Genomic DNA, 461,373 nt, shown 5'->3' on the forward strand with positions numbered 1-461,373 from the left:
CGTCATGGAGGTTCCCGCTCCGCACGGCGACCCGAAGGCGCCGGCGCGTGCGCTGATCTTCGACTCGGTGTACGACTCGTACCGCGGCATCGTCACCTATATCCGTATGGAGGACGGTGAGCTCAAGTCGCGTGAGAAGGTGCACATGATGGGCATCGGCATGACGCACGAGCCCATCGAGATTGGCGTCATCAGCCCCGACATGACCCCCACCAAGGCGCTCGGCGCCGGCGAGGTCGGCTACATCATCACCGGCGCGAAGGACGTCAGCCAGTCCAAGGTCGGCGACACCGTGACCTCCGCCGTCCGCCCTGCAGCCGAGGCGCTGCCCGGCTATCGCGACCCCCAGCCCATGGTGTACGCGGGTCTCTTCCCGATCGACAACGCCCAGTTCCCCGAACTGCGCGACGCGCTCGACAAGCTCAAGCTCAACGACGCCGCGCTCATCTACGAGCCCGAGACGTCGGTGGCGCTGGGCTTCGGCTTTCGATGCGGGTTCCTCGGCTTGCTGCACATGGAGATCGTCTCGGAGCGTCTGGAACGCGAGTTCGGTCTCGACCTGATCTCCACCGCGCCGAACGTTCCGTATGAGGTGACCGCCGAGGACAACACCGTGCACCGGGTGACCAACCCGAGTGAATTCCCGGACGGCAAGATCAAGAAGATCGTCGAGCCGATGGTCGCTGCCGACATCATCACGCCGAAGGATTTCATTGGTTCGGTGATGGACCTGTGTCAGGACCACCGCGGCATCATGGGCACGATGGAATACATCTCCACCGACCGCGTGGAGATGCACTACCGCATCCCGCTCGCCGAGATTGTGTTCGACTTCTTCGACCAGCTCAAGTCCCGCACCAAGGGCTACGCGTCACTCGACTACCATGAGGACGGCGAGCAGGCCGCGGACCTCGTCAAGGTCGACATCCTCATCCAGGGCGAGAAGGTCGACGCGTTCAGCGCCATCGTGCATCGCGACAAGGCATACAGCTACGGCGTGATGATGACCAAGAAGCTGCGCGAGCTGATTCCCCGCCAGCAGTTCGAGATCCCGATTCAGGCGGCGATCGGATCGCGCATCATCGCACGCGAGAACATCCGTGCACTGCGCAAGGACGTGCTCGCCAAATGCTACGGCGGCGACATCACCCGTAAGCGCAAGCTGCTCGAAAAGCAGAAGGCCGGCAAGAAGCGCATGAAGATGCTCGGCCACGTCGAGGTGCCGCAGGAGGCGTTCATCGCGGCCCTGTCCACCGGCGAGGCCGGCAACGACCGCGACACCAAGGATAAGATCCGCGCCGCGCAGAAGACGGAAGGCTGATGGAGGTCTTTGATATGCCCCCGCTGGCGGGGGCTGACAGCCGAAGGCTGGCTGGGGGTGGTCCAGCGAATGACCGCCTTCAGCCGGCTACGCCGACAACCCCCGCCAACGCGGGCGATGCGGCAGGCTACGAAATCTACATCCATGTGCCGTTCTGCATGCGGCGTTGCGGCTACTGCGATTTCAACACATACACGGCCACGGACATGGGCGCGGGCGCGTCCCGTGGCAATTACGCGAACATGGTGGTGCGTGAGATGCGTCTCGTGCGCGATTGGCAGCTCGTGCACGGCATCGAGGAGCCGCCCGTCTCCACGGTGTTCTTCGGCGGCGGCACGCCCACTATTCTGCCGGCGCGCGATCTGGTCATGATGCTGGACGCGGTCCGCGGCCTGTGGGGCATCGAACCGGAGGCGGAGATCACCACCGAGGCGAATCCCGACACGGTCGACGAGCGCTATATCGGCGCGCTCGCGGAAGGAGGGTTCACCCGCGTGTCATTCGGCATGCAGTCAACCGTGCCGCATGTGTTGAAAACCCTCGACCGCACGCATACGCCCGCCAATGTGGAGGCCGGTGTCAGGGCGGCCGACAGGGCCGGCCTGCGCTCCAGCGTGGACCTGATCTACGGGGCGCCGGGGGAGAGCCTTGACGATTGGCGAGACTCGGTGCGCACGGCAGTCGATCTTGGCGTGAACCATGTCTCCGCCTATGCACTTACCGTGGAACCGACCACGAAGATGGGTCGACAGATCGCGGCGGGCACATTGCCCAAGCCCGACGATGACGACGAGGCAGCGAAATACGAGATCGCCGATGACCTGTTCGCCGCGGCGGGCCTAGAATGGTACGAGATATCGAACTGGTCGCGTCCGGGCTATGAGAGCCGGCACAATCTCGGGTATTGGCGCAACGTCGACTGGGCCGGCCTGGGCCCTGGAGCGCACAGCCATTACAACATGGTTATGGGCAGCTCCACAGACGGTGACGCCGCGAACAGCGACGCCGCTGGAGACGTTTCGGCTTCCGTAACCTCCACATCGATGCGCGGTTGGGACATCGCGCATCCGCGCATGTGGGGGATGGCCATCAACGACGGGCGTGTGCCGTGGTCGGGCGATGAGACCATATCGCCCACGGAGAACCTTGAAGAGCTCATCATGCTTGGCCTGCGCATTCGGGAAGGGCTCGACATCGGCCGCGTCAATCGGCATATCGAAGCGGTGAACCGGGCGCAGGATGCGGCGCAGGGAACGCTGCGCATCATCGACGACGCGTGCCTCACGCCGCTGGTCGGGGATGGCCTCATCACCCTCGACCCGACGACGGGCCATGCCGTCGCCACGAGGAGAGGCCGGTTGCTCAACGACGCCGTCATCGAGCGCATGTTCGGCGCGGTCGGCCTGTAGTGGCTCCGGCAGTGAAACGTCGAAGCAGACCTTGACCGTGCCGAACTTCACCTTGCTCACGATGGAGAATGCGTCACCCAGGCTATGCTGGAGATCGGCGAGGTTCCGAGGTCGCTTTTCGTGATGAGTGCGATGCCGAAGGATCCGATGGCGATTCCCGCCAGAAAGCATATCAGCCGCTTGATGAAATACGGCATGAATCATGACTCCTTTCGTGTGTTCTGCCCGATGTAGTGCTGGAAGGCAGGTCGACGGGATGCCTGTTGCGTCAGGCTTGAAGATTCTCGATTACCTTGCGCAGAGAGCTTCGCAGTCTCTCGCGTTCCGCCGCGGTCTCGTACCGTGCAGCTTCGCTGCCGTGCTAGCACCTTTTGGGTTGTAAGCAAACTAAATATGTCCATCGGAGAAAAGTTCAATACAGATAAAATTGAACTCAGGTTGTTTTGCTGACAAAGCCGTGATATTCTTTTGAACCAGAATTTGAACTTTGAACCAACGTGAATTGAGGAAGTCATTGGAGAGCTTCGCGACGCGGCTGAGAACCGCCATGAACGCCCGTCACCTCAGACAGGTCGACATCGTGCGTGCCGCCCAGGCGTCAGGTGTCAAACTCGGCAAAAGCCACATCAGCCAATATGTCAGCGGCAAGACCACGCCCCGCGCGGATACGCTCAGGTTCCTCGCCGATACACTGCAGGTCGACGAGCAATGGCTGCTCGGCCATGATCGCGGACGGCCCGACATGCCGGCGCAGCCGAAACGGGTGCCGGACAATCCCGGCGGCCGAGCCGACGCGCCACGCACGCCATCATCCCAAGCGGCAGCACCTCAGACAACGTCACCATCACACGAACTGGAAGGAACACCCATGCGTCACTTCAACAAATCCACCAAACTTGACAACGTGCTGTACGACGTGCGCGGACCGGTCGTCGACGAGGCCGCCCGCATGGAGCAGTCCGGCATGCACGTGCTCAAGCTCAACATCGGCAATCCCGCGCCGTTCGGCTTCCGCACGCCGGACGAGGTCGTCTACGACATGTCCCGGCAACTCAGCGACACGGAAGGCTACTCCGCGTCCAAGGGCCTGTTCTCGGCGCGCAAGGCGATCATGCAGTACGCGCAGCTCAAGAACCTGCCCAATGTCGGCATCGAAGACATCTACACCGGCAACGGCGTCAGCGAGCTGATCAACCTGTCGTTGTCCGCCCTGCTCGACAACGGCGACGAGGTGCTGGTGCCCAGCCCCGACTACCCGCTGTGGACCGCCTGCGTCAACCTGGCCGGCGGCACCGCCGTGCACTACGTGTGCGACGAGGAATCCGAATGGTACCCGGACATCGATGACATGCGCAGCAAGATTACCGACCGCACCGTCGCCATCGTCCTGATCAACCCGAACAATCCGACCGGCGCCCTCTACCCGAAGGAGGTGCTGCAGCAGATCGTCGACCTGGCCCGCGAACACCAGCTGATGATCTTCTCCGACGAGATCTACGACCGTCTGGTGATGGACGGTCTCCAGCACGTCTCGATCGCGTCCATGGCCCCGGACCTGTTCTGTGTCACGTTCTCCGGCCTGTCGAAGTCGCACATGATCGCGGGCTACCGCATCGGATGGATGGTGCTCAGCGGCAACAAGTCCATCGCGAAGGACTACATCGAGGGCATCAACATGCTCACCAACATGCGCATCTGCTCGAACGTGCCCGCCCAGTCGATCGTGCAGACCGCCCTCGGCGGCCACCAGAGCGTCAACGACTACATTGTGCCCGGCGGCCGTCTGTACGAGCAGCGCGAATACATCTACAACGCGTTGAACTCGATTCCCGGCGTCACCGCGGTCAAGCCGAAGGCCGCGTTCTACATCTTCCCCAAGCTCGACGTGAAGAAGTTCAACATCACTGATGATGAGCAGTTCGCGCTTGACCTGCTGCATGACAAGCGCATCCTCATCACGCGCGGCGGCGGGTTCAACTGGCATGAGCCGGACCACTTCCGCATCGTCTACCTGCCGCGCATCGAAGTGCTCAAGGACGCGACGGAGAAGCTCACCGACTTCCTCAGCTGCTACCGGCAGTAGTTGGCGGGCATCACAATACGGGTCGAAAAGCGGAGAGGGGCTCGAGGCTCCCCGCCGTCACGTCCTCGCCGCCGATAGGATGGACGCTATGAAAAAGCACATCGTCGCGGGCATTCTGGCTCATGTGGACGCGGGCAAGACCACGCTGTCCGAAGCGCTGCTCTACCGTTCTGGGCAGATTCGCAGGCTCGGCCGCGTCGATCACGGCGATGCGTTCCTCGACACCGACGCGATGGAGCGGGCGCGAGGCATCACGATATTCGCCGAGCCCGCCATCATCCGATCCGGCGATCTGACGATCACCCTCATCGATACGCCGGGGCACGTCGATTTCTCCGCCGAGACCGAGCGCGTGCTGGCGGTGCTGGATTACGCCATACTGGTGGTGTCCGGGGCGGACGGCATCCAGGGGCATACCGAGACGCTGTGGCGCCTGTTGCGGCGATACAACGTGCCGACCTTCATATTCGTCAACAAGATGGACGCGCCCGGTGCCGACCGGGCCGCACTGCTCGCCCAGCTGCGTGACAGGTTCTCCGACGGCTGCGTGGACTTCGAGAACGGCGCTCCGACCCGGTCGATGGAAGACATCGCGATGCTCGACGAATCGGCCATGAACGAGTTCCTGGACTCCGGCGCCGTCGCGGACAAGCGGCTGAAAGCCATGATATCCGCGCGCTCGCTGTTCCCCGTGTTCTTCGGGTCCGCCCTCGCCATGGAGGGCATCGATGGCTTCCTCGCCGGCTTTGAACGGTATACCAAGGAGATCGAACCGGGTGCTCGTTTCGGGGCACGTGTATATAAGGTGTCGCATGACGAGCATGGCAACCGTCTGACGTGGCTGCGCGTCACCGGGGGAGAGATCAAGGCGAAGATGGTGCTTGACGGCGACGAGAAGGCCGACCAGGTGCGCCTGTATTCCGGCGCGAAATTCACCACGGTCGATGCACTGCCCGCCGGCTCGGTCTGCGCCGTCACCGGCCTGACGCACAGCCGCCCCGGTCAGGGGCTGGGCGACCAGTGCGACGCCGATGCCCCGGTGCTGCAGCCGGTGCTCACCTACACGCTGTTGCCGCAGGGGGAGGATCCTCACCGTTGCCTGACCGCGCTGCGAGAACTGGATGATGAGGACCCTCTGCTGCATGTGGTATGGCAGGAGAGGCTGCAGGAGATCCATGTGCAGCTCATGGGCGCGGTTCAATTGGAGATCATCCAGCAGATCATGCGGGACCGTTTCAACTTGAACGTCGGCTTCGGCCCCGGATCCATCCTCTACAAGGAGACGATCGCCCATGCGGTGGAGGGCATCGGCCACTTCGAGCCGCTACGACACTACGCCGAGGCGCACGTGCTGCTGGAGCCGGGCGAGCCGGGCAGCGGACTGACCTTCGCCACATCCTGTTCCGAAGACGTGCTGGCCCGCAACTGGCAGAGGCTCATCCTGACGCATTTCGCCGAGAAGGAGCATCTGGGCGTGCTCATTGGCGTCCCCATCACCGACATGAAGCTCACGCTGCTCACCGGCCGCGCGCACGAGAAGCATACGGAGGGTGGTGATTTCCGCCAAGCCACCTACCGGGCCATCCGACAGGGGCTGATGACCGCCCTGGTCGAGGGAGACTTCTCCCGGCACGACCTGTTCGACGAGGACGCCGCGGAGGACGTCGCCGAAGACGCGGCCGTAGCCGATGCCAAAACAGCCCGGACGGACGAATCGGAGCCGTCGGACGGCAGCGCCTTCGCCTCCGCGGCCGCCCGCGATCCCGGCTGGTGCCGGGTGCTCGAACCGTGGTACCGCTTCCGGCTCGACATCCCGCAGGACATGCTCGGCCGGGCCATGTCCGACATACAACGCATGTCGGGCACGTTCGACCCACCCGAGATGGACGGCCAGTTCGCCGTGCTGGCGGGAGTCTGCCCGGTATCCGAGATGCGCGACTATGCCATGGACGTGAACGTCTACACCCACGGCACGGGCCATCTGGGGTGCGTGTTCGACGGCTACCGGCCATGCCACAATGCGGCCGAGGTCATCGAACAAGCGGGATACGATCCGGGAGACGATCTCGAAAACACCCCTGATTCAGTGTTCTGCGCGCATGGCGCCGGTTACACGGTCAAATGGTACCGGGTGCCGGATTTCATGCATCTGGATCGCGCATACGACGCCGGGCAGTGACGTCTTCGCCGGGCAAAGGGGTCCGGCGGCAGTGACAGTGATATTCGTCACACTTAACACACCATTCACATAAGAGGCATCTCATTGACATGCGAAACGGGTGCCGCAGATTTTCCGAATCGCTTGAGAAACATTGAAACTGGGTATTGACAAACACCTCGACTCGGTATATGGACAGCGAAACGTGTTTGACATAGCCGAGCGGTACTCTTTCCTACGCACTAACAAAAGAACCGCAGGTTGTCAAGATCCTGCCAAAACGATATGAAGGTGGTTTCGGTGACTTTCCACGCCCCGCTCGATTTGAGCATACATAAATCACAAGGTCTGTACGACCCAAGCTCAGAACATGACGCTTGCGGCGTAGGTATGGTCACCACACTCAACAAGCGGCCGGAACGTAAGATCATCGACGACGCCATCGAAGTGCTCGTCAATCTCAACCACCGTGGCGCCGTGGGCGCCGAGGAGAACACCGGTGACGGTGCGGGCATCCTGATGAGCATGCCCGACGAGTTCATGCGGGCCACCACGGGCGTCGAACTGCCCGAGGCCGGCCATTACGCGGCGGGCATCGCGTTCCTCGACCGCGACATCGCCACGTCCGGCCAGCAGGAGCAGGCCATCGCGAGCATCGTGCGCGAAGAGGGTCTGGAAGTGCTCGCCTGGCGAGTGGTGCCGACCAACCCGGACGGGCTCGGCCTGCAGGCGCTCGCCTCGATGCCCAGCTTCAAGACGCTGGTCATCGCCGACGCCGAAGGCAAGCTGGCGGGCATCGAGCTCGACCGCAGGACCTTCCGCATCCGCAAGCGCGTCGAGCATGAGGTCGGCATCTACTTCGCGTCGCTGTCGGCCCGCACCATCACCTACAAGGGCATGCTCACCACGATGCAGCTCACCCCGTTCTTCCCCGACCTGTCGGATTCGCGCATGAAGGCGAAGATCGCGATTGTGCACTCGCGCTTCTCCACGAACACGTTCCCGAGCTGGCCGCTCGCGCAGCCGTTCCGCCTGCTCGCCCACAACGGCGAGATCAACACGATCCAGGGCAACCGCAACTGGCTGTCGGCCCGCGAAGGCCGCCTGAGCTCCGAACTGCTCGGCGAGTTCGAGCCGTTGCTGCCGATCACCACGCCCGGCTATTCGGATTCCGGCACGTTCGACGAATGCCTCGAACTGCTGCACCTCGCCGGCCGCTCCCTGCCGCACGCCATCTCGATGATGCTGCCGCCGGCATGGGAGAACAACGACCAGCTCGACCCCGACGTGCGCGCGTTCTACGAGTACAACAACACACTGATCGAACCGTGGGACGGCCCGGCCGACATCATCTTCACCGACGGCACGCAGGTGGGCGCCCTGCTCGACCGCAACGGCTTCCGCCCCGGCCGCTGGCAGCTCACCGATGACGGCTACCTTGTGCTCGCCTCCGAAGCCGGCGTGCTGCCGGAGATCGACGACAAGCATATCGTCTCCAAGGGCCGTCTGGAGCCCGGAAAGATGTTCCTTGTCGACACCGACGAGGGCCGCATCATCCCCGACGAGGAGATCAAGAGGAACCTTGCCTCGCAGCACCCGTACCGTAAGTGGGTCGAAGGCAACTCCGTGGAGATGAGCGACCTGCCGCACCGCGAGCACGTGAGCCATTCCGGCCAGTCCGTGCAGCGTCGTCAGCGCGCGTTCGGCTACACCGAGGAAGACCTCAAGATGCTGCTCACGCCGATGGCCAACACCGGCAAGGAGCCGCTGGGCTCGATGGGCAACGACAACCCGCTGCCGGTGCTCTCCAAGCGCAGCCGCATGCTGTTCGACTACTTCCACCAGAAGTTCGCGCAGGTCACCAACCCTCCGCTGGACTGGGAGCGCGAGGAGATCGTCACCTCGCTCGAATCCGCCATCGGCCCCGAGCCGAACCTGCTGGAGGATTCCGAGCTGCACGCCAAGAAGATCCTGATCCCGCTGCCCGTCATCAACTCCGACGAGATGGCGCAGCTCAAGCGGCTCGACAAGGCCAAGGTGCTCGGCGGATACTACCGTCCGTTCGTCGTCAAGGGCCTGTATCAGGTGGCCGGCGGCGGCAAGGCGCTGGGCGAGCGCCTTGAGGAGATCTTTGCCGAAGTCGACGAGGCCATCGCGGGCGGCAGCAACTTCATCGTGCTGTCCGACCGTGATTCCAACCACACGTGGGGCCCGATCCCGTCACTGCTGCTCACCAGCGCCGTGCAGCACCACCTGCTGCGCAAGCACAACCGCACGCAGATCTCGATGGCCGTCGAGGCCGGCGATGTGCGTGAGATCCATCATGTCGCGCTGCTGATCGCATACGGTGCCGCATGCGTCAACCCGTATCTGGCGTTCGAATCCGTCGAGGACCTGGCCCGCACCGGCTACCTGAAGGTCGACGAGCACACAGCCGTGAAGAACCTGACCAAGGCGCTGTCCATCGGCGTGCTGAAGATCATGTCGAAGATGGGCGTCTCCACCATCATGAGCTACCGCGGAGCGCAGCTGTTCGAGGCGGTCGGCCTGAGCAAGGACATCGTCGACAAGTACTTCACCGGCACGGTCTCGCAGGTCGGCGGCATCGGGCTCGACGAGCTGGCCGAGGAGGTGGCGATTCGCCACCGCGTGGCCTACCCGAACCAGTGGACCGCCACCCCGCACATGAACCTCGAAACCGGCGGCGAATACAAGTGGCGTCGCACCGGCGAGGATCATCTGAACGACCCCGAGGCGATTTTCCTGCTGCAGCAGTCGACCGCTCGCGGCGACTACCAGATGTTTAAGAAGTACTCGCACCACATCAACGACACGTCGAACCGCATTATGACGCTGCGCGGACTCATGAAGTTCAAGCACGACCGCAAGCCGATCGACATCTCCGAGGTCGAGTCGGCCTCCGAGATCGTCAAGCGGTTCTCCACCGGCGCAATGAGCTACGGCTCCATCTCGCAAGAGGCGCACGAGACGCTCGCCATCGCCATGAACACGATCGACGCGCGTTCCAACTCCGGCGAGGGCGGCGAATCCGACGACCGCATCGAGGATCCGCTGCGTTACAGCCGCATCAAGCAGATCGCATCCGCCCGCTTCGGCGTCACCAGCGATTACCTGGTGCACGCCACCGACCTGCAGATCAAGCTCGCCCAGGGCGCCAAGCCCGGCGAGGGCGGCCACCTGCCCGGTGCCAAGGTCCCGCCGTGGATCGCCAAGGTCCGTCACGCGACCCCCGGCGTGGAGCTCATCTCCCCGCCGCCTCACCACGACATCTACTCCATCGAGGATCTCAAGCAGCTGATCAACGATGCGAAGATGGCCAACCCGAAGGCGCGCATCCACGTCAAGCTCGTCTCGGAGTTCGGCGTCGGCACCATCGCGGCCGGTGTGGCCAAGTGCCATGCCGACGTGGTGCTGATCTCCGGCTATGACGGCGGCACCGGTGCGGCGCCGCTCAACGCGATTCGCCACGCGGGCACCCCGTGGGAGATCGGCCTGTCCGAAACCCAGCAGACGCTGATTCTGAACGGTCTGCGCTCCCGCATCGTCGTTCAGTGCGACGGCGAGCTCAAGACCGGCCGCGACGTGGTCATCGCCGCGCTGCTCGGTGCCGAGGAATTCGGCTTCGCCACCACGGCGCTTATGGTCGAGGGCTGCGTCATGATGCGCGCGTGCCAGAAGAACACCTGCCCGCAGGGCATCGCCACCCAGGATCCCGAGCTGCGCGCCCGGTTCAAGGGCAAGCCGGAAGCGGTCATCAACTTCTTCATGTACATCGCCGAGGAAGTGCGCGAACTGCTTGCCGAGCTCGGTTTCCGTACGCTGGAGGAGGCCGTCGGCCATGTCGAATGCCTGGACCAGAACGAGGCGATCAAGCGCTGGAAGTCCGACGGCATCGACCTGAGCAACGTGCTCATGCAGCCCGGCCCGGTTCCCGGAACGATTCTGCACCAGACCATCGAGCAGAACCACGAACTGGAGAAGGCGCTCGACAACAAGCTCATCGAGATGGCCGAACCCGCGCTGGAGCGCAAGGAGCCGGTACGCATCGAGATGCCGATCCGCAACGTCAACCGTACGCTCGGCACGATGGTCGGCTACGAGATCACCCGCCGCTACGGTGCCGAAGGACTGCCGGACGACACCATCGACATGACGTTCCACGGTGCCGGCGGCCAGTCGATCGGCGCGTTCATCCCGCGTGGCGAGACCATCCGCGTCTACGGCGAGGTCAACGACTACGCCGGCAAGGGCCTGTCGGGCGGACGCCTGATCGTACGCCCCGAGGACGGCGTCACCTTCGACCCGCACGAGAACGTCATCGCGGGCAACGTGACCGGTTTCGGCGCGACCTCCGGAGAGCTGTTCGTGGCCGGCCGTGCAGGCGAGCGTTTCGGCGTGCGCAACTCCGGCGCCACGTTCGTGGTCGAGGGCGTGGGCGACCACGGCTGCGAGTACATGACCGGAGGCACCGTCGTGGTGCTCGGCTCCATGGGCCGCAACTTCGGTGCCGGCTTCTCCGGCGGCAACGTGTACGTGCTCGATCTGGACATGAACCAGGTCAATCCGACCGCGGCGAAGGACGGCTCGCTGCTGTTCCTACCGCTGGACGACGAAGCACAGGCACTGGTCCACGATCTGGTGAAGCGTCACGCCGAAGAGACCGGTTCCGCATTCGCCGCCGGACTCCTCAAGGATTGGAAGCACACCGTCGCCCGGTTCACGCACGTGGTGCCGGAACACTATCTGGCCATGACCGCCGCCATGGCGAAGGCCGAGGAAGACAATATCGATTTCAACACGCCCGGCGCCTGGGAACAGGTGTACGAGCAGGTGATGGAAGGAGCGCACTGACATGGGAGATCCCAGAGGATTCCTGAAGGTCCGTACCCGTCGCGAACTGGCGGAACGCCCCGTCGAGGAGCGCATCAAGGACTGGCTTGACGTCCATGCTGAGTCCGGCTTGCAGCCGTGGACCACCGAACAGGCCGCCCGCTGCATGGATTGCGGCACTCCTTTCTGCATGACCGGATGCCCGCTCGGCAACATCATCCCCGAGTTCAACGATCTGGTTCGTCAGGAGAAGTGGGAGGACGCCTACAATCGTCTGTCCACCACCAACAACTTCCCCGAAGTGACCGGACGCATCTGCCCGGCACTGTGCGAGAAGGCGTGCGTGCTCGGCATCCACCAGCCGCCGACGATGATCAAGCTCGACGAGCAGACGATCATCGACCAGGCATGGGGTCTGGATATCGTCAAGCCCATGCCTCCGCAGCGTCTGACCGACCAGACTGTGGCGGTCGTCGGATCCGGCCCCGCCGGTCTGGCATGCGCCCAGCAGCTCACCCGAGCCGGCCACACGGTCGTCGTCTATGAGCGCGATGACGCCATCGGCGGTCTGATGCGCTACGGCATCCCGAACTTCAAGCTCGACAAGCGACTGATCGACCGTCGTATCAAGCAGATGGAGGCCGAAGGCACCCGCTTCCGCACGGGTGTGGAGATCGGCAAGGACATCAGCTGGGACGATTTGCGCGACCGCTATGACGCCGTGGTCGTCGCTATCGGATCCACCGTGCCGCGTGACATGAAGATTCCCGGCCGCGAGCTCAAGGGCATTCACTTCGCGATGGAGTTCCTGCCCGACGCGACCCGACGCGTGTACGGCGTAAAGCCCGTGCACGACATCACCGCCAAGGACAAGCACGTCATCATCATCGGTGGTGGCGACACCGGTTCCGACTGCCTCGGCACCTCCATCCGTCAAGGCGCGAAGGACGTGACCGTGCTGCAGATCATGCCGAAGGAGCCGGACGAGCGCCCGGACAACCAGCCGTGGCCGACGTTCGCGCGTCTCTACCAGAAGACCTCCTCGATGGAGGAGGGCGGCACCTATGTGTACAGCACCGATTCTGTCAACTTCGTCGGCTCTGACGAGGAACAGGCCCGTGTGCACATTGAGGATTCCACCGCGTCCGAAGGATTCGTGGCCGACGAGAACGGCCACGTCACCGGTCTGAAGGTCGTGGATGTGGCACCGGGGGAGAACGGGCCGTTCACCCGCCAGCCCGGTACCGAACGCGTGCTGCCCGCGGATCTGGTGCTCATCTCGGTCGGCTTCCTGCACCCGGACACCTCCACGCTGCTCGACCAGCTGCCTGTCGAATTGGACAAGCGCGGCAACGTGGCCCGCAACGACAAGTTCGCCACCTCTCAGGATGGCGTGTTCGTTGCCGGCGACGCGGGCCGCGGCCAGAGCCTGGTCGTGTGGGCCATTTCGGAGGGCCGCTCCTGCGCAGCCGCCGTTGATGAGTACCTCACCGGCGTCACCGAGCTGCCCGCGCCGATCACCGCATCCCAGCGTCCGATGATGCTGCCGCGATGATTCGATAGTCCGGCGGTTCGCCGTACCGACATCTACTGGGGGCCGGAAGTCTCTTCAAGGGACTTCCGGCCCCCAGTCGCATATCGGGCGTTCCCTATTTCTGGCGAAAGTCCCGTCCCGTTGTGTGCCGGTGGGTTTTCGCCGGAGGAATGGCCCGCTCATATGTGGGTGAGCCGCAGAAGGAGGCCGGCTATGTGCGGGGTGGTACGTGTCGCGATCACGGCTCGGACGTCGTGATTGCCAACGATTGCGGATCTGTCTCGTCGTGCGAGTCGAACCGCCGCTACGGCACGGCTTGGAGTACAGTACATAGGAGTGTTATCCACAAACGAGCAGGAGAAGTAACGATGCCTAACCGTGCCGAACGCCGCAAAGCAGCAAAAGATCAGCGTCGGGGAGTCCCGTCGCAGTACGACCAGACCCGTGGCCGTGCCCGATCCGGCATGCTCGACGAGTACGCGCTTCAGGAGAAGTCCCGCCGTATTCAGGAGGGCGTGGATGACAGCGGCGTGTGGAAGCCCAGCGCTCGCACCGAGGTCGATGAGGAAGTGGAGTCGGTGTTCGAGGCCAACCCGAACTATCAGGATCCCAAGGCGTTCAAGGCACCGCACTCCGTGCGGCAGTGGTTCCGTGTCGGCAGCTGGACGCTGATCGCGCTGTCGGTCATCGCGTTCTTCGTGGTGATGTGGCTGCCCACGCATCCGCTGTGGCTGATCCTGACCGTGTCCGTCGTGTTCGTCGTCGGCGTGCTCAGCCTGTTCTTCACGGCCGGCAACTACCGCAACAACCCGAACCTGGACGCCAACGGCACCGCGGTGTGAGAGCCTGGTATCCGGTAGTTATCTGGTATTATGGCGTGTTTTTTCGCCAACACGAACATGGGCATTGTGCGTTTTTTCGACGTGCAATGCCCTAAAGTTATATATGGCAGTAGCCGCAAACAAGGTTACCGACGAAGGAGGCCTTAATCGTGAAAGTTGATATCCTCACCCGCGAATACCCGCCGTATGTCTATGGTGGCGCAGGCGTGCACGCGGAAGAGCTCTCGAAGGTGCTGGCCGAGCGGGTCGACGTGACCGTCCGTGCGTTCGACGGACCGCGCACCGAAGCCGATGTACCCGCCATCCCCGGAGATGGCTCGGCGAAGGGCAGCCTGAAGGTCGTGGGCTATGGAACGCCCTCTGAGCTGGCCGACGCGAATCCGGCGCTGAAGACCTTCGGCGTTGATCTGCAGATAGCCAACGACGTCGACGCCGACATCGCCCACGCGCACACCTGGTATGCGTGCCTGGCCGGATACCTCGCCAAGATGCTGCACGGTACGCCGCTGGTCATCACTGCACATTCGCTGGAGCCGTTCCGCCCGTGGAAGCGCGAGCAGCTCGGCGGCGGTTATAATCTGAGCTCCTGGGCCGAAAAGGACGCCTATGAGCACGCCGACCGCGTCATCGCCGTCTCCGGCGGCATGCGCGAGGACATCCTCGCCGCGTACCCGAACCTCGACCCCGACAAGGTCGTCGTGGTGCATAACGGCATCACCATGAGCGACTTCGCCACGCCGGCCGACGACGACCCGGGCTGGGCTGTGTTCGACCGTTACCACATCGACCGCAGCAAGCCTACGCTGCTGTTCGTCGGCCGCATCACCCGTCAGAAGGGCCTGCCATACCTGCTCAAGGCGCTGCACCTGATCTCCAAGGACATTCAGGTGGTGCTGTGCGCCGGCGCCCCGGACACCCCGGAGATCGCCGAGGAGGTCAAGACCGCGTTCGCCAAGCTCGACGAGGAACGTGGCAACATCATCTGGATCGAGGAGATGCTGCCTCGTCCGGAGCTCAACGCGCTGGAGCATGGCTGTGACGCGTTCATCTGCCCGAGCATCTATGAGCCGCTGGGCATCGTGAATCTGGAAGCCATGGCCTGTGGCCTGCCCGTAGTCGCCTCCGCCACCGGCGGCATTCCCGAGGTCGTCGTCGACGGCGAGACCGGCTATCTGGTGCCGATCGACCAGCTGCGCGACGGTACCGGCACGCCCACCGATCCCGACAAGTTCGTGCATGACATGGCAGCCGCCATCGACAAGATCATGGCCGACCCCGAACTCGCCAAGAAGATGGGCCAGGCGGGCTACGAGCGCGCCCGCGACCATTTCAGCTGGGAGTCCATCGCCGACAAGACCGTGGCCGTCTACCAGTCCGTCCTCGACGAGCAGAACAAGTAACGGCGATCTGACGCAGGCGGGGGCAAGGAATGATGCCCCGCCTGCGGGGCCGTAATGCGCGGCATGACCGGATGGCACGGCTTCGCGAATTACCGCAACCATTCCAAACCCGCACTGCCGGCAAACCTCCCCACGACAAGGAACCACAACATGCCCACGACCGACACCGCCGACAACGAAGTCCTCAAGCTCGACAACGTCGAATTCCGCCGCAACCGGCGCGTCATCATCACAGACGTGAACCTCATCATCCACGCGGGGGAGCGATGGGTGCTGTTCGGGCCGAACGGCATCGGCAAATCCACCGCGGTCGGCATGCTCGCCACGCGCACGTTCCCCTCGGACGGTCGCGTATTCATCCTCGGCCATCAGCTCGGCAAATACGACGTATTCAAACTGCGCACGCGCATCGGTCTGGCTTCGGCCGACCTCGGCCGGCAGTTTCCCGAATTCGAGGATCCGCTGGACGCCGTCGTCACGGGCCTGAGCGCCGTGACCGGACGGTGGCGCGACACCTATACTGACGAGGAGTATGCGCGGGCGCGACAGCTGCTGCGCGACTTCCGCGTCTCCTATCTCGAAGGCAAGGAGATGTGGCGGCTCTCCGAGGGCGAGCGCACCCGCGTGCTCATCGCCCGCGCGTTGATGGGCGACCCCGAACTGCTCATCATGGATGAGCCGACCACTGGCCTTGACCTGGGCGGCCGCGAGCAGGTGATGCGCACCCTGAGCCGTATCGGCGAAGAGGATTCGCGGCGTGCCGTGGTGCTGGTCACCCATCGACTTGAGGAGATTCCCGCGGGCTTCGACCACATCGCCATCATGGGACGCAAGCCGGTCTCCGCCGAGGACGCCACCAACGACGGCATTGACGCGATGGGCAACCCGTCCGCCGGCACCATCGTCTACACCGGTCCACTGGAGGCCGGCCTGACCGACGAGCGACTGTCGGAACTGTTCGGCATGCCGATTGAGGTGCAACACACGCACGGGCGCTGGTCGGCGTTCGCGGTGTGAGACCGAGGCGTATCGGTCGCGGGCGGGATTCATGAGGAACCATGCCCGCGCATCTGATATAACGGTAGCCATGAATGGCACGCAAGAGCTGAAGGTCGCCGTAGCTCAGTTCACGGTTCGCCGGGAGCCGGAATGGAATCTTGACATTATCGACGGATATGCCTGGCAGGCCGCGGATGCCGGTGCTCGCTTGCTGGTGCTTCCGGAAGGGCTGATCGCGCGTGACGGCGATGATGACATGTTCGCGGCCGCACACGCGCAACCACTGGACGGGCCGTTCGTCACCGGCCTGAGACGGATCAGCGAAGAGCGTCGTATTACGTTGATGGGCACGGTTCATGCTGTGCCCGGCGCGGCTGATGCGGTGCCGGACAAGCCGGCGTCTTGCGCAACGGATTCCCGGGTCTCCAACGTTTTCGTCGTCATCCGTGACGGGGCTCTTATCGCGATCTATCGGAAGCTGCATCTCTATGATGCATTCGCCGCGCGGGAGTCCGATACGGTTCGTCCCGGTACCGAGCTGCCGCCAATCGTCGAGATCGACGGCTGGCATGTCGGCGTCATGACCTGCTATGACGTGAGATTTCCCGAAGTCGCGCGGTCGCTGGCCGTGCGCGGCGCCGATGTGATCATCGTCAGTGCGGCATGGGTGCGCGGGCGTTTGAAGGAGCGACATTGGAAGCTGATGACCGCCGCGCGTGCGCTGGAAAACACGTGCTACGTACTGGCATGCAGCGAGGTGAGCGCGCGCAACATCGGCTGCAGCCGTGTCATTGACCCGCTGGGCGAGGTCATCGCGCAGGCGGGTGACGGACAGGGCGAGGCGGGCGGACAGGCCGGAATGCTGATTGCCCGGCTGCACCGAGAAGTTCTCGAATCCGCGCGACGCACGCTGCCGGTTCTGGAGAACCGACGCTTCGCAGACCCGCAATTGCGGGATTGACACAAATTTCCCGTATGACGCGCATGCGGCCCGGGAATCGGCCACACGCGTCGCACGACACGCCCGGATTGCGCTGCACGAATGTCAAAGTGCACCGTTGTACTTCAGTGATCCCCTGACGATTGTGCTGAGCAATCCGGGCGTGTCGCGCTTGTCGGAAGCGCAAATCGCGCGAATCAGCCCGGTCGGCATCGGTCATGCGAACGAGGCGGAAGCGGGCGTGCCGTACTACGACGATATCTTCGATGAAGACGACGAATGCACCACGGCCGACATCAGCGATCCGGACGGGTCGATTGCTCTGGGCCTCGGCGGCATATACTACGAGGAGGGCATGCACTATACCGCCACATCGGAACGGCAGAAGCGGGTCGACTGTTTCAGAGCCGCCGAGATCCTTTACCGGCACGCGGCCGGCCGCGGCAATGCGATCGGATGGCTGTGCCTGGGGTACGTGTACGCGTACGACCGCTGCGAGGGTAGATACTTCCGCTCGTATTACAACAATTTCGGCGAAGTTTCACCCAAACCGGATACGGACGTTTTGGCATACGAGTGCTTTCGTCATGCGGCCGAAGCGGGGATCGCGGAGGGCTGCTACAAGCTGGGAGACGTGCTGGCCGAGGGCAGAGGCTGTGCGGCTGATCATGCGAAGGCGCTCGACATGTTCCTGCGGGAGTACATGTGTGACGGATATTGCGGCAGGCACATTTTACACGAAATACATGATTGAGGAGGACGATACTATGGATGAGGTAGCCAAAGCAGATTCTTCCGCGGGCAAAACTTAAGATTTTCCCAGCAAGTGACGCTTACCATGAACACGCAAGCAAGAAAATCACGGCAAATCATGGAAGGGAGTCCATATGTGCACTGGTGTTCGTTTTTCCGATGATGAGGGAAACATGTATTTCGGCCGTAATCTCGACTGGAGCTTCTCCTACGGCGAGACCATTCTGGTCACTCCGCGAGGCTACCAGTACGACTATGTGTATGGGGCCGAAGGTAAAAGCGAACCGAATGCGGTGATCGGCGTGGGCGTGGTCATGGTCGACCGCCCCATGTATTTCGACTGCGCCAACGAGCATGGTCTGGCCATTGCCGGACTGAACTTCCCTGGGTACGCCTCCTTTGCGCACGAGCCGGTCGAAGGAACCGAAAACGTCGCCACTTTCGAATTCCCACTGTGGGTAACGCGCAATTTCGATACTGTCGACGAAGTCGAAGAGGCGTTGAAGAACGTGACGCTCGTTTCGCAGGTCGTGCCCGGCCAGCAGGAATCCCTGCTGCACTGGTTCATTGGTGACGGCACCCGCAGCATCGTCGTCGAGCAGATGGCTGACGGCATGCACGTTCATCATGACGATGTGGACGTGCTTACCAACCAGCCGACCTTCGACTTTCATATGGAAAACCTGCGCAACTACATGTGTGTGAGCAACGAGATGGCGGAGCCGACCACTTGGGGCAAGGCGGAACTGAGCGCATGGGGTGCCGGTGTGAGCATGCACGGCATTCCCGGTGACGTGAGTTCGCCGTCGCGTTTCGTACGCGTCGCCTACACCAACACGCACTATCCGCAGCAGAACAACGAGGCTGCTAATGTGTCTCGTCTGTTCCACACGCTGGTTTCCGTGCAAATGGTTGACGGCATGTCCAAGATGGGCAACGGCCAGTTCGAGCGCACGCTGTTCACCAGTGGCTATTCCGGGAAAACCAACACGTATTACATGAACACGTATGAGGATCCGGCGATCCGCTCGTTTGCCATGTCCGACTTCGACATGGATTCGAGCGAGCTGATCACCGCCGATTGATTCCGGGAATTTCGAGTTCGAAGACTCCAGTTCCAAAGATTCCGCAGTGATCGCACTATATGGACAGCATAAAAGGGCACAACGTCGCAACCTGAACCGCACCCCGATTGTTGGACTGAAGAAATTCAGATTCGATGATCGGAGGTGCGGTTCTTTCGTATGCGTGAGGATCGAAGGAGCCGTTACGACGACGGGTTCCGGCGCGAGGCGCTGGCACTCATCAAGGCCGGAGCCGGCAGGGACGCGCTCGCCAGACGGCTTGCCATGCCGGCGTATACCGCGAGAAACTGGATCAGGCTGTACAGATCCAACGGCGAGGCGGCGGCGGCAGACGCTACGACTGGGAGACGAAGGTCGCCGCGGCGCGCGACCACGTCGAGAACGGCATGACCAAGACGGAGGCCATGGCCAGGCACGGGATCGCGAGCATCGTGGATTGGCAACGGTGTGTTGGACGGTTTCTTAGAGGACGAGTCCTTGTTCGGTGAATTCCTTCGGGCTCCGGTATCCGAGGGCGGACCGGTTCTATGGCGTCGATTTGGAAATTCGCGCACGTGAATCCATGCCGCTAAAGGTCACTGATCCAGTTCGATTCGTACGTAACTTTGTGCCCGCCACTACCGTGTCGTATTCATTCGATGATGAAGGGCCACGTAGGCAGATTCTGTCTGAATTCGTACAGTCGTTTATTGTGGCCATCAATTCGTTGTCCAATGAATATCGTATTTCGCAATTGCTCGGCAAGGCGAATGACATCGCAGCATGCGTGCGTGGCGATCGGGCCAATGCAGGTACGTGGAATGATCGTTTTGGCTTTGAAGTGTTCAGCGTGGGCATCGAAAGCATCGAGCTCACCGAGCAATCACGTCAACTCGTGCAGCAGTTCGCCTCGAATAGGATGAATGTTGCCGCATACGAGGGCGTTTCCCCAGCAAGCTGGCAATATGGCTGCCCAGCAGCGCATTGCGCAAGGCATCCAAGACAACGGCTTTGGCGATGGCGGCATGTTACTGGGCATGAATATGGCGCAAGCCATCAATCCTATGACCGCCGCCCCGGTTCAAGCGCCGGCGCCTACTCCGGCACCGGAAGCCGCTGCTCCCGCCTCTCACACGGCATCCATGTCTGTGGAAGAACAAGTCGAGGCGATGAAAAAATGAGGCTTCTGCTGTTTTCGTGGGTTAGAGGACGGGGACCGGCAATCGGATGGGTAGGCCGGAGCATCTGAGTTTGATCATGGCGATGAGGTTGTCGACGTGGTGGAAGCCGTAGGCCATGCGTATGGTGACCTTGATCCTGTTGTTGAACGCCTCCAGTCGCGCGTTGGAGTGGTCGGGTCGGATGGTTCTGAGGATGTCGTCCCGGCGCCTGCGGATCTTCCTGCATAGTTCGACGATCTCGGGGATGCGCGAGTGGCTGGCCCAGTTGATCCATCGTTTGAGTTTCCCCCCCCCCTCGGCTTGGCCGGCGGGCTGGTGCAGGAGCGTGCGCAGGAGTTCCTTGAGCTGCCAGGAGCGGTAGAGCTGGCCCTTGGGATCCACGCCGGCGAGCGTGGCGAGGGCCGTGGATTGGCGCTCGGCCAAGTCGCCGGGGTTTCTGAGCACGGCGTATTTCAGGCCCTTCATCGCCTCCGCGGCCGTCTTATCCTTCGCTCGCCTGGCCTGGTTCCACAACCGTTTCCTGACCCGGTCCAGGCAGTCGGTCATCCAGGAGACGATGTGGAATGAGTCGGGCACGCGCTCCGCGTTCGGGCAGTATCCGGCGACGGACGAGTCGATCCACCTGGCGCCGTCGCCGGTGACGATCCTGATGGAGGCGCGCTGCTCCGGCGTCAATTCTTCGAAGAACAGGTCGAGGACCTGTTTGCCGTATCCGTCGTGCGCCCAAATCACCCGCTTGCGTTCGTGGTCGACGACGACGGTGATGTACGTGTGGCCCTTCCTGTGGCTAGTCTCGTCCACGCCGATCGCCGTGAGCCCGTCGAACATGCATGGCATGCCGGATTCCAGCCGGCCGGCGACCCGTCCGGCGATGTCGCCCGCGGTCCTCCACGCGACATGCAGGAAACCGCTCACGGTCTTCCTGTTGGCGACCGTCATCAGCCACGTGCATTCCATCTCGAAGTCGCGCGTGAACCGGATGCCCGGCTCCGCCCACGGAACCCGCGACACCACCACGCCATGCACACGGCATTCCACACGCGGAGCCGGACCCACGAGCTCGACCCGATAGCAGCCGAAGTCCTGGTGCCGCTAACGCCTTTCGCCGCCCCCGTCGTCGTATTTCGGGCATTTGCGCCCGCAGCGCGAGCAACGCAACGCGGCCTTCCTGCACCTGACGCGCGCCACCAGGACCGGAGCGTCGCGCAGCGGGGAATCGTCGATGGACACGTCCTCGACGACCATGCCCTTGACGTTGAGCAAACGTTTGAATATGTTCTTCATAAGGCGTTTTCTGTGGTTCTTTTTCTTGGTCGAAAAACAAACCTACAGGAAACGCCCCTCACACCCTCATAATCAACGGCTCAACGACGAGACGACACCCACGAAAACAACACAAGAGCCAGAAATGGTGACTCTGCATCTTGAAGAACTTCTTCCAATGTGTAATTCTTCAAAGCGGTTTCCACGGCGATGATCCGAGGGTAAATTAAAGATTTCAACGCCATATCAAAAGAATTCAATGATGAAATTTGCTCGAAGGACTGCAAGTGAAGACGATTCTTTGCAATGCCAGCGAATCGGTACCCCTTATAGCCGTGGTAATACCCCAGGTTTTTCAATTCTCTTTTTTGCTATTCACCAGAACATGCAATGCCGTTATCACACAGATGCTGCATAAGTTCATTCAGTGTTTTCATTGCACCCCTATTCGCCAAAGTCATAAGGGTTAATTGTAACTTGAAGTATGCCTTAGCAGTGTGGTGTCTGCCGGCTCATGGTGTTGGAAGAATCTTTTTCATTACGGTTATGGTTTTCGGACACTACCCGATTGCGACGCGATTATGACGGGATTACGACGCGATTCGGTTTCTGACGACGCGATTGCATCTTGCTTATTCCCCGGTTCCATACCTTGTTGGGTGTCTTGCTGCCAAGGAGCTTCATGGGGCATCGTTGATTTCCTTGGCGATTACGTTGAACTCATCCCGCATGAGCGTGAAGTATATGTGATTGGAATCTGCGTGCGTGCAAGTGCGTGAAAATGCGCGAGAAAAGTGCTCGAATCTGCTTTAACAGGCTGCTGCTTTTAATGCAGGCTCTATCTGTTGAAAGCCCGTCGCGCTCGCGAAGAAAACATGGCTCATGGTGAATGCGGATCGCCCGCATGTTATCCATCGAATAAATAAAGGAGCGAATACCCTGGGCGTTAAGCACAATGCGTCTTATCAGAGTGGAGAGAACATGGCTAAGAAAACCGACGAAGAGCTTTACGATGTGGCGATAAATATGATTGGAAGCGTTGCGAAGCTTCCGATTATCAGAGTTGATAGGGAAGCGTTTCTGCGGCAGCAATTCGCCGATTCGGAATATCTCGATGAGATTCTGGAGCATGGTCCACAGCATGTATATATGGTGGAGTCGTTGTGTAGGAAAGCGGATGGAGTGATTAAGAAGTCGACGAATCAGACCACTCTTGCCGCCTTGTGGCAGGAATTCCCGGTGGCCCTGCCGCCGTTGCCGCTGGAGGTGCCGATGTGGCCCAGTACTTTGGTTTCGCGATCAATCTGGCGCAGAAAATTGCCTATCTCTTCGGAGAGGATGATTTGTTCACCGACGAGTCGGAACTGAATGAAGGTGCCAAAGTCCGAGTCCTTGCGTATTTGGGTGTGATGCTCGGCGCGTCAGGTTCGGCGATGTTGGTAGGAAAGCTTGCCAGGGAAGTCGGCAAGAACATGGGCAAGAAGATCACGTAACAGGCTCTGACGAAAACGGCTTGGTATCCGTTGCCCAAGAAAATCGGTGCGATGGTCGGCAAACAGGTGGTGAAGGAGTCGGTTGGGAGGGCCGTTACTAAGGTTGTGCCAGTTGTCGGCGGCGCCATTTCCGGGGTGATAACCTATGCGACGTTCAAACCCATGGGTGGCCGATTGGCCGATGTGCTGGTACGCAATCTGAACGGTGAGTTCGATGAGACTGGCATGGAACTTCGCCCGGAATTCAAGAAAGCCAATACCGCAGATGCTGACACGGAAGTCACGATTCATGCGATCGAGATTGACGACTGAAAAACGGTGGATTGGGTGGCTAGCAGAGTAGTTGTCGGTTAGCCATCCAACCCATCAGCTTTGTCATCGACTCAAAGTGCTTCGCTATTCTTCAAACGCTTTGTCCACGAACTCAGCAAGTTTGCCTTCTTTCGCGAGCTGGGCGGAGTCAGCCATTGCGAAGTGCGTGTGCAGCCCCTTACCCAATTCGTTGTCATATCCGAGGATGTAGTGGGTCGCGATTTGATAGATAATCTCGGTAGGCGCGATGCCATACACCTGGTGTTCGAGGATATGCGCCAGACGGATATGGTCATCCGGGAAGTAGCGGCGCATTGCCTTGCTGTTGTACAGGCGCTTGATGATTTCGGTGATATACATGCCCGATTTCATGTACAGGTCGGCGAACGTGTGCGTCGGATCGTCGAAGCAGCCGGGGTTCTCCTGCTCGAGCATGTCGATCATCTTCACCACGACTTTGCGCGGGGTGAAAATCTGGTTGGTCTTCTGGGGCGGCACATAGTCGAAGATGTCTTCCTTGTGGGACTCATCGAAATAGTCGGCGAGTCTGCTGCGCAGATGAATGAACTCCACAATCGAATCGTTGAAGACAACAGAGTCGAACAGGTGACCGTCGAAATGCTCCTTTTCTCCGGTTTCATGGTCCGTCACATCTCCGCCGTCGCGCAGGAGCCTGAACTGATCTACGGTGATGCTGGTGACATCCTTGAACACGTAGTCCGGGATGATGCTGTCGAACGATTCAAGGGTGGTGTTCTCATCTCCGTAGGCCATCAGGAACGAAGGAATCGTGCGGGAGAAACCACGCAGATGGTCGCGGATGCCGTCTTCGATGCTGTTTTTCTGAGCTTCCTTCTTCGCGGTCTCGATCTCACGCACCACGGTTTCGCCGGCGGATTGAACTATTTCGCTGCGAGACTGCTTAAGATTATCAATAAGATTCAGACGAGCGGCTTCAATCTGTTCGTCATGTGCCTGATTGATTTGCTCTTCCTCAGCTTGGCTCCCGGCATTTTCGAGTGCTTGCGCACGGTCACGTTCGATACGGTTCTTCTCAATGTTGTAGTCGCCGTACTCGCGGTTGATGCGGTTATTCACATCGGCCTTGATCTTACGTTCGACCTTCTTCTGTTGGGAAGCCTTCATATCGGAGCCGTAGTTCTGCTTGGCGGCTTCGACCAACGGTTCGGCGACGCTGACGCCAACAGCTTTCTGGAGATCGGCAAGGAAATCCTCTTCGGGATTCTCCGGTTTCTCGGAGACAATGGAGTCGATCACGGAATTAAGTTCGTTGTTGATATTGCCATACACTTTGTCCCCGAACAGATCCTTGGACTTGCCGATGACCTGCTCATTCGGAATGGACACTTCGCCGTTCTCATCGAGATTGAGTTCATCGGCGGTTCCTGCCTTGACTCCGAGGTCTTCTCTCGGAGCCTTGTACGGTTCCAGCTGCTGCAGGGTCTCAATCACTTCGGCCGGAGCATGGAAGATGTTGCTGATGTTCTGGAACAGGAAATCACACATGAAGCCGCGGCGCACAACCTCGCGCGAGTGGATCTTGCGTGGGATGGAGAGCACCTGTTCGGCATCCAGATCCACCATTTCGCCGTCTTCGTCTTCGCCGATTACGGGGAAGAAGTTCAACAGCCGACGCACGTTCTGTTTGCGTGAGTCGGTATCGCCGCCTCCACATGTGGTGCCGGAATACAGGTCGTTCGCGTATTCCTCGAACACAGTCAGCGAACGTGCCGGGTCAAAATCGAACACGTACGCGTTTTCCTTACGCTGGTATTTGCCGTTCCTGTTGAATAGGCAGGGGTTCTGCGCGCGGAACGCGGCTTGCACGTACAGCGCCGGGCTCTTCATGTTTGATAGCATGAGCACGCCTGTCCATTCGGGAACCGTCACGCCTGTGGTCAGCTGACCGACCGACAAAGTGATGGTCTTCGTCTTGACACCTTCTCCGCCCTTCTCCGCTTTGGCTATGGCGTTGCGGACCTTGTCGAACGATTTCTCGTTCTCCTCGTCGTCATCGATTTTGCCATCCCCGGCCGCAAGGATGATCTCATAGTCCTTGAACACTTCATGCTGTCGGAGCATTTTTGCAAGGGCTCGGGCAGAATCTACGCGGTTGAGCATCCAGAACGTGTGGCGCAGCTCGTCACGCGACTCTGGCGTGGAGAACGGGTATTTCTTCTGTGTGGTCAGAGCGTCGAGGAAACGCTTCACATCGTCATAGTGAACGAATCGCCCATCCTTTGTCTCGAAGAATTCGTTCAGATCGAATGCGTACTCGGTCTGCTCACCATCGATCTGCATGCCCTTCGCCACTTCGTTCTCGATGATGTCGGACATTTGATACGTGAACATGTTGAGTTTCGGCAGGTTCTCGTATGGGTTGCGTAGTTCCGGATCGTTCCAGTCCCTTTTGGCCTGCTGCTCGTCCGCATATGTCCAGTTGTAGATCGCGTTTTCAGGGAACTTGTCGTTCGCGATGGCCTTGAATGGCGTTCCCGACAGGTGCAGTGTGTTCCTGCGCTTGATATGATCGAACGCCACGTCCGTCTTGTACGTGTCCACGCCTTCGTGAGCTTCATCGATGACGAGCAGGTCATATTCGTATTCCGCCACATACTTTAGCTTGTCGTAATGGCCGCCGAACTCGATGGAGCCCTTCAGATCCTGCAGACTGATGAACTCGATGGAGCTCGGAAGCTTGCCCTTGCCTGCAAGATGCAGGTATTCATCGTGGCTGATGCAATATGGCTTGCCAGCCAAAGCGTCCACACTGCTGATGAACCGCCAGCCGGAATCGGTGCCGACGAACTTGACATAGTCGTCATACCAGGAATTCGCAATCGCGGGACGATTCGTCACAACGAGAATGCGTTTCGCCTTGCCGTCCTTTCCTGGCGTGGGAAGGCGCTTGCAAAGGTCATAGGCGGCAAGAGTCTTGCCGAAACGCGGCTTCGCGTTCCATAGGAACTCGCCTTGCTCGTGCAACTGGAAATAGTCCAGGGTCTTGCTGATCGCAGCTTCCTGCTCGGCTCGCAGTTCATAATCGGAGGCTCCGAGACCGTCAAGAATTCCATGATTCTCGCGAAACTCATGGAACCTGCCCTTGGCGTTCGGAGGATTAATCTCGAACCATTCGGTGCCGGGCTGATCATTGATGCCGAGATTGCGCAAATAGGTATGGAAATCAGTGTCATGAAACACTTCGCCAGTGTCCTCATAAGTGGCATTGCCATGCCATTCGAGTTTCGCGATGACATCTGCCGTATGAGTTTGTTGCGCGATACGGACGTTTACGTCCTGCTCGGTATAACCGATTTTCGTCCAGCCGTCATGACGGCGGATTTCCGGAGTAGTGTATGCATAAATCTGGGGGAGTGCCGGTTGAGTGCTCTTGACCTTGCCTGTGATATCGGAAACGCTCATCAGTTCATCTCCTTGATCATCCTGTTAATGAAGGCTATTTCTTCGGAGGTCAATTTATACTTCTTGAACAGCTCCTCGTCAGTCCATTGCTTGGTGAAATCTTGTGTGGGAACAAATGCAAAAGTAGCCTTACTGATTTGTTGAGTCATGGCAATCTGAGCGAGAAGGAAACGGGTAAATTTTGTTTTCAGATACGTCATGAAATTATCGGCTTCATCTTCGGTGTCAAAGGAACCGGCAACAAGATACGTTTCTGAACAGATAGTTTTTGGCGGAATCTTCTCCATCGTAGATAGGATTTTGAATTGCCCATTTTTGTCAGGTTGACCTGCGTGCTCAGCAGACAAACGAGAAATAATGATTTTCCATTGATCGATCATGCCAAATCCAGAGATGACGTCTTCTCTGCGGAATGGTCCAACGCCTTTGTTGTACCGTAATGTTAATTTGCCGCTAGATGAAGGCTTTGCTGTAGTGGAAAGACCAAATGGCTTTCTGGAGGAGACCATCTTGTCGAGGGTCGATTCTTTTAAAGAAGTTACTTTTTTAACGATGCGTTCGGCTACTGGGTAACGGATTAGTGTTTCGAATTCGTTGAGAAAGCGCTGGCAGTCTGTGGTAACTCCGTTATGCGTATTGGAATAGTGGCAGCCCCCCCTCATAGCTTTTATCGCGTACAAAAATGCACACTCCACCTGCGATATCCGCGTCGGGGAATACGTCGAGCGAATTGGTGTAGTCGGCCAAGCGACGAATATGCGAGTCATTGAGCATTTCCTGACGGAATTGATCTAGGCCCTTTCCGCCTGAATACCACTTGGCCGGAATGATCAAGCTCAGTACAGAGGGGTCAAGTTCTTTGACAGCATCGATAAACTTGTTATAGACGGGAGTTGCGCTGGCTCCCGCTCCGCCGTCCTCCATCTGATATGGAGGATTGCCGATTATATAGTCGAACTTCATTGTTTTGCTCCCTTCAACAGTTGGCTATATGATAACGAAGTTTTTGCTCTCCAGTCGTATAACCGGACAAATGCTGGTACGTCTTGCGAATTGGGTTCATCAAGCATGGTCAGCATGTCGAGCATGTCGAATTCGACCTTCTGCTCAGGTGGCTTACGGAATGGTATCGTCTCGGTCAGTCCATCCATCTGCCAGAGGTTCCAGACGATTACATTCGCAATCTGCTTGAGATGCTTCTTGTCCGGGTCGGTGCCGAATCTGTTGCGGTAATGATCTACGAAGGTAAGCAACAGGTTTGCGCGTGCGATCAGCAGGCTGTCGCCTTGGAATTCGTAGCCGTATACGCTTTGGAATGCCCGCAATGTCCACTTCCACCACGTCAGGTCATCTTCTGTGTGCTCATCTACGATACGTAGTTTGCGATCAAGCAGGCCAATGCGTTGACTGATGGGCAGCATTGCTCCTGTAGCGGCGTCGTAGCGCGATACCAGGAACGGGGCTTCACCGCAGGTGATTTCCAATCGGCGGCTGTCCACATAGTCATGCCAGCCGTGCTTTTTCGTAGAGGGGAACGTGATTTTTCCCTCCGTAGGAATCCAGGAATGGTCTTCCTGCTCCGTATTGAACACGTGCTTTCTTCCGAACCATTCCTCATCAAGATTGTTGACCATCTGGTTCACCATCCATGATGGTGTGAATACCTCGGCTTTTGCTTTGGTGCGGTCTGTCTGCTCATCCAAGCTTTTCTGTACTCGTGGCACAATGCATACGGTGGGGGTTTCGCCTGAAATCTGCTGGGCAAGTATCGGCGCTGCTTCCGTGGCGGTCGGTTCAGCGTCCACGTACGCATCAGTTGCGTAGATGATGTTCTGCTTTGTGCTCTTGTCTTGTAGGAGAGTGTCCAGTACATTCTTCACCGGATATGCATTGAAATCAATGAGCGGTGTGTATTGGGTCTTGTCCGTATTGGTCATGCTCGTCCTCGGGGAATGGTCACTCATTGCTTGTCTAAGTATATATACGAGGTATATATACGAGAGTTCGAAAGTGGTGTGTCATGAGGTCTTGGGTGCTAGCCTTAGCTTCCAAGAATAGCTTTAGAGGAGAAACATCATGCCAGTGTCGGAAAAAGAGATTATAGAGCGTTTGCCCGATTGGATCGCCGAAAAGAAGACGAGTTTTCTCTTCGGTTCAGGGACCTCCGCGCCGGGAATGCCTTTGATGAACATGTTTCCAGGCAAAAAAGATGGTTCCACGGACGTAGATGGTCTAATGTATGAGATAATCAAGAGAAATAAATTTCTAATTGGTGCTAAAATGAAAATAAATGTCTCTGAAGAAGAATCTAAGGCTATTCTTGGTACATTAGGTGCATATAAAAAGTTTATCGAAATTCTTCTTGACATGCTTGGTAATGTTAATGCCAGAGAGCGTCATAAAAATATCAATATTTTTACGACTAATTATGATTTGTTTATTGAAAAAGCAGTTGATGATATTTATGAGAGTGGATCAACTGCCCCTTTTATATTCAATGATGGTGCTCGCGGTTATTTCAATAGGTTGTTGGATAATTCGAATTTTGATACTACGACTGCTTATAAAGGGAGATTTGATAATTATATAAATGAACTGCCATCCATAAATCTTGCAAAGATTCATGGATCGGTGAACTGGAAGAAGCAATCCGAAGATATGATTCGGGTTTGTAATTACGTTGTTAGAGATAAGCCTGAGAAAAGGGAGACGGTTAAACCCGATGGGAACGAGCCAAAGGCTACAACTTTAAAGAAACACTATTACGAAATGCTGCGTTTCTTTGAATATGAAATGTCGGAAAGCGCGGAGAACATTGGCAATGGTTCACTGCTTATAGTGCATGGTTTCTCATTCGGTGATAAGCATATTGTTCATGCCTTGAAGAGAGCGCTGGAAAATCGTGAGCTACTTGTTATCATTGTGGCTTATACAGACAATGATGTCGAAGTAATTAAAAGAAATCTCAAAGATTTGGCTGAGAGAAAGAATCTGCGTTTTCTGTGCCCAAAAGACTTTTCTTTCCATGGAGAGGAATTTAGTCGATTGGACCTTAATAACTTTAATAAAATTATTGCCGGAAAATTGAAGTGTGCCTAAGGATGAAGAAATTTGTGAAGCAGGGTGAAAAGGAGCTCGGTGTTGTTGTATCAGTTGACTCCGACGAAGCAGTAGTAGGTATGTACAATGTGACCAATGGTGCTTCGTATTTCATAGATGGGGAAGAGATTAATGGTATAAAAGTCGGTGCTTATGCGATTCTTAAACAGGGTCGGAATCGTATTGTAGTAACGGTTTTATCGGAAAAAGTACGTGACCAGTTAAACACCATTAATTCAAAGGAGTTCGACAACCGTTTTCATGCTCAATCGATTCAGAGAATAGTAAGAGTCAAATCTCAGGGTGTAATAAAGGAAGGACAGTTTTCTGTAACGAGTTCTACTGTTCCTATGGTAGGTAATGTCCTTGTTTCTGCATCTTCTGAAGATATCGCAGCTATTTTTTCGCGTGGTGTTGATGAGGAGAAGTCCGTAACTATTGGTCGTTCGCTCATGGAAAATCAGCCGATTAGAATTCCGATTAACGATTTTTTTGCTTCACATATCGGTATTTTCGGCAATACGGGAAGCGGTAAATCAAATACTTTGCACAAACTTTATCTTGAACTATTCAGTTCTCCGTATGGTAATGCTGCTTTAGGAAAAGCATTTTTGCGGTTATTGATTTTAACGGTGAGTATGGAAGCGGAAAAGTATTTGGAAAGCATCAAGTAAATGTTTTTGATGGTGCGAAACGAAAAATTTTGATTGACGAAAATATTTTCTTTAATGCTAACGTATTAAAAATACTTGCTAAAGCTACCGAAAATACACAATCTCCATTTCTGTCTAGAACTTTAAAACAATGGGAGGAGCATGAGAAGAATATATGCTCTGATATGCAAATAGGACTTTTAAAAAAATGTTTGCAGCGTCGTGATATCGCGCTCGTGGAGGAGTGGCGTAGCGTAGCAAGAGACGTGCTTCAAGAAAATTCCGACGATAAAATTGATTGCATGAATGTACTTGAGACAGTTTCCTTATTCAAAGGAGATAGCTTGTCTTATTTAACTAATGCTGGGACTGGATTTATTAATCAAGGGCGTTCTTTAGATGAGGTATCTTCTCTTAAGAAAAACGATAACTCTGGAAAGTATGTGTCATGTATTCCGTCTAGTGATTTGAAACTTGAAGCTATAGGACAAGAATTAGAAGAAAAAGGTAAATCTCTTGATTTATTTGATTCTTTTTTGGTTTTTATAAAATTTCAAAAAATATATGATGCAATGTATAAGGGAATGCAGCTTGAATGGTTAAAGCCCGTAGTGGGAAGGTTAGAGAGGCTTTTCTCTTCTGTTAAGAAATACGCTGAGATAATAAAAAACGCCACTGAATGTTATACAAAAGGAATAAGCGTCTTTAATCTAAAAAATGTTGATACAGAGTGTAAAGAGACTTTTGCTCTGTTGCTTTCAAAAATGCTTTATGAAAATAAGAAAAATGATTCGAATTGTGCTTCCGTTCATCTGATAATTGATGAGGCTCATAATATTCTCAATTCTTTCAAATCAACTCACTCTGATGTGTGGGAAGACTATCGTCTAACTACTTTTGAGACAATGATCAAAGAGGGACGAAAATACGGCTTTTTCCTTACAATTGCATCTCAACGTCCTGCAGATATTTCTCCGACAATTATGTCTCAGATTCACAACTACATCATTCATAAATTAGTGAACGACAAGGATTTGCAGATGCTGGAAAATACGATGCCAACTTTGGATGCTTTCTCTAAATCACGAATTCCCACTTTAGGAAAGGGTGAGGCCGTATTGACTGGACGTGCATTTGGAATGCCATCGTTGATTAAAGTTGATTATGAGGAGTATTCGCGTCCTGATTCTGATGATGTCGATTTGATCGCAGCGTGGAGTGAGAATCCTGAAGCGTCTAAGTGATGTTTTATAGGTGGTATAGTCGCCGTGATGCATGCTTGATTTGCTGTATGGCGAAGTAAATTCGCTATGTAGTAGGGTCTGTCTAGTGGGGGGCATATTTGTTTTTTAGTGTGAGCATTAGTATGTGGCAGTTTGAAGGCGAAACGGAGGAATCACCATGGACGCTGGCAAGAAAATCCTGCTGGACCTATTGACCGGTTCGCTTCGGTTCGTGGTTCCGGTGTATCAGCGCAGATACTCATGGGGCGAGACGCAGTGCTGGCAATTGTGGGCTGACATCGTAACGGCCGGCCGGCATCCTGACAGAACCCATTTCACCGGGTCGATCGTATGGATGCAGGAGGGCGGCATCGGCCCGGACGGCGTCAGCCGTTGTCTGCTCATCGACGGTCAGCAGCGGCTCACCTCGGTGACCCTGCTGCTCATCGCCTTGGCAGAATACGCCCACGAACACCCGGGGAACCTGCGCTTCTCCACAGACATGATCATCGACCGCGGTTATCTTGTCGACAAGTATGCGACTGGCGAAGGCCGCTGCAAGCTGACGCTTTCCGGCGACGACCGGGACGTGCTGCGCGGCATGTGCGACCATGTGCTTGCCCTTGACCGGCCGAATCATGGGAACCAGGCCGGAACAACGTCCCGGCTGGAAGCGAACCTCGATCTGTTCCGTTCCCTGGTCGCCGCAATCGATGACGTGAACACGGTGTGGAACGGACTGCAACGCCTTGAAGTCGTGTCCGTCACCCTGGACCAGGGACGCGACGAACCGCAACTGGTATTCGAGTCGATGAATTCCACCGGGCTTGATCTGGAGACTTCCGACCTGGTACGCAACTACATGCTCATGGGATGCCCCATAGCCGAGCAGAACGCCCTGTACGCCGACTACTGGCTGCCCATGGAGCGTGTGCTCGGCAGTCTCTCATTCGACGCGTTCCTGCATGACTGGATGGTCGTCACGTTGAAGAGGCCCGTGTCCAAGAACCGATACATGTACTCGGAATTCAAACGTTTCGCAGCCGACAGCTCCCTGCCGCGCATGGAACGCACACGCGGGCTTCTGGAGAACATGCTGGAATATGCCGGGTATTATGCCGCCATCAAAGGCATCGCGTCTGCCGGCAGCGGCGACGCGAACGTGGACCGCCGTCTCGCCTCGATCCAAACCCTGGACAGCACTGTTACGGATCCGATGCTCCTGTACATGTTCGCGGCATGGAAGCATGAACGCATAACCCGGGACGGGCTGCTGCGCATGCTCGCGGATCTCGAATCGTATCTGTTCCGCCGAATGGTCTGCTCGGTATCCAGCAACGGACTGAACAAGCTCGTCCCGTCGTTGATCGCCAAGCTCGAATCAGTGGAAGACGATCCGGCCGAAACCTTCGCCGCGCTGCTCCTCACCGAAACCGCCAAAGCCACGCGCATGCCCACGGATAAGGAATTCAGGCAGGCACTGCTCGGCGAGAATCTGTACCGCCCGGCCTCGCGCTGCAAATATCTGCTCGCCGGATTGGAAAACCACAACCATCCCAAGGACCCGCGGTCCTTCGACGAATACACCGTCGAACACATCATGCCACAGAACGCCATGGCGCATGCCGAATGGCGCGATATGCTCTCCGACCCCGGCCGATTCCCGCTGCTGGTGAACAGTCTGGGCAATCTGACATTGACCGCATACAACTCGGAACTTTCCGACGGAACATTCGAACAGAAGAAGAACCGTGCGATCGGCGGGTATAGTAGCGAATACCTGTCCATTTCCGCCGAACTGCACGACGCCACGCAATGGGATGAACAGGCGATCGCGCGGCGCGGCGCGCGACTTGCCGATCTTGCATTGCAGGTGTGGACAAGCCCCACAGCGGGGGAACAGGCTATGCAGACTCTCCGCAGCAGGAACTTGAGCCAAGGAGAGCGCGAACAGAATGCCGTCGATTTCGCCGACTTATGCAAGAGAGGGATCCTTACAGCCGGTGACATGTTGGAAAGTCGGTATGCCGGCGTAACCGCCACGGCAACCGTAACCGAAGACCATCGCATTCGCCTGTCCAACGGCGAGATATTCGATAGCCCATCCGGCGCGTTCCGCCGCGCCAGAATGCTCGAAACCGGCGAGAACAAGCAGATCAACAACGGTTGGACAGTGTGGAAAGTCGCGGACGGCAGAACCTTGGACGAACTGCGGCAAGTCAGCAACAATATCTCACTGCGGCGCAGCTTCTGGAATGGCCTGTATAGATATGCTGCAACGCGGCCCGACTTTGTTGCTGTATACGGCGACCCATCCGGTCGCAAGACGAACAGCGACACATGGATCAGCTTCGGCGTAGGCTCGGGGTTCTGCCACCCGGATGGAGCGTTGAATATTCGAGACGGCTACATTACGGTCGACCTGTATTTCATCGACACGTTCCAGTACACGAAACTTTACGGCATGAAGGATTCCGTTGAACGGATGCTGTCTGCTTTGGGCGAGGCGACTTGGGACGAGCCGGAAGCCGACAAGAAGAACCGCCACCTTTTGGTACGGCATGATGTGGATTTCTCCGGCGGTATGACGGAAGCCTACCAATGGATGACGGACGGGTTGCTCGCCATGCGCAGCGTGTACGATCTGCTTGTCTGATTGCTCGATCTGCTACGTGTTCAGCACTGTATAGAATGAGCATAACCATCCGAAAAGAGGCCGCCATGAAATACGGGATGAGGAAACCCAGTTGGAAGAAGAGCCTGTCCGCGCGTACGAAGGGCCGCGCCACCCGTGCGGTCAAGCGTGCGCTGATTCCCGGTTACGGCAAGAAGGGCATGGGATGGCTGCATCCCAAGCGCAAACTGTACAACACGGTCTACAAGAAGACCACGTTCAGCTTGTTCGACCTGTTCAAGTAGTCAGGGCTAAAGGGGGAAATCACATGTGTTCCAATCCAGACACGTACGAGTTCCGACTTTCATTAGACCTTCCTCAACAGAGCGCCGTTCCTACTGATACGTTTTCTGCCTTGCGAGAAGTCCATGAATATTCAGCGGAGAACGGCCCGCGTTTCCACACGGCTGCTGAGATGTTTGATTCTCTGGGAATATGACAGGTCCCGCCATGCGAACATTGCGCATGGCGGGATCTGGTTTTGTCGCTGTTGAGCTGTCGGACACTCAGGCGAGCATGACCTCGATGTTGTTGCCTTCCGGATCGTGCACGAAAGCGGCGTAATAGGTCGGTCCGTAGTTCGGGCGCAGGCCGGGCTGTCCACCGACTTCGTTCGTATCCTCGTTATCCTCGGCACTTTCGTCGTATTCTTCGCTGAACGAGTATCCCAGATTGCGCGTCATCGCATTCTCGATCACGTCATAGGCCCACATGCGTTTGTCATCATATCGAGCGAAAGCGAGTGTGCTGGAAATCAACAGCATGCTGTTCAGTGGTTCCCATTGCCGCATGTCCTTGTCGTTCTCGGCCTGTGCAATGGCGTCCAACGGCACGTAGCGTTTGAGCAGACCGTAGACGGAGAAACTGGCGGCGAGCACGATTGCCATCCACGGGAACGTCGGTGACTGCGCAGTGAACGTGCCCACGCCCAGCGCCACGTTGAGCAGAGGCGTAGTCAGGTACGCGATTGAGGTCTGCAGCGCCTGGCCGTTGACCACCAGATATATGTACAGCAACCAATTCACGCTGATAGCCGTGGTGGCGGCGAGTTCCAGCGCGAACAGCCTTTTGCTCCGCTGTGCGCGTCAAAGCGCGGCGATCGCGCGATGATATGCGCGATAGCGGCGGAACGCCATCAGCAGCGCAATCATGACCACCAGCGTGGCGATCAGCCGATACGCCAGCACGCTGATGGCGTTCATGCCGGACAGCGCGTGCCAGTACAGCGGCAGCACGCCCCAGCCGATATTGGAAACGAGCAGCGCGGCAATCCCCATCCGCGTCTGCTCGACAGCACGAACCGAAGTCATACCCGCCACCATAGTGCCTGATGTGCCACTGCCGTGCGTGTGCTCACACGGCATTTGTTAGAAGCTTTTCCGGGAATCGAATACAAGTTATCCCCGACCCAATACGGTCCGATTATCTCAGCACCGCTCCCGAATGAAATCGAAGATCATATCGAACACCTGCGGGCTCCAGAAGTCGTGCTCGTGTTCTGCGCCGTCGACCAGCACCAGCCGCGAGTCCACGCCGTGTTCAAGAAGCCTCTTGTGCATCTTGACCGACTGCCGGTAGGGGACCACGGTGTCGGCGGTGCCGTGCAGCAGCATCGTCGGCGGGTAGGCCACCCCGTCACGCACCTGCAGGTACGGGCTCATGTCGGCCGCCCGGCGGCGCACGTCGTCGCACAATCCGGTTTCATGGGTCGCCCCGACCACTGCGGCGAACGGGCCGAAATAGTACAGCCGGAACGGGTCATCTTCGTTGCCGAACGCGTCGATCGCCTCCATCATGTCGGTGGGCGGGAAGCAGCTGACCACGAAGCTCACCGCGTCGCTTTCGGTGGCATAACTGCCGTCTTCATACCGCGGGTCGTCGGCAGTGAGCCCCACCAGCAGAGACGTGTTGCCGCCGGACGACGTGCCCCAGATGCCCAGCCGCTCAGGGTCGATGTGCCACTGCCGCGCGTTCGCCCGCAGGTACCGGATCGCCGCCTTGACATCCTTCAGATAGGCAGGGAACACGGCACTGGCGTCACGCGAGGCGTTGCGATGGTTCACCGTCGCCACCACGAATCCCTCTCGCGCCAGTTCGGATAGCTGCGGGATCTCGTAATCACGGTCCGGTGTGGTCCACGCGCTACCCTGCACGAACACCACGGTGGGGTAGCGGCGGTCATCATCATCGCCGGTGGATTGCGGCGCGATGATGTCCATCACCAGATCATCGGCCCCGGTGCGATACGCCACGTTGCGGGTGAGCCGGGCCAGGCCGGTGAGCGTGGGATTATTCGGTACGTGGACGGTTTCGACGGTTCGGTCTTCTGACGGCGTGATATTCGGCATGAGGCAATGTTACAGCGAATGGTTCTCAATAAGAAAGGTGCGAGTCCGTTATGTGAGGAAACGAACACGGATTACTTCATAAGCCCGGTATTTTGCCGGTCTCTGAAATGTTCGATTGTGCGGAAATGTTCGGAATCCTCGCACTTTTCTTATTGAGAACGATTCGCTGCTACATCCGGAACGCAGCGCGCGGGTGCGCTAAACTGTGTACAGCTCAGAAACTCACCCCAAGGAGATGCCATGAACCCGAGACGCGGGCCGATCGTCGCAGGCGAGAAGATCCAATTCACCGACCGCAAGGGCAAGAAGATCACCGACCAGCTGACCGCCGGTGGCGTCACCCAGACCGAGCACGGGATCATTCTGCACGACGACGTGATAGGCCGCACCGAGGGCGTGGTCGTCACCACCGTCACCGCCAAGCGCGAGGCTCAGGTCAATGCGGACCATCCCGAACGCGACCGGAACAAGCCGTGGAAGGCGACCCGTGCGATCGGCGGCTGGCAGTATGCGGTCATGCGCCCCCGTCTCGCCGACTACGTGCTCTCCATGCCGCGCGGCGCCCAGATCATGTACCCGAAGGACATCGCGCAGGTCATCCAGCTCGGCGACATCCGAAGCGGCCTCAACGTGCTCGAATCTGGTGCCGGATCGGGCGCGATGAGCGTCAACCTGCTGGATGCGGTGGGGGAGTCCGGCCGCCTGACCACCATCGAGCTGCGACCCGAATTCGCCCGTGTGGCCGACGCGAACGCCACGCTGTATTACGGCGAACGCCCGCAGTGGTGGGACCTCAAGACCGGCGACTTCGACTCGGTCGCGGCCGGCCTGCCGGAGCACTCCTTCGACCGCATCGTGCTCGACATGCTCGACCCGTGGAACAGGCTCGAACAGGCGTACCGGGTCATCGCGCCCGGCGGCGTCCTCATCGCCTACATCACCACCACCACGCAGATGAGCCGACTCGTCGAGGCTCTGCGCGAAGCCGGCCATTGGACCGATCCCGCCATCCAGGAGACGCTGGAACGCACGTGGAAGGCGCAGGGGCTCGCCGTGCGGCCGGACCATGCGATGATCGGCCACACCGGCTTCCTTGTGGTCTCCCGCGCGATGGCGGAGGGGTTCGCGGCCCTGCGCAAACGCGACCGCGCCACCAAGGATACGACCACTGACATCGATTCGCTCACCCCCGAACAGCGCGAGGCCCAGCTGGACGATCTGGAGCTGCGCGACATTTCGGACCACAAGCTGCGCAAGGTGCTGCGCGACCTCGACCTGCAGACGTCCCGACTGTCGCAGGACGACCAGGCCTGCAAGCAAGGCGAGGCGACGGCGATCTGACAGCCCAATCAGGCGCGGCGAATCTTAACGGCAGGCAATGATTTGGTGATGACGGGAAGTCGAGCGCCCCTCGTCTGCCACAATGGAGGCAGTGACGTCGTACGGAAAGGTCCTGAAGAATGGGCGTGAATCTCAGCAAGGTCGAGAAAAAGGCGAAGAACTATTCCCACGTGCTGCTGGTCATGCGGCACGCGAAGGCGGAACCGTTCAACGACAAGGGCGACCATGACCGCGAGATAACCGACAAGGGCGAGAAGCAGGCGAAGATCGTCGCCAAGGGGCTCGTCGGCATGAAACTGCTGCCCGACCGCGTCGCGTGCTCCGGCGCGGTCCGCGCCCGGCAGACGCTGGAGAGAATGCTCAAGGTGTTCGGCGACCATCCCAAGGTCGAATACCGCCAGACCCTGTACGACGGCGGCATGCAGTCCGTATTCGACGAGCTCGCCAACGCCAAGGACAAGACCCGGGTCCTGATGGTCCTCGGCCATGAGCCGACCGTTTCGGTGAGCTGCCAGTGGCTCGCCTCCTCGGATTCGGACATGGTCAAGCTGGATCTGCTCAACCTGGGCATGTCCACCGCCTCCGTGGTGGTGTTCGGCTCCGATCAGCCGTTCAGCCGCTGGCAGGTACACGACGCCGAGCTGCTCGCCGTGCTCAGTCCCAAGGACTTCGACTAGGGATGACGCCTTTTTGCCGGCCGGTCTCTCTCGCGAATGGTGACGGCCGGCTTGTGTTATAACCACCGTTGATACGCGCCACCTTGCGCAGGAGTGGCGCTGAACCGTTGGAATACTGCGGAAACGTAGACGGCGGAATGGTTTTCATGGTGTCGTACAGGCGCAACGCTGATACTAGTTTTCCGGCTGGAAACGTCGTTTTACGCCCACTTAGAGTGTGATTTAGAGTGGACTCCCTGACACGGGAGGACAGTCATGGCGGGCAAGACGAAAAACAGAAGGACCGGAGGATCCGGAAGCGTGTTCCAGGACTCCAAAGGACGATGGCACTTCCGCAAGGACATGGGAACCGACCCGGCGACCGGACGCAGACGCCCGCCGATCGAAGCCACGGGCATGGTGAAAAGCGAGGCACGCGCCCGCTTCCAGGCGAAGATAGCGGAATGGGAACGGGACGGAAGACTCCCCAGCAAGGACGGCCCCAAGACCGCTGACTACTTCGAACGGTGGATGGAGGAGCACCGGGCGGCCATCAATCCCACCACATGGCGCAACGAATCCAGCTGGATGCGCACCATGAACGCGATCATCGGCGACATACGCCTCAACCGGCTCACCGCCAACGACATCAACGGAATGTGCAGGAGACTGCGCCGCACACGCAAAAGCAAGACCGTCAACACCTATCTCGCAGTCCTCGGCGCCATGCTCCGAACCGCGAAACGGGACGGACTCATCGCCGACGACCCGATGGAAAACGTCGGACGAATGCCGGAGGACCGGTACGAACGCCCCATCCTCGACGTCGCCGACCCAGCGAAGGTCATCGAGGCCGCGCTCGCCGAGCCCGATCCGGCGGTCGCCGTGTTCGACAGCCCGGACGAGCGTGAGAAGTGGGCACTCATGTTCGAACTCGCCTTCACCACGGGCATGCGGCCGGGGGAGAGGTATGGCCTGATGCCCTACCAGCTGGAACTGCATCATGGGATTCCCGTCATCAACGTGTGCCAGCAGGCCAAGCCGATACCAGCCGGCGCCACGATCCCGGATTGGATGGAAGCCGAGCATCTGGATGGGGCGATCTGGCTGACCAAACCGAAGACCGCCAAAGGCGTGCGGACGGTTCCCATTCCGCAGGGGCTTTGGGACCGGCTTTGGGCGCATATCGTCAAATGGGGCGTGCCGTCCCATGGACTGGTGTTCACCAATCTTTACGGCCATCCCATCAGGCGGGACAACGAGGAGAAGCGTTGGCGCCGCGCCCTGAAGATGGCGGGACTGCCGTACGTCGACATCTACAGCGCGCGGCACTGGCTCGCCACCGAACTCGCCGCCGCCGGCGCGAGCGACGAGGAGCGCACCGCCATCATGGGCCACACCGACATCCACACCACCAGCGTGTACACGCATTGGAGGGAACGGCGGCTCGCCGAAACGCTCGACGCCGCCCTGCCAGACCTCCGCGACGGCCAGTGACGGACGGCGACGGCTTTTCCGCAACACGAAAGAGTATTGACACACCCCGCGCTCATCGGTAGATTGAAGACTGAAGCGAGGAGGTGCCGATGTCGAAGATTACCATCGATAATCTGTCCACGCCGGCTGCAGCGGCGACGGAGACGCTACTGAAGACAGTCGCGCCTAACGGTTACCTCAACCTTCCCGTGGATCCGTCACGCGTGGCAGAGCTACTGGGCATCCAGCCGCAGAAGCTCATGCTGGATCCAAACGTTGACGGCCTGCTCGTCAAAGACAAGTCCGGCGAGCCGTTCAAGGCGGTCTCCGATGCGTATGCTTCGCCGCAGCGTCAGCGGTTCACCACAGCCCATGAGATAGGTCACTGGGTCCATAAATACCAGAACACGCCGGACGATGCCGTGCTCGGAAGGGTGGAGAGCCGCGACGACACTTTGTCCAAGGGAATCGATCCCGAGGAGATCTGGGCGAATCGTTTTGCCGCCGCGCTCCTGATGCCTGCCGCGATAGTCAGACGCCATTGGGGTGAAGGGCGCACCCGCGACGAGCTGGCCGAGATGTTCGGTGTCTCCCGACGATCCATGGACGTGAGAATAGCCACCCTGGGGTTGCAATGAGCCAAACCGAACAGGCATCCAGCGAAACCGATGAGGCGCTGGCCATGTTCAACAGGGCGTCGGCCGCCACCTCGCATGTGCCGGTCGCGCACGGTTCCGCACCCGACGGCGGGGAAGGAGTCGATGGTTCCGCAGATGAGGCCACAGGTACAGCCTCATCATTCAACGCCCGACGGAGAGAGAACGCCGCTCTCCGCAAACTCGATGCGAAAAACACGAGACGCGAACAAGAGAACCAGCTGCGCAAGGAAGTGGCGACCTGGTCACTATGGTTCGTGCTGACACAGCTCGTGATAACGAATACGACCATCGTCGCGTACATTGTCACCATGCTTGTGCTGAAACAGTACGTGCCGACCGAAGTGCTGATTACATGGCTGTCATCGACGATCGTGGAGATCATCGGCATCCTCTGGGTCATCGCACGCAGCCTCTTCCCGTTCCACGACAGACACCGCGACACTAAAGGCGAAAAACACAAGTCGTAAACACTTCAGGCCAAATAAACCAAACCCCGGCGCTCGCGGCCATGCGGACGCCGGGGCCTTTCTCTACTGCGCGCACACGCCGGAATCGTACAATAACTGCCGGTAGTCCTCCAACACCTGGATGGTGACACCCAATTCCACGGCCATCATCCACGCATTGCCCTCGTACACCGTCTCGGCCATGCCGTAATCCACCGGACTGATCAACGCCAGCGCCGTCTCCCTACGGCAACGGCGCTCGCATTTGATTCCGTATTGGCTGCCGCATCCGGGGTCGTGGTGTCTGGCGTGTATGAGTTCGTGGCACAATGTGCAGCGGCGCTGGCGCTGGTTGAGCCTGTCGTGGAGGAATATCGTGCGGCTCGCCTCATGCCATGCGCCACACAGCCCATTCGGCAGCGGCTGCTCGATGACGCGGATATGCTCCCTCCCTGCACGGTCGAGGAAGGAATCCAGGCTGCATCCGCCGGTGATATGAAACGACCCAGCCTGGTTCGCCGCGCCGAAGGCGCTCGCGTGCTGGGTACTGCCGATGCTCAGACTACCCGTTTGCCGTGACCCCTTTTGCATGGCGTAGGCTGTTGTGCGCAGGGCCGTCCTATGTGGATGACGGCTGGGTTCCCGAATGGGAGTAAGACTTCGGGTCGAGAATTCCTTTGCCCCTGGGGCCGGACTTGCCTCCTCGCCGGCTGTCTCATCTGCCGATTCCGTCGTGGCGGCCTCCGTCGATGCCCTTGGCGAATTCCTCGAAGTCGTATGGTTGCGCCGCGTTGAACTTCGCATATTCCTCGGCGGCCTTCCTGTCCGCCTGCTTGCGGGTCACGGTGCCTTTGCCGGTGAGCGTCGCGCCTCCCGAAAGCTGGATGTATTGGCTTACGAGTTGGATGAATTCCGGCATGGTGGTGGTCAGTCGCGCCGCGACCCTGTTCTCGATCATGTCGAGGAAGCCGCTGGTGAGACGGTTGAGTCGCGTCAGCTCGTTCTCGTCCAGGTAGTTCTTGGCGACGGTCACATCGGATTTGTGGATTCGCCCGTTGGGGGAGCCATGCCATGTGGTCAGTCCCATGTGCGGTTTCGTGGCGTCGACGCGTTGGGTGATGATCTCCGGCGCGGTGTGCCCGTGGGCGGCGTAGTGGAACCTGTTCTGCATGTTCTGGTAGAACTCGCGCGCGATGCCGCTGTCCTTGTCGTAGTCGGTGCAGATCTCCTGGAATATGGCGAGCACCTGCTGGTAGAGGCGTTTCTCGCTGGTGCGGATCTCCCGTACTCGGGCGAGGAGCTCCTTGAAGTAGTCCTCGCCGAACGTGTTGCCGTTCTTGAGCATGTCGTCGTTGAGAGCGAAGCCCTTGATCATGTATTCGTGCAGCACGCTGGTCGCCCATTGGCGGAAGGCCGTGGCCTGCGGGCTGCTGACCCTGTATCCGACGGCGATGATCGCGTCCAGGCTGTAGAAGCGGATGGTGCGGCGAACCGTTCTGCCGCCTTCGTTTCGAACTATTTCCATTTCCGACATAGTTGCCGATTCGGCCAACTCGCCTTCAGCGTAGATGTTCGCCAGATGTTTGGATACCGCGGGCACGTTCACGCCGAATAGTCGCGCGATGTTCTTCTGCGGCATCCAGAACGTCCGCCGCCAGTACGTGACCTCGACCGGCACGTTCACCCCATTGGCGCGGTAGAGGATCACCTGCCCTCTGTTATCAGGGTCGAATTCCTCGCTCATGACTTTGATTCCTTTCCTTTCGGTTCACCCAACTCTATAGACCGTCACTCGTCCGGGGTTTCGGACTCCATGTCACGGTTCCTGTCCCTGCTGGCAGCAAGCTCCTGAGGTGGCAGGTCCTCGAATCTCGGTTCGACCAGATCGTCGGTGATCTGGTTTTGGCGCTCGCGGGCTTCGTAGGCGCGGGCGGCGTCGCTGCCGAGTGCTCGTGTGTAGATGTCGAGGCTGGTGAGTCCGAATGTGGAGGCGATGTGCTCCACGTCGGACGTCGTGAGCGGCGCTTCATATCGGAGCCTTACGTGCCAATAGTTGTTTCTCATACCGCTCTTTTTGTAGAACTCGGCATTTGTTATTCCGCTTCGTTTAACGAGATCTCGACATATGTCGATGATTCTCTTGCTGTCTTCGGTGACTTCATTTTTGGCAATGCTTCCCATGCCCAACATGGTACCCAATTGAGAAGGATTTGTAAAGAATACTTAATTGAGTAACAATAAACTTACTCAATTAAGTACGGTAAGAATTACCGCAAGGCATCGCAATGAACAAAGAAAGGAGCGGCAAGACAGATGAGTGAGACGGAAACCATCGCAAGGAATCTCAGCGGCGAGCTCGCACGGCATCGCAAGACACAGGCCGCACTCGCCAAGGAACTCGGCATGAGCGAGAAAACCGTCAGCGAACGTCTGGGAGGCAAGGGGTCGTTTAACACCGAGCAACTCGAGAAGACGGCGACGATGCTCGGCATGAGCCTCTACCAGCTCATGATCAAGCTCCTGCAACCAATCGACGGCATCAAACAGATCAAGCCGTGAGCAGCGCTCGCCGACGAATGAATCGAAAGGAGAACACGAAATGAGGAAAATGAAGAGATCCGATGTCCGCGAATGGACACCAGGCGAACCTATCGAACGGGTCGACTTCGGCAACGGCTGCACCGGAATGGATAAGAGCATTCCCAGAGAGCCGGGAAGCGCTGGCGATTTCAAGCGGCTCATCTGGAAATGCCGCGCTATCGAAGCGGACGGAGGTCCATGCCTTGATGTGCTTCCATCCGAATATTGGATTGACGATGTTAAGCAGGGCGATTATTTCGATGTGGCCACCGACGGATTAAGCTACGGCCCATGCAGCTTCGGTGATGCGTGGATTTATCTCGCTGGCGTTGATGCGGGATGGCATCTCGCGCGAAAGGGACATCATACAGGCTTGTACGAGACCCTTCGAAGCCTTCTCAAAGACATGTTTGGCTCGTCGGCCCACCGCCAAAACAGTTCAACGGGACCTGGATCACTGATGACGTATTCGATGGTCTCGGATGGCGCGAAATCGTCAGGCAGATGCGTGTTCAAATGAAACATATAGGTATCCGTCGGAGGCGTGACTGACTCCACATGGACGTCGCGTGATCCCTCGATGCGGATACGGCGTAGCGATCCGCAAATCCATTCTGCGTCGGAGAACGGCGGCTTGTCATGATCGGCGCGCTGCATGGCGGTCTGCTCCTCCAGCGTGGTCGCCTGTCTCCGTAGGCTGTCCAGCTGCTCGCGCAGAAACCTGATGTCATCCTCGCGCTCCTTGTTCTGCTCCTTCGAGCTTCTATGCTCGATGGCCCAGCCAACGACCGTCACAACGAGTGTGAAGACAAAACCGGCCAGCTCGACGCCGTGCTCTGAAAACCAATCAATCATGAAAACGATTCTAAGGAGAATCCAGTGAACAATGAAATCCAGCAATTCGATTTCAAGGGCGCATCATTGCGCACTTTGACCGATGAGGCGGGGGAGCCTTGGTTCGTACTCAAGGATTGCATGAGCATCCTTGACCTCGGTAATCCAACCGAGACTGTCAAAATGTTTGATGAAGACGAGTTCAGTACTGCTGAAGTCATCGATTCGATTGGACGTCGGCAGCAGGCGTACATCATCAGTGAGCCTGGCCTGTATCGTCTGGTCATGCGCTCGCGGAAGCCGGAGGCCAAGGAATTCCAGCGTTGGGTAACTCACGAGGTCCTTCCGGCCATTCGCAAAACCGGCGGCTACATCCCCACCACAGACGCGGATGATGACATGACCATCCTCGCGAAGGCCGTGATGATCGGCCAGCGCACCATGGAAGCGCAGAAGCAGAAGATCGCCGAACAGCAGACGCGCATCGTGGAACTGGAGCCGAAAGCGCGGTTCGCGGACGCCGTGGCCGCGTCCGACGGCACGTGCCTGGTCGGCGAGCTCGCGAAGATGCTCCGGCAGAACGGGATGGACATCGGCCAGAACAGACTGTTCCGTCTTCTTCAGGCTGACGGGTATCTCGGCAAGTCTGGTTCGAATCGCAACGTGCCGACACAGCGTGCGATGGATCTCGGCCTGTTCCGCATCAAGGAGACCACCGTCACCCATGCGGATGGGCATACCACGGTCAGCCGCACTCCGAAGGTCACGGGCAAGGGGCAGCGATATTTCATCGACCGGTACTGGGGTCGCGCTCAGCCGACGTTGGAAGCGGGTGCGTGATGAGCGTCAGTCAATTCGCGTGCCTATCGGGTCAGCTGCTGTGCGTGGTCGTGTTGCTTTGCGCGATTCTCTTGAAACTTCTGACCGTGGTCAAGGTGCTTCATGACATTCTCTGTGCGATTCGTTCAGCCCAGACGCAGATCGAACTTAGTCCCCTTGCGAGAAATCGTGGGGAATTTTGGACAAGGGCCAGGTCTTTGTTTTCCCGTGGCCGATGAACGGCTGCTGCCGCCAGGTGATCGTCACCGAAGCGCCTTCGGGAGGTGTGTAATGCAGGTACTTATGGCCATTTTCCTCGGTCTCCGATTCCTTCACCTTGATTCGCGCGTACACGCAGCCGCCAGTGGCGACAAGAGAGTTGAAGCCTTTCCGCCGTGATCCATAAGGGGTTTCGGGACTGTGGGTGGCCGTTGCATGCACGTCGGTGGCGGCTCCGTTGCCCACATTGACGATCTTGACCAGAAGGCACGGAGGATTTCCGTATCCGCATTCGACCACATAGGGCTGCCACTTCGGCCTACTTCGATATGCGAAGTTCCAAGCCATAGCTCCTCCGGTAAACAACGCGGTCAAGCCTTCCAAACCATAACTGATCCAATCCATAATTCTTCTCCTAACTGTTCGGCCCGCACGTCGCATATGCGGGATGACACCGATTTTAGGAGAGGGCCGGGCGGTTCTCCTAACGCCGCCCGGCATTACACACGCAAAGGAGGCGCGTGATGGGAAACCTCAACATTGAGATTCCTGACGAGGAATGCGTCAAGTTATTCCGCTACGAGGATGGCGACGGTGTCGCGGCGTATCTTCTGTTGTTCCCGGAACACGACATGAAAGCGGTCAAGCCGCGTATCGATGCGCAGCTTGACCACGAGATGGCGATGTCAGTAAATGCGTCCGACGCTCTGTTTGGTGGCGTCGTCGATCGCCCACCACAGCGCGTTGGACGGGTTGATGTGGATGGTGTCCGAGCTGGTGCCCTTGACGGATCCTTTGACGGTCACGACCGTCCCGTTCCTGGCCGCTTCCATCAGATCCTCCTCAAGGCTCGCTCGATCCTGTCCCTCGGCAAGCTTCACATGGACCGGTTCGCCGGTTCCTGTGTCGAGCGTGAGTCTGTCACTCATAATTCTTCTCCTAACTGTTCGGCCCGCACGTCGCAAATGCGGGATGACACCGATTTTAGGAGAGGGCCGGGCGGTTCTCCTAACGCCGCCCGGCATCACACACGCAAAGGAGGCGCGTGATGGTCCCGCAATACGAGCTCAAGGATGCGAGCCGTATCCCGTTGAAGGACAGGCTCGCATGGACCATCCCGCAGGCCGCGAGCCTGTACGGGATCGACTACGACGGTCTGCGACAGGCTGTCAACCAGGGCGACATAGACACGTTTCGTCCGCCAAGCAAACGAGGAACGCCTTCCCGCCGTCACATCAGACGCGAGGAGATGGACCGATACGTCAAATCGTTGGAGGAGTAAGCATGAACGACATTCGCAAGGAGCTGTGATGACACTCAGGAGAATCGACGCGGAAACGCTGCTGACACCACCAGCACCGCCGAGGGACACGGTGATCATGTTCGGCTTGACCGGCTACGCGATTCGCGTCACGGGCAAGGGCGCCAGCCTCATGGAGCTCGACGTCGACGGAAGCCACGAGCTGGCGAGCATCGGAAAAGACCAGGCAAGGACATTCATTCAAAGCATCGGAGGCGCAAGATGACCGACAACGACTATCGCATCGAGGACGGGTCCGAAAAGGGGAGGCCGAACTACACGCTGCGTCGTGTGAAGTTCACGGCCGCCGTGGTCGGCCTGGTCGTGAGCGTGACGCTCATGCTCACCTGGCATGGCGGCGGCATGACGGGCGCGCTTGTGGTGGAGGGCGTGTATCTGGCCACGGCCCTGTGGCTGACGGTCAGGTTCGCTCCACGCGATGACGCGGATGGCGTCTGACCGTATCCGCCGGCGTACAAGGACGCGGACGGATGGCGGAGGCGTGTGTCCTTTCTCTCACATTGCATTTCACTCTCACGTCTTCCGCCGTCCGCTGCGGGTTCGAATCCCGCCGCCGGCGCTTGGCCGGACCGTCAACGCCGCCCGCATCCCCGTTTCGTTCAGCTTTCCTGGGGTGTGGGAACGATGGGCGCGATTATTTGCTGTCATGGCGCCCAGCGGTCCGGCTCATATCAATCAATCTCGTATCAATCAATCAAGGTCAAGGGAGGAACCGATGAAGGAGATTCTGCCGCATTGGCGTTTCGGTCCGAACTCTCCGGTCAAGGACGTCGACGAGAAGCGGATGACGCGTGGCGACCGGGCGGTGGCGGAGGCGTGCCGTCGGGCGATGGAGAGCGAGACGTGGAAGGAGCTGGTGATCTTGGAATCGTTGGGCGTGCGCTTCACCGAACTGGTGGGCCGGTTCGTGTCCGAGGTCGCGTCTCCCGTGTTGGAGGCGATGCCTGGCGACGCTTTCCATCAGGGAGCGGCCGCGCAGTTGACGCACATGGTGAAGACCAGGGATGGTGGCGAGACCATCCGCATCATCAAGACTCTCGCCGTGAAAGGTAGGCTCTGATGGCTGGTGAGACGATCATCACGGTGGTGGGCAATCTGACCGCGGACCCGGAATTGAGGTCGACGAAGAACGGCAGGAGCGTGGCGGGGTTCACGATCGCGTCCACTCCGCGCACGTTCGACCGGCAGTCGCAGCAGTGGGTCGACGGGGACGCGTTGTTCCTCCGCTGCACGGTGTGGGGTGATCTGGCCGAGCATTGCGCCAGTAGTCTCGCGAAGGGCATGCGTGTGGTCGCCCAGGGCAGGCTTACGCAGCATTCGTGGGAGGACGAGCAGCATCAGAAGCGTTCCTCCGTGGAATTGCAGGTGGATGAGATCGGCCCTTCCCTGCGGTATGCGACGGCGCAGGTGGCCAAGGCGCAGCGGGGTACGGCTGGAGCGTATGGCAATCCGTACTCCGCTCCGGCCGGCTATACGGGCGGGGCGGCCGCTGCGGATTCGTTGCCGCCGTCCGACCCGTGGGGCACCGACCAGGCCACGTCTTCCTCGTCGTTCGGCTCGTTCGGACAGTCTGCCGAACCGGAATTTTAGAAAACCAAAGGATGAATCATGGACATCACGATAGAGAATCTGCAGGTCGACGACCTGCACGCCAATCCAAACAATCCACGCAAGCAGGTCGGCGACGTCGACGAACTGGCGTCGAGCATCCGAAGCCAGGGCATCAAACAGCCTTTATTGGTCACGCCGACAGGCGAGACGGGCATCGACGGACACAAACAGTACCGCGTCGTCATCGGCCACCGCAGGCTCGCCGCGGCCAGACAGGCGGGACTCTCGACCGTGCCCGCGATCGTCGAGGAGATGGACGCGCGCCGCGAACGCGAGATCATGCTCGTGGAGAACACGCAACGCTCCGACCTGACTCCGATAGAGGAGGCCGACGGCTACCAAGGGCTTCTCGACCTGGGCGTGCACGTCAAGGAGATGGCCGAGAAGACGGGACGCAGCGACCGTTTCGTCCGCAGACGGTTGAAGATAGCCAGAATCCCGCAGGAGACGCGCGACATGTCCGCCGATTTCAGCCAACTGTCGCTCGACCAGTTGGACAAGCTCGCCGAATTCGAATCCGACCCCGACATGCAACGCGAGCTCGCACGCGCCGACGATTTCGACTGTACCTACCAGCGGCTCTGCCGGGAACGTAGGAAGACCATATGGCACGACAAGGCGCTGGAGGCGCTCGCCAAAGCCGGAATCAAAGTCGAAAGTCTCCCCGACGGAAAGAACTTCTGGAACTGGCATCCGCACGGCTACAAGGCCGCCCACTCGTTCTCCGATATCAACACGGACTTCTGGACCTCGTTCATCAGGGAATCCGACTGGCCGGAAGCCAGAGTGTACTCGTATGAATACTGGTTCTGCACATACACGCCCATATCGGCCGACGAGCTCGAAAAAGACAAGGCCAAGACCGACAAGGACAATGCCATCAAGGCGCGAGGCAGGGAACTCAACCGACAGGCCCGCGAATTCGAAGCCATCGCCAAAGCCAACCGCACCGCATGGTTGAAAGCAAACCTCCGCACCCTCACCCACGAACACGCGGAAACGGGAATATGCCGGCTCGCGCTCGCGGACACTGTCGGCTGGAGGAGCGTGTTCCCGTACCAGTCATACAAGGGCGAGGATGTCATCAGGGAGCTGATCGCGTTCGGCTGGAGCCTGCCGATCACCGAGCATGACGACGAGCACTGGTCGCTGGAATGCAGGGAGAACCTCGACTCGATCCGCATGGTGCTGAAGGACAGGCCGCTTCGGATTCTCGATGTCCTGGCCGCCAGATGGGAGTCGAACATCGGCTGGAACTACTGGCGCTCGCGGCATGGCGTGGACGATATGTGTTGCTGGTACGACGTGCTGGAACGTATCGGATATCGGGTCAGCGAGGACGAGAGGAAGGCGCTCAAGGGCGCGTACCTCGATGGAGGAGATGACGAATCATGAGTATCCAAGCGTTGACATGGGTTATCTACGGTGTAGCGTCGGACATCAAGCACGCGGATTTCCGCACGCTTCTCGTGCTGGCCGACCATGCCGACCCTCAAGGCATGGGAGCGTATCCGAGCAGGAGCACGATCAGCCGGTTGACCGGATACAGCGTGCGTACGGTCTCCTACGCGTTGAAGAGTCTCGAATCCTCCGGGCTGATCAGCAGGGGAGACCAGCGCATCGTGTCCAACCTCGGCGGATACAAGCCGACCGTCTGGAACCTCAACATGAGCAGAGGTGCAAAAACTGCACCTCTCAAAAACGCCGAAACACCAGTGCAACACGACTGCACACCAGCAGTGCAAACAGGGGTGCAAAAAACACGGACAGGTGTGCAAACAGGGGTGCAACATGATTGCACAAGAACCATATCTAAGGAAGAACCATATATAGAACCTAGAGAGAGTAACGCGCGCGCGAGAAAACCAATCCCAATACCAGCCGACTGGAAACCCTCTGAAGAACACCGGGCGCTCGCCGACCGGCTCGGCATCGACTGCGACATCGAAGCCGACAAATTCCGCGACCGCGCACTCGACTCGGGAGCCCGCTCGGCCGACTGGAACGCGAAATACCGCAACTGGCTCGTCAAAGGCAAGGAACGCGGATTCGCCACGCCAAAGGATTCCAACGCTCGCCGACGGTTCACGTGGGGCAGCGAAGAGGTCAAACGCGTGCTCGGCCCGATCTCCTGCGAAGGCACGGACACGTACATGGAGCTCGCATGCAAGGTCGCCGACCTGCTCAACCAGGGCTTGGACCCGAACATGCTGCGCCGTCAGCTCGCAAACGTGCCCGACAACGTATTGGCCGAACAATTGTTCGAACAGGAGGCGGCGGCATGAACGACATGACCATCGCACACATGACAGGCATCCTCACATCGGCCATCCAAGCCGCCGACCGACTGGAACTCGACGCGCTCAAAAGCCCGGCGCTCGCCGATATGGACCTTGACCGCATCCGCGATATCAAACGCGACTGCTCGACCTGCATCAACCTGCTCAACCAGCTCGGAAGGGAGCGACGATGAGCGACCGGCAATTCCAGGAATCAAAACGCATCGCCTTGCAACGTCAGGGCTGGCATTGCCTGCGCTGCGGGACGAACATCCACGACCCGTCACTATGGCCTGGACGCAGTGGCCATCACCGGCAGTTGCGCCGTCGTGCCGATCCCGCCGTGCGTGACCTGCCGTGCAACATCGTCGAACTGTGCGGTTCCGGCACGACCGGCTGTCATGGTTGGGCGCACGCGCATCCGGCCGAAGCGGAACGGTTCGGCTACATCATCCCGAGCTGGCGGGATCCGCTCAGCGTGCCGATACGCGACTGGAACGGCGACTGGTGGTGGCTGCTGTCTGACGGCACGGCACAACGGCTCACACAAATCGAAATCATCGAATGGCAAAGCGATTGGAAGGAACAATCATGAGGAAACAAGACAAAGACCTGAACGTGAAGCCGGAGGCGCTGCTCTGGCTCGATTTCGAAACGACCGGTACGGACAGGGACGGCAGTCTGCCGTTGGAGGTCGGCATGGAATGCACCGACGTGCTGGGCGAACATTCGTATGGATCCCTGCATCGCATCATCAGACCGGACTATCTCGACCTGTTGGACATGAGCCCGATAGTGTTCTCCATGCACACGGACAACGGCCTCCTGTTCGAACTGTCGAACGGTTCCGCCGGGAACGACTGCGTGGGAGCGGTCGCGAACGCCGTGGAGGAGTATCTCGAATCCCTGTCGCAACGCTTCACCTTGGTTCCGGCCGGAACGAACGTGGACTTCGACATCGACTTCCTGAAACGTCTCGACCTGAACCCGGACAGGTGGCTGTCCTACCGCAAGTTCGACCTGACCACGCTCCGCCGGTATTTGAGGTTCATCGACTGCCCCGAAGACCCATACAAGACGCATGCCGGCACGCACAGGGTGCGCGACTGCATCCGACGCGACATCAACGACTACATCCGATACCGCAAACTCCTGAAGGGAGCACGGCGATGACAACGAAGGGAAAAACCACGAAGACCGTATCCAAGGAGACACGACCGCGCAAATGGCGCAAACCAGTGCCATGCCCGACCTGCGGCAGCCGAAACATCAGATTCGACCCGTTTGCCCGGGCCGTCAACCGGAAAACATCCGCCATACGACAGTTCTGGGTATGCTCCTGCGAACGCCACGGCATCCTCATCCTCACCCGCCACACCGACCTCAAGGAAGCCATCCGCGCATGGAACAAGGAAGCCACCAGACAAGGAAGGAAACACTCGAAATGAGAAAACGCAAACCACTCGCACTCGCCGGCATCGGCCTGACCGCCATCACCATGTTCCTGCTCACACCGGTATTCCTCCTCGCGCTCGCGGGATGCGGGAGCACGCCTCACGAGCCGGAGGATTCGACCACGGAATCCGCCACCCGGTCGCAGTGCAGCTCAGACTCCAGCAAATTCCAGACGTGCACGGTCACGATGCCGGACACGAGGCGCGTCACCTGCGTCTTCTACAACGGCTATACCGAAGCGGCCATGTCCTGCGACTGGGCGCACGCTGACGGTGCGGACAAGGTGGAGGACTGATCATGGCCGTCACGAAACGCAAGGCGGAGATGGTCGTCACGTGGCACGAGCGCGGCGTCGACATCGAGACAACATGCAGGATGCTCGGCGTCACCCCGCAGGAGGCGAGCGCGATCATCCGCCAGCACGCCGCGGAGCGGGAGCGTCGGGAGCGGGCGGAGCGCATGCGCCCGAAATTCATCGAACCGCCCATGTTCTAGGCGCCTTTATACGCCAGTATACGTCTACTGAAGGAGCGTAAAAATGGATCGGAACTGCCAGAACTGCGATAAGCCGGTCGAGGAGTCATGGACGTTGTGCAAGACGTGCCGGCGCGGGTACGCGCGGCTCCTGCACCGGCTGCGCGTCAACCTCCACCGGCTCCAGTCGGTCGCGCGCCGAGAATACCGTCTCACGGAGCCCGGCAACGGAGGCAGGCCGCAGGGAGGCGACGCGCCCGCACCCGTCGACCTGCACGCCGTCGACCTGCTCGACCAGACCGAGCAGGCCATCGAACAGGCATGCGCGGACGCGGGAACATGGCTCGGCAGGTGGCAATGGCTCGCAAAACGAGCGCCAGTCATCCTGCCCCTCCTGTGCAGGGCGTCGAACGCCGGATGGCACATGCGGCGCCTCACCCGGGCATGCGAGCGAATCGAGCGGATCGTCGACCGCATGCCACGCTCGCGTAGGATCGTCGGCATGTGCCCCGAATGCGGACGCGAAGTCCTCGCCGCGAAAGGCGAGACGCTGAGGCTCTGCAAATGCGGCAACCCCGTCAACGTGACCGAGCTGCGAGAGCAAAGCCGAGCCAAGGCCGAGGCAATGCACATCACCAAAACCCCGGCAGGCATGAGCCAATGGCTCAGGGAAAACTACGGGTACGAGGTCAGCCGCAAGACGATAACCGATGCTTTGCGACGCGGGAAGCTGCCCGGCAGCAAGCCGGTCGAAGGCGGCTATTGGGAGTTCAGCATCCGCGAGATAGTGGCTTTCGCCATGTCCAAGGCTTGACGGTAATACGCATAATGCGTATGATAAGGGGTGTGAGGTTCAAGGAAATCGAGAAGATACTCCGCAAGGACGGATGGCGACTCTACTCGCAGAGCGGAAGCCACTGCCAGTACACGCACCCCGACAAGCCCGGAAGGGTCACCGTCCCCAAACACAGCGGAGACCTCGCGCCCTTCACCGTCAGATCGATATGGAAACAAGCCGGAATCAACGAAAGAAGAATCAAATGAAACTCGTCTACCCGGTCGTCCTCTACCCATCCGGCGTCCCCGGCGGGTACACCGTGCTCTGCCCCGACATGCCCGGCCTCGTCACCGAAGGCCGGAACCTGCCCGAAGCGCTCGACATGGCCGTGGACGCCGCCAGCGGTTGGGTGCTCGGCGAACTCGAGGAAGGACGCCACGAGCCGCACGCCACCAACATCGCCGACGTGAAACCCGACGAACCGGGCGGCATCGTCACCCTCATCAGCCTCGACATGGACTCCTACGCCGAAAAATACGGCAGAAAATCAGTGCGCAAGAACGTCACTATCCCCGCATGGCTCGACACGTTCGGCGAACAGGCCGGAATCAACTACAGCCAAGTCCTGCGCGAAGGACTCGAACGCCGATACAACGACCTCCAAAACGCCTGACATGCCCACCCCGCAATTCACCGAATGGCACACCGCCGAACATCTCGAAAACGAAGAAGACATCAGACTGTATCTGGACGCCTGCAAGGCATACGACGACCCACGTCTGATGAGCTTCGCGCAACGGGAAGCAGCCAAAGCGCGAGAAAACTTTTCCAAGCGGGAGTAGGCTGCCGCCATCCCGTGGTATACTCCGTATCAGGATTAGTGTGAATGCCCTAGGAGATGCGCTCTTCTAGGGCTTTCGCATATCCAGCCACAAGGGTTCGGGGCGCTGCTGCTCAAGGCCTGCGAGCGCTTCGCGCGGACATTCGACGCGGGCTAGTCCGCGTGCTTGCGTGGTCTGCCTCCGCCGACGCCCCGACCGGGACGCTTCGCGTTCCATCCGTCTATCGTCTCCGGGAGCCAGCCGCGCGTGCGGCCTATCATGGCGTCGGGTTCGGGGAGCTTGAGGTTGAGCAGGCCGCCACTGGTGATGCCGAGGCGTTCGGCGACCTGCTTGACGCCGAGGTATTCAGTCGCCATCGTCGCTCCTCCAGCCCGCGAACAGGCCGGCAAGCCCGGCGGCCACGGCGAATCCCGCAGCCCCGTAGGGCTGGCCCGACGCCGCGAACATGGCGGATACGACGGCGAACAGCATGCTCATGATTCCCAATGTTCTCGATTTGCTCATGATGTCCCATGGAATATAGGATTGGCGGAGGGGTTCCGGCTAATAGGTCTAGCCGGAACCCGTTTTACTTCTTCCTGCGTTTCCGCTTGGACCGGCCCTTCTTGTCGGGCTTGTCCCTGCGGACCTCGATCCAGATGGTCACCGCTATGGCGACCCAACTGGTGATGAGCTGCATCCAATCCCTGAGTTCCATGTCACCTCCTTTCCTTGGTCGATATATCTATAGTAATATAATTACTATAGATATGCAAGGCGGGAGCACAACGACACGCCGACCACGACGGTGGAGAGAGGTGGATGCCATGCCCTCCGCGAGCCGACGCGAGCGCTGGTACACCAGCGACAGGCGGTACCGGCTGCCCTCCGACTGGGGGCGGCGCAAGGCCGCCGTCCGAGCACGCGCACGCGGCAGATGCCAGGCCGCCAGCCACGCCCCCGGATGCAACGGGGTGGGTACGGAGTGCGACCACATCGTCGCCGGCGACGACCACGACCTCGACAACCTTCAATGGCTGTCGCACGAATGCCACAAAGCCAAGACCGAGCGGGAGAACGCCGAACGCAACCGACGACGCAAGCTCATGAGACTGCATCCGAGCGAAAGACAACCCGGACTGCTAGACTGGACGCCACGCCGGGTGGGAGGGGACTCCCCGGCGACACCGGTATAACCGCCGGATAGCACCTCCGGTTGTGCATGCGCCTGAAATCCCCGTTTTTCCTCCTGCGTCGTTTTCCGCCGGTCTTGTCCCGTTCGCCCCTCCCGTGGCCGTTTCCTCGGCTCGCTGGGGCCTTCCACGTTCGCGCGACGCTTTCCTCGCCGTCCGTCTTTCACCTCTTCAAGCCATGTCACGTTATGAATAAAACGTTGGAATATGGCCGTTATATTGTTTTCTAAGCGATGTCACGATATAGTGGATTGTGTGAACGGGACATGCGAATACTGTGGAAGCGCGATGGATGCGGCAGGACGCGGCAGGCCGCGCCGCTACTGCTCCGACCGCTGCCGCACCGCCGCCATGCGCGAGCGGCGGGCCGGGCGCAACGCGATACCGTACGAGATGACGCACGCCGACCGGTGGCTGCGCTGGAAGCGCGTCACACGCGGCGACGGCACCACCAAGCGGCCCATCACCATCGCGGGCCGTCCCGCGTCCAGCACCGACCCGGCCACATGGTGCGCATGGTGGGACGCGCTCGGCTCCACAGCGGGCGACGGACTCGGATTCGCACTCGGCGGCGGGTTCGCGTGCATCGACCTCGACCACTGCTACGACAGGCGCAACCACCTGACGGACTGGGCCAAAATGCTCCTCGCCCCCGTGGAAGGCAGAACCTACATCGAGACCAGCCCCTCCGGCGACGGGCTGCACATCTGGGGACGCTGCGCGCCCCGCGCCGGCGTCAGGGCGCGCGGGCTCGTCACCGCAGAGGCGTACAGCCGCGACCGCTACATGACCGTCACCGGCCGCCCATGGCACCACGCGCCGGCCACGCTCGCCGACCTCACGTTCCTGTTCGACGTGATCGAAAGACTCCGATAGACGGGAAGGAGACAATGGCATGCCCACGCCGAAACCCACCAAGCACCGCATGCCCACGGGCCTGACCCGCGACGGGCGCGGACAACGCCTATGGCGCGACCTGACCGACAGATGGGAATTCACCGAAGCCGAATACCGCGACCTCGAAAACGCCTGCCACACCGCCGACCGCATCGTCAAGGAACGCCGCGCCATCGGCGACGACTACACCGTCGAAGGCAGCCAGGGCCAGATCGTCGCCCACCCGCTCCTCGCCCAGCTGCGCGCCGACGAAAACCACCTCTCCAACCTCCTCAACCGGCTCGACATGCCCGAACCCGAAGAACAGGCCGCCGCCGACACACCCGGAACGAGAAGCGCCCGGATGCGCGCTGTCGCCGACTCCCGCTGGAGCAAGGCGTTCGGCTGATGGCACGGCTGCGCAACGACAACGCGGCCGCACTGATCCCCGACAGGACACGCGAACTCGCCGAGATCGCCGACTGGTACCGCCGCGCGCTCGCCGACGAGCCGGCGCGCCGATGGAACACGGGCCCGACGCTCATCGGCCCCACGTGGAAGCGCGGGGCGGACGGCGGCTGGCTGCTGCCCGAGCACACGCTCGGATGGGATTTCCTCGCGTGGTGCGGCTACTGGCTGCGCGACTCCAAGGCGCGCACCCCATGGAAATGGACGCTCGAGCAGGCGCGCTTCTGGCTGTGGTTCTACGCGCTCGACGACGAGGGCCGACCGTTGCACGACAACGCGGTGCTCCAACGGCTCAAGGGGTGGGGCAAGGACCCGATGGCCGCCGGCGGCGCGGTCGCCAGCTGCTTCGCGCCGCTCACCTTCGACCACTGGGATCCGCGCACCGGCGAGCCGGTGGGGCGTGAGGAGCCGAACGCGTGGGTGCAGGTGTGCGCCGTCAGCCAGGAGCAGACCAAGAACACCATGAAGCTGCTGCCAAGCCTGATCCCCATGGAGACCAGACGCCACTACGGCATCCAGCTCGGCAAGCTCAACATGTACGCCCTGGGCGACAGCCGCCAGATCGAGGCCGTCACCAGCTCGCCGCTCGCCCTGGAGGGCGGACGGCCCACGTTCCTGATCCGCAACGAGACCCAGAACTGGAACTCGTCGAACGGCGGACACGACATGGACGGCGTGCTCTCCGGCAACGCGGCGAAAAGCGCCGACGGCGTGAACGCGAAGATGCTCGACATCTGCAACGCCTACCGGGACGGCGAGGACAGCGTCGCGCAGAGGGTGCGCGAGGCGTGGGAGGGCACGCAGGGCGACCCCGACAGCCCCGACAAGGGGCTCAGGCCGAAATACATGGACTTCGGGCTGCTCTACGATTCCATCGAAGCCGCCCCGGACACCCCCATGACCGAGGAATCGATCCCCAAGGTCATCGCCGACGTGCGCGGCGACAGCGACTGGCTGTCCACGCGACGCATCCTCAAGGAGATCATCAACCCGAAGAACCCCGTCAGCGAATCCCGGCGCAAATGGTTCAACCAATGCCAGGCCCCCGAGGACGCGTACGTGACCAGCCAGGAATGGGACGCCAACGAACACCCCGAACTCGAACTCGGGGACGGCGAGACCATCGCCATGTTCCTCGACTGCTCCCTGACCGACGACGCCACCGCGCTCGTCGCATGCCGCATCTCCGACGGGTTCACCAAGCCGCTGGGCCTGTGGCAACGCCCGCCCGGCAAACGCGGCGACGCATGGAAGGTGCCGCGCGAAGGCGTGGACGACACCGTACGCGAAGCCATGCGACGCTACCACGTCGTCGCCTTCTGGGGAGACCCCAGCCACGTGCTCGACGACGAAACCGGACTGCACTACTGGGACCCGCTTTTCGACGCATGGCACCGCGACTACGGGCGCAGGCTCAGACTCTGGGCGCGCCCCGAAGGCCGGGACCGGCACGCCGTCATGTTCGACATGGCCCGCCTCGACGTGCAGAAACGCTTCGTCGCCTACGTCGACCAGGCCTACACCGCCATAGCCGACAAGGACTTCCCCCACGACGGCGACGCGCGCCTGCGCCGGCACATGCTCAACGCGCGCCGCCAACCCACCCGCGCCGGCATGAGCATCGCCAAGGAAGGCCGCGAATCCAAACGCAAGATCGACCTCGCGTTCTGCGCCATCGCCGCCCGCGGCATGCGCCGCGAATACCTCAACGCCAGAAAACAAGGAGGCGGACAGATATGGTGAACGCATACGAAAACGAAACCCAAGCGCTCGCCGCCCTGACCGGCCAAGCGCTGCCGGCATGGAACGCGGAACTGCCCCGGCTGGACCGCATCGACCGCTGGTGGCGGTGGAACCCCAAGCCCATCCGGCTCAAGAAGGCCACGGCCGAACACCGCATGCTGCGCGACATGGGCCACACGCCATGGCTGCGCCTCGTGGTCACCACGCTCGCCCAGACCCTCTACCTGGAGGGCGTGGACGTGCCCGGCGACGACGACAACCACACCCGCGCACGCGAATTCTGGCAACCATGGGACCGCTCGCGCATGACCGCCCGGCAGATACCCCTGCACCAGGCCGCCATCGCCTACGGCACCGCCTACGAGACCGTACGCGCCGCCAACGGGCCCGACGGGATCCGCGCGCGCATCGAATGCTGGAGCCCGCGCGAGGCCATCGCCCTGTACGACGACCCCGCCCGCGACACATACCCCCAGCTGTTCATGCGACGCCGACGCCTCAACGAAACACGCGAAAGCCTCGAACTGTGGGACGCATACAACATCTGGACATGGATCCACGCCGACGGCGCGTGGACATTCTCCGACGCCACCCCGCACAACGCGACCGACCCGAACGGACAACCCGTCTGCCCAGCTATCCGCTTCACCAACCAGATCGACCTCGAAGGACGCACCCCCGGCGAGGTCGAACCCTACATCGCGCTCGCCAACCGCTTGAACAAGGACAACTACGACCGCATGCTCGCCCAGCACTACAACAGCTGGCGCGTGCGCACCGCCACCGGACTGGACATGACCGAACTGTCCGACGCGCAACGCGAGGACAGGAAGGCCAAACTCGCGCAGGAGGACATCCTCGCCGGCGGGCCGGACGTGAAGTTCGGCACCCTGCCGGAGACCTCGTTGGACAACCTCGTCAACGCGCGCCAGGCCGACGTGGAGGAACTCGCCGCCGTCAGCCAGACCCCCACCACCGCGTTCGGCAAGATGGTCAACGTCGGCGACGCGGGCATCGAGGAATCCCACGCCGGCTTCTACGCGAAACGCAACGAGCGCCGCAAGTCGTTCGGCGTCGGCCACCTCGACGCGCTGCGCCTCGCCGCCGGCATCGAAGGCCGCACCGAAGACGCGGCCAACTTCGACCTGACCCCCTTGTGGGAGGACACCGACACGCGCACCGTCAGCCAGGCCGTCGACGCGCTCGGCAAGGCCAGCAAGATGCTCGGCGTGCCGCAGGAGGAGCTCTGGGACATGATCCCCGGCGTCACCAAGACACGAGCCGACTCATGGCGCGCATGGAAGGAGAACCATCCCGACGCGGACGCCCTGGCCGTTCAGGCGTACGCCAGCCAGCTCGCGCCGGCCACGACCGGAGGCGACGATGGCCTCGACCGGTAAAGGCGCGCTCCTGACCGACCAACACCGCCGACGCCAAGTCAGCCTCGCCATCACCGCCGACAGCCAGGCGCGACGCGCCTGGGACGCCACCCTCGACCTCAACGACCTCACCGGCACGCAGCCGATCTGGAAACGCACCATGCTCAACCTCATACAGACATGGTGGCGCATCAGCGAACAGGCCGCGCTCGCATACCTGCCGCAATACCGCGAGGCGGAAACCGGCGAAGGCCCGGGCATCGAGATCGGCGTGCAGCAGTTCGACCGCCGGCGTGCCGGCGAAAAACTCGACTGGCTCGGATCCACGAACGTGAAATGGCACCTCGCCTCCGGAGACACCCCCGAGGACGCCTACCGCAAGGCACGCGAACTGTTCCTCGGCGTCTTCCACGAGGCCGTGCTCACCGGAGGCCGCTCCGCCATCGAACACTGGGCGCAACAGGACACACGCGCCATCGGATGGCGGCGCGTATCCGACGGCGACCCCTGCGCGTTCTGCGCAATGCTCGTCACGCGCGGCCCCGTCTACACCAGCGCAAAGAAAGCCGGCCTGCGCGCCAGCGACGGCAAGAAATACCACCCCCACTGCGGGTGCACCGTCGAGGTCGTCTACGGCGACTGGGAACCCACCCAGCAGGAACAGCAGTGGATCGACGAATACTACAAGGCCGCCGAAAGCCTGCCCGAACGAACCCCACGCACCGCACAGGACATCCTGCCGATCATGCGCCGCAACGGCGCGTTCAGGGACTCCCGATCGATACGCGGAACCAAAACGGCGCTCGCCGCCCGTCGGGCCGAACGGTACGACAGGAAGATCGCCGGGCTCCGAGACAAGACGCTGAACCACATCCTGCGAGGCGAAGGCGACGGCAGACGCGGCGGCCACCTGTACGGCACCGGAGTCGCCGGGAAAACCGAATTCCCGCAGCAATGGGACGAACGGCGAATCGCCACGGCCATCAACCGGACCATCAAAACACCCGACTGGCATATCGACGCTCCCGATCCTAGGGCGTTGCATCGATTCGGGAAAACCATAGATGGGGTCCAGATCGAAGTCAAGGCGTACCTGCAGGACGGCGAATACGTCATCGACCGCGCATATCCGGTCGGAGGCGAAGGCGTGACCAGAAACACCGAAAACGGTAGAATCGACGTGAAGGCAAGCCGGTCGAAGAAGTGGAGGCAACCATGAGCGCCGCATCGGAGCGCATGACGCGACTCTCCCTCGAATCACTGAAGGTCGTCGAAGGACTCAACCCGGACATCGAGGAAGACGCCATGGAGGAGATCGACTGCGGCGAATGGGACGGGGCAATCATGGATGCACTCGATCTGGCACACGACCGCAAGGACCTGTGGCCGAAGTTCCCCGAAGAGGTCAAAGCCATGACCAGAGACCCCGAATGGCCAGACCTCCACCGCTTCGCATACATGTTCGACCGGACGTAACGCGACACCGGTCAACCAAACCCAAGCCATCCGCACCACGGGTGGCTTTTTTCATGCCCAAACACCATTCGAGCGGAGGGGCCTTGCGTTTTCCCCCCATTCCAACGCAGATAGGAAAACCGGGAAGCACCCCTCTGCTCATTGCCGGTTATTTCACGACTGCGGAGGCCCTCCCGGTTCCCCCATCATGCATCATCGGCGGGTTGCCGGAGCGGTCGAACGGGCCCGACTGTAAATCGGGCGCATCACGCCACGCAGGTTCGAATCCTGCGCCCGCCACAACACACACATCACCGAAAGGATCACCATGAGCGACGACAGCACGTTGGAAAACCAGACGAACGAATCGGATGAGGCCGCCATCACGAAAGGAACCGAACCCGATTCCGCCAACGACGACGCGGACAAGGCCCCGTGGGAGAAGAACGGCGAGGAATTCAGCCCGGAGAAGGCGTGGAATCTCATCCGCAACCTCAGGGCCGACAACGCCAAGCTCAAGGAAAGCGACGACGCGAAGGCCGTGAAGCTGCGCGAGATCGAGGACGCGAACCTCAGCGAGAAGGAGAAGGCGGACCGCGACCTCAAGGAGGCGCGGGAGCAGCTCGACGCGATCCGCACGCAGAAGGCATGGGCCGAGGCGATGGCAGAACACCAGTGCCTGACCAAGGAGGACTTCGACCTCATCGGCGCAGGCTCGCCGCAGGAGGTCAGGGAAAAGGCCGCGAAGCTCGCGGCGCGTCTCGACGCGCAGGCCGTGTCGAAGACGGACTCCAACCACATCAACCCGCTGCTGCGGGCCGACCCGACCGGGGGCACGGATCCGACTTCGAAGAAGACGGACGACTGGATGCGCTCGGCGCTGGCCAGATAGCGGCATCAACACATCAAAGGAGACATGATATGGCAGACAATTTCAGCTCGCAGATCCTGCGCGGCGACTTGGGCGGCGCGCTCATCCCCGACGAGATCAGCCAGGAGATCATCCAGACGCTTCCGCAGTCCAGCGTGCTGCTTACCCGCGCGCGCCGGGTGCCGATGAGCAGCAAGAAGAAGACGCAGCCGGTGCTCGCCTCGCTTCCCGAAGCGTACTGGGTGTCCGAAGGCGGACTCAAGCAGACGTCAAAGACCGGATGGGAGGACGTGCAGATCACGGCCGAGGAGCTCGCGGTGATCGTCCCGATCCCCGATTCGGTCGTGGACGACGCGAAGATCAACCTGTGGGATACGGTCAAGCCGCTCATCGCCGAGGCCATGGGCAAGAAGATCGACCAGGCGGGCATCTTCGGCGTGGACAAGCCGTCCACATGGGGCAACGACATCCTCGCCGGCGCCACCGCCGCCGGCACGAACGTCGCGTCCGGCACCGGAGTCGACCTCGCCGACGACATCGCCATGATCGGCCAGAAGCTCAGCGAGAAGGGCTTCGCGGTCAACGGCTTCGCCTCCCAGCCCGGCCTGAACTGGCAGCTTGCCCGCCTGCGCGACGCGAACGGCCAGCCGATATACACGCCGTCCGTCGCGGCCGGCAACCCCGCCAGCCTGTACGGCTACCCGCTCAACGAGGTCGCCAACGGCGCGTGGGACACCACCAAGGCCATGCTGCTCGCGGCCGACTGGACGAAGTTCGTGGTCGGCGTGCGTCAGGACATCACCTACAAGGTCTTCGACCAGGGCGTCATCTCCGACACCGCGGGCAACGTGGTGTACAACCTCATGCAGCAGGACGCGCAGGCCATGCGCGTGGTCATGCGCGTCGGCTTCGCCGTCGCCAACCCGCTCACCCGCATCGCGGCCAAGGGAAGCCAGTATCCGGCCGGCTTCCTCACCCCCGCCGCCTCCAGGAAGGCGGGCAAGTGATGACCGCCAAACAGGTCAGGTTCGTCACCAACGACGAACCGTTTGACAACCAGAACGTCGCCGAACTGGCCGCGTTCGACGCGGCCGGCAAACCCGTGACCATCACCGGCGGATCCGCGCCGACCGTGGACACCCTCCACGGCGCGACCGACACCGGCCGGGCCGTGATGAAGGCCACGAACGCCGCCGCGGCACGCTCGGCTATCGGGGCCGGAACGCCGTACGCGCTGCCCGCCGCCGGCACCGCCATCGGCGGAGTCAAGAAGGCCACGGCCGTCGCCGACCTCGCATCCGCCGCGGACACCGCCGCCATCATCGCCACGGTCAACGCCGTGCTCGCCGCATTCCGCGCGTCCGGCGCGATGGCCGCGCCCACGTCCGCCGACCAGCCGTCCGAAGTCCAGTCCGCGGCGATCGTGACGCCCCAACAGTAGAGGGGACGCTCCCATGGCCGAAAAACCACCGTTCGCCGAACCGGACGCGCTCGCCGAATGGATCGGCGAGGGCATCGACGCGACCTCGGCGGACTGGAAACGCGCCCGCCGCGTGCTGCGCGCCGCCTCCAACCTCGTACGCACCCAGACCGGCCGCGACTGGCTCAACGACGACGGGACGCTGGACAACCCGCTGCCCGAACAGCTGGTGGACGTGACCGTCGCGTGCGCCGCACGGTTCTACCTCAACCCGAACGCGGAGACGCAGTGGTCGAGGCAGATCGACGACGCGATGGACGGCGGCAGCCGCAAGGTCGACGAGCCGGGCATGAGCCTGACCGCCAGCGAAAAAGCCACATTGGCCAAGCTCCTGGCCGACGCCAGTCCGCTCATCGCGGGCGTCGGCGTCATCTCCACCACGCGCGGGGAACATGCCAGCCAGGACATGTCCCCGTACTGGTCGGAGGACGACGGCCGGCCCGGATTCCTGCACGCGAGGCTGACCGGATGAGCGCGGGATTCAGCCCGGCCAGCCTCAGACGGCTGCGCTCCTGGGCGACCGGTCTCATGACCGACGAATGCCGGATCGTCAGTCACGGCAGGCCCGTCACGGACCCCCACACCGGGAAGGCGACCAGTCCCGAAACGGTCCGGTACGAGGGCCGGTGCAAAGTGCAGACCAGCGGCGGCCTCGCCGCAGAGAACACGGAGGGCGGCATCGTCCAGGCCTTGGGCGCGGTCACCCCCGTGTGGTCGCTCTACCTGCATCTGCCCTACGGGACCACGGGTCTCTCTCCCGGCGACGTGGCCGAGATCACCGCGGCCACGGACCCGAACCTCAAGGGCAGGAAGTTCCGGCTGCTGAACATGCAGTCCGAGAAAACGCACGCCACCGCATGCCGGTGGAACGTCAAGGAAGTAGGCAACAGCAATGAGCAGTGACGTCACGATCGACGCCGGCGAGCTGACCGCGTTCGGCCGCCGGGTCGCCGCCGCTCACGCGATGGCCGGGGTCAGTATCGCCAAGGCCGTGAAGAAGGGGGCTCAGGTCGTCAAGGAGAAAACCCAAAGCGACCTGAATTCCAGCAGCAACGGCGGATTGCACGTTGTTCGTGTGAGATACGAGTTGGGGACCACCGGCTCGCAGATATACGCGGACATAGGCCCCGAAGATTCCGGCAAAACCCGCGAACACGGGCACACGGGCCCCACCGTCGCCGCGATCGCCTTCTACGGCACCGCGCGAGGCGGCGGAACGCACAAGCCCCCCGAGCATTACGCCGAAGAAGAGTTGCCCACGCTCGCCGAATACGTGGGCGACGCCGCCGACGACATGTTGATAGGAGCCATCGGATTATGAGCGTCATGGACATGACCTCCGCCGTGCTCGGCATGATCCCCGGACTCGACCAACCCGTGTACCTCAACCAGGAGCCGGACGAATCCGAGATGCCGCCGTGGGTCATCGCCACCTGCACCACGGACGGCCACCGGTCGACCGAGGCGGCACGGTACACGGCCCACGTGGGACGGCTGGAGATCCGGGTCGTGGACCTGACGGCCGACGCGGTCAACGTCATCTGCGATGACCGGATCATCCCCGCGATGAAATACCGGGTGCCCGCGAAAACCTCCGGGTTCACGGTCGGGCAGCTGATCCTCGACGCGGATTCCGGCGCGTACGCGGCCGGCCTGACCGCCGACGACACGTCGCGCCGCTATCAGGTGCGCGTCCTGCGGTTCCGCTTCACGTGGACCCGACCATAGTCAACCAATCATTTACCAGAAGTCTTCAAGGCCATCCCATACGAGGTGGCCTTTCCCATCGAAGGAGAACATCATGACCCTGAAACTGGGCACCGAGATCCCCGGCACGAGCGCCGAGGGCAACATCACCACACTGTGGGTGCCGACCATCGCCGACATCAAGCGCCCGACCATGGCCGAGCTGGAAGCAGGCACCGACATCTCGAACTACGTGATGCTCGGCGGCTGGACCTTCGAGCCCTCCCAGGACACCGTGAGCGACCAGCGCGAGAACAGCACGCAGGACTTCGGAGCACCCGGGCGCAAGAGCGCCGGCGACATCTCGATCGAGGTGATCGATAATACGAACACGGAGCACGCGGAACAGAACAAGGCCGTCACGCTCATGGCCGAAGGCAGCTCCGGATTCATCGTGCGCCGTCGCGGCATGGCCACGGACGCGGCCCTCGCCGCAGGGCAGAAGCTCACCGTCGTGAGCGTCAAGTGCGGCGAGAAGAAGGTCCTCAACCCGGACGCGAACACCATGATCCGAAGCACCATCCCCCTGTTCGCGCAAGCGCCAGGCTGGGAGTCCGAAACCGCCGAGATCGTGGCGGCCGCGGCCTCACACGCCTGACCATCATTCTTCCGTGCGGGCTTTCCGCATTCCTTTCCCCGCACGGAACCCCCTCATCACCAAAGGGACGCGAAACCGAGACAAGGAACGCACCATGGCATTGGAAGTCAAGCGCAAGCGCGTCGAGGTCGACCTGATCCTCGACCAGGAGAAGGCAGAACGGATCTCGCAGCTGGGCGAGCAGCTCGCCCGGGCGGCGGCATCGCACGTCACCGAGGGCGCGAACGCCGCGGCCAAACGCATCGCCAAACAGATCGACGAGCTGCGCGAGGAGGTCTCCGGGCAGATCGTGCACCTCACGTTGGAGGCCCTGCCATTGTCGCAGTGGAGGCAGGTGCTCGAGGCGAACACGACCACCACGAAGGACGGGCGCGCCGCGCAGCGCCTCGAGGACATCACCGCCGACGCGCTCAGGCTGATGATCCGCAAGAGCGTGCCGGAAACGCCCGTCGAGGATATAGCCGCCATCATCCCCGAACTGTCCGACGGGCAGCTGTCGCCCGTCTGGTACGCCATCCAGAACCTCAACGCGAGGATGATCGACCCAAAAGACTACCTCGGCCAAGCCTCCAGGATAATCCGGGGCTCGTCCGGGAACTGAGGATCTGCGCCAAGCTCGGCATCAGCTACAAGCGCTGGCTCGGGTGGGAGCCCTCCTATCGCGTGGAGCGAGATGGCCACCGGCGCATCACCGGGTACACGCCGGAAAGCGAATGGGACCAGACCGAACGCGACTGGATGCTCGCCCTCGACGACTACGAGCACAGCCTGTGCCCGCGCTGCGGCATGCCCGTGAGCGTATGCCACGACGAGCTGACGCCCACCCGGTACACGGCCGAGGCGGGCGTGTGCCAGATCAGCCTCATGCGAGACATCGCCGCCGAGGACTGGCGCAAACAGCACGACGGCGAGGCGGGCATCAAGACCATGTCACTGACCACCGCCATCAAGGCAAGATAAGGAGACCACCATGGCAGGCGGACTGAACCGCAACATCACCGTCCGCCTGCTCGCGGACACGTCGAAATTCACCGCCGGCATGGCCAAGGTGTCCGCCGAGGCCGAGAAGACCTCCACCACCATGGAGGCGTCGGGCGGCAAGACGAAGCTCCTGACCGCCGGCATCGCCGCCGCCGGCATCGCCGCCACCGCATTGGGCGTCGCCGCCGTACGCATGGCCGCCGACTTCGACGCCGGCATGTCGACCGTCCAGGCCAACACCGGAGCCAGCGCCGACGAGATGTCCCTGCTACGCCAGGCCGCCATCGACGCCGGCGCCGACACCGTGTACTCCGCCACGGACGCGGCCGACGCGATCAACGAACTCGGCAAGGCCGGCATGAGCACGTCGGACATCCTCTCCGGCGGCCTGAACGGCGCACTCGACCTCGCCGCGTCCGACGGCATGGAAGTCGCCGAAGCCGCCGAACTCATGAGCTCCGCCATGGCCCAGTTCAACCTCACCGGAGCCGACGCCACCCGCATCGCCGACGCCCTCGCCGCCGGCGCCGGCAAGGCGCAAGGCTCCGCCCGAGACCTCGGCTACGCCCTCCAGCAATCCGGCATGGTCGCCAACAGCTTCGGCATCGGCATGGAAGAGACCGTCGGCACCCTCACCAGCTTCGCCAACGCCGGCATGACCGGATCCGACGCCGGCACCAGCCTCAAAAGCATGCTCATCGCGCTCGCCAACCCCACCAAAAAAGCGCAGAACCTCATGGACGAGCTCGGCATCAGCGCCTACGACGCCCAAGGCAACTTCATCGGCCTCAAAGCCCTGGCCGGCCAGCTCCAGACCCAGATGAGCGGACTCACACAGGCACAACGCAACCAGGCGCTCGCCACCATCTTCGGCTCCGACGCGATCCGCGCCGCCAACGTGCTCTACAACGAGGGCGCCGACGGCATCGCCGACTGGACCAAGAAGGTCTCCGATTCCGGGTACGCCGCCCAGCAGGCCGCCGCCAAGAACGACAACCTGCGCGGAGACCTGGAAAACCTCAGCGGCAGCTTCGAGAGCATGATGATCAAGCTCGGCGAAGGCGGGCAGGGGCCCCTGCGCAAGCTCGTCCAGACCATCGACATGCTCGTGGACGGATTCGGGCAATTGCCCGCCCCCGTCCAACAGACCATCGTCCTCTCCACGGCGCTCGCCGGAGGCATCGTCGCGCTTCACCGCGCGATGGCACCGTTGAATTCAAGCAGCAGCCAGCTGTCAAAGAATCTCGGCATGGTTCTCGACCCCGGCCAGCGGCTTATCTCCATGAGCTCGCAACTGTATACGGGCGCCACGCAAATCGGGGCGGCGTTCTCAACCCAGAGCCGTCAGCTGGAGGTTTTCGGCAGCACCGTCAGTCGCACCTCAGGCGTCATGACCGGATTGAAAACCATGGGCAGCGGCGTCATCGACCTGCTCGGAGGCCCATGGGGCATTGCCATAACGGCAGCCGGTCTCGCATTGTTCGATTTCGCGCAGGATCAGCAGGCCGCCGCACAACGAGTGGACGAACTCACCCAAGTGCTGCAGAGCGGACAGACCGCGGCCGAATACTTCGGCAAGGCACTCTCCGACAGCTCATCCAGCCGATACACCGACGACTTCCTCAGCCGATGGGCCAGCGGATACGACGACATCGCCGAAGCCATCGACCGCATGGGCATCAGCCACCAGACCTACATCAAAGCCATCCAAGGCGACAAGGACGCCATCGAACAGGTCCACGCCCAGGCCGACGAATACGCGGCCAGCCTCAACCTCATCGACCAATGGTGGAACAACCCGTCAAGCGCCGCCTACGAGGCGCTCGCCGAACAGCAGAACGTCTTCAAGCAGGCGACCAAGGACGCGGCCGAGGCGGAGAAGGCCGCGACCGAGGCCAGCATGGGCAGGACCGCGGCCCTCATAACCGGCAACGACGCGCTGGCCGGGACCGCCGACGCATCCGCCAAGGCCGCGGACTCCGACACGATCCTGCAGGAGAGCTTCGGCGCGACCAAGGACGCGGTCAACGAGACGAGCGCCGCGCTGGGCGAGGTCATCGACGCGCTCAACACCTACTACGGTTTCGCTCTGGACGCGTCCAACGCGTCTATCGCGCTGGAATCCAGCTTCGACAAGGCATCCGAAGCGGTCGGGAAGAACGGCAGGACGCTCGACATCAACACCGAAAAGGGCCGCGACAACACGAGCGCCCTGAACGACGTGGCCGAGGCCGCGCAGAAGGCCATGCTCGCCCACGCGAAGAACGGCGAGGGACTGGAACAGGTCACGCCCATCGTCCAGAGGGCCCGCGACCAGTACATCCAGCTCGCCCAGCAGATGGGCATGAGCAAGGAGGAGGCCGAGGCCTCGGCCGACGCGTACGGGTTGAACACCGACAAGCTCAGGGACCTCATCGTCCAATCGGGCATCGCAAGCGGACAGACCGGTGACCTGCAAGCCGCCTTCGACCGGCTCGGATTGAGCACCAGCGACGTCAAGCTCAAGGTCGACAACATGGTCGGCAGCATGCGCCTCATACCAGCGGAGAAAACCACGACCGTGAGGGTCAACGACCTCGCATCGAACGCGATCCACACCATCCGGGAAGGCATCGAGCTGCTGCAGTCCAAGACCGTCACCATCCGCACCAACGTGATCACGAACGAGACGACGATCCGCAGCACGAAGGGCTCGATGATCGGCCGTCCCATCTCCTACACGGGCGGCTACTACGCCGGCAACGGCTTCGCGATGCGCGGCTACGCGTCGGGCGGCATCGTGGAGGGGCTGCTGCCCGGCACTCCGCCCCTGTCAGCGCAGGCGGACAACATCACGCTCGCCAACGCGAGGCTGCGCAGCGGCGAGTTCGTCAGCAACGACAAAAGCGTCCGATATTACGGTGCCGACACGTATGCGGCCATGAACCGCCGCCAGCTTCCGAGGGAGATGTTCACGGGCGGCGCGGAACAGCCGGGGCCCTCGGTGGCGGACATCTCCCAGGGCGTGATGGACGCGCTGGAACGCACCTCGGTCACCCTCGTGTTCGACGACCGCACCGTCGCGGCGCGGCTCGCCCCCGCGATGGACAGGGAACTGGGACGAAGGAAAGGAATGGGACTGTGAGCGTCTTCCAACGCATGCCGGCCGACCCGCTCATGCACATCCTCCTCGACGGCAGGCCGCTTGACTGGTACGGGCTGTCCGCCACGGACGGCGTCCTCGCCATCGAGGCCCCCGACCTGGCCGTCGCATACCAGAACGCGCCCGGCATGGCCGGAAGCCACGACGTGACCCTCGACGACCCGCTCGGCTGCGCGTACCCCGGGCTGCGCAGGATCGCGCTCGGCGTGGTGACCGTCGGCGAGGACGACGAGATGATGGACGCGCGCCGCCGCCTCGGCTCGCTCGTCGGCCGCCTCGCGACGCTGTCCTACCGGGAGCTGCCGGGGCAGTGGCGGGGCCGCGTCACGATCAAGGACTGGGACGAACGCATGCTCGGACCATGCCGCGTGGACTGCGCCACCACGATCGTGATGGACGCATACCCGCACATCATGGGCCGCGCCCAGCGTCACGCGCTCAGGGAAGGCGCCAACCTCCTGCACGTCACCGGCAACCGTCCGGCATGGCCGGTCCTGACGCTCACGACCTCCCGCGCCGTCTCGGCCCTGTCGATCAGGGACGGGCGCGGCCACACCATCGGCATCAGGCCGGCCGCCACGCTGCCGGCCGGCACAAGCGTGCTGGTCGACTGCAAGGCGCAGACGACGCGCGCCAACGGCACCCTCGCCCCGGTCAGCCTCGACACCGACTACTTCGCCCTGCTGCCGGGCATGAACACGCTCACCCTGTCCGGCGCCGCCGGCAGCTGCGAGCACGAACCCGAATGGATGATCTGACATGTTCCACGTCTTCGACCGGTGGGGCAACCCGAAACCCGCCCCCATGACCGTCCTCGCCGCCCGGCGCACGCAGAACGTGGACGGCACCGACAACCTCGACCTGCTCAGCGACCTCGACCTCGAAAAAGGCGACCGAGTGGCATGGCGCGACCACATGGGCCTGTGGCGAGAATGGCTGGTCAACAGCATCGATACGTCACGCTCCGACCGGCTCCCCCTGTCCACCGCGCACTGCGTCGACGCCATCCAGGAACTCGCCTCCACGTATATCGAGGACAAACGCAACCGCTCGGCCACCGCCCTCACATGCGCGAAAAAAGCGCTCGCGGGCACACGATGGATTCTCGGCACCGTGCACGACGGCACCAAAACCACCGAGGCCGACCTCGCGTTCTACCACACCAACGCGCTCTCCGCAATCCAGGACATCTGCGCCACGTTCGGACTCGAGGCCGTCACCACCTACCAGCCCGACGCGACGGGCACGCGCATCGCGACCCGCACCCTCAGCCTCGTCAGCCGGCGCGGCGCGACCACCCCCACCAAACGCTTCACCTACGGCAAGGACCTCGCCTCGATCCGCCGCACCATCGACGCCACCCAGGTCGCCACACGCCTCTACGGATGGGGCAAAGGCGTCGCCACGACCGACGACGATGGGGAAGAGACCGGCGGGTACAGCCGCAAGATCAGCTTCGCCGACATCAACGACGGCAAGGCCTACGTCGAAGACGCCACGGCACTCGCCATATGGGGCATCCCCGGCCCCAACGGAACCCGCATCCACAGCGAGGCAGACGCGGAATTCCCCGACTGCGAAGACCCCAAACAACTCCTGACGTTCACCAAGGAAGCGCTCAAGACACGCAGCCAGCCGGTCGTCTCATACGAATGCGACGTCACCAGCCTCGCCGCCGCCGGCGTCAACGCCGAAGGCACCGACATCGGCGACACCGTCCACATCATCGACACCAGCTTCCCCACGCCCCTGCGCCTCGAAGGACGCATCCTGCAGATCGAACAGGACCTCGCCGGCGACCAGACCGCCACCACCATCACCCTCGGCAACATCACCACAGGCATCACCCGCCAGGACGACGCATGGCGCCGACAACTCGACCAGCTCATCTCCAACTCCGGCGCATGGAACGACGCCGCCACCGGCACCAAACCATACATCACCGACCTCATCAACCGCATCAACCAGATCATGAACACGACCGGCGGCTACACATACCTCAAACCCGGCCAAGGCATCTACGTGTACGACAAGCCCGAAGACCAGAACCCCACCCAATGCATCCACATCGGAGGCGGATACTGGCGCATCGCCAACAGCAAGAAGGCGAACGGAGACTGGGACTTCCGCGCGCTCGCCGACGGCAACGGCATCTACGCCAACGCCATATACACAGGCAAGCTCTCCGATGCCGCCGGCCACAACCAATGGAACCTCGACACCGGAGAACTCACCACCCGCGGCATGACCGCCACCAGCATCACCGCCGAAGGAACCTTCGCGTGCGGCAGCAAGGACTGGTACGGCATCGAGCTCAACAGCATCGGACAGCTCGCCGGCTACCGCAAGGGCAAGAAGGTCGGCTACATCGACTACTCGGGCGGCATGTACGAGGTATCCAACCCGTCGAAGGTCTACTACGGGCTCCAACTGCAAGGCGGATGCCTGCGCATCAGCACGCCCATCCTGTCCGTCGCCAAGACCACCGACACCCACGTCACCACCACACACGCCTACAACGGCAAACACCACTACATCTCCAAAATCACATCCTCCTCGGACGGCACCATCACCTGGTTCCAATCAACGACCGAGTACATCAACGGATTCTGCATCAACTGAAAGGACACCCATGCCAAGGATCACCAGATACTGGGCGCACGACCCCATCGGCAACAGCGAGGGCATCCTCGCCGGATACGAGCCCGCCGCGCTCAAGGCCGCGCAGGACCGGGGCATCATCTTCATCGCCGAACTCGACGACGGCACCCGACTGCGCGTCGACGCCAGCGACGTCACCGAACCCGAACCAGCCTCGTACACCATCGCCACACCCGACTACGTGGCCAGCCGCGTCACGCTCATCACGGACGCGCTCGACGCCGTCGCCGACATCCTCGACCCCCAGCCGACGGCGCTCGCCACGGCCAATGACGCCGCCGCGGACACCTCCGGAGACGACGCACGCCGACGCCTGCGCGACGCCATCGCCCACCTCAACGACCTCACGAAAGGAACAGGGAAATGACCCTCGACGGATTCCGCGACGTCACCGAAACACCCATCAGCCTCGACTTCTCCAACAGCTGGATCGCCGACATCCGACTCAACGCCGGCGACAAGGACGGACGCACCATCACCGTCGCCATCACCGACAACGGCCAGCCAATCACCTCCACGACCGGCATCACAAGCGTGGCGCTCGCCTACAACACCGCGCCGGGCGTCGAGGTCGGCGACCGCGTGCCCATGACCCCCGTGAGCGGGCAGGAGACCGCCACATACCGGGCGACGCTGCCCAGGCGGGCGATCGCCAAGCCCGGCGTCATCGCCCTGGGCGTGGAGGTCACCACCGCGGACGGCGCCAAGATCTGCTCCCGCAACTTCAAGGGCGTCGTCGAACGCGCCGTATGGGACGCCGAAAGCACCCAGGGGCAGGACAGCCTCACCCGCCTCGAACAACTCATCGCGGACGGCGACGCCGCCATCATCCGCGTCAACAACGCCATCACCGACGCGAACAACGCGGTCGCGGCCGCCAACCAGGTCATCGCGGACGCGCGCATCACCGGCGGCAACACCACCACCCTCGACCCGAACCAGCCGGCCACGTCCTCGCTGCGCGGCAGCGGCCTGCAGCGCATCCTCGACCTGTCCATCCCGCGCGGCGCGGGCGTCACCAGCGCCGGCGCCACCACCCTGGACCCCAACAAGCCCGCCACCGCGAGCATGCTGCAGGCCGGAAGCAAGGGCGACTACACGCTGATGGTCGGCGTGCCACGCGGCAGCAGGATCATCGGCGTGGGCGCGAACACCGTCAACCCCTCCCAGGACGCGTCCGCCAGCATGTCCACCGACGGCGCGGGCGACATGAGCCTCATCCTCGACATCCCGCGCGGCAGCCGGATCGCCGGCGTGACCGCCCGCACCCTCGCCACCGGCGAGGACGCCACCGTCACCGCCACCCGGGACGCGGCCGGCGACGCCACGCTCGCGTTCGGCCTGCCGCGGGGAGCAAAGGGCGACAAGGGCGATCCCGGGGATGCCGGGCAGGTCGCCACCGCCACCGTCGCCGGCGTCGTCAAGCCCGGCGACAACCTGAGCGTGCGCGCCGACGGCACGCTCGACGCCGCCGCGGCCCAGTACGAGCTGCCCGTCGCGAGCGACACGACCCTCGGCGGCGTCAAGGTCAGCAAGGTCGACTACACGGACGCCCGCACGTTCCCCGTCGTCGTGTGCGACGGCGAGAAACTCGGCCTGTCGTTCAAACTCGGAGACAACGCCATGCCCGACGGCATCGAGTTCCACGGCACCGAGAACACGACCATCGGCCTGAAGAAGGCCACGCAGGACGCGCTCGGCATCGTCAGGGGAGGGGGCAAAGGCATCCATGTCGCCGTGGACGGCACCCTCAACCTTGACCTGCCCGCGGCGACGGCGGGCGCGATCGGCGGCGTCAAGCCCGACGGCAAGACCATCACCGCCGCCGCGGACGGCACCATCACCGCCGTCGCGCAGACAGGCCCGGTGGAGTACAGGGAGCTCGTCGGATACGAGAACGCGGCGCAGGGATACGCGGTCCGCGTCTCCGACAGGACATGGCTGTGCTGCTTCAACTCGTTCGCCATGCAGACGGACGGCACGACACGACTGCCATACTTCTATGCCTTTCTCCGGCAGGCCGGCTCCTCGAGCCTGACCGCGCTGGTGGCCAACCCGTTCGACACGAACGGCATCACCCTCCTCTCCACCGACGGCGAACAGATGCGGTTCTCGTACGGAGGGGGCGGGCGCTGGGCCGGCGTGCGCGCGGTATCCGGCTTGGACGCCGCCACCCTCATCCTCACCGAGGCCTGAGCATGGACGCCATCATCATCAGCGTCACCGGGAGCCTTACAAGGAAGGAGCACTCATGACATTGGTGCATTTCCACCTGACCGACGCCGAGGGGCGCGGTCTGGATGGCAGCGTGAGCCTCGTGCCCACGAGGCGCGTCACGGTCGCCGATGCTATCCGTCTGCCGGTCGCGCAGACCGTCAGGCTTACGGCGGGCGAGGCCACGGCGGAGGTGATGCCCTCGACGACCCAGTGGGCGTGGAGGGCGTCTGAGCTCGTGGCGGGCGGAATCGTGCGATACGTCGAGGTGCCCGACAAGGAGTCGGCGGAATACTCAGGGCTGGCGGACGTGGATCCCAAGACCCTGGACCAATCCTCGGAGACCGTGGCCGCGTGGGAGCTCGTCACGCGTGCCGCGCAGGGCGTGCTCGACCGGATCGGCACGATCGACGACAAGGTGCAGTCCGCCGCGGCTTCGGCCGCTGCGGCGAAGGCGTCGGAAACGGTGGCCAGCCAGGAAAGCGCGAAGGCCGCCGCTGCGGCAGGCAAGGCGCAATCCTCCCAGTCCGAGGCGGCCAAAAGCGCACAGGCGGCGCACGAGTCGGAGATCACGGCCAATGGTCTGATCGGCGAGGCGAAGACCATCGCCGGTCAGCTCACCGAAACCGCCGGACAGGTCAAGCAGGATGCGGCCACGGCATCCCGGGCGGCGCAGACCGCCACCGTCAAGGCCGATGCCGCCGCTACCGCCCGGGATAGAGCGGAAACGGCGGGGCGCGGCCGTCGGATGGCCCCCAAACGTCTCGACCGGCTCGACCGCACCGTGGGATTCCACCACCACACACAGAGAGGATCGCCAATGCGACATCCCATCAGAGAGGAGCCACATGGCTGACGACATCATCACCAGCGTCGTCGCCGGCCTCCTCATCGCCGCCATCAGCGCCATAGCCGCCGGCCTCTGGCACCAACTCAAAAACCTGCGCTCGCAGATCGCCGACGAGGAGACCCGAAGGTCGGAGCATGAGCAGCTGATGGCCGACATGAGGCGCGGCTGCGAACACGAAAAACTCGTAGACGAGGCGCTGCGCACGCTTCTGCTGTGCAAGCTCGAACAGCAGCAGGACACGATGGTGCACGACCACCACGGCGTCGCCGACAATGACTTCAAACTCCGCGCCCAACGTGTCTACGACGCCTATCACGGATTGGGCGGCAACGGCCACGGCACCCAGGTCAACAACGATATCCAGAATGCGCCCATTGCGCCCCGGCTGGGAGGAAAGCCATCATGAGCATCACCATCAACGGCGTCAAGCCCGGCACGGCCACATTGACCATCCGGGCTGACACCCAGTAGGTTGATGCGCCCGTCACCGTGCGGGAGCACCTGTGACGGTGGCTTCCGATGCCGGCCACGATGTTCGGCGTCACCTACGCGGACGCCCATCTGAGCGTCCGCCTCTATAAAACCGACTGACCTAAGTCCCACACCCGTGGGGCTTCTTTTGTAAGGAGAACCATTATGGCAAACACCACCGGCGTGGCCGACCACAAGGCCACCGGCCCGGCGATTCCCGGCCTGACCGTGGAACGCACCAAGGCGATCATCCTGCTCATCGTCCAATTATTCAGCGTCGCGCAGACCGGCCTGAGCATCGCCGGCATCAGCCAGCTCCCGTTCACCACCGATCAGGTGAGCACGGCGATCACCGGCGTCATCGCCGTCATCGCATCCGTGTACGCGTGGTGGCGCAACAACAACCTGACCGGTGCCGCCGTGCAGGGACAGCAGCTCACCAACGCGATCAAAGCCAATATCATCGCCACCGCCACCGACGCCACGACCGGGACAGCTCAGGCGGCCTACGCGGTGTCCGACTCCAGGGGAGCCGACGCGACCGCTGACGTGGCACCCATCGAGGAGGTGTCCTATGGCGACGGCGAGTGAAGTCCTGCGCATCGCGGCGGGCGAAATCGGCTATTCCCGTTGGACCGACCCGCAGCCGGGCACGAAGTACGGGCGCTGGTACGCCCAATCCCACGGCTCATACTATGGCGCGTCGGGCGTCCCGTTCTGCGCGATGTTCGTCAGCTGGGTCATGAGCCGTGCCGGCCAAGCGTTCCCGGGACTGCCCGCCGCCTACGTGCCATACGTGCTCAGCGCGGGACGCTCCCGCGCGGTCAGCACGCGCAGCGCCAAACCCGGCGACATCGTGATATTCAACTGGGACGGCGGCGTGGTGGACCACATCGGCTTCGTGGAAGCCAACCACGGCTCGTACATCCAGACCATCGAGGGCAACACCAACAACGGGCGCGTAGCACGCCGCACCCGCGCATGGAACACCATCGCCGCCATCCTGCGCCCCGCCTACAGTGGCAGCGCCACGTCGTCCGGCGGCGGCACCGCATCCAGCGGCGGCACGGGCCGGCTCACGGTAGACGGCTCCTGCGGGCCGGCCACCATCCGCCGCTGGCAGCAGGTCATGGGCACCAGCGTGGACGGCATCATCAGCGGCCAGTACAGGCCGGACGGCCGGACATGGGGCCGACCCGCGCTCGTGGACTCGTGCGTGCGCTACGGTGGCGGCGGATCCAACCTCATCCGCGCCGTCCAACGCAAGCTCAGCCTCACCGCCGACGGACTCCTCGGCCCCGCCACCATCCGTGCCCTGCAGAAACACCTCGGCGTCGCGCAGGACTCGTGGTTCGGACCCGGCACCGCCCGAGCACTCCAAAGCCGCCTCAACACCGGCAGATTCTAAACACAAGCGCCCCTCGACTCCTATGCATGGAGCCGAGGGGCGCTTCTGCATATCTGCGTCAGAGGCGGGACTCGAACTCGTCGATCGTCATCTCGAGCGCGTCCGCCACTCTTCTGGCCGTGCCGAGCGCCATGAGCCTCGGGTCGCGCACGCCCCTGACCCACTCGTTGACCCGCTGTCTGGTAAGTCCGGCGGCGCGCGCGATCTGCGACTGCCGTATCCCCCGTTCATCCAGCATATCCGCGAACGTCATCCGTTCCGCCTCCCCGCCAGGTATCCGAGCGTCCCGGCGCACAGCGCCAGCACGCCTGCCGGTATCGAGTGTCCGGACAGCCCGGCGGCGAACGCGCCGAGCGCCATGACCAGCGAGCATAATCCCAGTCTGTCGTTCATGATGTCCCATGCGATAGGATGGGAGCCGGGCCTTCCGGATAGTTGGGATATTCGGAAGGCCCTTTCCTCACCGCCTGCGCCGCCTCCGTGGCGGCCTGCGCGGTTCGGGCTTCCGGTGGAGGGCAATCACCACCGTGGCTATGGGTGCTATGACCGCCCCGAGCCCGGCGAGAAATTCGCCCGCCGCCTTCAGCAGCTCCGTGACCTGTTGCATGTTCACCTCCTTTCCTTGCCGACTCCTCCATTGTAACCCAAACGGGTTACAATGTCAAGCCGGAGGAACCCCGACACACCGTATCCACACCATTCTCGGCACCCTATTTTTGCCCACATTTTGCCCACATTCTCACGGAAAAACAGGGTGAACAGGGAAAAACGGATAAACAAAAAAGCCCCTCAGCCTGAACCGCACCCCGATTGTTGGACTGAAGAAATTCAGATTCGATGATCGGAGGTGCGGTTCACAATGCTGGGGGAGGGGCCTTTTCTTGTTTCGGGTGATATCATACGGAGCAAACAGCAGATTGGAGTCGGTTCTGAGTGACATTTGAGTGACATTGAAACGCGGAGCCAACCACGAGAACGCATTGTGGCGCGTCAGGCTATAACCACCGTTTATAACGACACCTTAATGCTTCTGATGGCCTCGCAATCGGCGGGTTTTGGTAATCTAGGCGGGTCATAGTCGTACATAACGGAGGATTCATGCCTGCACTTACATCCGTCTCGGGATTCCCGCGCATCGGACAGAATCGTGAACTGAAGAAGATCATCGAAGCCTACTGGAAGGGCGCCGCCTCACTCGACGAGGTGCGCGGCACCGCCAAGGAACTTCGCGCGAAGCACTGGAAGCTGCAGGCACAGGCCGGCGTCGATCTCATCCCCAGCAACGACTTCAGCTACTATGACCAGATGCTGGACACCGCGATCCTGCTCAACGTCATCCCGCAGCGTTACAAGCGACTCGCCTTCACGAACCCCGAGGAGACGCTGTTCGCCATGGGCCGCGGCTATCAGGGCGACAAGGGCGACGTGACCGCCCTGCCGATGAAGAAGTGGTTCACCACCAACTACCACTACATCGTTCCTGAAATCGAGGAGAGCACCGAGATCCGCCTCAACGGCACCAAGCCGTTCGACGAGTTCAACGAGGCAAAGGCCCGGGGCATCCTCACCAAACCGGTGCTGATCGGCCCCTACACCTTCCTCAAGCTCGCCCGCAACGCGCAGGCCGAGGAGCTCACCTACGACAAGGGCCTGGTGAACGCGGTCGCCGCCGTCTACGCGGAAGTGATCAAGCGCTTCGCCGCACTCGGCGCCCAGTGGCTGCAGCTCGACGAGCCGTACCTCGTGCTCGACAAGGAGGACGGCGACGTCTCCCTCTTCAAGAGCCTGTACGCGAAGATCCTGCCCGCTCGCGAAGACAAGATCAAGGTGCTGCTCAACACGTACTTCGGCCACATCGCCGACGTGTACGAGACCGTGAACCTGCTGGGCTTCGACGGCATCGGCCTCGACCTCAACGAAGGCAAGGACGAGAACCTCGCCGCGGTCGAGAAGTACGGCGTCGCCGAGAACACCACCCTGTTCGCGGGCGTGGTCAACGGCCGCAACATCTGGCGCAACAACTACGCCGTCAGCCTCGGCCTGATCGACGCGCTTCGCCAGAAGACCGACAACGTGGCGGTATCCACCGCCAGCTCCCTGCTGCACGTGCCGTTCAGCACCGAGGGTGAGACCGCCCTTGACCCGGCCGTGCTCAAGCACTTCGCGTTCGCTGTCGAGAAGCTGACCGAGCTCAAGGAGATCGCCGTCCTCGCCGACTCCGATGAGGACGCCAAGAAGGCATCCGCCGATCTGGCCGCCAACCAGGCGCTGTTCGACGGCACCCGCGTTGCCGCCGATCCGGCGGTCGCCGAGCGCATCGCCAAGCTCACCGACGCCGACTTCGTGCGCCAGCCGGCCCGCGCCGAGCGTCAGAAGGAGCAGCGTGTCGCCCTTGGCCTGCCGCTGCTGCCCACCACCACCATCGGCTCCTTCCCGCAGACCAAGGAGATTCGCGCCGAACGCGCCAAGCTGCGTAAGGGCGAGATCACCAAGGCCGAATACGACGAGTTCATGAAGGCCCAGATCGACGCCTGCATCAGGCACCAGGAGCAGATCGGCCTCGATGTGCTGGTTCACGGCGAGTTCGAGCGCAACGACATGGTCGAGTACTTCGGCCAGAACCTCAACGGCTTCCTGTTCACCAAGAACGCCTGGGTGCAGTCCTACGGCACGCGCTGCGTCAAGCCTCCGATCGTGTGGGGCGACGTCTCCCGCGCCAACCCGATCACGGTGGAATGGTCCGCCTACGCGCAGTCCCGCACCAACCATGTGATGAAGGGCATGCTCACCGGCCCGGTGACCATCCTCAACTGGTCCTGGCCGCGCGAGGACATCACGCACGAGCAGCAGACCCAGCAGCTGGCTCTCGCCATCCGCGACGAGGTGCTCGACCTGGAGGCCGCCGGCATCAAGGTCATCCAGATCGACGAGGCCGCGCTGCGCGAGAAGCTGCCGCTGCGCAAGACCGACTGGCACGCCAAGTACCTTGACTGGGCCATCCCGGCGTTCCGTCTCGTGCACTCCGCAGTCAAGCCGACCACGCAGATCCACACGCACATGTGCTACTCGGAGTTCAACGACATCATCCGCGACATCGACGCGATGGACGCCGACGTAATCTCCTTCGAGGCGTCCCGTGGCGATCTGGTCGTGCTTGACGCGATCCATGACGCGCACTTCGAGACCGAGGCTGGCCCGGGCGTCTACGACATCCACTCGCCGCGCATCCCCGGCGAGCAGGAGATTGAGGACCGCATCTACGAGATTCTCAAGAAGATGGACATCGAGAAGGTGTGGATCAACCCCGACTGCGGTCTGAAGACCCGTGGTAACGCCGAGACCTGGCCGAGCCTTGAGCACATGGTCGCCGCCGCCAAGGCGGTTCGCGCCAAGATCACGAAGTAGGACCCTATAGGCCCCTGCTGGCGGGGGCAACTTCATACTTGTAGTAAGGAACCTGATATGCACACACCCATGTTTTCGCTGGAGGTGTTCCCTCCCAAGCGGGACGCCCCCGTCGGGACCATCTACGACACGCTTGACGGGCTCGAAGGCCTGAACCCCGACTTCATCTCGGTCACCTACGGGCACGGCACGCATTCGGACCGCACCGCCACCGCGCGCATCGCCAACACGATCCACGGGGAATACGGCATCCCCGCCGTGGCGCATCTGACCGCCCTGTACTCGGACGAGGCGAAGATCAACGAGGCGCTCGACATGTTCGAGGCGGCAGGAGTCTCCGCCGTGCTCGCCCTGCGCGGCGACTACATCGACGGCGAGGAGCCGGTCGGCCGCTTCAACCACGCCAGCGACCTCGCGGCCTACATCCACGACCGCAAGCCCGACCTCAATGTGTTCGGCGCCTGCTATCCTGAAGGCCACTATTCGGCCGCCTCGCTCGACGAGGACATCGGGAACCTGAAAATCAAGGTGGACGCCGGCGTCACGCATCTGATCTCCCAGCTGTTCTACGACAACGACGACTTCTACCGTTTCCTCGACAAGGCTCATGCGGCCGGCATCGACGTGCCGATCGAGGCGGGCATCATGCCCGTGCGCGGCGCGAAGTCGGTGCGGCGCATGGCGAAGGTCAATGCCTCGCGCATACCGGCTAAGCTCGAAGCGCTGCTCGACCGCTGGGGAGACGACATCCAGAACCTGCGCGCGGCCGGCATCATCTACGCCTCCGACCAGATCGCGGACCTCGTGGCCCACGGCGTCGACGGCGTGCACCTGTATTCGATGAATCATCCCGCCACCACACGCCGCATATGGCGCAACGTGGAGCCGCTGTTCACTGTGGAATGACACTCCCGGCAAACAGCCGATTACGGCAAAATCGTTGGGGCCAGACAGTCATGCGGCTGTCTGGCCCCAACCATATGAGAATGCGCGGCCGGCAACAGCACGCCGCGTATCTGCCGTCAGCGACGGCGACGCTTGCTACGCCTGAAGTCGGGTTTGGGCGCGAACCACGCGATCCGCGTGGTCACGGCCCGGCGAATCACCGGAACGTTGGCGATAGCGATGCCCAGAGCCACGGCGATGAGCGTCGTCCACATGGCGACGTTCATGGAGGCCAGGGCAAGCACGACGACGACCGCGACGATGGCGAAGCCGAGCACCTTCTGCGCGGTCGCCTGCGCAGGCGTCATCCTCTGCGGCTGCAGCGGCATGGCACCGGAAACAAAGCCCATCAGCAAGCCGACGATGGCGAAGACGATGGTTACGATCAGTTCTGCGGATGACAGTTGCATACCGCCATTATGTCCATCCGGCCACGACACGGCCGTGTCATCGCGGCCGAGGAGGCACGGTTTCTTGTAAAATTGTAGGTTATGACTGTTCCGGGAACCTTTGACACCAGCGCGCGCGAACTCATCCACGCAGGCCTGCAGAATCTCGACGAAGCCCGTTCACTGTTCCGCCAGCTCTCCGCCAGCGGATTCGATGCGGCACGCTGCGGCCTGCTGCTTGACGCGCTTCAGCATGTCTGTGATCCCGATGTCGCGCTGCGCAACCTCGTCGACATCGTCAACGCGCAGGTGAGCCAGGGCCGCGCGCTGGACGACATCATGCCCGACGACACGGCGTTCCGACAGCTGGTCGCCGTGCTCGGCGTCTCCGACGCGATGGGCAAGCTGATGCGGTTCCGCCCCGACCTGGTTCAGGCCGCGGCGACCGACCACTGCAACAGTCACCTCTACAACCATGACCAGCGCCGGGCGCACGTGCTCGAATCCGTCGGAGCCGACCCGAACGACCGCATGTCCCCGACAGCCACGATGGACCTTGCCGACGCCGCCACCGCCCTGCGCAGGACGTACCGCAACCAGTTGGCCGCCATCATCGCGCAGGACACCATGAGCGACGACCCCATCGCCCTGCAGCCGCGCATCAGCAGTGAGCTGTCCGACCTCGCCGATGCGGCCCTTGAAGGCGCCCTCGCCATAGCCCGGCATGAGATCACCGGCAGCGAGCACTGCCGTTTCGCCATCATCGGCATGGGCAAGCTCGGCGCGCGCGAACTCAACTACGTGTCCGACGTCGACCTGATCTACGTGGTGAAGGCCGCCGACGCGGACACCAGCCAGCAGCAGCTGTACCGCATCGGCACGAAGATGGGCACGATGTTGCAGCGCGTGTGCCAGTCGGTGATTATGGGAGTCGCCGAACCGGCACTGTGGCAGATTGATGGGGGACTGCGGCCGGAAGGCAAGGACGGCTCCCTCGTGCGCACACTGGAATCACATCAGGCATACTACGAGAAATGGGCGCAGAACTGGGAGTTCCGGGCGCTCCTTAAGGCGCGCCCGGTCGCGGGGGACCCGCAGATCGGCGACGCATACATGAGCATGACCAGGCCTATGGTGTGGAGCGCGTCGAAGCGCAAGAACTTCGTCTACGACTGTCAGCAGATGCGCAAGCGCGTCGAGGACCTCATCGCGCCCGCGCTCAAGGACCGCGAGATCAAACTTGGCCGCGGCGGCCTGCGCGATGTGGAATTCACCGTGCAGATGCTGCAGCTCGTGCATGGCCGCACCGATGAGACGCTGCGCGCCAGCGCCACGCTGGAATCGCTGCGCAGGCTGTCCGAGGGCGGCTACGTGTCGCGCAAGCAGGCCGCGAAACTCGCCCGGGATTACAGCTTCGAACGGGTGATGGAGCATCGTCAGCAGATGTGGGCGCTCAAACGCACGCACCTGTTCCCCGACCTCGGCGACGGCAGCGTCGGCGGACTTGAGAAGAAGCGCGACGTCAACGTCGAAAAGCTCAGCCAGAACCCCGAGCTGCGCAGGCTCGCCCGCGCGTTTGGCCTGCACGCCGAGGAGCTGGTCGCGAAATACGACGAGACGCGGCGCGAGGTGCGCCGGCTGCACATGGACATCTACTACCGCCCGATGCTGCCGATCGCGGCGTTGAACGGCGAGGATTTCTCGCTCGCCCCGCAGGTGGCCTACGAACGGTTCGCGTCCATCGGATTCGCCGATCCGGAGGCCGCCATGCGGCATGTGGCCGTGCTCACCGCAGGCGTGTCCCGAGCCTCCAAGATCAACCGCATACTGTTGCCGGCCGTTCTGCAATGGCTGGGGCAGGGGCAGAACCCCGACATGGGGTTGCTGAACTGGCGCAAGCTTGAGGAGCGTTTCGGCACGGACAGCGAGTACCTGGGCTTCCTGCGCGACTCCAATTCGGCCGCGCAACGGCTGTGCCACGTCCTGTCGAACTCCCGTTTCCTCGGCGACGCGCTGAACAAGTCCGTGGAGTCGGTCACCTGGCTTGGCGACGATGACGCGCTGATCGCACGCTCGCGCGAGAGCCTGGACGTGCAATGCCGGTCCTCTCTGAGCCGCAACGCCGACGGCATCAACGATTTCGCGACATCGATGCGAGCCATGAGGCGCCACGAGATCGAGCGCATCGGTCTGGCCCGGCTCAGCGGCGTGATGGACGAGACGGCGTGCCTGACCGGCATGACCGACGTGTACGACGCCATCATCGATGCGGCCTTGACATGGGCGATCCGCTATCAGACATCGGCGATGGGGCTCGGCGAGCCGCCTGCCGCGATCGCGGCGATCGGCATGGGACGCTACGGCGGCCAGGAGGTCAATTTCAGCTCCGACGCCGACATGATCCTGCTGTATAGGCCCGTGGACGGCGCCGACGAGCAGGTCGCCAACCAGTTCGCCCGCAAGGTGGTCGACGCGCTGCGGCAGGTGCTGCAGGGGCCGACCACGCTTGAGCCGAAGATCGAGATCGACCTGGACCTTCGCCCCGAAGGCAAGAACGGCCCGCTGATTCGCTCGTACGCCTCCTGCCGGGAGTACTACTCGTCATGGGCGAACACGTGGGAACATCAGGCGCTGCTGCGCGCCCGGTTCGTCGCCGGGGACCGGGCGCTCGGCGAGGATTTCCTCCACGACATCGCGGACCCGCTGCGATACCCGATAAGCCCGCTCACCGACGCCCAGCTCGGCGAGATCCGCAAGCTCAAGGCGCGCATGGAAGCCGAACGCCTGCCGCGCGGCGTGAGGCGCGACAGGCATCTCAAACTCGGCAAGGGCGGCCTGTCGGACGTCGAATGGACCGTGCAGCTCCTGCAACTGCAGCATGCCGGCGACAACGCCTCGCTGCGGCTGAATTCGACACTCGCGACGCTGGACGAGCTGGAACGCCGCAGGTTCATCGACCGCGGGGACGCGGCGGTGCTGCGCAAGGCGTGGCGCATGTGCACGGCGGCCCGCAACGGCAACTACCTGTGGAACGGACGCGTCTCGCAGGCCGACATCCTGCCCGACGACATGTATTCGCTGGGCGGCATCGCCGTGTATCTGGGATACGATGCCCACCGCGGGCAGCATTTCGAAAACGACCTGATGGGAACGATGCGCAAGGCCCGCGACGTGGCAGAGCATCTGTTTTATGGACGCTGATATGAGACGGTCGTGTGTGTCGCCTGTGAAAAATCAGAAATCTGCATTATAGTCGGATAGGTCACTTCAGTGGCCACCTTATCCGCTTCACGCATGAAAGGTGAGCTGTGTCAGTCACAGAGGAGCCGGCGGAGACGCCGTTGGTCGGTCAAAGCGTCATCACGCTGGATACGCTTTCCATTTCCCAGATTCGAGATTTGCTGCACAAGGCGGCATACATCGATGCGAACCGCAAACGCGTGGCGCATACCTGCGACGGCAGGGTGTTGGCCACGCTTTTTTATGAGCCCAGCACGCGCACTCGCCTGAGCTTCGAGACCGCCATGCTGCGGCTCGGCGGCCAGGTCATCGGGTTCGCCGGCGCGCAGCTCGCCTCGGTGTCCAAGGGCGAGTCCATCGCCGACACGCTCAAGACCGTGTCCAACTACGTGGACGTGGTCGCCATCCGCCACCCGAAGGAGGGAGCGGCGCTGGTCGCCTCGCGCGCCGCGTCCGTGCCCGTGATCAACGCGGGCGACGGCGGCCACATGCACCCCACGCAGACGCTCGCCGACTTGGCGACGCTGCAATCGCGCTTCGGTCGTGTCACCGACCTGACCATCGGCCTGTGCGGCGATCTGACGTTCGGCCGCACCGTGCATTCGCTGATCGAGACGCTGTGCCGCTTCGGCAACGTGCGTTTCGTGCTGATCAGCCCCGACGAGCTCAAGACCCCGCGCTATGTGATCGACCGCATCAAGGCGACGCCGTCCTGCTCCTACGTGGAGGTCAAGGACCTCGTCTCCGTGATCGGCGACCTCGACGTGCTGTACATGACCCGCGTGCAGCAGGAGCGCTTCTTCAACGAGGATGACTACCTGCGTCTGCGCGACACGTACATCCTCGACGAGGACAAGCTCTCCAAGGCCAAGCCGAGCATGGCCGTGCTGCACCCGCTGCCGCGCATCAACGAGATCGCCGTCGAGGTCGACGCCGACCCGCGCGCCGCCTACTTCGAGCAGGTCAAGAACGGCATGCTCATGCGTATGGCATTGGAAAGCTCGGTGGTCGGAGACCAGCTGCCGGGATATGAGCCGCTCGACCCCAAGGAGGTTCAGGCCTGATGGAAGTCACCAGCATTCAAAACGGCATCATCATCGACCATGTGCCCGCCGGCACCGCGCTCAAGGTGCTGGAGTACCTGAAGATCGATCCGTCCAAGACGCGGCTGGCGCTCATCATGAACGCCGACAGCCACCTGTACGGCACGAAGGACATCATCAAGATCGAGGATGAGGAAAACGTCGATCTCGACGTGCTCGGCCTGGTCGCCCGTCAGGCCACCGTCGGCATCGTGCGCGGCGGCAAGATCGTCCGCAAGCTCAAGCCCACGCTGCCGGAACACGTGGTGAACATCATCACCTGCGTGAATCCCCGTTGCGTGACCACCACCGAGCGTGGTATCGACCAGATGTTCCATCTCGTGCATTCGCAGCGTCAGGAGTACCGCTGCGACTACTGCGACGAGGAAGCCAAGTTCTGACCTCACGCCCGTCGTTTCGCGGTTTCGGACGTCAAGCTCTGGCGACCGAAACCGCGATCCAGCGGGTGCAACCGTCTTCATCAGAGCCAACCCCACAAGGAGATGCATATGCTGATCTTACGCAACATTCGCGTCTGGGACACCGGCGAGATCATCGACATGGTGATTCCCTCGGCCGACGCACGCAATCAGCCGGAGGACGGCGGCGTCATCGAAGGTGACTTCGACGCCACCGGGCTGACGGTCGCCCCCGGCTTCGCCGATCCGCACGTGCATTTCCGCGATCCCGGCCAGACCTATAAGGAATCCATGGTGTCCGGCTGCAGGGCGGCTGCGTCGGGCGGCTACACGAACGTACTCATCATGCCGAACACTGTCCCCGCCATGGACGGGCGTGCGGTGAAGGCCGGCGCATCCGGTGCCGCGGAGGTGCTGGACGCAGGCTGCAGCGACGTCATCGACTACCTGCAGCATTACGAGCGGGTGCACGACGTGTCGCTGCCGGTGCGCTACGACCTGTGCGTATGCGCCTCCAAGGACCGCGCCGGCGTCGAGGCGAGCGACCCGGCCGACTGGCTGCGCCATCTCGACGGCCATGACATGGATGGCAAGGACGCGTGGCAACTGGCCCACCCGGTCACCGCCATCAGCGACGACGGGGCCGCGGTGACGCCCGGCCTCCTCGACCAGGTGCTCGCCAACGTCAAGAAGAGCGGCCTGTATCTCATCGAGCATTGCGAGCATCACGACACCGGTGCGGTCAACGACGGCCCGGTTTCCCGCAAGCTCGGCGTGCCGGGAATCCCGGAGGACACCGAACTGAAGATCGTCGCGCGCGACATCGAGAAGGCGCGCGAGACCGGCGTGCACATCCACTTCCAGCATGTCAGTACGGCCATCTCCTTCGACGCGATCCGCAAGGCCAAGGCGGAAGGGCTGCCAATCACCTGTGAGACCGCGCCGCACTATCTGGCGCTGTGCGACGAGGACCTGCTCGAATACGGCACGCTGGCGAAGATGAACCCGCCTCTGCGATCGGCCGCGGATCGTCAGGCAACGATTGCCGCGATCGCGGATGGCACGGTCGACCTGCTGGCCACCGATCATGCGCCCCACACGCTGGAGGAGAAGGAACGCGGCTTCCTGGAGGCGCCCAACGGCATCATCGGGCTGGAATGCGCGTACGGCGTGTGCCACAAGGTGCTGGTCGACGGGGGTTACATCTCCGACCAGCGGCTCATCGAGCTGATGAGCGTCGCGCCCTCGCGCCTGATGGGCCACCGGCCGACCGACGTCGCCGCGCTGCTCAACGTCACCGCCCCCTGCGCGTCCAAGCGCACTCTGGACCTGTCCGCCGTGGAGCACCCGGAGAACGTCGACCTCGCCATCCTCAACACGTCCGAGGCATGGACCGTCGACCCCGAGAAGTTCCTGTCCAAGGCCCGCAACACGCCCTTCGGCGGATGGCATGTCACCGGGCGTCCGCTGGCGACCGTCATCGGCTCCACGCTGGTATTCAGCCGCATTCACTGACGGCAGATTCGAACCGGCCCGCAAACCCGCCGTCAGCGGCGGGGCAGACACATGAAAGGAAGTACCACGCATGGATCGTTTGATCGAAGCCATTGAGGAGGCACAGAACCCCAGCGTCGTCGGACTCGATCCGACGCCTGCGCTGGTCCCGCCGCAGGTCGTGGATTCGTTCACCGACGAGGTGCGGGAATCCATCGAGGATGAGTCCGAATTGCCCGCGGCACGTCTGGCCGTAGCGTATTTCGAATTCAACCGGGCGATCATCGATGCGGTCGCCGACATCGTGCCCGCGGTCAAGCCGCAGATCGCCATGTATGAGGCGATCGGCCCGGCCGGGGTCGACACATACACGATGACCTGCGAATACGCCCAGCAGCAGGGCCTGTACGTGCTCGGCGACATCAAGCGCGGCGACATCGGATCCACGGCCGCCGCATACGCCGGTCATCTATCCGGAGTCACCGACGGCGACGGCCTGTATGACCCCTGGCACGAAGATGCCGTCACCGTCAACCCTTATCTCGGCACGGATGGCATCACGCCGTTCGTCGAGGCAGCCACGGCGCACGACAAGGACATCTTCGTTCTTGTACGGACGTCCAACCCTTCCAGCTCCGAATTGCAGGAGCTGGAGCTTGCCGGCGGCGAGAAGCTGTACGAACGTACAGCGGACCTGGTGGAGGGCTGGGGCGCCGACACCATCGGACGCCACGGGTATTCGCACGTCGGCGCGGTCGTCGGCGCGACCCATCCGCAGGAGGGCAAAGCGCTTAGGGACCGGATGCCCCACACTTTCTTCCTCGTGCCGGGGTACGGCGCGCAGGGAGGCAAGGCGGGCGACGTCGCCGGGATGTTCGACGCCGACGGCTCCGGTGCCATCGTGAACTCCTCACGCGGCATCATCGGCGCATGGCGCAAGAGCGAGGAATACCGCGAGGACATGAGCGCCGACGACGCGCTCGACCTGGTGGCGCGCTGCGCCCGCAAGGCCGCGCAGGACATGCGCGACGACCTGCGCGTCAACGTGTACCGCTGAGGCGGTGAGCCGCATGCGGTGATTCGGCTTCGGGAGACGCCGCCGAATCACCGCATTTCGTTGCGCCACGAGCGCGTCACGGCATCGTCATGCCGTAATCTTGAACTGATGGTCACATGGATGGAGGAGTGTATGCCAGCAGCCACCTTCACGCCGGTCGATGATGTCGTAAGCCAAGCGACTTCCGCCGGTTTCTTCCCCGGACGACATGCCGTCGACGTCACCGATGTGCGCAGGCTGTCGGACGGCGTATTCCGCCTGACGTTCCGCGACGGATACATCGCCGCCCACGCCAAGGCGGCGCAGTTCGTCAACCTGTTCAGCCATGACAGCATGATGCTGATGCCGCGTCCGTTCGGGGTGAGTGAGGTGCGCGACGATCTGGTCAGCGTCATCTTCGCCGTCGTCGGCAAGGGGACGCAGGAGTTCTCGCGTCTTCATGCCGGGGACCGGATCGACGTGCTCGGCCCGCTCGGCCGCCCGTTCAACACGAAACGCGACGCACACTATCTGCTGGTCGGCGGAGGCCTGGGCGTGCCGCCGCTGATCTATGCCGCGCAACGGTTGCAGGCGTCGGAAAAGTCACACTCGACCGCGGTGTTCGGCTACAGGAACGTGCATTTCGCCGATGAGATCGTGAGCTCTTACGCACACCGCACGCTGAGCATCGACGAGTCGGAAGGCAACGTCATCACGTTGCTTGACCGCATGGAATCACAAGGGGAACTGGCGGCCGGCGGCCTGGAGCCGGTCGTGCTGTCGTGCGGCCCGCTGCCGATGATGAAGGCGGTGGCCCTGTGGACGACCGCGCGGGGCATCGAATGCCAGCTCAGCATGGAGCAGCGCATGGGATGCGGATACGGCACATGCGTGACCTGCGTGGTCGATACGGTCGCCGGGCGCAGCAAGGTGTGCTCTGACGGACCGGTGTTCACCGCCCAGCAGCTCGGATGGGAGGCGTGACCATGGATGCCGTCACCGACACGAACGTATATGAGCCGCACCAGTGGAAGCATTCGACCATCGTCGCCGGCGTCAAATGGAAGAACCCCGTCGGCACCGCGTCCGGGACGTTCCAGCTCGCGGCATGCCGTTGGTTCTATGACGTGAGCCAGATGGGCGCCATCTGCACCAAGGGCGTGTCCCCAGAGCCATGGCAGGGCAATCCCGGCCCGCGCACGGCGGAGACCCCCGCCGGCATGGTGAACTCCGTGGGGTTGCAGAATCCCGGCGTGGATCATTATCTGGTGGACGAGCTGCCCAAGCTCAAGGACCTCGGAGCCACGGTCATCACCAATGTCGCCGGGCATAGCGACGACGAGTACGCCGAAGTCGTGGCGAAACTGGCCGACTCGCGCGCCGACATGCTGGAGATCAACGTCAGCTGCCCCAACGTCAATCACGGCGGCATGAGCGTCGGAACCGACCCGGAGGCGCTGCACCGCCTGATCGACCGCCTGCGCAAGATCACCTCAAAGCCGATGATCGTGAAACTGTCGCCCAACGTCACCGACATCACGGCGATCGCACGGGCCGCGGTGGATGCCGGCGCCGACGCGCTGAGCCTCATCAACACGCTGGTCGGCATGCGCATCGACATCCGCACCGGCGAACCGATCCTCTCGAACCGCACGGGCGGCGTGTCCGGCCCGGCGATCTTCCCGATCGCGCTGAGCTACGTGTGGCGCGTGCGTCAGGCGCTGCCCGACATTCCGATCATCGGCATCGGCGGCATCGACTCGGGGGAGAAGGCACTGGAATACCTGTATGCGGGCGCGAACGCCGTCGAGGTCGGCGCGGCTGCCCTGTACGATCCGACGGCACCACTGCGCGTGGCCCGCGAGCTCGACGACCTGTTGGATTCAAGGCCCGAACTTGCGGCGAAGCTCGCAGCGGGGGAGACTTGGAGATAACCATCAATTGAGGAGGGTATTGTGACCATCGCGACTCTTGACCATCGCTTCACCGAATTCCTGCTGGAATCGAACGCGCTGAAGTTCGGCGACTTCACCCTGAAATCAGGGCGTCAATCGCCGTATTTCATCAACGCCGGCGCGTTCAATGACGGTCGCAAGATCGCCACGCTGGGTGCGTTCTACGCCGAGAAGATCGCCGAGGAGATCAAGGCCGGGCGTCTTCCGCACGACATCGACACGGTGTTCGGCCCGGCTTATAAGGGCATTCCGCTGGCCGTATCCACCGCGATCGCGCTGACCTCCGGCCACGGCATGCAGGTCGGCTACACGTTCGACCGCAAGGAGAAAAAGGACCACGGCGACGGTGGCATGATGGTCGGCACGCAGCTGGCCGACGGCATGAAGGTGCTGCTCGTCGACGACGTGATGACCGCAGGAACCGCGGTGCGCGAGGTCATCCCCAAGCTCAGGGCCGAGGCCGACGTCGACATCGTCGGTCTGGTGTTGAGCGTCGACCGTATGGAGAAGACGAAGGACTCCGACCTGTCCGCGGTGGCCGCGGTCGAGAAGGAATTCGGATTCCCCGTGCTCGCCATCGCCAATGTGCGCGAGATCTTCGAGGCCGGGCGCAACATCGTCACGTCCGACGGCCAGCCGTACGTGACCGACGCCATCAAGAGCGCGGCCGACGACTATCTCGAACGCTACGGCGCCTGATTCGTATCCGGCGCTGACGGGCTGCGGCATTGCATTTGCCGTAGCCCGTTTTCTTATGGGCGTGTCGCCGTTTTACTTCAAGTACTTGAGGTTTTTAGAGTTGACGATATGAGCACAACAACCGCATGGCATACGATTCGCGAGGCGGCGATGATTTCCGGGCTTCCGGAGTCCACGCTGCGCTACTACGAGCAGATCGGCATCATCGCTCCCATCGCCCGTGACCCGAGTTCGGGGCATCGCGCCTATTCGAAAAGCTCATCGAAGAGAACCGGAACATCATCGAGCAGGTGAAGCGCCTGCAGCCCGACGCCAAACAATAGCCGGCAACCGACAGATATTCACAACAAAGGAGTGATTGACATGATCGAAATGATGAAGGCTGCGATATTCGTGGAGCCCGGCAAGATGACCGTCGAGGAGGTGCCGAAGGCGACGCTTCGGCAGGACGACGACATCGTGATTCGCGTGGTGCGCACTTGCGTGTGCGGTTCCGATTTGTGGTTCTTCCGTGGGCTGAGCAGACAGGCCGCACACAGCCAGGTGGGTCACGAGTCCATCGGTGTGGTCGAAGAGGTTGGCGCGGCGGTCGAATCCGTCAAGCCCGGCGACTTCGTGGTTGTGCCGTTCCCGTACAGTTGCGGCAAGTGCCCGGTGTGCAAGGCCGGCTTTGAATCCGTGTGCCCGCACGGCGGCTACTTCTCCGCCTGTCAGGCCGAATACCTGCGCGTACCGGAGGCGGACGGCACCGTGGTCAAGGTGCCCGGTTCGTCGGAAGACTACGATGACGCGACGCTTGCTTCGCTGCTGACCATTTCCGATGTGATGTCCACCGGTTATCACGCGGCGGCTTCTGCCGATGTCAAGCCCGGTGACACCGCCGTGGTCATGGGCGATGGCGCAGTTGGCCTGTGCGGTGTGATTGCCGCCAAGATGCGCGGTGCCACGCGCATTATTGCCATGAGCCGTCACGAGGATCGCGCGGCGCTCGCCCGCGAATTCGGTGCGACTGATATCGTGCCCGAGCGCGATCAGGCCGCCGTCGACAAGGTGCTGGGGATGACCGGCGGCTATGGTGCCGACGCTGTGCTCGAATGCGTGGGCTCCAAGCAGTCCTTCGACACGGCGATCGGTCTGATCCGTCGTGGTGGCGTGATCGGCCGCGTGGGCCTGCCGCATGATGTGGTAATCAGCGCCGAAGGCACGTTCTACGGCAACATCGGCATCAAGGGCGGCCCGGCTCCCGTGCGCCACTATGATCTTGACGCCGGTCTGCTGGACGCGGTGCTTGAGGGGAGGATCAACCCCGGTCGCGTGTTCACCGCCGAGTACGACCTCGACCACATCCAGGACGCCTATGAGGCCATGGACCAGCGCAAGGTGATTAAGGCGCTGATTCGCCTCTAGGCGAGGCGGTTGTATCAGCGAATCGTTCTCAATAAGAAACGTGCGAGGATTCCTCACAAAACAGCACAATCGAACATCAAGGGGATGCCCGGAATTGCAACGTTCCGGGCATCCCCTTGTTCGTTTTGGCCTCAGCGACGGCTCGCACTTTTCTTATTGAGAACCGTTCGCTGAACACCCGGCGCGCGTCTATTGCGCCGTCGAGGCGCCCACCGAAGCGAGTCGCTGATTCACGCGGGTCTGAACCTCGATATAGTACTGCTGCTCCTCGGGGGTCAGCGAATTCTCGTCGATGGCGTCGAGCTTCTTCATGGCATCGTTGTACTTGACCATTATCTTCGCGTAGTCGGCCGCCATGCTCGCCGGGTGCCCGCCGGCGTTGTACTTCTCCATGAAGTCGGCGTACTCGTTCATCAGCGACTCGTAGCTGTCCATCGCGGCCTTGAAATCGGCGTCGGAGCTGGATCCGGTGGAAGCGTCGCCGGAACCCGAATCATCGTTGTTTTGCGTGGCGCCGTTCCCGGACGTGCTGGAAGTCGAAGAGTCGTCCGGGGCGAGGATGAGAATGGCCATGATGGAGTCGCCCTTGGAATCGTATCTGATATTGACCGAGTAGCCGGCGGCGTTCTTCGCGTTGAACGCGGAGGAGCTCTTGAAGTAGTCGACGGTGAATCCCTTCTCCTGCAGAGCCTTGACATAGTTGTCGTACGCTGTGGCATCGGTGCCGCACACCTTGATGTAGAACGCGCTCGAGCTATCCTTCTCGATCTTACCCTTGGAGGATTCCGGCTTGGGCAGCTGACTGGCCAGGTCGGTCGTCGGCCATGAGTAGGCATCGCATTTGGCCTTCGCGGCTTCCTTCGCGGCCTGTTCCGCGGCGTCATGAGAGGCCTTGGCCTCGAGGCCGTTGCGTACGACATCCACGCCGCCGACGATCAGCGCCACCACGGTGATACCGACCGCGACCCAGGCGAGCACGCGCCCCTGCGCCTTGCCGTCCTTGCGGGTTGTGTAGACGGAGAATCCGGACAACAATACCGGCAACAGCGCGAAGAATGCCAACAGACCCCAGCTGTTCACACCGATGAAGGTGATCAGCAGGAACACCGCGGCGACGATGATCGCGAACACCGCCAGCTTGGAGGTCTTCTTGTTACGGACATCGGGTGCGTCGGGTGTATTGGGAGTGCTAGGAGTGCCGGGGGCGATGGGGATGACGCCCGGCGTCTGCGGCGGCACGGTGTTCCCCGCGGGCTGGACCGGCATGGGCTGAGTGGGCTGGACGGGTTGCGGCCCCGATCCTTGGGGTGGCTGTGGCGTGAAATCGGATGGGTTCGTCATGGTCTGCTCTTTCTCTTCAATCGCGCGTTTATGCGCGGACACTGGTGACATCGTCCATTGTCATGGGCGATGCGGCGGCCCGTCATCAGTTGCCAACTGAATTTCGGAAATTTTTTCCGCATGGATGATTCCGGCACCGGAGCCGTGTCGCACGCCGCCGCGCCATGTAGTCTGGTCACAGTGAAACGAACGGGCCAGTCGATTGACGCTCCCGACGGGAGATCTCCCGGCGGTCCGGCATGTGAAGACATACCAGGGGAAGGCGAGGCATGAACGTCAACGATCCGGCGCATCTGACCGATGAGCTGCCGGAACGTCTGCTCGCCAGCGACGACATCGAAACGCAACGGCTGCTGCGTCTCGCCGGAGTGTCCGAACTGTACTGCAGGCAGCGGCGCTCGGGGGGACGACGACGATTATGGACGAACGGCAGACCATGCACGCCATGATGCTCGACGACGCCTACTGCGTCGAACGGGTGCTGGCGGACGGCGCATACGGCGTCACCGAAATGGTGAGCCTCGATGGAGCCGGGCCGTTCGTGCGCAAGAAGATGCCGCTGCGGCTGGCGAGGCGGCGACTGTGGTCCCCACACTCGCCGAATGCGCTTCGTCGCGGTGCCGCGCGTCGAGGCGACCTACGAGCTGCCCGACATGTTCGTGGTCGTTTACGACTACGTGGACGGCGTGACGCTCGACCATTACGTCGGCGAGCGCGACGATGACAACGGTGATGGCGTCTACGGCTCGGATGTCGCCATTTCGCTCATCCTGCGCGACGAGAAGGGGAACTTCGTGTTCTGGCGTAGTGAGTATGTGCGTAAACCGGCCAAAGGCGAATCCCGCGCGTTCTCCATCCAGATCTATGGTCTGCCCAAGTACGCCTCCTATGAGGCGTACGCCTATGCCTCGTAGATGTTTCTCCTTTGGAAGAGGTACATTTGTCTTGTTGCGGAGAGCTATCTGCGTTCAATGAAGTGCCTGAAACATGAGAACCCGAGTATCAACGTTGCAATGACGGCGTTTGTACTCGAGGGTTCCCATTCGGTACCTCTCTGAAGACAGTCAGCATTCTGCAGGAGGTCGAATGTACCTCTTGCAACGAAGATAGATGCTTGCAACGGTCCGAATATGTCCCTTGTCGGCCAGTTGGCGTCCCTACAATGGGGGATGACGTGACGCGTCGTAGGAGACTTGAGTGAAGGGGTGCCCAATATGCAGCGGATACGGGACGATGCGCGCCCGGAGTCGATCGAGGTGCGCGGCGCGCGCGTGCATAACCTCAAGAACGTCGACGTCGACGTGCCTCTGGGCGAACTGGTCGGTGTGGCCGGCGTCTCCGGTTCGGGCAAGAGCTCGCTCGCACTCGGCGTGCTGTATGCCGAAGGCTCACGGCGATATTTGGAGGCGCTGTCCACGTACACGCGCCGCCGCCTCACTCAAGCGAGCCGCGCGCAGGTGGACGAAGTACTGCACGTGCCCGCCGCGCTGGCCCTGCACCAGCGGCCCGCGGTGCCCGGCATACGCTCCACCTTCGGCACGATGACCGAATTGCTCAACAGCCTGCGTCTGTTGTTCTCACGTCTCGCCTCACATGTGTGCCCGCATTGCGGCGCACGCAACGAACCGACTCTCAACGTGGCCGCCGGCCTGCCCATCGTCTGCGCGAATTGCGGCAAGGATTTTCACGCGCCCGGCGCTGAATCCTTGGCCTTCAACTCGGCCGGCGCATGCCCGGCCTGCGCCGGCACCGGCATCGTGCGCGAGGTGAACCGCGCGGCGCTCGTACCCGACGAATCGAAAAGCATCGACGAGGGCGCGGTGCTGCCATGGGGTTCGTTGATGTGGGACCTGATGAAACAGGTCGCCGGCGCGATGGGCGTGCGCACCGACGTGCCGTTCAAGGACCTCACCCCCAAAGAACGCGACATCGTCTTCAATGGCCCGGCCGTCAAGAAGCACATCCTGTACAAGCCGAAGAAAGGCGACGACTTCGCCGAACTCGACTTCACGTATTTCAACGCCGTGTACACCGTCGAGAACGCGCTCGCCAAAGCCAAGGACGAGAAGGGGCTGAAACGCGTGGCGCGGTTCCTCGAGGAGAAAACCTGCCCGGATTGCGGCGGCACGAGGCTCAGCGAGGCGGCGCGCGCCCCACGGGTGCGCGGACTGAATCTCGCCGAGGCGAGCGCGATGACCTTGGACGCGGCGGTGGACTGGGTGCGTGGCGTGCCCGGGTCGCTCGGGGCCGACATGCGCCCGATGGCGACGAACATCTGCGAATCCTTCCTCGATGTGGCCCGCCGGTTGTTGGAGCTTGGACTCGGCTACCTCGCGCTCGATCGCGCCGGAGCGACCCTGTCGACCGGCGAACGCCAGCGCGTGCAATTGGCCCGCGCCGTGCGCAACCGCACCACCGGCGTGCTCTACGTGCTCGACGAACCGTCCATCGGCCTGCACCCGGCGAATGTGGACGGTCTGCTCGGCGTGATGCGTGACCTCGTGGCGGATGGCAACTCCGTGGTGGTCGTCGACCATGATGTGCGTGTGCTCAAGGCATGCGATCATCTCATTGAAATGGGTCCGGTCGCCGGTGCCGAAGGCGGGCATGTGATCGCGCAGGGCACGGTCGGCGACGTGGCGGCGAATCCGCGCAGCCGCATCGCGCCGTTCCTGGCCGATGGCGAAAGTGTCCGTGAACGCGGGTGCATGCCCGTCTCGCATATGTTCGACCTTGGGCATATTCGCATGACAACCAGTCAGCTGCATACGGTCAAGCCGCTGGATGTTGATATTCCGCGCGGCCGTCTGGTGGCGGTGACCGGCGTATCCGGCTCCGGCAAAACCACGATGGTGCTCGAATCGTTGATTCCCGCGCTCAAGGCACGGTCTGCGGGGGAGAAGCCGCCCGAGCATGTGCGCTCGATCGACGCCGACGGCATCGAGCGCGCGAACCTCATCGACGCCACGCCGATCGGCGCGAACGTGCGTTCCACCGTGGCCACCTACGCCGACATCCACGACGACCTGCGCCGCGCCTTCGCCCGAAGCGACGAAGCCAAGGCGGGCGGTTGGAAGGCCGGCGACTTCTCCTACAACACCGGCAGACTGCGCTGCCCTACATGCGACGGCACCGGTTCGATTTCGCTCGACGTGCAGTTCCTGCCCGACGTCGACATCGAATGCCCCGACTGCCGGGGCTCCCGGTATGCGCCCGAAGCCGACGCGATTCACCGCACGACCAAGGACGGGCGCGAACTCACCCTGCCGCAGCTGATGGCGATGAGCGTGGATCAGGCGTTGGCCGTGACCGTCGACATGCGCAAGGTGCATGCGCGACTGACCACGCTGCACGATCTGGGTCTGGGCTACCTGACGCTCGGCGAGCCGACGCCGGCGCTTTCGGGCGGTGAGGCGCAACGCCTGAAGCTTGCCAGCGAAATGGGCAGGGCTCAGTCGCACGCCGTGTTCGTGTTCGACGAGCCGACCATCGGCCTGCATCCGCTCGATGTGCGGGTGCTGCTCGGCGTGTTTGACCGACTCGTGGCGTCCGGCGCGACCGTCGTGGTCATCGAACACGACCTCGACGTGATCGCCAACGCCGACTGGGTGATCGACATGGGGCCGGGCGGCGGCGAAAGCGGCGGGCGCATCGTCGCCGCCGGCACGCCGGAGCAGATCGCGGCCGATGCGAACAGCGTCACGGGCCGGTACCTGAGGTGACTGTATCCGTGGGCGACCCACATGGCGGTCATGCACGGCTGCGAGGGATGCCGCGCGAGTAGGATGACCGTCCGTGGTTCAGGTTCATGGCATCAGACGCGCGAGCGCGGACGCGAAATACCGGCAGATGACCGGCCAGCCGGTCAAACCGTTGATTCTCAGACTGTGTCTGCCGGCGGTGATCTCCAATCTGGTGACCACCGCCTACAATTTGACCGACACTTTTTTCATAGGGCAGCTGGGCACCGCGCAATCCGGCGCGATCGGCATCGCGTTCTCCATCATGACCGTGATGCAGGCGCTCGGCTTCTTCTTCGGCAACGGCGCGGGCAACTCGATGAGCCGCGAACTCGGCAAACAGAACAACGAGCGGGCATCCCGGCTGCTGGCCGTAGGCTTCGCGGGCGCGGTGATCTCAGGTCTGACGATCGCCGCGATCGGGCTGCTGACATTGCGGCCGCTGGTCGTCATGCTGGGTTCGACTCCCACGATTGCGCCGTACGCGGTGCAATACCTGACGCCATTGCTGGTCGCCGCGCCCTGCGTATGCGGGTCGTTCGCGCTCAACGGGCTGCTGCGCTACCAAGGCCAGTCGGCGTTCGGCATGATCGGCTTGGTTTCGGGCGCGCTGCTGAACTTCTTGCTCGCGCCGCTGCTCATCTTCGTGGCGGGCCTCGGGATATTCGGCGCCGGGCTGGCCACCGCCATCTGCCAGACGGTGAGCTTCGCGATTCTGACGACGATGAGCGCCAGATTCGGCGTGATGAAACTGTCGTTGCGCAACTGCCGGCCGGATGTGCTGCTCATGCGCGAGGTGGCCGGCGGCGGCCTGCCCTCGCTGATTCGGCAGGGTGCGGGCTCGATCTCCGTGACCTGCGTGAACATCGCCGCCAACCCGTTCGGCGACGCGGCCATCGCCGGCATGGCCATCGTGATGCGCATCATGTTGGGCGCCAACTCGGTGATCGTGGGCCTCGGCCAGGGCTTCCAGCCGGTGTGCGGATACAACTACGGCGCCGGCCTGTACGCGCGCGTCAAGGAAGGGTACTGGTTCTGCGTGCGGCTCGCCACCGGCGTGCTTGTGGCGTTGGCCGCGCTGCTGTGGATGTTCGCCCCGCATCTGGTCGAGATCTTCCGCTCCGACCCGGCCGTGGTGGCGGTGGGTGTGTCCGCATTGCACATTCAATGCTGCACGGTGGTGTTCAATGGCTTCAACATGATGGGCAATATGATGACCCAGACCATGGGCCGCACCGGCATCGCCTCGTTCCTGGCATTGTGCCGGCAGGGCCTGTTTCTGGCGCCGATCGTACTGGTGCTGCCGTTGGCGTTCGGCGTGCTCGGCGTGGAAATGGCACAGTCGGTGTCCGACGTGCTCACCTTCGCGGTCACCATTCCATTCATGCGCCGCATCCTACGCGAATTGAGCTGATTCGCCGCCCCATGCGCAGGCGATGGCGACGGCGACGGGTCGGACGGATTCGATAAAATGCATTGTGCATACGTTTTCAACAGCGTTTCGTCGCGGCATCGGGCAGTGATCGCCGGACGGCGACGAACCGACGAAGGCAGGGAGGCATACGAATCATGGAACGGACGAACGGCAAACGCATCGCCATCGTGACGGGCAGCGCCCTCGGACTGGGCTATGAACTCACGCGACAGCTCATCGATCGCGGATGGTTCGTCGCCGGCATCGACTTCAACGCCGAACGCCAGACCGAACTGGCCGGCGAATTCCCCCGGGGCTCTTACCACGGGTTCGTCGGCGACGTGTCCGACGAGGACTTCGTCAAAGCCTCGGTGGCCGAGATCGCCAAGATCGGGCACATCGACCTGCTGATCAACAATGCCGGGCAGCCCTCGTTCAAGATGCCGACCGCCTACGAGGCCGCCGACGTGGACAAATGCCTCAAAGGCCTCAAGGGCATGATTCTGTGGTGCGTCCAGACGCTCAAGGCATGCGACGAACAGAACCTCAAAATCGCCAACGTGATGAGCACCGCCGCTACGCGCGGCAACGCCAACGAATCCGTGTACTGCGCCACCAAATGGGGTGAGAAGGGGTATACACAGAGCCTCAAGGCCGCGTACAAGGGGTCGAGCGTCACCGTCGTGGGCGTGTACCCCGGCGGCATCGACACCGACTTCTACCGCGAGAGCCACGACTACGTCTCACTCGACAAGCAGCACACGTTCATGCCCGCCGCCGATCTCGCCGGCGTGGTGCTCGACAACCTGCTCAGCGAGGCGCGCCTCACCGTCTCCGACATTCTCATCGAGCGCCTGTACCGTTGACCATGGCATCGGCGCACGGCAATGGCAGGCAATCCCGGCGCAGGCCCGCAGCCGGCGACATCGAGTCGCTGTACCGCGCGCTGTCCGCGGAGCTGAGCCCGACCGGATGGTGGCCGGCGGACACCACATTCGAGATCATGGTGGGCGCGGTGCTCACGCAGAACACCGCGTGGGGCAATGTGGATCGTTCGCTCGCGGCGTTGAAGGCGGAGAGCATGCTCGACCCCCATGCGTTGACGGTCGTGGAGCCGGAGCGTTTGCAGGAGCTGATTCGGCCGTCGGGCTTCTACGTCAACAAATCCAAGACCCTGCGCTCGTTGAGCCGTTGGTATGTGGAGCGTTGCGACGCCTCTCCCGAAGGAGCCGACGGCATCACCGACGCCGAGCTGCGCGCCGAACTGCTCGGATTGTTCGGCATCGGCGGCGAAACGGCCGACGATATGATGCTCTACGTGTTCTCCCGCCGCACGTTCGTGGCCGACACCTACGCACGGCGCCTGTTCGCGTTCCTCGGCTTCGATGCGCCGGCCGGATACCCGGCGTTCCATAAGGCGTATGCCCCCGTGGTGCTGGACACCGGGCTGGACGTCGCCGACCTTCAGGAATTCCATGGGCTCATCGACGAGTTCGGCAAAGCCTACCGCGACGATGCGGCAAAAAACGAGTCGTTTCTCCAGTCGTGGCGACCGGGAGAGGCTGCTCCTCGCCCGACGGAGTGACGAGACGGTGCCACGGGTATGTTGAAACGAGTTATGATGGACAATCATGAGCTTGATTGAGATGATGATTCTGGGGTTCCTTTCGGAGCGTTCCATGTGCGGCTACGAGTTGCGCAAGAAGATGGAGCAGCTGCAGGGGTACGCGCGCAAATTCAGCGACGGCGCGATTTATCCGGCGACCAATAGGCTCGTCGAAGCGGGATTGATCTCCGAACAGGCGTCGATTCGCGACGGGCGCCAGCGTCGCGTGTTCACCCTGCTGGACGCGGGTCGCGCCAAGTTGATCGACGAGCTTAAAAGCACCAGTGGTTTCAATCTCACCGATTTCACCCGGTGGACCGTCGTGCTTACCTTCCTGTCCGTCGTGCCAGACAAAACCGACCGCGACGCGGTGTTGCGCCGCCGTTACGATTTGCTCAACGGCCACGACGTGCATTTCTTCTACTGTGACGCGGGCAATCCGTTGAGCGCCGAGCAGATCGACGACCCGTACCGCAAGGGTATCATCACCGTGCATGACGCGCAGATCGCCGCCGAACTCGAATGGCTGCGTTCGATGCTGGAGATGTAAGGAGCAATGGGTCAATTCGCTATTATGGTTGGCCAGTTGGTCGGCTTCTTCATCATGCTGATGGTCGGATACGGATGCGTGAGGCTTCGCTTCTACGGCCAGACCGCGCTCGACGGCATGTGCTCGCTGCTGCTCAACGTGCTTATCCCGTTGCTGGTGTTCTCGAACGCCATGGCGGGTGCGGACCGCGCGCAGGTCGAGGCCAATTGGGGCGCCATGCTGCTGACCGCGGTGATGTACGCCCTGCTTATCTTCGTGTTCCGCTTGGTCGCGTGGGCGTTGCGGCTTAAGGGATCACGTAGCCACGTGTTCCAGGCGGCACTGATCTTCGGCAACGCCGGGTTCATCGGCATTCCAATCATCATGGCGTTATGGCCGCACGAGGGTGCGATCTACGTCGCGTTGATGTCGATCGTCGATCAGACGCTGCTATGGACGTACGGCGTATGGCTGTGCGAGCCGGTTCCCGAACCCGGTACCGTCGCATCACCCGACGCCGCCGGCCGGCCCACGCTCGGCCTGCGCGTGCGCAATCTGCTGGGGAGGTTCGTCAACCCCGCGTTCATCGGGGTGATGCTCGCCTTGGTGCTGATCATGCTCGGCGTGAGGATTCCCTCGATCGTCCTGACTCCGCTGCGCACCATCGGCGGCATGGCCACGCCGATGTCGTTGATCTACCTGGGCGGCCTGTTCGCGCTGACCAAATGGTGGGGCGTGCTGAAACGCTACGAACTGTACGTGGGGCTGGTCGCCAAGATGATCGCCTTCCCGCTGGGCCTGTACGCGCTACTCACCGCGGCCGCCGGAGCGCTGCCGGAGCTGCCGATCACCCACGACATGATCATGATGATCACGTTGGTGGCCGGCCTGCCGACCATGACCACCATCGCCATGTTCACCGCCCGCAGGAACAACATGCCCGACTACGCGGTCGGCTTCGTGCTCGTAAGCACGCTGTTCTCGCTGCTTTCGCTGACCATCGTGTCGGCGGTGGTGTTCTGACGAGCGCGAGCGACAGTCCTTTGATTCAACGCAACGCGTCGTATTCGGCCTCGACCGGCTCCAGCCACTCGTTCGAGGCGCCGTCCACCGCGTTCATGATGGCGATATGCGCGAAGTCGGAATCCGGCGCGGCCCCCTGCCAGTGCTTGGTCTCCGGCGCCACGTACACCACGTCGCCGGGGTTGAGCTCAACTGGCTCCTTGCCCCACTCTTGGTAGTAGCCGCGCCCGCCCACGGCAATGAGAATCTGACAGGCCTTGTGATGGATATGCCAGTTGTTGCGGCAACCCACCTCGAATGTGACGTTGGAAACGTTGACTTCCTTGCCCGAGACCAGCAGTGCCAGATAGCTCTGCCCAATGAAATACTTGGCGTATGCGTCTTCCCGATGCACGGCCGCATCCGCACCACGCCCGCCGCGACGCCCTGCTCGACGAACGTTTCCGCTGAATCGACTTCCGGTGAGGTCGGGTCCGCTCGAAGGTGTTCGGTCCACCTTCAGTTGCGTACGGTAAAACCGGCATCCGCGATGCGTTCGCGCATGTTCCGCGCAATCGATATGCATCGGGTTCGTGGGATGCCGGCTTTCATGCCGATGTCTGCCATGTCCTCAACGGTGATGCCGCGCCCCTTACCATTGACCGCAGTGGTGTGTTCGCCGTTGATACCGGGATTCTCGGTAAGGTCGTACGCGGGGGAGAGGCTCCAAGCGCCGGACTCCGCATCATGCAGGTAGGAGAAGTTCTTCGCGTGGTCGTCGCGATTGCCGATGAACACATTGAAACACATGAGTCGATACAATCGTTCGCATTCCTTGATGCCGCCGGTCATGCGCATGGTCAATCGCATCAGCAAGGCGTAGTCCAGATTGGCGATGCGGTGTGAAGTCTCCAACAGGCCGCCGGCGGAAACCATGTGCACCTTGCCGATTTCGCCGTTCGTGAGCGGTATGCGGTCAAAGCGCTTGACGCCAAAATAGCCTGCGCATCGACGTGAAGGGAACAACCTGATTTCCGGCATGTCGATTCCGCAAGTGCGTGCAAGATTCGATATGTGGTATTCCATCTCGCCGATATCGGGTGCATCCACGGATGAGGGGAACTTGATGAGCCATTCCTCGCCATTGATTGTGGTGAGGATTTTCGGGCGGGCTCCGCCTGACGAACCGCCAAGGACAAACAGCTGGTCGAGGTCATTCGAGAAGTCGGCGCTCATCACATTCAGGCATTCCTCGGCGAGTGAGTCGAGATCGGGGAATGATTGCAGGTCATCGTCGATTGTTGAAGCGGGTTCGTATTCCAGTGCGCCCATGCCGCCATGACCTACGATCGATAGACGCGCCAGCGGGCCGACCGAATACGGGTCGATGCCATGTTGACGCAGCATTCGGTCGGTCAGCAGTCGTCCCCATCCGTCGGGCATGCTGTCGTCGAACACGCCGAACATGCCGTTCAGCGGATCTCTTTGGGCGACGAACACGCCATCTCTGAGCGGAAGGCTTATCGGGCTGATGGAAAAACCGTGCGTCAGCCAGGTCTTGTCGTAGGCGAACGCCAGTGTGCGGGAAGGTGACATGGTAAGCATTCCGACGGTATTGCCTGCGAGCAGCACGCGCACGCGGTCTACATCCAGTAGCGGGGTCATCCGATGTCCTTTCCGTGGCGCGTCGCTGTGACCACGTCATCGATCGAGCGGTAATACGGCTGGGAGAACAGTGCGTCGAAATCCTGTTCGCAGTCCAAGGCGAAGGCGATGCCGACCAGTGCGTTCAGTGATATCTCATGGAGTTGTTCGAATCGACGAATCGACCCGAGACTCACCCCTGATTTTCGGGCGAGATCGGACTGCGTCATGCCGTGTTCCTTGCGTCTCATGGTCATTCGCCGGGCGATACCGGCCATTACTTCTCCGGGAAGCGGCTCATCTAACAAATCATACATACTAATATTTTAGCAATACTTATGAAATTATATAGTAATTACTACTATATTGGTAGCATTCATCATGTCGTGTCAGTCCTATCCGGCGCTTGTAGGTGGCCTTTGCCAGAGGACGGCGGCGGCGTCAAGCGCATGCTGGATATCGGCTGCGGGCCGGGCAACAGCACGGCCGTGCTGCGCGAACGCTACCCGCACGCCGAGATTCTCGGCGTCGACAGCTCGCCGGACATGATCGAGGCGGCTCGCAAGGCCTACCCGGACATCGATTTCCAGCTGTGCGACGTGTCGACGCATCGGTGAAGTTCGTGACGTTCATCGACACGATGCTCTCGCTCGTGGTCACGCAGGACGTTCTGCCGGAGGCCGAGGGCGCGCAACATGCCGCACAATCCTCCGGGCTGTTCGGCATCGGACTCGGAGCGTTGACCATGATCATCGGATTGTGGATGCTGCTGCGTCGGCGCTGGGCCGCTGTGGATTCGGTGCTCGATTCCGAGCAATAGCGGCGCATTGGCCGGCAATGGCCGACTGCAGGAGGGGCAGAGGTCCCGTTTTCTGATGTGTACGAACATACATATACGAGGGGGACAGCATGGAACCCGCATGAATGCTATGATTGCCGATATGCCATCCCAGTCATCCCGAGTCGACCCCGAGCGACAGCAGCACATCATCGACGCCGCGCTGCGCGTCATCGCGTCACGTGGAGTGGCAGGCACCTCGCATCGCGGCGTCGCCGCCGAGGCGCACGTGCCCCTCGGCTCCATGACATACTATTTCGACGGCATGCACGATCTGCTGCACCAGGCGTTCGACCAGTTCGCCCGGGCCTCCGTACTGAAATTCGCCGCGCGCATGCAGTCCGCCTCGACCGTCGACGAAGCCTGCGACGCCATCGCGCTGAGCATCGAACGAGACATGCTCGGCAACCAGCGCGACCTGAACATCAACCTTGAGTTCTACACGCTCGCCGCGCGCGACCTGTCCTTCCGCGACATCAGTGACCGCTGGATGTCGGCGACACAGAAGGTCATGGGCCGGTTCTTCGACTCCGAGACCACGGTGCTGCTCGACGCGATGATCGAAGGCCTGACACTGCACCGGGCGCTGGGCGGGGAACCACGCAACCCCCAGTCCATCCGCGACGGCATTCGGCGCATCATCGACCACCGGCGCTGACGGCAACGGGAGTGCGCCAAAATGCGCCACCCACTGATGGACCACATAATTCAGGAACACGGACCTATAGTGGGAAACAGGGTAAATCAACGCCGTTTGCCCATAACAGTGAAGGTCTTCTTGGGAAGAAGGATCCATGACCAATCCGAACGCGCCATATGCCGCCCAGCCGCAGCAATCCGGCTTTCAACCGCAGCCCCAGTTCCAGCTGCAACAGCCCTATGCTCCCCGGCCGGTCGCACCCCTGCGTACGCAGCGCGGACTGCTGAAATACGTGCTGCTCGGTCTCGTCACGTTCAGCATCTACGACATCTGGCAGATGAGCGAAGTGGGAGACAGCCTGAACCTGCTCGCGTTCAAACGCGACGGCAAACACACAATGCACTACTGCCTGATGTTCTTCCTGGTGGGATGGGTCACGCTGGGCATCGGCTGGCTGGTGTGGTATCACCGCGTATCCGGCCGCATCGGCGAAGAACAGGCCGCGCGCGGTCTGCCCGTCACGGTCACCGCCTCGACATTCTGGCTGTGGGGCATCCTCGGCTCGCTCATCGCAGTGGGACCGTTCATCTATATATACAAGCTGCTGCACGCGATGAATGACCTGTCCGCGGACTACAACGTGCGCGGCTTCTGAACGAGACACGGATCGAAATCGGGCTCCCCGCCACAGGGAGCCCATAATCGCATTCAGTCAATCAGCTTGTAACCGTGGTCGGCAACCACGGACTTGAGCTTCTCGATATACGTCTCGGCGGCCTTCGACAGTTTGGCGCGCTCATTGGTGACCCAGCCCACCAGCATCGTTTCGTCGGTGTCCAACGGCACGGTGACGATCTTCTCGTTGTTCAGGTCGCCGTTGTCGATGCCGGTGCACACCGTGTACCCGTTCAGGCCGATGATGAAGTTCAGGATCGTCGCACGATCGGTCACGTTGATCTGCTTGGGGGAGTACTCCGGCCACACGGCCTCCTCGGCGAAGAAGAAGCTGCCCTCCTCGCCCTGCTCGTACTGGATGAACGGGAACGGCTTGAGGTCGTCCATCGTGACCTTCTTCTTGCCGGCGAGCGGGTTGTTGCGCGAGATGAACACGTGCAGCGGCGCACGGAACAGCGGATGAAACTCCAGATGCTTCTCGCGCAGCATCTTGCCGATCACGTCCTTGTTGAAGTCCGACAGGTAGATGATGCCGATCTCCGAAAGCATGTTCGCGACCTGGTTGATGATGTCCTTCGTGCGGGTCTCACGGATCGTGAACTCGTACTCGTCGGACTTGATGGAGTCGATCATCTCAACGAACGCCTCGACGGCGAACATGTAGTGCTGCGTGGACACGGAGCACAGCTGCTTGCGCGGCTTCGCGTTCTTGTAGCGCTCCTCAAGCAGGTCGGCCTGGTCGAGCACCTGACGGGCGTAAGTGAGGAATTCGGCGCCGTCCACCGTCAGGGCGATGCCCTGCGAGGAACGAGTGAAGATCTCGATGCCGAGCTCGTTCTCCAGTTCCTTGACCGACGAGCTCAACGCCGGCTGGGAGACGTACAGTTCATGCGACGCCTCGTTCATGGATCCGCACTCGACGATCTTCACGATGTATTTCAGCTGCAGCAGTGTCATAAGCAGCATTTATAAGGCCGACCATGGACGAAACCATTGAAATCATTGGGATTGCCGGCATTTCACCAGGTGCGGGGGTATAAGCTCAATTTATCATGCGGCGGGCTTGCGGTGCGGTATGCGCAAGGCACGCTCTCAAAACTCGCAGATACACCGGACGACTGACGTTTTTTGCCCCATATCTGCGAGTTTTGAGAGCACCGAATCCGGTTATTCCTACAGCCTCACACCGAGCGAAGCGAGCGATTCGCGGGCCTGGAGAGCATTGTCGAACAGAAGACCGTGGATACCGACCTCGTTGGCCCCGACGATGTTCTTCGCCGTGTCGTCGAAGAACACGCAATGCCCGGCTTCGAGGCCGAATCGTTGCAGTGCGAGCTCGTAGATGTCGGCGTTCGGCTTGTGCATCTTCTCGATGCCGGAGACCACGGTGTCCTGCAGCAGTTCGCCAATCTGCGGGTATTTCTCGAACGCGATGTGAATCGTCTCATGAGACCAGTTCGTCAGTCCCCACACACCGTACCCATGCCGCTTCAGGTCGCGCAGCAGATCTTCCATGCCGGGCAGCATGCGCGGCAGGGCGTCGCCGTAATGTTCGATGTAGTAGGCGAAGATCGGAGCGATGTCCTCGCCCTGCTCCCGCACCACGTCGGGGTAGATGTGAGAGAAGTCCTCGCCGGCGTCCATGCGGTCCTCATAGCGGAAGAACCCGTGCGGGTCGTCGGGTGCGCATATCGCGTCCACCGTGTCCTGGGGGAAATGCCCGGTCAGGCATGCGCGGGTCTGCCAGTCCAGCAGGACGCCACAGAAATCGAAAATCACATCGGTGATGGGGGAGTTGCTCATGATGCTCCTCAACGTTGGAATAGGGGGAATAGGATGGTGTCTGATTTGTTGATCCGGACGGAATAGGTCTCCGGCCGGCGCAGTCGCGCAAGCGGTCGGGATGCGTCGACGCCGGGTATCATGCGATACCGGCCTCCGCATCCTGACCGCCCTCGCGCCCTTACGACAGCAGTTCCGCGAAAGTCGCGGGAATCATGCCGATCACATCGGATGCGACGATGGGATGCCCCAGCTTGGTGCGCAGATGACGGTCATCGGAACCGTAAATCGTCGGGGGCGTAAACCCGCGCTGATCCGACTGCGACGCCTGAGCGGCTGCATATCCGTGCAGGTAGGCGGCGCAGGCGGCGACATCGGGAGCCGAAACGTCCTCGTCGTCCTGTTGGGCGAGCAACGCCCCCAGCATGCCGGCGAGCACATCGCCCGCCCCCGCGGTGCCCAGCCACGCCGGGGCGCGGCCGGAGACGACCACACGCACATGCTGCTCATCATCCGCGAATCCACCCTGCGCATCCGACTCCCGATCGGTGTCGGCCGGCTCGCCCACGACAATCGTGACCGCGCCTTTGAGCAGCACGGTGGCGCCGGTGAGCTCATGGGCCCGCAACGCCCAATGCAATGGCTCGTTCTGCACATCCGACGCATCCACATCCTCGCCCCTGGCGGTGAGCAGCGAGGCGAGCTCCCCGGCGTGCGGGGTGATGACGACCTGCGGCGGCACCTCGTCGGGCAGCAGGTCGAGAGCGCCCGCGTCGACCACCAGCGGGGGCATATCATAGGCGAGGTCATCATCGTCATCCGGGTCATCGTCAGAGGACAACGCATAATGCGTCAGAAGCTTGGCGATGGTCTCACGCTGGAAATCATCATCCTCGGTCTCACCCGTCGGAACGCCGGAGCCCACGACCCAGGCCTGCACGCGCCCCTTGCCGAGTACGGCCTCCGGGACCGCGTCGAGCACCATATCACGACACACCTGCGGACCCATGTAGCGGATCATGCCGATGTTCGTCTTGGCCGCGGCCTTGCACGACAGCACCGCGGCGCCGGGGTACCGTTCGGAGCCGGTGATCAGACCGGTCACGCCACGTAAGTACTTCGTGTCTGCAAGCCGGGGGAGTCGGACGGTCTCAGCCGCGTTGTCGCCGGAAACCGCCTCGACGAACGGCATATGGCCGTCGATGTCGAAACTGAAGTCCACCAGCGTCACGCGACCGCAGGCGTACGCCGCGGGAGGCAGCATAAGGCACGGCTTCAGGGCGCCGAACGTGACCGTGACATCGGCAGGGATATACGGGCCTGTGATGGCACCGTCGTCGACTCCCACGCCAGAAGGGACGTCCACCGCGACGACCAACGGGAACTCGCCGGTCGAGTCGCCGGCGGGAAGGGCGGTGCGGTCGGGGATCGTGCCGTCGACACCCAGCGAGGATGCGACCGTGCCCGCGATGCCGTGCAGCGCCCCGCTCAGGCCGATGCCCGTCATCGCGTCGATGATGACATGCGCGTGCTGGGCGAGTTCCACCGCGGCCCGAAGCCTTTCACCGGCCTCTCCCGCGCTGAAGCCGGCAGCGCACCCCGGAATCTCGGAGGCCGGGTCGAGGATCAGCACCTTGCCGCCGGCGCGGACGAATGCGGCGAACCCCTCGCCATGCAGCGTGCGGCCGACCGCGACGGCGGTGACCGAAGCGCCGTTGCCCGCCAGCATCGTCGCGGCGAACAGCCCGTCGCCACCGTTGTCGCCGCTGCCGGCGAGCAGCACAATGTTCGACTCCTCCAACGCGACGCCCTCATCTTCGAGCATTTCGGCGACGACATGGGCTGTGGCGGCGGAAGCCATCCTCATCAGTGGGACACCGTTCTCAAGCAGTGGCCGTTCCATCTCCCGCACGTCTCGCGCCGTGAAGGCGGCGTGACGAAGAACGTGGAGCCTGTTCTCATCTGTCTGCCCTGCCATGATGCATCCTCCTTGGTTCATGGATCGTTTCCATCAATCGGACTTTGCCCGTCCCTCCACTCTACTCGCTGTCGAGCCGTCGCGGCGACGCGTCTGCGATACCGTTACACGAGTTCGCGCGCGCGAGCGGTACGAGCACTCGCGGCGGACGGCTGGACCGTGGGGGCTCTCACGTGACGGCTGCGGCGACGACACGCGGAAGTGTCGCCGCCGCTGTACTTCAAGCGCTCGAAGCGGCTACCGTGACATCTCAAAGCGAGTCATAATGACCGCCGATCGCAGTCAAACCGCAAGGAGATATCATGTTCGATGAGCTGAAAAGCCGCATGAACAAGTTCTGGAACGATGACAGGACGCTGGCACAGACAGACCCGGAATTCGTCGAGCTGTTCTCGAACTTCGCTTATGACGAGGTCGTCAACGAGCCGGGAGCGAATCACCCCGATCTGGACGACTCCACACGCTCCATGGCCATTCTGGCGGCGTTGATCGGATGCCAGGGTCTCGACGACTTCGAGCTGATGGTGCCGGTCGCGTTCGAATCCGGCGTCAGTGCCGTCCAGGTCAAGGAAATCGTCTACCAGGCGGTCGCATATCTCGGTTTCGGACGTGTACTGCCGTTCCTGAAGAAGACCAATGAGATACTGGAGGCGAAGAACATCCGCCTCCCGCTCGAACCGCAATCCACCACGACGCCCGAAACCCGCGCCGAGGCGGGCGAGCAGGCGCAAATCGACATCTTCGGCGAGCGCATGCAAGGCTTCGCGCAATCAGGGCCGGAGAAGACCCGTCACATCAACAAGTGGCTGGCCGGCAACTGCTTCGGCGACTATTACACGCGCGGCGGGCTCGACACGCGCCGCCGCGAGATGATCACGCTGTGCTTCCTGGCCGCGCAGGGAGGGTGCGAGCCGCAGCTCACCTCCCATGCGGTGGCCAACATGCGCGTGGGCAACGACGAGAGGTTCCTGATCGCCGTCATCTCCCAGTGCACGCCGTATATCGGTTATCCGCGCACGCTCAACGCGTTGCGGTGCATCGCCGACGCGGCGGCGAAGGCGTGACAGTCGGCGCGGGCCGTCAGGCTTCCTCGTGCCAGTGCGGGTTCTACGCGAAGGAACGTCCCTCGGGATTGTCCATCGCGGCGATGCGCACGATCGTCGGATCCTTAAGCATCTGGTTGGCGTGGCCCAATGGGCTCCACGCCTCGGTGATGGTGCCATGCGCCTGATCGTAGGCGCGCTGCCCGGCCTGCTGGAAGAAGGGGTACAGCTCTACTCGGTTGACGGCCGGCGTGACTCCGGTGGAGCGAATCAGCAAGTCGATATGACCCGGCAGGAAGTTGCTGACGCCGATGTGCTTGACGATGCCCTGCTTCTGCGCGTCGACGAGCGCCTGCCACGCCTCGACGGACTGGCCCTGCGACGGGTTGGGCCAATGAATCAGATACAGGTCGATGTAGTCGAGTCCCATGCGGGCCACGGACTCCTCGATCGTGACGCGCGCCTGATCGTACTGGTGATGACGGCCCGGCAGCTTCGACGCGACGATGATGTCCTCTCGCGGCACCTCTGATTCGCGGATAGCCTTGCCGACCACGCCCTCGTTCGGACATCTATCTGCGTTTCGAGGGGTTGGTGCCCGAGTAGAGCCGGGCCGGAAACCGCATGATTCCAATGCGGGATGTCCCCGCATACTCCGGATATCGCGTTTGGGCAACCCCTTGAAACGCAGATAGATGTTCCGAGAGCGCGAAATCAACCCCTCGAAGCGAAGATACCGGGTATCAGCCTGCCAGCGGAGGCAATGAGGCACGGTAAAAACGGGTTATAGGCCAGAATGTGTGTGTCCGGGATAAGCCGTCACGTCTTGTGCTGACTGGTGCGTCGCCGGGTTGAATGTGGGTGCCGGGACCTTCGGGGCCGGCAGGCGGCTGCGCCGTATCGCGGTGGCGCTCATGCGCGTCGGGGGCGGTTCATCGCGGAACACGTGGTGGAACCGTGTTCGTGAAGTTCATGTCCCCCAAGTATGACGAAACGGGATTCCAGCGACTTGTAATCGTTGGGATCCCGCCATTCTTGTCGGGCCGGCGGGATTTGAACCCGCGACCCCTTGACCCCCAGTCAAGTGCGCTACCAAACTGCGCTACGGCCCGAACAGTGCGAAAAGCACCGAGAAGAGAATTTACCATATGACGTCAATAACGCAAAACAAGCGTGTCGCGACTCGGGTAATTCCCGACTATCACCTCGCAATAGGGAGACACCAGCTACATAGACGGCATGGCCCATCCAAGTCTTATCCAAGTTCCATCTGCGCATACCATTGCAGTGCGGCAGCCAGCCGCCCCACCCCGGATACCCCCATAATGGATACGTCTGCGGGATGATTGGCGAACGAAGCACCACGCGAGTAGACTATAGGAATGTTTGCCGAAGATCTGAAACGGACGGAGAAGATGACAGTGGACGATGTGTTCGAGCAGTCGGCGCAGAAGATGCGCGAGCAGGGCATGAGCGAGATCGCCATCTCGCAGTTCAGGCACGCATACCATGTGTGGGCCAGCGAGAAGGAGAGCGCGTGGATCCGCGAGGACACCGTCGAGCCGCTGCACGGCGTGCGGAGCTTCCATGACGTGTACAAGACCATCGATCATGACAAGGCAGTGCACGCGTTCGCCAAGACCGCATTCCTCAAGCTCAACGGCGGCCTGGGAACCTCGATGGGCCTGCAATGCGCGAAGTCGCTGCTGCCGGTGCGCCGCCACAAGGCTCGGCAGATGCGCTTCCTCGACATCATCCTCGGTCAGGTGCTCACCGCGCGCACGAGGCTGAACGTGCCTCTGCCGGTCACGTTCATGAACTCGTTCCGCACTTCGGATGACACGATGAAGGCACTGCGACACCAGCGCAAGTTCAAGCAGACCGACATCCCTCTGGAGATCATCCAGCATCAGGAGCCGAAGATCGACGCGGCCACCGGAGCGCCGGCATCTTGGCCGGCCAACCCAGATCTGGAGTGGTGCCCGCCCGGCCACGGCGACCTGTTCTCGACGCTGCGGGAGTCCGGCCTGCTGGACACTCTGCTGGAGCATGGCTTCGAATACCTGTTCATCTCGAACTCCGACAATCTGGGTGCGCGCCCGTCTCGCACGCTCGCCCAGTATTTCGAGGACACGGGCGCCCCGTTCATGGTCGAGGTCGCCAATCGCACGTACGCGGACCGCAAGGGTGGCCATATCGTGCGCGACACGGCCACCGGCCGACTGATCCTGCGGGAGATGTCGCAGGTGCATCCTGACGACAAGGACGCGGCCCAGGACATCGCCAAGCACCCGTATTTCAACACGAACAACATCTGGGTGCGCATCGACGTGCTGCGCGACATGCTCGCCGAGCATGACGGCGTGCTGCCGCTTCCCGTCATCATCAACAACAAGACCGTCGACCCGATCGACCCCCAGTCCCCGGCGGTGGTCCAGCTGGAGACCGCGATGGGCGCGGCGATCGGCCTGTTCGAAGGCGCGATCTGTGTGCAGGTGGACCGCATGCGGTTCCTGCCAGTGAAGACGACCAACGACCTGTTCATTATGCGTTCCGATCGGTTCCACCTTACGGACTCGTATGAGATGGAGGACGGCAACTACATTTTCCCGAACGTCGACCTCGATCCGCGGTACTACAAGAACATCGAGGACTTCAACGAACGGTTCCCCTACAACGTGCCGTCGCTCGCCGCCGCGAACTCGGTCAGCATCAAGGGAGACTGGACATTCGGACGTGACGTCATCATGTTCGCCGACGCGCGTCTGGAGGATAGAAACGAGCCCAGTTACGTACCCAACGGCGAATACGTCGGACCGATGGGCATCGAGCCCGGTGATTGGGTGTGATGTGTCCGCCGTACGAAGAAAAAATACCTATTTTTGACAAAATGCGAGCTGCACACAACAAAACCCTCTATCATGGGATGTGGTGTGCGTGATACCCATGCATATTTAATTGGAATGCTAACGATACGTGAGGACTAATGGCAGAGGGATCGAACGGGAGACGCCGCTTTTCCGACAAATGGGGCAAACATGAGTTGGATGTGTTGGCCGTGCTGTCGTCTGCGTTTCCGCAGTGGCTGACCTCGCGGCAAATCGCCCAGCGCGTTAAGGCATATGCCGACTCCTACGGGGAACTTGCCGATCAGGCCGCGAAGGCCGCGTTCGCCAAGCAGTTCCAGCGCGACCGCGCCAAGCTCGCGGCAATGGGAATCGCCATCGAGTCACGCCAGCCTGAATACTCCTCGAAGTCCGAGGGACAGGACTTCGCGTCGTACCGACTGCAGCTCGGGGACGAGCCGCGCATCCGCCTGCGCTTCGAGCAGGAGGATCTGCCGGTTCTCGCCGCGGCCAACTATCTCGCACGTTCGATTTCCGTATCGTCCACGCAATCGCAGACCGTGACGCCGCAGCATGTGTCCCGCACCACGCCAAGGGTGCCGCAGACGCCCATCCCCGGCCTCGGATTGGATTCCATCGCCCCGGGACTCGGCACGCAGACGATTCCGCCGGCTCTCGTGCGCGTCGTCGACTCCCGCCGTTTCGCGGCGACGGTCGACGTGGACGGAGAGAACATCAACGTCGCCTACACCGATTCCGACGACCTCGCCATGTTCGTGCTCGAACATCCCAGCGCAGTGATCGTCAGCCCGCAGGAGGCCGTCGACGCCTTCAACCGTCGTCTCCAGGCGGCGTCAAACATGATGCTGGCCGACAGATCGTCGGACGATACCGGCAGCGCTACGGTCGCCACGCCCACCATCACCAGCACGACCCCCGAGCCGGAGGACGCCGACCCCAAGAAAAACCACCAGAAGAAGTCCGGGACCTCGTTCCAGACCGGCAGCGAGGTCGACCGCAGACTGCGCCTGATGCTCTTCCTGTCCGCCCACCTCGGTGAGGAATTCTCCCTCGCGGAACTCGCGGAGCGCTTCATCGGCAGGCCCAAGTCGGATGACGAGCTCAAGAAATACGTCAACGTGATCCACAAAGACATCAACACGCTGACCACGGTCTCCGACGACGGCGAGATGGCCGGAAGCCAGTTCTTCGACATCGATTGGTCGCTGCTTGACGCCGAAGGCATCGTGTCCGCGACGAATTCGCTCGGACTGGAACGCCTCGCCGGCATCTCCCCGCAATACCTGAGCATGCTCACCGCTTCGGTGAGCTACCTCGCGCATTCGCCGCTGCTGCCGGAGGCGCAGCGCACGCAGGCGGCCTCGCTGTATCAGCGTCTGCGCCAGCTGGTCAAGCCGGGGGAGACCCCTTGGCTGAGCCTGACCGGCTACGAGCTGGAGCCCCACTGCTTCTCCGTCGTCAAGCGCGCGATCTCCACCGAATCGCTGCTCGACATGGAGTACACGGACGGCGCGGGACGGACCCGCCGCAAGGTCGTCGCCCCCTCCAAGATCTTCGTGGATGAGGGCGTCTACTATGCCGCCGTCTGGACCGACGTGCTGGACTCCACTCCGGAGGACCGGCGCAAGTTCGTCTCACGCGACCAGCTCATCAACAAGGCGAACGGCAAGCCCCGCACATGGCAGGTGCTCCGGCTCGCCCGCATCGAGCACGCCGAGGTCATCGCTCCGGTCAAGCACGTGGACATTCCCGACATGCCGGTGAGCGAGTTGCGCAAGTGGAGCTTCGACAACGGCACTCCGGCCGTGTTCATCACGGATCAGCCGGATCTTCCGTTCATCAAGTCGATGCCGGGAGCCACCGTCGAGCCGTGCAGCCCGGGCGAGAAGGTGCATATCATCGTGTCGTCCGATTCCTGGTTCGTCGCCTTCTGCATCGCCCATGCACGTCACATCACCGCGGTCGCACCCGAGACCCTGCGCACGATGATCGTCGCCCGTGCGCAGCGCGAGCTCAGCCTCGGCACACGTGAAGAAGACACCCCGGAAGAGGAGTGATCTCATGCCCTGGTGGATCTGGCTCATTCTCTCGCTGTTCATGCTGGCGATGATCGTGGCGGGCATCGCATACGCCGCCCTTCACGGCTTCAGGGCGTTGAACGGCATTGCGGAGATCGGCAGCCGTCTCGGCAAGCCCCTCTCCGAGCTCGCGGACGTTCCGCAGGGTGCGGACGCGCGCGAGCCGCTCGCCCCTCCGACATTCACCCAACCGTTGAACAGCGCCATCAGCCGGTATGACGATGCACAGGTCGACGTCATCAGGTGCCGGAACGCGAAGCGCGAACGTCACGCGCGTGCGTGGGCGCGGTGGTCACGCTTCAACCGTTGACGGACTGCGGCTGCAAGCTGTGGCGCGGCCCGCGGCATCGTCTCATGCACGCAGGCGAATACGAGAATCCGACGGCGATGGCCGTCTGTGACGAACGGGGTTTCACGCATGGTCAAACATCAGCGCAATCATTCGGCGGCGGATCGACCCGGCCCATCGCCTTCCCAGCGGTATGCCGCATTCCAGAAGCGTCAGGCGCATAACGCGAGCGTCGCCGCGCGTTTCGCAGCCACGCTGCCGTTCGACCTGGACGATTTCCAGCAGGACGCGATAGACGCGTTGGAGCGGGGGGAGAACGTGCTCGTCGCGGCCCCGACGGGCGCAGGCAAGACCGTGGTGGCCGACTTCGCGATGTATCTGGCCCGCGAGCGCAATGTCAAGGCGTTCTATACCACGCCGATCAAGGCGTTGAGCAACCAGAAGTACCATGACCTGACCGCCGTTTACGGTGCCGACCACGTCGGGCTGCTGACGGGCGACATCTCGATCAACTCCGAAGCCGACATCGTCGTCATGACGACCGAGGTACTGCGCAACATGCTCTACGAGCATTCGACCACGCTCAACGCGCTGCGGTTCGTCATACTCGACGAGGTTCATTACCTCGCCGACCGGTTCCGCGGCCCGGTCTGGGAGGAGGTCATCATCCATCTTCCCCGGCAGGTCAGCGTCATCGGATTGTCCGCCACGGTCTCCAATGTCGAGGATTTCTCGTCCTGGATATCCTCCGTCCGCGGCGACACTAAGCTGGTGGTCTCCGAGCGCCGTCCCGTCCCGCTGGAGCAGCATGTGCTCGTGCAGGCCGACGACCACACCGAGCCGGAGCTGCTCGACCTGTACCGGCGTGACGCCCAGGGCGAGCAGACCACCAAGCTCAACGCGCGCCTGATCGACCGGCTCGATCAGCTTGACCGTCAGGCGGCGCGCCGCCGCGGCGCCGAGAACTCACGCTCCCGTGGCCGCGGCCATTCGCGGGGCCACGTGCCGGCGCAGCGCCACACGCCCAAGCGCTGGGCGGTGGTCGACGAGCTCAACTATCTCGACATGCTTCCCGGCATCTATTTCATATTCTCGCGCAACGGCTGCGATCAGGCCGTCGAGCAGTGCATCAATGCGGGGCTGGAACTCACCACCGAGGACGAGATGCGGCGCATCCGCGCCATCGTCGACGAGATGGTCGCCGGGCAGTTGAGCCAGGAGGATCTCAAGGCGTTGCAGTTCTCCCGGTTCAGGTTCGCGCTGGAGGAGGGCTTCGCGTCCCATCACGCCGGCATGGTCGCGCTGTTCCGGCAGATAGTCGAACGCCTGTTTGAAGAGGGACTTGTGAAGATGGTCTTCGCGACGGAGACGCTCGCGCTGGGCATCAACATGCCTGCGCGCTGCGTCATCGTCGAAAAGCTGGAGAAGTTCAACGGCAGCGGGCATGTGCCGCTGACACCGGGGGAGTTCACCCAGCTGACCGGCCGCGCCGGCCGTCGCGGCATCGATACGATCGGACACGCGATCGTCGTCGACCATCGCGATTTCGTACCTGCGACCGCCGCCGCATTGTCCAGCAAGCGCGTCTACCCGCTGCATTCGAGCTTCCATGCCACGTTCAACATGGCCGTCAATCTGCTCAACACCAGCGACTACGAGACGACTCGCGCCACGCTGGACCATTCCTTCGCCCAGTGGGAGGCCAACGAGTCGGCCTGGCAGCTCGAATCGCAACTGACCACGCTGAAACAGGCGTTGAACGGCTATGAGCAGGCATTCCACTGCGAGTACGGGGATTTCGCGTCTCTGATGCGCATCCGCATGGAGCTGTCCGACCTGGAGAAGAACGGCCGGCGCAAGCTCAAGCAGACCGCCTTCCCGACCGACGAGCAGCGCAAGAACACGTTCCGCGAGCTGGACCAGTCCATCGAGACCCTGAAGAAGCGCGACCGCGAACATCCGTGCCGGCAGTGCCCCGACATGCAGCAGCATATGAAATGGGGCCATCGCTGGATTCGCGAGATGCGCGAATACGAGCGGGTGCAGCACAGGTACGAGTCGCGCACCGGATCCGTGGCCCGGCAGTTCGACCGTATCTGCTCCATCCTGGAACAGCTGGGATACGTGAAGCGCGACGGGACGGACATGCGATTGAGCGAGCAGGGGCAACTGCTGCGCCACATCTACAGCGAGCAGGACATCGTGCTTGCCGAAGCGCTGGAACGCGGCATGTTCGACCATCTGACGGCGCGACAGCTCGCCGCGGTGCTCTCCGCCCTGGTGTTCGAAGCCAGGGGAGGCACCGGGGGAGAACCGAGGCGCTGGCCCGGCGGCATCCAAGGCCCGGTCGCCCAGACTTCGCAATCTTTGGACCGTCTGCATGCGCAGCTCACGATGCTGTGCGAGGATGAAGGGCTTGACGACCTGCAGCAACTCGACTTCGGCATCGTCGACATCATGTACGACTGGGCTAGCGGCAACAGTCTGGCATATGTGCTGCATGACCGGGACATGACCGGCGGCGATTTCGTACGCAACGCGAAGCGTCTGTCCGACATCCTCCAGCAGATCTCGGCGGCAGAGCCGTATCTGCCGCAGGGGAGCGCGCACCTCGCCCAGGTCGCGCACGAGGCCATGGAACTGGTCAACCGCGGCATCGTCGCCTATTCGGGCATCGGCGAGGGCTGACGGAATCGTCGCAGGCGGCAAGGCAGGAACGGAACGGGGAATATACGACTCGTCCGAACTGTTTTGTAGCGTGATAATAGTTTCCGGGAAAGATCGACAAGAAAGACCACAAGGAGGAACGTCATGGCGGAACGCAGCCTACGCGGTATGAGCATCGGCGCGAAATCACTGGAATCCGACGACAACGTGGACTTCGCCGCACGCAGCGAGGTGGCGTACATCTGTCCCAAGGGACACCGGACCATCCTGCCGTTCGCCGAGGGCGCCGAAATCCCCGACGAGTGGGAATGCCGCTGCGGCACCATCGCGCACCGCGAGGGCGACGGCGACGAGGAGGCCAACGAGATCGCCAAGCCCACCAGGACCCACTGGGACATGCTGCTGGAGCGTCGCAGCGAGGACGAACTGAAGAAGCTGCTGGACAAGCGTCTTGAAATGCACCACAGCGGCTGGATTCCCGACTACGAGTAAGGGGAGAGGCATGTCTCAGCATCAGGTCACGACCCGGCAGCGCAGGAACGTGGTGCTGCTCGACCTTGACGGTACGTTGACGCAATCGGACCCGGGCATCATCGCCTGCGCCACCAAGGCGTTCGAGGAGCTCAGCCTGCCGGTTCCCGACGATCAGGAGATGCACCGGTTCATCGGACCGGCCATCATCGAGTCGTTCAGACGCAACCATATGCCGGACGAGCTGCTGGACCTCAAGCGGTGGCGGCATCAGGACGAGATCGATGCGGTGGCGGAAGGGGAATGAGCGATGGCGTTCGATTATAAGAAGGAGTATAAGGACCTGTATCAGCCGAAGACCATGCCGGCCATCGTCATGGTACCGGCGATGCGGTTCGTCGCGGTGGACGGTGTGGGCGACCCGAACGAAGAAGGCGGCGATTACGCCAAGGCGATGCAACTGCTTTACGGCATTTCGTTCACCGTCAAAATGAGCAAGAAGTCAAAGAACCCGGCCGAGCATATCGACGGGTACTTCGACTACACCGTGCCTCCGCTGGAGGGCTTATGGAGCACGGGGGAGGGTGTGCCCGGCGTCGATTACGCGCACAAAGCCGACTTCCATTGGACTTCGATGATTCGTCTGCCGGAATTCGTGACCGATAAGGTCTTTGCGTGGGCCAAGGCATCGTTTGCCGCCAAACACCCGGAATCCGACGTCAATCGCGCATATCTCTTCGATTTCGATGAAGGCGTGGTAGCGCAGGTCATGCACAAGGGCCCGTACGACGACGAGCCCGCAACCGTGGCGATTCTGGATGACTACGCGCGCTCGCAAGGCTACGAGCTCGACCTCTCCGACGCCCGCCGACATCACGAAATCTACATATCCGATCCGCGCCGAGCAAAACCGGAAAACCTCAAAACCGTCATCCGTCATCCGGTAGTGAAGGTGGGTTGACTTTCAGCGAACTGCTCGAAGCGCTCACCGGGCGGACCATCTTGGCCGGGTTCCTCCGTATGAGGTTTTCGTCACGCGCGGCCTCAAGCGCGTTCTTCAGGACGGACCAAGTGATCGTGGCCGTCTTCGGGCTGTAGCACTTCAGGCCGTCCTGAATGTCGGCCATATCCTTATCCAGCGAGTTGATGCGCCTCGCGCCGGCTATCCTGTTCAGCCGCACGATGGCGTTCTCGTAGCTTCGCCTGCTGTTCGGACGCAGGTTGGCCTCGGCCCGCTCGTGGTACCAAGTCTCCAGCCAGTCCATGAGGCGCGGCGACGGCGAGTTCGGCGTGAGGCCCTTGCGCACGTATGCGTCCAGCTTCATCCTGAGCCTCGTGTTCGCCACCGCCTTGGTCTTGCCTTGGGCCGTGAGCCGCCGCCTGCGCCCGGTGGCCCTGTCGGGCTCTATGTCTATCGCGGCGTGCCAGATTCCATCGGCGCTTTTGTATGTCGAACCGCCGCCACCCATTGCCATCGTTGGTCTCCCGTCGTGTGAAATGCGTAGCCAAATGCGTAGCCACAACGGGCCACCCAGAGGCATCCACAGTTACCTGTGCGAAATGAAGACCGTTGAAATTAAGCCGTTTCTAAGATTCCCGAATAGTTAGCCGATAATGTACGTTATGTCAGATTTATGATCTTCGGGGCAGTTGACGTTCCGCTTTTGCACTTTTATCCGGCGAAAGTCCTATTTTTCAAGACGTGATTATGGGACTTTCGCCGGATAAAGATATCTTCGTGCAGATTTTGGCTGTGTTTTTCAGGTAGGTGGCGATGAGGATGAGCCGGAGGTCGGCGAGGAAGGCCTCGTCGAGCCTGTCGTACTCGTGCGCGCGGTCCATGAGCAGGCGCGCACCCATGAACGCGTTCGATGACTTCTCATGCATCATCACCAGCAAGCAGACGGTCAACATGCCGGTCGTAGAGGTCAAGTTCGGCAACGACGACAACGAGGTGCAGGGAGACACTTTGTTGGGGGAACTGCCCATCACGTTCCAAACCGACAGCTCGGGATCATGGAACATCGAATTGGACGCGACGAAACTGACGCCGGATGCTCTTGGTACGAACGCATTCATCGTAATCTATAACACTTGCAGCGGTGAACGTACGGCCAGATATCGTTATGGATTGGGGTTTGCCATATGATGGCAAACCCCAATCCATAACGATATATTCTCGTCTCACAGACGCATGCGTCACGCCTCGGTATGCGTGGCGCCGCGGACCACGCGGTCGACTTCGGTGAAATGCGCGCGATGCGCCTGGATACCCATCAGCAACAGCTCCACAAAAACCAGCACGATGACTATCGCCGCGCCGATCACCAAGTGGTCGGTGTAGAAATCGTGGAATGCGGGGGACAGTTCCTCGCTCGCCATGAGATACACCATGAAGGGGATGCCCGCGAACAGCACGGACACCATCTGGGCCAGCACCACGTTCCAGCTGACGGGGTTCACCTCGGGATGCCTCTCCCCCGTGCCGAACCGGCTTCTCACAATGCAGATGCCGCACACCGAGAGCATCCACACGACGGCGAACACCCACAACAACAGCGGAAGCAGATCATCCATACGCCAGCCTCCGGTTATGCCGCCTCGCGTGCGGCACGCTGGGCGGCAATCTTCCTGCGCATGCGCATGGCGGTAAGCTCGTCGATTGGCCGACCGGCGACACGTCCCGACCCTGCGGAGCCGACGTTCGCCGAGGACGACTGCAGATCGACGTAGTCCTCGGTCTCCAGCGCGTCATGAATCTGATGCCACAGCGAGCCGACGGACACGCCGAACACGGCCTTGCCGCTCTGCAGCAGCGCGATCATCTGGTCGCTGGTGGTGCATTCATGCACATCTTCCCCATCGCACATGATGGTGACATGCTCAAGCTGGTCGACATCGCGCTGCATCAGGAACCCGATGGCCGTAGTGACGTTCTGCAGGTTCACGCCTGCATCCAGCAGCTTCTTGGACACCGCGAGAATCACCACGTCCTTGAAGGAGTACAGTCGCCTCGACCCCGATCCGTGAGATGGTGTGATCGATGGTTCGACGATCTGCTTGCGCGCCCAATAGTCCAGCTGACGGTACGTGATGCCGGCGACCTTGGAAGCCACCGTACCACGGTAGCCCCGTGTCGGGCGGCGGGCGCCTTCGTCGACGAACAGCTCCCCCTGCACGGCGTCGGACGCACCGAGATCGAGCCTCTGCTCCAGCGGCACGACCAGATGCAGCCCGGCCGTCTGGCTCCCTGTCTGCTCAGCCATCGCACTCCCCCGTCCTGTGCATGCGCCGAACCGGCACATGCACGATCACATGAATGACGTACCGTCCCAGTCTAACGCGCACGGCTTCGCATCATCACGCGATAACGGCGGATTTGGTGAAGAAAACCAGACGGAACTTACCGATCATGATCTCGTCGCCGTTGCGCAGCTGCTGATGGTCCACCCGCTGGCGGTTCACATAGGTGCCGTTGAGGCTGCCGGAATCGTATACCACGAATGTGTCGCCGACGCGGCGGAACACGGCATGGGAACGGGATACCGTCGAATCGTCCAGCAGGATGTCGGCGCGGGAGTCGCGCCCGACCGTCACCTCGTCCTCATCGAGCAGGTAGCGGGACCCGGAAACGGCGCCTCTGGTCGAGATGAGCAGTGCGGTGCCCGGTGCGAGCCGCGCGATGGTTTCGATGTCCTCCTGCGTGAGGGGACGGTCACCTGTGGTGGTGATGGGAATCTGGATGGCGGGCAGACCAATGATGGTCGTCTCGCCTGCACTTGGAATCGGATCTGTCATAAACGCTATTCTACAGCCCTTGCATACGTATTGTCGGTTGACTTGCGAATTTGGCTGATGGTAATCGAATCCGAGGACGTCACGCTCACCGTCGCGCCGTACTTCACCTTCAGACTCGAACCCACGCCACCCGCGATATTGACGGCGTTCTGAAGGTTCTGGGGATCGCCGATGGCCAGGATCCGATACGGCGCGCGCAGCGCGACACCGTCGCATTCCAGGCCGTCGTCCGTGTCGCTGACATAGGTTTTCGTCACGACACGCACGCTGTTGATGGCCATCACCTCGGCGCCTGCGTTGCGCAGTTCCTCGATGAGTTTGTACATCGTCGCCGCGTCGATCTTCGTCTTCGACCCTTGGGAGATGCTGATCGACACGCCCTTGCCCGTCGCGGGCAAACGACCGGCGAGGATGCCGTTGGTCTCCTCGTTCTGCTTGGCGATGCGCTCCGCCTCCTGCGTCTTGTTCGCCGCGGCCTTGAGCGATTCCAGCTGATTGGTCAGCTCCGACTTGCGCTGCTCCAGGTTCTGCACCTGTGTGCCGGTCTCGCTGATCAGCCTGGTCAGCTCGTCCTCGCTCAGCGTCTCGTATGTGGCGTCGGCGTTGTTGATCTGGATCATGTACCCGTATCCCAGCAGCGCGCACATGATGAGGATGAGCACGCTCGTCATCAGGCGCATGCGCGCCGAGCCGTCCTTGACGGGGCGCTTCGGCTTCTTGCGCACTACGGGGAACGAGCCGGTCTCCATGCGATCGTTCTTCTTGTCCTGCGCATGCTGCTCGTGCAGCTGCGCCAGCACGTCACGAGACGATTTGTGCGCCACCATGGTTCATCACCCCCGGAAGATGAAGCGACGGATCGCCGACACGTTCGAGAAGATACGGATTCCCAGCACGACGATGACGGCCGTCTGCAGCTGGGATCCGACGCCCAGCTGATTGCCCAGGAACACCAGCAGCGTCGCGGTGACCACGTTCGAGATGAACGAGATGACGAACACCTTGTCGGAGAAGCTGCGCTCGAAGTACGCGCGGGCCGCTCCCAGTAGCGCGTCAAGCGCAGCGACCACCATGATGGGAAGATACGGCTGCAGAATGATGGGGATATCCGGCTTGACGAACACGCCGAGCACCACGCCGATGATGAGACCTAGTACCGCTGCCATCTACTCGCTCCTCTTTGCATAGGACAATTCGCCGGAAGGCGCCGCTTCCAGTGTAATCGAACTCTCTTTATTCACCTGAGGGTATATGCCCGCCTGGGCGAACGAATCATACAGACTGCGCTGCGTGGACTTGCTGACCGCGGAGGCCAGCGTGTCGCGGTCCCCTATCGCCTGGATCGTGTACGGGCTGGTCACGGCGGTGACGCCGACGAGAATGTTCGATCCCGCCTTGCGCACCGATGTCTGCACGCCGAGCCGGTTGCCGTTGATGGCTATGCCCTCGGCGCCCGCCTGCCACAGCAGTCGCACCAGCAGCCGCAGGTCGGCGTCGGTGACCACGCGAATCTGCATGCCGCTGGACTCGCGTGGCGTCGATGCCCCGTCGGAGCCGGCGGCGATGGGGTCGGCCAAGGTCAGGCTGATGCCCGGCCCCTCCACGGCGACAAGCCCGTTGACCATCTCGTCGTTGACCAGCGTCGAATCCTCACCCGTGCCGCCCAGCTTCTTCGATCGTTCCGTGACCTGGTTGCGCAGATCGTTGACTTCGTTCATGAGCGTGTCGGCCTGGCCGCGCGTCTCGCGCAGCTCGCTGGCGAGGCTTTGCCTGACGACCTTGCGCGGGTCGGAATGCAGCCGTTCGATGAACAGCGACCCGTAGAAACCGACGGCGATGCACATGGCGAACACCAGAAACTTCGTCGCCCACGTCGACAGGCGCGAGCGCGGACGCTGGTCGAGCCTCGAATCCGAGAACAGCGGATCCATGGGGCGGTTGGTGAGATCGTCGATGAGCTTGAGCGAATCGTCATGCAGCCGTCTGCGGCGGGCCGGCATGGTCTGCCCGCCTTCCGCGGGCCTGACATGCCGGGACTGCGACTGGGCCACGGAATCCGAAAACACCGCGCGACGTTTCACCGGCGCGTTCTCGGCCGGCACGGAAAACGACAGCGGCTTGATCGGATCAGCGTCCATCGGCACGTTTCTCTTTCACCAGCAGTGAAATGCCCTGCTTGCTGTAGATGCAACCGGCGAGCCAGTACAGTCCGACGCCCCAGATGCCGGCGGCCAGCGCGGCGAGGTGCAGAAGCCCGACGAAGGGGTTCACCCAGATGTCGCAGAAAATCAGTGCGACGATGGAGACCATCAGCATGAAAGTGCCGGCCTTGCCGACGAAATGCACCGGCAACGGGCCGTAATCGTATTGAGCAAGCCACAGCACGAGCAGCATCATCCATGCGTCCCTGGCCGCGATGATGATGATCATCCACCAGGGGATGATCCCGGCGACGCCCAATGCGAGGACGCTGCAGATGATCAGCAGGCGGTCGGCGATGGGATCGAGGATCTGCCCGATCTTGCTCACCTGATTGAAGGCGCGCGCGATGATGCCGTCGAGGCTGTCGGTGATGGCCGAAACGGCGAGGACGATCAGTGCGGGCACCATCCGGTGATCGGCGACCAGCCATGCGATGAAGGGGATGGACGCGATTCTCAGGACGCTGATGAGGTTCGGCACGGTGAAGTAGATGTCCCTCGGCTCGGGGCTGTACTCCTGATTGAACTTCTGCTTGATCTTCTGGCGGTATCCGCCGTCGGCGTGCTGCTGTGTACCCATTGTCGAACACCATTCGTCACATGCGGGAGGCCTGCAGCGCGGTCACGATGATGGCCCGGGCACCCACCTCGTACAGCTTGTCCATCAGCTGGTTGACCTTCGCCTTGGGCACCATCACGCGCACCGCATTCCACTGCTTGTCGTGCAGCGGGGATACGGTCGGGCTCTCGAATCCGGGGGTCACCGCGACGGCGGCCGCCACCTTGCCGACGGGGATGTCATAGTCCATCAGCACGTAGCGCTGCGCGGTCAGCACGCCCTGCAGGCGGCGGCTGAGGATGGTGAGCCGCTCGTCCTCGGGGTCGAGACGCGGGGAGCGGATGAGCACCGCTTCGGAGTGCATGATGGGGTCGGCGAAGATGCGCAGGCCGGCGTTGCGCAGCGTAGTGCCGGTGGACACCACGTCGGCGATGAGGTCGGCCACGCCCAGCTGCACCGAGGACTCCACGGCGCCGTCGAGGTGGATGGTCTCGGCCTCGATGCCGTGCGCCACCAGATAGTCGTGCACGAGCTTGTCGAAGGACGTGCCCACACGCTTGCCCTGGATGTCCTGCAGCGTATGGAAGTCGGAATCGTTCGGCGCGGCGAAGCGGAACGTGGACGCACCGAAGCCGAGCTCCATGTGCTCGCTGGCCTCGGTGCCGGAGTTCAGCAACAGGTCATGGCCCGTGATACCGACGTCGATGGTGCCGCGGCCGACATACACGGCGATGTCGAGCGGCCGCAGATAGAACAGCTCGATGTCGTTGTCCGGGTCCTCCACCACGAGCTGACGCGGATTGGAGCGCAGACGATACCCCGCCTCGGACAGCATGTTCCAAGCGGGCTCCGACAACATGCCCTTGTTGGGCACTGCGATTCTGAGCATGGTGTTTCTCCCTCCAGACCGGCCGGTCTGTTTGTCACAGGTGCTTATAAACGTCCTCCAGGGTGATGCCCTTGGCGATCATCATGACCTGGAGATGGTACAGCAGCTGGCTCATCTCTTCGGCCGTGCGGTCCGCGCCCTCGTATTCGGCCGCAATCCAGGTCTCCCCCGCCTCTTCGATGATCTTCTTGCCGATGAAGTGCGTGCCCTTGGCGAGCTCGTCCACGGTCAGGGAGCCTTCGGGCTTGGTGACGGCCTTCTCGGACAGTTCGGCGAATAGCGATTCAAACGTCTTCATGATATGTGTCCCTTGAGATTGTGCATGGTTGAGGCACTCGACGGCGTCGCCGCGATCGCGGTCCGGCATTGGTGTCGGAGCCGTCGCCTGCCATGTTCTGCGTTTCCGCCGTCAGTCGCGGTATGCGGCAGCGGCCTTGTCCCTGATCTGGTCGATGGCCTGGGCCGGGCTCTCAGCGCCGTACACGGCGGAGCCGGCGACCAGCACGTCGGCGCCGGCCTCGGCGACGATGTGGGCGGTCTTCGGGCTGACTCCGCCGTCGACCTGAATATGGGTGGACAGGCCCCGACGCGTGATCTCGTCACGCAGGCGACGAACCTTCGCCATCTGGTTGTCCAGGAACTTCTGTCCGCCGAAACCGGGTTCGACGGTCATGATCAGCACCATGTCGAACTCGTCGAGGATGTCGAAAATCGGTTCGACCGGCTCGGCGGGACGCACGGCGAAGCATGCCTTGCAGCCCATGTCACGCAGCTGGCGGGCCAGACGCACCGGCGCGTGGGTGGCGCCCATATGGAACGAGATGGAGGCGGCACCGAGCTTCGCGTATTCAGGGGCCCAACGGTCGGGGTCCTCGATCATCAGGTGCACGTCGACCGGCAGGTCGGTGACCTCGCAGATGCGCTTGACGATGGGCTCGCCAAGGGTGAGGTTCGGCACGAAGTGGTGGTCCATCACGTCGACATGCACGAGGTCGGCGTTGGCGATGGCCTTGAGGTCGCGTTCGAGGTTGCAGAAATCAGCGGAAAGGATGCTGGGTGCGATTTGTATGCTCATGGCTCTCATTCTATGGTGGAAGAACGACGAGACGGCTTGCGCCTACACGACGTTCTTGTTTGTGTGTTATGGTATTGCGGTTTTCTATGATCTTGTGCGATATCCTGATTCGGACGGATGCGGGCGCTCAGTCCTGATGGATCTCGCTCTCGGCGGTTTCGGCGGGAGTCTCGGGCTTCGCGGTCTTGGCCATCTTGCCGGATTTCGCGGCGGCCCGCTCTTCCAGCTGGCGCTGACGTTCCATCTCGTCGGCCGTGACCGCGCGCAGTCTGGATGTCAGGTCGCGTGTCTCACTGCCGAAGCGCCACAACACGACGAACAGGATGCACCCGGCAAGGAACACGATGATCGCGGTCCACACGTTGACTCGCAGGCCGAGGATGATCGTCGAATAGTTGATGCGGATGCTTTCGATCCAGGTGCGTCCAAGCCCGTACCACATCATGTACATGGCGAACTGCTGTCCGGATTTGAGCACGTCGACGAGTTTGTGGCCGAGCCACACGATAATCGCGGCGCCGATCAGGTTCCAGATCATCTCGTACAGGAACGTGGGGTGGAACAGCGTGCCGGTCGGGCATGCCTGTCCGTTGTAGCAGATCTCACTTTTGCCGATGGCGTCCGCATCGTTGAGCTTGAGGCCCCATGGCAGCGTGGTCGGCATGCCGTACAGTTCCTGGTTGAACCAGTTGCCCAGTCGTCCGATGGCCTGCGCTACCATCAGCGCCGGCGCGATGCAATCGGCCAGCAGGGCGAACGGATAACGCCGGTGGCGGCACCACAGGAACGCGGCCAAGACCCCCACCCCGATGCCGCCGAAGATGGCCATGCCGCCTTCCCACACCTTGAGGATGTTGATGAGGTTGCCGGTTGGCGGGAAGTAGATGTCGGGCGTCGTGATGCAGTGGTACAGACGGGCCCCGACCAGGCCGCAGGGCACTGCGACCAGCGTGGTGTCCAGCACCTGGTCGAAGGTGCCCCCGTTCTTCTTCCATCTGACGGTGAGGATCCACACGGCGAAGATGATTCCCGTCAGGATGCAGATCGCATACATGTGGATCGTCACCGGTCCGATGGAGAACTTGGAGAACCCCGGTGAGGGGATATACGCAAGATTCATGCAGTGCCTCGTTTGTCTAGACCGCTGTTACCGCCATCTACCCTACCCCATGGCCGGCGGATGCACGGTAAAGGCAGCCCGCCGGCGCGGGGGTGTGTCAGCGTGACTCGTTGTGGATGCCCTCGGACAGCGCCTCGACCTTGGCGGCCAGGTCGCGCAGTCCTTCCTTCGGCGTTTTCGCGGTGACGTTGTCGTCGTCAAGCAGGGTGTGCACCAGAGCAGAACCGACGATGACGCCGTCGGCGTAGGCGCCGACCTTCGCGCCCTGCTCCGGGGTGGATACGCCGATACCCACGCACACGTTTCTCGCCCCGGCGTTGCGGGCACGCTCGACAAGCGTTTCGGGCGATGCGCTGATGGTGTCGCGCTCGCCGGTAACGCCCATACGGGATGCCGCGTAGACGAAGCCGCGTGCGTTGCGGGCGACCAGTTCGAGACGTTCGGAGGCCGAATCCGGGGAGACCAGGAAGATGCGGTCGAGTCCGTGACGATCCGAAGCCTCGATCCACTCGCCAGCCTCATCGGGGATGAGGTCGGGGGTAATCAGGCCGGCACCGCCGGCGTTCTCGAAATCGCAGGCGAACCGTTCGACGCCGTAATGGTAGATCAGGTTCCAATAGCTCATGATGAGTGGCACGCCGCCGGCGTTGGCCACCGTCTCGACCGCCTTGAACACGCCGTTGATGCTTTCCCCGTTGTTCAGGGCGATCTGGCTGGCCGCCTGGATGACGGGGCCGTCCATCACCGGGTCGGAGTACGGCAGGCCGATCTCGACCGCGTCGACGCCGTGCTCGACCATGATCCTGAGCGCGTCGAGTGAGATGTCGGGGTTCGGGAAGCCATACGGCAGGTATCCGATGAAGGCCGGCTTGTTTTCGGCCTTGAGCCGGTCGAACATGGCTTCCGTCGCGCTGGGCTTGTGACTGATGCCGAGCGGCTGTCCGGACGGTGTGGTTGCTGTATTCGTCATAATCAAAAAATCCTTCTGCTTCACGGACCGGTTCAGGCGACGGTGTCGCCCTGCGCGCCGGTGACATCGAGCGCCGCGGCCTGCTCGTCGGTCAGGTATCCGAACCATTTGCCCGCGGTGGCCATGTCCTTGTCGCCGCGGCCGGAGATGTTGACGATCATCACGGCCTTGTCGTATCCCTTGGCCTTCAGATCAGCGGCGGCCTTGAAGGCGCCAGCGACGGCATGCGAGCTCTCGATGGCGGGGATGATGCCCTCGGTCTGGCTCAGGTCGCGGAAGGCGTTCATAGCCTCCTCGTCGGTGGCCCAGGAGTAGTTCACGCGCCCGATCTCCTTGAGCCAAGCGTGCTCGGGGCCGACGGAAGCGTAATCGAGACCGGCCGAAATCGAATACGTGTCGAGAGTCTGTCCTTCATCGGTCTCCAACAGGTAGCTCTTGGCATCCTGGAACATGCCGAGCTGTCCGGTGCCCGGTGCGAAACGGATCGCATGATGGCCCGAGGCCGGCCCGTTGCCGCCCGCCTCATAGCCGTACAGGTTCACGCGCTCGTCGTCGAGGAACGCGTTCATCACGCCGATGGCGTTGGATCCGCCACCGACGCACGCGCACACCGCGTCCGGGTGGTCGATGCCGTACCAGTCCTGAAGTTGCTGCTTGGCCTCCTCGCCGATGATCTTCTGGAAGTCGCGAACCATGGCCGGGAACGGGTGCGGTCCGGCGACCGTGCCGAGCAGGTAGTGCGTATCGGCGACGTTGGTCACCCAATCGCGCAGCGCCTCGTTGATTGCATCCTTGAGAATCTTGTCGCCCAGTGTCACTTCGACGACCTCGGCGCCCAGCATACGCATGCGGGCCACGTTGAGGGCCTGACGTCGGGCGTCGATCTGCCCCATGTACACGCGGCACTTGAGCCCTAGCATCGCGCACACGGTGGCGGTGGCCACGCCGTGCTGTCCGGCACCGGTCTCGGCGATCACGCGGGTCTTGCCCATGCGCTTGACGAGCAACGCCTGGCCGAGCGCGTTGTTGATCTTGTGCGCGCCGGTGTGGTTGAGGTCCTCGCGCTTCAAGAAGATGCGGGCGTCGAGTCCGGTCCTGTCCTTGACCAGCGCGGCGAATCGCGGGGCTTCCGTCAGCGGGCTCGGACGGCCGACGTACCGATGCTGCAACGTCATGAATTCCTTACGGAACTCGGGGTCGGCCTTGGCCTGATCATAGACGCGCTCCAGCTCGTCCAGAGCGGTGATCAGTGCCTCCGGCACGTATCGCCCGCCGAACTGTCCCCAATATGGTCCCTGATGCTCGCTCAACGGGGTCGATTCGGATGCTTTCACTCTCTGACCTGCCTTTACTAGTCGTTGTACGGCGGCCACATGGTCGTCGGCGGTAGCCACGCCTTCGCCCACCAGCACGGCATCCGCGCCGGCGCGACCGTAATCCTCGACCTCGACCGAACCGAACACGCCCGACTCTGCGACGCGGATCACGTCATCGGGCAGTCCTTCGGCGAGTTCGGCGTATTTGTTCACGTCAACCTTCAGGTTCTTGAGATTGCGCGCGTTGATGCCGATGATCCGGGCGCCGGCCGCGACCGCGCGGCGGATCTCCTCGGTGGTGTGCGTTTCGACGAGCACAGCCATGCCGAGCTCGTGGGCGAGTTCAAGCAGGTGCGCGAGCTTGTCGTCATCCAGCGCGGCGACGATGAGCAGCACTAGGTCGGCGCCGTGGGCACGCGCCTCGTAGATCTGGTAGTCGGTGACGATGAAGTCCTTGCGCAGCAGCGGAATGTGAACCGCCGAGCGGACCTTGTCGAAATCGTCCAGCGAGCCGAGGAACCGCCGGCCTTCGGTGAGCACGGAAATCGCGCTCGCACCGCCGCGCTCGTATTCGCGGGCCAGGGCCGCCGGGTCGGGGATATCGCTCAAATGCCCCTTGGATGGGGAGGCGCGCTTGATTTCGGCGATCACGGGGATGCCGTCCGGACGCTTGAGCCATCGCGTCGCGTCGATAGGCGCCGGCGCGGCCAGAGCGGCCCGCCTCACATCCTCAAGAGACACGACACATTCGCGGGAACGCTGGTCTTCCAACGCCCCGGCAACCAATTCGTCCAAAACCGACATAATGCTCCCTTATAGATCGTTCGGTCAGTCGCCACTGTAATTCATGGCAGACGACAACCGCGCGTTCCGTCCTACATTCTGGGCGTGGCCGCGGGCCGGAGCGGGCCGGGATCGCGGCCCGGCAACGAAGGCGGCCGCCGCGGAGGAATCCGCGACGGCCGCGCATGCACGCTCATCCGTGCAGGGAGAGACCCCGCGTCACTTGCGGCGCTTCTTCTCCCTGATGTTGACGGAGATCTGGATCGGGGTGCCTTCGAAGCCGAACTCCTCGCGCAGGGAGCGCTCAAGGAACCGGCGGTAGCCGTGCTCCAGGAATCCGGTGGCGAAGATCACGAAGCGCGGCGGACGCGTGGACGCCTGCGTGGCGAACAGGATACGTGGCTGCTTGCCTCCGCGCAGCGGATGCGGGTGCGCGGCCTGGATCTGGCCGAGGAAGGCGTTGAGACGCCCGGTGGGAATGCGCTTGTCCCAGGATTCCAGCGCGTTGCGCATCGCGTCGGCGAGGCGGTTCGTGTGCCATCCGGTCTTCGCGGACAGGTTGACGCGCTGCGCCCACGTCACGCGGTTGAACTCGGTCTTCCACAGGCGCTCCAGCCGCTGCCGGCCGAAATCGTCCATCAGGTCCCACTTGTTGAACACCAGCACCACCGCGCGACCGGCGTCGACCGCCTGGCTCATCACCTTCAGATCCTGGTCGGAGATGGGCTGGGACGAGTCGAACAAGACCAGCGCGAGCTCGGAGCGCTCGATTGCGGCCTGCGTGCGCAGGGACGAGTAGTAGTCGGCGCCGGACACCTTGTGCAGTCGACGCTTGATGCCGGCGGTGTCGATGAACAGCCAGTCCTCGCCGTCGATGTCGATGGTCTCGTCGACCGGGTCGCGGGTCGTGCCGGCGAGGTCGTTGACCACGGCACGCTGTTCGCCGGCGAGCTGGTTGAGCAGCGACGACTTGCCCACGTTCGGGCGGCCGACGAGCGCGACACGCCGCAGATGCGTCGGCGTGAGGAAGCCCGAGGTCTTGTCCGCCTTGCGCAGCGAATCCAGCGCGGCGTCAAGCAGGTCGCCGACTCCCCTGCCGTGCATGGCCGAGATCCCGTAAGGCTCGCCCATGCCAAGCTTCCAGAACTCGGCGGTCAGGTATTCGCTGGCCCCGTCGTCGACCTTGTTCACCGCGAGCGTGACCGGCTTGCCGCTGGCCCGCAGCATCTTGACGATGCGCTCGTCGGTGTCCGTCAGCCCCACGTGGCCGTCCACGACGAGGATGACCGCGTCAGACAGCTGCACGGCGATCTGCGCCTGCGAGGCGATGGCGGATTCGATGCCTTCGACGTCGGCCTCCCAGCCGCCGGTGTCGACGAGCTTGAATTCGGTGCCGGACCATTCCGCATCGTAGCTGACACGGTCCCGGGTCACTCCGGGCGTGTCTTCGACGACCGCGGCGCGACGGCCGAGGATGCGGTTGACGAGCGTCGACTTGCCCACGTTCGGGCGGCCGACCACGGCGAGCACTCCGACGGCCTTGGGAGCCGGCGACTCGTCTTCGATCCCGTACCGGGAACCGGCGATGATCTGCTCGTCGCCCTCATCCAGTTCGTAATCGCTCAGATTGGCGGCATACTGCTCGTACTCCTGCACTTCGACCGCGTCCGCGACCAGCGTGATCAGCACATCCATCGTCTGCTGGAAATCCATATCGGAGTTGTCGACGGTGGTCACGCCGTCCGCCGCGGTCAGGAAGCTGGTGACCTTGGAATCGGCGCGGTCGCGGGCGGCCACGTCCTCGCCCCCCACGCCGGCGCCGGCGACGGCCTGCCCCGTGCGGCGCGCCTGACGCACCTCTTCCCGGGCGGTCAGCAGCACACGCACCTCGGCATCGGGAGCCACGACCGTGGTGATGTCACGGCCCTCCGCGACGATGCCGCGGCCCAGCGAGAAGGAGTCGGCCGCGGACTCGCGCGCAATGTAGGCGCGCTGCGCGGCGATGAGCACGTGGCGCACCGGGATGACGTTCGACACCTTCGACACGTGCGAGGAGACCTCGGAGGAGCGGATGGCCTCACTGATGTCCTCGCCGTCGGCGGTGATGCTCGGATGGTCCGGGTCGACGCCGATGTCGAAGTGGTCGCCGGTGAAGAATTCGGCGACTGCTTCGGTGATCTGCTGCTCATCCACCTGATCGCCGTCGAGGTCGATGCCCTGATGCAGGCACCACCAGGCGCATGCGCGGTACATGGCGCCGGTATCGAGGTAGGCGAAGCCGAAATGGCGGGCCAGCGCCTTCGAAGTGGAGGACTTTCCGACGCCCGCAGGGCCGTCGATGGCGACTCGTATCACAGCCCGACCTCCTTCTGCAGGGAACGGACCTCGACCTGGGACAGCACACGATAGGTGCCGGACTTGAGGTCACCGAGCTTGATCGGCCCGATCTGGGTGCGCACCAGACGGCGAACCGGGTATCCGATGGCGCCGAAGATGCGGCGGACGATACGGTTCTTGCCGGAGTGGAGCACCACCTTGACGATGGTCTGGTCGCGGTTGGCGTCGATGATGGCGCAATGGTCCAGCTTGACCAGGCCGTCATCCAGCTGGACGCCCTGGGTCACCAGGCGCCGGCAGACGTTGCCGCCGATCTTGCCATCAATCGTGGCGATGTAGGTCTTCTCCACCTCGTACTTCGGGTGCATGACGTGCTGGCTCAGCTCGCCGTCGTTGGTCATGAGGATCAGGCCCTCGGAATCGTAGTCGAGGCGGCCCATGTGGAACACGCGCTCGTACTTGTCCCCGATGATGTCGGCCAGCGTGTAGCGGCCTTTCGGGTCGTCCATGGCGCTGAGCACCTTCTTGGGCTTGTTGAGCGCCAACGTGACATGGTTCGGGTTGAGGTGGACGCGCGAGCCGTCCACACGGATGTGCTGCTTCTTCGGATCGACGCGGGTGCCGAGTTCGGTCACCAGCTCCCCGTCGACCTCGACACGCCCATCGGTGATCATCTGCTCGCACTTGCGGCGTGATCCGAAGCCCGCTTGCGCGAGGATCTTCTGCAGGCGGATTCCTTCGTTGTTGTTGTCGTCATGCGCTTTGAGTGCGCGCGAATATGCGTTTGGCATCGTTCTCCCAACGTGGCCGGACATTGACAATGAATCTGCGCTCCCGGACAAACTCACAGGGAAAACACAGCCAATACATTGTATCGTATCGTCCCCCCGTTGGTAAACTTGCAACGTTCGGCGGGTCGCAAAGCCCGCAACATCAGAAAAAGGACACTACAACATCATGACTGAAGAACAGAACACCGAGCCAAGCGCTTATCCGATCGGGGCGCGCGTGTGCGCGGAGCTTGCAGGCAGCTTCCTCGTCTGCTTCGCCATCTATATGATCTGCACGTTCGGCACTTCGATCTACGGGCTTGACCTGGCGTACATCGTCGTGGGCACCGCGTTGGCGTACGCGGTCGTCACCGCGATGCTCGGGCGTGTCTCCGGAGGCCAGTTCAATCCCGCCATCACCGTGGCGGCGATACTCACCGGCAAGACCAAGGTAGTCGCCGGCATCCTGTACGTCATCGTGCAGGTGGTCGGAGCGATCGCGGCGGCCGGCGCGGTCAGGTGGATCCTGCCGACCTCGCAGACCGTCACCATGAAGACGTGGCTGACGCCCGCCGTCAACGGTTATGGCACCGGTTCCGTATCGAGCGCCACCACCAGCAGCGCATCGGTGAGCTTCGGCATCTCCATGGCCATCGTCGTCGAGGTGATCGCCGCGATCATCATCATCGCGGTCGCGATGCGTCACACCGATGCGAACGGCAAGCCGAATGCGACGTACGCTCCGGTGATCGGCGCCGCATACGGCCTCGGCGTGGCCATGACCTATACGGTCACCGGTGCCGCGCTGAACCCGGCCCGCGCCACCGGCATCGCGCTGTTCGGGCAGAATCAGGGTCTTTCAACGCAGCCGCTGCAGCAGTTGTGGATCTTCTGGCTGGCGCCGGTCCTGGCCGCGGCGATCGTGGCGCTGGTCATGATCATCGCTGATATGGCATCGAAACGCAAGCCGAAGACGCCTGCGGATGCGCCCATCGACGAGGCGACGGACGCTGAGGCGGATGCACATGACATCGCCGTGGACGCGGCGGTCAATGCGGCGCCCCAGGTTCCGTCAACGAATCCAGAACAGTGACGGTGCGAAATACAACAGAAGCAGTCCCAGCCCCAAACCGATGCCGATAATGGCGTCGAACAGGACTGACCGGACTTTCCAAGGGCTCTTCTCGCGCATGATGATGCGCAGCAGGGCCGTGACGATGGCCGTGACGGCGATGATCACCGTCGCGGCCATCGTATATCCGAGGAAGGCGACGACCAGGGCGACGATGACGACGCCGAGCACGCACCACTCGAATGCCGGCTTGCCCTCGTGGACTTCGGACACGTATGGATGATGCTGATTCATGGAGCTTCCTCGGGGATTGGTTATCGTGATGGATCGGCCGCGAACCCTTGACGGTCGGCGGCCGATCCGTGAATCGGTGACCGGGCGGCGGATCAGTGGAAGAAGTGACGGGTGCCGGTCAGGTACATCGTCACACCGGCCTTCTTGGCCGCCTCGATGACCTCCTCGTCACGGATGGATCCGCCGGGCTGCACGATGGCCTTTACACCGGCGTTCATCAGCGTCTCGGCGCCATCTGCGAACGGGAAGAACGCGTCGGACGCGGCGACCGAACCGGTGGCGCGATCGGCGCCGTCGGCCAGCGTGTTGGCACGATCGACGGCCAGATGGCAGGAGTCCACGCGGTTGACCTGGCCCATACCGATGCCGACCGTGGCCTGGTCGTGCGCGAGCAGGATGGCGTTGGACTTGACGCAGCGGATGGCGCGCCAGGCGAACACGAGGTCCTTGAGCGTGGCCTCATCGGCGGGTTCGCCGGCCACGAGCTTCCATGCGTCCGGATCGTCGCCGGTGGCATTGATGAGGTCCATGTCCTGCACGAGCAGGCCGCCGTCGATCTGGCGGAACTGCGTGTGGCCCTTCGGCGGCTCGGACACCTTGAGGATGCGCAGGTTCTTCTTCTTGGTCTTGAGCAGTTCAAGCGCCGCGTCCTCGTAGGCGGGGGCGACGATGACCTCGGTGAAGATCGGGCGAACGCTTTCGGCCATCTCCAACGTGACGGTGGTGTTGCAGGCGATGACGCCGCCGTAGGCGCTCACCGGATCGCAGGCGTGGGCCTTCTTGTGAGCCTCGGCCGCGGTGGCTCCGATGGCGAGGCCGCACGGGTTGTTGTGCTTGACCACGGCCACGGCGATGGCGGGTGCCATATCCCACACGGCGCGCCATGCGGCGTCGGCGTCCACGTAGTTGTTGTAGCTCATCGGCTTGCCGCCGAGCTGTTCGGCGTGCGCGAAGCCGTCGCGGTCGAGCGGGTCGAGGTAGAGGGCGGCCTGCTGGTGGGAGTTCTCGCCGTAGCGCAGCGTGTGCGCGCGGTCCCAGGTGCGGGTGAACGCGGCCGGGAACTTCGCCTCGTTGACCGGGTTCTCGCCTTCGGCCGGGTCGGCGGATTCGACGGTGGCGGGCTTGGGCCAGTGCTTGGCGGTCCACTCGTTGATGGTAGCGTCATAGGCGGCGGTGTGGGCGAACGCCTTGCCGGCCAGCCAGCGGCGCTCCTCCAGACTGAAGCCTTCACCATTGGCCACACGGGCCGCGACGAGCGCATAGTCGGCCGGGTCGGTGACGATGGCGACGGTGGCGCTGTTCTTCGCCGCGCCACGCACCATGGACGGGCCGCCGATGTCGATCTTCTCGATGACCGCGGCCTCGTCGGCGCCGGAACGAACCGTATCGGCGAACGGGTACAAGTTGACGACGACCAGGTCGAAGGGCTTGATGCCGAACTTCTCAAGCTGGGCAGCGTGATCGGGGTTGGTCATGTCGGCGAGGATGCCGGCGTGGATGTGCGGGTCGAGCGTCTTGACACGGCCGTCGAGGCACTCCGGGAATCCGGTGACCTCGCTCACCTCAGTGACGGCGACGCCGAGTTCGGCGAGGCGCTTGGCGGTCGAGCCGGTGGACACCACTTCGGTGCCGGCCTTGATGAAGGCCTCAGCCAGTACTTCGATGCCTTCCTTATGGAAGACGGACACCAGAGCCCGTCGTATCGGTCGATTCGTGTTGGTCATCGTGCTCCTTCTTGGTTGTTGATTGTATGGACTTGCGGGAAACGATGGTACGCGGGTGCGTTGTTGCGGCTCGTTGTGCCCCCGTTCTTCGTGCAATCCAGCGTATCCCGAAAACAATGGCGACGCCAATCAGCGCCAGCACCCAGGCCATGCACAGTCCCATGGCGCTCGGACGTCCGACGGCCTGCGCGGACTGCATCACGTCGACGCCGACGTATTTGAGCCTGGCCTTTCCCAGCGACCCGTTCGACACCCCGAACATGACCGACGACAGCAGAGATATGACCACGCTCGACAGGCAGAACCCGCCCGCCGGGTAGGCGAGTTCGAGAATCAGGTCCTTGCGGTCGAGGGGATCGGACGCGCTGCCGACGATGATGCGGAAACCGGATTTCATCGCCATGGATGCCAGCCCGGCGACGAATCCGACGACCAGCGGAATCAGCACGACGGCGAACCGTATGCCTTCATCGCCGACTGCCTGCGGAAGCAGGCCGAAAACAGGAAGAGGCGGAAGCGAACGCCCCTGCCCGATCCAAAGGGTGAATGTCGCAAGCTCTCCGATGTGGAATCCGGCACCGAACAGCCACGAGACCGCCCATATGCACAGGTTGGGCAGCCATGCAAGCGATGCGATCGTCGTCAGTATGCGCGAGCCGGTCCCCATGCCGATGTCGGCGAACAGCGAGTCCATGGCCGAACGGTTCAGCACGCCCCACACGATGACGGTGATCAGTCCCATGACCAGGTACACGCCCATCATGATGACACCCACCATCAGGCCGGTCCTGATCGTGCGGCGCACGCCGTCGGACACATGATGACGGATAAGTTCACGCAGCTGCCCAGAGAACGGGCCCTTCGACAGCGCGGCGCCGGCGAATCCAAGCGAGAACACCACGGCCGATTTGACGCATACCAGAGCCGGCCAGTTAAGCAATCCGACGGGAAGTGACTGCGTGCCCATGACGTTGATGAAAATCCAGACCACCACGCCGCTGACGTATGCGCGGATATCCGTGCATATCTTCCGGCTGAACGACCAGACCAGACCTATCAGCAGCACGGTGAGCAGCAACGGCATGATGGACAGGGAAAGCGAGTCGGTCTCGAATCCGATGCCCTGGCTGAGCAGGACCACGATGCGGGTCATGTCCAACGTCGAGGACGACAGGTTTTCCCCACCTTCCTCCATCGAGATGACCAGCAGCATGAGCGCAAGAAAGCAGCCCAGGGCGATGGCGTACAACGCCATCGAGCCGATGGCGATGATCGGCCTCCTGAGCCAGGCCTGGATACGCTTCCTCATACCAGCGAGCGTTCGGCGAGCACCTTGCGCATGAGGTCCGCGGTCTGACCGGGAGTGCGTCCGACGGGAATACCGGCGGCTTCCAGCGCGATTTTCTTGTCCTGCGCGGTTCCCTTGCCTCCGGAGACGATGGCGCCGGCATGGCCCATCTGCTTGCCTTCCGGCGCGGTGAATCCGGCGATGTATGCGACGACGGGCTTGGTCATGTGCTCTGCGGCCCATGCCGCGGCGTCCTGCTCCGCGCTGCCTCCGATTTCGCCGATCATGACCACTGCCTTCGTGTCGGCATCCTGCTCGAATTCCTGCAAGGCCTCCAGCAGCGTGGTGCCGACGAGGGGGTCGCCGCCGACGCCCAGGCAGGCGGTGAAGCCGATGTCGCTCAGCTCGCCCATCAGCTGGTAGGTCAGTGTGCCGGACTTGGAGACCAGTCCGATGGGGCCACGGCCCACGATGCCATCGGGGATGATGCCGAGGTTGACGCCATGCTCGTTCTCCTGCGACGGCAGGGTGAGCAGGCCGGGGCAGTTCGGTCCGATGATGCGCACGCCACGCTGAAGGGCGAGTTCGACGAAGTAGGCGCTGTCCGCAACGGGAATGCCTTCGGTGATGACCACGATGAGCCCGATTCCGGCTTCGACGGCCTCGACCACGGCGCCTTTGGCGAACCGTGGCGGCACGAAGACCACACTGGCCTGGGCGCCCGTCGCCTCCTTGGCTTCGGCGCACGTGGCGTACACCGGAACGGAGACGTCCCTGCCCTCACGCGCGGCCTCGAACGTCACTTGGCTGCCCGCCTTGCGCGGGTTGACGCCGCCGACGATGTTCGTACCGGCACGGAGCATGCGGGCGGTGTGTGTCATGCCCTGATGCCCGGTCATGCCTTGGACGATGACGGGAGCACCCTCCTGGATGAATGCGGTCATTGCTTGGCCTCCTTCGATGCCTTGGCGTTCGCCGCCAGACGGGCGGCCTCGGCTGCGGCCTGCTCCATGGTGCCTTCCACATGCAGGTTGGGGTTGTTCGCCGCGGCGAGGATTTGCAGGCCCTCGGCTGCGGCATTGCCATCGAAGCGGACCACGAGCGGCTTCGATGTGTGCAGCTCCTCGAACGCCTGCAGGATGCCCTTGGCGACCTGCTCGCATGAGGTGATGCCGCCGTAGACGTTGATGAACACGGATTCCACCTGCGGGTCGGACAGCACGATGGACAGGCTGTCACTCATCACCGCGGCGGACGCGCCACCTCCGATGTCGAGGAAGTTCGCAGGCGTGACATTCGTGCCCTGCTCCTTGCCGGCGTCCCAGACGGCGTCGAGCGAGCTCATGACCAATCCGGCGCCGTTGCCGATCACGCCGACCTGACCGTCGAGGTGCACGTAGTGCAGCCCGTGTTCGGCTGCCGCCGCCTCGAACGGATCGGCCTGCATCGGATCGTCGAAGCGGGCCCACCCGTCGTGCCGGAACGCCGCATTGCCGTCCAACGATATCTTGGCGTCGAGGGCGCACAGTGATTTGGACGCCTCATCGTCGGGATCGCCGATCTTGGCGAGCGGGTTGATCTCCACCAGCGTCGCGTCGTTGTCCTTGAAGCACTGCCACATGCGCAGCAGGATGTTGGCGGCCTGATCCAGGTCGGCGTGGTAGAAGCCGATCTGGCCAGCCATGCGCTTGGCGGCCTCCATGTCGAAATCGCCGAGGGCGTTGATGTGCAGACGCTTGACCGATTCCGGATGTTCCTTGGCGATCTCCTCGACTTCGGTGCCGCCGTTCGCGGTGGCGAGGACATCGAAGTCCCGCGATGTGCGGTCCACGGATATCGACACGTAGTACTCGTGCAGGATGTTCTTCGCCTCGGCGACGAGCACACCGTTGACCTTATGGCCGTGGATGGTCATCGGGAGGATGGATTCGGACAGCAGTATCGCTTCGTCCCGGTTGTGGGCGATCTTGATGCCGCCCGCCTGGCCACGATGGCCGATCTTGACCTGGGCCTTGATCACGCACGGGTATCCGATGGCATCGGCCGCTTCGGCGACCTCGTGGGAGTTCTGGGCGAAAACGGCCCGCGGCGTGGGAATATGCTGTTCCTCCAGCAATTCTCGTGCCTGGTATTCATAAAGATCCATGTTCGACGCCTCACGTTCCTATGATGTGTTCTTCGAATGATGATTGGTGCCGTGCGGCGCGTCCCGACGCACGGCACCGCCGGGTCACGCCGGCATCGACACCAGTGTGCTGCTGGGTTTGTCGCCCAGTTTGTCCAGTCCGTCGAGTCCTCGCAGCCCCATGACGAAACTGAATCCGACGACCGTGCCCCCGGCCGCCTCGACCAGATCCATGGCTGCCTTCGCCGTGCCGCCGGTCGCGATGAGATCGTCGACGATCAGCACCCGATCGCCCGGACGGATGGCCGACGTCTCGATCTCCACTTTTTCGGTGCCGTATTCGAGATCGTATTCCTCGGCGATGGTCTCCGGCGGCAGCTTGCCCGCCTTGCGGATCGCGATGAACCCCTTGCCGAGCATGGCCGCGAGGGCGGGGCCGAACAGGAACCCTCTGGCCTCCCGCCCTGCCACCGCGTCGAACGAGTCTTCGGTGACGGGAAGGCTGGCCTGGAGCGCCTTCATGAGAATGCGCAGCCCCTTGCCATCCGCCAGCACCGGCATGAAATCACGGAATTTGATGCCCTCTTTGGGGAATCCCGGTATGGTGCGAATCTTCGAGACGAGGTATGCCGCGTCACCGGCACCGACATCGGCCAGTCTCTCAATGGTGATGTCAGACTGCGTCATGGTCTCGCGCTCCCCCGTCACTTCTCGGCGTCTGCGGTCTGCGCGGAATCGTCGGACTGCGTTGCGTTCTCGGCGGATTCCAGCGCCTTGTCCACCGGTACCTGGGCCTGGTCGTCGGCTTCGTCGGTCTGCTCGGCGTCCTCCACTTCGTCGTCATGGATGAAGGCGGGACGCGTGTACTCCTTGTTGATGGCGCGGAAGGTGAAGCGCAGTAGGGAGCCCTCGGAGTCGATGACGATCTCCTCGTATTCCTCGTCCACGGACACTACCTTGCCGATGATGCCGCCAATGGTGATTACCTCGGTTCCGGGCTCAAGGGAGGAGCGGAAGTCCTTCATCTTTTGCTGCTGCTGCTTGGCCTTGCGGGACTGCCACCACATCATGATGCCGATCAGCACGATGGAAACGATCATGATGAGATAGGATGATGAACCTTGCGGCATGATTTCTCCTTGCAGTAGGGAACGAATGCTCTATGGACGTCGGTCAACAAACAACCAATGTTAGAAGAGCTTGCTGACATCCTCTCCGTTTGTTTCACCTTGTGGCTCCAGACCCAGATGAGACCAGGCCTTGGCCGTGGCGACCCGGCCTTTGGGAGTGCGGATCAGAAATCCTTCACGGACCAGATACGGCTCGCATACGGTTTCGACGGTCTCCGATTCCTCGCCGACCATCGCGGCCAGGTTGTTCAGGCCGACGGGTCCTCCGTTGAAGTTGCGCACGATCGCGTTGAGCACGGCGATGTCCAGCCGGTCGAGGCCCTCGGAGTCTATCTGATAGAGCGCAAGCGCGGCGCGCACGTCATCGACGTCCACGACTTGCAGGTCATGCACGATCGCCCAGTCACGCACACGGCGCAGCAGCCTGTTCGCGATTCGTGGCGTGCCTCGAGAACGCAGGGCGAGTTCCGCGGCAGCCCCCTCCCCCAATGACACTCCCAGAACGCCGGAGGATCGCTCGATCAGCTTTTCGAGCTCATCGTGGGGGTAGAAGTCGAGATGGGCCGTGAAGCCGAAACGCGCACGCAGCGGAGAAGGCAGCATGCCCTCCCGGGTGGTTGCGCCCACCACGGTGAATCTGGGCAGCGTCAACGGGATGGACGAGGCGCCGGGCCCCTTGCCCACCATGACGTCGACGCGGAAATCCTCCATGGCGATGTACAGCAGTTCCTCCGCGGCGCGCGGAAGACGGTGGATCTCGTCGATGAACAGCACTTCCCCTGCGTCCAGCGAGCTGAGTATCGAAGCCAAGTCGCCCGCGTGCTGGATTGCCGGACCGGACGTGATGCGAATCGGCACCTCCAGCTCGTTGGCTACGATCATCGCCAACGTGGTCTTGCCCAATCCGGGAGGGCCGGCGAGCAGGATGTGGTCGGGGGCGGTGTCACGTTTGCGGGCGGCGTCCAGGAACAGCTGCAGCTGGGCCTTGAGCCGCGGCTGCCCGACGAATCCGTCAAGGGCATGAGGCCGCAGTTCCTCGTCGCTGATCGGCTCGTCGTTGATTGCGGTGGCGGAGACCATGCGTAGGGAGTCCTCCGAGACGCCGGTGTTGGTCCGTCCATCCTGCATGTCGATGTTGGATGTCATGGAATATCACCTTCCTCTGTCCAGCGACGACAATGCCAGTTTGAGCACCCGCGGCACGTCCTCCGCACTGATGGGGGTGGCTATGGACGCGGCATCGCATGCCTGACGTACGGCCTCCTCCGCGGTCTGGGGGCGCCATCCCAGAGAGACGAGTCCTTCGATCACCTGCTTGGCTCCGGGGTCGCGACTTTCCGACGGCCCATCGGCTTCGGGCCGTATCTGGTCGAGGTCGATGCGGCCTGCCAGTTCAAGGATGATCTTCTGTGCGCCTTTTTTGCCCAGGCCCGGAGCCTTGGACAATGCCGCCGTGTCGCCGTCCGCGACGGCCTTGGCCAGACGGTCCGGAGGCAGCGTCGACAACAGGGAAAGCGCGACCTTCGGCCCGATGCCACTGACCTTCTGCAATTGCAGGAACATGCGTTTGGACGCGGGTGACAGGAACCCGAACAGGGTGACGGCATCCTGCGATATGGTCAGCGAAGTGAAGACATGCGTTTCCTGACCGGCATGCAACGCCGCAAGATCGGCCGCCGCCATGCGGACCTCGTACCCGACGCCATGAACCTCGATCACGGCGCTGGATGCCTCCACCGACTCGACGCGCCCGGTTAACGTACTGATCATCACGTCGTCCTTTCCTCGCCGAACCGCACGCGGAATGGGCCGCCACGAGCTCGTTCGCCTCGCATCACATAACGACAGCACATACCGAACGCGCCCGCCCCGAACTGGCACGTCGTGCGGGATATGGTGTCGAGACGGCCCATCCACATAATGCAGAACATCTGTTCGACACACATTACATGCCGCTGCGGACGCCGGCGCGTCGAGCGGCCTTCTGCGCCGCCTGCGCCCACTGCCGTTGAGCCGCGGTCAGATGCTGTTCCCGTTCGCCTCCCTGCAAGGCGCCTTGCGGGCGCAGGGCATGGCATATCGCCAGCGACAGCGCGTCGGCGGCATCGGCGGGCTGCGGCAACGTGTTCAGCCCCAGCACCTTGGCCACCATGCGTTCGATCTGTATCTTCTCGGCCTTGCCGTTGCCCGTGATCGCGAGCTTCGCCTCGGTCGGCGTGTGCAGCGCCACGGGAATCCCCCGTTGCGCTGCGGCGAGCATGGCCATTCCTGCGGCCTGGGCGGTGCCCAGCACGGTGTTGCGGTTCGACTGGGCGAACACGCGCTCGATCGACACCGCATCGGGAATGAACCGGTCCATTTTGGAGCACAGCCCGTTGTAGATCGTCAGCAGTCGGAGGTCCTGCGACGTATGGGGATCCGAACGCACCACATCGACGTGGATAAACGAAAGCCGGCGGTTAGCGCCGGCTTCGATCACGCCGACCCCGCAGCGTGTCAGCCCGGGATCGACGCCAAGGATGATCACAGGGGATTACTCCTCGTCCGCGAGCTGGGCCATCACCTCGTCGGATGCGGTCCAGTTGGCGTAGATGTTCTGCACATCGTCCAGGTCATCGAGGTTGTCGATGAGCTTGGAGACCTTCTGGGCGTCCTCAAGGCTGAGCGACACCTCGTTCTTCGGGCGCATGACCATATCGGCGGAGTCGTAGTCGAAACCAGAGTCCTGCAGAGCCTTGCGGATTGTATGCAGATCGGAGGGATCGGTGATCACGGTGAACACGTCGCCGTCGTCGATCACGTCTTCCGCACCGGCGTCGCCGGCCTTCTCGAACAGGTCGTCGAAGTCGACGCCCTCGCTCGGAACCTCGATCTGGCCCTTACGCTCGAAGTTGAAGCTGACGGAACCGCTGGTGGCCAGCGAGCCGTTGCCCTTGGTCAGGGTGGAACGGACTTCGGCGGCGGCGCGGTTGCGGTTGTCGGTCAGGCACTCGATGATCAGGCCGACGCCGGCAGGCGCGTAGCCCTCGTACACGATGTCCTCGTAGTTGGCGCCACCGGCTTCTTCACCAGAGCCGCGCTTGACGGCGCGCTTGATGTTGTCGGCCGGCATGGACGCTTTCTTGGCCTTGTAGATGGCGTCGTACAGCGACGGGTTGCCATCCGGGTCGCCGCCGCCCATACGGGCCGCGATCTCGATGTTCTTGATGAGCTTGGCGAAGAGCTTGCCGCGCTTGGCGTCAATGGCGGCCTTCTTGTGCTTGGTAGTCGCCCACTTGGAATGCCCTGACATAATGCTCCTACAGGTATACGGATACTGACAAACGTCACTATGATAAAGCGGCAAGACGACAACGGCAGTCCTGGGTTCTGCCGCTGCCGGTCATTACGCCGCAAGAGGAACCGCAGGCACCGCCGAAAGTCCCATCTGATGACACAGAAATGGGACTTTCGCGGGATGACGGACGATGATGGAGCTGCGCACGCCTGCCGGGCCGGCAATACGGCGAGGCCTCCGCCGTGAAATGTACGGCGGAGGCCTCGTTCATTGGTCAGAGGTTCCGATTCGAATCAGCGACGCTGACGGCGAACCGCAAGCATCACGATGGCACCTGCCGCGCAGATCATCGCGGCCAGTGCGGCGCCAGAGACACTGGCACCGGTCTCGGCGACGACATCACCGGGCTTTCCGCCTTCGGGCTTGATCTGGGGCTTGTTGTCGCCGGACGGCTTCTGCGGGTCCGGATTCGGCTTGGGGGTCGGATCGGGATCAGGATCGACCGTGCCCTTGTCAGTGACGGTCATCGTGAACGAATCCTTGATCGAACCGTCATCCTTCAGTGCCACGGTCACGGTCAAATCCCCGGCGGCCTCGAACGGCTTGGTCACATCGATTGCGTTGCCGTCCTTGTCGGTCACCGCGATCGTGTAATCCGCGGCTGCGAGCACGGCGGTCGTCTTGTCGCTCTTGGTGGCGACCACCTTCACCTTCGACGGATCGAACGTATCACCGACCTTCACGTCGGACTGCGAGGTCGAAGCCTTTATGGAGACGACCGTCACCTCCGGTTCGGGATCCGGATCAGGCGTCGGACGCTCGTCGCCGGTCCAAGTCTGAGTCACCTTACCGTCCTTGATAGCGATGCTCATCGAGGAATCCGAAGGGATCGGGTAGGTGGAGGAGGACACGGAGACGTCGAGACGGCCTACGGCCTCGCTGTCGGCCGCGAGCACGTCGGACGGCAAGGTGACGTACACGTCGACGATGGAGTTCATGTGCGCCCCGTTGACGACGAGACGACCGTTCTTCAGCTGCTGTTGGCTGTAGGTCTGCTTCATGTCCGGTGTCACCGGCAGATTGACCGCGGTACCGCCCTCGGCCGTGTACGTGGCAGTGAAGCTCAGGCCATCGGTGCCGGTCAGGCCGGGTTCGGCGTACCGTCCGACAAGCACCTTGCCGTCGGTCACCTTCTGCTCGGCCGCGTCGACAGCCGCGTACGAACCCTTCCAGCTGGTCACCTCAGTGGCCTTGTGGAAGTTGGCGCCACGGTTCATCAGGTCGATGGCGATGTCGCCGACGCGCTTGTTCCAGTTGTCGTAATCCTTGCGGTTCTGCTGGGTCCAGCCGACCTCGGCGGTCGCCATCATGCGGGTGTACATCAGGAATTCGGCGTCGTTGAGAGAACGCAGGTGCTCGCTCCACAGCGCATCCTCGACGCCCAGAACCTTGTCCTCGGTGGTGCCGGCGGATGAGGTCGGGTTCCACTGGTAGAAGTTGCTGGTCGTGCAGGCGCCGCACGCCCAGGTCACGCCAGTGGTCTCGGTGCCGGGACGCTGCGGGAAGTAGGTGTTGCCGGCCGGCGACATGATGATCTTGCCGTTGCGCTGGTTGAGCAGCTTCTGGATGCTGGCATTGTTGGCTGCGTTGCCGGTCCAATGCTGCACCACGGATCCTTCGGGGATCTGGTCAACCGCGTCGAGGCCGTCGTTCCACACGATGGTGGTCTTGTCACGTTCCTTGACCAGCGCTCCGGACCGTCCGAGATACTCCTGTAGACGTTCCGTCTTGTTGCCGGCGCCGCCGCTGAGGAACAGCTCATCGCCGCCCAGGTGGAAGTACATGCGTTTGAGCTCGGACGCAGGCATGGTGGACGCCTTGATGCCCTTGTCGATCATGCCGTCGAGCTGGTCCATGATATGCCCCAGCACGGTGTAGGTGATGTCGGCATCAGTCGCGAGGCTGCTCCTGCCCTGCGCAGACTGGATGAAGGCGGGGGTGTCCTCGCCGGCCGCAGGCTTCGGGTTGGAGTTGCCGGTGTTGAGCTCGGCAAGGCCGTGCAGCAGGCTGAAGGAATGTCCGGGACCGTCGATCTCGGGCACGATGGCGATGCCGTGATCGGCGGCGTAGGCGACCAGTTCGATGAACTCGCTCTGCGTCCAGTAGCCGGTGCGCCCGTCCTGTGCCGGGGACCAGTTGCTGGTCCACGCGGACTGGTAGCTGATGGCGCCGGACTTGATCGCGAGCTGCGTGTAGTCGGTCGTATCGCCGTCCGCACGCCCGTCATTGGTGATCTCGACGCGGAAGCCCTCGTCCTCGCTCAGGTGCAGGTGCAGCGTGTTCATCTTGTAGGCCGACATCACGTCGATCATCTGCTTCATCTCATCGAGCGGGTAGAAGGAACGCGCCGGGTCGACCAGCACGCCGCGCCACTGGTAACGCGGGGCGTCGGCGATGTTGACGGCCGGGATGAAAGCGACATCGGCAAGCTTCACCGTGGAGTTCGTCCACGGACCGATCAGCTGCAGCAACGTCTGCGCCGCCCATATGCCCGCGGTGGCGCTGCGGGCCTTGACGGTGACCGAGTCGGCGTCGGAGACGATCGTGTAGGCCTCATCGGCGGTGATCGACTGGGCGGAACCGACGTGACCGGTGACGTCTAGGTTCTCGTCAAGGGTGAAGGTGATCGGGCAGTTCGTGCCTTCGGCGAGTTTCAGGCCGTACGAGGTGCCGAGCTCGTCACGCATGACGTCAACCGCAGGCAGGAGGCTGCCGTCGCTCACGGACACGCAGGTGTTCTTCTTAAGTTCAAACGCCTCTCCGTCAGCGGATTGCGCATATAGCGGCCTCGGGGTGAGCCGGCTCAACGGGTCGGTGGCAACTGCCGAGATGGTCCCCATCGTGCGCATCTCCCACACGGAAAGCGACCAGGATTGGCTCTTCGTGGTCGCGATCATGCGGATGTGCCGGGTTTTGATCGGCGTGTCGAATGTGGTTTTGACCCATTGCGCCTGTGCCGTCGCCTTGAGTCCCGTCTTCACATCGGTCCAGTTGGAGCCGTCATCGGAAGTCTGGATGGAGTAATTCGTCGCATAGGTGTTGCCCCAGGCGATGTTCACACTGGAAATCGTCGCTTCGCCGGGGAATTCGTAGGCCAGCCACCAGGGGCCGCTCCCCCTGTCGGCGCTCCAGCGCGAGGCGCCGGATGCGTTGTGCACGCTTTTGTCGGTGGGGTTGTCCGGCAGATCCTGGTTGTCGGCGGCCAGTTCCGGCCCGAATCCGGAACTGACTTCGCGACCGGACGCGGTGACCGTCGCCATGGTCGCGAGGTTGGACACTGTGGAAGTGGATGATTCCGCCGCTGCCGCCGCCTCTGCGTTGTGCTGCGCCAAGGCCGATGAGGCCGGCACCAGCAGCATCGCCGATGCGCAGATCAGTGACATGAATCTTGCGAGGCCACGTCGTTTGATATTCATGGGATGATGGCTCTTTCTCTGTATCTCCTGGCAGGCTCGCTATTGAACCACACCATTATCCGGTCTATTGAATGGACCGCGACTTTACAATCCAGCGTCAATATATCACGTCATCCCATCTTTGTAAATATAGTGCACAAAATGAGCGAGTCTTGACATCACTTATGGAAAGACCCCCGTCGGCAGCGAAACGGTTGCTGACGGGGGTCTTCAACGGGCGCGAGGGGCCCGTGCGTCACCTTATGCCAATGCGGCGGCGAAGTCGTCCGCGGAGTTGACCTGCGCGCGCTTCTTGATGACGGCGAGAATCTTCTCGCGCGCCTCGTCCACCGGCACGCCGTTGAGCTGGCTGCCATCGCGGAAGCGGAAGCTCACCGCGTTGTTGTTCATATCCTCTTCGCCGACGATGAGGATGAACGGCACCTTGGACTTGGAGGCGTTGCGGATCTTCTTCCCGAAGCGGTCGTCGGAGTAGTCGATCTCGCAGCGGACCATCTCGTCCTCCAGCGACTTGACAAAACCGGCCAGATGCGGCGCGAACTCGTCGGCCACCGGCACGCCGAGCACCTGCACGGGGGCGAGCCATGCCGGGAACGCACCGGCATAGTGCTCCAGCAGCACGGCGAAGAAGCGTTCGATGGAGCCGAACAGGGCACGATGAATCATCACCGGACGCTGGTGGGTGCCGTCCTTCGCGATGTATTCGAGCTGGAAACGCTCGGGCAGGTTGAAATCGAGCTGGATGGTCGAGACCTGCCAGGTACGGCCGATCGCGTCGCGGGCCTGCACGGAGATCTTCGGGCCGTAGAACGCGGCGCCGCCCGGGTCGGCCACGAGGTCGAGGTGGGATGCCTCGGCGACCTCGCGCAGCGTGCGGGTGGCCTCTTCCCAGATCTCGTCGGAACCGACGTACTTGTCCGGATCCTTGGTGGACAGCTCAAGGTAGAAGTCAGACAGGCCGAAGTCCTTGAGCAGGTTCAGCACGAAGGTCAGCAGGCTGGTCAGCTCGTCCTTCATCTGCTCGCGGGTGCAGTAGATGTGGGAGTCGTCCTGAGTCAGACCGCGCACGCGGGTCAGGCCGTGGACCTCGCCGGACTTCTCGTAACGGTACACGGTGCCGAACTCGAACAGACGCAGCGGCAGCTCGCGGTAGGAGCGCTGGCGCGACTTGAAGATCAGATTGTGCATCGGGCAGTTCATGGGCTTCAGGTAGTAGTCGGCGCCCGGCTTGGTGATGTTGCCGTCGGCGTCGTACTCCTCGTCCAGGTGCATCGGCGGGTACATGCCGTCCTTGTACCAGTGCAGGTGGCCGGAGGTCTCGTACAGGCCGCCCTTGGTGATGTGCGGGGTCTGCACGAAGCTGTAGTGGTGCTTACGGTGCATCTCACGCGAGTAGTCCTCCATCGCGTTGATCACCGCGGCGCCCTTGGGGTGGAACACGGCCAGACCGGGTCCGATCTCCTCCGGGAAGGAGAACAGGTCCATCTCGGCGCCGAGCTTGCGGTGGTCGCGCTTGGCAGCCTCCTCCAGGCGGGTCTGGTAGGCCTTGAGGTCTTCCTTGGTGGCCCACGCGGTGCCGTAGATGCGCTGCATGGTGGGGTTCTTCTCGGATCCGCGCCAGTAGGCGGCGGCGGAACGCTCGATCTTGAACGCCTTGATGAAGCGGGTGTTCGGCAGGTGCGGTCCGCGGCACAGGTCCTTCCAGACGGTGTTGCCGTCACGGTCGACGTTGTCGTAGAAGCTCAGCTCCTTGCCGGAGACCTCGGTGGCGGTGGACGGGTCGAGGTGCGCTTCCTTGTCCTCGATCAGCTCGATCTTGAATGGCTGGTCGGTCTCCTCCTTGAGGGCCTCCTCCTCGGTGACCACACGGCGGCGGAAGGACTGGGCGGACTTGACGATGCGCTGCATGTGCTTTTCGATCGCCTTCAGGTCGTCCGGGGTGAAGGGTTCGTCGACCTGGAAGTCGTAGTAGAAGCCGTCCTTGATGATCGGGCCGACGCCCAGCTTCACGTTCGGGAACAGCTCCTGGACCGCCTGGGCCATGACATGCGTGGCGGAGTGGCGCATGATGCCGAGGCCGTCTTCGGAATCGATCGCGACGGGTTCGACCGCGTCGCCGTCGCTGAGCGGCGTGCACAGGTCGCGCAGTTCGCCGTTGAGGCGGACGGCAATGATGTCCTTGTCGTCCGCGAAGAGCTCGACGCCGGTGGTGGTTGCTTCCACCTCCTTCGCTTCGCCGTTGACTGTGATGGAGATGGAGCTTAGCGCCATGATGTGTCCTTTGCTATCGGGGCCCGCGTTACCAATGTGCAGGCCTGGACTGGTAATCAACAGTGGCAACGATAGGAACCCGCGCAGACAATGCCTCGTTCATGCTCCGCGGCCGGGGCCGCCGGGCATGCGAACGGGGCCGTCGCCGCGGTTCCCGATCATGGGGAGAACCATGGCGACGGCCCCGGCAACGTACCTTGGAGGCGGAGTATCAGTCCTTCTTTCTGGAAGGCTTGATGCCGCATTGTTCCTCACCGGTGCCCTCCAGCGCGGAGGCTGGAGAGAAGTTCAGCAGGTTGGCGGAGGAGGCGCCCTTCACGGCACCGAGACCGGAGGGCTTGCCTGCCGCCGGCGCTTCGACGGGTGCCTTGGCTTCCGGTTGCGCGGCCGCGACGGCGTCCTCGTCCTCGCTGGCGTCCTCATCCTCGAACTCCTTGCGTCCATAGTAGAGGTCCTTGTCGAGGTCCTTCTCGGTGGCGGCCACGATCACCGCCGTGTTGGCGGCACCGGCCACGTTGAGAGCGGTGCGGCCCATATCGACGATCTGCGAGATCGGCTGGCTGATCGCGATGAACGGGATCGGCAGACCGGCCGCCGCGAACAGCGAGGTCGCGGTGATCGTCGCGGTGCCGGGCACGCCCACTGTGCCGATGGACACAAGCAGGGCGAGCACCACCAGGAACAGGAACTGGGCGGGCGAGTACGAAATTCCCTGGGCGTTCACTGCGAACACAGCGAGCAGCACGGGCCACACGCCGGCGCATCCAGGCATGCCGAGGTTCGCGCCAAGACTGGCAACGAAGGACGCGATATCGCCGGGCACGCCGTTGGAGCGCAGGTTGCGCACGGTCACGGGAATCGTGCCGATGCTGCTTTCGGAGGTGAACGCCACCACGCCGGTGGGCCAGTATGCCTTGAAGAACGGAATCGGGCTCAGGCGCGTCGTGACGGACAGGATGAGCGGCTGCACGATGAACAGCTGCAGGATCATCGCGACGTACGCGACCACGAGCACGGTGACCAGCGGTAGCAGTGCCGCCACATCACTGTTGCTCACAGCGGCGGCGATCAGCGCGAGCACCGCGTACGGAGTGAATCCGACAACGATCTGCGTGGCCTTGGACAGCACTACGTTGCCGGCATCCACGAACGCCTTGAACGGTTTGACGGCCGCGGCGCCCTTGGCGGTCTTGGCGGCGGAGTTGTAGGCGACGGCCACGAGGATCGCGAAGATCACCACGGGCACGACCTGATTGGAATACCAGTTCTGGACGAGGTTCGTCGGGAACAGCGCCACAATCGTGTCGAGCACAGCGGGCACCTCGCGCTGCTGGTAGTCGGTGGGCAGCGTGAACTTGAAGCCCTCGCCCACGCGGAACAGCAGGGCCAATCCCAGCGTGATCAGCGCGGCGGTAAACGTATTGATGAGCAGGAACACCACGGTCTTGATACCGATGTTCCTCAGCTTGAGCGATTCTCCCAGATTGGTGATCGCCGCGATCACGCTGAACAGCAGCAACGGCACCACAATAGCCGCGATCGCGTTCGACCATACGCTGCCGAACGCCGCCACATAGTCGGTATGTCCCTTGAACGCGATACCGACCACAATGCCCAGTACGGTCGCGATCAGCACGCGGACGCTGAATCCCGCTTTCTTCCTGATACTCAGATAAGCCAAACCCGCAAACAGCACAACAGTGGCACCCAGCGCCACCCAATTCCATGCCGTATCGGACATGTCATCTCCTTTCGTGTCATGACGACGCGACGCCTGATACAGGTGCGGCACCGCTCTTGATTCCATCGATTCACCGTACAGTAGCGGACGAAACAACATTTCGGAAGTGCTATCGGTTTTTTCGATAAGGGCTTAACAGTACCGCTTCAAAGTTGGGAGCAGAGGACTGCGGCAATTACCTAAATGACTGAAGCTCTTACGCCGGTAGGTGAAACGCGAAGCGAGCAGCGGGGTATTGTACGGGCGCTGAAAACACCGTATCCGAAGCCCCATAGACCAGAGCGGATTGATGGAGCGGACAACGGGACTCGAACCCGCGGTCTCAACCTTGGCAAGGTTGCGCTTTACCAACTAAGCTATGTCCGCAGTATACCGATACAAGACCGGCATCGTGGGTGATGTAGGAATCGAACCTACGACCCCTTCCGTGTGAAGGAAGTGCGCTAGCCGCTGCGCCAATCACCCGCAAACAACAAATGTTCATTTTACGTGACATCATCGGCGAGCGCAACCATTACGGCGAGTCGCCATGCAGTCCGCGGCTACGACGAAAGCACATGACTTGAACAACGCAGACCGACACGCGATAATCGACGCAACGGGGGCAAAGGAGACGTCATGACCGAACAGCAGCCGCAGGAACCCTATGGCGATCCGCAATACGAGTCATACAGGGAAGGCACGCCGACCGAGTCAGTGCCGACCATATCAATGCCGACCGAGTCGATACCCATCACAGGCGCGTCGGGCCCGACAGGAGCATCACGGCAGCGCCAGGCACCACAACCGCACACCCCATACGGATTCTCTTCAGCCACGCGGCCTCCCACATCCGGGCCGTATGCGCCCGGCCCTTTCCCGACTCCTGAAGCCCGTGCGACACAGGGCTCATACGAAGCGCCCGCCCCATGGTCCAGGACGCTCAACGGCGCATCATCGTCGGCATCATCCCCGTTCACCACGGGCCAAACAAATCGTCAGGCCCATCCCCCATACCCGCCGTACCCGATGCCGCCATACCAGCAGTACCGCCCGATGCAGCCCCCGAGGAAAACAGGCATCGGGGCGGGCGGCATCACGGCGATAGTCGCCGCCGTAATCGTCATACCCGCGCTGCTGTTCATCGCCGTGACCGCCGGGCTCATGACGGTGGCGAAGAACCATATCAGCCAAGGTGCCAACGAGCCGACCAACAGCTACGGCAACGCGTCTCCCTCCGACCCGAATCAGGCCGACCCCGAGCCGACCGCCACCGTCTACCGCATGGACGAGTGGCCCGGATACGAGAGCATGGTGACCTACGTGACCGACAAACTCGATCATTACAAGGACGAGATACTCAACAACAACACCATGTTCATGAGCGAATACCGGATACCCGACACGCAGGACGGCACCGACTACATGACGGGATACATGGCGGCGTTGCTGGGCACCGTGAACGAGGCCAAGGCGGCAGCGGACGAGACCAGCGAGGACCCCGATGCGCTGGATGCGAAGATCGACTCGTACCGAACCACCGTCGACACCCTTGAAGCACGGTTTAAGAAAGGGCAGGCGCTCGGCGTTTCGATGACCGTTACCGGCAACGATGGCAAGAAGTACACGGTCGACGGCAGCAAATCAATCACGCTCAGGCCTACCTGGGACGAGCTGGAACAGCGCGTCGCCAAAGCCTCGAACTCGCTGGGGAGTGGCAACGCCGCCAGCGCGCAGAAACTGGTGGAGCTCGCGGACATGAAGCTCAGCTGGGACATCGACGAGGGATTCAGACAGTGCCCGGCGTTTGCGGGCACCGATGACGGCGACAACAAGGCGCTGACGAAGTCCGAGACGTTCGGCTTCTACTGCCCTGCCACGCCGAACGTGATCTACGGCAACCGCAGCATGCCCGACTGGAACATGACCTACGCGCCGGCCGCGGGCGTGAGGCACGAGTTGTCCCACCACGCCATCCACATGCGCTGCGGCACCATCGAGCCCGAGGCCATCATGCAGAACGGCGTGAACCGCACCGAAGGCGTGACGAACAGCTACGCGGTCAAGTACATGGGCGCGAACCGCGCCCTGATCCAGCAGAGCATCGATTACGCGGCCAGCACCGGGCACAAGCAGTATCGCATGGATGCGTTCACCGACCGGGCCGCGGAACGCATCCACTCCGGGCAATGCAACGCGGGATGAGCAATCGGGCGGGGTTCTGGAGTCTAATTGCGTTTCGAGGGGGTGCTTCAGGCTCGTTCGGACATCTATCTGCGTTTCGAGGGGTTGGTGCCCGAGTAGAGCCGGGCCGGAAACCGCATGATTCCAATGCGGGATGTCCCCGCATACTCCGGATATCGCGTTTGGGCAACCCCTTGAAACGCAGATAGATGTTCCGAGAGCGCGAGATCAACCCCTCGAAGCGGAGATACCGGGTATCAGCCTGCCAGCGGAGGCAATGAGGCACGGTAAAAACGGGTTATAGGCAGAAACACCCGAAGGCGCTACATATAAGAGGAATATGGTGGGCGATACAAGATTCGAACTTGTGACCCCTTCCGTGTCAGGGAAGTGCGCTACCTCTGCGCCAACCGCCCGGGTCTGTACCATTTGACGGAAACCATCATGTTACGGATTCCATGCAAACGAGAGGTGGGTACGAGAGTCGAACTCGTCTATACGGCTTTGCAGGCCGCTGCCTAACCGCTTGGCTAACCCACCGCAAAGGTCGTCAACTCTTCGGACCTTAGAGCGGACAACGGGACTCGAACCCGCGGTCTCAACCTTGGCAAGGTTGCGCTTTACCAACTAAGCTATGTCCGCGTTTCCTTGACCAGCGTCATGCCGTCAAGCAACAGATAGCAACTATAGTGACAACCATGGGATTTGCCAAATCCGGCGTGTCGCGCGATGTCACGGCCTGCGACCGATCACCCACAGGCCTTGCTATACCGCGATTCTCTGATGGCATAAGCCGCCTGCACCAACTGCGAGGAACCGTTACATTGGTTGATATGAGTGAAGAAGCGAAAGCGCATGAACCGGTGATGATCGCCGCATTCGAAGGCTGGAACGACGCATGCCAGGCAGCCACCAACGTCATCCGGCATCTCGTGTCGCGCTACGATTCACGCGAGATCCGCCACATCCGCTGCGATGGGTACTACGACTACCAGGTCGCGCGCCCGATGCTGTGCAAGGTGACGGGCCGACGCCGGATCCTATGGCCGCAGACGACGTTCTACGCCATCGACGTGGCGCCCTCGACGACCCTGTATGCGCAGATCGCGCCCGAGCCCAACTACCGTTGGAACGACTACTGCCGTCAAAGCATGCGCATCGCCGAGGAGCTTGACGTCCGCCATATCGTGACCATGGGCGCCATGTTCGCCGACTGCCCGCACACGCGCGCGCTGCCGCTCGACATCAGCGACCAGCAGTGTCAGTGCGACATGGACCGGGAATACAGCGGCCCTGTCGGCATCCCGACCGTGCTGGATTGCATGGCATGCGAGGAGGGATTCTCGACCACGTCGATGTGGGTGTCCGTCCCGCAATACCTCGGCAGCGACGAATGCGCGCAGGCCACCATGCAGATGCTCGCGGCATTGTCCGACCGCATCGGCGTCGAGCTGGATCCGGGCGACCTCGCCGGCAAGGCCGAACAGTGGAAGGCGCAGGCTTCGGTGCTGACGCGCTGCAACGACGACCTCGCCCAATACGTGAAACACCTTGAGCATGATTACGACATGCAGGAGAAAGCCGATCAGGTGGCGCGCTTCGGCGCTCCGGCCGCGGAACAGCTGGTGCGCGAGGCGGAGGCCTTCCTGCGCAGTCGCGGCAAGTGACGCGGGCCGCATAATCTCACGGCAACGCAAATGGCGTCCGTTCCGCGAAGCCGCGAACCGGACGCCATCCAAGCGTGTTTCGTGACGTTACAGCGATGACTGCAACGTCACCCTGCCGCCGTCATCTGACCGCGGCTGCGGATTGCTCCACGGTGACGATGCTGACCGGATTGACGACGCTGGCCGCGCTGGCGGCCTTCACCGGCTCATACGGCTTCAGGGCGCCGAACAGCAGCAGCAGCGCGACGATCACCGACAGGCCGATGCGATAGATGGAGAACGCCTTGTACGAGAACGTGGAGACGAACTTCAGGAACCCGATGATGACGATGTAGCCGAGCAGGAAGCTGATGATCATCGCGATGATGGTCGGAATCCAGCCGGGGAACATGCGATCGGTCCCGGCGTTCTTCACGGCCTTGACCGCTTCGAGCAGGCCGGAGCCGAACACCGCGGGGATGGCCATGAGGAAGCTCAGGCGCACGGCCGATTCGCGCGTGTATCCCAGCGCACGGCCGACGGTGATGGTGCCGCCGGAGCGGGACACGCCGGGGATGAGCGCCATCGACTGGCCGAGGCCGAACAGGAAGGCGTCGCGATAGTTCATGTCGTCCATGGTCTTGATCTGCCGGGAGCGGGCGTCCACGATCCACAGCAGCAGACCGAACAGGAACAGCACGGTAACGGTGATCCACAGGTTGCGCAGCGACGTCTCGATGATGTTCTGCAGCGTGAAGCCGAGGATGATGATCGGAATCGAGCCGACGATGACGTTCCATCCGAGCGTCGCGTACTTGTCGCCGCGACCCATGCGCGCACGCCAGTCCGGGCCGTTCTTGCCGAACAGGCATCCGAACCAGTGCGACAGGATGTTGATGATGTCACGACGGAAATACAGGATCACCGCGAGCTCGGTGCCGATCTGGATGATGGCGGTGAATGCCGCGCCGGGATCCGCGCCCAGCATCAGATCTCCGATGATGCGGATATGCGCGCTGGACGACACCGGAAGATACTCGGTGAGCGCCTGCACGATTCCCAGAATAATCGCTTGGAAGAAATTCATGATCCCTCTTGAATGATTGTCCGTCCTTTACCGTGGACAAGGGTACTCAGCGTCCCCTAAGAATGTGTCAAACATCGTATTGTCGTACAGAAAACCCACAATGAGGGGTGGATAGTCGGGACGTCACGGGGAGGAATTATGGCACGATACCGCAAGTCAAGGATGTGGGCGCCGCAGGGCTTTTTCGAGTGCGAGGGCCGCGGCCTGCAATGGCTCGGCGAGGCGCAGGCGCAGGGCGGACCCCGCGTGGTGGACGTCTACGAATGGGGCAAGGATTTTCTCGACATCGAACGCGTATCCCCCTGCTCCCCCACGGCCAAGGCGGCCCACGATTTCGGCGCGGCCCTGGCGCGGATGCATGACGCGGGGACGGACCACTTCGGCTCGGCTCCGGCCGGATATGACGGCACCTGCTATTTCGGGCCGCTGCAGGATCCGGTGCCGATGGCGACCGGCGCGTGGGATGACCCGATCACCTATTTCGCGCAGGGGCGGCTGGTCCCGATGGTCGAACTGGGCATGCGTCGCGGAGAGCTGACCCAGGCCGACATGGACCTGACGAACCGCGTCATCGACGCGATGCCCGACCTTCTGGGGCGTGCGGCGCAGGACAAGCCGGCACGAGTGCACGGTGACCTGTGGAGCGGCAACGTGATGTGGGCCGACGACCGAGGCTCGTGCGAGGCCGTGCTGATCGACCCGGCCGCACACGGCGGTCATCGCGAGGAGGATCTCGCGATGCTGCACCTGTTCGGCATGAGCTATCTGACCGAGATCATGGACGGTTACCAGAGCGTGCATCCGCTGAAGGCCGGATGGCAGGAGCGCACGACGCTGTGGCAACTGTATCCGATCGCCGGGCACTGCGTGTTCTTCGGCGGCGGGTACATCAGCGAATACCGTTCCATGTGCCGCTCGCTGCTCAAGTAGCAGGAGCCCGCAACAAGAGGCATATGTACGGGAAAGGGCTTTCAGACCAGAGTGTCTGAAAGCCCTTTTCAATGCCGAAGCCGCTGATCGGCGCGAATGACGAGCGCTGCCGAGCATGGACGAGCATAGCCGAATTCAGCTCAGCGCGTCCTTCAACTTACTGAAAAACCCCTTGCGCTGGCTGCCGGTGGCGGGGCGCGAGCTCTGCGCGACGTGCGACGCCGAGGCGTCGTGGCTGGCCGCGAACTGCTCGATGAGCGAACGCTCCGAGTCGGTCAGCTTGGTCGGGATGTGCACGTTGACATGGGCGACGAGATCGCCGCGCTCGCCGGATTGGCGCAGCTTGGTGACGCCCAGGTTCTTCAGGACAATCGTCTCCTCGGGCTGGCATCCGGCCGGCACGGTCACCTTCTGCTTGCCGTCGAAGGTGTCGATCTCCATGTCGTGACCCAATGCGGCCCAGCTCATCGGCACCTGAATCCAGCAATGCAGGTCGTCGCCGCTGCGGGTGAAGCGCTTGTCGGCCTTGATGCGCACGTCGACGTACAAGTCGCCGGCCGCGCCGCCGCCTTCACCGACCTCGCCCTGATGGGCGAGGCGTATGCGCGATTCGTCCGCGATGCCAGCGGGAACCGAGATCCCCACCTCGCGCGATGTCCGGACGCGGCCGTGCCCCATGCAGGACGGGCAGGGGTCGGAGATCACCGTTCCGTGCCCCTCGCACCGCTCGCAGGGCGCGGAGGTCATCATCTGGCCGAGCATCGTGCGCACGACCTTCTGCCGGAACCCCTGGCCGTGGCAGTCCGGGCAGGTGGTGGGCTGAGAACCGTTGGCGGTGCCCGAGCCCCCGCACTGCTGGCACAGACCGAAAGTATTGATCTTGATGTGCGTGGTGCCGCCGAAGACCGCCGTCTTAAGATCGATGGTGGCGCTCGCCAGCGCGTCGCGACCCGGCTGGGTGCGGGGAACGGGGCCCTGCGAGCCGCCGCTGAACGCTCCTCCGAAGAACTGGCCGAAGATGTCGGACATGTCACCCATGCCGAATCCCGATGCGCCGCCGAATCCGCCCGCATTGGGGTCGTTGGGGTCCACGCCGGAATCGTACATGCGGCGCTTGTCGGGGTCGGAGAGCACCGCGTAGGCGTTGTTCACTTCCTTGAACTTGTCTTCGTATTCGGGGCCGGCGATATCGGGATGATACTTGCGGCTCATCTTGCGATACGCTTTTTTGATCTCATCGTCGCTGGCCGACTTGTCGACGCCCAGCACCTCGTAGTAATCTGCCACTGCTCGTTCTTTCTTGTTGGTGTTCGGGGAGCTATTGTGCCATAAGGCTCAGTCAGTTGCCGTCGCCGTCATCGTACGACGATATCGCACGGGTCAGGTACCGGGCCACGGCACGTACGGCGGCTATGGTCGCGGCATAGTCCATGTGCGTCGGTCCGATGGAGCCGACGAAGGCCACCGGCCCGCTGGATTCGCCCGACCCGCCCGACCCGCCGTCGAGAGATGGCATCGCGACGCTATCGCCATCGTCCATTTTGCCGGGCTCCGCGTCGGCGTCATCCGTTATGCGGAGCTCCCTCGCCATGCCGGTCTGAGCCGTATTGGCATGCGCCGCGCCGCCAAGCGCGGATCCACCGCCGTCTTCATGTCCCGCGTCCGATTCCGCCGGTTCCGTCCGGGATGCCGGCGAGTTTCCGTAGCCGCTGGTGACCACCGAAGCATGCAGCAATTCCGGCGTGTGCGTCTCCGAACCAATGGCTACACCGACCCCATAGGCGTCGGTGTCCTCCGAAAGCGCGCTCATGAGTTTCATCAGCACGATCTGCTCCTCCAGCGCGTCGAACAGCGGCGCCATGTCGGCGATGTCACGCCGATGGGCCAGGTGCGACGCGCCGGCCATATACAGTTCACTGGACCTTTCGTTGTCTCCCATCGCCTCGAACACCTGCGCCAGCCCTTCAAGCAGCGCAACGGATTCCCGCCGCGACGACTTGAGGGAACGGACCCGTTCGGCAGCCTGCGCGAAGGTGAGCCCGAGGCAGGCTCCGTTCACGACGGATCCCACGTCGGCGAGCGTGATATCCGTCGGCTGGGGCGACAGGGCGAGCGTATGCTGTGCGACGTTGCCGGCGTCGGTGATGACCACGATCAGCAGCAACGTGGATGAGACGGGGACGATCTGCACGCGCAGCACCTTCGCCTTGGCCGGGGACGGGGAGGCGACCACGGCCACCTGACCGGTTATGTGGGAAAGCAGTCTGGCCGCGCGCTGCAACGTGTCCTGCAGGCTGACGGATCCGGACAGGAACGCCGCGATTCCCTTGCGCTGCGCGTCGGAGAGGGGGACGACGGTGGACAGGCGGTCCACGAAGTACCGGTAGCCCTTCTCCGTCGGGATGCGGCCCGAGGACGTGTGGGGCTGGATGAGATACCCCTCTTCCTCGAGGGACGCCATGTCGTTGCGGATGGTCGCCGAGCTGACGCCGAGGTCGTGCTTCTTCGTCAGAGCGGCCGATCCTATCGGCTCCTGGGATCGAATGTAATCCTCCACGATGGCGCGAAGCACCACCATGCGTCGTGGTTGCGCCATGTCTCCTCCTGTTCTTCCCCGGCATTCACGCCTTCACGGCTTTCCCGTATTCACGACACGCCCGACACTCCCGGAGTGGGTCGGTCGAACGATGACGTACCCAGTATTAGCACTCTTTGCCCTTGAGTGCTAACGCGTTCGTTATCAGATGATTTCATGACGCAGCCGCCGGCATGAGTCAGTCACAAGTTGTGAGCGCTAACATAACATAATCTACCAAAACACGCCAAAAGCGAACCACTAAGTCTGTTCACAACGTTAGTATGGGATTGCAATGTGAGGGCATGCATGGCGCGGCATAAGCCGAAATGCGTGGTGCCCGAAGTATTGGAAGGAAAGTACATCCATGACCGAATTCAAGGAGACCGAGCTGGACGAGCGCGCCATCAACATGGCCAAGGTCCTGTCGGCCGACGCGGTTGAGAAGGATGGAAGCGGCCACCCCGGTTCCCCCGTCTCCCTGGCGCCCGTCGCCTACACCCTCTACCAGCATTTCATCAAGCATGATCCGAACGACCCCAACTGGGAAGGCCGCGATCGCTTCATCCTTTCTGGTGGCCACGCTTCGCTCACCCAGTACGTCCAGCTGTACTTCTCCGGCTACGGCGTCACTCTGGACGACCTCAAGCACTTCCGCGGCGGCGCGGACACCCGCACCCCGGGCCACCCCGAGTACGGTCTGACCCCAGGCATCGAAATGACCACCGGCCCGCTGGGTCAGGGCTTTGCCTCCGCCATCGGCTTCGCCTACGGCGAACGCTTCCAGCGCGGCCTGCTCGACCCGGAGACCCCGAAGGAAGAGTCCCCGTTCTACCACAAGATCTGGGCCATCTGCGGTGAAGGCGACATCGAGGAAGGCATCTCCGGCGAAGCCGCCGCTCTTGCCGCCAACCAGAAGCTCGGCAACATCACCGTAATCTTCGATGCCAACCGCATCCAGATCGAAGGCGACACCAACCTGGTGCTGGCCGAGGACGTGCTCAAGCGCTTCCAGGCCTACGGCTGGTACACCGACGAATTCAGCTTCATCCAGCCCGACGGCTCCTACAAGGAGGACATCGAGGGTCTGGCCGAGGTCATCGCCAAGGCCGAGAAGGCCGCGCCTGACCAGCCGAAGCTCATCAAGGTCCACTCCCTGATCGCATGGCCGACCCCGGGCAAGACCAACGACCCGTCCTCCCATGGCTCCAAGCTGGGCGCCGAAGCCGTCGCCGGCCTCAAGAAGCTGCTCGGTTACGACCCCGAAGAGTCCTTCCACGTTGACGAGGAAGCCCTCGCCCACGCCCGCAAGGTCGCAGAGCGCGGTCTGGAAGCCCACAAGGAATGGGACGAGAAGTTCGACGCCTGGCGCAAGGCCAACCCGGACAAGGCCGCCCTGTACGACCGTCTGAAGGCCGGCGAGCTGCCGGAAGGCTTCGACAAGGCCCTCGACGATCTTGAGGCCACCTTCGAGGTCGGCAAGAAGGTCGCCACCCGTGGCGCCTCCGGCTCCGTCCTCAACGCCATCGCGGCCGTCATGCCGGAACTGTGGGGTGGCTCCGCCGACCTCGGCGGCTCCAACAAGACCGACCTCAAGGGCGCTGCCACCTTCGCTCCTGCGGAGTGCGCCACCAAGCAGTGGCCGGTCTGCAACGAGTTCGGACGTCAGCTGCACTTCGGCGTGCGCGAGTTCACGATGGGCTGCATCACCAACGGCATCCTGCTGGGCTCCCACACCCGTCCGTTCGGCGGCACCTTCTTCATGTTCTCCGACTACGAGCGCTCCGCCGTCCGTCTGGCCGCCCTCATGGAGATCCCGAACCTGTACGTGTGGACGCACGACTCCGTCGCCGTCGGTGAGGACGGCCCGACCCACCAGCCGGTCGAGCACCTTGCCTCCTTCCGCGCCATCCCGCAGCTTGAGGTCATCCGCCCGGCTGACGCCTTCGAGACCGCCGAGGCCTACCGCTACTTCTTCGAGAAGAAGAACACGCTGCCCGGCGCCATGGTGCTGACCCGTCAGGGCGTCCCGGTGCTCGCCGAGACCGCCGCCAAGGCCAAGGACGGCGTGCGCAAGGGCGCTTACGTCCTGGTCGACACCGAGGGCACCCCGGACGTCATCCTCATGGCTTCCGGCTCCGAGGTCCAGTGGGCCGTCGACGCCGCGAAGACCCTGGCCGGTGAGGGCATCAAGGCTCGCGTCGTGTCCATGCCGTCCATGGAATGGTTCGAGGAGCAGGACGCCGAGTACAAGGAAGCTGTGCTTCCCGCTTCCGTCAAGGCCCGCGTGTCCGTCGAGGCCGGCGTGGCGATGCCGTGGTACAAGTACCTCGGCTCCTACGGCAAGCCCGTCTCCATCGAACAGTTCGGTCTGCAGGGCGATGGCGCGCAGAACATGATCGACCTCGGCATCACCGCCGAGCACGTGGTCGAGGCCGCCAAGGCGTCCATCGCGGAAGCCGAAGCCGCCAAGTGATCCATCGGGAGCCGCCCGCCGAGGCGAATACGCGTCGGGCGGCTCCCTCCCGGTCGGCACGGCCGACAAGCCCCTCGCGGGAGGGGCGCCATTGAAGATTTGTTCCATTACGGAATCAAAGGAGAAAACAATATGACTGAAGCAACTCAGCGCACGTCCGACAACGGCGTCTCGATCTGGCTGGACGACCTGTCCCGCACCCGTATCGAGTCCGGCTCCCTGCAGGAGCTCATCAAGGACAAGAACGTCGTCGGTGTGACCACCAACCCGTCCATCTTCCAGAAGGCTCTGAGCCAGGTCGGCCCGTACGACGCCCAGCTCAAGGAACTCGGCAAGGTCGACGTCGAGACCGCCGTGCGCGAGCTCACCACCACCGATGTGCGCAACGCCACCGACATCTTCCGCGAGATCGCCGAGGCCACCGACTTCGTCGACGGCCGTGTCTCCATCGAGGTCGACCCGCGTCTGGCCCACGACACCGAGAACACCGAGAAGCAGGCTGTCGAGCTGTGGGAGAAGGTCAACCGCCCGAACGCGATGATCAAGATCCCGGCGACCCTGGAAGGCCTGCCGGCCATCACCGCCACCCTCGCCAAGGGCATCTCCGTCAACGTCACCCTGATCTTCTCGCTGGAGCGCTACGAGCAGGTCATCGACGCCTACATCGAGGGCATCGCCCAGGCTGCCGCCAACGGCCACGACCTGAAGCACATCGGCTCCGTCGCCTCCTTCTTCGTCTCCCGCGTGGACACCGCGGTCGACAAGCTGCTTGAAGCCAACGGCTCCGATGAGGCCAAGGCCCTTGAGGGCAAGGCCGCTGTCGCCAACGCCCGCCTCGCCTACGAGCTCTTTGAGAAGAAGTTCGCCGCCGATCCTCGCTGGGCTGACCTGGCCGCCAAGGGCACCAAGGTCCAGCGTCCGCTGTGGGCCTCCACCGGCACCAAGAACGCCGCCTACTCCGACTGCAAGTACGTCGACGAGCTCGTTGCCAAGCACATCGTCAACACGATGCCCGAGAAGACCCTGAACGCTCTGGCCGATCACGGCAACGGCGCTCCGTCCATCGAGGGCACCTACGAGGAGTCCCACGCCGTCATCGACAAGCTGGCCGAGCTGGGCATCAACCTCAAGGACGTCACCGACAAGCTGGAGGCCGACGGTGTCGCCGCCTTCATCAAGTCCTGGGATTCCGTGCTGGCCGACGTGCAGTCCGGCATCGACCGCGTGAACGCCTGAGACCGACCGGTCAAGCGTGACATACGCCTGACCACATAATCGTGAGAAGCCCCCGACCCGATAACGGCCGGGGGCTTCTCACGTGATACACTGCTAGACCGCACACGAACGCCATGTCGAAACCGGGAAAGGCCGTGAATGACGCCCCTTCGTGTATCATGCCGAAGGGTATTTCTCTCGCCGCGAACATGCGCCAGCGCATCACTCAAGCAGAAACTACAAACAGAAGGACCGTCAACCACATGAACTTGCATCTGGCAGAGGCAGGACGCACGCTGATTCCCCGCAAGGATGACGAATACGGGCTGCTCTCCCCCGCCATGGTGCTGATGACGTTCATCGCCGGTCTGGTCGATGCACTGAGCTACTTGGCCTTGGGACATGTGTTCGTGGCGAACGTCACCGGCAACATCGTCTTCCTTGGCTTCGCGCTCGCCCACGCACAGGGGTTCGTCTGGTGGACATCGGCGCTGACATTGGTGTGCTTCGCCTTCGGCGCGTTCATCGGAGGCCGCATCATACGCCGGTTCGGAGAACACCGGGCCCGCCATCTGCTGATCTCGTCGATCGTGCAGGCCGCGTTCATCCTCGCCGCGCTGATCGGGCTGTACCTGCTGAACCACTATTCCGCGGAACCGGCTCTGGGCATGGGCAGTATACAGGTGTCATCGCAGCCGAGCCTCAACTTCCCCACCGCCCGCCACATCGACGTCCATCATCTGATGCTGATCGTGCTGATCGCCCCCGCGATGGGCATCCAGAACTCCACTGCCCGGCGGCTCGCGGTGCCCGACCTGCCGACGACCGTGCTGACGATGACCGTGACCGGCATCGTCGCCGACACATCCGCCCACGGCCATGAGATGTCAAAACTCGGCCGGCGCGCCGTCGCCGTATTGGCCATGTTTCTCGGAGCGCTGACGGGCGCGGCGCTACAGTCGAAAGGACATGAGGACATCATCCTCATGGTCGCTCTGGCTTGTCTGCTGGCCGTGATCGGCATGATGCTCGCGCACGCGCATTCCACGGCGGCATGGGCGACCGCCCGCCACTGACCTATTCCCCAACGCACAGCAATGTGTTAAACTGCGCTGCCATGGGCTTATCACGGGTCGGGCCACCCGACGCGGGTGGATTCATGCCGACCGCCGGGAACCGAGTCCGAAACAGGTGCCGAGAAGACAGGTGCCGAGAAGACAGGCGCCGAGCCGCCGCAACAGAAAGCAGTACCGTTATGGCAACGACTCCCATACCAACAGACATCAACACCGCCGAATCCGGCGGTCGGCGCCGTCTCCCGTTCTCCGGACGCCTCGTCATGGCGTTCACGTTCTTCTCGATGTTCTTCGGTGCGGGCAACCTCATCTTTCCCCCGTTCGTTGGGGCGCAGGCGGGCGCTGCCACCGTTCCCGCCATCATCGGGTTCATCGTCTCGGCGGTCGGCCTTCCGATTCTCGGCGTGCTCGCCGTCACGTTCGCGGGTGGCTTCGACGAGCTCGCCCGTCGTGTGTCCCCGGCGTTCGCCTCGCTGCTCGGCGTGGCGATCATGCTCACCATCGGCCCGTGCTTCGCCATCCCACGCACGGCGACCACGTCATACGAGATGATGGTGGCGCCATTCCTGCCCTCCCGCACTGGATGGGGCGGCTGGACGACGCAGCTGGCGTACTCGCTGGTGTTCTTCGCCGTGGCTTTCCTGCTGGCCCAGCATCCCGAGAAACTGTCGGCCGTGTTGGGACGGTTCATGGGGCCGCTGCTGTTGGCGTTCATCGCAGTGCTGTTCATAGCCTGCCTGGCGCATGGTGCGGTAACACCGACGCAACCGACAGGCGATTATGCGGTGCATCAGGCGTCCCGGGGCTTCCTGGACGGCTATCAAACCATGGATCTGCTAGCTGCTTTGTACTTCGGCATCGTGATTTCGGCGAACGTCCGCGCCATGCATGTCACCGACAACACGCTTATTCGTCGGGAGACCGCATACGCCGGTCTCGGCACCGGGATCCTGCTGATCGTGATCTATGCGGTGCTCGGCTATGTGGGTGTCGTGTCCGGGAGCATTGCCTCGGTCAATCCAGCGACCGATACAGGCGCGACCGTACTCACCAATCTCACGGCCTCGTTGTTCGGCACGTTCGGCATGGTATTTTTGGGCATCGTGTTCGTCATCGCCTGTCTGAATGTCTGCACGGGTCTGATCTGCACGTGCGCCACATACTTCCACACGCGATTCGCCACCGTCGCCGGTCGCCGCGTGAGCTATCGCGCATGGCAGGCACTGTTCACCGTGTTCAGTTTCGTGGTGTCCAACGCCGGACTCAGCATGATCATCAAGGTGTCCGTGCCCGTGCTCGCCGCATTGTATCCGATTGCCATCGTGTTGGTGACGCTCGCATTGACCCATCGAATCCTCGCCGCTCATTTTTCGCGCGTGTACTTCTGGATGGTACTGCTGGTGGCCATCGTGTCATTCGCCACATGTCTGGCGAGCATCGTCACGGTATTCGGCGGCTCCCTGCCATGGCTAGAGGCCATATTGAACATGCTGCCGCTGCAGCAATTCCAGCTGGGATGGATCATTCCGGCGCTGGCAGGCTTGCTCATCGGCGTGCTTGACAGTGCTGCACATTCGTCGTTCAAACGATGACCGACTGATTCGAGGGCTATCTTCGTTTCGAGGGGTTGATTGAGGCTCGCTCAGACATCTAACTGCGTTTCGAGGGGTTGGTGCCCGAGTATAAACACCATGGGAACCGCATGATTCCAATGCTGAACACCCCGATATACTCCGGGTACCGCATTCAGGCAACCCCTTGAAACGCAGATAGATGTTCCGGGACGCCGGAATCAACCCCTCAAAATCGAGATAGGAGATGGAACGGGCTAATGAGGCGCGTAGGACGACTGGGGTGGTCATCACAAACTACGCTACGGCGTCCGACACTCCTTGAAGGCCGTGTCATCGTATCGCCGGATACCTTGGGTCAGATTAGAGAGCTGATAGGCTCCATCGTCCGTTTTGGCGAGCAGGACAATGATCTTGGTCTCCGCACCATATTTCGCGATGAAATCGTCCTTGGCACCCGCTCCTTCGCATCCAAGATTGACGGTGACCGTGATATCACTACCTTCCACAGACCCCTTGAGACGCTTCCAGATTTCAGCGTCATGTCATACAGATCCTGTTGGTCGCCATCGGCTTGCTTCATCCTGTCAATCGTGGCAACGGTGACTATCCGATGCAGCGACGGCATCGCTGAGATTGCCGTACTGCACGCCGGCGTCACAGGCCACGGAAACGACCCGACCGCCGCATCCGGCAAAAACCAGTATCATGGCTAAGACCGCCAGTATTGCCGGAACCCGCATCCTCGTCTGATGATATGAACGCATCGTCATCATGTCTCCTTCGACATCAAGCCGGTGCTCGCCCGGTCCGGGCGCTCCCGCCTCCTTCCCATGACACCATTGCACGAACATGCCCCCCAATGAGCATTGGCAGCCGGCAATACGGCGGGCGCCGCCTTCACCGGTTCTTGGCATCATCCGCGATCCTGCCCCGTGTCAGCGAACGGTAGGTGACGTAGAACAGGATGCCCGCGACGATGCCGGAAGTCGCGTCGGAGATCGGCTCGGCGAGGAAGATGCCGGTCACTCCGATCCAGTGAGGTAGTGTCAGGGCGAGCGGCACCAGCATGATGATCTTGCGGAAGATCGCCAGGAACACGGACTGCTTGGCCTGCCCCATGCCGACGAGGGCGCACTGCGCGCCCATCTGGATGCCGAACACGCCCCATCCGGCGACGAAGACCGGCATCATGCGGGTCACGATGCCGATGACTTCCGGCGACGACGTGAACCATGCGGCGAACACGCTTGGGAATGCGGCAAGAAGCGACACCAGCACCGTGGCCGAAGTGATCTGCGCGATGAATGCCACGCGGATGGCCTGCCGCACGCGATCCATGCGCCGGGCACCGAAGTTGAACCCGATGATCGGCTGGATGCCCTGCTGGAAACCGTTGGTCAGCACACTGACCACCTGCATGAGCGAGGTGATGATGGTCATCGACGTGACATAGTCGTCACCGCCGTATCGTTGCAGCCCGACGTTGAACACCACGTTGATGAGGCATTCGGTGATCTGCATGATGAACGGCGCCAACCCGAGGGTCAGGATCGGCACGATGACTCGATTGAAGCGGATGTTGGACGGCCTCAACCGGATGGCGCTGCGCCCGGAGGCGAGGAACAGGATGATCCACACCGATGAGATCAACTGGGCGATCACGTTCGCGACGGCCGCGCCCTTTACGCCCCAGCCGAGCACGAAGATGAACACCGGGTCGAGGATGATGCTGGTGCCGGTGCCGATCAGCACCGAGGTCATCGCGATGGTGGTCTTGCCCTGCGCGGAGATGAAGTTGTTGAGTCCGAGTGTGAGCTGCACGAACACCGTGCCGACCAGGTAGATGGTGATGAAGTCGACCGCATATCCGATGTTGGCATCGCTGGCTCCGAAAGCGCGCAGCACCGGCTCCTTCGTCGCCTGCAGGATGACGGTGAGCGTCAGGGCGATGGCCACGAGGAACGCCGCGCTGGTGCCTAGGATGCGTTCGGCCTTCTTGAAATTGCCGCGACCCAGTTCGATGGACGCCCTCGGCGCGCCGCCCGCGCCGATCAGCGACGCGAACGCGGTGACGGCCAGCAGGATCGGGAAGCAGATGCCGACACCGGTCATCGCGGCGTCGCCGACCTCGGGGATATGCCCGATGAACAGTCGGTCGATGATGGTGTATGAGGCGTTCGCCGCCTGCGCGACGATGGTCGGAACCGACATCGTCAGGGCGAGCCGCGCGACCGGTTTCGTGCCGAGCCCGGAGCTGTCCGCCGTCATGCCAGCAGATGCCGTTCGATCCATTGCGCGACGCCGTCATCGTTGTTGGGCGGGCAGATCTCGTCGGCGATCTTGATGACCTCGGGGTTCGCGTTGGCGACCGCCACGCCCGTTTCCGATGTCGTCATCATGCCGATGTCGATAAGGTCATCGCCGAAACTGACGGTACCGTCGAGCCGCACGTCCATGCGCTCGCACAGCGTTTTCAACGCCTGCCGCTTGTTCGCCAGCGGATTCATCAGCATCCACATCGAGCCTTCGGAGATCGCCACGTCGAAATCGGGCGGAACCAGCGTCTTCAGATGTGCCCATTGCTCCGACTTGGGGAAGATAATGATCTTGTCGGCGATACCGTCGGGGACGTCGGTGAAATCGGTGAATTGCCAAGTCTGTGTCTTCCAGTACACGCTCACGTCGAAGTTCGTGTAGCGCACGTCATCCATGACGACGCCGAGGCTGAGGCCGGGTATCTCGTCGAGCAGATACCGGCACACCTCGCAGGCCCGTGCGGAGGAGAAGCCGACCTTCAGCAGATGCCCGTCGGAGGGGAGCCGCCCCGAGGTGAGCAGATCGTAATCGGAACGTTCGGGCGCGAAATCAATCAGGGCACCGTTGAGATAAATGTACGCGTCGACCGGCAACTTACCCGCGTACTCGAAGCCGGTGCTCACCGGACGGGCGGTCGCCACCGCGAACCGGTAACCGGCATCGTGCATGCGTTTGACTGTGTCAATGCTGCGCTGCGTGATAAACCGCTCCTCGAAGGTGGGGGCGTCATGCAGCAGCGTGCCGTCGAGGTCGGTGACGATGAGTCGCTGTTCAGGGTTGGTCATGGCGTTTCTCCGTAAAGCCTGTCAGGGGAAAAAGAATCGTGCCGGTCTGCGGCTACAGCAGCCCTTCGCAGTAGGAGCGGACCAGCTCCGCGGAATGATGCAGCTTGGCGAGCTCGTCGTCGGCAAGTTCCAGCTCGACAATCTCGTTGGCGCCGTTGGCACGCAGCTCGGTCGGCACGCCGAGGAACACGTCGCGTTCGCCGTATTCGCCGTCGAGCAGGGTCGATACCGGCACGATGCGGCGTTCGTCCCAAAGGATGGTCTGCACGATGCCGGCCACCGTCGAGGCGATGCCGAAGTTCGTGCCGCCCTTCGCCGCGACAATCTCGTTGCCTCGCGTACGGGTCTTCTCTTCGATCTCATGCGTGGAGACGGATGAGAATCGGTCGGCGTTGTCGCCCAGGAATCGCGCGAACGGCTTGCCGCCGAGCGAGACGGTCGACCATGCGGTGAACTGCGAATCGCCGTGCTCGCCCATCACGAAACCGCCGACGTTGCGCGGGTCCAGCCCGGTCTCCTCACCGATGATGGTCTTGAGACGCGAGGTGTCCAGCGCGGTTCCCGTGCCCAGCACCTGGGTGCGCGGCAGGCCGGAGCGTTTCCACGCGTACCATGCCATGACGTCGACCGGGTTGGAGACCATGACGATGACGCCGTTGAACCCGGATGCCATGACCCGGTCGACCACGTCGCCGACGAGTCCGATGGTGAAGCCGAGTTCGTCGAGTCGGGTTGAGTTGGCCGGTGGCTTGCGTCCGACGGTGATGACGACGATGTCGGCGTCCTTGCAGTCACCGTAGTCACCGTTGCGCACCTTGACGTGCCGGTCCTGGAATTCGCTGCCGTCATCGAGATCATGGCTTTCGCCGAGCGCCTTGCCGGCGGAATGATCGATGAGTACGAGCTCGTTGCACAGACCATGGGTGACGATGGCGAACGCCGCGGTGGATCCGACCTGCCCGGTGCCGACGATGACGACTTTGTTCCTGTTCATGGTGACCATGTCAGATGCTCCTCAAACGATATCCGATAAACGTTGCCCAATGAAATGAGCCATGATCAAGTGACCATGGCTCAACGTGCTGCATACAGTGCTTCAGCGAATCGCGCTCACACCAAGTTGAATTTTGTCATCAGACCGAGGGCGATGATGATGGCGACCCAGACCAGTGCGATGAAGATGGTCCAGCGGTTCAGGTTCTTCTCCGCGACACCAGACGTGCCGGCGTTCTGGGTCAGGCCACCGCCGAACATATCGGACAGACCGCCGCCCTTGCCCTTGTGCATGAGGATGAGCAGCGTCAGCAGGATGGACGCGATGACGACGATGATCTCAAGAACGATCTTCAGAATATGCACGGGGAAACCTCCATTAAACGTACTGTGTCATAGCATAGCGCAGGGCATTGAAAAACGTGCGGATATGCGCATGTTTCCCTATCGACGTGTCGCCTTGAGTGTCAACCGGGCGATCTTCGCCAATTCGTCGGGGTCGAGCGACGCGCCGCCGATCAGGAATCCGTCGACATCCGGCTCGCCGATCAGATGCGTCGCGTTCTTGGACGACACCGATCCGCCGTATAGGATGCGCACAGTATCGGCGACGGCGGGGCCGAACATCTCGCCGAGGTCGTCGCGGATGGCTTTGGCGGCCTGCTGGGCGGTGTCCGGAGTGGCGACCATGCCGGTGCCGATCGCCCAGACCGGCTCGTACGCGATGATGAGCTTCGCGGCCTCCTTGTCGGAAAGGTCACGGGTCACGTCATGCACCTGTCCGACGGCAAAGTCGAGCTCGATGCCCTGACGGCGTTCCTCGAAGCTTTCTCCGACGCACAGTATCGGCTGCATGCCGGCCGCCAATACGGCACGCACCTGATCGACGATGTTGACGTCGTCTTCGGGATGGTACTTGCGGCGTTCGGAATGCCCGACGATGACGTACGAGCAGCCGAGGTGCGCGATCATGTCAGCGGAGACATCGCCGGTGAACGCACCCTGTGTGGTCACCGACACGGCCTGCGCGCCGTAGCGGATCTTGAGCTTGTCGGCTTCGACCAGCACCTGGACGCTGCGCAGCGACGTGAACGACGGCATCAGGGCTATTTCGCAACGGGAGTAGTCGAAGCGTGCGTCACGAAGCAGCCATACGAGTTTCTGCACGAAATACGTGGCCTCAAGATGGTCGAGGTTCATCTTCCAATTGCCCGCGAGCAGCGGGATGCGTGACGCCATTGATGTCCTTTCCGTATGGAGCGGCTCCCCGGCGTCAAGCGCCCGGGGAGCCGAATTGCGGGTGAAGATCAGTCGAGGACCTTCAGCCCCGGCAGCTCCTTGCCCTCAAGGAACTCAAGGGAGGCGCCGCCACCGGTGGAGATGTGCGAGAAGCCGTCCTCCGGGAAGCCGAGGTTGCGCACGGCGGAGGCGGAGTCGCCACCACCGACGATGGTGAATGCGCCAGCCGCGGTCGCGTCGACGAGGCCCTGCGCCACGGCCTTGGTGCCGGCGGCGAACTCGGGAACCTCGAACACGCCCATCGGGCCATTCCACACGACGGTCTTGGAGTCGACGATCTTGTCGTGGAAGAGCTTCTGGGAATCCGGGCCGATGTCCAGGCCCATCTTGTCGGCCGGGATGGCATCGGCGGCAACGACCTCCGGGGCGACCGGGGTGTCACCGGCCGGGAAGCCGGCGTTGACGACCACGTCGGTCGGCAGCACGAGCTCGACGCCGTTCTTCTCGGCGGTAGCGATGTAGCCCTTGACCTTGTCGAGCTGGTCCTCTTCGAGCAGGGAGGTGCCGACCTCGTAGCCCTTGGCCTTGAGGAAGGTGAACACCATGCCGCCGCCGATGACCAGGCGGTTGGCCTTGTCGAGCAGGTTCTCGATCACGCCGAGCTTGTCGGAGACCTTGGAGCCGCCGAGCACGACGGTGAACGGGCGCTCCGGGTTCTCGGTGGCCTTGGACAGGGCCTTGACTTCCTTCTCGACCAGCTTGCCCGCGGCGGCCGGCAGATCGGCGGCCACATCGTAGTCGGAGCCCTGGGCGCGATGGACCACGCCGAAGCCGTCGGAGACGAAGACCTCGCCGAGGGCGGCGACCTTCTTGGCGTACGGGGCGCGCACGGTGGGATCCTTGCTGGTCTCCTCCGGGTTGAAGCGAACGTTCTCCAGCAGCACCACGTCGCCGTCGTTCATCGCGGCGACCTTGGCCTGGGCATCCTCGCCGTAGGTGTCCTTGGCCAGCGGGACCTCGACGCCGAGCAGCTCGCCCAGACGCTTGGCGACCGGGGCCAGAGACAGCTCAGGGACGACCTTGCCCTTCGGACGGCCGAGGTGGGCCATCAGGATGACCTTGGCGCCTTCTTCGCGAAGCGCCGTGATAGTCGGCAGCGCGGCCTTGATACGGCCATCATCGGTAATCGTGGTGCCGTCCAGCGGGACGTTGAAATCGGCGCGCATCAGAACGCGCTTGCCCTTGAGATCTCCGAGATCCTTGAGTGTCTTCATGTGTATCCTTTCCTATCCGCATATGCGAGGAATGGCCGGTTTTAGCCAATTCGAATATTACAAGCGGCACGGAACAAAACACCGCGCCCATAGCGAACATGGACGCGGTGCATGACGGGATTTGATTCCGGCGCTTCTCAGGAGCAGAGGGACGCCGTCAGCGTCCGACGGACGCGCCGGACTGTTCCCGGTCGCGGGTCTTCGCGGTCTTGTCGGCGAGCTGTAGCAGACGGCGGATGCGGCCTGCGATGGCATCTTTGGTGATGGGCGGGTCGGCGAGACGTCCGAGTTCCTCAAGGCTCGCATCCCCGTGCTCAAGGCGCAGCTGGCCCGCGGCACGAAGGTTTTCGGGGATGTCGTCGCCGAGAATCTCGAATGCGCGGCGCACTTTCTCGCTGGCTTCGGCAGCGGCCTTCGCGCTGCGGCGCATGTTGGCGTCGTCGAAGTTCGCCAGACGGTTCGCCTTGCCCCGTGCCTCGCCGTCGGTGCGCTTGCCTGTCCACTCCCTTGCTGAGTGCGGGGCGCCCATGAGGATGAGCATGCGCTCGATGGCGTCGGGGTCCTTGAGCGTGATACGCTCCGAACTGCGCAGCTGTCGGGGCTTCGCCGTGATGCCGAGCCTGCGTGCGGCGCCCGAAAGCGCGAGGGCGGCCTCGTTCGACGGGCAGATGATTTCAAGGAAGCCGGCTTTGCCCGGGTCGGAAAGAGCGCCATGAGCCAGGAAGGCTCCACGCCATGCGGCCTTCACCTGAGCGATGTTGCCGCTGATGATATCCGCGGGAAGTCCACGCACCAGACGCTTGCGCCGATCAAGGAGGCCGGTCTGCAATGCCAACGCTGCACCGCCGCGCTCCACGTGGATCATGTATCGCTGCACCGTGGCGCCGTTGGGCGTCGAGCGAGAAACCTGGGTCATGACCGCCTCATGCCCATACAGATCCCTGATGGTGTCCTGAAGCCACTGGGCGGCCTTGAGCGAGTCAAACTGCGCTTGAACGATGATCTGGCGCTGTACCAGCCGCAGCCCGCCGCCGAAACGAATCATAGCGGTCGCCTGCGCCTTTTTCGCCGCAGGCAATTCGTTATCGATTGCGGCCAGCTCGCTTTTGACATCATCCAGAAGAGCCAAGAGCCAACCTCCTATGTCCTGTTTCTTCTCAATGTTTCCCCGGCCTGCTGGGTTCTGCTCCCTGCACTGCCACCGGCTTACTGTGATACCTAATCACTTGGACAAGAATACGCGATGCTGCCGGATTATGGAAACGAAATGTTTGCATAGTGGCTGCACGGTCTCGCTACGCGCGCGCCCGGTGCAGCTCGCGGGCCGATACGGTGACGGATATGCCGTGCGCGCGCAGCCGCCTCGCAAGTTCCTCGCTCATGACGACGGAACGATGCTGCCCGCCCGTGCATCCGATGGCGATGGTCACGAAATGCTTGTCCTCGTGAGCGTAGCCTTCCAACGCCACGAGGATGGCCCGCTCGTATGCGTCCAGGAAATCGCCCGCACCCGGACTTGACAGCACGTAATCGCTGACGGGCTTGTCTTGCCCATTGAGCTCTCGCAGCGTCGGCACCCAGAATGGGTTCGGCAGGAACCGCACGTCCGCCACGAAATCGGCGTCCATCGGCAGCCCGTATTTGAATCCGAAGCTGAAGATGTGCACGGCCACCGTGGACGGGCCGGAGCCGAGCATCGCCTCGTATAGTTTGGTCGACAGCTGGTGGATGCTCAGCGAGGACGTGTCGATGACCATGTCGGCCCGTTCCTTGAGGTTGGCCAGCAGGCTGCGCTCCTCAAGGATGCCGTCGATCAGACGGTTTCCACGCTGCAGGGGATGGGGCCTGCGCACCGACTCGTACCGCTTGATGAGCACTTCGTCGCTGGCGTCAAGGAACAGGATGCGGGCGCGCACCCCCAGGTCGTCGAGATGGCTGAGCACGGCTGACAGGTCGTCGAAATACTCGCGCGAACGCACGTCGATGACGGCCGCGAGCTTGTGCACGCCGTCCTTGCCGGCATTGGTCATCATGTCGACCAGCGGGACCAGTAGTTTCGGTGGCAGATTGTCGACGACGTACCATCCCATGTCCTCCACGCAGTCGGCGGCATGGGAACGACCGGCGCCGGACATGCCCGTGATGAGCAGGACCTCGAAGTCGTCCGCGGGCTCCGGCCTGTTCCCGCCCGCCGGCGGCACAGGCGCGCCGGCCGGGCTCATGGTTGCGTGATCGTTCATTACAGTGCCTCCTCAAGGGCATGTCGCATCGCGGGTTCCAGCACATCCGTCAGGGAGCTGTCGGCCGTGTCCGCGCCGGTCATGAGGATGACCTGCAGGATGGCCTGCCACAGCAGCATCTCCTCACCGCCGATCGCCAGCCCTCCCTTGGCCCTCCATGCGCGGATCAATGCGCTGGGGCGGGGGTCGTAGACCACGTCGAGCAGGATGCCACGCGGCCGGAAGGAGTCGTCGTTCCCGATGGCTTCGGCGACCGCGTCGGCGGCGTGGCCGGGAATCGTGCTGATGACGATGTCCGCGTCCCGCAGGGTGTCGGCCGACGCGTCGATCGTCTTCTCCTCGTATGCGATGGCGTCGCCCTCGCCGATGATGTCTGGCAGCTGCCAGTTCTTGCCCGGGTGGCGCGCCGCCACAGTGATGCGTTTGTTCGTCTGCCCGTTCTTCAGCATGACCGTGCATGCGGCGACGGCCGAGGCCGCGGTGTTGCCGTTGCCGATGACGGCGGCAGAGGTTACGCTCTTCCAACGGTCAGGCTCCCCGAGGGCCTTGAGCTCATGGTCGAAGGCGAGCACGATGCCCATGACGTCGGTGTTGTAGAGGCGGATCGCTGGCAGCGAGCCCGTTGCGGAGGTGCCGTCGGGGGTGGCACCGGGGGTGATGCCAGGTTCGGCGGGCCAGTCGAAAATCGCGGTATTGGCGACTTTGAGACGCTGCGCCCACATATTGGACGGAGTGCCATAGGGCTGAATGGTTTTCTTGAGCGGCATGGTCAGGCTCAGACCGCACCAGGTCGGATCAAGCCCTTTGAGAAATCCGTCGAGATCGCTTTCGCCGACCTCGTGCCGCTCGTACGCCCAGTCATCCAGCCCGAGCGCCTTGTATGCGGCATTGTGCAGCACCGGCGACAACGAATGGGCTATCGGCTTGCCGAGCACGGCGCAACGATGTGCAATCACGGTCATACCCCTCCTTGCTCACTGCCTATATCATTCACTGCCACCATCGTACCGTAAATGTTCTTAACAAAATCGTCATAGACCAATGAATTCCGCTGGCGGGATATGGACTTCGCGCCCCAGCGGGGACGGAGTCCATAGCGCCCCGCTGACGGGGCGGGGTTCATAGACCGCCAGCGGGGGCGAACGAGGTGTGCGGTTATTCGGCGTGAAGGGCGGTGTGGATGGCTTCGGCTTTGGCATGGCCTATGCCCTTGACCGCTTCGAGTTCCTCGACGCTGGCGTCACGCATCGCACGCACTGAACCGAAGTGGCTCAGCAGGCGCTTCTGGTAGGTCTCACCCACGCCGGGAATGCCATCCAGCGCGGAGCGCAACGCGCCTTTGCGTCGCGTCTGACGATGATAGGTGATGGCGAAGCGGTGCGACTCGTCACGCACCCGCTGCAGCAGGTACATGCCTTCGGACTGGCGTTTGAGGATGATCGGGTATTCGTCGTCCGGCACCCAGACCTCTTCGAGTCGCTTCGCCAGACCGCAGACGGCCACATCGTTCACGCCGCAATCGGCCAGAGCCTTCGCCGCGGCCATGACCTGCGGATGGCCGCCGTCGACGACGACCAGATTCGGGATGTAGGCGAAATGATGCCGGTTCGTGTTCTGCTGGACGACTCCCGCGTCCCGTATGCCGTCAGGAGACGATGCCGTCGTCGTGGATGCGGATGTATCGGACGATTCGGCACGGCGCTCGTTGTCCATGCTGTCGCCGGAGTCGCCGGCGATGTTGCCGTGTCTGAACCGTCGCGTCAGCGTCTCGTAAAGGGCGCTCAGATCGTCGAGCGCACCCTTGCCGTCATCACCGCGAATGGCGAATCTGCGGTATTCGGATTTCTTGGCGATGGCGTCCTCGAACACGACCATCGAGGCGACCTGGAACGCCCCGCCCACGGTGTTCGAAATGTCGTAGCATTCTATGCGCAGCGGTGCCTGAGCGAGCCCGAGTGCCTTCGCGACGTCGTTCATGGCCGCGGTGCGCGTGCCCATGTCGCTGATGCGGCTCATCTTGCTGCGTTGCAGCGCCTGCCCGGCGTTCTCGTTCGCCCGGTCCATCAGCGCCTTCTTCTCGCCGCGGCTTGCCACGCGGATGGTGACCACGGCGCCACGCAGCCCGCTCAACCATGATTCGAGTTCTGCACGGCGTGCCGGCTCGACCGGCACGATGACCTCGCGCGGCACTGGGGCGATTGGCGCCAGCAGGTCCGCGCGACCGGTCTGTTCCTGCCGTTCGCGTCTCGTGCGTGTCGCCTGCGCGCGCTCGACGCTGCTCTTGGCCGTCACCGTCTGCGTGCTGCCGATGGCGTCGCGTCTCTCCACGATGGAGGCTCCCCCTTCGGCCGTCGACACGCCCTCATTCCCGGAGGGCGAGGCCATGGAAGGGTCCGTTCCATCATGAGGATCGACGTTCAATCCGTTGTCGGCGGCCACGTCTGAATACACCTGCATGATCAGGTCGTCGATGAGTTCGCCGTCGGATACGTCCTCGACGCGTTCGACGCTCCAGTTGCGTTCTCCGCGAATCGAGCCGTCACGCACGATGAAGGCGTGCACGGACGCCTCAAGCTCGTCGGATGCCATGCCGAACACGTCGGCGTCCACGTCCTGATCGAACACGACCGCGTTCTGCTGCATGACGGTCTGCAGCATCTGGATTTCGTCGCGCAGCCGCGCGGCCTTCTCGAATTCGAGTTCGGCGCTGGCGTCCTTCATGTCCCGCGTCAGCTGGGCGATGTAGCTCTTGCCGAGCCGACCGGTCATCACGCCGACCAGCTGCTCGCACATGCGCCGGTGCTCCTTGAGCGCGATTCTCCCGATGCATGGCGCCGAGCATTTGCCAATCGACGCGAGCAGGCATGGTCGCCCGGTGAGTTCGGCCTTGTGGAACACGCTGGTCGTGCAGGTACGCACCGGGAATGTGCGCAGCAGTTTGTCCAACGATTGTCTCAGCTCCCACACCTTCGCGTAGGGGCCGAAGTAGCGGGCGTCCCTTCTCTTGCGGCTGCGGGTGACCCATACGCGAGGCACGGCCTCCCCCGACGATATCGCCAGATACGGGTAGGTCTTGTCGTCGCGGAACTGCACGTTGAAACGGGGATCGAACTCCTTGATCCACGTGTATTCGAGAGTGAGCGCCTCCAGTTCGGTGCCGACGACCGTCCATTCGAGGCTACGTGCGGTGAGCACCATCGTCTGCGTGCGCGGATGCAGCAGATACAGCGGCTGGAAATAGTTGGTCAACCGGTTGCGCAGGCTTTTCGCCTTGCCGACGTAGATCACGCGTCCTTCGCCGTCCCGCCATTTGTAGACTCCGGGCTGGGCGGGGATATCTCCGGTCTTCGGCCGGAACAGGTCGCGCGTGTCCCCCAGCAGCGGAGCCCCGTTCCTGTTCACTTTGGCGACCGCATCCGAAGCGTTCGCCTCCCCGCGCAGCGAATCGGCCGCTTTTCTCCACACTTCGGGTGAATGCCGCTCGATATCGTTCGTCACAGCATGTCCTTGAGGAACTTGCCCGTCCAGGACGCTTCGCATTGCGCCACCTGTTCGGGTGTGCCCTGCGTGACAATCGTGCCGCCGCCGTCGCCTCCTTCCGGGCCCAAATCGATGATCCAGTCGGCGGACTTGACCACGTCGAGATTGTGCTCGATGACGATCACGGTATTGCCTTTGTCTACCAGTCCCTGCAGCACGAGCAGCAGTTTGCGCACGTCCTCGAAGTGCAGGCCCGTGGTCGGTTCGTCGAGGATATACACTGTCTTGCCGGTGGACCTGCGCTGCAGCTCGGTGGCGAGCTTGACGCGTTGCGACTCTCCGCCAGACAGCGTGGGCGCGGGCTGCCCGAGGCGAATATACCCCAGTCCGACCTGCACAAGCGTGTCGAGGTAGCGGGAGATCGACGGGTACGCCTTGAAGAACGTGGCGGCCTCCTCGATCGGCATATCAAGCACGTCGGCGACGGTCTTGCCGTTGTATTTGACCTCCAGGGTTTCGCGGTTGTACCGCTTGCCGTGGCATTCCTCGCATTCGACGTACACGTCGGGCAGGAAGTTCATCTCGATCTTGAGCGTGCCGTCGCCGTGGCACGCCTCGCAGCGGCCGCCCTTGACGTTGAACGAGAACCGCCCCGGGCCGTAACCGCGCACCTGCGCCTCCGGCGTCTTAGCGAACAGCGTGCGGATCTTGTCCCACACGCCGGTGTATGTGGCCGGGTTCGAGCGCGGAGTGCGCCCGATCGGATTCTGGTCGACGTGGATGACCTTGTCGCACTGGTCAAGGCCCTCGACGCGCGTGTGCTTGCCCGGCACGATGCGCGCGCCGTTGAGCTTGTCGGCGAGCACCGGGTAGAGGATCGTGTTCACCAGGGTCGATTTGCCGGAGCCGGAGACGCCGGTGACCACAGTCATCACGCCAAGGGGGAAATCGACGGTGATGTTCTTCAGATTGTTCTCCCTTGCCCCCACCACGCGAAGGCGCTTCGTGGCATGCGGCTTGCGCCGCACGGCCGGCACTTCGATGCTCCGTCGGCCGGCGATGTAATCGCCGGTGACGGACCGGGGCGCCTCGATGAGGCGCTTCGCCGGACCGGAGTAAATCACCTCGCCGCCGTGCTCGCCGGCACCGGGTCCGATGTCGACCACCCAATCCGCCCTCTCGATGGTTTCCTGGTCGTGTTCGACGACAATCAGCGTGTTGCCGAGGTCGCGCAGATGGTGCAGCGTCTCGATGAGACGCGCGTTGTCACGCTGGTGCAGTCCGATCGATGGCTCGTCGAGCACGTACATGACGCCGACCAGTCCGGAGCCGATCTGCGTGGCAAGCCTGATGCGCTGGGCCTCGCCGCCGGACAGCGTCTTGGCCGCGCGCGACAGCGTCAGGTAGTTCAGGCCGACATCGTTGAGGAATCCCAGCCGGGCCCGGATCTCCTTGACCACTTCGCCGGCGATCGTCGCCGCCGCTCCCTCCAGTTTCAGCCCATTGATCCACGCTAGCCCGCGTTCGACGGGCATGTCGCATACATCGGCGATGGATTCGCCGTCTACGGTGACCGCCAACACTTCGGGGCGCAGCCTCCTGCCATTGCACGCCTGGCAGGGAACCTCGCGCATGTACGACTCGTAGTACTGCTTCATCTGGTCTGAGTCGGTCTCGTGATACCGGCGCATCAGCGTGCGCACGACACCCTCGAATCCGGTCGAATACTCGCGCAGCCGCCCCCACCGGTTGCGATATGAGACGTTGACCTTGAAATCATGCCCGTACAGGATCGAATGCCGCACGTCCTCAGGCAAATCACGCCATGGGGTGTCCATGGAGAACCCGAGTTCGTCGGCCAGGCCCTGCAGCACATGCCCGTAGTATTCGGTCGTGGTCTTGCCGCCTCCCCACGGCTCGATCACGCCGTCGGACAGCGACTTGGAATCATCGGCGATGACCAGATCGGGGTCGATCTCCAGCTTGTAGCCGATGCCATCGCACACAGGGCAGGCCCCGTATGGCGCATTGAACGAGAACGTGCGGGGCTCGATCTCGTCCAACTGCAGCTGATGCCCGTTCGGACAGGCCCTGTGCTCCGAGAACGGTTGACGCCGATTCGGGTCCTTCTCGTCCAAGTCCACGAAATCGGCGACGATGACACCTTTGGACAGCCGCAGCGCGGTCTCGATCGAATCAGTAAGCCGCTGTCGGATGCCGTCGCGGATCATCAGACGATCCACCACGACCTCGATGGTGTGCTTTTTCTGCTTGGTGAGCTTGATGTCGTCGGACAGCTGGCGCTCCTCACCGTCGATCAGCGCGCGGGCATAGCCGTCGCCGCGCAGCAGCTCCAAAAGATCGGCGAACTCCCCCTTGCGGCCGCGTACAACGGGCGCGAGAATCTGGAATCTCGTGCGTTCCGGGTTCTTCAGCAGCATGTCCACCATCTGCTGAGGGGTCTGCGCGCTGACCAGCTCGCCGCATTCGGGGCAATGCGGTACGCCTGTGCGGGCGAACAGCAGTCGCAGATAGTCATAAATCTCGGTGATCGTGCCCACGGTCGAACGCGGATTGCGGTTTGTGGTCTTCTGGTCGATCGACACCGCAGGGCTCAATCCCTCGATGAAATCCACATCCGGCTTGTCCATTTGCCCGAGGAACTGACGCGCATACGCGGACAACGACTCCACATACCGGCGCTGCCCCTCCGCGAACAGCGTATCGAACGCGAGTGATGACTTGCCGGAGCCGGACAGTCCGGTGAACACGACCATCCTGTTGCGCGGCACGGCGAGATCCACGTTCTTCAGATTGTGTTCACGCGCACCCTGGATGGTGATCTTCAGATCGTTCGGGATATGTGAGATGTCCGCCACCAATGAGGAGTCGGTCTTGCGCATCGGCGCCTTGCGGATCTCGCGCGACAGGAATGTGTCGCTGCTCATCACACGTTCGATCACGACGTCCCCGCCGCCCGATTTCGACGTCTTGCGTCCAGTCACAACCCCGCCTTTCCTCGCACATCCCATCATCAACGGTAGATCATGCTCAACAATACCCGACTTCAAGACAAATGTCGAACATCAGTTCGATGGCGTGTCCCATATTCAAACACATGGACTATACACCGTCCGATCCGTGACGCCCCCGAATACGCAAAAGCCGGACGGCCATCAGACCATCCGGCTTTGCACGGCGAAACCGCATCACGGCCGTTCCGCGACCGTCACACGATCATGCACACGCCCTCACACCCGCTGCTGCAGCCAGCCGACGAGCAGAACAATCACCTGAGCAAGCAGGCCGAGCAGCGCGAAGAAGCCAATCCACGCAATCGCGGTGGCGGCACCGTCCGAGTAACCGTAGCCGTAATATCCGGAATTGCCGGAGAACAGGTAGATGAGCCACGCGAGCACCTTCAGGCCGGCGGCCGCGACCATGGCGACGAACGCGGCCATCTTGAACCACTGCGGTCCGTGCTGCACGACGTTGAGACCGATGACCCACACCGCCAGGATTGCGGTGAGCATGAGCCACGGAGTCGAGCCGAAGAGGAGCTTGTAGCCGAATCCGCTCATGTTGTTGCCGGCATCGACAAGTCTGAGGAACGACAGGAACGTCTCGATGCCGATGAACACGACCATGAGAATGGCGGAGATCTTGGTGACCGCGCGCACGTTCATCGTGTCGAGGAAGCTCGGCCCCTGCGGCTGGGGAGCGTAGCCGGGCTGCTGCGGGTAGCCGGGCTGCTGGGGATACCCCTGCGGATACTGGTATCCGGCGGGCTGCTGCGGAGCCTGAGGAGCCTGAGGAGCACCATAAGGCGCCTGATATGCGGGCTGCTGCGGGGCTTGCGGCTGCTGCGGGCCGGGCTGCTGCGGATATGTCATGGCTAACTTCTTTCTGTGTCAGTCCAATATGATGGTTTCAATATACCGCCATTTCATGTCCGGCTGACGAAATACTCCACATATTTGACGGGTATTCGTTGTGCGATGCCACAATATTCGCTGCAAGACGACGCACGAATCCGGCACGCGCCGCCATCTATTCGCTGCGCAGCGCCCAGTGCCCGTCGCAAGCCGATTTCGTCTCGTCGTTCCAGACCGTGACGATCATCATGTTGGCGATGCTCATGCCGCCCACGATCAGCGCTATCATGCCGATCATCAGGCCCAGCGTCGTCAGCGAGTCGTCCTCGGTGTTTCTCGCCTGTGACAGGTCAGCCGACGCGGTGACGTACACGCCGGAGCCGCCGATGTTCGCCGCGTGGGCGAGGATACGGCGAATCCTTTCGTCGTTGCCTGATTTCGTGCGCACGCAGATCGCACTAATCCGGCGTATCATCTCCTCCTAGTCCGAGTATTGCGAGAACGCCCATTCGTCGCCGACGATGACAGAGCCTTTGCCAGGCTTGTCACTCCTTCCGGTACGTGCGGGATCCTTGACCAAGGTGAGTCCCTTGGCGCGACATTCCCTCACATAGCACAACGCCGCATGTCAGCCCCCCCCATCAACCGTTTACCACTCATAAGCGTTTTCTTTCCAGTAAGAGATCCGTTGAACAAGCCGGATGGGCGACCATGCCCATCTTCATACTCCGATGGCGGAATACGATACCATTCATTGCATGCCGACCATGGTTCCTATACAACTTTCATCGTATCCTCTTAATAACGTTTGAGTGTTCCATGACCAGCCGCCGGATGCTCACTCAGCTCCGAAAACCGCGACAATAATGGAAACGGATTGGCTCTCACGCAACCTACGTATCCGAGGAGGTTCCCATGCGCATACTGATCGTCGAAGATGACCGTGACCTCGCCGCCGCGCTGGACGACGCGCTGCGGTTCGAGGGGTATGCGACCCGCGTCGCATACAACGGGCTGGAAGCGGTGCGCATGCTCGCCGAGCAATCCATCGACATCGTGCTGCTCGACCGCGACCTGCCGATCATGTCCGGCGACGCGGTGATGGAGACGATCGCCTCGAACGACATCCCCGTGTCCGTGCTGATGCTCACCGCGGCAGCGCAGGTCAGGAACCGCATCAACGGTCTCGAACTCGGGCCGACGACTACCTGATCAAGCCGTTCGCCTATCCCGAGCTACTCGCGCGCATACGGGCGCTGCAACGCCGTGCCGGTAAGGGCGACTTCTCCGGCACCGAATTCTCACACAACGGCATCGTCCTCGACACGGTCCGTCACACCGTGACCCGTGACGGCAAGCCCGTCAACCTGTCGCCGAAGGAATACGGCGTGCTGCTGGAGATCATGAAGGCGGACGGCAGCTACGTCAACGCCGAGGAACTGTTCGACACCGTGTGGGCGGGCGCATCAGCCACCGACCTCACGGACGCCATCAAAACCACCGTATACTCGCTGCGACGCAAACTCGGCGAGGGCAACGGCATCACCTCCACCAGAGGAAAGGGGTACCGTCTGTCATGACCGCATCACACGCAGCAGACGCCGCAACAGACTCAGACGCAACCTCGGAGGCGGCCCCGGTCACCGACACGGCCGCGGCAACGGCCGCCGCCAAAGACACCGCCGGCGGCAATGGCCATACACACCGTCGCCGCCGATTCCCCTGGCCGTCGACGTTCCGAGGCCGGCTCATCGCCACCATATCCATCGCCGCCCTGGCGATGCTGGCCACCGTCATCATCACGCAGAACATCATCGTCTCACAGGCGGCACGGCAGCAGAAGAACAACATCGTCATGTGCACCGACAAGGACACCGGCGAACTGATCACGGTGTACTTCGACAAGAACCAGACCAGCTCCGACCTCGATCTGGAGGATGAGCCGAACGCCGTCGGCAGCTCCGCCACCGCCGTCCGCTCCCCGATGCCCTCGGTACAGCAGGATACCGTCGAGACCTCCGACCCGGAGTCCACCGTCACCAAGATTGAGGTGACGCATATCGGCAAGACGGCGAGCGCCCTGACCGACTCCTTCATCACGATGATGCAGTTCATCTCCATCGGCACGTTCATCATTTTCGCCGTGCTCTCGCTCATCGCGTCCTGGCTCGTCGGCTCTCGCCTGTCCAAACGCGTGGCCAAGATCAGCAAGCAGGTGGAGGCGTTGAAGCCCGGCGATCTCAACGCTCGCATCGCCCCCGACGGCAGCGATGACGAGATCGGCAAGCTCATCGAATCCATCAACGGCATGCTCGACCGACTGCAGAACGCCACGGAAGCGGAGCGTCGGTTCGTGTCGAACGCCTCCCACGAGCTGCGAACACCCATCGCCGCCGTCGCGACCAATCTGGACGCCCCACTGTCCCAAGGCCGTTTCCCGGCCGACGTGGAGCCCGCCATCAGGCGGGCGCTCGCCGCGAACCGTCGCGGCAGCGACCTCGTGCAGGCACTGCTCACGCTCTCGCGCATCCAGAGCGGCGTCATCGATGCCGAGGACGTCACCGCCCTGCAGCTCGCCGATTTCATCGACGACGAGCTGGCCGAGGTGGAGGAGCAGGCCGATAAGCGCAACATCCTCGTCACCACGCGCGATGTCGCAAGCGACGTGCAGGTCCAGGCCAGCAAATCGCTGATGGACTTGGCCATCGGCAACCTGCTGCGTAACGCCATCATGCACAACATCAGCTCGGGCACACTCGACATCGCCGCGAGGCAGGAGCACTGCGCCATCATCGTGACCATCACCAACAGCACCGACGAAACGCTGCCGGACGATCTGATGAATCTGAAGCAGCCGTTCCACCGCGGCGAACACTCACGCATCAGCGCCGAGCCCGGCGTCGGCCTAGGCCTGTCGATCGCCGACGCCGCATGCGAGGCCATGGGCGCGACGCTGGAATTGGACAGGCCGGACGAGCAATCGTTCCGCGCCACCATCACCATCGCGTCGGCATAGATTGATACTGCGGCAACGGCCCGTCCAGCTACTTCGCGTACTCCTCAAGCGTCTGGCCGGACTCATGCATCGCCTTCGCCGCCTCGGCTCCCACATACCGGTAATGCCATGATTCATACGCGTTGCCGGTCACGTCGGTCTTCCCTCGCGGATAGCGCAGGATGAATCCGTACCGCCACGCGTTGTCTGCAAGCCACTGGTGCTCGTTGACGCTGTCCTTGGTGCCGGTGGCCCCGCTCGCGTTGATGTCCACCGCCAGGCCCAGCTCGTGCTCGCTGGTCCCCGGCTCGGCCACCCATTGAGACGCCTGTCTTCTCGCCTCCTCCTTCGACGCGCCCTCGTTCTGATACAGGAATATCTTCTCGTCCAGCAGCTGCCGCTGCACGGCCTCCGTACGGTACGCCGACGTGACCTCCGGGTGAAGCCCCGCGGCACGCATGTCATCGAACATGCGCTGCAGATCGGGGTAGATGCGCGAATCCACGCTCTCGCCGTTGCTGAGCCTGGTCAGTTTCGGTGCCGGATAGTCGTCGGGAATCCTGTTCCACCGGTTGACGACAATCAGACTCCAGCTCGACGGAGAGTATTTCGCCTGCGCGACGCCGGGCGCAAACGGCCCCCGGCCCGCGAAACGCCCCAGGCAGAACAGCAGCGCCAGTATGGCGGCAAGCAGGACGCCCAGCACGACCGACACGCGCAGCAGCGTCCTGCGGTTCCTTCTGTTCCGGCACTCGGCGAACGTCCGAACGCGCCCATCTCCCGTCATCATCCGTTCCATGCCTGTCGCTCCTTCACTGGTCTGCCGTCATCGCAACATCACCATAAACATTAGGATTCGTAAGGTTTCCCGGCCATCGACCACGGGGACGAAACGGCTTATGATCCGCGGGGATGACAACCCCGAGACACCCCTGAGCCAGTACCCTGACCGCCAGTCGGCACGTGTTCGCTATGATGGACGGTTGGACTTCAACGAATACGGACAACAACAGAAAGACGAGCGGGACACATGGCTATTGAGGCGCAGGGACTTGAGATTCAGATCGGCGCGCGCACCTTGCTCCATCCCACCGATTTCCACGTCGCCAAAGGCGACAAGATCGGTCTGGTCGGTCGCAACGGTGCCGGCAAAACCACACTCACCCGCGTCATCACCGGCGACATGCTCCCCACCAGCGGCAAGGTGCGCGTATCCGGCAAGCTCGGCTACCTCCCCCAGGACACGCATGCCGCCGACCAGGAGCAGACCGCGCTCGACCGCATGATGAGCGCCCGCGACATCGCCTCCATCATCAGCCGCATCCGCAAAGCCGAAAAAGACATGACCAACCCGGACCCGGACATCATGACCAAAGCCATGAACCGGTACGACAAAGCCATGCAGGACTTCGACAAGGCCGGCGGCTATGCCGCACAATCCGAGGCCATCGCCATGGCCGACAGCCTCGGCCTCCCCCAGGACGTCATGCAGCGTCCCCTCGGCACCCTCTCCGGTGGCCAACGCCGCCGCATCGAACTCGCCCGCATCCTTTTCTCCGATGCCGACACCCTCATTCTCGACGAGCCCACCAACCACTTGGACGCAGACTCCATCGAATGGCTGCGCGGATTCCTCAAGAAATACGAAGGCGGATTCCTCGTCATCTCCCACTCCACCGAGCTGCTCGACGAAGTCGTCAACAAGGTCTGGCATCTCGACGCGCAGACCGGCCAGATCGACATGTACTCCCTCGGCTGGAAAGCCTACCTCCACCAGCGCGTCGTCGACGAGGAGCGTCGTCGCCGCGAACGCGAGGTCGCCGAGAAAAAAGCCGACCGGCTCATGAAGCAGGGCATCCGCCTGCACGCCAAAGCCACCAAGGCCGTCGCCGCCCAGAACATGATGCGCCGCGCCGAACGGCTCCTGTCCGAGACCTCCGATGCCCAGAAGCAGGACAAGGTCGCCGACATCCGCTTCCCCGAACCGGCACCCTGCGGCCGCACCCCCATCATGGCCAAGGACATCTCCAAGGCATACGGCTCCAACATCGTCTTCGCCGGCGTCAACCTCGCCGTCGACAAGGGCTCCCGCGTCGTCATCCTCGGCTACAACGGCGCCGGAAAAACCACCACCCTGCGCCTGCTCGCCCACATCGAAGACCCCGACACCGGCGTCGTCGAATACGGCCACGGCTGCAAGATCGGCTACTTCGCCCAGGAGCACGACACCCTCGATCTCAACGCCACCGTGCTTGAGAACCTCACCCACGTCGCCCCTGAGCTCAACGACACTCAGGCTCGTTCCATCCTCGGCTCCTTCCTCTTCTCCGGCGACGACGCCTTCAAACCCGCCCGGGTCCTCTCCGGCGGCGAAAAGACCCGTCTCGCCCTCGCCACGCTCGTCACCTCCCGCGCCAACGTCCTCCTCCTCGACGAGCCCACCAACAACCTCGACCCCGCCTCCCGCGACGAAATCCTCAAGGCCATCGCCAAATACGAAGGCGCCATCGTCCTCGTCACCCACGACGAGGGCGCAGTCCAGGCCCTGAACCCCGAACGTGTCCTGCTGATGCCCGACGGGGACGAGGATCTGTGGAACGATTCATATCTCGACCTCGTTGCCGAGGAGTGATGGAGTGTCGGCTGCGTTGTTCCTCAGTCGCGGTACCCTCGTACCGCTTCCTTCGGTACGCCTTGCCGACACACGCATCACTTCACGGCAATCCACTGAACAAACACCACACATATCGGGCCTGTCCGTACCCTTTTGCGTGCTTAAGTGCGCGCCGGAACGACGACCGTGCGCACTTAAGCACGCAAACCACCGGTTTTGCGTTCCTATGTTCGCGCACTCGTCGTTCCGACGCGCACTTAAGCACGCAAACGCGACTTGACCCATGACCTTGCCAACGTTCCGGCGAATATCAACGGCAAAAAACGAATGATGCCCGGTGGTTCCTGAATCTCAGGAGCCACCGGGCATCATTCGTAAGACGGCCAGACGATCAAATCACGCCGATCGGCCGATCGCACGGGCCGATGTCACTCGGCGTCGCGGTAACCGCTCGGGTTCTTGGTCTGCCAATTCATCGACGACGCAGCCATGTCGTCGATGCCGAGCTCGGCCTTCCAGCCGAGTTCACGCTCGGCCTTGGAGGAGTCGGCGTAGCAGGCGGCGATGTCGCCGGGGCGACGCGGCTTGATCGCGAACGGAATCGCGTGGCCGGCAGCCTTCTCGTACGCCTTGATGACCTCAAGTACCGAGTATCCGTGACCGGTACCCAGGTTGTAGGTGAACACGCCGGGGCTCTCGACCTTGTCGATGACGGCGACGTGGCCCTTGGCCAGATCGACAACGTGGATGTAGTCGCGCACGCCGGTTCCATCGGGCGTGTCATAGTCGTCACCGAACACCTGAACCTCCTTGAGCTCGCCGAGTGCAACCTTGGCGATGTAGGGGGTCAGGTTTGCCGGGATGCCCTTCGGATCCTCGCCGATCAGGCCGGACTCGTGGGCGCCGACCGGGTTGAAGTAGCGCAGGATGACGACGGTCCAGGAGTCGTCGGCAACGTGCACGTCGCGCAGGATCTGCTCCTCGAAGAACTTGGTCGTGCCGTACGGGTTCGTGGTGCCGCCGATCTGGCTCTCCTCAGTCAGCGGCAGCTCCTTGCGCGTGCCATAGACGGTGGCGGACGACGAGAAGATGACCTTCTTGACGTCGTGGGCGCGCATGGCCTTGAGCAGCACGATGGTGCTGTTGAGGTTGTTGTCGTAGTATTCGATCGGCTTGGCGACCGACTCGCCGACGGACTTGAGCGAGGCGAAATGAATCACCCAGTCGATGTCGTTCTCGGTGAAGATGCGGTCCATCAGCGCCTCATCGCGGACATCGCCCTCGTAGCGCTTGACGGTCTTGCCGGTGATCTCCTCGACGCGATCGAGCGCCTTGGGCGACGAGTTGCTGTAGTTGTCCACGCAGACAACGTCGTACCCCTTGTTCAGCAGCTCGACATCGGTGTGCGTACCGATGTAGCCCGCGCCGCCCGTTACCAGAATGGTAGTCATGTGTTCCTCCTTGAAAAACAGCTGTGGATGACTCCAACAGTCATTCTAATGCTGAGTATGGAATCCGAGGCCTTCCATGAAGTCCCGGGTGAGTTCCTTGTGCTTGAACACGGCCGTGTTGCCCAGGATGCGCTCGCATACGCTGCCGAGTTCGTCCTGCACCGCGGCGTGGATGGCGTCGCGGTCGCGCTCGCCGTTCAGTGTCGCGGTGAGTTCGTCCCATTCGAGCGTGAACTCGCCGACCTCTTCCGGCAGCGGCTTGCCCTCGGCGAGGGCGTCCTCGATCAGGCCGAGCTGGTTGATGAGACGGCCGGGCAGGATGAACAGCCCCTGCGCCTCGATCAGGCCGATGGGCTCCTGCTTGACCGGCCAGAACTCGGGATGCGCATGGAAGATGCCTTCCGGCAGTTCCTCGCTGACCGAGTTGTTGCGGAAGATCAGGCTCATTTCGTAGCCGCGCTCGGTGATGATCGCGCTGGGCGACACCGCGGAGCGCTTGCCGTCCTCGCCTTCGCAGATGATGTCCAGCTCGGGGTTGGAGTAGTTGATCCAGCCTTCGCGGATCTTGTCGCACACCTCGATGATCGTGTCGCGCGATTTGGCGACCACGCGCACGGCGGTGCCGGGCCAGTCGAGGATCTCGATGGTCGCGTCCGGGTATTCCGGCAGCGTCATCGTCGCCCAGGCGGCCGCCTTGTGCATCGGCAGCAGTTCGCCGCCGCCCTGGTAATGGTCATGGGCGAGCACGGAGCCGCCGATGCGCGGCAGCGCGGCGTTGCACCCGAGGAAGTATCCGGGGAACCGGTCGACGAAGTCAAGCAGGTGCCCGAACGTGGAGCGGCTCACGTGCATGGGCGTGTGCTCGTCGTTCACGCAGATGCCGTGCTGGTAGAAGTACCCGTACGGGGAGAACTGCCAGAACCACGGTTCGTCGCCGAGTGTGGCGGGGATGGTGCGCAGCGTGCGCTTGTTGCGCCCCGCGAAACCCTCGTTCTCATGGCAGATCGTGCATGCGGGGTATCCGCCGGCCACCGAATTGCCCGCGGCGGCCTTCTTCATGTTCTTGAATTCGGGCTTGGCGAGGTTGATGGTGATGACCAGGCCGTGGGAATCGAAGCGCGGGTTCTTGTCGAGCACGCCCTTCTTGACATAGTTGTTGGCGACGCAGTAGTCGTAGAACCAGCGCATGGCCTCCATGCCGCCATGTTCGCGTTCCACTGCCTCGAACCGGTCCTGCACGGCGGACGGCGTGCCGGAGAGCATGCCCATCACGATGTCCGCGTACACGGGTCCTTCGTCGGCGTCGAACAGCCCCGCCGCGACGGCCGCGGCGCGGAACCGAGTCAGCAGGTCATCGGGCAGCGTGTCGTCGCTGGTCGCGCCGGTGGGACGGTACGAGTCGAGCGAGAACAGCTCGAAGATGCGGTTGCGCGTCCAGTCGGCATCGCGCGGGTCGAGTTCAAGCCGCTTGCGCGCGAAGTCGACGAGCGCGTCGATGCTCGCGTAGACGGCGTCGAGTCCGCCGCAGGCGCAGTCGTCCTTCTTCTCTTCCGTGGTCATCAGCGGGCGGTCCTTTCCATGACGTCGTCGACGATGGCGCGAATCTCGTCGGCCTTCTGCTCCATCTCCTGCACGAGCTTGATCTGGGTGCGAGCGCGCACGAGGTTGTGATCGGGGTACTTGGTGGCGAAGTACGTGTCACCGGCGAGGTAGTCGGCGAGGAAGCGCATGCCGCATTCCATCGTCATCATGTTGCCGGCGAACGCGAGCAGCTCGGCCTCCTTGTCGGTGATGCTGTCGCGCACCTTGCCGACGAAGCCCTCCGCGTAGGCGCGGAACAGTTCGGTGCTGAAGTGGACCTTGTCGAGATCCTTCTCGTCTTCAAGCGCGGTGGACGCGCCGAAGCGGATGGAATCGCCGAAGTCGAACAGCATGGAACCCGGCATGATGGTGTCGAGGTCGATGATGGCACGGGCCTTGCCGGTCTTCGCGTCCATCAGGATGTTGTTGAGCTTGGTGTCGTTGTGGGTGACGCGCAGCGGAACGGAGCCGTCGGCCAGCCCGTCCATGATGCGGGAGTACTGGTCTTCGTGGGCGAGGAAGAAGTCGACCTCCGGCTTGCAGGTTTCGGCGCGGCCCATCTTGTCGGCTTCCAGCGCAGCCTTGAAGTCGCGGAAGCGGCTCGGCGTGTCGTGGAAGTGGGCGATGGTCTCGGTCAGCTGGGAGGCATCGAAGCCGGCCAGGAAGTTCTGGAACTCGCCGAACGCGGCGCCGGACTCGCGGAACACGTCGGCGTTGGGGACGAGGTTGTAGGAGATGGTGCCTTCGATGAACTTGTATATCCTCCAGGCGCCGTCCACCTCCTCGTTTTCGATGTAGCTCGCGCCGTCCTTGGTGGGGACGATGTCGAGCGTCTCCTGGTTCTTGGAGCGCAGGTAGGCGGTGACGAGTTCGATGTTGCGCATCAGGTGCACGGTGTCCGGGAAGATGTCCGTGTTCATCTTCTGCAGGATGTACCGGTGCTGATCCGTGTTGATCAGGAAGGTGACGTTGATGTGGCCGTCACCGTATGCGGTGATGCCCTTGACGTCGCCGTCGATGGCGAACTGATCGACGATGGCCGCCAGTTTCGGATCAATGTCAGTCATGTGGAACCCTCTTTTCCTTGTTGTGCCGCAGGTTGCCGCCGGTCTTCACCGCCACAACGACCCCCTATCTGAAGCTGCTGTGCCACTGCGACGCAGCAGCTGTCGGCGCATACGCACCGTTATTTGTTAATTATAGTTACATAAATGACAAACCGCCATTCTTCGGCGTTTATAGTTCCTGAATCCCCTTTTCTATTGCTATAATATAAAGACTGTGGATTTGAACATGACCACACCGCAGCTCGCATGATCCGAATCATGGGCGCTCTGACAAGAAACGACTGAACCAATGACTTCGTACGCCAACACCATCTCGTTCCCCCTGCACACGCCCGGCAGGACGACGAAGGCAAGTCCCGCCGACGTGCGCCGCAACAACCGTTCCCTGGTGTTCGGGCTGCTGTTCCCGAACGGGCAACTATCCCGCGCCGACCTCGGGCGGCAGACCGGACTCTCGCGCGTGGCGATATCGGGAGTCGCCAACAGCATGCTCGACGAAGGGCTGATCTGCGAGAGCGGTTTCGACGTCAACGCCTCCGGCAAGGGCAAGCGCGGCACGCTGCTGAGCATCGACACGTCGCGTCTGCACATCATCAGCGTCGACCTGTCCCAGGAGCATCTGGTGCAGGGAGCCGTGACCGACCTGCTGGGCACGCCACAGCAGCGCATGGAAATGGCGCTCGGACCGGATAACGACATCAACGCGGACATGATCGTGCAGCTGGTCGACCAGCTGCGCACCGACATCGACGCCGACACGATCATCGGCATCGGCATAGCGGCGACTGGTGTCGTCGAGGACGGTGTCATTCGCGAATCGACGGTGTTGGGATGGCGGGACCTTGATCTGAGAGGCATGCTGGAACGTCGTTTCGGATTCCCCGTCACCATCAGCAACGACGTCGTCTGCTCCATGCTCGCGGAGCGATTCTTCGGGCATGGTGACAAGAGCATGCTGTTCATCAAGATCGACCGTGGCATCGGTGCCGCGACGCTGATCGACGATGTGACGGTGATCGGGCAGAACCATGCCGGAGGCGAGATCGGGCATATCTCCCTCGACCCGGAGTCGGGGGTGTTGTGTCCGTGCGGCAAACGCGGGTGCCTGGAGACGATGGTCACATCGCCGGTGATTCGCGAGCGGATTCGCCGCGCGTCGACGCCCGAGGAGCAGCTGGACATCATCCGATCCTGCGGCGAGCAGCTCGCCGCGGCGCTCGCCATGCCAATCGGCCTGCTCGACATCAACGACATATGCGTGTATGGCCCGCCGGACATCGTGAACGCGGCGTTCCTGGAGGCGACGCAGCGCCGTGTGGACATGGTGTCGTCGTCGAAGTTCCACAAGCATACCTCCGTGCGACGGTGCCAGGTGGGTTCGGATATCGCGCTGCGCGGATCCGCCATCGACGTGGTTCATCATTACATCGAGAACGGTCACTGAGAGAACCACCGAAAGGTCCTTGCGATATGAATCGAGGGCCGCTCCCCCGTTCAGGGAGCGGCCCTCGATTCATGTTCTGCTCACATCCGGCCGTGCGGCCCGGGTGGTTTTGGAAACTCCGTCGCCGGTACCGGTGTGCCTATCAGGCCTCCGGCGCGGCCCACGCGGCGCCCAGCGCTCCGACCGGCTGGTCGAGTTGCGCAAGCTTGATGCGTTCGCCGAGATGCAGGCCCGTCAGGAACGGGCAGGTGCGCTCGCGCACGCGCAATTCGTCCAGGGTGACGTCGATGAGCGGCTGGCCGGTCTTCGCCATGCCACCGCCGAAGATAATCATGCGCGGGTCATAGGATTGTGCGACGATCTGCACGGCGTCGACGATGGCGTGGGTGACCATGACGAGTATGCGCTGGGCGTCAGGCTCGCCGCGACGGGCGCACTCGATGAGATCCGGCATCGGAGGCTTGCCTTCGACCGGCCAGTGGCGACCGACCGACGCTCCGGAGCACACGGTCTCAAGACAGCCGCTCTGCCCGCAGGGGCACGGGAAGCGGTTCGGGTCGATCGGGATATGGCCGATCTCGCCGGCGGCCCCGCTGAAACCGTGCTGGACGACGCCGTCGACGACGATGCCCGCGGCGAGTCCGGTGCCGAAGTTGAGGAACACGATGGTTCCTTCGGGGTGGGATCCGCCGACCATACGCGCGGCGCCGACCGCGGCCGCATTGACGTCGTTCTCGACGTGCACGGGAATACCGAGGCGCTTGCCCGCTTCGGTACCAAGCTCCAGCGTATCGATGTCGAGGTTGACGACGTTGTCGACACGACCGGTTTCTGGATTGACCTGTCCGGGGATGCCGATGCCGACCGTGGCGACCTGATCGAACAGATCGCCGGCCACCTCATGGGTGATCGATACGACATCGTCGATGACCTGCGCGTTGCCGCGTCGTGCGGGAATGCGCACGTCGTTGCGAACATTATCCTGCGGATCGACGAGAACGGCCTCGATCTTGGTGCCGCCGATGTCGATGCCGACGCGGAAGCGGTCGGCAGGTGTCTGCTGTGCTGTATCCTGCACTGTCATGTGTTGTGTCCTTACGTAACAGCGGATATGCGCGGTTCGCACATCCTTGACGAATATGTGGGGCAAGGCATATCGTCATGCCTTGCCCCACCGATGGGTCTGAGTGTCAGGGCCTCCGGAGGAAGGAGAAGGAAAGCACGGAAGCCCTGATCCTCAAGTCTTGCTGTCCGATCCATCTGTCCCCGTCCGTCCCGCATCATGCCGTGGGACGGACGGGGACTGCACAGATCAGAGGTTGCGCCAAGCGATGGCGCTCTGGTCGAGGTCGAAATGCTCGACCGAACCGTCAGGCAGAGCCACATCCGTGGACTGCGGACGGTCGGTGTTGTTGATCACGCAGTACTGGCCGGCATCGGGGAACACCGCGACCTCGCACTCGGGGTTGGTGGAGCTGTATGCCGTGTACTTGTCCTCGTTGTGGGAGGCCCAGAACAGGGCACGCTCCAGCAGACGGGCGTTCGCGGCCGAATAGGGCAGACCGGAGACGTATACGCCGCGGCCCTTGCCGTACTCGTTGACCGCGAGCTGCACCTGACCGCCGTCGGCACGCAGCAGCGTCACGTCCTCGTTGACCGGGAACGTGTTCGCGATCGGCTCGCCGAAGTCGATGCCGCCAAGCGGTTTGATGCCCTGGCCACCGCCGCAGCCCGACAGCGGGATGCGGTATCCGGCCTTCTCCCACGCTTCGCGGGCGGCGGGATCGACATGCACGTCGGCGGTGATGAAGTGCTCCGGCGTGACGGCCGGGAAGTACTTGTCCACCGACAGCGTCTGGTAGCGTTCCTCGTCCACGCCCAGCACGTCGGCCAGCTGGAAGAAACGACCAGCCTGGAAACGGGCCAGCGAACTGGGCTCTCCAACGCCGACGAATGCTCCGCCGCCGCGCACCCAGGCACGCAGGGTCTCGGTCAGCTTCGGGTTCTTCCACACGTCTCCACCGGTGAACGCGGTGTCGACCGGGCCACCGTTGATGATCACGTCGATGTCGTCGGCGACGCCATGCTCCAGCACGTCATCGAAGCTGATGAACCGCACGTTCACGCGCATGCCCGACAGCGACTCCAGAATGCCGTAATACGAATACGTCTGCTTGTTCGGCAGCGCGTGGGCGACCGTGAACGCCATCCACGAACGCATCTTGCCCCACGAGTTCAGAATCGCCACGTTGAGCTCGCCTTCGGCGGCGACTCCACCGGTACGGTCATGGATGTCGCGGAACTCGTCGGCGATGTGGGTGACGGTATCGACGAACTTCGGGAACTTCGCGGCCAGCGACAGGTATCCGCCGTAGCCCATACGCGAAATCGGGGAACGCAGGATGGCACGACGCGCTTTACGCCAGTTGTCGAGACCTTCGATGCTCGGGTCGTTGCCCTCGTAGAACGTGTCGGGGAAGAAGTACGGCAGGAAACGACCCTCCGTGTACTTCACGCCCGGGATGTCCGCGATCATGCGGGTCGTGGTGCCGTCACCGATCGAACCGACGACAGCATCCAGGCCCAGATCCTCGAAACCATCCTTGTACGGCTCGGTACCGATCCACTGGTCACCCAGGAACATCATCGCTTCCTTGCCGGCCTCGTGCGACATGTCGGCGAGCTTCTTGACATTGGTGCGAACGAAACCGGAGAGGAAGTCGATCCAGTCGCGTTGGGCCTTGCGCGGCACGCGCCACGCAGAGTTATAGGCGCCGCCATCTACGAAGTCTTCGGGGCGCAGGCGGTAGCCGTACTCCTTCTCGAAGTCGTCGAGCGCGGCCGGGCTCACGGTGCAGGCGCAGCCGAACCAGTCCACGACCTTCTCGCGCTGCTTCTGGTCGAACAGCAGCGTGAACTGGTAGAAGAACGTCGTGAAACGCACGACATCCACCTGCGGGTTGTCCTTGAGCCACTGCTCGAACGTGTCGAACACGAACTTGCGTGTCGCCGGGTGGTAGATATCGAACGGAATCTCGTGCTCCTTGTCGCCCCACCCGTTCGTCAGGTGGTTGTACATCTCGACCGGATCCCAGATGATGTACGCGAGGAACGAGACCGTGTACTCGTGCATCGGCGTCGCGCCGGAGACATGCACGGTATCGGTGTCCTCATCAAGCGTCCACAGGGAGGCATCCACGACCTCATTGGTGGTGCGGTCCACGACTTCCCAGTACTTGTGCGGGTCGGCGTCACGGTTCGGCTTGAGCTGCTCCTCGAAGAAGCCGTCCATCAGGGGAACATCCACGATGTCCGCTTCCGCCAGGACGCGCCCGGTGAGCAAGTACACCTGCGGGGTCTCGTCCATGTGCAGCGTGATCCACTCGTTGTGTGCACGGGTCGGAAAGTAGGCGCTGTAGATCTTCTTGCCGAGTGCGAGCACGGACTCGTCAAGGTGTGTGCCATCGGAATTACGGATGGCATCAGCGCCCCACAATTCAGCAAGTTCCTTGGTTTTTTCAGCGAAGTTCTCTTCACTGGGCAATGTGAAGCGGCCAGTGCTGGTCATGGGTTCTCCTTCTTGGGAACAGTCATCGGGGAAAGATATATGGGTGATGAAATCACGAAGGCCGATGAAATGGCCGGCATCATCGCAGGCCCGCTGGATCCTGACTGCGCAAATCCTTGACGCCTACGATGACGCTGGACGATGGTAATCGTGTCACTGATCGAGGTGATGGCCGTACCGCCCGGCACTCAGTGACACATCATGCCGGGCGGCGGTTCGTGGTTTTCTCCCGCACATGGCGGGAGAAAACATCAGCCCTTGACGGCGCCGGCGGCCAGGCCGGACTGCCAGTAGCGCTGGAGACCGAGGAAGATCACGATCACCGGCAGCACGCCGAGCAGTGCGCCCATCATCAGGGCGCCGCGATCGGTGAATGTGGCCAACGACACCATGCCGTACAGACCCAGGGTCACCGGCTTGAGGGTGTCGGAGGACACCATCATCAACGGCAGCAGGAAGTTGTTCCACGTGGCGACGAACAGGAACAGGAAGATCGTCACCATTGCCGGGGCGAGAAGTCGCAGCACGATGGTGAAGAAAATCCTGGCTTCGCTCGCGCCGTCGATGCGGGCGGCTTCAAGCAGTTCATCAGGCACAGAGCTCTGGGCGTACGTACGGCCCAGGAAGAAGCCGAACGGCGAGACACAGCACGGGATGATGATGGACGCCATCGTGTTGGTCAGCTTCAGAGCGTGGAAGATCGAGTACTGGGGGATGGTGAGCAGGGCGGCAGGCATCAGCATGCAGGCCATGATGATGCCGATGGCGACGTTCTTGCCGCGGAAGTTGAACTTCGCGGTGGCGTAGCCGGCCATGACGGACACGATGGTGCCGATGAGTGCGGAGACGCCCGAGTAGATCAGCGAGTTCAGCACCCAGCGCCAGAAGTTGCCACGGGTCCAGCCGAGCAGCTTGGAGTAGTTGGTGGCCACGGCGTTGGGGATCTGGTCGAGCGACACGGAGAACCACAGGCCATTGCCGCTGGTCATCTGGGAGGGCGTCTTGGTGGACGCAATGATGGCCCAGTAAATCGGGAACAGGAAGTAGATCAGCGCCAACACCAGTACGATGACCGTAAGTGTCTTGACTGCAGGCGACGGCCTCATGGAACGGGGCAGATCGTGCTGTGCAGCCTCGCGCTGCTTCTCCAAACGACGTTCGCGCTTCTTGTTCGCGCGCACTTCAGCGGTTGCAGAGCTCATTACTCGTTCACCTTCCTTTCAGCAAGGGTGTACACGACGGCAAGCAGACCTGCGATCAGTGCCATGACGATGGCGATGGCTGATGCGGGGCCGTCACCTGACGGGGTAAGCGTTCCCTGCGAAGTATTCATGGCCATCATCATCGGCGTGTACGCCTTGGAGATGCCCGGATCCGCGGTGGACATGATCTGCGGCTCGTTGAACAGCTGGATGGTGCCGACGATGGACAGCAGCATGGCGAGCAGCGCCGCGCCACGCACGTTCGGCAGCTTGATCTTCATGGCGACCTGGAAACCGTTGGCACCATCGATGCGGGCGGCCTCATACAGGTCGTGCGGGATGGCCTGCAGCGCGGCGAGGAAGATCAGCATGTTGTAACCGGTGAACGTCCAGGTCGTGATGTTGGCCATGGAACCGAGGACAACGTTGTTGGCAAAGAAGTCGACATGGATGCCGATGGACTCCAGACCCTTGACGATTGGGGAAATCTGACCGTTGTACAGGTAGACCCAGATGATGGAGGCGACGACGCCGGGGATGGCGTAGGGCAGGAAGTAGCCCAGACGGAAACCGGTAACGTGCTTGACGACAAACGAATCGATGACCATAGCCAGCGCAAGGGCGGCGATGATCATGATCGGCACCTGGACGACGGTGTAGAGCAGCACATGGCCGACACCAGTCCAGAATTTGCCGGAAGTGATGACGTATTGGAAGTTCTGGAATCCGACGAACTCGTTGACCAGTTCGCCGCCGCCATAGAGGCCGCCGCCTTGGCTGACCTGACGGAAGAAGCTGGAATAGACGGCCCAGATGATGGGCAGGAGGAACACGAAGGCGAACAAGATTGCGAACGGCGCCATGAACGCCCAGCCGGTTCGGTTCTCGCGCTTGAATGCCTTCGAGCGCTTTGGCTTTGCGGCGGCGCGTTTCGGCGCGGCACCCTTGGCCTGAGTAATGGATGCAGTCATAATACAAACCTGTCTTTTCGAAAAACAGAAAAACGATTCCACGAGCATGTACTCTTGGACATATGAAAGGCCGGAGTCCGAATCCCCGGCCTTTCATTTTATGATGCCTGAGGCATCGGGGGTCTTGGGTGATGGACGGAACTTTTCAGCTTATCCATCACCGGACCGGGTTATGTTCACTCCTTGACAGGGAGCTTGGCGTTCTTCAGCGCTTCGACGGAAGTCTTCTGAGCGGTGTCGAAGATGTCGGAGACCTTGGCGTCACCAGTGGCGGCCTTGGCAGCAGTCTCGTTCATCGCTGAACCCACGGCGGAGAAGCCCGGGATGTAGTTGAACGAAGCCATGTTGTCGTTCGCTTTCTTGAACTCAGCCATGATGTCCTGGTTGCTGAGATGTCCTGGTTGCTGAAGAACTCGGACCACGCAGCCGGAGTCTTGGCAGCCTCAGTGGTGGCAGCCACGACCAGACCCTGGGAGACCAGATCCGGAACCTGGGTATTGAACCAGTCGAGGAACTTCATGGCCTCGGCCGGGTGCTTCGAGCCCTTGAGCACAGCCACGCCGGAACCACCGTCGGAGCCGGTCTTGGTGCCGTTGCCGAACCAATCGGGCAGCTGGGCGACCTTCCACTCCCCCTTGCCGGTGCCACCGGCGGAGCTGATGAACAGCGGGGCTTCCCAAGCGGCAGCCACAGTGCCGATCAGCTGACCCTTGTTAATGGAGGCGTCGAAGGACGGATCCCAACGCGGGTTGGTGAGCGCGGACTTGTCGTCGAGCAGCTGCTGGTACACCTTGGCCACGGCCTTGGAGCCTGCAGTCTGGGTGTCGACCTTCCAGGCATTACCCTCAGTCTTGTACCACGCGCCGGAAGCGCCGGAAGTGCCGGACATCGTCATCATGCCCTCATCGGGCTGGAACGTCATGATGTACTTACCCTGGGCGGCGGTCTTCTTGGCGGTCGCGATAAGCTCGTCAGCGGTCTTCGGCACGGTGATGCCGAGCTTCTCGAACTCCTTGGCGTTGTAGAAGTACGTCAGGGGGCCGGTGTCCTGCGGCAGACCGTAGGTCTTGCCACCGATCTGCATCATGGAGAACGGACCCTCAGCGAAGTGGTCCTTGTACTTCGCGGCCTCTTCGGTGACGTCCTGCAACAGGCCCTGATTGAAGACCTCAGGCAACTCGGCGTATCCGACCTGAGCCAGATCAGGAGCGGTGCCGGCCTTGACGTCGGTCGCCAGCTTCTTGATCATGTCCTGAGCCGCGCCATCGAACTTGGTGGCCTTGACCTGGATGTTCGGGTTGTCCTTGTTCCACTTGGCCACGATGTCATTGACCAGCGTCATGCCCTTGTTATCCGGCAGGCGATGCATGTAGGTGATCGTCACCTTTTCGTCTTTGGGGGTATTGCTGCTGTTGTTCGTGGACGAACCGCAACCGGCAAGGGCGATGCCCATGACAGTCAGCGACGCCAGACCAGCAAGCAGTCGTTTCTTAGCTACCATATTCCTAACTCCTCCATTGAGATGGATGTTGCCTCCTCGTCGTGGCAACTAATTAGTTAGTGTAAAGGCATGCCAAGGAAATGTCAACTACATTAACATTTGTGTCATGTCACCGGTCACACAGATGGTAACCCACGGTGTGCAACACCGCACGCCAGTAAGCATGACAGATTTATGTATATAAAGTTTACAATTTATTTTTCTCTCTTCTAGTCATCAAGGCCATCCCTATCGACAACAACGGAGTCTCCCCGCGAAAAACCTTACGGAACACCGGCCTATACGGCGTGTCGTCCATTCCTTCGGCGCTCGAATCAAGCTCATCCTCATAATGTGACACTCCTCACATTACCAGAGTCATTCTGGTCACGCAGCCATCTTCATCCCGCTCACGCGCCGACCGCAATGCCGGGCACGATACGGAAAACGCCCCGGCGTGTCATCAAGGACACGCCGGGGCGGGGCGCAAAGGCGATCGGTACCGCGAGGCGTCTACTCGACGCTACGCAACTGCGCTGCTATCTGGATGGCCTCGACACTGGCTTCGGCCTTGCTTCGCGTCTCCTGCCATTCGGTGGCGGGCACCGAATCGAGCACGAGACCGGCGCCGGCCTGCACGCTGGCCTGATGATCGCGCAGGAAGGCGGTGCGGATGGCGATGGCCATGTCCATATTGCCGGAGAAGTCGAAATAGCCGACTGTCCCGCCGTAGATGCCTCGGTCGGCCGCCTCCAGCTCGTCGATGATCTCGATCGCGCGGGGCTTGGGAGCTCCGGACAGCGTGCCCGCCGGGAACGCCGACATGAACACGTCGAACGTGGTCAGGTTCGGATCGACCGTGCCAGTGACCGTCGAGCAGATGTGCATGATGTGGCTGAAACGCTTGATGTCCATCAGCTGCACGACCTCGACGCTGCTGGGCAGGCAGACCTTGCTCAAGTCGTTGCGCGACAGGTCGACGAGCATGATGTGCTCGCTGCGCTCCTTCGGATCGGCGAGCAATTCCTTGGCAAGGCGCTCATCCTCTTCCGGGGTGGCGCCGCGCGGACGGGAACCGGCGATCGGGAAAGTCATCGCATGCCCGTTGTCGACCTTGATCAGCGTCTCGGGGCTGGAACCGATCACGTTGAAATCGCGTCCCTCGGCGTCGGTGAGCGTCATGAAATACATGTACGGACTGGGGTTGAGCGTGCGCAGCACACGGTACACGTCGAACGGGTCAGCCGGCGAATCCAGATCCAGACGCTGGGATATCACCGTCTGGAACACATCGCCGTCGACGATGTGCCGCTTCGTCTCCTCCACCCAGCGCTCATACTCGGCCTTGGCGGTGCGGAACCGCAGCTGGGGCTGGGGCAGGCTTCGGTCAAGCACGCTCACGCGGGCCTCCCCCGCCACCGGCGTGGCGGCCTTGCGCTGCATGGCATCCAGCCGTTCGATGGCCTCGTCATACGCGGCATCGGCGCGGGTCGGCCGGTCGTCGACGTTCACCGCATTGGCTATCAGCCACACCGAGCCGGACACATGGTCGACCACTGCGATGTCGGTGGCCAAGGCCAGCGTCACCTCCGGCTGGCCGGTCTCATCCGGCGCCTCGGCGCGCAGTTTGGGCTCCCAATGGCGGATGGCATCCCAGCCGACGGAGCCGACCAGTCCGCTGGTCAGGTTCGGCAGTCCGGCCACATGCGGCGCCTTGAGCACCTTGAGCGCGGCATGGGCCACCTCAATCACGTCACCCTCAGTGGGCACTCCGGCCGGCACCTGGCCGAGCCAGTTCGCCTTGCCGTGATCGGAGCGCAGTTGAGCTATCGAATTGACGCCGATGAAGCTGTATCGGCTCCAGGAACCGCCGTATTCCGCCGATTCCAGAATGAACGTTCCCGAACGGCCCCCGGCGAGACGCTCGTAAAAGCCCACGGGCGTCAACGAATCGGCGAGCAGTCGCCGCACGATGGGAACCACACGGTATCCGGCGTCGGCAAGCCGATGGAACTGGGCGCGGTCCGGCCATGTGCCGCCCCATTCGAGATGCTCGACACTGCACGCGGCCCCATCATCGTGCAGGCCGCCGGCCACACCGGCATCGTCAATACGCCGCTCGCTCATCACGCATTCTCCTGTTCCGCGGTACGGTCCCCGACGACGACCGGCAACGGGCCGCCCTCCTCGAAGCACGAGCGCTTGCCGGTATGGCAGGCGGCACCCACCTGGTCGACCTGAACCAGAATCGCATCGCCATCACAATCCAGCGCCAGGGACTTCACATACTGCACATGGCCGGACGTGTCCCCCTTACGCCAGTATTCCTGACGGGAGCGAGACCAGAACGTCACGCGACCGGTCGTCAACGTGCGCCGCAGCGCCTCGTCGTTCATGTAGCCGACCATCAGCACCTCGTGCGTGTCATACTGCTGGATGACTGCGGCGACCAGCCCGCGCGCGTCACGCTTGAGCCGCGCAGCGATGCGCGGGTCGAGTTCGTCGGTGTTGTCATAGTCGATGGTGGATTGCGTATCTGTCATGTCCTTCATATTCCTGTTCATGTCCCTATGGAGTCGTGTTCATGCATGCGGCGAATCATCGCCGGCCGGTTCCGCCGCGATTCACAGGCGAACCGTGTATCCCGCGGACCGAAGCGCCTGCTTGACCTCGCGGATGGTCACCAGACCGTAATGGAAGATCGACGCGGCGAGCACCGCATCCGCACCGGCGGCGATGGCCGGGGGAAAATCAGCGGCCTTGCCCGCGCCACCGGAGGCGATGATCGGTATCTTGACCTCGCGGCGCACTGCCTTGATCATCTCCAGATCGAAGCCCTCACGGGTGCCGTCCGCGTCCATCGAGTTGAGCAGGATCTCGCCAGCGCCCAGTTCCTCGGCCCGCTTGACCCACCAGATCGCGTCGATGCCGGTGGACTTGCGCCCACCCATCGTGGTCACCTCGAACCCGGACTGCGTATGCTGTTCGCCCTGCTCGCGGCGGGCATCGACCGACAGCACCAGCACCTGATTGCCGAATCGGTCGGCGACGCGGCTGATCAGCGTCGGGTCGTTGATGGCTGCGGTGTTGACGCCCACCTTGTCGGCGCCGCAACGCAGCAGCGAGTCGACGTCCTCGGGAGTACGCACGCCTCCGCCGACGGTCATCGGGATGAACACCTGCTCTGCGGTGTGGCTGACCACGTCGATCATGGTCTGGCGGTGCGAGCTGGAGGCGGTCACGTCCAGAAAGGTCAGCTCGTCGGCACCCTGACGGTAGTACTCCCCCGCCAGCTCGACCGGGTCGCCGGCATCACGCAGGTTCTCGAAATGCACGCCCTTGACCACTCGTCCCGCATCGACATCTAGGCATGGAATGACTCGGACGGCCAACGACATGATTGCTCCCTTATCAAGCTCGGTTGTTGTACGGATACCAAGGGTAGCGTCCGCCCGTTACAGCAGTGCCGCAGCGTCCCGTTACATGGGACGGGAAGGCCGCGCCCTCTGCGGTTCGAGATTCGCGGCCTGCAGCAGCGAGAGCGCGGTTAGGCCGCGAAGGCCTCTTTGGTCTTGGCGGCGAGCTGGCCGCAGGCGCCGTCGATATCGGAGCCTCGGGTGTCACGCAGGGTGGCCGTGATTCCGGCACAGTGCAGGATATCGAGGAACTGCTGCTCATCCTCGGGCTTGGATGCGGTCCAGCGAGATCCCTCGATCGGGTTGAGCGGGATTGGGTTGACATGCGCCCAATCGTCGCCGTAATGGTTGAGCCGCTTGGCCAGCAGTCGCGCGTGCTCGGCCTGGTCGTTGATGCCGCGCATCAACGCGTATTCGATGCTGACGCGGCGCTTGGACGACAGGAAGTAATCGTGGGCGGCGTCGAGCACCTGAGTGGTGTTGAAACGCTTGTTCATCGGCACGAGCTCGTCGCGAAGCGCATCACTGGGCGCGTGCAGCGACACGGCCAGACGCACCGGGATGCCCTCGGCCGCGAGCTTCCTGATGCCGGGCACGACGCCGACGGTCGATACGGTGATGTTACGCGCGGAGATGCCGAACCCTTCGGGAGGCATCGCGCTGATCTGGCGCACGGCGGACAGCACGGACCGGTAGTTGCCCATCGGCTCGCCCATGCCCATGAACACGATGTTGCTGAGCCGGCCGGGGCCTCCGGTCACTTCGCCGTCGCGCATCATACGAGCGGCGACGCGCACCTGTTCCAGGATCTCGCCGGCCGACATGTTGCGGGTGAGTCCAAGCTTGCCGGTCGCGCAGAACGGACAGCCCATGCCGCAGCCGACCTGGCTGGAGATGCATAACGTGGTGCGGTCCGGGTAACGCATGAGTACGGATTCGATGTGAGAGCCATCGAAAAGGCGCCACAGCGTCTTGATGGTGGTGCCCTGATCGGCCACCTGATGGGTCACCTCGTCGATCAGAGGCGGGAAGAACGCCTCGACGATATCGCCACGTGTGGCGGCAGGCAGGTCGGTGAACGCCTCGGACTCGGTCTCCAGCCGGCCGAAGTAATGGTTCGCCAGCTGCTTGACACGGAACTTCGGCAATCCCAGATCCTTCGCCCTGGCGATGCGCTCGTCAGGCGTCATGTCCACCAGATGCACCGGCGGCTTGCCCCGTCGGGCATGGTCCTTGGACAGCACGTCTCGGAAAGCCCCCTTGTCGCCGGGGGTGATTCCGGTCTCCGGCTGTTCCGCATCCTGCGCATGCCCGGTCGTCATTGCTCCTCCATCATCGTTCGTATCTTGTCGTCGTTTCCCGCATCGTCATGTCCGATCGTCAAGACGACCGTCACATGCCGACAATCCACAGCAGTCCGGCCAGGAACGGCGCGCACATGAGGATGGAATCCACACGATCCATCACGCCTCCATGACCCTTGAGCAGGTGTCCCATATCCTTGATGCCGATATCGCGCTTGAGCATGGACGCGCACAGGTCGCCGAACGTGCCTGCGACGCCGGTCAGTACTCCCATGACGATCGGAACCCACCAGCGCGACGCCCACACCGCGCCGTCATACGTGCAGAAGAACACCGCGAACGCGCCGATCATCGCGAACAGGATCGAACCGAACAGTCCCTCGACCGATTTCTTGGGGGAGATGCGCGGCGACAGCTTGTGCTTGCCGAACCATGCGCCGAAGAACAGGCCGCCGGTATCGCTCAGGGCCGGCAGGAATACCAGCGTGATCGCGTGCGCGACCGGATGCCCGTTGAACACCAGCGACAGCACGATGCAGCTGGCCAGCGTAGGGATGTACAGCACGGTGAGTATCGAGACAGCGACATGCGACAGCCGACTGTGATGCAGTTCGCCTTTCTCATGGTTGAACGACGACTGCTCGCGCGCGGCGGCGTCGGAGCTCGACAGCTTGGATGCGACGGCGAGCGAAAGCCAGTTGCCGAAGCTGAACCGGGCGGTGGCGAGAATGGCCACCAGCATCAGCGTCGCCATCGTCAGCAGCGCCATCGTGCCGAAATGGTACGGGCTGTAATAGGTGCCGAGCAGGATGGCCGCCGAACACAGCCACAGCGCGACGACCGGGATATGCAGACCGACCGTGGCGAAATCGACACGGAGCTCCCACAGCGCAAGCACCATGAACACGACGATCAGCAGCACGAACACGTCGATCCGGATCAGCAGGCTCGCCAATATGATGATGACGAGCACCGCGCCGGTCGCGACCGCCTGCGGCATGTTGCGCCCGGTCTTCTTATTGATGTTCGCCAGGGCCTCCTCGGCCTCCACATGAAGCTGGTCGTTGTGTTCCATGATGTTCAACCGCCTCCGTAAGTCGATGGTGCCATGATGATTCTGCCTTCATCATAGCGAACCGGACGAGGCGATGGTCACATGCCGCGTCCGGTTCAACGATTTCGTCATGAAGGTCAGACCTCCATGATCTCCTTCTGCTTGGTCTCGAACAGCGCGTCGAGCTGGTCGGTGACCTGCTTGGTGACCTTGTCGAGCTCCTTGAGCAGACGATCGCCCTCGTCCTCGCCCATCTCGCCGTCCTTGACGGACTTGTCGATGGTCTCCTTGGCCTTGCGGCGGATGTTGCGCACGGCGACCTTGCCGTCCTCGGCCTTCGACTTGGCAAGCTTGACGTATTCCTTGCGACGCTCGCTGGTCAGCTCCGGCATGGTGATGCGGATGACGTTGCCATCGCGGTTCGGGTTGACGCCGAGATCGGAGTCGCGCAGGGCCTTCTCGACCTTGCTGGCCTGGGACACGTCGAACGGGGTGACGGAGAGGGTGCGGGGCTCCGGCACGCCGATGGACGCGACGGCCTTCAGTGGAGTCGGAGCACCGTAGTAGTCAACGACGATGCCATTGAGCAGCGCAGGGTTGGCGCGGCCGGTGCGGATGCCCGCGAAGTTCTCCTTGGTGTTCTCCACGGACTTGTTCATCTGTTCCTTGGCTTGTTCGACAGGATTGGCCATTTTGTGCTCCTTGTTGTTGTTCTTCGTTGAAGTTGGTTTCCCGGGTTGGATGCAGACGCGCGATCACCGATGCGCGTCGCTCACGCGAGCGTGGATTCGGCGGTGGACACCAGCGTGCCGATCTCCTCGCCGAGCAGCGCGCGGGTCACATTGCCGGCCTCTTCGAGACCGAACACGCGGATGCGCTTCCTGTTGTCGCGGGCCATGGACAGCGCGGCGGCATCCATGACCGCCAGGTTGTCGACAAGGGCGCGGTTGTAGCTCAGCGTCGCGAAACGCTTGGCATCTGCGTCCTTGCGGGGGTCGGAGGTGTAGACGCCGTCGACGCCGTTCTTGCCCATGACGACCTCATCGCAATGAATCTCCAGCGAACGCTGGATGGACACCGTATCAGTGGAGAAATACGGCATGCCCGCACCGGCGCCGAAGATCACGACGCGGCCCTTCTCCAAGTGGCGGATGGCCTTGAGCGGAATGTACGGCTCGGCGACCTGGCCCATGGTGATGGCCGTCTGCACGCGGGTGGCCTGCCCCTCCTGCTCCAGGAAATCCTGCAGCGCGAGGCAGTTCATCACCGTGCCCAGCATGCCCATGTAATCGCCGCGGGAACGGTCGATGCCGGCCTGCTGCAATTCCGCGCCGCGGAAGAAGTTGCCTCCGCCGACGACGATGGCGACCTGAACGCCCTGCCGCACGGCGGGGACGATCTCCTCGGCGATGCGACGAATCACCTGCGTATCGATGCCGACCTTTCCGCCGCCGAACGCCTCACCAGACAGTTTCAGCAATACCCTTCGTGGCTGATCCGCCGCTACTCCATCTGCCATGCATAGCCTTTCTGATATCGGTTCCCTGATGCTTCGTGAGCCGGAACCGCCCGACATACTGCCTATCAGCGTATCCGCAAACTGCGACAGTGCCTGGTAGCGACTCGCGCGATCACAGCGATTCGGCGAATTCCTCGACCCGGGCCACCACGTCGTCGAGATACGACGCAGAAGTGCGCCACCGGCCGGGAACCTCTATCGAATGATTGGCCTGCGGGTACTCATGCACGAGGCCACTGAGACGATGGGCCCGGTCGCTGCGGTACAGCGGGTCCGCGGTTCCTGCGCAGATCAGCGGTTCGGGAGCCGAGCCGGGCTCGTAATCGTCATCGCCCGGCACGGGGATGACGGACCGTGTCGGATCGAAGTCGGCCGGCGACAGCACGGGCGTCAGCAAGGCCATCGGGACGCCGAGCCGGGACACATGCGGGTAGATGAACGTCGACAGCGATTTCGCCACCACCAGGGTGCGCGGCTGCGATGACGGACTCGACCGGCGAGGGATGCCATCCAGCCAGTCGTCGACGGCTCCGGACAGCATCGAGAATATTCTCGGCGCGGGGGTCTTCGACAGGTCCGCATCGACGTCGAGCCGTTCCACGAACCAGCCGGCATCGGCCAACGCCATCGCGCAGTAATACAGCAGCGGCCGATCGCAGTTGTATCCGGTGCCCGGCATGATCAGCGCATGCCGGTCGGTCCTATCCGATGCCATGCGGTTCTTCGGCCATTCGTTTCTGCGGCAGGTGGGCTGCGCCGTTCCGCTCCCCATCAACGATGAAATCATCGTCATGATCCCCCATATGATTTTTCGTTATTCGTGTGATTGCATGCTGTCGGCTGGCATGGCCGCGCCGGCCATGCCAGGTATGACAAAGGCGGCCGACGCATGAAAGCGCGGACCGCCTTTGTTGAGGTTCATCTCAGCTCACAGGCTGTTCCCCGGCCCGATGATGCGGACCGGAGCGGGACGAATCAAACCTTCGCGGTTCGATTCACTCCTCTTCGCCCTTGCCGACCTCGATACGGGCGAAGGCCACGGCCTTGCCACCGACTTCCTCGAACAGCTTGCCGACGGTCTTGGACGGATCCTTGACGAACGGCTGCTCAAGCAGGACGACTTCCTTGTAGAAGGCGTTGAGACGGCCTTCGACGATCTTCGGAACGATCTTCTCGGGCTTGCCTTCGGCCAGGGACTTCTCGGTGGCGACGCGACGCTCGGACTCGACGACATCGGCCGGAACGTCCTCACGGCTGAGCCACTTGGCGCCCATGGCGGAAATCTGCAGAGCGGCCTCGTGAGCGACCTTGGCACCGGCTTCGTCGGTGGCGATCATCGCGACGATGCTCGGGGGCATCTCGACGGACTTCTTGTGCGCGTAGATCTCGACGTGCGGGCCGGAGATCTTGGCGAACTGGCCGACCTTGACGTGCTCGCCGAACAGGGCGGCCGCCTCTTCGACGGCGACCTTGACGGTGCCGTCCTCGGCGTTGGACGCCAGGAGCTCGTCGGCGTTGTTCGCGTCGGCGGCCACGGCGTAGCCGAGCACGGTGTCGGCGAATTCGACGAAATTCGGGGTCTTGGCCACGAAGTCGGTCTCGGAATTGAGCTCGACGGCGTAACCGGTCTGGCCTTCGGCGGACTCGATCACCTTGGAGGCGATGGTGCCTTCCTGGGCCTTGCGGCCTTCGCGCTTGCCAGCGGCCTGGATGCCCTTGGCGCGGATGATCTCCTTGGCGCGGGCGACATCACCCTCGGCCTCGGTGAGAGCCTTCTTGACGTCCATCATGCCGGCGCCGGTGTCTTCGCGCACCTGCTTGATCAAAGCTGCAGTGATTGCTGCCATTGATTTGTCTCCTCGTTAAAAATGTGTCCCCATAGTGATGGGAGGCTGTTGCACCTCCCATACTACAGGAGGTAGGTCACTCGGCCTTGGCTTCCTCGGCCTCGGCGGCCGGAGCAGCTTCAGCGGAAGCGCCCTCGGTCAGCAGTTCCTTCTCCCAAGCGGCCATCGGCTGCTCGGCTTCGGTCTCGCCCTCGGCCTTGGCGGCCCGGCCGGAACGCTCCAGCAGGCCATCGGCCACTGCGTCGGCCATCAGGCTGGTCAGCAGCTCGATGCCGCGGATGGCGTCATCGTTGGCCGGAATCGGGTAGTCGACGGACTCCGGGTCGGTGTTGGTGTCGACGAGGGCCACGACCGGGATGCCCAGCTTGTGGGCTTCCTCGACGGCGAGCGATTCCTTGTTGATGTCCACGACGAACATCGCGGAGGGGGTGCGGACCATGTTGCGGATACCGCCAAGCTGCTTCTCCAGCTTATCCTTCTCGCGCTCCAGCAGCAGCAGTTCCTTCTTGGTCAGACCGGAGCCGTGCACGTCGGAGAAGTCCATCTCCTCAAGTTCCTTCAGACGGCTCACACGCTTGGAGACGGTCTGGAAGTTGGTCAGCATGCCGCCGAGCCAACGCTCGGACACGTAGGGCATGTTCACGCGCGTGGCCTGGGTCTGCACGGCTTCCTGGGCCTGCTTCTTGGTGCCGACGAACAGCACGGTGCCGTTGTGGGCGACGGTGGCCTTGATGAAGTCATAGGCCTTGTCGATCAGCTCCAGCGACTTGAACAGGTTGATGATGTGGATGCCGTTGCGCTCCATCAAGATGTACTGCTTCATCTTGGGGTTCCAACGACGGGTCTGGTGACCGAAGTGGACGCCGGCCTTGAGCATTTCGCTCATCGTGATCTGTGCCATAGCACTACCTTTCTTGTCGGTTCTTGCCTGGTCATGCGTACCTGAGTGCAGCCCCGCCGAAGCGTGGCCGACCGACACAGGCCGTCGCGGACATGACGCGATATGGTGTGCACCGGTTGACGATAACGGTTGGCCGTCGCCACCTGCGACTGCGGTGACGGCCGGGTTGGCGCACAAATATTCAGAATACCACCACGTGCCTACTTGGCGGCGTGCTCACGCATGTACCGCAACGCCTCGCGGCGCTCCGTCTTCTCCAGCCGGTCGAGGTACACGTGACCGTCGAGGTGATCGGTCTCATGCTGCAGCATGCGACCCATCAGGCCGCTGCCCTCCAGCACGACCTCGTTGCCGTCCAGGTCGATGCCGCGCACGCGGGCGTAATCGGCACGACGGGTCTTGTACCACAGGCCGGGAACGGACAGGCATCCTTCGTCACCGTACTGTTCGCCGCTCTTCTCCTCCAGCACCGGGTTGAGCACGTACCCGATCTTCCCGTTGATGTTGTACGAGAAGGCGCGCAGCCCGACACCGATCTGGTTCGCCGAGAGCCCGGCACGACCCGGATCGTCGACGGTGTCCAGCAGATCCTGCACAAGGCGGCGTACGGAGGGCGTGATCTCCCTGATCGTCTCGCACGGGGTGCGCAGCACCGGATCGGGAACTGTTCTGATTTCGCGGATGGCCAATTACTTCTCCTCACTGGTGTCGTTGCTGTCGGATGCCGCGTCGCCCACGCTGTCCTCCTGCTCGGGGCTGCCGGATTCGGCTTCGTCGTCCTTCATGAAGCGAATCTTCCCCTTCGCCTGGTCGAAGGCCTGCTTGACGCTTTCCGAAGACTGCTTCACGGTCTCGGCGGTCATGTCGAGGATCTTGACGGTGGCGGGCAGCGGCTTTGCGGCGTTCTTCGGAGCATAGATCATGTTGTCGATCACGTCGGCGTAACGCTGCAGCACCTTCGGGCGGACCACCTTCATGCTGGGTGTCAGAGTGCCGTCCTCCTGGTTGAACTCCTCGTCCAGAATAACGAACTTGCGCACCGACTCGGCGCGGGAGACGTTGCCGTTGGCCTTGTCGATGTACTGCTGCACCAACGCTCGGACCGCGTCGTTGGTCGCGATCTCGCTCATCGGCGCGTCGATGTCGAGGTTCTGCGAGGCAAGCCACGATCGGGTCATCTCCGCGTCGAGTTCGATGAGCGCGGCGATGAACGGGCGTCCGTCGCCGATGACGACGGCATGGGCGACGATCGGGCATGTGTTGATGACATCCTCCATCGGCACCGGGCTGATGTTCTTGCCGCCGGCCGTGATGATGATGTCCTTCTTGCGGCCCGTGATGAACACGAATCCCCGATCGTCGATCGTGGCGAGGTCACCCGTGTGCAGCCAGCCATCGGAGGTCAGGGCCTCGGCGGTCCGCTGAGGCTGCTTGTAGTAGCCAAGGAACACGTTCGGCCCCTTGATCATCAGCTCGTCGTCATCCGCGAGCCTGATGGAGATGCAGCCGGGCCGGCCGACGGAGCCGACCTCGTTCGCGTCCTGGAAATTCACCAGGCAGGGCGCGGCCGTCTCGGTCATGCCATACCCCTGGATGAAGGTGATGCCATCGAATCCGTTGAAGAAGTGCGCGAGATCGGCATTGAGCGGGGCGCCGCCGCAGGCGAGCCACTTCATGTTGGGGCCCAGGGCGGAACGGATCGACGAGCCCACGGTCTGCATGTAGAAGCTGTGCTGGATGCGGGCGCACAGGGAATGATGGCCGCCGGCCATCTCGTCCTTCGACCACTGCACGAAATGATCGAACGCCTTGGCGAACAGGCGCCCCTTGAGACCGGCTCCGGCCTTCTGCGAGGCGGCGTTGTACACCTTCTCGAACACGCGGGGCACGCCCAGCAGATACGTGGGCTTGAAGCCACGCAGGTCGGCGAGCAGCCGCTTGGCGCTGGAGATATAGCCGACCACGCCATGCGAGCCGATGGCCACGTACTGGATGTACCGCGCGAAGCAGTGCGCCAGCGGAAGGAACAGCAGCAGACGGCTCGGCTGGTACAGCATGTCGTTGAGTACCTCATAGCCGTTGTAGACCGTGTGGTTGAAGTTGCGGTGAGACAGCATCACGCCCTTCGGTTTGCCGGTGGAGCCCGACGTGTACACGATGGTGAACAGGTCGTCGGCGCGGACGCGGCCGATCGCCTTGTCCAGTTCCTCGTCGCTGACGGACTCGCCGAAATCGGCGACCGCGTCGAGGCCGTTCGCCTTGAAGTTGAACACGTAGCGCAGGCTCTCGCTGTGCGCGCGAATCTGCTCAAGGATCTGCGCATGAGAGTCGTCGCCGGCGAAGGCGATGACCGGTTCGACCTCTGCGACGATATCACCCGTCTGCTTGGGCGAATCAGTCTCGTATACGGGGACGCTCACCGCGCCGATGGAGGCGCAGGCGAAGTCCACGACGCCCCACTCATAGCAGGTGGCGGCGTATATCACGACCATGCTGCCGGGCTTGACCCCGAGGCCGAGAAGCCCCTTGGCCACCTCACGGACGCGGTCGTTCATCTGGCCGGCGGACACGTCATGCCACTGCCTCGTCTCATCGTCCTGCCATTGGGCGACGAGGTCATCGGGGTCGCGTTCGCAACGCTTGGCGAGCAGTGAATAGATGGTGTCCAGGTCTGTGGTCTGATAGATCGTATCGACGGTGTATTCACGCAACATAGGCTCCACTATAAGCATGGCCGCGTACCGGCACGCGGCCATGCGGAACATATCATCCGGCTTGCGCGGCGTGTATCACCCGATGTCCGTCATCGTGCACAGCCAGCGGCATCCCATCTGGCGCAGCACGATGTTCGACCAGTAGTTCTGCACGCCGATGGTCAGATGCGTCGATATCTCGAACGTCGTCGGATTGATGAACATCCCCGACATCATCCGGGGCACCACCGGCAGATACCGGAGTTTGGCCTTCAGCTCGGGATTCGACTGCATGTGGTTGTCGAGCAGGTACGCCATGGTCTCCAGCTTCTTGAGACACGGGCCGGTCACCGCCCGTCTGAGCTTGCCCGCATGCAGCTGTCCGCGCATGATGTCGGCGGACATGCATGCTATGCGGGCGGACGATACCGCCAGCGAATGGCCCTGTGCGGCGTTGATGCTTCCCGCGCCGCAGCTGGTGATGTGATACGGCACCGGAACGTCGGACGATTCTACGATGACGTACCCGTCGAGGCTCGGCACCGGGCAGGGCGGGTTTTCGCGCGCGTAATGATAAGTGGGTTGCTCCATGTCTGTTTCTCCGTCTTCTCTCTCGCCCCCATCCACGATGAAAGGGGATAATCCCAGCACAACACAACAAAGGCACCCCCGCAATGGACGAGGGTGCCTTTTTGTGCAATCGTGCCGCGATTCGAGCCTCCGACGCGGAGGCGAAGCATCACGGATCAGACGTGGTAGGGGTTGACGACCACCGAGCAACGCTGGAAGCTCTTGACGTCGACATAGCCCGTGGACGCCATGGCTCGGCGCAGCGCGCCGATGTAGTTCACCTGGCCATCAGCGCGGTGGCTGGGCCCGAACAGGATCTGCTCCAGCGAGCCGACCGTGCCGACATCGGTGCGGGAACCGCGTGGCAGGGTCTGGTGACGGGCTTCCGCACCCCAATGCTTGCCGCCACCGGGAGCCTCGGTGGCGCGGGCGAGCGGAGCGCCGAGCATGACGGCGTCGGCGCCCATGGCGAGGGCCTTGACGAAGCTGCCCGAATCCCCCATGCCGCCATCGGCGATGACCTGCACATAGCGGCCGCCGGACTCGTCCATGTAATCGCGGCGCGCCTCAGCCACGTCGGCGATCGCGGTCGCCATCGGGGCGTGGACGCCGATCGTCGTGCGCGTAGCGGTGACCGCACCGCCGCCGAAGCCGACCAACACGCCCGCCGCACCAGTGCGCATCAGGTGCAGGGCCGCCGTGTAGTTCGCGGCGCCGCCGACGATGACCGGAACATCGAGGTCGTAGATGAACTTCTTGAGGTTCAGCGGCTCATGGCCGAGGGACACATGCTCGGCGGACACCACCGTGCCGCGGATGACGAACAGGTCGACACCGGCTTCGACCACCGTGGAGTAGAACTGCTGGGTGCGCTGCGGGGAAAGCGCGCCCGCCACGGTGACGCCCGCATCGCGGATCTCATGCAACCGGCGGGTGATGAGCTCGGGCTTCACCGGCTCACGGTAGATCTCCTGGATCCGCTCGGTCGCGACGTCATCGGGCAGCTGGGCAATCTCGTCGAGCAGCGGCTGCGGATCGTCATACCGCGTCCACAGACCCTCCAGATCCAGCACGCCAAGAGCGCCCAGCCGGCCCATCGCTATCGCCGTGGCGGGGCTGGTGACCGAATCCATCGGGGCTCCGATGACCGGTACGTCGAACTCATAGGCATCCACCTGCCACGACGTCGACACGTCCTGCGAATCGCGGGTGCGACGAGAGGGAACGATGGAGACATCATCCAGCGCGTAGGCCATGCGGGCCTTCTTGCCCAAACCGATTTCAATTTCCTGAGACATGGTTTCAAGGCTAATGCCGGGCTGTGACACCGGACGCGGCCGCACACGCGCATCACCCGCCGTCTCACATTGTGGCGAATACCGAGCGGCGGACAACGCGCGGTAACATCGATGCGCTAAGACTGGTGCACATACGCCAATCACGCTAGGAGGAAACGCATGGCCAAAATCAAGGTCGAGGGAAAGGTCGTCGAGCTCGACGGCGACGAGATGACCCGCGTCATCTGGAAGGACATCAAGGACCGTCTGATCCTGCCCTATCTGGACGTCGATCTGGACTATTACGACCTGGGCATCGAGAACCGTGACGCCACCGACGACCAAGTCACCATCGACGCGGCAAAGGCAATCCAGCGCGAGCACGTGGGCGTCAAGTGCGCCACCATCACTCCGGACGAGGCCCGCGTCAAGGAATTCGGTCTCAAGAAGATGTGGAAGTCCCCCAACGGCACAATCCGTAACATCCTCGGCGGCACGATCTTCCGCGAGCCCATCGTGATGAGCAACGTGCCTCGTCTGGTGCCCGGCTGGACCAAGCCGATCGTCGTGGCCCGCCACGCCTTCGGCGACCAGTACAAGGCCACCGACTTCAAGGTGCCGGGCGCCGGACGCCTGACCGTCACCTTCACTCCCGAGGACGGCTCCGAGCCGATTGAGCACGTGGTCTATGACTACGGCCAGGACGGCGGCGTGGCCCAGGTGCAGTACAACGTCAACGATTCGATCCGCGGCTTCGCTCGCGCCTGCTTCAACTATGGCCTGATGCGCCACTACCCGGTGTACCTGTCCACCAAGAACACGATTTTGAAGGCCTACGACGGCCAGTTCAAGGACATCTTCGCCGAAGTGTTCGAGACCGACTACAAGGACAAGTTCGACGAGGCTGGACTGACCTACGAGCACCGCCTGATCGACGACATGGTCGCCAGCTCCCTCAAGTGGCACGGCGGCTACATCTGGGCGTGCAAGAACTACGACGGCGACGTGCAGTCCGACTCCGTGGCTCAGGGCTTCGGCTCGCTGGGCCTGATGACCTCCGTGCTGATGACCCCGGACGGCCAGACCGTCGAGGCCGAGGCCGCGCACGGTACCGTGACCCGCCATTACCGTCGCTGGCTCAAGGGCGAGAAGACCTCCACCAACCCGATCGCCTCGATCTTCGCGTGGACCGGCGGACTCAAGCACCGCGCTGACCTGGACGGCACGCCCGAGGTTCGCCACTTCGCCGAGACGCTGGAGAAGGTCATCGTCGACACCGTCGAAGGCGGTCAGATGACCAAGGATCTGGCCATGCTGGTGGGACCGGATCAGGCGTGGCTCGACACCGAGGGCTTCATGAACGCGCTGGACGAGAACCTTTCCAAGGCGCTGACCGCGTGACCGGCCGGGCGGGGTTCTCCGGCGGCTCCCGCCACCGGTGATCGCCGCCGGCAATCCATCGCCATCAAGGCCCGCATCCCATGTCCCCACACGAGATGCGGGCCTTGTGCATATGGTGAGGCTACAATCGAAAGTCACAGTATTCGCATGACTGAAAGGGCGTGACCATGTCAGGACGACGCATGGTGTCTTGTCTGAAACTCATCGCCGCCGCGATGGCGACGGGTCTTCTGCTCACGACGGCGGGATGCGCGTCAACGGACGATACCAACACTCCGGACGGCGGCACCGTCACGCAATCCACCGGGGCGGTGGCGATATTCACCCCATCGGACGGCATCACCCTCTCCCAGCACACGCCGTTGAACAAGTGGGCGAAACTGGTGCCCGACATCACCTCCGAGCTCAAGAAGCAAGGATTCAAATCCGCGAACATCACCACGACCACATCCAGTGACCTCGCCAAGCAGAGCCAGGACATTCAGGATTACGTCGTCAATCATGCGGTGTCGGCGCAAAGCGGGAAAGACAGCGCCAACAAGAAAGACGGTGCTGACGAGAAGGAAATAACGCTGATCGTCGCGCCCGCAGCCGAAACGCAGACATCCACCCGGCAATACGGCGATTACGTCAGCCAGACGAGCGGCACGGCGACGGATAGAACCGGTTCAGACGAGGCCGGTTCAACGGATGCATCGGAATCGACTGACACATCCGAATCGGCGAATGCATCCAGCTCGGATAACGCATCCGACTCGACGGACACGCAATCGATGCCCCGTATGGCGAACGCATTGCAGCTGGCCAAGGACTCGGGCATGCACGTGGTGCTCGTGGCCAATCCGGTGAAGGACTTCACCCCCGACGCTTTCGTCGAACTGTCGACAGCCGAACGCATCGGGCAGATCCAGGCGAGCAAGCTTGCCGACAAACTGCAACTCGACACCATCAGCAAGGACAATCCGAAGGCCGTGGAGATCCTGCTGCCCTACACCGCATCCGCTGACGGCAGTGACGACGAATTCGCCAAGGAGGCCTTCGCAGGCGCCTGGTCCGTGCTGCAGCCGTATTTCAAGAAGGGCACGGCATACAGTCCGTCCGGACTGCTGACGGCCGACACGACCGACGGGCAGTGGGAGTCGGTCGCCTTCAAAATCGACAAGGATTCGCGCATCACCGACGAGATCACCAATCGTCTCAAACAGAAGGATTCGGCCTCGCACACCCGAATCGACGGCATCATCGCCATGAACGATTACGTGGCTTCCGGAGTGGTCGACGCGCTCGACCATCTCGGATACACCGGTTCGGCGGCCGACATCAACCCCTCCATCACACTGCCCGGAATCGTCGGCAACATCACCGGAAAGCAGGATCTCCACCGCAAGAAGGTGCCGGATCCGATCAAGGCGCCGGAAAACGACGGCGACGCCGCCAACGACGGGTCGGCCTCGGAAAAGGCCAGGGACACGCAGTGGCCCATCATCACCGGATATGGCGCGTACGTCGACGAACTGCCGCAACTCGTCAGCGGCCATCAATGGATGACCGCCGTCGAGGACCGCAAGGGCGCCGCGACGCAGCTCGCGCAGATGTGCCTGAAAATCAATCAGGGCACGGCGGTGAAATCGCCGCAGAACCTGACCAAGGGGACGTATCCGGGCGTCGCGGGGAAGAACATGCCGACGCTGCGCCCCGACCTGGTCGCGGTCAGCGCGTCGAACCTCAAGAGCACGCTGATCGACCCCGGCTACATCACTCTGGCCGACGCGGGGATGTGACAGACGCAGGGATTGCGCGTCACAGGGAATGTAGCAGGCGCGGCAATACCGGGATATACGCGAGTCGGCCGTCACCTCAACCATCCGTCATGATGACGGGAACCGGTTGAGGTGACGGCCGACTCGTTGCCCGGCTGGACTTCCGCTCAGCGGCCCTTCGGGGCGTAAATGCGCGTGTCGATGAGTTCGCCGAAGTGGTCGATCACCGCTTGACGGCGTGCCTTCATGCTGGCGGTCAGCAGTCCGTTCTCCTCGGTGAACGGCTCCGGCACGATCTCGAATTTGCGAATCGACTCTGCCCGCGACACCAGATCGTTGGCGGCGTTGACCGCGCGCTCGACCTCGGCGTAGACGATCGGGTTGCGCACGGCTTCGGCGAGGTCGGAGACCTGCTCCACACCCTGCGCGGCCAGCCAGGCGTTGGTCTCATCGAGATCCAGGGAGACGATCGCCGCGATGAACGGCTTACGGTCACCGATGACGACGCACTGGTCCACCACCGGCGATGTCATCACGCTGGCCTCCAATATGCCCGGAGACACGTTCTTGCCGCCTGCCGTGATGATCAGGTCCTTCTTGCGTCCGGTGATGGTGACAAACCCGTCGTCGTCGATGTCGCCGAGGTCCCCCGTGTGCAACCATCCGTCAACGATCTGGCTCTGGGTGATTTCAGGATGGTTATGGTATCCGACGCAGACCGCACGGCTCTTGATGCATAGTTCGCCGTCCTCGCCGAGCCCTACCGACACCCCCTGCAGCGGCAGGCCGACCGTGCCGATGCGATATCCCTTGGTTGGATTCACCATGGCCGGGGCGCAGGTCTCCGTCATGCCATACCCCTCAAGCAGCGGCAGTCCGACACCGTTGAAGAAGTGTGCGATGGCCCCGTCCAGGGGAGCGCCGCCGGACACCGCATATTCGCAGTGGCCGCCGAACACGCCCATGATCGTGCGATAGATCAGGCGGTCGTACATGGCGTGGCGCATCCGCAGCGAGGCCGAGAACCCGTTGCCCTCCTGCTGCGCGTGCGACCATTCGCGTGCGGTGGCCGCGGCCTTGGCAAAGATGCGCCCCTTCATGCCGGCACCCGCCTTCTGCGAGGCGGCGTTGTACACCTTCTCGAAGATGCGAGGCACGGCCAGTATGAAGGACGGCTTGAACTCGCCGAAATCAGACAGAATGGTCTTGAGGTTGTTGGACAGCCCCAGCTCCACGTCACCGGCAAAGCAGTACAGCACCATGTACCGCGCGAATGCGTGAGCCAGCGGAAGGAACAGCAGTAGACGGCGGTCACGCCCATAGGCGATGTCGGGCATGGATTGCGTACCGGCATAGGTGACGTACACGAAGTTGCCGTGTGACAGTTCAATGCCCTTCGGCATGCCGGTGGAGCCCGACGTGTACACGATGGTTGCCAGGTCGTCACCCTTCACCAGACGCTCGCGCTCCCAGAACTCCTCGTCACTCACTCCGCGCCCGTATTCCTCCAGCGTGTTCAGCGCACCGAAATCGATGACGTACACGTCTTTCAGCGTGCTGCAGCGCGAGCGGACGGACTCGATCTTGTCACGCTGCGCATCGTTCTCGGCGAACGCCATCGTCACCTGGGAGTCATTGAAGATCGTGGCGACCTGAGCCGGCGAGTTGGTCTCGTAGACGGGCACGGTGAGGGAGCCGATGGACATGATGGCCATGTCCAGCGCAGCCCATTGCCATGAGGTGGAAGAGATGATCGACACCGCGTCCCCTGGCATGACGCCACGGGCGATCAGGCCCTTGGCCAGTGCGATGACCTTGTCGCGGAATTCGGCGGCCGTGAACGAGCGCCATGAGCCGGTACCGTCCTTGTACGAGACCAGCGGCTCGTCGGGCTTGCGTTCAGCGCGTTCGACCACCACCGAGAACACGTTTTTATCGCCGTCAATGGGCTTGGTGACCGGTTGCGTATATTCCTTGAGCATTTCAGCGCTCCCCTCGACTGTGGGCCGGTCGTTCCGGCGAACGGGTGGCATCTGCATCGCCACCGTTCAATTGTACGGCTTTTCCATACGAATTCGGGGCAGCATCGCCGTCAATCGGGTTTCAGGCCAATGCGCATGGGTCTCACACGGGCGAGCGGATCAAGATATGTCGTCGCCGTCCCCTCGTTTTGCAGTCGGACCCTCCTGACTCCCCAATGGAGGCATCGGCCGTCGCAATGGTCGGATGCCCCTCCGACTTCGCCGATGACGTCGCCGCGTCTCACGGCTGTTCCGGCAACGCCCTCGGTATGCGCCGGCTCGAACGTCGACACAAGGTCACCGTGGTTGACGCTGACGACCGACTTGCCGCCGACACTCCCGGCGAACGATATGATGCCATCCGCAGGGGCATACAGTTCATCGCCGTCGGATGCCTGCAGATCCACACCGCGATGCCCGGAAAGCCATGGCCGGTCAGGTGGGTCGAAATCCGCGATGACGGCCGGCTGACCCACAGGCCAAAGCCATACCGCCCGACACGCCGCCTGTCGTCCTGCGCATAACGTCACCGCGGTGAAGACCTCTTCCCCGGCGGATGCGGAGGGCACCCGCAATAGCGCCCAGTTCATCATCGCAGCGAACATCACGGCAACGGACATGCAGCACAGCCGGATCATGGTCCGTTTGCAACGCTCCCTGCGGCGAAGCGCGAATTGCCTGCGCCGTATGGCATGGCGGTCATACCGCACCTGAGGATGGTGCCACGCTCCCCGCTGCCCATCTAAATCATCATTCAGCATCAGTCTCTCCCCCATTCCGTCGTCGGTCGCCGGAACGTCCCCGCGCCCCGGCATCCCCAGCATCGCACACCGATGCACGGCGGAGGGCGAAAAACGACCGATGTGGTCGAAGGCTCGGGAGTTATCCACATTTCGGCGTGTCGCGCCGATACTGCACGGCACTTGCTGCTGGAATCGCCTGACAATGCCCGGGAGCTGTCGCGAAGCGACTGGGGCGGTCATCCGCAGCAATGCGGCGGATAGCCACTTGCGTCCCCGCATTGCCACACCATCGATATTTCGCGTCAAAATCGCATTGTGTGGCTTTCCATCGGCCACACAACGCGATGTGAGCCTTCACATCGCGTGGTATGGCCGACATTCGAATCATAGGACGGCCATTTTGCAATGATTCGGGATTGTTCTCGTCTCCGTCCCTTGCCACACCATCTTAAAAAACATCAGAATTCACATAGTGTGGCACGCAGAGGCGCGCATACGACGGCGCATGCGATGCATCGGTGCGCAGGTGCGGGATGAGCGCGGGAAAGCAAAAACCCTCAACGTTTCCGTTGAGGGTTTTTCTATGGCTCCTGCGGCTGGGCTTGAACCAGCGACCGTCCGATTAACAGTCGGATGCTCTGCCAACTGAGCTACGCAGGAATGTTTTCCTGTGCTGAGCTAACTGCTGTGCACAAGATGAATATATTACACACAAATCGCATGGATGCAACTTGAGTGCTCGCCTCGGCGTGTCGCCTGTAATTCCAATGGTTGATTGATGACGAGAACTGACAGTCGGATGCCGTGGACGCAAGCAAATTATCGGTTTATCGACGGTTTCGCCCGCGAATTCCCGCTGTTTGTAGGCGAGTGCAATCCGCGAGGCGGAGGGGCTACATGCAGATTTTGTTCATGGGCATGGCGGAATCGATGGGGCAATCGGGCGAGGAAGGGGCCTCGCCGGCCTCTACGAGGTTCACGCCGAGCATGGCGACCATCGCGCCATTGTCGGTGCACAGCTTGAGCCGAGGGATGCGCACCTCGACTCCGGCCCGCTCGCCGTATTCGAGCAGCTTCGCACGCAGCTGCGAGTTGGCGGAGAACCCTCCGCCTACGATCAGAGTCTTGGAATCATACTGCTCGCACCCGCGCATGGCCTTGCGGGCCAGAACCGTGGCCACGGAGTCAGCCAGCGAAGCGCACACGTCGTCAATGGGAACGTCCCGCCCCGCAGCCTGCTGTTCCTCAATCCACCGTGCGACGGCGGTCTTGACGCCGGAGAAGCTGAAATCATACGGATGCGCCGCACCGGCCTTCCCCTGAGTCAGGCCCTGCGGCACCTTGATGGCCTTGGGATCACCCAGCTGAGCGTGACGGTCGATATGCGGGCCGCCGGGGTACGGGAAGCCCAGCAAACGCGCGACCTTGTCGAAGCACTCCCCCGCAGCGTCATCCAACGTGGTGCCGACCACGTCGACATGCCGCGCGACATCGCGCACATGCAGCAGCGACGTGTGTCCACCGGACACGATCAGCGCCAGCGTATCCTTAGGAAACGGCCCGAATTGCAGCTGCGTGACGGCGATATGCCCGATGACATGATTGATGCCGTACAACGGCTTGTTCGCCGCCCATGCAAGCGCTTTGGCACCCGAAACGCCCACGGCGAGGCATCCGGCGAGGCCGGGGCCCGCCGACACCGCTATGGCATCCACGTCGCCGAGTTCCAACCCGGCGTCGGAGAGCGCCTGGGACACGCACGGCACGAACGCCTCGGCGTGCGCGCGAGAGGCGATTTCCGGAATCACGCCGCCATAACGGGCGTGCTCCTCCATCGACGAGGCGACGACGTTGGAACGCAGCGTGCGCCCCTGTACGATTGCAGCGGCGGTTTCGTCGCATGTCGATTCGATGCCCAGTACGATCGGTTCGCTCATGGTTGCGTCTCCTGTCCTGTTTGTTTCGTCATGTCGCCGGCGGCGGACGTATCACCGGCGGCACCAGCCACACCGCCATTGCCGCTGAACCCGACGATGCGCGGTTCAAGGTCAAGCGCCATCACATACGCGTCGATGCCTTCCGGCTGGTAGTACCGTTTGCGCAGTCCGATGCGCTGGAATCCGAACCGGTGGTACAACGCGATGGCCGGGTCGTTGACGACGCTGACTTCGAGCAGCATCCGTCTGGCTCCCTGTCGACGTGCGCGAGATATCAGGTGATTCATCATCGCGACCGCGATGCCCTGCCTCTGATGGGTCTTGCTGACGCCTATGTCCATGATCTCCGCGTCGTCGCCGTCATACCAGTATCCGGCGAATCCGCGGATGGCGGGTTCACGGTCCGTGTCGCGCCCATCCGCCTCGTCCACGTCGAAGACGTATACGCGTGCCGGCGCGTCGAGCTCCTGCCTGATCGAGGCCTCGCTCCACGCATGGTTGCCGAACAGCTCGACTTCCAGCGCCCTTATCGCGCCGACGGCCGTCTCCCGCCCGATATCGTCCAGTTCGCGCAGCATCAGTCCGCCCTCTGCGCGCCCGCATGGTTCAGCACGTGTTTGAGCGGGCTGGGTACTTCGGCATCGGGCCGGCGCAGATACAGCGGTTCGACGGGCGCTTCGTCGTCCGCATGTTTCAGCGCCATCTCGGCGAACATCGCCAAGCCGGCCGCCCCCGCCTCCAGAATGGATCCCTCGACCACCGAGCCGAGAGCATCCAGGCTTTGCCATGCGTCGGCGTATCGGGCCGCCCCGTGACCGACCACGTCCACGATGTATCGCATGCCGCCAATCTCCGCGCGACGGCGTACCTCGGCGTTGACCCGCTCCACGATATGGCCGGGGTAGTCGATGTCCATAGCGATCCAATGGCAGGAATCCGTCTCTGAGCCCGTCACGCCAGCCTCATGGTTCAGGGAGAAGTACAACTGTTTGCGACGGGCGTCATTCACGCACAGAGTGATGTGATGTTCCGGCTCCGGTCTCCCGTTCGCCTGGCCATTTTGCGCCGTATGCGACACATCCGCGAGGAATCCGGCCGCGTCCGCTATGACGGCATCGCCGCGCAGGGCGGCGCGCAACATGGCGTCCTGCGGGTCGAGGATGTTCTGACCGATCAGCCGGGCCCCCGTGGCGAAGGCGAGCGCCTTGGCTGTGACCAGCCCCGCCCTCAGTCCGGTGAACGGGGCCGGGCCGACGCCGACGACGATGCAGCTGATGTCCGCGGGACCGAGCCCGGCGGCATCCATCGCACGGGCGATGTTGACCTGCAGTTTCTCGACGTGGGTGCGCGAATCGGTCTCCACGATGGGCTCATGCCCCACGACTCCCACGGTCGAACCGTACGAGGTGTCGATCACCAACGTGCAACCATCAGTCGCCTGCATTTGTTCCTCCCGTTCATACGCAACCTGTACGAGTCTACATCGTCCGTCAGTCACCATCATCAGGCGGTCGGGGTCGTGAATCGCGAGATGCGCGCCCCATCCCACGCCGGGCCGACCGGTACCAGCGTGACGACTCTGGTGCCATCGCTTGTCGGCTGCCTCTGCGCGGTTTTGTCGTCCTGCCCGTCATCGAGCGGGCGGTCGATATGGACTTCCAGACGTTCCGGAGCCAACGTGGAGGCCATCTGCTCACCCCATTCCATCAGGATCACGGTGTTGGCTCCGGGGTCCTCCAGCTCCTCGTCGAGACCGAGCGATTCCAACTCGTCCAGCAGTCTTTCCTCGACGTCCTGTCCGGGCGCATAGGCGTCGCCGCCGAGGCGGTACGCGTCGACATGCACCAGGTGGGCGTGCGACCCGTCGGCGAATCGTCCGTCAAGTTCGCGGGCGATGGTGAACGTCGGCGACACGATGGGTTCCGTTATGCCCAATCCGGCGCCGATGCCCTGCGCGAACGTCGTCTTGCCTGCGCCCAGCGGGCCCGACAGCAACAGTACGTCGCCGCCGTGCAGCAGCAAGGCCACACGCCGGCCCAGTTCGCGCATGTCGTCGTCGGTGGGCACGCGCACAACGACGGGATGCGCGGCGTCGGCTCCCTGGTTCCGTGTCACGCCGGCGTTGCCCGTTTCTGCTGTTTCCATCGTTTCTTTCATGCCCGTCCCTGCCGTTCCTGTTTCAATTTCGATGTCGTCGTTCATGTCATGCATGCTCTGCGGGCACCCGGCCGTGGTCGCCTCGCCGCAGGGCGCCGTTCTCCGGCGCGGTCAGTCCCTTCCTTTGTGGCTGATCAGTTCGATGCACCTCTCCAGCGCGTATACGGGGTCGCCCCCGTTGGTTTTGCTCTGTTCGTCCGCCCAGGCGAGCATGCGGATGCACTGCCCGAGTCCCGCCGAGGTCCAACCCGAAAGCTGTCTCATGGCGTTTTTCAGCACCCACGGGTTCGTTTTCGCCTGGGCCTGCGTGATGGTGCCGGCCTTGACTGCGGATGCCTTGGCGATGGTGCGCAGTTTCATCGCGAGCGCGCCGATCAGCGCGATGGGGTCCGTTCCCTGTTCGACGGCGGAACGCATGGCGATGATGGCCTCGGCCGTGCGACCGGCTATGGCCTTGTCCGCCACGGAGAAACCGGTCACCTGCGGGTTCGAGGTCAGGTACCGGTTGACGAGATCCAGGGTGATGGGGTCGTCATCGAAATCGAAGCACAGTTGGGAGCACATGGCGGCCATTTCTCCGGTCCGCTCGCCGAGCACCGCGACGAGCTGCTGGGCGGCCAATGGCTCGACGCGGCGGTGCTCCCCCTCGAATATCTGCAGCACGAAGTTGAGTTTCGCCTCCGGTTTCTTCAGGTCGGCGACCGTCTCCTTGCACGCGCCCGCCTTGACGAGTTGGTCGAGCAGCCGTTTGCCCTTGACCCCTCCTTCATGCCGGCAGATGACGATGCTGGATGCACCCGGATCGGCGCATGCCTGACGGCAGTAGCGCACCATGGATTCGCCCAGCTTGTCGTCGGCGTTTTGCAGATTGTCGACGACGACCACGGCGACATCGGCGAGCAGGGAAGGGCTGACGGCCTCATCGAATGCGTACTGGTCGCAGCCGGTCGCATCCAGGTCGATGCGCTCGGCGTCGGGCCGATCGTGCAGCGCACGGCGGATGAGATCGCGCCCGGTTCGCTTATTGAGATATGCGTCACCGCCGAACACGATGATGAACGGGGCTTGCGAGCCTGCCTTGTTTGCCATGGTCTCCATCTTCCCATACAGCTGGACAAGAGCCGTCATGCGCTCCCGTCATCGATGCGACGGGAATGGCTCCCGCCGCGACTTTCGTGTGCGGCACCGGCCGGTCTCCTCCGTCGGTGTCGCCGTCGAACATCGTTACGGTCTGCAACCACCATATCCGTATCCGGTCACGCAGACGGGGACGGAACGACTGGCCGCCGTCGCCGGATCCGTCGGATCGCAGCAGACGCAACCATCGGGTGGCCAGTATCAGCACCGTGGCGCACGCCGATTCGACCAACACCATCAGCAATGCACCCGGTATGCCACCGGCCCACGGCATGGTCGCGAACTCGTTGTCCGACACCATCGCGGCGACGCGTTCCATGACGGACGTGCCGCATCCCGCAATCCAGGCCAAGACGTATCCGCATTGCGGCATCAGCCAGGATATGAACAGCGCGGCGAGCCCTGCCATGGTGGCGAATCCCACGACCGGGCCGACGAGCAGATTCGCCGGCACCGAGGCGAGAGGCAGTTGCGGATCCATCAGGATCTGTATCGGCAGGGTGAGCGACTGCGCGGCGATGGTCATGGCGAGCGGAGCCGACAGCAATCGGGGCAGCATGCACGCCAGCCAATCGGTCAAAGGGCCGGCAAACAGCACGATGCCCAATACGGCCGCGCAGGACAACGCGAAACCGTAGCTGACCGACATCGAGGGAGCGATGAGAAGGACGATGATCACCGTCCAGCTCAGCGAACTCACCGACTGCCCTCGACGGCCGGCCGCCACTGCGGCAGCGCCGAACAGTCCCATGAGCAATGCGCGCAGCACCGAATCGGATGGGAACACGACTATCGCCAGCATCACGTCCGACACCGCCATCACCAGTCCTGTCGCCCATCGAGGGGCGAGCACGCGGGAGCACAGCCTGTGCACCAGCCCCGCGATGACCATGAAATGCCCTCCCGACACCGCCATCAGGTGCATGATGCCGCTGCGCCGGAACTGCTCCTCGAGTAGCGCCGCATACGCGGCATCGACGCCGCCGACACGTTCCGTCCCCGATGACAGGCCTTCTTCAGACCCATGTGACGCCGCACCGAATGCGGTATCGCGCACCCGGACCGCATCCTGCCCGAGCACGCCGACGGTCAACCCCGGCACCAGCACGCGCGCCTGATCCGACAGGCGGTCGCAGGCGCGCAGTAGCCCCTGCTGCATGGCCTTGACGATGCGGGCCGTTCCGGAAGGCGCAGAAACCACATCCGGCACGCGCATATCGTCACAGGTCAGCCACAGCGGCTGACGGCCATACGACGCCGTGCTCAGCGTGCCGGGAAAACGGTAGACCGCCGTGTCGGTCAGCGCCGAACAGACGTCTCCCGACAACAGCACGCGGATATCGGCGCGCGAAGGCACCGGCGAGCGTTCCGACAGCGGATTCGCCGGGGATCGCCGTATGGACAGCGACACCACGCGCCCGTCAACCTGGCAATCGGAACCCCTCACCGTCGACGATACGGCCGGGGAGCGCACCCGCACCACGGCCACCACGTCGGCGGGCCCGTCACGGGCCTGGACATGCGCCGCATCATGCCAGCGCACACTGTCCGCGGTCACCGCCGCGGCGGCCGACAGTAGTCCGGCCACGGCCATCACGGCCACGGCATCCCCGAGCGAGGCTCGCAACGGGCGTATCAGCCCGTGTGCCGCCAGCGACGGCACAACGAGGACCACCGGCAGCAGCATCACAGCCAACGCACCAATCGCATACCCCGTGACCGACATCGGGTCATCATCCATCAAGGTCAGCCATCGCCACCATTGGTGAGCCGCCGCCGAAGCCATCCACGCGGCGAGAGCCGCCGGCAGCATCCTGAAGTCCCTACCGCCGTTTTCGCGGCGGATGGCGAAGGCCCGCGATGACGGGCGTTCCCGATGCCCATCGGTCGAGTCGCGACGCCTTCCGGTATGGTCCCTCCGACGGCGGTCGTGGCAGCCGCCACCCTGCATATGCCCGTCATCCCGCATGTACCGTCTCCTCATCCCCCACCTCACACACGCACCCACGGCCGTATCTTGGTGAGCGTCTTCGCGCCGATGCCGGAGACATCCAGCAGCTGGTCGACGCTGGTGAACCTCCCGATGCTGCGCCGGTGATCGAGAATGCGCTGCGCGGTCACCGGCCCCACGCCGGGAATGGAATCCAGCTGCTCTGCGGTCGCGGTATTGAGATCGATCCTCGTATCTGCGGTGGCCCCATCGTCCGAACCGTCACTCCCCTGCTGCGATGATCGCCCGTTCTGCGCAGCCTGACTGCCCGCGGAGGACTCCACGCCGTCTCCTTGCGATTCAGCGTCGCCCGCCCCACCGGAATTCTCCTGATCGGAGCCCGTTCCACCAGAGTTCGACCCGTCGCCATTCATGGAGTCGCTGCCGTCACTTCCACCGGGTAACGTTTCGGCGATACCCGTTTCCTTCCCTCCCGCATTCTGCATCGCGGCGTTATGGGATTGAGCCGACACGTACCGCAGGGACTGCTGCAGCAGCATCGTCAGGCTCGCGCACAGGGCCGTGGTCAGCACCAGCATCACCGTCACCGCGTGGAACGGGCGGAATCTCAGCCGCGGCACGTCCCGCTTCGCGGACTGGCCTCGCATGCCGTCGTCAGGGCGCACACCCATCAGACGGCTTATTGGCTCGACGGCAGGCGTGGTGGAATCGGCCACGTCGGCATGTTTCTCGGTATGACTCTCGCCATGCGACGGCACCGGTCTGGAAAAATCCCCCGGTGGCGGCGCCGGAGGAGGAGACACGCCCGTTCCGGCATCCGTCGCGACAGATGTTCCGATCCCGATTACGTCGGGCACGGCAGGAATCCCGGCGTGGCGGCCATCGTCCATGCCGCGCAACCGCCGAGTCGCCGTTTGATCCCCTGAATGAGAAATGCCCATGCTTCCAGCGTGAGGGAACATGGGCATGAAGTCCAGCCGAATCGGCCTATGTGGTCGAAGGCTCGGGAGTTATCCACATTTTCGGCGTGTCGCCGGCGGAATCACTCGGCGGGGACGATGGAGACGATCTTCGGGGCCTTGACGATCACCTTGTGCGGCGTCTTGCCGCCCAACCGGTCGGCGACCGCCTCAAGCGCCTGCTTTTCGAGGTCGGCCGGGTCGATGTCAACCGGCACCTCAAGCTTGGCACGCACTTTGCCCTTGATCTGCACCACGGCGGTGACGGTGTCATGGCCGACGTACTTCTCGTCGGCGACGGGCCACGGCTCGGCGGACAGGGATTCGTCATGCCCGAGCTTGGACCACATCTCCTCGCAGATGTGCGGCGCGATCGGTGCGAGCATGAGGATCAGAGGCTCGACGGCGGCGCGCGGCACGGCGGGCAGTGAGGTCAGGTGGTTGTTGAGCACGATGAGCTTGGCGATGGCGGTGTTCGGACGCATGCCCTCCATCTCCACGGTCACCTCGGCGATCGTGTTGTTGAGCAGCTTCAGGGTCTTGACATCCGGGGTGTCCTCAGTCACGTGCACCTCGCCGGAGGTCTCGTCGACCACATTGCGCCACAGTCGCTGCAGGAAGCGCATGCCGCCGACCACGTTGCGCGTGTTCCACGGGCGGGACTCGTCCAGCGGGCCCATGCTCATCTCGTACAGGCGGAACGTGTCCGCACCGTAGTTCTCGTACATGTAGTCCGGGGTGACGATGTTCTTCAGGCTCTTGCCCATCTTGCCGAACTCGCGGTTGGCGTGCTCGCCGTTCCACGTGAACGTCGGCTCGCCGTCAGCCCTGGCGGGGCCTTCCACGACCTCGTCGGCCGGTACGTACTGGCCACGGTCATCGGTGTAGGCGTACGCCTGGATCATGCCCTGGTTGAACAGCTTGTGGAACGGCTCGGCCGAATCCACGTAGCCGAGGTCGAAGAGCACCTTGTGCCAGAAGCGGGAGTAGAGCAGGTGGAGCACGGCGTGCTCGACGCCGCCGATGTACAAGTCCACGCCGCCCTCGTCGCCCGAGTACTTGTTGTGGTTCGGGCCCATCCAGTAGTCGAACTCGTCCTTCTCGACCATGTGCTCGGTGTCAGACGGGTCGATGTAACGCATGTAGTACCAGCAGGAGCCGGCCCAGTTCGGCATGGTGTTGGTGTCGCGATAGTAGGTCTTCTTGCCGTCGCCCAAGTCGAGCTCGACCTTGACCCAGTCCTCGTTGCGGCTCAGCGGCGCCTCCGGGTTGGACTCGGCGTCCATCGGGTCGAAGGTGCGCGGCTCGTAGTCGGGCACGTCGGGCAGGTTGATCGGCAAAGCCGAGTCCGGCAGCAGGTGCGGGGTGCCGTCCTCGCCATAGACGATCGGGAAGGGCTCACCCCAGTAGCGCTGGCGGGAGAACAGCCAGTCGCGCAGACGGTAGCTGACCGTGCCCTTGCCCACGCCGGCGGATTCGAGCCAGGCGTTGACCTTGGCGATGGCGTCATCGACGCGCAGGCCGTTAAGGCTCAGCGCGTCGCCCTTGGCGGCGGTGGCCTCGACGGATGAGTTGATCACGATGCCGTCGTGGGAGACGAACGGGGCCTTGCCTTCGTAATTGGCCAGGTCGTCGCCGGATTCGGGCAGGGGCTTGACGGTGTAGATGACCGGCAGACCGAACTTGACGGCGAAATCGTAATCGCGCTGGTCGCCGCCCGGCACGGCCATGATGGCGCCGGTGCCGTAATCCATGAGCACGTAGTCGGCGGTGAACAGCGGCAGCTTGGCTCCGGTAATCGGGTTGGTGGCGTACAGGCCGGTGAACAGGCCGGTCTTCTCGCCGCCCTCATCCACACGATCCTTGGCGGTCTTGGCCTCGGCAGCGAGCCTGTAGGCCTTCACTGCCTCGACCGGGGTGGCGTAGCCGCCCTTCCAATCCTCGGGAACGTCGGCCGGCCATTCGGCGGGCACGTTCTCCAGCAGGTGATGCTCCGGGGAGACGACGGCGAACGTGGTGCCGAACAGGGTGTCGGGACGGGTGGTATAGATCTCCATGTCCTTGCTGCCGTCGGCGGTGGCCACGGTGAAGTGCACGGAGGCGCCGTGGGATTCGCCGATCCAGTTGCGCTGCATGAGCTTGACCTTCTCGGGCCAGTCGATGCCGTCGAGGTCCCCGATGAGGCGGTGGCCGTACTTGGTGATGCGCATCGACCACTGGCGCAGCTCGCGCTGGAAGACCGGGAAGTTGCCGCGTTCGGACTTGCCTTCGGCGGTGACCTCCTCGTTGGCGAGCACGGTGCCCAGCCCCGGGCACCAGTTGACCGGGGACTTGGAGATGTAGGCGAGGCGGAAGTCGTTGAGGATGTCCTGCTGTTCGGCCTGGTCGAGGTCGGCCCACGCCTTGCCGTCGGACTCATGGCCGGGGATGGCCTTCTCGCCGCATTCGAACTTGGCGACGAGCTCGCTGACCGGGCGGGCGGAGCCCTTGGAGCCGGAGGGGTTCACGGCGTCCTCGTCGTACCAGGAATCGTAGATGCGCGAGAAGATCCACTGGGTCCAGCGCACATAGCCGGGGTCAATCGTCGCGAAGGAGCGACGGTCATCGAAACTCAGTCCCATGCGGTGCAGCTGGCGGGACATGTTGGCGATGTTGGCAAGCGTGGTGACGCGCGGGTGCTGCCCAGTCTGCACGGCGTACTGTTCCGCGGGCAGGCCGAAGGCGTCATAACCCATGGCGTGCAGCACGTTCTCGCCCTTCATGCGGTGGTAGCGGGAGGCCACGTCGGAGGCGAGGTAGCCCAGCGGGTGGCCCACGTGCAGGCCCTTGCCTGACGGGTATGGGAACATGTCCATCGCGAAGTATGCCGGGCGGCCGTCTGCGTTGCGGCCCTTGCCGTCCTTGAGGTCGCCGTTGACGTTGGCGGCCCAGAACGTGCCCTTGTCATCCCAGATCTTCTGCCATTTGCCTTCGATGTCCTGCGCGAGTGCCGCGTTGTAACGGTATGCGGGTTCGGTGGAATCGGTGGACGCGGGTTGCGTGGTCTTCTCGTTGTCACTCATAGACAAGGATTATCGCCACGCAACTGGACACCATCCTCACGCAGGTCATGGCATGCCGCGCATCCGGTCGATAATCGACGTGCGACGCCGACGGGGCGAGCCGCGCGCAGCCCGCCGGCCTTCATCATTCGTCGCCCTGCTCCGGGTCCGACGACGCCGTGTCCGACGATGCCGCGGGATCCGGCGGATTGAGCTTGGAGTCGACAGTGTAGCCGATCTGCCGGCGCATGCCCCGCACGGCCTGCCGCCACGTGCCGTCGTCGATCATGTCGCTCAGTATGTCACCGATGCTGTCGGCGAGCTGCGTATTCCCGTGCTTGACCGCGATGCCGTATCGCTCCTCGCCGAACGGAGCCCCGACCACCTGCACGTACCCGTTGCCTTTCACGGTCGCGAGGCCGGTGAGGATGGCGTCGCCCGCGGCTACGGCGTCGACGTCACCGATGAGCAGTGACGTCAGGCACTGCCCGTAATCGTCACGCTCCTCGATGGACGCCTTGGGCGCCTGGCTGCGCACGGCGTCGGTCACGTCGCTGCCGGCAACCACGCACGCCTTGCGCCCGTTCATGTCCTTGATGCCGGTGATGTCGCCCGCGTCGGCGGCCCTCACCAGCAGATCCTGCCGGACGATTAGATACGGGCCGGTCATCGTCACCGCCGACTCATGCCGTTCGGTGATGCCGAAGCTGGACACCACCATGTCGACCTGCGCGCTTTCCAGCATGGAGACGCGGGAACGGGGCGTCACCGGCTTGAAGACGATCTGCTTGTCCGCGTATCCCAGCGCCTTGGCGACGTAACGGGCCACATCCACGTCGAAGCCCGAATACCCGCCGTTGTGCCATACGCCCAGACCGGGCTGGTCGGAGGCGACGCCGATCGACACCGTGGGCCCCTCCGGCTGCCGTATCGACACGCCGTTCGCATCATCCCGGGAACTCGAGGAGCCGCAGGCGGTCAGGGATCCCGCGGTCCACAGCACCGCAGCCAGCGCCGCCGAAAAGCGACGCATGATGCGCCGGCGCCCCGCCTTCGTGTGTTGCAGCCCTGTCATGCCGTTCCCGTCATTTGAACATGCGCGAACGGGTCAGGAACCACGCGACGACGGCGGAGAGCACGACGGATATCGCGATGATCAGCGTGAAGCCCCATGTCTTGCCGGTGAACGGCATGCCCAGCTGCCCCGGCACGAAGTTCATGCCGTACATGGAGAAGATCAGCGTCGGGATCGACAGCGTGATGGAGATGATCGTGAAGATGCGCATCACGTTGTTCAGGTTGTTGGAGACGATCGAGGCGAAGGCGTCGGTCATGTTCGCGAGAACGCCGCTGTAGATGTTCGCCATCTCGATGGCCTGCTTGTTCTCGATGATGACGTCGTCGAGCAGGTCCTCGTCGTCCGGGTACTGCTGGATGCGCGCGAGCGTGGTCAGCTTCTCCATGACGATCTCGTTCGATTTGAGCGACGTGGTGAAATAGACCAAGGTCTTGCTCAGCTCAAGCAGCATCATGATCTCGCGGTTCTGCATGGCGTGACGCAGCTTGAATTCGAGCTTGTCGCTTTCGCGGTCGATAATGCGCAGGTACCTCAGGTATGTGCTGGCGTTGCGGTAGAGGATCTGGAGGATGAAGCGCGAACGCATGAACGTGTTGAACCCTCGGATCGTTCCCTCCATGAACGGGTGCAGCACCGGCGTGTCCTGCATGCATACGGTGATGATGAGGTCTTCGGTGACGATGATCGACAGAGGGATGGTCTCGTACCAGTCACGGCCCCCGCGCTCCTCGACGGTCGGGATGTCCACGATGATCATCGTGTAATCGTCCTCGACGTCGATGCGCGAACGTTCCTCGTCATCCAACGGGGCGCGCAGGTCGGCGAGGTCGACGCCGGTCTGCTGGGAGACCGTGGCGAGCTCCACGTCGGTGGGTTCGGACAGACACAGCCAGGAGCCGTTCTCAGGTTTTTCGATCTGCTCCACTTGGCCGTTAATCGTGCTGAACATCCTCAACATGTAGTCTCACCCACCTCTCATAACCGAACACTACCGAACATGACCGGACCCGCGGCGGCATGTCACGTCGTCTGGAAGCCTCAACAAGGATAGCCCTTATGCCACGACTTGCAAATCCGCCACGGCCGGCCCCGCCGCCGGCCTCACCCCTCGATCGGCTTCCACATCGGCATGTGCGGGCCGTGCAGGGACTGCGGGCCGTTCTCCCAATCGCACAGAGCAGCGACCGCCGGCCCCTGGTTGAATGCCGTCATCATCCATTCGACGCCGCCCGAAGGCCGGTATACCGGTCTGAGCGTCGACCAGAACGCGTTGCGCATGCCATCCAGGTTGCTCAGGTTGTCGGGGTCCATGCCGAGCAGGGTCTCGATCGTGGCCACATGCCATGAGCCGTGCCCGACGAGCATCAGGGTGGTCGGCTCATCGGCATGCTCCGCGTTGATGCCGCGCACCAGGTCGAGCACCGCATCGGCGCCGCGCAGTCCTGTGGCGGTGCGGCTCTCCACGCCGAACGCGAGCTCGCCGCCGGTGTGGACCCGCCACGAATCATAGGCGTCGGCATGCTCCGCTCGAATCTCGTCGCGGGTCATGCCCTCCCACTGCCCGAAGCTGCGTTCGCGCAGGCGCGCGTCCGCGGTCACGTCCAGCCCCAGCATATCGGCGAACGCGTGCGCGGTCTGCAACGCGCGGAACAGGTCGGACGAGACGACGACCATGCGTCGCGAGGATGCGGGGACCTGCCGGTATTCCTCGATGTCGCTGGATTTCGCCGCCCCCGGCCCCGGCTGGGCCAGCGTATCCGGATGCCGGGCGATGTTGGCCACCTTCGCCCAGTAGTAGCGTCGCGCAAGCTCCGACGCGCTCTGGTCGGCCTGCCACTGGCCGATGATGTCGAGGGGCACGTCGATCTGCCCCTGCAACCGCCTCGCCACATTGAAGGCGGTCCGTCCGTGCCGCAGAAACACCACTTCGTCAATCATGTTCGTCCTTACCGTCGCCGCATGAATCCGTGCCATCACACATCCTACAGGCATCGACCTATATCCGATCGGCTGTAACGCCGATGACGGAATGCGTCCGGCGTCACGATGCACCCGCGACTACAGGGATATCGACGGGACCACGGCCGCCGGGCGCTCGTCGATCGCGGACAGTCCGCTCACATCGGACGCGTAGAACCGCGTGAGGTCGGCGGTGAACTTGGCGAGGCTCGCCTCGCTGCTGTAGAGCATGTGCCCGGCCGGGTAGTAGGCGAAGGCCACGTTGCGGCGCAGCGGCTTCGGCAGCATCAGGTGATCGATGTCGTATTCGGTCTGGAAGAACGGCGTGCACAGGTCGTAGACGCCGTTGCCGAGCAGCACCTTCATGGTCGGCTGGTGCGCGATGGCCGCGGCCAGATCGGGCAGCACGTTCGGTTGGGTCATGACCCAGCCCGATTCGCCGGGCATCCGGTGCCACCACATCCAGCCCTTGCCCGGCTCGGTGGCGTTCCAGTCGAAGTCGGCGAAGCCCTTGCGCTCCGGCACGCGGTCCCAGCCGAGCTCATCGCGCAGATAGGCGTTGCACAGGCTCGAATACGCGGGGTCGAGCCAGGCGTCGTCGACGACGAACGTCTCCTCGTCGTTCATGCGGTCGAGGTCGTAGCCGGCGACGCGGCCATCGTAGCGTCCGACGATCTTGTCTTCGTCATGCAGCAGCGCCTTGCGGAACCTCGGGTCGGACACGCGCAGATTGGAATCGTAGACATACCGCTCGTCCAGTCCGGTCAGCTCGGCGTATCGGCGTGCGACCTTATGCCGGGTCTCGTCGTCAAGCGAGTCCCCGGCGGCCAGGGCGAGACGCAGCGGCCCCGCGGCGAAGGCACGGGCGGCCTTCAGATGCTCGTCGAGCTTGACGTCCGACGCGGCTCGGCCGTGATATTTCGCCACGGACGCATAGGACGGGAAATATCCGACGTAGAATTCGTCGATCAGGTCGGACGTGAACGTGTAGTCGAGCACGTTGGAGATGAGCGTCAGTCCGTTCAGCGCCACACCGTCCTGCTGAAGCCGGTATGCGAGCGCCGCGCCGCGCGTGGTGCCGTAGGATTCGCCGAGCACGTATTTGGGCGAGTTCCAGCGGTGGTGTTTGCTCAGGTACGCCCTGATGAACGCGCTGAAGCCGGCGACATCGCCGTCCACCGACCACAGTTCCGGCTTGGCCGCGTCGAGGATCTCGGAGAATCCGGCGCCGGCCGCGTCGATGAACACGAGGTCGGAGACGGGCAGCAGCGTGTGCGCGTTGTCCACGAGCGCGTAGGGGGCGGCCGGCACCGGAGCGGCGTCGGGGACGTTGATGCGCTTCGGGGCGATCGAACCCATGAGCAGGAACGTGGTGGATGAGCCCGGGCCTCCGTTGAAGATGAACGTGACCGGTCGGGCCGGGTCTGTCTTGCCTTCGCCGTTTACGAGGTCGAACGCGGTGAAGAAGATGCTCGCGGCCTTGGGTACCTTCGGTGTGTCGATGAGTATCGTGCCGACGGTCGCCGCATAGTCGAGTTCGCCGCCATTGACGGTGATGCTGTGTCTGGTGGTGTGCTCGCATGCCTCCGGCAGCTGCTTGCCCTGGGCGGGTGCCGCCGCGACGGGTCCGGCGTTGCCGACGTTCTGGGTGTTCTGGGTGTTCGTGTCGCTCATATCTGTCGCTCCTTGGATGTCAGTGCAACTATACGCCGGCCGGGCAGGCCGTACTGGATCCTGGCCATGGTTTGCCGCGTCATCGGCGCCGCCTATTCGGCGGCGTCATCCGACTCGACGGTACCTTCCGGCTCATCTGCGCCTTCCGTCTCATCGATGCCGTCCAGTCTGGCTTCGTGCAGCGTGGTGTAGCCGGTGTCGGGGTCCTTGCGGGTCACGTATGCCTTGGTGGAGACCTCCAGTATCTCGCCCGTCTTGCTTTCAGGGGCGGAGACGATGACCTGGAAACCCAGTCTCGGCAGTACGGACAGCGCGCGCCGCGTATACCGGCCGTCGGCCTTGATGAGCGCCTCGTCAAGGAAGAGCGTCGTGTAGGAAGGCTTGAGCTTGTTGTCCATGCCGCCGCCGAGCAGGTAGATCAGCGCCGCGCCGTACACGAACGAGGTCAGCTCCTGCAGGGCGCCGCCGGACCGTCCGCCGGTCGAGGTGATGCGTTCGACCTGCCCGTCCGAGTGGCGCACGAGCGCGTAGAACGAGGATCGGCACCGCGGGTCGAGGTTGCGGGCGCCGTAGCTTTTCACGCCGTTGACGTCCCTGATCTGCCCGATCTCGCGGCGCAGCATGTCGATCATCGCGGCGCAGGACGCGAACGCGCACCGGGCCCCGTCAAGATCGTCGTCCGTCTGTGCCGCCTTGCGGTCGTTGAGGGTGCCGATCACGCGGGTCAGGGCCGACCAGAACGCGCGCTCGGGGCGCCGTACGTCCGCGTGCAGGGACAGGCTGCCGTGGTGCGGGCCGAACTGCTGGCCGTCCAGCATCGCGTTGATGCGTTCCAGCTGGTCGTGGATGTCTCCGGCGTCGGTGTCTATCGCGCGTTTGATGGTCAGGAAGCTCATCAGCAGCTTGTCGAGGCAGTTGTGGTATTCGACGGCGGTGGCTTCGACGGTGGCGAGCTTCGAAAGGCTTTCCAACTCGTCCTGGTAATACCGGTAGTCGTCCACGCTGGCGGCGATCGTATCGTCACCGCCCGCATACATCTCGATATAGGCGCCCATCCGCGCCTCGACGGCGGTGCGGGCCGATGCCGCACGACCTTCGAGCATGGAGACGCGCGCCTCCAGGTCCTTGCCGATGCCGGCGATGATACGGTCGGCGAAGGTATCCCCCTGAGCCATACGCTGCGGCGCCCCCGCGCCGATGATCATGTGGGCGCGGGTCGTCGCATCCCCCAGACCGGAGAGACGCTGCTCATATGATTCGGCGAGCGCCTCCTCCACCTCGTCCGTCAGGAGAGTCCGTCCGTTCGTGACGGCTTTTGGCGAAACGTCCGCCGCTTCCCCATCGAGCGGCCGCGTCTGCGGTTGCGGCTGCGGCTGCGCGGCATGCTCGTCGAGCCATGCCTGCGCTGCGTTCACCGCCTGATCGGCGAGCTCGGCCTGCCGTTCGATGTCGATGCGCTGGCGCTGCGAGCGGTCGAGCTCCTTGGACAGCGACTCCTGCAACGTGTCGAGTTCGGCGAGCTTGGGATTGTTCCTGACCGAGGCGATGGTGCGTTCGATGTCGGCGATCGCCGCCTTCGCGCTGTTCTCGTCGATCTTCTCCCATGCGGTGTATGCGAGCTGGTCGGCGAGTTCGCGCTCTCGCTGCAGGCGGTCGGCCTGTTCCTTCGCGCTCGCGTACGATTGCGCGGTCTCGTCGCATTGGCGTTGCGCGTCCTGGATGCGCGTGCGCAGTTGCGCCAAATAGCTTTCGTTGACGAATCCGATGACCTGCTGACGGTCCTTGATGCCATGCTGGCCGCGTTTGCCGGATTTGATCTGCCCGTCGGCCTGCACCTGCCGCACGGCATGGTCGGAGTCGTCGATGCCGTCGACGCACAGGGCGTCGAGACGCTCGGAGCTGGTCTGCTCGCGCAGCCAGCCGGCGAACGGGGAATCCTCGCGGTAGCGTAGCTTCGAGGACAGCCACACCTCTCCGGCCGTTCCGCCGGTCGCACCCGTGTTCGCGCCGCCGGGCCCGTTCCCGGCTCCCCCGCGTTCGGTGTCGACGAACTGCCAGGTGCGCCGCGCCATGGCGTGCGGGTCGATGGCGCTGACCTTGGCTGCGAATCCACGCTCATGGCGCTTGTCGACGAGGATGGTCTGGGCCATGGATCCGTATGCGGCGTTCATGGCGAGGCGCCAATGCTCCTGATCCTCGCGCACGTCCATGAGCTCCGCGACGTACGGCAGTTCGCTCGGGCCCAGCCCGGTGGCCCGGCACAGCATGGCGCGGGTCTCGTCCATCTGGCGGGAGATGCGGGTGCGCTGCGATTTCTGGCGTTCATAATCGTCGTTCAGCCGCTGCAGCGTCTGCTTGACGGACGCGTGCGCGGCGTACGTCTGGTTGCGCATGTCGTCCAGCAGTCCCTTGCGCTGCTCATATGAGCGCATGAACGTCACGGCCTCGATGCGCCGCTCGTCCCACGCGTGCTCGTCTTTGGGGAACTCCTCGCCGGCCGCCTCGAACATGCGCCCGATGCGCTGTCTGCCGGCGGTGATGTCCGCCAGCGCGCGTTCCGCCTGCCGCATTTCCGCGTCGAGCCGTGTCAGGTCGCCGCCGTCGAGGCCTCGCATGCGCTCGCGCACCGCGTCGATGCGGGTGCGCAGGCTTTCGATGCGCTTGCCGGCAGCCCGCGCCTCACTGCGTCGCTCGTCACGCAGACGCCTGTCGAGCGGCTGCCGTTCGTTGACCTCGCCGATCATGCGGCGGATCGCCCATGCTCGGATCGTCGCCGAGCCGGACTTCGTGGCCGGGTTCACCGCGTCGAACGAGTGGACCGCGTCACGGGCCGACTCGTAGTCGTCATAGCTGGCGGTGATGGCACGCAACTTGCCCATGCGTCTGGTCTTTTCCTCCATGCTTCGGAAGTTCGCGTCGTAACGCTCGTAATCCTCCACGGTCGCACGGGCCAGGTCCAGCGCCTCGGGCACGCCCAGCACGCCCTGTTTGAAGATGTCGTCAAGGCGGGAGGGGGCGTCGGCCGACTGGATGCGGGCCAGCAGACGGCATGCCTCCGCGCTCAGGCCCATGACATCCCAAATATGGGTGTGGAACGCCTCGGCGTTCGGGAAGGTGACGCACCCCGGATACGTGGATTTCAGCTGCGTGGGCGTGAACGACGACTCGCGGAACACGTCCATGCGGCGCGGGTCGATCGGCTTGTCCCATGCCAGGTACAGCCGTCGGACGTCGCCGCGCCCGTCGCCGGGCATCAGATAGAGGAACTTGCCGCAGGACAGTATCTGACCGGTGGTGAAGTTGCGGTAGGTGTCGACGATCGCGCCCCATATGGACCGGGGCGCGCCGGACTCGTCCCGGCCGCGCAGGTACATCGGTTCGTCGACGCCGTCGGAGCCTCCCACGCCGATCATGCCGCGCAGGTAGGTGTAGTCGCTTCGTTCCGAACGCCCCGAATTCGACGCCTTGTTGAAGGGCGTGCCGGTCGGGTAGAGCAGCGATATCTGCGCATCGACCAGCGTCGACTTGCCGGATTCGCTCGCGCCGGCGAGCAACGTCACCGGCAGTTGCGAGTCCGTGGAGGGACGGAACTCATGGTAGCCCTCATAGGATCCCCAGTTGACGAGCCTCCTGCTTTCCATCATCCATCGGTCGGCGATCATCTGCATGTCCTTGCCGCTCATCGTCACTCCCCTTCCCGTGCAGTGCCGCCGTCCGAGGCGGTCTCGTCGTCAATGTCGCTGTCGTTCGCGCCATTGGCATCATCGGCGCCCTTGATGTCCTCGGCGGCGTCCGCATCGGCGTCATCATCGAACAGCGGAGCCTCGAACAGTTCGGCGTCGGGTCCCGCATCGTCCGAATCGCCATCGTCATCGGCGCCGCTCGCATCGGCGTTCGACGTATCGCCGGCTGCAGACCGCGAGCCGGCCGGGGCCATGTCACCGGCCGGCTCGTCATCGTCGTCCCGGTCCGCGACTGCGAGCCAGCTGTCCGCCAGCTGACGGTCCAGCACCACCGGCACCAGCGGCGTGATGCGGTACATCGTCTCGTCATCGTCGAGCTGCCTGAGATAGCCGTACGTGCACATGACGGACACGATCGCACCCACCTGCCTGAGCACGCCCTCCTCGTCGTTGCGCGAGGCGAGGTACCCGGCGCCGGTGGCGAGCGCCGCTCGGATCTCCTCGAAGCTGACCAGCCATTCGTCCGGCGCGACGTGGGCGTTCTCGTATTCGAGCACGCGGATGCGCAGGAACGCCAGCAGCGCCGCCTCCTCACGTTTGAGGCTCGCACGGGTCTTGAGCGCGCGCAGCGTCATGTCCGGCCCGCTCACCGCGGTGGCGTACATGACGCGGTAGTGCTCGTTGACGACCAGATCGAGCAGGTCGTTGTTGAGCGAACGGATGACCGCCGCGCGGTTGTCGAGCGCCAGGTCATAGAAACGTCCGCTGATGTAGCGCTCGCGTTTGAGCATGATCGCCACCATGCGCGCGTCGGCGGTCATGTCGCCCGTGTCGCCCTCGAACAGGGCGTATGGGTTGACCGCGCCTTCCGCGTCCGCGCCATCGTATTCGACGTCCACCGCACCCATGTCATCCGCGCCGGTACTGGCACTGTCGGTATCGGCACTGTCGGTATCGGCACTGTCGGTGCCGGTCATGTCGTCGTCAATCATGTCCATGTCCGCGTCCGGCTGGGCGGTGTCGTTCGTCAGGTCGCTCATGTCAGTCCTCCTTCACGATGTCGTGCAATTCATCCTCTTGTGCGAGCACTGGACCGGTGATCCAGTCCCTCGGGCTTCCGTCTGCCGATATGCAATGCCATGCGACACCGGCTCCGTCCCCGCAGCCGAGCTCTCCCAGGAAACCGACGAGCTCGCTTTCCTTCCGCTCGGCTTTCGGCAGCCCGTTGAAGCTGGCGACGATGTCGATGGCGCCGTTCCCGTCGTCCGCGTAGACGGGCGATTCGAGGATGAGCGCGGCCATGCGCCGCAGCCGCGGTCCCCCGTTGTCGATCATCGAACGCAGGTCGGGCGCGGTCGCATCGCCCGGTGTCTGCGGTACGGACAATCCCGGGGTGGTCGTTCGTACCATCGGGCGCGCGGGGCGCGACGGCAGCGGAGGGAACCTGCCGGCCGCGGTATCGGTCCGGTACGGTCTCGCATCGTCGCCCTGATGCGCCTTCGCGTCGGCGTTGACATGGGCATACAGACGGTTGAGCTTGCCGAGCATCGTGCGGTATCGGGTATCGGTCTGCTGTCGCACCAGACGGCTGATCGCCTCGTCGGATACGCGCATCTGGCGACGCACCGCCTCGATGCCGTCATAGATGCGCGAAAGCTCGGCACGCACCTGATCGAGCAGGACGCCGGACTCGCCGGCCAGATACGGCGTGTGGGCGATGTCGCGCAGGGCCGCGTCGATCTGCTGCCGTCCCTCGTCGGTGATGATCACCTGGAACGCGTCCTCGAAGCGTCTTCCGCTGTCGGACTCGCTGAAGGACCTGCGGTATTCGTCGTGGTACGAGGTCAGGATGTCGTCGACGCTCATGTCGCCCGCCTGCATGCGGCGGCGGAGCGCGTCACCGTTGTCCCGTTCGGTCAACACGAGTTCACGCAGGTCTATGGGCACGCCGCGCAGCGTGTTGTGAATCACTGCAATCACGTCCTCGACCTGCGATTCGGTGAGCGCCGCCTGCCGCTGACCGTGGCGTATCTGACGTATCTCGTGTTTGCGCGCCTTGATCTCCCGGTTGAGCAACGCCACGCGCTCGCCGGGGTCGGCGGTAAGCTGCATGCGCGCATGCTCGATCTCCATGATGATCGAGTTCGCCTGCGCGCCCGACAGCGTGCGGGAGTCATCCTCAAGCCGCGACAGCGCCTCGATCGCACGATGGGCGCGGGCGGTGAGACGGTACAGGAACCGGTGCGATGCGGCGTCATGCGAGTTGGCGAGCCATGCGTAATCGTCATCGCCCTCACGGGTCAGGTCGGCGAGGATGCGCCGGGAGGCGTCCGCGATGGTCTGATCCTCCCTGAGCTGGTATTCGCCGGAGTCGACGAGCCGGGACAGGCTTTGCGAGAAGCTTTCCTCCAGGGTCTCACGGGGCAGCTCGCCGGTCAACGGGTCGAAGGCCGCGCGGAGCAGCGCCACGTACATCATCGAATTCTGACGGAGCAGCAGTCTCAGCACGCCGGTTTCATAGACCGGCCTCAGCCGTTCCATCTCCCGTCGGATATCACCCACGAAAGGCCTCGCTTTCCACTCGTCCTGGCTCGGCGCGCGTCACGTTCGCCGGACAAACCACGCTAGCACAAGACGGCGCTATCGGCGTCTCCCGTCGCGTCACCGCCACGGAGAACGCGGCCGCGGCCACTGGTACGCTCACTGCACGAGACCGCGCAGCAGGGCGATCTCCTCGCGATGCGTGGTCTCGGTCAGTTCCTTGGTTTCGAGGATCATCGGCAGCCGTGACAGACGCGGGTCGTTGACCATTCTGGTGAAGAACGGGATGCCGAGGCGACCGTCGCCGATGTTGGCGTGGCGGTCCTTGTGCGATGACAGGCCGAACTGGGAGTCGTTGACGTGCACCGCCTTGACGCGTTCGAGCCCGATGACGTCGTCCAGCTGCCGCATCACGCCGTCGAAGTCGTTCACCAGATCATAACCGGCGTCCAGCACATGGCACGTGTCGACGGTGACGCCCACGTTCGCCTTGTCATCGACGCCGTCGATGATGGTCGCCAGCTCCTCGAAGTTTCGCCCGCATTCGGTGCCCTTGCCCGCCATCGTCTCCAGCAGCACCATGATGCCCGGCTCCAGCCCGAACACGCGGTTGAGGCCGTCGCTGATCAGAGAGCATCCGCGATCGGGCCCTTGCCCCACGTGCGCGCCGGGATGGATGTTGATGTATATCTCCTGCCCGGTCTCACGGATCGGCGTCAGCAGTCGGATGTCCTCGGCGAGCGCCCGTATGGCGAACTCGCGCTTGTCGGGATCCTTGCCGGCGAGGTTGTAGACGTAGGGAGCGTGGACGACGAGCGGGCCGTAATGCTCGGCCGTCAGCTGCCGCGCGAATGCGTCGGCCTCGGACGGGTTGAGCGCCTTGGATGGCCGCCCGTACGGCGAGCGCGGGAAGAACGCGAATGTGGTGCCGTGTTCCTCATGCGAGCGTTTCAGCAGCGCACTCCACCCGCCTGCCGTGGACAGGTGCGATCCGATATACAGTTCCTTCATCCGTGTTGTCCCTTCATTCGTATCGTTTCCCGGCGATGGTTCCCGGCTGTCGTGGCGGGTCGGCGCCGTTTTCATTTCGCCGCAGTCGCATCCTCAAGATAATCGCGCAGCACCAGGGCATGATTGACCTGAGGGTCCTTGGCGGCGTACAGCAAGGTCACGTCGGGATACTCCGCGCAGATGCGCAGCAGTTCCTCGGCAGCAGCGTTGGCATCGAGCTCCGCGATGTATTGGGCGCGAAATTCCGCGAATCTGGCGAGATCGTGCCCGAACCACTTGCGCAGCTGGGGAGAGGGGGCGACGTCCTTCATCCACAGGTCCAATGCCGCGCGCTCCTTCGTCATGCCGCGAGGCCACAGACGGTCGACCAGCACGCGATACCCGTCCGGCGCCTCCGGCGACTCATATATCCGTTTGATTGCGATGCCCATGCGTCCCATGATTGGCTTGCGCCCGCGGGATGTCAAGCGTACATAACGCAACGGGATGCCAAAACTTGGAGATACGACCGTTTTCGGTGGGAAAGGCCCCCTATCTGCGAGTTTTGGCATCCTGCCGCACGACCCGCCCCCCCTGATACGGTGTTAGGTGTTATCCTTGCCCGTACCCGACGGGCAAACGAACGAGAGGAATCGCCATGAACACCATCGAGACCGAACGACTGCTGCTGCGCCCTTGGAAGGTCGATGACGCGGCTGAGGCGGCATCGCTGTTCCGGTATGCCAGCGATCCGGAAATCGGGCTGAGATGCGGCTGGCCGCCACACACCAGCGTCGAAGGCAGCATGCATGACATACGCAATATCCTCGCGGTCGAAAACAACTGGGCCATTACCATCAAGGGCGGCGCGCCGAACAGCAACGCGCCTGTGGGCAGCATCGCGCTCATGCCCGTCAGCCACTACACCGCCGACGCCGTTGCCTCCGATCCTGAACTCACCAAACGCTACGGCAAGTACCTTGGCGACAACGCGCTGGAAGTCGGATACTGGATCGGCCGGCCGTTCTGGGGTAAGGGATACATGCCCGAAGCATTGACCGCCGTGCTCGGCTACGCCTTCGACACGCTGCGCAAGGACGCGGTATGGGGCGGCCACTTCGCCGAGAACACGCAATCCGAGCGAGTTCAGGCCAAGTGCGGCCTGCACGTCGTCGCCGAGTCGAAACAGGATTACTACCCGCTCATCGACCGTCATTATGACCGCGTCTACCGCATCATCACCGCGGGCGAATGGCGCGATGCCGAACACCGGCAGATGGCGAGGATGATCGCCTGATTCACGAACGGGCGTCTCTGCCAACGGCATATAATGCAAGACATGACAACCCGCATTGTTCCCATCGAGCCGCAGTGGTTCATGCAGAAGGCCGAAGTCCAATCGCGTACATGGCGCGAGCTCAATCAGGGGCATATCCCGCAGGACATCGTGGATGCGATCACCCCGGCATTCGCACTCAAGCTGACCCGTGGCCACGCCGCCGACCCCAACCAGGTTGTGCTGATCGCGTTGGCTGACGACCGTGTGGTCGGATTCATCGAACTGCTGCGCACTCCGCGGTCCCCGATCAATCGGCCCGAGGCCGCGGAACTGGCGTCATTGTACGTGTTGGAATCCGAGCATCGCCACGGAGTCGGCCGCGCTCTGGTCGAAGCCGGACGGCAGGCAGTCGGCAACGACCGGCTCGTCTTGTGGGTCGTCGGTTTCAACACCAACGCTCAGGGATTCTACCGACACATCGGATTCCACGAGACCGGACTGACCCAGACCGAGGATATGGGGCCGGAACTCGAAATGATCAACTACTAGCCGGCCGCTGGTCCAGCTGTCGTTCAAGCTGCTGTGCAAGACGCTGAACGTGAATGCGAGTGGCCTCGTTGGCGAAGTCTGCGCACGTCTTGCTGCCGTACAGCGCCGCTCCACACGGATCGGCAAAGCGTGGGTCGCCGCACAGAGCGGAGCGGACGACGCCGAGCGTGTCTGACAACGGCATGGCGGCCTGTTCTTCCGCATCCTGCGGCACTTGGGCCTTGATGTTCTTGTCCATAATCTGCGCGGCCAGCCGTTGCGCTTCCGGCGAATCCGACGTGACTCCCGTATCGAACAACCGCCTCCATTGCTCGGCATCGGCGAGCATGGAATCCTGCGACTGCCTCAGTCGGCTTTCGCGAATCCGTGAGAGCCGACTGCGCTCCTCCGCATCCAGCCGCGCCCATCGCTCGGCGGCTGCGACGCTGCCAACAGGATAGATCTTTACGCGGCATCAACCGCAAGACGCGACACGCGACGAGTCGAAAGATTTCGCCGTTCTCCCCCGATCCGAGACGAGAACACCGAACAAATATCATTCCCCTCCCGGCATGACCGACAATCAGATCATGCGGACCGTACCACACCAGGCCATTTTCACCCGAATATGACGTGGTGTGGCACGCAGCGAAATAACGGCGAAAGACGGCGAATGACAAAACGTTGCAAAATGGCGGTTCCGATAAATCAACGCTGGCCACACCAGCGAATGTTAAGGAAAACATCGCATTGTGTGGCAGAACCGTTGCCACACAATGCCGATCTGGGTCATTTTCGCGCTGGTGTGGCCATGCGCTCCTCATTCAGGTCTCAGCGTGACAATACTCGCGCACAGTGATGGGATTCACTCGAACAGCGTCACCCAGTCGGGGTCGCGATGGCCGCGCGAGTATCGAGTTTCGGCGTCGGGTATCCGGCGCTGAGCAGCCGGCGCATCTCTTCGGCCGGCACGTCGGCCTGCATGGCGAGCATGTCGACCGCTATCGCGCGGATGCGCTCGTAACGCTCCCGGTCGAAGGGATCCTTGCAGTACGCCAATCCGGTCTGGGCCAGTGCCTGCAGCTCTCTGGCCTGCTCCAGCAACGTGCGGCCTGCGGCGATCATGGTCCGTCCATCCTCCCATCGCAAGGTCTCATATCCGTCTAAGCTCAGCCATTACGACGTAATTGACCGTCGGCATGCTGACCGTCAGCATGCCGATTCCCGACTCAGTTTCCATCATGCGTACCACTCGGGCCGTCTCAGTCCCAGAAACGGACGCCGCTTGCGGGCCACCGCGGTCTGAGAAAGATCGATGTCGGCAATGAAAGGAGGATGCCGGCAAGGATCTCGGCATCCTCAACCTAGCCACCACGCTCGGCCAGGCGGTGGGGCCCTCCATCACCTCGGCGGTCAAGACCGTGACCGGCACCTTTACGGCGGCATTTGCCATATCCATCGTCATGGCCCTGTGCGCGGCCGGCTTCGTGCTGAGCCTTCGAAAAGTGCGATAGCCGTGACGGCTTGGATGAGATTCGAGAACTACGTTCTGATCACGCCTTGCCACCCATCATGTCAATCGTGCGCCCGTCACCTGCCATTATCGTCGAAAACAGCAGGCCCGGACTGACTGTAAGGTGATTGAGCAGCTGGACATCAGCTTCGGTTCTTGAATCACAGCGGCTTGACGAAATCCTCGCCGTTGAAACAGCCGGCGATGACGTTGCATTCGACGACGAGTCGCGGATCGATGGCGAGCGTATGATATGAATCTTCGATCGCCGTCTCATGCTCGATGAGCTCGGCGCGACCGCCATGCGCGGCGACAAATTGCCTGATCACCTCATACTTGCTGTTCATAGCCGTCTGCCGTCTTGTTTGCCATTGAGTCCAACAGTCGCACGACCTTGAAATGCTCGAACACCACAAGAGAGTCATCGTTCAGCGGAAAATCCGGGTCAGCGAACTCGTTGCGGTATTCCGGCGCGTTCCAGAAGGACTCGTGGGTATGCCTCCACGCGGCAGCCGTGGTGTCGCCCTCGCCCTCATCGATGGCGTGCCGGTCGGTGATCTTCCCAAGCGGAATAACATCAACCGCGGTGGTGACGAGTATGGCCACCGGCCGTTCACTGGAATCCACCAGTGCCGAGCGTTCGCCGACCTGCGGCAGCGGTTCATCATCCTCTTCGTATTCAATCATCAATGCGGCGGTCGCGGTCTTCGTTCCGGCAAGAATGAGCCCTACCAGACGGTCACGTTCAGGTCCGGGGAACATGAATTCCGCCTTGGGCAGGTTCCCTGGTTCGGGTGCCGTGCTGATGCGTGTATAGTATTCCAGCCCATCCTCGTGATCGATGCGAGCCCCGCAATGCTGCTGCACCGCAAGACTTGCCCGGTTGTCCTTATGAACGCTCAGGTACGCCTCGTCAATGCCGAGCTCACGCGCCTTGTCGAGCGTGAGCCGCAAGCCGACTGTGGCATATCCACGGCCGCGATATTGAGGGGCGATGCCATAGCCTATATGCCCGGCTCCGACACGCAGATTGTCGTTCAGGCGATGCCGCAAATTGAAGATTCCCACATACGCACCCTCATCATTGATGAGAACGTACTTGCTGCTCGGCACCCAGCCAGGCTGCAGCCCGATGCCACGCGATTGTTCTTCAAGCTCATGCACATACACGGCGAACCGCTCGCGGTCCATGCCGGCCGCCTGGTTCTCGAACCCGTTCTCGTCCGCCGGAAACTCAGAGAACAGCTCAAACGTCCGCTCCGGATCCGCCCGCCACACTTCCGTCAACCGCATTCTCGCCCTTTCGTTTCCGCCATACTAGCCCACCCGGATAACAGGGTGCGGACGTTTTCTTGGAGACTGGGCGAAAGGATATCATATGTCCGTTGCCGGGCGGCATGCGGCGGAAGCGGGCCGCCGAACTGTTCGGCGCGGGTGCCGGCCTGCGGCGCCTGTCGGACAGGGAGAAGACCCTGTTGATCGACCGGTTGAGGCCGGCGTGTTCGCTCGGCTCGATGACATGCTTGCCCGGCCTGCGCGTCCGGGCGGCCGGGGCGTTCACCGCTTCCGAGGGCGGGTACGGGTACCGAAGGGTCAAGGCCATGCTCCGAACCCGCGTCTCGGAGAAGGTGCTCCGCAGCCCCATGCCATAACCTGCACCGTCCAAGCCGGCGAAAACCACACCATCATCACCATCGATAGCACCACCAGACCTCCAGAAAACGCCGCGGACGCAGAGGACCTGATCCAGCCGTTCCACCGCGGCGACGACACCCGCATGGCCAACAGGCCCGGGCACGGACTCGGCCTGTCCATCGCCAAGGCATGCACCGACGCCATGCAGGCCACGCTCGCCGTCAGCAGGCCCTCACCCGGCACCTTCCGAGCCGAAATCAAGCTACCGAACAGGCCGACGCAGCGCCATTGCCCGCAGCAGAAGGAACATGGACACCGCCCTCATGCCAGGCAATAGGCATAATCCTCCTCATTCAGCCCCGTTTGCATCGTCCCCGCGACGTGTGTGGCGGTCGCAGTTAGACATTCTCGGCGCACAGATTCTTATCATAGACTGGACGAATGTGTAAAAGATTCGCGCTCGACCTGGATTGGGACGCCATCGCGGCGCAATTCTCGGTGGCCGAGGAAGACGTGCGCGGCGACGTTCTCCCCCGCCCCTCGTACAACATCGCCCCAACGCAGAACATCGCCGTCATCGCGCAGGGCAAAGACGGGCATCGACACCTGACCGGCGCATACTGGTCGCTGATTCCCAGCTGGAGTCCTGGCAAGACCTTGCCCTACCCCACCTACAACGCGCGGGTGGAATCCGCTCACGTCAAATCCACCTTCGCGGAATCGACCCGCTCCCGGCGCACGATCATTCCGGCGTCGGGGTATTACGAGTGGAGGGGGCGGCGCCCGTTCTATTTCAGCCCGGAGATGGAATCGACGGCGCTTGCGATGGCCGGGCTGTATTCGTGGCGGCGGCCTTCCGCGGCATCCCTATGGCAGCTGACGGCGACGATTCTCACGTGCCCTGCGGTGGATGGGCCGGCGACGGTGCATGACCGTATGCCGCTGCTGGTGCCGGCCGGTATGACGTCCGAGTGGCTGGATCCTTCAATCGACGGCGCCCGTCTGCTCGCGCCGATGCGCAAGGCCGGTGCCGAGCTGTCCGCGCGGCTGCATTTCCATGAGGTCGCTCCGCCGGAGGGCGACGGGCCGAGCCTGATCCGTCCAATCAACCGCGAGGAGCCCATGCGGCTGTTCTAGTTCTGCCGCAGATCGGCGCTTCTTCCCCGATACGGTTGAGCGCACGGCCGGCACGGGCAGCCTCCGCCGACAGGCTGAGCCGCGGCGGACGACGGAGCCGCGTGTAGACGAACGCAACAGGCGTTTGCGTCCTTAAGTGCGCGCCGAAACGACGACCGCGCGCACTTAGGAACGCAAACAGGGCCATTTGCGTTGCTATGTGCGCGCACTTGCCGGTTCGGCGCGCACTTAGGAACGCAAACGCACGGAAACCGCGACTCATCGTCGACAGCCCAAGCCGACTCCGCCATTTTCACCGGCCCAGCCGGCCCAACCAATCCGTCATCTTACACCGGCCCGACCAACGGTGGGCATATACCCTGACACAGGAACATTCGGTGAAAGCCAACGGAGGGGGATTCATGGACGTGTCGGACGTCATCGCGCGGCGGGAGTTCATGCCGACGTACATCTGGCTGGATGTGGCGTTTCTGATTGGTTTCGCGGCGTTGCTGGTGTGGCGTCGCAAATACATGACGCTGCTGGTCGGACTGGTGATGGGCGGCGTGTATTTCGCCGTGGGCTACGGCGCGTTCAATCTGCTGACGCATTCACGTTCGATCAGCGGCGGCAGCACGTTCTGGGTGCTGCTGTGGATGAGCGTAAGTTATGGGTTCACGAACTTCTCATGGCTGTGGTTGCGGCTGAGCCGCGACCGCCATCTGGCGGAATGGTCGATGCTGATTCTCGTCTGGTGGTTCTGCTGCCCGTTGATGTCGCAGACGTTTACGGCCCGGTTCGCGTCCGGCATGCAGCCGATTGTCATCCAACGCACGACGGGCGCGTACCACGGGTGGATGGCCGTCATCCTGTCGCGCAGGCGTATGGTCGATCATGCGGTGTGCCGCCGATCGGCATGGATACCTGCCGATCAGGCTCGGGGTCGTCGAAGATATCCGAAACACCTGATGTACGAATGTACCGGCATCAGCCCGACGCTGTTGTACAGTCGTACAACAATCGTTCGCACCGCCTGTCAGCGATGGTTTTCGAACCATCCCGCCCAGTCGACGACGGCCTCGATGTTATTGCCGTCCGGATCCAGCACGAATGCGGAATAGTACCCCGGATGATACGGGCGCGGTCCCGGAGCGCCGTTGTCTCGGCCGCCGACGGCGAGCGCCGCGGCATGGAAACCCCGCACGGCCTCACGGTTCGGGGCGAGGAACGCGATATGCGTGGGCGGCGGCGCGAGCGCGGCATCATCCAGCGGGGACACGTAGAAGTCGGAGTGCGGCGTCCCGTCATCCACGCCGAAACCCAACGTGGGCTCGTGGTGGGCCTTGACGATGTAGCCGAGTGGCGCGAGCGCATGCTCGTAGAAAGCGATGCTGCGTCCGACGTCCCGCACATGCAATGTGATGTGATCCAACATACCTGCCACTGTACGCGCAGCATAAGTCACATGACAGCAGTATTCTATCCGCTTGTTATCCGATATCATCCGCCCAAAGTCCCATCTTGGGCGGAGCAAATGGGACTTTGGGGATGATGGGGCGCTTCGCGGGATGGCCGGAACGGCGGAAGACACGACGGCCATGGCAACGGGCACGGCAAACGGCCACGGCAGGCAGGCACGCGGCAGCCACGGAACATGCTTCTCGCCACGCCCCGCACAAATCATCCTGCGGGATGCCATGGCATCGCAGCATCATATGGCACGATAGACACGTAACGACACGCAAAACAGATACACTGCGCGGAAACGACTCTGGAGGTGAGCAGATGGCCGGACGACGAACGGCTCGGCGAACGCGATCAGTCTCGCCTCGTGATGGGCAACCGCCGATCCGGCATGAGCTGTCGCCGACATGGCACGCACGACCCGCCGCGCGTCGGGAACGGCCGCGTCACGGCATGCGACGGACCGTGATCATCGTCGCGGTGATGCTGTGCGCGGCCATCGCCTTGTTCGCCTCGATTCCACGACTGATGCGCTTCGTATGGCCCGCTTCCGGCCCTGAACCACGCCGGGCGTCGGACGCCTACTGCTCCGCGACGCTGTCTTCCGGCGACAACAAGGAAATGCTGTCCGTTGAACAGGCATTGAACGCCGAAATCATCACGAGAGCGGCAGTCAAACGGGGCCTGCCCGATCATGCCGCGACCGTCGCCATCGCCACGGCGATGCAGGAGACGCGGCTGATGAACCTGAGCTACGGCGACCGGGATTCCGTGGGATTGTTCCAGCAGCGTCCCAGTCAGGGGTGGGGCGCGAAAGAGCAGCTGATGGACGAGACGTATGCGGCGAACAGGTTCTACGACGAGCTGGTCAAGGTGCCGAACTGGCAGTCCGTCCCCGTCGAGGACGCGGCGCAGTCAGTGCAGCGTTCGCAATATCCGGATAGGCACGCCGACTGGACCAATCTTGCGCGGACATGGGCGGCGGGTCTGACCGGCGAGACCGGCGCGGGTGTCGCGTGCGCGCTGGAGCCGGCGCAGCCTTCGGACGCGGACATGGATGGTCTGACCAGTGATTTCCGCAACGAATTCCCGACCGTCATGGTATCGCAGCCGTCGAGTCTGGAGCCTTCCTCGAAGACGCAAGACGACGGCGGCGACAAGGCCGCCGACAATTCCGCGGCCAATGACGGCTCGGGCAAGACCACGTCCAAGACACTGACGTTCACAATGTCGGCCGGAACCGACACCGAAAACGGGAAAAGGCTATGCCGCCAAGCGACGGCCTGGCTGGTGGTCCATGCACGGCGCTACGGCATCGATTCGTTGCGCGCGAACGGCATGCGCTGGAACCGCACGGACGGCGTGTGGGCCGGCACCGAGACCGGAGATCTCACCATCACGGCGACGCTGGCCTGATTCCGGCCGCTGTCATGACATCCACACCCGCCGCCCGGCTGGTATAAGACGCCTGGTTCCATCTCACGGACAGCGCGCACAATCAACCCGCGCGTGCAGCTCATCCGCACATCGCCGGCGAGCCCGGCAAAGCGAGACGCTGCGCGACACGCCCGAATTGCGCAGCAGAACTGCAAGCACGCATCCCGGAAAACGGCCTTGTTCCGTCATTCCCGCAGAACATGTAAGACAGTCCTGCTACACAATTCGGGCGTGTCGCACGATGAACCCCGTCAGTCACTCACTCAGCGACCCGATTTCGCCGCGCGGATCTCATCACATAGGCACCGATCGGAACGGTCATCAGACCGCCGACCACGAACAGCAGACGTACATCGACCACATCGGCGAGCGGGCCGAACACGAGCATGCCCGCAGGCACTCCGAATGCCGAGACCGAGATCAGCAGACCCAATACCCGCCCCTGCAGGGACACGTCGCTCTCCTTTTGCATGAGCGCGTACGTGGGCGCGGCAAGCCTGTCAGCGAAATTGGAGAGCACGACGAAACCGAAATCGATGTGGCGCGCAGGGCGTCATCCGAGCTCTCCCCCGGACGACGAAGACGGGCATCATCCAAACGAATCAGCGCGACGAAGCCTATGCCGACAATCGCCGTGGACACGTCGACGAGCATGATCATCCACAATGGCATCAGGTTGACGAGGGCTGCGGCGATTGCAGGAGAGGCGATGCTGATCGCCGTCTGCAACGTGCCGTTAATCGCGTTGACGCGCAGCAACCACGCCTCCGGAACGATCTGCGGGATGAACGATTGCACGGCCGGGGTCTGGATTCCGCCGCCTGCCGAACGTATGACCAGAACGACAAGAATCAGCCCGGTATCACCCCAGCCGACGGCCATACTTGCCGACAGGCATATGGTCACGGCCGCGATGACGGCATCGGGAAGCATGACCAACAGTTTGCGGTTCCATCTGTCAGCCCAGACACCCCCGAACACGGAGACGATTGCCTGCGGCAGGGCGGCGGCGACCATCGCTCCGGTCATGACCATGCCGGAGTTCGACCGCAAGACCAGGTACCAGAAAATAGCGTATTGCACGACGCTGGAGCCGAACAGCGACAGCGTCTGTTCGACGGTCTGCCGTCCGATACAATGCATCACAGGGAGGGCCGTCCATGTCGTTCTTGTTCCGACGCCGCAATCCTGGATCACGGCATGTCTACCGCTACGGGCCGCTGCGCATCACGTGCGTCGACAGGGACGTGCCGATCGACGTGCGCGTCAACGCCCATCTGATGTACAAGGTCGTGCTCTCTTGGGAGGACAAGGCCCGATGCGCCACGCCGTTCGACATGATCGCCCGTGATCTCGGCGAGTTCTGGCTACTCGACCAGTGATCCACGGTAGGCTTGCACGGCTGGACCCGTTCGCCGCTCAATTACGGTTCGAGCAGCACCATCCTGCGACTGTTCACCAGCGCATTCTTCCATGCCGCCCATGCCCGCAGGCCACGGTATGTCCAGCTGCTCGATAAGCACCGACACGCCGCCCGCCACCGGGCGCAGCCCGTCGCCGATAGACTGGAGCGATGGGCGAATCGAAGAACAAACCGCCGTTGCGCGCACGCTGGAAGACCATGGAAGCCGCCATAGGCATGGAGATCCGGGAGCACAAAAGCTCGTTCGCGGTGTATGTTGTGTTGCGCGTGCTGGTGATCGCTGTCGCGGTGCTGGAATTCTTCAACGGCGACTATGAGGCCGTGTTCCTGTGCATCCTGACGTTGCTGTTGCTACTGGCGCCCGCGTTCGTCCAAGTACGGTTCCGCATCGAACTGCCGTCCGCGCTTGAGGTCATCGTATTGGTGTTCGTGTTCGCGGCTGAGATCCTGGGCGAGATCAGCTCGTTCTATGAGATCTTCCCGTTCTGGGACACGGTGCTGCACACGATGAACGGCTTCCTCGCGGCCGCCATCGGCTTTTCGCTGGTCGACCTGCTCAACCGTTCGGACCGTGCGAAGTTCGAGCTGTCGCCGCTGTACCTGGCGATTGTGTCGTTCTGCTTCTCGATGACGATCGGCGTGGTCTGGGAGTTCTTCGAATTCTCGATGGACATGCTGTTCGGATTCGACATGCAGAAGGACGCCGTCGTGCATTCGATCAGCTCAGTGATGCTCGATCCGGCCCACGCCAATCGCGCCATTCATATCAACGACATCACGCAGGTGGCGGTCAATGGGCGCGACCTCGGCCTTGGCGGCTATCTTGACATCGGCCTGATCGACACGATGGAGGATCTCATCGTCAATTTCATCGGCGCGGTCGTGTTCTCCGTCATCGGGTTCATCTATGTGAAGAACCGCGGCAAGGGCGTTTCCGTCATCAGCCGGTTCGTACCCCGACGCAAATCCCACGACCGCGATTACCTGCGGCTTGCGGGCGGCGACGGCGATGCGTCACTCGCGCCGGGAGCGCAGGCTCATCAGACGCAACACCAGTCCCAGCACGATCCACACCACCACGATCACCCATGATGCGGGTTTGAGCGCGGCCGGGGAGAACGGCAGCACCTGCACTCCTATGATGACGAGCTCGGCCGCGATGGCGAGCACGATGTTCGCCGTCTTCGGCTTGCCGGTCTTGCGGTCGATGGACGCGAATCTCTTGGGCAGGTAGCCCCGCCCTCGCGACTGGGCGGACTGTGTGTTCGTCTACGCGCTCGCAGGCCTGATCGGCACCGTGCACAAGACCATCTGGGCATACCAGGCCAAAGGCATGTTCGAGTACCGCAACGGATCGATCCTCACCCCCTTCAACTACGTGTACGGTCTCCGCGTTGGCCATCGTCATCGCGCTGCGCCGTATCGACCGGGGGTGGAAGGTCGTGCTGGTCGGCGGTCTCGCCGGCGGCATGCTGGAGTTCGCGATGAGTCTGATCCAACAGTATCTGCTGGGCAGCCGGTCATGGAACTATGCGAACGAGCCGCTGAACATCGGCGGGCGCACCACCGTCCCGTTCATGCTGTTCTGGGGGCTGTTGTGCTATCTGATCGTCCGTTTCATCCTGCCGCTCGTCCTGTGGCTCGTGCATCTCATCGACGACACGTGGCACACGCGGCTCGCGACCATACTGCTGGCGTGGATTCTCATCGACTCCGTGGTCACGCCGCCCGCGATCTTCCTGTACGGGCAGCGCGCCAACGGCGCGGTGTTCGACAACTGGTTCGCGCAGCATATCGGGCAGCTTTCGATGACGACTTCATGCGCCTGCATTTCCCGAACATGCGCGTGTGAGAGCCACCGCGGGTCGAGCGGCACCATATATCGGCCGCCGGCTCGTTCGGCGGTGATGGCTTATGGGCGTCACGCCAGGCTGGCGCCCAGTTGACGGATGCCTTCGAGTTGGGCCGCGGCGGCCTTACGCTTGTCGGACGAATCGTCGCCCATGGACAGGTTGTCGACGTACACCAGCTCGACGTCCTTCACCCCGCAGTACTTGGCGAAGGTCTGCCGGCAGATCTGATTGTCCAACGACTCGCCGATGCCGTCGGACTCATACCATTGCCGCGAGCTGCCGGTCAGCATAATGACCCGCACCGTCTTGTCCGCGAGCGCGCCGGGGGTGCCGTCCGGATGATAGGCGAACCCGCGGCAGATCACGCGGTCGAACAGTCCCTTGACCATCGCCGGCATCGTATACCAGTAGATCGGGAACACCAAGGCGATTACATCCGCCTGAGCGAGCCGGCGCTGGATAGGCACGACGTCCTCGGGCATCGGGGCATGGCCGAGATAATGGGCCCGGTCGGCCGCAGAATACACGGGATTGAATCCTTCATCGTACAGGTCCAGCACGTCCGCCGACGCGCCGCGCTCGACGGCGCCCGCCGCGAATGCCGCACCCACGGCATCCGTCATGCTGTCCTTTTCGGGGTTGCTGGTGATGACAAGTATGTTGTTGCTCATGATTCCATTGTCCCGGAAAGCTGGACCGACGACGCGGCGAGCGACGTCAGATCAAGTCGTACGGCATCTGTCCGCGGACCAGCCAGAACACGCCCATGACCAATATCACCGCGCCCGCCCACGGCACGCGCCCGCAGAACACCACGCAGCATATCGCGGCGAACCGCGCCGCATAGAACGCCACGCGGCGAGCGCCGCTCCTCGGCGTGGTCTCGCAGGTCATATGCGTGTAGCTGCCGCCGAGAGTGCGGCCTTGTCTGAACCACGGAATCACCCATTCGAACAGCACCAGCATGACCAGCATCGCGATGTCCCCGAACCCGAGCGGGCCGAGCAGCCGCATCCGCTGCACGTCGGCGCCAGGACGGCCCGAAATCATCGTGACCAGCACCATCGCGGCGACGCCCACAGGGGTCGCGCACACCACGACCAGTCCCATGTCGATGAGGAATGCCACGAAACGACGCACGAACCCCGGCCGGGTGACCGTCTGCATATCCGTGCGCCGCGGCGGGAACAGCCGGTCGAACAGCATGGCGCAACCGTATCCGATCACGGCGCCCGACGTGTTCCATATCAGATCGTCCACGTCAAACAGACGATACGAGCAGGGAAACACACCCATCACCCCCGTCAGCTGCATCGTCTCGACAAGCAGCGACGCGAGAAAGCCGACCGGCAGGGCGACCGCGAATTTCCAGCGGAACACCCGTTTCATGATGAAGCCGAGAGGGACGAAGAACACCACGTTCATCACGATCTGCAGGATCGCCGTCAGCCCGTCGGCGCGGATATCACCGATGAACTGCAACGGATTGAGCTGCGGATGCAGATGGTGGGTGGCGCAGTACGCTGCGGGATCGTCCGGCATCGGATACAGCGTGAAGCACAGCAGGCCGATCAGATACAGCACCGTCGCGTACGCCGACAGCGCCGCACCGAAGCCGAGCCGGTTGTCCCGGTGGTACAGCATGGCCAGCACGGGCACGGTCACGATGAACGACACCAGCGGCCATAACGCCACCGACATCATGAACGGCGCCGAAAAGCTCTCGAAGAATCCCATATCGTCTGCTCCTCCCCTGTTGGTTTCACTGTAGCCGAGTCGCAGGCCGCCGGGCCATCCGCCATGAGACCGATATGGACGACGAGCGCTTCGGCCACGACGGGCGGCATTCATCCTCAGGAAGGAGAAGAGAACCGCAGAAAAGGGAAGCACGGGAAACGCGGCGAGGGCCGGACGGGGCCCGGGCGGGTGTCCTCCTCGCCCCCCCCGGCGCCCCATATTGTGACGACCGGTCACCCGAACACACGGCGACGGACTACAGTGGGGAGTAGCTACATAGGCAGGAGGCGCAATGGACATTCTTTTCGTGACCAGCGATCCGGCGTTGGCTTCCGCGGTGAAAGGCACGCTGGAATCCGCCCGGCACACGGTGTCTGCCGCGTCGGATGTCGATTCGCTCGCCGGCGCATGGCCGCACGGCACACCAATGGATCTGGTCATCATCGACGACCTGTCTGCGCATGATCTGTTGGATGAGACCAGACGGAGCCTGTCCCGGCTCATGGACGGCAAGGCCGGCGACGGCACCGGCACGGCCGTGCGGCCGCGCACGCTGCTGCTTTCCACTCCCCCGCGCACGCCGAAGGCGAACCCGGACGACACGCCGCAGGTCAGACGACAGACCCCGTTGCCGACGATCCGCAAAACAGGCCGGGCCAAGGCCGACGGGCAGGCCGGGCCAAGGCCGACGGGCAGGCCGCCCGGCCGGCCGCGCCCCCATCGTCTCTGGACGGCGCTTCCAGCGGCCCGCCCATTCACGCGGATGAAACGATCGTCAAGCCGTTCTCGGACGCCGAACTGCTGTCTTACGTGCACGCGCTGGAATCCGGCGGAGCCGCGGACGAGACCACGCTCATCCACGGCGACCTCATGCTCGACACGCGCAATCGGCAGGCGTTCTATCGCAGCGGCAAGCAGCCGCTGGCGCTGTCTGCGCGCGAATACACGACACTGGAGACGCTGATCCGGGCGAACGGCGAATTCCTCAGCTTCGACGAGCTGCTGGAGAAGGTCTGCGGCACGGGCATCTTCGAGCAGCGTGACATCATGGACGGCACGCTCTACTCATTGACGCGCAAGATGCGGCGCATGGGATTCTTCATCACGCAGCGGGGGCATCGTTACCGCATCCGCTGACATCAAGCCGTCGCCGGCCCTCCGTCGCCGTTCCGCTGCCGGCCGCAGCCGACAGCGTTGCACGAAAGCCGGTATCGAAAGACCAGAAAGGCGCGGTTCGGGCATGCATCGCCCGAACCGCGCCTTTCTGGTCACATGCCGGTCATCGGTTCTCGCCGACGACCGGCACCTGTCGACGGTCAGTCCTTGTCGATGGTCTTGCCTGCGGTGGCGCCGGAGGACAGGTCCTGGATCTCGGTGATCTCAAGCACCGGGATGGCGGCGGGCTTCTTGGTGCCCTTCTCCTCGGCGACCTTGACCTGAGCGTCATAGATGTCGTCGTCGGTGTGCAGGGTCACGGTGCCGCGGAAGCGGTAGCCCTTCTTCTCGGCCAGGTTGGCGACGGCGACGACCAGCGGGCCGCCGTCCTGCAGGTTGCGGTAGTGCTGGCCGGCGGTGCGCTCGTGGTAGGCGAGGTGGTTGTCGTCGAGCACGAACATCGACATCTTCGGGCCGAGATCGAGGTTGCCGTCCTTGTCGACGGTGGTGATCCACGCGAGGTTGTTTTCGATGAACGTCTTCATGTCGGCGGTGAGCGTTGCCATAGTGCACGATCCTTTCGTTTGGTGATGGTCACACTGGTTATTCCACATATCAGCCTACTTCAAACGCCTGTGGCCTCATAGCGAAATCAGCCGACTGTGAATAATCTCACCTGCGCCGCGCGGCGTCTCAGCCCTTCCACGCGCGCAACACGGATTTCGGCACGCGAGACGCGTCCCAGCGGTAGTGGCCGGTGACGCCCATGCGGCGCGAGAACGCAAGATAATCGTTCTCACGCCGCTGCTGATTCATATTGTGCAGCACGTAGGAGAACCCGTCAGCGTCCCGCTTGTCGGAGATCACGCCGATATGCTTGACACGGTCGAACACGACGATGTCGCCCTGCTGCCATTGCGCATGATCGTTGACATCGTTGGTGAGGGTGATTCCGTATTTGCCGAAGAACACGTCGAGCACCCCGGTACGGCGAAAGTCGATGTTGGGGTCGGGTTTGGCGGCCACCGACGAATAGGACGCGCGGTCCGCGGCGATGTCCGCATCGACCATGGCCTTGAGGTCGTATCCCGCGTTCCGGAAGGCGCGCCACACCACATCGACGCAGGCGCCGCGGTCGGCGGGCGGGTATCCGCCCTGGTAGTAGCCGTCGTCGTATGCCGGGTGCGCCAGCGCATCCTTGCGGGCCCCGCGCATGATGTCCGTATAGTCGTCCACACCGTTGCCGTTGAAATCCACCGGGCTGGTCAACACGGGATACCTGCGCCGCGACACGTCGGGCGGCATCACCGTCGTGTCGGGCTCTCGCGTGTGCGAGTACATGGACGAGGCCTTCACGCCGAACGCCTTCACCCCGCTGATGATGCCGTCGCGGCGCGACCATAGCCATGAACCCGCCAAAACAGCGGACACGATCAGGAGCGCCACCATCGCGGCGGCCACCGCGCGGCCAACCGCGCGACTGGCCTTGCGTCCATCATCGCGACCGTCCTCTCGGCCTTCCTCGCGGCCGTTTCCGCCGCTTCCGCCCGCGGCATTCCCGTTCGAAACACGATATCGCCGAATCATAATCGTTCCGCCCTCCATAGTCGTGCGTCCCGCATATCCCGCGCCCGGCGTCGCGGGCGGATGGCCGCGCGCGGCCCCCGGCCCGGGAATCCGGGCAAACGACGGACGACACGATGCACGCAGGCCCGCGCCGTGGCTAGGATATTGGATGGAATATGTTGGGTGAAGCCACCGTCCTCATCGCGACCCGTCATCGTCTTCATTATGGACGGCGTCGAGCGGCAGCGCAAGCCTGTATAAGGAGAATATGTATGAACATCGTCGAGGCAATGGAGCGGCGCCACGCGGTCCGCGATTTCAGCGACCGGCCCATCGATGACGATACGCTTCGCGCGTTGAATGAGGCCGTGGACGCGGCGAACGCCGACGGCGGGCTCGACGTCCAGCTGGTGCAGGACGACACGGATGCGTTCGGGGGATGCCCGACCCATTATGGTCGCTTCAAGAACGTCCGCTATTGCATCGCCCTGATCGGCTCCGACGACGAGGACCCGGCACAGCTGGACCGCAAGGTCGGCTATTACGGCGAGCGCCTTGCCCTGACGGCGACGCAGCTGGGGATGGGCTCAAGTTGGGTGGTGTTGCACGAGACACACGACCATGACGGACGCTGGCGGCTAGGCGAGGGCGAGCGCATGCCCGCCGCCCTGGCCTTGGGGTATGGCAACAGACCGGGCCGGGCACATCGCAGCAAGCCTTTGGAAGAGCTCGGGGCCGTGGAGAACGGCGACCTCTCCGGCGCTCCGGATTGGTTCCTGTCGGGGCTTCGCGCGGTGGCGCTGGCTCCGAGCGCATTGGGTAAGCAGCCGGTGCGCTTCACCCTGCTGGAGGACGGCAAGACGGTTCTCGCGCAGCCTTTGGAGGGCGTTCAGGCCGATATCTGCCTGGGCATCGCACGGTATCATTTCGAGGTCGGCTCCGGCCATACTGATATCGTCGTCCGCTGATTCGACCGGGCCGGCATGGCCGTTCTCCCGAATCAGTCGCACGATTGTGCAGATTCAGCTATAACCGTGTGATTTTTCAGCATTTTTCGCCGCAAGATAAGTCAAGTTCGAGAAGGAACCGCTAGCGTCGTTCAACATGAAGAACTTTTTCAAGGGAATTTCGCTGTCGTCTATCGCGGCAGGCGCGTTGGCGGCGGTCACCTCGTTCCTGTTATCGGCGAAAATCGGCATCGCCGGTTCGGTGATCGGCGTGGCGATCGGTTCGATTGTGTCGGCGGTCTCGTCACAGATCTATCAGAACGTACTGCACGAATCCGGCCGGAAACTGCAGGATGTCGCGGGGACGACGGGCGACGAGGACGACGGCGCTACGGAGACGGCGGCTGATACGGATACAACCGCTTCCACCGACGCCAATGCGCAGGACCATACAGCGATCATCGCCAATCCGGTGGCGCTGCCGGCCCCCGCATCACGCGAGCTCGGTCACGGTCCGCGGACCATCGCCTCGGACGCCGCACGGCGGCTGTCGCACGGCGATGAGACGCAACTGATCGGCAACGCCCCGGTGGATGCCGATGCGACAATTGCGAGCGGGAGCTCCCCCGTGCCGGCGCCACCGTCCTCGGCCCGCGCCGCCACGCCAAGCGGCATGCGCACGTCCGCCCGGCCTGCCGCAGCCAGATTCACGGCCTCCAGGTCCGCTACCTTCAGGTCAGAGGCCGATCGGGCGAAGCGCAACAAGCGCACCGCCATCATCGTCGCCGTCGTCAGCGCCCTGGTGGCGGTAGGCGCGACCGCCGGCGTCATCCTCGCCATCACCCAAGGTCAGGGAACCGATACTGTGGTCCGCGACTGGGTGCGCCAGTCGAACACCCCGACCGAACCCAAGCAGCAGGCACCGCAGGACGACACGACCGACGGCAACAGCGACACCAAGGATTCGACAACGAAGGACGGCACCGATTCGACCGGCAAGGGCTCGACTGGCGACAGCAACAGCTCGACCAACAGTGGCAATGGATCGACCGATTCCACTCAGGGTAACGGTTCTGACTCCTCCTCGTCGAACGGGTCTTCCAGCTCCAACGGATCAAACGGCTCGAACGGGAGCAACGGCTCCGACTCCACCGGAACCGGCAACGGAAACTCCTCAGGCTCCGACTCCTCCGGGTCGGGCTCAGGCAGCAACGGAACCGGCAACGGATCGGGCCACTCCGGCTCCGACGGAGCAAGCTCCAACTCCGGTTCCAATGGTTCCGGTTCCGACTCCGGCTCCTCGTCGAGCGGGTCGTCGTCGGGATCCGGATCGGGTCCTTCCTCCGGTGGCGGCTCCACCGGCACCGGCAAGTCCGGCAACTAGGCGTGACATCAAGCAGTCCACTCGTATCCGGCCGCTTATCCCGCGGAAGTCCCACCAGAACAGCCGCATATGGGACTTTCGCCGGATAAGCGGCCCACCGGCCACGTTCCCCACACCCATATGTCGCCCCTTATCCGATGAAAGTCCCATTTAGCCGTCCTCAGATGGGACTTTGGGCGGGTGAGACGGATGACGCGGGTGACGGAGGCTGTACGACACGCCCAGTTTGGTTTTCATACCGACTTGAGGTAAATTATCAATCGGCTCAAAAAGCAGCTGATAAATGAATTTGGGGCTATGGCGCAGCTGGTAGCGCATCTCCATGGCATGGAGAGGGTCAGGGGTTCGAATCCCCTTAGCTCCACAGATTGGAACCGGTCGATTTCGACCGGTTTTTTCGTTTACGCACGCTCTCCGGCAGGCAACCAAAAGAAAACGCTCCGCTTTCTCGCTTTCGAGGGGTTGATTCCACACTCAAGGAACATCTATCTGCGTTTCAGGGGGTTGCCAGATTGCGATATCCGGAGTATTCCGGCCGGATTGCCATTGAAGTCATGCGGTTCCTGAAGCTTGGATACTTGGCCGGCAACCCCTTGAAACGCAGATAGATGTTTCAGCGTCACCGAATCAACCCCTCGAAAGCGAGATAGGCATCCATTCACCGAGGAATCGGCGGATGACCGTCAGTCGCCGTGCTGCACGCGCATGAGCACCGTGCCGTCCGAGCCGCTGACGACCGCATGAGGTGCCGGGTCGAGCGACAGCTCGACATGCAAACGTTCTCCGCCATGGCCGACCGCATCATAGGCGTACCGCCTGTTGTCGACCGTCACCGGCGTCGTCATGGCGTGGGTGAGCCACGGATTGCGCCTGCGGATGCCGATCAGCCCTTGGATCAGGCGATACATCCACTCCCCCGTGCCAGGCAAATCATCCGGCGATGCGGGGAACGCCGGCCGCACCGCGTCATCGCCGCCCATGCGGTCCTCCTTGACGCCGCGAAACGCCTGCTCGTCGCCGTAATAGATGCTCGGCACGCCGCCGACGGTGAACAGCACGGTCATCGCAAGGGAGGCTCCGGCATCTCCTACACGACTGGCAATGCGTGTCACGTCATGGTTGCCGACGAACGTCTGCGGCGCGAACGACTCCAGAAACTCATTGTGCCGTTTGAGGCTCCAATCCAGTTCATAGAAGTTCGCGGATTCGAGCGAACTCCAAATCGCCTTCCACAGCTCGTACTGGGTGAGTGAATCCATGCCGGATTGCCGGACAATCGCGGGGTAATCGCCATGAATCACCTCGCCCATGATCCACACGTCGGGGAATTCGCGCCGCACGGCGGGCAGAACACGCGTCCAGAACGCCGGCGACACGGCGTAGGCGGCGTCCAGCCGCCATGCGGAGGCTCCACGCCGCAGCCAATGCAACATCACATCGGTGACGAGCCGCACGACCTCTTCCGAGTCATGATTGAGTTCCGGCAGTTCGGGGTGCCCCTCGAACCGGCGATAGTCCACTCCCCCGCCTGCATTTCGCGTGATGTGGAACATCGACTCGTGGCCGTGGCCGGCGAGCGCGTCCCTAAAAGCCGGGAACGAGCGCCCAACATGGTTGAACACGCCGTCGAGCATCACGCGGATGCCCCGGCTACGGCATGCATCGATCAGCCTGTCGAACGCGGCGTCATCGCCGAGCCGAGAATCGATGCGATAGTAGTCGACCGTGTCGTACCCGTGGGTCTCGGACGCGAACACCGGCCCCAGCAGTAGGCCGTTCGCGCCCATGTCGATGAGATAGTCAAGCCACGGGATGATGGCGTCGAGTCGTGGCGTCAACGCCCGCTCGCCCTCGTTGGACGGGCGTATCGGGGCGCCGGTGAATCCCAGCGGATACACCTGCCACCAGATGGTCGTGTCGTTGACGCTCATGCCATAGCCGCTCATCGCATTCTCCTCATCCGGCACACCCGTTCCCGTTTCCCGTGACCGGGTGTGCCGCAGCGATCATCTGGCCGGGAAATCCGGGTATCCGTCCCCGTCGAGGTCGGGTCCGTCCGGGCCGCCGTAGTAGCCGTCGCCGGTGCCCATGAACTCGCGGGTGCTGACGCGGTTGACATTGCGGGCGGCATCCACCGCGTGCTGCAGTTCCTTGCGCACGGCGAAACCGTCGATGATGTTCTTCAGCACGATCTTGCCGCCGGTGGACTGGTCCATCGCGTCGATGAGAATCGTGCTCAAGCCGAAGATGCGCTGCAGCAGCGTGCGCGAGATCGTGATGTCGACGATGCGGAACAGCTTGACGGTGTCGAAGCTCTGATGCAGCAGACCGCTCTGCGTGGCCAGCTCGTCGGCCGTCAGAGTGTACGTGGTGAACGTGAACGGGGTGCGGCACCAGTTGCGCTTGCGCTGCGTCCAGATGATGTCGCCGTCTGCGATGTTCTTGGCCATGATCGGTCTCCTCCTGCTGTCGATGACGGTATGCTCCCATCGTAGCCCGTCATTCGGGACGCGATGTGTCCTCTGCCAGCGTACAGGGAACGGCGGATAGAGGGACGGACGGGGAGAACGCAGCATCAGGAGCCTGCTATAGGGCCGGATGCTCCCACTGGTCGGTGTCGGCGAGCGCCGGACCATGATTGTAGTCGACGAGCCGCCACCGCAACGTGCCGTCGGGCATGTCGGCTGCGACGAACCGCACCCAGTGCGCGTTGGCCATGCTGACCACGTCGGCGAAATCGGGGTGGATAGCCCCCAATCCCAGCACGGTCTGCACGGTCTGCGCGATCCATGAGCCATGCGAGAACACGTACAGATCCGTGTCGGCTCCGGCGCTGAACGACCATTCCTCCAATGCCGCGCGGCCTCGCTCGCCGACGGCGGCCTTCGTCTCGGCACCATGCCGCAGTTCGCCGCCGCGATATTCCGCCCATGCACGGTAGTCCTCAGGGCATTCGCGCTCCAGTTCGGCCAGCTCCTTGCCTTCCCATTCGCCGAAGTTGCGCTCCCGCACGCGGGCATCGGGGTGCACGACCAGTCCGAGCGGGTCGGCGAAGGCGTGCGCCGTGGCCATGGCACGACTCAGGTCGGATGCCACGACGAGCTGCCGGCGTTCCGGGTGCGATTCGACGTATAGGGAGCGCAGTGCCTGCGCGGTCTGCCTGACCTGCCATTCGCCGATCTCATCCAAGGGGATGTCAATCTGCCCCTGGAAGCAATGCCGGGCGTTGTATGAGGTGCGCCCATGCCGTATCAGCGTGATGGAGCGGACGTGCTCCGGCATCGCCTGCGGCGAGGAGACGTCACTCATCAGCTTCGCCGGCATCGTCACCGTCACTGCCGTTGTCGGCGGATTCGTCGCCCGTCGTCTCGGGGTGTTCGAGAGGCAGCTCGACGACGGGGCAGTCACGCCACAGCCGTTCGAGGCGATAGTACTCTCGCGCGTCCTGATGCATGATGTGGATGATGAAATCGCCGTAGTCCAGCAGCACCCACTGTCCTTCGTCGACGCCTTCGCGCGAGCGCGGGGACAGATGCCCGCACTTGAGGTACACGTCCTTCTCGACCTCTTCCGCGACGCCGATCACCTGGCGCTCGTTCATGGCGGTGGCGACCATCATGATGTCGGTGATGGCGAGCAGGTCGCTGACATCGAACGCCTCGATGTCGGCGGCTTTCATGCGGTCGGCCGCGACTGCGGCGACGCGCACGGCATCAATGGAACTCTGGACTGCTGTCACTGGATCAACGCTCCCAAGCGGGCTTCCAGCCCTCGACGATGTGTTGTGTGTTTTCGGAATAGACCATCGAATCGTCCGGCACGGCGTGGCGGACGACCGAACCGGCACCGGTGGTGACGCCGTCGCCGACCTCAACCGGCGCGACGAACAGGTTGCCGGCGCCGACGTGCACGTTCGAGCCGATGTGCGTGCGGTTCTTGTGCACGCCGTCATAGTTGGCGGTGATCGTGCCACCGCCGATGTTGGTGTGCTCGCCGAGTTCGGCGTCGCCCACATAACTCAGATGCGGCACCTTGGTGCCGTTGCCGATGTGCGCCTTCTTCATCTCGACGAACGCGCCGGCCTTGGTCTCCTCGCCCAGCTCGTTGCCCGGCCGCATGTAGGTCCACGGGCCGATGTTCGCGGCACGCCCGATATGCGAGCCCTGCACGCGGGAGCGTTCGACGACGGCCTCGGCGTCCACGGTCGCGTCGATCAACGTTGTGTATGGGCCCACGACCGCGTTCTGACCGATCACGGTGTGGCCTTTGAGGAACGATCCGGGCAGCACGGTCACGTCCTGCGCGAGTTCGACGTCGTCTTCGATCCACGTGGTGTCGGGGTCGAGGATCGTCACGCCGTTGAGCATCCAGTGCTCGCATACGCGACGGTTGTGCGCCTTCGACAGCGCGGCGAGCTGCAGGCGGTCGTTCACGCCTTCGACGCTCAGCGGGTCGGGCGCGGCGAACGCCCCGACCGTGCCGCGCGTCTTCGCGGTCTCCAGCGCGTCGGTGAGATAGAACTCGCCCTGCGCGTTGTGGTTGTCGAGGTTCGCGATGGCCTCGGCAAGCAGGTCGGCGTCGAACACGTACACGGACGTGTTCACCTCCTGCACCGCGAGTTCGCTCCGGTTGGCGTCCTTCTGCTCGACGATGCGCAGCACGTGGCCGTCACGGTCGCGGATGATGCGGCCGTATCCGGTCGGGTTGTCGAGGATCGTGGTCAGCACGGTGGCGCCGTCGCCGCTCTGCTCGTGGAACGCCACGAGCTTCTTCAACGTGACGGAGTCGAGCAGTGGCATGTCGGACGCGGCGATCAGCACCGAGCCATGCAGGTTGCGTTCCTGGGTCAGCTGCGCCATCGCGCACTGGACCGCGCGGCCGGTGCCGGGGATGTCGTCCTGGTTGACGATGTCGACGTTCGCATCGTAGGACCGTGCCGCCTCGGAGACGCGGTCGGCCTGATAGTGCACGACGACGGCCAGCGTCTCGGGCTCCAGATGTCCGACTGATGTCATGACGCGCTGGAGGAAGGTCTTACCCGCGAATTCGTGCAGGACCTTCGGCTTGGACGAACGCATGCGTGTTCCCTCACCTGCGGCGAGGATGATTGCGGCGGATAGTGCCATTTCTGTGCGACTCCAGTTCTCTGCCGACTGCAGGATTGCTGCCCGGCCGCGGATTGCCGCGGAACCGGGCGCGAAAGTTCCCCCACCTGGACTCGAACCAAGACAAAGGGTTCCAAAGACCCGTGTGCTGCCATTACACCATGGGGGAATGGCGGTGAACCCGCCAAGTTTTTATTATGCCATACCTCGCGACTTCGTCAAATCGAAGCTCATGCGAACAGGAAGCCCTGCCCGTGGTGCTCGGGGTACGTGTCGAAGAGCTCCGCGACGGAACCGTCCTCGAACACCGCGCGGATGGCGCTGGCGAGCAGAGGCGCGATCGACAGCACGGTCAGGCCGTCCCAGCGCTTCTCTTCGGGAATCGGCACCGTGTCGGTGAGCACGATCTCGCTGGCGCCGCAGTTCTTGAGACGGTCCACGGCCGGACCGGACAGCACGCCGTGCGTAGCGACCACGGTCACGGACTTGGCGCCCGCGTCACGCAGCACGTGGCAGGCTCCGGCGATGGTGCCGGCGGTGTCGATCAGGTCGTCGACGAGCACGCAGTCCTTGCCCTTGACATCGCCGACCACACGGTTGGCGACCGCCTTGTTCGGGCGCGTGATGTCACGCGTCTTGTGCACGAAGGCGAGCGGGCCGCCGCCGAGGCGTTGCGCCCACTGCTCGGCCACGCGGATGCGGCCGGCATCCGGGGAGACGACCGCGACATTGCCCAGCTCGTTGGAGAACCGATCGCGGATGTAGTCCACCAGCACCGGCATAGCGATCAGGTGGTCGACCGGGCCGTCGAAGAAGCCCTGGGACTGCGCGGCGTGCAGGTCGACGCTCATGATGCGGTCGGCACCGGCGGTCTTGAGCAGGTCGAAGATCAGACGGCAGGAGATGGGCTCGCGTCCGCGATGCTTCTTGTCCTGACGGGAGTAGCCCAGCAGCGGGCATACCGCGGTGATGGAACGCGCGGAGGCACGCTTCAACGCATCGATCATGATGAGCTGTTCCATTATCGACTTGTTGACCAGATCCGCGTGGGTCTGCAGCACGAACACGTCCGCGCCGCGCACCGATTCGGTGTAGCGCACGTACATCTCGCCGTTGGCGAAATCGTATGCGGTGGTCTCCAGTATGTCGATGCCAAGCTGTTCGGCGACGTCCGAGGCAAGCTTCGGATGCGTACGGCCGGTCACGAGGATGAGGTTTTTATCGGGCTTTCCTTCGAGGATTGCACTCACCATGTCTCCAAACGTTTGTGTTTCGCTGAAGTGGACAATGTCATAGTAACCGTGCACACCGACCGCATGTCACATGCAGGCCAGCCCCGGTTCATGTTCCGTTAGCGTTCCCGGCACGACTCGCCGGCGTGTCCCGGTCAGCCGGAACGCCTGCGGTACAGGCCGTGCTTGCCGATGTACTGCACGACACCGTCAGGGACGAGGTACCATACCGGCTCGCCGTGCGTCGCGCGCCGGCGCACATCGGTGGAGGATATGGCCAGCGCCGGGATCTCCAGCGTGTCCACCTTGCCGTCGGGCAGCCGCACCCCCTGTGGCGACGAGTAGCCGGGCCGTGTGACCGCTACGAAATGCGCCAGATCCCACATCTGTTCGGCGTCCTTCCACTCCATGATCTCCGCCACCGCGTCGGCACCGGTGATGAAGAACAGCTCGGCGTCGGGATGCTGCGAGCGCAGGTCGCGCAACGTATCGATGGTGTAGGTGACGCCCGGCCGGTCGATGTCGACGCGGGACACGGTGAATTTCGGGTTCGACGCGGTGGCGATCACCGTCATCAGATAACGGTCCTCGGCGTTGGTGACCTGCTTGTCGAGCTTGAAGACCGGCCGGCCGGTCGGCACGAAAATCACCTCGTCGAGGTCATACACCCAGGCCACCTCCGAGGCGGCGACCAAGTGGCCGTTGTGGATCGGGTCGAAGGTTCCGCCCATGATGCCGACGCGCGGGCGCATGTGCCAGTTGCCGCGCGTGGAGAACCGCTTGGCTCCGTCCGGTTTTTCAGATGACAGGTCCGACATGCGGCGCTCCGGCTCAACGAGATATTGGATTTCGGGCGAGGGGTCGGCTTCTGCGGCCAATGGGCTTGCCTCCTGCGGCGGCCTTCGCGTCGTCATGCCTCCGAGACCTCCGGCTGGCTGTCCGCCTCGTCCGTCTCGCGCTTGCCCTGGTCCGCGGTGGTGTTGGCCTCCTGCGGGTCGATCTTGCCCATGTCCTCGTCCCATTCGTCCTGCACGACGCGGCGGATCTCGGCGAACGTGGGCAGGGGGAAGCCGGGCTGGTACAACCTGCGCACTTCGGCGACGCGCTCGGTGATACGGATCAGCGTGTCGGTCATGCCGTCGATGTCGCCCTTGCGTTCCATGGCGCTGAAGCGGCGGATGTACTGCTCCATCATGCCCATCTGTTCGCGCACCGTCTTCAGCTTCGCCGCGTCCAGTTCCACGACTTCCGGGGAGTCGGTCTCCGGCCAGCCGATGAGCACGGCGTCGGCATATTCCAGCGATGCCCGCTGGCTGGCCGAGGCGATGCCATCCTCGATCTGCACCAGGAACACGTAGCGGACGATGCTGAGCCGTTCCGCGGCAATCTTCAGGCCCAATGTCTGGTCGTTGAGATCGATATCGTCCCGGATGGTGGAAATCACCGGTCGTTCCTCGCTCATGCTCGCACCTGCCCCGTTCCGTAGCCGATCCATTTCGTGGTGGTCATCTCTTTGAGTCCCATCGGGCCGCGGGCGTGCATCTTCTGCGTGGAGATGCCGAGCTCCGCGCCGAAGCCGAACACCCCTCCGTCGGTGAAACGGGTGGAGGCGTTGACCATGACGACGGCCGAGTCGATGCGCTTGGCGAACGTTTCTATCGCGGAGTAGTCCTCGGAGATGATCGACTCGGTGTGGCCGGTGGAATGCATGTTGATGCTGTCGATGGCCTCGTCGAGCGAATCGACGATCTTGACCCCCATGGTGAGCGCCAGATATTCGGTGTCCCAATCCTGGTCCGTGGCGTGCTTCATGGCGAGGCTTGGGATGCCGGCCGCCTCGATGATGGCGAACGCCCGCTCGTCGGCGTGCAGCTCGACACCCTTGTCGGCGAGCGCCTTCGCCGCGGCCGGCAGGAACCGTTCGGCCACGTCACGGTGGACCAGCAGCTTTTCGGCGGCGTTGCATACGCCGACGCGCTGCGTCTTCGCGTTGATGATGATGGGGATCGCCTTGTCGAGGTCGCCGCTGCGGTCGACATAGATATGGACGTTGCCGGCTCCGGTCTCGATGACCGGCACTTTGGAATTGCGTACGACGGCCTGGATGAGTCCGGCTCCGCCGCGCGGGATCAGCACGTCGATGTGGCCGCGTGCCTCCATCATCGCCGTGGCGCCCTCGCGTCCGTATTCATCGACGGTGTCGATCAGCGACGGGTCGAATCCGTTCGCGACGAGCACGTCGTGGATCACCGCCAGTGTCGCCGCGTTCGTGCGCTCTGCGTCGTGCCCTCCGCGCAGTATGGCGGCGTTGCCGGATTTGAGGCACAGGCTGGCCACATCCACGGTCACGTTCGGCCGGGCTTCGTAGATCATGCCGATAACGCCGATGGGCACGTGCACCTGATTGAGCCGCAGCCCGTTCTCCAGCGTGTATCCGCGCTCGATCTCGCCGACCGGATCGGGCAGCGAGGCCACGTGGCGAACGCCTTCGGCGCTGGCGGCGATGCGCGGCTCGTCGAACCGGAGACGGTCGAGCTTCCCGGCGTCCATGCCGCGAGCGGCTGCGGCCTGCATGTCCTGCCCGTTGGCGGCGGCAATGGTCGAGGCATCGGCGTCCAGCGCATCGGCGATCGCGTGCAGCAGGGCGTTTTTCACCTGGGTGTCGGCCTGCGCCAGATCAGATTGGGCGCGTGCGGCGGCGTCGGCTTTCGCGCAGACGCCGGAGAACACCTCGCCGTTCAATTCATCTTTCGTCATAAAGCCCAGAATAACGCAGATTGCGAGCTTTGCGGGGCATTCGTGTCATCATGTCAATATGGGGGCACGTGTCCTGCGGCCGCGACGCACGCCGGGGTCCATGCCAGTATGCGGTACCCGCCGCCGCCATGCCCACGCCTGACGGTAGACTTGAGCCGAACTTCATCCCATTCAGCAGCAACGCAAGGATTACCAGTGACCACGTTCCACAGCACGCGCAGCACCACCGACTCACTTACCTCCAAGCAGGCCATCCGCAAGGGCATCGCCGACGACGGCGGCCTGTTCGTGACCGATTCCCTGGGCGAGACGAAGGTGGACATCGCTTCCCTGACAGGCAAGCCGTATCAGCAGATCGCCGCCGAGGTGCTCGGTGCGCTGCTGCCGGACTTCACCGAGGCCGAGCTCGCGCAGTGCATCGCCGACGCTTACGGCGAGCAGTGGTCCGACAGGCGCATCACGCCCCTGAAGCCGCTCGGCGACGACTACATCCTCGAACTGTTCAACGGCCCGACCTCCGCGTTCAAGGACGTTGCGCTGCAGATCCTCCCCCGTTTCATGGCGCACACGACGCCGGCGGACGGCGACACCGACGAGAAGATCATGATCCTGACCGCCACATCCGGCGACACCGGCAAGGCCGCGCTGGCCGGATTCGCAGACGCGCCCGGCACCGCGATCACCGTCTTCTACCCGCAGGGCAAGGTGAGCCAGGTTCAGGAGCTGCAGATGAGCACGCAGGCCGGCGCGAACGTGAACGTGTGCGCGGTCGAGGGCAACTTCGACGACGCGCAGTCCGCCGTCAAGCGCATCTTCGGCGACAAGGAGCTCGCCGCGAAGCTCGCCGCCGACTCGCACGTCGTGCTCTCCTCTGCGAACTCCATCAACGTGGGCCGTCTCGTACCGCAGGTCGTCTACTACTTCTCCGCTTACGCGCAGCTGCTGGAGAACCAAGTCATCAACGTGGGCGACGAGGTCGAGTTCGTCGTTCCGACCGGCAACTTCGGCGACATCCTCGCCGGCTACTACGCGAAGATGCTCGGTCTGCCGGTCAAGCACCTCGTGGTCGCCTCCGACAAGAACAACGTGCTGTTCGACTTCCTGACCACCGGCACGTACAACCGTCAGCGTCCGTTCTTCCAGACGATCAGCCCGTCGATGGACATCCTCATCTCCTCGAACCTGGAGCGCATGCTGTACTACATGTCCGAGGGCGACACCCGTCTGATCTCCATGCTGATGAATGACCTCAGCCAGTGGGGCACGTACGAGGTTCCGGAGCCGCTGCTCGCGAAGATCCGCCATCTGTTCGGCTGCGGCTGGGCCGACGAGGACCAGGTGCGTGAGATGATCGCCGACTGCTGGAAGAAGAACCGCTACGTGATCGACCCGCACACGGCGTGCGCGTACTTCGTGGCTCAGCAAATGCCGCGCGACCCGTTGACCCCGCGCGTGATCCTGTCGACTGCGAGCCCCTACAAGTTCCCGCGCGTGGTCAACGAGGCACTGGGCCTGGATGCCGACGGCACCGATTTCGAATGCATGGATGTGCTGTCTCGCGAGACCGGCACCACCGCTCCGGCCGCCCTGCATGGACTTGAGACCGCCGATGTACGTTTCAAGGACGTCGTGCCCATCGACGGCATGGAGGATTACGTCGAAAAGGCCGCCCAAGCGCTGTAACAGCTCAGCCCGCCAGCAGGGGCATAAAGGGGCTTACAGCTCTTTGGCGCGGTAGAAGCGGATGGCCAGAGCGGCGGAGATGCAGTAGACGCCCACGCACAGCACGACGGCAATCAGAGCGGCACGCCACCATACGCTCATGAAATCCGCGACGCCTTGCAGCAAGCCCTGCCAATCAAACGGCAATCTGGACAGCAACGCGACGAGTGCATACAGCCCGACTATGACCACAACGAATATCCGCATCATCGCCCGGAACGTGAACCGGTACGAAAACGCCATCAGAATCGATCCGACGATCAGGGAGAACGCGACGATGACGGCGCTCGGTATCATGGCACCGGCCCAGCCGGAATCCATCATGTCGCCGAAGGCGAAGAAGACGCTGCATGCCATCACGTCCACGGTCCACATCGCGCAGGTCACCAGCAGAAACAGGAACCGTCCGGCCACCTGCGACGTACGGGCGATGGGAATCATCCCGTTCATGGCCCGATGACCGCCGCTCTCCTCCGCAACATTCACGCTCAAGGCGGACATCCACGACATCACCGCAGCCATGCCGCATACGCCGCCGTAGACGCTGACGGCGACCTGTCCGGGTGCGCCGGTCACGGTCAGCACCAGCGCGGCCACGCAGGACAGCACGGGAAACAGCAACATGAACAGCATGTTGGACAACCCGAACAAATCCACTCGCACGCAATCGAACCTGCACTGCCTCACTACGGAACTCCAGCGCATCTCACCACTCCTTTGCCTTGTACACGCGCACGGCGATCGCATACGAGACCGCATACGCCGCGGCGGAGACCGCGACCAGCATCGCGGACAGCCAGAAACGATGCGAGACGACGGCGTCCACCACGCCCATCACCTTGGCGATCATCGATACGGGGAGGACTGACGGGATGAACGCCCCGATCAACGTGACGACATAGAACACCCACACCGTGATCTGCAGTCCGATGATCTTGTCCCACAAACAGGAAACGGGCATGATCACCGCAATAATCAGCACGATGGCCAGACCGCCCACGCCGGCCACCCACAGATTGCCCGTGAATGACCAATCACGGCGGACAAGCGGCTGCACCCCATCGATCAATGCAATCACCACGGCCCCGTACACGGCCAGAGCCAGTCCCATCAAGTACCGCGAGGCCATCTGGTTCCGCCGCGATGCGGGCGCCAACCCGCGCAGCCGGTACCCGCTCTGCATGTCGATGAGCGGCACGGTCAGCACCATCATGGCGGGCGAGAACACCGCCATGACGACGCCCAACCGGAAACCGAAGCCGTCGACGAACGCCCCGCCGTTGAACATGATCGAAAACACCGGTGCGAGCAGCACCGAGGCGAATGATTGCATGGCGCCGTCGCCCAGCAGATACGCCAGGTCCAGATGCAATGCGGTCGCCAGCCCACGATTTCCCCGCCGTGCCTGCACGGCACGGGATGGCACGGTCTCAGTCAACGTTCCCATGGCCGACCTCCTTGAGTGCAGACGCGGCCTCGGGCGAAGACGCGACGGAATCACGGGCGTTGGTCAGGCGGATGATATCGTCGATGGAGGCCGGCTCGACGACGATATCGGCAACGGCTGCGCTGACGGTGCCGAGGCTGTCGGAGCGCACCAGCGCATCGAAACCGGTCTGGTATGTGTGCGAGCCAAGCACCACGCCGGCAGGCAGCTGGGCCAACTCGCCCGGCCCGCCCTTGACTATACGGAACGATTCCTCGAATTCGTCCTTCGGCCCGGTGTAGTAGAGCCTTCCACCAGTGATGTAGGTGATGAAGTCGGCCGCACGTTCGAGGTCGACGGTGATATGGGTGCTGAACAGCACCGAATGCTCGCCGTCCTCGATGTAGGCGTGCAGCATGTCCATGAGTTCGTCGCGGGCGAGCACGTCGAGTCCGCTGGTCGGCTCGTCGAGGATGAGCAGTTTGGCGTCATGGCTCAACGCGATGGCGAGCATCAGCTTCATCTGCATGCCCCTCGAAAGGTCCTTGATCTTCTTCTTGCCGTTCTGAGCTCCCCCGAGACCGAAATCGTCCAGGTACCGCCGATACCGATCCCCGTTCCATGCCGGGTAGAGCGGGGCGACGATGCGCTCGACCTTCGAGACCTTCCACTGTTCGTACAGGTAGCTGGAGTCGAACACGACGCCCAGCCGTTCCTTGACGGCCTCCTCGTCAATGATGTTGTCGAGGCCGAGCACCTGGATGCTGCCGTGGTCCCGTCGGATCATGTTGAGGATCAGCTTGATCAGCGTGGATTTTCCGGCGCCGTTCGGGCCGATCAGCCCCATGATGTAGCCCTTGGGCAGGTCGAAGGTCACGTCGTCCAGCACGAAGCCGGAGTCGTAGTGCTTGGTGACGCCGGTGACCGCAAGGGCCATCGTGTCGGGTTCGGATATGGTGGTCATGGCTATGGTCCTTTTTTGGGAAACTCTCTCGTCCCGTGGCCTCGCGTATCACAGCGACGCCACGGTGTTCGCAGGTTGCCGGCCAATGCCGGCACTCACTGCTTGCGGTACTCGTCTTCGAGCATGCGGCCCAGTTCACTCAGCGCGATGTCGGCGGCTTTGGCCGCGCGTATCGCCTCGGCCAGGTTTTCGCGGACCTGGGTTTCGAGCTGACGTCGCATCAGCTCGTTGCCCTTGTCCATCACGAAGGTGCCTTTGCCCTGGAGGTTCTGCACCACGCCCTCATCGGCCAGTTCGTTGTACGCCCTGGTGACGGTGAGCACGGAGACGCGCAGTTCCTTGGCGAGTTTGCGCAGCGAGGGCAAGGCCTCCCCTGCCTCAAGCTCGCCGCTCATCACGGCGCTGCGAATCTGGTTCTTGATTTGCTCGTAGATGGGTTCTCCGGACACGGATGAGATGATCAGTTTCATCTATGCCCCTTTCCATGTGTCTCCAGTATCACAGCCGGATTACTGTTCTACTGTTACATATAACAGTAGAACACTTATGGACAACTGTCAAGGTCGAGAGCATAACAGTTGCGCGTCGGTTCACAGACTGCGCGGAGCCTCGCTGAAATCAAACAGCACGCCGTCGGCGAGACCGCAGATATCCGGCCAGTCCCCGTCAGAAGAATCATCATGGATCGCCCATACCCGCATGCCGACGGACTTGGCGGACCGCATCGCCACCAGCAGATCCTCGAACACCGTGCACTGCTCCGGCACCACGCCCAGACGGCCGGCGGCCAGAAGGAACACGTCGGGACGGTCCTTGCCGACATCGTTCGCATCGTCGACGCTGACAATCTGGTCGAAATAGTCGAAAATGCCGACGTGCTTCATCGCCGGCTCGCGCAACGCCGGCGGCAGGGACGTGGCGACGGCCAGCTTCGCACCCGACCGCCTGAGATACGACAGGTATTCGACCGCATGCGGCTTGGCCTCCACCACCGTCGAATAGGCGACGCGCGCCATGTCATCCCACTCCTGCATCAGCGCCTCGGGCGTGTCAGGCAGGCCAAATCGGGCGATCGTGTATTCGGCGATCTGCCGGAACTGCATCGCCGCCACCTTGCCCATGTAGTCGGCAGGGACCTCGATGCCCCGTTTGGCGAGGAAATCGATGTCGACCTGATCCCATACGCCCATGGAATCCAGCAACGTTCCGTCAAGATCGAAGATTGCCGCCTTGCCGTGGTTGTCGTCCATGATGTTCCTTCCGCTATTGCCGGTTATCCGGTCCGTATGTGCGCGCTGGCCGTCCCGGCTATGTCAGCGACGATGATGCCAACAGCTCGCGCGCGTGGTCGAGCGACGCCTCGGATTCGCTGCCGGACAGCATCCGGGCGATCTCATGGGCGCGCGCGTCGCCGCATACCTCGGCGACCGTGGTCGTCACCGCGGACTGCCCGCCGTCCGAGGCGCCCTTGGTCACGACGAACTGCGCGTCCGCCCATGAGGCCACCTGAGCCAGGTGCGTGACAACGATGACCTGCGAGGTCCGCGCGAGACGGGCGAGACGCCGCCCCAGCTCCACTGCGGCCTTGCCGCCGACACCGGCGTCGACCTCGTCGAAGATGAACGTCATCGGCCCGCCCTCGCCCGCGGGAGCCGCACTCGAACGCCGATCCGCGGCGGCGAGCTCCAATGCGAGCATCAGGCGGCTCAGCTCACCGCCGGAAGCGCTTTTGCCCATCGGCAGCTGCGGGGATCCAGGGAACGGCGTGAACAGGAATTCGATGTCATCGCGGCCGTTCGCGTCCAGCGGCCATGTCGAGGCCTCGCCGGCGGAATCGGATACGAGTACCGCCTCTTCCCCGCGATCCGTGACGCGGATATCGAGCCGCGCCCCGGCCATGGCCAGCGACGACAGCTCGTCGGTGACGGTGGCGGCCAGCGACTGCGCCGCGGCCCGTCGCGCCTCGCTCAGCGCCCCGGCATCCTGCAGGGCCCGGTCGAATGCGGCTTCGCGCTCGTCCTGCAGCTGGGCGACCTTCTCAGGAGACGCGTCCAGATCCTCGACCTCGAACGTCGCCTTGTCGCGCCATGCAATCACGTCCTGCAGCGTCGGCCCCCAGCGCCGGGTCAGCTCGCCCAGCTCGTGGATGCGCGCGTTGATGGCATCCAGATCCTCGACGCTCTCCTCGCCGTCAAGCTCACGCGACAGCGAGAACACGATATCCGACAGATCCGCGTTCAGGGATTCCAGACGGTCAGCCAATTCGCCGAAATCACCGTCGACACGGATGTCGCGCAATGAGGAGATCGCCTGATTCAGCAGATCAGACGCGCTCGATGAATCGGCGTCGACATCCACCTGGGAGGCGTCAAGCGCCGCAAGCGCCCGGCTGACACCCTGCGCGATATCGGCGGCGTTCTCGATGCGGGCGCGACGGCCTTTGAGCTCCTCGTCCTCGCCGGGCTGGGGGTCGGCGCGGTTGATGCGCTGGATGGATTCGCGCAGATAGTCCGCACGCTGTCTGGCGGACGACTCCTGATGGCGCAGCCGTTCCAGACGGTCATCAAGATCGCGCAGAGCATCCCATGAATGACGGTACCGCGCCAGCAGATCATCATCGCCGGCGACCATGTCAAGGAACTCCCGCTGCCTGGATGCGGCGGCGATGCGCAACTGGTCGGCCTGCCCGTGAATCGTCACCAACTGCGACGCCAGTGATTCCAAGACCGAGCGGGGGGCGCTCTTGCCGTTCAGCACGGCACGGGACCGGCCCGACACCGGCACCGTGCGCGACAAGTACAACTCCCCGTCCTCCAGCACGGCACCGGCATCGCGGGCCTCCTGCGCCACGCCGCCGCGGTCATCCACGGCGAACACGCCTTGCGCCCATGCCTCCGAAGCGCCCGGGGACACGCGCCCGCTGCTGGCCGGTCCGCCGGAAATCAGCCGGATGGCGCTCAACAGCATGGACTTGCCCGCTCCGGTCTCGCCGGTGATCGCGGTCATTCCCCCGGCCGGCGTGAGCAGGGCACGATGAATCGGGCCGAGGTCATGAATTTCCAGTTCCTCAAGCATGGTCGGCCCCCTGCTCGCCGGAAGAAGGCACCGCGGCCGTGTCCGCTGCACCCCTTGCACGCGTGCGCTGCGCCGAGGAACCACCGTTCCTCGCGTGCTCGCGCCATCCGACCACCGGCAGATCGAATTTGGTGACCAGACGGTTCGTGAACGGCACACCGGACAGCCGGGCCAGCCGCAACGTGCTCTTCGACTCGCGCACCTCGACGCGGGTCCCCTTCGGCAGGGCGCACTGCCGTCGTCCGTCGCAACAGATCCAGCCTTCGGACGACGAATCGTCGAGGATGTCCAGAGTGAACGTCGAGCCGGCGCCGATGATCAGCGGGCGGGCGAACAGAGCATGCGCCGCCAGCGGCACCAGCTGCAGCGCCTTGACGTTCGGCCACATGATCGGCCCTCCCGCGGAGAACGCGTATGCGGTGGATCCGGTCGGCGTCGACACGATGACGCCGTCACAGCCGAACGAACTCATCTCCACATCGTCCACCCGGACCGACAGCTCGACCATCTTGCCACGGTCGGCGCGCTCCAAGGTGATGTCGTTCAGCGCCCAGTCCTGCAGCGGCTCATGCGCACCCGGCAGCCACACATCTACATGGGCGATCATGCGCTCGTCAATCGAATAGTCATGGTCGGCGACGCGCCGGATCGCCTCGCTCATCTGGAAACTCTCGAATTCGGCCAGAAAACCGACATGACCCATGTTCACGCCGAGAATCGGCACCTGCGTGCAATGCACCAGTTCAGCGGCCCGCAGTATCGTGCCGTCGCCGCCAAGCACCACGACGATCTCGGTGTCCTCGTCGACCTTGTGGGTCACGCCGCCGAACTGCGGCGCCTCGACGTTGTCGATGATCGACACCTCGAACCCGACGTTGCGCAGCCGGTCGACCGCCTCAGACACCACCGTGCCGCTTTCACGCAGACGCGAATGCGTCACCACCACTGCATGCCGAGCGCAGACCATCGCACACCTCATCATCATCCGAAACGACCACGTACTGTCATCCACAATATCCCATAAGGCGCCACGAACCGTTTATCCGCCGAAAACGAAACGCAAGCGCCGCCGGCGGCGCGTCCATGAAGACCGATCCGGGGCCGGGCGGGCCCGCGCCCGCGATGCGGACGACGGCGGCATCAGCGCCAAAGAATACTAAAATGGCGAGTGCAACCAGTCTGTTGCCGCGCTTGACGCGCGCCGACGCATACGAAGGAGCGGGGACCATGTCAAATCTCGTTTTTGACGAGTCCTCAGCGAACCGCGAGGCATCGCACGGCTACGCGTGGTGGTTCTCCGGCGACACGTTCGAGAAGGCCGCCGCCGAGGAGCGCACCCGCAGGAAACGCAGCTTCATTCACCATCTCACCTCGCATCCCGGCCGTCTGACCATCATCTACTTCCTGCTGCTGGTGGCTCTGTCCACCAGTCTGTTGCTGCTGCCGGTCTCCTCACACGAAGAGGAGCCGACCAGCTTCTCCACCGCGTTCTTCACCGCCGTGTCCGCACTGTCGACATGCGGCATCTCCATCGTGAACGCGACCACGCACTGGACCGCGTTCGGCCAGGTGGTGCTGCTGGTGTCGGTGCAGATGGGCGGCTTGGGCGTCATGACGTTCGCATCGCTGATCGCCCTGGCCGCCAACCATCACATGAAAGCCACGCAGAGGCTGCTCACCGCCAACGAGCTCGGCAACACGAAACTCAACGAGATCCGCGGCGTGCTCACCGTGGTCATCACCACCACGTTCATCATCGAGTCCGTCACGTTCCTCGCCCTGTTCCCCGGCCTGTACGGCATCAACAGGGGCAATGTCCGCCATACCGCCCGGGAGGCGCTGTTCTTCGCGGTCATGTCGTACAACAACGCCGGCTTCACGCCGGACGGCGCCGGCCTGCACGTCAACAACTGGGCGGTCGGCATGCCGATCATGGCCAGCGCGTTCTGCGGCACGCTGGGATTTCCCGTGCTGCTCAACCTCATGCGCTGCGCCCGCCACCGCACTCCCCCACGCCGTTGGAGCCTGCACACCAAGATCACCTTGGTGACGACGTTCTCGCTGGTGCTGCTGTCGCTGGCGTGGTTCCTGCTGGTGGAATGGGACAACCCGTTCCTGTTCAAGGGCGCCGACGTGGAGACGCGGCTGCGTTACGGGGTCGTCGCGGCGGTAATGCCGCGCAGCTCCGGCTTCGACCTGAGCTGGGTGCCGCAGGTGAGCGAGCCGACGAAGGTGTTCATGAGCGTCATCATGTTCATCGGCGGCGGCAGCACCTCCACGGCCGGCGGCATCCGCGTCACGACGTTCGCGGTCATCCTACTGATCTGCCGTGCCGCGTTCACCGGACACACCGACATCAACGCCTTCCGGCGCCGGATTCCGACGCGCGTGGCGATGACCGCGGTGAGCATCACCGCCGCCTGCCTGTTCCTAGTGCTGAGCGCTTCGCTGGCGTTGATGCTCGCCTCGGGCTGCTCGCTCACCGATGCCCTGTTCGACGCCTGTTCGTCGTTCGGGCTCGGCGGCTATTCGGTCGGCGTGGCGCGCGAGGACAATCCGGCGGCGTTGTTCATCCTCGCCACGGCGATGGTGGTGGGTCGTCTCGGTCCGATGACGATCGCATACGCGATCAACAGGCCCCGCGCCTTGGAATCGATACGATACCCCAACGAGCCCATCGTGGTCGGCTGAGGGCGCCACCGATACCGTCTGCATCCGACGGATGCCGCCGACTCCGCCTTTGTCGGACGGCCAGGGATGGCCATATCATGACGTAGAAGCGGTACCGTTCATCGCCGCCCGGAGAATCGGCGGCGTCCATGACGGCGGCACCGGCGCATCGCCGCGCACGGCGGCGGAAAGGATGATGGCATGGCACGCAACAACAGGAGCATTCTGGTCGTCGGACTGGGACGATTCGGCAGTTCGGTGGCGACCACGTTGGATTCCATGGGGCAGGACGTGCTCGCCGTCGACAAGGATCCCGAACTGGTCAACAGGTGGTCCGCGCAGGTTCCCACCGTTCAGGCCGACATGACCGACGTGCTCGCCGTCGAGCAGCTCAACGCGTCCGATTTCGACACCGCCGTCGTCGCCATTGGAGACAGCGTCGAGGCGTCGGTGATCACCGCCGGAAACCTGCTGGACGCCGGCATCAGCGACATCTGGGCGAAATCGGTGTCGAAGGAGCACGCGCGCATCCTGCAGCGCATCGGAGCGCGTCACATCATCAACGCCGAAACGGATGCAGGCAAGCGCGTCGGGCATCTGGTGTCCGGAAACTATCTGGATTACATCGAGATCGAGGGCTCGCACACCGTCGTCAAGATCCACACGCCTTCGCACGTGGTCGGCTATTCCATCGCGGACGCGAAGGTCAACGAACGCTACGGCGTCACCGTCGTCGGCATCAAGGCGCCCGGCAGCGAGTTCCAGTACGGTTCCAAGGAACTGGTCATGCACCGCAACGACGAACTCGTCATCATGGGCAAGCAGGACAACATCGACAAGTTCATTCGCGGCTGACCGACGCCAGGCACCCCTCCATACCCCCGTATGACCACATACTGAACGCAGGCACGTGCTGCAGCGGCATCCAATTGGTACAGTCAAAAAGATGTTGCGGCACAGTCGTCGCAACGTAACGACATGGCGGCGGCGAGGGTGGCGCAATGGGCAATATCACGATGGTTGACGGGCATGTGCCCGACGGCTCGTATCAAAACGTGACGACGAATGGAAGCTGCTCCTGCGATGCCGGCATGCGATTCGACGGTTTGCGTGCCCGCGGCTCGTTCGATGCGATGAGGCTCGACGGCGGGAACGTGCATTGCGAGGGGCGTCTGACCTGCCGCGGCGACATGCATGTCAACAGAATCAGCGGGCATGGCGAACTGCATGTCGGAGGCGACCTGCGTTGCTCCGCTCTGGATTTCACCGGCAAGATCATCGTGCAGGGCGATGTCATGTGCTCTGGCGGCATGACCGTTCGCGGACTGCTGCGCAACCGTTCATGCATCGTCACGAGATACCTGGATATGCAGGGCACGTTGGACGCGGACGAGCTGCGCACCGAACGGCTGCGGATGACTCCCCTGTCAAGCGCCATGTTCGGGCGCAGCGGCATGACGGAATTCACCCGGACGAGCAACGCCGAACGAATCATCGGCGGCGATTTGCGTGTCAGCAGGCTCATCTGCACCCTGATGCAGGGCGTCTTCATACGGTTGACTGACGAATCGCATGTGGAACGCGCCTCGTGCATCACGAAGCTCGCCATGGACAGCACGTCCAGCGTATTGCTGGTATCCGGTGCCGCCAAGCGTGTGTATCTGCGCAATACGTGACACGGACGACGAATCCGCGCGCGATGCGGCGTTTTTCAGTCGGCCTTTGCGGCGATGTCATCCATGCGGGCGAACAGCAGGAACTCCGTGTTCCCGTGGGTGCCCTCGATCGGTGACGGGGCGGTTCCCGCAACCGTCAACCCATGCTGGTTCGCGCAATCGACGACCGTCTCCAGCGCCTGATCGCGCAGATGCCGATCCTCCACGATACCGCCCTTGCCGAGATTGCCCTTGCCCACTTCGAACTGCGGTTTGACGAGCAGCACCACTGAGGCTCCGGGCGCGGCGATGCGCGCAATGACCGGGATGACGTATGTCAGGGAGATGAAGGACACGTCCGACACGATCATGTCCGGCCGATACGGCAGATTCGCGGCGGTCACGTCGCGGATGTTGACACCGCTCATCTCGATGATGCGCGGGTCGCGCGCGATACGACTATCGAGCTGACCATGCCCCACATCCAGGGCGATGACCTGAGCGGCTCCCCTGCGCAGCAGCACGTCGCAGAAGCCGCCGGTCGAGGCACCGATGTCCAGGCAGCGCAGGCCGCGCGGCGAAGGCAGGCCTCGACCGGAGAACTCGTCGAAGGCGCCGATCAGCTTGTACGCGCCGCGAGACACGTAGTCGTCGCCCTTGTCGACGGTGATCGAGGACGCGGTGGCCACGTTCGCGGCCGGTTTGGTGACGGCGACACCGTCGACCAGCACATGGCCGTCACGGATCAGCCGCTGTGCCTTGGAGCGGCTCGGCACCAATCCCAGACCGACGATGAGCGCATCAAGACGTTCCATTCCTGCACCTTTCACATCCGGTGGTTTCCCTGCCAGCGGCCTTGTCTTTCAGTGGTTCTCGTCGAGCTCGCGCTGCAGCTGGCCGAGCACGTCGCGGAATACCTCGATGCGCTGGTCGTCGTCTTTGCCGTCAAGGTCGGCGAGCTGTGGGTAACGTTCGGTGATATCGTCCGGCATGGCCGCTCCTTATGCCCAGTGTTTCATGTGCCTCTGCACGTCACGGAAAACGCCGCCGGCCTTGCGGCGGGCGGCGATGATCACAGTGAGAATTCCGGCAATGAGACCGAACCGATGTCCCCACCGTTGTCGGCGTACGTCCATGCAGCGGCGCAGGCCGCGCGCAGGGCGTTGATGTCGGTCGCGTCGCTCACCGTCAGTGAGTCGTCTTCCAGCCGGGCGGTCGCGTCGGCGCACGTCCAGACGTTGCCGTCGCTCGCATCGGTGGATGGCTGGGCCTCCTGCAGTCCGCGCAGGTCGCGGACGATATAGGACGGGCGCAGATGCGCCGGCGCCGTCATCAGCTCATGCGGGTTGGTGACGCCGGTCAGCACCGCGAGGGAATCGTATCCGCCGCGGTTGCCGGCCTCGATGTCCGTATCGAGACGGTCGCCTATCGCCAGGCACGATTCACGACTGACCGGCTCCGTCTCGTTTCCCGCGGCCAGCAGTCGGGCCTCGTCGTACATGGCAGACTCGGGCTTGCCCGCGGATGCGATCGGCTCGGCGCCGGTCGCGTTGATGACCGCCTGGATCATGGAACCGCATCCCGGCGCGATGCCGAGCTCGCGGGGAATGGTCAGGTCGCGGTTGGTGACGAGATACAGCGCGCCCCGCTCCACCGCGTACGAGACCTCCGCCATCTGCTGCCACGTCATGTCCGGATACCATCCCTGGATGACCGCCTCCGGGGTGTCCTCGGCATGGTCTACCACGGTGAGTCCCTGACCGGCCACTTCCTCGCGCAGATGCTCGGCACCCAGCACGAGGATGCGCGCTCCGGCCGGAACGTGCCGGGCCACCATGCGGGCGGCCACCACGGACGAGGTGATGACCTGCCGCGGTTCGACGTCAAGGCCGAAGCCTCGAAGCTGCTCGGCGACGACGCGCTGGAAACGGGAGGAGTTGTTGGTGGTGTATTCCACCTGCATTCCCGCACGCTGCGCCGCCCTGATGGAATCGGCGGCGTGTTCCACCGGGTTCTTGCCCCGGTAGACGACGCCGTCCAGATCGAGCAGCGCCAGCCGGTACGTCTGAGATATGGGACGGTCGGTGGATTTGAGCATGGCGTTCATGCGCGTCACTCGTCCTGCGCTTCCGCAGCCGGTTCGGCGGCATCCAAAGCTTCCGCTTCGTCCGTCTGTGCATCGTCGGCTTCGGCGGGTTCCGCGTCCTCGGCTTCATCAGCGGCTTCGCCGGTGTCATCGGCGTTCTGGTCGGCGGGGTCGGTGAAGGATTCGGCGCCTTCTTCGGTCTCCTTGGCCGTCAGCTCCTCCTCGTCGGCCAGCGGGCCGTCAAGGGACGCCTCGTCTTCGGCATCGGGGTTCTGGCCGGCTTCGGCATCGGCTGAGTCATCGGAGTCATCCGATTCGGCATCGTCCGACTCGTCGCCGTATCCGTCTTCGGAGCCGCCGTACATGTCGTCGTAGTCGTCGGGCGCGAACTGGGCGTCGTCCTCGCTGATGCCGAGCATGTCGAGCTCGTCATCGGTGAAGTGCTCCATGTCGTGATCGATAATCACGTCGTCCACGGTCTCGTCCTCATCGGCTTCGGCGTACTGGGTTTCGAGACGGTCGAGCAGGTCGTCCAATGCGGCGGCCTCCTCGGTACGGCCGCACTCGTCGAGGAAGTACTGCTCGGCCTGCACGGCACGCATGCGGTATTCGCCCGGCAGCCCTTTGGAACGTCCGAGCGTGTGGACGATCTCGATGGCCTTGTCCCACATCTTGAGGTCGGCGAGGGCACCGGCATAGACCAGGAACATCTCGGCCTTCGCCTCGCCATGCAACGCCTTGGCATCGTCGGAGCGCACCACTTCGATGGCCTTCTTGGGATCGCCGTTGCCGCGTTCGCAGTCGGCGATGAACGGCAGGTAGTCGAGGAAGCCGTTCATGCGGTACGCGGTGCGGAACTCACGCAGGGCGAGCTTGTAATCGCCCTGACGGTACGCGATGAAGGCAAGCGTCTCACGGGAGAAATCGATGCGCGACGCCTGATGAGCAGCCCACTTGGCGTGGGCGAGGGCCAGTTCGGGATCCTTCTCCTCCAGCGCATAGGCGGCGAGGATGTGCAGGCCGATGTTCTCGGCGTGCTCCTTGGACAGGCCGCGCAGGCGTTCACGCTCTTCCTTGGACAGCATGGACCATTCCATGCCCTTGGGCATCTTCGGCTCGTTCGGACGACGATCCGTATAGGGGTTCTGCGAAGGGTAGCTTACCGTGCCGTCGGAATTGCGACGGGGACCGTTCATATAGTCCTGACGCTTCTGCTCCCGATATTCGCGCTTCTCCTCGGCGGAGAACTCGCGACGCTCGCCGTCGCGGCGGTCATCGCGCTGATAGCGCGGACGATCGCCATCACGATGGAAGTCGCGGCGGTCATCGCGACGGTAACGCGGGTTGTCGCCGCCGCGGCGGTCATCGCGACGGAAACCACCACGATCACCATCCTTGCGGAAACCACCCTTGTGGAAGTCACGGCGCTCCCCATCCTTGTGGAAACCGCCATCCCGGCGGAACCCGCCCTGATCACCGTCACGACGCGGACCGCGATGGAAATCACGACGATCACCATCGCGACGGTCGTCACGACGGAAACCGCCGCGCTCACCATCACGACGGAACGGACGGTCACCATCACGACGGTCATCGCGACGGAAACCACCACGATCACCATCCTTGCGGAAACCACCCTTGTGGAAGTCACGGCGCTCCCCATCCTTATGGAAACCGCCCTTGCCGCGGTACCCGCTATGCTCGCTGTCGCGCCGGAATCCGCCGCGGTCGCCGTCCTTGCGGTAACCGCCCGACTTGCGGTAACCGCCGGAACGTCCGGAGCCGTAACCGCGGTTGCCGTATGATTTGCCGCCGGAGCGGCCCTGTTCTTCTGCCATACGTGTATGCCTTTCTTAATGCAAAGTCTGTTGTTGCGATGCGATGCCACGATGAGCGGGATGGTCTCCATGCCGGCGCAACCACCCCAGCCGGCCCTGGCCGGCAGCTCCCCGCCAGTGGGAGCAGGAATGAATCAGTGCTTCTCGACGACGCCGAGCGCCTTCTTGCCGCGGCGGATGAGCGCGAAACGACCGTGCAGGAAATCGTCCTGGCCCAATGTCTGCTCTTCGTCGGTCACACGGTTGTTGTTCAGATACACGCCACCGGACTTGATGGTCTTGCGGGCCTCGGAAATAGACTTGAACAGGCCTGCCTTCACCCCGGCCTCGGTGATGCGGTCGTCGATGCCGACGGACGCGAACGTCTTGGCACCGGACTCGTCCTCTATCTTGAGTCCGTCGATGGCGGCTTCAAGCGTGTCCTCGTCGATGGAGGCAAGGTCGCCGCCGCGCCCGAACAGGGCTGCGGACGCGTCGATCGCCGCCTGCGTCGCGGCCTCGCCATGCACGAAGCTGGTCACTTCCCATGCGAGGGTGCGCTGGGCTTCGCGTGCGCCGGGATTGGTGCGCGATTCTTCGGCGAGTCGTTCGATCTCGGCCTTTGGCAGGAACGTGAATGCCTTGAGCAGGCCTTCCATCTCGACGTCGGGGCGGTTGAACCAGAACTGGTAGAACCGGTACGGGCTGAGCATGGTGGCATCGAGCCACACCGCGTTGCCTTCGGATTTGCCGAATTTCTTTCCGGTGGCGTCGGTGATGATCGGGCTGGTGAACACGTTCACCGTGGCGCCGCGCACCTTGCGAATCAGGTCCATGCCGGAGGTCAGGTTGCCCCACTGGTCGGATCCGCCGATTTCCAGCGTGCAGCCGTACTCGTCGAACAGGTGAAGGAAGTCGTTGCCCTGCAGCACCTGGTAGCTGAATTCCGTGAAGGAGATGCCCTCCTCGGAGTTCAGACGACGCGCGACCGTGTCCTTGGCCAGCATGGTGCCGAGTCGGAAGTTCTTACCGACGTCGCGCAGGAAGTCGATGACGGACATCTGCGCGGTCCAGTCGTAATTGGAGACGAAACGCACCGGATTGTCGCCGTAGGTTTCCAGAATGCCGCCGATCTGCCGCTTGAGCCGTTCGGCCCAGCCGGCGACGACGTCCTTCGGGTTGAGGGTGCGCTCGCCCGACTGGCGGGGGTCGCCAATCAGACCGGTCGCGCCGCCGACCAAGGCGATCGGATGATGCCCGGCGGCCTGAAGGTGACGCATGTTGATCAGCTGCACGAGATTGCCGATATGCAGCGACGCCGCGGTCGGGTCGAAGCCGCAATAATAGGTGACCGGCTCCCCGTTCAACGCTTCGGCGAGTTGTTTCCTGTCGGTGGACTGGGAAATCAACCCGCGCCATTCCAGTTCTTCAAGGACGGAATCGAATCCGGCCTCTTTGAAATCGGTGACGTGAGCCATGGATATTGGTACTCCCTATCAAATTCTGGGCATTGTGCATCTATCAGTCTCGCAGAACATATCGACAGCATGCGCCAGGACGGCTGCCCGCGAAACGTCGGGGAATGCTCCCCGGTTCGTCGCTTGAATCCGGCCGTCAGTGACGGTACAGGCTTTCGAGAATCCGGCGCAGCTGCTCCAGCACATCGTTGTTGCGTTCGGTGCGCAGTTTCGGGAACGAGGCGATCATTCGACGCTGCTGACGGTTGAAGATGGACATCGCCGCGTCCCTGACCCGCATCATGAAGTCGAACGACATCTCTTTGCCGGATTTCCACGATTCGCTCATCTTGCCGGTGACATCGCTGACGGCGACCTTCATGGCGTCTCCGTAATGCGTCATGGCGGCCATGAGATTGTCGAGACTGTTCTCGAAATGCATGATGCCGCACACCGTGACGACGAGGTCGATCAGCGTGAGCACGAACAGCACCCCGCACAGCCAGTGGATGGCGGGCAGCGGCAGCCGGTCGGTGACACCTGCAACCTGCGGCTGGATCACCGACGTGATGAGCACGCCGCCCACGCCGAACACGAACGCCCCCAGCAGGCAGATGCGCCCGTTAAGATTGAATTTGTAGTCGGAGTAGTCCCACCAGCGGGCATGAAACAGCGCCTCCATGACCCAGGATGTGACGTATTCCAGTATGCTGGCACCGACCATCGAAAGCAGGAACACCACCAGGGGATTGTGTACCTGTCCCAGCACCACGACGGCGCCGACTGCGCCCGCACCGTAAATCGGGCACACCGGGCCGTTGAGGAATCCGCGGTTGACTGGCCGGCGCTCCAGGATGGACACGAGAATGGACTCGTACACCCATCCGCAGAAGCTGTAGAACAGGAACCACAGGAACAGTTTTTCCACGAACAGCATCAGGCCAGCACCTCCCGGCTCCGTGAGGGCTTGTGCCGCCCGTCGTGCGCGGACGCTGCGGATGCTCCGCTTTCGATTGCGGCGAGGGGTTTACCGGACTCCAGTTGCGGCTTGGAGAACCGCTCCAGGGAGAAGGTCTCCCGCGTGGCACTGATCTTGTCGGCCATGGTGACCAGATAGCCTTCGATGTAGCTCGGCGGCTTGAGCGTCATGGGGAACATGTGGCATGCGATGCTGTCACGTTCGATCGCGTTGAGGCGGAAGTCACGCACTGCGTTGCGCAATGCAGCCTGCCCGTGCGTGAACCCGTGCAGCCTATGGGCGCCGTCATCCCAGTCATGCCAGTCATACAGGAAGTAATCGTGCAGCAGAGCCGCGCGGACCAGCGAATGCAGATCGACCTTGTCCCACAGATGCAGGCGGTCGGCCATCCACACGGCGAGGCACGCCACGCGGATAGAATGCGCGAATGTCGTCACCGCTCCATGCTGGTAGCATCCGCGCTCGATATGCTGCATATGATCATGGACGATGATGTCGTGCCCATGCTCGTTGACCAACGACCGAATCTGATTGCGCGTCAGCACACTGTTTCCCTTCGCCCGAATCCGTCTTCCGTATGTCTGTGTCTCTTCCAGTCATGATTCTAGGTCAGACTCCTGTCACGCGGGTTCATCCTTCAGGATGAGCCCGCGCGCGCTGGCGGGGACGTGGAGGCGGTCAGTCGGTGACGGAACGCAGGGACTTCGGGGACTTGTAGGCCGGACCATCGCTCACGGAGTTGGCGAACACGCGCAGCGCGTCGACGGTGGCCTTGGCGCAGGCGATCTGTTCACGTACACGGGCCGGCGACGTGCCGCCCTTGCCGTTGCGGGCGGACACAGAGCCTTCGGTGGACAGCACCTCACGCACCTGCGGGGCCTTGTCGGCGGGCAGGAAGTCACGGAAGATCCCGATGAAATCGTCATCCGTGAGATCCCACAGCTCCTGGCCACGGCCTTCGGCGAGCTTGACGCATGCACCGGAAAGCTCATGCGCGTGACGGAACGGCACACCATTCTTGACGAGCCATTCGGCGATGTCCGTGGCGAGCGCGAATCCGGTCGGCGCTTCGGCCGCAAGACGGTCGTGGTCGAAGCTCATGGTGGCGATCATACCGGTGAAGGCGGGCAGCAGCACCTCCAGCGTATCGACCTGGTCGAAGACCGCCTCCTTGTCTTCCTGCAGGTCGCGGGCGTACGCGGTGGGCAGGCCCTTGAGCGTGGCGAGCAGGCCTGTCAGGTCGCCGATGAGACGGCCGGACTTGCCGCGGGCGAGCTCGGCGATGTCGGGGTTCTTCTTCTGCGGCATGATCGAGGAGCCGGTGGAGTAGGCGTCATCGAGACGCACGAACGCGAATTCCTGGGTGTTCCAGATGATGATCTCCTCGCTCAGACGCGAGATGTCGACGCCGGCCATGGCGGCGACGAACGCGAATTCGGCCACCAGATCGCGCGAGGCGGTGCCGTCGATGGAGTTCTCGGTAACCTTGCCGAAACCGAGTTCTCGGGCGACCGCGACCGGCTCCAGTCCGAGCGTGTTGCCGGCGAGCGCCCCGGAGCCGTACGGGCTGGCGTCGATGCGCTTGTCCCAATCCACGAGTCGCTGCACGTCACGCAGCAGCGGCCACACGTGTGCCATGAGCTGATGCGCGAGCAGCACGGGCTGGGCGTGCTGCATGTGGGTGCGGCCAGGCATGACGGTGCCACCGGCCTTGACCGACTGGTCGATCAGCGCGGATGCGAGGGAAAGCAGCTGACCTGCGATGACGCGGGAGTGGCGGCGCAGCCACATGCGGATCAGGCAGGCGATCTGATCGTTGCGGGAACGGCCGGCGCGCAGTTTGCCGCCGAGCTCGTCGCCTGCGATCTCCAGCAGGCCGCGCTCCAGCGCGGTGGCCTCGTCCTCGTCGTCTTCGATGGGCGCAAACGCACCGGAGTCGACGCGGCGCTGCAGCTCGTCAAGCGAGGCTTCCATGCGGCTGAGCTCATCGGCGGTCAGCAGGCCTGCGCGGCCGAGGGCACGCGCGTGGGCGCGGGAACCAGCGATGTCGTCATCGGCGAGTCGCCAGTCGAACTGCGTGGATTTCGACAGACGGGCCAGCTCGGGCGACGGTCCGGAAGTGAAGCGGCCGCCCCACAGGGCGAGGTATTCGGTGTTTTCAGCCATGCGATACTCCTTGGAGAATGGGCATATTCGTGCGGTTTCGACTGTCTGCCAGACTATCAGCGTTGTGATACATTCCCGTGGCGGCTCTCCGGTCGAGCGGCCAGACATACACAAGCACCAGCAGGAATGGCACCGTACAGCGTTACAAAACCGTCAGAGGGCGAATCGCCAGTGCGAGACCTCCTCGTCGATGTCGAACCCGCCTTCGAGCACGAACTGTTTCAACAGTTTCGACGCCTGTACTTTCACTTTGAAATTCGGCAGCGTCACATTCATGCATCGCTCGAAGAACGATTTCGCCCGTGGCACGTCGATGGTGTCACGCAGGGCGTCGAATCGGCCGAATGCGTTCAGACTTTTCTCATTGATATATCTGACGGTGAGTTCTTCAAGCAACGACCTGTCAACGCCGAGATGATCCACGAGCTTGTCGATCTGCTCATCTTTCTCTCGTTTGGCATAGCGCGTGATGTAGTCCCGCAGCGTCATGCCTTCCTCGACTTCCACATCGCCACGCTCCACATCATGCAGGAACAGCTCAGCAAGTCGTTGTTCGTCCCTCGAAAGCGCAGCGAAGGATCGGTGCAGCTGTGCGGACATCTCCGCCAACTCCGGACTGTCCTCCTTGAGTGCCTTGAGCCATTTGACGAAGTTGGCATTCATGTAGTCGGTGTCGATCAGTCCGGTGTCGATTTCGGTGAGATACCCTTCCAGCTCATAAGGCGCTTCGGGGTCACATCTCCCGTCATCGTCCGGTTCTCCGGCGCAGCTGTCATCATCGAACAGCTCCTTATACCGCTGGGCGAGAATCAGATATGTGCGTTCGTCAATTTGGGGACGCACGATATCAGGTTCGCCGTTCCCGCCATCGTTCTCATCCGCATCGTCGGCATCCGTGCCATCGACCTTGTATTCCGTGGTGTTCCAGTCGAAACCCTGCACTTTCGCCGCTTCAAGGTAACGATTCAGCTCTACGAACTCCTTGGCGAACTTGCGTCTGGCCTCCACCGATTCCGGCAGCTGCATGAGGTCCGATTCCCCGTTATCCGTGAACACGTCGAGAATCTCCAAGTACCGTGTATCCATGGATTTCACGTTCGCGGGCAGTTTCTGCACGAACAAATCAAGCGGCCTGTCGCCGGAGTACAGTTTCACCGCCGCTTCGATGAAGCCGTACATGGTGTGCGGCTTGCGGTAGTAGCGGATGACTCCGAACGGCTTGTCCGGCCCGAACAGGCGGTTCGTGCGGCTGAACGCCTGAATGATGCTTTCGTAGTCGATAATCTTGTCGAGATACAGCGTATTCACCCATTTTGAGTCAAATCCGGTGAGCATCTGGTCCACGACAATGAGCAAATCGAGCTGCTGACTGCGGTTTGCTGCTATGCCGCCGTACGGACTCTTATGCGATAGTCGCGACGAAATATCTTTCTTCATCGCCGGCCATGTGGGGATGATGAACTCTTTGCCGAACGCCTCGTTGTAATCGGTGATGATTTCAGTCAGCGCATCTTCTTTATCCGTTGCTCCTTCGTTGTTGTCGATGTTGGGATCGAACAACGCCGTTACATGCAACTTAGGTGCTTGCTGCTTGAACAAGTGATAATAGTTGACAGCTTCAGGAATGGAGCTAGTGGCGAGCATCGCATGGAATTTGCCCGCATGGCTGAGCACCGGGAACTGTTCGAGAATGTCCGAGACCACCATGTTCGGATGCGGTGAGTCGATGCCATATTGGTCTCGTCCAAGGAAATCCTCGATGCCACTGAGACGGTTTCCAGCGCCATCAACCATCGGCCCCATAGGGACCTCGGATTTATCCATGTAATGCTGAAACACCTTAGCTTTAATGGGGTCAGCAAGTGCATCTTCCGTACTCTCAGCTTTCGCCTTGTCGAGAGCCACGGCACGTCTGACTTCAGAATCCTTGTACGTGGTCACCATGTACGGATCGAATCCGAGTACATTATGGTCACGAATGCCGTCGGCGATGCTGTACCGGTGCAGGCAACGGCCGAATACCATGGCGGTGGTGGAGTTCTTCTTCTGGTTTTCGCCCAGAATGGGTGTGCCTGTGAATCCGAAGAACAGCGCGTTGGGGAAGGAACGGCGGATGACTTGCAACATGTCGCCGAAGGTGGAGCGATGGCATTCGTCCACGATGAAGACGATGCGTCGTGCAGCAAGTTGATCCAGCCATGTCTGGGTGACGCCCCGCTCCCCTGCTTTCACGTTGCTCATCTTCTGGATAGAGGTGACGATCAGGGTGTCGTTGACATCGGTGCTGTTGAGTTTGTCCCGCAAAACACCGGTGTTCTCCGTGCCCTGCACTTCCGTCTCGCTGTCGGCAAAGCTGCGGTACTCCTTCAATGATTGAGTGCCCAGTTCGATTCGGTCCATGAGGAACACGACCTTGTCGGCGTCATGCGAGTCAGCAATGAGCTGAGCCGATTTGAAGCTGGTCATGGTCTTGCCTGAACCGGTGGTGTGCCACACATAGCCGCCGGGTCGTCCCGGCATGGAGGGTCGCTGTTCCCAATCACATTTCCTCACCACATCGGAGATGGCGTTTGCCGCGATGTACTGGTAGCTGCGCAGCACCTTAAGGCATCCATCCGCCGAGTCGGCGATGGTGTAGAAGCCGATGAGCTGGTGCGCCATGGGAATGGACAGCAGGCCGGCGGTGCCGGAAGTGCCTCCGATGAACAGCTTCCATTCGTCTTTGCCTGGGTGTTGCCCGCCACAGATAGGCTCGTTGTTGTAGTCCGCCCAATGGAAGTAATAGCTTGGATTGAATTTGTCCGCGCCGGGATTGGCGAAGTAGACGGCGTCGTCGGGGGTCATGGCCACGAAGATCTGCACGAGACGGAACAGGCCGGTGAACACGCCTTCGTGCGCGTATTTTTCGATCTGATTGGTCGCTTGGCTGACGGGTATGCCGCTTCTCTTGAGCTCGATATGGATCAATGGCATGCCATTGATGAGGAGCACGAGGTCGCCGCGCCGCGAGTTCAGCATCGTGTTCTTGGCTGGATAGACCGGTTGCTGAACGATTTGGTAGGTGCTTTTGCCGCCCGCGATCTCCTTGCGGTCATAGATGTAGAGACTGACTTCCTTGCCGAAATGCGCCACATCTTCTTTGTTGTCACGCGTGATAGACACGGTACGCCCGTTGACGAACGAATTGAGCGCGAGCGGCGTTCGCAGGGTCTCGATCTGCTCGATTATCTGTGCCATTTCCCCATCCGTCAGCGGGTATTTGCCAAGCCTGTCTATGTCGTTGTTGTTGCGGTACAGTATGTCTTTCCAATTGTCGAGCAAATCCCGCTCAGTTGGATAGCGCAGGACACCGTCCTTCCATCCATGCTGCTTAAGCACGGTGATGACGTTTTCCTCAAACACCGATTCGCTATCGAATATCATGATTCTTCTCTCCCCGAACTTCCCAGTGTCCTGCCTTTCGCGAGCCGACGCGCTTAAGCAATCCACACCCAATGAGTATCTCAGCATCCCTTCGCACAGTCGCTGATGAGACTCCCACAGCACGCGCCATATCATCGTATGTCGCGCTGGGGCTCTTCTCTACAAAATGAAGAATGACTCGCTGTCTCTCGGTTATCTGCTCATTCAAACCATTTAACTGCTCATTATTGTCAGATATCTGCTCATTCGAACTATTTATCTGCTCATAATCGTCAGATATCTGCTCATTGTTATCAGGCTTGGCATCCGCCTCCAACATGAGCGTGAGTATCGTGCGATCAGCTTCTCCGAAGTTCTCTTCAATCCGTGGTTCAGGAAGTCCTGCATTCGCCCATGTGGCGAACACATCGGGGACACCCGTACCAGCTCGCTCGCCCACATCGATTAGGCTGAACATCTTCATGACAAGACCGTTGCGCGGATCAGACACCCCGCCGAGGCGCATCTGTTCAATGCCGGTTCGGATATCACCCGGATTCTCGAACACCAGCTTGTCGGGGGTGCGCCTGACCACCACACCACGTACGCCATGGTAATCGGCGTTGAACAAGCAGTTGGCCAACGCCTCACGGACCGCCTTATGCATGGGGGTGTCATCGACGCGGAAAATGCCGTCGAGCTTGAATGGGGTCTTCAGGGATTCGGCAAGCTTGCGGTTCACGCGGAAGAAGAAATCGAACAGGTTGCCCGACCACATGCCATCTCCCGAATGCACACGATCGGTCCAGCGAATCGCCGGGTCCAGAGTCTCCTGATAGTCAAGAAAAAACTGCGGGCATTCGCGCACGATGTCATAGTCGTTGCCGAACATGAGCAGGCCGCCGAACGTGGGATGCAGCCTGCCATCCTCACGGCTTACCGCCGCCGCGCCAATGGCGCGTAGAAAACGCTCGTCATCAAGGCCTGTCCATGAACTGCCCTGACGTACCGTGCGGAAACGATTGCGATACGCCCTCACCGTGTCCATGTTGAAATCGGCGACGGTGAGATCGTCCAACACTTTGGAGTCCATCGTCTCGAATCCCTGGTCCCGAAGCATCGCCGAAATCTCCTGCCTCGTGCAACGATAATCGCCCTCACCGCGCCGGCGATAGGTTCCCGCAAAGAGATCGCCGTTGATATACACAGGGCGTTCCTCGCGCGGGGCACGCGGAACATGAATGGCCACCACCATGCCACCATCCGCTTCGAGCACCTCGACTTCCGATTCGATGGGCAGCACGGCGCTCACCTTGGACCGGTTGCTGACCGTGTTCCAAAAGTCCTGGCGAAGATGTTCCGCTTCCACTGGTGTGAGCCCGACTGTTTCAAATGTGCCGTCTTCGCGTTCTTTGACACCAAGCAGGATGACACCGCCATAGGTGTTGGCGAAGGCGGAATAGGTCTCCCACATGCTGCGTGGGAGACCGCCTTTCGCTGCTTTCGCTTCAATCCGGTTATTCTCGCGATATGAGGCGAGCTTCACGATATCGAATGTCTCCATTGCTCTACCTCCCTTCACGCAAACATCTTGTCAAGCAAGGATTTCTTGATATTCTGCAGCAATTCCAACTTACGCTGATGAAGGGTGATGAGGGAGTCGAGCTTAGCAAAGAAGTCGCCAATTTGCTGTTGTTCGACGGTGCTTGGCATATACAAAAGCATGTCTTTGATCTTGCCAAAGTCAACACTTTCTACGGTTGTTCCAGTCTTGCCAAACTCAAGCAGCAATTCCTTGTTATGCGAAATAAAGAACTGAAGTAGCCATTCTCCACAGCACTCGCCTTGGGGCAGAATGACGCGAATATCCTGGTTAACAGTTGAAGGTTTGCGCAGTTCAGCCACCGGAAGGGTATGGCGAAGAATCCCGCTCCTCGTTACCATTACTAAAGATCCGGCAGGATAAAGAGTCAACTCTTTTGCGCCCTTCTCAGTTATCTGAGTCGTAGTTCTATCAAGATAATTAGATTTCACGTCCTGGGACGTAACCCACAGTACGTATCCATCTTCATAGTTATCGGGATCTGCCATTGGCGGAGTATGCCCGCCGCCAAACGTTGCTACTTCCACCAACTTACGCTGTTCCCAAGGGTCAGTAAAACCAGCGAAACGAATCTCGGGTACAGGCTCACCATCTTTCGGGAACATTTTTTCAAGCATCGATTTTTTTAAGATGACAAGCTTGTCATACTTACGCTGATGAAGGGTGATGAGGGTATCCGTTGTTTCAAGCTGCTTCGCTATCGCCATCTGTTCAGAGATTTCTGGGCACCAAATAGGCATCTCGAAAAACGTTGCGTCGGAGATTGAAAACCTGTCAGACCTTGCCCCCGTATTACCTTCGAGGAACATAAAATCATGCCACCTGGATGTTTTGAAATAATGCTCCAAGTAGGTTTTATCCATGCTCGCATCTACTGAAAACACCGTATACAACGGAGACATGACACCTGCTCTGTTCAGGCGGTTTCTGTTGATTGGACCACAAGGCGCCGTTGCAGAAATCCGTGGGTTGTAGACGAAGTCATCTGGTTGAACCACATAGTAGCCACTGATATTCGCATCGTTTGTAATGTCGTGGTCGAAGTAGTCGAGCTGGCTAATAACGCCCTGCTCGGCAGAATTTGTAAACGTCTCCGAAAGAGCGCCGTTAGCGTTCTTGATGGTGTTCTTCTTGCTGAATTCCCCCAACTTACGCTGTTCCCAAGGGTCAGTAAAACCAGCGAAACGAATCGCAGGAACTTTCGCCTGTTCAGTCATCATTCACCTCCCAACAGGGTCTTCAGCTCGGCAATACCGGCCATATCGAACTCATTGCCGGTTAGTTGACCAAGCATATTGCCAAGTTCTGCCTCAGCCTGTTCGATCTGTTCGCACACATCAGAGTATGTGGTCGAATACTTGTCGTTCAGCGCATTCACCGCTGCAATCAACTCATCAACAGCCGTCTGAGGGAGTTCCTCAAGCTTGCGCTGCAATGGTTCCACCCACTTGGCAGCAAGCAAGTCATCAGCATGTTCATCGCTCAGTCCTTCAATAACGGTCCGGGTCTTTTCATCAAGCGCTGAACGGAGATTCTTAACGTTCTTTTTGACTTCACGCTCTTCATCAAACAACCGCTGTGCACTCACAAGAGCACGGTCAAAGTCAGTCTCGGGATTCTTCCCAATCGATTTCACTGCTTTCTTCAATTCAGCGGCAACGAAAGAATCTCCATCCTCGCTGACGGCATCAGTCGAACTCTTGTCATCCTCATCCAGATTTTCAAGAATGTCAGCGATTTCGCCGCCAATATCACTCAGCCGAGATTCAAATGTGGCAATTTCCGCAAGATCAGAGGTAAGATATTTCCCCTGTACGAGATCGAACGGCAGAATATGCCCGACCCAGCCGTCCGGCACTTCGACATCCTTACCACCTTTCTTCTTGACGACCATATTGGCATCGACTTTGCGAACGGCGTCATGTCCCTCGGCCTGTATGGTTTCAAGGTCGATGGAAATAGTCTTTTGCCAACTATCGTCAAGCACCTGATACGCCGCATAGGCGTCTACGAGAGGGATACCAGCCAAACGACGCAGCAGATCATTTGCCAGAGTCTCCTCTTCGGCGGCAATGCCCACATTGGCGGCATTACCCACCAATTCACCGCGTATATAAGCCGGATAATCGATGAACGCCTCACGATAACGCTGGATATATGCCTTCACATCTGAGTCGGCATTCACCGCCTCACGAACGTCTTGCACGGCGAGCTTGGCCGAATGGCCGTTCTCCTCCGCGAAAAGGCACCGGCGTAGTCCGGGGAACACGGTCCAATATTTGCTGAGTGCATCGATGTCCCGCTTAGGAATACCGCCGAACATAGTGGAATACACATCCCAGCTCTCGGCATTGTCGGAGGAATCCACGTAGCGAGGAATATTGAGGTTATAGTCGTTCTGCCGAATCTCATCAATACCCACCAAGCGGCTGAACTTATCGACGTCACGATTCCCTGTCACCGCATCCACGATGCGTTTGATATCGCTCGCACGCAGCTTGTTGTTCTTGCCTTCCTTGGTGAAGTATTTGGAAGCGTCCACGATGAGCACATGATCGTCGTCGCGATGTTTGCGCAGCACCATCACGATGGTGGGGATGCCGGTGCCGAAGAAGATGTTCGCGGGCAAGCCGATGATGGCCTGAATGTGGTGGTTCTCCACCAGGTTCCGGCGAATAGTGCCTTCCTCACCACCACGGAACAGCACGCCATGGGGCAATACGATGGTCATGATGCCGTCGTCGCGCAGATGGTAGAGGTCATGCAGCAGGAAGGCGTAGTCCGCCTTGGACTTGGGCGCGATGCCGTATTCGAAGCGGATATCCTCGCCGGCCTCCGGCGGTTCCCAATTCTGGGAGTAGGGAGGATTCGAGACCACAGCGTCCACGAACAACGGCTCATAGGTCTCATCCTTGGTCTCGTCGGTGTCGAACCACGGCCAGTCGCTTTTCAGTGTGTCTCCGTTGCGGGCCACGATGTTGTCCGGCAGGATGCCGCGCATGACAAGGTTCATGCGCGTGAGGTTGTAGGTGTTCTCCTTGAGTTCCTGCGCGTAATACCTGATGTCATTCGGGTTGCCGTTGCGACGGGCCACCGCCTGGCCGATGTGGATGAGCAACGAGCCCGAACCGCTTGTGGGGTCATAGATGTTGATTTCCTCACGGCCGGCGAGATGCCAGGCCACGATTTCGCTCATGAGCTGTGAGACCTCGCTCGGCGTGTAGAACTCGCCGGCCTTCTTGCCCGCGTTGGAGGCGAAATTGCTGATCAGGTATTCATAGATGAAGCCGAGGGTGTCGTAGTCCTGCCGGCTGTCCATCGGAATGTCCTTGATGAGGTAGATGAGGTCACGTGCGGCCTTGCTGCGGCTTTTCTCATCGGTGCCGAGTTTGGACAGGCCGGTCTGCAAGGTGTCGAAGATGCCCGCGAACACGCGCTTGCGGGCAGGGTCGATGTTGCGGTCGAACGCGGAAAGCGCGTCGCGCACATTGGCGATGGCGAAATCCCCCTTCTTCGCCACCCATGTGGAGAACAGGTTATCGTAGGAGATGAAGTAGCCGCACAGATCGCGCACGTACTGCGCGGTCTCGGTATCATCCTCCCGCAATTCTTCGAGGTCTTCGTTCCCCATGCCATCAGCATGCAGACGAGTGACTTCGGTCTCGGAAAGGAACTTGTAGAAGATGAAGCCGAGGATGTAATCCTTGTATTCGTTGGCTTCGATCTTCGAGCGCATTTTGTTGGCCGACTCCCAAATCTTGGCGGCAAGCTGCTGCTTATTCATTCATATGCTCCTTGCTTCTGTACACATAATCAAGGGTCTGCCCCTGCTCATTGACCCATTCGATCCACCCGTTTTGGCTGCCGCCGAGAACGAATACAGCGGCGGAGGAGGGACTGGACAGCTCGACATCGTCCGCAAGAATCACTTTGCCTGTCTGCGCGGCGAAAAGCTGCCGTCGAGCTGCCACGGCTCCTTGATTTTTGATCACCGCATAACCAAGGTCCACCTCAGAGCCCGAAAGAACCGTGAAACGGCCGGTATCCCGGTTGTATCGTCCAGTCGCACGCACGCCATTCTTCTTGGTGTGGAACACGGTATTCACTGCAACCGGCGTTGTCTCCTTGCGGTCGAGATCATATCCGAGCACGCGCATGCGGAAAAGAATGCTGCCGTGCAGGTCCTCCACCCGCTGCTCTTTGTATGGGTTCATGCGAGGAGCGGGAGTATTCCCGTTATCGGTCTCATATGAGCCGTGTTCACGCACGTAATCGATGGCCTTCGCCTCAAGCGAATCCAGAACATCACGGTCGATATTGACATCGTTATCGAGGAACATGATGGCTTTGTTCCAGAACTCCTTTTTGGTCTTGTGCGCATCAAGTCTGACAAGTCCCCTCGTGGTTTGCCCCGCGTACACACGACTCAGCACACCATGATCCTCATCAAGCAGGTAATGCACACCGCGGTCTGGCAGATCGGGAAGACACTTCGCCTCGCCCAACATGTCTCTGGGCACCACGACAGTGACAAGCGATTCCCCGTCCACCCGGCAAATACGGATACCATCCGGATTGTTGTCAATTATTTGTATGGTCATGGCGGTGAGCGCAATCAATTACTTGCCGCCCTTCGCCAACTCATTGATCATGCATGTCCTTACGAACGCCGAGAAGCTCATTCCTCTCAGAGACGCGGCTTCTTTGGCGGAATCCCGCAGGTTAGCGGGAATGCGCATGGTAACTGGCACCACGTCACCGTCTACTAGATATGAGCGTATCTCTGTTTCACCAGCCTCATGTTCAATCAAATCGGAGTACGTCATCGCATCCCACGCTTTCAAACCGCAGTATAAATGCATTAATTATATACCCGCTTGGGAACAGCGTAAGTTGGGGGAATTCAGCAAGAAGAACACCATCAAGAACGCTAACGGCGCTCTTTCGGAGACGTTTACAAATTCTGCCGAGCAGGGCGTTATTAGCCAGCTCGACTACTTCGACCACGACATTACAAACGATGCGAATATCAGTGGCTACTATGTGGTTCAACCAGATGACTTCGTCTACAACCCACGGATTTCTGCAACGGCGCCTTGTGGTCCAATCAACAGAAACCGCCTGAACAGAGCAGGTGTCATGTCTCCGTTGTATACGGTGTTTTCAGTAGATGCGAGCATGGATAAAACCTACTTGGAGCATTATTTCAAAACATCCAGGTGGCATGATTTTATGTTCCTCGAAGGTAATACGGGGGCAAGGTCTGACAGGTTTTCAATCTCCGACGCAACGTTTTTCGAGATGCCTATTTGGTGCCCAGAAATCTCTGAACAGATGGCGATAGCGAAGCAGCTTGAAACAACGGATACCCTCATCACCCTTCATCAGCGTAAGCGCGAAAGCCGCATCATCCGCGTGCGCTCATTCATATGGTTAGCTGGTGATATATCCGGCATCGGCGTAAGCGCATATCAACCAGAAAGAGAAGACCGTATGACCGAAGGCAATACCAACGCCGAAACGTTGTTTTGCGATTACTACGAGCAATGGATCAGCGTATACAAGGAAGGTGCAATTCGTGAAGTGACCATGAAGAAATACCGGCTCACGCAGGCATGGTTGGGCCGGCTCATTCCCGATCTCAAACTCGCCGACATGGATCGCGTGAACTATCAGAAGCTCATCAACGGCTACGCCGAACATCACGAACGCCAGACGACGATGGATTTCCATCATCAATTGAAAGGAGCCATTCTTGACGCGGTCGACGAAGGGCTGATTCAGCGCGACCCGACTCGTAAGGCAATCATCAAGGGCAAGCCGCCATGCTCAAAGAAAACGAAGTATCTCAATCAGTTCGAGCTTCATGCGGTCCTTGCGGATCTCGAACTCGGCAAGGGACCAAGCTGGGATTGGCTGATACTGTTGGTGGCGAAAACCGGGTTACGGTTCTCGGAAGCTTTGGGACTCACACCCGACGACTTTGATTTCGTGCATCAGACCCTTTCGGTCAGTAAAACGTGGGATTACAAGAACGGCGGAGGATTCGTCCCCACCAAGAACGCATCCTCCGTACGAAAGGTGCAGCTCGATTGGCAGCTTATCATGCAGCTCTCAACGCTCCTGAAAGATATGCCTGCGAGCGACCCCATTTTCGTGAATGGCAAGGTGTATAACTCCACCGCGAATAACATCCTCGCCAGGCATTGCGAACGGGCCAACGTTCCCGTGATTTCGATTCATGGGTTAAGGCACACCCATGCCTCGCTGTTGTTGTTTGCCGGCGTATCGATTGCCAGTGTGTCCAAGCGACTTGGTCATGCAAGCATGAACACCACACAGGACACTTATCTTCATGTCATCCGCGAACTTGAAAACAAGGATGTCGATATCGTGATGCGTGCCCTCTCCACCCTCATCTAACCATTTCAACCACTGCCGCTTACGCTGATGAAGGGTGATGAGGTTGTCAAGACGGGAGAAGAAGGAGCCGATGACTTGCTGCTCTTGAAGCGAAATTGGTATACCCATCGTATAAAGCGACCGTATTACGGACGGATGCGCTTTAACCGTGTAGTCAAATTTAATTCGAGAATGCGCAAGAGACATCGCGTAGGCAAGGAACTTGCAGTTTATCTTCTCTGGATTAACTGCGATATAGCCTGATACGTTCGTAACCGAGAAACGGTGCTTTCTTCGGTAAAAGACAGCCCCTCCTCCATCAATCGACCAGGTGATTAGCTCCTGATTGAACATGTACTTCCCGTAAGCCCCCATGCGTCCATTATCAAGAGCACTGGAGGAATACACCGGAAATGTTCCCGGTGTATTCGACATATCCTTCGCGGAGATTACCCTCCCTCTGCCCATGTAAAGGGTGGCATCTTTTTCAAGTTCCCCCAACTTACGCTGTTCCCAAGCGGGTGTAACCCTGTCATGTCAGTTGTCCTCAAGTAAGGCAAAAGGCTCCCCTGCGCATATGCGCAAAAGAGCCTTGCAAATCAGCGGGAGCCGTTCGACGATATTACTCGACGGTGTTCTTCGGCACCTCGATGCCGTTGCCGAACTTGACGTCGCGGGCGGCGGCCACGCGGGACGGCAGGCCGTAGATGTCGATGAAGCCGTTGGAGGACTTCTGGTCGAAGCTGTCGCCGGAGTCGTAGGTGGCGAGGTTGTAGTCGTACAGCGAGCTGTCGGAGCGACGGCCGGTGACGACGGCGCGACCGCCGTGCAGCACCATGCGAATCTCGCCGGAGACGTACTTCTGGGTGTCCTCGATGAAGGCGTTGAGCGACTGGGTGGCGGGGCTGAACCACTGCGCATCGTACACCAGCTCACCCCAGCGCTTGTCGATGTCACGCTTGATGCGGTGCTGTTCGCGCTCCAGGCAGCAGTTCTCCAGCTCCTGGTGTGCGGTAATCAGAGCAACGGCGCCCGGGGCCTCGTACAGCTCGCGGGACTTGATGCCGACCAGACGATCCTCGATCAGGTCGATACGGCCGATGCCCTGGGCGCCGGCGCGGCGGTTCATCTCCTCGATGGCCTGCAGCGGGGTGACGTCGCGGCCGTCGATCTTGACGGGAATGCCTTCCTTGAACTCGATGACCACTTCGTCCTCGACGGGCGGGAACGCCGGGTCGTCGGTGTAGGAGTAGCAGTCCTTGGTCGGGCCGTTCCACGGATCCTCAAGGAAGCCGGTCTCGATGGCGCGGCCCCACACGTTCTGGTCGATGGAGTACGGGGACTTCTCGGTCTGGGTAATCGGCAGCTTGTGCTCCTTGGCGAACGCGATCTCGACGTCACGGGTCAGCGACAGGTCGCGAATCGGGCTGATTGCCCTCAGGGTCGGGTCGATGGACGAGATGGAAACCTCGAAACGCACCTGGTCGTTACCCTTGCCGGTGCAGCCGTGAGAGATGGTGTCGGCGCCGAACTGGTGGGCGGCGCGCACGAGGTGCTTGGAGATCAGCGGACGGGAGATGGCGGAGACCAGCGGGTACACGCCCTCGTACATGGCGTTGGCCTTCAGGGCCTTCATGCAGTACTCGTTGGCGAACTCGTTTCGGGCATCGACCACATACGCCTCGACGGCACCGCAGGCGAGCGCACGGTTCTTGATGGTCTCCAGGCTTTCGCCGCCCTGGCCGACATCGAGGGACACCGCGACGACGTCCTTGCCGGTACGATCCTTGAGGTACGGGATGGCCACGGAGGTGTCAAGGCCACCGGAATATGCGAGTACGATTCGGTTGTTGTCTGCCATGGGATGCCTTTCTACAAAAACGAACTGCTGCAAGTATATACGAATGTCTGTATATTTATGCAATCGGTGTGGCGAATACTGAACCGGGCCCCTTCCCGAGCGATTCAGTTCTTCGACGCGAGCGTCAGCAGCCACTGCGAGCGCTCGAAGGCGATGTCGTCTTCGGCGCATATCACCATCACCGTGTCATCGCCCGCGATGGTGCCGAGCACGCCGTCGATGGGTTGCTTGTCGATGACGCTCGCCACATACTGGGCCGCGCCCGAAGGCGTGTGGATGACGACCAGGTTCTTGGCCGACGCGACCGATGTGACCAAGCCGCTGAGCACGCGGGACATCTGCTGCTCGGTCTTGGACCCGATGCCGCTGCCGACCGACTCCCTGAGCGGACGGTCGCCGATCGTATAGGCGATGCTGCCGTTGGACAGTCGCGTCTTCATCGCGTTGATCTCGTCCAGATCTCGGCTGAGCGTCGCCTGCGTCACCTCAATGCCCTCCTGGGAGAGCAGATCCGACAGTTGCGACTGGGACGTGACGATGTGCTTGAGCAGCACCTGTTCGATGGCGCTCAATCGCGCGGCACGTGTGGCCGGCCGCTGCACGGGAGGTGTCGATTCACTCATTTATGCCCTTTCCGGTGGTTTGCCGAACGTCTGCGCACCCTGCAAGCCACCCGCATACTACGGCATCGAGCATTAGGCCAGCAGCGATTCGTCGCCCCGCTGCTGCCCGATCAACCAGGTCAACAGCGCCTTCTGCGCATGCAGACGGTTCTCGGCCTCATCCCACACCACGGACTGCGGGCCGTCGATCACCGACGCGGTGACCTCCTTGCCGCGGTATGCCGGCAGGCAGTGCTGGAACAGCGCGTCGGGCTTGGCCAGAGCCATGAGCTCATCGTTCACCTGATAATCCCAGAACGGCTTGGAGCGGATGGCGTACTCGGCTTCCTCTCCCATCGACACCCACGTGTCGGTGAAGATGCAGTCGGCGTCGGCGACCGCCTCCCGCGGATCGGTGGTGACCAGGATGGAGCCGCCGTTCTCGGCGGCGATCCGCTCCGCGTCGGCGACGATGGCGGGATCGGGAAGATACCCGAACGGACCGGCGATGCGGACGTTCATGCCTGCGGTGGCACCGCTCAGCAGATACGAGTTGGCCATGTTGTTGGCCGAATCGCCGAGATAGGCGATGGTCTTGCCCGGCAAAGCATCCACACCGCCACGGTGCTGCGCGATGGTGAGCAGGTCGGCGAGCACCTGACAGGGGTGGAACTGGTCGGTCAGCGCGTTGACGACCGGGCAGGTGGCGTATTTCGCCATCTCTTCGACGCGGTCCTGACCGAACGTGCGCCAGACGATGCTGTAGGCCATGCTGGTGAGCACTCGCGCAGTGTCGGCGACCGGCTCGCCGCGGCCCAGCTGGGAACCGGACTTGTCGATGACCAGCGGATACCCGCCGAGTTCCGCCACGCCGATGGAGAAGCTGGAACGGGTGCGGGTGGAGGGCTTGTCGAACAGCACGGCGACGGCCTGGGGGCCGGCGAACGGCTGACGGTAGAAGCGGTTCTCGCGGAATTTCATGCCGAGTTCCAGAATCTGCTTCTGTTCGGCATGGTTGATGTCGTCGTCACGCAGCATATGGCGAAGTTGACCGGCCATGAGGTGCTCCTTCTGTGGTTCGGGATGGGTGCGGATGTTGTATCGGCTTGGGCGTGCGGGGCGGGCTGGTTGTCGCGGCCCGTCCCGTAATCGTCGTGGAGGTCAGTCGTTGGGCAGGTCGGCGGGGATCTTCGCGAGGATGGACACGGCTTCGTCGATTTCCTGCTCGGAGACGATCAGCGGCGGTGCCAGGCGCAGTGCGTCGGGTGCGACCGCGTTGACGATCAGGCCATGTTCCAGAGCCCAGTTCATCGCCGCATGCGAGCAGCGGTGGGACAGGAGGATGGCGTTGAGCAGACCGCGGCCGCGCACGGAGGTGAACAGCGGGTTGCCGGATGCCATGATGCCCTGGCGCAGTTGCTCGCCGCGCTCTTCGGCGTTCTCGACCAGATGCTCGTTCTCGATGGTGTCCAGCGTGGCGAGAGCCGCCGCCGCGCCCAAGGGGTTGCCCGCGAAGGTGGAGCCGTGGGATCCCGGCGTGAACAGCGCGGACAGCTTGCCTCCGAATGAGATCATGCCGCCCATGGGGAATCCTCCGGCGACGCCCTTGGCGAACGTCACGATGTCGGGAGTGATGCCGCCCGTCAGGTCCTCGCGCTGGAACGCGAACCACGAGCCTGTGCGACCGATGCCGGTCTGGACCTCGTCGATGATGAGCAGGGCGTGGTTGATGTCGCACAACTCCCGCACCTTCTTCACATATGCGACGTCCAGCGGACGCACGCCGGCCTCGCCCTGAATGAGTTCGAGGATGACCGCGGCCACAGGACCCTTGCCGTACTGGCCGAGTCCGGTGGCAGAGAACGCCTCATACATCGCGATGGGGTCGCCTGCACGCACGAATTCGATGTTCGGCACCAGCGGCTCGAACGGCTTGCGAATCACGGGCTTCCACGTGGCGGACAGAGCGCCCATGGTACGTCCGTGGAATCCGTGGGTGAGCGCCAGGATGCGCGCCGGCTTGCCGCCGATGCTCGGGCTCGCACCCGGCAGCGTGCGACCGTACAGCTTGGCGAGCTTCAGCGCAGCCTCATTGCCTTCGGCACCGGAGTTGCCGAAGTAGACGTGGGAGCCTTCCGGGGCCCCGGCGAGCTCAATCAGTCGCGACGCGAGCCTGATCTGCGGCTCGGTCGCGAAATAGTTGCTCACGTGGGCGCATTTCGCGGCCTGCTCGGACACCGCCTTCACCCATGCGGGGTGCGCGTAGCCCAGCGAATTGACGGCGATGCCCGCGAGGAAGTCAAGGTATTCGTTGCCGTCCACGTCCCATATGCGCACGCCTTCGCCGTGGTCCATCACGCGCAGCGGCGTGCCGAACACGTTCATGTGGACCTGGCTGTACTGTCCCAGCCATTGCGAGTCGGTGGGGCCGAGCGTTTCCTTAGTAGGCATAGGAACTCCTCATTTCGATGCCATCATCGGGCACAACCATGGTGCCGATGCCGGCGGTGGTGAAAATCTCATTCAGGATGGAATGCGGCTTGCGGCCGTCGATGATGTGCGCCTGCGGCACGCCGCCATCGAGGGCGCGGACGCAGGCCTCCATCTTCGGGCGCATCCCGGATTCGAGGTCGGGAAGCATGTCACGCAGGTTCTCCACACCGATGCGGCCGATCAGCGAGTTCTTGTCGGGCCAATCGGCGTACAGGCCGTCGACGTCGGTCAGGATGATCAGCTTCCTGGCGCCGAGTGCCGCGGCCAGCGCGGCGGCGGCCGAATCAGCGTTGACGTTCAGCACTTCCGTGGCGTCGTCCTCATCGGGGGCGACCGAGGAAACGACGGGGATGCGGCCGGCCGAGATCAGGTCCTCCACCGCGGAGGCGTCGACGCTCACCACGTCACCCACCAGCCCGATGTCGGTAGGCTTGCCGTCGATGATGGGTTTGCGCTGCATGGCGGAGAACAGGGCGCCGTCCTCACCGGACAGTCCCACGGCGAACGGCCCATGCGCGTTGATCAGTCCGACCAGTTCCCTGGACACCTTGCCGGTGAGCACCATGCGCACCACGTCCATGGCCTCCGGAGTGGTGACGCGCAAGCCGCCCTTGAACTCCGACCTGATGCCCAATGCCTTGAGCATGTGCGAGATCTGCGGGCCGCCGCCATGGACGACGACCGGATGCAGGCCCACCTGCCGCAGAAACACCATGTCTTCGGCGAAGCAACGCTTGAGATGCTCGTCGACCATGGCGTTGCCGCCGTATTTCACCACGATGCGCTGCCCGGCGAACTCCTCCAGCCACGGCAGCGCATCGATCAGCACCTCCGCTTTCTGGTCGGCGCGCAGGTCGGTGTGCACGTCGAAATGGAACCCTGGTCCCTTCAGTTCAGTAGCCATATTCTCCTCTATCGCATCCCGCTTCTCCGGCCGGCATGTGCCGGGGAGGAACCGGGAGACTAGCTTTCGTAATCGGCATTGATATGAACGTACTCGTGGGTGAGGTCATCGGTCCACACCGTGGCCTGTTCGTCACCGGCGTTGAGATCGATGTCGATGTGCACCTCGCGGGGGGTCATGTCGACTTCGGAGCGGTCGCGTCCCGCGCCCCCATTCTCGCAGATCCTCACGCCGTTGACGTCCACGGTGACCTTCTGCGAATCGTAGGGCGCCTCTTCGACGGGCACGGTGCCCAGCGAGGATACGATGCGTCCCCAGTTCGGGTCGTTGCCCGCAATGGCGCATTTGAGCAGGTTCGAGGCCGCGACCGCGCGGGCGCAGGCCAGGGCGGCGCTCTCCGTGGTGGCGCCGGTGACGGTGATGCGCACGTCGTGGCTCGCTCCCTCGCCGTCGCCGATGATCTGCCGGGCCAGCGATGCGCATGCCTTGGCGACCAGGGCGTTGAACTCGTCCGGATCGGGCTCGACGCCGGACGCGCCGGATGCGAGCAGCAGCACCGTGTCGTTCGTGGACATGCACCCGTCCACGTCGATGCGGTTGAACGAATGGTCCACCGCGGCGTTCAGCGCAGCCTGCAGCTGACCGGCGCCGACGGCGGCGTCCGTGGTGATGACGCACAGCATCGTGGCGAGCTGGGGGGCGATCATGCCCGATCCCTTGACCATGCCGCCGATGCGATATCCGTCGCCTTCCAGCGATACGGTCTTCGGCTTCGTGTCCGTCGTCATGATGGCGTGGGACGCGTCGCTTCCCGCCTGGTCGTCGTCCGACAGGGCCGCGTACGCGCTCTCCACTCCCGACAGCACATGATCCAGCGGCAGCAGCTCGCCGATCAGGCCTGTGGAGCATACGGCGATCTCGTCGGGCTGCGTCCCGACGAGCTCCGCGACCTTCTTGGCCGTCGCCGCCGATTGCTCGTATCCCGCCTGGCCGGTGCATGCGTTGGCTCCACCGGAGTTGAGGATCACCGCCTTGATATGGCCGTCGGCGACCGTCTTGCGGGACCACTGCACCGGTGCCGCGCAGAATCGGTTGAACGTGAACACGCCGGCCGCGCTGTCGAGCGGCCCCTGATTGACGACCAGGGCGAGATCCTTCTTGCCCTCGATGGAGGAGATGCCCGCCGCGACGCCCGCGGCGCTGAATCCTTTGGCGAATGTGACACTCACGGTGCTACTCCAATCTTCGTAAGTCCCTTGTCTTCGGGAAGTCCAAGTGCGACGTTCAGCGACTGCACGGCCTGGCCCGCGGTGCCGCGGTTCAGGTTGTCGATGGCGGCGAAGGCGATGAGACGCCCGGCGTGCCGGTCGGTGACCACCTGCACGTGGGCGGCGTTCGATCCGACGACGTTCGCCGTGGCCGGGAGCGTGCCCGGCTCCAGCAGCACGATGAACTCCTGGCCGGCGTATGCCTTGGCCCACACGTCGTGGATTTCCTCGTCGCTCATGGAAAGCGCCTTGTCGGTCATCTTCGCGCTGACCGTGGCGAGGATGCCACGCGCCATCGGCGCGAGTATCGGCGTGAATCCGAGCGTGAACTCCTCGGCCCGGGCGGCGTCCAAACCTGCCGCATGGGCGAAGTTCTGCAGAATCTCGGGGATATGGCGATGCGTGCCGCCCACGCCGTAGGGCACGGCGGAGCCGAACGCCTCGGCGGCGAGCAGGTTCGTGCGCTTGAGGTTCTTGCCCGCGCCCGAATACCCCACCACCAGATCGGCGACGAGGTCACGACGTTCCACGAGTCCTTCGGCGATGGCCGGCTGCATGGCGAGCGTCGTCGCAGTCACGTTGCAGCCCGGCCCGGCAATGCGCTTGGCGCCGGGGAGCAGGTCGCGCTGACGCGTGTACTCTCCGTCTGCGCTCTTGCCGGTGATCAGCTCGGGCATGCCGTACGTCCAATGGTCGAAGAACTCGCCTCCGTAGAACGCGTCCCACGCGGAGCGCTCCTCAAGACGATGGTCCGCACCCAGGTCGACGACCACGGCACCGGGGTCAAGCTGCGCGGCCAACGCCCCGGACGCGCCGTGGGGCAGCGCCAGGATGATCACGTCATGGCCGTTCAGCACTTCGGCGGTGGTGTCCTCCACCGTCAGATCCGCCAGCTGGGGAATATGCGGCATATGCCGTCCGAGTTTCTGCCCCACCGAGGAATGGCCCGCCACGCAGGTCACCTCGAAGTCCGGGTGGGCGGCAAGGATGCGCAACGCCTCCCCACCCGCGTATCCGGTGGCGCTAGCCACAGCTACCGTATATCTCGCCATATCACGCTCTTTTCATCGAAGACGAACTACGGCGAGTATACATGTTATGCAGTACATTGCATATATTCATTCATCGGCTTGCGTGTCGCAGCACACGGCCCATCACACCGAAACGGAGTCCCCCGACCCGCTTCCGCCCGTGCCGGGCGCCAGCATGTTGAGCATGGCCTGGTACATGTCGTCCATCGATATGCCGTGCATCGTCATCCATATGACGATGATGGTGGTCAGCACGTTGATGACGACGGCCGCGATGGCCAGTCCGCGGCCCCGCGTATGGAAACGACGAGTGCGCCAGATGGCCAGGCAGCCGATCAGCGCGGGCAGCACCGGGAACGAGGACACCAGGGCGAAGATGAACGAGAATATGGCGTAGAAATCCCAATGCCCGTAAATAGGGTTCTGCTGCGGGTCGTTGAGGTCGATGCCGTTGAAATATCGGGGAGGCTCCCGTCGGGGACCGCCTTGGTCGGGCCCACCCTGAGCGGGAGCCGCATTGGGGGCGGAACCGCCCTGAGCGGGAGCCGGCCCGGCTCCGAACACGGAGGCCGGCTGAGACGGCGACGGCTGCGCCTGCGGAGCCGGCTGCTCGGGCTGGCCTCCATATACGTAAGGGTTGTAATTCGGCGGAAACTCATCCGCCCTGGCACCATATTCGGGCTCGATGCGCTGACCGTATTGCGGCTGGGCCGCAACATGCCGGGACTCGCCCGAACTATCGTCAGACGATTGCGGCTGTTGTTGCGGCTCTGTCATATGCATGTCCTCCATGGTGCCTTTTCATCGGCGGTCAGGCGCGCAGCTGAGCGCCGATGGCCTCCGCCTTGTCGACGATGGCCTTGCGAATGGCCTCGCTGTCCTCCGCGGACAGTGTCTTGGACGGGGAGCGGAAGGTCACCGCGAAGGCGAGCGACTTCTTGCCCTCTCCCACCTGCTCGCCGGTGAACACGTCGAACAGCTCGATGGATTCGAGGTTGGCGCCGGCCGCCTCGCGGACCACGGCCTCAAGCTGGGCCGCGGTCACCGACTGGTCAACGGTGAAGGCGAGGTCCTGCTTGACGGGCGGGAACGTGGCGATGGGCTTCGCCTGCACGGGCTTGCCGTCAAGCGTGCCGAACAGCGCGGTAAGGTTCAGCTCGAACGCCGCGGAGTGCGCCGGCAGTCCCAGCGCCTCGTTGACACGCGGGTGCAGCTCTCCGACCATGCCGACGACCAGTTCGCCCGCGACGATCTGCGCGGCGCGGCCGGGGTGCCACTGCGCGGGCACATCCTGCGCGGCGGGCTGCCGCAGCTCGTAACGCGCCCCCAAACGGTCGCAGACACGGCGAACGGCCTCGACGGCGTCGCTCCAATCGACGGCGCGACGATCGCCGAGCCATCCGGAGTCGACCGCGTTGCCGGTCAGCAGGCCGGCGACGTGCAGCGGCTGATCGGGAAGGCCCGCATCCAGCGCGGCAAGCTGCTCATCGCTGGGGCGTACGCCTCCCGGAAGAGCCGGGATGGTGGGCGCGTTCGGATCCCACAGGTATACGTGGCCGATCTCGTACAGGCGGATGTCTTCGAGGCCGCGTCGCAGGTTGCGCTGCACGGTGGTGGCGAGCGTGGGGAGCACATCACGACGCAGGTACGGGCGGTCGCCGGCCAGCGGGTTGGCGATCTCGACGCTCACCGGCTTGATGACCGCCGGATCATAGGAGAACGCCTTGAAGTCCTCATCGCCGACGAACGGGTAGCTCAGCGACTCGACCATGCCGTATTCGGCAAGCGTGTCTGCGACCCAGCGCTGGCGACGCTGGTCGGGGGTCAGCCCGACCGTGCCCTTGACCGGGGCCGGAGGCACGGTGACGGGGATCTCGTCGTAGCCGACCAGTCGAGCGACTTCTTCGACCAGGTCGCACGGCTCGTTCAGATCGGGGCGCCAGGTCGGCGCGGACACAGAGAACTCGCCGTTGCCGCCACCAGCGACACGGCATCCGACATCGGTGAGGATGTCGCTGATGCGGTTGACGTCCACGTCGAGCCCGGCGACGCGGGCGACCTCGGTGGCCTTGAAGGGGATCGGACGGCGATACATCGTCGTGTTCACGTCGGTCGGGTGCCCGGACGGCTCGCCGTTGCCGAACTTGGTGAGCAGTTCGGCCGCCATCTGCGCGGCCGCGGGCTGCAGCTGCGTGTCGACGCCGCGCTCGAACCGGCGGGACGCCTCGGAGGGGATCTTGTGGCGTCGTGCGGAACGTGCGATGGAGACGCTGTCGAAATGCGCGGCCTCCAGCAGGATGTTCTTGGTGTCCGCAGTGACCTCACCGTACAGGCCGCCCATGACGCCGGCGATGCCGAGAATGCGCGAGCCACGCTTGCCGTCGGGCGAATCGGTGATCAGCAGGTCCTCGACGCTCAGGTCGTGTTCCTTGCCGTCGAGCGTGGTGAGCTTCTCGCCTTCGGCCGCGCGACGCACCACGATCGGCCCTTCGATCTTGTCAAGGTCGTAGGCGTGCATCGGCTGGCCAAGGTCCAGCATCACGTAGTTCGTCACATCCACGGCGAGGGAGATCGAACGCATGCCCGCGCGGATAAGACGGCGGCGCATCCAGTTCGGCGTGTGATTCGTCGGGTCGAACCCGTGGATGGCGCGGGCGACGTAGCGGTCGCAGCCGGTGACTCCGTGAATCGGGTTGTTGTCGTCGACGATGACCTCGATGTCGCTGGAGACGCCGGACTCCGCCGCGGGAGCGGCGGGGGCGCGCTTGTTGAGCTCGGTCACCGGATCGACGAACTTCGCGCCGGTGGAATGATGGTATTCGCGGGCCACGCCGCGGTACGAGAACGCATAGCCGCGATCCGGGGTGATGTTGATTTCCAGGATCGGCTGGTCGAGGTGCAGCAGGTGCATCGCGTCGTCGCCGGGCTTGAGCGCCTTGTATTCCTGGGGCGTGAAGCCGTAGTCGCGCAGCAGGATGATGCCTTCGTGGCTGTCGCCCAGGCCGAGCTCGCGCTCCGAGGCGCACATGCCGTCGGAAACGTGGCCGTAGGTCTTGCGCGGTTCGATCTTGAAATCGCCGGGCAGCACTGCGCCCGGCAAGGTCACGACGACCTTCTCGCCGGCGGCCATGTTCGGGGCGCCGCAGATGATGCCGCGCGGCACCTTCTTGCCGTTCTCGTCGACCGCGTTGTACGCGGGGCCGACGTCGACATGACACCAGTTGATGGTCTTGCCGTTCTTCTGCGGTTCCGGCGTCGCGTCGACGACATATCCGACGACGATCGGACCGGTGACCTGGGAGGCGTGGATCTCCTCCTCCTCAAGACCGACCCTGACCAGGTCCTTGGCCAGCTGCTCGTAGGTGAGGTCAGACGGAACCTCGACGTGCTCCTTGAGCCAATCAATGTCAACCATAGGCATGGGCTTCTCACTCCCCCATCACAAACTGTTCGCTGAATCGCACGTCGCCCTCAACGAGGTCGTGCATGTCGTTGATATCGGAACGCAGCAGCAGCGTGCGCTCCATGCCCACACCGAACGCGAAACCGGTGTACTCCTCGGGGTCGATGCCCGCGGACTTCAGCACGTTCGGGTTCACCATGCCGCAGCCACCCCATTCGAGCCAGCCCGCGCCGCCCTTCTTGTCGGGGAACCACAGGTCGAGTTCGGCGCTCGGCTCGGTGAACGGGAAGTAGCTCGGGCGCAGACGCGTCTTCGCTTCGGGGCCGAACATGGCCACGGCGAGCTTGTCGAGCACGCCCTTCAGGTCGGCCATCGTCAGGTGCTTGTCGACGGCCAGAGCCTCGCACTGGTGGAACACGGGGGTGTGCGTCGCGTCGAGCTCGTCGGTGCGGAACACACGGCCCGGGCTGGCGATGTACAGCGGGACGCCGCGGGTCAGCAGGGCACGCACCTGATCGGAGGAGGTCTGCGTGCGCAGCACCATGTTGGAGCCGACGAAGCCGGCCGCGTCATGGGCCTGGTTGCCCTTGACATAGAAGGTGTCCTGCATCTGGCGGGCGGGATGATCCGGGCCGAAGTTCAGGGCGTCGAAGTCATACCATTCGGTCTCCACCTCGGGGCCGGCGGAGATCTGCCATCCCATGGAGATGAACAGGTCCTCGACGTCCTCCATGAGCTTGGCCAGCGGGTGGCGGGCGCCGAGCGGGCGACGGTTGACCGGCAGCGTCATGTCGACGGTCTCGGCCTCCAGCGCGCGCTGCTCCTCCTGCGCCTTGAGCTCGGCCTCCTTGGGGCCGAACGCGCGGCCGAAGTCGGCGCGGAGCTTGCCCATAAGCTTGCCGGCTTCCTTCTTCTGATCGACCGGCAGCGACCCGATGGCCTTGCTGGCCTTGGTCATCGCCGATTCGGCACCGGCGTATTGCGTTTTGATGGCTTTGAGCTCCTCCAAGCTGGAGGCGTTCTGAATCTTGCTGATGCCCTCGGCGACCGCATCGGTCACTGACTGGGCATCGAAGAGAGCATTGTCTGCCACGAGAACCCTTTCGTCCTACCTACAACTACCGAAACTACCGGTTTATCTGCGCCAAAAATCAAATAATCCAAGCGTTTACCGAGTTCACATTGTCCCTATATGGCTCGACATAGCCATACTCATGAGCATGATCGCGGCGCTGGTCGCCAGATTCAGCGACTCGGCCTTGCCATAGAGCGGAATGCGCACGATGTCGTCGCACCTACCCAACAGACCCGGCTCAAGTCCGCGGGCCTCGTTGCCGAAGATCACGGCCTTGCCCACCCCGGCGAGATCCTGGTCCCTCAGCGCCTCGGGCAGCTCCCTTGGCTCGCGCCCGTCCGTCCCGTAGACGTCGGCGGCGATGGTGCGGAGCACCTTCTCGCCGGCCCATCCGAAGAACTCGTCCACGCCCATCGTCATCACGGGGATATGGAACAGCGAGCCCGCGGTCGCGCGGATCACCTTGGGATTGAGCATGTCGACGCAATCGTCGACGAACACCACGGCATCGCATCCGGCCGCGTCCGCCGCACGGATAACCGTGCCCGCGTTGCCGGGGTCGCGCACCTGCCAGAACGCCGCGACGAACGGCTTTTCGGGCAATTGCGTCCCCTGCGCCGTCGCGCGCACCGCATCGGCGTCGCCGACCGCCGCAATGCCCTGGCAATCGGGGCTGATGCGGCGCATCACCGCCTCGCTCGCCGGATGCACATATATACGGTGTTCCTGGGATCGCTCGACGATGGACGTCAGCGTCTCGCCTGCGATCCGCGGCCCGTCCGGCCCGTCCGCGGCCTGCACATAAAGGTCACGGACGGAGTCGGGCATCCACGTCACCGCCTCGCGAACCGACTGGGGGCCCTCTATCAGGAAACGACCGAAACGCTCCCGGGTGCGGCGGTTGGCAAGATCGGCCACCTTACGCACGCGGTCGGCCTTCATGTTGTCTATCATTCTGGAATCGATCGGCATGACTGCAACTGTACGCGCCAAGCGATACAGCGGTGCCGGGCGCCACGATTCGGCCGGCTCGCCGCGTGCGTCTCTAACACTGGACTAAGAAACGCTGTCAAACATCGACTATGGCCGGCGAACGGGTAACGTTGCCACTATGCAAATGTTGTTCACAGCCCGTAGGGTCTCCTGCGTCGTGCCTTCTGCGCAGTCAGACCGCACCATCTTCGAGGATCTGTCGTTCGACGTCGATCGCGGCCAGATCGTCGATCTGGTCGGCCCGTCCGGTTCCGGCAAGAGCAGCCTGCTGACCGCCTTCGCGCTGCTCAACCCCCATGCCGACGGCACGTTCACGCTGGACGGCGCGGACAGCTCATCGTTCTCGCTGCAGCAGTGGCGGAGGAACGTCGCGTATCTGCCGCAGAAGCCCATGCTGATGGGAGACAGCGTCGCCGACACGATTCGGCTTCCCTGGACGCTGGCCGTGCGCAGAGCGGACGAGGCGAGCGCGCCCGACAACCATGCGGCCACCGGCAAGAAGACCTCCGCGAGACGCGGCAGGTTCAGCCGGCTGTTCCGCTCCGAACAGTCGCAGGCGAAGCTGGCGCTACCCGACCAGCTCATTCGCAATACGTTGGATGCCATGGGATGCGAGGATATCGACCTGGCCCGTGCGCCGCACGACCTTTCCGGCGGTCAGGCGGCCCGCGTCAGCCTCGCGAGGACGCTGCTGACCCGCCCGGCCGTGCTGCTGGCCGACGAGGTGGACGCAGGCCTCGACGACGACAACGCGGACAAAGTCGCCTCGATCATGGCCAGCGCGGCCGCCAGGGGCATGGCCATCGTGCGCATACGGCACCGTCCGCCCGACGGCCGAGCCACACGCATCGTCACACTGTCCTCGGGGAGGCTGTCATGAGCGGCAACGGTTACGTGATCGATAATTGGGGCCTTCTGGTCGCGCTGCTGATGGTGGCGGTCGCGGCGCTCGTCTCCGAGCTCATGTGCATCAGCATCGGCAAGACGCTGATGTGGTCGGCGATACGCGCGCTGGTGCAGCTGTGCGTGATGGGCGTGATCATCGGGTACGTGATCCGCTCCAACAACCCGTGGCTGGTGTTCGGCGTCATCGCGGTGATGCTGGTCGCGGCCGTGCAGATCACACTCTCCCGCGCCAAGGGCATCCCGAAGGGGCTCGCCGGCCCGGTACTGCTCAGTCTGGTCATAACCATGCTGCTGATGATCTCGCTGGTGACCGAGCTGGTGGTGCGCCCGCACCCCTGGTATGCGCCGCAGCTGGTGGTGCCGCTTACCGGCATGCTGCTGGGTAACACCGTGTCGGCGCTCGCCGTCGGCCTGAGCCGGTTCTATGAGAGCATGAACGAGCGCCGCGACGAGGTGGACACGCTGCTCGCCTTGGGCGCCACCCCGTGGGAGGCCGCCCGTCCTTCGATCGTCTCGTCCATACGACTGGGATTGCTGCCCACCACCGCCTCTCTGGCGTCGTGCGGCATCGTGACCATCCCCGGCATGATGGCCGGCCAGGTCATCGCCGGCGGAGACCCACTGAACGCGGCGAAATACCAGTTCGTCGTGTTAGCCGCCATCGCCGCGCTCACCCTCGTGGCCGACGCGCTCATCATGACGATGACCTATCGGACCTGCTTCACCGACAAGGACCAGTACAAGCCGCCCGAGGATCGCTGAGACGACGGGCGCGCAGAAGCGCGACTTGCATTGCCGCTGAGCCGGCGGAACTCATCCGGCTCAGCGGCAACTGCGTTCTATGAGGATGTCGGAGACGGTCAGGTTCGCGTCGTTGACCAGATTGAACAGGATCACTCGGGCCAGTTCGCCCGGATCCATGAAGGTGTGCTGCTTCTCCTCCGACACGTAGTCGCGGCTGTCGCGGTAGAACGCGGTGTCGATGCCGGCCACGAACCAGCCGTCGGCGATCAGCTGTTTGGTCAGCTCGTATCCCAATCCCAGTGCACTACCAGTGACGATAGCGATGTTGCGGCCGTTCGAGTTCGTTATATCATGCTCCGATCCCCCATACAATGTATGGTCAGAGTATCGGACCATTCAGCCCCCCCGCCGCACCGGCCACCCGATTGGTCCCGCGCAGATCCCCGTCAGCCGGCGAACTGCGCGGCGGATGCCGGGTACCACCGCGCGAACGACGCGATGTTCTCCTCGCCGTCCCCGTGCACCGCGGCACGGACCGAAGCCAGCCGGACGGCCATCCGGGCACGGACGACGGCATAATACCGGGCAAGCCATCCATTGATCAGTTCCATCATGCGAGTCATCACACTCACCTTGCCTTTCCATCAGGGTGTTTCAAGGATGCAGACGGTCACATGAACGACAAAATATTAATATCGTCATTCTCGCGATGTCCGAATCATCGATTGAGTCCCTCTCCTGCAGCAAGAAGAACTGATATCTACGATAGGGATGGAATGTAACGACGACACCGGCGCAATGATACTTTTGCGCATCAAAAGAAATATAGTATTTTCATATACGTTACATCACGCAGAGAGCGGCAATGGGGCACTCCGGTGCACAGGCGGCGCGACCGGCCCGGAACCTGGCAGGGCGGGCAGGAAGACCATCATTCTCGTCGGATCTTTCGGAGCGGATCGACTACAACATCCCCGACCTGCCCATATATGCCAGACGGGACGCATTGTCGTCGTTCCCGGACTACCGCTGCCCATGTCACTGGCATCGCGATCTGGAATTCATCCATGTCATCAGCGGTCAGATGCAATATTCCGTCAACGGCGCCATAGTGACGCTGGAAGCCGGCAACGGATTGGTCGTCAATTCGAGCCGGCTGCATTACGGGTTCTCGCCGCAGCAGAGGCAATGCTGGTTCACCTGCGTGGTGGTCGACCCAGAACTGCTTGAGCTGCTCGGCGCGGATGAGCGGGTTTTCGTCGGCGAGCTACTTCATCAACGTGTTCCGACGGCGGCGAGGCGTCACTCCGCGCGTCTGGCGTGAGTCACGCTGCGTGGGTCGCGTCACTGTGCGAGGGTCATGTCACCGTGCGAGGGGGCACGCAACGTGACGTAACCCTCGCACGGTGACATGACCCACGCACAGTGACATACCTGACAGCGGCCACGAACCCGCTACAGGATGTCGGGGTCGTCCTTGTCGATGGTGCCCGTGGCCTTACCGATGGCCTTGAGCCCGTGGTAGGCGACGAGGATGACGACCGTGCCGATGGCGATGCCGTTGAACTGCACGCCCTGGAACGCGAACGTGAAATCGGCGATGCCGATGATCATCACGATCGCGGCGACCATGATGTTGAGCGGCTTGTCGAAGTTGACCTTGTTCTCCACCCAGATGCGCACACCGATCATGCCGATCATGCCGTACAGCAGCGTGGTCACGCCGCCGAGCACGCCGCCGGGAATCGTGTTGATGACCGCGCCGAACTTCGGGCACAGGCTCAGCAGCAGGGCGAATGCGGCCGCGCACCAGTAGGCGGCGGTCGAATACACCTTGGTCGCGGCCATCACGCCGATGTTCTCGCCGTACGTGGTGGTGCCGGAGCCGCCGCCGAAGCCGGCGATTGCGGTACCGAGGCCGTCCGCGAACAGCGCGGTGCCCATATGCCCGTCATAATCGCGCCCAGTCATCTGCGCCACAGACTTGACGTGGCCGACGTTCTCGGCGACCAGCACCAGCACGACGGGGATGAACATCGGCAGGATCGAGAAGTCGACCTGCGGAAGATGGAATTTCGGAAAGCCGATCCACGCCGCGTCGCCGATGGCCGAAAAGTCGACCTGACCGCGGAAGCATGCGTACACATAGCCGACGATCACACCGAGCAGGATGTTCAGACGTCCGACAAGACCGCGGAACAGCACGGCGATGAGCAGCACGGCGAGCAGCGTCACCAGGGCGGTGTCCCAGCCCTTCTGCCAGTTCGACCACACGCTGGGAGCCAGGTTGAAGCCGATGATCGCGACGATGGCGCCGTTGACGACCGGCGGCATGATGATGTCAATCCACTTCGCGCCGGCGAAGTGGACGGCCACGCCCACCAGGGCGAGCAGCAGGCCTGTGACCATGATGCCGAAGCTGGCGGCCGGAATGCCCTTGCCCGCGGAGGCGACGGCGGCGATCGGGGCGATGAACCCGAACGACGACCCTAGGTAGCTCGGCAGCACGTTCTTGTTGATGAGCAGGAACAGCGCGGTCGACATCGCGGTGAAGAACAGCGTCGTCGACGGGTCGAAATGCGTCAGGATCGGCACCAGGAACGTCGCGCCGAACATGGCGATGACGTGCTGGGCGCCGATGCCGATGGTACGGGTCCAGGTCAGTCGCTCATCGGGCTCCACGACCTCGCCGGGCGCGAGCGTCTTGCCGTCGCCATGCAGTTTCCATGTGAACAGGTTTCCCATCACGAACTCCTTCGGTTCTCTCAGGTGGCACATCCATGCAGCCATGTGCCGCGTTGAGGCCATTGTAACCCGTTCGCCCACCGTTGCGATGACGAGCCACGTGCGGCGCGCGACTCGTCATGCGCGGCCCGTGAGCGCCGTGAGGCGCCTCGTGCCGTCACAGGTGCGGGTCGACCGAATGCACCACGTCGACGAGGTCGCCGTTCGAGAGCAACGGGCGCTGGAATTCGCGCCACGGATCGACGCGCACCTCCCAGCGTCCGGTCGACTCGTCGAACACTGGGCGCGCGGTCTGCTCCCAGCGCACGCGCGACGACGTGCGGCCGGTGGCCGGGTCTCGCCGCGAATAATGCAGGCACGTGCAATTGGTGATCGCCCATGCCGGGTCGTCGGCGCGGCGCATGAACTCCTCGTCCGACAGGTCCTCCAGGGTGAGCATCAGCGCGAGCATGAAGTCGCCGTGTGTGACGGCGACGACGGATTCCGCCTCAGCACGCCGGTTGAGCGACGTGAGCAGGTTATGCACGCGGTTCTCCGACACGTCGGCAATAGACTCGCCTGCCGGCGGACGCCAGTACAGCGGGTCGGTGCGCTTGAACATCCAGTTGCGCGCGTAGTTCGTGCGGAAATCGTCCTGCGTGATGGTGTTGATCTCGCCCCAGGAGCGTTCGCGTAGCACGCGCGTCTCCTCCCACTTGGCTTTCGGCAGCGCCATCGTCGCGGCGGTTTCGCGCGTGCGTACGTATGGCGAGACCAGATACCGGTCGAACAGCTGCTGTTGCGCGACGAGCCAGCGGCCGATGCAGTCGGCCTGCTTGCGCCCGGTGGCGGTGAGTCGCCACGACCGGTCGGGCACGGTCACGTTGTCCTGCGTGTACAGGGAGTTATCGCCCTGCTCCCCCGCGTTGATGATGACGTTCGCCTCCGACTCTCCGTGTCGGATGACATATAGATCCAATGGCATTCCCATGAATGCGTTTCCTCATTTCGTTATCTTGCTATGTTGCTGTGTTTGCTGTCTTGTTGCGTTGTGTTTCGTTGTCTTCTGTCGCCGCCGTCTTCCGCCGTTTCCTGCCGTGCTGTCCCCTCGTCCCGCCGTTTCCGTCATCGTCAGAGCGGCCCTGCCGTCTGCCGCGCCCTGCGGGAATCGTACCGCTTCGATTCAAGTTCGCGGCATGGCTTCGCGATTCCTCCAGATTGCTCCAGCCTTCCCCCACGGTACACGCAATCATGCCGCTTCGCAGCCGCGCTCATGCCCACAGCGCAACAATTCACGCACATGTCACCGATGATTCAACTGTTACCCGGCGCCCGCCGTTCCGTGGCGAGCAGGACGCTGAGGCGGACTGCGGAACGCGCTTCCTTCTGGCATATGGCGACCAGGACCGCACGATACCCGTCGAGGATCAGGATACGGCCCGACGGGTGATATCCGGAACCCGCGGCGCGCGGCTGTGCACGTACCCGGGCATGGCGCATGCGATCTGCGACCGCGAGATCGACGACATCCGTGATTTCCTGAGATAGGGGCTCCATGCCCTCAAATACGTCAGCGGGCTGAAACGGAGGCTCCCAGGCCGGGAGCGCCCATTTCAGCCCGCTGGCAACGCGATGCCGGGAATCAGAAGAACAGCACGGCGACGCCGGCAGCGAACAGCATCAGCAGGATCGACACGAGGAAGCTCGCGAGGAACGGCTTGCGGCCCTTGACCGCGATGGCCTTGAAGTTCACGTTGATGCCGAGCGCGGCCATGGCCATGCCGAGCACGATGTACGCGAAGTCCACGAGCTGCGGGGTGATGGCGGCGATGAACGGCACGAAGGTGCCGATCACGGACGCGCCGATGAAGCCGAGCATGAACCAGGGGAACGCGACGGAGCGTTTGCCGGTGGGCGCGACCTCGGAATGCTTCTTCTCCCACCAGATGGCGATGATGATGGCGGCGAACACGAGCATCAGCACGCGCGACAGCTTCATGATGGTGGCGATGTTGACCGCGTTGAAGGCGTCGCCGGCGGCGACCGCGTGGGCGATCTCGTGCAGGGACGCGCCGGCGGTGATGCCGAGCTGGTCCTGCGTCATGCCGGTCAGGGGGCCGAGCGCGATCTCAAGCAACGCGAAGATCGTGCCCATGATGGCGACGATGGCGACGGCCATGGTCACGTCGTCGTCCTTCTCCTGCTCCTTCTCGGGCGGCACCTTGATGGAGCCGGACAGGCCCATGACGGCGGCGGCGCCGCAGATGCCCGTGCCGCCGGCGGTCAGGATCGCGAGCATCGGGTCGACGCCCATCTTGCGCGCCACCCAGTAGGTCACGACGATGGTGAGCGTCACCACGACCGCGGCGATGGGCAGGCACTTGATGCCCTGCGTGAACAGCACTTGCAGGTTGAGCTTGAAGCCGAGCAGGATGATGCCGAGGCGCAGCAGCTTGTTGGAGATCAGCCCGGCCGCGTCCTTGACGCCGGCCTTGCGCTTGTCGCTGGCACCGACGTACCACTTGCGGATCGGGAACTGGATGATCATGCCGATCAGCAGCGCGATGATCAGCGCGCCGAACAGTTTGAATCCGGGGTATTGCTTGAGCCATGAGCCGATCAGTGAAGCGATCAGGGTCAGGACGGCGATGAACAGCATATCGACGGTGGCGATGCGTTTCCACCATTTCGTACAGAACTCTCTCATGATGTCCATTGAACTACCGTCATATGCCATCGGTCAAATCAGTGATAGTGATGGATGGTATTGATATTTTTGATGCCAGATTGCAGCGAATCGTTCTCAATAAGAAAGGTGCGAGCCAGATGCGGGCGGAAACGAACACAAACACCTCCGAAAGCCCGGAATTCCGGGCTTCGTCGGCTTGTTCACTTGTGCGAAAATGTGAGGAATCCTCGCACGTTTCTTATTGAGAACCATTCGCTGCGACACAGTCAGCCGCGCAGGGCCGCAATGACCCTGCCGGCAAGTTCCCGCTGCCCCGGCGTCAGACCGGAACGCGGCACCAACGCATAGAACCGCCGCACGAACTCGTCGCCCAGCTCCCGTGTCGGCACGCCGGCCGGCACGGCGGCCGCCGACACCAGGGAGCAGCCGAAACCGGCCGCGAGCGCCGCGCCGATGGCCGCGTTATTGGCGACCTCGATCATGCGAGACGGCATGAAGCCGACCGTCTTGAAGTACAGATCCGTGTAATAGCGCACGCCGGAGCCGTGCTCGCGCACCATCCACACGCCATGCGGATCACCGGCCAGCACCAGCCTGTCCTCGCGCAGCGTGACACGATCGACCGAGTCGTTGACGATGGGCTTCTCCACCACACCCAACTGCACGGCTTTCATACCGGCCTGTTCCAGGATCGCGTCGGAATTGAGCACCCGAATCGAGCAGTCGAAGCCGCTCAGCGCCTTGGCCATCACCGGCAGTGCGACCGGCAGCAGCACGGCCGCCGTGGTGTGCGAAAATGCGACGGACAACGGCTCACGGCTCTCGCGCATGCGGGCGATCTGCTCGCAGGCGTCGCGCCACGTGCCATCGATGCCGGTCGCCGCACGGTACAGCAACCGCCCAGCCTCGGTCGGCGTCACATCGCTTTTGGCATTGCGGACGAACAGCGGCGCCCCGACCATGCGCTCCAGTTGGGCGATGCGCGACGACACCGTGGACTGCGAGACCTTGAGCTCGTCGGCGGCCAACGTGAACTGGCCGATCTCGTAGACCGCGACCAGAGTGTCCAGCAAGGGGAACATGAACCGCTCCTTTCCGTCGTGTTCGGCAACACCTGCCGGAACGTCAGTGCGTCCGTTCCGGCAGGCGTTGCCGATCGGCTTGCATCATTTGACCTGCGTGATCCGGTTGCCGCTGACCATGAACGCCGTTCTCGCCATGTCGATCATCGGCTGGTCGAACCGGCTGTCGGTGTAGAACTCGTCGATGACCGTGTCCGGGCCGACGACTTCGCGGAACCGTTTCGGCTTGTTCGTATTGAAATTCAGACAGGTGACCCGCATCGTCCGCGGATCCACGGTGGATGAGACCAGACGGTTCAATCCGAGACGCCGGCATGCCTCCCCCACGGTCACGTCGAACGATGCCGTCAGGATCACGTCATCCGGACGCGGCTCATACCACGGCTTGATGCGGTCCATATGCCGGTTCCAGAACTCGTTCACCAACGCGGATACGCCCTCTGCGATCGCGGCCTCCCCGGCGAGACCGGCATCGGGAGCCGCGCCGTCCAGTCGCAGTATCCGTCGGGAAGCCGCGACATCGTGCAGGTAATCGCACGTCACGCCGCCCACGCCGCGTTCCATTTGCGCAAGCGTGGCCCGCCCCATCTTGTACTGCACCGCGTATCGCAGCACCGGAGCCAGATGCCGCAGCACCTTCGGCTCGTATCGGGCACTGAACATATACAGGTCGAACAGGCTTTCGCCGTCATATATCGTGCCGTCGAAATCGAACACCCTCATCGCGTCTCTCGTTCCCTCTCACCCTCGCGCCGCTCCCGGCCCGTCAGAACTGCGCATAGTCCGCATCCTTATGTTCCCCCGTCTCAAGGTACCGTGCAAGATCGTCGGACGACGAGAACACAGCGCGCACCGACTGGGCGATCATCAGGTTGATGCTGTCGCCGTCGCGCAGGCCCTCGCGATATGCGTACACGGGGATGCCAAGAGAGTGGGCGAATCCGATCTCGAACATCGTGCCGGAATCCTCGTCCATCAGATTGGCTATCACCGCCTTGGAAGCGCAGATGCCGTTCACGTCGTCGTCGAAGCAGCCCGCGGGACCGACCTCGGCGATGTCACTGGCGAACCGCGGCCTGAACATCGTCTTGCCGTGGGTGTCGAGCACATGTTCCAAGCGTTCCATCGACGCGACCTGCTCGGGATTGAAGAACGGGCCAGCGACGTAGAAATCGTAGCGGCGGCGTTTGCGCGAATAGGCTTTCTCACGCTTGCGGCCGGGCTCGCGATCGGGCTCTCGCCCGTCCGCCGCTTGGCCCGCCTCTGCGCCCACATCCGGCTCCACCATCTCGACGAACGTCTGCTTCATCGTATCCAGCAGCGACTGCGTGCTTTCCGGAACCTCGTCGCCCGCTCCGGCGACGTCCTTGGTGAGTCCCTCGATGCGGCGACGAATCCGGTCGGCGTCCTGCGGGTCGATGCTGAACTTCGCCACGAGCGACTGCCGTATCGTCTCATAATCAAGGTTGACGAAGAAGATAAGCTGCTGCAGCTTCATGAAGTTCTTCAGCTCGGGGAACCGCTCGACGATGTACGTCTCGCGATCATCCGTGGCCCTCACCCAGTCGCGGGTCAGCTGCATGCTCCAGTCGCCGGTGATGGATCCGCGGCGCATGCGGTAATGGTACAGCGCTTCGGGAATGCGCACGACGCGATGCGACTCGCCGATCACATTGCAGATACGGGCCATGTCCTCAATCTTGCGCCCGACGGGGAAGGAGAACCCGTGATTACGGTAGATCGACGCCGCCGCGACGAACGACCAGAAATACCCGTCGATCTCGGCCTTGACCTGCGCCTTGATCGCCTCGATCGGGGTCATGATGATCACGTCGTCATAATGGTTGTGCTTGTACGAGGATGTCAGCGGCTTGCCATCTTCGCTGATCGTGTCGAACTGGAACATCACCAAATCGGCGTCGTAGTCGCGCATCGTCGCCATCGCACGTTCAATGAGATTGCGCTCGACCATGTCATCGGAATCGACGAAGTAGATATAGTCGCCAGTGGCCTTCGCCAGTCCGACATTGCGCGCATCGGACAGGCCGCCATTGGCCTTGTGGATCACGCGGATCCGCTCATCCCTCGCCGTCCACGCATCGCACATCGCAGGGCAGCGGTCGGGCGACCCGTCGTCAACGAGCAGGATCTCAAGATTGCGGTACGCCTGGCCGACCAGTCCTTCCACGCACGCGTCGAGATACCGCTCGACTCCGTACACCGGCACGATGACCGACACGAGCGGCGTGGCCCCGTCACCATTCATGGCCTCCGCCGTCACATTCGACGATGTTTCCGATTCCGCTGACATGCCCCTCCTCGATGCTCCCCGGTCCGTTCGGCTCCACTCACTGCTGACGCACGGCGGCACGTGCGTCGCCTTCCATTGTCCATGATAGGCCAGGGCTTGCGCAGGGCGGACGACTCCATCCTGTTGTTTGCCATATCTTAACCGCGCCGCTCAACCGTGCCTTTTACCCGCGCGGAAACGGCGGCAGAACGCCATGCCGGCGTGCGTCGGCCACCGGATTTTCCATCCGCCCTGAGGTCGCGTAGACCCCTCCCATCAGTCTTTTGACACCATGCAGCATTTTGCCGAACCCCGCAACCGATCACCGTGGCGGGATGCTTCTTGCCGTATATGGCCGTCAGCGGCGACAGCGCGGCGATCAAGCAGATGCTCAACAACATGTCCAGCGAAGAGCTCCTCAAATACTATGACGGGGACAGCTCGATCAGCGCATCGCTGTTCAACGATCGCACATTCCCGTTCTGGGCGTTCCTCGTGCTGTCGGCGTTCATCCTGTTGTTCGCGCTGCTTCGTCTGCACGCCGCCACGCTGACGTTCTCCATCCTCAACCTGCTCTGATGCGCTTTGTACGCGGGAATACTCATCTTCATTCTCGTCTCCGCCTCCCACGAGATGGATGTCGTACGCTCGACGGCATCTCAGCCTGGGCTGAATCTCGCCAATGACCTGTCCTTTTCACTCGTTCCGTCGTATGGGATGTATGCGATCATCGCGGGAACGTTGTTCATGTTCGTGGGAGCCATCGTTTCCGTGGTGAATCGCAGCCATGCGCGCAGGGCGGCATTCGCCAGTCCGGCTCCGGCGAATCCGCCCGCAGTCGCGTACGGTGGCATGCCGGCGCAAAACTACGGAGCCGCGCCGGGCGCCGGAGCGGCGTATCAGCAGCCTGCCGTGCCATATAGCGCACAACCACAGAATCCGGCCGGAGGAACGCCGAACACAATGCGTCCCATGCCACTGCCGCCGCAACACTAATCCGCACAACCCGCAGACTCCGCTGACATCCACACCGAATCAGCGGAGTTCTTTTATGCCGCCAGACGCCGACTGGCACAACGGCGCGACTCGCCGAACTATGGTTCCGATACGGGCCGCACTGGAATATCATGGTGTTTATAGCAACGCTGCGAGAGAGGTGGGAGATCATGGAATATTGTCCGCATTGTGGTGCCCCATATGACGAGGGCAGTCGGTTCTGCTTCCAGTGTGGCGCTCCGCGGCAATCCGCCGCTGGAGCGCCGGGTGCTCCTGCGATACCGACCGCTCCGATACCCGTGTCGGGCTATGGCAACATGGCGGCGCAGCCACCGGTTCCATCGCCTCCGAGAGCATCCGAGACGGCATCCGACGATGGTTTTGCCGCATTCGCAGCGAATGCGGGCGATGCCGGCACACCTCCGACCGTCCCCGCCGGAAACTCCGCCACGCCACCGGCCAATCCCACCGGATCCGCCGCCGCGCAGCCGTCCGCCAAGCGCCCACGCATGAAACTCATCGCGGCGATCATCGCCGTACTGGTGGTTCTCGCTGGAACCGGGTTCGGTCTCGCCGCGAGGAAACTGGAATGGATCGGCCCGCGCACCGTGCCGACGGTCCGATACCGCACGGCAGCCGAAGTGTCACGTGAGCTGGAGACCAAAGGCTTTCTCGTCAAGAAGAAGCAGACGTTCAACGCCCTGGGCAAGGGCAAGTGCCTCGGTCTGGTAGGAGTCAAGGCGGGCGACCGTCTGCCCAAGGGCACGACGGTGACGGTCATCGAATCGATGGGACCCGGTGTACCCGAAGGCACAGTCGGCTCTGAACCGAGCAAGGCCGAAACCGCGCTACTGAAAATGGGCGTCAAAGTCGTCGAGCACGAAGTCGTCTCGGAGCACCCCGGCAAAGTCGCCGTCACCATGCCCGCGGACGGTGAGCCGGTGCGCGACACCGACGACGGCATCCATATCGGAGTCGGGATCACAGGTGACGGCATACCCGTCGAAATCGCCGGAATGGACAAGGACGAGGCGAAAACAAAGCTCCAGCAACAGGGCTTCGACGTCACGCTCAAGCCGCGTTTCTCCAGCCGAAAGAATCTCGGCAAGATCGTCCGAGCCGATCCCGGCATCGGCGTGCGGACCAGCGAGACCAACGTGACCCTGTATTACGGCGTGGATGCCAGCAAACGCTACGACGTGGTCGGCACGTCCATTCCCGACAGGGGATCGGACAAGATCATGACGAACACCGTGGCTCTGGCAGGGAAGTATTGCACCGATGGCGGCAACTGCCTGACATTGGAACCCGGTCAGACCGATCCAAACCCGAGTGGTCTGGTGCTCGACGGCAAAGGTTCCTCGGATTTCTTCGACCAGCTGACCCTCTGCACGTATTCGCAGGACATCAGCGGCTGCAACCCGTCCTCCGGCGGCTACTACAACGCAATGAAGGACTTCCTGATCCAGGGCGATACCGGCGCCATGGAGCTGTACGCAGGCTTCGGACTGCCCGTATGCGGCACCACGTCTTACGTGGGCGACGGGCCGACATACTGTGACGGCACATCGGAGAAACAAGTCGAGGATGGCTCGGATGGAACCGCCGAACAGGCCATGAGCGAAAAATATCTCAAATACGTGGCTCGTGATTTCTTCGTGGTGATGCCGGTCGGAGCCAACCTCGACCAGCTGGAATCCAACGGATATTTCGACGGCTCGACTACGTACAAGCCCTATGCGGACCGCCCGTATCTCATCCGCCGCGACAACTCCGCATACCCGGAAATCAAGGCGACGAATGACGCCTTCCACCGGAAGCCCAACCCGTACGCGCCCGGCACCAACATGCAGCCGTTCAAGAAGGCGCCCAACGCCCACAACGTGTACTATCTGGTCGAGCAGCCGGTCGATTTCAGCCAGTTCGAGGAGGCCACTGTATCCGGCGGGCGGCAGGGAGACGGCATCTCTTCCGACGGCAACGGCGATGATACCACTGAATCCGATGACTCATCGCAATCCCAGTCATCGCAATCCGGTGCGAGAACCTACACGAACGCGCGGTTCTCGTACCGTGTCGACGTGCCTGCCGGTTACAAGTGGCAGCAGGAGTCCGACAACGGCGACGGTCGCAAGTTCGACGCGACGTCCGGCTCCACGCAGATCAGCGTGTGGGGCAGCAACAACGCGCTGTCTCACTCCCCGCAGGAGGAGCTCGACTGGCTCAAGGAGAATCTCGGCGGCAACGCGAACATATCGCTCGCGCAGGTGGCCGGCCAATCGGTGTACCTCAGCTATGAGCAGAACGGAACCATCACGTATATCCGCGAAGTCGTCACCGGAGGGAAGATCGCGGCCATCGAAATCACGTATCCGACCAGCGAACGCTCGAGCGGAGACAAACTCGCGGAGACGGTTCCGCTGACCTTGAAGTTCGTGGGGTGATGGGGCTATCGTCACCAGAGGCGAGGCCGCACGAAACCGTTGTGTTCCAAGAACGCGGCGACGTCACGCAGCTCCGGCATGTTGATGCTGTGCGTCATGCCGGGGTAGATTTTCTCGGTGAGCGTGGTGTGCGAGGCATAGAACGCGCTCATCGCGTCGAGTTCGGACTTGGGGAAGATGTCGTCCGCAGAGCCGTGGCCGTAGAACATTGGCGGCTTCAGTCGCGCAAGCTCGTCGTCGCCAGGCAACTCGCCATGTGCGAGGAAGCCGGAGAAACTGACTGCGGCGGCGTACCGTTTCGGGTTGACGCGCAGCATCTCGCCGGCGAGTAGACCGCCTTGGGAGAAGCCCATGACCACGATGGGGCGCTCCGGGGCGATGCTGTCGGCCACCCATGCGTCGATGGCCTCGCCGGCTTGGCGTGATTGCCGATCGAGCGATTCGCCGGTCGGGACGCCTTCGTAATCCCATGAGCCGAACCACGTGTAGCCCGGGCCGTACGAAATCGGCGCACGCAACGACGCGTAATCGGCGCCGGGCGCACAATAATCCAGCAATCCCGGCAGGTCATGCTCGTTCGACCCCCAGCCGTGCAACAGCAAGAACACCGGGCCGCTTCCATTGGCCGGCAGACTGGCCACCGCATGTTCGATCCTCATCGCGCTCACTCCCCTCTTGTGTGTTCGTGTTTTGCGTTCGCCACCGGCTTCAGAGCGGCTGACGAATCACGTTTCAATGTCATGCTCCGTCACCCATGGTAGTCGCACGGGCGCCGGCAGTCACACCATCGCGCATCCGCCCCCCCACTCCATTTCATCATCTCATCCCGCCAAAGTCCCATCTCAAGGTCGTCACATGGGACTTTCGCCGGATGAGGGGTCACGCCGCGGCACGGACATCCGCTCATAGTCCCGCGGGAAAGTCAGCCAATGGGACTACTCGCGGAATGGAGGCTGCGGGATTGCATGGCGTACCATATAACTCGACATCGAATCCGGCGCCGCAACACCGGCATCCACCGACGACACGGGAGTATCAATGCAACAACCGATCATGACCTCCGTCGCTTTTCTGTCGCAGGCATCGGCCCCTGCCGACCCGTCGAACGACGAGGACCGCGCCACCGCGACCGACCTGCGTGACACGCTGGCGGCGCATCGCGGCGAATGTGTGGGCATGGCCGCGAACATGATAGGCGTGGCAAAGCGGATCATCGTGTTCCAAGACAAGGAAAACAACCGCAACGCAATCATGTTCAACCCGCGCATCATTGCTGGGAGCGACCCATTCGATACCGCCGAAGGATGTCTGTCACTGGATGGCGAACGTCCGACAACACGCTACCAGAGCATCACCGTCACCTATCAGGCTCGCAGCGGGCGCGAATACACGACTGCCTTCGACGGATTCACCGCGCAAATCATCCAACACGAAATCGATCACATCAACGGCATCATCATCTGACGAATAATGACGATCATCGCGTCATATCGCCGAAATCGACAATGTGACGCGTCACAAAGCACACCACACACTCAGCCCAACTGGTCCTTGATGCCGGACGGCAGATGCGTGGTGACTTCCTGCTGAATGCGGTCAAACGCGCTGGACAGCAGCAGATTACCCGGAACCGTACTGATCAGGAATGCCAGAATCGCGGCGATGACCGCCGTCACCAGACCTTTGACAAGATGGGCGACGATCTTGAACACCAGATAGGCGACAATCGCGCCGACGACGACGGTGATCACGGTTTGAGCCAGCTGCGGCAGATTGCCATACCACAGGACGAACTGGTCGAATCCGGACCGCACGGTCTGTGATGTTTGAGAGATCTGCGAGTTTTGAGCAATATGCAAGGACAACACGGCGTGCACGAACTGCATGTGCGAGGTCAGTCTCCTTTGCCGGTGAGTATGGTGGTTGTTTGATGATATCAGCCTGATCAGGCCTCCCGTCATGTGCCGGTCCCCGATCGGGCCGGGATGCGGGAGGTCCCCTATGCCGTCATGACGTCAGCCGACGAGGAAGTCGAGGACGTTCATGCCGGTGCCGGTCTGCGCGCGATACAACTCGGTGTATCCGCACTGGCGGCAGGAGATGGTGACGAACTTCTTGTTCTGCACGTTGAACAGTTTGGCGAAATCGCCGCCGGTCGCCTGGAACTGGTCGCTGTCGTATGACCGGCATCCGCATTTGACGCAAACGTACTGAATCTGCTGCATAATGAATTCCTTTCATCGGAACCTAACATCCCCCGATAGTGGTTCACCCTATCAGACAGGATTCGCCCGATTGCCGGTTATCCCATATCCGCACGTAACGCGCATACAATCAACAGAATCGTCCGCGCTCCTTCGCGATGCGGGCGCCCCATATCGGCATCAGTGCGCATCGGAGAAGAAATCACGCTGAAAAACGCCAACAGCCGACAAATCCAGAGGCTATCTTCGTTTCGAGGGGTTGATTCGGATGCGTCAAAACATCTATCTGCGTTTCGAGGGGGTGGTGCTCAAGTATAAACGCTCCCAAAACCGCATGATTCCAGCAACATACAGCTTCGAATACCCTGCATATCGTGTTTTGGCAACCCCTTGAAACGCAGATAGATGTTCGGAGAGCCCCGAATCAACCCCCCAAAGTTCATATACCGTACAAATCGGCGGGTCGGATGTCCTCAGTAGCCGTGCGCGTGCAGATAATCGTCGTCAAAACCGAAATAATGGCCGAGCTCATGCAGCACTGTCTTGCGAATCTGCCGGCGCAGGTCGTCGCGCGTGGCGCAGACGCGCTCGTGCGGGCCCTTGTATATGGTGATGATATCGGGCATGACGCCACTGTATCCGGTGAAGCGCCGCGTGATTGGCACACCTTCGTACAGGCCGAGCAGCTCATCGCACTGGCGCTGCATCGTCGCCCGCTCACGCTCGTTCGGCTCGTCGGCGACCGCGATACCGACATTGTCCAGCGCGCGTTTGAACCGGTCCGGAAGACTGTCGATGGCCGCTTCGACCTCGTGCTCGAACTCCTCGTCGCTGATGCGCATTCCACAGCCTTCCTTGTCATTGAACAGTCGCCTTGCCCGCCACGATCAGGCGGATGCCCCGGCACAATCGGGAGCAGTCTGACTCCATGTTCCAAGCATAGGACGGCGTGGACCGATGCGCCACATAGACCGTACGTCACACGACCGGTATACGCTTCAGTCATTCGTAACGTACACTAGTGACTGTGCGAAAGGAGGTGCGCATTGGCGACGTCGGAAATCGAACAGTTGTGGATCAGCCAGTTTCAGGAGAATCTGGGGGCGCTTCGCAAAGTGGCGGGATGGACCACCCAGCAGTTGGCCAACGAGCTAGGAGTCGCACGGCAGACCATCTCCAATCTGGAGACCGGCCGAAGTCCCATGACCAAATTGCAGTACCTCGCCCTGCGCACCGTGTTCAGCGCCGAAATCGCCGAATGCGGCAACCGCGAACTGGCGAAGATCATCAAGACCCTTGTTGACGATCCGATTGAACTGCGCATCAAGGAGCTTGGGACGGCCGGTTCGTCCGACGATGCCAAAGAGCCGACCGATGAGACGGCCGACAATACCAAAGCAAACAGCGCTACCGAGCCTGACGCTCCCAGCGAAGCAGACGATGCACGGCCCGTCGCACCGGCATCCAAGCCGGCTGCCGGCAGACGGGCACGCAAAAACAAGGAACGACCGCTGAGCACGGCCATGCAGGCACTTGCCGTCATCACCGCGGCTCTGGCCAGCGGCACCGCCGCCGGCGTTCTCACCTATCTGCTGTTTCCCAACGGCAAGCCCGGTAAAAACGGCAGACGTTGACAGAGCGGACCGCGCTGCAGACCGCAACAAGGCCGATCATCGACAGTCGTACTGATTCGGCATGACGATTCGTGTCTATTTCCGCTGCCACGAACAATGCCTCATCTCGATCAACTTCCGGAAAAGTCCGGGATTCTCTTCGCGCATCAGCGCGGCTGCGACTGCATCATGTGGCGGCGCGTTTGAACAGAGAAATATAAATCTCCCGGCATATGAAGGCAAGGCTCTTCATGCACCGGGAGATTTGACGATTCGTTACGGCAGAAAAAACGTTACAGGCCTAGGACTTCATGCTTCTTCATGTCGAACTCCTCTTGGGAGAGGATGCCGATGTCGACGAGTTCCTTGAGCTTCTTCAACGTTTCCACCTGTTCTGCGACGCTCATGGAGGTGGCGTGCGAGGGCGCTGCCGCGCCGGCTCCGGAGGTTGCCGTATCGGCACCGCCCGTGCTTTCGGCTGCAAGTGCGGCTTGAGGCTGCGGCTGCTTCGGTTGCGGCTGCGCGGCCATCGGCATCGGCGCTGCCGGCGCCGCGGTCATCGGATTGATGGCCTGAGCCATGTTCATGCCGAAGAGCATGCCGCCGCCATCACCGAAACCGTTGTTCTGGATGCCTTGGGCGATCTGCTGCTGCGCGGCCATGTTGCCGGCCGTCTGCGAGACGCCCTCGTACGCAGAGACATTCATCTTGTTCGAAGCGAATTGGCGCACGAGCTGGCGAGACTCCTCATCGAACTCGATGCTCTCGATGCCGACGCCGGACACCTCGAATCCGAAGCGATTCCTCCACGTCCCCGCATTCGTCTCATCGTTGCGCACGCGTGTGGCGATATCGTTCGCATGGGCAGGCAGCTGCGAAATTCGATACTGATCGGACAACGAGTTGATGGCGACGATGAACGACTGGACGAATTCGGAAAGAATCTGTTCCCTAGCCTTGGGATTGTCGAACGCGTACGACGTTACGTTGGCGGGAACGTAATTGCGCACGAAGCGAACCGGGTCGGTGACTTTCAGTGACATCGTGCCCCGCGCCCGTATCTCCAAATCCACGCCATAGAATTTGTCATTGTAGACCAGCGGCGCTGGAGTGCCGAACTTAATGCCGCGGATCTCACGCAGGTTGACGAACGCCACATACTTCGTCTCCACCGGCTGCCCGCCGAATGTGAATCGACTGGCGACCGAACTGAACAGCGATCCGATGCCGTCACCGGCGAGCACGCTTTTCTCGCCGTCGCGGTACTCGTAACCGCCCGGCTCGGTAATCACGTTCTCGATGCCGGATTCAGAGAAGATGAAGGCCGCCGTGTTTTCGGGCACATAAATGTGGGAACCGTTGCTGATGACGCCTTCAGAACCGTACTCGTTCGACCCGCGTCCGTTGTTCGTGCCTCTTGGGACTCCCGGCGCGACCACTACATACTCGTCGAACCGACCGGCAGTGATGATGTCTTTCCATAGATCCGCGAACGTTCCGCCGAGCGCGCCCGCGAACGCCTTGATGATTGCCATGTGCTTTCTCCTCGTCTTCTCGCGCAAGCGCGGATGCGCCGCCATGCGTGTTGCCTGCATGACGGCGCATCCGCCCAGCGCACAGGTTCGGTCGGTTAGTTCAGCTGCGTCTCGCGATTGCAGTATTCGCAGCGAACCGCCTCGCGCTTATGGCCGGACAGCGGCGCGCCGCATCCCTCACAGGTTCCCGACGACCGCGTCTCGGCGATGCCAAGCCCGTTGCGAAACGCGCCGAACGTGTCCTTCAACGTACCGGCCAGCGCCTCCGTGCCGGGTATGGCCTTGCTGAACGCCTGTTGCTTGTTTTGGATCTGATCGAGAAAACCCATTGCTGTCCTTCTTCCTTATGTGGATTGGCGGAGTGCCGAATACCGCGTCACTGGCTGACGGACGCAAGTTTCTGCGTGCATCGAGCCATGACCTCGTTGTAGTACGCGAGATCGCTGGCGCTGAGCGAGCCGGAATCGATGGAAAATTACTTGAATTACTCGCAGATGTATCAGAGCTTGTGCTGATATCTGATGTAGATGAATCATCAGGACCGCGCAGGCTTATCGACATGATGTCCTTATTCGACTCATCATGTGAAATCCTTACGGAATAGCCATCCTTGGTCTCACCTCTAAACCATCCGCCCCTGCGTCTGTAATCTACAGTGAAGCCCTTCTCAAGAACAGCATCATTATACGCGGCATACTGTTCATCATTGGTATCACACACATCAATAGAGAGCATGTCATCATGTTCAATGAGATTGCCACCAGTCGTAGATTTCGGGGTTGGAAGTTTGGTGCCAATATTGGTTTTTGGCCAAGAGAAAGCTTCGCGCTCAATTTCCGGTGCGGCGGCCGGAGCGGCCTTTTCGAGAGCTCCGGAGACAACAATGCCTACACTGCCAATGACAAAACCCAACACTGTAAGTACTGCGGCAATCCAAGCAAACAGCTGACCAGTCACCTTGCCGCCGGGACGTGTTACACACAACGCAGCAAATGTCAGCAACAAGGATATGAACGCCATGGAGAACAACATTCCCCATTCCAATGCCGCCGGCGCGAACGTGCTCAGCACCATCAGGATGCTGTATGCAAGTGCCGCAATGGCGAGTTTAGAGCGGTTACCGGAAACGCCGGTGAACTGAGGATTATTCAAAATCTTCCAGGCCTTGTTCTCCTTCTTCGGGGCATTCGCCGCATCGGCGGGTGCCGCTGTGGGCAGAGCAAGTGCCGGATCAAGAACAGACAGGAATTCAGCGGTCCGAGTGCCACCATCATCACCGGTCACGTCCAGTTTGATGGCCGTCCCGTCAGCACCCTGAGCGCTGGCCTTCAGCGTGAATTGTGCTCCGTCATATGCGTGGAATGTCACCGTTCCCTCAGCGACGTTCTCTTCATCCACGGTGAACGTGGCGCTGGTGGACAGCTGGTCGTGGACGGCCTGCATTACCTGCTGCAGACTGGTCGCATACACACGATCGTTGTACGACGGAGTCTGGGCGGGAACATCTTGAACTGGCGGCATTGTCTGCGTCGGCGGCACAGACTGTTCGGTCGGAGGAATGAATTGGGTGGGCGCATCATTACTGCCCGAAGTCGTTGGCTGATTGCCGCCGGCGGGGAAGGGTGCCGGCTGTTGACTATCGTTTGTCATGATTTTCTTCTTCCTCTTTCTTTGCCAGCGACATCGCCAGCGCGCAAACGGCGAGACATGTGAGCATGACCGCCAGTCCGACCTCGATGGCAAACCGGCTGCGTTCGTTCATTGTCACATCCTTCTCTCGTCAACCACTTGATGTCGCTGTACTCATCACTTAGTGTATGTCGCTGTGAATATGTACGCAAATTAGCATTATGTAATTAGTTTAGCTAGTCAAACTGAGTTGAATCCACCCTTTCCGCCACGTGCCCTTACGGCAGTGGCAACGTCAATTTTCAGGATGGCGACATGGCCCCGCATCAGTTGCCAACTGATTTTTTCTCCGGCGTTTCGCCGGGCGAGTCTCGCTACGCTGAATCATCAGAATCACACGACATAGCAAGAGGAGCGCAACATGGCAGACACCCCCGAAGAGCATCTGACCGAAGAGCTGCTTGACCGGCTGCTTCACAGTGCCAAGATCGAAACGTATCTCGACGAGGAGCACATCACAGATCGTGCGTTGCCCGATTATCTGAACGAACTGCTCGACAGAAGCGGAATCAAGCGCAACCCTCTCGCAGAAAAAACAGGCATGAATCAGACGTTCATCTACGATATTTTCGCCGGCAAATCCCGGCCGGGAAGGAACAACGCCATCAGACTCGCGTTCGGGCTCGGGTGCGACCTGCGCGAGACCCAGCGGCTGCTGCGGCTTGCCGGCGTGAGCGAGCTCTACTGCAAGCAGCGGCGCGACGCAATCATCATCTGGTGCATTCAGAACGGCCGGGACCTTCCCGCTACCGACGATGAACTGTATCGGATGGGCGAGGATACCTTGGTGCCGAAGGACTAGTGCGGGGAGGTAGCTGGCGACGCCCCCACCCGCTTCGCGGGAGCCCCCGCCAGCGGGGGCGAGATTCTTAGCACATCACTCGTGCGCTTGTCTCCGCCAGCGGGGGCGGAATCTTAGGCCATAGAGCATGTCGATCGGGAACGGGTTAGGATAGCGGGTAACGACCAGGACTGGGGAGCAAGATGGACGATAAGCAGACCGCGCACGCGATGGGGATCGACGACACCTACCGCGTCGAGCGCACGCTCGCTCGCGGTCAGGGCGGCGTCACCGAACTGGTCAGCATCGACGGCATCGGTCCGTTCGTGCGCAAGAAGATCCCATCCCAGCTGGCCCAACGCAACGTATGGGCGGCTCTCAGCGCCTGCACGAACCCACGCCTGCCACACGTCGAGGCAACATACGAGTTGCCCGATCATTTCGTGGTGGTGTATGACTACGTATCGGGGCGGCCTCTGGAGCACGTCGTCCAGCAACAGGGAAAACTTCCTGAGCGCACGGCGGCACAACTGATCTGCCAACTGTGCGATGCCGTGACCGAGCTGCACCGGCATGGCATCATCCATCGGGACATCACCCCATCCAACGTGATTGTCGCCGACGACGGAGCGCATCTGGTCGACTTCGGCATCGCCAGGACCGTCGCGGCGAATGCGACGCACGACACCAAGGCATTGGGCACCTACGGTTTCGCTTCCCCAGAGCAGTTCGGGTTCGCACAGACCGACGCCCGATCGGACGTGTACTCGCTGGGACGGCTGCTTGGATACATGCTGACCGGCGTCTACCCTGACGACAAGCGATACGGCCAGCTGCTCGCCGACCCCCATGTGGTGTCATCCCAGCTGAAGTCGGTCATCGACCGGGCGTGCTCATTCGAACCGAGCGCCCGTATTCAAAGCGCCGACGAACTGCGCCGCGCGATACTGGGACAGCCTGCACAGCAGAATGAGAACATCGCCAGGCCCGCCATCGTGAACGTCGCGCCGCAATCGGCCCGGAAGCGCTCCAAGCGCAAGGCGATTATCATCGGTGCCATCTCTGCGATTCTGATCGCCACGCTCATAGCCGGCATGCTGGTTCTCGGCAATGTGTTCAAAACCGGCAAACAGTCCACGCCGAACAGCAGCACTACGTCATCATCTCACAGCAATACGTCAGACGCACAACAGCCGGGCAAGGATGGCACAAACGACAGCAATCAGTTCAACGGCTCCGCGAACGGGCAGACAACGGATGGAAACAGCACTGACAATACGCAGAGCGATACAACGGAGAACCCGCTGAAAATCACGGAATCAGGGTGGTCGGCGGACAGTGCCGGCTATATCCATTATGCCGTCGCGGTAAAGAACACCAGTAGCACCTTGCAGGTCGAGTTTCCTGCGATTAGCATCACCGGGCGCGCGAAAGACGGCTCGATACTGTTCGCTGAGGATAACCTCAGGGCAGTATCGTTCCCGAAGCAGACCATATATCTTGTCGGACAAGCTGGCAATGGCCCCGGAAGCGAAACTCCGGAAAGTGTGGAATTCTCCATAAACCAACGTGGCGGCACCGATATCCGGCAATCGCATGGTGTCGTCACCTTCACAACGTCAAATCTCTCGGTGTCGCATGATAGTTTTAGCAATACCTTATTCAATGGAGAGATCAAAGCCAAAAACACCGGCTACGATTCCATTCTAAATGGGGCGTATGTGACAGTCGTGCTACGCAACAAGAAAGGCGACATCATCTACGGGGATGGCCAGCCTATCGATTCGATTTTTGACAGAAAAACGCATTCCTTCTCAATCCCTATAGACGATTGTCCCGATTATGCCTCGTATGAGATTCATGCGTCAATTTGATTTTTGATTTGCCGGAAATTCGACGCCGCCCATTGCGTATCACGGTCATCTCACCACTATGCCGCTTGCCGCTCCGGCGATGTAATCGGAGCGGCAAGCGGCTACGCAACAATACAGGTGGCCCGAATTATCCTCAGCCGCGGTTGTCGAACATCGACAGGAGCATCTTGCTGGGTTCGACGGCGTAGACGGTGTGCGGCAGGCGGGCGCTCAGGTAGACGACGCCGCCGGGTACGAGTTCGACCTCGCGGCCTTCGCCGCCGACGCGCAGTTTGCCCTCAAGCACCTGAATGGTCACCGGCATGGCGGCCGTATGCTCGCTCAGCGCCTGATCCTTGTCGAAACCGAACAGCACGACACGCAGGCCGTCCTCACGCATCACCACGCGCGAGACGGTGGATTCCTGCTGGATCTCGATCAGCGATGCAAGATCGGCCACATAGCCCAGGTGCGGTTCCGTGGAAATGGCGTGACCTTCGGCATCGTGCTTGCACGCGCAGTGCTTGAGCTGCTCATCACCGGCTTCCTCGGCATCACCGTGCTTGCACTTGCAATGGTGGGCGGCCGGCTGCTGAGCGGCCGAAGCGTTCTCTGCGGCTGCCTCGGCCGCGGCCCTGCGCTGACGGCACTTGCAGTGCTGCTCGTCACGTCCCGCCTCACATGCGGACTGCTGTTCGTTCTCATCTGCCATGATGTTCTCCTTCGTTACGTTGCCGTATCTTTTTGTTGCGCGTTCGCGCCGCATATTGCTGCGCGGACGCGCATCCACGTATATCAGTGCATATCAATGTCGGACGCCGTACCGGGCATCGAACCGCGGCTGATCTTCCGACAACATCCACCATCATTATCTGCCAGCACGGCCGCCGGCGGAATCATCCGCCCGGCTGTCGGCCGGCGCATCGTCACTTCGCGGGCTTGCGCACCACGAACGCAATGCCGTTGAGCTCCTTGCTGTACTTGTGGAACGTGGATTTCATGTTCATCACGCGGGCGCGGATGTCCTTGTTCCCCAACATATTACGCAGGATGCGCAGCACGCCGCCAAGCCCCTCATCGGCGAGATTGCGGCGCATATCCAGCAGCGCCATCGGCTCCTTGCCGCTCCACAGCACTTCAAAGCCCTCGGATTCCAGCAGCTCGCGCCACTCTTTCTCGGTGAGAGGACGAGCGTTGACCTTGATGCTGCGGGCGAGCGCCTTGCGCACCTCGTCCTTGACCGGCTCAGGCAGATCGTCCGGCTGCAGCCCAAGCTCGTGAATCGAATAGGTGCCACCAGCGCGCAGCAGACGGTAGGCTTCTGCGATGATGGCCCGCTTGCCGCGCTCAGTCTGCATGGTGAGCATCGCCTCACCGATCACGGCGTCGGCGCTTTCGGATTCCAACCCCGTGTCCGCTGCGTCGTGCAGAGCACAGCTCGTCGGAATAGACGGTGCATTCTCGGCCGTCAGCTTGGTGATGATGTCCACCACCTGCGGGTCGCGGTCGACGCCGCGATAGCTTTTCGGCTTGCGCTCAAGAATGAGCTGCGTGGTACGGCCAAGGCCGGGCGCGAATTCGACGACGTCCTTGCCTTCCAACTCGGTTTTCGCCAGCATGCGCCCGGTCAGCTTCTTGCCGCCAGGGCGCAGAACGCGCTTACCGATGCGGGCGAGCAGCCAGTGTCCCTGCAGATGCTCCACATCACGATCTGACTGAGGCAGCGGAAGGCTACCGTTCCCCTGCGCATTGGTCGTGGATTGTGGCGCTGTATTCGTAGTCTGAGTTCCCATATCACGCGACACTATCGGCGATGCGCCCCATGCACAAGGGTTTTCGGTCTTTTATCAGCGTAATGTGATTGAACTCACTCCGACCGGCGGAATCGGCCGAGCAGCATTTCCGACATGCCGACGGCTACGTCTTGTGTGAAGAACCGGTCATACAGGCACTCGTCAGTGAGCCATCCTGTTGACAATATGCCACAATGAAACCAGTGCGACGATGCGCGGCAGATCATTCACCAGTCACGTCATCCGCGCACCGCACGACAACAATCGGAGACAATCGAGGACAGGAAGAATGAGAGTTATCAGCAATATTCTGTGGATTATCCTAGGCGGTCTGATCATCGCCATCGGCTGGGCGCTGATCGGGCTCGTGCTGTGCGTGACGATCATCGGCATTCCGCTGGGCCTCCAGGCATTCAAGATGGCAGGGCTCACTCTGACGCCGTTCGGCAAAACCGTCCGCTACGGTGGCGGTGTCGGCTCGACGCTGGCCAACATCATCTGGGTCGTGCTCGTCGGCTTTTGGATGGCGCTCAGTTACGTGGGCGCCGGCCTGCTGAACTGCATCACGATCATCGGCATCCCGTTCGGCATCCAGTCGTTCAAGATGGCGAAACTGGCGCTCTGGCCGTTCGGCGCGGACATCGTCAGCCTGTGAGCGTCCGGCTCGCAGGCCTCATACGGCGGTCTGCCTATACCGTTCCTTCCTCAAGATAAAAAACGGTCGAGCCGCCGTCATCCCATTCGACCTTCTCCTCGCGCCTGTGCGTCAGGCCGCGACGCGTATAAAAACCGACATTGCAGCCGGTGTCGGTAAACAAATAGTACCGCCGGACGCCAACGCGGCGGAACCGTTCCAGCAGATCATCGAACAGGAAGCCGCCCACTCCCCCGCCACGGATTCGCTCGTCGACCAGGAAGAGCGTCACCTCGGCGTCGTATCGGTTCTTTGCCCCTCGTATCAGCCGTCTGTCGACACGGTTGATACGCAGCATTTCAGCAATGCCGGAGCGACCTGCGGTCGAAAACAGCAACGGGAACAATGTCCTGATGATATGACGATGGTGCCGGTTCGGCAGGAGGCACAATCGTTTCGGAACATTGATGTCGACCCGCGCCAATATCACGCCCACCGGCCGGCCGTGCAGCACCGCGACGGTCGCCTCGGAAGAGCGCGCCAGACATGAATGGAAGTCCGCCTCCGCCAGCCGACGGGAACAATCGCTGTCCGCTTTTTGGCCGCCTGACCATTCGCTGTACCATGTACGCCGCAGAATCTCGATCAGCGCAGGATAATCGTCGCGCCGCAAGGTGCGCAGACGCACTGCGGGGCGACGCGGGGTCGCTGCTGTCGATGACGATGCTGTCGAAACCGCGGCGACCGAGGTCACATCCGCAATCGTGCTCGAGGAATCGTTCATACCGCAATGGTGACGTGGCACCGAGACGTTGACGGAGCAAAGTGAGACACGGCGAGGCGGAACGGACGGAAACGCAGCACAACGACTCTCCTGCCGAGACACGCCTGGATGTGTCACAAAGCCGTCAGAGCCAATCGCCAAGAATGACGGAACAGAGCCCCGTTCTTTCAAAAGTCACACGACAAGCTTGCGACTACGCCTCCGTAAAGGTCATCGATGCCCTAATCCGACGCAGCGGATACGGAAACAGAGAGATCGACCGTCTCTGCGATGGAACGATCACATACGGACGCATCCGAGACATTCGCAATGGCCTTAAGGCTCCGGTGCGTTTGTCTGAGTTTCTGCAGGCGCGGTGATCTCGACTTCGCGGCGCATGAGGATGAGCATAAGTACGATGGCGATGAAGACGATCCGGCGTAAAGCCGGATGTGGTGCCGTGCGGGGCTTCGTCCTTCATGTCTAATCGCGATTAAATTGATATTAATTATGCAATCGGCTACTTTTATTTGACTTATTTCTCGTCTTATCTTATAGTTTCTACAATTAAGAGCCTAACTCGGAAAGAGAGGCGGAACAATGGGTATGAAATATAGGAGTTTGGCGCGGTCGTTCCATACCGACAGATCCAATGACGCCTTCAACAACCATGCGAAGCTTGCCCGGCAACGGCTCGAGGCGGACTCCACATTCAGGACCGGGGTCGTCACCCCTCTGGGCGAACTGTTCGCCGCCACACCACGCGAGACATCCATGCTCACGGAAAAGATACTTCTCGCGGAACGGCGGGTATCCCGGCTCTGGAACCAAATCCCTGGCGTCATGCGCTGGGACTACATACGGCACTCCATCAGCGAGGAATTGTTCGCCACCAACGAGATGGAAGGCGTACGCAGCACCCGCAAGGAAACCCAGGAAGCCGTGGAAGCGGCCGACAAGGCGAGGAAGGACGGCGACGACCCCAAGGCTCGGTTCAGCGAATTCGCCAAGCTGTACCTGAACCTCACCGACAAGGACTCCGCACTGCCGGCGGGAATCGCCGACATCCGCGACATCTACGACAAGGTCGTGCTCGACGAAATCAACGAGAGCGACAAGCCGGACGGCGAACTGTTCCGGAAAGGCGACGTGGAAATACAAGGCCCGCACGGCCTCGCGATCCACAACGGAGTCAAAGGCGAAGGCAACATCGGCGCACTCCTCACCGACATGATCCATCTCGCGACCTCCGACGAGATTCCCCGGCTGCAGTCGGCCATCATGTCGCACTTCCTGTTCGAATACGTCCACCCGTTCTACGACGGCAACGGCAGAACCGGCCGGTATCTCCTGGCCCTGTACCTGAACCACGACCTAACCATGCCCACCGTGCTGTCGTTGTCCCGCACCATCGCGGAGAACAAGAACGCCTACTACAAGGCATTCATGGAGGCGGAGGACAAGCTGAACTGTGGCGAACTCACGCTCTTCGTGAACACCATCCTCGGATTCATCCGGAAGGCCCTTGTCGAGCTGATCGACGAACTCGAAGTTAGAGTCGACCAGCTCGACAAGGGCCGGGCGGTCTGCGACCAGCTCGAACGGAAGCACGGTCTGTCCGCGAAGGCGGTCTCGATACTATATGGCGTGATCCAGGAGGAGATGTTCGACTCGACCAAGTCCATGACGCTGAACGATGCCGCATACCATATCAGACTATCCAAGCAAAGCGCGAGAAAGTACGTGGGAGAGCTCATGGACGCGGGCCTCGCCATCCAGTCCGGGAAGCGCCCACTGAAAATACGGGCATCGGAATCGTTGAAGGGCATCCTTGAGGCCGGAATGGGCGAGGACGCCGGAGAGCATGGCGGCAAAACCCAACAAGAAGAAACAGAAACCGCCCACGAGGGCGATCCCGCATAACTCAATTATCCGGAAATTCCGGATAGTTGAGTTATCATCAAACATCGCGGCCGGATGGATGGTCAAGGTTTATCCGCTGCGTGAAACGTCGAGTGAAACGTGTTTCTCGCGGCGGAACTCCCACGTCCCGTCCGCGCGATGGACGATGCCGCCAGATCCCTTCGTACGTCGTCTGCCATTGGCCGCCATGATGTTCCTCCCTGTCGGGAGCGCCTTCGGGCATCTGCCGCCGGCGCCCTCTCAAGGGCACTCTATTGGCACTCTATCCGGGCCACAAACGGCCAGGTACGTGGCAAAAACGGCCATTCCCCAGTAATCGAAAAACGGCGGAATCCGCACGTGTCCGGAGACCGGAAACGTTGGTATTCCGCCGTTTCTCAGGGCTGCAACCCCCTACTTGCTCACATTGAACTTGAACTCGACGATGTCGCCGTCCTGCATGACGTAGTCGCGTCCCTCCTGGCGGAGCTTGCCTTCCTCCTTGATCTTGACCATGGAGCCTTCGGCGGCCACGAAGTCGTCGTAGGAGACGATGTCGGCCTTGATGAAGCCCCTTTCAAAATCGGTGTGGATGACGCCGGCCGCCTGCGGGGCGGTCCAGCCCTTGTGGATTTGCCAGGCGCGCACCTCCTTGACTCCAGCGGTCAGGAAGGTCTGCAGGCCGAGGATGTCGAAGCCGACGCGGGCGAGCTGGTCGAGACCGGATTCGGACAGCCCGGCGTCCTCCAGCATCTCGCGGGCGTCCGCCTCGTCAAGGTCGGTCAGGTCGGATTCGAACTGGGCGTTGAGGAACACGGCCGGCGCCGGCGCCACGGATGCGGCGAGCTTGGCCTGCAACTCCTTGTTGGCGAGCTCGTTATCGTCCACGTTGAACACGTAGATGAACGGCTTGGCGGTCATCAGATGCAGGTCGTAGATGTCGTCCTTGTTGATCTTGCCTGCGGCGGCGGCATGGTCGATGGTCTCGCCGGCTTCAAGGATCTCCTTGGCCTTCTTGACCGCGTCCATGTACGCCTGCTCGATCTTCTTGCCGCGCAGGTCCTTTTCGAGCTTCGGCAGCGCGTTCTCGATGGTCTGCATGTCGGCGAGGATCAGCTCGGTGTTGATCGTGTCGATGTCGTCGGCCGGATCCACCTTGCCGTTGACATGCACGATGTCGTCGTCCTCGAACGCGCGCACGACCTCGCAGATCGCGTCGGCCTCGCGGATGTTGGCCAGGAACTTGTTGCCCAGGCCTTCGCCTTCGGAGGCGCCCTTGACGATGCCGGCGATGTCGACGAAGGTGACGGTCGCGGGCACGATCTTCTCGGTGTGCACCAGCTCGGCGAGCACGGGAAGGCGCTTGTCCGGCAGCGGAACGATGCCGGTGTTCGGCTCGATGGTGGCGAACGGGTAGTTTTCGGCGAGGACATTATTGCGCGTCAGCGCGTTGAACATGGTGGACTTGCCGACATTCGGCAGGCCAACGATTCCGATAGTTAGAGACATAGTATCCAGTATTGGTGTCAAGGTGGACGTTGGCCGCGCCGATGACGCAATTCGTTGCAGCGAATCGTTCTCAATAACAAAAGTGCGAGTCTCACGCTCGGCAAAACGAACATGAACACCGTATATTGCCCGGAATATAAGGGTTCTGGACAATGTGCGGTTGAGTGGTTTTGTTCGTTTTCCTCACACGTTTCTTATTGAGAACGATTCGCTGCGATTGGCAGACAGCAAAAACGTCACAGCTCGGCCGCGCCGATGCGCCGCACTGCCTCGCGCAGCAGCGATTCGTCCTTCAGCAGGCTGAGCCGCACCCAATCCTTGCCGACGCGGCCGAAGCACGTGCCCGGCAGCCCGGCCACCTGCGCCACGTCAAGCAACGCGTCGGCGAAACGTTGCCCGCTCCACCCCTCAGGCGCCTTGAACCACACGTAGATACCGCCGGCGGAGTCGAACACGTCGAATCCGAGCGAGCGCAGTCCCCCGGCGACGATCTCGCGCCGCCCGGCATACCGCCGGGCCAGTTCGTCGACGCACGACTGGTCGCTGTTCAGTGCCACGGCGCCGGCATCCTGGATCATTCCGGTGACCATCGAACCCATCTGATAATGGTATTGCTTGAGCCGTGCGACCACGTCCCGGTTTCCGGCGACGAACCCGGCCCTCCACCCGGCCATCGCGTACATCTTCGACAGTGAACCCACTTCAACGGACACGTCGGACGCGCCCGGCACCGTCAACAAGCTGACCTGCTGGTCGCTCACGCCGAGTCCCGTGTATGCGAAGTCATGCACGATGAGGAAGCCGTACCGCTTGGCGAGCTCCACCGCGTGCTCGAAGAATGACGCCGGCGCCTGCGCGCCCGTGGGGTTGTTCAGATAGTTGAGTATCAGCATGCGCAGCCGGCGCCACACCGATTCGTCCACCGCGTCCAGGTCGGGTAGCCAGCCGAGTTCGGCGCGGGCGGGCAGCAGTATCTCCTCCGCCCCGTGCATGACGGACATGCAATGGTACGACGGATAGTAGGGGTCGGCGAACGCGACGGCGTCACCGCGGTCGATCAGAATCGCGAACAGTCCGGCGAGCCCGTCGACCGCGCCTTCCACGGCGAACAGCTGGGAACGCCAGTCCAGTTCGACACCATGCACGTTGCGGTACCAGTTCGCGGCGGCCTGCAGGAACGCCGGCTTACCATCGAATGGCGTGTATCGCGCGTTGAGCGGGTCGTCGACCGACGATTTGGCGACGTCGCGGATGAATTCGGCCGGGTATGCGTCGGGGTTGCCCTTCGCCAGATCGATCACGTCGGCGCCGGACGCCACGGCTGCGGCGACCTTCACGTCCATGTCGGCGAACACGTTCGGCGGGATGATCTGGGCGACCGGCGCGAACCGGGGCTCCCATACGCCATCGCGGGTGTCGTCGTCTTGTGCGGCGCTCATTGCGGTATTGCTCCTTTGGGATGGGGGTTATATAGGAACGGGAAAAGAGGGGACATGTGGCAAGGACCGCCCTCCGGCGTTACGCGCCATCTCCCGCCAGCGGGAGGTGGCATGCCGTCGCCCCGCTGGCGAAGGACTGTCGGCGCAGCCGACTTCGGGCGGTCCGGGGAGGAAGCGAATCTCAGTGCTGCAGCCGCTTGGCGAGCAGGTTGCATATCAGCTGGCTGACGAACACGATGACGAGAATGATCAGTGTAGCCACCAGCGTCACGTCGCTCTGGAACCGGTTGTAGCCGCGGATGATCGCGAGGTTACCCAAACCACCTCCACCGACCACGCCAGCCATGGCGGAGAAGGCGACCACGTTGATGAACGACAGCGCCGACACTCGGATGATCGGCACGCGCCCTTCGCGCAGGTACACGCGCCATATGATGTCGAGCGTGCCCAGGCCGGATGCCTTGGCCGCTTCGACCAGGCCGGGGTCTATCTCCAGCAGCGCGTTCTCGACCTGCCGGGCGTAGAACGGCACAGTCGCGCCCACGATCGGCACGATCATCGCCTCGGTGCCGATGGAGGTGCCGACGATCACTCGCGTCACGCCGACCAGCAGGGCCATGAGGATGATGAACGGGATGGATCGCACGATGTTGACGATCTTGTCGAGGATGTTGTAGACGATCACGTTCTGCGTGAGCCCGCCGCGTCTGGTAAGCAACAGCAGCAGACCGAGCACAAGGCCGATCGCGTATCCGATCACCGCGCCGACGATCACCATGTACAGAGTCTCGTAGGTCGCGTCCCAGACCTCCGGCCAGATCATCGACACATTCGGCAGCCATGTCTCCAGCAGATCATTCATTGTCGTTCTCCTCCACCTCGTTCACATGCAGGTCGGCGAGCGGCGTCGCGCTCACCCCGACCGTCGGGAAATACGCGAGCGCCTTGCTGACCGCCTCGGCCGGACCATCCAGACTGACCAGGATCATGCCGACCGGCGTGCCGTGAATCACGTCCACGTTGCCGAACATGATGTTGCCTCTCACGCCGAACCGTTCGCGTATGTCGGCCATCAGCGTCTCCTCCGCACCGGAGCCGACCGAGAACAGCAGATACACGCTGCCGCTCTCCCGCTCCTTGCTGAACAGCGGGTGCTCCTGGACGAGCGTGATGCCCTTGTTCATGTTGCCGGACGTGTAGATGAACTCGCGGGTCAGTTCGTTGGACGGGTGGTCGAACACGTCGAGGATGGACCCGTCGTCGACGACCTTGCCGTGGCTCATGACCGCCAGGTCGGTGCAGATGTCCTTGACGACCTGCATCTGGTGGGTGATGAGCACGATGGTCAGGCCGAGCCGTGCATTGAGGTCCTTGAGCAGGGCGAGGATCGACCGGGTGGTGCGCGGGTCGAGCGCGCTGGTCGCCTCGTCGCACAGCAGCACCTCCGGGTCGCCGATCAGTGCACGCGCGATGGCGACGCGCTGCTGCTGGCCACCGGAAAGCTGCCGCGGATACGCCTTGGCCTTGTCGGCGATACCGACGAGTTCCAGCAGATGCATGGCCTTCACGCGGGCGTCCTTGCGGGATACCTTCTCGTGGATGAGCGGCAGGGTGACATTGTCAAGCACGGTTCTGGATGGCATCAGGTTGAAGTGCTGGAAGATCATCGCAATCTTGCGGCGCAGCGGTAGCAGCCGGCCCTCGCCGAGCGTGCTGATGGTGGTTCCGTTGAAGGTCACGGTGCCGCTGGTCGGACGCTGCAGGACGTTCATCGTGCGCACCAGCGTCGATTTTCCGGCGCCGGAGAAACCGATGATGCCGTATATGGAGCCCTTGTTGATGGTCAGGGACACGTCGTCGACGGCGCGGAAGCGGTTTTTGCCGCAGCCGAATTCGACGGTGACGTGGTCAAGCGAGATCAGAGGGGCGCCGGCGGCGACGGAATCCGAAGCCTCCGCCGCTGCGGCTGCGGTTGCGTTGACGGTTGCATCGCTCACGCGGCCTCACCCGCCCGACCCGCAGCACCATCCGCCCCATCGACGGCGGACTTGCCGGCCGCCGCGAGCACGGCGTCGAGGATCTCCTTCTCGCCGGACAGCACGAAGTCCTCCATCACCGGGCTGAACGGCAGCGGCGTGAACCGCGCGCCGACGCGCAGCACCGGCCCGCGCAGATAATCGAAATGGTTCTCGGCCACGCGCGCCGCGATCTCGCCGCCCACGCCGCCGATCTTGATGGCCTCGTGCGCGATGACCAGATGACCGGTCTTCTTCACCGACGCATAGATGGTCGGCATGTCGAGCGGCGTGATGGATCGCAGGTCGATGACCTCCACGCTCACGCCGTATTCGCGCCGTGCAACATCCGCGGCAGCGAGCGCCTTGGTGAGCATCAGACCGTAGGAGACCAGCGTCACGTCGGCGCCTTCGCGCACGACCTCCGCACGGCTCAGGTCGATGGGTGGCAGGTCCTCGGGCACGTCGCCCTTGACCGGGAACAGTCCCTTGTTCTCGAAGTAGATGACCGGGTTAGGATCCTTGATAGCCGCCTTGAGCAGCTGCTTGCCGTTGGCCGGCGTCGAGGGCACGACCACGCGGATGCCGGGGATGTTGGTGAACCACGTCTCCAGCGACTGGGAATGCTGGGCGGCGCCGTGCTTCATCAGGCCGTCGGGCGCGCGCAGCACCAGCGACATGGTGGCCTGTCCGCCGAACATGTAGTGCGCCTTGGCCATCTGGTTGAGCACCTCGTCCATGGCGATGCCGATGAAATCCGCGAAATGCAGGTCGATGACCGGCTTGGCGCCGGCGATGGCCGCGCCGACGCCGGCGCCGACGAGCGCCGTCTCGGAGATCGGCGTGTCAAGCACGCGCTCGGGGAATTCGTCCTTCATGCCGGCGAACTGGCCGAAGATGCCGCCCTGCTTGGCGATGTCCTCGCCGTAGACGAACACACGTTCGTCGGCTCGCATCTCTTCGAGCATGGCCTCGCGAGTCGCCTCGCCGAATGTGATGATTCGCTCACTCATACAGGTTCACCTCACCGCTGAATACGTCGTCCAAGGCGTCCTCGGCCTTGGGGAATGGACTGTTTACCGCAAATTCCAGAGCCTGTGCGAACTCCTGGTCGAGCCGCTCCTCCGCGGCGTCGAGGTCGTCCTGCGTGACGACGCCTTCGAGCAGGATCTTGCGCCGGAACCGGTCAATCGGGTCGTTGTAGAGTTTCCACTCCTCGACCTCCTCCTGGGAACGGTACTTCTGCGGGTCGGTGATGAAGTGGCCGTCGCGCCGGTAGGTCTTGCATTCCAGGATGGAGGGGCCGTCGCCGCGGCGGGCGCGGTCGATGAGCTTGGCGGAGGCGTCTCGCACGGATTCGACGTCGTTGCCGTCGACGGTGACACCGGGGATGCCGTATCCCTGAGCGCGTTCCGACAGGTAGTCCACGTTCTTGATGTCGTCGAAGCGGGTGGTGGATGCCCACGCGTTGTTCTCGCACACGTAGATGACCGGCAGTTTCCAGCTGGCGGCGAGGTTCACGGCCTCGTGGAAGGTGCCTCGGCTAGATGCGCCGTCGCCGAAGAAGCACACGGCCACGTCGCTGCCGTGCCGCTGCTTGATGGCGAGCGCCGCGCCGGTGGCGATGTTGAAGCCGCCGCCGACCACGCCGTTCGCGCCCAGCATGCCGACGCTGAAGTCTGCGAGATGCATGGAGCCGCCCTTGCCCTTGCAGTATCCGGTGGTGCGGCCGTAGAGCTCGGCGAGCGAACGGTCGACGCGGGCGCCTTTGGCGAGGGTGTGGCCGTGGCCGCGGTGGGTGCTGGTCACGTAATCGTGGTGGGTGAGGTTGCTGCATACGCCGGTGGCGACGGCCTCCTCGCCGATGTACAGGTGGGCGGGTCCGACGATCTCCTTGCCGATGTGCGCCTTGACGGTTTCCTCGAACCGGCGGATCTTGCGCATGGTGGTGTAGAGGTCAACGGCCTGCTGCGTGGTCAATGGTGTGCTCATGATGTGCGGGCTTTCGTATGTTCCTTGGTTTGTTTCCTGTTGGATGTGGGCGGCGCGTGGGCCCGTCCCGACTTGTGCCGGGCCTTGCACGGGAATCGTCGCGGCATGGCCGTCTCCTGCATGATCCGTCTGACGACCTGTGCGGCCGTCCTTCACGGATGCCATGCCGGGCCATATGGCCGACCTGCCATGATGCCGGCCGGAGGGCCGCCGCGGCGCGGACCGTCCCCTTGGTCCGCGCCATCCCGTCCGGCTGGCATCATGTCTTCTCGGCGAGCACTCCCCTTCAGCCGAGATGCGTCGACGTTCCCCGTTCGCGTCGCTTGTCGTGTGTGTTGTTATGTTGCGTGCTGCGGTTGCGGCGGCATTCGCCGCATGTCACCACAGCGGAATGACGGCCCCCTTGTACAGCTTGTCGATCAGTTTCTTGACGTCGTCGCTGCGGTAGGCGTCCACGATCTTCTTGTAGGTGGCGTTGTCCTTATCCTTGGCGCGGGAGACGATGATGTTGTAGTACGGCTTGGACTGCTCGTTGACCGGCTCGATGTAGATGGCGTCCGACTTGGGGTTGAGTCCCGCGTCGAGGGCCATGAACACGTTGATGACGCTGGCTCCGACGTCGGGCAGCGAACGGGCGGTCTGCGAGGCTTCCAGCTCGGTGATCTTCAGGTTCTTCGGGTTGGACACGATGTCGTCCGGCGTGGGGTTCGCACCTTCCTTGTAGTCGAGCTTGATCAGGCCGGCGGACTGGAGCAGCAGCAGGCCGCGGGCCGCGTTGACGGAGTCGTTGGCGATGGTGACTTCGGAGCCTTCCGGAATGTCTTCGACCTTCTTGGCCTTGTCGGAGTACAGGCTGATCGGGTTGAGCACCGTCTCGCCGACTGCGGCGAGCACGTTGTCGTGCGTCTTGTTGAAGTCGTCCATGAGGATGTAGCCCTGGTAGGCGTTGAGGTCGATGTCTCCCTTGGCGAGCGCCTCGTTCGGCTGGATGTAGTCGGAGAACTTCACCAGTTCGACGTTGATGCCCTCCTTCTTCAGGTTCGGGATGACGACCTGATCCCAGACCTCGTTGCTGTCGCCGACCACGCCGACCTTGACGGTGGTGCCGGAGTCTGCCGAGCTGCTGTTCCCGCACGCCGTCAGACCGCCGACAAGCGATGTGACCGCCAATACCGTCGCAGCGATTCTCCTGATCTTCATGTCTCTTCGTTCCCCCTGGTATCGTGTTTGGTTTGTGCCGTGTGTTTGGATGCTAAGATTGCTGATCGTGCACATTGATCTTGTGCGCCCGCTGCGTTCCGGCGGGATGCCGGCCGTTTTCGCGAACAATGTTCAGCGTAATGCGCGTTTTCACGCGGTTCTTGCGATTGCGTCGAACAGGGCTATCGCCGAAATCTATATGCCGCTATCATGCGCGTATGCCGCACGGCCGGCGAATGCGCGCCCGGGCGGCGCGGAGGCCACCACCAGTCTCACATATTGAGACATAAAGCCGTCATCTCGTCGGATTCGCCGGCAAAAACCGCGCCGTAACCGAATCGCCTCGAATGGACCGGTCCCGGCGACGGTGGCATAATACACGCGGAAAACATCAGTCACGGCGAAACCGTGCAAGGGAGGGAACATGATCATCACCACCGTATCCGGCGCATCAACGGCGTCCGGCAGTCCTGTCAACGGCATTCTGCTGGCGATCCACGCGGGAGCCGGCGACCGGAGCAAGGATGGCAACGCGCAGAAGACTGCGCAGGCCGAGCGCGATCTGCGTCGGGCGCTGGACGCCGGCTACGCGCTGCTCGAACAGGGCGCGCCCGCCGAGGATGCGGTATGCGCCGCGATTCATGTGATGGAGGATGCGCCGGAGTTCAACGCCGGTCGGGGCGCGGCGCTGACCAGCGAGGGAAAGGTGTCGATGGACGCCTGCCTGATGACCGGCGACGGCGAGGTCGGCTCCGCCGCCGGACTGACCACGGCCCGGCATCCGATCGATGTGGCCCGGGCGGTCAAGGAGCGCGCCAAGCACACGATGTTCGCGCTGCCGGGCGAGAACCTGCTGCGCTCGTGGGGCATCGAATTGCGCGATCCGTCGTATTTCGTGACCGAGGAACGCCGGCGTTCGCTGGCACGCACCCAATCCGAGGGCGACGCCTGGGAGAAGCACGGCACGATCGGCGCGGTGGCGAGGGATGCCGCCGGACATGTGGCGGCGGGGACGTCCACGGGCGGCATCACGAACCAGATGCCGGGGCGCGTCGGGGATTCGCCGCTGCCCGGATGCGGCACGTACGCGGCCGATGACAGCGTCGCCGTGTCATGCACGGGTATCGGCGAGGCGTTCGTGAGGTCTGTCGCGGCGCATCAAATCGCGGATCGTGTGCGGTTCGCCGGCCAGTCAGTGCAGGAGGCCGCTCAGGCCGCACTGGATGACGTGGCGGCCCGGCGCGGCGACGGCGGCGTCATCGTCATGCCGGCCAGCGGCGACGGCGTCATCGCCTACAACAGCGAGACGATGAACTACGGATACGTCACCGCCGACGGCGTCCGCGTCGTTCACGGCGCCGAATAACAACAGACGGCCTGCGCCATCCGACGACAGCTTCCGCCCATCCCGCGAAAGTCCCATTTGCGGCGTGCGATATGGAACTTTCGCGGGATAGGGCACCGGATGATATCGAGCTACACCGCGGATGACGACCGTCCGATGGACCCTTTTGCGGGGTCAGCCTACGATGGTGTCGACGGCGTCGATAACGGCTCCGCGGAAGCCGTCCTTCTCCAGCTTGGCGACGCCGCGGATCGTGGTGCCGCCGGGCGAGCAGACGGCATCCTTCATCGCTCCGGGATGGGTCCCGGTGGCCATGTACAGCGCTCCCACGCCCTCGATCATCTTCGCGGCGAGCCGGTATGCGGTGGCCCGCTGCAGTCCGTACTGCACGCCGGCGTCACCCAGCGCCTCAATGTACATGTCGGTGAAGGCGGGTGCGCAGCCGGCCACCACCATGGCGATGGTCATGTGTGCGGTGTCGACGCGCTCGATCAGCGAAATCGGGCCGAACAGCGATTCGAAGACCTCCGTCTGCATGTCGGTGAGCGTGTTGTCGGTCTCGGTGACGAGCACGCCCTTGCCGACGGCCATCGGCGTGTTCGGAATCGTGCACTGGATATGGATGCTCTGAGCCAGATCGCCGAACAGCTTCTGGTACTTCGCCAGATCCCAGCCGGCGGCGATCGACACCACGAACCGTCCATTCTTGGCGAACTCGTCTGCGATGGGCTTGATGACGGATTCGATCTGATACGGCTTGATGGCGATGACCACCACGTCGGCCGCGGCGGCGACCTCACGCGCGCTGTGCAGTGGACGCGCCCCGAGCTTCGCAGTGCTGGCTTCCAGCTTGTCGTAATGCGCCGCGCAGGCGACGATGTCGCCGCCGTTGACGACGCCCGCGTCGACGAGACCCTGCGCGATGGCCTGCGCCATGTTGCCATAGCCGATGAATCCTATGGTGATGTTCTGCGCCATGATGCTCCTTGTTGTGTTGTTCATACGAAACAGATGCAGTTCGTCATGCCCCGCCGCGCACGGCCGCGAAGCGTACGACCGCACGCTAGAACAGCGATTCCAGGTCGCCGCGGTTGAGGGCCTCGTCGTAGAGATGGCGGAACACGAGATCGCCGTGCAGCCCGTCATGCTCGAACTCGTTGGTGACCCAGTAATGCGAGTTGCCGACACGGCTCAGCGTGTCGAGCTGCATGCCGGAATCCACGTACATGTCGTCGAAATACACGGCCGATTGCAGCGGAACCTCGTTGCGGGCCAGCTGGTCGGCGTCATAGATCACACCGAATCTCGTATCCTCCATCAGCAGGTCCATCGCCGGCTTGAACGGCCGCAGCGCGGACTCCTGCTCGAACATCCACGGGAACATCGCCTCGCCGGTGAAGGCCAGCGGGCGTTCGCCGGTCGAGAACCGGGGCATGGTGTCGCGCACGCGCTGTGCCGCCCAGCGAATCGGCTCGTCCAGTTCACCGTTCGCGTAGATGAACTCCTGCAGCGGCCAGTACAGGGGACGCGAGGAGGTCGCGTTCATGACCTTCGCCAAGAACTCGTCGGACAACGCCGCCCCGGCTGAGACCGAACCGTCGCCGTCGACGAACGCATCGTCGAAAATCCAGTGCACGCGCTCGAAGCTTGGCTTCATGCCGAAGTCGGAGCCGAGGCATTGCAGGCGCTCCACGGTCAGCGGGTCGCCGTTCGGCAGCAGCGGGGTTCCCTCGGGCAGCGAGCCGGAATCGCCACCGATGCCGCCGGCTTCCGCGATCTCAGCCACGGTCGGCAGTTGATCCGCGACGGCGGCAACACGATCGGCATCGACGCCGTAGCGCTCGTAAAACTGCGCGGTCTTGCGGGCCATGCGCGGGAACGTGTGCTCATAGACCTCGGTCGCGTTCGCCGGGACATGCGGGATGCCGCCGCAGGTGAAGCTCGCGGCCACTCCTTCGGGGAACAGCGACAGGTAGGTCAGCGTCAGGAATCCGCCATAGCTCTGGCCAAGCGTCACCCACGGCGAGCCGCCGAACTCGGTGCGGCGCAGATGTTCGAAGTCCCGCACGATCGAATCCGCGAGGAACCGCTTGAGGTAATCCGCTTGCGCACGCGCTCCCCCGGCGGCGAGCCTCGCCATGGCATGCGAGTCGACGCGCGAAGAGCGGCCCGTGCCGCGCTGATCCGGCAGCACCACACGGAAATGCTTGACCGCCTCCGCAATCCATCCGTCGCTCGACGGGTTCAGCAGCCTGGGTCCGGCCCCTCCCGGACCACCCTGCAGGAACACCAGCAGAGGCAGATCGTCATGCACGTGCTCGGGGGCGGTCACCACGCGGTAGAACAGGCTGATCGATTCCCCGTCAAAGCCGCGCCCCGGCTCATGACCGGCCCAATCAAGCGGCACCTTGGCCGACCGATCCTCGATATGCAGCCCCGGCACGTAATATTCGGCAAGCAGCGTCATACATTCCCTTTCATTGATGCACCCCGGCATCCCACGATGCCGTACCATTCTCGGTACCACTGTAGCCGACCGGCGGCGGAAACCCGATGGGATTCCCACCAACGAAACGCACCCCGCCCGACACGCCGCATCGCAATGAATCATCCGGCCGACCGATGTGGGACGGGTCACCGCACGCGATACGCTGAACCGTATGGGAATCATGGAACGAATCACCACGTGGAACAGGAAGCATGTGCTGCTCGCAGATGCCCTGTATGCGGTGATCATCTCCATCTTTTTCACGCTCATGGCCGGTACCAATGACAGCAATCCCGGCATCATCGCCTATTTCGACCATACGGTAATGGCCTTCTGGAGCTTCGTTCTGATGGTTCCCGTCGCGATGCGCCGGTGGAAGCCGCAGATGGCTACACTGCTGTTCGCCGGTCTGGTGGTCGTCCAACTGGCGTTCGGGCCGTCGATGGTATATGCCGACCTGATGGCGCCATGGATGCTGTATTCAGCCATCGTATATGCGGATCCGCGCAATTCGAAGGCGTTCATCGTACTCGCCGTCGCCATCGGGGCCTTGGCGTCGCCCGTCATCATCTGGTCCGCCGATGCGGGTCCCATCCTCAATCAGGGCGTGCCCTTCGATGGACTCAGCCCCCTGGAGACATGTTCGGGGACATACATCTATGGTCTGAGCGGTGATTGCGCCACCACCATAGCGACAAGCTCAGTGGCCATATTCATCTTCATCGCCGTGTATCTGTTCGCGGCGATCATCGTCGCGTACTGGCAGCGGGCCCGGCGCATCACCGTCAGCATGATGCATGAGCGCAACGACGCCTTGCAGGCAAAAGAGGATGAGGAACGCCATATCGCGGCGCTCGCCGAACGCGCCCGCATCGCGCGTGACATGCATGACGTGGTGGCGCACACACTGTCGATCATCATCATCCAATCCGACGGGGGCCGGTACGCGGGCGCCAACAATCCGGCGCTGGCCCGGCAGACCATGGAGACGATCCGTCATGAATCGGAGCGCGCGCTGCACGACATGAAACGTCTGCTGGGCGTGTTCGGAGGGTCGGACCATGCCGATTACGCGGATGTGGACGCGCTGATCGACCAGGCGAGGGCGGCGGCCGGCATGGGGTGCACGATTCGCAAGACCGTGTCCGGCCAGCCGCGGGCCGCCGCGCTCGGCGCACAGGCGAGCACCGCAATGTACCGCATGGTGCAGGAGGCGCTGACGAACGTGCGCAAATACGGCGGCCCGAACGTCACCGTGCAGATCAGCGAGATCTGGGGGGCTGACGGACTTCACGTCACCGTTGCCGACAATGGCCGCGGCGCGTCATCGTCGTTGGACGGCCACAAGCCCGGTTACGGACTGATCGGCATGCGCGAGCGAATCGGCGCGGTCGGCGGCAGCGTGACCAGTGGACCGCAGCTTGGCGGCGGCTTCGTGGTGTCCGGCTTCGTGCCGTACAGCACTGTCTCAACGCAGTCCGAGGCTGCTGCGCCGGCGTCCGAAAGCCCGAACGCGGCGTCTTCCGCTGCGGTGTCTTCGGGCGCGGCAATCATGCCGATGGCGGCCCCGACGACCGGAACGGTTTCAATGGCGACGGATACCGGGAATACCGGGGTCGTCAGTAATGTCGCGAACGCCCCGCAATCCGCCGTCGCCAGTCAAGTCGGTGTCGTCCAACCGGCCGGTGTCACGCAACCGGCCGGCGCAAAGATGCCCCGTCCGGTGTCGCAGATGTCATCAGTCCCGACACAAGCGCCGCCGGCGCCCATCACCATACGCCTGCGCACGATTCTGTCCGCCCTGCGTTCGAAGCCAATCCAGCAGGCATCCGCTACCGGGGAGCAGCGGCTCAACTGGATCGAGCGCATGTCGCAGTGGACCGAGCGGCATTATCTGCTGACCGACCTGCTGCTCACCATACTGGTGGCCTGGATGCTACTTTCCATCAATCCATCCGTCATATACGCCGAGGGACTGCAGCTCGACAACCGTTTCGACCGCGCATTGACGATCATCATCCTGATTCCGTTGATCTTCCGCCGCAGGTTCCCGGAATCCAGCGCGCTGGCGGTGGCCATCCTCGCCGCGCTTCAGCTGCTGTTCTTCGAGCCGGTCAGCCTGGCCGATATCCTCGCTTCCCTTGTGGCCCTGTATTCCGCGGTGTTGTACGGCCGTGACAAGGCATGGCGATGGACGGGGATCGCCGCAATATCGGATTCCGTGCTGTTCGGCTGCAAGATCTTCGCCGCTCAAACCGGGTATCGAAGCATCTTCAGCATGCTGACTCATCCCCGCCCGGCATATTCCCTCGCGGCGACGCCCGCCGCGTTCGCATCGGCAATCATGTTCATGGTGATATCGCTGGCGTTGTGCATAAGCGCGACGGCCATGGCACAATGGGACCGATCCAGCGGATCGAACGCGCTGGTGCTGCAAGCCCGCGAGGAGGCGTTGCGCGCGGAGCAGGCCAAGCAGCGCATCCTGGCGGCGAACATGGAACGTGACCGCATCAGCGAGAGCATCCAGTCCGAGGTGACGATGACGCTGACCAGCGTGATCGACCAGGCGGTCGCCGGCCTGCGCATACTTGACGATTGCGAGCGTCACGGCGAACAGCCGTCGCCCGGGGCCATCTCCGAGGCGTTCGCGGCCATCGGATCACAGGGCCGTGCGGCGCTGGCCCACATGCGCAAGCTGCTGGGCGTGCTGCGCGAGACCGGATTCAGCGATGAGGCTCACCGGCAAGAGCAGCCCGGCATGCAGCTCAGGCCCGCGGCATCGCTCGACAAGCAGCTGCACGATAGCCAGCTGCACGGCATCGCGTCGTAATGAGACGGCGCTCCACGGCCTGCCGGGGATCATCCGACATGAATTCAGGGTTAAATCAGGGGGCGTGATGCGGGACTTGTTCGCCGATGTTGGATACAGTGGAAGGCATGAGTGAGTTGCAAAGAATTCGGGTGGTCATCGCCGACGATCAGGAACTGGTGCGAACGGGATTCGCAATGGTGATCGGATCCCAGCCGGACATACAGGTGGTCGGGCAGGCGGGCGATGGCGCCCAGGCGGTGTCGTTGGCCGAATCGCTGCACCCCGATGTGGTGCTGATGGACGTGCGCATGCCCGGCATGGACGGACTGGAAGCGACCAGCCGCATCAGCGCGCTGGAAGCGGCCGCCGGAGACGCGCCGCGCAAGACCCGCGTGATCATCCTGACGACGTTCGACTTGGACGAGTACGTGATGGCGGCTATCAACGCCGGCGCATCCGGATTCCTGCTCAAGGACACCGAGCCGGAGACGCTGCTGAGTTCTATTCGCACGGTATATCAGGGCAACGCGATTATCGCGCCTTCGGCGACGAAGCGACTCATCGAAAAGATGATGGAAGACGGGTACACCAAGCATGGGTTGACGGCGACTGACGGCTATGCGGACGGTTCGTCCACGATGCCCGTCGCCCGGCCGGTGGCATACACTGACCCGGAGCTGAACCTGCTGACCGAGCGGGAGCGTGAGGTGCTGGTGGAGATCGCCCCTGGATTGTCGAATCAGGAAATCGCCGACAAGCTGTTCATCAGCCTGCCAACCGCGAAAACGCACGTGGCGCATATCCTTGCCAAGATCAATGCGCGCGACCGTGTCCAGGCCGTCGTCTTCGCCTACGACAACGGTCTGGTATAAGGCGAATATAAAATAAACGCCCCCGCTGGCGGGGGCGCGATGCTCAGTCCGCCAGCGGGGGCGCTAGTTGTCAGATCGCGTGCTTGCGGCGGATCATCATGATCGTGACGCCGGCGGCGGCGATCAGGATGAACGCCGAGGCGATGCCGGACACGTCCGCGCCGGTCTTCGACAGCGGCTGCGTGCCGGAGGGGTTGCGGCCAGCGGCATTGTTGACACCGGTGTTGCCGGCATTGCTACCGCCGTTACCGTTGCCGCCGTTGCCGCCGTTGTTGCCGTTGTTGCCACTCGTCTCGCGCACGACCGAGGCCTGCGCCTGGCCGGGCTCGACCTTGACGACGTTCTTGCCGTCGGCGCTCAGCGTGACCTTGGCGCTGTAGGCCGCGGCGAGGTTGACTCGCGCCCAGCCCTGCGACGAGGCGTCCAGCGGATAGCCGGAGTCGCCTTCGGTCGCGGCGAGCACGGCCTTCTTCTGCGCGGAATCCAGCGACTTGAACGCGGCGACGTTGTCGAACATGCGGACGGCCGAGTCAGGCACCACCGGCGCCTGTCCGGTCGTGCCCGTGGCCTGGAAGCCATAGGTCATGCGGGCCTTGTACGCGGCCAGTGCGGAGGCACGGTCGGTAACCGGCTTGGTCGAAACCTCGTCGGTGAAATCATTGCGGTAGCCGTTGGCGGCGTTCGCGCCGGTGTTCGTGATGCAGGCGTCGAGCGTATCGCCGTGGTTGTCGGCCTTGCACTGCGCGGTCAGGTAATCGACGAGCTCGGCGCGGGCGGCCGCGCCTTCCTGTGCGGTCTTCTCGCCGCTCACCGCGGTGGCGACGCCGTACTGGCCGGCGATGTGGCCGCCCATGATGTCGAGCGGGTAGTGCACGCCGAGCACGATGCGGTTGTTGCCGGCCTCGGACACGCGGGTCATGATCTCCGGGCCGAGCTCGGGCAGCAGGTACGCCAGGCCGGCGCCCTGCGTGAACGCGAAGGTGGTGTGGCCGGACGGGAACGAGCCGGAGTTGTACAGTCCGTCATACTCGTTGTCGGGCGCTTCGCCGTCTCCCCAGTCGAAGTTCTCGTAACCGGGGACCTTCTTGATGTTCAGCGTCTGCTTCAGACCGTTCATGTTCAGCGTCGTGCCGTTGAAGTTCACGCGGTCCACGTAGGGGCGCGGGTGCTGGTATGTGGCCTTGGCGACGCCGGTGGAAGCGGACTTGTTCATGTCGGACAGGAACTGGGCGGTCTTCGGCAACTTACCAGCGTCGGCGGCGTCCTTGTAGTACTTGCCGAGCACCGGACCGAGCGCGTCGTACAGCGTGTTGGTGGAGTTCATCTGGGCGTCGGACAGGGCGCGCTGGTCCTGCGCGGTGTTGCTGTCGGTGCCGTACGCCTTGTTGTTGATGTCTTCGGTGAGCTGGTCGTCGTGCGCGAGCACCGACTTGCCCTCATCGGTCACGCCCTTGCCTGCGACGTAGTACTTGTTGAAGTCGGTCAGCAGTCCGGTGATCGTGTTCTTGGAGGATGCGGTCTTCACCACGGTCGGCGCCTTGGCGCCGAAGGAGATGGCGGTGATGGTGCTGCCGTCTTCGCTCAGCGTCACCTTGGCGCTGAAAGCCTTGGCGAGGTTGATGCGCTCGAATCCGTTGGAGCTGGCGTCCAGCGGGTAGCCGGAGTCAATTTCGGAGGCTTCGAGCACCTGACGACGCTGGGCGTCGGTCAGGTCGGGGAATGCGGTGAGCAGCAGGTTCTCCGCGCCTTGCGGCACGACGGGCGCCTGACCGGCGGCCGAGGTCTGCGAGAATCCGTAGGTCATGCGTGCGGTGTAGGCGTCGATGGCGGACGCGCGGTCGGTCACCGGTTCGGTGGACACCGCGTCGGTGAAGGTGTTCTTGTATCCGTTCTTGTCGTTGGCGCCGGTCTTGCTCACACACGCGGCGACGGTGTCGCCGTTGCCGTCGGCCTTGCAGCGTGCGGCGATGTAGTTCTCAAGTTCGTCATGGGCCGGCAGCAGCACGTTCTGGCGGAACGTGGCATCAGACCACAGAGCGGTGACGGATGCGCTGGCGGAGATGCGTCCGCCGATCACGTCCATCGGGTAGTGCACGCCGAGCACGACGCGGTTGTTGCCGCCTTCGGCGGCGCGGGCCACGAGTTCCGGTCCAAGCTCGGGCAGCAGCGTGGCCAATCCCAGACCGCGGTTGTAGGTCTTGGTGGTGTGGCCGGACGGGAAGGACTGCGACGGCTCCTGATAGTCGGTGTAATCCTCGCCGTATTCCTGGCCGTCGATATTGATCATCGGGATGCGCTTGATGTCGAGCGTCGAGCTCAGACCGTTGAGGTCGGTGTCACCGCCGATCGTGCGGTCGACGCCTTCGTTCTCCTTGTTGAAGTACGGACGCGGGTAGTTGAAGTCCTTCTTGGCGCTGCCGGTGCCGACGAAGCCCGCGAACGAGTCCTTGCTGCTTTTGCTGAACACCAGGTCGGAGGTCTTGGGCAGCTCGCCCTGCGCGACGCCCTCGGCCACGTACTGGCCGATGATCGGCCCGAACGCGTCCTTGTAGATGCGCAGTGCGTCGCCGTCGCTCGCGTCGAGAGCGGCGCGCTCGGCCTGCGTGTAGGTGCCGTCGACCTTGGTGGTGTCGGCGGCGGCCTTGTTGTTGATGGCCACGACGGTCTTGTCGTTCTGTCCGAGCACGCTCTTGCCGGCATCGGTGACCTTGCCGCGGAAGGCATCGCCCTGCGGCGTGTTGTTCACGACCTTCTTCGGGGTCCACCAGTTGTAATACTCGCCGAGCAGCGAGGTGATGTTCGGCTTGACCGCACTGCCGTACGAGGGAGTGTCCGCGGCGTTCGCGGTGACGCTCACGGACATCAGCATCGCGATGGATGCGATGCCTGCCACGGCGCCCTTGAGGACCGCGGACTTACGCATTGTCTTGTGCATTCTTTCAGCTTCCATTGTGTGTTGGTTGATATGGAACCGATTCTGTTGTAGACCAACTGTCAGGTTCCGACCGCTGAAAGATAATGAAAATCACCTTCGATTAATGAACAGTTCATTTTGCAACGTACCGATTTTTCGCGTGTTCAGGTTATAACATCGCGCGTCGGGAGCCGCGTGTCACGGGTCGTGCGGTATAACGCCGTATAGGCGATGAGGTCCCTTCTTTTGAGTGAAAGAAGGGACCTCATTGTACTGGCGGCTGTGTTGACCACCCACCGGCTCTACGAACTAGGCTTCAGCCAGAGCCTCGACAGGCTGAACCGTCAAACAGACAGTCCGGTGGACTGTCTGTAGGTGAAGTGAGCGGCTTGCCGCGAAGGCCGCCTAAGAGGCTCAGGCTTCAGCCAGAGCCTCGACAGGCTGAACCGTCAAGCAGACAGTCCGGTGGACTGTCTGTAGGTGAAGTGAGCGGCTTGCCGCGAAGGCCGCCTAAGAGGCTCAGGCTTCAGCCAGAGCCTCGACAGGCGGCGTCTTGACTGCGCGACGGGCCGGGAACACGCTGGCGAGCAGGGCTGCGATGGCGGCCACCACAAGCACGATGCCGTTCATGCCCCATTCGAAGGGGAACACCGTCTTGCCGTACAGGCTGAACACCATGTACGACCCCAGCCATCCGAACAGCGTGCCGAGCACCACGCCGACCACACCTGCGACGAGCGACAGCAGCAGCGCCTCGACGGCCAGCGAGCGCCGCAGCTGCCCGCGGGTCATGCCGATGGCCCGCAATGTCGCGGATTCGCGGGTGCGTTCAATCACCGACAGACTCAGCGTGTTCGCCACGCCGATCAGCGCGATGAGCACCGCGACGGCGATCAGCGCGACCAGAAGCATCAGCATCGAGTTGATGATGGTCTCCCATTGTGCGCGTTGCGCCACGGGACCGGTGATGGACACGGTGGAGTCATACGAAAATACGTCCTGAATCTTGTTGAACACGTCACTCAGGGAGACGCCGGCCGACTGGGTATCCACACGCATGAGCAGCATGTGGCTGGTCGCGGTGACGTCGCCGTTGTTGAAATGGCTGGTGTTGATGAAGGCGACGGCATCATAGTTGGACGAGACGCGGCGGTAATCGGATTGCACCGGCTTGAGACGCATTGATGAGGAAACGCCTCCGTTCGTCGAGCTTGCGCTGGCGGACCCGTCTTGTTCGGTGCTTGCCGCAATGCCATTCGATTCCGCAGCAGTGAACCGCAGCTTCGCATCGGAGCCGAATGTGATCTCCTTGCCTGAGGTGGCGCGGTATTTCGGCAGCAGCACGGTGTCGTCGCCGACGGTGACGCCGCTCAGGTCGGCGTGCATGACGCCGGCGAGTTCGGAGGTGTTCTTGACGCCGACGAGCAGCAGGGACATCGTTCCCCCGTTCACGCCTTCCGCGGTCACCGTCGCCGTGGGCGCGTACATGGTGGCCGCGACGCCCTTGACCTGGGCCGCTTCCTTGACTGCGCTGGTCTTCAGGCCGTCGCCGGTGGCGATCATGTCGACACTGTACCGGGACGCGAGCGCCTCCCCCATGGTCTGCTTGGCGCTGGCTGCACCGGTGGCGATGGTGGCGACCAGGGTCACGCCGATCAGCAGCGCGGTGCCGGTGGCGGCGACGCGACGCGGGTTCTTCTGGATGTTGGCGTGGGCAACTTTGGCGCTCGGACCGCACATCGAGACGAGCGCGACGACGCCGCGCATCAGCACCGGCAGCCAGAACGTGGCGGTGAGTACGAGCCCGAGGAACACCAGCGCGGCCCCGCCGATGGACATCAGCAGCACACTGCTGTAATTGTCGCTGGCCATGGTGTCCAGACCGTTCAGCATGCCGGACAGCTGCCATACGGCGACGCCAGCCAGTGCCAATCCCGCGATGATCGTCAGAACGCCAATCGTGGCGCGGACCTTTCCGGCGCGTGATGTATCGGTCAGCTCGATCGGGCGCAGGGCCTCAAGCGGCGTCACGCTGGTGGCGGACCGTGCGGAGCCGAGTGAGGCGAGTACAGTCATGATCAGGCCGAATGCGATCGGAACCACGAACGCTTGCCACGAGAGAATCAGCCTGGCCTGCATTCCCATCATTTCCATTACGCCCGTGTTCGTGACCAGCGCGATCAGACCGACGCCGAAGCCGATGCCCAGCACCGACGCAATCAGGCCAAGCAATCCGGCCTCCATCAGTACGGATGTGTACAGCTGGCCCTTCTTCGCGCCGATTGTGCGCAGCAACGCCAGCGTGCGCCTGCGTTGCGCCACCAGCACCTGGAACGTGTTGGCGATGACCAGGGCGGCAACGAACAGTGCGAGCACACCGAAGCTCAGCAGGAATATGGTGGGGAAGCTGGTGTTGTTCGAGCTGAGGTCCCTGACGGCCTCCGCCTCGACCGATCGGCGCGATTCCACGCCATAGGATTTCGGCAGGAGCCCGGAGACCTCGTCGACGGTCCGCTGCGCGGCAGCGGCGTCGGCGTCGTCGATGTCAAGCAGGAGCATGTACGCCTGCATATGGTCGAAATCATCCACGCCGTATACCGCGGCGACGACGTTCTCCGACAGCACCGAAGCGCCACCGTAAAACGAGTACACACCAAACGGGTCGCTGGTCAGGCCAACGACGCGCACGTCACGCACCGCGGTGCCGCTCAGAGCGCTGCCGTTGGATATCGGAGCAACGTCCACCTTGTCGCCGACACCCACTCCAAGTTGTTTGGCGACGGATTTTGGCAACGCCACCTCGTTGTTGTCGACCGGCTGGTCGCCGGAGACGATGCGGACCGGCAGCAGCTTGCGGTCGGTTGACGTGCCGACGGCGTATCCGTTCGAGCGCTTGCCCGCTGCGGAGATCGAAACGCTGACGGACGTGTCGATGCGGGCGCCCTTCACGCCTTTCGTGGCGCGTATCCGGTCGAGGTTGAAATCGGCGACGGTGGTTCTGTCGGCCGAGCCGTTTTCGGAGACCGCGCCGTTGCTGTTTGTTTTCATCGTGGCGATGTAGTTCGCTTCGCCGAGCTGGGCGGTCCTCTGCCTGCGCAGCGAGTCGTCCATGGAGTTGGAGAACAGGAACGTGGCGGCGATGAACGCCGTGCCGATAAGGATGGCTATGCCTGCGGGGATGAGCATCCTCGCGCTTTTTTTCATGAGTTTGATGGTGATGGAGAACATGAGAAGTCCTTAATGCTGTGGGCGGGTCAGCGGCGGTGCTGGGCGACGGCGGCGTGCTGCGGAGCGCCCGGAACGCTTGGAGCACCCGGAACGAAAGACGCCTTTTCGGTGTGCCCCTTGAGGGCCGCCACCGGCGGTCTTGGAACGGTGGTGCCCGCGGACGGCCCGCCGACCAGTTGGGTGGCCCGCTCGCGCTCGTTCATCAACAGTTGGTTCATGCTCTCGGCGGTCGGGCGCTGCTCGTCGGCGACGATCTGGCCGTCGGCGAACACGATCGCACGATCGGCATAGGATGCGGCGACGGCGTCATGGGTGACCATGATGACGGTCTGCCCAAGTTCCTTGACGGATCGCTTCAGGAAGCTCAGCACTTCGGCGCTGGAGACGGAATCGAGGTTGCCGGTGGGCTCGTCGGCGAACACCAGCGACGGTTTGGTGATGAGCGCACGCGCGATGGCGACGCGCTGCTGCTGGCCGCCAGACAGTTCATTCGGCCGGTGCGTGAGACGTTCCTTGAGTCCCAGCGTCGTCGTCAGCATGTCGAACCACTGACGGTCGGGCTTCTGACCCGCCAGAGTCAACGGCATGAGGATGTTCTGCTCGGCGGTGAACATCGGCAGCAGGTTGAAGCTCTGGAAGATGAAGCCGATCTTGTGGCGGCGCAGCATGGTCAGCTGATTGTCGTTCATGGTGGTGATGTCGGCGCCGTCGAACACGATATGACCGCTCGTGGCCGAGTCGAGTCCGGCGAGCGTGTGCATGAGCGTGGACTTGCCGGAGCCGGACGGGCCCATGATCGCGGTGAACCTCCCTTGCTCGAACCGCACATTGACGCCGCGCAGCGCATGCACCGCGTTTTCGCCATGCCCGTAGTCCTTGACCAGGTCGATCGCCTCGATGGCGATGGGGTGCCGCTGTTCCTGCGCCGCACCGGCATTGGTCTGCGGCTGCATGATCTGCTGTTCCATAACGTCCTCTTCCATATCAATACAGGGATTTTCCCTGAACGTTACTTTCACCATACGGATGGCGGGCTCGGACCGGCATCGTGCGGCGGGGTGAATCGCCATCGTGCCCATCATCCTTGAGTATTACGCGCTCGAACATTGTGCGCGGTTTCACTGCGCTCGGCGGCCTCTCTCGGCCGGGAACGCACGGGCCCGTGGCGATGACGGGGGGATGATAGGGGATGCCTGGCAAGAAGAATTGTACGATGAGCGAGAACAGTGTTGAGAACGAGAATGGCGAAACGTCCATTTTCCAATGATTCTTAGATTTGTCCTCACGCCCCGAAACGGCATGTAACCGGTTAAAAACGATTTCGTGGCACAGGGAATGCCACGAAATGCCGAAAACAGCGATTTTTACCGTTTCGTGGCACGAAACCCCCCTGCTTGCATCACTGTTCAAGACGAAAAATGCCAAAATGTGGTCGGAACGGAGCTGAACAGCAGGATCGGACCATACGCCCTCCCGCTGGCGGGAGGTGGCGCGAAGCGCCGGAGGGTGGTTGTGCGGCGACATCCCACCCGCTTCACTACAGCCCAGCCAGCAAGGGCTATATGCAACAAACCCGCGCTGCATGACGTCAGCGCGGGTTTGTACGGGTTCCCCTTCTCGTTCCGCGTCACGGTTCCCCGACCGGCGACGCGGAAAATCCTTGCGGCTATCTAGCCAAGACCATCACTTGGCCAGTCCGGAGGCGCGCAGCGCCTCGAAGCCGCCCTTGAGGTCGTCGAGGATGTCCTCGATGTTCTCGGTGCCGATGGACAGGCGGATGGTGCCCTGGTGGATGCCCTGATCCTCCAGCTCCTCCAGCGTCTCCTGGGAGTGCGTGGTGGAGGCCGGGTGGATGACCAGCGACTTCACGTCGGCCACGTTCGCCAGCAGAGAGAACAGGTGCAGGTTGTCGATGAAGACACGCGCCGCGTCCTTGCCGCCCTTGATGTCGAAGGTGAAGATGGAGCCGGCGCCGTTCGGGAAGTACTTCTTGTACAGCTCGTGGTCGCGGCGCCCCTCGATGGACGGGTGCGAGACGGACTCGACCTCAGGCACGGTCTGCAGGTACTCGACAACCTTCAGCGCGTTCTGCACGTGGCGCTCGACGCGCAGCGACAGGGTCTCGGTGCCCTGCAGCAGCAGGAACGCGGCGAACGGGGACAGGGTGGCACCGGTGTCGCGCAGCAGGATGGCGCGGATGCGGGTCACGAAGGCGGCTCCACCAAGGGCCTCGTAGAAGTTCAGACCGTGGTAGGAGGGATCCGGCTCGGTCAGGGTCGGGAACTTGCCCGGCACCTCAGCCCAGTTGAAGTTGCCGCCTTCCACGACGACACCACCCAGCGTGGTGCCGTGGCCGCCGATGAACTTGGTCGCGGACTCGACCACGACGTCGGCGCCGTGCTCCAGCGGGCGGAACAGGTACGGGGTGGCGAAGGTGTTGTCGACGATCACCGGCAGATGATGCTTGTGGGCGATTGCGGAGATGGCCTCGAAGTCGGGCAGGTCGGCGTTCGGATTGCCGAAGGTCTCGAAGTAGACGAGCTTGGTGTTCTCCTGAATGGCGTCCTCAAAGTTCTGTGGAACCTCCGGATCGACGAAAGTGGTGGTGATGCCGTCGCGCGGCAGCGTGTGCTTGAGCAGGTTGAAGGTGCCGCCGTAGATGTTCTTGGAGGAGACGATGTGGTCACCGGACTGGGTGATGTTGCGCACGGCGTACTCGACGGCCGCGGCGCCCGAGGCGACCGCGATGCCGGCGGTGCCGCCTTCAAGGGCGGCGATGCGATCCTCGAACACGCCCTGGGTGGAGTTGGTCAGGCGGCCGTAGATGTTACCCGGGTCGGCGAGTCCGAAGCGGGCCTCGGCGTGGTCGAAGTTGTGGAAGACGTAGCTGGTGGTCGCGTAGATCGGCACTGCGCGGGAGTCGGTGGCCGGGTCGGCCTGCTCCTGGCCGACGTGCAGCTGCAGGGTTTCAAAACGGTACTTCTTGTTGGCTTCGGTCATGGTGGTCGCTCCTTTTCCCATGTCGGGATGCTGTGGTTTCCGTGTCTTTCTTGTCGCCACCCGTCGGCGGTTTCCAGCGTCTGGCGAGGTGTTGGTTTAGACCATAGGGCACATGGATGCGGCATCGCAAGTCCGGCGTTATCGCGGTTGCCTATAACCCTTTAAAAGCCGTTGGCATCATTGGTGTCGCAGGTCGTAACAGGAGCCCTAAAACCGACTATCCACGATGCGACACGCCGCTGCCGTCAGAGCCGGTTCCACAGGTCACGGATCATGTCGGTGATGGTCAGGTCGCGCAGGGATACCATCTTCGGGAACGTGCGGATCAGACGGCGCTGCTGGCGGTTGAGCGAGCGACGGACCAGCTCGCCGGCATCCGCAACCGGTCTGGATGCCGCACGAATGCCCTGCTGGGCTCCGGCCGCGAACCGGTCATACGCCTGCTCCGCCTGCCCGCGCAGTTTGGCGGACGTTTCGCGCCACTGCTCGTCGGCCTCGCTGATGCGTGTGTCGATCTGTCTGATCTGCTGCGATTTGAGCGCCTTGATGCCCTCGCTGACCTTCGCCAGACGCGAGTCGAGACTGCGCAGACCGGCCTGGGTGATGGCCGCATCGATTACCACCACGACGAACGACAGTCCCGCGACGGCGTGAAGCAGCCATATCGGCCAGGACCGGACGATGTCGGACATCCACGGCTGGACCACCAGTTTGATGCACGTCGCCCCCGCGCCGAACGCCAGGAACCCGTTGAGATACACGCGCCCGTTGATGTTGAACGGCTTGCCGGAATAATCCCAGAAACGCATGTGGTACAGTTTCTCGATCGCCCAGCTCGACGCATATTCCAGCGTGCATGCGAGCACGCCGCTGGACAGGAACAGCGACAGCGGATTGTTCACGTCATGCAGCAGCACGACGACCAGCAGACCGCCGAACCCGTAGATCGGGCATATCGGCCCGTTGAGCATACCCCGATCCTCGAACCGCTTGCGCAGCACGACGCTCAGGCCGGTCTCCCACACCCATCCCGCGAACGAGTACGCCAGCCAATACAGGAAGAAGCGTTCCACGACAATCAGAACATCCATGGGCGTCATGGCATCCTCCTTGCTATCATGCGGACGGAACCGCCGCATCGGGCTTCGTCCCGTCGTCACGTGTATCAGACAACTCTAGCGCGAGGCGTCACGTTCCGGCTTCCGCTCCCATGCCGTCGATACGATGCAGGTGGCACTTCCCGGCCGCCCGCCACCGGTGGCGCGCTGGGCGGGACCGCGTTACGCGGTGTGCGCCCGACGATGCTAGTCTCTGTTGTGTATCGTCATTGCCTACCAGTAAGGGGTGTTTCCGAATGACCGATGATGTGACGCTGTATGACCGCGACCCACATTACATTCCGCGCGTGGCCGCCGTGCACGACATGTGCGGGTATGGCAAGTGCTCGCTGACCGCGGCGATCCCGATCCTGTCGGCGGCCGGCTGCGACGTGTGCCCGGTGCCGACGGCCCTGTTCTCCGCACACACCAAGTACGCCGTGTTCACGTTCCATGACACGACGGACATTCTCTCCGGATATCTGGATGCCTGGCGCAAGGAGAACGTCGAACTGGACGGCGTGTACAGCGGCTTCCTCGGCTCCCCCGACCAGGTGTCCATCATCCAGCGCCTGTACCGCGAATATCCGTCCGCGCTGCGGCTGGTCGACCCGGTTATGGGCGACGCCGGGCAGATGTACCCGACGTACACGCCGGAACTGTGCGAGGCGATGGGGGCTCTGGCGGACGGCGCGGACGTGCTGATGCCGAACCTGACCGAAGCGAGCATCCTGACCAAGCGCGACTACCCCGGGCAGGATCTCGATGACGCTGCCGTGACCGAACTGCTGGACGCGCTGCTGGGACTCGGTGCCAAGAACGTGGTGCTCAAGGGCATCGACCACGGTGACGGCAAGATCATCAACTACGTGGCGAGCGCCGAAAAGGGCGCTGCCGAGAAGGTCGAGCTTGTGCACGACAAGCTGCCGTACATGATCCACGGTACGGGTGACGCTTTCGCGTCCGCACTGTGCGGTGCGGTGATGGCCGGCCGTGGCCTGGCCGAATCGGCTCGGATCGCGGGCGAATTCGTACGTCATGCAATGGAAAGCACCCGCAATCAGCCGCATTTCGAGGAGCGTGGGGTCAGTTTCGAGCTCGATCTCGGTGAGCTCACTTCGCTGGTGAAGTGAGACCGTGCCGCAAAGCCGGCAAAACGGAACTGCGCCGAAGCCCTGGCTGGGCCTTCGGCGCAGTTTTGTATCAGAACCACTCTGACTCGGGACCAAGGAATCCGGCCTGAGGGGAAGACGTCAGGCCACTCCCGTATCGCAGCTCTCAGTATTCGCGCGTCTTGGGCGGGAAGTCATTGATGTGCACGGACTGCCACAGGATGGAGTCGTGAGGTGCCGATGAAGCCTCGGCATCGGCGGCATCGGCCATCCCGATCATCGAATGTGCGAGGAAACGTTCGTCGTCACGCGCCGGATAATCGAGCCTTTGCAGGGAACCGCGCGATTCGTGGCGCGCCTCGGATGCGCGCAGCATGGCTTCGGCGAGCAGTGTCAGGTGCCGTACCTCCCAGATCGCGGTTATCTCCTGATTGAACGCGGGCGTCTCCGAATGCGCCGTGAGACGGCTGGCGCGGGGACGGATCACAGTATCGAGCAGGTTCAGGGCCTCGCTGATGGAACGGGCGTCGCAACGCACCGCCAGCGCATGTTCCATCAGCGTTCCCAGATCGGCGGCGAGCCGATACGGGTTGTCCTCCTCGGAACCGGGCTGCGCGGAAGCATCTGAGCCGCCGAGCTCCGCTGCCTGCGGCATACCGTCAGACGTATCGTCTGCCGCGTCATCGTCCGCGTCCGGTCTGCCCGCAAGCATCGTGGCGACATCCTGCTTGCGCGAACGGGCGACGTCGTCCACCAGCGCGGCTGCCGCCTCGGCGGGACCGTCATCCGCATCGGCGCCGCGCATCGGGTCGTCGACCGGCGACTGTGCGATGCGGGCCGCCAGCGACTCACCTGCGCGCGTGCCGAACAGGCATGCGTCGAGCAGCGAGTTGCCGCCCAGACGGTTCGCCCCATGCACCGACACGCACGAGCATTCGCCCGCGGCGAACAAGCCTTCCACGACCGTGCGGGTACCGGAATCGGCGTCGCCGTTCTGGCTCCCTGACTCCGCCCAGCGATACACCTCTCCATCCGTGGTGATCGGGATGCCACCCATCGTGTAATGCGCGGTCGGTTTGACCGGCACCATGTCCTTGGCCGGATCGAGGTTCGCGTACGCCTTGATGGTCTCCACCACCTGCGGCAGCACCGCATTCATATGATCCGGATCGATGCCAGTCATATCGAGCCACACGCAGTCCTTCGGACCGTCCGGGTCTTTCGGGTCCGCGACGCCGCGTCCGCCGTCGATCTCGGCCATGATCGAACGGCTCACCACGTCACGCGCGGCGAGGTCGCGATGCTCCGGCGCATAACGTTCCATGAACGCCTCACCGTCGGCGTTGCGCAGCACGCCGCCCTCCGCACGGGCGGCCTCCGACAGGAGTATGCCCGTGTGCGCGAGACCCGTCGGATGGAATTGGACGAATTCGATGTCTTCCAGCTGGAGTCCGGCGGACAACGCCAAGGCCATGCCGTCGCCGGTCAGATCCCATGAATTCGACGTGGTGTGGAACAGTCGTCCTGCACCGCCGGTGGCGAACATCACGTTGTGCGCATGAATTGCGTGGGTGACGCCGGCGTGCGTGTCATAGGCGACCACGCCCGCAACGGCGCTCCCCGACTTGTCAAGCACCACATCGGTCACGTACCATTCCTCGGCGAATTCGATGCCGGCCGCGACGCACTGCTGCCACAGCGAGTGCAGGATCTGATGGCCGATGCGGTCCGCCGCATATGCCGCCCTGCGCACGGGCATCTTGCCGAAATCCGCGGTGTGGCCACCGAACCGTCGCTGCGCGATGTGGCCGTCATCGGTGCGGGAGAACGCCACGCCCATACGCTCCAGGTTGATCACGGTCTGCGGGGCGTACTCGGCGAGCAGCTTGGCCGCATCCTGATCAACCAGCCAGTCGCCGCCCTTGACGGTGTCGTAGTAATGCCAATGCCAATCGTCCTGTTCCACATTGCCCAGACTCGCCGCGATGCCGCCCTCCGCTGAACCGGTGTGCGAGCGCAACGGCTGCAGTTTGGATATCACCAGGACCTTCGGCTCGATGCCGGACTCCTTCAACTGTTCGATGTCAGGGGAGTGCATCAGCCCCAGCGCCGCCGACAGGCCGGCCGCCCCGGCGCCGACGATCACCGCGTCATACATTTCTTCCACATGTTTCGGACTCATATCCAAGATTGTCGCACAAGGGCTGACGTTCGCCGCGCACGTGACGGGGGCACGGCGGATAATACCGTTCATGGAAGAAATATCCGACAGCACGACAACGCCCGGCAACACGGCGACGCCCGGCAATGCGGCAACATCCAACGGCACAGCGTCATCCGGCAGCACAGCGTCGTCCAACAGTGCGACATCGTTCAACAGTGCGGTGTATGACATCGTCCGGCGGATCCCGCGCGGAGCGGTCGCGACCTACGGCCAGGTCGCGACGCTGGCCGGCCGCCCACGCAATGCGAGGTTCGTCGGCTTCGCGCTGCACGCCAATCCCGAACCCGGCGTGATTCCCTGCCATCGCGTCGTGTTCCGTGACGGTTCGCTGGCGCCCGGCTTCGCGTTCGGCGGCCCGGAGCGGCAGCGCGCGATGCTCGAAGAGGAGGGTGTGCCGTTCATCCCGCCGCGGGCGGGTCACGACAATGCCGGTGACGGTGGATGGCGTGTCGACCTGGCACGATGCCAATGGCAGGCGTAACGCACGCCAAGGCACCATGCTTTCGCCTGTACCCTCCGCCACGAGTGAGTATCATCATCATGATCTCCGTCTCCCTCCGGTTTCCGGAACGATGGAGATGCGACCGTTCTCGACGGTTATCAGTCCGATGAGCTCCATCGCCCCCAATTGCGAGAGCACATGGGCGACCAACTCATGCATGCCGCGTTCCGGCACCGCATCCGCTCCCTTTCCTTCCGTTGACTTCCCTTCCGTTGGCTTCCCTTCCGTCGCGCCCGTCTCAAGGCCTTTTTCACCTGACCGGGTGCGCAGCTGTTCGGCGACGGATTGCGCGGTCGGGGCTATCCGCCGGCGACGGCACCATCGGATGGCATCGATGATCGCCCGCTGGCTCTCGGTCATCGCCGATGACCTGTTGCCGCCCGATGGGCTGCTGTCGCGCAATATGCCGGCATCACGAGGCGTCCCGACATCGCAGTCCGAGCCGTCTTTCCGTTGAGTGGCCACGTCGTGGAACGACTCCGGCGGATGCGGGGCATGCCAGACGTCATCCATGTCGTCGACGGAGCACACGATGGTGGCCCGGTGCTCCTGAATGAGCCGGTTGCAGCCGCCGTTGCCCGGCATGTCAATGTTGCCGGGCACCGCATGGATGTCCCGCTGCAGTTCGCTTCCCCAGTTCACGGTGTTCAGCGCCCCTGAACGCAGTCTCGCCTGAGTGACCACCAGCGTTGACGAAAGCGCGGCTATGATGCGGTTGCGCGACAGGAACCGCCTCGCCTCCGGAATGGTTCCCGGGCACAGTTCGCTGACCAGTGCTCCCCCGTTTTCCGCAATCCCGTCGAACAACTCGCTGTTGCACTGCGGACCGGCATGGTTGAGGCCTCCGGCGAACACGGCCACCGTGCGCCCGGCCCGTCCGATGCCGTACGCCCGCATCGCGTCCAATGCTCCCCTATGGGCGGCGGCGTCCGCCCCCATGGCTCCCCCTGAAACCACCAGATGCCCGGCTTGCGCGGCATGCACGGCTATGTCCGTCGTCAGTCGGCGCCCATACTCGTTGACGCCGCGCGAGCCAACGATGCCGACGGGCTGCGGGCAACTGGTCAATGCCGCGCGATCGCCACTGCCCCACAGGCACAGCGGGGGCGCGCAACGACCCAGCAACGCCAGGTCGTTGAGACGGGTGGGCCACCATACGTCATGCGGCGCGATGATCCATTGCCTCCCCTCCATGGTGAACCAGCCGCAGAGATAATCCCTGTCCCACGTGGGGAGAGTTCGCAATCGCTGCTGCCATGTCGCCAACGCGGAGCGAAACGAACGCACCGCCTGCGGCGTGGGCTTGCTCCCCCATCGGGTCATGCCGATGCAGAACGCCTGCTCGATGACCTTCCCCGCGCCGGCCGACGTGCGCAGTTCCGGGTCGCTGTCCCGGATGAGGGTGAGCGCTTCCCACGCATCGGCCGTGCCCTTGAGGAGCGCGGTCATCAGCGCGTCTGCGGTATTGAGGCAGAAAGTCAGGATGGCCCGAGCGAGCGTCTCCTCGTCAAGGTCCCAGCAAAGGCCGCTATCCGACTCGCATACAGTCATGACATCCTCGCTCTCAACATGATGCCTTGCGACATCTCGTCCGGCCCCGGCGACGTTTTGCCCGCCAGATCGGCCAGCGTCCATGCCAGTCGCATGGCCCGATCCACTCCACGCAGGCTCAGCCGATGCGACGCCAGCGCCCTGTTGGCGAGTTCCAGCGCCTTCACCGACGTGTTGGCGCGCATCCACGACCCCGGCACTTCGGCGTTGCAGCCCCACCCGTATTTGGAATACCGTTCGCCGGCCGCCGCCCGCGCCGCGATCACCTGCTGCTGCATGACGTGGCTGCCAATCGAATCGCGGGTCGGCGCCGAGGCTATGCACGGGACCGGCGGCACCTCCACCTGAATGTCAATCCGGTCGAGAATCGGACCGGACAGTCTGGCGAAATACCGGATACGGTCCTTCTCCTTGCACACGCAGCGCTCCCCGTTGCCGTAGGCGTAACCGCACGGGCACGGGTTGGCTGCCATGACCATCTGGAACATCGCCGGATAGTAGGTCGTCCCCTTCGTGCGAGACAGGGCCACGTACCCGGATTCCATCGGCTCGCGCAGCGTCTGCAGCGTCCTCGCGGAGAATTCAGGGGCCTCGTCCATGAACAGGATCCCGCGGTGGGCGCGCGTAATCGCCCCCGGCATCGCAAGCCCTGATCCGCCACCCACCAGCGACGCGGTCGACGCCGTATGGTGAGGCGCCTCGAAGGGCGGCATATCGGAGATGCCATAATGCTGCAGCGTGCCGCACAGGGAGCGTATCGACGCCACTTCGAGCTGTTCCTCCGGCGTAAGCGGGCACATGATGCTCGGCATCCTGGAGGCCAACATCGTCTTGCCCGAGCCCGGCGGGCCGGTCATCAGCAGATGGTGTTTCCCGGCCGCCGCCACCTGCAACGCCCACTTGACATGATCCTGGCCGACCACCTCGCTCATGTCGCCCAATCCGCTGAAGGCCGGCGTGTCCTCGACCGTGCACGAGACCGTCGCCCGGTCGACGCCAAGCGTATACGACGCTCGGCCTCCCGCCAGCTCGATGAGTTCGCCCACATGACGGACGCAGGTCACGTCCATCTGCGGCACCAGGCGGGACTCGTCCTCGTTGCCGTAAGGCACGATCAGTCGCCGTATCCCCCGCTCCTTGGCATGCAGCATGATCGGCAGCAGACCATGGATCGGCAGCACGGTGCCGTCGAGGTTCACCTCCCCCAGAACGATCGTCTCCTCCAGGCTGTCGTGCGGAATCGCCCCCGCCGCGCTCAGCACGCCGGCCGCGATGGCGAGGTCGTGCGAGGCGCCCCGCTTGGGCATCGACGCGGGAGACATGTTGACGGTGACGCGGGTGTCAGGCCATTTGAACCCGCTCGCCTGACAGGCGGATTTGACCCGTTCCCGCGATTCGCTGAGCGAGGCGTCCGGCAGGCCGATGACGCTGAAATACGGCAGACCGGGCGAGATGAACGCCTGAATCTGGATGATGAAGGCCTTGAGACCAATCAGGCCGACCGAAAGGGAACCGCCGATAGCCATCAGAACGCCCCCGGTATGTGGTGCACCGACACCATGCCCGCACGCGCGACGATGGTGAGCACGTCGAACCGCACCCCCGTATGCCTGATGCGGTGGTCCGGCTCGAGCAGCCACTGCACGCCGGCGCGTCTGAGATTCGTCTGCTTGTGCAGAGTGACGGCCTCCTGCGGCATGCCGAAATGGTCGGTCCGCCTGGTCTTGACCTCGACGAACGCGATGACGCGGTCGGGCGTCATCATGACGATGTCGAGCTCCCCGTACCGCGAATGCCAGTTGCGCCCCAGAATCGTGTATCCGTGCCGTTCCAGCCAATCCGCCGCATATTGCTCCCCCAGCACCCCCAGCTGCTTGGGTTTGAGCGAGCCGTCGCACAGCCGGCACAGCATATCGCTCAGCCCCGCCACGGGAGGATCATGATCGGTCGTAGCGCCTGCGTGTTCCGCTCGGCTTGTCAAACAGGTGTCCATGACCATCAGTGCACCATAAAACCGCCTTCGACCACATGGTTTTCGGCCAATGTGGTCGAAGGCTTGCCCTTCGGCGTGTTGTGGATGGAATGTGGACGAATATCCACTTATCCACATCGTCGGCACGACGACGATTCCGTGCGCGGAACCGAGGCATGGGCGCGCCCGCCAAGGCCATGCCTTATGGCAAACTGGTTGACGATTCTTTGACTTCAGGAGGCATATATATGAGCGGCTCAAGTGACGCGCTGGCCACGGTGACCTTGCGGGTGAACAGGTTCACGCCGCGTCCCGAGCGTGATCGCCCGGCCCGCTCCGGCAGCCCCTTCGCCAAGAAAAGCTCGCCATTCGGCGGCGCCTCCGCTTCGGCGCGTCGGCGTCCCCGCGGCAAGCAGTGGGTTCAGGAGTACACTCTGCCGGTTCGCCGGGAGGATACGGTGCTGGACTGTCTGCTGAAGATCAAGCGCACCGTGGATCCGACCCTGGCGTTCCGTTATTCGTGCGGGCATGGCATGTGCGGTTCCGACGCGGTGGCGATCAACGGCACGCCGACGCTCCTGTGCACCGCGACCGTCGGCGACTGGGCGAAACCGGCGACGCCGATTCCCCTCGCCGATGACGAGGGATTCCGCCACACCGGCGACGCGGGTGATAAGCGGAGCGCGGACACGACCGCTCCCGAAGGAAACTCTTGCGAAGACAACGCAGACGCGCAATCCCACGAACTCGGCATCATCGAACTGGCACCGCTGCCGGGATTCCCCGTCCAGCGCGATCTGATCGCGGACATCGACCCGATGCTCGACCAGATCAGGAAGCTCAAGCCGTATCTGCAGGCCGATGGCGTGCTCGCGACCACCAGCGAAGGCAAGGTTGACGTGTTCGAATACCTTCAGCGGCCAGAGCAGCTGGCGAAATACGAGCTGCTCAGCAACTGCATCGCCTGTGGCGTGTGCGAGGGAGCCTGCCCGGTCTACGCCGGCGGCGACGCCTTCATTGGGCCGGCGGCCCTGATCTCGACCTCCCGCTTCGTGAACGATTCGAGGGACACCGCAACCGACGAGCGACTGGACGCCATCGACACCGCCGACGGCGTGGCCGCTTGCCAATCCGTGCGCGCCTGCTCGCGCCACTGTCCCCGCGGCATCGACGTCGGCGAGGAGATGTGGCAGATCGTCGCCCGCGTCCGAGAGCGCTGACAGACCGAAACAGACACCATTCGACAACGGTTCAGGGGATTGTTTATGGATAAGACCTCATATGCGAATCTCGCCAGGGCATGGGAGTACGTCGAGGATCACGCCTATTCCCGGCAGACGCAAGCGCTGCTGGACGCGCGCGAACAGGCCGCCCAGTGCGGTCTTGCGCAGGGTTCCGCAGCTCAGGCGCAGCTGCTGCATACGCTGGCATGCATGATGCGCAGCACCTCGGTGATCACCATCGGCTCCGGCTCACTCGTGGAGATCGTCCAGCTTGTCGATGCGCTGCACGGTACCGGCCAGTTGACGGCGGTGGATTCCTCGACGCAGGGAATCGCGCTCATCCGCAAGATGTTCTTCGCCCTGTCCGACACGACACAAACGACGCTGCGCGCGGTGAACGCGCCGGTGAACGTGTTTCTGCCGCGTCTCAACGGCACGGATTACGACCTGATCGTCGTCTCCGGCGATGCGGCGAACTATTTGGACACGTTTGCCCAGGCGCCGCGGCTGCTCCGGGAGCACGGCGTCATCGTGTTCACCGACATGCTCGCGTTCGAGGGCGACGAGGCGAACGGCGGTGTACCCAATCCCGCTGACCGCAGCGACAAGGCGGTGGTCATGCGGCAATTGCTGGACATGGTTCAGGACGACGACCGTTTCGAATCCTCTCTGACTCCGACCGGCACCGGACTGCTCATCGCCGTCAAGCGCTAGGAGGCGATCCGGCTGACCGCCACTTCCACGGCCTCGTCGGGGTCGTCCGTGATCAGTACCAGACTCGGGTCGAGCGGCGAGATCATGCCGTGATCCTGCACGGTCGATGTCAGCCATTCGAACAGGCCACGCCAGTATTCGGTGCCGTACAGGACGATCGGCATCGACATGACCTTGTGCGTCTGCACCAGGGTCAGCAGCTCGAACATCTCATCGAATGTGCCGAATCCTCCGGGGCATACGATCACGCCGGACGAGTATTTGACGAACATGGTCTTGCGCACGAAGAAATAGCGGAAGCTCATGCCCAGGTTCACCCATTGGTTGAGCCCCTGCTCGTGCGGCAGTTCGATGCCCAGTCCGACCGATTTGCCGCCGGCAAGCGCCGCACCACGGTTCGCGGCCTCCATGATGCCCGGCCCTCCCCCGGTGATGACGGCCACGCCATGCTTTGCGATTCCACGCCCCATGCGCCGCGCCGCCTTATAGTCCGGGTCGGTGCGCGGCGTGCGGGCGGAGCCGAACACGCTGACCGCCGGCCCGAGCTCGGCGAGCGCCCCGAACCCGTCGACGAACTCGGATTGGATGCGCAGCACACGCCACGGATCCATGTGGAGCCAATCGGTCTCCTGATTGGGTTTGAGCAGGTTGGCCGTAGTGTTGTCGTTCGGAATCATCGGGCCGCGCAGAATCACCGGGCCCCGGTGATAGGTGTCGCCCAACGGCGATGCATCCTGCTGAACGCCGGAGACGGCGGCGCGTACCGCCGCGTCACCCGTCTGCCGCCCGGCGGCCGATGATTTCCCTCGTTCGGCACCTGCCGCGGCGATGATGTCGTTCAGCGCGTTGTTCGCCGCCGCGTGGGCGAGCTTCTGCGCGGCCAGTTTACGCAGCTTCTTTTTCTTGCCGCTTTTCTTCGACGCATCCGTTTTCGACATGATCACGCACTCCTTGTCTTGGATGTCTCCAACATACCAGCAGAAGCTCCGTTACGACACCGACTCCAGCTCCTCCTTCTCGAACCGCTTGGACTGACGGCTTAGTAGGATGCCGCTGATGAGCGCCGCGATCAGGGATGCCATCAGCACGCCGAACCGTCCTTCCGCAGACAGCTCCGTGTTCGTGTAGGCCAGAGAGGCGATCAGGAACGATACCGTGAAGCCGATGCCGCACGCGCAGGCTGCGGGGAACATGTCGCGCACGCGCAGTCCCTTCGCCATCGTCAGCCCAGCCACGTGCGTGGACAGCCATGCCGTGATCATGATGCCGAGCGGCTTGCCGATCACCAGCGCCACGATGATGCCGATGACCACGGGCGACAGCATCAGCGCCGGGGACAGCTCGGCGAAGTGCACGCCGGTGGCGAACAGCGCGAATATCGGCAGTGCGAGCAGCGAAGAGAACGGCTGCAGCTTGCTCGCATAGCGTTGCGCGCGCGGCGACTTCTCACTGTGCATTTCACGCGACGGCGTCAGCAGGCCGACCAGCACGCCCGCCAGCGTGGGGTGCACGCCGGCCTCGAACATCATCACCCATGCCAGTACGCCTATCACGGCGACCAGCAGCCATGGGACGCGGCGCAATCTCGCCAGGAACGCCCAGATGGCCGCGCATATGGCGATGCCGATGAACCAGTACCATGCGTTGAGCGACGAGAAGAACACCGCGATCAGGATGATCGCCAGCAAGTCATCGACCGTGGCAAGCGTCATCAGGAACGCTCGGATCGAACCGGGCAGCGCCTTGGCGAACAACGCAAGCACCGCCAGCGAGAAGGCGATGTCCGTCGCTGTGGGAATCGCCCACCCCTGCGCCGCTTCGGCGAACGGGATATCCGCGCCGGTCGGGATGGTGACGATTCCCGGCGCAGGCGGCGCGAACCGGGAGAACAGGGAGATGACCGTGATGAACAGCACCGGCGGCATCAGCATACCGCCCACGGCGCACAGCATGGGCACGGCGGCGGCTTTCGGATTGGCGAGCGAACCGGTGGTCAGCTCCTGTTTGAGATCCAATCCGACCGTGAGGAAGAATATCGTCAGCAGGCCATCCTGCGCCCAATGCCCGATCGGCAGGATGATGTTGGTGCCGGGAATGCCCAGCTGCGTCTCCGCCACCGCCTCGAACATGTGCGACGTCCATGGCAGATTAGCCAGGACCAGACCAGCAAACGCGAACGCGAGCATAATCAGGCCGGAAATACGATCGGACGCGGCGATTCGCCGGATCCTGGCCCAAACCCTACCCGTGCTATTCATGAACCCTCAATTCCATACCAGGTGAACAGCCTGACGCGGACGCATGCCTGACATGTCAGGATTCGGTGCCATCAGACCGACTCCTCATTTTACAGACCCCCATCCCACTCTACGCCCCGGGCTGAGCCTAGCGAAGCGAGACCACAATCACAGGGGCCAAAGGCGAGCCGTGAAGAAACAGCAGAGCTGCTTGTAGGCGAGGAGTGGGGGAGGAAGGCGACGGACAATCCATATCCGGCGAAAGTCCCATCTATTCGTCGCCGGATGGGACTTTCGCGGGAAAGGCGTGGGGATGATTCCCCGCCGATCGTCATCCGGCTATCGCCTGTACCACACCATGCGATTTTTGAGGGTTTTGGGGCTGGTGTGGCCAAGGGCGGTTCCGGGCCCATTCACCGGTCATTGGAAAATGGCGGTTTCCGCGACCCGTGCTTTGCCACACCATGCGATTCTGGGGTGTTTTTCGCCTGGTGTGGCACACGGGATGGGAGCGAATCAGCCGGACGGATGGATAGGGACTGAGTATGGACTGTCCCGCCAGACTGAGAACCACCCCCAGTCATGCCGCGCATGCCAGCCCTCCGCCAGCGGGGACGATAATGTCGGGCGCCCGCTGTTTGCCTCACGACTCGCCCCGCCGGCGGGCCGAGAGGCAATCCCGGTTGCCGAAATCAGGCGCGCTGTGACAGGGCCACGGCGATGTTGTCCAGCACCTGCTTAAGCAGCGCCTTCGGGCAGGCGAGGTTGACGCGCTCGAATCCAGCTCCGTTCTCGCCGAACAGCACGCCCTCGTCGAAATACACTCGAGCGCGGTCGCGCATGAAATCGCGCAGCTCGTCCGCCGAACCGAAGCCAAGACCGCGGCAGTCCAGCCATGCCAGATACGTGCCTTCCGGCTCGATGAGCCGAAGTCCAGGCGTGCGTTCCGCGAACTCGCGCAGCAGCGAAAGGTTGTCGGCGAGCACGCCCATGAGCGCATCCAGCCACGGTTCGGCCCGCTCATATGCCGCTTGGCACGCGACGAGTCCGAAATGGCTGACGGTCAGGCCGGCGATGTTCTCCGCCGCCACGTCGAACGCCCGCTTGAGTTCGGGGTTGACGGTGATGACGTTGGAGCACAGCAGGCCGGCGATGTTGAAGGTCTTGGTCGGGGCGGTGAACTCATAGCAGTGGCCGGCGTAGCGCTCCCCCAGCGTGCCGAACATCGTCACGTCGTGTCCGGGGTAGGCGAAGTCCGCATGGATCTCATCGGCCAGAATGGTCACGCCGTGGGCGATGCAGATGTCGCCCAGACGACGCAGCTCGTCGGCGCTCCACACGCGGCCGACCGGGTTGTGCGGGTTGCACAGCATCAGCGCCGTGCACCGCGGGTCGGACGCCTTGGCCTCCAGATCATCGAAATCCATGACGTAACGTCCGTCGTCACCTAGGATGAGGCGGTTGTCGAGTATGGTCAGGCCGTTGTGCTCCGCGGCGGCGGTGAAAGGATAGTAGACGGGTCCTTGCAGGATCACCTTGTCGCCGGGATGGGTGACCGCACGCAGTGCGGTGTTGACCGCGGGCATGACCCCGTCCGACAGGCTCACCCAGGCCGGGTCGATGTCCCAGTTGTGCCGACGACTCATCCATGCCGTCAGCGCGCGGAAATACCCGTCGGTCGCGTAATCGTATCCGAAGATGTCATGTTGGGCGGCTTCGACCAGCGCTTCTACGATTTCCGGAGCCGGCTTGAATTCCATGTCGGCAACGGACATGGCGATCACGTCCTCGCTTCCCACACCCATGTCATCCTCGATCATGTGCCATTTGATGGATGTGGTGCCGCGCCGTTCGACCACGGACTGGAAATCGTACACGTCTGCTCCTCGTATGTATTCGATGGCGCCGGAACACGGTCGTGGGCGGATGCTCCTCGTTGCGCCTGTCTGCTGTGCGCCCATCCATTGGAAAAGCCCTCGGAAGCATTCGCTTTCAAGGGCTTTTTGTGCGCCGAACAGGATTCGAACCTGCGACCTGCTGATCCGTAGTCAGCTGCTCTAATCCGCTGGGCTACTGGCGCATACCGCGCATATTGAATTATGCACAACCGTGAATTACTTCACGGCTCGTGCGCCAGACAGGATTCGAACCTGCGACCTGCTGATCCGTAGTCAGCTGCTCTAATCCGCTGGGCTACTGGCGCATGTTGTCTTGTTTGCGGCAACTCAAATAAATTACATCAATGTAATGACTTTAGCAACTTGGCGTGTCGCGCGCGTGTCGCGAGCGTGCCGCGCGCGTCCCCGTCATGCCACGAGGCGCCGTTCCCCACGGACCAGTTTGGGCAGACCCTCACCCCTGACCGAGGCCGCGTCGACGATCACCTGCTGCACGTCATCCATGCTTGGGAGCTCGAACATCGTCTCCTCAAGGGTCTTCTCGATGATCGACCGCAGCCCTCGCGCACCCGTCCCACGCGTTATGGCAGTCGACGCGATGGCGTTCACCGCCTGCTCCGTGAAGGCCAGATCCACCCCGTCGACGGCGAACATCTTGCGATACTGCTTGACCAGGGCGTTCTTGGGCTCGGTGAGGATGCGCGCCAGATCGGCCTCGGTCAGCTCGTCGAGCACGCTGACCACGGGCAGACGCCCGATGAACTCGGGCAGCAGACCGAATTCGGCGAGGTCGTCGGCGCTGACCTGTTCGAGCAGTTCCTCGGGCTTGACCTCATGGTCATGCCAGGAGGCCCCGAAGCCGCTCTCGTGGCGTCCGAGCCTACCGGCGACGATATCGCTCAGCCCCACGAACGCACCGCCGCAGATGAACAGGATGCCGCGCGTGTCGATGGTCACCGTATCCTGGTCGCGGTGCTTGCGTGTGCCCTCGACCGGCACCGAGGCGATCGTGCCTTCGAGTATCTTCAGCAGCGCCTGCTGCACGCCCTCGCCGGAGACGTCACGGGTGATAGACGTGTTCTCGCCGGATTTTCTGGCGATCTTGTCGATCTCGTCGATGTAGATGATGCCGTGCTGAGCCCTCTCGACGTCCCCGTCGGCGGCCGAGATGAGCCGCTGCAGCACGGTCTCCACGTCATCTCCCACATACCCGGCCTCGGTGAGCGTCGTGGCGTCGGTGATGACGAACGGCACGTTCATAACCTTGGCGAGGGACTGCGCGAGATACGTCTTGCCGATGCCGGTAGGGCCGAGCAGCAGTATGTTGGATTTGGCGACCTCGACGTCGGCGAGCGGATCCGTGCGGCGGCGACGCCCGAGCGCCTGCTTCTTGCCGTCGAACTGCCCGGCCGATTCGCGCAGTTCCATGTTGACGCGCTTGTAATGGTTGTAGACGGCGACCGACAGCGTGCGTTTCGCCGCGCTCTGCCCGATGACGTACCGGTCGAGATAGGCGCTGATCTCGGCGGGCTTGGGCAGTGTCAGGGCGTTGACATCAGCGCTGTGCTGGCGTTCCTCCGAGACGATGTCGACGCACAGCTCGATGCATTCGTCGCAGATGGCCGCGCTTGGGCCTGCAACCAGCTTGCGTACCTGATGCTCGGTCTTGCCGCAGAACGTGCACCGAGGCACGTCCTCGTTGTAACTCACCACGCGCCCCATGCAGCTCTCCTTCGACTATGCGTCCCGTTATGCGCACTGTTACGAGGATACCCCCGGCCTGACGGCGACGGGGGTATCCACTTGTGAAGATTCATGAACCTCACGAACGGTGTTCGAGCACTTCGTCCACGATGCCGTAATCCTTGGCTTCCTGGGCGGTCAGGAACGTATCGACCTCGATGTCCTTGCGGATCTTCTCGACATCCTGTCCGGTGTGCTTGGCGAGCGTGTTCTCCAGCCATTCGCGCATGCGCAGCATCTCCTTGGCCTGGATCTCGATCTCCGTGGCCTTGCCGAAGCCCTGGTCGATGGCCGGCTGGTGGATGAGCACGCGTGCGTTCGGCAGCATCAGGCGCTTGCCCTTGGCACCGGCGGCCAGCAGAATCGCCGCGGCGGAGGCAGCCTGACCGAGGCAGACGGTCTGCACGTCGGGCTTGATGTACTGCATCGTGTCGTAGATGGCGGTCATGGCCGTCATCGAGCCGCCAGGCGAGTTGATGTACATCATCACGTCACGGCTCGGATCCTGCGATTCGAGCACAAGCAACTGGGCCATGATGTCGTCGGCGGACGTGTCGTCGACCTGCACGCCCATGAAGATGATGCGGTCCTCGAACAGCTTGGTGTACGGGTCCTGCGTCTTCATGCCGTACGGCGTCTTCTCGGAGAACTGCGGGAGCACGTAACGGTTCTGCGGCGAGACGGCCGCGCCGCCGCGCAGCGCGCTCTCGCGGGCTGCGGCGGGCATGAACCCGACGACGCCGCGCGGGCCGGCGAGACGGTCGGCGCGGGCTGCGAACTGAGCTTCTTCGGATGCCATTTCGATCATTCTCCCTTCGTCATCGAATCGTGCGTGGTGATGATCTTGTCCACGAACCCGTACTCCAGCGCCTCGGTGGCGGTGAACCAGTGGTCGTACTCGTTGTCGCGGTAGATCTCCTCCACCGTGTGGCCGGTCTGTTCGGCGGTCAGCTCGCTCATGGTCTTCTTCATATCCATGATGAGCTCGGCGTTGATGCGCACGTCGGTGGTGGTGCCGCCAATGCCGCCGGACGGCTGGTGCATCAGCACGCGGGCATGCGAGGTCAGGAACCGCTTGCCCTTGGTGCCGGAGCTCAGCAGGAACTGGCCCATCGACGCGCACATGCCCAGGCCGACGGTCGCCACGTCGGGCTGGATGAGCTGCATGGTGTCGTAGATGGCCATGCCTGCGGTAATCGAGCCACCGGGCGAGTTGATATACAGCCAGATGTCCTTCTTCGGGTCCTCCGCGGCCAGCATGAGCATCTGTGCGCAAATGCGGTTGGCCATGTCATCCTTGACCTCTTCACCCATCCAGATGATGCGGTCCTTCAACAGACGATTGAAAATCGGATCCGGCATCGACGGCATGTCGCCGTCCGCCATCACCGGGGATGATGTCAGCAAATCTGCCACCTTATCTCCTTGACTCACAGTATGTTGTGTCTCACAATACGTTACAGCAATTCACTCTACCTGCCCGAACCGACGGCAGCGCCCTGCACCGCCCTTTTCGGCTACCCGCATAGCGGGGGGGCGGAATACTTGCTCTATTGAAAATCAATTTGCCGTCCTTCCATGTCGGCAGTGCCCGAGGTTTTGCGCACTACCGTATCTTTCACCCAACACGATATCGATTCAATCACTATCGACAGTAGGAGCGAAGTCATCTTCGCATACCCCCAGAGAACCGAAGATGGCCACTTTTTCTGATCAAATGAGAATTACCACGGTGATGAATCAACGCCCAACACTCAATTCATCATTGCAACATGCCTGCCAAGAGACCACATCATGAGATGAGAGCACGATGCTCTTCAACAATGTATGGATAAGTCCTCATGGCTAATCTGTAGTCAATGTCCTGAAATATCGAACCATGTTTGCTATTTCAGGACATTTTCTAATGAGAGCAGCAATCAACCCAACCTGTGCAGCAGCCTGGACGATACGAAGGCGGATGCCGCCACGGCCATACCGACCGGCACGAAGAACTCAATCGGCGCCTCGGTGAGTTCCATGACCAGGCACATGGCCATGAGCGGAGCCTGCTGGGATGCGGAGAGCAGCGCGGCGGCCCCGATCAGGGCGCACGCGGTGACCGAATCTACGGGGAAGACGAACAGCCAGAGCAGTCCGAGCATCGTACCCAGCGTGGATCCCAAGGCGATGCCGGGCTGAAGCACGCCGCCCGATGCGCCGGAGCGGATGGTCATCAGCGTGACGAGCGCCTTGGCCACGAAGGTGAGCGCCAGCACGCCCAGCAACATCCATAGCCGGTTCAGTTCAAGCGGAGTCCCGGCGTTGACGACCGAGCCCGGAGCGCCGTCCGAGCCGGCGAGGAACGTCCATGGCGAGGCCGCTGCGGACGCGGCCGATTGTGCCGCACCGGAGGTGGCGGCCGTTTCGGGGATGAATGTGCTGAAGCCGAGCTGCGCCGCGGCGCGCCCATTGCCCATGACCTGCGGCACGACGATAGAGACCAGACCGGTCACCAATCCGGCGATCGGCATCTGCCACATCAGCGACCGTCCGGTGGGCTTGTGCGATTCGGCCCACTGCGAGCCCTTGCGGAACAGTGCGCCGACGACGCCGCACGCCGTTCCGCACAGCAGCGCGAACAGCATCAGGCTCGGCGTGCTGTTCATCTGCATCGCGCCGATGTCGTAGAACATGTGCTCGCCTTTGATGGCGGTCGCGACGAACGCCGCAGTCGCAGACATCCCCAATCCGAATGCGACCTTCTCCAACGTCACGTCGACGAGCAGTATCTCCACCGCGAAGAACATGCCGGCCAGCGGCGCGTTGTACACGCCTCCCAGACCGGCACCGGCGGCGACGGCGACGACCATGCGGCGATCGAGCACGCCATGCGCGTCGCCTTCGCCGTCACCGATATGGAAGATGTCGCAGAACCGCTGCGCCAGCATGGCGCCCAGCTCGCGCGGCGCGACCTCGCGCCCGATGGAGGCGCCGGAGCCGACGATGAATATCTGCAGCACCACATGCACGATGGTCTGCCAGAACGGCATGCGGCCCCCGTTCACCGCCTTCTTGACGGACGGCACCTTCTCGGTCTTCGTGCGCAGCAGGTACCATATGACGCCGGCGACGCCCAGTCCCAACGTGACGGAGGCGATGCGGCGGACCGCCGGCACGGTGAATGCGCCGGGAATGAACTCGCTTTCGATGAATCCGAGCATCACGTATTCGACGCCGTACAGCAGCAGCGTCAGCAGGCCGGCGCATGCGCCGATGATCGCGCCGAGCACCAGCGTGGCCGCGGTCAGCCAGCCGATGCGCTTCCAGTCGGTCTTCTCCATGATGCACCTCTTCGATGGCGAGTGGAACGTCCGGGAACGGGAGACCCACCCATGTCAGCCTACCCGCGGCATCCTACACCCGCTCCTCACCGCGCATATCCCACCGTATATACGACTTGACCCGGAACCTTTGCGGTTCCGGGTCAAGTCAGTCATTCTGCATCACGGGCACGCCGCGATAGCAGCGATGCCGCGCGATTTACGCTCACTCGGCGTCGGCGGTGTTCTCGTCGTCCTTCTTGGCGAGCTCGTCGGCGACGGCGGCCGCGGCGGAGGCGGCTTCGACGCTCTCGGACTCTTCGTCCTCAGCGGCCTCGCCGAGGAAGGAGCTCAGGTCGAGGGTCTCGCCTTCGGACTTGAAGGTGACGGCGCGCATGCCGGCGAGCAGGCCCTTGGAGCGGCCGACTTCCTGCACGGCGGAGCCGAGCTGGCCGTTCTTGACGATGGCCTGGATGAACGCGGACGGGTCCATGCCGTACTGCTGGGCGATGGAGGCGAGGAAGTTGGTGACATCGGCCTGGGAGACCTTGACGTCCAGCTTCTCGGCCAGGGCGTCGAGCACCATCTGGTCGGTGAGCTCCTTGACGACCTGCTTCTCGGCGTCGGCCTTCTGCTCGTCGGTGGCCTTGGACGGATCGGCGGTCACGTTCTTGAGCTGCTGCTCAAGCATGTCGGCCTTGACGCCCTTCGGCACCGGGATCTCGGCGCCTTCCTCAAGCTTGGCGATGAAGGCGTCGCGGGCCTCGGTGGCCTGACGGCCTTCGGCGTCGCGCTCGGCGGCCTTGCGCACGTCGGCCTTGAGCTCATCCAGGGTATCGAACTCAGAGGCGTCCTGGGCGAAGTCGTCGTCGAGCTCCGGCAACTCCTCGGTCTTCACGGAGTTGACCTTGACCTTGACGAGCGCCTCTTCGCCTTCGTGCTCGCCGCCCTGCAGCTTGCTGTTGAAGGAGGTCTCCTCACCGGCGGACAGGCCTTCGAGGGCCTCGTCCAGACCGTCCAGCATGGTGCCGGAGCCGAGCTCGTAGCTCACGCCTTCCTGGGAGTCGACGGACTCGCCGTCGATCTGGGCGTCGAGGTCGATGTTCGCGAAGTCGCCCTTGGCAGCCGGACGGTCGACGCCGACCAGGGTGCCGAAGCGCTGGCGCAGGGATTCGAGGCGGTTGTTCACGTCCTCATCGGTGACCTGGGCCTTGGGCACGTCGATCTCCAGGCCGTCGAGTTCCGGCAGCTCGATGTCGGGACGACGCTCGACGGTCGCGGTGAACTTCAGCTTGGTCTCGTCCTTGGCGGATTCGGGCACTTCCTGCACGTCGATCTCCGGCTGGGACATCGGATGGATCTTCTTCTCCTCAAGCGCCTTGGAATAGAGCTCCGGCACGCCGTTGTTGACGGCCTCGCCAGCGACGGCTGCGAAGCCGATGCGCTGGTCGATGATCTTGCCGGGGACGTGGCCCTTGCGGAAGCCGGGGATGTTCACCTGCTTGGCGATCTCCTTGCGGGCGGCATCCAGATACGGGTTGAACTCCTCCGGGTCGACGGTGATGGTGAGCTTGACCTTGGTGGGTTCGAGATTCCTAACGCTGATTTTCACGCTTGCGCTCCTGAAAGTCGTTTATTCTACTTCATCTGCCGGTAGGCAACCTCTACATGATAACGCGACTTACGGACGCTGCGATGAGATTCACCTGCCAGTCACGGGCGCCCTGCGATTTGAGGAATTCCGCGACATCGCGCTTGCGCGGTTCGTCGGTCCAGCACAGGTTGCGCAGGATCTGCGGCTTGACGATGATTTCGGCGGGGGTGCGGGTGTCGTCGGCGATCTGGGAGACGACTTTGCGCACGTCTTGCAGCAGCCGCATACGCTGAGGGTGCCTGGTGGCCCAGAGCTTCATCGAGCGAGGTGCGTTCGCATGCTCCTCGTCGGCCACGGGCGCCGGCATCACCGGCCATTGCGACGGCGGCAGCTCCAGCGCGCGCCGAATCGTCTCTCGCCATACCGAGGGCTTGACCTTGCGCTGAATCGGCGCGTACCGTTCGAACATCTTGTCCTGCTCGCCGCCGGTGCGCATGCGCACGCGCTCGTTGAGCGACCTGATCATCCTGAATTCGCGGGCGTTGCGGGGCTTTCGCGACGCGGCCTCGACTATCGAATCGTCGGAGAGCAGCAGTCCGGGCGCGATGTCATAGGCGCGGGCGAGCTCGTCTCGCTTCTCCCACAGCGCCTTGGCCACGGCGAGGCCCTGGTGGTCCTGGCTGACGGTGTTGATGTGCGATATGCGCAGCCAGGGCACCGGATGCTCCCGTCTGGGTCCCATGCCGGTCTGCAGCGCATACCGGAACTCCTCGTCGGCCCATCCGTCCTTGCCCTGCACCTTCAGCTCGCGCTGCATCTTCCGGCGCAGCTCAATCAGCAGTTCGACGTCCAATGCGGCGTAATTGCGCCAGTCCCTCGGCAGCGGCCGATATGACCAGTCAGCGGCGGAATGCTCTTTGGCGAGCGTGACGCCCAGATAATGCTCGGTGACCGCGGCGAGACCGAACCGGTGCAACCCCAGCATCCTCGCGGCGATCTCGGTGTCGAACAGGGTCTGCGGCGTCAGGCCGATGTCGGCGAATCCGGGCAGGTCCTGCAACGAGTCGTGTAATATCCACACGGCATCGCCGACCGCGTCGTTGAACATGCCCCAGTCGGCACCGGCGCGGGTCAGGGCGACGGGGTCGAGCAGCACTATGCCGGCGCCTTCGCGCTTGAACTGCACCAGCCAGTCCTCATGGCCGTACCGGAATCCGGAGGCGCGTTCCGCGTCGGCGGCCAACGGCCCGGCCGCCCCGGCCAGACGGTCGCATACCTCCCGAAATCCTTCAAGTGTGTCGGTCACATCCGGAACACCACCTCGCGGCTGCGTCTGCAGCCTCGGCTCATCGGTCAACTGACGGCTCCTCCTCGCATTCGCTGGCGGACTGCACGAATCGCGCCCAGCACTGCACCTGGCCGCCCGCGTCCAAACCGCCATCCATGCTAGCAAGGGGTGTCCATGAGACACGCATCTCGCAGCCGGCGGTTCCTTCCTGAGCGAGTCCGAACGACGTGTTCTGCGTGACGGTGACCGTACCCGACACGTCACCTAAGGAGGCGTCATCCACGAACGAGCACATCCCGTCCCAGTACATGCTCGGGGCGAGGCCATCGTTCTCGTCGGACGGCAACGGCAGCTGCGCGTAGGCGACGCAACGCCAATGGGAGTGCCAGTCCTCGCGTTCGCGCTCGACGTACAGCAGCATGATCCAGCCCGAGGCCATGTGGGCGTCGCCGAACGAACGGGAGTCGTCATCCGCGACGCATTCCATTTCCACGCCGATGCCGTAGTCGGCCAGCGTCGAGGGCACGGGAAGCTCACGGTAGCGCATGCCCGTCACCCGCGGCATGGAACGCACCGATTCCACCGCCGACCAGACCGCGTCCGGCACGCCGACCGGGCGTTCAGGCATGTCGGCGTCCGGGTGCCGCATCGTTGCGGAGCCCCTCGGAAACGCGAAGATTTCAGCCATATATACAGGCTACGGTGTCGTCGAAGATTTTACGGTATTTCCACACGCAAGATTGTGTAGGTTTTCGAGTCCGACACCGCAGAGAACGGTTCCCTATCAGTACACGACGAATCCGTGCGACTGGAATTGCTCCGTCACGCGCTTCTTCAACGCGGCGGACGGGCCCTTCTGATGCTCAAGAGGATACGGGATGCGCAGCTCATGCCACTTCGGGCGCCCGAGCTGGTGGAATCCCAGCACGTCGATGTGTTCGACGGCCCCGTCGAAGCTCTCGCAGATCCTGGCCACGTTCTCGATGTTCTCCTCCGAGTCGGTCAACCCCGGCACGAGCACGAACCGCACCCAGATCTTCTTGCCGGCCTTCGCCAGCCGCCGTCCGAAGTCGATGGTGGGCTGCAGCAGCCCCCCGGTGACCTTGTGGTAGGTCTCCTCGTCGCCCGACTTGACGTCGAGCAGGCACAGGTCGATGTCGTCGATCATCTCGTCGGTGTAGTTGGTGTTGAGGAAGCCGGACGTGTCGAGGCAGGTGTGCACGCCCATCTCCTTGGCCGCGTGGAACACGCGCGAGACGAACGCCGGCTGCATCATCGACTCGCCGCCGGAGAACGTGATGCCGCCATGCGTGGCCTTGAACAGGTCCTTGTACCGGTCAACCTTCTTGATCATGGCGTCGAGGTATACGGGCTGCCCGTCGCGCATCTTCCATGTGTCGGGGTTCTGGCAGTACTGGCAGCGCAGGGGGCATCCGGACATGAAGACGGTCATGCGCGTGCCCGGGCCATCGACCGACGTGTTGATGTCCCACGAGTGGACGAAGCCGATGTCGCCGCTTTTGAGCGCGTGGATGCGGTCGCGCCTATCGAGGCCGATGGGCGATTCGAAGCCGGAAAGCCCTCCCATCAGGGTCTGCGAGGCGTATTCCTTCGACGCTTTGAGCATATGCGGCCGTGTGGTGCGGAATTGCGCGATATCAGACATCATCGTCCTCCTTGAAAGTACTTCCTGTATTCCATACTACAAACGTTTTGCGCGGCGTCCGCCCGCTATGGACTTCATGTCGTGTGAGGATCGTCACGCGGATTCCCAAGCGCGCCGTCCTGCCCGACCATATGAGAAGGGGACGAAGCCGGTCGGCCTCGCCCCCTTCATCGTCCGGTCGTCACCGTCTGTCAGTCGGTGACCGAACCCTGGTGGAAGGTACGGGAGATCACGTCGAGCTGCTGCTCCTTGGTGAGCTTGACGAAGTTCACCGCGTAGCCGGAGACGCGCACGGTCAGGTGCGGGTACTTCTCCGGGTGCTCGACGGCGTCCTCAAGCTGCTCCTTGCGCAGGACGTTGATGTTCGCGTGGTACAGGCCGTGGCCGTTGCCGGCATCCAGGATGCCGACCAGGTTGCCGATGCGCTCATCCTCGTCGCGGCCCAGGCCGTCGGGGGTGATCGTGTTGGTCAGCGAGATGCCGTCCAGCGCGTCGTTGTAGTCGATCTTGCCGACCGAGAACATCGACGGCAGCATGCCGTGCGAGTCCATGCCGTTCTCCGGGTTGGCGCCCGGCGCGTACGGCGTGCCCTTCTTGTGGCGGGACGGGAAGGAACCGGTGTTCTTGCCGTACTCCACGTTGGAGGTGATGGTCAGGATGGACTGCGTCGGGACGGCGCCGCGGTACACGGGCAGGCGCTTGACCTGACCCATGACGGTGGAGACGACCCACTTGGCGATGTCGTCGGCGCGGTCGTCGTCGTTGCCGTAGATCGGGAAGTCGCCTTCGGTGCGGTAACCGACGATCAGGTCGTCATCGGCGCCCTCGACGTACTCGTACTCGTGGCCTTCAAGGTTCTTCGCGTCCTTGTTGTAGATCGGGTAGACCTTGGCGTACTTGACGGCGGACAGGGAGTCGGCGGCGATGGACAGGCCGGACATGCCGCAACCGAGGGTGCGGTACACCTCCTTGTCGTGCAGCGCCATCTCGATGGACTCGTAGGCGTACTTATCGTGCATGTAGTGGATGATGTTCAGAGCCTTGACATACACTTCAGACAGCCAGTTCAGGGCCTTCTCGTAGTTGTTCTTGACCTTCTCGTAGTCGAGCGTGCCGTCGGCCTCGGGAGCGATGGGCTCGATGACGCCCTTGTCGATGACCTGCATGCCGGTCATCTCGTCACGACCGCCGTTGATCGCGTACAGCAGGGCCTTGGCGGAGTTCACGCGGGCCGCGAAGAACTGCATCTGCTTGCCGACGCGCATCGGGGACACGCAGCAGGCGATGGCCGCGTCGTCGCCCCAGTGGTTGCGGATCTCCTTGTCGGACTCGTACTGGATGGCCGAGGTGTCGATCGAGATCTTGGCGCAGAAGCGCTTGTAGCCTTCCGGCAGCTTCGGATCCCAGAAGATTGTGATGTTCGGCTCGGGGCCGGGTCCGAGGTGCTCCAGCGTCAGCGTGTTGAGCAGACGGAAGGAGGTCTTGGTTACCATCGGACGGCCGTCGTCGCCGAAGCCGGCGTCGGACCAGGTCGCCCAGTACGGGTCGCCGGAGAAGATCGCGTCGTAGTCCTTGGTGCGCAGGAAGCGCACGATGCGCAGCTTCATGACGATGTTGTCGATGATCTCCTGGGCGTCGGTCTCGGTGATCTTGCCGGACTGCAGGTCACGCTCGAAGTAGCAGTCGAAGAACGCGGAGTTGCGGCCGAAGGACATGGCGGCGCCGTCCTGGCTCTTGACGGAGGCGAGGTAGCCCATGTAGGTCCACTGCACGGCCTCCTGCGCGGTCTGCGCCGGGCGGGTCAGGTCCAGGCCGTACTCGTTGCCGAGGTTGATGAGCTGCTTGAGGGCCTTGATCTGCTCGTCGTGCTCCTCGCGGAAGCGGATCCAGTGCTCGATCTCCGGCTCGGTGAAGTCGTTGCGGTACGGCACGGAATCCTTGTCGCGCTGCTTGAACTTGATCAGCGCGGCGACGCCGTACAGGGCCACGCGGCGGTAGTCGCCGATGATGCGGCCGCGGCCGTAGGCGTCCGGCAGACCGGTGAGGATCTTGTTGTGGCGGGCGATCTTGATGTCCTTGGTGTAGACGCCGAAGACGCCGTCGTTGTGGGTCTTGCGGTACTTGGTGAAGATCTTCTTGATCTCCGGGTCCGGCTCCTTGCCGGCCTCCTTGATGGCCTGCTCGACCATGCGCCAGCCGCCGTTCGGCATCATCGCACGCTTGCAGGGGACGTCGGTCTGCAGGCCGACAACGACGTTGTCGACCTCGGGGGAATCGATGTAACCGGCCGGGAAGGCGTCAATGCTGGCCGGGATGTGGGTGTCGACATCGTAGACGCGCTGCTTGCGCTCGACCGCCAGGTAGTTGTCGTCGAGGTACTTCCACAGGTGCTTGGTCTTGTCGGTCGCGTCGGCCAGGAAGGACTCGTCACCGGTGTACGGGGTGTAGTTCTTCTGGATGAAGTCGCGAACGTCGATGTCCTTCTGCCAGTCGCCTTCGACGAAGCCGTCCCAGGCCTTGGCCTGAAGCTCTTCGGCAGTAAGAGCGGTCGCATCAACTGCTGTCATATTCACTCCTTGTGTCGTGCAACGCATCTTCACGTTGTTGTCAAGAAATGATTCTACTAGCCGGTCGATGTGAGCTGGCTGAGAGACGGCGTGACTTATCTCACATTCACGCCGTGTCGTCAGTCGTCGCGGTCGTCGAAGCCGTCGTCGCGGCCGTCCGAGGGCGTGTTCTCGCCCCATTTGCGCCACTTGCGATTGGCTTCCGCCCACAGCGCATTGCGCTCCTTGACGATCTTCCACGCCTCAAGGGCATCCTCGCGGGTCTTGTACGGCCCCATGCGGTGGGAGCTCGGCGAGAGCATGCCCAACTCGGGCTGCTCGGTCTTCGTGTTGAAATACCACTGCTTGTCGGTCATGGCGTCCTCCCCGCACCCATGGTAGCGCGCCGCGGCGCCCGGCACCGCGCCTATGCGGCGGCCGGGCGAGCGCTCCCCTACTCACGGAACGCGTTGGTGACGGGCAGACGCCGGTCGCGGCCGAACGCGAGCGCGGTGACCTTCGGCCCGAGCGGATACTGGCGGCGCTTCCACTCCGCGCGGTCCACCAGTCGCATCACCGTGTCGACGGTCTTCTCGTCGAAGCCGTCGGCCAGCAGGTCGGCGCGACCGTGCGCATGCTCGATGTATGCGGCGAGCACCTTGTCGAGCAGTTCATATTCGGGCAGCGAATCGGAATCCTTCTGCCCCGGGCGCAGCTCGGCGCTCGGCGCCTTCTCGATGCTGCTGACCGGAATCATCACGCCGCCGGGCAGCGGCGTTCCGGCATCGCCGTTCTCATTGCCGACGATGCGCAGCCCGCCGATGCCGACGCCTGCGGCAGCGGCCCGGTTGCGCCAGCGGGACAGTTCCCAGACACGGGTCTTGAGCAGGTCCTTGATCGGCGCGTATCCGCCGACGGCGTCACCGTAGATGGTCGAATAGCCGCACGCCAGCTCGGACTTGTTGCCCGTGGCGACGGCGAGCAGACCGAGGCTGTTGGAGTACGCCATGACGATGACGCCGCGGATGCGGGCCTGCAGGTTCTCCGCGGCCACGCCTTCGAGCTTGAGCTGGCCCTGGTACACATTGAACATGGGCTCGATCGGCTGCACGTCGTAATGTGCGCCGATGTTGGCCGCCAGGTCGGCGGCGTCGTCCTTGGAACCGATGGAGGAATACATGCTCGGCATCGAGATGCCATGCACGTTGTGTCCGCCGCAGGCGTCGGCGGCCATCGCCGCCACCAGCGCGGAGTCGATGCCGCCGGACAGGCCCAGGCACACGCCGGAGAACCGGTTCTTCGCCATGTAGTCCTTCAGGCCCAGCACGCAGGCGGTGTACACCTCCTCGTCCGGGTCGGGAAGGTCCGCGATGTCGCCCGTCGTCTGATGCTCGGCGTCCGTGTCGAGGTCGAAGAGTCCCAGATGCTCCATGAACATCGGGGAACGTTCCAGCAACGTGCCGTCGCGGTCGACAACGAAGCTGCCGCCGTCGAACACCAGGTCATCCTGACCGCCGACCTGGTTCACGTAGATCATCGGGGCGCCGACCTCGGCCGCACGCCTGACCGCGAGGTCGTAACGCGTATGGGTCTTGCCCTCCTCGTACGGCGAGCCGTTCATCGTCATCAGCACGTCGATATGCTCGTCGGCGAGCCGGGCGACCGGCCCGCCGTCCTGCCAGATGTCCTCGCAGATCGCCACGCCGATGCGCACGCCGTCGATGTCGAGCACGACGGTGCGGTCGCCGGCCGCGAAGATGCGGAACTCGTCGAACACGCCGTAGTTCGGCAGGAAATGCTTGTCGTAGCCGGCCCAGACCATGCCGTCGTGCAGCACGACCATGCGGTTGCGAGGTTTGTCGGACGCGTGGTCGGTGCCGACCGTGCCGACGGCGACATACAGGTCGCCCAATCCGTCGGCCTCCAGCTCGGTCGCCAGCCAGTTCGCCTTGTCCCACGCCGCCTTGCGGAACGTGCGGCGCAACGCCAGATCCTCGATGGGGTATCCGGTCAGCGTCATTTCCGGGAAGACAACGACGTGGGCGCCTTCATGCGCGGCGAGATGCGCGTAGTGCATGATTTTGTCGGCGTTGCCGTCGAGGTCGCCGACGCAGGTGTCGATCTGGGCAAGGGCAAAACGAAGATGGGTCATAGTGCCCTATAGTACCCAGCCGAGATGACGGACGACAGGGGCGGCACATGCCGTCACGCGGGATGATCCGTCCCACCGCCCGTCAGCGAAGCTCGGCGAGCACCCGCAGCGAGGCGTTGACGTAGAAGTCAACGGCGGGCCCGATCGCGCCGTCCACGCCGACGAAGTGCGGACTGTGCCAGTCGGCGCACCCCGGTTCCCCGTTCGAGCCGATGAACGCGAACACCAGACGGGCCCCGCATCCCGAGAACTCCACGAAATCCTCCCCCGCCATGCTGGGATGTATCGGCTTGAGCGCCGCGTAGGAGGGCACGTCGGCCGCGACCGCCTCGGACAGCTCCTCGTCGCCGACCAGCGGCACCTGGATGCAGTCCCAGTCCACGTCGGCCGCGATCCCGTACGCTTCGGCCGTGTGCTCGACCTCCGCCACGAAACGCCGGTGGACCAGCCGTTCGTCGTCCTGGTCGAAGAAGCGCACGGTGCCCTGGAATCCCGCTTCGGCGGGCACGACGTTCCACACGTGCCCGCCATGCACTTCGGTGATGGACAGCACCACGGCGTGGAACGGCGAGATGTTGCGGCTCACGATGGTCTGCAGGGCGAGGATCATCGAGGCGAGCGCCTCGATGGGGCCGGTGCCCTTCTGCGGGTACCCGGCATGGGTGCCCTGGGCGTGCAGCGTGACCTTGAACTTCACGCAGCCGGCCATCATCGGCTGAGGGCCGATGGCGATCTGTCCGGGGGCGTAGTTCGGGTTGTTATGCGTGCCGATGATGGCCTTCACGTCATCCGTCGCGCCGGATTCCACGACCGTGCGGGCGCCCAGGCCCACCTCCTCGGCCGGCTGGAAGACGATCTTCACGCTGCCTGCGATGCGGTCGCGGTGATCGGCCAGCCAGAACGCCGCGCCCAAAAGCCCGGTCATGTGCAGGTCATGGCCGCAGCCGTGCATCACGCCGGGGTTCAGCGAGCTGAACGGCAGGCCAGTGTCCTCGGTGATCGGCAGGCCGTCGATGTCGGCGCGCAGCGCGATGCGCGGTCCCGGCACCTCTCCCTCGATGAGCGCGACGACACCGGTCTCCAACGTCGTGTCGAGCACGTCTATGCCATGCCCGCGCAGCAGACGGGCCAGATACGCGCTGGTCTCGACCTCCTTGAAGCTGCGTTCGGGATGCTGATGCAGATAATGCCGTATGCCGATCAGCTCGTCCGTGACCCCGACATGTTCGACCATGATTTACGTTCCTTCCCCGCGAGATGTCATGCCATGTTACCTCTGTCGCTTCAATATACGCTTGGCGATGGCGTTCGCGATGCCCTGCACGATCTGGACCAGCACGATCATGATGATCACGGCCGTCCAGGTCACCGTCTGGTCGAATTTCTGATAACCGTCCAGTCGGTCTGGTGGCCGGCGATGTCGTATGCATGGGACCAGGGACTCATCGCGTCTCCTCCTTGTCTGCCGCGGACGGCTGCGGCGATGGCGTCCTCGTAGCCTATGGTGTCCGCCGCCGTGCCGAAGTCGATGACATCGCTGGAACGTGACAGCTCCCCCGAGAAAGTCGCGCACCAGCGCATCGTCGCCCGAGAACTCGTAGGTGATCGAGCCGATGGCCGAACCGGATACCGTGTCGATGAACCGCTTGGTCACCGCCTGATGGGGTGCCGCGAACACGTTGTACACATCTCCGCGCTCCACGACCCGGCCGGCGCTCATCACAGCGACCACGATGAGGGCGATGACGATGTTGCGCACGGTATGGTTGACGCGCACCGGCTCATTGTCGGGAGAGCCCGCCTGTTGTGTTGCTGCTGTCATGTTCGTTCCCCCCTCTGATTGGTTGACAACGCCCACCATACGGCAGCGACGGCGGCAGTCGCGGGGCGGGTCTGATAACGCGTTACGGGATGCCATCCAGCGCTGTTCATACACTGGGGATGACCGAATTTCGTATCGCGGAGGTTGCGTACATGGCATCGGACGACATCATGACAGCGGGCGCCGGAGGCGCGACGGCCACCGCGCGAGCCGACATCAAGGCGGCGTTCTTCGACATCGACGGCACGCTGACGAGTTTCGTGACGCATGTGATCCCGCAGTCCTCCATCGACGCGCTGCACGAGCTGCAGGATCGCGGGGTGAAGGTGTTCATCTGCTCCGGTCGGGCACCGTCGCACATGACCGTCGTGCTCGACATGATGCCGGTGCACTTCGACGGCATCATCGCGCTGAACGGGCAGTACTGCTTCGACGACCACGGGCTCCTGGAGAAGGAGTCGCTGCTGCCCGAGGACATCGTCACCATCACCCGCTGGCTTGACGAGCACCCCGACGTGGTGGCGAACTACTGCGAAAAGGATTACGTCTACTTCAACCAGATCACCGACGCGATGCGGGCCACGTGGCGCCAACTCGGCAAGACCGCACCGACCGTGAACATCGACGATCCGCACGAGAGGGCGCTGAAGTATGAGACGTTCCAGATCAGCCCGTACATCAGCTTTGAAGATGAAGCGAAGCTGTCCGCCATGTGTCGCAATGTCAGAGGCGTGCGCTGGCATCCGGACTTCACCGACCTGATTCCCGCCGACGGCGGCAAACCCGAGGGAATGAAGCGGTTCATGCGGCATTACGGCTGGACGCGCGAGCAGACCATCGCGTTCGGAGACGGCGGCAACGACGCCGACATGCTCGCCTTCGCCGGCATCGGCGTGGCGATGGGCAATGCGACCGAACCGGCGAAGGCCGCGGCCGACTACATCACCGATGACGTCGACCACGACGGCATCATGAACGCGCTCAAGCACTTCAACGTCCTGTAGCCCCCTCCCCTCCCACTGGCGGGAGGTGGCGCGCAGCGCCGGAGGGTGGTAACAGACCCGGCACGCATACGAAGAGCCCTGACCCGACGAGGGTTCAGGGCTCTTCCATGTGTATCGGAGCGTCGGCTTCGAATTGCCGCCGCGCTTACTTCACCACTTCGATGGACATGATGCCGGCAGGTTCGAGCGGCGCGTCGGAACGGTCGGTCGGCACGGCCTCAAGCTTGTCGACCACGGCCTTGGACTCGTCGTCGGCGACCTCGCCGAAGATCGTGTGGTGTCCGTCGAGCCACGGGGTCGGCACGGTGGTGATGAAGAACTGGGAGCCGTTGGTGCCATGCGCCTTGCCGTCGCGGCCGCGACGCAGGCCGGCGTTCGCCATGGCCAGCAGATACGGCCGGTCGAACGTGAGTTCGGGGACGATCTCGTCGTCGAAGTCGTAGCCGGGGCCACCGGTGCCATTGCCCAGCGGGCAGCCGCCCTGGATCATGAAGTCCTTGATGATGCGGTGGAAGGTCAGGCCGTTGTAGAACGGCTCATGGGACGGCTGGCCGGTGAACGGGTCCGTCCATTCCTTCTCGCCGGTCGCCAGACCGAGGAAGTTCTTCACGGTCACGGGCGTCTGATCGTCGAACAGGTTGATGGTGATGTCACCTTCGGAGGTGCGCATGATGATGGTAGTCATGGTCCCAAGTGTCTCATGGGCTTGAGACCGGGCGGTGATGCCAATCAAGCGGAATGTATGTGAGTGGCTTGTGACGTGTGTTTATATTGCATATAATTTTCCTAATTATTATGTAACCTATTGAGGGGATGGGAGGCTGCTATGGCTGTGAAGGAACGGACGACCATTGCATTGGATCCGGAGGTCAAGCGCGAGGCGACGGACGTGCTTGAGCGGATGGGTTTGAGCTTGAGCTCGTTCACGGAGATCTGCCTGCGGCAGGCGGTCCGTGACAAGGGCATGCCGTTCACGCCGAGTCTGAGGCCGGTCCGATCCGACGGGTATCCGGTTCCTCCGGCTCACGACGCGTATCGTTTCGAGCGTTCGAAAAGCACGGGCAATATCGTGCTGCCTCAGGAGTGGGACGATCCGGCGGATGACATCTACGATCATGCGTGAGCCGGAAGTGTACGACGTGTGGCTGATGCGCGTCGAGTTCCCCGATCATCCCGGCGTGGGCAAGGTCAGACCCGTCATCGTCACCAGGGTCGAGGAGGATCGGGTCTCGGGCATCGTCGTCAAGGTGACCAGCGTGACGACATGGAACGGTCCGGGTGACGTTCCGTTGCTTGACTGGCGTCAGGAGGGTCTGTACAAGCCATCCGTGGCGAGATGCTCGCAGCGTTTCTGGTTCGGCAATGGTGACTTGCTGAAGTATTTCGGCAGGCTGTCGTTGCGTGACGCGAACGACCTTGATGCCGGTCTTGATGCTACGGGCGACGTCCCGCCCCACCGCCAGTCGCATTCATGATGATGGCGGGGCCAACGGTTTTTCTCCCTGGATATTATCTGCATGTCGATGTTTGTGTTCGATGAACGAAATGGATTGTTGGTTGTCGGCGTATTCTGCGCAACGCGTTTTCCGACGGTGTCGTCACGGGCGTGATGCCGCGCAATGCGAGGATGGTGGGTGATTTTGGGGACTGGCGAAGATGCCAGGCTCCGGCGGGGACGGTGGAGTGCTCCCGGATTATTTTCGGGTGCCTGTAGGCGCCTCGTGGAGAACGAGGCTGATCGGTAGGTTTCCCGAAATCGGAAAACCTTGGAATAGAGCCGAAAACGACCACGTGCGATTATCATGCGAGGTGCGCATGATGATGGCAGTCATGGTCCCAAGTGTCTCATGGGCTTGAGACCGGGCATTGCTGTTTGATTGCGGGGAATGGCGCAGCGGGCCCGTGGACTGGCCACGGCCGGTAGCCGGGCCGCCGAGCTGCAACGTGGAACGTCATACGAATTGGTTCACTATGATCAGCGCACCGGCAGCGACAGCCATGAGTGGCTCCTGCTCTGTATTTTGATGCTCCTATACATTGTCAAGCGTTTGGACCCGTTGTTTGAGTTCGGGCAGGTTCCGTGCTCCGCGTTCGACTTCGTTGATGCGGCTTGACGGCACGGTCGGCGCCTCGCCGACCTGCTGTTGAAGAAGGAGCTCGTGTAACCGGAACCGCTACACCACGATCGAGCGACTGAGGCGCGACCTCAACGACTACGTGTGGTAATTCGACGACCAGCGGCTCCGTTCCATCCTCGGATACCGGAGTGCGAAGGAATTCATCGAACGAGGATCGTCCTCTAAGGACCTATCCAACACGCTGTTGCCAATCCGATTGGCGTCATGGAGTTATATTTTTTCTGTGATTTAGGTATGTAATGTAGCCATAATCATAAGTTGTGAACGTCTTACTCGCGTATGTTCGTAGACACTGAAAGTCAACGGACATACTTATCCCAGTTCCTACGTGAACCAACTCCCGGGGAGATCAACATGACTCGATTCCGCAATACATACACAACCCTCACAACCTTCGTGTCGGCCGCTGTTCTCCTTATCTCGACCACTGTGCCGGCATCCGCATCGCCCATGGCAAGTGATCCATTGTCTTCGTCCACCACAACAGCCGTGCGTGCACAGGTAACAGCCCTTGGTGCAAATCGTACCTACACTTACGTTCCGACCAATAACACAAGCGTCGGCGACCCCATCGTCACAGCCTACTGGACTCCAGAACGCATGAAGAGTGCCATTCCCACTGATACACCAACAAGCACGACCGAGGTAAACCGACAGATTGACGAGCTCGAACAACCGGCTCTGGCAGACGAACCAGTTACTGACGGATCGTCCCCCGTGACGGCAATCTTGAACGCAATCACGCCACAGGCTGTGACGCCAGTCACGAATTTCTCAAAGACCAACGGAAAAGTTTTCTTCCGCAATCAGACCGACGGCAAGGATTACGTATGCTCTGGAGCCTCCGTCAATAGCCGTTCCAAACGTCTGGTCGTTACTGCTGGCCACTGTGTCCATGGCGGCCCAGGAAAAGATTGGCATACCAATTGGATATTCGCACCGGGTTACAGCAACGGTGCCACGTATGGCACTTACCAAGCTGCCACGCTCCGAACGCTCAATGACTGGATCAACTATGGTGAATCCGGGCGAGGATTCAATTCAGACGTTGCCTTTGTTACCACCTATAGTGGCAGCACTTCCGGGGATACTGTTGTAAACGCGGTTGGTGGTCACGGGTTTAGGTGGGGCGGAGGTACTGGTTTCGACGTCAGTATTTTCGGCTATCCAACGAACCTCAGCGGAGGCCAAAGCATGTGGGCCTGCTGGGGCTCTAGTCAAACTGGTTGGAATGGCCTTTACAAGTTCAACCATATTACTGGTTGCGATTTCGGCGGTGGTTCGTCCGGTGGACCTTGGCTCGACGAATACAGCAATACCACTGGTCTCGGATATGTACGCAGCGTAACCTCGAACGGCCCCGCAGACAATTCCTATCTTCGAGGCCCATACTTCGACAGCCGCGTCAACGACTTGTTCGTTGCAGCAAACAAGGACTGGTGAAACAACATCATGGCCAGTTGGATTCGCTTCCGCAGCCGTTTTGTTGCTGCGCTTCTGGTATTTGCTTTGACCAGTATCACGGTAATGGGATGCGCAACTAACGGGAGCGAATCCAGCCCCAGCTCACCAGGTACAGATGCAGGATACGATTCCGCAGCAGAGGCACCGGAGCAATCCTCCAACGACGTACAGCAACGAGCCGACCTCAGCAACGAACATATATCCTCATGGAACCGATACGAAGTGGTCTCGGACACCTCCGTGCGCATTTTCTTCTCCATGGGAAATCCCAAATGTCATGGTGTACGGGCCACCGTCGACGAAGACTCCTCCGCAGTGCTAATCACCCTCTATGAGGGAACACTCCCCAACGCACCAACCGAATGCGCCGCGATCGCAGTCAATGCATCCCTTCTGCTTACCACACGCAATCCCATCGGAACCCGTTCCGTAATTACCGGATAAATGGTCCAGACCTTTGGAACTAAACACGTAATTCCACCGGCGTCGCCATACACATGCTTGAGACCGGTAAATTAGTGCAGCCCAAACAACCACGTAGATCGTTCGGGCATTAATCGAAATCAAACAACGGTATGTCGCCGCCGAACCGTCCGTGATCCTCGCGGTTTCTTTCATCGAACCGGCGTGCCGGACACCATCCACGAACGGCCACGTCGAGCAGATGGTTCTGCGCGACGGAGACATTGAAGGCCTCGTGCCCGGCGTGCCTGTTGTCCGACACGGAGACGTACTGCTGGGCGAATGCTTTTGGGCATCGCCCATGCTGAACATCATGAAACCACAAGGCGGATCGTTCTTTTTCCGTGCCGGTCGGCGAAGACGTTGAGCGCCGGCAGGACGGTGGAATGTCACCGGATTGTTCTCGCGTGCCTGTAGATGCCTCGGCGAAAACGAGGCTGATCGGCAGGCCTCCCAAAAAACGAAAACCTTGGAATAAAGCCGAAAACGACCACGTGCGATTATCATGCGAGGTGCGCATGATGATCGTACTCATAGCGGTCAAGTCTTGCAGAACGCCCCGACGCGGCCGGCAGCATCGCCGCGCCCGTAAGCGGGGCACGTCACCGTCAGCGCGCGTACACCGTGGGAGAGCCGCTCAGACGCGACATCGCCGACTGGGGGATGTCATGGACACGCCCCAGAACGGCGTCCAACGTCGACGAGACGGCATGCGGCGCCCGGCGATCGCTGCAATCCGTCCAGGAGGGTCGTTCCATCGGGGACGTCATGGCCGTCCGACCATCCGCGCCGGCCTCCATGTCATACTCCCGGCGACCGTATCGCCGAGAGTCGCATTGCTGTTGCGAACCACCCGCGCCAAAGCCGGGCGACGTCTACGCTGAAGGAAGAACATGCCTGCCTCGATCCCGTATGGGCGCCGTCCCTCTGATGTCCGGCGCCGGTCGATATTCATCGTGTCACCATAGGCGATCCCGCCAATCGATGACACTATCGATTACACACCGGATCGTGCCGTCATGCCCTCGTCCGAAAGGGTGATTTTCCGCACGCCCGTCATCCCCGGGGCCGTCCGGCATTGCAAAGGTCACGCGGAACCGGCAGCGGACGGGCGGAAGACTTAGACGATCGCTGGAACGAACCCGGCTACTGCATCTTGCGCAGGCGTGGCACGGCGGAATCCTTCGCGCCGGTGACGCGGTACACGTCGAACACGCCGTCGATCTTGCGCACGGCAGCGAGCAGACGGTTCAGATGCTGCGGGTCGGCCATCTCGAAGCTGAACTGGCTGATCGCTACGCGATCGAAGCCGGTCGCCTGGGAGCCGGACAGGATGTTCACGCCGTGGTCGGCCAGCACACGGGTCACATCGGACAGCAGATGCTGGCGGTCCAGCGCCTCGACCTGAATCCTGACCATGAACAGGCCCTTGGTGCTGGTCCATGCCACATCCACGACGCGCTCGGGCTGACGTCGCTGCAGGTCGATCATGTTCTGACAGTCGGCGCGGTGCACCGACACGCCCTGATTGCGCGTGATGAAGCCGACGATCCTGTCGCCGGGAACCGGCATGCAGCAGCGCGCCAGCTTGACCCACACATCGTCTACGCCCTTGACGGACACGCCGAGGGAGCTGGTCTTCTTCTTGGCGTTCTCGACCGCGCGCAGCGGCAGCGCCTCCTGCTCAACCTCCTCATCGACCTCGTCGCTGCCCGCGTCCTTGACCAGATGCGCGATGACGTTCTGCGTGGAGATCTGCCCGTCGCCGATCGCCGCGAACACGGCGTCGGGGTTGGGGAAATTCAGCTCGTCGGCGACGCCGACCAGCGCCTGGGTGGTCAGTAGCGTGCCGATCGGCAGGTTACGCTTGCGCATCGCGCGGGTCAGCTCGTCGCGGCCCTCCTCGATGGCCTCGGTGCGGCGCTCCTTGGAGAACCACTGGCGGATCTTGTTGCGGGCCTTGGGGCTCTTGACGAAGCTCAGCCAGTCGCGGGAGGGGCCGGCGTTGTCGGATTTCGAGGTCAGCACCTCGACGGTGTCGCCGTTCTCAAGCTTGGTGTCGAGCGGCACCAGACGGCCGTTGACGCGCGCGCCCATCGTCCTGTGCCCGACTTCGGTATGCACGGCGTAGGCGAAGTCCACCGGCGTGGCACTGGCCGGCAGCGAGACGATCTTGCCCTTCGGGGTGAACACGTAGACCTCGGCCGCGCCCAGATCCTCCTTGAGCGAGCCAAGGAACTCGTTCGAGTCCGGGGTCTCGCTGGTCCAATCGGCGAGCTGCTGGATCCATTTGAGGTTGTCGGCCTCGCTCAGCTCCTGGTTGTCGTCGGAACCGCGTTTGAGATCGGATTTGTCGGGCGTGCTCAGGGCGCGGCCCGCCTGCCCGTTCTCCTTGTACTTCCAGTGCGCGGCGATGCCGAATTCCGCGCGCCGGTGCATGTCCCAGGTGCGGATCTGGATCTCGACCGGCTTGCCGCCCGGCCCCACGACCGTCGTGTGCAACGACTGGTACATGTTGAGCTTGGGCATGGCGATGTAGTCCTTGAAGCGCCCGGGCACGGGGCTCCAACGCGCGTGCACGGCGCCGAGCGCCGCATAGCAGTCGCGGATCGTGTCGACGATGATGCGCACGCCGACCAGATCGTAGATGTTGGCGAAATCATGGCCCCGCACGATCATCTTCTGATAGATCGAGAAGTAGTCCTTCGGGCGGCCGGTCACGTACGCCTTGATGTGCTGCGCGTCAAGATCCTCGTTGATCTCGGCGAGGATCTGCGCGAGATACACGTCGCGCTGGCCGGCACGCCGCGCGACCAGCACCACGATCTCGTTGTAGATCTTCGGGTACAGCACCTTGAAGCTCAGTTCCTCAAGCTCGGTCTTGATGGCGTTCATACCGAGCCTGTTGGCGAGCGGCGCGTACACGTCAAGGGTTTCGCGCGCCTTCTTCTGGGCGCTGGACGACTTGACGTACCGCCATGTGCGGGCATTGTGGACACGGTCGGACAACTTGACGACGAGCACGCGCACGTCGCGGCTCATCGCGACGACCATCTTGCGGATGGTCTCGGCCTGAGCGGAATCGCCGTATTCCATCTTGGAGAGCTTGGTGACACCGTCCACCAGACCGGTCACCGTGTCGCCGAATTCCGCGCGGCACTCGTCCAGCGTGTAGTCGGTGTCCTCGACGGTGTCGTGCAGCAGACCGGCGGCGACCACCAGCGGCCCCATGCCCAGGTCGGCGAGAATCTGCGCCCCCGCAAGCGGGTGGATGATGTACGGCTCGCCGGATTTGCGGCGCTGTGAGGAATGCTGGATGACCGCCCGACGATAGGCACGCTCCAGAATGCTCAGATCCTCGTCGGGGTGATGGTTCCTGCACGCTTGCATGATCGGCAGCAGCGGGTTCAGCGGGTCGTCGCTGATCTCGCAGCCGAGCATGCGGGCGGCATTATGCTCGGCTTCATCGTTGGCCATGTCTGCCTCCCTCTCAGGTATTTGGTATCACATCCTACCTGCCGCGAATGAAAAAGCATACGCGGCATCTTCCGCCGTGAACGGTCTCCCGCATGCCTTGGCTTGCGGGCCGTGACGGCCGTGTTCGCACCGTCGGTCAGGATCGTCCGTCAGGATGACACGCCGGTGGAGCCGAAACCGCGTTCCGCACGGTCGGACCCCGGCAGGGTGCTCGCCGGGACGAACCTCGCCTCGACGTAACGCTGGATGACCAGCTGCGCGATGCGGTCTCCGCGATGGAACTCCATCGTATGCTCCGGATCGAGGTTGATCAGAGGGACCTTCACTTCGCCGCGGTACCCGGCGTCGATGGTGCCGGGCGCGTTCAGCACGGTCACGCCGTACTTGACGGCGAGTCCGGACCTCGGATGCACCAGCGCCACGTATCCGGCGGGCAGGGCGATCGCCATGCCGGTCGGCACCAGGGCGCGCTGGAACGGCTTGAGCGTCACGTCCTCGGCGGCGACCAGATCGGCGCCCGCGTCCCCGGCGTGGGCGTACCGCAGCTCGACCGGATGGCCGGGATCAAGCGATTTGACCAGGACTTCGGTGTATTCGGGCTCGTCATATGTCTCGTCGAACGCCATCAGGCCGCGCATTCCTCGCACACCGGCTGGCCGTCGTCGGTGACGTATGCCAGCTGGCTGCGATGTTTGACCAGGAAGCACTCCGAGCAGATGAACTCGTCATTCTGCATGGGGATGACGGTCACGGAGGCGTCCTCGTTGCTCAGATCGGCACCGGGCAGTTCGTAATCCTCGGCGATGGCGTTCTCGTCGTCGTCCATATCGGTTGAAGAGCTGCGCGAGCCCTTGCCCAACTCCTGCAGCGATTCCTCATCCTCGTCCTTATTGCGGGGGGAATCATAATCCTGAGCCATCTGAATCCTTTCATCATGGTGGCACGTTCTGCGCCATAGAATACATGACTTTTACTCGGCATAGGATACACGATTTGAAATACTCGTAAAATACGACACGTGGGGCACAATAGAAGAAGTTGTAATTTTCTGAGGAAAGTGGTGTGAACATGCCTGAGAACCCGCTCACACAAGCCCGGTTCGACCACGTCGACGACACGGGTCGTCTCGTGTTCGCGTCAGGCGACGAGCGTTTCTTCGTCGATGTGGACGAAACGCTGGAACGCGCCATTCTGGAAGCGAAACAGATCCGCGAGGAGTCCCGGTCGGCTCCCAGCGCATCCAGCTCGGCTACGCTACCGATCTCGCAGATTCAGGCGCTTATCCGGGCCGGCGCGGATCCCGCGCGGGTGGCGGAACGATACCGTCTCAGCGAGGCGCTGGTGCGGCGTTTCTCGTCCGCCGTCGAGGTCGAGAAGCAGTACGCCATCGAGCAGTTCCTCACCGTGCCGGCCCCCAAGGAGAGCCGTGGGCGGACCACCGCCGACGTGGTGGAGCGCGCGCTGGCGCTGTCCGGCATCGGCATGGAATCGGTGACGTGGAAGGCGACACGCCGGGGACTCGAACCGTGGAAGATCACCGCGACGTTCGACGCCGCGGGGCGCACCGCCAGGGCGGAATGGTCCTGGAACATGCACGACAACGCGGTGGCATGCCTGAACTCCACGGCGAAGAAGCTGCTGGGAACGGCGACGGGCGCGCGCGGCGACGGGACCGAGGGCACGCCCTCCGAGATGCTGCCTGCGACGCTGCCCGGGGATTCGGTACGCTCGGCGAGGATAGAGCGCACCGTGTCGGCGTGGAACACCCCTGCCCCGACACTGCCTGCGGCTCGCCCCGAAGCGCGGATGCCACGTTCGGCGTCCCCGTTGGACGTGCGCACCGAGCCTGCGCCATCCGAGGAAGGCCCCTCAATCGACATCCCGCGCACCGGCGCGCTTCCGGCGAAGGCCGGCGAGGCCGCGCTCGGCGCCGCCGAGTCGAAACCGCCGCGGCCGACACCGGATTCGGGCACGTCCGCTTCCGCGGCTCAGACGGCGCCCGAGATCGAATCCGAATCCGGCAAGACGTCTGCCGAACGCTCCGACCGGCAGACGCCGCCTGCGAAACGCCGTTCGGGTCGCTCCGCCGTGCCCAGCTGGGACGAGATTCTCTTCGGCGAGTAGGATCGTCTGGCCCGCCGTCGCTGTCCAGCGAGACACGTCAATCCTTTTTTACGGAAAAACGCGACAGGCCGTCCGGATAATGAGACATCGGCGTGACACGTTCGGCATCGAAACGGTCACGCCACGTCAATCAGGCAGGGAATGTCCATTTCCAGCGCCGTCTGCGAGCCATGCACACCCGGCAGACGCGTCGCCTTGTCGGTCTGGATGCGCGAATCCACGAAGGTCGCCCTCCCGGCCGCCGATACCAGCACGTCACCGAGCATCGGCCTGACACGCGGCTCGACGACACCGAACATGCCCTGATCGATCGCCTCATCCCGGGTACGCACCAGGGCGGCGTCACCCAGCCGATCGCGCCATCGACGCGCGATGTCATTCGGGTCGCAATCCGGCTCGGCATACAGCATCAGAGACCTGGGCTCCCCGCCGACCAGGGCCACGCCCCGGGCGAGCTCGGGATTCTCGGCGATATCGACGCGCTGGTCCGGATCCGAACCGACCATGCCATGATCAGCCACGATGACGATGAGCGTGCCCCTCGGCGCAAGCCTGTGCAATTGCGCCAGCTGTTCGTCAACCCGCTCGAACACGGCCGTCCACTGCTCGGACTCCCAGCCGTAGGCGTGCCCCACCTTGTCGGCATCGCGGATGTATAGGTACGTCAGCCCCGGCGTCTTCGAGGCCTCGCACGCGGCCCTCACGCGGCCGAGCGGCCGCATATCGCCCTTGTAGTCCGCACCGCGCAACGCGGCCTTCGTCAGCGGGGAGTCGGCGAACTTCGGCAGTCCGCAGCTGGTGACCCGCACGCCGGCGGCCCGCAGGGTCTCGAACACCGTGGGCTCCCTCTGCAGGTCCAGAGGCGCGATCGCGTTGTCGAACTGGATCAGCTGCGACAGCTCCCCCGTTTGGGTGTTGCGCTGCGTGTAGCCCGCCATCCCCGTCAGGCCCGGGCACGTGCCGGTGCCGAAAGCCGCCATCGCGGCGACGGTGGTGCTCGGCGCGCATGTGGCGATGGGCCTGTCGTTGGACTCGTCGCGCAGCAATGCGCGCAGATACGGACTGTGTCCGACGCGCATCCGAAGGTTCCAGTAGCCAAGGCCGTCAACCAGCGCCACGATCACGCTGTCGGCCTTGGGAACCCCCAAGGCGACGCGCAAGGCCTCTGGATCATGGTGGATCCGCGTGGCGACCGGATGCCCTATCGCCGCGCTGACCGCCGGCAGCACGGCGGACAGGTGCAGCGCCCCGCCGCGTACGGCGTCGCGCCGCCAGTCGCCATACCGAACGGTCGGTATCGTCTGCAGCAATTCGTCCATGCTCGCGATTTCAGCGTTCATGTTTTCCATTCAAGCACCGTCCGTCGGAAAAGGACACGGCTGGGCGGGATTCTTGGCATGATTGTTCGCTATCATGGACGATTGGATTTTTCAACGGCACCATTTCGGCCATTCGCGCCATGCGGATGGCCGAAGCACAGATTGGGGAATGGCACCTATGGCACATCGCACCACGACTCATCAGGCCTATGACCCGCGTCAGGTCCAAGAGCATATCGTGGAAACGCCGTTGAACGAGGAAATGAGCAAGTCGTTCCTCGAATACGCGTATTCGGTGATCTACGCGCGAGCCCTGCCTGACGCGCGCGACGGCCTCAAGCCCGTGCAGCGCCGCATCATCTACCAGATGGGCGAGATGAACCTGACGCCCGACCGCCCGTACATGAAATCGGCCCGCGTGGTGGGCGAGGTGATGGGCAAGCTCCACCCCCACGGCGATTCAGCCATCTACGAGGCGATGGTGCGTCTCGCGCAGCCGTTCGCGATGCGTCTCGCGCTGGTGGACGGCCATGGCAATTTCGGCTCGCTGGACGACGGCCCGGCCGCCTCCCGATACACCGAGGCCCGTCTGGCGCCCGCGGCGCTGGGCATGAACGCCGACATCGACGAGGACACCGTCGATTTCACGCCGAACTACGACAACAAGCTCAAGGAGCCGACCGTGCTGCCGGCCGCGATCCCCAACCTGCTGGTCAACGGCGGTTCGGGCATCGCTGTCGGCATGGCCACGAACATGGCGACCCACAATCTCGGCGAGGTCGTCGCGGCCGCGAAGCACCTGATGGCGCATCCCGACGCCACGCTGGAGGAGCTCATGCGCTACGTGCCGGGCCCCGATTGGCCGGGCGGCGGCATCATCATCGGGCGAAACGGCATCCGCGAAGCGTACGAGACCGGCCGCGGCACACTCACCACGCGGTCGATGACGCATTTCGAGAACGTGACGGCGCGCAAGAAGGCCATCGTGGTCACCGAGCTGCCGTTCATGGTCGGCCCCGAACGGGTGCTGGAACGCATTTCCGAAGGGGTGAAGAACCGCAAGCTGGAGGGAATCTCCGGCGCCATCGACCTGACCGACCGCCATAACGGCACCAGGCTGGTCATCGAGATCAAGACCGGTTTCGACCCGAACGCCGTGCTCGCGCAGCTGTTCCGACACACGCCGCTGCAGGACAATTTCACGATGAACAACGTCGCGCTGGTGGATGGCCGGCCCCACACCATGGGTCTCAAGGAGATGCTGCAGGTGTGGATCGACCACCGCCGCATCGTGGTGCGCCGGCGCAGCGAATTCCGCCGCCGGAAGGCGCTTGAGCGCCTGCACCTGGTCGAGGGTCTGCTGCTGGCCATGATCGACATCGACGAGGTCATCCAGGTCATCCGCACCTCGGATGACGCCGACGCCGCGAAGTCGCGGCTGATCGCGGTCTTCGACCTTGACGACGTGCAGGCGCAGTACATCCTTGACCTGCGCCTTCGCCGGCTCACACGCATGAGCCGCATCGAGCTGGAGGCGGAGCGCGACGACCTCAAGCGGCGGATCGAGGAGCTGGAGCGTATACTGGCCTCCGCGCAGGAACTGGACCGCGTGGTCGTCGACGAAATGGATCAGGCGGTTGCCGAATACGGGACGCCTCGCCGTACCGTGCTGCTGGACGAGGCCGAGGACGGCACGCTGACGCCGGTGACCCCTCATGGAGACGACAGCGTGAACGCGGCCGCGATGAAGGCCGCCGCAGCCGCGGCCACCCTGTCGTCGGCCGAAGCGGACGTGGCCGCCGCGGCCGCGGCCAGGAAGGCCGGCGAGGATGCCGCGGCAGTCGCGGCGCTGCAAATCGACGACGAGCCGTGCACGGTGATGCTCGGCGCGTCCGGCACGATAGCGCGCTCCACCCCGGCCGCATTGGATGCCTGGGAGTCACGGTCGACGAGCGACGAACGCACGAAGGACGACCACATCGTGTCCATCTTCCGCACCACTACACGGTCCTCGTACGGGCTGGTCACGTCCGCCGGGCGTCTGGTGCTGGCCCATGTGGTCGAATTGCCCGCGCTCGCCGCATCGCCGCAGACGAACGTCGCCGGCGGCATACCGGCCGACGAGCTGATCGGCATGACCGAAAGCACCGATCCGATTCCCGGCGAGCATGTCGTCGCCGCCATCCCCATGGATCAGCGCGACGACGACGGCCCGACCCCCGCTCCCCTGGCCATCGGCACACGGGCCGGCGTGGTGAAACGCTGGAACCGCGAGGCCCCCACCACGATGGACTCCTGGAGTGTCATCGACCTCAAGGACGGCGACTCCGTGCTGTTCGCCGCCGACGCGGCGGACGAAGACCGCCTCGTGTTCATCGCGTCCGACTCCTCGCTGCTGACGTTCGATGCCGGGAACGTGCGCCCGCAGGGTCGCACCGCCGGCGGCATGGCGGGAATCCGTCTGGCTGAGGGATGCACGGCGATCACGTTCAACGTGGTGCCCGCAGGCAAGATCGCGTGGACGTACGAAGAGGGCGACAACGGCATGTTCTCCGCGTCCGGAGCCGTCGTGCTGACGGTCGCCGGAGACAAGGACGCGCTGCCCGGCACCGAAAACGGTGCGGCCAAGGTGACGCCGTTGGAGATGTACCCGACCAAGGGCCGCGGCACCGGCGGAGTGAGGTCGCAGCGTTTCCTCAAGGGCCAGAACACCCTGATCTTCGCCCGCGTCGGCATGTACCCGCTGCACGCCTCCACCGAGGGAGGCTCGCCGGTGGAGCTGCCCAAGCCCGACATGCGCCGCGACGCATCCGGTGTTGATCTGGCCGCGCCTGTCGCCTTCTGTGGATGAGGCTGTTTCGGGGCCGGTGCCTTCAGCGAGCATCGCCCCCCCCTCACACACCTGTGGGGCGTAGGGGGGGTGCCGTCCACGTTTCGGCAGACGCGCAGTTCCTGCAGGCGCGCAATATCAGATGGCACGCCGTGTCGGATGATGCGCAATGCCGGATGGCGTACCTCACGCGTAGATACGCCGGTGACCTGGCGCTGGCGGCGGAACATATCGGAGACCGGCGGCGGCTGTCAGCAGTAGAGCCTCATGCCTTGGGGTACGGGGACGAATCCCGCGACGTGCAGCATGCGCGACCACTCGCCTCGCACAGTCAATGGCTCGTCGTTGGCATCACAGAAGGTGACACCCCCGCGAATACCCCCGTCACGCAGGTTTCGCTGCAATGCGTAGGCGAGCTCGTTGCAGGCCTGCTGCAATGCGGGATCCGCGTCCTGCGCGAGCAACAGATGATGGCTTCGGGGCACCGCGTATGCCAGCAATCGTCCACCCCGGAGCACGACCGATGCGCCGGAGCGCCGCGCCGGCCTGATCGAAAACCCGCCTATCGTTCGTGGCCATGCGATGACGCTTCCGTACAGGTTGGCGGGGTCGGTGGCGTCCAACACGACCGCGGAGGGTTCCGCCGCGCATGCCCGCAGCGCATCCACGGTCTGACGCGACGCGAACTGTGCGGCACCGCATCCGCTGACGAACATGCCGCGCATCAATGCGCCATGCTCTTCCATGCGTCTGAGCACCGGATACAGGCCCGAGAATCCGCCGTCCAGACGTTCCTTGTCGATCATGGGCGGAGCTATGACGCCGTAACGGTCCAGCAACGCCTCAATCCGCGCGATGGCGACCCGCTCCGCGGACGCCTCCTGCATATCTGCATGAGGCACGGCGGACCATAGTCCCGTCATGTTCGCCGGGACACTGACCCTGACCCGCACCCTGCGCCGTGATGCACGGGCTGGGGCCTTCACCGCATGGGATGACGCTCCGAGGGATCTCAGCGGATCGAACGAGCTGTTGGTGACCTTCCCCTGCCAGACCAGCGACCATAGGGCCTCCTCGAACTGGGAGTCGGACCATGGGTGGGGCAATATCTCGCCGGTGGATTCGTCCACGCATTCCGACGACGCGTCCCATGCCGCGCGCGTCAGCCCTGCGAGCTGATTCGCATGATATGCCCCGCCCGGTGCCAGCACGGCCATCACCGCATCCGGCAGCGTGACCGGCTCCCCGGGGGCTTCGCCGTTCTTCTCCCCATCCTGCACTGTCAGAAGCAGGGAGTCCGCCGGATGCAATGCGACGAGTCCTGGTTCCTTCGCCTTGCTGCCGGTGGTCTTGGAACCCACCCAGACGATCTCGCCGGAGGAGAGCAGGCCGTCGAGCATCGCCGGACGATAGTCGCGCACCCGTGCCGGCAATACGGACGATTCCCATACCGAGGGAGGCAGGGCGACGCCTTCCAGCTGCTCGATGACACGCATCACCCCGTCTTCGCCGTCATATCGTTCGCCGCCCACCGGCCCGACACCTTGCAGCCCGATAAGGAATGTCTGGTATTCGCTCAATTCGACGGGCTTGGTCTCGGCTCGGGCCTTGGCCAGCGACCTGGCCCGGATGCGTCGGAACACCTCCTTGTGCAGCCATGCCTTTCCTCCGTCCTCGGCGGCGATGCCGTCAAGGACCTCTCCTCGTGCTTTGAGCATGTCCAAGGCGTGCACCGCGCCGGCCGCGTCGATCGACAGGTCCGCCATCATCCGTTCGACAGTGAAAGGCCCGTGCGTCTTGGCATATCTTGCGACCCGGCCATCGATGTCATCGTCCGGCAGCTCGTTCCAGAACGTCCTGTGCCCCAGCTCCTCCTCGACCTCATGCACGGCCCGAGGATCCATGATCGCCGAGAAATCGGCCTGCCCCAGCAGCCGTTCCAGCACATCGGGATCGATCGACAGCAGTTGCGCCGATCGTTCCGCCTGAGGCACGTCGTACTGGTACATGACGGTGCCCACATAGCCGAACAGCAGGTTCTCGGCGAATGGGGACGCAATGTCGGTCGTCACATCGACCAGACCGATGTTTCCCGACTGAATGTCCGTCATGATGCGACGCAACGCGGGCATGTCGTAATCGTCCTGCAGGCATTCGCGGGCGGTTTCCAGCAGCAGCGGAAAATTGCGTTTCAGCCGCGCGGCGTTCAACAGTTGCGCGGCACGCAGTCTCTGCTGCCATAGCGGCACGCGCCTGCCGGGATCGGTTCTGGGGAGGAACAGCGAGCGTGCGGCGCATTCCCTGAACCGGGCCGCGAACAGCACCGTCTCCCCCACCTGCGTCTCGATCATGCGCTGCATGTCGTCAGGGTCGAACCTGATGAGCTCCGGGACATCGATGTCATGCTCCTGGGCGGGAAGCCTCAGGACGATGCCGTCATCGGCGGCGTATGCCTGGCCGTCGAATCCATAACGCTGCTTGAGACGCGCGGTGATTGCCATCGCCCATGGCTCATGCACGCGACGGCCATATCGGGAATGGATGATGACCCGCCAGTCCCCCTCGTCGTCGGGGCAACGTTCGATCACCATGCGGCGGTCATCCGGCACGACGCCGGTGGCCTTCCTCTGCTCCGCCAGCAGTCGGGCGAGGTTTTCCACGGCGTTGTCGTCCAGCCCGTCATCGTGCAGGCGGTCTGCCGTGGCGGTGTCGAACCGTGGATGGCCCGCTTCTGCGGCATCCGTCAGCCCAGTGCAGACCTGCCGAATGAAAGCGCCTTCGGCCGTACCGAACCCGCAGTCCCTGCCGCTGCCGTCCCCGTGCCAGAACGGCAGACGGGCCGTCCTGCCCGGTGCCGGGGTGACGATCACGCGGTCGCGGGTGATTTCCTGAATCTGCCATGTGGATGTACCCAGGGTGATGATGTCGCCGACACGGGACTCGTACACCATTTCCTCGTCGAGTTCCCCCACTCTTCGAGGCCCTTTGCCCCCATCCGTCTCGGGCAGCACCACGGTGTACAGTCCGCGATCTGGAATCGTGCCGCCGCTGGTCACGGCGAGCCGCTGCGCCCCGGGGCGGGCGGAGATCAGGTCCTCATCATGGTTCCACATCAGGCAGGGACGGAAGGCGGAGAAGTCCTCGCTGTCGTAGGCCCCCGTCATCATGCCCATCACCGAGTCGAACGTGCCGCGGTCGAGGTCGCGGAAGGGTGCCGACCTGCATACCGTCGCATACCAGTCGTCCGGCCTGAGGTCCTCCATCGATGCGGCCGCGACGGTCTGTTGGGCGAGCACATCCAGCGGGTTGCGGATCACCGATATCGGTTCGATGTCGCCGGCACGCATGCTTTCCACGCTCGCCGCCGCCCCGATGATCTGCTCCCGGGTCAAAGGGTAGATCAGCGCGTGGGACACCCCTCCGACACGATGATCCGCGCGTCCGATGCGCTGCAATCCTGACGATACCGACAACGGAGGCGATATCTGTATCACCAGATCCACCGACCCCATGTCGATGCCCAATTCCAGGCTGCTGGTGGCCACCACGCAACGCAGCAGGCCATGTTTGAGCTGTTCCTCGATCCGCTTGCGCCGCTCCTTGGACACCGACCCGTGATGGGCCATCGCGATGACGTCCCCGTCATCGTGAGACCGAGCCAGCATCGTCGTGGAGCCGACCACGGGATCGTAATGCCGGGAAAACCCACTGCGCCCCTCCGGTGACTGCGTCTGCGCGGCATCGGTGCCATGATCCTGTGCATACAGGTCGTTGAGCCTGGCGGTGAGCTTCTCCGCCAAGCCCCTCGAATTCACGAACACCAGTGTGGTGCGGTGGGAGAGCACCTGATCCAGCACGTCCCGCTCGATCACCGGCCATATGGATCCGCCCGCCCGATCCCCCGCGGCGCCGGTGATCGCCTGCGAATCGTATTGCGAATCCTCCGGCGAAACCAGAACCGACCGTCGATCCGGCGACACTGGCAGGCCACGCCGTTCGGCGAGCCGTCTCATGGCCGGGGTCACGCCGCTGATATGCGGGGCCGATGCCGCCGACGCGCCGACGCCTCCCGCACGGCCGGGCACATTGGCTGATTGGAGGTCCCTCATGTTCTCCAGCGGCTCAACGACGCGCAGATCCATCGCGGGCCTCTCCTGCGGATTGATGACGGTCACGGGATGGATCCCGCCGACGAATCTCGCGACCTCGTCGACAGGCCTTACCGTGGCGGACAACCCTATGCGCTGCGTCGCATGCCCGGCGAGCGCATCCAGCCGTTCCAGGCTCACGGCCAGGTGCGCGCCCCGTTTGGTGCCGGCGACGGCATGGACCTCATCGAGTATCACCGTTTCGACGTCGCGCAGGATGACGCGCGCCTTGGACGTCAGCAGCAGATACAGCGATTCCGGCGTCGTGACGAGGATGTCCGGCGGATGGGAGGCGATGGCGCGTCTCTCCCGTGTCGTCGTGTCACCGCTGCGTATGGCGATGCCGATATCGGGAGCGGCAAGGCCGGACGCCTCGCATTCGGCGGCGATGCCGTCGAGCGGAGCGCGGAGGTTCTTCGCGACATCGACGGCCAGCGCCTTCAGCGGCGAGACGTACAGCACCTTGACACGCCGAGTCCGACGCCGCTCTCCGGAAACGTCAGCCGCGCCCTTCGGAGCGGTCATGGCACCAGAGCCGTTCAGACGATCCGCCTCTCCCGTCATCAGGCGGTCGATGGCCGAGAGGAACGCGCATAATGTCTTGCCCGAGCCGGTGGGCGCGACCACCAGAGCATTGCCCCCGGCATGGATGACCGGCCATGCCTGGCTCTGCGCCGCAGTAGGTACATCAAACACATGTTTGAACCATGCCCTGGTAGGACCCGAGAACAGATTCAAACATTCGTACATATATTCGATTATGCGATGCAGCCTAGACCCACGACACACCGCTCGAAGACGGGCGACCTACTCCTCGACCCACTCCAGCACATCGCCCGGCTGGCACTCCAGCGCCTCGCAGATGCCGTCAAGCGTGGAGAAGCGTATGGCCTTGGCCCGCCCGTTCTTCAGCACCGAGACATTCGCCGGCGTGATGCCGACACGTTCCGCCAGCTCCCCCACCGACATTTTGCGTTTGGCGAGCATCACGTCGAGGTTCACTCGGATCGCCATGTCAGATCACCACCTCCAGCTTGTCGTGCTGGGCGATGGCGGCCAGCAGCGAGCGCATGACCAGCATCAGCAGCACGAACGCCGCGAGCAGCAGCAGGCCGACCGCGCCCAGCGCGACATCCACATAGGCGCCCGACGCCGGGTCGCGGTATTCGGCATGGGCGAGACCTCCGTACAGCGTCACGAACAACACCAGCGCCGCCTCCACCGCCGCGCATGCGATGATCGCATCGACCCAGCGAACCGCGCGGCCGGAGAACACGTCAAGCCGGTCCACCAACGTCAGCAGATTCCACAGCGGCACCATCGCCTCCTCGACGCACGCCACGCCCAGTATGCCCGCGACGGCATACACCCAACGCGACGGAGCGAATTCCGGGTTGGCCTGCACGACGTCGCCCGACACCACGACCATGGCGCATTGCCCCGCCGCGGACGCGCCGATCCCCCGCATGCAGTGCAGCCAGTTCATGTGACGACTCGCGTAATGGATCGCCACACAGTTGTTCAGCGCCGCATCGACGCCGCCTGCGCCCAATCCGTAGGGGACGGCGAGCAGCAAATTGGCCATGATTCTCCCGGTATTATCCAGTGGTATGTACGTTCGTACACATGCTAGGCGAACCGCAGGATATCCGTTCTCGCAGGCCGAACGAGCGCGCCGATCCGCCGCGCTCCGGACCCGTTCACGGACGCATGGTCATTCGCGCTCAGCGCAACCATAGCGTTTCTCGAATAAAAACGAGATGATTGACCCGGAAAACCTGAACGAGAAAAGGCGGCAACATGGTCGGCAATGACACGATACACACGGTCACGCGTAAGGAGCACGACTGCATCGGCTACATGGATGTGCCGAAAGACGTGTATTGGGGCATCCATACGCAGCGGGCGCTCGGTAACTTCACCGTCTCCCGCATCGCGGACTCCACCCATCCCCAGCTGATGCGGGCCTATGCGACCGTCAAACGCGCCTGTGCCGAAGCCAACGACGAGCTCGGACTGATCGACCACGACAAGGCACGGCTCATCGTCGCCGCATGCCACGACGTCGAGAACGGCGAGCTCGCCGACCAGTTCCCGGTCGACGTGCTGCAGGGCGGCGCCGGCACATCGACGAACATGAATATGAACGAGGTCATCGCCAATCGGGCGTTGGAGCTCGGCGGGCATCCCAAAGGCGATTATGGGTTCATCCACCCGAACGACGACGTGAACCATTCGCAATCGACCAACGACACCTACCCCGCGGCCTGCAAGCTCGCGCTGATCGACGCCATCGGGCCGCTCGCGGAAGAGACGAAGAAACTCACGCGGGCGTTCCACGACCTCGCCGACAAGCACACGAACGACGTCACCATCGGACGCACCCAGCTGCAGGATGCGGTGCCGATGACCTACGGTCAGGAATTCCACGCATTCGCAAGCTTCCTGAAAAGCGACCTCCTGGCACTCGAACACGTCGTCCCGCAACTGACCACACTGAACCTCGGCGCCACCGCCATCGGCACCGGCATCTGCGCCGACCTGCGGTTCCGCACGACCGCCACACGCCATCTGGCCGCCATCACCGGGCTGCCCATCACCGCGGCGGCGGATCCCGTGGCGGCCATGACCGATATGAGCGGATACATCGCCACGTCGCAGACGGTCAAGAACCTCGCCATACACCTGAAAAAGGCCGCCGACGACCTGCGGCTGCTCAATTCCGGCCCGCATACCGGATTCGACGACCTCAACGTGCCGGCACGGCAGGCGGGCAGCAGCATCATGCCCGGCAAGGTGAACCCGGTCATCCCCGAATGCGTGAACCAATGCTGCTTCATGGTGTTCGGCATGGACACGACCGTCACATGGGCCGCATCCGAAGGGCAATTGCAGCTCAACGCCTTCGACCCGGTGATCATCCACGAACTGCTCAACGGCATCGAGCTGCTGACCCGCGCGATGGCGATGTTCCGCGAGCGCTGCGTGTCCGGCATCACCATCAACGCCTCGACGGGGCGCCGCTACGCCGAATACTCCCCGTCGATCGCCGCCGCACTGAACGGCGCCATCGGATACGAACACGCGGCCGACATCGCCCAGGAAGCGGCCAACGACAATCGCACCGTGCGCGATGTCGCCGGCGAGCACACCGACCTGCCCGCGTCGACGCTCGACGAGCTGCTCGACCCGATCGCCCTGTCGCGCCGCCTCGGCCAGACCTGCCGGGAGCATCAGTAGACGGATATCGGCTCGGGCCGCCGCCGGCCTGATACAAGCCGACGGCGGCCCGAGCAGTGCACAGCCGGCAGAAAGCCGGATCAGGTGTCGATCTTGGAGCGGTCGAAATCGTCGGCGTTGTCGACGATGAACGCCTTGCGCGGCGGCACATCGTCGCCCATGAGCAGGCTGAATATCTCGGACGCCTGTGCCGCATCCTCCATGCGGATGCGCCGCAGCATGCGCGTGCGCGGATCCATCGTCGTGTCCGCGAGCTGGTCGGCGTCCATCTCACCCAGACCCTTGTAGCGCTGGATGTCGGGATTGTACGAGATGTGTCGCCGTTCGAGGTCCGCCAGACGGCCGGCGAGCTCGTCATCGGAGTACGTGTAGATGAACTCGCCCTTGTGCGAGCCGGCGAGCGCGATGCGATGCAGCGGCGGCACGGCGGCGTAGACGTACCCGTGCTCGATGAGCGGGCGCATGTACCGGTAGAACAGCGTGAGCAGCAGGATGCGGATATGGGCGCCGTCCACGTCGGCATCGGTCATCATGATGACCTTGTGGTAGCGGGACTGCTCGATGTCGAAACCGGCGCCGGATCCCGCACCGACCACTTGGATGATCGCGGCGCACTCCTTGTTGTTGAGCATCTGGCTCAACGATGCCTTCTGCACGTTGAGTATCTTGCCTCGGATCGGCAGCAGCGCTTGGAATCCGGAATTGCGCGCAGCCTTGGCCGTGCCGAGCGCGGAGTCGCCCTCGACGATGAACAGCTCGGCCACATCGTCGTTGCCCGGCTGGCAGTCGGACAGTTTCGACGGCATGGCGGCGGATTCGAGCGCGTTCTTGCGGCGCGTGACCTCCTTGGTCTTGCGCGCCTGGATGCGGGCGTGCATCTCGCCGACAATCTTCTCCAGCACACGACCGGACTGCTCCTTGTAGCCGCGTTTGGAGCCCGTGATCATCTCGCCGAACTGCTTGTCGGTCATCCTGGTGACGATGGGCTTGACGGGAGCGGTGCCGAGCACGTCCTTGGTCTGCCCCTGGAACTGCGGCTCGGCGATGCGCACGGTGACGACGGCCACGAGTCCGGCCAAGATGTCGTCGCGCTCGACGCGCATGTTCGAGTCCTTGAGGTTCACCTTGAGTTTGCGGGCGTTGTCTTCAACGGCCTTGCGGATCTGCTTGGTGAGCCCCATGAGGAAACCGTCGACGTGCATGCCGCCGCCGGGCGTCTCGACCACGTTGACGAAGCTGCGCATCGTCGTGTCGTACCCGTTGGTCCACCGCATCGCGATGTCGACGCCGCATTTGCGGGTGACTTTCTGGGCGTGCAGTTCGCCGCCCTCGCCGACCGCCTGGGTCTCCTCCTCGTAGGTGTCCTCGCCGGTGATGCGCCAGATGTCGGATACCGCCTCTCCCGCGGACAGGAAATCGACGAAGTCCTTGACACCGCCGGTGTGGCGGAATTCCTCGACGCGGGCGTGCGTGTGACGGGCCGCGTCCACCTTCGCCGTCTCGACCGCGGCGGAGACTGCGGCAGGTCGCGCTTCGGCTTCACCCGCTTCAACGGTATCTTCGACAGCCGTGTCGGCCGCAGAGACGATGTCGGCAGCGTCCATCAGGCCGGTTCCATCGTCGGCGGGCGTCTGTGCGGCATCGACTTCCATCATCTCGTCGACGCTGTCGTCGCCGGTTTCCGGCACGTTCTCGTCGATGACGGTGATCCGCAGTCCCGGCACCAGGAAACTGGTCTGGCGCACACGGTCGATGAGCTGCTCGTAGCTGAATTCGGCGGTGTCGTTGAAGATTTCGGGATCGGCCCAGTACCGGATGCGCGTGCCCGTGGTCTTCGGGCTGACCTTGCCGATGATCTCCAGCTCGGTCGGGCGGTTCTTGCGGGTGCGCTTGAACGGCGCGTCCGGGGACGGATGCTCGGGATCGGTGTCGGAATATACGCCGGGATGACCCTGGTGGAAGGCCATGTGATGGGTTTTGCCGTCGCGGTCGACCTCGACGTCCAGACGCGAGCTCAGCGCGTTGACGACGGACGAGCCGACGCCGTGCAGGCCGCCGGCCGCGTTATAGGACGCGTTGCCGAACTTCGCGCCGGCATGCAGCTTGGTCAGCACGACCTCGACGCCGGTGAGCTTGGTCTTCGGCTCGACGTCGACGGGGATGCCACGGCCGTTGTCGGCCACTTCCACGGAGCCGTCGTCGTGCAGGGTCACCGTGATATGGTCGCAGGCGCCCGCAAGCGCCTCGTCCACCGCGTTGTCGATGATCTCCCACAGGCAGTGCATCAGACCCTGGCTGTCGGTGGTGCCGATGTACATGCCGGGGCGCTTGCGCACCGCGTCCAAGCCTTCGAGCACGGTAAGGCTGTCGGCACCGTATTCCTGTTTGGGCATACAAATCCTATTTTCTGTATAACTCGCGGCTCTCCTCATCGAGGGGAGCTATCAACGGATGGCTCCGTCGGGGGGGGCAGTCCACTGGACCGCCCCTCCTCGCGTGATCGCGCTGCCGAGCGGCGCGATCACTGATCAAGGAAGTCGCGCAGGGTCTGGGAGCGCGACGGGTGGCGCAGCTTCGACATCGTCTTGGACTCTATCTGGCGGATACGCTCACGGGTCACGCCGTACACGCGGCCGATATCGTCCAGCGTCTTGGGCTGGCCGTCCTCCAAACCGTAACGCATCTTGATGACGCCGGCCTCGCGGGGGCTCAGAGTCTCCAGCACCTGCTTGAACTGCTCCTGCAACAGCGAGAACGCGACCGCGTCGGACGGCGCGATGGCGTCGGTGTCCTCGATGAGGTCGCCGAACTCGGAATCGCCGTCCTCGCCCAGCGGCGTGTGCAGCGAGATCGGCTCGCGGCCGTACTTCTGCACCTCCTGCACCTTCTCGACCGGCATGTCGAGCTCGCGGGCCAGCTCGTCCGGCGTGGGCTCGCGGCCCAGGTCCTGCAGCATCTGGCGCTGAACGCGCGACAGCCTGTTGATGACCTCGACCATGTGCACGGGCACGCGGATGGTGCGTGCCTGATCGGCCATGGCGCGGGTGATGGCCTGACGGATCCACCACGTGGCATAGGTGGAGAACTTGAAGCCCTTCTTCCAGTCGAACTTCTCGACGGCTCGGATGAGGCCCAGGTTGCCTTCCTGAATCAGGTCAAGGAAGCGCATGCCACGGCCGGTGTAGCGCTTGGCCAGCGACACCACGAGTCGCAGGTTCGCCTCCAGCAGGTGGTCCTTGGCCTTCTTGCCATCGTTCGCCGCCCACTTGAGCTCGCGCTTGCGCTTGAAGTCCATGCCGTCGCTCTCGGTATCGAGCAGGTGCTGGGCGTACAGGCCGGCCTCGATGCGCTCGGAGAGGTCCACCTCCTGCTCGGCGTTCAGCAGGCTGACACGGCCAATCTGCTTGAGATAGTCCTTGACCGGATCCGCTGTGGCGCCCGCAGCGATGACGCGGCGCTTCGGATTGCCCGACGGGGTCAGGTTCTCGTCGTCGTCATCGTCGCGCACCACGAACGCGCCCTTCTCCTTGGGCTGTTCAGGCTCCTTGCGCCCGGGTTCGGTCCCCTCGTCGTCCTCTTCGTCCTCGGGAACGTCGTCATCCTCACCGGATTCGTCATCAATGTCATCATCGTCGCCATCCAGACCGCCGTCATCGACATCGTCGAGATCGTCGTCAAGGTTCTCCAGACCATCCTCATCGACCTGGACGTCGTCGAGATCGTCCGAGGAATCCTCGTTGGCGAGTTCCTCGGTCTTCGCCATCTCCTCGGTCTCGTCCTTGACGGCCTTCGCCGACTTGGACGCGGCGCGCTTGCGGGTGGGCTTCGCGGGCGCGGCTGCCTTCGCCGAGGACTCGCGTACCGTGGACTTGGACGCAGCGGACCTCGACGAGGTCTTCTTGCCCGCGGCGGACTTCCTGCCCGCCGCGGTCTTCTTGTCTGCCGTAGAGGCCGTACGCGCGGCGGTCCCCTTCTTCTCGGATTTCGTCTTGGCGTCCGTATCGTCCGGGACTGTCGTCGCCATCGTATCCTTCGTGGCCAAACTCATCCTCCTGCATCATCATGCCAAGCGTGCTTATACCACATCGGGCGCACTTCTGGCAAGAGCAAATCGTCAACTATGTGAGTTAACCATCTTCCAAGGACGATTATTCCCACGGCTCGTTGCGGCGTGGAACCGATGGTCTCCCGCGAGCCGTCATGCGGCGTCGTGATGCGGGCCGGCACCCATCCACGCCGGCATCACGCCGCGCTGGTACGCCGAGCACACGATCGCCGCCAGCGAACAGTCCTCATCCAGCATCAGGCAGCGCAACGCGAACGCCACCGCTCGACTGTCGCCCATCCACCACATCACATACGCCAGCACGGCCAGCGGCTGCACGCTGAAGCTCTCCGGAACGCGATCGGCCATGGCCACGAGCATGTCGGTGCCGGCCCGGCATCTCGGTTCGTCGGGCCGACGTCGCTCGTCGAAAAACGCGCCCTGCAGCTCCCTGCACATGCGGCTCTGCACATCCGGCGCATGCGAGCGCGACGCGAAATCCATCATCGTGCGCTTGTCGGCGCAGGTGTCCCCGGCCACCAATGACATGATCAGGGCGTCCCTGATCGACAACGTCACCGTCATTCCCACCACCAGCGCGGCGATCGAGGCGTCATCGATGGCCCGCGGCTGCGCCGACAGGCCCGCCAGCCAATGGTCGAACGGCTCATCGGCCCATTGCGCGTCCGCCGCCACGGTGCCGCTGAGCTTGCGGCGCTCGCAGTATTCATTGCGCATGCGTCTGAGATCGTCCTCGCGCAGCATGTCATCGTCCGCGACCGCCTCCGCATACCGGACGGCCTGCGTGTTCGTCTCCTGTCCCATATCGTGGTCCCCCTTACCGGTCTCATCCACCGCCGGCGCACGATGCCGGCGACCGCCGCCCCCGCGACGGGATACCATCAACTATGCCGTATCGGGCCGGTTTTCAGGGCGAAATCCAACCTATGTGGTCGAAGGCTTGTCAGGCTTGCAAATCCGCAGTTCTTGTATTCGTAAAACCCTGTGGATAACCTCTTGGTATGACTGTTTCATCTGATTTGGCCCTGATCGAGTCCCGCATCGCCGACGCGGTGGACCGTTTCATGGCACTCGACGCCGACGACACCATCGAAGGCCCGTGCCTGACCATATCCCGCGAGGTCGCGCGTCAGGCCCTGGTCTCCAGCGAAGGCGGCAAGCGGCTCAGGGCGTTGCTGGCCCTCCACGCCTTCGACGCGACCGACCCGCAGGGGCATGACGACGATGACGCCCATGCCCGCGGACGCGACGCGGTGCTCGACCTGGCCTGCGCGATAGAGGTCTTCCAGACCGCCGCGCTCGTCCATGACGACATCATCGACGACTCCGACCTGCGACGGGGCAAACCCGCGGCCCACAAGGCGCTCGGCACGACGTCGCACAGCGCGTCGCTCGGCCGGGGACTGGGCATCATGCTGGGAGACCTGCTCGCCACCGCCAGCGTCGACATCGCCCATGCCGCGGCGCAACGGATGCCCCGGCCCGACATGATCGTCTCGACGTTCCTGCGCATGCACCGCGAGGTGGAGATCGGGCAGGTGCTCGACCTCGCAGTTGAGTTGTCTCCATTGGACGAGCCGGAACGGCTCGCACGGGAATCCATGAACGTGTTCCGATGGAAGACCGCCAGCTACACGACCATCGCGCCCCTCGAATTCGCGCTTCTCGCCTCCGGCCGAGACCCCAGGCGGGCACATGCCGACGCCATGGCCATCGGACTGCCGCTCGGCCAGGCGTTCCAGCTCGCCGACGACCTGCTGGACGTCATCGGATCCAGCAGATCCACCGGCAAGCCCGTGGGAGGCGACATCAGGGAGGGCAAGCGCACCGTGCTGCTCGCGGACGCGATCAGCGGCGCCGACCAGAGGCAGCGCCGCACACTGATCGACATGTTCTCGTCGCAGTCGCGGGGCGACGACGACGTACGCCGGTGCATCGAGCTGTTCGAAGGTACCGGCGCCATCGACCGATCCCGCCGGCGCATCCGCGCACTGTGGCAGGGCACGCTTCATGCCATAGGGGACCTGCGGCTCCCACCGCAGGACGAGCGCACGCTCACCGAGGCATGCATGAGGTTCATCCCGATCATCAAAGCGTAGAGTTTTCGCCAACGTATGTATTGGAAATGCCGTTTTCCAGCAGAAAGAACCTTACGATACAACCATGAGTGAAGTCGCAGCCACGTCGCAAGAGCCGCAGGGACGAATGATAGAGGGGCGGTACCGCGTCATACGCAAAATCGCCGAAGGCGGCATGGCGACCGTGTACGAGGCGGAGGATACCAGGCTCGAACGCCGCGTCGCCATCAAGATCATGCACATGCAGCTGGCGCAGGGAGCGCACCGCGAGCAGTTCGTGGAACGGTTCCACCGCGAGGCCAAGTCCGCCGCGGCGATCGCGAACCCACATATCGTGCAGGTGTATGACACCGGAGAGTTCAATGGGCTGGACTATCTGGTCATGGAATACGTGCATGGCGTGAACCTGCGTCACGACATGAACCTGCAGGGCACGTTCAGCGTGCGCGAGATGCTGCGCGTCATCTCCGAGACGCTGGACGGACTGGCAGCGGCGCACCGCGTGGGCGTCGTCCACCGCGACATCAAGCCCGAGAACATCCTGATCAACGACCGCGGGCACGTGCAGATCACCGATTTCGGTCTGGCGAAGGCCGCGTCACAGGCGACACTGTCGACCACCGGCATGCTGCTCGGCACCGCCGCGTATCTGGCGCCTGAAATGATCGAGGACAACAAGGCGACCATGCAGGGGGACCTGTATTCCGTGGGAATCATGGCTTGGGAGATGCTCGCCGGCGACGTGCCGTTCACATCGGACAATCCCGTCACCATGGTGTTCAAGCACGTGCATGAGGACGTGCCGTCCCTGACCTCGACCTGCACGGGCATCAACCAGCAGGTCGCCGATTTCGTCTCGCATTTGACCGCCCGCGCCGTCGAGGCACGGCCCGCCGACGCATCCGACGCCCTGCATGAGCTGCAACAGCTGACCGCGAACCTGCCGATGGACGCATGGCAGTACCGCAAGCCCGCCGACGTAGGCACCGGCGGCGATACCGAGGAGCCGACCGCCCCCGCGCTGGTGGGTGCCATCCCGGCCCCGCCCGCGCCGCCGCTGTTCGATTCGCGCACCGGCACCGCCCCGCAGACCGGCACCGACCCTGCCACGGCCCGTACTTCGGTGATGCCTGAAGGCACCGCACCCCAGGACGTCTCCGCCACCCAGGTAATCACGCCGCAGGATTCCACACTCACCATCGGGCTGATGGACGCGCGCCCGCTCGATGACCAAGGCTCGGAGCCCGCCAAGCGCAAGCGCTCGAAGAAACCCTTGATCATCACGCTCGTGGTGGTGCTCGTCGTGGCGCTCGTCGCCGGCGCAGGCGGCTCATGGTGGTATTTCCTCGGTCCGGGCAGCTACTGGACGCTGCCGCAGCCCACCGACATCTCCTGCAAGGAGAACACCGAATGCTCCATCGTCGGGGCGAAGTGGAGCGATTACCAGAGCACGCTGAACGTGGCGAACATCCCGTTCACCTTCTCCGAGGCGTACAGCGACACCGTCGCCAAGGGGAACATCATCTCCGCCGACCCGCAGAACGTCGGCACCCATATCAGCAAGCGCCACAACGGACGCATCACGGTGACGGTGTCGCTTGGCGTCAAGCAGGCGACCATCCCCAGCGACATCGCGGATCCGACGTCGGCCGATGGCAAGGATCCGATCAAAGCGCTTGAGAACGCCGGATTCACCAACATCAAACGCGATGACTCCTCAGCCGAATATTCGATGACGCTGCCGGAGGGAGCCCTGCAAAGCATTTCCGAGACGCCCGGCTCGACCCTGGACCACAACGCCGAGATCACCGTGGTACTGTCCAAGGGACTCATGCCGGTCACCATGCCGGACATCGTCGGCAAGACCAAGGACGAGGCCATGACCGCCCTCGACAACGCGAAGCTCAAGACCACCGTTTCGGAGGAGTACAGCGACAGCGTCAAGTCCGGCAGTGTCATCTCCGCCTCGCCCGACTCCGGTACCGAACTGCATTGGGGCGACTCCGTGAAGCTGACCGTATCCAAGGGGCCCGAGACCGCGGACGTGCCGAACCTCGTCGGCAAGAGCAAGAGCGACGCCATCAAGACGCTGGAATCCCTCGGTTTCGAAGTCAAGACCGGCGGCTTGAACATCCTCGGCCTAGTGCAGCAGCAGAGCGCCACCGGCAAGACGAGGCTGCGCGACACGAACGGCAACAAGACCGTCATCACGCTCACCGTCGTGTGACGGCGGCGCGCCGGCATATACCGGCATATACGCGAAGCGGCTCCCCCTCTATCAGTTTGAGAGGGGGAGCCGCTTCGTTCGCGTTCGGGATCGTCGGTCAGTGGCCTTCGCCGGCGGTTGCGGCTTCGGCCTCCTGCCGGGCCTTGAGCTCCGCCTTGACCTTCTGGGCGTACTCGTCCACGTATTCCTGTCCGCTGAGCTTTCGGATCTCGCTGACGAGATGGTCGGTGAGCGCCCGCACCTCCTCATGGGTGATCTCGTCGGCGTCCTTGCGATCCACCGGGATGGGCTTGCCGTATATCACCTTCGTCTTGCCCTTCGACGGGATGACCTGACCGGGATGCTGTATCTCGCGCGTTCCCACCAACGCGGTCGGCACCAGCGGGCAGCCGGTCTCCAGAGCAAGGCGCGCGGCACCGGTGTGGCCCCGGTACAGTCGCCCGTCAGGACTGCGCGTGCCCTCCACGTGGATGCCGAACAGGTGGCCTTCCTCAAGGATCTCACGGGCGTGGGCCAACGCGCCCAGCGACTTCGAGCCGCCGGAACGGTCCACGGGGAACACTCCCACCGACGTGAACCACCATTTCTTGAACCGGCCCTTGATGCCCTTGCCTTCGAAATACTCGGCCTTGCCCATGAAATGCACCATGCGCGGGCAGGTGATGGGTATCAGCGCATCGTCGATGACCGCCAGATGGTTCGCGGCGATGATGGCACCGCCTTCACGCGGCACGTTCTCCAGTCCGATCGCCGTCGGTCCCATACGACGACGGGCAATCCAACCGAAACCTTTGACAAAGAACCAGTACAGCACGATGACACCTCCCAAGTTTGGCCGTCCGCCTGATTACAGTAGGACGGTATGACCGATCATCACGATAGCAACCACAACGATACCAACGCGGGTGAAGAACATCCAAACACCACGCCGCGCGCCGGACATGACGGGCATGACACAGGCTCCAATGCCGGCGATGATCTCGACTGGGCCGCCTTCGCCGCGGAGCATGCCAACGACCTGCAGGACGTCGAGCGCTCGCGCAACGCGCGGCGCTTCGAGAAGCATGCGCAGCGCAAGGAGAAGGAGGCGCTGCTGTCGGTCGACGATCTGGACGCCGGCACGTTCACCGATGACAAGGTGCCGCTGCACCAGCGCGGCCCCCGCGACCATGGCGGCCGCAGCTGGCTCGATACCGATGACGTCATGGACGAGTACGGCGATGACTTCGTGCCGCCGAACCCGAAAATCGGCCGCGTGAACGCCTCGAAGCTGGTGTTCTGGATCCTGCTGGTCGCAGGCGTCGCGGGTATCATCGCATCCGTGTTCGTACCCGCCCTGGCGACGTTCCTGGGCTCCATATTCGGTCTGTGCGCGCTGGTCGGCGGCGCCGGCCTCATCCTCCAACACAAGGGGCACACCGAGACACGCACCGACATGTTCGACGACGGCGCGCGGGTGTGACGACGGTGCCCGTCCTCATCGGACGGGCACCGCAATGATCAGGCCTTGGACTTGGCGGTCTCGATCCACTTGCCGAACAGGGCCGCGGCCTTGCCGGAATCGACGGTGTTCTCGGCGAGCGCATACGCCTCACGGAACCGCTCGGCGAGTGTGCCGTCGCCGACCAGGTTGCCGTCTGCCACGATGGCGGACGCAGCGTTGAGCAACGCGGTGGTGCGTGACGGGATGTCCTTGCCGGCCAAGAAGTCCGTGAACGCGGCGGCGTTCACATCGGGTTCGCCGCCCTTGAGCTGCTCGACGGAGATCTTGGCAAGACCCAGATCCACGGTCGGGTCGAAATCGGTTTCGGTGACCTTGCCGTCGCGAATCTCCCACACGGAGATCGGGCCGGTGGGGGCAAGCTCGTCGAGGCCCTCGTGCGAGGTGTAGACCAGGCCGGACTGGCCGCGGCTGGCGTACACGGCGGCCATGATCGGACTCAGCTTGCGGTTGGCGCAGCCGATGGCCACATACGCCGGATTGGCCGGGTTGGTCAACGGTCCCAGGATGTTGAACACGCACGGGATGCCGAGCGCGGCGCGAATCGGGCCAACAAAGCGCATGGCCGGGTGGAAGGTGCGGGCGAACGCAAAGGTGATGCCTACCTCGTCGCCGATCTCCCCGACCGCCTCGGGCTTCAGATCCATCGGCAGGCCGAGATCCTCGAGCACGTCGGCGGCTCCGCACTTCGAGGAGGCGGCGCGGTTGCCATGCTTGACGATCTTCACGCCCGCCGCAGCTGCGGCCACGGAACCCATCGTGGATAGGTTCACGGTGGCGAAGCCGTCACCGCCGGTTCCGACGATGTCGGTGGTCTCACCGGACACGTTGAGCGGCACGGCGTGGGAGACCATGGCCTTTGCGGCGCCACACACCTCGTCGGCGGTCAGTCCCAGCTGCTCCTGCATGGCGAACGCGGCACCCACGGCGGCCGGATCGGCGTTGCCCTGCATCAGGTCGTCGACGAACCACTCCGATTCCTCAGCGCTCAGGTGGTCTCCCCCGACCAGCTTGGTGAGAATCGACTTCCATGTGATCTCGGCCATGATGCCCTCCTTGGCGTTTCGTCACGCCGCGTGATATGTATTCGTCGCCTCATTGTAATGGCTTGTCGTTTCGTCGCCCGTAATCTTCCATATTGCAAAACATCATCGGCTCCCGTCAGCGGGAGCCACTTACTTGTCCGGCCCGGACAGCGTGCCGACAATCAGGGCAGGCAACGCGGCAGGCATCGCCACGATGCCGCTACGGGAGTCCCGACTGAAACGTTATGCAGTATCCCAAGGCTTTGCCGGGCAATGGATCGGAATCGCTGCAGGGTCAATGAGATCGCCGCGCGCGTACCAGGCCTTTGCACTGATGGGCACCGAATATGGCGGACAACGCACGCGTATATCGATTGATGCGCGCGTTGTCCTGAGACGATATCGGGAACCTCAGATAGCGGCATTTTACAAACGGCAGAATTCCAACGATTCCGCGATTTGCGTCGTGGGACAACGCACGCGTCAACCGATTGATGCACGCGTTGTCCTGCGGTATCGCTGTACAACACGCGCGAATCCATCAAAATCGTGCGTTGTACAGCGAATGAGGCTCGGCGAACCTCGATTCCGCGGCCCCGCGAATAATCGACGGGCTCAACCCGCGGACAAGCCCTTCCTCTCCCCCCGAAAACGCAAGTGGCTCCCCTCACATCGAGGGGAGCCACTTACTCGTCTAGTCCGGAGAGCTTATATCACTCTTCGTTCTGGCCGTGGCACATCTTGTACTTGCGACCAGAACCACACGGGCACTGCGCGTTCTTGGACGTGCCGGGGAACGTACGGCCGTCAGACCACGGGGTCTTCAGCTCCTCGTTCTTCGGGCGCTTGTTGGCGGGCACCTTGCCTTCGGCATGGCTGATCGGAGCCGGGCCGGTGATCGGCGCGGTGGCCTCGCCTGCAGTGGATTCCTTGGCGGACTGGGCGATGGCGACCTTCTCGTCGGATTCCTCCGCAGTCTCAGCCTCACCGGCGTCCTCGGCCTTGTCGACTTCGGAGCTAGCGGCGCCGACGGCCTCTTCGGCCTCATCAACGGCGGCGTCATCGGACTCGATGCCGGCTTCCTCGCTCCTGGACACCTGCTGCACGTCGACGTGGAAGAGCAGCTGGACGGACTCCTCCTTGATCGCCTCGATCATGGAGTTGTACATCTGGTAACCTTCGCGCTGGTACTCGACCAGCGGGTCGCGCTGACCCATGCCGCGCAGGCCGATGCCATCCTTGAGGTAGTCCATCTCGTACAGGTGCTCACGCCACTTGCGGTCAAGCACGGCGAGGACCACGCGGCGTTCCAGCTGGCGCAGGCCTTCCTCACCGACCTTCTCCTCAAGTTCGGCGTACTCCTCCCTGGCCTGATCGACGAGGGAGTCGCGCACGGCCGCAACGGCCTTGTCGCCCTTGAGCTTGTCGGCGGCGTTCTTGGCGGCATCCTGGTCAAGCTCGAACGGGAACACGGTCTTGAGGGCCTTGAACAGGCCGTCCCAATCCCAGTCGGAGGGCTTGCTGGAACCCTTCTGGGCACCCTTGATGTAGCTGTCGATGGTATCGGCGATGAAGCGCTCGATATCACCGTGAATGTCCTCGCCCTTAAGCACCGCCTGACGCTCGGAGTAGATGACGGTACGTTGCTTGTTCATCACGTCGTCGTACTTGAGGACGTTCTTACGGATTTCGAAGTTGCGCGCCTCGACGGTCTTCTGTGCGGTGCGCACACCCTTCGACACGCTTTTCGCCTCGATCGGCTCGCCTTCCGGCATGCCCTTGGCCATGACGCGGGCGACGAGCTGCGTGTTGAACAGACGCATCAGGTCATCTTCCAGCGACAGGTAGAAGCGGGACTCGCCAGGATCGCCCTGACGGCCGGAACGGCCGCGCAGCTGGTTGTCGATACGGCGGGATTCGTGGCGCTCGGTGCCGAGCACGTACAGACCGCCAAGCTCGACGACCTCCTCATGCTCGTCCTTGACCTGCTCCTTGACCTCGGCCAAGGTGCCCGGCCAGCGCTTCTCGTACTCGTCCGGCGTGTCCTCGGGGGAATAGCCCTCGGACTTGAGCTTCTGGTCGGCCAGGAACTCGACGTTGCCGCCGAGCATGATATCGGTACCACGACCGGCCATATTGGTGGCGACGGTGACGGCGCCCTTGCGGCCGGCGACCGCGACGACCTTGGCCTCGCTGGCGTGCTGCTTCGCGTTGAGCACCTGATGGTCGATGCCCGCCACGTCGAGCAGCGAGGAGACGACCTCGGAGGACTCGACGGATGCGGTACCCAGCAGCACCGGCTGGCCCTTGGCGTGGCGCTTGGCGACGTCCTTGACGATGGCGGCCAGCTTCTCCTTCTTGGTGCGGAAGATGAGGTCGTCCTGGTCCTTGCGGATCATCGGCTTGTTCGTCGGGATCGGCAGCACGCCCAGCTTGTAGGTGCCCATGAACTCGGCGGCCTCGGTCTCGGCGGTACCGGTCATGCCGGCGAGCTTGTCGTACATGCGGAAGTAGTTCTGCAGGGTGATCGTGGCGAAGGTCTGGTTCTCGGCCTTGATCTCCACGTTCTCCTTGGCTTCCAGCGCCTGGTGCAGACCCTCGTTGTAACGGCGGCCCGGCAGGATACGGCCGGTGTGCTCGTCGACGATCAGAACCTCGCCGTGGGTGACGACGTAGTCGCGGTCACGCAGGAAGAGTTCCTTGGCCTTGATGGCGTTGTTGAGGTAGCCGATGAGTGCGGTGTTGCTCGGCTCGTACAGGTTGTCGATGCCGAGGAAGTCCTCGACCTTGGTGATGCCCGGGTCGAGCACGCCGACGACCTTCTTCTTCTCGTCGACCTCATAGTCCTCGTCGCGGGTCAGCTTCGGCACGAGACGCGCGAACTGGCGGTACCAACGGGTCACGTCGCCCTCGGCCGGGCCGGAGATGATCAGAGGGGTACGGGCCTCATCGATGAGGATGGAGTCGACCTCATCGACGATGGCGTAATGGTGGCCGCGCTGCACCAGATCGGCCTTCTCCCACGCCATGTTGTCGCGCAGGTAGTCGAAGCCGAACTCGTTGTTGGTGCCGTAGGTGATGTCGGCGTTGTACTGCTTGCGGCGCTCCGCCGGCTTCTGGTCGGTGATGATGCAGCCGACGTTCATGCCGAGGAAGCGGTAGATACGACCCATCAGCTCGCTCTGGTAGCTTGCCAGGTAGTCGTTGACCGTGACCACGTGCACGCCCTTGCCTTCGAGTGCGTTCAGGTAGCTCGGGAGCGCCGCGACCAGGGTCTTGCCTTCACCGGTCTTCATTTCGGCGATATTGCCCCAGTGCAGGGCCGCGCCACCCATGAGCTGCACATCGAAGTGACGCTGTCCCAGAGTGCGCTTCGACACCTCACGGACGGTGGCGAACGCTTCGGGCATCAACTTGTCAAGGTTCTCACCGTTGTCCAGTCGCTGCTTGAACTTGGCGGTCTGGCCTTTGAGTTCCTCATCGGACAGAGCGGAAATCTCGTCCTCAAGGGCATTCACGGCCTTGGCCACGTTCTCCAGTTTCTTGAGCTGGTGCCCTTCTCCCATGCGGAGGGCTTTGTCAACGATATCTACCACATTCGCTCCCTGTTTAAGCTTTCGTACGTCAACGAGCATAGCCTGATGCCCGACATCAGGCACAAACTCCATCCATGATATGCGAACACTCGGATTTTTGCCGTTCCGACCCGCTGGACACGCCCATCGATACTTGTTTCGTCGTGTGCCGACACGCAAATATGGCCTGCCTGGCTATGCCGGGCAGGCCATGTATCACGTGGCGGAACACTTACTTGTTCTTGATGTTCTCCGGGGTGTCGATCTCGAACACGCCGTAGCTCCAACCGTGGCGGTGGTAAACGACGGACGGGCGGCCGGTCTCCTTGTTGACGAACAGGAAGAAGTCGTGACCGATCAGTTCCATCTCGTACAGCGCCTCGTCGATGCTCATCGGCTCGGCGATGTGCAGCTTGCGGCGAATCACGATCGGCGTGTCACCGACCTGGACCTCCACCGACTCGCCCGGACCGAGGTCGGAGGCGACGGCGGCTTCGGGGCTGTTGTTCGGCTCTTCCGGCTCCGGCTCCTCTTCCGGTTCCGGCGGAGCGACCGCTCCCAGATCGACGGGCGTCGGGTTGATGTACCCGCGGCGATGATCCTTGCGGCGGTCACGGGTGCGGCGCAGGCGCAGCGTCAGCTTGTCGAGCGCCATGTCCAGAGCACTGAACTCATCGGTGCTGGAAGCCTCGGCGCGCACCACGGTGCTGCCTGCGATCACGGTGATCTCCACACGCTTCGCGGTGTCGGCCTGACGCGGATTCCCCTCATGCGTCAGCACGATCTGAGCTCGTTGCGCATCCGGCGCGATAGCGGTCACACGATTCATCTTGCTTTCGACGACATCACGGAACTTCTGCTTGACTTGCGTATGACGTCCGGTAACGACGATTTCCATGTGGACCTCCCTATACTCAAGCGGTGTCACCCGCTATATGTGTGCCGAATGGCGTCATCACCACCCGGGTAAGTTTCATTGTAGCCGAACAGAGGGTAAACGGCGGGGAACTCGCCCAGAGAAATACGTTTCTTTTTTCACAGGTTCCCGTAACGTTGCTGTGCTTATACTATGCGGCTTACTTTCCTTGAAGGAAACTGTTATACTTTTTGGTCTGGCGACACAGATCGTTGCGCTGCTGGTATTGCTGGCGCTGAGCCGCAGCATCACATCAATGGAGGTCTTGCTCTGGATGGTCGTCATAGAGGTCGTGTGGTCCGTGTACTTCGTCGTCACCGAACGCTGGCACGACAAGCTTGCCCGCAAGGCAATGCTGACGATATAAGACCATTCGGGCAGAATCGAGCATGCAAGCAAGGCCAGCGACATAACGGTATGGAATGTTCGGGAGGTGCCTGTGCCAGTCGAGCCACGATTCGATCCTGTGATCCATGAGCCGATGCGGCTGCGGATCTGCGGCATCCTGTCGGCGGCCGACTGTGGGGTGGTCACCACCCGCCGGCGCCACGCGCCACCTCCCGCCAGCGGGAGGATGAGCACCCCCACCGACAGCAATTCGGCATTCGGCGTTCATCGTCTCGCCCGGTGCGCCGGCCCACCCTGATTCTCCTGCGTAAAATCCCTGGCCTGCCGTATAGTAGCTGATTCGAGACCCCCAGATGGCCGCGGCCGCGTCATTCATTTGGCAAGGCTGAGGAACTTCCGGGCTCCGCAGAGCACGATGGCGGATAACGTCCGCCCAGGGTGACCTGAGAGATAGCGCAGCAGAGAACAGACCGCCCGCGCAAGCGGGTAAGGGTGAAACGGCGGTGTAAGAGACCACCGGTCCGCTGGTAACAGTCGGTCGCATGGCAAGCCTCATCGGGAGCAAGGCCAAGCAGAAGACGGCAAGGGCTGCTCGCCCGTGTCTTCGGGTAGGCCGCTAGAGCCTGGCGGCAACGTCAGGTCGAGATGGATGGCCATCCGCGTGGCGACACGCGACAGAACCCGGGGTATCGGGGGTCTCGCTTTTCTTTACCCCCCCCCGAATCCGCATACCTCCCGCCAACACATTCCTCCCACCAATATGAGGGCGCGCGAACGAAACAACGCAATGCCGGCAGCCCCGTTCCCTCCCGCTGGCGGGAGATGGCGCGAAGCGTCGGAGGGTGTTCTCACGCCGGCAATGCGGTAAGACCACCGGATCGACAAACCACCGGGCCGGCAACCCGCCACCCCGCCAAGCCACCGGGGCATCTCCCCCGCTTGCCCCGCGCTGTATCTCATCTAAGAGATAGTTCATTGAGATAGTTCATTCTAATCAAATAGCTCATGGGCTACGGCACGCAGGGTTTCGGCGTCGTGCCCCTTGCGCCCGCCCGAGGACCAGAACCGGCGCTTGCGCACTTTCGGGTCCATGCCCTGTGTCTTGGCGGCGCTGCGCCGCCCCAACTCCCATGCGGCGTCCTCGAAGACACCGCTCATGCGGGCCTCGTCGCAGACCCGCTCCGCCAGCGGACGGTCGACCCCCTTGCGAGCCAGTTCCATAACCGCACCGCGGTATCCCATCAGACGGCCGACGCAGTAGCGCACGGCAGATTGCGCGTACGACTCATCATCGACCAGACCAACCTCGATCAGCCTGTCGACCACTGCGGCGACCGTCTCATCATCATACCCTTTGTCGATCAGGCGGTCTCGCAGGGCGCCCGATGGACGATCCGCCGCATCCAGCAGGCGCAATGCGGACTCCCGACACGCATCGACATCGCAGGGATCCTCCGGCTCCCGCCCAGGCCGCGACATGCTCCGCGCGGAGCGCCGAGCCGGGCGGTTCCCATGTGACCATGTTCCGCGTCGCGGGGAGTCGACGCCCGGTTCGACAACCGGCGTCTCACATGTTCCATGAGCGGCGAGGAACGCTTCTGCGCTGATCATGCGGCAGGCGATGCGGCGGCAGCGGGCGCGCCATCCTCCGGCGCCGTTTCAGGGGCATCCCCGTCCGTCGCGGACTCACCGTCGGCCAGCTGATCGGGCACTTCGATGAGGCCGAATTCCGCCTTGACCTTGTTGCCGATCTCCTCGGTGATCTGCGGATTGTCCTTGAGGAACTTGCGCACGTTCTCACGGCCCTGGCCGAGCTGGTCCCCGTCATACGTGAACCATGAGCCGGACTTCTTGACCACGTTGCACTGCAATGCCATGTCCAGGACGGATCCCTCCTTGGAGATGCCCTCGCCATACAGCACATCGAACTCGGCGGACTTGAACGGCGGAGCCATCTTGTTCTTGACGACCTTGACCTTGGTGCGGTTGCCCACGGCCTCCTCGCCGTTCTTGATGGTCTGGATGCGGCGGATATCCAGACGCACCGACGCATAGAATTTCAGCGCCTTGCCACCGGTCGTGGTTTCGGGGTTGCCAAAGAACACGCCGATCTTCTCTCGCAGCTGGTTGATGAAGATGGCCGTGGTGCCGGCCTGTGCCAGAGCGCCGGTCATCTTCCTGAGCGCCTGGCTCATCAGACGGGCCTGCAGACCGACATGACTGTCACCCATATCGCCTTCGATCTCCGCCTTGGGAACCAGGGCCGCGACCGAATCGATGACGATGACGTCAAGGGCACCCGACCGGATGAGCATGTCCGCGATCTCCAGCGCCTGCTCGCCGTTGTCCGGCTGCGAGACGATCAGGGAATCGGTGTCGACACCCAGATGCCGGGCATAGACCGGATCCAGCGCGTGCTCGGCATCGATGAATGCCGCCACCCCGCCGTTCTTCTGTGCGTTGGCGACCACATGTAGCGCCAGCGTCGTCTTGCCGGACGATTCAGGGCCATAGATCTCGACGATGCGCCCCTTCGGCAGACCGCCGATACCCAGGGCCAGATCCAACGCCAGCGATCCGGTGGGAATCACCTCGACGTTCTGCTCGGGCTTGTCGCCCAAGCGCATCGCGGATCCCTTGCCGAAGCTTTTCTCCACTTGCTCCAGAGCGGAGTCCAAAGCCGCCTTGCGTCGGGGATCGATGCCGTCCCCCACCGGCCCATTGCTTGCGGCCTCACGAACAGAGGCCTTCGACGCGGCCTTGCCCGCCCCACCTTTCGAGGTCGTACGCTGTGCCATGTCAATCTCCTTACGTTGTCATCCATATGCGCCATATGCCACATGCATCAACCGTACGGAACATACGAACCCCGGCGCAAACGAATCCGGCCAATGTGGTCGAAGGCTCCCCGGCATCCATCGATCCGCACCGACTCCCCCTTACTGTCGCAAGGAATTCGTCGGCGTGTCGAACCGTGCGGCGCACTACGTCATATCATCGTGCACTGTGGATAACTATACCCCAATAGACGAACACCTGTTCGATATCACCCGTTCCGCGTGTCTCGTCAACGGACCGGCATCGGAGGCGCGTTGTGATCGGAGCCCCAACGCTGGGGATCGGGAACGTCCATATGGTCGCACAGCACGTTCCATACCACGCGCGGCTGCTCCCCCGCAGACAGCGCCTGCGCCGCGGTAAGTCCCGCGAGCGCGTCAAGATGCTGATCCTGGACCAGGCTCCGGCCATACCCATGACCGAACACCTCATCCACCAGTTCCCAGAATTCCCGTTCTCGCATGTCTCCCAGTCTAACCCGGCCCCGCCGCCGCGAATGCCGGCATACCAATCGACGCCACACCCCCGAACACGACGAAACCGCCCGCCGGGCCTCAAGCCCATGCGGACGGTTCCTCTCATGCACACGATACGACGATATGCATATGCACGCGGCATCCGGCGCCGCAAATCGCTATTCGCCGATCGAATCCAGATAATCGGCGACGAGCCGCAGCATCTGCGCGGTGCTTACACCCAGTGATCCCGCGATGGAGCTCAGCAGTTCGGAGCTTGCCTCCTTCTGCCCGCGCTCCACCTCGGACAGATAGCCCAGCGACACGCCGGCCTTCTCACTCACTTCACGCAACGTCTTGTTGTCGCGGGTGCGAAGATCGCGCAGCACATGGCCGATGGCCTCGCGCAGCGACACATCCTTTCCCTCGGGCAGCGCCTCGACACCACGCGAGACCGCGCGCTGACGCGGTTCGAAGGAATCCTCCTCCATACGCATACGATTCAGTTCCGCCTGCCGTTCATCCTTGGCCTTCTTCGCCGCACGCGCCCGCAGCACCTGCTGCTGGGCGAACAACACGGCACGCCGCTGCGCCGGCGTGAGATCACGCATCCTGGCCGTACCCGGCTGCACCTGCTTGACGGGGATGCCAGCCGTTTCCATCCGCTCGCCCGTTCGGGTCATCGTTTCCATGAGACCCTCCTTTCATATCGTCCAAGTGCTTCCACTGTGTTCAACACCGCCGGCGGCGGTTTATTCCTGCATATCTCCTGTGAAATGGCTCACGATTTGCACAAGGCTGAATACGGCACCGCGACGGACCTCCTCGCGCCCACCCGTCAGATGAAGCTCGTAGGCGGTCACGGACGGCACGCCGTCAGGGCTTATGGCGGCTGGAATCCGCACTCCCACATACACCAGTCCCGCGGGCTTGTCTCCATCCGGTCCGGGCCCCGCCACGCCGGTGGTCGACAATCCGATGACACGGTCAGCGTATTCGGGCTGCCCGTACAGCCCGGCGACCGACGCCGCCATCTGTCGGGCCACTTCGGGATGCACGGCCCCTTCGCGTTCCAATAAACCGCGGTCGACCCCCAGAATCGACGCCTTGGCACGAATGTCGTAGGTGACCGCCGACCCGAGAAACACGCGGGATGCGCCCGGCACGCGCACGAACGCATCGGCCAGCAGCCCGCCGGTCAACGACTCCGCCGCAACTATCTTCACGTCATGCGCCTCGCAAAACCGCAGAATCCGCGCGGCCATGTCGTCGCAACGGCACGAATCGGCATCATTCATCGCAATCCCCCTCCATCAAACGCCATCAAACAAAAACGCCGCCGTGCGCAGGCACGACGGCGTCCACTCGCTCAGTCCTTGTGGCTCCCGAACGTGTTGATCAGATATATCGCCCCCGAATACAGGCACAGCATCAGCGCGATGTATATCAGGGCGTACGTCAGCGTGTAATATCCCGTCATCCACACCGGCGCGGTCTGGGCCGGATTGAACACCCACACGGGCAGCAGCATCATCGACAGGCCGATGCACTGGAACAGCGTCTTGAGCTTGCCCGGCCAGGCGGCGGCGATCACCTTGCCGCCCTTGTCGATGACGAAGAAGCGCATGACGGTGATGCCCACCTCACGCAGCAGAAACAGCGCGACGATGATCCAGCCGAGCCAGACGGGACCGAGCTCGCCGAACACCGCGGCCACGATCAGAGTGGCGCAGGTGAGCAGCTTGTCGGCTATGGGATCCATCAGCTTGCCGAGTTCGGTGACCTGGTTGTACTTGCGGGCCATCCACCCGTCCACCTTGTCGGTGGACGCGGCGACGATGAACAGCACGGCCGCGGCCCATCGCATGGGGATGTTGTTCTCTCCCCACGAGCCTGCGGCGATGTACAGGCCGAGGAATATCACGACCAGCACGATGCGCGAATACGTGACGAGGTTCGGCGGTGCGTTCCAGCCGTCCAGCAGCGACTTCTTGGCGGTCGCCGAGCGTTCCGTTGTATCGTTTTGCATATCGTTTTCCATAGTGTTCACGATACCCCCACACTCCTACCTTGGATGAATATGCGGTTCGAGTTCTCTGGGAATCCCGTCAGATATGGCTGCATCATGGCCGGGTCAGGCCTGCCGGTCAGGCCGACTTGGCACCCACTACGCCAATTCGCCCTGCTGCGCGGCCGCGGCGGGCGCAGAGGCCTGCATCGCATCGGTCTCGCCACGAATGAACGCGAGCACCGCAGGCAGATCCTGGGGCTGGACGAGCACCTGACGGGCCTTCGAGCCTTCGGACGGGCCGACAACGCCACGCGACTCCAGCAAATCCATGAGTCGGCCGGCCTTGGCGAAGCCGACGCGCAGCTTGCGCTGCAGCATCGATGTGGAACCAAACTGCGTGGTGACCACCAGCTCGGCCGCCTGCAGCAACACGTCCATATCGTCGCCGATGTCCTCATCCGGCTCGACGGCCTTCTTCTCGGCCTCCTGCGCCATCTGCTCGATATCCTCGCGGTAGTGCGGCTTGCGCTGTGTGCGCACGAACTCGACGGCCTTGCGGATCTCGGACTCGTTCACCCACGATCCCTGCACGCGGATGGGTTTCATCGAGCCCATAGGCAGGAACAGGGCGTCGCCCTGGCCGATCAGCGTCTCGGCGCCCACCGAATCGAGGATGACTCGCGAATCGGTGGCGGAGGATGTGGCGAATGCCAGTCGGGACGGGATGTTCGCCTTGATCAGGCCGGTGACCACGTCGACCGACGGGCGCTGCGTGGCGAGCACCAGGTGCACGCCCGCGGCACGCGCCAGCTGTGTGATGCGCTGGATCGAGCTTTCGACGTCGTTCTTGGCGACCATCATCAGGTCGGCCATCTCGTCTACGACGACGAGCAGGTACGGGTACGGGGCGACCTTGCGGTTCGAACCGGCTGGCACATGCACCTTGCCCGCGCGCACGGCTTCGTTGAAGTCCTTGACGTGGCGGAATCCGAAGAACTGCAGGTCGTCGTAGCGTGCGTCCATCTCCTTGACCACCCATTCGAGCGCCTGTGCGGCCTTCTTCGGATCGGTGATGATCGGTGTGAGCAGGTGCGGGATGCCCGCATACGCGCTCAACTCCACGCGCTTGGGATCGACCATGATCAGGCGCACCTGCTCGGGCGTGGAACGCATGATGATCGACATGAGCATCGAATTGATGAAGCTCGACTTTCCGGAGCCGGTGGCGCCCGCCACCAGCAGGTGCGGCATCTTGGTCAGGTCGGCGGTGACGAAATGGCCCTCCACGTCCTTGCCGACGCCGGCGAGCATGGGGTTCGGGTCGTTCATCGCCTTGTCGGAGCGCAGCACGTCACCGAGGTGGACGATCTCGCGGTCATCGTTCGGGATTTCGATGCCGATCGCCGATTTTCCGGGGATCGGCGAGAGGATGCGCACATCGGAGCTGGCCACCGCGTAGGCGATGTTGCGCTGCAGGTTCGTGACCTTCTCGACCTTGACGCCCGCGCCGAGCTCGACCTCGTACTGGGTGACGGACGGGCCGCGCAGGAAGCCGACGACTTTCGCGTCGACGTTGAACTGCTGGAACGTGGAGGTCAACGCGCGGATCACGCGGTCATTGGCCGGCGTGCGTACGGCATGAGGCTGGCCGTGCGACAGCATGTTCAGGTCGGGCAGTTGGTACGGGGCGTCCGGCGCCGCAAGCGCAGGGTCGTCCACATTGGGATTCATGTTCTCGCCCGCACCGGCCGATGCGCCCGAGGAGGCATCCGGGGACATGGGGGAAATCGCACCGGCAGCGCCCGCGGCGGGCATCGCCGCCCACGGATCGGACGTACCGGCAACCGTCGATGAGACCAACCTCGCACTCCCGGCCGCCCCGTCGGGATCCGTCGCATACGCCGGTACGCCTGAGGTACCGGAAGATGCGGCACCGGGGTGTGCGGCGGCCATGCCGGATGTCATCGTCGCGACGGCATCGGCGGCGTGGGCCGCCGCCACGCCCCCGGACATGGCGCCGGACATGGCGCCGGCAGCTGCTCCGGCCATCGCGCCCATGGTGGAGGACACCGTGCGGGGCATGACATTGCCGCGTGCGTCCAGTGATGTCTCGGCGGCCTGCCCATGCCGACTCGCCGCGTGGGAGAACGGGTCATCCCCCGCATACCGGTCAAGTGACGCGTCATCCGTCTTCTCCGCGGACTTGCGCCGGAACAGACGGGAGAACCATCCGCCCTTCGCGCCCACGGAGTCCGACTCAGTTTCGTCCGTACCGTCATGGGCGGGGACGCCCTCGGCGAACGCCAGAGTCTCATCGCCGTCACCCACACGCACCTCGTTGGGGAACTGATCCTGTTGCGCGGCCGAATCCGGCTCCTGCCGAGGATGCAGGGAACGCTGCGAGATCATGGCAGCGATGGTGCGGACGCGATCCGGCACCTGAGTGACGTGGGTGCGGGTGATCATCAGCAGCGAGAACAAGCCGACTACTACGAAGACGATGACGGCGAACACCTTCGACAATCCCCATGCCAAAGGCGAGCCCAGCACGAAACCAAGCAGTCCGCCGGCCCTTTGCAGCAGGCCGATGTCGAACGAACGCGCGTCGGCGGCCACGACCACGTCGATGATCGAGCAGACGGACCACAACAGTATCGCCCAGCCGCTCACCACGCGGGGGTTGTCGGAATTCTTGCCGCTGTTGCGCATCAGACGGATGGCCACGATCACCAGCAGCACCGGCAACACGACGCTCATCACGCCCAGCACGCCGGCCGAGAACGCATGCAGCACCCGGCCGATGATCCCGTTCACGCGGAACCATTCGGAAGCGCAGAAGAATACGGCGAGCACGATCAGCAGGAAGCACAGGCCATCCCGGCGATACACGGGGTCGAATTCACCCACTCCGGCAACCGACCGAACCAGTGAGCCGAAGCCGCGCGGAACCGCGAGAATGATCCGCTTCCACAGCGGCTCCTCGACCGGGGTGCGGGCATCGTCCCCCATGCCGCCACGCCCGCCGGAAGCTCTCTTCCCGGTCTCGCCGCCGCGCGACGAAGCACGCTGCGTGCGGGTGCCACGCGGCGAGTCGTTGGAAGGACCATTGCCTGATGAGGATGTTGTTCGTGCCATAGCGTCTTCAGATTCTACCCATCACCCGTTATTTTCCCGATCAATTCGCGTCAAAACCCGCGCGAGGGGCATCGGCGCATGTACCATCTAACTATGACTCCAGCAGAACGTGCGAGCGCAGTCGCATTTGCACTCAAAAACTGCGCATTGGAAGCGATGACGCCGGGCGATGCGACGATGCGCGCCGCGGCGGGATACGAGCGGGGCGACAACGACGTATCCGCTCTGATCGACACCGCGGACCGGGAGACCTCCGGGATCGTCAGCGGCAGGCTCGCCGACGGGAGCCTTGACGATCATGCCACCGACCACGCCAGCAGCGTGTTCGCCCGAACGGTGCTGTTGGCTGAACGCCGTTGGAATCCGAGCGGCGACATTGCCGAGCTCATCGCCATCCACCGGGGACTGTTCGACGGCGTGTTCTCCGACGCCGGACAGCTGCGCACCTCGAACGTCACCCGCGAGGTCACCGACAAGCGGCATCAGGCCAAGAACCCCGAGGCGTTCTTTCCCGCGCAATTGATCGAGACCGGCGCCTTGAACATCTCGACCGAGCTTGCCGACAAACGCAACCTGGACAACCTCGACCGGGGCGTGTTCGTCCGGGAGCTCGCCCACGTCTACGACGAACTGGGCTACCTGCACCCGTTCAAGGGAGGCAACGCCATGACGCTTCGCATCTTCGCGTCCCGTCTCGCGCATGACGCCGGGTGGGATCTCGACTGGGGAGGCGTGACGCGCGAGTCATACAAGCAGGCGAAACACGCCGCATATCGAGGTGACATCAACGCCTTCAGCCAGATGTTCGCCGACATCGTGCGCCCCGCGAACCCCACGCGGGTCTTCCTGATCGCCGGCTGGGAGCAGGGGCCCGCCCACTGACCGAAGCCGCGGCGACTCTGTTGCCGGTCACCACGGGGTACCGGTCGCCACGGGCCGCTCTGCCATTACTGCAGGTCGCCCAGATGATGTTGCGTATACTCGTCCGCCTGCGCATCGATCGGGTCGTAATCGCCCGCGTCGGCATGGTCGATAACGGCCATCGCGTTATCCACCAGTCGCGGATTGAGCGCATGGAGCCAATGGATGCGCGGGTCACGCCCGAACCATCCCATCTGCTTGCGGGCGAGCCGTTTGGTCTTCTGCGCGATGTCTCGGAACGTGTCATCCAGATCGCACAGCCCGTCCAGGTAATCGATGACTTGCTGATACCCAGCGCCCGCCCGGCGGTCGCTCCCAGATGGGGGCGGATCCGCTCCACCTCTTCGATGAAACCACCCTCCAGCATCTGCTTGGTGCGGATGTCGATGCGCTGGTCCAGCTCCTCGCGGGGCAGGTCCAGCCCGATCTGCACTGAGGCGATGACGTACCGGTAGCGGGGCAGGCTGGCGGAATACGGACGCCCGGTCACTTCGATGACCTCCAACGCGCGGATGGTACGACGCGGGTTGTGGGGGTCCATGCGCGACGCGGCCTGAGGGTCCTTCGCCCGCAACTCGTCGAACAGCGCTCCGGCCCCCTCGCTGCGCTCACGTTCCTCCAGTCGCCTGCGCACATCAGGATCGGTGCCGGGGAACGAGATGTCGTCGATGGCGGCCCGCGCATACAGGCCGGACCCGCCGACGAGAATGGGGCGGATTCCGCGTGATTGCAGGTCATGGATGGTGGCTCGCGCTACCTGCTGGAATCTGGCGACCGACATGGCCTCGTCCGGATCGATGATGTCGAGCAGATGATGCGGAACCGCCGCCTGCTCGTCCGCGGTCGGTTTGGCCGTGCCGATGTCCATGCCGCGGTACATCTGGTAGGCGTCCGCGTTCACTATCTCGGCCCGCTCCCCCCGTTCCGCCAGCGCCCGGGCGACGGCGATGCCGAGGCCGGTCTTGCCGGACGCGGTCGGCCCGACGATGCTGACGACCCTCGGCATCGCCACGGACGGGTTTGCTGACCGGCCTTCGGAGCCTGACGAGGCCGGGCCGGTCACGTTCGACGCCATGTCATTATTCGTCAATTTATTGGTCATGGTCACATCGTTCATGGTCTCGTTCATGGTCTCACTCATGATGTCGTCTCGCTTATATCGCGGTGTCTGTCCCGCTCACCGGCGGACCGCATACGTCTGGCCGGCGTTGACATCCGGGTCGGCGATGAGATTGTGGCGACCGGCATGGGTGACGGTCGCGGTCACGAAATCACCGATCTGCGGCATCGGCTCGCCGTCCGGCACGCCGATATGCACCAGCACGCCGGTCCGTTCACGACCGGTGACGCGATGTGTCGCGGAATCCTTCTTGCCTTGGGCCCCGGTAATCATCACTTCGACGTCACGGCCCTCGAACTTGGCGAGCTCCTCTTCCGTGATCTGCTCCTGAAGCTTCACCAGCCGGTCGAACCGTTCCTGCACGACCTCATGCGGGACCTGCTCCATTTCGGCCGCGGGGGTTCCGGGACGCGGCGAGTATTCGAATGTGAACGCCGACTGGAACCTCGCCTGACGCACCACATCCATCGTCGCCTCGAAATCCTCGTCCGTCTCGCCAGGGAATCCGACGATGATATCGGTGCTGATCTGCGCGTCCGGCATCGCCTCGCGCACCTTGCGCAGGATATCTAGGAACTTGGCGGAACGGTAGGAGCGACGCATCGCACGCAGGATCTTGTCGGAGCCCGACTGCAACGGCATGTGCAGCTGGTGCATGACGTTCGGCGTCTCGGCCATCGCCGCGATCACGTCGTCGGTGAACGCCGCCGGATGAGGCGACGTGAAACGCACACGCTCCAATCCCTCGATGTCTCCGCAGGCCCGCAGCAGCTTGGAGAACGCATACCGGTCGCCGATGCCGTAACCGAACGAGTTGACGTTCTGGCCGAGCAGCGTGACCTCCTTGGCGCCTTCATCCACGCATCGGCGAATCTCCGCAAGGATGTCGCCGGGACGGCGGTCATGCTCCTTGCCACGCGTGGTGGGCACGATGCAGAACGTGCACGTGTTGTTGCAGCCGATCGAGATGGATACCCAGCTCGACACCTTCGAAGCGCGGGCGACCGGCAGCTGACTGGGGAAATAGTCCAGCTTGTCGGCCACTTCGACCTGGCAGGTCCCCGCCATGCGGGCCTGATCCAGCAGGCGCGGCAGCGAGCCGATGTTCTTCGTGCCGAACACCGCATCCACCCACGGCGCCTTCTGTGCGATCCTCTTGCGGTCAAGCTGGGCCATGCATCCGCCGATCGCGATCTGCATGTTCGGATGCGTGCGCTTGAGGTCCGCCCACAGGCCGATGGTGCCGTACATGCGTTCCGCGGCGTTCTCCCGCACCGCGCACGTGTTCATGATGATCAGGTCGACGTCCTTGTCCGCCGCCTGTTCCTCGGTCGCCGGGATGTATCCGTCATCTTCGAGCACACCGGCGATTCGCTCGGAATCATGCACGTTCATCTGGCATCCCAGCGTGTGCACGTAAAATACGCCCTTGCCGCGCCCCGTTGTGGCGCCAAGGGTCGGGTCCGTCAATGTGGAGGTGCGCTCCGACTCGGTCATCATGTCTTCGTTCATAGTCAACCATCGTAACGATTGCCCAAGCCAGCACCAGCGTGCTGCGATTTTTCAGTTCCTCCGCAAGAGTTCGGCTATGATGGTGAACCGTGATACTTGACCGACAAAGCCGCATAAACACGAATGACCTGAAAACCCGACTCGATGCCGTGGGCATGGACCGGGGGTCTTTTTCTCCGGAAGAACTCACCGAATTCGTGAATCTCATGCAAGTCTACGAAGGCGCGATGTATGAGATAAGCACCAAACTGGAGATCCTTGATTCGGAGTTCCAGGTGCGGTTCTCGCATGATCCCATCCATCACATGGAACGCCGTCTCAAGTCGGTGAACTCGATCCTCGGCAAGCTCAAGCGCAAGACGCTGCCGGTGACCGTGTCGTCGATCAAGGACAACCTGTTCGATGTGGCAGGCATCCGCGTGATCTGCAACTACCGCGACGACGTGTACTCCGTGTCGAACTATCTGTCGGCGCAGAACGACATCTCCGTGCTGCGGGTCAAGGACTACATCAAGAACCCCAAACAGAACGGCTATCGGTCGCTGCACGTCATCTATGCGGTGCCCGTGTTTCCTCTCATCCGGCGCCCACTACACCCCGGTGGAGGTCCAGTTCCGCACCATCGCGATGGATTACTGGGCGAGTCTGGAGCACGCCCTGCGCTACAAGACCGATCTGCCGGATGCAAAGCTCGCCGAGCACTCGCAGACGCTGCTTGATTGCGCGCGGAGCCTGCAGAACATCGAGACCCAGATGCAGAACATCCACCGCGACATCAACGGCGCGCCGCAGGTCGAGGAGACACCGAAAGCCGACTAAGCCGGTCGAATCGGCCCCCGTCACGCATCCTCCGCCCTCGCTGACGGGAACGGATCCGTCTGACGGCCGATCAGCGGGATTCTGTCTTTCTTGTTTTCCGGTCGCATTCCCCGATCGCGTTCACTGATCCCGTTTTCCGGTCTTGTTCACCGCCAATCGTCTGCGGCCGACACCGGGCATCTGCGCGAGCACGATACCCGCGAAGATCAGCGCACAGCCGAGGTATCCGCGTACCGTCATCGTCTCGCCCAACAGCAATGCGCCGCCGATGACCGAGAACACCGATTCCAGCGACATGATGAGCGATGCGCGGGTCGGCGGCACCCACTGTTGGCCTACAGCCTGCAACGTGTAGGCGACGCCGACTGACCCGATTCCCGCATACAGCACGGCGATCCACGCCTGCCCTGCCCCGTTCCAGTCCATGGAGCCTTCGATCAGCGTGCCGACCCAGCTGAGTGCCGCGGTCGTCACGAATTGGATGAATGACAGTGTCAGCGCGTCGACGCACGCTCCCAGCGTATCAATCGACAGGATATGAGCGGCGAACAGGACCGCGGTGAACAGCAGCAGGCAGTCGGCCAGCGTCAGGGAACCGAAGCCGTCCGTGATGCACAGCAGGTAGAATCCGGCCACGGCCACGCCCACCGCCATCCAAGTCATCATGCGCACTGCGCGGCGAAGGACGAGATACGCCAGCAACGGCACCATGACGATGTAGAGCGCGGTGATGAATCCGGCGCGGCCGGCCGAACAGCCGAACATGATGCCGTACTGCTGCAGCGTGCTCGCCGCGAACAGAAACACACCGCATATCATTCCGACGATGAGCGGGTTCGACAGTGCGCTGCCGGCGATCATGTCATGTTCGTCATCGCCGGCCTCACGGTTCCCCGCGCCAACCGTCTTCCCCGATTCCCGGCATCGTCGCAAACGCTTCCACAGCAGCAACGGGATCAGCGAGATCGCCCCCAAGGTGAACCGCGTGGCGTTGAAGAACAACGGCGACATCGATGCCATGCCCTGCACCTGGGAGACGAACGCGAATCCCCAAATCAGCGAGGTCAATACAAGACATGCCATACCGGCCATTTCCTGCTGCTTCATGAGCATTCACGCTAGCGTATCACCGTGACCGGTCCCGAACGATGATGGAGTGGTCTCGCTGATTCGCGCGATGGGCATCTGAACGATGATGGCCCATCCCGCAGCTGCGGGATGGGCCATCGCATCTGCCGTCGTGACAATATCCGTATTGGCGGAATCGGCTATGACGGTACCGTTCCAGTGATATCAGTCTCGGCTGCCGAACAGTTGAAGGATGTACAGGAACATGTTCACGAAGTCGAGATACAGGTTCAGCGCGCAGATGATGGAGATCTTCTTGATCATCTCCGGCCCCTGAGCCTCATAGGCGCTGAACAGCGCACGGGTCTGCTGAGCGTCGTACAGGGTCATGCCGGCGAACAGTATCAGGCCGAAGGCGCAGATGATACGCATCCCGGTCGTGCTGCCCGGAACGAACATGAGCACGATCTGGGAGATGATCAGCACCACCAGGCCCACCATGAGGATGGGGCCGGCCTTGAGCATGTCGAATTTCGTGGTCAACGAGAACATGGTGAGCACGAAGAAGAACGCCGCGCACAGGACCAGGGCCACGCCGATGTCGGAGATGCTGTACACCAGGAAGATGGAGCTGAGAGTGAATCCCATCAGCGCCGCGTACACGTAGAACATGACACGGGCGGTCGATGCCTTGATCTTCATGATGCGGGCGCCCAGCGCCACGGCCAGCACAACCTGTACGATCGCGAATCCGAAGAAGCCGATCAGGCCGGTTGACTCGATGAAGGAGACGTATGCGCCGGTCATCTGCGCGACGACCGCGACGACGGCCGTGATGATAAGGCCGAGCGTCATCTCGCCGTATGCCCTGGTGACGGATGCCCGTTGGGCCGCCTGCACCTGCTCACGGCTGTAGATGGTCTGGGCGTTGATCGCCGCAGTGCCGTTGGGCGCGTATGAATACTGTGATTGTCCGTATTGCTGCTGCCCATATGCGGGCTGCTGCTGATTGCCGCCGTAATAGGGATCGCCGTTGCCTGGCTGCTGTCCAAATGTCATGCTGGCTCCTTTGTTTGCGTACGCTTCATCGTAACGGAGAAGGCTGAACAAATCATTAATGTTCAGCCTTGAGCATCACACCAGCAACGCCTGCCTATTCGTCTATTTCAGGTCGAACGTGTGCACGACCTTCCGGGAGTCATCGATGGAGAACAGGTCGGTCACGTCGACGGTGATGGTCGACTCGTCCTTCAACACGTATCCCAGGGTCACCTTTCCTGTCGCTCCGGGCTGGATCTCCGCCGTATATGAATTCATGTCATATCCGGTCGGCTGGTCAAGATAGACGGCGGTGTCCAGGGCCTGTCCGTTCTGGAACACCTGGGGATGCGCCAGCGCGGCGAAGGAGTTGTTCTTGCCTGAATTGTTCTTCCATTCGTACGTGACCATAACCGTAGGCTTGTCTTCATAGTCGTTGCCCGATTTCGCCGCGGAGACGATCGTGACATGGAGGTTCTTGAGATCACCCTCCTGGTCCTGCTCCCCCGATGCCTTGGTCGTATCGGTGGAGTCATTGTTCGTCGGATCGTTGTTCGCGGAACCGTCGTTGGAGGAATCGTCGCCGCTCTTTTTCGCGTCGGATGACTTGCTCTGTGACGTGCCGGAACCGTTAATGGCCTCATCAATGGCCTTGCTGGCTGCGGACTGCATGGCCAGAGTGATGACGATGGCGAGCACCGACAGCACCGCCGCGACGATGGAAAGTATCTTGCCCGCCTTCTTGCCGCGGAACGTCCCCACCATGGCGATGATCGCCAGCACCACGCCGATGGCGCCTAGGATGGCCGCTATATTGTTCACGATCGGGATAAAGCTGAGGACCAGCCCCAAAGCGCCAAAGACGACGCCTACGATACCGCAGATCGTGGTTCCTTTGGGGGTGCCCTGTGCGGACGTCTCCCCCTTGATACCGTGCGACATAGCATTCTCCTTCTTGATCTCGGTGAGTTATGCACCATCCACGCTATCGGAGTTCGCACGTTTGCATCAGTGGACGAACGTTCATTTCCGATTGCCCTTTCGGGCAGATAAGAATGAACCCGCGTTCGATGGCGCGGAAAGACCTGACCCCGTAGAGTGGATGCCATGAATGATTCCTCGCCCCACCCCCGCGCGGGAGGACCGCTCCCGGCGACGACGTCCGACGAGGACACCGTCGCCGTGCGCACGCGCGTATGGTGCACCGCAGTGATGATCACCGTTTCCGCGTTCATGTGCCTGGTGCAGACTTCATTCGCAGCCACCCGGTACATCAATAATCCGGTCAACGCCATGTACGTCTGGTTCATCGCGAGTTCCCTACTGGCCTTCGCGTTCCCGTTCCTGCTGCTTGCACGCGACAAGCACCCGGAACCGGTGTTCTGGATCTGCTGCGCCGTCATATTGATCTTTCCCTATGATCCGATGCTGATGCTGATGGCGCTCACATCGCTGATCGCAAGACGCCGCGGCAGGCAGCGCATCATCCGCGCCATCGTCGCGGCGACGCTGGTCGGGGTCTGGGGGCAGATGCGCGACACGTTGCGCCCGTTCAACTCCTCGATGTGGCAATCGGCCATCTTCATCAAGCCGGATTCGGATGTCGCCTCGGGCCATGCCGTGATGCTTGAGGGGAGACCGACCATCATAGCCACAGCCGTTGTGGTGGAGCTGATAGCCGTCCTCATCGCCATTCTGGCGGGACTGTATATCCGGTCACGAGTGCAATTGGACGAGGCCGCTACCAAGACCCAGGCCATCAGCGATTATGCGGTGAGCCTGCATCGCAATCTCACCGATCAGCAGCTGGCCGACGCCATCGCAGCCGAAGCCCACGACACGCTCGCTCATTCCTTGTCCCTCATCGCCTTGAACGCCAGTGCCCTGCAGGGCGAGGCACGGGCGTTCATCCAGCTTGCCGATGCGACGAACCCACATGAGACGGGGCAGATGCTGACCCCCGAATTGCGGAATCAGGCTTCGCTTATCGAGGAGAAATCCGAGGAGATTCGACGGCAATCCGCAGGAGCCTTGGATGAGGCGCATTCCATCATCGGCATGCTCCGTCACCCCCAACAGGCACGTCAGCAGCTCGCTCCCGCCCCGCAAACGTCAATGACACGCCCGTCATTGGACGCCCTGATCAACGATGCGCGCTCCGCCGGCATGCGCATCAACACCTGGATAGACATCCAGCAGCTCTCCGACCTCGATGAGGGCACAGGGAAAATCGCATACCGAGCCATCCAAGAGGGGCTGACCAATGCCCGCAGACACGCCGAGGGTGAGCCGGTGTCTGTGGAAGTCACGATGAACCCCGGCAACGGCATCCATATCCACATCAGCAATCCCATGAAGCGCGGTCTCTCCGCCCCGAACGAGCGCGAGGTCCCATCCGCAACGGACGGCAACGGACTTGCCGGCCTGACGGCACGGGTGCAGACGGCCGGCGGGACATGCCGATACGGGCACGACGACCACCATGTCTTCCATCTCGACGTGGCAATGCCGTGGATCGCCTGTCAAGCCGATAGAATGAAGCCGTGAACGATTCCGAACAGCACGTCATCACCGTGAGCGTCATAGACGACGATCCGCTGGTGTGCCAGGCGATGAGTATGATTCTCCGCGATTACTCGCAGGGGCGTGTCTCTGTCGTCTCCACATCAACCGACGGAGCCACCGCCGTGCGAAACGCCAACAGCGAGCACCCGGACGTCGTTCTCATGGATATGGCGATGCCCGGCATCGACGGCATCGAGACCACCCGTCGTCTTCGCGCGCTTCGCAATCCTCCTCACGTGCTGATCCTCACATCCTTGAACCCGTCCAACACGGTAGAACGCTCCGTGGAGGCCGGCGCCGAGGGATTCGTATCCAAGACCGACGCGCCGGAGGACATCATCCGCCGCATAGTCGGCATATGCGAGGGGACCCCGCAGTTCAATCCGGCCAGCCAGAGACAGCTCATCAATGATCTGAGCATGCAGCGTCCCCAGTCCAGGCGTGACGAGGCTCGGGCCCTGCTGGACACGCTGCCCTCCCGGGAGCGCGAAGCCG

At 62.6% G+C, this 461,373-nt stretch carries 412 protein-coding genes, 12 tRNA genes, 1 other RNA gene and 15 pseudogenes (2 of these 440 only partly in view); 173 read left to right on the forward strand and 267 right to left on the reverse strand.

Features of this window, described 5'->3' with window-relative positions; all coding sequences use genetic code 11:
• Positions 1-1,321 carry the 3' portion of a translation elongation factor 4 gene (gene lepA / locus BBBF_RS04210; protein WP_003812926.1) on the forward strand. Its footprint begins 560 nt before the window's first position, so the window shows 1,321 of its 1,881 coding nt (coding positions 561-1,881); the start codon falls outside the window, past its left edge; its stop codon occupies positions 1,319-1,321.
• A 158-nt stretch (positions 1,322-1,479) separates the two neighbouring features.
• Positions 1,480-2,730: a radical SAM family heme chaperone HemW gene (gene hemW / locus BBBF_RS04215; RefSeq protein ID WP_047937773.1), complete on the forward strand. Its 1,251-nt coding sequence runs from the start codon at positions 1,480-1,482 to the stop codon at positions 2,728-2,730.
• Between the two features lie 56 nt (positions 2,731-2,786).
• Here hemW and BBBF_RS09950 read toward each other — a convergent pair whose 3' ends face one another.
• Entirely contained in the window at positions 2,787-2,927 is a 141-nt protein-coding gene (locus BBBF_RS09950) for a hypothetical protein (RefSeq protein ID WP_167335615.1), read from the reverse strand.
• A 350-nt stretch (positions 2,928-3,277) separates the two neighbouring features.
• On the opposite strand from BBBF_RS09950, the gene BBBF_RS04220 reads away from it, so the two are divergent.
• The 12 genes and pseudogenes from BBBF_RS04220 to BBBF_RS04270 form a co-directional block, all read left to right on the forward strand.
• The gene (locus tag BBBF_RS04220; RefSeq protein WP_161788270.1) at positions 3,278-4,813 is read left to right on the forward strand and encodes an aminotransferase class I/II-fold pyridoxal phosphate-dependent enzyme; all 1,536 of its coding nucleotides are present in this window, start codon (positions 3,278-3,280) and stop codon (positions 4,811-4,813) included.
• A gap of 88 nt (positions 4,814-4,901) precedes the next feature.
• Positions 4,902-6,992, forward strand: a complete 2,091-nt coding sequence (locus tag BBBF_RS04225; RefSeq protein WP_033509662.1) for an elongation factor G — start codon at positions 4,902-4,904, stop codon at positions 6,990-6,992.
• 279 nt (positions 6,993-7,271) lie between these two features.
• Positions 7,272-11,843, forward strand: coding sequence for a glutamate synthase large subunit (gltB, locus tag BBBF_RS04230; RefSeq protein ID WP_033509710.1), 4,572 nt, complete (start codon positions 7,272-7,274; stop codon positions 11,841-11,843).
• 1 nt (position 11,844) lies between these two features.
• Positions 11,845-13,377: a glutamate synthase subunit beta gene (locus BBBF_RS04235; RefSeq protein ID WP_003812939.1), complete on the forward strand. Its 1,533-nt coding sequence runs from the start codon at positions 11,845-11,847 to the stop codon at positions 13,375-13,377.
• Between the two features lie 347 nt (positions 13,378-13,724).
• On the forward strand, positions 13,725-14,198 hold the full coding sequence (locus tag BBBF_RS04240; RefSeq protein ID WP_003812941.1) for a hypothetical protein: 474 nt from the start codon (positions 13,725-13,727) through the stop codon (positions 14,196-14,198).
• Positions 14,199-14,347: 149 nt separating this feature from the next.
• Complete coding sequence (gene glgA / locus BBBF_RS04245; RefSeq protein WP_003816799.1) at positions 14,348-15,598, forward strand: glycogen synthase; 1,251 nt, start codon at positions 14,348-14,350, stop codon at positions 15,596-15,598.
• Between the two features lie 150 nt (positions 15,599-15,748).
• Positions 15,749-16,615 carry an ABC transporter ATP-binding protein gene (locus BBBF_RS04250; RefSeq protein ID WP_003812945.1) on the forward strand — a complete coding sequence of 289 codons (867 nt, stop codon included), beginning with the start codon at positions 15,749-15,751 and terminating at the stop codon, positions 16,613-16,615.
• A 70-nt stretch (positions 16,616-16,685) separates the two neighbouring features.
• Positions 16,686-17,558, forward strand: a complete 873-nt coding sequence (locus BBBF_RS04255; RefSeq protein WP_021648685.1) for a nitrilase-related carbon-nitrogen hydrolase — start codon at positions 16,686-16,688, stop codon at positions 17,556-17,558.
• Positions 17,464-18,291 carry an SEL1-like repeat protein gene (locus BBBF_RS04260; protein ID WP_231855244.1) on the forward strand — a complete coding sequence of 276 codons (828 nt, stop codon included), beginning with the start codon at positions 17,464-17,466 and terminating at the stop codon, positions 18,289-18,291. Before BBBF_RS04255 ends, BBBF_RS04260 begins: the two co-directional genes overlap by 95 nt.
• A gap of 133 nt (positions 18,292-18,424) precedes the next feature.
• Positions 18,425-19,375, forward strand: a complete 951-nt coding sequence (gene bsh / locus BBBF_RS04265; RefSeq protein WP_003816791.1) for a choloylglycine hydrolase — start codon at positions 18,425-18,427, stop codon at positions 19,373-19,375.
• 159 nt (positions 19,376-19,534) lie between these two features.
• The gene (locus BBBF_RS09535; RefSeq protein ID WP_229029003.1) at positions 19,535-19,765 is read left to right on the forward strand and encodes a transposase; all 231 of its coding nucleotides are present in this window, start codon (positions 19,535-19,537) and stop codon (positions 19,763-19,765) included.
• A 127-nt stretch (positions 19,766-19,892) separates the two neighbouring features.
• Positions 19,893-20,532 (forward strand): annotated as a pseudogene (locus BBBF_RS04270) (SPFH domain-containing protein); the annotation flags it as partial.
• Positions 20,533-20,556: 24 nt separating this feature from the next.
• Here the strand turns inward: BBBF_RS04270 and BBBF_RS04275 are convergent.
• The 4 genes from BBBF_RS04275 to BBBF_RS10270 all read right to left on the reverse strand — a co-directional run bounded on the left by BBBF_RS04275 (position 20,557) and on the right by BBBF_RS10270 (position 22,929).
• A complete protein-coding gene (locus tag BBBF_RS04275) occupies positions 20,557-21,591 on the reverse strand; it encodes an ISL3 family transposase (RefSeq protein ID WP_331709028.1) in 1,035 nt (344 codons plus the stop codon).
• 36 nt (positions 21,592-21,627) lie between these two features.
• Positions 21,628-21,819 carry a transposase gene (locus BBBF_RS10265; RefSeq protein ID WP_003816779.1) on the reverse strand — a complete coding sequence of 64 codons (192 nt, stop codon included), beginning with the start codon at positions 21,817-21,819 and terminating at the stop codon, positions 21,628-21,630.
• Between the two features lie 80 nt (positions 21,820-21,899).
• Complete coding sequence (locus tag BBBF_RS10710; RefSeq protein WP_080665135.1) at positions 21,900-22,157, reverse strand: Abi family protein; 258 nt, start codon at positions 22,155-22,157, stop codon at positions 21,900-21,902.
• Positions 22,158-22,518: 361 nt separating this feature from the next.
• The gene (locus tag BBBF_RS10270; protein WP_231855246.1) at positions 22,519-22,929 is read right to left on the reverse strand and encodes a hypothetical protein; all 411 of its coding nucleotides are present in this window, start codon (positions 22,927-22,929) and stop codon (positions 22,519-22,521) included.
• A 92-nt stretch (positions 22,930-23,021) separates the two neighbouring features.
• Between BBBF_RS10270 and BBBF_RS10275 the strand changes: the two genes are divergently transcribed.
• On the forward strand, positions 23,022-23,291 hold the full coding sequence (locus tag BBBF_RS10275) for a hypothetical protein (RefSeq protein ID WP_229029732.1): 270 nt from the start codon (positions 23,022-23,024) through the stop codon (positions 23,289-23,291).
• Between the two features lie 51 nt (positions 23,292-23,342).
• Positions 23,343-23,603: a response regulator gene (locus tag BBBF_RS10280; protein ID WP_021648676.1), complete on the forward strand. Its 261-nt coding sequence runs from the start codon at positions 23,343-23,345 to the stop codon at positions 23,601-23,603.
• Between the two features lie 84 nt (positions 23,604-23,687).
• On the opposite strand, the gene BBBF_RS04290 is transcribed toward BBBF_RS10280, so the two are convergent.
• From BBBF_RS04290 to BBBF_RS04300, 4 genes are read right to left on the reverse strand one after another with little or no spacing between them, the layout of a single operon-like run.
• Complete coding sequence (locus BBBF_RS04290; protein WP_021648675.1) at positions 23,688-27,047, reverse strand: DEAD/DEAH box helicase family protein; 3,360 nt, start codon at positions 27,045-27,047, stop codon at positions 23,688-23,690.
• The gene (locus BBBF_RS09840; RefSeq protein ID WP_126436133.1) at positions 27,047-27,709 is read right to left on the reverse strand and encodes a hypothetical protein; all 663 of its coding nucleotides are present in this window, start codon (positions 27,707-27,709) and stop codon (positions 27,047-27,049) included. Before BBBF_RS09840 ends, BBBF_RS04290 begins: the two co-directional genes overlap by 1 nt.
• On the reverse strand, positions 27,675-28,010 hold the full coding sequence (locus BBBF_RS09240; protein WP_021648673.1) for an Eco57I restriction-modification methylase domain-containing protein: 336 nt from the start codon (positions 28,008-28,010) through the stop codon (positions 27,675-27,677). The genes BBBF_RS09840 and BBBF_RS09240 overlap by 35 nt, the downstream gene beginning before the upstream one ends.
• Positions 28,007-28,984, reverse strand: a complete 978-nt coding sequence (locus BBBF_RS04300; protein ID WP_033509667.1) for a hypothetical protein — start codon at positions 28,982-28,984, stop codon at positions 28,007-28,009. Before BBBF_RS04300 ends, BBBF_RS09240 begins: the two co-directional genes overlap by 4 nt.
• 139 nt (positions 28,985-29,123) lie before the next feature.
• Here BBBF_RS04300 and BBBF_RS09305 point away from each other — a divergent pair, with 139 nt between their 5' ends.
• From BBBF_RS09305 to BBBF_RS04315, 5 genes are all read left to right on the forward strand, one after another.
• Positions 29,124-30,146: an SIR2 family protein gene (locus tag BBBF_RS09305; RefSeq protein ID WP_021648671.1), complete on the forward strand. Its 1,023-nt coding sequence runs from the start codon at positions 29,124-29,126 to the stop codon at positions 30,144-30,146.
• Positions 30,147-30,160: 14 nt separating this feature from the next.
• Complete coding sequence (locus BBBF_RS09545) at positions 30,161-30,820, forward strand: helicase HerA domain-containing protein (RefSeq protein WP_021648670.1); 660 nt, start codon at positions 30,161-30,163, stop codon at positions 30,818-30,820.
• A 29-nt stretch (positions 30,821-30,849) separates the two neighbouring features.
• Complete coding sequence (locus BBBF_RS09845) at positions 30,850-32,043, forward strand: ATP-binding protein (protein ID WP_021648669.1); 1,194 nt, start codon at positions 30,850-30,852, stop codon at positions 32,041-32,043.
• 157 nt (positions 32,044-32,200) lie between these two features.
• Entirely contained in the window at positions 32,201-34,678 is a 2,478-nt protein-coding gene (locus BBBF_RS04310) for a GmrSD restriction endonuclease domain-containing protein (RefSeq protein ID WP_021648668.1), read from the forward strand.
• Positions 34,679-34,743: 65 nt separating this feature from the next.
• Complete coding sequence (locus BBBF_RS04315; protein WP_033509668.1) at positions 34,744-34,941, forward strand: hypothetical protein; 198 nt, start codon at positions 34,744-34,746, stop codon at positions 34,939-34,941.
• Between the two features lie 261 nt (positions 34,942-35,202).
• On the opposite strand, the pseudogene BBBF_RS10590 reads toward BBBF_RS04315, so the two are convergent.
• The 3 genes and pseudogenes from BBBF_RS10590 to BBBF_RS04330 form a co-directional block, all read right to left on the reverse strand.
• Positions 35,203-35,298, reverse strand: a pseudogene (locus BBBF_RS10590) (RarD protein); the annotation flags it as partial.
• Between the two features lie 483 nt (positions 35,299-35,781).
• Entirely contained in the window at positions 35,782-36,018 is a 237-nt protein-coding gene (locus BBBF_RS04325; RefSeq protein ID WP_021648665.1) for an EamA family transporter, read from the reverse strand.
• A gap of 105 nt (positions 36,019-36,123) precedes the next feature.
• Positions 36,124-37,044, reverse strand: coding sequence for an alpha/beta hydrolase (locus BBBF_RS04330; protein ID WP_021648664.1), 921 nt, complete (start codon positions 37,042-37,044; stop codon positions 36,124-36,126).
• Between the two features lie 240 nt (positions 37,045-37,284).
• Here BBBF_RS04330 and BBBF_RS04335 point away from each other — a divergent pair, with 240 nt between their 5' ends.
• From BBBF_RS04335 to BBBF_RS04355, 5 genes are all read left to right on the forward strand, one after another.
• Positions 37,285-38,385, forward strand: a complete 1,101-nt coding sequence (locus tag BBBF_RS04335) for a tRNA (adenine-N1)-methyltransferase (RefSeq protein WP_013389848.1) — start codon at positions 37,285-37,287, stop codon at positions 38,383-38,385.
• Between the two features lie 119 nt (positions 38,386-38,504).
• Complete coding sequence (locus BBBF_RS04340) at positions 38,505-39,062, forward strand: SixA phosphatase family protein (RefSeq protein ID WP_021648663.1); 558 nt, start codon at positions 38,505-38,507, stop codon at positions 39,060-39,062.
• Positions 39,063-39,317: 255 nt separating this feature from the next.
• Entirely contained in the window at positions 39,318-40,538 is a 1,221-nt protein-coding gene (locus tag BBBF_RS04345) for a tyrosine-type recombinase/integrase (RefSeq protein WP_003812969.1), read from the forward strand.
• 89 nt (positions 40,539-40,627) lie between these two features.
• The gene (locus tag BBBF_RS04350; RefSeq protein ID WP_021648662.1) at positions 40,628-41,155 is read left to right on the forward strand and encodes an ImmA/IrrE family metallo-endopeptidase; all 528 of its coding nucleotides are present in this window, start codon (positions 40,628-40,630) and stop codon (positions 41,153-41,155) included.
• On the forward strand, positions 41,152-41,643 hold the full coding sequence (locus BBBF_RS04355; protein WP_021648661.1) for a hypothetical protein: 492 nt from the start codon (positions 41,152-41,154) through the stop codon (positions 41,641-41,643). Before BBBF_RS04350 ends, BBBF_RS04355 begins: the two co-directional genes overlap by 4 nt.
• Positions 41,644-41,706: 63 nt before the next feature.
• Here the strand turns inward: BBBF_RS04355 and BBBF_RS04360 are convergent, their stop codons facing one another.
• The 3 genes from BBBF_RS04360 to BBBF_RS04370 form a co-directional block, all read right to left on the reverse strand.
• On the reverse strand, positions 41,707-42,213 hold the full coding sequence (locus tag BBBF_RS04360) for an ImmA/IrrE family metallo-endopeptidase (protein ID WP_021648660.1): 507 nt from the start codon (positions 42,211-42,213) through the stop codon (positions 41,707-41,709).
• A gap of 124 nt (positions 42,214-42,337) precedes the next feature.
• Complete coding sequence (gene rhuM, locus BBBF_RS04365; RefSeq protein WP_003816210.1) at positions 42,338-43,366, reverse strand: RhuM family protein; 1,029 nt, start codon at positions 43,364-43,366, stop codon at positions 42,338-42,340.
• Between the two features lie 44 nt (positions 43,367-43,410).
• On the reverse strand, positions 43,411-43,686 hold the full coding sequence (locus tag BBBF_RS04370; RefSeq protein WP_231855247.1) for a hypothetical protein: 276 nt from the start codon (positions 43,684-43,686) through the stop codon (positions 43,411-43,413).
• 249 nt (positions 43,687-43,935) lie between these two features.
• Here BBBF_RS04370 and BBBF_RS04375 point away from each other — a divergent pair, with 249 nt between their 5' ends.
• Entirely contained in the window at positions 43,936-44,181 is a 246-nt protein-coding gene (locus tag BBBF_RS04375) for a helix-turn-helix domain-containing protein (RefSeq protein ID WP_021648657.1), read from the forward strand.
• A 384-nt stretch (positions 44,182-44,565) separates the two neighbouring features.
• On the opposite strand, the gene BBBF_RS04380 is transcribed toward BBBF_RS04375, so the two are convergent.
• On the reverse strand, positions 44,566-45,057 hold the full coding sequence (locus tag BBBF_RS04380) for a hypothetical protein (RefSeq protein WP_021648656.1): 492 nt from the start codon (positions 45,055-45,057) through the stop codon (positions 44,566-44,568).
• A gap of 24 nt (positions 45,058-45,081) precedes the next feature.
• On the opposite strand from BBBF_RS04380, the gene BBBF_RS04385 reads away from it, so the two are divergent.
• Positions 45,082-45,876 (forward strand): phage antirepressor, encoded by a 795-nt coding sequence (locus BBBF_RS04385; RefSeq protein ID WP_021648655.1) that lies wholly within the window; start codon positions 45,082-45,084, stop codon positions 45,874-45,876.
• Positions 45,877-46,023: 147 nt separating this feature from the next.
• Here the strand turns inward: BBBF_RS04385 and BBBF_RS04390 are convergent, their stop codons facing one another.
• Positions 46,024-46,479, reverse strand: coding sequence for a hypothetical protein (locus BBBF_RS04390; protein WP_003812999.1), 456 nt, complete (start codon positions 46,477-46,479; stop codon positions 46,024-46,026).
• A gap of 281 nt (positions 46,480-46,760) precedes the next feature.
• On the reverse strand, positions 46,761-47,003 hold the full coding sequence (locus tag BBBF_RS04395) for a hypothetical protein (RefSeq protein WP_033509676.1): 243 nt from the start codon (positions 47,001-47,003) through the stop codon (positions 46,761-46,763).
• A 119-nt stretch (positions 47,004-47,122) separates the two neighbouring features.
• Between BBBF_RS04395 and BBBF_RS04400 the strand changes: the two genes are divergently transcribed.
• From BBBF_RS04400 to BBBF_RS04480, 17 genes are all read left to right on the forward strand, one after another.
• Positions 47,123-47,356, forward strand: coding sequence for a MerR family transcriptional regulator (locus tag BBBF_RS04400; RefSeq protein WP_003813003.1), 234 nt, complete (start codon positions 47,123-47,125; stop codon positions 47,354-47,356).
• 28 nt (positions 47,357-47,384) lie between these two features.
• Positions 47,385-47,600 carry a hypothetical protein gene (locus tag BBBF_RS04405; RefSeq protein ID WP_003820450.1) on the forward strand — a complete coding sequence of 72 codons (216 nt, stop codon included), beginning with the start codon at positions 47,385-47,387 and terminating at the stop codon, positions 47,598-47,600.
• Positions 47,597-47,833 (forward strand): hypothetical protein, encoded by a 237-nt coding sequence (locus BBBF_RS04410; RefSeq protein ID WP_021647707.1) that lies wholly within the window; start codon positions 47,597-47,599, stop codon positions 47,831-47,833. The genes BBBF_RS04405 and BBBF_RS04410 overlap by 4 nt, the downstream gene beginning before the upstream one ends.
• A 277-nt stretch (positions 47,834-48,110) precedes the next feature.
• On the forward strand, positions 48,111-48,455 hold the full coding sequence (locus BBBF_RS04415) for a hypothetical protein (RefSeq protein ID WP_021647708.1): 345 nt from the start codon (positions 48,111-48,113) through the stop codon (positions 48,453-48,455).
• Complete coding sequence (locus BBBF_RS04420; protein WP_021647709.1) at positions 48,455-48,985, forward strand: single-stranded DNA-binding protein; 531 nt, start codon at positions 48,455-48,457, stop codon at positions 48,983-48,985. The genes BBBF_RS04415 and BBBF_RS04420 overlap by 1 nt, the downstream gene beginning before the upstream one ends.
• Before the next feature lie 18 nt (positions 48,986-49,003).
• Positions 49,004-50,401, forward strand: a complete 1,398-nt coding sequence (locus BBBF_RS04425) for a ParB/RepB/Spo0J family partition protein (RefSeq protein WP_021647710.1) — start codon at positions 49,004-49,006, stop codon at positions 50,399-50,401.
• Positions 50,398-51,291 carry a helix-turn-helix domain-containing protein gene (locus BBBF_RS04430; RefSeq protein WP_021647711.1) on the forward strand — a complete coding sequence of 298 codons (894 nt, stop codon included), beginning with the start codon at positions 50,398-50,400 and terminating at the stop codon, positions 51,289-51,291. The genes BBBF_RS04425 and BBBF_RS04430 overlap by 4 nt, the downstream gene beginning before the upstream one ends.
• Complete coding sequence (locus tag BBBF_RS04435; protein WP_003813015.1) at positions 51,288-51,479, forward strand: hypothetical protein; 192 nt, start codon at positions 51,288-51,290, stop codon at positions 51,477-51,479. The genes BBBF_RS04430 and BBBF_RS04435 overlap by 4 nt, the downstream gene beginning before the upstream one ends.
• Positions 51,476-51,880, forward strand: coding sequence for a hypothetical protein (locus BBBF_RS04440; RefSeq protein WP_003813016.1), 405 nt, complete (start codon positions 51,476-51,478; stop codon positions 51,878-51,880). Before BBBF_RS04435 ends, BBBF_RS04440 begins: the two co-directional genes overlap by 4 nt.
• The gene (locus tag BBBF_RS04445; protein WP_033509679.1) at positions 51,877-52,458 is read left to right on the forward strand and encodes a 3'-5' exonuclease family protein; all 582 of its coding nucleotides are present in this window, start codon (positions 51,877-51,879) and stop codon (positions 52,456-52,458) included. Before BBBF_RS04440 ends, BBBF_RS04445 begins: the two co-directional genes overlap by 4 nt.
• Complete coding sequence (locus BBBF_RS04450) at positions 52,455-52,733, forward strand: hypothetical protein (RefSeq protein WP_003813021.1); 279 nt, start codon at positions 52,455-52,457, stop codon at positions 52,731-52,733. The genes BBBF_RS04445 and BBBF_RS04450 overlap by 4 nt, the downstream gene beginning before the upstream one ends.
• On the forward strand, positions 52,730-53,035 hold the full coding sequence (locus BBBF_RS04455; RefSeq protein WP_003813023.1) for a hypothetical protein: 306 nt from the start codon (positions 52,730-52,732) through the stop codon (positions 53,033-53,035). Before BBBF_RS04450 ends, BBBF_RS04455 begins: the two co-directional genes overlap by 4 nt.
• Positions 53,036-53,037: 2 nt before the next feature.
• Positions 53,038-53,235: a hypothetical protein gene (locus tag BBBF_RS04460; RefSeq protein WP_003813024.1), complete on the forward strand. Its 198-nt coding sequence runs from the start codon at positions 53,038-53,040 to the stop codon at positions 53,233-53,235.
• A 43-nt stretch (positions 53,236-53,278) separates the two neighbouring features.
• Positions 53,279-54,028, forward strand: a complete 750-nt coding sequence (locus BBBF_RS04465) for a DUF1922 domain-containing protein (RefSeq protein ID WP_021647714.1) — start codon at positions 53,279-53,281, stop codon at positions 54,026-54,028.
• A 20-nt stretch (positions 54,029-54,048) separates the two neighbouring features.
• The gene (locus BBBF_RS04470) at positions 54,049-54,258 is read left to right on the forward strand and encodes a type II toxin-antitoxin system HicA family toxin (RefSeq protein ID WP_021647715.1); all 210 of its coding nucleotides are present in this window, start codon (positions 54,049-54,051) and stop codon (positions 54,256-54,258) included.
• The gene (locus BBBF_RS04475) at positions 54,255-54,665 is read left to right on the forward strand and encodes a type II toxin-antitoxin system HicB family antitoxin (RefSeq protein ID WP_003820654.1); all 411 of its coding nucleotides are present in this window, start codon (positions 54,255-54,257) and stop codon (positions 54,663-54,665) included. The genes BBBF_RS04470 and BBBF_RS04475 overlap by 4 nt, the downstream gene beginning before the upstream one ends.
• Before the next feature lies 1 nt (position 54,666).
• A complete protein-coding gene (locus BBBF_RS04480; protein ID WP_003813031.1) occupies positions 54,667-54,834 on the forward strand; it encodes a helix-turn-helix domain-containing protein in 168 nt (55 codons plus the stop codon).
• A 152-nt stretch (positions 54,835-54,986) separates the two neighbouring features.
• Here the strand turns inward: BBBF_RS04480 and BBBF_RS04485 are convergent, their stop codons facing one another.
• The 3 genes from BBBF_RS04485 to BBBF_RS10520 form a co-directional block, all read right to left on the reverse strand.
• Positions 54,987-55,190, reverse strand: a complete 204-nt coding sequence (locus tag BBBF_RS04485) for a hypothetical protein (protein WP_003813034.1) — start codon at positions 55,188-55,190, stop codon at positions 54,987-54,989.
• A complete protein-coding gene (locus BBBF_RS04490; RefSeq protein ID WP_021647724.1) occupies positions 55,180-55,338 on the reverse strand; it encodes a hypothetical protein in 159 nt (52 codons plus the stop codon). The genes BBBF_RS04485 and BBBF_RS04490 overlap by 11 nt, the downstream gene beginning before the upstream one ends.
• Positions 55,339-55,402: 64 nt before the next feature.
• Entirely contained in the window at positions 55,403-55,531 is a 129-nt protein-coding gene (locus tag BBBF_RS10520; RefSeq protein ID WP_021647725.1) for a hypothetical protein, read from the reverse strand.
• A gap of 109 nt (positions 55,532-55,640) precedes the next feature.
• Here BBBF_RS10520 and BBBF_RS04500 point away from each other — a divergent pair, with 109 nt between their 5' ends.
• The 27 genes from BBBF_RS04500 to BBBF_RS04630 all read left to right on the forward strand — a co-directional run bounded on the left by BBBF_RS04500 (position 55,641) and on the right by BBBF_RS04630 (position 78,349).
• Positions 55,641-56,009: an HNH endonuclease signature motif containing protein gene (locus BBBF_RS04500; protein ID WP_033509722.1), complete on the forward strand. Its 369-nt coding sequence runs from the start codon at positions 55,641-55,643 to the stop codon at positions 56,007-56,009.
• Positions 56,010-56,294: 285 nt separating this feature from the next.
• Positions 56,295-56,882 (forward strand): bifunctional DNA primase/polymerase, encoded by a 588-nt coding sequence (locus tag BBBF_RS04505; protein WP_013389872.1) that lies wholly within the window; start codon positions 56,295-56,297, stop codon positions 56,880-56,882.
• Positions 56,883-56,901: 19 nt separating this feature from the next.
• Positions 56,902-57,291 (forward strand): hypothetical protein, encoded by a 390-nt coding sequence (locus tag BBBF_RS04510; RefSeq protein WP_003813042.1) that lies wholly within the window; start codon positions 56,902-56,904, stop codon positions 57,289-57,291.
• A complete protein-coding gene (locus BBBF_RS04515) occupies positions 57,291-59,093 on the forward strand; it encodes a terminase (protein ID WP_013389873.1) in 1,803 nt (600 codons plus the stop codon). Before BBBF_RS04510 ends, BBBF_RS04515 begins: the two co-directional genes overlap by 1 nt.
• Positions 59,087-60,493 (forward strand): phage portal protein, encoded by a 1,407-nt coding sequence (locus BBBF_RS04520; protein WP_021647727.1) that lies wholly within the window; start codon positions 59,087-59,089, stop codon positions 60,491-60,493. The genes BBBF_RS04515 and BBBF_RS04520 overlap by 7 nt, the downstream gene beginning before the upstream one ends.
• The gene (locus BBBF_RS04525; RefSeq protein ID WP_013389875.1) at positions 60,477-61,691 is read left to right on the forward strand and encodes a VG15 protein; all 1,215 of its coding nucleotides are present in this window, start codon (positions 60,477-60,479) and stop codon (positions 61,689-61,691) included. Before BBBF_RS04520 ends, BBBF_RS04525 begins: the two co-directional genes overlap by 17 nt.
• Positions 61,688-61,948, forward strand: a complete 261-nt coding sequence (locus BBBF_RS04530; protein WP_003816704.1) for a hypothetical protein — start codon at positions 61,688-61,690, stop codon at positions 61,946-61,948. The genes BBBF_RS04525 and BBBF_RS04530 overlap by 4 nt, the downstream gene beginning before the upstream one ends.
• Before the next feature lie 197 nt (positions 61,949-62,145).
• Positions 62,146-62,227: transfer RNA gene (locus BBBF_RS04535), tRNA-Tyr, on the forward strand.
• Between the two features lie 28 nt (positions 62,228-62,255).
• Positions 62,256-62,819: a hypothetical protein gene (locus tag BBBF_RS04540; RefSeq protein ID WP_021647728.1), complete on the forward strand. Its 564-nt coding sequence runs from the start codon at positions 62,256-62,258 to the stop codon at positions 62,817-62,819.
• A gap of 29 nt (positions 62,820-62,848) precedes the next feature.
• Positions 62,849-63,805 carry a phage major capsid protein gene (locus BBBF_RS04545; RefSeq protein WP_003816701.1) on the forward strand — a complete coding sequence of 319 codons (957 nt, stop codon included), beginning with the start codon at positions 62,849-62,851 and terminating at the stop codon, positions 63,803-63,805.
• The gene (locus BBBF_RS04550; protein WP_003816698.1) at positions 63,805-64,239 is read left to right on the forward strand and encodes a head fiber protein; all 435 of its coding nucleotides are present in this window, start codon (positions 63,805-63,807) and stop codon (positions 64,237-64,239) included. Before BBBF_RS04545 ends, BBBF_RS04550 begins: the two co-directional genes overlap by 1 nt.
• Before the next feature lie 13 nt (positions 64,240-64,252).
• The gene (locus BBBF_RS04555) at positions 64,253-64,750 is read left to right on the forward strand and encodes a hypothetical protein (protein ID WP_021648013.1); all 498 of its coding nucleotides are present in this window, start codon (positions 64,253-64,255) and stop codon (positions 64,748-64,750) included.
• On the forward strand, positions 64,747-65,181 hold the full coding sequence (locus BBBF_RS04560) for a DUF6093 family protein (RefSeq protein ID WP_003813058.1): 435 nt from the start codon (positions 64,747-64,749) through the stop codon (positions 65,179-65,181). The genes BBBF_RS04555 and BBBF_RS04560 overlap by 4 nt, the downstream gene beginning before the upstream one ends.
• Positions 65,171-65,599, forward strand: coding sequence for a hypothetical protein (locus BBBF_RS04565; RefSeq protein ID WP_003813060.1), 429 nt, complete (start codon positions 65,171-65,173; stop codon positions 65,597-65,599). Before BBBF_RS04560 ends, BBBF_RS04565 begins: the two co-directional genes overlap by 11 nt.
• Entirely contained in the window at positions 65,596-66,006 is a 411-nt protein-coding gene (locus BBBF_RS04570) for a transcriptional regulator (protein WP_003813063.1), read from the forward strand. The genes BBBF_RS04565 and BBBF_RS04570 overlap by 4 nt, the downstream gene beginning before the upstream one ends.
• Before the next feature lie 73 nt (positions 66,007-66,079).
• On the forward strand, positions 66,080-66,622 hold the full coding sequence (locus tag BBBF_RS04575) for a phage tail tube protein (protein ID WP_003823514.1): 543 nt from the start codon (positions 66,080-66,082) through the stop codon (positions 66,620-66,622).
• A 94-nt stretch (positions 66,623-66,716) separates the two neighbouring features.
• Complete coding sequence (locus BBBF_RS04580) at positions 66,717-67,223, forward strand: DNAase primase (protein ID WP_003823512.1); 507 nt, start codon at positions 66,717-66,719, stop codon at positions 67,221-67,223.
• Positions 67,224-67,285: 62 nt separating this feature from the next.
• Positions 67,286-67,582: a hypothetical protein gene (locus BBBF_RS04585; RefSeq protein ID WP_003813069.1), complete on the forward strand. Its 297-nt coding sequence runs from the start codon at positions 67,286-67,288 to the stop codon at positions 67,580-67,582.
• Between the two features lie 10 nt (positions 67,583-67,592).
• Positions 67,593-70,727 (forward strand): phage tail tape measure protein, encoded by a 3,135-nt coding sequence (locus BBBF_RS04590; RefSeq protein ID WP_021648014.1) that lies wholly within the window; start codon positions 67,593-67,595, stop codon positions 70,725-70,727.
• Positions 70,724-71,503: a phage distal tail protein gene (locus tag BBBF_RS04595; protein WP_033509685.1), complete on the forward strand. Its 780-nt coding sequence runs from the start codon at positions 70,724-70,726 to the stop codon at positions 71,501-71,503. The genes BBBF_RS04590 and BBBF_RS04595 overlap by 4 nt, the downstream gene beginning before the upstream one ends.
• A gap of 1 nt (position 71,504) precedes the next feature.
• Positions 71,505-73,367 (forward strand): phage tail spike protein, encoded by a 1,863-nt coding sequence (locus BBBF_RS04600; RefSeq protein ID WP_021648016.1) that lies wholly within the window; start codon positions 71,505-71,507, stop codon positions 73,365-73,367.
• 10 nt (positions 73,368-73,377) lie between these two features.
• Positions 73,378-73,773, forward strand: a complete 396-nt coding sequence (locus tag BBBF_RS04605) for a hypothetical protein (RefSeq protein WP_021648017.1) — start codon at positions 73,378-73,380, stop codon at positions 73,771-73,773.
• Positions 73,770-75,602 (forward strand): hypothetical protein, encoded by a 1,833-nt coding sequence (locus BBBF_RS04610; protein ID WP_021648018.1) that lies wholly within the window; start codon positions 73,770-73,772, stop codon positions 75,600-75,602. The genes BBBF_RS04605 and BBBF_RS04610 overlap by 4 nt, the downstream gene beginning before the upstream one ends.
• A gap of 55 nt (positions 75,603-75,657) precedes the next feature.
• A complete protein-coding gene (locus BBBF_RS04615) occupies positions 75,658-76,476 on the forward strand; it encodes a tail type measure protein (protein ID WP_013389885.1) in 819 nt (272 codons plus the stop codon).
• Positions 76,469-76,876, forward strand: coding sequence for a hypothetical protein (locus BBBF_RS04620; RefSeq protein WP_003822313.1), 408 nt, complete (start codon positions 76,469-76,471; stop codon positions 76,874-76,876). Before BBBF_RS04615 ends, BBBF_RS04620 begins: the two co-directional genes overlap by 8 nt.
• A 230-nt stretch (positions 76,877-77,106) precedes the next feature.
• On the forward strand, positions 77,107-77,532 hold the full coding sequence (locus BBBF_RS04625) for a phage holin (protein ID WP_003813084.1): 426 nt from the start codon (positions 77,107-77,109) through the stop codon (positions 77,530-77,532).
• Positions 77,516-78,349 carry a CHAP domain-containing protein gene (locus BBBF_RS04630; protein WP_003816679.1) on the forward strand — a complete coding sequence of 278 codons (834 nt, stop codon included), beginning with the start codon at positions 77,516-77,518 and terminating at the stop codon, positions 78,347-78,349. Before BBBF_RS04625 ends, BBBF_RS04630 begins: the two co-directional genes overlap by 17 nt.
• A gap of 58 nt (positions 78,350-78,407) precedes the next feature.
• Here BBBF_RS04630 and BBBF_RS04635 read toward each other — a convergent pair whose 3' ends face one another.
• Positions 78,408-78,602, reverse strand: a complete 195-nt coding sequence (locus BBBF_RS04635) for a helix-turn-helix domain-containing protein (RefSeq protein ID WP_003821307.1) — start codon at positions 78,600-78,602, stop codon at positions 78,408-78,410.
• Positions 78,599-78,742, reverse strand: a complete 144-nt coding sequence (locus tag BBBF_RS09850) for a hypothetical protein (protein ID WP_017143391.1) — start codon at positions 78,740-78,742, stop codon at positions 78,599-78,601. Before BBBF_RS09850 ends, BBBF_RS04635 begins: the two co-directional genes overlap by 4 nt.
• A gap of 705 nt (positions 78,743-79,447) precedes the next feature.
• Between BBBF_RS09850 and metE the strand changes: the two genes are divergently transcribed.
• Positions 79,448-81,754, forward strand: coding sequence for a 5-methyltetrahydropteroyltriglutamate--homocysteine S-methyltransferase (metE, locus tag BBBF_RS04640; RefSeq protein ID WP_021648019.1), 2,307 nt, complete (start codon positions 79,448-79,450; stop codon positions 81,752-81,754).
• A gap of 57 nt (positions 81,755-81,811) precedes the next feature.
• Entirely contained in the window at positions 81,812-82,660 is an 849-nt protein-coding gene (gene metF, locus BBBF_RS04645; RefSeq protein ID WP_033509688.1) for a methylenetetrahydrofolate reductase [NAD(P)H], read from the forward strand.
• A 116-nt stretch (positions 82,661-82,776) separates the two neighbouring features.
• On the opposite strand, the gene BBBF_RS04650 is transcribed toward metF, so the two are convergent.
• Complete coding sequence (locus BBBF_RS04650; RefSeq protein WP_003821612.1) at positions 82,777-83,109, reverse strand: hypothetical protein; 333 nt, start codon at positions 83,107-83,109, stop codon at positions 82,777-82,779.
• 81 nt (positions 83,110-83,190) lie between these two features.
• Here BBBF_RS04650 and BBBF_RS04655 point away from each other — a divergent pair, with 81 nt between their 5' ends.
• The 10 genes and pseudogenes from BBBF_RS04655 to BBBF_RS04700 all read left to right on the forward strand — a co-directional run bounded on the left by BBBF_RS04655 (position 83,191) and on the right by BBBF_RS04700 (position 94,420).
• The gene (locus BBBF_RS04655) at positions 83,191-86,289 is read left to right on the forward strand and encodes a bifunctional [glutamine synthetase] adenylyltransferase/[glutamine synthetase]-adenylyl-L-tyrosine phosphorylase (protein WP_021648021.1); all 3,099 of its coding nucleotides are present in this window, start codon (positions 83,191-83,193) and stop codon (positions 86,287-86,289) included.
• A gap of 140 nt (positions 86,290-86,429) precedes the next feature.
• Positions 86,430-87,392 (forward strand): aspartate carbamoyltransferase, encoded by a 963-nt coding sequence (gene pyrB / locus BBBF_RS04660; RefSeq protein WP_003816671.1) that lies wholly within the window; start codon positions 86,430-86,432, stop codon positions 87,390-87,392.
• A complete protein-coding gene (locus BBBF_RS04665) occupies positions 87,392-87,811 on the forward strand; it encodes an aspartate carbamoyltransferase regulatory subunit (RefSeq protein WP_003816669.1) in 420 nt (139 codons plus the stop codon). The genes pyrB and BBBF_RS04665 overlap by 1 nt, the downstream gene beginning before the upstream one ends.
• Before the next feature lie 108 nt (positions 87,812-87,919).
• Entirely contained in the window at positions 87,920-89,344 is a 1,425-nt protein-coding gene (locus BBBF_RS04670) for a dihydroorotase (protein WP_033509690.1), read from the forward strand.
• 70 nt (positions 89,345-89,414) lie between these two features.
• Entirely contained in the window at positions 89,415-90,380 is a 966-nt protein-coding gene (gene pyrF, locus BBBF_RS04675) for an orotidine-5'-phosphate decarboxylase (RefSeq protein ID WP_021648024.1), read from the forward strand.
• Positions 90,381-90,512: 132 nt separating this feature from the next.
• Positions 90,513-91,343, forward strand: a complete 831-nt coding sequence (locus BBBF_RS04680) for a dihydroorotate dehydrogenase electron transfer subunit (protein ID WP_003813104.1) — start codon at positions 90,513-90,515, stop codon at positions 91,341-91,343.
• Positions 91,331-92,293, forward strand: coding sequence for a dihydroorotate dehydrogenase (locus BBBF_RS04685; RefSeq protein ID WP_021648026.1), 963 nt, complete (start codon positions 91,331-91,333; stop codon positions 92,291-92,293). The genes BBBF_RS04680 and BBBF_RS04685 overlap by 13 nt, the downstream gene beginning before the upstream one ends.
• Positions 92,294-92,314: 21 nt before the next feature.
• Positions 92,315-93,013 carry an orotate phosphoribosyltransferase gene (gene pyrE / locus BBBF_RS04690; protein WP_021648027.1) on the forward strand — a complete coding sequence of 233 codons (699 nt, stop codon included), beginning with the start codon at positions 92,315-92,317 and terminating at the stop codon, positions 93,011-93,013.
• A gap of 108 nt (positions 93,014-93,121) precedes the next feature.
• A pseudogene (locus BBBF_RS04695) lies at positions 93,122-93,298 on the forward strand (MerR family DNA-binding transcriptional regulator); the annotation flags it as partial.
• 78 nt (positions 93,299-93,376) lie between these two features.
• Positions 93,377-94,420: a zinc-dependent alcohol dehydrogenase family protein gene (locus BBBF_RS04700; RefSeq protein WP_021648028.1), complete on the forward strand. Its 1,044-nt coding sequence runs from the start codon at positions 93,377-93,379 to the stop codon at positions 94,418-94,420.
• A 189-nt stretch (positions 94,421-94,609) separates the two neighbouring features.
• On the opposite strand, the gene BBBF_RS04705 is transcribed toward BBBF_RS04700, so the two are convergent.
• Positions 94,610-95,761: a DUF6591 domain-containing protein gene (locus BBBF_RS04705; protein WP_229032622.1), complete on the reverse strand. Its 1,152-nt coding sequence runs from the start codon at positions 95,759-95,761 to the stop codon at positions 94,610-94,612.
• A gap of 269 nt (positions 95,762-96,030) precedes the next feature.
• Here BBBF_RS04705 and BBBF_RS04710 point away from each other — a divergent pair, with 269 nt between their 5' ends.
• The 8 genes from BBBF_RS04710 (at position 96,031) to BBBF_RS04745 (ending at position 104,073) form a co-directional block, all read left to right on the forward strand.
• The gene (locus tag BBBF_RS04710; protein ID WP_017143395.1) at positions 96,031-96,210 is read left to right on the forward strand and encodes a hypothetical protein; all 180 of its coding nucleotides are present in this window, start codon (positions 96,031-96,033) and stop codon (positions 96,208-96,210) included.
• Between the two features lie 153 nt (positions 96,211-96,363).
• Positions 96,364-96,675, forward strand: coding sequence for a hypothetical protein (locus tag BBBF_RS10285; RefSeq protein ID WP_017143396.1), 312 nt, complete (start codon positions 96,364-96,366; stop codon positions 96,673-96,675).
• Positions 96,676-96,975: 300 nt separating this feature from the next.
• Complete coding sequence (locus BBBF_RS04720) at positions 96,976-99,483, forward strand: excinuclease ABC subunit UvrA (RefSeq protein ID WP_021648031.1); 2,508 nt, start codon at positions 96,976-96,978, stop codon at positions 99,481-99,483.
• Between the two features lie 73 nt (positions 99,484-99,556).
• The gene (locus tag BBBF_RS04725) at positions 99,557-100,915 is read left to right on the forward strand and encodes an MATE family efflux transporter (RefSeq protein ID WP_022173268.1); all 1,359 of its coding nucleotides are present in this window, start codon (positions 99,557-99,559) and stop codon (positions 100,913-100,915) included.
• A gap of 155 nt (positions 100,916-101,070) precedes the next feature.
• A complete protein-coding gene (locus BBBF_RS04730; protein WP_021648033.1) occupies positions 101,071-101,781 on the forward strand; it encodes an SDR family NAD(P)-dependent oxidoreductase in 711 nt (236 codons plus the stop codon).
• 2 nt (positions 101,782-101,783) lie between these two features.
• Positions 101,784-102,500 carry an endonuclease III domain-containing protein gene (locus BBBF_RS04735; RefSeq protein ID WP_021648034.1) on the forward strand — a complete coding sequence of 239 codons (717 nt, stop codon included), beginning with the start codon at positions 101,784-101,786 and terminating at the stop codon, positions 102,498-102,500.
• A gap of 46 nt (positions 102,501-102,546) precedes the next feature.
• Positions 102,547-103,071 carry a PadR family transcriptional regulator gene (locus tag BBBF_RS04740; RefSeq protein ID WP_021648035.1) on the forward strand — a complete coding sequence of 175 codons (525 nt, stop codon included), beginning with the start codon at positions 102,547-102,549 and terminating at the stop codon, positions 103,069-103,071.
• A gap of 6 nt (positions 103,072-103,077) precedes the next feature.
• A complete protein-coding gene (locus tag BBBF_RS04745) occupies positions 103,078-104,073 on the forward strand; it encodes an AEC family transporter (RefSeq protein WP_021648036.1) in 996 nt (331 codons plus the stop codon).
• 25 nt (positions 104,074-104,098) lie between these two features.
• Here the strand turns inward: BBBF_RS04745 and BBBF_RS04750 are convergent, their stop codons facing one another.
• From BBBF_RS04750 to BBBF_RS04760, 3 genes are all read right to left on the reverse strand, one after another.
• The gene (locus BBBF_RS04750) at positions 104,099-104,467 is read right to left on the reverse strand and encodes a cupin domain-containing protein (protein WP_021648037.1); all 369 of its coding nucleotides are present in this window, start codon (positions 104,465-104,467) and stop codon (positions 104,099-104,101) included.
• 104 nt (positions 104,468-104,571) lie between these two features.
• A complete protein-coding gene (locus tag BBBF_RS04755) occupies positions 104,572-105,717 on the reverse strand; it encodes a type II toxin-antitoxin system HipA family toxin (RefSeq protein ID WP_003816638.1) in 1,146 nt (381 codons plus the stop codon).
• Entirely contained in the window at positions 105,714-106,013 is a 300-nt protein-coding gene (locus tag BBBF_RS04760) for a helix-turn-helix domain-containing protein (RefSeq protein WP_021648038.1), read from the reverse strand. Before BBBF_RS04760 ends, BBBF_RS04755 begins: the two co-directional genes overlap by 4 nt.
• Positions 106,014-106,115: 102 nt before the next feature.
• On the opposite strand from BBBF_RS04760, the gene BBBF_RS04765 reads away from it, so the two are divergent.
• The 4 genes from BBBF_RS04765 to BBBF_RS04780 all read left to right on the forward strand — a co-directional run bounded on the left by BBBF_RS04765 (position 106,116) and on the right by BBBF_RS04780 (position 107,829).
• A complete protein-coding gene (locus tag BBBF_RS04765; RefSeq protein WP_003822447.1) occupies positions 106,116-106,313 on the forward strand; it encodes a class I SAM-dependent methyltransferase in 198 nt (65 codons plus the stop codon).
• Entirely contained in the window at positions 106,289-106,516 is a 228-nt protein-coding gene (locus tag BBBF_RS04770) for a hypothetical protein (protein WP_230093701.1), read from the forward strand. Before BBBF_RS04765 ends, BBBF_RS04770 begins: the two co-directional genes overlap by 25 nt.
• Before the next feature lie 100 nt (positions 106,517-106,616).
• Positions 106,617-107,192 carry a TetR/AcrR family transcriptional regulator gene (locus BBBF_RS04775; RefSeq protein ID WP_021648039.1) on the forward strand — a complete coding sequence of 192 codons (576 nt, stop codon included), beginning with the start codon at positions 106,617-106,619 and terminating at the stop codon, positions 107,190-107,192.
• A 136-nt stretch (positions 107,193-107,328) separates the two neighbouring features.
• Positions 107,329-107,829 carry a DUF4234 domain-containing protein gene (locus BBBF_RS04780; RefSeq protein ID WP_003819872.1) on the forward strand — a complete coding sequence of 167 codons (501 nt, stop codon included), beginning with the start codon at positions 107,329-107,331 and terminating at the stop codon, positions 107,827-107,829.
• A gap of 53 nt (positions 107,830-107,882) precedes the next feature.
• Here BBBF_RS04780 and BBBF_RS04785 read toward each other — a convergent pair whose 3' ends face one another.
• The 3 genes from BBBF_RS04785 to BBBF_RS04795 all read right to left on the reverse strand — a co-directional run bounded on the left by BBBF_RS04785 (position 107,883) and on the right by BBBF_RS04795 (position 111,609).
• Entirely contained in the window at positions 107,883-108,806 is a 924-nt protein-coding gene (locus BBBF_RS04785; RefSeq protein WP_003813143.1) for a LysR family transcriptional regulator, read from the reverse strand.
• 216 nt (positions 108,807-109,022) lie between these two features.
• Positions 109,023-109,652 (reverse strand): HAD family hydrolase, encoded by a 630-nt coding sequence (locus BBBF_RS04790; protein WP_013363467.1) that lies wholly within the window; start codon positions 109,650-109,652, stop codon positions 109,023-109,025.
• 160 nt (positions 109,653-109,812) lie between these two features.
• Complete coding sequence (locus BBBF_RS04795) at positions 109,813-111,609, reverse strand: bifunctional ADP-dependent NAD(P)H-hydrate dehydratase/NAD(P)H-hydrate epimerase (RefSeq protein WP_013363468.1); 1,797 nt, start codon at positions 111,607-111,609, stop codon at positions 109,813-109,815.
• 302 nt (positions 111,610-111,911) lie between these two features.
• Between BBBF_RS04795 and BBBF_RS04800 the strand changes: the two genes are divergently transcribed.
• The gene (locus BBBF_RS04800) at positions 111,912-112,673 is read left to right on the forward strand and encodes a carboxymuconolactone decarboxylase family protein (protein WP_021648040.1); all 762 of its coding nucleotides are present in this window, start codon (positions 111,912-111,914) and stop codon (positions 112,671-112,673) included.
• Positions 112,674-112,716: 43 nt separating this feature from the next.
• Here the strand turns inward: BBBF_RS04800 and BBBF_RS04805 are convergent, their stop codons facing one another.
• Together BBBF_RS04805 and BBBF_RS04810 are read right to left on the reverse strand one after the other, a co-directional pair.
• On the reverse strand, positions 112,717-113,304 hold the full coding sequence (locus tag BBBF_RS04805) for an aldo/keto reductase (RefSeq protein ID WP_141671460.1): 588 nt from the start codon (positions 113,302-113,304) through the stop codon (positions 112,717-112,719).
• Between the two features lie 386 nt (positions 113,305-113,690).
• Positions 113,691-113,764, reverse strand: a tRNA-Pro gene (locus tag BBBF_RS04810).
• Positions 113,765-114,034: 270 nt separating this feature from the next.
• On the opposite strand from BBBF_RS04810, the gene BBBF_RS04815 reads away from it, so the two are divergent.
• The 7 genes and pseudogenes from BBBF_RS04815 (at position 114,035) to BBBF_RS04845 (ending at position 121,985) form a co-directional block, all read left to right on the forward strand.
• Positions 114,035-115,501 (forward strand): UTP--glucose-1-phosphate uridylyltransferase, encoded by a 1,467-nt coding sequence (locus BBBF_RS04815; protein ID WP_021648042.1) that lies wholly within the window; start codon positions 114,035-114,037, stop codon positions 115,499-115,501.
• Positions 115,502-115,638: 137 nt separating this feature from the next.
• Entirely contained in the window at positions 115,639-117,576 is a 1,938-nt protein-coding gene (locus tag BBBF_RS04820) for a helix-turn-helix transcriptional regulator (RefSeq protein WP_021648043.1), read from the forward strand.
• Positions 117,577-117,580: 4 nt separating this feature from the next.
• A complete protein-coding gene (locus tag BBBF_RS04825) occupies positions 117,581-117,907 on the forward strand; it encodes a hypothetical protein (RefSeq protein ID WP_021648044.1) in 327 nt (108 codons plus the stop codon).
• 108 nt (positions 117,908-118,015) lie between these two features.
• Positions 118,016-120,574, forward strand: coding sequence for a DEAD/DEAH box helicase (locus BBBF_RS04830; protein WP_013363474.1), 2,559 nt, complete (start codon positions 118,016-118,018; stop codon positions 120,572-120,574).
• A gap of 123 nt (positions 120,575-120,697) precedes the next feature.
• Positions 120,698-121,045, forward strand: a complete 348-nt coding sequence (locus BBBF_RS04835; RefSeq protein ID WP_003813163.1) for an RNA polymerase-binding protein RbpA — start codon at positions 120,698-120,700, stop codon at positions 121,043-121,045.
• A gap of 10 nt (positions 121,046-121,055) precedes the next feature.
• A pseudogene (locus BBBF_RS04840) lies at positions 121,056-121,277 on the forward strand (HAD hydrolase-like protein); the annotation flags it as partial.
• Positions 121,278-121,334: 57 nt separating this feature from the next.
• On the forward strand, positions 121,335-121,985 hold the full coding sequence (locus BBBF_RS04845; RefSeq protein ID WP_021648047.1) for a GyrI-like domain-containing protein: 651 nt from the start codon (positions 121,335-121,337) through the stop codon (positions 121,983-121,985).
• On the opposite strand, the gene BBBF_RS10290 is transcribed toward BBBF_RS04845, so the two are convergent.
• Positions 121,954-122,499 carry a hypothetical protein gene (locus BBBF_RS10290; RefSeq protein ID WP_013363477.1) on the reverse strand — a complete coding sequence of 182 codons (546 nt, stop codon included), beginning with the start codon at positions 122,497-122,499 and terminating at the stop codon, positions 121,954-121,956. The genes BBBF_RS04845 and BBBF_RS10290 overlap by 32 nt on opposite strands.
• A 220-nt stretch (positions 122,500-122,719) precedes the next feature.
• Positions 122,720-122,884, reverse strand: coding sequence for a hypothetical protein (locus tag BBBF_RS10295; RefSeq protein ID WP_017143408.1), 165 nt, complete (start codon positions 122,882-122,884; stop codon positions 122,720-122,722).
• On the opposite strand from BBBF_RS10295, the gene BBBF_RS04855 reads away from it, so the two are divergent.
• Positions 122,883-123,173, forward strand: a complete 291-nt coding sequence (locus BBBF_RS04855) for a hypothetical protein (RefSeq protein ID WP_017143409.1) — start codon at positions 122,883-122,885, stop codon at positions 123,171-123,173. The genes BBBF_RS10295 and BBBF_RS04855 overlap by 2 nt on opposite strands.
• Before the next feature lie 50 nt (positions 123,174-123,223).
• On the opposite strand, the gene BBBF_RS04860 is transcribed toward BBBF_RS04855, so the two are convergent.
• The 15 genes from BBBF_RS04860 to BBBF_RS04930 all read right to left on the reverse strand — a co-directional run bounded on the left by BBBF_RS04860 (position 123,224) and on the right by BBBF_RS04930 (position 136,863).
• Positions 123,224-123,601, reverse strand: coding sequence for a hypothetical protein (locus tag BBBF_RS04860; protein WP_003821292.1), 378 nt, complete (start codon positions 123,599-123,601; stop codon positions 123,224-123,226).
• A 14-nt stretch (positions 123,602-123,615) separates the two neighbouring features.
• A complete protein-coding gene (locus BBBF_RS04865; RefSeq protein ID WP_003821294.1) occupies positions 123,616-124,290 on the reverse strand; it encodes a MerR family transcriptional regulator in 675 nt (224 codons plus the stop codon).
• A 94-nt stretch (positions 124,291-124,384) separates the two neighbouring features.
• Entirely contained in the window at positions 124,385-124,822 is a 438-nt protein-coding gene (locus BBBF_RS04870; RefSeq protein WP_003821296.1) for an FHA domain-containing protein, read from the reverse strand.
• A gap of 5 nt (positions 124,823-124,827) precedes the next feature.
• Positions 124,828-125,649: a DUF881 domain-containing protein gene (locus BBBF_RS04875; protein ID WP_021648048.1), complete on the reverse strand. Its 822-nt coding sequence runs from the start codon at positions 125,647-125,649 to the stop codon at positions 124,828-124,830.
• 6 nt (positions 125,650-125,655) lie between these two features.
• A complete protein-coding gene (locus BBBF_RS04880) occupies positions 125,656-125,988 on the reverse strand; it encodes a small basic family protein (RefSeq protein WP_003813185.1) in 333 nt (110 codons plus the stop codon).
• Positions 125,989-126,960 (reverse strand): DUF881 domain-containing protein, encoded by a 972-nt coding sequence (locus tag BBBF_RS04885; RefSeq protein ID WP_021648049.1) that lies wholly within the window; start codon positions 126,958-126,960, stop codon positions 125,989-125,991.
• Complete coding sequence (locus BBBF_RS04890) at positions 126,950-127,603, reverse strand: CDP-alcohol phosphatidyltransferase family protein (protein WP_003813188.1); 654 nt, start codon at positions 127,601-127,603, stop codon at positions 126,950-126,952. The genes BBBF_RS04885 and BBBF_RS04890 overlap by 11 nt, the downstream gene beginning before the upstream one ends.
• Positions 127,604-127,619: 16 nt before the next feature.
• A complete protein-coding gene (gene hisG / locus BBBF_RS04895; RefSeq protein ID WP_003813190.1) occupies positions 127,620-128,471 on the reverse strand; it encodes an ATP phosphoribosyltransferase in 852 nt (283 codons plus the stop codon).
• 34 nt (positions 128,472-128,505) lie between these two features.
• Positions 128,506-128,769 carry a phosphoribosyl-ATP diphosphatase gene (locus BBBF_RS04900; protein ID WP_003813192.1) on the reverse strand — a complete coding sequence of 88 codons (264 nt, stop codon included), beginning with the start codon at positions 128,767-128,769 and terminating at the stop codon, positions 128,506-128,508.
• 111 nt (positions 128,770-128,880) lie between these two features.
• Entirely contained in the window at positions 128,881-129,546 is a 666-nt protein-coding gene (gene rpe, locus BBBF_RS04905) for a ribulose-phosphate 3-epimerase (protein ID WP_003813194.1), read from the reverse strand.
• Between the two features lie 127 nt (positions 129,547-129,673).
• Entirely contained in the window at positions 129,674-130,666 is a 993-nt protein-coding gene (lgt, locus tag BBBF_RS04910; RefSeq protein WP_021648052.1) for a prolipoprotein diacylglyceryl transferase, read from the reverse strand.
• 97 nt (positions 130,667-130,763) lie between these two features.
• A complete protein-coding gene (trpA, locus tag BBBF_RS04915) occupies positions 130,764-131,636 on the reverse strand; it encodes a tryptophan synthase subunit alpha (RefSeq protein WP_003813197.1) in 873 nt (290 codons plus the stop codon).
• A gap of 32 nt (positions 131,637-131,668) precedes the next feature.
• Positions 131,669-133,756 (reverse strand): bifunctional indole-3-glycerol phosphate synthase/tryptophan synthase subunit beta, encoded by a 2,088-nt coding sequence (locus BBBF_RS04920; protein WP_021648054.1) that lies wholly within the window; start codon positions 133,754-133,756, stop codon positions 131,669-131,671.
• Positions 133,757-133,954: 198 nt separating this feature from the next.
• Positions 133,955-136,090 carry a bifunctional cytidylate kinase/GTPase Der gene (der, locus tag BBBF_RS04925; protein WP_021648055.1) on the reverse strand — a complete coding sequence of 712 codons (2,136 nt, stop codon included), beginning with the start codon at positions 136,088-136,090 and terminating at the stop codon, positions 133,955-133,957.
• Positions 136,087-136,863, reverse strand: a complete 777-nt coding sequence (locus BBBF_RS04930) for a pseudouridine synthase (RefSeq protein ID WP_003813203.1) — start codon at positions 136,861-136,863, stop codon at positions 136,087-136,089. The genes der and BBBF_RS04930 overlap by 4 nt, the downstream gene beginning before the upstream one ends.
• Before the next feature lie 166 nt (positions 136,864-137,029).
• Here BBBF_RS04930 and BBBF_RS04935 point away from each other — a divergent pair, with 166 nt between their 5' ends.
• Positions 137,030-137,935: an aquaporin gene (locus tag BBBF_RS04935; protein WP_003813207.1), complete on the forward strand. Its 906-nt coding sequence runs from the start codon at positions 137,030-137,032 to the stop codon at positions 137,933-137,935.
• On the opposite strand, the gene BBBF_RS04940 is transcribed toward BBBF_RS04935, so the two are convergent.
• From BBBF_RS04940 to BBBF_RS05015, 16 genes are all read right to left on the reverse strand, one after another.
• The gene (locus tag BBBF_RS04940; RefSeq protein ID WP_003813210.1) at positions 137,915-138,208 is read right to left on the reverse strand and encodes a hypothetical protein; all 294 of its coding nucleotides are present in this window, start codon (positions 138,206-138,208) and stop codon (positions 137,915-137,917) included. The two genes, BBBF_RS04935 and BBBF_RS04940, sit on opposite strands and share 21 nt — an antisense overlap.
• Positions 138,209-138,300: 92 nt before the next feature.
• Complete coding sequence (purH, locus tag BBBF_RS04945) at positions 138,301-139,932, reverse strand: bifunctional phosphoribosylaminoimidazolecarboxamide formyltransferase/IMP cyclohydrolase (RefSeq protein WP_033509701.1); 1,632 nt, start codon at positions 139,930-139,932, stop codon at positions 138,301-138,303.
• Positions 139,880-141,241, reverse strand: a complete 1,362-nt coding sequence (locus tag BBBF_RS04950; protein WP_021648058.1) for a cell division protein PerM — start codon at positions 141,239-141,241, stop codon at positions 139,880-139,882. Before BBBF_RS04950 ends, purH begins: the two co-directional genes overlap by 53 nt.
• Positions 141,238-142,164 (reverse strand): succinate--CoA ligase subunit alpha, encoded by a 927-nt coding sequence (gene sucD, locus BBBF_RS04955; RefSeq protein WP_003813214.1) that lies wholly within the window; start codon positions 142,162-142,164, stop codon positions 141,238-141,240. Before sucD ends, BBBF_RS04950 begins: the two co-directional genes overlap by 4 nt.
• On the reverse strand, positions 142,161-143,366 hold the full coding sequence (gene sucC / locus BBBF_RS04960; protein WP_021648059.1) for an ADP-forming succinate--CoA ligase subunit beta: 1,206 nt from the start codon (positions 143,364-143,366) through the stop codon (positions 142,161-142,163). The genes sucD and sucC overlap by 4 nt, the downstream gene beginning before the upstream one ends.
• Positions 143,367-143,450: 84 nt before the next feature.
• On the reverse strand, positions 143,451-144,032 hold the full coding sequence (locus BBBF_RS04965; RefSeq protein ID WP_033509703.1) for an adenine phosphoribosyltransferase: 582 nt from the start codon (positions 144,030-144,032) through the stop codon (positions 143,451-143,453).
• Between the two features lie 17 nt (positions 144,033-144,049).
• Positions 144,050-144,475, reverse strand: coding sequence for a preprotein translocase subunit YajC (gene yajC / locus BBBF_RS04970; RefSeq protein WP_003817459.1), 426 nt, complete (start codon positions 144,473-144,475; stop codon positions 144,050-144,052).
• A 60-nt stretch (positions 144,476-144,535) separates the two neighbouring features.
• Positions 144,536-145,621 (reverse strand): Holliday junction branch migration DNA helicase RuvB, encoded by a 1,086-nt coding sequence (gene ruvB, locus BBBF_RS04975; RefSeq protein WP_003820196.1) that lies wholly within the window; start codon positions 145,619-145,621, stop codon positions 144,536-144,538.
• Positions 145,622-145,627: 6 nt separating this feature from the next.
• Positions 145,628-146,245 carry a Holliday junction branch migration protein RuvA gene (gene ruvA, locus BBBF_RS04980; RefSeq protein WP_003813225.1) on the reverse strand — a complete coding sequence of 206 codons (618 nt, stop codon included), beginning with the start codon at positions 146,243-146,245 and terminating at the stop codon, positions 145,628-145,630.
• A 175-nt stretch (positions 146,246-146,420) separates the two neighbouring features.
• Positions 146,421-147,002, reverse strand: a complete 582-nt coding sequence (ruvC, locus tag BBBF_RS04985) for a crossover junction endodeoxyribonuclease RuvC (protein ID WP_003813230.1) — start codon at positions 147,000-147,002, stop codon at positions 146,421-146,423.
• Between the two features lie 6 nt (positions 147,003-147,008).
• Positions 147,009-147,767, reverse strand: a complete 759-nt coding sequence (locus BBBF_RS04990; RefSeq protein WP_003813232.1) for a YebC/PmpR family DNA-binding transcriptional regulator — start codon at positions 147,765-147,767, stop codon at positions 147,009-147,011.
• A 278-nt stretch (positions 147,768-148,045) separates the two neighbouring features.
• Positions 148,046-151,228, reverse strand: a complete 3,183-nt coding sequence (locus tag BBBF_RS04995; protein WP_003813234.1) for a family 20 glycosylhydrolase — start codon at positions 151,226-151,228, stop codon at positions 148,046-148,048.
• A 240-nt stretch (positions 151,229-151,468) separates the two neighbouring features.
• The gene (gene thrS / locus BBBF_RS05000) at positions 151,469-153,499 is read right to left on the reverse strand and encodes a threonine--tRNA ligase (protein ID WP_003820200.1); all 2,031 of its coding nucleotides are present in this window, start codon (positions 153,497-153,499) and stop codon (positions 151,469-151,471) included.
• Positions 153,500-153,710: 211 nt separating this feature from the next.
• Positions 153,711-155,240 carry a dicarboxylate/amino acid:cation symporter gene (locus BBBF_RS05005; protein ID WP_013363492.1) on the reverse strand — a complete coding sequence of 510 codons (1,530 nt, stop codon included), beginning with the start codon at positions 155,238-155,240 and terminating at the stop codon, positions 153,711-153,713.
• 290 nt (positions 155,241-155,530) lie between these two features.
• A tRNA-Gly gene (locus BBBF_RS05010) sits at positions 155,531-155,606 on the reverse strand.
• 26 nt (positions 155,607-155,632) lie between these two features.
• Positions 155,633-155,705: transfer RNA gene (locus tag BBBF_RS05015), tRNA-Val, on the reverse strand.
• A gap of 570 nt (positions 155,706-156,275) precedes the next feature.
• On the opposite strand from BBBF_RS05015, the gene BBBF_RS05020 reads away from it, so the two are divergent.
• Positions 156,276-157,424: a hypothetical protein gene (locus tag BBBF_RS05020; RefSeq protein WP_229058158.1), complete on the forward strand. Its 1,149-nt coding sequence runs from the start codon at positions 156,276-156,278 to the stop codon at positions 157,422-157,424.
• A gap of 320 nt (positions 157,425-157,744) precedes the next feature.
• Here BBBF_RS05020 and BBBF_RS05025 read toward each other — a convergent pair.
• The 3 genes from BBBF_RS05025 to BBBF_RS05035 all read right to left on the reverse strand — a co-directional run bounded on the left by BBBF_RS05025 (position 157,745) and on the right by BBBF_RS05035 (position 158,045).
• Positions 157,745-157,819: transfer RNA gene (locus BBBF_RS05025), tRNA-Val, on the reverse strand.
• Between the two features lie 53 nt (positions 157,820-157,872).
• A tRNA-Cys gene (locus tag BBBF_RS05030) sits at positions 157,873-157,943 on the reverse strand.
• A gap of 29 nt (positions 157,944-157,972) precedes the next feature.
• Positions 157,973-158,045: transfer RNA gene (locus BBBF_RS05035), tRNA-Gly, on the reverse strand.
• A 191-nt stretch (positions 158,046-158,236) separates the two neighbouring features.
• Between BBBF_RS05035 and BBBF_RS05040 the strand changes: the two genes are divergently transcribed.
• Positions 158,237-159,070 (forward strand): PAC2 family protein, encoded by an 834-nt coding sequence (locus BBBF_RS05040; RefSeq protein WP_003813243.1) that lies wholly within the window; start codon positions 158,237-158,239, stop codon positions 159,068-159,070.
• 121 nt (positions 159,071-159,191) lie between these two features.
• Here the strand turns inward: BBBF_RS05040 and uppP are convergent, their stop codons facing one another.
• Positions 159,192-160,136, reverse strand: coding sequence for an undecaprenyl-diphosphatase UppP (gene uppP, locus BBBF_RS05045; protein WP_003813246.1), 945 nt, complete (start codon positions 160,134-160,136; stop codon positions 159,192-159,194).
• A 138-nt stretch (positions 160,137-160,274) separates the two neighbouring features.
• Between uppP and BBBF_RS05050 the strand changes: the two genes are divergently transcribed.
• Positions 160,275-161,066, forward strand: coding sequence for a fructosamine kinase family protein (locus BBBF_RS05050; RefSeq protein WP_003817478.1), 792 nt, complete (start codon positions 160,275-160,277; stop codon positions 161,064-161,066).
• Between the two features lie 135 nt (positions 161,067-161,201).
• Here the strand turns inward: BBBF_RS05050 and dnaJ are convergent, their stop codons facing one another.
• Both dnaJ and hrcA read right to left on the reverse strand, forming a co-directional pair.
• A complete protein-coding gene (gene dnaJ / locus BBBF_RS05055; protein ID WP_003813250.1) occupies positions 161,202-162,353 on the reverse strand; it encodes a molecular chaperone DnaJ in 1,152 nt (383 codons plus the stop codon).
• A 52-nt stretch (positions 162,354-162,405) separates the two neighbouring features.
• Positions 162,406-163,662 (reverse strand): heat-inducible transcriptional repressor HrcA, encoded by a 1,257-nt coding sequence (gene hrcA, locus BBBF_RS05060; protein WP_013389946.1) that lies wholly within the window; start codon positions 163,660-163,662, stop codon positions 162,406-162,408.
• A gap of 346 nt (positions 163,663-164,008) precedes the next feature.
• Here hrcA and tkt point away from each other — a divergent pair, with 346 nt between their 5' ends.
• From tkt to brnQ, 4 genes are all read left to right on the forward strand, one after another.
• Entirely contained in the window at positions 164,009-166,117 is a 2,109-nt protein-coding gene (gene tkt, locus BBBF_RS05065; RefSeq protein ID WP_021648413.1) for a transketolase, read from the forward strand.
• A gap of 132 nt (positions 166,118-166,249) precedes the next feature.
• Entirely contained in the window at positions 166,250-167,353 is a 1,104-nt protein-coding gene (gene tal / locus BBBF_RS05070) for a transaldolase (RefSeq protein WP_021648412.1), read from the forward strand.
• A 242-nt stretch (positions 167,354-167,595) separates the two neighbouring features.
• Complete coding sequence (locus BBBF_RS05075; RefSeq protein ID WP_003819623.1) at positions 167,596-168,408, forward strand: YoaK family protein; 813 nt, start codon at positions 167,596-167,598, stop codon at positions 168,406-168,408.
• A 179-nt stretch (positions 168,409-168,587) separates the two neighbouring features.
• On the forward strand, positions 168,588-170,000 hold the full coding sequence (gene brnQ, locus BBBF_RS05080) for a branched-chain amino acid transport system II carrier protein (RefSeq protein WP_003817484.1): 1,413 nt from the start codon (positions 168,588-168,590) through the stop codon (positions 169,998-170,000).
• Positions 170,001-170,281: 281 nt separating this feature from the next.
• Here the strand turns inward: brnQ and BBBF_RS05085 are convergent, their stop codons facing one another.
• From BBBF_RS05085 to BBBF_RS05155, 14 genes are all read right to left on the reverse strand, one after another.
• Positions 170,282-170,488: a hypothetical protein gene (locus BBBF_RS05085; RefSeq protein ID WP_003817485.1), complete on the reverse strand. Its 207-nt coding sequence runs from the start codon at positions 170,486-170,488 to the stop codon at positions 170,282-170,284.
• A 391-nt stretch (positions 170,489-170,879) separates the two neighbouring features.
• The gene (locus tag BBBF_RS05095) at positions 170,880-172,250 is read right to left on the reverse strand and encodes an MATE family efflux transporter (RefSeq protein WP_021648408.1); all 1,371 of its coding nucleotides are present in this window, start codon (positions 172,248-172,250) and stop codon (positions 170,880-170,882) included.
• On the reverse strand, positions 172,247-173,083 hold the full coding sequence (locus BBBF_RS05100; protein WP_003813266.1) for an HAD family hydrolase: 837 nt from the start codon (positions 173,081-173,083) through the stop codon (positions 172,247-172,249). The genes BBBF_RS05095 and BBBF_RS05100 overlap by 4 nt, the downstream gene beginning before the upstream one ends.
• A gap of 52 nt (positions 173,084-173,135) precedes the next feature.
• On the reverse strand, positions 173,136-174,086 hold the full coding sequence (locus tag BBBF_RS05105) for an L-lactate dehydrogenase (protein WP_021648407.1): 951 nt from the start codon (positions 174,084-174,086) through the stop codon (positions 173,136-173,138).
• Between the two features lie 107 nt (positions 174,087-174,193).
• Complete coding sequence (secG, locus tag BBBF_RS05110; protein ID WP_003813271.1) at positions 174,194-174,442, reverse strand: preprotein translocase subunit SecG; 249 nt, start codon at positions 174,440-174,442, stop codon at positions 174,194-174,196.
• 78 nt (positions 174,443-174,520) lie between these two features.
• Complete coding sequence (gene tpiA, locus BBBF_RS05115) at positions 174,521-175,315, reverse strand: triose-phosphate isomerase (RefSeq protein ID WP_003813273.1); 795 nt, start codon at positions 175,313-175,315, stop codon at positions 174,521-174,523.
• A 68-nt stretch (positions 175,316-175,383) separates the two neighbouring features.
• Complete coding sequence (locus BBBF_RS05120) at positions 175,384-176,589, reverse strand: phosphoglycerate kinase (RefSeq protein WP_003813274.1); 1,206 nt, start codon at positions 176,587-176,589, stop codon at positions 175,384-175,386.
• Between the two features lie 157 nt (positions 176,590-176,746).
• Complete coding sequence (gene whiA, locus BBBF_RS05125) at positions 176,747-177,718, reverse strand: DNA-binding protein WhiA (protein WP_003813277.1); 972 nt, start codon at positions 177,716-177,718, stop codon at positions 176,747-176,749.
• 166 nt (positions 177,719-177,884) lie between these two features.
• Positions 177,885-178,829 carry an RNase adapter RapZ gene (rapZ, locus tag BBBF_RS05130; protein WP_003813279.1) on the reverse strand — a complete coding sequence of 315 codons (945 nt, stop codon included), beginning with the start codon at positions 178,827-178,829 and terminating at the stop codon, positions 177,885-177,887.
• Positions 178,829-179,791, reverse strand: coding sequence for a shikimate dehydrogenase family protein (locus BBBF_RS05135; RefSeq protein ID WP_003813281.1), 963 nt, complete (start codon positions 179,789-179,791; stop codon positions 178,829-178,831). Before BBBF_RS05135 ends, rapZ begins: the two co-directional genes overlap by 1 nt.
• 193 nt (positions 179,792-179,984) lie before the next feature.
• Positions 179,985-182,327, reverse strand: a complete 2,343-nt coding sequence (gene uvrC / locus BBBF_RS05140) for an excinuclease ABC subunit UvrC (RefSeq protein WP_017143419.1) — start codon at positions 182,325-182,327, stop codon at positions 179,985-179,987.
• On the reverse strand, positions 182,324-185,257 hold the full coding sequence (gene uvrA, locus BBBF_RS05145) for an excinuclease ABC subunit UvrA (protein ID WP_167335617.1): 2,934 nt from the start codon (positions 185,255-185,257) through the stop codon (positions 182,324-182,326). The genes uvrC and uvrA overlap by 4 nt, the downstream gene beginning before the upstream one ends.
• Before the next feature lie 303 nt (positions 185,258-185,560).
• Positions 185,561-186,202, reverse strand: a complete 642-nt coding sequence (locus tag BBBF_RS05150; protein ID WP_021648404.1) for a hypothetical protein — start codon at positions 186,200-186,202, stop codon at positions 185,561-185,563.
• Between the two features lie 157 nt (positions 186,203-186,359).
• Positions 186,360-186,659 carry a hypothetical protein gene (locus BBBF_RS05155; RefSeq protein ID WP_003813289.1) on the reverse strand — a complete coding sequence of 100 codons (300 nt, stop codon included), beginning with the start codon at positions 186,657-186,659 and terminating at the stop codon, positions 186,360-186,362.
• Positions 186,660-187,099: 440 nt separating this feature from the next.
• Between BBBF_RS05155 and BBBF_RS10300 the strand changes: the two genes are divergently transcribed.
• The 3 genes from BBBF_RS10300 to BBBF_RS05165 all read left to right on the forward strand — a co-directional run bounded on the left by BBBF_RS10300 (position 187,100) and on the right by BBBF_RS05165 (position 189,200).
• Positions 187,100-187,396, forward strand: coding sequence for a response regulator transcription factor (locus BBBF_RS10300; RefSeq protein ID WP_021648401.1), 297 nt, complete (start codon positions 187,100-187,102; stop codon positions 187,394-187,396).
• A 128-nt stretch (positions 187,397-187,524) separates the two neighbouring features.
• Entirely contained in the window at positions 187,525-187,764 is a 240-nt protein-coding gene (locus tag BBBF_RS10305; RefSeq protein WP_021648400.1) for a winged helix-turn-helix domain-containing protein, read from the forward strand.
• Complete coding sequence (locus BBBF_RS05165) at positions 187,761-189,200, forward strand: sensor histidine kinase (protein WP_021648399.1); 1,440 nt, start codon at positions 187,761-187,763, stop codon at positions 189,198-189,200. The genes BBBF_RS10305 and BBBF_RS05165 overlap by 4 nt, the downstream gene beginning before the upstream one ends.
• A gap of 28 nt (positions 189,201-189,228) precedes the next feature.
• On the opposite strand, the gene BBBF_RS05170 is transcribed toward BBBF_RS05165, so the two are convergent.
• A complete protein-coding gene (locus tag BBBF_RS05170; protein WP_003813295.1) occupies positions 189,229-189,978 on the reverse strand; it encodes a M15 family metallopeptidase in 750 nt (249 codons plus the stop codon).
• A 231-nt stretch (positions 189,979-190,209) separates the two neighbouring features.
• Between BBBF_RS05170 and BBBF_RS05175 the strand changes: the two genes are divergently transcribed.
• Positions 190,210-191,811, forward strand: coding sequence for an ABC-F family ATP-binding cassette domain-containing protein (locus tag BBBF_RS05175; RefSeq protein ID WP_003813299.1), 1,602 nt, complete (start codon positions 190,210-190,212; stop codon positions 191,809-191,811).
• A gap of 410 nt (positions 191,812-192,221) precedes the next feature.
• Here BBBF_RS05175 and galE read toward each other — a convergent pair whose 3' ends face one another.
• Genes galE through BBBF_RS05190 form a run of 3 tightly spaced genes read right to left on the reverse strand, consistent with a single transcriptional unit; the run spans position 192,222 to position 195,892 of the window.
• A complete protein-coding gene (galE, locus tag BBBF_RS05180; RefSeq protein WP_021648398.1) occupies positions 192,222-193,244 on the reverse strand; it encodes a UDP-glucose 4-epimerase GalE in 1,023 nt (340 codons plus the stop codon).
• Between the two features lie 45 nt (positions 193,245-193,289).
• Entirely contained in the window at positions 193,290-194,804 is a 1,515-nt protein-coding gene (locus BBBF_RS05185) for a UDP-glucose--hexose-1-phosphate uridylyltransferase (RefSeq protein WP_013389960.1), read from the reverse strand.
• Positions 194,804-195,892, reverse strand: coding sequence for a phosphotransferase enzyme family protein (locus BBBF_RS05190; protein ID WP_021648397.1), 1,089 nt, complete (start codon positions 195,890-195,892; stop codon positions 194,804-194,806). The genes BBBF_RS05185 and BBBF_RS05190 overlap by 1 nt, the downstream gene beginning before the upstream one ends.
• A gap of 289 nt (positions 195,893-196,181) precedes the next feature.
• On the opposite strand from BBBF_RS05190, the gene BBBF_RS05195 reads away from it, so the two are divergent.
• Positions 196,182-197,336 carry an ROK family protein gene (locus BBBF_RS05195; RefSeq protein ID WP_003819272.1) on the forward strand — a complete coding sequence of 385 codons (1,155 nt, stop codon included), beginning with the start codon at positions 196,182-196,184 and terminating at the stop codon, positions 197,334-197,336.
• A gap of 142 nt (positions 197,337-197,478) precedes the next feature.
• Here the strand turns inward: BBBF_RS05195 and BBBF_RS05200 are convergent, their stop codons facing one another.
• The 19 genes and pseudogenes from BBBF_RS05200 to BBBF_RS05295 form a co-directional block, all read right to left on the reverse strand.
• A complete protein-coding gene (locus BBBF_RS05200; RefSeq protein WP_017143424.1) occupies positions 197,479-198,420 on the reverse strand; it encodes an ROK family protein in 942 nt (313 codons plus the stop codon).
• Between the two features lie 228 nt (positions 198,421-198,648).
• Positions 198,649-200,904 carry a 1,3-beta-galactosyl-N-acetylhexosamine phosphorylase gene (gene gnpA / locus BBBF_RS05205; RefSeq protein ID WP_035139486.1) on the reverse strand — a complete coding sequence of 752 codons (2,256 nt, stop codon included), beginning with the start codon at positions 200,902-200,904 and terminating at the stop codon, positions 198,649-198,651.
• Positions 200,905-201,155: 251 nt separating this feature from the next.
• Positions 201,156-202,106 (reverse strand): carbohydrate ABC transporter permease, encoded by a 951-nt coding sequence (locus BBBF_RS05210; RefSeq protein ID WP_003813313.1) that lies wholly within the window; start codon positions 202,104-202,106, stop codon positions 201,156-201,158.
• Complete coding sequence (locus tag BBBF_RS05215; RefSeq protein WP_014760261.1) at positions 202,106-203,077, reverse strand: carbohydrate ABC transporter permease; 972 nt, start codon at positions 203,075-203,077, stop codon at positions 202,106-202,108. Before BBBF_RS05215 ends, BBBF_RS05210 begins: the two co-directional genes overlap by 1 nt.
• 176 nt (positions 203,078-203,253) lie before the next feature.
• Positions 203,254-204,578 (reverse strand): annotated as a pseudogene (locus BBBF_RS05220) (ABC transporter substrate-binding protein).
• 492 nt (positions 204,579-205,070) lie between these two features.
• Positions 205,071-206,684 carry an anthranilate synthase component I gene (gene trpE / locus BBBF_RS05225; protein WP_021648070.1) on the reverse strand — a complete coding sequence of 538 codons (1,614 nt, stop codon included), beginning with the start codon at positions 206,682-206,684 and terminating at the stop codon, positions 205,071-205,073.
• Complete coding sequence (hisI, locus tag BBBF_RS05230; protein ID WP_003813324.1) at positions 206,684-207,100, reverse strand: phosphoribosyl-AMP cyclohydrolase; 417 nt, start codon at positions 207,098-207,100, stop codon at positions 206,684-206,686. Before hisI ends, trpE begins: the two co-directional genes overlap by 1 nt.
• Before the next feature lie 81 nt (positions 207,101-207,181).
• The gene (gene hisF / locus BBBF_RS05235; RefSeq protein ID WP_003813327.1) at positions 207,182-207,955 is read right to left on the reverse strand and encodes an imidazole glycerol phosphate synthase subunit HisF; all 774 of its coding nucleotides are present in this window, start codon (positions 207,953-207,955) and stop codon (positions 207,182-207,184) included.
• Positions 207,956-208,104: 149 nt separating this feature from the next.
• Positions 208,105-209,295: a dual-specificity RNA methyltransferase RlmN gene (gene rlmN / locus BBBF_RS05240; RefSeq protein ID WP_021648072.1), complete on the reverse strand. Its 1,191-nt coding sequence runs from the start codon at positions 209,293-209,295 to the stop codon at positions 208,105-208,107.
• Positions 209,296-209,365: 70 nt separating this feature from the next.
• Positions 209,366-210,352 carry a phosphatidate cytidylyltransferase gene (locus tag BBBF_RS05245; RefSeq protein ID WP_003813332.1) on the reverse strand — a complete coding sequence of 329 codons (987 nt, stop codon included), beginning with the start codon at positions 210,350-210,352 and terminating at the stop codon, positions 209,366-209,368.
• 116 nt (positions 210,353-210,468) lie between these two features.
• Positions 210,469-211,023, reverse strand: a complete 555-nt coding sequence (gene frr / locus BBBF_RS05250) for a ribosome recycling factor (protein ID WP_003813334.1) — start codon at positions 211,021-211,023, stop codon at positions 210,469-210,471.
• Between the two features lie 80 nt (positions 211,024-211,103).
• Positions 211,104-211,850, reverse strand: a complete 747-nt coding sequence (gene pyrH / locus BBBF_RS05255) for a UMP kinase (RefSeq protein WP_003813336.1) — start codon at positions 211,848-211,850, stop codon at positions 211,104-211,106.
• Between the two features lie 112 nt (positions 211,851-211,962).
• Positions 211,963-212,565, reverse strand: coding sequence for a hypothetical protein (locus BBBF_RS05260; protein WP_003816512.1), 603 nt, complete (start codon positions 212,563-212,565; stop codon positions 211,963-211,965).
• Between the two features lie 280 nt (positions 212,566-212,845).
• Positions 212,846-213,697, reverse strand: a complete 852-nt coding sequence (gene tsf, locus BBBF_RS05270) for a translation elongation factor Ts (protein ID WP_021648073.1) — start codon at positions 213,695-213,697, stop codon at positions 212,846-212,848.
• Between the two features lie 76 nt (positions 213,698-213,773).
• Positions 213,774-214,598 carry a 30S ribosomal protein S2 gene (gene rpsB, locus BBBF_RS05275; RefSeq protein WP_003816510.1) on the reverse strand — a complete coding sequence of 275 codons (825 nt, stop codon included), beginning with the start codon at positions 214,596-214,598 and terminating at the stop codon, positions 213,774-213,776.
• A 200-nt stretch (positions 214,599-214,798) separates the two neighbouring features.
• A complete protein-coding gene (gene def, locus BBBF_RS05280) occupies positions 214,799-215,287 on the reverse strand; it encodes a peptide deformylase (protein ID WP_003813347.1) in 489 nt (162 codons plus the stop codon).
• Entirely contained in the window at positions 215,288-217,312 is a 2,025-nt protein-coding gene (locus BBBF_RS05285; protein WP_035139490.1) for an AMP-dependent synthetase/ligase, read from the reverse strand.
• A gap of 75 nt (positions 217,313-217,387) precedes the next feature.
• Positions 217,388-217,882 (reverse strand): hypothetical protein, encoded by a 495-nt coding sequence (locus BBBF_RS05290; protein ID WP_013363520.1) that lies wholly within the window; start codon positions 217,880-217,882, stop codon positions 217,388-217,390.
• Positions 217,883-218,037: 155 nt separating this feature from the next.
• A complete protein-coding gene (locus BBBF_RS05295; protein ID WP_003813354.1) occupies positions 218,038-219,159 on the reverse strand; it encodes a GuaB3 family IMP dehydrogenase-related protein in 1,122 nt (373 codons plus the stop codon).
• A gap of 159 nt (positions 219,160-219,318) precedes the next feature.
• Here BBBF_RS05295 and BBBF_RS05300 point away from each other — a divergent pair, with 159 nt between their 5' ends.
• Entirely contained in the window at positions 219,319-220,539 is a 1,221-nt protein-coding gene (locus tag BBBF_RS05300; RefSeq protein WP_021648075.1) for an NADP-dependent isocitrate dehydrogenase, read from the forward strand.
• A gap of 182 nt (positions 220,540-220,721) precedes the next feature.
• Positions 220,722-222,320 (forward strand): substrate-binding domain-containing protein, encoded by a 1,599-nt coding sequence (locus tag BBBF_RS05305; RefSeq protein ID WP_021648076.1) that lies wholly within the window; start codon positions 220,722-220,724, stop codon positions 222,318-222,320.
• Between the two features lie 146 nt (positions 222,321-222,466).
• Here BBBF_RS05305 and BBBF_RS05310 read toward each other — a convergent pair whose 3' ends face one another.
• The 20 genes from BBBF_RS05310 to BBBF_RS05405 form a co-directional block, all read right to left on the reverse strand.
• Entirely contained in the window at positions 222,467-224,281 is a 1,815-nt protein-coding gene (locus BBBF_RS05310; protein ID WP_014760272.1) for an AMP-dependent synthetase/ligase, read from the reverse strand.
• A 110-nt stretch (positions 224,282-224,391) separates the two neighbouring features.
• Positions 224,392-224,796 (reverse strand): M23 family metallopeptidase, encoded by a 405-nt coding sequence (locus tag BBBF_RS10310; protein WP_225840983.1) that lies wholly within the window; start codon positions 224,794-224,796, stop codon positions 224,392-224,394.
• 851 nt (positions 224,797-225,647) lie between these two features.
• Positions 225,648-225,723: transfer RNA gene (locus BBBF_RS05320), tRNA-Asn, on the reverse strand.
• A gap of 233 nt (positions 225,724-225,956) precedes the next feature.
• Entirely contained in the window at positions 225,957-227,000 is a 1,044-nt protein-coding gene (gene tsaD, locus BBBF_RS05325; protein ID WP_003820753.1) for a tRNA (adenosine(37)-N6)-threonylcarbamoyltransferase complex transferase subunit TsaD, read from the reverse strand.
• Positions 226,997-227,578, reverse strand: a complete 582-nt coding sequence (gene rimI / locus BBBF_RS05330) for a ribosomal protein S18-alanine N-acetyltransferase (RefSeq protein ID WP_003813365.1) — start codon at positions 227,576-227,578, stop codon at positions 226,997-226,999. Before rimI ends, tsaD begins: the two co-directional genes overlap by 4 nt.
• Entirely contained in the window at positions 227,578-228,444 is an 867-nt protein-coding gene (gene tsaB, locus BBBF_RS05335; RefSeq protein ID WP_033510257.1) for a tRNA (adenosine(37)-N6)-threonylcarbamoyltransferase complex dimerization subunit type 1 TsaB, read from the reverse strand. The genes rimI and tsaB overlap by 1 nt, the downstream gene beginning before the upstream one ends.
• A 59-nt stretch (positions 228,445-228,503) precedes the next feature.
• Positions 228,504-229,049 (reverse strand): tRNA (adenosine(37)-N6)-threonylcarbamoyltransferase complex ATPase subunit type 1 TsaE, encoded by a 546-nt coding sequence (gene tsaE, locus BBBF_RS05340; RefSeq protein WP_171023367.1) that lies wholly within the window; start codon positions 229,047-229,049, stop codon positions 228,504-228,506.
• Between the two features lie 219 nt (positions 229,050-229,268).
• On the reverse strand, positions 229,269-230,246 hold the full coding sequence (gene holA / locus BBBF_RS05345) for a DNA polymerase III subunit delta (RefSeq protein ID WP_003816492.1): 978 nt from the start codon (positions 230,244-230,246) through the stop codon (positions 229,269-229,271).
• Positions 230,194-232,107 (reverse strand): ComEC/Rec2 family competence protein, encoded by a 1,914-nt coding sequence (locus BBBF_RS05350; protein WP_231855210.1) that lies wholly within the window; start codon positions 232,105-232,107, stop codon positions 230,194-230,196. Before BBBF_RS05350 ends, holA begins: the two co-directional genes overlap by 53 nt.
• A gap of 179 nt (positions 232,108-232,286) precedes the next feature.
• Positions 232,287-233,003: a ComEA family DNA-binding protein gene (locus tag BBBF_RS05355; RefSeq protein ID WP_033510261.1), complete on the reverse strand. Its 717-nt coding sequence runs from the start codon at positions 233,001-233,003 to the stop codon at positions 232,287-232,289.
• 284 nt (positions 233,004-233,287) lie between these two features.
• A complete protein-coding gene (gene leuS, locus BBBF_RS05360; RefSeq protein ID WP_021648085.1) occupies positions 233,288-236,266 on the reverse strand; it encodes a leucine--tRNA ligase in 2,979 nt (992 codons plus the stop codon).
• 124 nt (positions 236,267-236,390) lie between these two features.
• Positions 236,391-237,320 carry a transporter substrate-binding domain-containing protein gene (locus tag BBBF_RS05365; protein ID WP_021648087.1) on the reverse strand — a complete coding sequence of 310 codons (930 nt, stop codon included), beginning with the start codon at positions 237,318-237,320 and terminating at the stop codon, positions 236,391-236,393.
• 10 nt (positions 237,321-237,330) lie between these two features.
• Positions 237,331-238,281: a magnesium transporter CorA family protein gene (locus BBBF_RS05370; protein WP_003813378.1), complete on the reverse strand. Its 951-nt coding sequence runs from the start codon at positions 238,279-238,281 to the stop codon at positions 237,331-237,333.
• Positions 238,282-238,424: 143 nt separating this feature from the next.
• Entirely contained in the window at positions 238,425-239,261 is an 837-nt protein-coding gene (locus BBBF_RS05375) for a histidine phosphatase family protein (RefSeq protein ID WP_003813380.1), read from the reverse strand.
• 120 nt (positions 239,262-239,381) lie between these two features.
• Positions 239,382-240,956 (reverse strand): S10 family peptidase, encoded by a 1,575-nt coding sequence (locus BBBF_RS05380; protein WP_021648090.1) that lies wholly within the window; start codon positions 240,954-240,956, stop codon positions 239,382-239,384.
• 92 nt (positions 240,957-241,048) lie between these two features.
• A complete protein-coding gene (locus BBBF_RS05385; RefSeq protein ID WP_021648091.1) occupies positions 241,049-244,639 on the reverse strand; it encodes an ATP-binding protein in 3,591 nt (1,196 codons plus the stop codon).
• A 2-nt stretch (positions 244,640-244,641) separates the two neighbouring features.
• Complete coding sequence (locus BBBF_RS05390) at positions 244,642-245,679, reverse strand: DUF4194 domain-containing protein (RefSeq protein ID WP_021648092.1); 1,038 nt, start codon at positions 245,677-245,679, stop codon at positions 244,642-244,644.
• Position 245,680: 1 nt separating this feature from the next.
• Positions 245,681-247,201, reverse strand: coding sequence for a DUF3375 domain-containing protein (locus BBBF_RS05395; protein WP_003813389.1), 1,521 nt, complete (start codon positions 247,199-247,201; stop codon positions 245,681-245,683).
• Positions 247,202-247,339: 138 nt separating this feature from the next.
• Entirely contained in the window at positions 247,340-248,191 is an 852-nt protein-coding gene (locus BBBF_RS05400) for a deoxyribonuclease IV (protein WP_014760288.1), read from the reverse strand.
• 71 nt (positions 248,192-248,262) lie between these two features.
• Positions 248,263-248,622: a DUF488 domain-containing protein gene (locus tag BBBF_RS05405; protein WP_021648094.1), complete on the reverse strand. Its 360-nt coding sequence runs from the start codon at positions 248,620-248,622 to the stop codon at positions 248,263-248,265.
• 206 nt (positions 248,623-248,828) lie between these two features.
• Here BBBF_RS05405 and BBBF_RS05410 point away from each other — a divergent pair, with 206 nt between their 5' ends.
• Positions 248,829-249,467: a GNAT family N-acetyltransferase gene (locus BBBF_RS05410; RefSeq protein WP_014760289.1), complete on the forward strand. Its 639-nt coding sequence runs from the start codon at positions 248,829-248,831 to the stop codon at positions 249,465-249,467.
• A 33-nt stretch (positions 249,468-249,500) separates the two neighbouring features.
• Positions 249,501-249,998, forward strand: a complete 498-nt coding sequence (locus BBBF_RS05415) for a GNAT family N-acetyltransferase (protein WP_021648095.1) — start codon at positions 249,501-249,503, stop codon at positions 249,996-249,998.
• Here the strand turns inward: BBBF_RS05415 and BBBF_RS05420 are convergent.
• From BBBF_RS05420 to BBBF_RS09555, 4 genes and pseudogenes are all read right to left on the reverse strand, one after another.
• Positions 249,988-250,326 (reverse strand): hypothetical protein, encoded by a 339-nt coding sequence (locus BBBF_RS05420; RefSeq protein ID WP_003813401.1) that lies wholly within the window; start codon positions 250,324-250,326, stop codon positions 249,988-249,990. The two genes, BBBF_RS05415 and BBBF_RS05420, sit on opposite strands and share 11 nt — an antisense overlap.
• Before the next feature lie 533 nt (positions 250,327-250,859).
• Positions 250,860-251,102: pseudogene (locus BBBF_RS05425) on the reverse strand (NUDIX hydrolase N-terminal domain-containing protein); the annotation flags it as partial.
• Between the two features lie 549 nt (positions 251,103-251,651).
• Positions 251,652-251,837, reverse strand: a complete 186-nt coding sequence (locus BBBF_RS05430) for a hypothetical protein (protein WP_003813408.1) — start codon at positions 251,835-251,837, stop codon at positions 251,652-251,654.
• A complete protein-coding gene (locus BBBF_RS09555; RefSeq protein ID WP_014760293.1) occupies positions 251,821-252,783 on the reverse strand; it encodes a GNAT family N-acetyltransferase in 963 nt (320 codons plus the stop codon). The genes BBBF_RS05430 and BBBF_RS09555 overlap by 17 nt, the downstream gene beginning before the upstream one ends.
• Positions 252,784-253,009: 226 nt before the next feature.
• Here BBBF_RS09555 and BBBF_RS10595 point away from each other — a divergent pair, with 226 nt between their 5' ends.
• From BBBF_RS10595 to BBBF_RS05460, 3 genes are all read left to right on the forward strand, one after another.
• The gene (locus tag BBBF_RS10595) at positions 253,010-253,462 is read left to right on the forward strand and encodes an ATP-binding protein (protein WP_331709029.1); all 453 of its coding nucleotides are present in this window, start codon (positions 253,010-253,012) and stop codon (positions 253,460-253,462) included.
• A gap of 104 nt (positions 253,463-253,566) precedes the next feature.
• Positions 253,567-254,262 (forward strand): SOS response-associated peptidase, encoded by a 696-nt coding sequence (locus tag BBBF_RS05455; protein WP_013389990.1) that lies wholly within the window; start codon positions 253,567-253,569, stop codon positions 254,260-254,262.
• 401 nt (positions 254,263-254,663) lie between these two features.
• Positions 254,664-255,362: a hypothetical protein gene (locus BBBF_RS05460; protein WP_021648100.1), complete on the forward strand. Its 699-nt coding sequence runs from the start codon at positions 254,664-254,666 to the stop codon at positions 255,360-255,362.
• Here the strand turns inward: BBBF_RS05460 and BBBF_RS05465 are convergent.
• Positions 255,278-255,676, reverse strand: coding sequence for a VOC family protein (locus BBBF_RS05465; RefSeq protein ID WP_014760296.1), 399 nt, complete (start codon positions 255,674-255,676; stop codon positions 255,278-255,280). The genes BBBF_RS05460 and BBBF_RS05465 overlap by 85 nt on opposite strands.
• 482 nt (positions 255,677-256,158) lie before the next feature.
• Between BBBF_RS05465 and BBBF_RS05470 the strand changes: the two genes are divergently transcribed.
• Positions 256,159-257,121 carry a hypothetical protein gene (locus BBBF_RS05470; RefSeq protein WP_021648103.1) on the forward strand — a complete coding sequence of 321 codons (963 nt, stop codon included), beginning with the start codon at positions 256,159-256,161 and terminating at the stop codon, positions 257,119-257,121.
• Positions 257,122-257,401: 280 nt separating this feature from the next.
• Here the strand turns inward: BBBF_RS05470 and BBBF_RS10315 are convergent, their stop codons facing one another.
• Complete coding sequence (locus tag BBBF_RS10315; RefSeq protein WP_226800907.1) at positions 257,402-257,596, reverse strand: hypothetical protein; 195 nt, start codon at positions 257,594-257,596, stop codon at positions 257,402-257,404.
• The gene (locus BBBF_RS05475) at positions 257,563-258,285 is read right to left on the reverse strand and encodes an MFS transporter (RefSeq protein ID WP_021648106.1); all 723 of its coding nucleotides are present in this window, start codon (positions 258,283-258,285) and stop codon (positions 257,563-257,565) included. The genes BBBF_RS10315 and BBBF_RS05475 overlap by 34 nt, the downstream gene beginning before the upstream one ends.
• Positions 258,286-258,302: 17 nt before the next feature.
• Here BBBF_RS05475 and BBBF_RS10320 point away from each other — a divergent pair, with 17 nt between their 5' ends.
• Together BBBF_RS10320 and BBBF_RS05485 are read left to right on the forward strand one after the other, a co-directional pair.
• The gene (locus BBBF_RS10320) at positions 258,303-258,524 is read left to right on the forward strand and encodes a hypothetical protein (RefSeq protein WP_021648107.1); all 222 of its coding nucleotides are present in this window, start codon (positions 258,303-258,305) and stop codon (positions 258,522-258,524) included.
• A gap of 239 nt (positions 258,525-258,763) precedes the next feature.
• On the forward strand, positions 258,764-259,657 hold the full coding sequence (locus BBBF_RS05485; RefSeq protein WP_033510118.1) for a hypothetical protein: 894 nt from the start codon (positions 258,764-258,766) through the stop codon (positions 259,655-259,657).
• Here BBBF_RS05485 and BBBF_RS09965 read toward each other — a convergent pair.
• Positions 259,580-259,735: a hypothetical protein gene (locus BBBF_RS09965; protein WP_162175199.1), complete on the reverse strand. Its 156-nt coding sequence runs from the start codon at positions 259,733-259,735 to the stop codon at positions 259,580-259,582. The two genes, BBBF_RS05485 and BBBF_RS09965, sit on opposite strands and share 78 nt — an antisense overlap.
• 224 nt (positions 259,736-259,959) lie before the next feature.
• Between BBBF_RS09965 and BBBF_RS05490 the strand changes: the two genes are divergently transcribed.
• Positions 259,960-260,511 (forward strand): putative ABC transporter permease, encoded by a 552-nt coding sequence (locus BBBF_RS05490; RefSeq protein ID WP_021648110.1) that lies wholly within the window; start codon positions 259,960-259,962, stop codon positions 260,509-260,511.
• Here the strand turns inward: BBBF_RS05490 and BBBF_RS05495 are convergent.
• Complete coding sequence (locus BBBF_RS05495; protein ID WP_021648111.1) at positions 260,487-261,089, reverse strand: NAD(P)H-dependent oxidoreductase; 603 nt, start codon at positions 261,087-261,089, stop codon at positions 260,487-260,489. The two genes, BBBF_RS05490 and BBBF_RS05495, sit on opposite strands and share 25 nt — an antisense overlap.
• Before the next feature lie 46 nt (positions 261,090-261,135).
• Positions 261,136-262,155: a VanZ family protein gene (locus tag BBBF_RS05500; protein WP_021648112.1), complete on the reverse strand. Its 1,020-nt coding sequence runs from the start codon at positions 262,153-262,155 to the stop codon at positions 261,136-261,138.
• An 810-nt stretch (positions 262,156-262,965) separates the two neighbouring features.
• On the opposite strand from BBBF_RS05500, the gene BBBF_RS10325 reads away from it, so the two are divergent.
• The gene (locus tag BBBF_RS10325) at positions 262,966-263,292 is read left to right on the forward strand and encodes a winged helix-turn-helix domain-containing protein (protein ID WP_021648113.1); all 327 of its coding nucleotides are present in this window, start codon (positions 262,966-262,968) and stop codon (positions 263,290-263,292) included.
• Positions 263,293-263,471: 179 nt separating this feature from the next.
• Here the strand turns inward: BBBF_RS10325 and BBBF_RS05510 are convergent, their stop codons facing one another.
• On the reverse strand, positions 263,472-263,876 hold the full coding sequence (locus BBBF_RS05510) for a pyridoxamine 5'-phosphate oxidase family protein (protein ID WP_021648500.1): 405 nt from the start codon (positions 263,874-263,876) through the stop codon (positions 263,472-263,474).
• A gap of 127 nt (positions 263,877-264,003) precedes the next feature.
• The gene (locus tag BBBF_RS05515) at positions 264,004-264,897 is read right to left on the reverse strand and encodes a DUF1287 domain-containing protein (protein WP_033510116.1); all 894 of its coding nucleotides are present in this window, start codon (positions 264,895-264,897) and stop codon (positions 264,004-264,006) included.
• A gap of 251 nt (positions 264,898-265,148) precedes the next feature.
• Between BBBF_RS05515 and BBBF_RS05520 the strand changes: the two genes are divergently transcribed.
• The 3 genes from BBBF_RS05520 (at position 265,149) to BBBF_RS05530 (ending at position 267,571) form a co-directional block, all read left to right on the forward strand.
• On the forward strand, positions 265,149-265,844 hold the full coding sequence (locus BBBF_RS05520) for a nitroreductase family protein (RefSeq protein WP_003813444.1): 696 nt from the start codon (positions 265,149-265,151) through the stop codon (positions 265,842-265,844).
• A 136-nt stretch (positions 265,845-265,980) separates the two neighbouring features.
• A complete protein-coding gene (locus tag BBBF_RS05525) occupies positions 265,981-267,207 on the forward strand; it encodes a hypothetical protein (protein ID WP_021648502.1) in 1,227 nt (408 codons plus the stop codon).
• Positions 267,208-267,498: 291 nt separating this feature from the next.
• Positions 267,499-267,571: transfer RNA gene (locus BBBF_RS05530), tRNA-Ala, on the forward strand.
• 319 nt (positions 267,572-267,890) lie between these two features.
• On the opposite strand, the gene BBBF_RS05535 is transcribed toward BBBF_RS05530, so the two are convergent.
• From BBBF_RS05535 to BBBF_RS05580, 10 genes are all read right to left on the reverse strand, one after another.
• A complete protein-coding gene (locus BBBF_RS05535) occupies positions 267,891-269,153 on the reverse strand; it encodes an alpha-amylase family protein (RefSeq protein WP_003818123.1) in 1,263 nt (420 codons plus the stop codon).
• A 60-nt stretch (positions 269,154-269,213) separates the two neighbouring features.
• Entirely contained in the window at positions 269,214-269,657 is a 444-nt protein-coding gene (locus BBBF_RS05540) for a PH domain-containing protein (RefSeq protein ID WP_003813451.1), read from the reverse strand.
• Positions 269,658-269,793: 136 nt separating this feature from the next.
• Positions 269,794-270,489, reverse strand: coding sequence for a histidine phosphatase family protein (locus BBBF_RS05545; protein ID WP_003818120.1), 696 nt, complete (start codon positions 270,487-270,489; stop codon positions 269,794-269,796).
• A gap of 19 nt (positions 270,490-270,508) precedes the next feature.
• Complete coding sequence (rsfS, locus tag BBBF_RS05550) at positions 270,509-270,946, reverse strand: ribosome silencing factor (RefSeq protein WP_003821338.1); 438 nt, start codon at positions 270,944-270,946, stop codon at positions 270,509-270,511.
• Between the two features lie 4 nt (positions 270,947-270,950).
• Positions 270,951-272,333 carry a bifunctional UDP-N-acetylglucosamine diphosphorylase/glucosamine-1-phosphate N-acetyltransferase GlmU gene (gene glmU, locus BBBF_RS05555; RefSeq protein ID WP_021648505.1) on the reverse strand — a complete coding sequence of 461 codons (1,383 nt, stop codon included), beginning with the start codon at positions 272,331-272,333 and terminating at the stop codon, positions 270,951-270,953.
• 77 nt (positions 272,334-272,410) lie between these two features.
• Positions 272,411-272,481 (reverse strand) — tRNA-Gln (locus BBBF_RS05560).
• A 61-nt stretch (positions 272,482-272,542) separates the two neighbouring features.
• Positions 272,543-273,565, reverse strand: coding sequence for a ribose-phosphate diphosphokinase (locus BBBF_RS05565; RefSeq protein WP_013390004.1), 1,023 nt, complete (start codon positions 273,563-273,565; stop codon positions 272,543-272,545).
• 134 nt (positions 273,566-273,699) lie between these two features.
• The gene (nadD, locus tag BBBF_RS05570) at positions 273,700-274,362 is read right to left on the reverse strand and encodes a nicotinate-nucleotide adenylyltransferase (RefSeq protein WP_229029705.1); all 663 of its coding nucleotides are present in this window, start codon (positions 274,360-274,362) and stop codon (positions 273,700-273,702) included.
• A gap of 92 nt (positions 274,363-274,454) precedes the next feature.
• Positions 274,455-275,006, reverse strand: a complete 552-nt coding sequence (locus BBBF_RS05575; RefSeq protein WP_021648508.1) for a hypothetical protein — start codon at positions 275,004-275,006, stop codon at positions 274,455-274,457.
• Positions 275,003-276,301, reverse strand: coding sequence for a glutamate-5-semialdehyde dehydrogenase (locus BBBF_RS05580; protein ID WP_021648509.1), 1,299 nt, complete (start codon positions 276,299-276,301; stop codon positions 275,003-275,005). Before BBBF_RS05580 ends, BBBF_RS05575 begins: the two co-directional genes overlap by 4 nt.
• Before the next feature lie 195 nt (positions 276,302-276,496).
• Here BBBF_RS05580 and thrC point away from each other — a divergent pair, with 195 nt between their 5' ends.
• Positions 276,497-277,984, forward strand: a complete 1,488-nt coding sequence (gene thrC, locus BBBF_RS05585) for a threonine synthase (RefSeq protein WP_021648510.1) — start codon at positions 276,497-276,499, stop codon at positions 277,982-277,984.
• Positions 277,985-278,017: 33 nt separating this feature from the next.
• On the opposite strand, the gene BBBF_RS05590 is transcribed toward thrC, so the two are convergent.
• The 7 genes from BBBF_RS05590 to BBBF_RS05620 all read right to left on the reverse strand — a co-directional run bounded on the left by BBBF_RS05590 (position 278,018) and on the right by BBBF_RS05620 (position 284,455).
• Positions 278,018-278,728: an ABC-2 transporter permease gene (locus BBBF_RS05590; RefSeq protein ID WP_014760314.1), complete on the reverse strand. Its 711-nt coding sequence runs from the start codon at positions 278,726-278,728 to the stop codon at positions 278,018-278,020.
• A 1-nt stretch (position 278,729) separates the two neighbouring features.
• Positions 278,730-279,470: an ABC-2 transporter permease gene (locus tag BBBF_RS05595; protein ID WP_017143445.1), complete on the reverse strand. Its 741-nt coding sequence runs from the start codon at positions 279,468-279,470 to the stop codon at positions 278,730-278,732.
• Positions 279,454-280,413, reverse strand: a complete 960-nt coding sequence (locus tag BBBF_RS05600) for an ABC transporter ATP-binding protein (RefSeq protein WP_014760316.1) — start codon at positions 280,411-280,413, stop codon at positions 279,454-279,456. The genes BBBF_RS05595 and BBBF_RS05600 overlap by 17 nt, the downstream gene beginning before the upstream one ends.
• Positions 280,414-280,508: 95 nt before the next feature.
• Positions 280,509-280,883 (reverse strand): GntR family transcriptional regulator, encoded by a 375-nt coding sequence (locus BBBF_RS05605; RefSeq protein WP_003813473.1) that lies wholly within the window; start codon positions 280,881-280,883, stop codon positions 280,509-280,511.
• A gap of 120 nt (positions 280,884-281,003) precedes the next feature.
• Positions 281,004-281,663: an HAD family hydrolase gene (locus BBBF_RS05610; RefSeq protein ID WP_014760317.1), complete on the reverse strand. Its 660-nt coding sequence runs from the start codon at positions 281,661-281,663 to the stop codon at positions 281,004-281,006.
• A gap of 58 nt (positions 281,664-281,721) precedes the next feature.
• Positions 281,722-283,488 carry a DNA repair protein RecN gene (gene recN, locus BBBF_RS05615; protein ID WP_021648511.1) on the reverse strand — a complete coding sequence of 589 codons (1,767 nt, stop codon included), beginning with the start codon at positions 283,486-283,488 and terminating at the stop codon, positions 281,722-281,724.
• Positions 283,481-284,455: an NAD kinase gene (locus tag BBBF_RS05620; protein ID WP_014760319.1), complete on the reverse strand. Its 975-nt coding sequence runs from the start codon at positions 284,453-284,455 to the stop codon at positions 283,481-283,483. Before BBBF_RS05620 ends, recN begins: the two co-directional genes overlap by 8 nt.
• Before the next feature lie 260 nt (positions 284,456-284,715).
• Here BBBF_RS05620 and BBBF_RS05630 point away from each other — a divergent pair, with 260 nt between their 5' ends.
• The 3 genes from BBBF_RS05630 to BBBF_RS05640 all read left to right on the forward strand — a co-directional run bounded on the left by BBBF_RS05630 (position 284,716) and on the right by BBBF_RS05640 (position 287,834).
• Positions 284,716-286,179, forward strand: a complete 1,464-nt coding sequence (locus BBBF_RS05630; RefSeq protein WP_014760320.1) for a TrkH family potassium uptake protein — start codon at positions 284,716-284,718, stop codon at positions 286,177-286,179.
• A gap of 180 nt (positions 286,180-286,359) precedes the next feature.
• Entirely contained in the window at positions 286,360-287,013 is a 654-nt protein-coding gene (locus BBBF_RS05635) for a potassium channel family protein (protein ID WP_003818088.1), read from the forward strand.
• Between the two features lie 146 nt (positions 287,014-287,159).
• The gene (locus tag BBBF_RS05640) at positions 287,160-287,834 is read left to right on the forward strand and encodes a hypothetical protein (protein ID WP_021648514.1); all 675 of its coding nucleotides are present in this window, start codon (positions 287,160-287,162) and stop codon (positions 287,832-287,834) included.
• Between the two features lie 35 nt (positions 287,835-287,869).
• Here the strand turns inward: BBBF_RS05640 and BBBF_RS05645 are convergent, their stop codons facing one another.
• The 13 genes from BBBF_RS05645 to BBBF_RS05700 form a co-directional block, all read right to left on the reverse strand.
• Positions 287,870-288,628: a TlyA family rRNA (cytidine-2'-O)-methyltransferase gene (locus tag BBBF_RS05645; protein WP_003818085.1), complete on the reverse strand. Its 759-nt coding sequence runs from the start codon at positions 288,626-288,628 to the stop codon at positions 287,870-287,872.
• 48 nt (positions 288,629-288,676) lie between these two features.
• Positions 288,677-288,805 (reverse strand): hypothetical protein, encoded by a 129-nt coding sequence (locus tag BBBF_RS10525; RefSeq protein ID WP_003813489.1) that lies wholly within the window; start codon positions 288,803-288,805, stop codon positions 288,677-288,679.
• Between the two features lie 80 nt (positions 288,806-288,885).
• The gene (locus tag BBBF_RS05650; RefSeq protein ID WP_021648515.1) at positions 288,886-289,920 is read right to left on the reverse strand and encodes an HAD-IIA family hydrolase; all 1,035 of its coding nucleotides are present in this window, start codon (positions 289,918-289,920) and stop codon (positions 288,886-288,888) included.
• A gap of 5 nt (positions 289,921-289,925) precedes the next feature.
• Positions 289,926-291,737 carry a tetratricopeptide repeat protein gene (locus BBBF_RS05655; protein ID WP_033510112.1) on the reverse strand — a complete coding sequence of 604 codons (1,812 nt, stop codon included), beginning with the start codon at positions 291,735-291,737 and terminating at the stop codon, positions 289,926-289,928.
• A 134-nt stretch (positions 291,738-291,871) separates the two neighbouring features.
• Complete coding sequence (tyrS, locus tag BBBF_RS05660) at positions 291,872-293,194, reverse strand: tyrosine--tRNA ligase (RefSeq protein WP_003813495.1); 1,323 nt, start codon at positions 293,192-293,194, stop codon at positions 291,872-291,874.
• Between the two features lie 136 nt (positions 293,195-293,330).
• Positions 293,331-294,110, reverse strand: coding sequence for a putative ABC transporter permease (locus BBBF_RS05665; protein ID WP_021648518.1), 780 nt, complete (start codon positions 294,108-294,110; stop codon positions 293,331-293,333).
• The gene (locus BBBF_RS05670) at positions 294,110-294,697 is read right to left on the reverse strand and encodes an HD domain-containing protein (protein WP_003822352.1); all 588 of its coding nucleotides are present in this window, start codon (positions 294,695-294,697) and stop codon (positions 294,110-294,112) included. The genes BBBF_RS05665 and BBBF_RS05670 overlap by 1 nt, the downstream gene beginning before the upstream one ends.
• Before the next feature lie 133 nt (positions 294,698-294,830).
• Positions 294,831-296,318, reverse strand: coding sequence for an argininosuccinate lyase (gene argH / locus BBBF_RS05675; protein ID WP_013363574.1), 1,488 nt, complete (start codon positions 296,316-296,318; stop codon positions 294,831-294,833).
• A 153-nt stretch (positions 296,319-296,471) separates the two neighbouring features.
• Positions 296,472-299,741 (reverse strand): type I restriction endonuclease subunit R, EcoR124 family, encoded by a 3,270-nt coding sequence (locus BBBF_RS05680; RefSeq protein WP_021648519.1) that lies wholly within the window; start codon positions 299,739-299,741, stop codon positions 296,472-296,474.
• Complete coding sequence (locus BBBF_RS05685) at positions 299,728-301,284, reverse strand: RNA-binding domain-containing protein (RefSeq protein ID WP_021648520.1); 1,557 nt, start codon at positions 301,282-301,284, stop codon at positions 299,728-299,730. The genes BBBF_RS05680 and BBBF_RS05685 overlap by 14 nt, the downstream gene beginning before the upstream one ends.
• 14 nt (positions 301,285-301,298) lie before the next feature.
• Positions 301,299-302,540 carry a restriction endonuclease subunit S gene (locus BBBF_RS09860; RefSeq protein ID WP_035139521.1) on the reverse strand — a complete coding sequence of 414 codons (1,242 nt, stop codon included), beginning with the start codon at positions 302,538-302,540 and terminating at the stop codon, positions 301,299-301,301.
• On the reverse strand, positions 302,540-305,107 hold the full coding sequence (locus BBBF_RS05695) for a type I restriction-modification system subunit M (RefSeq protein ID WP_033510283.1): 2,568 nt from the start codon (positions 305,105-305,107) through the stop codon (positions 302,540-302,542). Before BBBF_RS05695 ends, BBBF_RS09860 begins: the two co-directional genes overlap by 1 nt.
• Positions 305,100-305,942, reverse strand: coding sequence for a GIY-YIG nuclease family protein (locus tag BBBF_RS05700; RefSeq protein WP_033510285.1), 843 nt, complete (start codon positions 305,940-305,942; stop codon positions 305,100-305,102). Before BBBF_RS05700 ends, BBBF_RS05695 begins: the two co-directional genes overlap by 8 nt.
• 874 nt (positions 305,943-306,816) lie before the next feature.
• On the opposite strand from BBBF_RS05700, the gene BBBF_RS05715 reads away from it, so the two are divergent.
• Entirely contained in the window at positions 306,817-307,746 is a 930-nt protein-coding gene (locus tag BBBF_RS05715) for a site-specific integrase (RefSeq protein WP_003822229.1), read from the forward strand.
• A 24-nt stretch (positions 307,747-307,770) separates the two neighbouring features.
• On the opposite strand, the pseudogene BBBF_RS10330 reads toward BBBF_RS05715, so the two are convergent.
• From BBBF_RS10330 to BBBF_RS05770, 12 genes and pseudogenes are all read right to left on the reverse strand, one after another.
• Positions 307,771-308,229 (reverse strand): annotated as a pseudogene (locus BBBF_RS10330) (restriction endonuclease subunit S); the annotation flags it as partial.
• A 118-nt stretch (positions 308,230-308,347) separates the two neighbouring features.
• On the reverse strand, positions 308,348-309,586 hold the full coding sequence (locus tag BBBF_RS05720; protein WP_003813515.1) for an argininosuccinate synthase: 1,239 nt from the start codon (positions 309,584-309,586) through the stop codon (positions 308,348-308,350).
• A 104-nt stretch (positions 309,587-309,690) separates the two neighbouring features.
• Positions 309,691-310,209: an arginine repressor gene (argR, locus tag BBBF_RS05725; protein WP_033510010.1), complete on the reverse strand. Its 519-nt coding sequence runs from the start codon at positions 310,207-310,209 to the stop codon at positions 309,691-309,693.
• Between the two features lie 72 nt (positions 310,210-310,281).
• Entirely contained in the window at positions 310,282-311,247 is a 966-nt protein-coding gene (gene argF, locus BBBF_RS05730) for an ornithine carbamoyltransferase (protein ID WP_003821984.1), read from the reverse strand.
• 102 nt (positions 311,248-311,349) lie between these two features.
• Positions 311,350-312,639: an acetylornithine transaminase gene (locus BBBF_RS05735; protein ID WP_021648524.1), complete on the reverse strand. Its 1,290-nt coding sequence runs from the start codon at positions 312,637-312,639 to the stop codon at positions 311,350-311,352.
• The gene (argB, locus tag BBBF_RS05740) at positions 312,629-313,585 is read right to left on the reverse strand and encodes an acetylglutamate kinase (protein ID WP_021648525.1); all 957 of its coding nucleotides are present in this window, start codon (positions 313,583-313,585) and stop codon (positions 312,629-312,631) included. The genes BBBF_RS05735 and argB overlap by 11 nt, the downstream gene beginning before the upstream one ends.
• 59 nt (positions 313,586-313,644) lie before the next feature.
• The gene (argJ, locus tag BBBF_RS05745; protein ID WP_003813528.1) at positions 313,645-314,814 is read right to left on the reverse strand and encodes a bifunctional glutamate N-acetyltransferase/amino-acid acetyltransferase ArgJ; all 1,170 of its coding nucleotides are present in this window, start codon (positions 314,812-314,814) and stop codon (positions 313,645-313,647) included.
• Positions 314,811-315,905 carry an N-acetyl-gamma-glutamyl-phosphate reductase gene (argC, locus tag BBBF_RS05750; protein WP_033510013.1) on the reverse strand — a complete coding sequence of 365 codons (1,095 nt, stop codon included), beginning with the start codon at positions 315,903-315,905 and terminating at the stop codon, positions 314,811-314,813. The genes argJ and argC overlap by 4 nt, the downstream gene beginning before the upstream one ends.
• A 102-nt stretch (positions 315,906-316,007) precedes the next feature.
• Positions 316,008-316,676, reverse strand: a complete 669-nt coding sequence (locus BBBF_RS05755; RefSeq protein ID WP_013363583.1) for a DUF4190 domain-containing protein — start codon at positions 316,674-316,676, stop codon at positions 316,008-316,010.
• 19 nt (positions 316,677-316,695) lie between these two features.
• Positions 316,696-319,305 (reverse strand): phenylalanine--tRNA ligase subunit beta, encoded by a 2,610-nt coding sequence (gene pheT / locus BBBF_RS05760; protein ID WP_021648526.1) that lies wholly within the window; start codon positions 319,303-319,305, stop codon positions 316,696-316,698.
• A gap of 7 nt (positions 319,306-319,312) precedes the next feature.
• Complete coding sequence (gene pheS / locus BBBF_RS05765) at positions 319,313-320,380, reverse strand: phenylalanine--tRNA ligase subunit alpha (RefSeq protein ID WP_003813536.1); 1,068 nt, start codon at positions 320,378-320,380, stop codon at positions 319,313-319,315.
• Positions 320,381-320,464: 84 nt separating this feature from the next.
• Positions 320,465-321,334, reverse strand: coding sequence for a TrmH family RNA methyltransferase (locus tag BBBF_RS05770; RefSeq protein WP_021648527.1), 870 nt, complete (start codon positions 321,332-321,334; stop codon positions 320,465-320,467).
• Between the two features lie 139 nt (positions 321,335-321,473).
• Between BBBF_RS05770 and BBBF_RS05775 the strand changes: the two genes are divergently transcribed.
• Both BBBF_RS05775 and BBBF_RS05780 read left to right on the forward strand, forming a co-directional pair.
• Positions 321,474-322,235, forward strand: a complete 762-nt coding sequence (locus BBBF_RS05775; RefSeq protein WP_021648528.1) for an ABC transporter ATP-binding protein — start codon at positions 321,474-321,476, stop codon at positions 322,233-322,235.
• Positions 322,232-323,023, forward strand: a complete 792-nt coding sequence (locus BBBF_RS05780; protein WP_003813542.1) for an ABC transporter permease — start codon at positions 322,232-322,234, stop codon at positions 323,021-323,023. The genes BBBF_RS05775 and BBBF_RS05780 overlap by 4 nt, the downstream gene beginning before the upstream one ends.
• A 60-nt stretch (positions 323,024-323,083) precedes the next feature.
• Here BBBF_RS05780 and BBBF_RS05785 read toward each other — a convergent pair whose 3' ends face one another.
• Complete coding sequence (locus tag BBBF_RS05785; protein WP_021648529.1) at positions 323,084-323,401, reverse strand: hypothetical protein; 318 nt, start codon at positions 323,399-323,401, stop codon at positions 323,084-323,086.
• Positions 323,402-323,451: 50 nt separating this feature from the next.
• Positions 323,452-323,628 (reverse strand): hypothetical protein, encoded by a 177-nt coding sequence (locus BBBF_RS09970; protein WP_003819965.1) that lies wholly within the window; start codon positions 323,626-323,628, stop codon positions 323,452-323,454.
• Positions 323,629-323,870: 242 nt separating this feature from the next.
• Between BBBF_RS09970 and BBBF_RS05790 the strand changes: the two genes are divergently transcribed.
• Positions 323,871-324,329: a cupin domain-containing protein gene (locus BBBF_RS05790; protein WP_021648530.1), complete on the forward strand. Its 459-nt coding sequence runs from the start codon at positions 323,871-323,873 to the stop codon at positions 324,327-324,329.
• 131 nt (positions 324,330-324,460) lie between these two features.
• Here the strand turns inward: BBBF_RS05790 and BBBF_RS05795 are convergent, their stop codons facing one another.
• The 7 genes and pseudogenes from BBBF_RS05795 to BBBF_RS10610 form a co-directional block, all read right to left on the reverse strand.
• A complete protein-coding gene (locus BBBF_RS05795; protein WP_033510017.1) occupies positions 324,461-325,750 on the reverse strand; it encodes a uracil-xanthine permease family protein in 1,290 nt (429 codons plus the stop codon).
• Between the two features lie 157 nt (positions 325,751-325,907).
• Positions 325,908-326,720: a histidine phosphatase family protein gene (locus BBBF_RS05800; protein ID WP_003813549.1), complete on the reverse strand. Its 813-nt coding sequence runs from the start codon at positions 326,718-326,720 to the stop codon at positions 325,908-325,910.
• A gap of 651 nt (positions 326,721-327,371) precedes the next feature.
• On the reverse strand, positions 327,372-328,436 hold the full coding sequence (locus BBBF_RS05810; RefSeq protein WP_003817249.1) for a YeiH family protein: 1,065 nt from the start codon (positions 328,434-328,436) through the stop codon (positions 327,372-327,374).
• Positions 328,437-328,684: 248 nt separating this feature from the next.
• Positions 328,685-329,500: a LysR family transcriptional regulator gene (locus BBBF_RS05815; protein ID WP_013390031.1), complete on the reverse strand. Its 816-nt coding sequence runs from the start codon at positions 329,498-329,500 to the stop codon at positions 328,685-328,687.
• An 84-nt stretch (positions 329,501-329,584) separates the two neighbouring features.
• Entirely contained in the window at positions 329,585-330,223 is a 639-nt protein-coding gene (locus BBBF_RS05820) for an HAD family hydrolase (RefSeq protein WP_013390032.1), read from the reverse strand.
• A 43-nt stretch (positions 330,224-330,266) separates the two neighbouring features.
• Positions 330,267-330,656 (reverse strand): annotated as a pseudogene (locus BBBF_RS10605) (nucleoside 2-deoxyribosyltransferase); the annotation flags it as partial.
• Between the two features lie 84 nt (positions 330,657-330,740).
• A pseudogene (locus tag BBBF_RS10610) lies at positions 330,741-331,766 on the reverse strand (glycosyltransferase); the annotation flags it as partial.
• Between the two features lie 375 nt (positions 331,767-332,141).
• Here BBBF_RS10610 and BBBF_RS05835 point away from each other — a divergent pair.
• Together BBBF_RS05835 and BBBF_RS05845 are read left to right on the forward strand one after the other, a co-directional pair.
• A complete protein-coding gene (locus BBBF_RS05835; protein ID WP_021648536.1) occupies positions 332,142-332,369 on the forward strand; it encodes a hypothetical protein in 228 nt (75 codons plus the stop codon).
• A gap of 587 nt (positions 332,370-332,956) precedes the next feature.
• A complete protein-coding gene (locus tag BBBF_RS05845; protein ID WP_033510022.1) occupies positions 332,957-335,230 on the forward strand; it encodes a PASTA domain-containing protein in 2,274 nt (757 codons plus the stop codon).
• An 11-nt stretch (positions 335,231-335,241) separates the two neighbouring features.
• Here the strand turns inward: BBBF_RS05845 and BBBF_RS05850 are convergent, their stop codons facing one another.
• Positions 335,242-335,889, reverse strand: a complete 648-nt coding sequence (locus BBBF_RS05850) for an alpha/beta hydrolase (protein ID WP_013363598.1) — start codon at positions 335,887-335,889, stop codon at positions 335,242-335,244.
• Positions 335,890-336,268: 379 nt separating this feature from the next.
• On the opposite strand from BBBF_RS05850, the gene BBBF_RS05855 reads away from it, so the two are divergent.
• Entirely contained in the window at positions 336,269-336,694 is a 426-nt protein-coding gene (locus tag BBBF_RS05855) for a peptide deformylase (protein ID WP_021648540.1), read from the forward strand.
• 71 nt (positions 336,695-336,765) lie between these two features.
• Here the strand turns inward: BBBF_RS05855 and BBBF_RS05860 are convergent, their stop codons facing one another.
• From BBBF_RS05860 to BBBF_RS05870, 3 genes are all read right to left on the reverse strand, one after another.
• Positions 336,766-337,116 carry a hypothetical protein gene (locus tag BBBF_RS05860; protein ID WP_021648541.1) on the reverse strand — a complete coding sequence of 117 codons (351 nt, stop codon included), beginning with the start codon at positions 337,114-337,116 and terminating at the stop codon, positions 336,766-336,768.
• A gap of 129 nt (positions 337,117-337,245) precedes the next feature.
• Positions 337,246-337,455, reverse strand: a complete 210-nt coding sequence (locus tag BBBF_RS05865) for a zinc ribbon domain-containing protein (RefSeq protein WP_003813569.1) — start codon at positions 337,453-337,455, stop codon at positions 337,246-337,248.
• Between the two features lie 452 nt (positions 337,456-337,907).
• Complete coding sequence (locus tag BBBF_RS05870; protein WP_003817237.1) at positions 337,908-338,276, reverse strand: metallopeptidase family protein; 369 nt, start codon at positions 338,274-338,276, stop codon at positions 337,908-337,910.
• Positions 338,277-338,480: 204 nt separating this feature from the next.
• Between BBBF_RS05870 and BBBF_RS05875 the strand changes: the two genes are divergently transcribed.
• Positions 338,481-339,068 (forward strand): helix-turn-helix transcriptional regulator, encoded by a 588-nt coding sequence (locus tag BBBF_RS05875; protein WP_014760356.1) that lies wholly within the window; start codon positions 338,481-338,483, stop codon positions 339,066-339,068.
• Between the two features lie 272 nt (positions 339,069-339,340).
• On the opposite strand, the gene BBBF_RS05880 is transcribed toward BBBF_RS05875, so the two are convergent.
• From BBBF_RS05880 to BBBF_RS10530, 3 genes are all read right to left on the reverse strand, one after another.
• The gene (locus BBBF_RS05880) at positions 339,341-340,582 is read right to left on the reverse strand and encodes an SPFH domain-containing protein (RefSeq protein ID WP_033510025.1); all 1,242 of its coding nucleotides are present in this window, start codon (positions 340,580-340,582) and stop codon (positions 339,341-339,343) included.
• Between the two features lie 177 nt (positions 340,583-340,759).
• On the reverse strand, positions 340,760-342,232 hold the full coding sequence (locus tag BBBF_RS10085) for a DUF6591 domain-containing protein (RefSeq protein ID WP_080665125.1): 1,473 nt from the start codon (positions 342,230-342,232) through the stop codon (positions 340,760-340,762).
• A complete protein-coding gene (locus tag BBBF_RS10530) occupies positions 342,219-342,344 on the reverse strand; it encodes a hypothetical protein (RefSeq protein ID WP_003817230.1) in 126 nt (41 codons plus the stop codon). Before BBBF_RS10530 ends, BBBF_RS10085 begins: the two co-directional genes overlap by 14 nt.
• A 288-nt stretch (positions 342,345-342,632) precedes the next feature.
• Between BBBF_RS10530 and BBBF_RS05890 the strand changes: the two genes are divergently transcribed.
• Both BBBF_RS05890 and BBBF_RS05895 read left to right on the forward strand, forming a co-directional pair.
• A complete protein-coding gene (locus tag BBBF_RS05890) occupies positions 342,633-343,073 on the forward strand; it encodes a helix-turn-helix domain-containing protein (protein WP_003817229.1) in 441 nt (146 codons plus the stop codon).
• Positions 343,074-343,255: 182 nt separating this feature from the next.
• Positions 343,256-344,926, forward strand: coding sequence for a serine/threonine protein kinase (locus tag BBBF_RS05895; protein WP_021648545.1), 1,671 nt, complete (start codon positions 343,256-343,258; stop codon positions 344,924-344,926).
• A 133-nt stretch (positions 344,927-345,059) separates the two neighbouring features.
• Here the strand turns inward: BBBF_RS05895 and BBBF_RS10090 are convergent, their stop codons facing one another.
• Together BBBF_RS10090 and BBBF_RS05905 are read right to left on the reverse strand one after the other, a co-directional pair.
• Complete coding sequence (locus BBBF_RS10090) at positions 345,060-345,617, reverse strand: cupin domain-containing protein (protein ID WP_080665126.1); 558 nt, start codon at positions 345,615-345,617, stop codon at positions 345,060-345,062.
• Between the two features lie 214 nt (positions 345,618-345,831).
• Complete coding sequence (locus BBBF_RS05905; protein ID WP_014760363.1) at positions 345,832-346,698, reverse strand: class I SAM-dependent methyltransferase; 867 nt, start codon at positions 346,696-346,698, stop codon at positions 345,832-345,834.
• 289 nt (positions 346,699-346,987) lie between these two features.
• Between BBBF_RS05905 and BBBF_RS05910 the strand changes: the two genes are divergently transcribed.
• On the forward strand, positions 346,988-347,353 hold the full coding sequence (locus tag BBBF_RS05910) for a YccF domain-containing protein (RefSeq protein ID WP_003813590.1): 366 nt from the start codon (positions 346,988-346,990) through the stop codon (positions 347,351-347,353).
• A gap of 34 nt (positions 347,354-347,387) precedes the next feature.
• Here the strand turns inward: BBBF_RS05910 and BBBF_RS05915 are convergent, their stop codons facing one another.
• Entirely contained in the window at positions 347,388-348,116 is a 729-nt protein-coding gene (locus BBBF_RS05915; RefSeq protein ID WP_033510027.1) for a GNAT family N-acetyltransferase, read from the reverse strand.
• Positions 348,117-348,695: 579 nt separating this feature from the next.
• Here BBBF_RS05915 and BBBF_RS05920 point away from each other — a divergent pair.
• Positions 348,696-350,018 (forward strand): Fic family protein, encoded by a 1,323-nt coding sequence (locus BBBF_RS05920; protein WP_051265203.1) that lies wholly within the window; start codon positions 348,696-348,698, stop codon positions 350,016-350,018.
• Positions 350,019-350,411: 393 nt separating this feature from the next.
• On the opposite strand, the gene ychF is transcribed toward BBBF_RS05920, so the two are convergent.
• From ychF to BBBF_RS05955, 7 genes are all read right to left on the reverse strand, one after another.
• Positions 350,412-351,506, reverse strand: coding sequence for a redox-regulated ATPase YchF (ychF, locus tag BBBF_RS05925; protein WP_003813598.1), 1,095 nt, complete (start codon positions 351,504-351,506; stop codon positions 350,412-350,414).
• A 236-nt stretch (positions 351,507-351,742) separates the two neighbouring features.
• Positions 351,743-352,945, reverse strand: coding sequence for a pyridoxal phosphate-dependent aminotransferase (locus BBBF_RS05930; protein ID WP_021648553.1), 1,203 nt, complete (start codon positions 352,943-352,945; stop codon positions 351,743-351,745).
• A gap of 181 nt (positions 352,946-353,126) precedes the next feature.
• Positions 353,127-353,807: a methionine ABC transporter permease gene (locus tag BBBF_RS05935; protein WP_003822142.1), complete on the reverse strand. Its 681-nt coding sequence runs from the start codon at positions 353,805-353,807 to the stop codon at positions 353,127-353,129.
• The gene (locus BBBF_RS05940) at positions 353,800-354,942 is read right to left on the reverse strand and encodes a methionine ABC transporter ATP-binding protein (RefSeq protein ID WP_021648554.1); all 1,143 of its coding nucleotides are present in this window, start codon (positions 354,940-354,942) and stop codon (positions 353,800-353,802) included. Before BBBF_RS05940 ends, BBBF_RS05935 begins: the two co-directional genes overlap by 8 nt.
• Positions 354,939-355,973, reverse strand: a complete 1,035-nt coding sequence (locus tag BBBF_RS05945) for an alpha-ketoacid dehydrogenase subunit beta (protein WP_014760370.1) — start codon at positions 355,971-355,973, stop codon at positions 354,939-354,941. Before BBBF_RS05945 ends, BBBF_RS05940 begins: the two co-directional genes overlap by 4 nt.
• Positions 355,966-356,952: a thiamine pyrophosphate-dependent dehydrogenase E1 component subunit alpha gene (locus BBBF_RS05950; RefSeq protein WP_033510030.1), complete on the reverse strand. Its 987-nt coding sequence runs from the start codon at positions 356,950-356,952 to the stop codon at positions 355,966-355,968. The genes BBBF_RS05945 and BBBF_RS05950 overlap by 8 nt, the downstream gene beginning before the upstream one ends.
• A gap of 378 nt (positions 356,953-357,330) precedes the next feature.
• The gene (locus tag BBBF_RS05955; RefSeq protein ID WP_021648556.1) at positions 357,331-358,152 is read right to left on the reverse strand and encodes a MetQ/NlpA family ABC transporter substrate-binding protein; all 822 of its coding nucleotides are present in this window, start codon (positions 358,150-358,152) and stop codon (positions 357,331-357,333) included.
• A 424-nt stretch (positions 358,153-358,576) separates the two neighbouring features.
• On the opposite strand from BBBF_RS05955, the gene BBBF_RS05960 reads away from it, so the two are divergent.
• Positions 358,577-359,518, forward strand: a complete 942-nt coding sequence (locus BBBF_RS05960; RefSeq protein WP_021648558.1) for an isoaspartyl peptidase/L-asparaginase family protein — start codon at positions 358,577-358,579, stop codon at positions 359,516-359,518.
• Between the two features lie 153 nt (positions 359,519-359,671).
• Here the strand turns inward: BBBF_RS05960 and proC are convergent, their stop codons facing one another.
• Positions 359,672-360,475: a pyrroline-5-carboxylate reductase gene (gene proC / locus BBBF_RS05965; protein WP_033510032.1), complete on the reverse strand. Its 804-nt coding sequence runs from the start codon at positions 360,473-360,475 to the stop codon at positions 359,672-359,674.
• A gap of 85 nt (positions 360,476-360,560) precedes the next feature.
• Positions 360,561-361,964: an alpha/beta fold hydrolase gene (locus BBBF_RS05970; protein WP_003817205.1), complete on the reverse strand. Its 1,404-nt coding sequence runs from the start codon at positions 361,962-361,964 to the stop codon at positions 360,561-360,563.
• A 202-nt stretch (positions 361,965-362,166) separates the two neighbouring features.
• Here BBBF_RS05970 and BBBF_RS05975 point away from each other — a divergent pair, with 202 nt between their 5' ends.
• A complete protein-coding gene (locus tag BBBF_RS05975) occupies positions 362,167-364,815 on the forward strand; it encodes a sensor histidine kinase (RefSeq protein WP_231855211.1) in 2,649 nt (882 codons plus the stop codon).
• A gap of 107 nt (positions 364,816-364,922) precedes the next feature.
• Positions 364,923-365,669, forward strand: coding sequence for a response regulator (locus tag BBBF_RS05980; protein WP_033510035.1), 747 nt, complete (start codon positions 364,923-364,925; stop codon positions 365,667-365,669).
• Positions 365,670-365,739: 70 nt separating this feature from the next.
• On the opposite strand, the gene BBBF_RS05985 is transcribed toward BBBF_RS05980, so the two are convergent.
• The 5 genes from BBBF_RS05985 to BBBF_RS06005 form a co-directional block, all read right to left on the reverse strand.
• Positions 365,740-368,604 (reverse strand): phosphatase PAP2 family protein, encoded by a 2,865-nt coding sequence (locus tag BBBF_RS05985; RefSeq protein ID WP_033510037.1) that lies wholly within the window; start codon positions 368,602-368,604, stop codon positions 365,740-365,742.
• Between the two features lie 498 nt (positions 368,605-369,102).
• Positions 369,103-371,811, reverse strand: coding sequence for an ABC transporter permease (locus BBBF_RS05990; RefSeq protein WP_021648564.1), 2,709 nt, complete (start codon positions 371,809-371,811; stop codon positions 369,103-369,105).
• 26 nt (positions 371,812-371,837) lie between these two features.
• Positions 371,838-372,764: an ABC transporter ATP-binding protein gene (locus BBBF_RS05995; protein WP_161788276.1), complete on the reverse strand. Its 927-nt coding sequence runs from the start codon at positions 372,762-372,764 to the stop codon at positions 371,838-371,840.
• 730 nt (positions 372,765-373,494) lie between these two features.
• A complete protein-coding gene (locus tag BBBF_RS06000; protein WP_013363634.1) occupies positions 373,495-374,811 on the reverse strand; it encodes an O-acetylhomoserine aminocarboxypropyltransferase/cysteine synthase family protein in 1,317 nt (438 codons plus the stop codon).
• Positions 374,812-375,056: 245 nt separating this feature from the next.
• Positions 375,057-375,911, reverse strand: a complete 855-nt coding sequence (locus tag BBBF_RS06005; RefSeq protein WP_013390054.1) for a putative ABC transporter permease — start codon at positions 375,909-375,911, stop codon at positions 375,057-375,059.
• 254 nt (positions 375,912-376,165) lie between these two features.
• Between BBBF_RS06005 and BBBF_RS06010 the strand changes: the two genes are divergently transcribed.
• Positions 376,166-377,041: a pyridoxamine kinase gene (locus BBBF_RS06010; RefSeq protein ID WP_003813634.1), complete on the forward strand. Its 876-nt coding sequence runs from the start codon at positions 376,166-376,168 to the stop codon at positions 377,039-377,041.
• A 145-nt stretch (positions 377,042-377,186) separates the two neighbouring features.
• On the opposite strand, the gene BBBF_RS06015 is transcribed toward BBBF_RS06010, so the two are convergent.
• Positions 377,187-379,202 (reverse strand): FAD-binding protein, encoded by a 2,016-nt coding sequence (locus tag BBBF_RS06015; protein WP_033510039.1) that lies wholly within the window; start codon positions 379,200-379,202, stop codon positions 377,187-377,189.
• A 202-nt stretch (positions 379,203-379,404) separates the two neighbouring features.
• Between BBBF_RS06015 and BBBF_RS06020 the strand changes: the two genes are divergently transcribed.
• The gene (locus BBBF_RS06020) at positions 379,405-379,725 is read left to right on the forward strand and encodes an MGMT family protein (RefSeq protein WP_003813638.1); all 321 of its coding nucleotides are present in this window, start codon (positions 379,405-379,407) and stop codon (positions 379,723-379,725) included.
• Positions 379,726-379,782: 57 nt separating this feature from the next.
• On the opposite strand, the gene BBBF_RS06025 is transcribed toward BBBF_RS06020, so the two are convergent.
• The 3 genes from BBBF_RS06025 to BBBF_RS06035 are packed head-to-tail and all read right to left on the reverse strand — an operon-like array spanning position 379,783 to position 383,209.
• A complete protein-coding gene (locus tag BBBF_RS06025) occupies positions 379,783-381,297 on the reverse strand; it encodes a DNA-processing protein DprA (protein ID WP_021648571.1) in 1,515 nt (504 codons plus the stop codon).
• Positions 381,294-382,823 (reverse strand): YifB family Mg chelatase-like AAA ATPase, encoded by a 1,530-nt coding sequence (locus BBBF_RS06030; RefSeq protein WP_003813643.1) that lies wholly within the window; start codon positions 382,821-382,823, stop codon positions 381,294-381,296. Before BBBF_RS06030 ends, BBBF_RS06025 begins: the two co-directional genes overlap by 4 nt.
• A complete protein-coding gene (locus BBBF_RS06035; RefSeq protein ID WP_171023370.1) occupies positions 382,823-383,209 on the reverse strand; it encodes a YraN family protein in 387 nt (128 codons plus the stop codon). The genes BBBF_RS06030 and BBBF_RS06035 overlap by 1 nt, the downstream gene beginning before the upstream one ends.
• Before the next feature lie 308 nt (positions 383,210-383,517).
• On the opposite strand from BBBF_RS06035, the gene BBBF_RS06040 reads away from it, so the two are divergent.
• Positions 383,518-384,489, forward strand: coding sequence for a succinate dehydrogenase/fumarate reductase iron-sulfur subunit (locus BBBF_RS06040; protein ID WP_033510053.1), 972 nt, complete (start codon positions 383,518-383,520; stop codon positions 384,487-384,489).
• Positions 384,490-384,534: 45 nt separating this feature from the next.
• Complete coding sequence (locus tag BBBF_RS06045) at positions 384,535-385,206, forward strand: O-methyltransferase (protein WP_014760389.1); 672 nt, start codon at positions 384,535-384,537, stop codon at positions 385,204-385,206.
• Here BBBF_RS06045 and BBBF_RS06050 read toward each other — a convergent pair.
• From BBBF_RS06050 to BBBF_RS10715, 18 genes and pseudogenes are all read right to left on the reverse strand, one after another.
• Positions 385,203-386,144 (reverse strand): LOG family protein, encoded by a 942-nt coding sequence (locus BBBF_RS06050; protein WP_003813650.1) that lies wholly within the window; start codon positions 386,142-386,144, stop codon positions 385,203-385,205. The two genes, BBBF_RS06045 and BBBF_RS06050, sit on opposite strands and share 4 nt — an antisense overlap.
• Before the next feature lie 69 nt (positions 386,145-386,213).
• Positions 386,214-387,464 (reverse strand): annotated as a pseudogene (locus BBBF_RS06055) (Na+/H+ antiporter NhaA); the annotation flags it as partial.
• A gap of 671 nt (positions 387,465-388,135) precedes the next feature.
• Positions 388,136-389,320, reverse strand: a complete 1,185-nt coding sequence (locus tag BBBF_RS06060; RefSeq protein WP_013363642.1) for a MalY/PatB family protein — start codon at positions 389,318-389,320, stop codon at positions 388,136-388,138.
• Between the two features lie 129 nt (positions 389,321-389,449).
• Positions 389,450-389,523 (reverse strand) — tRNA-Arg (locus BBBF_RS06065).
• A 49-nt stretch (positions 389,524-389,572) separates the two neighbouring features.
• Positions 389,573-389,646: transfer RNA gene (locus tag BBBF_RS06070), tRNA-Arg, on the reverse strand.
• 103 nt (positions 389,647-389,749) lie between these two features.
• Positions 389,750-391,063 carry an ATP-dependent Clp protease ATP-binding subunit ClpX gene (clpX, locus tag BBBF_RS06075; RefSeq protein WP_021648577.1) on the reverse strand — a complete coding sequence of 438 codons (1,314 nt, stop codon included), beginning with the start codon at positions 391,061-391,063 and terminating at the stop codon, positions 389,750-389,752.
• A 100-nt stretch (positions 391,064-391,163) separates the two neighbouring features.
• The gene (locus BBBF_RS06080) at positions 391,164-391,883 is read right to left on the reverse strand and encodes an ATP-dependent Clp protease proteolytic subunit (protein WP_003816849.1); all 720 of its coding nucleotides are present in this window, start codon (positions 391,881-391,883) and stop codon (positions 391,164-391,166) included.
• Positions 391,884-391,888: 5 nt separating this feature from the next.
• Positions 391,889-392,470 (reverse strand): ATP-dependent Clp protease proteolytic subunit, encoded by a 582-nt coding sequence (locus BBBF_RS06085; RefSeq protein WP_021648579.1) that lies wholly within the window; start codon positions 392,468-392,470, stop codon positions 391,889-391,891.
• 533 nt (positions 392,471-393,003) lie between these two features.
• Complete coding sequence (locus BBBF_RS06090) at positions 393,004-394,407, reverse strand: chloride channel protein (RefSeq protein ID WP_021648581.1); 1,404 nt, start codon at positions 394,405-394,407, stop codon at positions 393,004-393,006.
• Between the two features lie 205 nt (positions 394,408-394,612).
• Positions 394,613-395,998: a trigger factor gene (gene tig, locus BBBF_RS06095; RefSeq protein ID WP_003813666.1), complete on the reverse strand. Its 1,386-nt coding sequence runs from the start codon at positions 395,996-395,998 to the stop codon at positions 394,613-394,615.
• Between the two features lie 52 nt (positions 395,999-396,050).
• Positions 396,051-397,337 (reverse strand): HRDC domain-containing protein, encoded by a 1,287-nt coding sequence (locus tag BBBF_RS06100; RefSeq protein WP_021648582.1) that lies wholly within the window; start codon positions 397,335-397,337, stop codon positions 396,051-396,053.
• The gene (locus BBBF_RS06105) at positions 397,327-397,956 is read right to left on the reverse strand and encodes a DUF3000 family protein (protein WP_021648583.1); all 630 of its coding nucleotides are present in this window, start codon (positions 397,954-397,956) and stop codon (positions 397,327-397,329) included. The genes BBBF_RS06100 and BBBF_RS06105 overlap by 11 nt, the downstream gene beginning before the upstream one ends.
• A gap of 96 nt (positions 397,957-398,052) precedes the next feature.
• Positions 398,053-398,934 carry a pyruvate formate-lyase-activating protein gene (gene pflA / locus BBBF_RS06110; protein ID WP_003813671.1) on the reverse strand — a complete coding sequence of 294 codons (882 nt, stop codon included), beginning with the start codon at positions 398,932-398,934 and terminating at the stop codon, positions 398,053-398,055.
• 191 nt (positions 398,935-399,125) lie between these two features.
• Entirely contained in the window at positions 399,126-401,501 is a 2,376-nt protein-coding gene (gene pflB, locus BBBF_RS06115; RefSeq protein ID WP_003819332.1) for a formate C-acetyltransferase, read from the reverse strand.
• Positions 401,502-401,620: 119 nt separating this feature from the next.
• Positions 401,621-401,857: a hypothetical protein gene (locus BBBF_RS06120; RefSeq protein WP_033509912.1), complete on the reverse strand. Its 237-nt coding sequence runs from the start codon at positions 401,855-401,857 to the stop codon at positions 401,621-401,623.
• A gap of 77 nt (positions 401,858-401,934) precedes the next feature.
• Positions 401,935-403,632: an NAD+ synthase gene (locus BBBF_RS06125; protein ID WP_021648584.1), complete on the reverse strand. Its 1,698-nt coding sequence runs from the start codon at positions 403,630-403,632 to the stop codon at positions 401,935-401,937.
• An 82-nt stretch (positions 403,633-403,714) separates the two neighbouring features.
• Positions 403,715-404,866, reverse strand: coding sequence for a M20 metallopeptidase family protein (locus BBBF_RS06130; protein WP_014760395.1), 1,152 nt, complete (start codon positions 404,864-404,866; stop codon positions 403,715-403,717).
• A gap of 36 nt (positions 404,867-404,902) precedes the next feature.
• A complete protein-coding gene (locus tag BBBF_RS10715) occupies positions 404,903-405,454 on the reverse strand; it encodes an ATP-binding protein (protein ID WP_047937709.1) in 552 nt (183 codons plus the stop codon).
• A 152-nt stretch (positions 405,455-405,606) separates the two neighbouring features.
• Between BBBF_RS10715 and BBBF_RS06140 the strand changes: the two genes are divergently transcribed.
• Positions 405,607-406,458, forward strand: a complete 852-nt coding sequence (locus BBBF_RS06140) for a Cof-type HAD-IIB family hydrolase (RefSeq protein WP_047290549.1) — start codon at positions 405,607-405,609, stop codon at positions 406,456-406,458.
• Between the two features lie 145 nt (positions 406,459-406,603).
• On the opposite strand, the gene BBBF_RS06145 is transcribed toward BBBF_RS06140, so the two are convergent.
• Positions 406,604-407,143, reverse strand: a complete 540-nt coding sequence (locus tag BBBF_RS06145) for a peptidylprolyl isomerase (RefSeq protein ID WP_003820289.1) — start codon at positions 407,141-407,143, stop codon at positions 406,604-406,606.
• A 141-nt stretch (positions 407,144-407,284) separates the two neighbouring features.
• Between BBBF_RS06145 and BBBF_RS06150 the strand changes: the two genes are divergently transcribed.
• The 4 genes and pseudogenes from BBBF_RS06150 to BBBF_RS06165 all read left to right on the forward strand — a co-directional run bounded on the left by BBBF_RS06150 (position 407,285) and on the right by BBBF_RS06165 (position 410,039).
• Complete coding sequence (locus BBBF_RS06150; protein ID WP_003820291.1) at positions 407,285-407,581, forward strand: type II toxin-antitoxin system RelB/DinJ family antitoxin; 297 nt, start codon at positions 407,285-407,287, stop codon at positions 407,579-407,581.
• Positions 407,559-407,933 carry a type II toxin-antitoxin system PemK/MazF family toxin gene (locus BBBF_RS06155; RefSeq protein ID WP_003813740.1) on the forward strand — a complete coding sequence of 125 codons (375 nt, stop codon included), beginning with the start codon at positions 407,559-407,561 and terminating at the stop codon, positions 407,931-407,933. Before BBBF_RS06150 ends, BBBF_RS06155 begins: the two co-directional genes overlap by 23 nt.
• Positions 407,934-408,598: 665 nt before the next feature.
• Positions 408,599-408,823 (forward strand): annotated as a pseudogene (locus BBBF_RS10340) (hypothetical protein); the annotation flags it as partial.
• Positions 408,824-408,950: 127 nt separating this feature from the next.
• Positions 408,951-410,039 carry a peptidase gene (locus BBBF_RS06165; protein ID WP_013390074.1) on the forward strand — a complete coding sequence of 363 codons (1,089 nt, stop codon included), beginning with the start codon at positions 408,951-408,953 and terminating at the stop codon, positions 410,037-410,039.
• Between the two features lie 574 nt (positions 410,040-410,613).
• Here BBBF_RS06165 and BBBF_RS10345 read toward each other — a convergent pair.
• From BBBF_RS10345 to BBBF_RS06185, 5 genes and pseudogenes are all read right to left on the reverse strand, one after another.
• Positions 410,614-411,057 carry a hypothetical protein gene (locus BBBF_RS10345; RefSeq protein WP_229058182.1) on the reverse strand — a complete coding sequence of 148 codons (444 nt, stop codon included), beginning with the start codon at positions 411,055-411,057 and terminating at the stop codon, positions 410,614-410,616.
• A gap of 73 nt (positions 411,058-411,130) precedes the next feature.
• Positions 411,131-411,417 (reverse strand): annotated as a pseudogene (locus tag BBBF_RS10350) (hypothetical protein).
• 251 nt (positions 411,418-411,668) lie between these two features.
• Positions 411,669-413,999 (reverse strand): RelA/SpoT family protein, encoded by a 2,331-nt coding sequence (locus tag BBBF_RS06175; protein ID WP_021648590.1) that lies wholly within the window; start codon positions 413,997-413,999, stop codon positions 411,669-411,671.
• 149 nt (positions 414,000-414,148) lie between these two features.
• Positions 414,149-414,625, reverse strand: coding sequence for a dUTP diphosphatase (gene dut / locus BBBF_RS06180; protein ID WP_029414647.1), 477 nt, complete (start codon positions 414,623-414,625; stop codon positions 414,149-414,151).
• Positions 414,625-414,918 (reverse strand): DUF4193 domain-containing protein, encoded by a 294-nt coding sequence (locus BBBF_RS06185; protein ID WP_003813752.1) that lies wholly within the window; start codon positions 414,916-414,918, stop codon positions 414,625-414,627. Before BBBF_RS06185 ends, dut begins: the two co-directional genes overlap by 1 nt.
• 149 nt (positions 414,919-415,067) lie before the next feature.
• Between BBBF_RS06185 and sepH the strand changes: the two genes are divergently transcribed.
• Complete coding sequence (gene sepH, locus BBBF_RS06190; protein ID WP_003813754.1) at positions 415,068-416,123, forward strand: septation protein SepH; 1,056 nt, start codon at positions 415,068-415,070, stop codon at positions 416,121-416,123.
• 116 nt (positions 416,124-416,239) lie between these two features.
• Here the strand turns inward: sepH and BBBF_RS06195 are convergent, their stop codons facing one another.
• On the reverse strand, positions 416,240-417,463 hold the full coding sequence (locus tag BBBF_RS06195) for an alkaline phosphatase family protein (RefSeq protein WP_003816974.1): 1,224 nt from the start codon (positions 417,461-417,463) through the stop codon (positions 416,240-416,242).
• A gap of 157 nt (positions 417,464-417,620) precedes the next feature.
• Here BBBF_RS06195 and BBBF_RS06200 point away from each other — a divergent pair, with 157 nt between their 5' ends.
• Positions 417,621-420,293 carry a DNA gyrase/topoisomerase IV subunit A gene (locus BBBF_RS06200; RefSeq protein ID WP_003813761.1) on the forward strand — a complete coding sequence of 891 codons (2,673 nt, stop codon included), beginning with the start codon at positions 417,621-417,623 and terminating at the stop codon, positions 420,291-420,293.
• A gap of 230 nt (positions 420,294-420,523) precedes the next feature.
• Here BBBF_RS06200 and BBBF_RS06205 read toward each other — a convergent pair whose 3' ends face one another.
• The 3 genes and pseudogenes from BBBF_RS06205 to BBBF_RS09610 all read right to left on the reverse strand — a co-directional run.
• Positions 420,524-425,170: a DEAD/DEAH box helicase gene (locus BBBF_RS06205; protein ID WP_021648592.1), complete on the reverse strand. Its 4,647-nt coding sequence runs from the start codon at positions 425,168-425,170 to the stop codon at positions 420,524-420,526.
• A gap of 57 nt (positions 425,171-425,227) precedes the next feature.
• Complete coding sequence (locus BBBF_RS06210; RefSeq protein WP_013363668.1) at positions 425,228-425,434, reverse strand: helix-turn-helix domain-containing protein; 207 nt, start codon at positions 425,432-425,434, stop codon at positions 425,228-425,230.
• A gap of 1 nt (position 425,435) precedes the next feature.
• Positions 425,436-425,996: pseudogene (locus tag BBBF_RS09610) on the reverse strand (DUF2975 domain-containing protein); the annotation flags it as partial.
• 224 nt (positions 425,997-426,220) lie between these two features.
• Here BBBF_RS09610 and BBBF_RS06220 point away from each other — a divergent pair.
• Entirely contained in the window at positions 426,221-427,660 is a 1,440-nt protein-coding gene (locus BBBF_RS06220) for an aspartate ammonia-lyase (protein ID WP_021648594.1), read from the forward strand.
• Between the two features lie 80 nt (positions 427,661-427,740).
• Here the strand turns inward: BBBF_RS06220 and BBBF_RS06225 are convergent, their stop codons facing one another.
• The 3 genes from BBBF_RS06225 to BBBF_RS06235 form a co-directional block, all read right to left on the reverse strand.
• Positions 427,741-430,053, reverse strand: a complete 2,313-nt coding sequence (locus BBBF_RS06225) for a DNA gyrase/topoisomerase IV subunit B (protein ID WP_021648595.1) — start codon at positions 430,051-430,053, stop codon at positions 427,741-427,743.
• Between the two features lie 128 nt (positions 430,054-430,181).
• Positions 430,182-431,684 (reverse strand): RNA polymerase sigma factor, encoded by a 1,503-nt coding sequence (locus tag BBBF_RS06230; protein WP_161788274.1) that lies wholly within the window; start codon positions 431,682-431,684, stop codon positions 430,182-430,184.
• 174 nt (positions 431,685-431,858) lie between these two features.
• Positions 431,859-432,530 (reverse strand): DUF4192 family protein, encoded by a 672-nt coding sequence (locus tag BBBF_RS06235; RefSeq protein ID WP_013363672.1) that lies wholly within the window; start codon positions 432,528-432,530, stop codon positions 431,859-431,861.
• 197 nt (positions 432,531-432,727) lie between these two features.
• Between BBBF_RS06235 and BBBF_RS06240 the strand changes: the two genes are divergently transcribed.
• Positions 432,728-433,825 (forward strand): polyprenyl synthetase family protein, encoded by a 1,098-nt coding sequence (locus BBBF_RS06240; RefSeq protein WP_013363673.1) that lies wholly within the window; start codon positions 432,728-432,730, stop codon positions 433,823-433,825.
• Positions 433,826-433,889: 64 nt separating this feature from the next.
• Positions 433,890-436,031: a Stk1 family PASTA domain-containing Ser/Thr kinase gene (locus tag BBBF_RS06245; protein WP_080665128.1), complete on the forward strand. Its 2,142-nt coding sequence runs from the start codon at positions 433,890-433,892 to the stop codon at positions 436,029-436,031.
• 97 nt (positions 436,032-436,128) lie between these two features.
• On the opposite strand, the gene BBBF_RS06250 is transcribed toward BBBF_RS06245, so the two are convergent.
• Complete coding sequence (locus BBBF_RS06250; RefSeq protein WP_013363675.1) at positions 436,129-436,845, reverse strand: lysophospholipid acyltransferase family protein; 717 nt, start codon at positions 436,843-436,845, stop codon at positions 436,129-436,131.
• Positions 436,846-436,893: 48 nt separating this feature from the next.
• Here BBBF_RS06250 and BBBF_RS06255 point away from each other — a divergent pair, with 48 nt between their 5' ends.
• Positions 436,894-437,493 (forward strand): hypothetical protein, encoded by a 600-nt coding sequence (locus tag BBBF_RS06255; RefSeq protein WP_003813783.1) that lies wholly within the window; start codon positions 436,894-436,896, stop codon positions 437,491-437,493.
• Between the two features lie 38 nt (positions 437,494-437,531).
• On the opposite strand, the gene trpD is transcribed toward BBBF_RS06255, so the two are convergent.
• The 3 genes from trpD to hpf all read right to left on the reverse strand — a co-directional run bounded on the left by trpD (position 437,532) and on the right by hpf (position 443,030).
• Positions 437,532-438,578 carry an anthranilate phosphoribosyltransferase gene (gene trpD, locus BBBF_RS06260; protein WP_003813786.1) on the reverse strand — a complete coding sequence of 349 codons (1,047 nt, stop codon included), beginning with the start codon at positions 438,576-438,578 and terminating at the stop codon, positions 437,532-437,534.
• A gap of 692 nt (positions 438,579-439,270) precedes the next feature.
• Positions 439,271-442,153: a preprotein translocase subunit SecA gene (secA, locus tag BBBF_RS06265; protein WP_033509923.1), complete on the reverse strand. Its 2,883-nt coding sequence runs from the start codon at positions 442,151-442,153 to the stop codon at positions 439,271-439,273.
• 211 nt (positions 442,154-442,364) lie between these two features.
• The gene (gene hpf / locus BBBF_RS06270; RefSeq protein WP_003813792.1) at positions 442,365-443,030 is read right to left on the reverse strand and encodes a ribosome hibernation-promoting factor, HPF/YfiA family; all 666 of its coding nucleotides are present in this window, start codon (positions 443,028-443,030) and stop codon (positions 442,365-442,367) included.
• Positions 443,031-443,217: 187 nt separating this feature from the next.
• Between hpf and BBBF_RS09865 the strand changes: the two genes are divergently transcribed.
• Positions 443,218-443,415: a hypothetical protein gene (locus tag BBBF_RS09865; RefSeq protein WP_126436129.1), complete on the forward strand. Its 198-nt coding sequence runs from the start codon at positions 443,218-443,220 to the stop codon at positions 443,413-443,415.
• A 322-nt stretch (positions 443,416-443,737) separates the two neighbouring features.
• Positions 443,738-444,101: RNase P RNA component class A (gene rnpB / locus BBBF_RS09275), an RNA gene on the forward strand.
• 285 nt (positions 444,102-444,386) lie between these two features.
• Here the strand turns inward: rnpB and BBBF_RS06275 are convergent.
• From BBBF_RS06275 to BBBF_RS06305, 7 genes are all read right to left on the reverse strand, one after another.
• Entirely contained in the window at positions 444,387-445,007 is a 621-nt protein-coding gene (locus tag BBBF_RS06275) for a regulatory protein RecX (RefSeq protein WP_013390086.1), read from the reverse strand.
• Entirely contained in the window at positions 445,004-446,194 is a 1,191-nt protein-coding gene (gene recA / locus BBBF_RS06280; RefSeq protein ID WP_003820771.1) for a recombinase RecA, read from the reverse strand. Before recA ends, BBBF_RS06275 begins: the two co-directional genes overlap by 4 nt.
• 269 nt (positions 446,195-446,463) lie before the next feature.
• The gene (locus tag BBBF_RS06285) at positions 446,464-446,697 is read right to left on the reverse strand and encodes a DUF3046 domain-containing protein (RefSeq protein WP_003813799.1); all 234 of its coding nucleotides are present in this window, start codon (positions 446,695-446,697) and stop codon (positions 446,464-446,466) included.
• Between the two features lie 171 nt (positions 446,698-446,868).
• Positions 446,869-447,381: a helix-turn-helix domain-containing protein gene (locus BBBF_RS06290; RefSeq protein ID WP_003815448.1), complete on the reverse strand. Its 513-nt coding sequence runs from the start codon at positions 447,379-447,381 to the stop codon at positions 446,869-446,871.
• A gap of 60 nt (positions 447,382-447,441) precedes the next feature.
• Positions 447,442-447,987 (reverse strand): CinA family protein, encoded by a 546-nt coding sequence (locus BBBF_RS06295; RefSeq protein WP_021648601.1) that lies wholly within the window; start codon positions 447,985-447,987, stop codon positions 447,442-447,444.
• Positions 447,988-448,058: 71 nt separating this feature from the next.
• On the reverse strand, positions 448,059-448,730 hold the full coding sequence (gene pgsA, locus BBBF_RS06300) for a CDP-diacylglycerol--glycerol-3-phosphate 3-phosphatidyltransferase (protein ID WP_021648602.1): 672 nt from the start codon (positions 448,728-448,730) through the stop codon (positions 448,059-448,061).
• A gap of 126 nt (positions 448,731-448,856) precedes the next feature.
• Complete coding sequence (locus BBBF_RS06305; RefSeq protein ID WP_374058439.1) at positions 448,857-451,835, reverse strand: DNA translocase FtsK; 2,979 nt, start codon at positions 451,833-451,835, stop codon at positions 448,857-448,859.
• Between the two features lie 93 nt (positions 451,836-451,928).
• Between BBBF_RS06305 and BBBF_RS06310 the strand changes: the two genes are divergently transcribed.
• Positions 451,929-452,717 carry a Fic/DOC family protein gene (locus BBBF_RS06310; protein WP_080545181.1) on the forward strand — a complete coding sequence of 263 codons (789 nt, stop codon included), beginning with the start codon at positions 451,929-451,931 and terminating at the stop codon, positions 452,715-452,717.
• 65 nt (positions 452,718-452,782) lie between these two features.
• Here BBBF_RS06310 and miaA read toward each other — a convergent pair.
• Both miaA and miaB read right to left on the reverse strand, forming a co-directional pair.
• Positions 452,783-453,762 (reverse strand): annotated as a pseudogene (gene miaA / locus BBBF_RS06315) (tRNA (adenosine(37)-N6)-dimethylallyltransferase MiaA).
• A gap of 171 nt (positions 453,763-453,933) precedes the next feature.
• Positions 453,934-455,388 (reverse strand): tRNA (N6-isopentenyl adenosine(37)-C2)-methylthiotransferase MiaB, encoded by a 1,455-nt coding sequence (miaB, locus tag BBBF_RS06320; protein WP_021648605.1) that lies wholly within the window; start codon positions 455,386-455,388, stop codon positions 453,934-453,936.
• Positions 455,389-455,477: 89 nt separating this feature from the next.
• Between miaB and BBBF_RS06325 the strand changes: the two are divergent.
• Positions 455,478-456,207, forward strand: a pseudogene (locus tag BBBF_RS06325) (GTP pyrophosphokinase).
• Between the two features lie 120 nt (positions 456,208-456,327).
• Here the strand turns inward: BBBF_RS06325 and BBBF_RS06330 are convergent.
• From BBBF_RS06330 to BBBF_RS06340, 3 genes are all read right to left on the reverse strand, one after another.
• A complete protein-coding gene (locus BBBF_RS06330) occupies positions 456,328-457,290 on the reverse strand; it encodes a DMT family transporter (RefSeq protein ID WP_020372731.1) in 963 nt (320 codons plus the stop codon).
• 210 nt (positions 457,291-457,500) lie between these two features.
• On the reverse strand, positions 457,501-458,334 hold the full coding sequence (locus BBBF_RS06335; protein WP_003815467.1) for a Bax inhibitor-1/YccA family protein: 834 nt from the start codon (positions 458,332-458,334) through the stop codon (positions 457,501-457,503).
• A gap of 102 nt (positions 458,335-458,436) precedes the next feature.
• Positions 458,437-459,255 (reverse strand): DUF5067 domain-containing protein, encoded by an 819-nt coding sequence (locus tag BBBF_RS06340; RefSeq protein ID WP_003820673.1) that lies wholly within the window; start codon positions 459,253-459,255, stop codon positions 458,437-458,439.
• Between the two features lie 165 nt (positions 459,256-459,420).
• On the opposite strand from BBBF_RS06340, the gene BBBF_RS06345 reads away from it, so the two are divergent.
• Positions 459,421-460,860, forward strand: a complete 1,440-nt coding sequence (locus BBBF_RS06345; protein WP_021648609.1) for a sensor histidine kinase — start codon at positions 459,421-459,423, stop codon at positions 460,858-460,860.
• On the forward strand, positions 460,857-461,373 hold the 5' portion of the coding sequence (locus tag BBBF_RS06350; protein ID WP_021648610.1) for a response regulator transcription factor. 155 nt of this gene lie beyond the right edge of the window; 517 of the gene's 672 nt are visible here — the first part of the coding sequence; its start codon is at positions 460,857-460,859; its stop codon lies off the right edge, out of view. Before BBBF_RS06345 ends, BBBF_RS06350 begins: the two co-directional genes overlap by 4 nt.

It is taken from the genome of Bifidobacterium bifidum ATCC 29521 = JCM 1255 = DSM 20456 (assembly GCF_001025135.1).
Classification (GTDB): domain Bacteria; phylum Actinomycetota; class Actinomycetes; order Actinomycetales; family Bifidobacteriaceae; genus Bifidobacterium; species Bifidobacterium bifidum.

Coding starts and splice junctions, on each gene's coding strand:
- BBBF_RS05640 (WP_021648514.1), top strand. CDS start 287,160: ATGGGCAATATCACGATGGTTGACGGGCATGTGCCCGACGGCTCGTAT.
- BBBF_RS06120 (WP_033509912.1), bottom strand. CDS start 401,857: ATGACCGACAAGCAGTGGTATTTCAACACGAAGACCGAGCAGCCCGAG.
- tsf (WP_021648073.1), bottom strand. CDS start 213,697: ATGGCAGCAATCACTGCAGCTTTGATCAAGCAGGTGCGCGAAGACACC.
- BBBF_RS06200 (WP_003813761.1), top strand. CDS start 417,621: ATGGCACATCGCACCACGACTCATCAGGCCTATGACCCGCGTCAGGTC.
- BBBF_RS06040 (WP_033510053.1), top strand. CDS start 383,518: ATGAGCGGCTCAAGTGACGCGCTGGCCACGGTGACCTTGCGGGTGAAC.
- BBBF_RS06335 (WP_003815467.1), bottom strand. CDS start 458,334: ATGACATTTGGACAGCAGCCAGGCAACGGCGATCCCTATTACGGCGGC.
- BBBF_RS04330 (WP_021648664.1), bottom strand. CDS start 37,044: ATGCCGAATATCACGCCGTCAGAAGACCGAACCGTCGAAACCGTCCAC.
- BBBF_RS10085 (WP_080665125.1), bottom strand. CDS start 342,232: ATGACAAACGATAGTCAACAGCCGGCACCCTTCCCCGCCGGCGGCAAT.
- BBBF_RS06285 (WP_003813799.1), bottom strand. CDS start 446,697: ATGCGAGAACGGGAATTCTGGGAACTGGTGGATGAGGTGTTCGGTCAT.
- BBBF_RS05665 (WP_021648518.1), bottom strand. CDS start 294,110: ATGCTGTTCGTGGAAAAACTGTTCCTGTGGTTCCTGTTCTACAGCTTC.
- BBBF_RS04575 (WP_003823514.1), top strand. CDS start 66,080: ATGACCCTGAAACTGGGCACCGAGATCCCCGGCACGAGCGCCGAGGGC.
- BBBF_RS05415 (WP_021648095.1), top strand. CDS start 249,501: ATGCAAGACATGACAACCCGCATTGTTCCCATCGAGCCGCAGTGGTTC.
- BBBF_RS04450 (WP_003813021.1), top strand. CDS start 52,455: ATGACAACGAAGGGAAAAACCACGAAGACCGTATCCAAGGAGACACGA.
- BBBF_RS04635 (WP_003821307.1), bottom strand. CDS start 78,602: ATGACGTTCGCGGATATGCTGGATGAACGGGGGATACGGCAGTCGCAG.
- BBBF_RS05135 (WP_003813281.1), bottom strand. CDS start 179,791: ATGACCGTGATTGCACATCGTTGCGCCGTGCTCGGCAAGCCGATAGCC.
- BBBF_RS05120 (WP_003813274.1), bottom strand. CDS start 176,589: ATGAAGACACTCAAGGATCTCGGAGATCTCAAGGGCAAGCGCGTTCTG.
- galE (WP_021648398.1), bottom strand. CDS start 193,244: ATGACTACCATTCTGGTAACGGGCGGCGCGGGCTACATCGGTACGCAC.
- hisI (WP_003813324.1), bottom strand. CDS start 207,100: ATGACAGATACGCAATCCACCATCGACTATGACAACACCGACGAACTC.
- BBBF_RS06245 (WP_080665128.1), top strand. CDS start 433,890: ATGAGTGAAGTCGCAGCCACGTCGCAAGAGCCGCAGGGACGAATGATA.
- yajC (WP_003817459.1), bottom strand. CDS start 144,475: ATGCCGCAAGGTTCATCATCCTATCTCATCATGATCGTTTCCATCGTG.
- BBBF_RS04685 (WP_021648026.1), top strand. CDS start 91,331: ATGGGAGGCGTGACCATGGATGCCGTCACCGACACGAACGTATATGAG.
- BBBF_RS04300 (WP_033509667.1), bottom strand. CDS start 28,984: ATGACCAATACGGACAAGACCCAATACACACCGCTCATTGATTTCAAT.
- BBBF_RS06150 (WP_003820291.1), top strand. CDS start 407,285: ATGGCTGTGAAGGAACGGACGACCATTGCATTGGATCCGGAGGTCAAG.
- hisG (WP_003813190.1), bottom strand. CDS start 128,471: ATGCTCAGAATCGCAGTGCCCAACAAGGGCATGTTGTCGGAGCCCGCT.
- BBBF_RS05540 (WP_003813451.1), bottom strand. CDS start 269,657: ATGGCCAAGAACATCGCAGACGGCGACATCATCTGGACGCAGCGCAAG.
- BBBF_RS05545 (WP_003818120.1), bottom strand. CDS start 270,489: ATGCCGGAGCACGTCCGCTCCATCACGCTGATACGGCATGGGCGCACC.
- BBBF_RS04680 (WP_003813104.1), top strand. CDS start 90,513: ATGCCAGCAGCCACCTTCACGCCGGTCGATGATGTCGTAAGCCAAGCG.
- BBBF_RS04885 (WP_021648049.1), bottom strand. CDS start 126,960: ATGGACGCTGATCCGATCAAGCCGCTGTCGTTTTCCGTGCCGGCCGAG.
- BBBF_RS04875 (WP_021648048.1), bottom strand. CDS start 125,649: ATGGTGGCGCACAAATCGTCTCGTGACGTGCTGGCGCAGCTGCACGAG.
- BBBF_RS06105 (WP_021648583.1), bottom strand. CDS start 397,956: ATGGCTGAAATCTTCGCGTTTCCGAGGGGCTCCGCAACGATGCGGCAC.
- BBBF_RS05380 (WP_021648090.1), bottom strand. CDS start 240,956: ATGAGCGACACGAACACCCAGAACACCCAGAACGTCGGCAACGCCGGA.
- BBBF_RS06025 (WP_021648571.1), bottom strand. CDS start 381,297: ATGACTGTATGCGAGTCGGATAGCGGCCTTTGCTGGGACCTTGACGAG.
- BBBF_RS04490 (WP_021647724.1), bottom strand. CDS start 55,338: ATGAGCAAATCGAGAACATTGGGAATCATGAGCATGCTGTTCGCCGTC.
- metF (WP_033509688.1), top strand. CDS start 81,812: ATGCACACACCCATGTTTTCGCTGGAGGTGTTCCCTCCCAAGCGGGAC.
- hemW (WP_047937773.1), top strand. CDS start 1,480: ATGCGGCGTTGCGGCTACTGCGATTTCAACACATACACGGCCACGGAC.
- BBBF_RS04430 (WP_021647711.1), top strand. CDS start 50,398: ATGAGTATCCAAGCGTTGACATGGGTTATCTACGGTGTAGCGTCGGAC.
- sucC (WP_021648059.1), bottom strand. CDS start 143,366: ATGGATCTTTATGAATACCAGGCACGAGAATTGCTGGAGGAACAGCAT.
- BBBF_RS04415 (WP_021647708.1), top strand. CDS start 48,111: ATGAAGGAGATTCTGCCGCATTGGCGTTTCGGTCCGAACTCTCCGGTC.
- BBBF_RS04650 (WP_003821612.1), bottom strand. CDS start 83,109: ATGCAACTGTCATCCGCAGAACTGATCGTAACCATCGTCTTCGCCATC.
- BBBF_RS04950 (WP_021648058.1), bottom strand. CDS start 141,241: ATGAGGAAGCGTATCCAGGCCTGGCTCAGGAGGCCGATCATCGCCATC.
- BBBF_RS10090 (WP_080665126.1), bottom strand. CDS start 345,617: ATGGCAGATGAGAACGAACAGCAGTCCGCATGTGAGGCGGGACGTGAC.
- BBBF_RS04835 (WP_003813163.1), top strand. CDS start 120,698: ATGGCGGAACGCAGCCTACGCGGTATGAGCATCGGCGCGAAATCACTG.
- BBBF_RS04665 (WP_003816669.1), top strand. CDS start 87,392: ATGGAAGTCACCAGCATTCAAAACGGCATCATCATCGACCATGTGCCC.
- purH (WP_033509701.1), bottom strand. CDS start 139,932: ATGACCAACACGAATCGACCGATACGACGGGCTCTGGTGTCCGTCTTC.
- ruvB (WP_003820196.1), bottom strand. CDS start 145,621: ATGACATCCAACATCGACATGCAGGATGGACGGACCAACACCGGCGTC.
- BBBF_RS06310 (WP_080545181.1), top strand. CDS start 451,929: ATGACTCCAGCAGAACGTGCGAGCGCAGTCGCATTTGCACTCAAAAAC.
- BBBF_RS05815 (WP_013390031.1), bottom strand. CDS start 329,500: ATGTTCCCCTTGCTGGACACTCTGGTCGCGGTCTACGAGATCGGCCAG.
- BBBF_RS05845 (WP_033510022.1), top strand. CDS start 332,957: ATGGAATATTGTCCGCATTGTGGTGCCCCATATGACGAGGGCAGTCGG.
- BBBF_RS05590 (WP_014760314.1), bottom strand. CDS start 278,728: ATGCGCTGGAGTTCCGTAGTGAGGCAGTGCAGGTTCGATTGCGTGCGA.
- BBBF_RS04465 (WP_021647714.1), top strand. CDS start 53,279: ATGGATCGGAACTGCCAGAACTGCGATAAGCCGGTCGAGGAGTCATGG.
- BBBF_RS04480 (WP_003813031.1), top strand. CDS start 54,667: ATGCCCACCCCGCAATTCACCGAATGGCACACCGCCGAACATCTCGAA.
- BBBF_RS04380 (WP_021648656.1), bottom strand. CDS start 45,057: ATGATTGATTGGTTTTCAGAGCACGGCGTCGAGCTGGCCGGTTTTGTC.
- BBBF_RS05595 (WP_017143445.1), bottom strand. CDS start 279,470: ATGGGAACGTTGACTGAGACCGTGCCATCCCGTGCCGTGCAGGCACGG.
- BBBF_RS04610 (WP_021648018.1), top strand. CDS start 73,770: ATGACCCTCGACGGATTCCGCGACGTCACCGAAACACCCATCAGCCTC.
- BBBF_RS09535 (WP_229029003.1), top strand. CDS start 19,535: ATGCGTGAGGATCGAAGGAGCCGTTACGACGACGGGTTCCGGCGCGAG.
- BBBF_RS05850 (WP_013363598.1), bottom strand. CDS start 335,889: ATGAGGATCGAACATGCGGTGGCCAGTCTGCCGGCCAATGGAAGCGGC.
- BBBF_RS05715 (WP_003822229.1), top strand. CDS start 306,817: ATGACCGAAGGCAATACCAACGCCGAAACGTTGTTTTGCGATTACTAC.
- BBBF_RS04935 (WP_003813207.1), top strand. CDS start 137,030: ATGACTGAAGAACAGAACACCGAGCCAAGCGCTTATCCGATCGGGGCG.
- rhuM (WP_003816210.1), bottom strand. CDS start 43,366: ATGAGCGAGGAATTCGACCCTGATAACAGAGGGCAGGTGATCCTCTAC.
- BBBF_RS04225 (WP_033509662.1), top strand. CDS start 4,902: ATGAAAAAGCACATCGTCGCGGGCATTCTGGCTCATGTGGACGCGGGC.
- BBBF_RS06005 (WP_013390054.1), bottom strand. CDS start 375,911: ATGACGCCCATGGATGTTCTGATTGTCGTGGAACGCTTCTTCCTGTAT.
- BBBF_RS04405 (WP_003820450.1), top strand. CDS start 47,385: ATGACACTCAGGAGAATCGACGCGGAAACGCTGCTGACACCACCAGCA.
- BBBF_RS04735 (WP_021648034.1), top strand. CDS start 101,784: ATGGCATCGGCGCACGGCAATGGCAGGCAATCCCGGCGCAGGCCCGCA.
- BBBF_RS10300 (WP_021648401.1), top strand. CDS start 187,100: ATGCGCATACTGATCGTCGAAGATGACCGTGACCTCGCCGCCGCGCTG.
- BBBF_RS05105 (WP_021648407.1), bottom strand. CDS start 174,086: ATGGTCACCATGAACAGGAACAAAGTCGTCATCGTCGGCACCGGGCAG.
- BBBF_RS04550 (WP_003816698.1), top strand. CDS start 63,805: ATGACCGCCAAACAGGTCAGGTTCGTCACCAACGACGAACCGTTTGAC.
- recN (WP_021648511.1), bottom strand. CDS start 283,488: ATGCTTGAGGAACTGGAAATTCATGACCTCGGCCCGATTCATCGTGCC.
- BBBF_RS05370 (WP_003813378.1), bottom strand. CDS start 238,281: ATGTTGAGGATGTTCAGCACGATTAACGGCCAAGTGGAGCAGATCGAA.
- tpiA (WP_003813273.1), bottom strand. CDS start 175,315: ATGGCGTCACGCATCCCGCTGCTCGCGGGCAATTGGAAGATGAACCTC.
- BBBF_RS05755 (WP_013363583.1), bottom strand. CDS start 316,676: ATGGAGGACATGCATATGACAGAGCCGCAACAACAGCCGCAATCGTCT.
- BBBF_RS04390 (WP_003812999.1), bottom strand. CDS start 46,479: ATGGATTGGATCAGTTATGGTTTGGAAGGCTTGACCGCGTTGTTTACC.
- tsaD (WP_003820753.1), bottom strand. CDS start 227,000: ATGAGCGAACCGATCGTACTGGGCATCGAATCGACATGCGACGAAACC.
- BBBF_RS06140 (WP_047290549.1), top strand. CDS start 405,607: ATGGCATCGGACGACATCATGACAGCGGGCGCCGGAGGCGCGACGGCC.
- argC (WP_033510013.1), bottom strand. CDS start 315,905: ATGGCGAGATATACGGTAGCTGTGGCTAGCGCCACCGGATACGCGGGT.
- BBBF_RS04220 (WP_161788270.1), top strand. CDS start 3,278: ATGAACGCCCGTCACCTCAGACAGGTCGACATCGTGCGTGCCGCCCAG.
- pflA (WP_003813671.1), bottom strand. CDS start 398,934: ATGTCTGATATCGCGCAATTCCGCACCACACGGCCGCATATGCTCAAA.
- rpe (WP_003813194.1), bottom strand. CDS start 129,546: ATGAGCATACAAATCGCACCCAGCATCCTTTCCGCTGATTTCTGCAAC.
- BBBF_RS05390 (WP_021648092.1), bottom strand. CDS start 245,679: ATGAGCGACCTGACGAACGACACCGCCCAGCCGGACGCGGACATGGAC.
- BBBF_RS05650 (WP_021648515.1), bottom strand. CDS start 289,920: ATGAACGCCATGCTCAAATCCACCGACCGTCCCATATCTCAGACGTAC.
- BBBF_RS05485 (WP_033510118.1), top strand. CDS start 258,764: ATGGAAGCCGCCATAGGCATGGAGATCCGGGAGCACAAAAGCTCGTTC.
- BBBF_RS10270 (WP_231855246.1), bottom strand. CDS start 22,929: ATGCTCCAGAATCTCATCGAGATATTCCGAATCGGCGAATTGCTGCCG.
- BBBF_RS04515 (WP_013389873.1), top strand. CDS start 57,291: ATGGCACGGCTGCGCAACGACAACGCGGCCGCACTGATCCCCGACAGG.
- BBBF_RS05995 (WP_161788276.1), bottom strand. CDS start 372,764: ATGCAGCCGCAGACCAATGCCGGTGCGGCGCAGGAACAGCGGCACCCC.
- BBBF_RS06185 (WP_003813752.1), bottom strand. CDS start 414,918: ATGGCTCAGGATTATGATTCCCCCCGCAATAAGGACGAGGATGAGGAA.
- hpf (WP_003813792.1), bottom strand. CDS start 443,030: ATGGAAATCGTCGTTACCGGACGTCATACGCAAGTCAAGCAGAAGTTC.
- BBBF_RS05905 (WP_014760363.1), bottom strand. CDS start 346,698: ATGGGAACTCAGACTACGAATACAGCGCCACAATCCACGACCAATGCG.
- BBBF_RS04720 (WP_021648031.1), top strand. CDS start 96,976: ATGCAGCGGATACGGGACGATGCGCGCCCGGAGTCGATCGAGGTGCGC.
- BBBF_RS06145 (WP_003820289.1), bottom strand. CDS start 407,143: ATGACTACCATCATCATGCGCACCTCCGAAGGTGACATCACCATCAAC.
- BBBF_RS10290 (WP_013363477.1), bottom strand. CDS start 122,499: ATGGCAATGGGTGGCGGCGGTTCGACATACAAAAGCGCCGATGGAATC.
- BBBF_RS05525 (WP_021648502.1), top strand. CDS start 265,981: ATGAAGAACTTTTTCAAGGGAATTTCGCTGTCGTCTATCGCGGCAGGC.
- BBBF_RS09970 (WP_003819965.1), bottom strand. CDS start 323,628: ATGACTCGCATGATGGAACTGATCAATGGATGGCTTGCCCGGTATTAT.
- BBBF_RS05990 (WP_021648564.1), bottom strand. CDS start 371,811: ATGTTCTCCATCACCATCAAACTCATGAAAAAAAGCGCGAGGATGCTC.
- BBBF_RS04625 (WP_003813084.1), top strand. CDS start 77,107: ATGGCAAACACCACCGGCGTGGCCGACCACAAGGCCACCGGCCCGGCG.
- BBBF_RS04555 (WP_021648013.1), top strand. CDS start 64,253: ATGGCCGAAAAACCACCGTTCGCCGAACCGGACGCGCTCGCCGAATGG.
- BBBF_RS05210 (WP_003813313.1), bottom strand. CDS start 202,106: ATGAGCTCTGCAACCGCTGAAGTGCGCGCGAACAAGAAGCGCGAACGT.
- argR (WP_033510010.1), bottom strand. CDS start 310,209: ATGAGTGAATCGACACCTCCCGTGCAGCGGCCGGCCACACGTGCCGCG.
- BBBF_RS05685 (WP_021648520.1), bottom strand. CDS start 301,284: ATGGAGACATTCGATATCGTGAAGCTCGCCTCATATCGCGAGAATAAC.
- BBBF_RS05870 (WP_003817237.1), bottom strand. CDS start 338,276: ATGCGCATCAGCGACGAGGAGTTCGAGCACGAGGTCGAAGCGGCCATC.
- BBBF_RS09840 (WP_126436133.1), bottom strand. CDS start 27,709: ATGAGGGGGGGCTGCCACTATTCCAATACGCATAACGGAGTTACCACA.
- BBBF_RS06230 (WP_161788274.1), bottom strand. CDS start 431,684: ATGGCGACGACAGTCCCGGACGATACGGACGCCAAGACGAAATCCGAG.
- BBBF_RS09950 (WP_167335615.1), bottom strand. CDS start 2,927: ATGCCGTATTTCATCAAGCGGCTGATATGCTTTCTGGCGGGAATCGCC.
- BBBF_RS04410 (WP_021647707.1), top strand. CDS start 47,597: ATGACCGACAACGACTATCGCATCGAGGACGGGTCCGAAAAGGGGAGG.
- BBBF_RS05510 (WP_021648500.1), bottom strand. CDS start 263,876: ATGGCAACGCTCACCGCCGACATGAAGACGTTCATCGAAAACAACCTC.
- BBBF_RS05215 (WP_014760261.1), bottom strand. CDS start 203,077: ATGACTGCATCCATTACTCAGGCCAAGGGTGCCGCGCCGAAACGCGCC.
- BBBF_RS05500 (WP_021648112.1), bottom strand. CDS start 262,155: ATGGGATTCTTCGAGAGCTTTTCGGCGCCGTTCATGATGTCGGTGGCG.
- dut (WP_029414647.1), bottom strand. CDS start 414,625: ATGGCGTTCGACGAGACATATGACGAGCCCGAATACACCGAAGTCCTG.
- BBBF_RS04435 (WP_003813015.1), top strand. CDS start 51,288: ATGAACGACATGACCATCGCACACATGACAGGCATCCTCACATCGGCC.
- BBBF_RS05800 (WP_003813549.1), bottom strand. CDS start 326,720: ATGGGAATGCCATTGGATCTATATGTCATCCGACACGGAGAGTCGGAG.
- rlmN (WP_021648072.1), bottom strand. CDS start 209,295: ATGACGACCGGGCATGCGCAGGATGCGGAACAGCCGGAGACCGGAATC.
- BBBF_RS04325 (WP_021648665.1), bottom strand. CDS start 36,018: ATGGTGGCGGGTATGACTTCGGTTCGTGCTGTCGAGCAGACGCGGATG.
- BBBF_RS04740 (WP_021648035.1), top strand. CDS start 102,547: ATGAGCTTGATTGAGATGATGATTCTGGGGTTCCTTTCGGAGCGTTCC.
- tal (WP_021648412.1), top strand. CDS start 166,250: ATGACTGAAGCAACTCAGCGCACGTCCGACAACGGCGTCTCGATCTGG.
- BBBF_RS04510 (WP_003813042.1), top strand. CDS start 56,902: ATGCCCACGCCGAAACCCACCAAGCACCGCATGCCCACGGGCCTGACC.
- BBBF_RS05975 (WP_231855211.1), top strand. CDS start 362,167: ATGGAACGAATCACCACGTGGAACAGGAAGCATGTGCTGCTCGCAGAT.
- BBBF_RS04655 (WP_021648021.1), top strand. CDS start 83,191: ATGACTGTTCCGGGAACCTTTGACACCAGCGCGCGCGAACTCATCCAC.
- BBBF_RS05455 (WP_013389990.1), top strand. CDS start 253,567: ATGTGTAAAAGATTCGCGCTCGACCTGGATTGGGACGCCATCGCGGCG.
- BBBF_RS05770 (WP_021648527.1), bottom strand. CDS start 321,334: ATGCCGATCGATTCCAGAATGATAGACAACATGAAGGCCGACCGCGTG.
- BBBF_RS10285 (WP_017143396.1), top strand. CDS start 96,364: ATGCGCTTCGTCGCGGTGCCGCGCGTCGAGGCGACCTACGAGCTGCCC.
- BBBF_RS10345 (WP_229058182.1), bottom strand. CDS start 411,057: ATGAGTACGATCATCATGCGCACCTCGCATGATAATCGCACGTGGTCG.
- BBBF_RS05170 (WP_003813295.1), bottom strand. CDS start 189,978: ATGGAACGGATGATGACGGGAGATGGGCGCGTTCGGACGTTCGCCGAG.
- BBBF_RS10715 (WP_047937709.1), bottom strand. CDS start 405,454: ATGACAGCAGCAACACAACAGGCGGGCTCTCCCGACAATGAGCCGGTG.
- BBBF_RS05910 (WP_003813590.1), top strand. CDS start 346,988: ATGAGAGTTATCAGCAATATTCTGTGGATTATCCTAGGCGGTCTGATC.
- BBBF_RS05400 (WP_014760288.1), bottom strand. CDS start 248,191: ATGAAGGAACTGTATATCGGATCGCACCTGTCCACGGCAGGCGGGTGG.
- BBBF_RS05195 (WP_003819272.1), top strand. CDS start 196,182: ATGACTTCGTACGCCAACACCATCTCGTTCCCCCTGCACACGCCCGGC.
- BBBF_RS05005 (WP_013363492.1), bottom strand. CDS start 155,240: ATGTCCGATACGGCATGGAATTGGGTGGCGCTGGGTGCCACTGTTGTG.
- BBBF_RS05655 (WP_033510112.1), bottom strand. CDS start 291,737: ATGGCAGAAGAACAGGGCCGCTCCGGCGGCAAATCATACGGCAACCGC.
- BBBF_RS06045 (WP_014760389.1), top strand. CDS start 384,535: ATGGATAAGACCTCATATGCGAATCTCGCCAGGGCATGGGAGTACGTC.
- BBBF_RS06195 (WP_003816974.1), bottom strand. CDS start 417,463: ATGAACGCTGAAATCGCGAGCATGGACGAATTGCTGCAGACGATACCG.
- uppP (WP_003813246.1), bottom strand. CDS start 160,136: ATGAATTTCTTCCAAGCGATTATTCTGGGAATCGTGCAGGCGCTCACC.
- BBBF_RS05460 (WP_021648100.1), top strand. CDS start 254,664: ATGGACGTGTCGGACGTCATCGCGCGGCGGGAGTTCATGCCGACGTAC.
- BBBF_RS04340 (WP_021648663.1), top strand. CDS start 38,505: ATGGGCGTGAATCTCAGCAAGGTCGAGAAAAAGGCGAAGAACTATTCC.
- BBBF_RS04335 (WP_013389848.1), top strand. CDS start 37,285: ATGAACCCGAGACGCGGGCCGATCGTCGCAGGCGAGAAGATCCAATTC.
- BBBF_RS04590 (WP_021648014.1), top strand. CDS start 67,593: ATGGCAGGCGGACTGAACCGCAACATCACCGTCCGCCTGCTCGCGGAC.
- BBBF_RS10525 (WP_003813489.1), bottom strand. CDS start 288,805: ATGCCGGACGATATCACCGAACGTTACCCACAGCTCGCCGACCTTGAC.
- BBBF_RS06295 (WP_021648601.1), bottom strand. CDS start 447,987: ATGAATGATGCCGATTCGTGCCGTTGCGACGACATGGCCGCGCGGATT.
- BBBF_RS06000 (WP_013363634.1), bottom strand. CDS start 374,811: ATGACCGAAGCCAACAAGAAGTACCGTTTTGAAACCCTGCAGCTGCAC.
- BBBF_RS05300 (WP_021648075.1), top strand. CDS start 219,319: ATGGCCAAAATCAAGGTCGAGGGAAAGGTCGTCGAGCTCGACGGCGAC.
- pgsA (WP_021648602.1), bottom strand. CDS start 448,730: ATGGAAAACGATATGCAAAACGATACAACGGAACGCTCGGCGACCGCC.
- BBBF_RS04825 (WP_021648044.1), top strand. CDS start 117,581: ATGCCCTGGTGGATCTGGCTCATTCTCTCGCTGTTCATGCTGGCGATG.
- BBBF_RS09305 (WP_021648671.1), top strand. CDS start 29,124: ATGCCAGTGTCGGAAAAAGAGATTATAGAGCGTTTGCCCGATTGGATC.
- BBBF_RS06330 (WP_020372731.1), bottom strand. CDS start 457,290: ATGGCATGTCTTGTATTGACCTCGCTGATTTGGGGATTCGCGTTCGTC.
- rimI (WP_003813365.1), bottom strand. CDS start 227,578: ATGCTGCGCGAACTGGACGATATCGGGCGGGAGACGGCCGTCGGCGCG.
- BBBF_RS05495 (WP_021648111.1), bottom strand. CDS start 261,089: ATGAGCAACAACATACTTGTCATCACCAGCAACCCCGAAAAGGACAGC.
- BBBF_RS05880 (WP_033510025.1), bottom strand. CDS start 340,582: ATGGCAATCATCAAGGCGTTCGCGGGCGCGCTCGGCGGAACGTTCGCG.
- BBBF_RS04250 (WP_003812945.1), top strand. CDS start 15,749: ATGCCCACGACCGACACCGCCGACAACGAAGTCCTCAAGCTCGACAAC.
- BBBF_RS05945 (WP_014760370.1), bottom strand. CDS start 355,973: ATGAGTGAGCGAATCATCACATTCGGCGAGGCGACTCGCGAGGCCATG.
- BBBF_RS04485 (WP_003813034.1), bottom strand. CDS start 55,190: ATGGCGACTGAATACCTCGGCGTCAAGCAGGTCGCCGAACGCCTCGGC.
- BBBF_RS05290 (WP_013363520.1), bottom strand. CDS start 217,882: ATGGAGCAACCCACTTATCATTACGCGCGCGAAAACCCGCCCTGCCCG.
- BBBF_RS04580 (WP_003823512.1), top strand. CDS start 66,717: ATGGCATTGGAAGTCAAGCGCAAGCGCGTCGAGGTCGACCTGATCCTC.
- tsaE (WP_171023367.1), bottom strand. CDS start 229,049: ATGCGCGAACTGGGCCGGCGTGTGGCCTTGCTGCTGCACGGCGGCGAC.
- BBBF_RS04505 (WP_013389872.1), top strand. CDS start 56,295: ATGGATGCGGCAGGACGCGGCAGGCCGCGCCGCTACTGCTCCGACCGC.
- BBBF_RS06010 (WP_003813634.1), top strand. CDS start 376,166: ATGACCGATGATGTGACGCTGTATGACCGCGACCCACATTACATTCCG.
- BBBF_RS05095 (WP_021648408.1), bottom strand. CDS start 172,250: ATGACGGCGGACAGCTCCGGGCTCGGCACGAAACCGGTCGCGCGGCTC.
- BBBF_RS06210 (WP_013363668.1), bottom strand. CDS start 425,434: ATGGCGATCCGAGTGAACCTCGACGTGATGCTCGCCAAACGCAAAATG.
- BBBF_RS09555 (WP_014760293.1), bottom strand. CDS start 252,783: ATGCGGTTGACGGAAGTGTGGCGGGCGGATCCGGAGCGGACGTTTGAG.
- BBBF_RS04440 (WP_003813016.1), top strand. CDS start 51,476: ATGAGCGACCGGCAATTCCAGGAATCAAAACGCATCGCCTTGCAACGT.
- bsh (WP_003816791.1), top strand. CDS start 18,425: ATGTGCACTGGTGTTCGTTTTTCCGATGATGAGGGAAACATGTATTTC.
- BBBF_RS06275 (WP_013390086.1), bottom strand. CDS start 445,007: ATGATCAGCGCAGAAGCGTTCCTCGCCGCTCATGGAACATGTGAGACG.
- BBBF_RS05305 (WP_021648076.1), top strand. CDS start 220,722: ATGGTGTCTTGTCTGAAACTCATCGCCGCCGCGATGGCGACGGGTCTT.
- BBBF_RS06030 (WP_003813643.1), bottom strand. CDS start 382,823: ATGGCTATCGGCGGTTCCCTTTCGGTCGGCCTGATTGGTCTCAAGGCC.
- BBBF_RS06255 (WP_003813783.1), top strand. CDS start 436,894: ATGACCGATCATCACGATAGCAACCACAACGATACCAACGCGGGTGAA.
- BBBF_RS09850 (WP_017143391.1), bottom strand. CDS start 78,742: ATGAACGACAGACTGGGATTATGCTCGCTGGTCATGGCGCTCGGCGCG.
- BBBF_RS04845 (WP_021648047.1), top strand. CDS start 121,335: ATGGCGTTCGATTATAAGAAGGAGTATAAGGACCTGTATCAGCCGAAG.
- gnpA (WP_035139486.1), bottom strand. CDS start 200,904: ATGACCAGCACTGGCCGCTTCACATTGCCCAGTGAAGAGAACTTCGCT.
- BBBF_RS04565 (WP_003813060.1), top strand. CDS start 65,171: ATGAGCAGTGACGTCACGATCGACGCCGGCGAGCTGACCGCGTTCGGC.
- BBBF_RS06015 (WP_033510039.1), bottom strand. CDS start 379,202: ATGAGTCCGAAACATGTGGAAGAAATGTATGACGCGGTGATCGTCGGC.
- BBBF_RS04605 (WP_021648017.1), top strand. CDS start 73,378: ATGCCAAGGATCACCAGATACTGGGCGCACGACCCCATCGGCAACAGC.
- glmU (WP_021648505.1), bottom strand. CDS start 272,333: ATGGCACTATCCGCCGCAATCATCCTCGCCGCAGGTGAGGGAACACGC.
- BBBF_RS05930 (WP_021648553.1), bottom strand. CDS start 352,945: ATGAGCGCCGCACAAGACGACGACACCCGCGATGGCGTATGGGAGCCC.
- BBBF_RS10520 (WP_021647725.1), bottom strand. CDS start 55,531: ATGGAACTCAGGGATTGGATGCAGCTCATCACCAGTTGGGTCGCCATA.
- BBBF_RS05860 (WP_021648541.1), bottom strand. CDS start 337,116: ATGCAGTTCGTGCACGCCGTGTTGTCCTTGCATATTGCTCAAAACTCG.
- BBBF_RS04785 (WP_003813143.1), bottom strand. CDS start 108,806: ATGACACTGCTGCAGCTGAAATACATCGTGAAGATCGTCGAGTGCGGA.
- BBBF_RS05985 (WP_033510037.1), bottom strand. CDS start 368,604: ATGCACAAGACAATGCGTAAGTCCGCGGTCCTCAAGGGCGCCGTGGCA.
- BBBF_RS05810 (WP_003817249.1), bottom strand. CDS start 328,436: ATGAGAGAGTTCTGTACGAAATGGTGGAAACGCATCGCCACCGTCGAT.
- BBBF_RS04425 (WP_021647710.1), top strand. CDS start 49,004: ATGGACATCACGATAGAGAATCTGCAGGTCGACGACCTGCACGCCAAT.
- BBBF_RS05630 (WP_014760320.1), top strand. CDS start 284,716: ATGTCAAATCTCGTTTTTGACGAGTCCTCAGCGAACCGCGAGGCATCG.
- clpX (WP_021648577.1), bottom strand. CDS start 391,063: ATGGGGCGCGTGGTGAGTTACAACGAGGACGTGCCTCGGTGCACGTTC.
- BBBF_RS04560 (WP_003813058.1), top strand. CDS start 64,747: ATGAGCGCGGGATTCAGCCCGGCCAGCCTCAGACGGCTGCGCTCCTGG.
- BBBF_RS04710 (WP_017143395.1), top strand. CDS start 96,031: ATGAACGTCAACGATCCGGCGCATCTGACCGATGAGCTGCCGGAACGT.
- BBBF_RS05835 (WP_021648536.1), top strand. CDS start 332,142: ATGGCCGTCAGCGGCGACAGCGCGGCGATCAAGCAGATGCTCAACAAC.
- BBBF_RS04755 (WP_003816638.1), bottom strand. CDS start 105,717: ATGACCCCGCTACTGGATGTAGACCGCGTGCGCGTGCTGCTCGCAGGC.
- BBBF_RS04540 (WP_021647728.1), top strand. CDS start 62,256: ATGAGCGACGACAGCACGTTGGAAAACCAGACGAACGAATCGGATGAG.
- argF (WP_003821984.1), bottom strand. CDS start 311,247: ATGGCCGGTCAACTTCGCCATATGCTGCGTGACGACGACATCAACCAT.
- BBBF_RS05285 (WP_035139490.1), bottom strand. CDS start 217,312: ATGTTGCGTGAATACACCGTCGATACGATCTATCAGACCACAGACCTG.
- BBBF_RS05565 (WP_013390004.1), bottom strand. CDS start 273,565: ATGGTGAGTGCAATCCTCGAAGGAAAGCCCGATAAAAACCTCATCCTC.
- tkt (WP_021648413.1), top strand. CDS start 164,009: ATGACCGAATTCAAGGAGACCGAGCTGGACGAGCGCGCCATCAACATG.
- BBBF_RS04545 (WP_003816701.1), top strand. CDS start 62,849: ATGGCAGACAATTTCAGCTCGCAGATCCTGCGCGGCGACTTGGGCGGC.
- metE (WP_021648019.1), top strand. CDS start 79,448: ATGCCTGCACTTACATCCGTCTCGGGATTCCCGCGCATCGGACAGAAT.
- BBBF_RS06345 (WP_021648609.1), top strand. CDS start 459,421: ATGAATGATTCCTCGCCCCACCCCCGCGCGGGAGGACCGCTCCCGGCG.
- BBBF_RS04855 (WP_017143409.1), top strand. CDS start 122,883: ATGAACGCGTTCGATGACTTCTCATGCATCATCACCAGCAAGCAGACG.
- BBBF_RS04705 (WP_229032622.1), bottom strand. CDS start 95,761: ATGACGAACCCATCCGATTTCACGCCACAGCCACCCCAAGGATCGGGG.
- BBBF_RS05165 (WP_021648399.1), top strand. CDS start 187,761: ATGACCGCATCACACGCAGCAGACGCCGCAACAGACTCAGACGCAACC.
- BBBF_RS05185 (WP_013389960.1), bottom strand. CDS start 194,804: ATGACCACGGAAGAGAAGAAGGACGACTGCGCCTGCGGCGGACTCGAC.
- BBBF_RS04670 (WP_033509690.1), top strand. CDS start 87,920: ATGCTGATCTTACGCAACATTCGCGTCTGGGACACCGGCGAGATCATC.
- BBBF_RS05855 (WP_021648540.1), top strand. CDS start 336,269: ATGCAACAACCGATCATGACCTCCGTCGCTTTTCTGTCGCAGGCATCG.
- argH (WP_013363574.1), bottom strand. CDS start 296,318: ATGGCTGAAAACACCGAATACCTCGCCCTGTGGGGCGGCCGCTTCACT.
- BBBF_RS05610 (WP_014760317.1), bottom strand. CDS start 281,663: ATGGACGACAACCACGGCAAGGCGGCAATCTTCGATCTTGACGGAACG.
- BBBF_RS05405 (WP_021648094.1), bottom strand. CDS start 248,622: ATGGGCATCGCAATCAAACGGATATATGAGTCGCCGGAGGCGCCGGAC.
- BBBF_RS06080 (WP_003816849.1), bottom strand. CDS start 391,883: ATGGCATCCGAAGAAGCTCAGTTCGCAGCCCGCGCCGACCGTCTCGCC.
- BBBF_RS04780 (WP_003819872.1), top strand. CDS start 107,329: ATGACCAATCCGAACGCGCCATATGCCGCCCAGCCGCAGCAATCCGGC.
- BBBF_RS04345 (WP_003812969.1), top strand. CDS start 39,318: ATGGCGGGCAAGACGAAAAACAGAAGGACCGGAGGATCCGGAAGCGTG.
- BBBF_RS06175 (WP_021648590.1), bottom strand. CDS start 413,999: ATGGCCAACGATGAAGCCGAGCATAATGCCGCCCGCATGCTCGGCTGC.
- BBBF_RS05645 (WP_003818085.1), bottom strand. CDS start 288,628: ATGGAACGTCTTGATGCGCTCATCGTCGGTCTGGGATTGGTGCCGAGC.
- BBBF_RS05365 (WP_021648087.1), bottom strand. CDS start 237,320: ATGACAGGGCTGCAACACACGAAGGCGGGGCGCCGGCGCATCATGCGT.
- lgt (WP_021648052.1), bottom strand. CDS start 130,666: ATGAATCTTGCGTATATCCCCTCACCGGGGTTCTCCAAGTTCTCCATC.
- BBBF_RS05050 (WP_003817478.1), top strand. CDS start 160,275: ATGGCACGATACCGCAAGTCAAGGATGTGGGCGCCGCAGGGCTTTTTC.
- BBBF_RS04570 (WP_003813063.1), top strand. CDS start 65,596: ATGAGCGTCATGGACATGACCTCCGCCGTGCTCGGCATGATCCCCGGA.
- BBBF_RS05515 (WP_033510116.1), bottom strand. CDS start 264,897: ATGATTCGGCGATATCGTGTTTCGAACGGGAATGCCGCGGGCGGAAGC.
- BBBF_RS04445 (WP_033509679.1), top strand. CDS start 51,877: ATGAGGAAACAAGACAAAGACCTGAACGTGAAGCCGGAGGCGCTGCTC.
- tyrS (WP_003813495.1), bottom strand. CDS start 293,194: ATGGCTCACGTCACCGATTTCAAAGAGGCCGGATTCGATTCCGTCCTT.
- BBBF_RS04995 (WP_003813234.1), bottom strand. CDS start 151,228: ATGAATATCAAACGACGTGGCCTCGCAAGATTCATGTCACTGATCTGC.
- BBBF_RS05680 (WP_021648519.1), bottom strand. CDS start 299,741: ATGATATTCGATAGCGAATCGGTGTTTGAGGAAAACGTCATCACCGTG.
- hisF (WP_003813327.1), bottom strand. CDS start 207,955: ATGTCGTTGGCCGTCCGAGTCATTCCATGCCTAGATGTCGATGCGGGA.
- BBBF_RS10320 (WP_021648107.1), top strand. CDS start 258,303: ATGTCGTTCTTGTTCCGACGCCGCAATCCTGGATCACGGCATGTCTAC.
- trpE (WP_021648070.1), bottom strand. CDS start 206,684: ATGAGCGAGCGGCGTATTGACGATGCCGGTGTGGCCGGCGGCCTGCAC.
- BBBF_RS05600 (WP_014760316.1), bottom strand. CDS start 280,413: ATGACCACCATATCCGAACCCGACACGATGGCCCTTGCGGTCACCGGC.
- BBBF_RS06340 (WP_003820673.1), bottom strand. CDS start 459,255: ATGTCGCACGGTATCAAGGGGGAGACGTCCGCACAGGGCACCCCCAAA.
- sepH (WP_003813754.1), top strand. CDS start 415,068: ATGCCTGAGAACCCGCTCACACAAGCCCGGTTCGACCACGTCGACGAC.
- rpsB (WP_003816510.1), bottom strand. CDS start 214,598: ATGGCACAGATCACGATGAGCGAAATGCTCAAGGCCGGCGTCCACTTC.
- BBBF_RS04805 (WP_141671460.1), bottom strand. CDS start 113,304: ATGCGGGGACATCCCGCATTGGAATCATGCGGTTTCCGGCCCGGCTCT.
- BBBF_RS06050 (WP_003813650.1), bottom strand. CDS start 386,144: ATGTCGAAAACGGATGCGTCGAAGAAAAGCGGCAAGAAAAAGAAGCTG.
- recA (WP_003820771.1), bottom strand. CDS start 446,194: ATGGCACAGCGTACGACCTCGAAAGGTGGGGCGGGCAAGGCCGCGTCG.
- pyrF (WP_021648024.1), top strand. CDS start 89,415: ATGGATCGTTTGATCGAAGCCATTGAGGAGGCACAGAACCCCAGCGTC.
- pyrH (WP_003813336.1), bottom strand. CDS start 211,850: ATGGCAGATGGAGTAGCGGCGGATCAGCCACGAAGGGTATTGCTGAAA.
- BBBF_RS04800 (WP_021648040.1), top strand. CDS start 111,912: ATGTTCGATGAGCTGAAAAGCCGCATGAACAAGTTCTGGAACGATGAC.
- BBBF_RS04815 (WP_021648042.1), top strand. CDS start 114,035: ATGTTTGCCGAAGATCTGAAACGGACGGAGAAGATGACAGTGGACGAT.
- BBBF_RS05190 (WP_021648397.1), bottom strand. CDS start 195,892: ATGACTGACATTGATCCGAAACTGGCGGCCATCGTCGATCAGTTCGCC.
- BBBF_RS04255 (WP_021648685.1), top strand. CDS start 16,686: ATGAATGGCACGCAAGAGCTGAAGGTCGCCGTAGCTCAGTTCACGGTT.
- miaB (WP_021648605.1), bottom strand. CDS start 455,388: ATGAACGAAGACATGATGACCGAGTCGGAGCGCACCTCCACATTGACG.
- BBBF_RS05915 (WP_033510027.1), bottom strand. CDS start 348,116: ATGAACGATTCCTCGAGCACGATTGCGGATGTGACCTCGGTCGCCGCG.
- pflB (WP_003819332.1), bottom strand. CDS start 401,501: ATGACAGCAGTTGATGCGACCGCTCTTACTGCCGAAGAGCTTCAGGCC.
- BBBF_RS05920 (WP_051265203.1), top strand. CDS start 348,696: ATGGGTATGAAATATAGGAGTTTGGCGCGGTCGTTCCATACCGACAGA.
- BBBF_RS04530 (WP_003816704.1), top strand. CDS start 61,688: ATGAGCGCCGCATCGGAGCGCATGACGCGACTCTCCCTCGAATCACTG.
- BBBF_RS04375 (WP_021648657.1), top strand. CDS start 43,936: ATGAGTGAGACGGAAACCATCGCAAGGAATCTCAGCGGCGAGCTCGCA.
- BBBF_RS05780 (WP_003813542.1), top strand. CDS start 322,232: ATGAGCGGCAACGGTTACGTGATCGATAATTGGGGCCTTCTGGTCGCG.
- BBBF_RS04775 (WP_021648039.1), top strand. CDS start 106,617: ATGAATGCTATGATTGCCGATATGCCATCCCAGTCATCCCGAGTCGAC.
- BBBF_RS05935 (WP_003822142.1), bottom strand. CDS start 353,807: ATGAATGATCTGCTGGAGACATGGCTGCCGAATGTGTCGATGATCTGG.
- BBBF_RS06225 (WP_021648595.1), bottom strand. CDS start 430,053: ATGCCCAAACAGGAATACGGTGCCGACAGCCTTACCGTGCTCGAAGGC.
- uvrA (WP_167335617.1), bottom strand. CDS start 185,257: ATGAGCAGCGACACATTCCTGTCGCGCGAGATCCGCAAGGCGCCGATG.
- BBBF_RS04920 (WP_021648054.1), bottom strand. CDS start 133,756: ATGTCGGTTTTGGACGAATTGGTTGCCGGGGCGTTGGAAGACCAGCGT.
- BBBF_RS05955 (WP_021648556.1), bottom strand. CDS start 358,152: ATGAAGATCAGGAGAATCGCTGCGACGGTATTGGCGGTCACATCGCTT.
- argB (WP_021648525.1), bottom strand. CDS start 313,585: ATGGCTACTGAACTGAAGGGACCAGGGTTCCATTTCGACGTGCACACC.
- BBBF_RS04890 (WP_003813188.1), bottom strand. CDS start 127,603: ATGGGTACACAGCAGCACGCCGACGGCGGATACCGCCAGAAGATCAAG.
- BBBF_RS04870 (WP_003821296.1), bottom strand. CDS start 124,822: ATGACAGATCCGATTCCAAGTGCAGGCGAGACGACCATCATTGGTCTG.
- BBBF_RS04235 (WP_003812939.1), top strand. CDS start 11,845: ATGGGAGATCCCAGAGGATTCCTGAAGGTCCGTACCCGTCGCGAACTG.
- holA (WP_003816492.1), bottom strand. CDS start 230,246: ATGGCAAACAAGGCAGGCTCGCAAGCCCCGTTCATCATCGTGTTCGGC.
- BBBF_RS04600 (WP_021648016.1), top strand. CDS start 71,505: ATGTTCCACGTCTTCGACCGGTGGGGCAACCCGAAACCCGCCCCCATG.
- BBBF_RS05470 (WP_021648103.1), top strand. CDS start 256,159: ATGCGACGGACCGTGATCATCGTCGCGGTGATGCTGTGCGCGGCCATC.
- BBBF_RS04790 (WP_013363467.1), bottom strand. CDS start 109,652: ATGAGCAACTCCCCCATCACCGATGTGATTTTCGATTTCTGTGGCGTC.
- BBBF_RS06305 (WP_374058439.1), bottom strand. CDS start 451,835: ATGGCACGAACAACATCCTCATCAGGCAATGGTCCTTCCAACGACTCG.
- BBBF_RS05695 (WP_033510283.1), bottom strand. CDS start 305,107: ATGAATAAGCAGCAGCTTGCCGCCAAGATTTGGGAGTCGGCCAACAAA.
- BBBF_RS04470 (WP_021647715.1), top strand. CDS start 54,049: ATGATAAGGGGTGTGAGGTTCAAGGAAATCGAGAAGATACTCCGCAAG.
- BBBF_RS05200 (WP_017143424.1), bottom strand. CDS start 198,420: ATGACAGTGCAGGATACAGCACAGCAGACACCTGCCGACCGCTTCCGC.
- BBBF_RS04420 (WP_021647709.1), top strand. CDS start 48,455: ATGGCTGGTGAGACGATCATCACGGTGGTGGGCAATCTGACCGCGGAC.
- BBBF_RS05465 (WP_014760296.1), bottom strand. CDS start 255,676: ATGTTGGATCACATCACATTGCATGTGCGGGACGTCGGACGCAGCATC.
- BBBF_RS05100 (WP_003813266.1), bottom strand. CDS start 173,083: ATGACCAACCCTGAACAGCGACTCATCGTCACCGACCTCGACGGCACG.
- BBBF_RS04460 (WP_003813024.1), top strand. CDS start 53,038: ATGGCCGTCACGAAACGCAAGGCGGAGATGGTCGTCACGTGGCACGAG.
- BBBF_RS04315 (WP_033509668.1), top strand. CDS start 34,744: ATGAAATACGGGATGAGGAAACCCAGTTGGAAGAAGAGCCTGTCCGCG.
- BBBF_RS04370 (WP_231855247.1), bottom strand. CDS start 43,686: ATGAGAAACAACTATTGGCACGTAAGGCTCCGATATGAAGCGCCGCTC.
- BBBF_RS05605 (WP_003813473.1), bottom strand. CDS start 280,883: ATGAAACTGATCATCTCATCCGTGTCCGGAGAACCCATCTACGAGCAA.
- BBBF_RS05970 (WP_003817205.1), bottom strand. CDS start 361,964: ATGACGCTGCTTGCCGAATATTACGTGCCGGGGCTGCATATCGAGGAT.
- BBBF_RS04630 (WP_003816679.1), top strand. CDS start 77,516: ATGGCGACGGCGAGTGAAGTCCTGCGCATCGCGGCGGGCGAAATCGGC.
- BBBF_RS04290 (WP_021648675.1), bottom strand. CDS start 27,047: ATGAGCGTTTCCGATATCACAGGCAAGGTCAAGAGCACTCAACCGGCA.
- hrcA (WP_013389946.1), bottom strand. CDS start 163,662: ATGGCGCAACCACGACGCATGGTGGTGCTTCGCGCCATCGTGGAGGAT.
- BBBF_RS05410 (WP_014760289.1), top strand. CDS start 248,829: ATGAACACCATCGAGACCGAACGACTGCTGCTGCGCCCTTGGAAGGTC.
- BBBF_RS05420 (WP_003813401.1), bottom strand. CDS start 250,326: ATGCTCGCCGATGCCGAGCAATGGAGGCGGTTGTTCGATACGGGAGTC.
- BBBF_RS06165 (WP_013390074.1), top strand. CDS start 408,951: ATGACTCGATTCCGCAATACATACACAACCCTCACAACCTTCGTGTCG.
- BBBF_RS04820 (WP_021648043.1), top strand. CDS start 115,639: ATGGCAGAGGGATCGAACGGGAGACGCCGCTTTTCCGACAAATGGGGC.
- BBBF_RS05475 (WP_021648106.1), bottom strand. CDS start 258,285: ATGCATTGTATCGGACGGCAGACCGTCGAACAGACGCTGTCGCTGTTC.
- BBBF_RS05620 (WP_014760319.1), bottom strand. CDS start 284,455: ATGGTCTGCGCTCGGCATGCAGTGGTGGTGACGCATTCGCGTCTGCGT.
- BBBF_RS04760 (WP_021648038.1), bottom strand. CDS start 106,013: ATGTATGATTTGTTAGATGAGCCGCTTCCCGGAGAAGTAATGGCCGGT.
- BBBF_RS05795 (WP_033510017.1), bottom strand. CDS start 325,750: ATGGGAAACCTGTTCACATGGAAACTGCATGGCGACGGCAAGACGCTC.
- BBBF_RS05150 (WP_021648404.1), bottom strand. CDS start 186,202: ATGACATATCCGCAGCAGCCCGGCCCGCAGCAGCCGCAAGCCCCGCAG.
- sucD (WP_003813214.1), bottom strand. CDS start 142,164: ATGACCGCATTCATCCAGGAGGGTGCTCCCGTCATCGTCCAAGGCATG.
- BBBF_RS05040 (WP_003813243.1), top strand. CDS start 158,237: ATGAGTGAAGAAGCGAAAGCGCATGAACCGGTGATGATCGCCGCATTC.
- BBBF_RS05775 (WP_021648528.1), top strand. CDS start 321,474: ATGCAAATGTTGTTCACAGCCCGTAGGGTCTCCTGCGTCGTGCCTTCT.
- ychF (WP_003813598.1), bottom strand. CDS start 351,506: ATGTCTCTAACTATCGGAATCGTTGGCCTGCCGAATGTCGGCAAGTCC.
- BBBF_RS10595 (WP_331709029.1), top strand. CDS start 253,010: ATGCTTGCCCGGCCTGCGCGTCCGGGCGGCCGGGGCGTTCACCGCTTC.
- BBBF_RS05535 (WP_003818123.1), bottom strand. CDS start 269,153: ATGAGCGGCTATGGCATGAGCGTCAACGACACGACCATCTGGTGGCAG.
- BBBF_RS04965 (WP_033509703.1), bottom strand. CDS start 144,032: ATGACGCAGTCTGACATCACCATTGAGAGACTGGCCGATGTCGGTGCC.
- BBBF_RS06130 (WP_014760395.1), bottom strand. CDS start 404,866: ATGGTCGAACATGTCGGGGTCACGGACGAGCTGATCGGCATACGGCAT.
- BBBF_RS10295 (WP_017143408.1), bottom strand. CDS start 122,884: ATGGGTGCGCGCCTGCTCATGGACCGCGCGCACGAGTACGACAGGCTC.
- BBBF_RS06240 (WP_013363673.1), top strand. CDS start 432,728: ATGACTGTTTCATCTGATTTGGCCCTGATCGAGTCCCGCATCGCCGAC.
- BBBF_RS04350 (WP_021648662.1), top strand. CDS start 40,628: ATGTCGAAGATTACCATCGATAATCTGTCCACGCCGGCTGCAGCGGCG.
- BBBF_RS04860 (WP_003821292.1), bottom strand. CDS start 123,601: ATGGATGATCTGCTTCCGCTGTTGTTGTGGGTGTTCGCCGTCGTGTGG.
- trpD (WP_003813786.1), bottom strand. CDS start 438,578: ATGGCCGAGATCACATGGAAGTCGATTCTCACCAAGCTGGTCGGGGGA.
- BBBF_RS06235 (WP_013363672.1), bottom strand. CDS start 432,530: ATGGGACAGGAGACGAACACGCAGGCCGTCCGGTATGCGGAGGCGGTC.
- BBBF_RS05020 (WP_229058158.1), top strand. CDS start 156,276: ATGCAGCCCCCGAGGAAAACAGGCATCGGGGCGGGCGGCATCACGGCG.
- BBBF_RS04240 (WP_003812941.1), top strand. CDS start 13,725: ATGCCTAACCGTGCCGAACGCCGCAAAGCAGCAAAAGATCAGCGTCGG.
- BBBF_RS05895 (WP_021648545.1), top strand. CDS start 343,256: ATGGACGATAAGCAGACCGCGCACGCGATGGGGATCGACGACACCTAC.
- BBBF_RS04400 (WP_003813003.1), top strand. CDS start 47,123: ATGGTCCCGCAATACGAGCTCAAGGATGCGAGCCGTATCCCGTTGAAG.
- BBBF_RS05260 (WP_003816512.1), bottom strand. CDS start 212,565: ATGGCATCGGATAGGACCGACCGGCATGCGCTGATCATGCCGGGCACC.
- BBBF_RS04730 (WP_021648033.1), top strand. CDS start 101,071: ATGGAACGGACGAACGGCAAACGCATCGCCATCGTGACGGGCAGCGCC.
- BBBF_RS10530 (WP_003817230.1), bottom strand. CDS start 342,344: ATGAACGAACGCAGCCGGTTTGCCATCGAGGTCGGACTGGCGGTCATG.
- BBBF_RS04865 (WP_003821294.1), bottom strand. CDS start 124,290: ATGGCTGAGCAGACAGGGAGCCAGACGGCCGGGCTGCATCTGGTCGTG.
- BBBF_RS05385 (WP_021648091.1), bottom strand. CDS start 244,639: ATGAGCGGCAAGGACATGCAGATGATCGCCGACCGATGGATGATGGAA.
- brnQ (WP_003817484.1), top strand. CDS start 168,588: ATGGCAACGACTCCCATACCAACAGACATCAACACCGCCGAATCCGGC.
- BBBF_RS04395 (WP_033509676.1), bottom strand. CDS start 47,003: ATGAGTGACAGACTCACGCTCGACACAGGAACCGGCGAACCGGTCCAT.
- BBBF_RS04880 (WP_003813185.1), bottom strand. CDS start 125,988: ATGGCAGCGGTACTAGGTCTCATCATCGGCGTGGTGCTCGGCGTGTTC.
- BBBF_RS05980 (WP_033510035.1), top strand. CDS start 364,923: ATGAGTGAGTTGCAAAGAATTCGGGTGGTCATCGCCGACGATCAGGAA.
- BBBF_RS05960 (WP_021648558.1), top strand. CDS start 358,577: ATGATCATCACCACCGTATCCGGCGCATCAACGGCGTCCGGCAGTCCT.
- BBBF_RS05520 (WP_003813444.1), top strand. CDS start 265,149: ATGAACATCGTCGAGGCAATGGAGCGGCGCCACGCGGTCCGCGATTTC.
- BBBF_RS10280 (WP_021648676.1), top strand. CDS start 23,343: ATGGTCGGCAAACAGGTGGTGAAGGAGTCGGTTGGGAGGGCCGTTACT.
- thrS (WP_003820200.1), bottom strand. CDS start 153,499: ATGGCGCTAAGCTCCATCTCCATCACAGTCAACGGCGAAGCGAAGGAG.
- BBBF_RS05295 (WP_003813354.1), bottom strand. CDS start 219,159: ATGTCTCAGGAAATTGAAATCGGTTTGGGCAAGAAGGCCCGCATGGCC.
- BBBF_RS04475 (WP_003820654.1), top strand. CDS start 54,255: ATGAAACTCGTCTACCCGGTCGTCCTCTACCCATCCGGCGTCCCCGGC.
- BBBF_RS05735 (WP_021648524.1), bottom strand. CDS start 312,639: ATGCCTACTAAGGAAACGCTCGGCCCCACCGACTCGCAATGGCTGGGA.
- BBBF_RS05245 (WP_003813332.1), bottom strand. CDS start 210,352: ATGGAACACAACGACCAGCTTCATGTGGAGGCCGAGGAGGCCCTGGCG.
- BBBF_RS05175 (WP_003813299.1), top strand. CDS start 190,210: ATGGCTATTGAGGCGCAGGGACTTGAGATTCAGATCGGCGCGCGCACC.
- BBBF_RS06035 (WP_171023370.1), bottom strand. CDS start 383,209: ATGCTGTGCCGGCTGTGCGACGGCTCGCTCAAACCCAAGCAGCTGGGG.
- BBBF_RS06155 (WP_003813740.1), top strand. CDS start 407,559: ATGACATCTACGATCATGCGTGAGCCGGAAGTGTACGACGTGTGGCTG.
- leuS (WP_021648085.1), bottom strand. CDS start 236,266: ATGAGTGACAACGAGAAGACCACGCAACCCGCGTCCACCGATTCCACC.
- BBBF_RS06220 (WP_021648594.1), top strand. CDS start 426,221: ATGGTCGGCAATGACACGATACACACGGTCACGCGTAAGGAGCACGAC.
- BBBF_RS06125 (WP_021648584.1), bottom strand. CDS start 403,632: ATGACCCATCTTCGTTTTGCCCTTGCCCAGATCGACACCTGCGTCGGC.
- BBBF_RS04990 (WP_003813232.1), bottom strand. CDS start 147,767: ATGTCAGGGCATTCCAAGTGGGCGACTACCAAGCACAAGAAGGCCGCC.
- nadD (WP_229029705.1), bottom strand. CDS start 274,362: ATGTCGGACCTGTCATCTGAAAAACCGGACGGAGCCAAGCGGTTCTCC.
- BBBF_RS05155 (WP_003813289.1), bottom strand. CDS start 186,659: ATGATACGCCGGATTAGTGCGATCTGCGTGCGCACGAAATCAGGCAAC.
- BBBF_RS04525 (WP_013389875.1), top strand. CDS start 60,477: ATGGCCTCGACCGGTAAAGGCGCGCTCCTGACCGACCAACACCGCCGA.
- ruvA (WP_003813225.1), bottom strand. CDS start 146,245: ATGATCAGTACGTTAACCGGGCGCGTCGAGTCGGTGGAGGCATCCAGC.
- BBBF_RS05075 (WP_003819623.1), top strand. CDS start 167,596: ATGAACTTGCATCTGGCAGAGGCAGGACGCACGCTGATTCCCCGCAAG.
- BBBF_RS04900 (WP_003813192.1), bottom strand. CDS start 128,769: ATGAAGACGTTTGAATCGCTATTCGCCGAACTGTCCGAGAAGGCCGTC.
- BBBF_RS05865 (WP_003813569.1), bottom strand. CDS start 337,455: ATGCAGCAGATTCAGTACGTTTGCGTCAAATGCGGATGCCGGTCATAC.
- BBBF_RS04355 (WP_021648661.1), top strand. CDS start 41,152: ATGAGCCAAACCGAACAGGCATCCAGCGAAACCGATGAGGCGCTGGCC.
- BBBF_RS05950 (WP_033510030.1), bottom strand. CDS start 356,952: ATGAGCACACCATTGACCACGCAGCAGGCCGTTGACCTCTACACCACC.
- BBBF_RS04795 (WP_013363468.1), bottom strand. CDS start 111,609: ATGGCAGGGCAGACAGATGAGAACAGGCTCCACGTTCTTCGTCACGCC.
- BBBF_RS05580 (WP_021648509.1), bottom strand. CDS start 276,301: ATGACGAAAGATGAATTGAACGGCGAGGTGTTCTCCGGCGTCTGCGCG.
- BBBF_RS04620 (WP_003822313.1), top strand. CDS start 76,469: ATGGCTGACGACATCATCACCAGCGTCGTCGCCGGCCTCCTCATCGCC.
- BBBF_RS05350 (WP_231855210.1), bottom strand. CDS start 232,107: ATGCTGCCGGCGGCTCTCGCCGCGTGGATGGCTTCGGCGGCGGCTCAC.
- BBBF_RS05575 (WP_021648508.1), bottom strand. CDS start 275,006: ATGAGCGAGGAACGACCGGTGATTTCCACCATCCGGGACGATATCGAT.
- BBBF_RS04360 (WP_021648660.1), bottom strand. CDS start 42,213: ATGCAAAAGGGGTCACGGCAAACGGGTAGTCTGAGCATCGGCAGTACC.
- BBBF_RS06085 (WP_021648579.1), bottom strand. CDS start 392,470: ATGGCGGACGGCGACATGCCGTCGATGCCGGATCCGATTTTCAATCGT.
- BBBF_RS06205 (WP_021648592.1), bottom strand. CDS start 425,170: ATGTACGAATGTTTGAATCTGTTCTCGGGTCCTACCAGGGCATGGTTC.
- BBBF_RS05310 (WP_014760272.1), bottom strand. CDS start 224,281: ATGCTCAAGGAATATACGCAACCGGTCACCAAGCCCATTGACGGCGAT.
- BBBF_RS04615 (WP_013389885.1), top strand. CDS start 75,658: ATGACATTGGTGCATTTCCACCTGACCGACGCCGAGGGGCGCGGTCTG.
- BBBF_RS04455 (WP_003813023.1), top strand. CDS start 52,730: ATGAGAAAACGCAAACCACTCGCACTCGCCGGCATCGGCCTGACCGCC.
- rapZ (WP_003813279.1), bottom strand. CDS start 178,829: ATGAACGATCACGCAACCATGAGCCCGGCCGGCGCGCCTGTGCCGCCG.
- tsaB (WP_033510257.1), bottom strand. CDS start 228,444: ATGCAGGCGACTGATGGTTGCACGTTGGTGATCGACACCTCGTACGGT.
- BBBF_RS05635 (WP_003818088.1), top strand. CDS start 286,360: ATGGCACGCAACAACAGGAGCATTCTGGTCGTCGGACTGGGACGATTC.
- BBBF_RS05820 (WP_013390032.1), bottom strand. CDS start 330,223: ATGAGGGTGTTCGATTTCGACGGCACGATATATGACGGCGAAAGCCTG.
- BBBF_RS09860 (WP_035139521.1), bottom strand. CDS start 302,540: ATGACTGAACAGGCGAAAGTTCCTGCGATTCGTTTCGCTGGTTTTACT.
- BBBF_RS05790 (WP_021648530.1), top strand. CDS start 323,871: ATGGGGCACTCCGGTGCACAGGCGGCGCGACCGGCCCGGAACCTGGCA.
- BBBF_RS09240 (WP_021648673.1), bottom strand. CDS start 28,010: ATGAAGTTCGACTATATAATCGGCAATCCTCCATATCAGATGGAGGAC.
- BBBF_RS05720 (WP_003813515.1), bottom strand. CDS start 309,586: ATGGCAGACAACAACCGAATCGTACTCGCATATTCCGGTGGCCTTGAC.
- BBBF_RS05430 (WP_003813408.1), bottom strand. CDS start 251,837: ATGAACAGCAAGTATGAGGTGATCAGGCAATTTGTCGCCGCGCATGGC.
- BBBF_RS10265 (WP_003816779.1), bottom strand. CDS start 21,819: ATGAAGAACATATTCAAACGTTTGCTCAACGTCAAGGGCATGGTCGTC.
- BBBF_RS06090 (WP_021648581.1), bottom strand. CDS start 394,407: ATGGAGAAGACCGACTGGAAGCGCATCGGCTGGCTGACCGCGGCCACG.
- frr (WP_003813334.1), bottom strand. CDS start 211,023: ATGGCCAATCCTGTCGAACAAGCCAAGGAACAGATGAACAAGTCCGTG.
- BBBF_RS05890 (WP_003817229.1), top strand. CDS start 342,633: ATGGCAGACACCCCCGAAGAGCATCTGACCGAAGAGCTGCTTGACCGG.
- proC (WP_033510032.1), bottom strand. CDS start 360,475: ATGGCGCAGAACATCACCATAGGATTCATCGGCTATGGCAACATGGCG.
- BBBF_RS04500 (WP_033509722.1), top strand. CDS start 55,641: ATGCCCTCCGCGAGCCGACGCGAGCGCTGGTACACCAGCGACAGGCGG.
- BBBF_RS05785 (WP_021648529.1), bottom strand. CDS start 323,401: ATGGTCCGATACTCTGACCATACATTGTATGGGGGATCGGAGCATGAT.
- trpA (WP_003813197.1), bottom strand. CDS start 131,636: ATGACGAATACAGCAACCACACCGTCCGGACAGCCGCTCGGCATCAGT.
- BBBF_RS04310 (WP_021648668.1), top strand. CDS start 32,201: ATGGACGCTGGCAAGAAAATCCTGCTGGACCTATTGACCGGTTCGCTT.
- BBBF_RS04520 (WP_021647727.1), top strand. CDS start 59,087: ATGGTGAACGCATACGAAAACGAAACCCAAGCGCTCGCCGCCCTGACC.
- BBBF_RS04940 (WP_003813210.1), bottom strand. CDS start 138,208: ATGAATCAGCATCATCCATACGTGTCCGAAGTCCACGAGGGCAAGCCG.
- BBBF_RS04930 (WP_003813203.1), bottom strand. CDS start 136,863: ATGCCAAACGCATATTCGCGCGCACTCAAAGCGCATGACGACAACAAC.
- BBBF_RS05375 (WP_003813380.1), bottom strand. CDS start 239,261: ATGATTGACGAAGTGGTGTTTCTGCGGCACGGACGGACCGCCTTCAAT.
- BBBF_RS04745 (WP_021648036.1), top strand. CDS start 103,078: ATGGGTCAATTCGCTATTATGGTTGGCCAGTTGGTCGGCTTCTTCATC.
- BBBF_RS04700 (WP_021648028.1), top strand. CDS start 93,377: ATGATCGAAATGATGAAGGCTGCGATATTCGTGGAGCCCGGCAAGATG.
- pheT (WP_021648526.1), bottom strand. CDS start 319,305: ATGCCTATGGTTGACATTGATTGGCTCAAGGAGCACGTCGAGGTTCCG.
- BBBF_RS04830 (WP_013363474.1), top strand. CDS start 118,016: ATGGTCAAACATCAGCGCAATCATTCGGCGGCGGATCGACCCGGCCCA.
- BBBF_RS06290 (WP_003815448.1), bottom strand. CDS start 447,381: ATGGAAACGATGACCCGAACGGGCGAGCGGATGGAAACGGCTGGCATC.